The 456,820-nt window shown below is 70.9% G+C and carries 416 protein-coding genes, 8 tRNA genes and 1 pseudogene (2 of these 425 only partly in view); 235 read left to right on the top strand and 190 right to left on the bottom strand.

Annotated elements, in window-relative coordinates:
- The 3 genes in view from P5P86_RS02340 to P5P86_RS02330 are tightly spaced (each overlapping or abutting the next) and all read right to left on the bottom strand, a layout consistent with a single transcriptional unit that may run on beyond the window.
- Positions 1-1,090: the 5' portion of a YibE/F family protein gene (locus P5P86_RS02340; RefSeq protein ID WP_280609671.1), read on the bottom strand. It extends 242 nt beyond the left edge of the window; the window shows 1,090 of its 1,332 coding nt (coding positions 1-1,090); its start codon is at positions 1,088-1,090; its stop codon lies off the left edge, out of view.
- A complete protein-coding gene (locus tag P5P86_RS02335; RefSeq protein WP_280609670.1) occupies positions 1,087-2,343 on the bottom strand; it encodes an alpha-hydroxy-acid oxidizing protein in 1,257 nt (418 codons plus the stop codon). The genes P5P86_RS02340 and P5P86_RS02335 overlap by 4 nt, the downstream gene beginning before the upstream one ends.
- On the bottom strand, positions 2,340-2,966 hold the full coding sequence (locus P5P86_RS02330) for a TetR/AcrR family transcriptional regulator (protein WP_280609669.1): 627 nt from the start codon (positions 2,964-2,966) through the stop codon (positions 2,340-2,342). Before P5P86_RS02330 ends, P5P86_RS02335 begins: the two co-directional genes overlap by 4 nt.
- An 83-nt stretch (positions 2,967-3,049) precedes the next feature.
- On the opposite strand from P5P86_RS02330, the gene P5P86_RS02325 reads away from it, so the two are divergent.
- Genes P5P86_RS02325 through P5P86_RS02310 form a run of 4 tightly spaced genes read left to right on the top strand, consistent with a single transcriptional unit; the run spans position 3,050 to position 7,401 of the window.
- Complete coding sequence (locus P5P86_RS02325; protein ID WP_280611307.1) at positions 3,050-3,952, top strand: sterol desaturase family protein; 903 nt, start codon at positions 3,050-3,052, stop codon at positions 3,950-3,952.
- On the top strand, positions 3,949-5,055 hold the full coding sequence (locus P5P86_RS02320; protein WP_280609668.1) for a hypothetical protein: 1,107 nt from the start codon (positions 3,949-3,951) through the stop codon (positions 5,053-5,055). The genes P5P86_RS02325 and P5P86_RS02320 overlap by 4 nt, the downstream gene beginning before the upstream one ends.
- Positions 5,052-6,185: a hypothetical protein gene (locus tag P5P86_RS02315; protein WP_280609667.1), complete on the top strand. Its 1,134-nt coding sequence runs from the start codon at positions 5,052-5,054 to the stop codon at positions 6,183-6,185. The genes P5P86_RS02320 and P5P86_RS02315 overlap by 4 nt, the downstream gene beginning before the upstream one ends.
- Position 6,186: 1 nt before the next feature.
- Positions 6,187-7,401, top strand: coding sequence for a hypothetical protein (locus tag P5P86_RS02310; RefSeq protein WP_280609666.1), 1,215 nt, complete (start codon positions 6,187-6,189; stop codon positions 7,399-7,401).
- Here P5P86_RS02310 and P5P86_RS02305 read toward each other — a convergent pair.
- On the bottom strand, positions 7,365-8,054 hold the full coding sequence (locus P5P86_RS02305; RefSeq protein WP_280609665.1) for an EcsC family protein: 690 nt from the start codon (positions 8,052-8,054) through the stop codon (positions 7,365-7,367). The two genes, P5P86_RS02310 and P5P86_RS02305, sit on opposite strands and share 37 nt — an antisense overlap.
- A 60-nt stretch (positions 8,055-8,114) precedes the next feature.
- Between P5P86_RS02305 and aat the strand changes: the two genes are divergently transcribed.
- Positions 8,115-8,804 carry a leucyl/phenylalanyl-tRNA--protein transferase gene (aat, locus tag P5P86_RS02300; protein ID WP_280609664.1) on the top strand — a complete coding sequence of 230 codons (690 nt, stop codon included), beginning with the start codon at positions 8,115-8,117 and terminating at the stop codon, positions 8,802-8,804.
- Between the two features lie 14 nt (positions 8,805-8,818).
- On the opposite strand, the gene P5P86_RS02295 is transcribed toward aat, so the two are convergent.
- Positions 8,819-9,145, bottom strand: coding sequence for a rhodanese-like domain-containing protein (locus P5P86_RS02295; protein ID WP_280609663.1), 327 nt, complete (start codon positions 9,143-9,145; stop codon positions 8,819-8,821).
- An 11-nt stretch (positions 9,146-9,156) separates the two neighbouring features.
- Positions 9,157-10,041 carry an Fpg/Nei family DNA glycosylase gene (locus tag P5P86_RS02290; RefSeq protein ID WP_280609662.1) on the bottom strand — a complete coding sequence of 295 codons (885 nt, stop codon included), beginning with the start codon at positions 10,039-10,041 and terminating at the stop codon, positions 9,157-9,159.
- A 52-nt stretch (positions 10,042-10,093) separates the two neighbouring features.
- Here P5P86_RS02290 and P5P86_RS02285 point away from each other — a divergent pair, with 52 nt between their 5' ends.
- On the top strand, positions 10,094-10,345 hold the full coding sequence (locus tag P5P86_RS02285; protein ID WP_280609661.1) for a hypothetical protein: 252 nt from the start codon (positions 10,094-10,096) through the stop codon (positions 10,343-10,345).
- A 31-nt stretch (positions 10,346-10,376) separates the two neighbouring features.
- The gene (locus P5P86_RS02280; protein ID WP_280609660.1) at positions 10,377-11,162 is read left to right on the top strand and encodes a glycerophosphodiester phosphodiesterase family protein; all 786 of its coding nucleotides are present in this window, start codon (positions 10,377-10,379) and stop codon (positions 11,160-11,162) included.
- A gap of 10 nt (positions 11,163-11,172) precedes the next feature.
- Here the strand turns inward: P5P86_RS02280 and P5P86_RS02275 are convergent, their stop codons facing one another.
- Positions 11,173-12,111 carry a TIGR03619 family F420-dependent LLM class oxidoreductase gene (locus P5P86_RS02275; RefSeq protein ID WP_280609659.1) on the bottom strand — a complete coding sequence of 313 codons (939 nt, stop codon included), beginning with the start codon at positions 12,109-12,111 and terminating at the stop codon, positions 11,173-11,175.
- 90 nt (positions 12,112-12,201) lie between these two features.
- On the opposite strand from P5P86_RS02275, the gene P5P86_RS02270 reads away from it, so the two are divergent.
- Positions 12,202-13,131, top strand: a complete 930-nt coding sequence (locus P5P86_RS02270) for a DUF5926 family protein (protein ID WP_280609658.1) — start codon at positions 12,202-12,204, stop codon at positions 13,129-13,131.
- Between the two features lie 63 nt (positions 13,132-13,194).
- Here the strand turns inward: P5P86_RS02270 and P5P86_RS02265 are convergent, their stop codons facing one another.
- The 3 genes from P5P86_RS02265 to P5P86_RS02255 form a co-directional block, all read right to left on the bottom strand.
- Positions 13,195-14,187, bottom strand: a complete 993-nt coding sequence (locus P5P86_RS02265) for an adenylate/guanylate cyclase domain-containing protein (protein WP_280609657.1) — start codon at positions 14,185-14,187, stop codon at positions 13,195-13,197.
- Positions 14,184-14,558, bottom strand: coding sequence for a Crp/Fnr family transcriptional regulator (locus P5P86_RS02260; protein ID WP_280609656.1), 375 nt, complete (start codon positions 14,556-14,558; stop codon positions 14,184-14,186). The genes P5P86_RS02265 and P5P86_RS02260 overlap by 4 nt, the downstream gene beginning before the upstream one ends.
- 66 nt (positions 14,559-14,624) lie before the next feature.
- The gene (locus tag P5P86_RS02255; RefSeq protein ID WP_280609655.1) at positions 14,625-15,227 is read right to left on the bottom strand and encodes a TMEM165/GDT1 family protein; all 603 of its coding nucleotides are present in this window, start codon (positions 15,225-15,227) and stop codon (positions 14,625-14,627) included.
- 67 nt (positions 15,228-15,294) lie between these two features.
- Here P5P86_RS02255 and P5P86_RS02250 point away from each other — a divergent pair, with 67 nt between their 5' ends.
- Positions 15,295-16,089 (top strand): VOC family protein, encoded by a 795-nt coding sequence (locus P5P86_RS02250; RefSeq protein ID WP_280609654.1) that lies wholly within the window; start codon positions 15,295-15,297, stop codon positions 16,087-16,089.
- Positions 16,090-16,100: 11 nt separating this feature from the next.
- Here the strand turns inward: P5P86_RS02250 and P5P86_RS02245 are convergent, their stop codons facing one another.
- Complete coding sequence (locus P5P86_RS02245) at positions 16,101-16,913, bottom strand: prephenate dehydratase (protein WP_280611306.1); 813 nt, start codon at positions 16,911-16,913, stop codon at positions 16,101-16,103.
- A 123-nt stretch (positions 16,914-17,036) separates the two neighbouring features.
- Between P5P86_RS02245 and P5P86_RS02240 the strand changes: the two genes are divergently transcribed.
- On the top strand, positions 17,037-17,435 hold the full coding sequence (locus tag P5P86_RS02240) for a DUF4446 family protein (RefSeq protein WP_280609653.1): 399 nt from the start codon (positions 17,037-17,039) through the stop codon (positions 17,433-17,435).
- 27 nt (positions 17,436-17,462) lie between these two features.
- Here P5P86_RS02240 and P5P86_RS02235 read toward each other — a convergent pair whose 3' ends face one another.
- Positions 17,463-19,031, bottom strand: coding sequence for a bifunctional phosphatase PAP2/diacylglycerol kinase family protein (locus tag P5P86_RS02235; protein ID WP_280609652.1), 1,569 nt, complete (start codon positions 19,029-19,031; stop codon positions 17,463-17,465).
- Between the two features lie 89 nt (positions 19,032-19,120).
- Between P5P86_RS02235 and serS the strand changes: the two genes are divergently transcribed.
- The 5 genes from serS to P5P86_RS02210 are packed head-to-tail and all read left to right on the top strand — an operon-like array spanning position 19,121 to position 23,254.
- Positions 19,121-20,407, top strand: a complete 1,287-nt coding sequence (gene serS, locus P5P86_RS02230) for a serine--tRNA ligase (RefSeq protein ID WP_280609651.1) — start codon at positions 19,121-19,123, stop codon at positions 20,405-20,407.
- A 13-nt stretch (positions 20,408-20,420) separates the two neighbouring features.
- Positions 20,421-21,314: an HAD family hydrolase gene (locus P5P86_RS02225; protein ID WP_280609650.1), complete on the top strand. Its 894-nt coding sequence runs from the start codon at positions 20,421-20,423 to the stop codon at positions 21,312-21,314.
- A complete protein-coding gene (locus P5P86_RS02220) occupies positions 21,305-21,859 on the top strand; it encodes a GNAT family N-acetyltransferase (RefSeq protein ID WP_280609649.1) in 555 nt (184 codons plus the stop codon). Before P5P86_RS02225 ends, P5P86_RS02220 begins: the two co-directional genes overlap by 10 nt.
- A gap of 7 nt (positions 21,860-21,866) precedes the next feature.
- Entirely contained in the window at positions 21,867-22,658 is a 792-nt protein-coding gene (locus P5P86_RS02215) for an HAD family hydrolase (protein WP_280609648.1), read from the top strand.
- 17 nt (positions 22,659-22,675) lie between these two features.
- Complete coding sequence (locus tag P5P86_RS02210; RefSeq protein WP_280609647.1) at positions 22,676-23,254, top strand: hypothetical protein; 579 nt, start codon at positions 22,676-22,678, stop codon at positions 23,252-23,254.
- Positions 23,255-23,274: 20 nt separating this feature from the next.
- Here P5P86_RS02210 and P5P86_RS02205 read toward each other — a convergent pair whose 3' ends face one another.
- The 3 genes from P5P86_RS02205 to P5P86_RS02195 are packed head-to-tail and all read right to left on the bottom strand — an operon-like array spanning position 23,275 to position 28,008.
- The gene (locus P5P86_RS02205) at positions 23,275-24,477 is read right to left on the bottom strand and encodes an MFS transporter (protein ID WP_280609646.1); all 1,203 of its coding nucleotides are present in this window, start codon (positions 24,475-24,477) and stop codon (positions 23,275-23,277) included.
- A 4-nt stretch (positions 24,478-24,481) separates the two neighbouring features.
- Positions 24,482-25,273: an SWIM zinc finger family protein gene (locus P5P86_RS02200; protein ID WP_280609645.1), complete on the bottom strand. Its 792-nt coding sequence runs from the start codon at positions 25,271-25,273 to the stop codon at positions 24,482-24,484.
- Positions 25,270-28,008 carry a DEAD/DEAH box helicase gene (locus P5P86_RS02195; RefSeq protein ID WP_280609644.1) on the bottom strand — a complete coding sequence of 913 codons (2,739 nt, stop codon included), beginning with the start codon at positions 28,006-28,008 and terminating at the stop codon, positions 25,270-25,272. The genes P5P86_RS02200 and P5P86_RS02195 overlap by 4 nt, the downstream gene beginning before the upstream one ends.
- Positions 28,009-28,081: 73 nt before the next feature.
- On the opposite strand from P5P86_RS02195, the gene P5P86_RS02190 reads away from it, so the two are divergent.
- The 3 genes from P5P86_RS02190 (at position 28,082) to P5P86_RS02180 (ending at position 30,957) form a co-directional block, all read left to right on the top strand.
- Positions 28,082-28,543 (top strand): GNAT family N-acetyltransferase, encoded by a 462-nt coding sequence (locus tag P5P86_RS02190; protein WP_280609643.1) that lies wholly within the window; start codon positions 28,082-28,084, stop codon positions 28,541-28,543.
- A gap of 21 nt (positions 28,544-28,564) precedes the next feature.
- Positions 28,565-29,047 (top strand): glutathione peroxidase, encoded by a 483-nt coding sequence (locus tag P5P86_RS02185; RefSeq protein WP_280609642.1) that lies wholly within the window; start codon positions 28,565-28,567, stop codon positions 29,045-29,047.
- Between the two features lie 65 nt (positions 29,048-29,112).
- A complete protein-coding gene (locus tag P5P86_RS02180; protein ID WP_280609641.1) occupies positions 29,113-30,957 on the top strand; it encodes a S53 family peptidase in 1,845 nt (614 codons plus the stop codon).
- 933 nt (positions 30,958-31,890) lie between these two features.
- Here the strand turns inward: P5P86_RS02180 and P5P86_RS02175 are convergent.
- The 3 genes from P5P86_RS02175 to P5P86_RS20065 all read right to left on the bottom strand — a co-directional run bounded on the left by P5P86_RS02175 (position 31,891) and on the right by P5P86_RS20065 (position 33,797).
- On the bottom strand, positions 31,891-32,889 hold the full coding sequence (locus P5P86_RS02175; protein WP_280609640.1) for an RHS repeat-associated core domain-containing protein: 999 nt from the start codon (positions 32,887-32,889) through the stop codon (positions 31,891-31,893).
- Positions 32,890-33,253: 364 nt separating this feature from the next.
- Positions 33,254-33,538 carry a hypothetical protein gene (locus P5P86_RS02170; protein WP_280609639.1) on the bottom strand — a complete coding sequence of 95 codons (285 nt, stop codon included), beginning with the start codon at positions 33,536-33,538 and terminating at the stop codon, positions 33,254-33,256.
- A 1-nt stretch (position 33,539) separates the two neighbouring features.
- Positions 33,540-33,797 carry a toxin C-terminal domain-containing protein gene (locus P5P86_RS20065; RefSeq protein ID WP_446724916.1) on the bottom strand — a complete coding sequence of 86 codons (258 nt, stop codon included), beginning with the start codon at positions 33,795-33,797 and terminating at the stop codon, positions 33,540-33,542.
- A 375-nt stretch (positions 33,798-34,172) separates the two neighbouring features.
- Between P5P86_RS20065 and P5P86_RS02165 the strand changes: the two genes are divergently transcribed.
- Positions 34,173-35,666, top strand: a complete 1,494-nt coding sequence (locus P5P86_RS02165) for a DHA2 family efflux MFS transporter permease subunit (RefSeq protein WP_280609638.1) — start codon at positions 34,173-34,175, stop codon at positions 35,664-35,666.
- Between the two features lie 80 nt (positions 35,667-35,746).
- Here P5P86_RS02165 and P5P86_RS02160 read toward each other — a convergent pair whose 3' ends face one another.
- From P5P86_RS02160 to P5P86_RS02145, 4 genes are all read right to left on the bottom strand, one after another.
- A complete protein-coding gene (locus P5P86_RS02160) occupies positions 35,747-37,831 on the bottom strand; it encodes a RecQ family ATP-dependent DNA helicase (RefSeq protein WP_280609637.1) in 2,085 nt (694 codons plus the stop codon).
- An 86-nt stretch (positions 37,832-37,917) separates the two neighbouring features.
- Entirely contained in the window at positions 37,918-39,816 is a 1,899-nt protein-coding gene (locus tag P5P86_RS02155) for a M13 family metallopeptidase (RefSeq protein WP_280611305.1), read from the bottom strand.
- Positions 39,817-39,878: 62 nt separating this feature from the next.
- Positions 39,879-41,120 (bottom strand): M15 family metallopeptidase, encoded by a 1,242-nt coding sequence (locus P5P86_RS02150; RefSeq protein WP_280609636.1) that lies wholly within the window; start codon positions 41,118-41,120, stop codon positions 39,879-39,881.
- Positions 41,121-41,169: 49 nt separating this feature from the next.
- Complete coding sequence (locus P5P86_RS02145) at positions 41,170-41,919, bottom strand: maleylpyruvate isomerase N-terminal domain-containing protein (RefSeq protein ID WP_280609635.1); 750 nt, start codon at positions 41,917-41,919, stop codon at positions 41,170-41,172.
- 51 nt (positions 41,920-41,970) lie between these two features.
- On the opposite strand from P5P86_RS02145, the gene ppgK reads away from it, so the two are divergent.
- Complete coding sequence (gene ppgK, locus P5P86_RS02140; RefSeq protein WP_280609634.1) at positions 41,971-42,729, top strand: polyphosphate--glucose phosphotransferase; 759 nt, start codon at positions 41,971-41,973, stop codon at positions 42,727-42,729.
- Positions 42,730-42,783: 54 nt separating this feature from the next.
- Here ppgK and P5P86_RS02135 read toward each other — a convergent pair whose 3' ends face one another.
- Positions 42,784-43,407, bottom strand: a complete 624-nt coding sequence (locus P5P86_RS02135; RefSeq protein WP_280609633.1) for a nitroreductase family protein — start codon at positions 43,405-43,407, stop codon at positions 42,784-42,786.
- A 124-nt stretch (positions 43,408-43,531) separates the two neighbouring features.
- On the opposite strand from P5P86_RS02135, the gene P5P86_RS02130 reads away from it, so the two are divergent.
- The gene (locus P5P86_RS02130; RefSeq protein WP_280609632.1) at positions 43,532-44,683 is read left to right on the top strand and encodes an XdhC family protein; all 1,152 of its coding nucleotides are present in this window, start codon (positions 43,532-43,534) and stop codon (positions 44,681-44,683) included.
- 9 nt (positions 44,684-44,692) lie between these two features.
- Here the strand turns inward: P5P86_RS02130 and P5P86_RS02125 are convergent, their stop codons facing one another.
- Positions 44,693-45,229: a nucleotidyltransferase family protein gene (locus P5P86_RS02125; protein WP_280609631.1), complete on the bottom strand. Its 537-nt coding sequence runs from the start codon at positions 45,227-45,229 to the stop codon at positions 44,693-44,695.
- A 65-nt stretch (positions 45,230-45,294) separates the two neighbouring features.
- Between P5P86_RS02125 and P5P86_RS02120 the strand changes: the two genes are divergently transcribed.
- From P5P86_RS02120 to P5P86_RS02075, 10 genes are read left to right on the top strand one after another with little or no spacing between them, the layout of a single operon-like run.
- A complete protein-coding gene (locus P5P86_RS02120; RefSeq protein ID WP_280609630.1) occupies positions 45,295-46,377 on the top strand; it encodes an acetamidase/formamidase family protein in 1,083 nt (360 codons plus the stop codon).
- Positions 46,374-47,897, top strand: a complete 1,524-nt coding sequence (locus P5P86_RS02115; protein ID WP_280609629.1) for an AtzH-like domain-containing protein — start codon at positions 46,374-46,376, stop codon at positions 47,895-47,897. Before P5P86_RS02120 ends, P5P86_RS02115 begins: the two co-directional genes overlap by 4 nt.
- A gap of 55 nt (positions 47,898-47,952) precedes the next feature.
- Complete coding sequence (uraD, locus tag P5P86_RS02110) at positions 47,953-48,771, top strand: 2-oxo-4-hydroxy-4-carboxy-5-ureidoimidazoline decarboxylase (protein ID WP_280609628.1); 819 nt, start codon at positions 47,953-47,955, stop codon at positions 48,769-48,771.
- A gap of 4 nt (positions 48,772-48,775) precedes the next feature.
- A complete protein-coding gene (gene pucL / locus P5P86_RS02105) occupies positions 48,776-49,687 on the top strand; it encodes a factor-independent urate hydroxylase (protein ID WP_280609627.1) in 912 nt (303 codons plus the stop codon).
- Between the two features lie 10 nt (positions 49,688-49,697).
- Positions 49,698-51,035: an allantoinase AllB gene (allB, locus tag P5P86_RS02100; RefSeq protein ID WP_280609626.1), complete on the top strand. Its 1,338-nt coding sequence runs from the start codon at positions 49,698-49,700 to the stop codon at positions 51,033-51,035.
- Complete coding sequence (locus tag P5P86_RS02095; protein ID WP_280609625.1) at positions 51,032-52,261, top strand: (S)-ureidoglycine--glyoxylate transaminase; 1,230 nt, start codon at positions 51,032-51,034, stop codon at positions 52,259-52,261. The genes allB and P5P86_RS02095 overlap by 4 nt, the downstream gene beginning before the upstream one ends.
- Positions 52,258-53,538, top strand: a complete 1,281-nt coding sequence (locus P5P86_RS02090) for an allantoate amidohydrolase (RefSeq protein ID WP_280609624.1) — start codon at positions 52,258-52,260, stop codon at positions 53,536-53,538. Before P5P86_RS02095 ends, P5P86_RS02090 begins: the two co-directional genes overlap by 4 nt.
- Entirely contained in the window at positions 53,535-54,362 is an 828-nt protein-coding gene (locus P5P86_RS02085; RefSeq protein ID WP_280609622.1) for a MurR/RpiR family transcriptional regulator, read from the top strand. The genes P5P86_RS02090 and P5P86_RS02085 overlap by 4 nt, the downstream gene beginning before the upstream one ends.
- On the top strand, positions 54,362-55,189 hold the full coding sequence (locus P5P86_RS02080; protein WP_280609620.1) for an FAD binding domain-containing protein: 828 nt from the start codon (positions 54,362-54,364) through the stop codon (positions 55,187-55,189). The genes P5P86_RS02085 and P5P86_RS02080 overlap by 1 nt, the downstream gene beginning before the upstream one ends.
- Positions 55,186-57,828 (top strand): molybdopterin-dependent oxidoreductase, encoded by a 2,643-nt coding sequence (locus tag P5P86_RS02075; RefSeq protein WP_280609618.1) that lies wholly within the window; start codon positions 55,186-55,188, stop codon positions 57,826-57,828. The genes P5P86_RS02080 and P5P86_RS02075 overlap by 4 nt, the downstream gene beginning before the upstream one ends.
- Before the next feature lie 9 nt (positions 57,829-57,837).
- Here P5P86_RS02075 and P5P86_RS02070 read toward each other — a convergent pair whose 3' ends face one another.
- The 7 genes from P5P86_RS02070 to P5P86_RS02040 form a co-directional block, all read right to left on the bottom strand.
- Positions 57,838-58,449 carry a pyridoxamine 5'-phosphate oxidase family protein gene (locus P5P86_RS02070; RefSeq protein ID WP_280609616.1) on the bottom strand — a complete coding sequence of 204 codons (612 nt, stop codon included), beginning with the start codon at positions 58,447-58,449 and terminating at the stop codon, positions 57,838-57,840.
- Positions 58,446-59,228, bottom strand: coding sequence for a creatininase family protein (locus tag P5P86_RS02065; protein WP_280609614.1), 783 nt, complete (start codon positions 59,226-59,228; stop codon positions 58,446-58,448). Before P5P86_RS02065 ends, P5P86_RS02070 begins: the two co-directional genes overlap by 4 nt.
- Positions 59,225-60,691 (bottom strand): FAD-binding protein, encoded by a 1,467-nt coding sequence (locus tag P5P86_RS02060; RefSeq protein WP_280609612.1) that lies wholly within the window; start codon positions 60,689-60,691, stop codon positions 59,225-59,227. The genes P5P86_RS02065 and P5P86_RS02060 overlap by 4 nt, the downstream gene beginning before the upstream one ends.
- A 72-nt stretch (positions 60,692-60,763) precedes the next feature.
- Entirely contained in the window at positions 60,764-61,963 is a 1,200-nt protein-coding gene (locus tag P5P86_RS02055) for an ABC transporter substrate-binding protein (protein ID WP_280609610.1), read from the bottom strand.
- Between the two features lie 107 nt (positions 61,964-62,070).
- Positions 62,071-62,922, bottom strand: coding sequence for an ABC transporter permease (locus P5P86_RS02050; RefSeq protein ID WP_280609609.1), 852 nt, complete (start codon positions 62,920-62,922; stop codon positions 62,071-62,073).
- Positions 62,922-63,692 (bottom strand): ABC transporter ATP-binding protein, encoded by a 771-nt coding sequence (locus P5P86_RS02045; protein ID WP_280609607.1) that lies wholly within the window; start codon positions 63,690-63,692, stop codon positions 62,922-62,924. Before P5P86_RS02045 ends, P5P86_RS02050 begins: the two co-directional genes overlap by 1 nt.
- A 47-nt stretch (positions 63,693-63,739) precedes the next feature.
- A complete protein-coding gene (locus tag P5P86_RS02040; protein WP_280609606.1) occupies positions 63,740-64,972 on the bottom strand; it encodes an amidohydrolase family protein in 1,233 nt (410 codons plus the stop codon).
- Between the two features lie 165 nt (positions 64,973-65,137).
- On the opposite strand from P5P86_RS02040, the gene P5P86_RS02035 reads away from it, so the two are divergent.
- Positions 65,138-66,079 (top strand): PDR/VanB family oxidoreductase, encoded by a 942-nt coding sequence (locus tag P5P86_RS02035; RefSeq protein ID WP_280609604.1) that lies wholly within the window; start codon positions 65,138-65,140, stop codon positions 66,077-66,079.
- Positions 66,076-67,383: an amidohydrolase family protein gene (locus P5P86_RS02030; protein ID WP_280609603.1), complete on the top strand. Its 1,308-nt coding sequence runs from the start codon at positions 66,076-66,078 to the stop codon at positions 67,381-67,383. The genes P5P86_RS02035 and P5P86_RS02030 overlap by 4 nt, the downstream gene beginning before the upstream one ends.
- 10 nt (positions 67,384-67,393) lie before the next feature.
- On the opposite strand, the gene P5P86_RS02025 is transcribed toward P5P86_RS02030, so the two are convergent.
- From P5P86_RS02025 to P5P86_RS01975, 11 genes are all read right to left on the bottom strand, one after another.
- On the bottom strand, positions 67,394-68,761 hold the full coding sequence (locus tag P5P86_RS02025; protein ID WP_280609601.1) for an amidohydrolase family protein: 1,368 nt from the start codon (positions 68,759-68,761) through the stop codon (positions 67,394-67,396).
- 85 nt (positions 68,762-68,846) lie between these two features.
- Positions 68,847-69,674 (bottom strand): hypothetical protein, encoded by an 828-nt coding sequence (locus P5P86_RS02020; protein WP_280609600.1) that lies wholly within the window; start codon positions 69,672-69,674, stop codon positions 68,847-68,849.
- Between the two features lie 126 nt (positions 69,675-69,800).
- A complete protein-coding gene (locus P5P86_RS02015) occupies positions 69,801-70,643 on the bottom strand; it encodes a phosphatase PAP2 family protein (protein ID WP_280609598.1) in 843 nt (280 codons plus the stop codon).
- Entirely contained in the window at positions 70,640-71,122 is a 483-nt protein-coding gene (locus tag P5P86_RS02010; protein ID WP_280609596.1) for a glycosyl-4,4'-diaponeurosporenoate acyltransferase CrtO family protein, read from the bottom strand. The genes P5P86_RS02015 and P5P86_RS02010 overlap by 4 nt, the downstream gene beginning before the upstream one ends.
- Complete coding sequence (locus P5P86_RS02005; RefSeq protein ID WP_280609595.1) at positions 71,122-72,252, bottom strand: glycosyltransferase family 2 protein; 1,131 nt, start codon at positions 72,250-72,252, stop codon at positions 71,122-71,124. Before P5P86_RS02005 ends, P5P86_RS02010 begins: the two co-directional genes overlap by 1 nt.
- Positions 72,237-73,613, bottom strand: coding sequence for a cytochrome P450 (locus P5P86_RS02000; protein ID WP_280609594.1), 1,377 nt, complete (start codon positions 73,611-73,613; stop codon positions 72,237-72,239). The genes P5P86_RS02005 and P5P86_RS02000 overlap by 16 nt, the downstream gene beginning before the upstream one ends.
- Positions 73,610-73,936, bottom strand: a complete 327-nt coding sequence (locus tag P5P86_RS01995; protein WP_280609593.1) for a lycopene cyclase domain-containing protein — start codon at positions 73,934-73,936, stop codon at positions 73,610-73,612. The genes P5P86_RS02000 and P5P86_RS01995 overlap by 4 nt, the downstream gene beginning before the upstream one ends.
- Positions 73,933-74,298 carry a lycopene cyclase domain-containing protein gene (locus tag P5P86_RS01990; RefSeq protein WP_280609592.1) on the bottom strand — a complete coding sequence of 122 codons (366 nt, stop codon included), beginning with the start codon at positions 74,296-74,298 and terminating at the stop codon, positions 73,933-73,935. Before P5P86_RS01990 ends, P5P86_RS01995 begins: the two co-directional genes overlap by 4 nt.
- Positions 74,295-75,905: a phytoene desaturase family protein gene (crtI, locus tag P5P86_RS01985; RefSeq protein ID WP_280609591.1), complete on the bottom strand. Its 1,611-nt coding sequence runs from the start codon at positions 75,903-75,905 to the stop codon at positions 74,295-74,297. The genes P5P86_RS01990 and crtI overlap by 4 nt, the downstream gene beginning before the upstream one ends.
- On the bottom strand, positions 75,902-76,807 hold the full coding sequence (locus P5P86_RS01980; protein WP_280609590.1) for a phytoene/squalene synthase family protein: 906 nt from the start codon (positions 76,805-76,807) through the stop codon (positions 75,902-75,904). Before P5P86_RS01980 ends, crtI begins: the two co-directional genes overlap by 4 nt.
- On the bottom strand, positions 76,804-77,856 hold the full coding sequence (locus tag P5P86_RS01975; RefSeq protein WP_280609589.1) for a polyprenyl synthetase family protein: 1,053 nt from the start codon (positions 77,854-77,856) through the stop codon (positions 76,804-76,806). Before P5P86_RS01975 ends, P5P86_RS01980 begins: the two co-directional genes overlap by 4 nt.
- A gap of 80 nt (positions 77,857-77,936) precedes the next feature.
- On the opposite strand from P5P86_RS01975, the gene P5P86_RS01970 reads away from it, so the two are divergent.
- On the top strand, positions 77,937-78,785 hold the full coding sequence (locus tag P5P86_RS01970; RefSeq protein WP_280609588.1) for a DICT sensory domain-containing protein: 849 nt from the start codon (positions 77,937-77,939) through the stop codon (positions 78,783-78,785).
- Here the strand turns inward: P5P86_RS01970 and P5P86_RS01965 are convergent.
- Entirely contained in the window at positions 78,764-79,888 is a 1,125-nt protein-coding gene (locus P5P86_RS01965) for a histone deacetylase-like amidohydrolase (RefSeq protein ID WP_280609587.1), read from the bottom strand. The genes P5P86_RS01970 and P5P86_RS01965 overlap by 22 nt on opposite strands.
- A gap of 113 nt (positions 79,889-80,001) precedes the next feature.
- Between P5P86_RS01965 and P5P86_RS01960 the strand changes: the two genes are divergently transcribed.
- Positions 80,002-80,979: a LysR family transcriptional regulator gene (locus P5P86_RS01960; protein ID WP_280609586.1), complete on the top strand. Its 978-nt coding sequence runs from the start codon at positions 80,002-80,004 to the stop codon at positions 80,977-80,979.
- On the opposite strand, the gene P5P86_RS01955 is transcribed toward P5P86_RS01960, so the two are convergent.
- The 9 genes from P5P86_RS01955 to P5P86_RS01915 are packed head-to-tail and all read right to left on the bottom strand — an operon-like array spanning position 80,910 to position 92,419.
- Positions 80,910-82,400: an APC family permease gene (locus tag P5P86_RS01955; RefSeq protein ID WP_280609585.1), complete on the bottom strand. Its 1,491-nt coding sequence runs from the start codon at positions 82,398-82,400 to the stop codon at positions 80,910-80,912. The two genes, P5P86_RS01960 and P5P86_RS01955, sit on opposite strands and share 70 nt — an antisense overlap.
- On the bottom strand, positions 82,397-84,481 hold the full coding sequence (locus tag P5P86_RS01950; RefSeq protein ID WP_280609584.1) for an oxidoreductase: 2,085 nt from the start codon (positions 84,479-84,481) through the stop codon (positions 82,397-82,399). Before P5P86_RS01950 ends, P5P86_RS01955 begins: the two co-directional genes overlap by 4 nt.
- Positions 84,478-85,971 carry an aldehyde dehydrogenase gene (locus tag P5P86_RS01945; RefSeq protein WP_280609583.1) on the bottom strand — a complete coding sequence of 498 codons (1,494 nt, stop codon included), beginning with the start codon at positions 85,969-85,971 and terminating at the stop codon, positions 84,478-84,480. The genes P5P86_RS01950 and P5P86_RS01945 overlap by 4 nt, the downstream gene beginning before the upstream one ends.
- Entirely contained in the window at positions 85,968-87,098 is a 1,131-nt protein-coding gene (locus P5P86_RS01940; protein ID WP_280609582.1) for a M20 family metallopeptidase, read from the bottom strand. The genes P5P86_RS01945 and P5P86_RS01940 overlap by 4 nt, the downstream gene beginning before the upstream one ends.
- A 3-nt stretch (positions 87,099-87,101) precedes the next feature.
- Positions 87,102-87,776: a DUF1028 domain-containing protein gene (locus P5P86_RS01935; protein WP_280609581.1), complete on the bottom strand. Its 675-nt coding sequence runs from the start codon at positions 87,774-87,776 to the stop codon at positions 87,102-87,104.
- Positions 87,773-88,195 (bottom strand): RidA family protein, encoded by a 423-nt coding sequence (locus P5P86_RS01930; RefSeq protein WP_280609580.1) that lies wholly within the window; start codon positions 88,193-88,195, stop codon positions 87,773-87,775. The genes P5P86_RS01935 and P5P86_RS01930 overlap by 4 nt, the downstream gene beginning before the upstream one ends.
- Before the next feature lie 16 nt (positions 88,196-88,211).
- A complete protein-coding gene (locus P5P86_RS01925) occupies positions 88,212-89,465 on the bottom strand; it encodes a flavin-containing monooxygenase (protein WP_280609579.1) in 1,254 nt (417 codons plus the stop codon).
- Positions 89,462-91,012, bottom strand: a complete 1,551-nt coding sequence (locus P5P86_RS01920; protein WP_280609578.1) for a GMC family oxidoreductase — start codon at positions 91,010-91,012, stop codon at positions 89,462-89,464. The genes P5P86_RS01925 and P5P86_RS01920 overlap by 4 nt, the downstream gene beginning before the upstream one ends.
- 3 nt (positions 91,013-91,015) lie before the next feature.
- Positions 91,016-92,419, bottom strand: coding sequence for a purine-cytosine permease family protein (locus P5P86_RS01915; protein ID WP_280609577.1), 1,404 nt, complete (start codon positions 92,417-92,419; stop codon positions 91,016-91,018).
- Positions 92,420-92,741: 322 nt separating this feature from the next.
- On the opposite strand from P5P86_RS01915, the gene P5P86_RS01910 reads away from it, so the two are divergent.
- The gene (locus tag P5P86_RS01910; RefSeq protein WP_280609576.1) at positions 92,742-92,987 is read left to right on the top strand and encodes a sulfatase-like hydrolase/transferase; all 246 of its coding nucleotides are present in this window, start codon (positions 92,742-92,744) and stop codon (positions 92,985-92,987) included.
- A gap of 303 nt (positions 92,988-93,290) precedes the next feature.
- A complete protein-coding gene (locus tag P5P86_RS01905; protein ID WP_280609575.1) occupies positions 93,291-94,091 on the top strand; it encodes a DNA alkylation repair protein in 801 nt (266 codons plus the stop codon).
- Positions 94,092-94,181: 90 nt separating this feature from the next.
- On the opposite strand, the gene P5P86_RS01900 is transcribed toward P5P86_RS01905, so the two are convergent.
- Positions 94,182-94,736 carry a hypothetical protein gene (locus P5P86_RS01900; protein ID WP_280609574.1) on the bottom strand — a complete coding sequence of 185 codons (555 nt, stop codon included), beginning with the start codon at positions 94,734-94,736 and terminating at the stop codon, positions 94,182-94,184.
- Between the two features lie 140 nt (positions 94,737-94,876).
- Here P5P86_RS01900 and P5P86_RS01895 point away from each other — a divergent pair, with 140 nt between their 5' ends.
- The 3 genes from P5P86_RS01895 (at position 94,877) to P5P86_RS01885 (ending at position 98,786) form a co-directional block, all read left to right on the top strand.
- Positions 94,877-95,680, top strand: a complete 804-nt coding sequence (locus tag P5P86_RS01895; protein ID WP_280609573.1) for a MazG nucleotide pyrophosphohydrolase domain-containing protein — start codon at positions 94,877-94,879, stop codon at positions 95,678-95,680.
- A 13-nt stretch (positions 95,681-95,693) separates the two neighbouring features.
- Entirely contained in the window at positions 95,694-98,162 is a 2,469-nt protein-coding gene (locus tag P5P86_RS01890; protein WP_280609572.1) for an ATP-binding protein, read from the top strand.
- Between the two features lie 99 nt (positions 98,163-98,261).
- A complete protein-coding gene (locus P5P86_RS01885) occupies positions 98,262-98,786 on the top strand; it encodes an AAA family ATPase (protein ID WP_280609571.1) in 525 nt (174 codons plus the stop codon).
- A 33-nt stretch (positions 98,787-98,819) separates the two neighbouring features.
- Here P5P86_RS01885 and P5P86_RS01880 read toward each other — a convergent pair whose 3' ends face one another.
- Both P5P86_RS01880 and P5P86_RS01875 read right to left on the bottom strand, forming a co-directional pair.
- On the bottom strand, positions 98,820-99,392 hold the full coding sequence (locus P5P86_RS01880) for a hypothetical protein (protein WP_280609570.1): 573 nt from the start codon (positions 99,390-99,392) through the stop codon (positions 98,820-98,822).
- Positions 99,393-99,939: 547 nt separating this feature from the next.
- Positions 99,940-100,023 (bottom strand) — tRNA-Leu (locus P5P86_RS01875).
- A 166-nt stretch (positions 100,024-100,189) separates the two neighbouring features.
- Here P5P86_RS01875 and P5P86_RS01870 point away from each other — a divergent pair.
- Genes P5P86_RS01870 through pknB form a run of 7 tightly spaced genes read left to right on the top strand, consistent with a single transcriptional unit; the run spans position 100,190 to position 108,867 of the window.
- Positions 100,190-100,885: an FHA domain-containing protein gene (locus P5P86_RS01870; protein WP_280609569.1), complete on the top strand. Its 696-nt coding sequence runs from the start codon at positions 100,190-100,192 to the stop codon at positions 100,883-100,885.
- Positions 100,878-101,360, top strand: a complete 483-nt coding sequence (locus P5P86_RS01865; protein WP_280609568.1) for an FHA domain-containing protein FhaB/FipA — start codon at positions 100,878-100,880, stop codon at positions 101,358-101,360. The genes P5P86_RS01870 and P5P86_RS01865 overlap by 8 nt, the downstream gene beginning before the upstream one ends.
- The gene (locus tag P5P86_RS01860) at positions 101,357-102,658 is read left to right on the top strand and encodes a PP2C family protein-serine/threonine phosphatase (RefSeq protein WP_280609567.1); all 1,302 of its coding nucleotides are present in this window, start codon (positions 101,357-101,359) and stop codon (positions 102,656-102,658) included. Before P5P86_RS01865 ends, P5P86_RS01860 begins: the two co-directional genes overlap by 4 nt.
- Entirely contained in the window at positions 102,658-104,052 is a 1,395-nt protein-coding gene (locus P5P86_RS01855) for an FtsW/RodA/SpoVE family cell cycle protein (RefSeq protein WP_280611304.1), read from the top strand. The genes P5P86_RS01860 and P5P86_RS01855 overlap by 1 nt, the downstream gene beginning before the upstream one ends.
- 8 nt (positions 104,053-104,060) lie before the next feature.
- On the top strand, positions 104,061-105,524 hold the full coding sequence (locus P5P86_RS01850; protein WP_280609566.1) for a peptidoglycan D,D-transpeptidase FtsI family protein: 1,464 nt from the start codon (positions 104,061-104,063) through the stop codon (positions 105,522-105,524).
- Entirely contained in the window at positions 105,521-107,074 is a 1,554-nt protein-coding gene (locus P5P86_RS01845; protein WP_280609565.1) for a protein kinase domain-containing protein, read from the top strand. The genes P5P86_RS01850 and P5P86_RS01845 overlap by 4 nt, the downstream gene beginning before the upstream one ends.
- Positions 107,074-108,867 (top strand): Stk1 family PASTA domain-containing Ser/Thr kinase, encoded by a 1,794-nt coding sequence (gene pknB, locus P5P86_RS01840; RefSeq protein ID WP_280609564.1) that lies wholly within the window; start codon positions 107,074-107,076, stop codon positions 108,865-108,867. The genes P5P86_RS01845 and pknB overlap by 1 nt, the downstream gene beginning before the upstream one ends.
- 39 nt (positions 108,868-108,906) lie before the next feature.
- On the opposite strand, the gene P5P86_RS01835 is transcribed toward pknB, so the two are convergent.
- Positions 108,907-109,680, bottom strand: a complete 774-nt coding sequence (locus tag P5P86_RS01835) for a DUF881 domain-containing protein (protein ID WP_280609563.1) — start codon at positions 109,678-109,680, stop codon at positions 108,907-108,909.
- A gap of 83 nt (positions 109,681-109,763) precedes the next feature.
- Between P5P86_RS01835 and P5P86_RS01830 the strand changes: the two genes are divergently transcribed.
- Positions 109,764-110,216 (top strand): cell division protein CrgA, encoded by a 453-nt coding sequence (locus tag P5P86_RS01830; protein ID WP_280609562.1) that lies wholly within the window; start codon positions 109,764-109,766, stop codon positions 110,214-110,216.
- A 199-nt stretch (positions 110,217-110,415) separates the two neighbouring features.
- Here the strand turns inward: P5P86_RS01830 and P5P86_RS01825 are convergent, their stop codons facing one another.
- The 6 genes from P5P86_RS01825 to P5P86_RS01800 form a co-directional block, all read right to left on the bottom strand.
- Positions 110,416-111,336 (bottom strand): rhomboid family intramembrane serine protease, encoded by a 921-nt coding sequence (locus P5P86_RS01825; protein WP_280609561.1) that lies wholly within the window; start codon positions 111,334-111,336, stop codon positions 110,416-110,418.
- A complete protein-coding gene (locus P5P86_RS01820) occupies positions 111,329-111,838 on the bottom strand; it encodes a peptidylprolyl isomerase (protein ID WP_280609560.1) in 510 nt (169 codons plus the stop codon). The genes P5P86_RS01825 and P5P86_RS01820 overlap by 8 nt, the downstream gene beginning before the upstream one ends.
- A 92-nt stretch (positions 111,839-111,930) precedes the next feature.
- Positions 111,931-112,290, bottom strand: a complete 360-nt coding sequence (locus tag P5P86_RS01815; protein WP_280609559.1) for a DUF3817 domain-containing protein — start codon at positions 112,288-112,290, stop codon at positions 111,931-111,933.
- Complete coding sequence (locus P5P86_RS01810; RefSeq protein ID WP_280609558.1) at positions 112,287-113,102, bottom strand: SURF1 family protein; 816 nt, start codon at positions 113,100-113,102, stop codon at positions 112,287-112,289. The genes P5P86_RS01815 and P5P86_RS01810 overlap by 4 nt, the downstream gene beginning before the upstream one ends.
- Before the next feature lie 33 nt (positions 113,103-113,135).
- Entirely contained in the window at positions 113,136-114,005 is an 870-nt protein-coding gene (locus P5P86_RS01805; RefSeq protein WP_280609557.1) for a hypothetical protein, read from the bottom strand.
- 34 nt (positions 114,006-114,039) lie between these two features.
- The gene (locus tag P5P86_RS01800) at positions 114,040-116,175 is read right to left on the bottom strand and encodes a phosphoinositide-specific phospholipase C-related protein (protein ID WP_512699390.1); all 2,136 of its coding nucleotides are present in this window, start codon (positions 116,173-116,175) and stop codon (positions 114,040-114,042) included.
- A 153-nt stretch (positions 116,176-116,328) separates the two neighbouring features.
- On the opposite strand from P5P86_RS01800, the gene P5P86_RS01795 reads away from it, so the two are divergent.
- Entirely contained in the window at positions 116,329-117,402 is a 1,074-nt protein-coding gene (locus P5P86_RS01795) for a S1C family serine protease (protein ID WP_280609555.1), read from the top strand.
- A 126-nt stretch (positions 117,403-117,528) separates the two neighbouring features.
- Positions 117,529-118,173, top strand: coding sequence for an alpha/beta hydrolase (locus P5P86_RS01790; RefSeq protein WP_280609554.1), 645 nt, complete (start codon positions 117,529-117,531; stop codon positions 118,171-118,173).
- 68 nt (positions 118,174-118,241) lie between these two features.
- Here P5P86_RS01790 and P5P86_RS01785 read toward each other — a convergent pair whose 3' ends face one another.
- Positions 118,242-122,660, bottom strand: coding sequence for a family 78 glycoside hydrolase catalytic domain (locus P5P86_RS01785; RefSeq protein WP_280609553.1), 4,419 nt, complete (start codon positions 122,658-122,660; stop codon positions 118,242-118,244).
- A gap of 319 nt (positions 122,661-122,979) precedes the next feature.
- On the opposite strand from P5P86_RS01785, the gene P5P86_RS01780 reads away from it, so the two are divergent.
- From P5P86_RS01780 to P5P86_RS01770, 3 genes are all read left to right on the top strand, one after another.
- The gene (locus P5P86_RS01780; RefSeq protein ID WP_280609552.1) at positions 122,980-124,020 is read left to right on the top strand and encodes an NAD(P)-dependent alcohol dehydrogenase; all 1,041 of its coding nucleotides are present in this window, start codon (positions 122,980-122,982) and stop codon (positions 124,018-124,020) included.
- Positions 124,021-124,269: 249 nt separating this feature from the next.
- On the top strand, positions 124,270-125,520 hold the full coding sequence (locus P5P86_RS01775) for an ABC transporter permease (RefSeq protein ID WP_280609550.1): 1,251 nt from the start codon (positions 124,270-124,272) through the stop codon (positions 125,518-125,520).
- 71 nt (positions 125,521-125,591) lie between these two features.
- On the top strand, positions 125,592-125,807 hold the full coding sequence (locus P5P86_RS01770) for a hypothetical protein (protein WP_280609549.1): 216 nt from the start codon (positions 125,592-125,594) through the stop codon (positions 125,805-125,807).
- Between the two features lie 93 nt (positions 125,808-125,900).
- Here the strand turns inward: P5P86_RS01770 and P5P86_RS01765 are convergent.
- The 12 genes from P5P86_RS01765 to P5P86_RS01710 all read right to left on the bottom strand — a co-directional run bounded on the left by P5P86_RS01765 (position 125,901) and on the right by P5P86_RS01710 (position 137,319).
- Positions 125,901-125,976 (bottom strand) — tRNA-Ala (locus P5P86_RS01765).
- A 17-nt stretch (positions 125,977-125,993) separates the two neighbouring features.
- Complete coding sequence (locus P5P86_RS01760; RefSeq protein ID WP_280609548.1) at positions 125,994-126,119, bottom strand: DLW-39 family protein; 126 nt, start codon at positions 126,117-126,119, stop codon at positions 125,994-125,996.
- Positions 126,120-126,172: 53 nt separating this feature from the next.
- Positions 126,173-126,246 (bottom strand) — tRNA-Ile (locus tag P5P86_RS01755).
- 88 nt (positions 126,247-126,334) lie between these two features.
- Positions 126,335-126,913: a DUF3566 domain-containing protein gene (locus P5P86_RS01750; protein WP_280609547.1), complete on the bottom strand. Its 579-nt coding sequence runs from the start codon at positions 126,911-126,913 to the stop codon at positions 126,335-126,337.
- Positions 126,913-129,564: a DNA gyrase subunit A gene (gene gyrA / locus P5P86_RS01745; protein WP_280609546.1), complete on the bottom strand. Its 2,652-nt coding sequence runs from the start codon at positions 129,562-129,564 to the stop codon at positions 126,913-126,915. Before gyrA ends, P5P86_RS01750 begins: the two co-directional genes overlap by 1 nt.
- Before the next feature lie 21 nt (positions 129,565-129,585).
- Positions 129,586-131,703: a DNA topoisomerase (ATP-hydrolyzing) subunit B gene (gene gyrB, locus P5P86_RS01740; protein WP_280609545.1), complete on the bottom strand. Its 2,118-nt coding sequence runs from the start codon at positions 131,701-131,703 to the stop codon at positions 129,586-129,588.
- A 219-nt stretch (positions 131,704-131,922) separates the two neighbouring features.
- Positions 131,923-132,534, bottom strand: coding sequence for a DciA family protein (locus P5P86_RS01735; protein ID WP_446724915.1), 612 nt, complete (start codon positions 132,532-132,534; stop codon positions 131,923-131,925).
- The gene (gene recF / locus P5P86_RS01730) at positions 132,524-133,684 is read right to left on the bottom strand and encodes a DNA replication/repair protein RecF (protein WP_280609544.1); all 1,161 of its coding nucleotides are present in this window, start codon (positions 133,682-133,684) and stop codon (positions 132,524-132,526) included. The genes P5P86_RS01735 and recF overlap by 11 nt, the downstream gene beginning before the upstream one ends.
- 35 nt (positions 133,685-133,719) lie before the next feature.
- Positions 133,720-134,322 (bottom strand): HAD family hydrolase, encoded by a 603-nt coding sequence (locus P5P86_RS01725; protein ID WP_280609543.1) that lies wholly within the window; start codon positions 134,320-134,322, stop codon positions 133,720-133,722.
- A gap of 35 nt (positions 134,323-134,357) precedes the next feature.
- Positions 134,358-135,248, bottom strand: coding sequence for a phosphogluconate dehydrogenase (NAD(+)-dependent, decarboxylating) (gene gnd / locus P5P86_RS01720; RefSeq protein ID WP_280609542.1), 891 nt, complete (start codon positions 135,246-135,248; stop codon positions 134,358-134,360).
- A gap of 51 nt (positions 135,249-135,299) precedes the next feature.
- The gene (dnaN, locus tag P5P86_RS01715; RefSeq protein ID WP_280609541.1) at positions 135,300-136,439 is read right to left on the bottom strand and encodes a DNA polymerase III subunit beta; all 1,140 of its coding nucleotides are present in this window, start codon (positions 136,437-136,439) and stop codon (positions 135,300-135,302) included.
- Between the two features lie 460 nt (positions 136,440-136,899).
- Positions 136,900-137,319 (bottom strand): organic hydroperoxide resistance protein, encoded by a 420-nt coding sequence (locus P5P86_RS01710; RefSeq protein WP_280609540.1) that lies wholly within the window; start codon positions 137,317-137,319, stop codon positions 136,900-136,902.
- A 52-nt stretch (positions 137,320-137,371) separates the two neighbouring features.
- Here P5P86_RS01710 and P5P86_RS01705 point away from each other — a divergent pair, with 52 nt between their 5' ends.
- Positions 137,372-137,824, top strand: a complete 453-nt coding sequence (locus P5P86_RS01705) for a MarR family winged helix-turn-helix transcriptional regulator (protein WP_280609539.1) — start codon at positions 137,372-137,374, stop codon at positions 137,822-137,824.
- Here the strand turns inward: P5P86_RS01705 and dnaA are convergent.
- A complete protein-coding gene (dnaA, locus tag P5P86_RS01700) occupies positions 137,815-139,320 on the bottom strand; it encodes a chromosomal replication initiator protein DnaA (RefSeq protein WP_280609538.1) in 1,506 nt (501 codons plus the stop codon). The two genes, P5P86_RS01705 and dnaA, sit on opposite strands and share 10 nt — an antisense overlap.
- Before the next feature lie 541 nt (positions 139,321-139,861).
- Here dnaA and rpmH point away from each other — a divergent pair.
- From rpmH to P5P86_RS01660, 8 genes are all read left to right on the top strand, one after another.
- Positions 139,862-139,999: a 50S ribosomal protein L34 gene (rpmH, locus tag P5P86_RS01695; RefSeq protein WP_091126038.1), complete on the top strand. Its 138-nt coding sequence runs from the start codon at positions 139,862-139,864 to the stop codon at positions 139,997-139,999.
- 23 nt (positions 140,000-140,022) lie between these two features.
- On the top strand, positions 140,023-140,358 hold the full coding sequence (gene rnpA / locus P5P86_RS01690) for a ribonuclease P protein component (RefSeq protein ID WP_280609537.1): 336 nt from the start codon (positions 140,023-140,025) through the stop codon (positions 140,356-140,358).
- A complete protein-coding gene (gene yidD, locus P5P86_RS01685; protein ID WP_280609536.1) occupies positions 140,355-140,627 on the top strand; it encodes a membrane protein insertion efficiency factor YidD in 273 nt (90 codons plus the stop codon). Before rnpA ends, yidD begins: the two co-directional genes overlap by 4 nt.
- 3 nt (positions 140,628-140,630) lie before the next feature.
- Positions 140,631-141,599, top strand: a complete 969-nt coding sequence (gene yidC / locus P5P86_RS01680) for a membrane protein insertase YidC (RefSeq protein ID WP_280609535.1) — start codon at positions 140,631-140,633, stop codon at positions 141,597-141,599.
- 26 nt (positions 141,600-141,625) lie between these two features.
- Entirely contained in the window at positions 141,626-142,123 is a 498-nt protein-coding gene (locus P5P86_RS01675; RefSeq protein WP_280609533.1) for a Jag family protein, read from the top strand.
- 4 nt (positions 142,124-142,127) lie between these two features.
- Positions 142,128-142,865 (top strand): 16S rRNA (guanine(527)-N(7))-methyltransferase RsmG, encoded by a 738-nt coding sequence (gene rsmG / locus P5P86_RS01670; protein ID WP_280609532.1) that lies wholly within the window; start codon positions 142,128-142,130, stop codon positions 142,863-142,865.
- A 227-nt stretch (positions 142,866-143,092) separates the two neighbouring features.
- A complete protein-coding gene (locus tag P5P86_RS01665; RefSeq protein WP_280611302.1) occupies positions 143,093-143,968 on the top strand; it encodes a ParA family protein in 876 nt (291 codons plus the stop codon).
- Between the two features lie 56 nt (positions 143,969-144,024).
- The gene (locus P5P86_RS01660; protein ID WP_280609531.1) at positions 144,025-144,996 is read left to right on the top strand and encodes a ParB/RepB/Spo0J family partition protein; all 972 of its coding nucleotides are present in this window, start codon (positions 144,025-144,027) and stop codon (positions 144,994-144,996) included.
- Positions 144,997-145,120: 124 nt separating this feature from the next.
- Here P5P86_RS01660 and P5P86_RS01655 read toward each other — a convergent pair whose 3' ends face one another.
- A complete protein-coding gene (locus P5P86_RS01655) occupies positions 145,121-146,437 on the bottom strand; it encodes an aminotransferase-like domain-containing protein (RefSeq protein ID WP_280609530.1) in 1,317 nt (438 codons plus the stop codon).
- An 83-nt stretch (positions 146,438-146,520) separates the two neighbouring features.
- Here P5P86_RS01655 and P5P86_RS01650 point away from each other — a divergent pair, with 83 nt between their 5' ends.
- Positions 146,521-147,177 carry a GNAT family N-acetyltransferase gene (locus P5P86_RS01650; RefSeq protein WP_280609529.1) on the top strand — a complete coding sequence of 219 codons (657 nt, stop codon included), beginning with the start codon at positions 146,521-146,523 and terminating at the stop codon, positions 147,175-147,177.
- 94 nt (positions 147,178-147,271) lie between these two features.
- Here the strand turns inward: P5P86_RS01650 and trxA are convergent, their stop codons facing one another.
- The 5 genes from trxA to P5P86_RS01625 form a co-directional block, all read right to left on the bottom strand.
- Entirely contained in the window at positions 147,272-147,601 is a 330-nt protein-coding gene (gene trxA, locus P5P86_RS01645; protein ID WP_280609528.1) for a thioredoxin, read from the bottom strand.
- Positions 147,602-147,718: 117 nt separating this feature from the next.
- Positions 147,719-148,744, bottom strand: a complete 1,026-nt coding sequence (gene trxB / locus P5P86_RS01640; protein WP_280609527.1) for a thioredoxin-disulfide reductase — start codon at positions 148,742-148,744, stop codon at positions 147,719-147,721.
- Positions 148,745-148,852: 108 nt separating this feature from the next.
- Positions 148,853-150,652, bottom strand: coding sequence for a protein kinase family protein (locus P5P86_RS01635; protein ID WP_280609526.1), 1,800 nt, complete (start codon positions 150,650-150,652; stop codon positions 148,853-148,855).
- A gap of 18 nt (positions 150,653-150,670) precedes the next feature.
- Positions 150,671-152,332: a murein biosynthesis integral membrane protein MurJ gene (gene murJ / locus P5P86_RS01630; RefSeq protein ID WP_280609525.1), complete on the bottom strand. Its 1,662-nt coding sequence runs from the start codon at positions 152,330-152,332 to the stop codon at positions 150,671-150,673.
- Positions 152,329-154,572 (bottom strand): DUF6049 family protein, encoded by a 2,244-nt coding sequence (locus P5P86_RS01625; protein ID WP_280609524.1) that lies wholly within the window; start codon positions 154,570-154,572, stop codon positions 152,329-152,331. The genes murJ and P5P86_RS01625 overlap by 4 nt, the downstream gene beginning before the upstream one ends.
- A gap of 50 nt (positions 154,573-154,622) precedes the next feature.
- Here P5P86_RS01625 and P5P86_RS01620 point away from each other — a divergent pair, with 50 nt between their 5' ends.
- Together P5P86_RS01620 and P5P86_RS01615 are read left to right on the top strand one after the other, a co-directional pair.
- On the top strand, positions 154,623-156,089 hold the full coding sequence (locus tag P5P86_RS01620) for a CCA tRNA nucleotidyltransferase (protein WP_280609523.1): 1,467 nt from the start codon (positions 154,623-154,625) through the stop codon (positions 156,087-156,089).
- Between the two features lie 10 nt (positions 156,090-156,099).
- Entirely contained in the window at positions 156,100-156,552 is a 453-nt protein-coding gene (locus tag P5P86_RS01615) for an SRPBCC family protein (RefSeq protein ID WP_280609522.1), read from the top strand.
- 85 nt (positions 156,553-156,637) lie between these two features.
- Here P5P86_RS01615 and P5P86_RS01610 read toward each other — a convergent pair whose 3' ends face one another.
- The gene (locus P5P86_RS01610; protein WP_280609521.1) at positions 156,638-157,720 is read right to left on the bottom strand and encodes an inositol-3-phosphate synthase; all 1,083 of its coding nucleotides are present in this window, start codon (positions 157,718-157,720) and stop codon (positions 156,638-156,640) included.
- Positions 157,720-158,310 carry a PadR family transcriptional regulator gene (locus tag P5P86_RS01605; RefSeq protein ID WP_017933511.1) on the bottom strand — a complete coding sequence of 197 codons (591 nt, stop codon included), beginning with the start codon at positions 158,308-158,310 and terminating at the stop codon, positions 157,720-157,722. The genes P5P86_RS01610 and P5P86_RS01605 overlap by 1 nt, the downstream gene beginning before the upstream one ends.
- A gap of 199 nt (positions 158,311-158,509) precedes the next feature.
- On the opposite strand from P5P86_RS01605, the gene P5P86_RS01600 reads away from it, so the two are divergent.
- A complete protein-coding gene (locus tag P5P86_RS01600) occupies positions 158,510-160,822 on the top strand; it encodes a transglycosylase domain-containing protein (RefSeq protein ID WP_280609520.1) in 2,313 nt (770 codons plus the stop codon).
- A gap of 30 nt (positions 160,823-160,852) precedes the next feature.
- On the top strand, positions 160,853-162,286 hold the full coding sequence (locus tag P5P86_RS01595; RefSeq protein ID WP_280609519.1) for a glycosyltransferase family 87 protein: 1,434 nt from the start codon (positions 160,853-160,855) through the stop codon (positions 162,284-162,286).
- Here the strand turns inward: P5P86_RS01595 and P5P86_RS01590 are convergent.
- From P5P86_RS01590 to P5P86_RS01570, 5 genes are all read right to left on the bottom strand, one after another.
- Positions 162,247-163,302, bottom strand: coding sequence for an alanine racemase (locus P5P86_RS01590; RefSeq protein WP_280609518.1), 1,056 nt, complete (start codon positions 163,300-163,302; stop codon positions 162,247-162,249). The two genes, P5P86_RS01595 and P5P86_RS01590, sit on opposite strands and share 40 nt — an antisense overlap.
- A gap of 49 nt (positions 163,303-163,351) precedes the next feature.
- The gene (locus P5P86_RS01585; protein WP_280609517.1) at positions 163,352-164,488 is read right to left on the bottom strand and encodes a lipid II:glycine glycyltransferase FemX; all 1,137 of its coding nucleotides are present in this window, start codon (positions 164,486-164,488) and stop codon (positions 163,352-163,354) included.
- A 133-nt stretch (positions 164,489-164,621) separates the two neighbouring features.
- Complete coding sequence (locus P5P86_RS01580; RefSeq protein ID WP_280609516.1) at positions 164,622-165,647, bottom strand: LLM class flavin-dependent oxidoreductase; 1,026 nt, start codon at positions 165,645-165,647, stop codon at positions 164,622-164,624.
- A 26-nt stretch (positions 165,648-165,673) separates the two neighbouring features.
- Positions 165,674-166,462: a deoxyribonuclease IV gene (locus tag P5P86_RS01575; protein ID WP_280609515.1), complete on the bottom strand. Its 789-nt coding sequence runs from the start codon at positions 166,460-166,462 to the stop codon at positions 165,674-165,676.
- A gap of 85 nt (positions 166,463-166,547) precedes the next feature.
- Positions 166,548-167,498, bottom strand: coding sequence for a serine/threonine-protein kinase (locus P5P86_RS01570; RefSeq protein WP_280609514.1), 951 nt, complete (start codon positions 167,496-167,498; stop codon positions 166,548-166,550).
- 43 nt (positions 167,499-167,541) lie between these two features.
- Between P5P86_RS01570 and P5P86_RS01565 the strand changes: the two genes are divergently transcribed.
- The 5 genes from P5P86_RS01565 to rplI all read left to right on the top strand — a co-directional run bounded on the left by P5P86_RS01565 (position 167,542) and on the right by rplI (position 170,685).
- On the top strand, positions 167,542-168,798 hold the full coding sequence (locus tag P5P86_RS01565; protein ID WP_280609513.1) for a D-arabinono-1,4-lactone oxidase: 1,257 nt from the start codon (positions 167,542-167,544) through the stop codon (positions 168,796-168,798).
- A 121-nt stretch (positions 168,799-168,919) separates the two neighbouring features.
- The gene (gene rpsF, locus P5P86_RS01560) at positions 168,920-169,207 is read left to right on the top strand and encodes a 30S ribosomal protein S6 (protein WP_280609512.1); all 288 of its coding nucleotides are present in this window, start codon (positions 168,920-168,922) and stop codon (positions 169,205-169,207) included.
- Between the two features lie 79 nt (positions 169,208-169,286).
- Positions 169,287-169,916, top strand: a complete 630-nt coding sequence (locus tag P5P86_RS01555; protein ID WP_280609511.1) for a single-stranded DNA-binding protein — start codon at positions 169,287-169,289, stop codon at positions 169,914-169,916.
- Between the two features lie 68 nt (positions 169,917-169,984).
- Positions 169,985-170,221 (top strand): 30S ribosomal protein S18, encoded by a 237-nt coding sequence (gene rpsR / locus P5P86_RS01550; RefSeq protein ID WP_011758085.1) that lies wholly within the window; start codon positions 169,985-169,987, stop codon positions 170,219-170,221.
- Positions 170,222-170,235: 14 nt separating this feature from the next.
- Positions 170,236-170,685, top strand: coding sequence for a 50S ribosomal protein L9 (rplI, locus tag P5P86_RS01545; RefSeq protein WP_280609510.1), 450 nt, complete (start codon positions 170,236-170,238; stop codon positions 170,683-170,685).
- 61 nt (positions 170,686-170,746) lie between these two features.
- On the opposite strand, the gene P5P86_RS01540 is transcribed toward rplI, so the two are convergent.
- Together P5P86_RS01540 and P5P86_RS01535 are read right to left on the bottom strand one after the other, a co-directional pair.
- Positions 170,747-171,358: a DinB family protein gene (locus P5P86_RS01540; protein ID WP_280609509.1), complete on the bottom strand. Its 612-nt coding sequence runs from the start codon at positions 171,356-171,358 to the stop codon at positions 170,747-170,749.
- A 9-nt stretch (positions 171,359-171,367) separates the two neighbouring features.
- A complete protein-coding gene (locus tag P5P86_RS01535) occupies positions 171,368-172,696 on the bottom strand; it encodes an MATE family efflux transporter (protein WP_280609508.1) in 1,329 nt (442 codons plus the stop codon).
- 505 nt (positions 172,697-173,201) lie between these two features.
- On the opposite strand from P5P86_RS01535, the gene dnaB reads away from it, so the two are divergent.
- Together dnaB and P5P86_RS01525 are read left to right on the top strand one after the other, a co-directional pair.
- The gene (dnaB, locus tag P5P86_RS01530) at positions 173,202-174,590 is read left to right on the top strand and encodes a replicative DNA helicase (RefSeq protein WP_446724914.1); all 1,389 of its coding nucleotides are present in this window, start codon (positions 173,202-173,204) and stop codon (positions 174,588-174,590) included.
- A 1,212-nt stretch (positions 174,591-175,802) separates the two neighbouring features.
- A complete protein-coding gene (locus P5P86_RS01525; RefSeq protein ID WP_280609507.1) occupies positions 175,803-176,093 on the top strand; it encodes a hypothetical protein in 291 nt (96 codons plus the stop codon).
- Positions 176,094-176,178: 85 nt separating this feature from the next.
- Here P5P86_RS01525 and P5P86_RS01520 read toward each other — a convergent pair whose 3' ends face one another.
- On the bottom strand, positions 176,179-176,316 hold the full coding sequence (locus P5P86_RS01520) for a hypothetical protein (RefSeq protein ID WP_446724913.1): 138 nt from the start codon (positions 176,314-176,316) through the stop codon (positions 176,179-176,181).
- A gap of 499 nt (positions 176,317-176,815) precedes the next feature.
- Positions 176,816-177,526, bottom strand: coding sequence for a GntR family transcriptional regulator (locus P5P86_RS01515; RefSeq protein WP_280609506.1), 711 nt, complete (start codon positions 177,524-177,526; stop codon positions 176,816-176,818).
- Between the two features lie 222 nt (positions 177,527-177,748).
- Between P5P86_RS01515 and P5P86_RS01510 the strand changes: the two genes are divergently transcribed.
- A complete protein-coding gene (locus P5P86_RS01510) occupies positions 177,749-178,729 on the top strand; it encodes an ornithine cyclodeaminase family protein (protein WP_280609505.1) in 981 nt (326 codons plus the stop codon).
- A gap of 132 nt (positions 178,730-178,861) precedes the next feature.
- The gene (locus P5P86_RS01505) at positions 178,862-179,890 is read left to right on the top strand and encodes a dihydrodipicolinate synthase family protein (RefSeq protein WP_280609504.1); all 1,029 of its coding nucleotides are present in this window, start codon (positions 178,862-178,864) and stop codon (positions 179,888-179,890) included.
- A gap of 254 nt (positions 179,891-180,144) precedes the next feature.
- On the opposite strand, the gene P5P86_RS01500 is transcribed toward P5P86_RS01505, so the two are convergent.
- Positions 180,145-180,687, bottom strand: coding sequence for an ankyrin repeat domain-containing protein (locus P5P86_RS01500; RefSeq protein WP_280609503.1), 543 nt, complete (start codon positions 180,685-180,687; stop codon positions 180,145-180,147).
- Positions 180,688-180,854: 167 nt separating this feature from the next.
- Here P5P86_RS01500 and P5P86_RS01495 point away from each other — a divergent pair, with 167 nt between their 5' ends.
- Positions 180,855-181,496: a hypothetical protein gene (locus P5P86_RS01495; RefSeq protein ID WP_280609502.1), complete on the top strand. Its 642-nt coding sequence runs from the start codon at positions 180,855-180,857 to the stop codon at positions 181,494-181,496.
- A gap of 51 nt (positions 181,497-181,547) precedes the next feature.
- Here P5P86_RS01495 and P5P86_RS01490 read toward each other — a convergent pair whose 3' ends face one another.
- Positions 181,548-182,396, bottom strand: a complete 849-nt coding sequence (locus tag P5P86_RS01490; protein ID WP_280609501.1) for an aldo/keto reductase — start codon at positions 182,394-182,396, stop codon at positions 181,548-181,550.
- A gap of 249 nt (positions 182,397-182,645) precedes the next feature.
- On the opposite strand from P5P86_RS01490, the gene P5P86_RS01485 reads away from it, so the two are divergent.
- The 14 genes from P5P86_RS01485 (at position 182,646) to P5P86_RS01420 (ending at position 201,302) form a co-directional block, all read left to right on the top strand.
- Positions 182,646-183,608, top strand: a complete 963-nt coding sequence (locus P5P86_RS01485; protein ID WP_280609500.1) for a dipeptidase — start codon at positions 182,646-182,648, stop codon at positions 183,606-183,608.
- Positions 183,609-183,695: 87 nt separating this feature from the next.
- On the top strand, positions 183,696-185,084 hold the full coding sequence (locus tag P5P86_RS01480) for a serine hydrolase domain-containing protein (RefSeq protein ID WP_280609499.1): 1,389 nt from the start codon (positions 183,696-183,698) through the stop codon (positions 185,082-185,084).
- A gap of 61 nt (positions 185,085-185,145) precedes the next feature.
- A complete protein-coding gene (locus P5P86_RS01475) occupies positions 185,146-186,750 on the top strand; it encodes an ABC transporter substrate-binding protein (protein ID WP_280609498.1) in 1,605 nt (534 codons plus the stop codon).
- 2 nt (positions 186,751-186,752) lie between these two features.
- A complete protein-coding gene (locus tag P5P86_RS01470; protein WP_280609497.1) occupies positions 186,753-187,754 on the top strand; it encodes an ABC transporter permease in 1,002 nt (333 codons plus the stop codon).
- Positions 187,751-189,679 carry a dipeptide/oligopeptide/nickel ABC transporter permease/ATP-binding protein gene (locus P5P86_RS01465; RefSeq protein ID WP_280609496.1) on the top strand — a complete coding sequence of 643 codons (1,929 nt, stop codon included), beginning with the start codon at positions 187,751-187,753 and terminating at the stop codon, positions 189,677-189,679. The genes P5P86_RS01470 and P5P86_RS01465 overlap by 4 nt, the downstream gene beginning before the upstream one ends.
- Positions 189,676-190,437, top strand: a complete 762-nt coding sequence (locus tag P5P86_RS01460; RefSeq protein WP_280609495.1) for an ABC transporter ATP-binding protein — start codon at positions 189,676-189,678, stop codon at positions 190,435-190,437. The genes P5P86_RS01465 and P5P86_RS01460 overlap by 4 nt, the downstream gene beginning before the upstream one ends.
- Positions 190,434-191,825 carry a serine hydrolase domain-containing protein gene (locus tag P5P86_RS01455; RefSeq protein WP_280609494.1) on the top strand — a complete coding sequence of 464 codons (1,392 nt, stop codon included), beginning with the start codon at positions 190,434-190,436 and terminating at the stop codon, positions 191,823-191,825. Before P5P86_RS01460 ends, P5P86_RS01455 begins: the two co-directional genes overlap by 4 nt.
- A gap of 3 nt (positions 191,826-191,828) precedes the next feature.
- Complete coding sequence (locus tag P5P86_RS01450; protein ID WP_280609493.1) at positions 191,829-192,965, top strand: M20 family metallopeptidase; 1,137 nt, start codon at positions 191,829-191,831, stop codon at positions 192,963-192,965.
- Positions 192,962-193,789, top strand: a complete 828-nt coding sequence (locus P5P86_RS01445) for a GNAT family N-acetyltransferase (RefSeq protein ID WP_280609492.1) — start codon at positions 192,962-192,964, stop codon at positions 193,787-193,789. The genes P5P86_RS01450 and P5P86_RS01445 overlap by 4 nt, the downstream gene beginning before the upstream one ends.
- Complete coding sequence (gene menC, locus P5P86_RS01440; protein WP_280609491.1) at positions 193,786-194,910, top strand: o-succinylbenzoate synthase; 1,125 nt, start codon at positions 193,786-193,788, stop codon at positions 194,908-194,910. The genes P5P86_RS01445 and menC overlap by 4 nt, the downstream gene beginning before the upstream one ends.
- Before the next feature lie 24 nt (positions 194,911-194,934).
- Positions 194,935-196,551 (top strand): PucR family transcriptional regulator, encoded by a 1,617-nt coding sequence (locus P5P86_RS01435; RefSeq protein ID WP_280609490.1) that lies wholly within the window; start codon positions 194,935-194,937, stop codon positions 196,549-196,551.
- Positions 196,552-196,606: 55 nt separating this feature from the next.
- Complete coding sequence (locus P5P86_RS01430; RefSeq protein ID WP_280609489.1) at positions 196,607-198,865, top strand: glycosyltransferase; 2,259 nt, start codon at positions 196,607-196,609, stop codon at positions 198,863-198,865.
- A 7-nt stretch (positions 198,866-198,872) separates the two neighbouring features.
- Positions 198,873-199,622, top strand: a complete 750-nt coding sequence (locus tag P5P86_RS01425; protein ID WP_280609488.1) for a PIG-L deacetylase family protein — start codon at positions 198,873-198,875, stop codon at positions 199,620-199,622.
- Positions 199,623-199,712: 90 nt separating this feature from the next.
- On the top strand, positions 199,713-201,302 hold the full coding sequence (locus tag P5P86_RS01420; RefSeq protein ID WP_280609487.1) for a glycosyltransferase family 39 protein: 1,590 nt from the start codon (positions 199,713-199,715) through the stop codon (positions 201,300-201,302).
- On the opposite strand, the gene P5P86_RS01415 is transcribed toward P5P86_RS01420, so the two are convergent.
- Positions 201,264-202,022, bottom strand: a complete 759-nt coding sequence (locus tag P5P86_RS01415) for a polyprenol monophosphomannose synthase (protein ID WP_280611301.1) — start codon at positions 202,020-202,022, stop codon at positions 201,264-201,266. The two genes, P5P86_RS01420 and P5P86_RS01415, sit on opposite strands and share 39 nt — an antisense overlap.
- Before the next feature lie 200 nt (positions 202,023-202,222).
- Between P5P86_RS01415 and P5P86_RS01410 the strand changes: the two genes are divergently transcribed.
- Genes P5P86_RS01410 through P5P86_RS01400 form a run of 3 tightly spaced genes read left to right on the top strand, consistent with a single transcriptional unit; the run spans position 202,223 to position 205,119 of the window.
- A complete protein-coding gene (locus P5P86_RS01410) occupies positions 202,223-203,023 on the top strand; it encodes a COG4705 family protein (RefSeq protein WP_280609486.1) in 801 nt (266 codons plus the stop codon).
- Positions 203,024-203,050: 27 nt separating this feature from the next.
- On the top strand, positions 203,051-203,713 hold the full coding sequence (locus tag P5P86_RS01405; RefSeq protein WP_280609485.1) for a response regulator transcription factor: 663 nt from the start codon (positions 203,051-203,053) through the stop codon (positions 203,711-203,713).
- Positions 203,710-205,119, top strand: a complete 1,410-nt coding sequence (locus P5P86_RS01400; protein ID WP_280609484.1) for a sensor histidine kinase — start codon at positions 203,710-203,712, stop codon at positions 205,117-205,119. Before P5P86_RS01405 ends, P5P86_RS01400 begins: the two co-directional genes overlap by 4 nt.
- Positions 205,120-205,147: 28 nt before the next feature.
- On the opposite strand, the gene P5P86_RS01395 is transcribed toward P5P86_RS01400, so the two are convergent.
- Positions 205,148-206,653 carry a glycosyltransferase family 39 protein gene (locus P5P86_RS01395; RefSeq protein ID WP_280609483.1) on the bottom strand — a complete coding sequence of 502 codons (1,506 nt, stop codon included), beginning with the start codon at positions 206,651-206,653 and terminating at the stop codon, positions 205,148-205,150.
- Between the two features lie 152 nt (positions 206,654-206,805).
- Here P5P86_RS01395 and P5P86_RS01390 point away from each other — a divergent pair, with 152 nt between their 5' ends.
- Together P5P86_RS01390 and P5P86_RS01385 are read left to right on the top strand one after the other, a co-directional pair.
- Positions 206,806-207,498 (top strand): HAD family acid phosphatase, encoded by a 693-nt coding sequence (locus P5P86_RS01390; RefSeq protein ID WP_280609482.1) that lies wholly within the window; start codon positions 206,806-206,808, stop codon positions 207,496-207,498.
- A 69-nt stretch (positions 207,499-207,567) separates the two neighbouring features.
- Positions 207,568-208,221: a phosphatase PAP2 family protein gene (locus P5P86_RS01385; protein ID WP_280609481.1), complete on the top strand. Its 654-nt coding sequence runs from the start codon at positions 207,568-207,570 to the stop codon at positions 208,219-208,221.
- Between the two features lie 27 nt (positions 208,222-208,248).
- Here P5P86_RS01385 and P5P86_RS01380 read toward each other — a convergent pair whose 3' ends face one another.
- Positions 208,249-208,692: a MarR family transcriptional regulator gene (locus tag P5P86_RS01380; RefSeq protein WP_280609480.1), complete on the bottom strand. Its 444-nt coding sequence runs from the start codon at positions 208,690-208,692 to the stop codon at positions 208,249-208,251.
- A gap of 171 nt (positions 208,693-208,863) precedes the next feature.
- On the opposite strand from P5P86_RS01380, the gene P5P86_RS01375 reads away from it, so the two are divergent.
- From P5P86_RS01375 to P5P86_RS01350, 6 genes are read left to right on the top strand one after another with little or no spacing between them, the layout of a single operon-like run.
- The gene (locus P5P86_RS01375) at positions 208,864-209,190 is read left to right on the top strand and encodes a 2Fe-2S iron-sulfur cluster-binding protein (protein WP_280609479.1); all 327 of its coding nucleotides are present in this window, start codon (positions 208,864-208,866) and stop codon (positions 209,188-209,190) included.
- 25 nt (positions 209,191-209,215) lie between these two features.
- Positions 209,216-210,517, top strand: a complete 1,302-nt coding sequence (locus P5P86_RS01370) for a Rieske 2Fe-2S domain-containing protein (RefSeq protein ID WP_280609478.1) — start codon at positions 209,216-209,218, stop codon at positions 210,515-210,517.
- 3 nt (positions 210,518-210,520) lie between these two features.
- Positions 210,521-211,003: a hypothetical protein gene (locus tag P5P86_RS01365; protein WP_280609477.1), complete on the top strand. Its 483-nt coding sequence runs from the start codon at positions 210,521-210,523 to the stop codon at positions 211,001-211,003.
- Positions 211,000-211,824: a 3-methyl-2-oxobutanoate hydroxymethyltransferase gene (locus P5P86_RS01360; RefSeq protein ID WP_280609476.1), complete on the top strand. Its 825-nt coding sequence runs from the start codon at positions 211,000-211,002 to the stop codon at positions 211,822-211,824. The genes P5P86_RS01365 and P5P86_RS01360 overlap by 4 nt, the downstream gene beginning before the upstream one ends.
- 30 nt (positions 211,825-211,854) lie before the next feature.
- Positions 211,855-212,703 (top strand): alpha/beta fold hydrolase, encoded by an 849-nt coding sequence (locus P5P86_RS01355; protein WP_280609475.1) that lies wholly within the window; start codon positions 211,855-211,857, stop codon positions 212,701-212,703.
- Complete coding sequence (locus tag P5P86_RS01350) at positions 212,703-213,368, top strand: 2,3-bisphosphoglycerate-dependent phosphoglycerate mutase (protein ID WP_280609474.1); 666 nt, start codon at positions 212,703-212,705, stop codon at positions 213,366-213,368. The genes P5P86_RS01355 and P5P86_RS01350 overlap by 1 nt, the downstream gene beginning before the upstream one ends.
- On the opposite strand, the gene P5P86_RS01345 is transcribed toward P5P86_RS01350, so the two are convergent.
- Positions 213,325-213,789 (bottom strand): RpiB/LacA/LacB family sugar-phosphate isomerase, encoded by a 465-nt coding sequence (locus P5P86_RS01345; protein ID WP_280609473.1) that lies wholly within the window; start codon positions 213,787-213,789, stop codon positions 213,325-213,327. The two genes, P5P86_RS01350 and P5P86_RS01345, sit on opposite strands and share 44 nt — an antisense overlap.
- Complete coding sequence (locus tag P5P86_RS01340; RefSeq protein ID WP_280609472.1) at positions 213,789-214,718, bottom strand: substrate-binding domain-containing protein; 930 nt, start codon at positions 214,716-214,718, stop codon at positions 213,789-213,791. Before P5P86_RS01340 ends, P5P86_RS01345 begins: the two co-directional genes overlap by 1 nt.
- Positions 214,719-214,833: 115 nt before the next feature.
- Here P5P86_RS01340 and P5P86_RS01335 point away from each other — a divergent pair, with 115 nt between their 5' ends.
- The 6 genes from P5P86_RS01335 to P5P86_RS01310 are packed head-to-tail and all read left to right on the top strand — an operon-like array spanning position 214,834 to position 220,361.
- Entirely contained in the window at positions 214,834-215,982 is a 1,149-nt protein-coding gene (locus P5P86_RS01335; RefSeq protein WP_280609471.1) for a zinc-dependent alcohol dehydrogenase, read from the top strand.
- 5 nt (positions 215,983-215,987) lie between these two features.
- Positions 215,988-216,683, top strand: coding sequence for a 4-carboxy-4-hydroxy-2-oxoadipate aldolase/oxaloacetate decarboxylase (locus tag P5P86_RS01330; protein ID WP_280611300.1), 696 nt, complete (start codon positions 215,988-215,990; stop codon positions 216,681-216,683).
- On the top strand, positions 216,680-217,693 hold the full coding sequence (locus P5P86_RS01325; RefSeq protein WP_280609470.1) for an amidohydrolase family protein: 1,014 nt from the start codon (positions 216,680-216,682) through the stop codon (positions 217,691-217,693). The genes P5P86_RS01330 and P5P86_RS01325 overlap by 4 nt, the downstream gene beginning before the upstream one ends.
- A gap of 10 nt (positions 217,694-217,703) precedes the next feature.
- Positions 217,704-218,705 carry a substrate-binding domain-containing protein gene (locus P5P86_RS01320; protein ID WP_280609469.1) on the top strand — a complete coding sequence of 334 codons (1,002 nt, stop codon included), beginning with the start codon at positions 217,704-217,706 and terminating at the stop codon, positions 218,703-218,705.
- A gap of 13 nt (positions 218,706-218,718) precedes the next feature.
- A complete protein-coding gene (gene phtC, locus P5P86_RS01315) occupies positions 218,719-219,480 on the top strand; it encodes a 3,4-dihydroxyphthalate decarboxylase (protein WP_280609468.1) in 762 nt (253 codons plus the stop codon).
- Entirely contained in the window at positions 219,477-220,361 is an 885-nt protein-coding gene (locus P5P86_RS01310) for an NAD(P)-dependent oxidoreductase (RefSeq protein ID WP_280609467.1), read from the top strand. Before phtC ends, P5P86_RS01310 begins: the two co-directional genes overlap by 4 nt.
- A gap of 55 nt (positions 220,362-220,416) precedes the next feature.
- On the opposite strand, the gene P5P86_RS01305 is transcribed toward P5P86_RS01310, so the two are convergent.
- On the bottom strand, positions 220,417-221,679 hold the full coding sequence (locus tag P5P86_RS01305) for an NAD(P)/FAD-dependent oxidoreductase (RefSeq protein ID WP_280609466.1): 1,263 nt from the start codon (positions 221,677-221,679) through the stop codon (positions 220,417-220,419).
- 186 nt (positions 221,680-221,865) lie between these two features.
- Between P5P86_RS01305 and P5P86_RS01300 the strand changes: the two genes are divergently transcribed.
- On the top strand, positions 221,866-222,849 hold the full coding sequence (locus P5P86_RS01300) for a cupin domain-containing protein (RefSeq protein ID WP_280609465.1): 984 nt from the start codon (positions 221,866-221,868) through the stop codon (positions 222,847-222,849).
- A 59-nt stretch (positions 222,850-222,908) separates the two neighbouring features.
- Here the strand turns inward: P5P86_RS01300 and P5P86_RS01295 are convergent, their stop codons facing one another.
- The 3 genes from P5P86_RS01295 to P5P86_RS01285 all read right to left on the bottom strand — a co-directional run bounded on the left by P5P86_RS01295 (position 222,909) and on the right by P5P86_RS01285 (position 226,703).
- Positions 222,909-224,993 carry a nitric oxide reductase activation protein NorD gene (locus P5P86_RS01295; RefSeq protein ID WP_280609464.1) on the bottom strand — a complete coding sequence of 695 codons (2,085 nt, stop codon included), beginning with the start codon at positions 224,991-224,993 and terminating at the stop codon, positions 222,909-222,911.
- Between the two features lie 2 nt (positions 224,994-224,995).
- Positions 224,996-225,826: a CbbQ/NirQ/NorQ/GpvN family protein gene (locus tag P5P86_RS01290; protein ID WP_280609463.1), complete on the bottom strand. Its 831-nt coding sequence runs from the start codon at positions 225,824-225,826 to the stop codon at positions 224,996-224,998.
- A gap of 148 nt (positions 225,827-225,974) precedes the next feature.
- Complete coding sequence (locus P5P86_RS01285; protein WP_280609462.1) at positions 225,975-226,703, bottom strand: FadR/GntR family transcriptional regulator; 729 nt, start codon at positions 226,701-226,703, stop codon at positions 225,975-225,977.
- 132 nt (positions 226,704-226,835) lie between these two features.
- Between P5P86_RS01285 and P5P86_RS01280 the strand changes: the two genes are divergently transcribed.
- From P5P86_RS01280 to P5P86_RS01250, 7 genes are all read left to right on the top strand, one after another.
- Positions 226,836-228,089, top strand: a complete 1,254-nt coding sequence (locus tag P5P86_RS01280) for an MFS transporter (protein ID WP_280609461.1) — start codon at positions 226,836-226,838, stop codon at positions 228,087-228,089.
- A 48-nt stretch (positions 228,090-228,137) separates the two neighbouring features.
- Positions 228,138-229,271, top strand: coding sequence for a cupin domain-containing protein (locus P5P86_RS01275; protein WP_280609460.1), 1,134 nt, complete (start codon positions 228,138-228,140; stop codon positions 229,269-229,271).
- A complete protein-coding gene (locus P5P86_RS01270) occupies positions 229,268-230,905 on the top strand; it encodes an ethanolamine ammonia-lyase reactivating factor EutA (protein ID WP_280609459.1) in 1,638 nt (545 codons plus the stop codon). Before P5P86_RS01275 ends, P5P86_RS01270 begins: the two co-directional genes overlap by 4 nt.
- 380 nt (positions 230,906-231,285) lie before the next feature.
- The gene (locus tag P5P86_RS01265) at positions 231,286-232,371 is read left to right on the top strand and encodes an ABC transporter substrate-binding protein (protein WP_280609458.1); all 1,086 of its coding nucleotides are present in this window, start codon (positions 231,286-231,288) and stop codon (positions 232,369-232,371) included.
- Between the two features lie 341 nt (positions 232,372-232,712).
- Positions 232,713-233,675: an ABC transporter substrate-binding protein gene (locus P5P86_RS01260; protein WP_280609457.1), complete on the top strand. Its 963-nt coding sequence runs from the start codon at positions 232,713-232,715 to the stop codon at positions 233,673-233,675.
- Positions 233,676-233,767: 92 nt separating this feature from the next.
- On the top strand, positions 233,768-235,531 hold the full coding sequence (locus P5P86_RS01255; RefSeq protein WP_280609456.1) for an ABC transporter permease: 1,764 nt from the start codon (positions 233,768-233,770) through the stop codon (positions 235,529-235,531).
- Between the two features lie 52 nt (positions 235,532-235,583).
- Positions 235,584-236,708, top strand: coding sequence for an ABC transporter ATP-binding protein (locus P5P86_RS01250; protein WP_280609455.1), 1,125 nt, complete (start codon positions 235,584-235,586; stop codon positions 236,706-236,708).
- 91 nt (positions 236,709-236,799) lie between these two features.
- Here the strand turns inward: P5P86_RS01250 and P5P86_RS01245 are convergent, their stop codons facing one another.
- Positions 236,800-237,666, bottom strand: coding sequence for a helix-turn-helix domain-containing protein (locus P5P86_RS01245; RefSeq protein ID WP_280609454.1), 867 nt, complete (start codon positions 237,664-237,666; stop codon positions 236,800-236,802).
- A 111-nt stretch (positions 237,667-237,777) separates the two neighbouring features.
- On the opposite strand from P5P86_RS01245, the gene P5P86_RS01240 reads away from it, so the two are divergent.
- Positions 237,778-238,482 (top strand): SDR family NAD(P)-dependent oxidoreductase, encoded by a 705-nt coding sequence (locus P5P86_RS01240; protein WP_280609453.1) that lies wholly within the window; start codon positions 237,778-237,780, stop codon positions 238,480-238,482.
- Positions 238,479-238,997, top strand: a complete 519-nt coding sequence (locus P5P86_RS01235; protein WP_280609452.1) for an SRPBCC family protein — start codon at positions 238,479-238,481, stop codon at positions 238,995-238,997. The genes P5P86_RS01240 and P5P86_RS01235 overlap by 4 nt, the downstream gene beginning before the upstream one ends.
- A gap of 49 nt (positions 238,998-239,046) precedes the next feature.
- On the opposite strand, the gene P5P86_RS01230 is transcribed toward P5P86_RS01235, so the two are convergent.
- Positions 239,047-239,685 carry a TetR/AcrR family transcriptional regulator gene (locus P5P86_RS01230; RefSeq protein WP_280609451.1) on the bottom strand — a complete coding sequence of 213 codons (639 nt, stop codon included), beginning with the start codon at positions 239,683-239,685 and terminating at the stop codon, positions 239,047-239,049.
- 74 nt (positions 239,686-239,759) lie between these two features.
- Here P5P86_RS01230 and P5P86_RS01225 point away from each other — a divergent pair, with 74 nt between their 5' ends.
- Positions 239,760-240,980, top strand: coding sequence for an MFS transporter (locus tag P5P86_RS01225; RefSeq protein WP_280609450.1), 1,221 nt, complete (start codon positions 239,760-239,762; stop codon positions 240,978-240,980).
- 34 nt (positions 240,981-241,014) lie between these two features.
- Here P5P86_RS01225 and P5P86_RS01220 read toward each other — a convergent pair whose 3' ends face one another.
- Positions 241,015-242,244, bottom strand: a complete 1,230-nt coding sequence (locus P5P86_RS01220; protein ID WP_280609449.1) for an MFS transporter — start codon at positions 242,242-242,244, stop codon at positions 241,015-241,017.
- Between the two features lie 52 nt (positions 242,245-242,296).
- Between P5P86_RS01220 and P5P86_RS01215 the strand changes: the two genes are divergently transcribed.
- The 7 genes from P5P86_RS01215 (at position 242,297) to P5P86_RS01185 (ending at position 249,728) form a co-directional block, all read left to right on the top strand.
- Entirely contained in the window at positions 242,297-243,055 is a 759-nt protein-coding gene (locus tag P5P86_RS01215; protein WP_280609448.1) for a DeoR/GlpR family DNA-binding transcription regulator, read from the top strand.
- Between the two features lie 74 nt (positions 243,056-243,129).
- On the top strand, positions 243,130-243,882 hold the full coding sequence (locus P5P86_RS01210; RefSeq protein ID WP_280609447.1) for an ABC transporter ATP-binding protein: 753 nt from the start codon (positions 243,130-243,132) through the stop codon (positions 243,880-243,882).
- Positions 243,879-245,765: an FtsX-like permease family protein gene (locus tag P5P86_RS01205; protein WP_280609446.1), complete on the top strand. Its 1,887-nt coding sequence runs from the start codon at positions 243,879-243,881 to the stop codon at positions 245,763-245,765. Before P5P86_RS01210 ends, P5P86_RS01205 begins: the two co-directional genes overlap by 4 nt.
- A complete protein-coding gene (locus tag P5P86_RS01200) occupies positions 245,762-247,129 on the top strand; it encodes a sensor histidine kinase (RefSeq protein ID WP_280609445.1) in 1,368 nt (455 codons plus the stop codon). The genes P5P86_RS01205 and P5P86_RS01200 overlap by 4 nt, the downstream gene beginning before the upstream one ends.
- A gap of 4 nt (positions 247,130-247,133) precedes the next feature.
- Complete coding sequence (locus P5P86_RS01195) at positions 247,134-247,799, top strand: response regulator (RefSeq protein ID WP_280609444.1); 666 nt, start codon at positions 247,134-247,136, stop codon at positions 247,797-247,799.
- Positions 247,800-247,884: 85 nt separating this feature from the next.
- Positions 247,885-248,511: a hypothetical protein gene (locus P5P86_RS01190; protein WP_280609443.1), complete on the top strand. Its 627-nt coding sequence runs from the start codon at positions 247,885-247,887 to the stop codon at positions 248,509-248,511.
- Entirely contained in the window at positions 248,511-249,728 is a 1,218-nt protein-coding gene (locus P5P86_RS01185) for a PrsW family intramembrane metalloprotease (RefSeq protein WP_280609442.1), read from the top strand. The genes P5P86_RS01190 and P5P86_RS01185 overlap by 1 nt, the downstream gene beginning before the upstream one ends.
- An 80-nt stretch (positions 249,729-249,808) precedes the next feature.
- On the opposite strand, the gene P5P86_RS01180 is transcribed toward P5P86_RS01185, so the two are convergent.
- Positions 249,809-250,828 (bottom strand): methyl-accepting chemotaxis protein, encoded by a 1,020-nt coding sequence (locus tag P5P86_RS01180; RefSeq protein WP_280609441.1) that lies wholly within the window; start codon positions 250,826-250,828, stop codon positions 249,809-249,811.
- Positions 250,829-251,125: 297 nt separating this feature from the next.
- Positions 251,126-254,527, bottom strand: a complete 3,402-nt coding sequence (locus P5P86_RS01175) for a glycosyl hydrolase (protein ID WP_280609440.1) — start codon at positions 254,525-254,527, stop codon at positions 251,126-251,128.
- A 208-nt stretch (positions 254,528-254,735) separates the two neighbouring features.
- Between P5P86_RS01175 and P5P86_RS01170 the strand changes: the two genes are divergently transcribed.
- Positions 254,736-255,665: a LysR family transcriptional regulator gene (locus P5P86_RS01170; protein WP_280609439.1), complete on the top strand. Its 930-nt coding sequence runs from the start codon at positions 254,736-254,738 to the stop codon at positions 255,663-255,665.
- Positions 255,666-255,843: 178 nt separating this feature from the next.
- On the opposite strand, the gene P5P86_RS01165 is transcribed toward P5P86_RS01170, so the two are convergent.
- The 11 genes from P5P86_RS01165 to P5P86_RS01115 all read right to left on the bottom strand — a co-directional run bounded on the left by P5P86_RS01165 (position 255,844) and on the right by P5P86_RS01115 (position 268,780).
- Positions 255,844-259,029, bottom strand: coding sequence for a bifunctional YncE family protein/alkaline phosphatase family protein (locus P5P86_RS01165; RefSeq protein ID WP_280609438.1), 3,186 nt, complete (start codon positions 259,027-259,029; stop codon positions 255,844-255,846).
- 50 nt (positions 259,030-259,079) lie between these two features.
- Positions 259,080-260,471, bottom strand: coding sequence for an ABC transporter permease (locus P5P86_RS01160; protein ID WP_280609437.1), 1,392 nt, complete (start codon positions 260,469-260,471; stop codon positions 259,080-259,082).
- On the bottom strand, positions 260,468-261,418 hold the full coding sequence (locus P5P86_RS01155) for an ABC transporter ATP-binding protein (protein WP_280609436.1): 951 nt from the start codon (positions 261,416-261,418) through the stop codon (positions 260,468-260,470). The genes P5P86_RS01160 and P5P86_RS01155 overlap by 4 nt, the downstream gene beginning before the upstream one ends.
- 334 nt (positions 261,419-261,752) lie before the next feature.
- Positions 261,753-263,033 carry an arylsulfotransferase family protein gene (locus P5P86_RS01150; RefSeq protein WP_280609435.1) on the bottom strand — a complete coding sequence of 427 codons (1,281 nt, stop codon included), beginning with the start codon at positions 263,031-263,033 and terminating at the stop codon, positions 261,753-261,755.
- A gap of 105 nt (positions 263,034-263,138) precedes the next feature.
- Positions 263,139-263,633, bottom strand: coding sequence for a hypothetical protein (locus P5P86_RS01145; RefSeq protein WP_280609434.1), 495 nt, complete (start codon positions 263,631-263,633; stop codon positions 263,139-263,141).
- A gap of 34 nt (positions 263,634-263,667) precedes the next feature.
- Positions 263,668-264,216: a PadR family transcriptional regulator gene (locus P5P86_RS01140; RefSeq protein ID WP_280609433.1), complete on the bottom strand. Its 549-nt coding sequence runs from the start codon at positions 264,214-264,216 to the stop codon at positions 263,668-263,670.
- 135 nt (positions 264,217-264,351) lie between these two features.
- Complete coding sequence (locus P5P86_RS01135) at positions 264,352-265,689, bottom strand: DUF1501 domain-containing protein (protein WP_280609432.1); 1,338 nt, start codon at positions 265,687-265,689, stop codon at positions 264,352-264,354.
- Between the two features lie 7 nt (positions 265,690-265,696).
- A complete protein-coding gene (locus tag P5P86_RS01130; RefSeq protein ID WP_280609431.1) occupies positions 265,697-267,328 on the bottom strand; it encodes a DUF1800 domain-containing protein in 1,632 nt (543 codons plus the stop codon).
- Between the two features lie 73 nt (positions 267,329-267,401).
- Positions 267,402-267,986: an NUDIX hydrolase gene (locus P5P86_RS01125; RefSeq protein WP_280609430.1), complete on the bottom strand. Its 585-nt coding sequence runs from the start codon at positions 267,984-267,986 to the stop codon at positions 267,402-267,404.
- Entirely contained in the window at positions 267,983-268,300 is a 318-nt protein-coding gene (locus P5P86_RS01120) for a DUF1330 domain-containing protein (RefSeq protein WP_280609429.1), read from the bottom strand. Before P5P86_RS01120 ends, P5P86_RS01125 begins: the two co-directional genes overlap by 4 nt.
- Before the next feature lie 63 nt (positions 268,301-268,363).
- A complete protein-coding gene (locus tag P5P86_RS01115) occupies positions 268,364-268,780 on the bottom strand; it encodes a nitroreductase family deazaflavin-dependent oxidoreductase (protein WP_280609428.1) in 417 nt (138 codons plus the stop codon).
- A gap of 83 nt (positions 268,781-268,863) precedes the next feature.
- On the opposite strand from P5P86_RS01115, the gene P5P86_RS01110 reads away from it, so the two are divergent.
- The 3 genes from P5P86_RS01110 to P5P86_RS01100 are packed head-to-tail and all read left to right on the top strand — an operon-like array spanning position 268,864 to position 270,721.
- Positions 268,864-269,751 carry an LLM class flavin-dependent oxidoreductase gene (locus P5P86_RS01110; RefSeq protein WP_280609427.1) on the top strand — a complete coding sequence of 296 codons (888 nt, stop codon included), beginning with the start codon at positions 268,864-268,866 and terminating at the stop codon, positions 269,749-269,751.
- A 57-nt stretch (positions 269,752-269,808) separates the two neighbouring features.
- Positions 269,809-270,426, top strand: coding sequence for an HAD family acid phosphatase (locus P5P86_RS01105; protein ID WP_280609426.1), 618 nt, complete (start codon positions 269,809-269,811; stop codon positions 270,424-270,426).
- A gap of 4 nt (positions 270,427-270,430) precedes the next feature.
- Entirely contained in the window at positions 270,431-270,721 is a 291-nt protein-coding gene (locus P5P86_RS01100; RefSeq protein WP_280609425.1) for a DUF1905 domain-containing protein, read from the top strand.
- Here the strand turns inward: P5P86_RS01100 and P5P86_RS01095 are convergent.
- On the bottom strand, positions 270,693-271,274 hold the full coding sequence (locus P5P86_RS01095; protein ID WP_280609424.1) for a TetR/AcrR family transcriptional regulator: 582 nt from the start codon (positions 271,272-271,274) through the stop codon (positions 270,693-270,695). The two genes, P5P86_RS01100 and P5P86_RS01095, sit on opposite strands and share 29 nt — an antisense overlap.
- A 116-nt stretch (positions 271,275-271,390) precedes the next feature.
- Here P5P86_RS01095 and P5P86_RS01090 point away from each other — a divergent pair, with 116 nt between their 5' ends.
- On the top strand, positions 271,391-272,737 hold the full coding sequence (locus P5P86_RS01090) for a cytochrome P450 (protein WP_280609423.1): 1,347 nt from the start codon (positions 271,391-271,393) through the stop codon (positions 272,735-272,737).
- Between the two features lie 16 nt (positions 272,738-272,753).
- Here P5P86_RS01090 and P5P86_RS01085 read toward each other — a convergent pair whose 3' ends face one another.
- Complete coding sequence (locus P5P86_RS01085) at positions 272,754-273,161, bottom strand: VOC family protein (RefSeq protein ID WP_280609422.1); 408 nt, start codon at positions 273,159-273,161, stop codon at positions 272,754-272,756.
- A 20-nt stretch (positions 273,162-273,181) separates the two neighbouring features.
- Positions 273,182-274,810 carry a long-chain fatty acid--CoA ligase gene (locus tag P5P86_RS01080; RefSeq protein ID WP_280609421.1) on the bottom strand — a complete coding sequence of 543 codons (1,629 nt, stop codon included), beginning with the start codon at positions 274,808-274,810 and terminating at the stop codon, positions 273,182-273,184.
- 77 nt (positions 274,811-274,887) lie between these two features.
- On the opposite strand from P5P86_RS01080, the gene chrA reads away from it, so the two are divergent.
- On the top strand, positions 274,888-275,991 hold the full coding sequence (gene chrA, locus P5P86_RS01075; protein ID WP_280609420.1) for a chromate efflux transporter: 1,104 nt from the start codon (positions 274,888-274,890) through the stop codon (positions 275,989-275,991).
- Here the strand turns inward: chrA and P5P86_RS01070 are convergent.
- The 4 genes from P5P86_RS01070 to P5P86_RS01055 form a co-directional block, all read right to left on the bottom strand.
- On the bottom strand, positions 275,982-276,551 hold the full coding sequence (locus tag P5P86_RS01070) for a bacterial proteasome activator family protein (protein ID WP_280609419.1): 570 nt from the start codon (positions 276,549-276,551) through the stop codon (positions 275,982-275,984). The two genes, chrA and P5P86_RS01070, sit on opposite strands and share 10 nt — an antisense overlap.
- A gap of 64 nt (positions 276,552-276,615) precedes the next feature.
- Entirely contained in the window at positions 276,616-277,593 is a 978-nt protein-coding gene (locus P5P86_RS01065; protein WP_280609418.1) for an NAD(P)H-quinone oxidoreductase, read from the bottom strand.
- A gap of 54 nt (positions 277,594-277,647) precedes the next feature.
- Complete coding sequence (locus P5P86_RS01060; RefSeq protein ID WP_280609417.1) at positions 277,648-277,995, bottom strand: DUF6457 domain-containing protein; 348 nt, start codon at positions 277,993-277,995, stop codon at positions 277,648-277,650.
- A gap of 4 nt (positions 277,996-277,999) precedes the next feature.
- Positions 278,000-278,563: an NTP transferase domain-containing protein gene (locus P5P86_RS01055; protein WP_280609416.1), complete on the bottom strand. Its 564-nt coding sequence runs from the start codon at positions 278,561-278,563 to the stop codon at positions 278,000-278,002.
- Positions 278,564-278,602: 39 nt separating this feature from the next.
- Between P5P86_RS01055 and P5P86_RS01050 the strand changes: the two genes are divergently transcribed.
- The 4 genes from P5P86_RS01050 (at position 278,603) to P5P86_RS01035 (ending at position 280,945) form a co-directional block, all read left to right on the top strand.
- Entirely contained in the window at positions 278,603-279,400 is a 798-nt protein-coding gene (locus P5P86_RS01050; protein ID WP_280609415.1) for a carbon-nitrogen hydrolase family protein, read from the top strand.
- A gap of 11 nt (positions 279,401-279,411) precedes the next feature.
- Positions 279,412-280,527 (top strand): hypothetical protein, encoded by a 1,116-nt coding sequence (locus P5P86_RS01045; RefSeq protein WP_280609414.1) that lies wholly within the window; start codon positions 279,412-279,414, stop codon positions 280,525-280,527.
- Positions 280,528-280,574: 47 nt separating this feature from the next.
- Positions 280,575-280,805: a biotin/lipoyl-binding carrier protein gene (locus P5P86_RS01040; RefSeq protein ID WP_280609413.1), complete on the top strand. Its 231-nt coding sequence runs from the start codon at positions 280,575-280,577 to the stop codon at positions 280,803-280,805.
- Positions 280,806-280,860: 55 nt separating this feature from the next.
- Positions 280,861-280,945 (top strand) — tRNA-Ser (locus tag P5P86_RS01035).
- A 324-nt stretch (positions 280,946-281,269) separates the two neighbouring features.
- On the opposite strand, the gene P5P86_RS01030 is transcribed toward P5P86_RS01035, so the two are convergent.
- On the bottom strand, positions 281,270-281,650 hold the full coding sequence (locus tag P5P86_RS01030; RefSeq protein WP_280609412.1) for a hypothetical protein: 381 nt from the start codon (positions 281,648-281,650) through the stop codon (positions 281,270-281,272).
- 76 nt (positions 281,651-281,726) lie between these two features.
- Between P5P86_RS01030 and P5P86_RS01025 the strand changes: the two genes are divergently transcribed.
- The 6 genes from P5P86_RS01025 to P5P86_RS01000 all read left to right on the top strand — a co-directional run bounded on the left by P5P86_RS01025 (position 281,727) and on the right by P5P86_RS01000 (position 286,825).
- Positions 281,727-282,179, top strand: a complete 453-nt coding sequence (locus P5P86_RS01025; protein ID WP_280609411.1) for a hypothetical protein — start codon at positions 281,727-281,729, stop codon at positions 282,177-282,179.
- Positions 282,180-282,241: 62 nt separating this feature from the next.
- Positions 282,242-282,334: transfer RNA gene (locus P5P86_RS01020), tRNA-Ser, on the top strand.
- Positions 282,335-282,981: 647 nt separating this feature from the next.
- Complete coding sequence (locus P5P86_RS01015; RefSeq protein WP_280609410.1) at positions 282,982-283,929, top strand: hypothetical protein; 948 nt, start codon at positions 282,982-282,984, stop codon at positions 283,927-283,929.
- A gap of 241 nt (positions 283,930-284,170) precedes the next feature.
- Complete coding sequence (locus P5P86_RS01010; protein WP_280609409.1) at positions 284,171-285,676, top strand: glycosyltransferase 87 family protein; 1,506 nt, start codon at positions 284,171-284,173, stop codon at positions 285,674-285,676.
- A 121-nt stretch (positions 285,677-285,797) separates the two neighbouring features.
- Positions 285,798-286,523 carry a polyprenol monophosphomannose synthase gene (locus tag P5P86_RS01005; RefSeq protein ID WP_280611299.1) on the top strand — a complete coding sequence of 242 codons (726 nt, stop codon included), beginning with the start codon at positions 285,798-285,800 and terminating at the stop codon, positions 286,521-286,523.
- Between the two features lie 179 nt (positions 286,524-286,702).
- Positions 286,703-286,825, top strand: coding sequence for a hypothetical protein (locus P5P86_RS01000; protein WP_280609408.1), 123 nt, complete (start codon positions 286,703-286,705; stop codon positions 286,823-286,825).
- A 79-nt stretch (positions 286,826-286,904) separates the two neighbouring features.
- On the opposite strand, the gene P5P86_RS00995 is transcribed toward P5P86_RS01000, so the two are convergent.
- Positions 286,905-287,936, bottom strand: a complete 1,032-nt coding sequence (locus P5P86_RS00995) for a LuxR family transcriptional regulator (protein WP_280609406.1) — start codon at positions 287,934-287,936, stop codon at positions 286,905-286,907.
- Positions 287,937-288,068: 132 nt separating this feature from the next.
- Here P5P86_RS00995 and P5P86_RS00990 point away from each other — a divergent pair.
- From P5P86_RS00990 to P5P86_RS00975, 4 genes are all read left to right on the top strand, one after another.
- Positions 288,069-288,142: transfer RNA gene (locus tag P5P86_RS00990), tRNA-Arg, on the top strand.
- Positions 288,143-288,599: 457 nt separating this feature from the next.
- Complete coding sequence (locus tag P5P86_RS00985; protein WP_280609405.1) at positions 288,600-290,399, top strand: 2-isopropylmalate synthase; 1,800 nt, start codon at positions 288,600-288,602, stop codon at positions 290,397-290,399.
- A gap of 85 nt (positions 290,400-290,484) precedes the next feature.
- Positions 290,485-290,964 (top strand): PaaI family thioesterase, encoded by a 480-nt coding sequence (locus P5P86_RS00980; RefSeq protein ID WP_280609404.1) that lies wholly within the window; start codon positions 290,485-290,487, stop codon positions 290,962-290,964.
- A 118-nt stretch (positions 290,965-291,082) separates the two neighbouring features.
- A complete protein-coding gene (locus tag P5P86_RS00975) occupies positions 291,083-291,433 on the top strand; it encodes a DsrE family protein (protein ID WP_280609403.1) in 351 nt (116 codons plus the stop codon).
- Between the two features lie 195 nt (positions 291,434-291,628).
- On the opposite strand, the gene P5P86_RS00970 is transcribed toward P5P86_RS00975, so the two are convergent.
- Positions 291,629-292,402, bottom strand: a complete 774-nt coding sequence (locus tag P5P86_RS00970; protein ID WP_280609402.1) for an IclR family transcriptional regulator — start codon at positions 292,400-292,402, stop codon at positions 291,629-291,631.
- Between the two features lie 72 nt (positions 292,403-292,474).
- On the opposite strand from P5P86_RS00970, the gene P5P86_RS00965 reads away from it, so the two are divergent.
- Positions 292,475-293,671 carry a 4-hydroxybenzoate 3-monooxygenase gene (locus tag P5P86_RS00965; protein WP_280609401.1) on the top strand — a complete coding sequence of 399 codons (1,197 nt, stop codon included), beginning with the start codon at positions 292,475-292,477 and terminating at the stop codon, positions 293,669-293,671.
- Positions 293,672-293,715: 44 nt separating this feature from the next.
- Here the strand turns inward: P5P86_RS00965 and P5P86_RS00960 are convergent, their stop codons facing one another.
- Together P5P86_RS00960 and P5P86_RS00955 are read right to left on the bottom strand one after the other, a co-directional pair.
- Positions 293,716-294,609 carry a LysR family transcriptional regulator gene (locus tag P5P86_RS00960; RefSeq protein ID WP_280609400.1) on the bottom strand — a complete coding sequence of 298 codons (894 nt, stop codon included), beginning with the start codon at positions 294,607-294,609 and terminating at the stop codon, positions 293,716-293,718.
- A gap of 9 nt (positions 294,610-294,618) precedes the next feature.
- Positions 294,619-295,818, bottom strand: coding sequence for a CaiB/BaiF CoA transferase family protein (locus tag P5P86_RS00955; protein WP_280609399.1), 1,200 nt, complete (start codon positions 295,816-295,818; stop codon positions 294,619-294,621).
- 179 nt (positions 295,819-295,997) lie between these two features.
- Between P5P86_RS00955 and P5P86_RS00950 the strand changes: the two genes are divergently transcribed.
- The gene (locus P5P86_RS00950; RefSeq protein ID WP_280609398.1) at positions 295,998-297,191 is read left to right on the top strand and encodes an acyl-CoA dehydrogenase family protein; all 1,194 of its coding nucleotides are present in this window, start codon (positions 295,998-296,000) and stop codon (positions 297,189-297,191) included.
- 116 nt (positions 297,192-297,307) lie between these two features.
- Here the strand turns inward: P5P86_RS00950 and P5P86_RS00945 are convergent, their stop codons facing one another.
- Positions 297,308-298,456, bottom strand: coding sequence for an ROK family transcriptional regulator (locus tag P5P86_RS00945; RefSeq protein WP_280609397.1), 1,149 nt, complete (start codon positions 298,454-298,456; stop codon positions 297,308-297,310).
- Positions 298,457-298,589: 133 nt separating this feature from the next.
- Here P5P86_RS00945 and xylA point away from each other — a divergent pair, with 133 nt between their 5' ends.
- The 4 genes from xylA to P5P86_RS00925 all read left to right on the top strand — a co-directional run bounded on the left by xylA (position 298,590) and on the right by P5P86_RS00925 (position 304,275).
- The gene (gene xylA, locus P5P86_RS00940; protein WP_280609396.1) at positions 298,590-299,747 is read left to right on the top strand and encodes a xylose isomerase; all 1,158 of its coding nucleotides are present in this window, start codon (positions 298,590-298,592) and stop codon (positions 299,745-299,747) included.
- Positions 299,748-299,775: 28 nt separating this feature from the next.
- Complete coding sequence (gene xylB / locus P5P86_RS00935; protein ID WP_280609395.1) at positions 299,776-301,170, top strand: xylulokinase; 1,395 nt, start codon at positions 299,776-299,778, stop codon at positions 301,168-301,170.
- A gap of 36 nt (positions 301,171-301,206) precedes the next feature.
- Positions 301,207-301,878, top strand: a complete 672-nt coding sequence (locus P5P86_RS00930; protein ID WP_280609394.1) for a class I SAM-dependent methyltransferase — start codon at positions 301,207-301,209, stop codon at positions 301,876-301,878.
- A gap of 558 nt (positions 301,879-302,436) precedes the next feature.
- Entirely contained in the window at positions 302,437-304,275 is a 1,839-nt protein-coding gene (locus tag P5P86_RS00925) for a phosphoenolpyruvate carboxykinase (GTP) (RefSeq protein ID WP_280609393.1), read from the top strand.
- Positions 304,276-304,372: 97 nt separating this feature from the next.
- On the opposite strand, the gene P5P86_RS00920 is transcribed toward P5P86_RS00925, so the two are convergent.
- Positions 304,373-305,071 carry a matrixin family metalloprotease gene (locus P5P86_RS00920; protein WP_280609392.1) on the bottom strand — a complete coding sequence of 233 codons (699 nt, stop codon included), beginning with the start codon at positions 305,069-305,071 and terminating at the stop codon, positions 304,373-304,375.
- A 95-nt stretch (positions 305,072-305,166) separates the two neighbouring features.
- On the opposite strand from P5P86_RS00920, the gene P5P86_RS00915 reads away from it, so the two are divergent.
- Positions 305,167-305,958, top strand: a complete 792-nt coding sequence (locus P5P86_RS00915; RefSeq protein WP_280609391.1) for a COG4705 family protein — start codon at positions 305,167-305,169, stop codon at positions 305,956-305,958.
- A gap of 77 nt (positions 305,959-306,035) precedes the next feature.
- On the opposite strand, the gene P5P86_RS00910 is transcribed toward P5P86_RS00915, so the two are convergent.
- Both P5P86_RS00910 and P5P86_RS00905 read right to left on the bottom strand, forming a co-directional pair.
- Positions 306,036-307,352, bottom strand: coding sequence for a sensor histidine kinase (locus P5P86_RS00910; protein ID WP_280609390.1), 1,317 nt, complete (start codon positions 307,350-307,352; stop codon positions 306,036-306,038).
- Between the two features lie 17 nt (positions 307,353-307,369).
- A complete protein-coding gene (locus P5P86_RS00905) occupies positions 307,370-308,035 on the bottom strand; it encodes a response regulator transcription factor (RefSeq protein WP_280609389.1) in 666 nt (221 codons plus the stop codon).
- A 134-nt stretch (positions 308,036-308,169) separates the two neighbouring features.
- Here P5P86_RS00905 and P5P86_RS00900 point away from each other — a divergent pair, with 134 nt between their 5' ends.
- Positions 308,170-308,640: a DUF805 domain-containing protein gene (locus P5P86_RS00900; RefSeq protein WP_280609388.1), complete on the top strand. Its 471-nt coding sequence runs from the start codon at positions 308,170-308,172 to the stop codon at positions 308,638-308,640.
- Positions 308,641-308,721: 81 nt separating this feature from the next.
- Here P5P86_RS00900 and mgrA read toward each other — a convergent pair whose 3' ends face one another.
- Complete coding sequence (mgrA, locus tag P5P86_RS00895) at positions 308,722-309,765, bottom strand: L-glyceraldehyde 3-phosphate reductase (RefSeq protein WP_280609387.1); 1,044 nt, start codon at positions 309,763-309,765, stop codon at positions 308,722-308,724.
- Positions 309,766-309,941: 176 nt separating this feature from the next.
- Between mgrA and P5P86_RS00890 the strand changes: the two genes are divergently transcribed.
- From P5P86_RS00890 to P5P86_RS00865, 6 genes are all read left to right on the top strand, one after another.
- Positions 309,942-311,207, top strand: a complete 1,266-nt coding sequence (locus P5P86_RS00890; protein ID WP_280609386.1) for an ROK family protein — start codon at positions 309,942-309,944, stop codon at positions 311,205-311,207.
- Positions 311,208-311,487: 280 nt separating this feature from the next.
- Entirely contained in the window at positions 311,488-312,474 is a 987-nt protein-coding gene (locus P5P86_RS00885; RefSeq protein ID WP_280609385.1) for a TauD/TfdA dioxygenase family protein, read from the top strand.
- A 46-nt stretch (positions 312,475-312,520) separates the two neighbouring features.
- Positions 312,521-313,612, top strand: a complete 1,092-nt coding sequence (locus P5P86_RS00880) for an ABC transporter substrate-binding protein (RefSeq protein WP_280609384.1) — start codon at positions 312,521-312,523, stop codon at positions 313,610-313,612.
- The gene (locus tag P5P86_RS00875; protein ID WP_280609383.1) at positions 313,609-314,508 is read left to right on the top strand and encodes an ABC transporter permease; all 900 of its coding nucleotides are present in this window, start codon (positions 313,609-313,611) and stop codon (positions 314,506-314,508) included. Before P5P86_RS00880 ends, P5P86_RS00875 begins: the two co-directional genes overlap by 4 nt.
- Complete coding sequence (locus P5P86_RS00870; protein ID WP_280609382.1) at positions 314,508-315,311, top strand: ABC transporter ATP-binding protein; 804 nt, start codon at positions 314,508-314,510, stop codon at positions 315,309-315,311. Before P5P86_RS00875 ends, P5P86_RS00870 begins: the two co-directional genes overlap by 1 nt.
- A 14-nt stretch (positions 315,312-315,325) precedes the next feature.
- Complete coding sequence (locus P5P86_RS00865; RefSeq protein WP_280609381.1) at positions 315,326-316,663, top strand: LLM class flavin-dependent oxidoreductase; 1,338 nt, start codon at positions 315,326-315,328, stop codon at positions 316,661-316,663.
- 95 nt (positions 316,664-316,758) lie between these two features.
- On the opposite strand, the gene P5P86_RS00860 is transcribed toward P5P86_RS00865, so the two are convergent.
- Entirely contained in the window at positions 316,759-318,162 is a 1,404-nt protein-coding gene (locus P5P86_RS00860) for an MFS transporter (RefSeq protein WP_280609380.1), read from the bottom strand.
- Between the two features lie 52 nt (positions 318,163-318,214).
- Between P5P86_RS00860 and P5P86_RS00855 the strand changes: the two genes are divergently transcribed.
- The 7 genes from P5P86_RS00855 (at position 318,215) to P5P86_RS00825 (ending at position 329,697) form a co-directional block, all read left to right on the top strand.
- Positions 318,215-318,694 carry a winged helix-turn-helix transcriptional regulator gene (locus tag P5P86_RS00855; RefSeq protein ID WP_280609379.1) on the top strand — a complete coding sequence of 160 codons (480 nt, stop codon included), beginning with the start codon at positions 318,215-318,217 and terminating at the stop codon, positions 318,692-318,694.
- Positions 318,691-319,170, top strand: coding sequence for a PGPGW domain-containing protein (locus P5P86_RS00850; RefSeq protein ID WP_280609378.1), 480 nt, complete (start codon positions 318,691-318,693; stop codon positions 319,168-319,170). Before P5P86_RS00855 ends, P5P86_RS00850 begins: the two co-directional genes overlap by 4 nt.
- A gap of 58 nt (positions 319,171-319,228) precedes the next feature.
- Entirely contained in the window at positions 319,229-322,558 is a 3,330-nt protein-coding gene (gene recC / locus P5P86_RS00845; protein WP_280609377.1) for an exodeoxyribonuclease V subunit gamma, read from the top strand.
- Positions 322,555-325,821, top strand: coding sequence for a UvrD-helicase domain-containing protein (locus P5P86_RS00840; protein WP_280609376.1), 3,267 nt, complete (start codon positions 322,555-322,557; stop codon positions 325,819-325,821). The genes recC and P5P86_RS00840 overlap by 4 nt, the downstream gene beginning before the upstream one ends.
- Positions 325,818-327,563 carry an exodeoxyribonuclease V subunit alpha gene (gene recD, locus P5P86_RS00835; protein ID WP_280609375.1) on the top strand — a complete coding sequence of 582 codons (1,746 nt, stop codon included), beginning with the start codon at positions 325,818-325,820 and terminating at the stop codon, positions 327,561-327,563. Before P5P86_RS00840 ends, recD begins: the two co-directional genes overlap by 4 nt.
- 96 nt (positions 327,564-327,659) lie before the next feature.
- Positions 327,660-328,268 (top strand): ACT domain-containing protein, encoded by a 609-nt coding sequence (locus P5P86_RS00830; RefSeq protein ID WP_280609374.1) that lies wholly within the window; start codon positions 327,660-327,662, stop codon positions 328,266-328,268.
- Positions 328,269-328,317: 49 nt separating this feature from the next.
- On the top strand, positions 328,318-329,697 hold the full coding sequence (locus P5P86_RS00825) for a hypothetical protein (RefSeq protein WP_280609373.1): 1,380 nt from the start codon (positions 328,318-328,320) through the stop codon (positions 329,695-329,697).
- A 19-nt stretch (positions 329,698-329,716) separates the two neighbouring features.
- Here P5P86_RS00825 and P5P86_RS00820 read toward each other — a convergent pair whose 3' ends face one another.
- Positions 329,717-330,181 carry a nitroreductase family deazaflavin-dependent oxidoreductase gene (locus P5P86_RS00820; protein ID WP_280609372.1) on the bottom strand — a complete coding sequence of 155 codons (465 nt, stop codon included), beginning with the start codon at positions 330,179-330,181 and terminating at the stop codon, positions 329,717-329,719.
- A gap of 62 nt (positions 330,182-330,243) precedes the next feature.
- Here P5P86_RS00820 and P5P86_RS00815 point away from each other — a divergent pair, with 62 nt between their 5' ends.
- From P5P86_RS00815 to P5P86_RS00805, 3 genes are all read left to right on the top strand, one after another.
- Positions 330,244-331,194 (top strand): 1,4-dihydroxy-2-naphthoyl-CoA synthase, encoded by a 951-nt coding sequence (locus tag P5P86_RS00815; protein ID WP_280609371.1) that lies wholly within the window; start codon positions 330,244-330,246, stop codon positions 331,192-331,194.
- A gap of 375 nt (positions 331,195-331,569) precedes the next feature.
- A complete protein-coding gene (locus P5P86_RS00810; protein WP_280609370.1) occupies positions 331,570-331,989 on the top strand; it encodes an SHOCT domain-containing protein in 420 nt (139 codons plus the stop codon).
- A gap of 217 nt (positions 331,990-332,206) precedes the next feature.
- The gene (locus P5P86_RS00805; protein WP_280609369.1) at positions 332,207-333,139 is read left to right on the top strand and encodes a YhjD/YihY/BrkB family envelope integrity protein; all 933 of its coding nucleotides are present in this window, start codon (positions 332,207-332,209) and stop codon (positions 333,137-333,139) included.
- A 38-nt stretch (positions 333,140-333,177) separates the two neighbouring features.
- On the opposite strand, the gene P5P86_RS00800 is transcribed toward P5P86_RS00805, so the two are convergent.
- Positions 333,178-336,621, bottom strand: a complete 3,444-nt coding sequence (locus P5P86_RS00800) for a bifunctional proline dehydrogenase/L-glutamate gamma-semialdehyde dehydrogenase (protein WP_280609368.1) — start codon at positions 336,619-336,621, stop codon at positions 333,178-333,180.
- Between the two features lie 148 nt (positions 336,622-336,769).
- Here P5P86_RS00800 and P5P86_RS00795 point away from each other — a divergent pair, with 148 nt between their 5' ends.
- Positions 336,770-337,681 (top strand): LysR family transcriptional regulator, encoded by a 912-nt coding sequence (locus tag P5P86_RS00795; protein ID WP_280609367.1) that lies wholly within the window; start codon positions 336,770-336,772, stop codon positions 337,679-337,681.
- 27 nt (positions 337,682-337,708) lie between these two features.
- Here the strand turns inward: P5P86_RS00795 and P5P86_RS00790 are convergent, their stop codons facing one another.
- Both P5P86_RS00790 and P5P86_RS00785 read right to left on the bottom strand, forming a co-directional pair.
- The gene (locus P5P86_RS00790) at positions 337,709-338,221 is read right to left on the bottom strand and encodes a GNAT family N-acetyltransferase (protein WP_280609366.1); all 513 of its coding nucleotides are present in this window, start codon (positions 338,219-338,221) and stop codon (positions 337,709-337,711) included.
- 107 nt (positions 338,222-338,328) lie between these two features.
- A complete protein-coding gene (locus P5P86_RS00785; protein ID WP_280609365.1) occupies positions 338,329-338,838 on the bottom strand; it encodes a MarR family winged helix-turn-helix transcriptional regulator in 510 nt (169 codons plus the stop codon).
- 94 nt (positions 338,839-338,932) lie between these two features.
- On the opposite strand from P5P86_RS00785, the gene P5P86_RS00780 reads away from it, so the two are divergent.
- Entirely contained in the window at positions 338,933-339,883 is a 951-nt protein-coding gene (locus P5P86_RS00780) for an NADP-dependent oxidoreductase (RefSeq protein WP_280609364.1), read from the top strand.
- Here P5P86_RS00780 and P5P86_RS00775 read toward each other — a convergent pair.
- Together P5P86_RS00775 and P5P86_RS00770 are read right to left on the bottom strand one after the other, a co-directional pair.
- Positions 339,870-340,652, bottom strand: a complete 783-nt coding sequence (locus tag P5P86_RS00775) for an SDR family NAD(P)-dependent oxidoreductase (protein ID WP_280609363.1) — start codon at positions 340,650-340,652, stop codon at positions 339,870-339,872. The two genes, P5P86_RS00780 and P5P86_RS00775, sit on opposite strands and share 14 nt — an antisense overlap.
- A 3-nt stretch (positions 340,653-340,655) precedes the next feature.
- Entirely contained in the window at positions 340,656-341,453 is a 798-nt protein-coding gene (locus P5P86_RS00770; RefSeq protein ID WP_280609362.1) for an alpha/beta hydrolase, read from the bottom strand.
- A gap of 120 nt (positions 341,454-341,573) precedes the next feature.
- Here P5P86_RS00770 and P5P86_RS00765 point away from each other — a divergent pair, with 120 nt between their 5' ends.
- From P5P86_RS00765 to P5P86_RS00755, 3 genes are all read left to right on the top strand, one after another.
- A complete protein-coding gene (locus tag P5P86_RS00765; protein WP_280609361.1) occupies positions 341,574-342,158 on the top strand; it encodes a TetR/AcrR family transcriptional regulator in 585 nt (194 codons plus the stop codon).
- A gap of 87 nt (positions 342,159-342,245) precedes the next feature.
- Positions 342,246-342,458: a hypothetical protein gene (locus P5P86_RS00760; RefSeq protein WP_280609360.1), complete on the top strand. Its 213-nt coding sequence runs from the start codon at positions 342,246-342,248 to the stop codon at positions 342,456-342,458.
- A 46-nt stretch (positions 342,459-342,504) separates the two neighbouring features.
- Positions 342,505-343,674, top strand: coding sequence for an MFS transporter (locus P5P86_RS00755; RefSeq protein WP_280609359.1), 1,170 nt, complete (start codon positions 342,505-342,507; stop codon positions 343,672-343,674).
- 18 nt (positions 343,675-343,692) lie between these two features.
- Here the strand turns inward: P5P86_RS00755 and P5P86_RS00750 are convergent, their stop codons facing one another.
- The gene (locus P5P86_RS00750; protein ID WP_280609358.1) at positions 343,693-347,052 is read right to left on the bottom strand and encodes an ATP-binding protein; all 3,360 of its coding nucleotides are present in this window, start codon (positions 347,050-347,052) and stop codon (positions 343,693-343,695) included.
- Positions 347,053-347,204: 152 nt separating this feature from the next.
- Between P5P86_RS00750 and P5P86_RS00745 the strand changes: the two genes are divergently transcribed.
- Positions 347,205-348,623: an FAD-binding oxidoreductase gene (locus P5P86_RS00745; RefSeq protein ID WP_280609357.1), complete on the top strand. Its 1,419-nt coding sequence runs from the start codon at positions 347,205-347,207 to the stop codon at positions 348,621-348,623.
- 85 nt (positions 348,624-348,708) lie between these two features.
- Here the strand turns inward: P5P86_RS00745 and P5P86_RS00740 are convergent, their stop codons facing one another.
- Both P5P86_RS00740 and P5P86_RS00735 read right to left on the bottom strand, forming a co-directional pair.
- A complete protein-coding gene (locus P5P86_RS00740; RefSeq protein WP_280609356.1) occupies positions 348,709-349,593 on the bottom strand; it encodes a matrixin family metalloprotease in 885 nt (294 codons plus the stop codon).
- Positions 349,594-349,701: 108 nt separating this feature from the next.
- Positions 349,702-349,971: a MerR family transcriptional regulator gene (locus P5P86_RS00735; RefSeq protein WP_280609355.1), complete on the bottom strand. Its 270-nt coding sequence runs from the start codon at positions 349,969-349,971 to the stop codon at positions 349,702-349,704.
- Between the two features lie 132 nt (positions 349,972-350,103).
- Here P5P86_RS00735 and P5P86_RS00730 point away from each other — a divergent pair, with 132 nt between their 5' ends.
- Positions 350,104-350,538 carry an Hsp20/alpha crystallin family protein gene (locus tag P5P86_RS00730; RefSeq protein WP_280609354.1) on the top strand — a complete coding sequence of 145 codons (435 nt, stop codon included), beginning with the start codon at positions 350,104-350,106 and terminating at the stop codon, positions 350,536-350,538.
- A 66-nt stretch (positions 350,539-350,604) separates the two neighbouring features.
- On the opposite strand, the gene P5P86_RS00725 is transcribed toward P5P86_RS00730, so the two are convergent.
- Entirely contained in the window at positions 350,605-351,000 is a 396-nt protein-coding gene (locus P5P86_RS00725; protein WP_280609353.1) for an STAS domain-containing protein, read from the bottom strand.
- Positions 351,001-351,143: 143 nt separating this feature from the next.
- Positions 351,144-351,863: an ANTAR domain-containing protein gene (locus P5P86_RS00720; RefSeq protein ID WP_280609352.1), complete on the bottom strand. Its 720-nt coding sequence runs from the start codon at positions 351,861-351,863 to the stop codon at positions 351,144-351,146.
- A 274-nt stretch (positions 351,864-352,137) separates the two neighbouring features.
- On the opposite strand from P5P86_RS00720, the gene P5P86_RS00715 reads away from it, so the two are divergent.
- On the top strand, positions 352,138-352,779 hold the full coding sequence (locus P5P86_RS00715) for an ANTAR domain-containing protein (protein WP_280609351.1): 642 nt from the start codon (positions 352,138-352,140) through the stop codon (positions 352,777-352,779).
- Positions 352,780-352,794: 15 nt separating this feature from the next.
- Here the strand turns inward: P5P86_RS00715 and bfr are convergent, their stop codons facing one another.
- Positions 352,795-353,280, bottom strand: a complete 486-nt coding sequence (gene bfr / locus P5P86_RS00710) for a bacterioferritin (RefSeq protein WP_280609350.1) — start codon at positions 353,278-353,280, stop codon at positions 352,795-352,797.
- A 143-nt stretch (positions 353,281-353,423) separates the two neighbouring features.
- Between bfr and P5P86_RS00705 the strand changes: the two genes are divergently transcribed.
- Complete coding sequence (locus tag P5P86_RS00705; protein WP_280609349.1) at positions 353,424-353,630, top strand: (2Fe-2S)-binding protein; 207 nt, start codon at positions 353,424-353,426, stop codon at positions 353,628-353,630.
- Positions 353,631-353,735: 105 nt separating this feature from the next.
- The gene (locus tag P5P86_RS00700) at positions 353,736-354,167 is read left to right on the top strand and encodes a universal stress protein (protein ID WP_280609348.1); all 432 of its coding nucleotides are present in this window, start codon (positions 353,736-353,738) and stop codon (positions 354,165-354,167) included.
- Between the two features lie 2 nt (positions 354,168-354,169).
- Here the strand turns inward: P5P86_RS00700 and P5P86_RS00695 are convergent, their stop codons facing one another.
- Both P5P86_RS00695 and P5P86_RS00690 read right to left on the bottom strand, forming a co-directional pair.
- Entirely contained in the window at positions 354,170-354,793 is a 624-nt protein-coding gene (locus P5P86_RS00695) for a DedA family protein (RefSeq protein ID WP_280609347.1), read from the bottom strand.
- A gap of 116 nt (positions 354,794-354,909) precedes the next feature.
- Complete coding sequence (locus P5P86_RS00690; RefSeq protein ID WP_280609346.1) at positions 354,910-355,815, bottom strand: SDR family oxidoreductase; 906 nt, start codon at positions 355,813-355,815, stop codon at positions 354,910-354,912.
- Positions 355,816-355,896: 81 nt separating this feature from the next.
- Between P5P86_RS00690 and P5P86_RS00685 the strand changes: the two genes are divergently transcribed.
- From P5P86_RS00685 to P5P86_RS00660, 6 genes are all read left to right on the top strand, one after another.
- Positions 355,897-356,454 (top strand): TetR family transcriptional regulator, encoded by a 558-nt coding sequence (locus P5P86_RS00685; protein WP_280609345.1) that lies wholly within the window; start codon positions 355,897-355,899, stop codon positions 356,452-356,454.
- Between the two features lie 162 nt (positions 356,455-356,616).
- A complete protein-coding gene (locus P5P86_RS00680) occupies positions 356,617-359,265 on the top strand; it encodes an amidase family protein (protein ID WP_280609344.1) in 2,649 nt (882 codons plus the stop codon).
- Between the two features lie 147 nt (positions 359,266-359,412).
- Complete coding sequence (locus tag P5P86_RS00675) at positions 359,413-360,552, top strand: acyl-CoA dehydrogenase family protein (protein ID WP_280609343.1); 1,140 nt, start codon at positions 359,413-359,415, stop codon at positions 360,550-360,552.
- Positions 360,553-360,766: 214 nt separating this feature from the next.
- The gene (locus P5P86_RS00670) at positions 360,767-361,480 is read left to right on the top strand and encodes a VIT1/CCC1 transporter family protein (protein ID WP_280609342.1); all 714 of its coding nucleotides are present in this window, start codon (positions 360,767-360,769) and stop codon (positions 361,478-361,480) included.
- Entirely contained in the window at positions 361,480-362,088 is a 609-nt protein-coding gene (thpR, locus tag P5P86_RS00665) for an RNA 2',3'-cyclic phosphodiesterase (RefSeq protein ID WP_280609341.1), read from the top strand. The genes P5P86_RS00670 and thpR overlap by 1 nt, the downstream gene beginning before the upstream one ends.
- A gap of 215 nt (positions 362,089-362,303) precedes the next feature.
- Entirely contained in the window at positions 362,304-363,317 is a 1,014-nt protein-coding gene (locus P5P86_RS00660) for a type IV toxin-antitoxin system AbiEi family antitoxin domain-containing protein (RefSeq protein ID WP_280609340.1), read from the top strand.
- Between the two features lie 118 nt (positions 363,318-363,435).
- Here P5P86_RS00660 and upp read toward each other — a convergent pair whose 3' ends face one another.
- A complete protein-coding gene (upp, locus tag P5P86_RS00655; RefSeq protein WP_280611298.1) occupies positions 363,436-364,077 on the bottom strand; it encodes a uracil phosphoribosyltransferase in 642 nt (213 codons plus the stop codon).
- Between the two features lie 104 nt (positions 364,078-364,181).
- Between upp and P5P86_RS00650 the strand changes: the two genes are divergently transcribed.
- The 4 genes from P5P86_RS00650 to P5P86_RS00635 all read left to right on the top strand — a co-directional run bounded on the left by P5P86_RS00650 (position 364,182) and on the right by P5P86_RS00635 (position 366,123).
- The gene (locus tag P5P86_RS00650; RefSeq protein ID WP_280609339.1) at positions 364,182-364,667 is read left to right on the top strand and encodes a tRNA adenosine deaminase-associated protein; all 486 of its coding nucleotides are present in this window, start codon (positions 364,182-364,184) and stop codon (positions 364,665-364,667) included.
- Positions 364,668-364,693: 26 nt separating this feature from the next.
- The gene (locus P5P86_RS00645) at positions 364,694-365,128 is read left to right on the top strand and encodes a nucleoside deaminase (protein ID WP_280611297.1); all 435 of its coding nucleotides are present in this window, start codon (positions 364,694-364,696) and stop codon (positions 365,126-365,128) included.
- Between the two features lie 13 nt (positions 365,129-365,141).
- A tRNA-Ser gene (locus tag P5P86_RS00640) sits at positions 365,142-365,231 on the top strand.
- A 199-nt stretch (positions 365,232-365,430) separates the two neighbouring features.
- A complete protein-coding gene (locus P5P86_RS00635) occupies positions 365,431-366,123 on the top strand; it encodes an enoyl-CoA hydratase-related protein (RefSeq protein ID WP_280609338.1) in 693 nt (230 codons plus the stop codon).
- Between the two features lie 30 nt (positions 366,124-366,153).
- On the opposite strand, the gene P5P86_RS00630 is transcribed toward P5P86_RS00635, so the two are convergent.
- The gene (locus tag P5P86_RS00630) at positions 366,154-367,290 is read right to left on the bottom strand and encodes an ROK family protein (protein WP_280609337.1); all 1,137 of its coding nucleotides are present in this window, start codon (positions 367,288-367,290) and stop codon (positions 366,154-366,156) included.
- Between the two features lie 184 nt (positions 367,291-367,474).
- On the opposite strand from P5P86_RS00630, the gene P5P86_RS00625 reads away from it, so the two are divergent.
- The gene (locus P5P86_RS00625) at positions 367,475-371,374 is read left to right on the top strand and encodes a glycoside hydrolase family 3 N-terminal domain-containing protein (RefSeq protein ID WP_280609336.1); all 3,900 of its coding nucleotides are present in this window, start codon (positions 367,475-367,477) and stop codon (positions 371,372-371,374) included.
- Between the two features lie 89 nt (positions 371,375-371,463).
- Here the strand turns inward: P5P86_RS00625 and cls are convergent, their stop codons facing one another.
- Positions 371,464-372,942, bottom strand: coding sequence for a cardiolipin synthase (gene cls, locus P5P86_RS00620; RefSeq protein WP_280609335.1), 1,479 nt, complete (start codon positions 372,940-372,942; stop codon positions 371,464-371,466).
- Positions 372,943-372,970: 28 nt separating this feature from the next.
- Positions 372,971-374,173 carry a galactokinase gene (gene galK, locus P5P86_RS00615; RefSeq protein WP_280609334.1) on the bottom strand — a complete coding sequence of 401 codons (1,203 nt, stop codon included), beginning with the start codon at positions 374,171-374,173 and terminating at the stop codon, positions 372,971-372,973.
- Between the two features lie 122 nt (positions 374,174-374,295).
- On the opposite strand from galK, the gene P5P86_RS00610 reads away from it, so the two are divergent.
- Complete coding sequence (locus P5P86_RS00610; protein WP_280609333.1) at positions 374,296-375,921, top strand: EAL domain-containing protein; 1,626 nt, start codon at positions 374,296-374,298, stop codon at positions 375,919-375,921.
- Positions 375,922-376,022: 101 nt separating this feature from the next.
- On the opposite strand, the gene P5P86_RS00605 is transcribed toward P5P86_RS00610, so the two are convergent.
- The 5 genes from P5P86_RS00605 to P5P86_RS00585 all read right to left on the bottom strand — a co-directional run bounded on the left by P5P86_RS00605 (position 376,023) and on the right by P5P86_RS00585 (position 380,061).
- Positions 376,023-377,303, bottom strand: coding sequence for a calcium-binding protein (locus P5P86_RS00605; protein ID WP_280609332.1), 1,281 nt, complete (start codon positions 377,301-377,303; stop codon positions 376,023-376,025).
- Positions 377,304-377,536: 233 nt separating this feature from the next.
- On the bottom strand, positions 377,537-378,394 hold the full coding sequence (locus P5P86_RS00600) for a fructosamine kinase family protein (RefSeq protein WP_280609331.1): 858 nt from the start codon (positions 378,392-378,394) through the stop codon (positions 377,537-377,539).
- Positions 378,391-378,903 carry a low molecular weight protein-tyrosine-phosphatase gene (locus P5P86_RS00595; protein WP_280609330.1) on the bottom strand — a complete coding sequence of 171 codons (513 nt, stop codon included), beginning with the start codon at positions 378,901-378,903 and terminating at the stop codon, positions 378,391-378,393. The genes P5P86_RS00600 and P5P86_RS00595 overlap by 4 nt, the downstream gene beginning before the upstream one ends.
- Positions 378,900-379,292, bottom strand: a complete 393-nt coding sequence (locus P5P86_RS00590; protein ID WP_280609329.1) for a phage holin family protein — start codon at positions 379,290-379,292, stop codon at positions 378,900-378,902. Before P5P86_RS00590 ends, P5P86_RS00595 begins: the two co-directional genes overlap by 4 nt.
- Positions 379,293-379,341: 49 nt before the next feature.
- Entirely contained in the window at positions 379,342-380,061 is a 720-nt protein-coding gene (locus tag P5P86_RS00585) for an HAD family hydrolase (RefSeq protein WP_280609328.1), read from the bottom strand.
- An 86-nt stretch (positions 380,062-380,147) separates the two neighbouring features.
- On the opposite strand from P5P86_RS00585, the gene P5P86_RS00580 reads away from it, so the two are divergent.
- The 5 genes from P5P86_RS00580 to P5P86_RS00560 all read left to right on the top strand — a co-directional run bounded on the left by P5P86_RS00580 (position 380,148) and on the right by P5P86_RS00560 (position 387,645).
- Complete coding sequence (locus tag P5P86_RS00580; RefSeq protein WP_280609327.1) at positions 380,148-381,110, top strand: glutathione S-transferase family protein; 963 nt, start codon at positions 380,148-380,150, stop codon at positions 381,108-381,110.
- A 234-nt stretch (positions 381,111-381,344) separates the two neighbouring features.
- Positions 381,345-383,978 (top strand): class F sortase, encoded by a 2,634-nt coding sequence (locus P5P86_RS00575; protein ID WP_280609326.1) that lies wholly within the window; start codon positions 381,345-381,347, stop codon positions 383,976-383,978.
- A 237-nt stretch (positions 383,979-384,215) separates the two neighbouring features.
- Complete coding sequence (gene pdhA / locus P5P86_RS00570; RefSeq protein WP_280609325.1) at positions 384,216-385,343, top strand: pyruvate dehydrogenase (acetyl-transferring) E1 component subunit alpha; 1,128 nt, start codon at positions 384,216-384,218, stop codon at positions 385,341-385,343.
- Complete coding sequence (locus tag P5P86_RS00565; protein WP_280609324.1) at positions 385,340-386,311, top strand: alpha-ketoacid dehydrogenase subunit beta; 972 nt, start codon at positions 385,340-385,342, stop codon at positions 386,309-386,311. Before pdhA ends, P5P86_RS00565 begins: the two co-directional genes overlap by 4 nt.
- Positions 386,308-387,645: a dihydrolipoamide acetyltransferase family protein gene (locus P5P86_RS00560; RefSeq protein ID WP_280609323.1), complete on the top strand. Its 1,338-nt coding sequence runs from the start codon at positions 386,308-386,310 to the stop codon at positions 387,643-387,645. Before P5P86_RS00565 ends, P5P86_RS00560 begins: the two co-directional genes overlap by 4 nt.
- Positions 387,646-387,753: 108 nt before the next feature.
- On the opposite strand, the gene P5P86_RS00555 is transcribed toward P5P86_RS00560, so the two are convergent.
- Positions 387,754-389,253, bottom strand: a complete 1,500-nt coding sequence (locus tag P5P86_RS00555; protein WP_280609322.1) for a carboxyl transferase domain-containing protein — start codon at positions 389,251-389,253, stop codon at positions 387,754-387,756.
- Positions 389,254-389,303: 50 nt separating this feature from the next.
- Here P5P86_RS00555 and P5P86_RS00550 point away from each other — a divergent pair, with 50 nt between their 5' ends.
- Positions 389,304-390,968: an ABC-F family ATP-binding cassette domain-containing protein gene (locus P5P86_RS00550; protein ID WP_280609321.1), complete on the top strand. Its 1,665-nt coding sequence runs from the start codon at positions 389,304-389,306 to the stop codon at positions 390,966-390,968.
- A gap of 18 nt (positions 390,969-390,986) precedes the next feature.
- Here the strand turns inward: P5P86_RS00550 and P5P86_RS00545 are convergent, their stop codons facing one another.
- Complete coding sequence (locus tag P5P86_RS00545; protein ID WP_280609320.1) at positions 390,987-391,892, bottom strand: SGNH/GDSL hydrolase family protein; 906 nt, start codon at positions 391,890-391,892, stop codon at positions 390,987-390,989.
- Positions 391,893-391,988: 96 nt separating this feature from the next.
- Positions 391,989-393,137, bottom strand: coding sequence for a PucR family transcriptional regulator (locus P5P86_RS00540; RefSeq protein WP_280609319.1), 1,149 nt, complete (start codon positions 393,135-393,137; stop codon positions 391,989-391,991).
- A gap of 86 nt (positions 393,138-393,223) precedes the next feature.
- Here P5P86_RS00540 and P5P86_RS00535 point away from each other — a divergent pair, with 86 nt between their 5' ends.
- Genes P5P86_RS00535 through P5P86_RS00525 form a run of 3 tightly spaced genes read left to right on the top strand, consistent with a single transcriptional unit; the run spans position 393,224 to position 396,031 of the window.
- Positions 393,224-394,411: a ferredoxin reductase gene (locus tag P5P86_RS00535; protein WP_280609318.1), complete on the top strand. Its 1,188-nt coding sequence runs from the start codon at positions 393,224-393,226 to the stop codon at positions 394,409-394,411.
- Positions 394,408-395,634, top strand: a complete 1,227-nt coding sequence (locus P5P86_RS00530; RefSeq protein ID WP_280609317.1) for a fatty acid desaturase family protein — start codon at positions 394,408-394,410, stop codon at positions 395,632-395,634. Before P5P86_RS00535 ends, P5P86_RS00530 begins: the two co-directional genes overlap by 4 nt.
- A 1-nt stretch (position 395,635) precedes the next feature.
- The gene (locus tag P5P86_RS00525; RefSeq protein WP_280609316.1) at positions 395,636-396,031 is read left to right on the top strand and encodes a hypothetical protein; all 396 of its coding nucleotides are present in this window, start codon (positions 395,636-395,638) and stop codon (positions 396,029-396,031) included.
- Between the two features lie 33 nt (positions 396,032-396,064).
- On the opposite strand, the gene P5P86_RS00520 is transcribed toward P5P86_RS00525, so the two are convergent.
- Positions 396,065-396,763, bottom strand: a complete 699-nt coding sequence (locus P5P86_RS00520; protein WP_280609315.1) for a Type 1 glutamine amidotransferase-like domain-containing protein — start codon at positions 396,761-396,763, stop codon at positions 396,065-396,067.
- A 77-nt stretch (positions 396,764-396,840) separates the two neighbouring features.
- Positions 396,841-398,496, bottom strand: coding sequence for a phosphoglucomutase (alpha-D-glucose-1,6-bisphosphate-dependent) (gene pgm / locus P5P86_RS00515; protein ID WP_280609314.1), 1,656 nt, complete (start codon positions 398,494-398,496; stop codon positions 396,841-396,843).
- A gap of 59 nt (positions 398,497-398,555) precedes the next feature.
- Between pgm and P5P86_RS00510 the strand changes: the two genes are divergently transcribed.
- Positions 398,556-399,350, top strand: coding sequence for a crotonase/enoyl-CoA hydratase family protein (locus tag P5P86_RS00510; RefSeq protein WP_280609313.1), 795 nt, complete (start codon positions 398,556-398,558; stop codon positions 399,348-399,350).
- Positions 399,351-399,397: 47 nt separating this feature from the next.
- The gene (locus P5P86_RS00505) at positions 399,398-399,823 is read left to right on the top strand and encodes an MSMEG_6728 family protein (protein WP_280611296.1); all 426 of its coding nucleotides are present in this window, start codon (positions 399,398-399,400) and stop codon (positions 399,821-399,823) included.
- On the opposite strand, the gene P5P86_RS00500 is transcribed toward P5P86_RS00505, so the two are convergent.
- The 6 genes and pseudogenes from P5P86_RS00500 to P5P86_RS00475 all read right to left on the bottom strand — a co-directional run.
- Positions 399,814-400,737: an oxidoreductase gene (locus P5P86_RS00500; protein WP_280609312.1), complete on the bottom strand. Its 924-nt coding sequence runs from the start codon at positions 400,735-400,737 to the stop codon at positions 399,814-399,816. The two genes, P5P86_RS00505 and P5P86_RS00500, sit on opposite strands and share 10 nt — an antisense overlap.
- 25 nt (positions 400,738-400,762) lie before the next feature.
- Positions 400,763-401,365: a LysE/ArgO family amino acid transporter gene (locus tag P5P86_RS00495; protein WP_280609311.1), complete on the bottom strand. Its 603-nt coding sequence runs from the start codon at positions 401,363-401,365 to the stop codon at positions 400,763-400,765.
- 44 nt (positions 401,366-401,409) lie between these two features.
- Positions 401,410-402,786 (bottom strand): family 43 glycosylhydrolase, encoded by a 1,377-nt coding sequence (locus P5P86_RS00490; RefSeq protein ID WP_280609310.1) that lies wholly within the window; start codon positions 402,784-402,786, stop codon positions 401,410-401,412.
- A 172-nt stretch (positions 402,787-402,958) separates the two neighbouring features.
- On the bottom strand, positions 402,959-404,830 hold the full coding sequence (locus tag P5P86_RS00485) for an acyl-CoA dehydrogenase (protein WP_280609309.1): 1,872 nt from the start codon (positions 404,828-404,830) through the stop codon (positions 402,959-402,961).
- 170 nt (positions 404,831-405,000) lie between these two features.
- On the bottom strand, positions 405,001-405,633 hold the full coding sequence (locus tag P5P86_RS00480; RefSeq protein WP_280609308.1) for a DUF2461 domain-containing protein: 633 nt from the start codon (positions 405,631-405,633) through the stop codon (positions 405,001-405,003).
- A 558-nt stretch (positions 405,634-406,191) separates the two neighbouring features.
- Positions 406,192-406,649, bottom strand: a pseudogene (locus P5P86_RS00475) (transposase family protein); the annotation flags it as partial.
- A gap of 301 nt (positions 406,650-406,950) precedes the next feature.
- On the opposite strand from P5P86_RS00475, the gene P5P86_RS00470 reads away from it, so the two are divergent.
- Positions 406,951-407,631 (top strand): hypothetical protein, encoded by a 681-nt coding sequence (locus tag P5P86_RS00470; protein ID WP_280609307.1) that lies wholly within the window; start codon positions 406,951-406,953, stop codon positions 407,629-407,631.
- Between the two features lie 58 nt (positions 407,632-407,689).
- The gene (locus P5P86_RS00465; protein WP_280609306.1) at positions 407,690-408,100 is read left to right on the top strand and encodes a hypothetical protein; all 411 of its coding nucleotides are present in this window, start codon (positions 407,690-407,692) and stop codon (positions 408,098-408,100) included.
- Here the strand turns inward: P5P86_RS00465 and P5P86_RS00460 are convergent.
- From P5P86_RS00460 to P5P86_RS00445, 4 genes are all read right to left on the bottom strand, one after another.
- Complete coding sequence (locus tag P5P86_RS00460) at positions 408,081-409,244, bottom strand: hypothetical protein (RefSeq protein WP_280609305.1); 1,164 nt, start codon at positions 409,242-409,244, stop codon at positions 408,081-408,083. The genes P5P86_RS00465 and P5P86_RS00460 overlap by 20 nt on opposite strands.
- Entirely contained in the window at positions 409,244-410,572 is a 1,329-nt protein-coding gene (locus tag P5P86_RS00455) for a C39 family peptidase (protein WP_280609304.1), read from the bottom strand. The genes P5P86_RS00460 and P5P86_RS00455 overlap by 1 nt, the downstream gene beginning before the upstream one ends.
- A 257-nt stretch (positions 410,573-410,829) precedes the next feature.
- Positions 410,830-410,905, bottom strand: a tRNA-Gly gene (locus tag P5P86_RS00450).
- A gap of 33 nt (positions 410,906-410,938) precedes the next feature.
- Positions 410,939-411,721, bottom strand: coding sequence for an SGNH/GDSL hydrolase family protein (locus tag P5P86_RS00445; protein WP_280609303.1), 783 nt, complete (start codon positions 411,719-411,721; stop codon positions 410,939-410,941).
- Between the two features lie 69 nt (positions 411,722-411,790).
- Here P5P86_RS00445 and dcd point away from each other — a divergent pair, with 69 nt between their 5' ends.
- From dcd to P5P86_RS00415, 6 genes are all read left to right on the top strand, one after another.
- Positions 411,791-412,366, top strand: a complete 576-nt coding sequence (dcd, locus tag P5P86_RS00440; RefSeq protein WP_280609302.1) for a dCTP deaminase — start codon at positions 411,791-411,793, stop codon at positions 412,364-412,366.
- A 113-nt stretch (positions 412,367-412,479) separates the two neighbouring features.
- Entirely contained in the window at positions 412,480-413,523 is a 1,044-nt protein-coding gene (locus tag P5P86_RS00435) for an iron-siderophore ABC transporter substrate-binding protein (RefSeq protein WP_280609301.1), read from the top strand.
- A 132-nt stretch (positions 413,524-413,655) separates the two neighbouring features.
- Complete coding sequence (locus tag P5P86_RS00430) at positions 413,656-414,606, top strand: FecCD family ABC transporter permease (protein ID WP_280609300.1); 951 nt, start codon at positions 413,656-413,658, stop codon at positions 414,604-414,606.
- A gap of 8 nt (positions 414,607-414,614) precedes the next feature.
- On the top strand, positions 414,615-415,634 hold the full coding sequence (locus P5P86_RS00425) for a FecCD family ABC transporter permease (RefSeq protein ID WP_280609299.1): 1,020 nt from the start codon (positions 414,615-414,617) through the stop codon (positions 415,632-415,634).
- Positions 415,631-416,446: an ABC transporter ATP-binding protein gene (locus P5P86_RS00420; RefSeq protein ID WP_280609298.1), complete on the top strand. Its 816-nt coding sequence runs from the start codon at positions 415,631-415,633 to the stop codon at positions 416,444-416,446. Before P5P86_RS00425 ends, P5P86_RS00420 begins: the two co-directional genes overlap by 4 nt.
- Positions 416,446-417,381 carry a siderophore-interacting protein gene (locus P5P86_RS00415; RefSeq protein ID WP_280609297.1) on the top strand — a complete coding sequence of 312 codons (936 nt, stop codon included), beginning with the start codon at positions 416,446-416,448 and terminating at the stop codon, positions 417,379-417,381. Before P5P86_RS00420 ends, P5P86_RS00415 begins: the two co-directional genes overlap by 1 nt.
- 83 nt (positions 417,382-417,464) lie before the next feature.
- Here P5P86_RS00415 and P5P86_RS00410 read toward each other — a convergent pair whose 3' ends face one another.
- On the bottom strand, positions 417,465-418,283 hold the full coding sequence (locus P5P86_RS00410) for a DUF4097 family beta strand repeat-containing protein (protein WP_280609296.1): 819 nt from the start codon (positions 418,281-418,283) through the stop codon (positions 417,465-417,467).
- Between the two features lie 9 nt (positions 418,284-418,292).
- Entirely contained in the window at positions 418,293-418,829 is a 537-nt protein-coding gene (locus P5P86_RS00405) for a pilus assembly protein HicB (RefSeq protein ID WP_280609295.1), read from the bottom strand.
- Between the two features lie 89 nt (positions 418,830-418,918).
- Here P5P86_RS00405 and P5P86_RS00400 point away from each other — a divergent pair, with 89 nt between their 5' ends.
- Positions 418,919-420,646, top strand: a complete 1,728-nt coding sequence (locus tag P5P86_RS00400; protein WP_280609294.1) for a sodium:solute symporter family protein — start codon at positions 418,919-418,921, stop codon at positions 420,644-420,646.
- Between the two features lie 9 nt (positions 420,647-420,655).
- Complete coding sequence (locus P5P86_RS00395) at positions 420,656-420,898, top strand: hypothetical protein (RefSeq protein WP_280609293.1); 243 nt, start codon at positions 420,656-420,658, stop codon at positions 420,896-420,898.
- A 31-nt stretch (positions 420,899-420,929) separates the two neighbouring features.
- Here the strand turns inward: P5P86_RS00395 and P5P86_RS00390 are convergent, their stop codons facing one another.
- Positions 420,930-422,087 carry a benzoate/H(+) symporter BenE family transporter gene (locus P5P86_RS00390; RefSeq protein ID WP_280609292.1) on the bottom strand — a complete coding sequence of 386 codons (1,158 nt, stop codon included), beginning with the start codon at positions 422,085-422,087 and terminating at the stop codon, positions 420,930-420,932.
- A gap of 27 nt (positions 422,088-422,114) precedes the next feature.
- Here P5P86_RS00390 and P5P86_RS00385 point away from each other — a divergent pair, with 27 nt between their 5' ends.
- On the top strand, positions 422,115-422,639 hold the full coding sequence (locus P5P86_RS00385; RefSeq protein WP_280609291.1) for a helix-turn-helix domain-containing protein: 525 nt from the start codon (positions 422,115-422,117) through the stop codon (positions 422,637-422,639).
- Here P5P86_RS00385 and P5P86_RS00380 read toward each other — a convergent pair whose 3' ends face one another.
- From P5P86_RS00380 to P5P86_RS00370, 3 genes are all read right to left on the bottom strand, one after another.
- Complete coding sequence (locus P5P86_RS00380; protein ID WP_280609290.1) at positions 422,640-423,641, bottom strand: PASTA domain-containing protein; 1,002 nt, start codon at positions 423,639-423,641, stop codon at positions 422,640-422,642. It abuts the gene before it with no gap.
- A 121-nt stretch (positions 423,642-423,762) separates the two neighbouring features.
- The gene (locus P5P86_RS00375; protein ID WP_280609289.1) at positions 423,763-427,377 is read right to left on the bottom strand and encodes a (Fe-S)-binding protein; all 3,615 of its coding nucleotides are present in this window, start codon (positions 427,375-427,377) and stop codon (positions 423,763-423,765) included.
- A gap of 153 nt (positions 427,378-427,530) precedes the next feature.
- Positions 427,531-428,421, bottom strand: coding sequence for an Lrp/AsnC family transcriptional regulator (locus P5P86_RS00370; protein WP_280609288.1), 891 nt, complete (start codon positions 428,419-428,421; stop codon positions 427,531-427,533).
- A 219-nt stretch (positions 428,422-428,640) separates the two neighbouring features.
- Here P5P86_RS00370 and P5P86_RS00365 point away from each other — a divergent pair, with 219 nt between their 5' ends.
- Genes P5P86_RS00365 through speB form a run of 3 tightly spaced genes read left to right on the top strand, consistent with a single transcriptional unit; the run spans position 428,641 to position 431,558 of the window.
- Complete coding sequence (locus tag P5P86_RS00365; RefSeq protein ID WP_280609287.1) at positions 428,641-429,039, top strand: YybH family protein; 399 nt, start codon at positions 428,641-428,643, stop codon at positions 429,037-429,039.
- Positions 429,040-429,048: 9 nt separating this feature from the next.
- Positions 429,049-430,593, top strand: coding sequence for a purine-cytosine permease family protein (locus P5P86_RS00360; protein WP_280609286.1), 1,545 nt, complete (start codon positions 429,049-429,051; stop codon positions 430,591-430,593).
- A gap of 5 nt (positions 430,594-430,598) precedes the next feature.
- Positions 430,599-431,558 carry an agmatinase gene (gene speB / locus P5P86_RS00355; protein WP_280609285.1) on the top strand — a complete coding sequence of 320 codons (960 nt, stop codon included), beginning with the start codon at positions 430,599-430,601 and terminating at the stop codon, positions 431,556-431,558.
- Here the strand turns inward: speB and P5P86_RS00350 are convergent, their stop codons facing one another.
- The 3 genes from P5P86_RS00350 to P5P86_RS00340 form a co-directional block, all read right to left on the bottom strand.
- Positions 431,559-432,755: an MFS transporter gene (locus tag P5P86_RS00350; protein WP_280609284.1), complete on the bottom strand. Its 1,197-nt coding sequence runs from the start codon at positions 432,753-432,755 to the stop codon at positions 431,559-431,561. It abuts the gene before it with no gap.
- A gap of 164 nt (positions 432,756-432,919) precedes the next feature.
- Complete coding sequence (locus tag P5P86_RS00345; RefSeq protein WP_280609283.1) at positions 432,920-433,789, bottom strand: HpcH/HpaI aldolase/citrate lyase family protein; 870 nt, start codon at positions 433,787-433,789, stop codon at positions 432,920-432,922.
- A complete protein-coding gene (locus tag P5P86_RS00340; RefSeq protein WP_280609282.1) occupies positions 433,789-434,859 on the bottom strand; it encodes an HpcH/HpaI aldolase/citrate lyase family protein in 1,071 nt (356 codons plus the stop codon). Before P5P86_RS00340 ends, P5P86_RS00345 begins: the two co-directional genes overlap by 1 nt.
- Positions 434,860-434,953: 94 nt before the next feature.
- Here P5P86_RS00340 and P5P86_RS00335 point away from each other — a divergent pair, with 94 nt between their 5' ends.
- Entirely contained in the window at positions 434,954-435,475 is a 522-nt protein-coding gene (locus P5P86_RS00335; RefSeq protein WP_280609281.1) for a DnaJ family domain-containing protein, read from the top strand.
- Between the two features lie 40 nt (positions 435,476-435,515).
- On the opposite strand, the gene P5P86_RS00330 is transcribed toward P5P86_RS00335, so the two are convergent.
- Positions 435,516-436,118 carry a nitroreductase family protein gene (locus tag P5P86_RS00330; protein WP_280609280.1) on the bottom strand — a complete coding sequence of 201 codons (603 nt, stop codon included), beginning with the start codon at positions 436,116-436,118 and terminating at the stop codon, positions 435,516-435,518.
- Between the two features lie 120 nt (positions 436,119-436,238).
- On the opposite strand from P5P86_RS00330, the gene P5P86_RS00325 reads away from it, so the two are divergent.
- The 4 genes from P5P86_RS00325 (at position 436,239) to P5P86_RS00310 (ending at position 439,258) form a co-directional block, all read left to right on the top strand.
- The gene (locus P5P86_RS00325) at positions 436,239-436,568 is read left to right on the top strand and encodes a hypothetical protein (RefSeq protein ID WP_280609278.1); all 330 of its coding nucleotides are present in this window, start codon (positions 436,239-436,241) and stop codon (positions 436,566-436,568) included.
- Positions 436,569-436,663: 95 nt separating this feature from the next.
- Positions 436,664-437,686, top strand: coding sequence for a JmjC domain-containing protein (locus tag P5P86_RS00320; protein ID WP_280609277.1), 1,023 nt, complete (start codon positions 436,664-436,666; stop codon positions 437,684-437,686).
- The gene (locus P5P86_RS00315) at positions 437,683-438,609 is read left to right on the top strand and encodes a ferredoxin family protein (protein ID WP_446724948.1); all 927 of its coding nucleotides are present in this window, start codon (positions 437,683-437,685) and stop codon (positions 438,607-438,609) included. The genes P5P86_RS00320 and P5P86_RS00315 overlap by 4 nt, the downstream gene beginning before the upstream one ends.
- A 67-nt stretch (positions 438,610-438,676) precedes the next feature.
- Positions 438,677-439,258, top strand: a complete 582-nt coding sequence (locus P5P86_RS00310; RefSeq protein WP_280609275.1) for a hypothetical protein — start codon at positions 438,677-438,679, stop codon at positions 439,256-439,258.
- Between the two features lie 81 nt (positions 439,259-439,339).
- Here the strand turns inward: P5P86_RS00310 and P5P86_RS00305 are convergent, their stop codons facing one another.
- The gene (locus tag P5P86_RS00305; protein ID WP_280609274.1) at positions 439,340-440,185 is read right to left on the bottom strand and encodes an aldo/keto reductase; all 846 of its coding nucleotides are present in this window, start codon (positions 440,183-440,185) and stop codon (positions 439,340-439,342) included.
- Between the two features lie 17 nt (positions 440,186-440,202).
- On the opposite strand from P5P86_RS00305, the gene P5P86_RS00300 reads away from it, so the two are divergent.
- The 9 genes from P5P86_RS00300 (at position 440,203) to P5P86_RS00260 (ending at position 449,045) form a co-directional block, all read left to right on the top strand.
- Positions 440,203-440,709 carry an NUDIX hydrolase gene (locus tag P5P86_RS00300; protein ID WP_280609273.1) on the top strand — a complete coding sequence of 169 codons (507 nt, stop codon included), beginning with the start codon at positions 440,203-440,205 and terminating at the stop codon, positions 440,707-440,709.
- A gap of 60 nt (positions 440,710-440,769) precedes the next feature.
- On the top strand, positions 440,770-441,873 hold the full coding sequence (locus P5P86_RS00295; RefSeq protein ID WP_280609272.1) for a hypothetical protein: 1,104 nt from the start codon (positions 440,770-440,772) through the stop codon (positions 441,871-441,873).
- Positions 441,874-442,024: 151 nt separating this feature from the next.
- On the top strand, positions 442,025-443,869 hold the full coding sequence (gene dnaK / locus P5P86_RS00290; protein WP_280609271.1) for a molecular chaperone DnaK: 1,845 nt from the start codon (positions 442,025-442,027) through the stop codon (positions 443,867-443,869).
- A complete protein-coding gene (gene grpE, locus P5P86_RS00285) occupies positions 443,866-444,435 on the top strand; it encodes a nucleotide exchange factor GrpE (protein WP_280609270.1) in 570 nt (189 codons plus the stop codon). The genes dnaK and grpE overlap by 4 nt, the downstream gene beginning before the upstream one ends.
- 107 nt (positions 444,436-444,542) lie before the next feature.
- Entirely contained in the window at positions 444,543-445,730 is a 1,188-nt protein-coding gene (gene dnaJ / locus P5P86_RS00280) for a molecular chaperone DnaJ (protein WP_280609269.1), read from the top strand.
- Positions 445,730-446,188: a heat shock protein transcriptional repressor HspR gene (locus P5P86_RS00275; protein ID WP_280609268.1), complete on the top strand. Its 459-nt coding sequence runs from the start codon at positions 445,730-445,732 to the stop codon at positions 446,186-446,188. The genes dnaJ and P5P86_RS00275 overlap by 1 nt, the downstream gene beginning before the upstream one ends.
- Before the next feature lie 61 nt (positions 446,189-446,249).
- On the top strand, positions 446,250-446,675 hold the full coding sequence (locus P5P86_RS00270; RefSeq protein WP_280609267.1) for a hypothetical protein: 426 nt from the start codon (positions 446,250-446,252) through the stop codon (positions 446,673-446,675).
- A 127-nt stretch (positions 446,676-446,802) separates the two neighbouring features.
- Entirely contained in the window at positions 446,803-448,155 is a 1,353-nt protein-coding gene (locus tag P5P86_RS00265; protein WP_280609266.1) for a DUF445 domain-containing protein, read from the top strand.
- Positions 448,152-449,045 carry an Abi-alpha family protein gene (locus P5P86_RS00260; protein WP_280609265.1) on the top strand — a complete coding sequence of 298 codons (894 nt, stop codon included), beginning with the start codon at positions 448,152-448,154 and terminating at the stop codon, positions 449,043-449,045. Before P5P86_RS00265 ends, P5P86_RS00260 begins: the two co-directional genes overlap by 4 nt.
- Positions 449,046-449,051: 6 nt before the next feature.
- Here the strand turns inward: P5P86_RS00260 and P5P86_RS00255 are convergent, their stop codons facing one another.
- The gene (locus tag P5P86_RS00255; RefSeq protein WP_280609264.1) at positions 449,052-449,699 is read right to left on the bottom strand and encodes a hypothetical protein; all 648 of its coding nucleotides are present in this window, start codon (positions 449,697-449,699) and stop codon (positions 449,052-449,054) included.
- 215 nt (positions 449,700-449,914) lie between these two features.
- Between P5P86_RS00255 and clpB the strand changes: the two genes are divergently transcribed.
- The 4 genes from clpB to P5P86_RS00235 all read left to right on the top strand — a co-directional run bounded on the left by clpB (position 449,915) and on the right by P5P86_RS00235 (position 455,304).
- A complete protein-coding gene (clpB, locus tag P5P86_RS00250; RefSeq protein ID WP_280609263.1) occupies positions 449,915-452,512 on the top strand; it encodes an ATP-dependent chaperone ClpB in 2,598 nt (865 codons plus the stop codon).
- Between the two features lie 109 nt (positions 452,513-452,621).
- The gene (locus P5P86_RS00245; protein ID WP_280609262.1) at positions 452,622-453,461 is read left to right on the top strand and encodes an aldo/keto reductase; all 840 of its coding nucleotides are present in this window, start codon (positions 452,622-452,624) and stop codon (positions 453,459-453,461) included.
- A complete protein-coding gene (locus P5P86_RS00240) occupies positions 453,462-454,622 on the top strand; it encodes a hypothetical protein (RefSeq protein ID WP_280609261.1) in 1,161 nt (386 codons plus the stop codon).
- Positions 454,623-454,632: 10 nt separating this feature from the next.
- Positions 454,633-455,304, top strand: a complete 672-nt coding sequence (locus P5P86_RS00235; protein ID WP_280609260.1) for a hypothetical protein — start codon at positions 454,633-454,635, stop codon at positions 455,302-455,304.
- Between the two features lie 20 nt (positions 455,305-455,324).
- On the opposite strand, the gene P5P86_RS00230 is transcribed toward P5P86_RS00235, so the two are convergent.
- Both P5P86_RS00230 and P5P86_RS00225 read right to left on the bottom strand, forming a co-directional pair.
- A complete protein-coding gene (locus P5P86_RS00230) occupies positions 455,325-456,503 on the bottom strand; it encodes a pyridoxal phosphate-dependent aminotransferase (RefSeq protein WP_280609259.1) in 1,179 nt (392 codons plus the stop codon).
- Between the two features lie 14 nt (positions 456,504-456,517).
- Positions 456,518-456,820: the end of a VWA domain-containing protein gene (locus P5P86_RS00225; RefSeq protein ID WP_280609258.1), read on the bottom strand. The gene runs 855 nt beyond the window's last position; the window shows 303 of its 1,158 coding nt (coding positions 856-1,158); its start codon lies off the right edge, out of view — the gene reads right to left on this strand; it ends in the stop codon at positions 456,518-456,520.

Genomic DNA, 456,820 nt, shown 5'->3' with positions numbered 1-456,820 from the left:
GGTCGCGGCCGATCCGCATCGCGCCGGCCCACAGCCGCCAGCGGGACATCTGCGGGGCGGCGGCCCGCAGCTCCCAGACCGCGCCGGCCTGGGTGATGGTCACGTCGTTGAGCACGCCCAGGCCGGCGATGATCACCGTGCAGGTCATCAGTCCCTGGAAGTCGAGATGCCCGACGGTCGAGGTGAGGATGCTCGCGCCCTCGTCGCCCACCCCGGTGAGATGGGTGGCGTGAACCGTCAGCAGGCCCAGCACGGCCGTCACGCCGAGACCGCCCAGGGTGCCGACCAGCGCGGCCGAGGTGCGCAGGGACAGCCCGTGGGTGAGGTAGAGGACGACGTACATGATCGCGCCGGCCGCCACCAGGGCCACCAGCGGTGGCGAGTGGCCGCTGAGCAGCCCGGGGAGCAACCAGCCACCGACGACCAGGCCGCCGAAGGCGAGCCCGACCAGCGCCAGGAGGCCACGCAGCCGAGCCACCGCCACGACCACCAGCACGAAGATCCCCAGCAGCACCCACAGGGCACCGGAGCGGTCGGTGGCGAAGTAGGCGTACGCGGCCGGAGTGGTCCCGTTCGCCGGCGTCACCTGCAGCTGGACCCGGCTCCCTCGGCTCAGCCCGGAGTGGGTCACCTCGGCAGGGACCTGCACCAGCACCGTGCCCGAGCCCTTGCCGTCGACCTGCACCTCGAGGTTGCCGCAGACGTTGCTCTGCGTGTCGGCGTTGACGCAGACCGGCTGCACCTTCTGCACCGTGGCGTGCGGGAACGTCACGCCCGGCGCGGCGAAGTCGAGGCTGTGCGAGAGCTCGCGGACCGTGCCGCGGTCGGGCCACAGGCCGATGACGCCGACCACGATCGCCACCGCCACCACCGCGAGCGTGCCGAGCAGTGCCCACCGCGCCGTCGGCGGTACGGCGAGATCCGGCGCCGGGCCGTGGCTGTGACCGTGGCTATGACCGGGGCTGTGACCGGGGCTATGACCGGGGCCGCTGCCGTGCGGATCGGCCGCGTGCGCGTGGCTGCCACCGGCCGAGCCCTGGTAGCGGGCCCGCGGGTCGGCGCGGCGCTTGCCGCCCTTGTGCCCGCTCATGCCAGCACGTGGGGACCGAGCTCGCCGACCGAGCGCACCCCCACCAGCCCCAGCGTCAGGTCGAGCTCGGCGAGCAGGTGCTCGAGGACGGCCCGTACGCCGGCCTCACCGGCCAGCGCCAGCCCGTAGACCCAGGGCCGGCCGACCAGGACCGCGCGAGCACCGAGGGCGAGCGCCTTGACCGCGTCGGCACCTCCGCGGATACCGCTGTCGAAGAGCACCGGCACCCGGCCGTCGACCTCGGCGACCACCGCCGGCAGGGCGTCCAGCGAGCCGATCGCTCCGTCGACCTGGCGGCCGCCGTGGTTGCTGACCACGAGCCCGTCCACTCCGTGGTCGACGGCGAGCCGGGCGTCGTCGCGGTGCTGGATGCCCTTGACCAGGATCGGGAGACGGGTCATCTCGCGCAGCCGGGCGAGATCCGCCCAGGTCAGGTCGGAGCGGGAGAAGACGTCGAGGAACGTCTCCACGGCCGCACGCGGCCGCGGATCGCGATGCCCGACGCGCTGCGGCCAGTGGTGTCGCATGGAGCGCAGCGCTCGCAGGGCGGCGGGGATCTCGCGCAGCCGCGGACGGGGCGTGTTCCCGAACGGCTCGCGGGCCTCGACGAGCGCACGGAAGGCGGGGTCGGAGGTGTACTGCGCGATCCCCTCGGCACGGGCGAACGGCAGGTAGCCCAGGTCGAGGTCGCGGGTGCGCCAGCCGAGCAGGTGGGTGTCGAGGGTGACCACGACGGCGTCGGCACCGATCGACTCGGCACGCTCCACGAAGGAGCGCACCACGTCCTCGTCGCGGCTCCAGTACAGCTGGAAGAGCCGCGGCGTGCGGCCCAGGGTCCGCGCCGTCTCCTCCATCGGCACGCTGCCCTGGGTCGAGATCACCATCGGTACGTCGAGCCCTCGGGCGGCCCGAGCCACCGCGTACTCCGCCTCGGGGTGGGCCATCTCGAGCACCCCGATCGGCGCGAGCAGCAGGGGCGAGGCGAGGCGGCGACCGAGGAGGTCGACGGACAGGTCGCGCTCCTCCACGTCGACCAGGTAGCGCGGCACCAGCCGCACCGCGTCCAGCGCCTGGCGGTTGGCCCGTACGGTCGCCTGGAGGCCGGCGCCGCCGTGCACGTAGGACCAGGCCGCGGCACTCATCCGGCGCTGCGCGGCGGCCTCCAGCGCGTCGTACGACGTCGGCACGGCGGGCCGGGTGCCGAAGAGACCCGCGCGGTAGATGCGCCCCTGGATGTCACGACCGATGCTCACGCGAGCACGGTACCGAGGTCGGCCCCGGTGACACCGGCGAAGAGCCGGACGCACCGCGCGGTCATCGCCGCTGCGCTCTGGTCGGGCCGCTCGACCCACCACCCGACCAGTGCGTCGAAGATGCTCATCCAGACGCGCACCAGCGCGGAGACGTCCAGCGGGTCGGTGATGCCGACCAGGGCGGCGAGCTCGCCGACACCCTCCTCGGCCAGCGCCGTGATCCGTGCGGTGTAGGTCGCCATCACCTCGGCGACCTCGCCGTCGGTGGGCGCGGTGGCGTCGAAGATCAGCCGCCAGACCCAGGGCTGCGGCTCGAGCAGCTCGAAGACGCCCTGCAGCGTGCGCAGGCCACGCTCGAGGCCGACCACGCCGCTGCGTGCGATGGCCTCCATCTCGACGGCGAGCTGCTCACCGGCCCGCCGCAGGCAGGCACCGTAGAGGCGCTCCTTGGAGCCGAAGTAGCTGTAGACCAGCGGCTTGGAGATGCCGGCGGACTCCCCCACCGCCGCCACCGACGTGCCGGCGTACCCCAGGCTGCCGAACAGGCGGCCGGCCGCGTCCAGGATCTGCTCCTCACGGTCGGCGCGCGGGACGCCCTTGGTGCCGGCGTTGGGACGGGCCATGCCGAGAGCCTAGCCAGGACATATGACCGTGGGGTAACTTACCCAAAGGTCATATCGAGACGGAGGTCACCGTCGTGCGCGAGATGCTGGATCCGATGCACAACCCGATCACCTACGCGGTCCCCTTCTTCGTCCTGGCGATGCTCATCGAGCTCGCAGCGCTGAGGTGGCTCGACCACGACGACAACGCCTGGTCGGCCGTCACCGACGGCGAGCGCGGCCGGACCGGGTACCTGGCCCGCGACGCTCGGACCTCGATCCTGATGGGCATCGGCTCGCTGGCGACGACGACCCTCATCAAGGTGGTCATGTTCGTCGTCTACATCGGGATCTGGACCTACCTCGCCCCCTGGCACGTGCCCGGCACCTGGTGGGGCGTGCTGATCAGCGTCCTCGCCGTCGACCTCGCCTACTACGGGAACCACCGGTTCGTGCACCGCGCCCGGGTCGGCTGGGCGGCCCATCAGGCGCACCACTCCTCGGAGTACATGAACTTCGCCACCGCCCTGCGGCAGAAGTGGAACCCCTGGTTCGAGTTCTTCTTCTTCCTGCCGCTGCCGCTGCTCGGCTTCTCCCCGGTCGGCATCTACGTCGCGTTCTCGATCAACCTCGTCTACCAGTTCTTCGTGCACACCGAGACGATCGGCACCCTGCCGCGGCCCATCGAGCTGATCTTCAACACGCCGTCGCATCACCGCGTCCACCACGGCTCCGATCCGCTCTACCTGGACAAGAACTACGCCGGCATCCTCATCATCTGGGACCGCATGTTCGGCACGTTCCAGCCCGAGGTGCACCGCCCCCGCTACGGCCTCACCACGCAGGTCGGGACCTACCGCCTGCTCACGCTCCAGTACGGCGCCTACGCCGCCCTGTGGCGCGACGTCCGCGCGGCTCGGACCTGGCGCGACCGCCTCGGCTACCTCTTCCGCCCACCGGGCTGGCAGCCCACCGCTCGCAGGGCCGCTGGCACAATCCAGTCATGAGGCGCCGGCTCTATGTCCACGTAGGTGCCCCGAAGACGGGGACGACGTACCTGCAGAACCGACTGACCGCCAACATGGCCGCCCTGGCCGAGCTGGACGTCCACTACCTCACCCGGGGACCGCTGGCCACGCCGAACCTCTTCCAGTTCCGCGCCGCGCTGGACCTGCTCGGCCGCACCGACTGGCGCGGGCCGATCGCCCGCTCGGAGGGCGCGTGGGACGCGCTGGTACGCCGGGTCCGGCGCAGTAGCGGCACCCTCATCCTCAGCCACGAGATCCTGGCCGACGCCAAGCCCAAGCACGTCGCCCGGCTGTGGCGCGACCTGGACGTCGGCGAGTCCACCGAGCTGCACGTCGTCTACACCGCCCGCGACCTGGCGCGCCAGCTTCCCGCGGCGTGGCAGGAGGGCATCAAGCAGGGACAGCGCTGGACCTTCGAGAACTTCCTGAAGCGCTTCCAGGCCGAGAAGATGTGGTTCTACCGGGTCTTCCGGTTCCCCACCGTGCTGACGACCTGGGGTGCTGACCTGCCGCCGGAGCGGATCCATCTCGTCACCGTGCCGGGCGTGCACACCGCCGTACCCCGCGACGAGCTGTGGCGGCGGTTCGCCGCCGCCTGCGGCTTCGACCCCGCCTGGGCACCGCGCGAGGGCGCCCGGTCCAACCGCTCACTGGGGATGGCCGAGACCCAGGTCATCCGCCGGCTCAACCGGCGGCTCGAGCGCTCGGAGCGGCCCGGCGGCACCTACGACCGCCTCATCCGGGTCATGCTCGCCGAGGACGTGCTGGTGCATCGGGACAGCGACCGGGTCCGGCTGCCGCCCGCCCTGCACCCCTGGGTCGCCGAGGTGAGCGAGCGCTGGATCGAGTGGGCCCAGCAGAGCCGCATCGACGTCATCGGGGACCTCGACGACCTGAGACCGCCGGCGCCCGATCCCGACACGACCTGGCACAACCCCGACCGGGTCCGGCCGCGGCTCCAGCTGCAGGCAGCCCTGGACGCGCTCGCCGCCATGACCGCCGAGGCCGCTCGGCGCGAGGACCCCGACCTCACGCTGGGCGCGAAGGTGAAGCGGGCTCGCGAGCGCCTGGTGGGCCCGTGAGCCGGTCCGTCGCCTGGGTGGCCCACCTGCGCAGCGGGGGCACCACGCCGTGGCGGGCGTTCTGCGCCCAGATGCCCGACACCGCGCCGGCCCCGGCCGACGCAGCCGACATCCCCGGCGCCCAGCAGCTGGAGGCACTGCGCCGGTTGAACCAGGTCGGCCGACCCTCGCCGACCCTCGTCGACCGCGTGCTGGCCGGTGACCTCGTCGGCCGCGGTCGCGGTGACCTCGGCCTGCTCGGCGAGCCGCACGTCCGCTTCGGCACGCCGCCGGTGGATCCCGCCGAGCTCCCGACCACGGAGCTGCTCCGCGTGCTCACCGGGCTGCTGGCCGAGGACGTCGTCCGCACCGGGCTTCCGCAGCGCCCGGCCGGGCGCCGGCCGCGCATCCGACGGGTGCGGTACCAGCTCAGCGGCGACCCGTGGCTCGCCGTACCGATGCGGGCGGAGCTCGCCCGGCACGGTTACCCGCCGGGCGGCGGCCGAGCCGTGACCTACCTGGTCGGGCGCGACCTGGGCGGCATGCTGATCGACGCCTGGACCAGGCGGAGCCTCGTCGACGGCGCCGCCGGCTGGGAGGCCTGGCTGCGGAAGCTGCGACGCGCCGACCGGTTGCCCGCACGCGCGGACCTGGCCCGGCAGGCGCGTTGGTGGGCGCGCCGGGTCGGTCCGGAGAACGTCCGGATCGTCACGGATCCGGCTCTGGTGCCCTCGATCCTGGGCGTGGACCTGGCGCTGCCGCGGCCACCGGTCCTGGCCGCTGACGCGCTCGACCTGGCTCGACGGATCTCGCCGCTGGTCGGACTGTTCGCCGGTCCGGGCCACCGCGAGGAGCTGATGCTGCACGGGCTGGTCCCCCGGCTGGCGCGGGTCCCCGGCGCCCCGCTGGCGCTGCCGCAGCGGTTCGAGGGCTGGGTCGCCCGGCGGGCCCGGCTGGTGCACGAGGAGCTGACCGGCGGCGACTACGCTGTGCTCGGCGATCCGGCCCTGGTCCTCGGCGGGCCTGGCGCCGCCGCTGCCCCGGATGCCTCGGGCCGCGCGGGTGGCTCGCCCTCGGAGGAGGCGGTGCTCACGCTCGCACTCCGGACGCTGCTGGAGAACGACCCCCACTCCCGGGTGGAAGGAGCCTGACGTGGCCAGACGCGTGCTGCTGCACGTCGGCACCCCGAAGACCGGTACGACCTACCTGCAGGACGTGTGCTTCCGCAACCGTCCGCTGCTGGAGGAGCACGGGATCCTCTACCCCGCCGACCGCTTCGACGCGCACTTCCTGGCGGCGCTCGACCTGATGCGGCTGCCCTGGGGCGGGCTCGAGGAGCAGGCCGTCGGCGCATGGGACCGGCTCGCCGCCGAGGTCCGGGCGTTCGACGGCACGGCGATCGTCAGCCACGAGATCCTCGCCCGGGCCACGCCGGCCCAGACCCGGCGTGCGCTGGCGTCGCTGGGGCACGGCGACGGCTCGACCGAGGTGCACCTGGTCCTGTCCGTGCGCGACCTGGTGCGCCAGATCCCGGCCGAGTGGCAGGAGAACATCAAGCACCGCACCACCACGTCCTACGCCGACTTCCTCGCCGAGCTGCAGGAGCAGAGCCGCAGCGGGATCATCGCATCCTGGTTCTGGGCGGTGCAGGAGCTGCCCGACATCGTCGACCGGTGGCGCCACGACCTGCCCGCCGACCGGGTGCACCTGGTGACGGTGCCGCCGCCGGGAAGCCCGCGCGACCTGCTCTGGGAGCGGTTCGTCACCACCTTCGGGCTCGCAGGCCTCGACCTCGACCTCGGCACCGACCGCGCCAACGTCTCCCTCGGCGTCCCCGAGACCTACCTTCTGCGCCAGGTGAACCTGCGCGCCAACGACCAGATCGAGCCCGCCGACTACCGCGAGCTGATCCGCGAGGTGCTCGCCCACCGCACGCTCTCGGCCCGCACCGGCTCACCCCGGCTGGCGCTGCCTCCCACCGCGTTCCCGTGGATCTCCGAGCTCACCGACCGCTGGGTCGAGGAGCTGAGCAGCCAGGGGTACGACGTGGTCGGGTCGCTGGCCGAGCTCAGCGGCGAGCGACCCGCGGCGTTCTCCGATCCCGACGCCCCCGACCTCGACCAGGTCGTCGACGCGGCGGCCGCCTCGATCGTGGCGCTGGTCCACGACGTCGGCCGGTGGCGCGCCAACGAGGCCCGCCTGCACGCCGAGATCGCCGACCTGCACGGGCAGCTGGCGCGAGCGCGGATGAACCCGGTCTACCGGCTCAAGGAGCGGCTCTACCGGCTGCTCACCCGAGGCCGCACCGGTCAGCGCGTGCTGGACGCCTACTACCGAGCCCGGGGCAGCAGCTCGCGGCTGGCGTAGCGGCCGACGCGCCAGGTCACGTAGCCGTCGGCGCCCGCACCGACCACCCCGCCGACCACCGGGATCTTGCGCCCCACGGTGACGGCCAGCCGCTTGCCCGCCATCCGCGCCACCATCTCCGAGGCGACCAGCGGGGGGATCAGGCGGTCGAGCTCGGGGTCGGTGACCGGCGCCGTGGCCAGGGCCATCGGCGGTGCCGGCAGCCGCTTCGCCTTCACCAGCGCATCCACCCGATCCCGACCGAGGATGCAGGCGAGGATCGCATGGCGGGTGCGGGCATCCTCCAGGTCGTAGCCGCGCAGGTGGGCGATGCCCGCCACCATCCGGCACTGGATCAGCGCCAGCCCGGTGATGTTCGTCGGAATGGTGAAGGCGGCCGTGACCAGGCCGCCGATGTTCGTCACGAAGCCGCCGGCGCCGGCGTAGGTGACGTGGTTCTCGATCACCTCGTGGACCGCCTTGGCGCTGTCGCCGTGCTGCTCCTCCAGCTGCTTGTCCGCCGCTTCCGCGGCGCCGGGCAGCGGCCCGACACCCACGATGGCGCGGTTGAGGGCGTGCAGGACGAACGAGCTGGTCACCCCGGGCGCCCAGCCGATCACCTTCGGCGCCAGGGCGGTGCCTAGGGAGGCGGCTACCTTCTTCGACTGCACCATGGCCTCGATCCTAGGAAGGCGTCCCAACCACCCTGCGCCGCGCGCGGTAGTTTCGTGGCCGTGCCGATCGAGCCCGCCCCGACGCCGTGGATCCTGCCCGATCTGCGCTCCCCCGGCCTGGAGGCGCAGGTCGACGACATGGTGGCAGTGGGCGCCGATCTGGAGGCCGGGACGCTGCTGGCGGCGTACCGGCTCGGGCTCTTCCCCATGCCGGGCGATCTGCCCGGCGAGCTGCTGTGGTTCTCGCCGACCCAGCGCGGCGTGCTCCCGCTGGACGCCGAGGAGGAGTTCGGCGGGGTGCGGGTGACCAGCTCGCTGCGCAAGTCGATGAAGCACTTCGAGATCCGCCTCGACACCGCCTTCGTCGACGTGGTGCGCGCCTGCGCGGACCCCACACGCGAGGGCGGCTGGATCAACCAGGACATCCTCGAGGCGTACGCCGACCTGCACCGGCTGGGCTGGGCGCACTCGGTGGAGGCGTGGCGCGATGGGGAGCTGGTGGGCGGACTGTACGGCGTCGAGATCGGCGGGCTGTTCGCCGGGGAGTCGATGTTCCACCGCGCCCGGGACGCGTCCAAGGCCGCCCTGGTCGGCCTCGCGCGAGCACTCGCGGCGGCTCCGGGGCCGCGGCTGCTGGACGTGCAGTGGCAGACGGCGCACCTGGCGTCGCTGGGGGTGGTGGAGGTGCCGCGGGTGGAGTACCTGGAGCTGTTGGACGTGGCGCTGGAGTCGCCGTCGGCGTTGGGCTGAGTGCGTCAGCGGGCTCAGGCGACGGTCGGGGTCTGACCGTTCTCGCTCACCATCGGCCGGCCCGCGGCGGCCCAGTCGAGCATGCCGCCGGCGAGGTTGACGGCCTCGTGGCCGTTCGCCGTCAGCCACGCCACCGCCTGGGCGGAGCGGCCGCCGACCTTGCAGGTGACCAGGAACTGGCCGTCGGGGACCTCGCCGACCCGGGCCGGTAGCTCGGAGAGCGGGATGTGCAGCGCGCCGTCGATGTGGCCGGCCTGCCACTCGAAGTCCTCGCGGACGTCGAGGACCGGTACCGGGATCGGGTCGGGGACGCCGGTGACCTCGACGGTGGGGATGCTCATTTCTTCGACTCCTACTTCAACAGCTTGGACATCCGGCGGTCGGCAAGGGGCTTGCCGCCGGTCTGGCAGGTCGGGCAGTACTGCAGGGAGGAGTCGGCGAAGCTGACCTCGCGGACGGTGTCGCCGCAGGCCGGGCAGGGCAGCCCGGTGCGGCCGTGCACGGCCATGTTCGACTTCTTCTCGCCCTTGAGCTCGCTGGCGGCCAGGCCGCTCGATCGCGCGACGGCATCGGACAGGGTGGTGCGCAGCGCCGTGTAGAGGGTCCCCAGCTCCTCCTCGGAGAGCGAGTCGGCTGGCTTGTACGGCGACATCTTCGCCGCATGCAGGATCTCGTCGGAGTAGGCGTTGCCGATCCCGGCGATGGTGCCCTGGTGGCGCAGCACGCCCTTGAGCTGCTTGCGGCCGGCCTCCTTCAGGATGCCGGCGAGCACGTCCTGGGTGAACGCCTCGGCCATCGGCTCGGGACCGAGGCTGGCGATGCCCGGAACGTCCTGCGGGTCGCGGACGACGTACAGGGCCAGGGACTTCTTGGTGCCGGCCTCGGTGACGTCCAGGCCGGCGACGCTTCCCGAGCCCGTCGAAGGATCGAGCACCACCCGCGCGGCGAGGGTCGACTTCGGCGACGGCTTCGGCGGGATGGTCGGCACCTCGTCGCGCCAGCGCACCCAGCCGGCGCGGGCCAGGTGCATGACCAGGTGGATCCCGGAGGCCTCGATGTCGAGGAACTTCCCGTGCCGGGTCACGTCGTCGACGAGCGTCCCCTCCAGCGCCGCCAGCGGCGGGTCGAAGGTCTTGAGCGCGCTGAACTGCGCGAGGTGGATCGTGGTGATCGCCCGGTCGTGGAGTCGACCGCGCAGGTCGAGGGCGAGCGCTTCGACCTCGGGCAGCTCCGGCATGGCCCCGAGTCTAGATGCGGCCCGCACGCGGGGGCTGCCTAAGATCTCCCGCGTGAACCAGCCCGACCAGAGCCATGTGGAGTGGGCGCCGGCGATCCCGCTCGCGTTCGTCGCCTTCCTGGTGTGCGTGTTCGTCTGGCCCCTCGGGGCGCTGCTCGGCGTCGCAGCGCTGGTGACCCTCGTCGTACGCGGTCGTCGCCGGGAGTGGACGGCACTGACGTTCGGCTGCTTCGGGGCGGTGCTCGGGGCGGTCGTCTTCGTGCTGTTCATCACGCTGACGAACCTCACCGGCGGGTTCCACTGAGCACCACCGGCGCGCCAGCACAATAGGTGGCATGAGGCCCCAGGTCGTCGCGCACCGCGGCGCCAGCGAGCAGATCGCCGAACACACCCTCGGGGCGTACGTCGAGGCGCTCGACGTCGGTGCCGAGGGCCTCGAGTGCGACATCAGGCTGACCTCGGACGGTCACCTCGTCTGCGTGCACGACCGCACCCTGCGCCGCACCGCGCAGACCGAGGGGCTCGTCTCCGAGATGACCCTGTCCGAGCTCGAGCAGCTCAACTTCGCCACCTGGAAGAAGGGCCAGCCCGACCGGCCCCAGGAGGAGCCCGACCGCGACGACCGGCTCGACCGGGTGCTCACCCTGCGCACCCTGCTGGAGACGGTGCGCGACTACGACCGGCGCGTCGAGCTCGCCATCGAGACCAAGCACCCGACCCGGTACGGCGGCCTCACCGAGCGCCGGCTCGCCGAGCTGCTGGCCGAGTTCGGCTGGGACCGGCCGGGCTCGCCGGTGCGGGTGATGTCCTTCAGCTACACGGCGCTGCAGCGGATGGAGCGGCTCACCCCGGCGGTGCCGCTGGTGCAGCTCATCGACAGGGCGCAGTACTGGCCGACCCTGCGGCGGATGGTCTCCCCGCACTGGATCATCGGGCCGGGCGTCGGCGAGCTGCGCGACCACCCGCGGTTCGGCCGGCGGCTGCTGCTGGACGACCGGCGGCTGCACGTGTGGACCGTCAACGAGGACGCCGATCTCGAGGTGTGCCTCGACCTGGGCGTGGAGGCGGTCATCACCGACCGGCCGGGCTACATGCTGGACCGGCTCTCGCGGATGGTCTGACCCCGGCGCGTCACCCGGCGAGCGCCTCCGCGCGCCGCATCACCTCGCGCAGGAACCGCGGCAGGTCGGCCGGATCGTCGATGAACTGCGAGGGCTTCACGCAGAAGGTGGTGAAGCCCTGCTCGATCTGCTCGGCGATCGGAGCCATCGCCTCACCCAGGTCGGCGCAGGAGTCGTCGTCGGGGAACCTCGCGCGGGTGCCGCCGACCATCTCGATGTCGTCCGGGTCGCGACCCGCGGCCGTGAGCGCCGAGCGGAGCAGTGCCAGGTCCGCCGAGCTGGGAGTGCCGAACGGGTGGAAGCCGTGTCCGTAGCGCACCAGCCGCTCGAGCACCGGGCCGTGCACGTGCTGGCCGCCGAACCACATCCGCGGCCCCTCGGGCCGGTGCGCCTTGGGCTCGAGGTAGACGTCGCTGAAGTCGAAGAACTCGCCGTGGAAGCTCGCCGGCGTCTCGCGCCACACCGTCTCGAGCACGGCGAGCTGCTCGTCGAGGATCCTGCCACGGCGGCCGAACGGGACGGCGAGGGCGGCGTACTCGTCCCTGCTCCAGCTCACGCCCGGCTGCACCACGAGTCGGCCCTCGGAGAGCAGGTCGAGCGTGCCGAGCTCGCGGGCGAGCAGGAGCGGGTGGCGCAGCGGCGCGAGCACGGCGCTGGCCACCAGCCGGATGCGCGAGGTGGCGGCGGCGATGGCGCTCAGGAGCAGCAGCGAGCTCGGCCACGGGGTGGCCGGGTCCTGGTTGCCCGGAGCGGCGTACGCCCGCGGGTTGGCCATCACTCCGTGCGCACCGGCGTCGGGACCCAGCACCACGTGCTCGCTGAGCATCACCGCGTCGAAGCCGGCGTCCTCCGCCTCACGGGCCCACCGCACCAGCGCGGGCAGCTCGCGACCGTCGGCCAGGGTCCAGTTCTCGCTGAGGATGAGGAGCATCCTCGGGGCAGCAGGCATCGGCACTCCAATCGTTTGGATGCAAACAATATGGCGGCCCGCTGCCGCCGACAACCGGCGTCCACGGCCCGACCTCTAGGCTGTCTGCCCGTGGCCAAGAAGAACCGCACCAAGAACGCACCCACCCGGACCGAGGGCGAGATCAGCCCCCGCGCCGCCTGCCCCTGCGGGTCCGGCAAGCGCTACAAGGCCTGCCACGGCGCACCGGGTGGCGCCGGTGTCTTCGTGGCTCGACCGTTCGAGGGCCTGCCCAACGAGTGCGACCTGGTGGCGCTGCGCGAGCTCGTCCCCTCCGCGACGGTGCCGCTGACCGTCAAGGGCCACGAGGACACCCCGGTCCAGCTCGGCACGCTGCTGCCGCTGGCCGCCCCCGCGATGCGGCGCGACAGCGGTCAGGTGTGGGCCGGCCTGCAGGTGCAGCACAACTTCGGCGACGTCTCCCGCGAGGTCGCCGCGGTCCTGCTCAAGGCCCTGGAGGCCGAGGAGTCCGGCATCGTGGGTCTCACCGAGGCACCGGGTGAGGGCCCGCGGCTGCAGGACCTCCTCACCGACACCGCCCTCACCGTGACGGTGCATGACGGCTTCGACTGGTGGATCGCCGATGTCGAGGACCGCGACGGCCTCGAGGGGGCGCTCCAGCAGGCCAACGCCGCGGCGCTGCCCACCGCGCGGCTGTCGTCGGTGGAGGCGGCGTACTGGACCTCGACGGGGAGCAAGGAGCACCTGCGCTGGGTGATGCCCGAACCGGAGGACGACCTGCTCACGGCCCTCGCCCGCCTGCACGTCAGCGGCGCGGACGTGATCGTGCCGGGCGCGCGGTTCATCGGGATGTTCCGCGCCCACGGCCTGCTGGCGCCGGTCTGGGACCTCCCCCTGGGCACCGGCGCCGAGGCGTTGGAGGAGCCGGCTCTGGCCTTCAAGGCCGTCCTCGACGCGGCGCTCGCCGATGCCACCGACCCGAGCCCGGAGGTGCGCTCGGCGCGCGCCGGGCTCGCGAACCGGCAGGTCACGATCCGCTGACGCAGCGCGGGACGGGCACACCTGCCACGTCCGCGCCAGCGGGTCCAGCGGGTGAGGACGACGTCACTCCACGGTCGGCCCCCGGTCGCGGGCGGGACGCACCACGAACGGCTGCAGCCGCGAGTAGCCCTTCACCGACGTACGCCGCAGGCTCTTCACCTCGAACCCGTCCACCTCGCGCAGCGCGCTCGCGGCACTCTCGTCCACCAGCAGGGCGTCCGGGCGGGCGATGGAGGTCAGTCTCGAGGCGATGTTCACCGTCGGTCCGAACACGTCGCCGAGCCGGCTGACGACCTCGCCGTACGCGAGGCCGGCGCGGACCTGCGGGAACCGGCTCTCCGCGTCGGCGCCGAGGGCCGTGATCGCCAGGGCGGTGTGGGCGGCGTCCACGACGGTGTCGGCGACGAAGAGCACCGCGTCGCCCAGGGTCTTGATCACCCGGCCGCCGCGCTCGACCACGAGAGCCGTGCAGACGTCCTCGAACTCCTCCAGCCAGGCGACGAGCTCCTCCTCGGTCAGCGACTTGCTTCGCGAGGTGTAGCCGACGATGTCGACGAAGCAGACCGCCGAGGGCGCCGCGGCCGCGCCGGTGAGGGCGACCAGCCCCCGGTTGGTGGCCGAGAGCAGGTGCCGGCGCCAGACGTAGGTCTGGAGGTACTCCACGCGCGGCAGCACCTGGTCGGCCAGCATCGCCAGCGACGCGACGTCGGTCAGCTCGCGCTCCCGGGCCAGATCGACCAGCAGCGCCGTCTGCCACTCGGCGAGGCGGGCGAAGGAGCGACCCCAGGTGCGGACCAGCGCCGCCTGGCGGTCCTCGCTGAGCACGCCCTCCTCACGCAGGTCGGCGCTCATCCGCAAGGCCTCGACATCCGCCGGCGCGAAGGCGACCACGTCATCCCCGACGTGGGCGAAGCCGAGCTCGCGCCACAGCTCGAGCGCGAGGTCGATGCTCACCCCCGCCTGCTCGGCCACCTGCCGCCTGGTCAGGCTGGGAGCCTCGCCCAGCAGGTAGCCCTCGACCAGCTCGACGAGGCCATCGAGCGGCTCCTCGCTCACTGACCGCCGAAGCGCTCGGCCGCGACCTTCTCCAGCGCGGTGTGGAACGACGGCATCTCGACCGAGAGCCGCTGGAGCGCCTGTGGGGTGAGGTGGATCAGCTCCAGCGGCGTGAGCGCGACGATCGAGGCGTTGCGCAGCCGCTGGTTGAGGATCGCGGCCTCGCCGATGATGTCCCCCGGGCCGGCCTGGGCGACCTCCTTGCCGTCCCGGCGCACGCTGACGGTGCCCTGCAGGATGATGTACGCCTTGTCGGGCGGGGTGTCCTCCCAGATCGGCGACCAGCCCTGCGGGAGGTTCACCACGGTGCCCGAGCCGCTGATCTTGGCGATCTCGGCCGGCGTGAACATGGAGAAGAAGGTGTCGCCCACGGATGCCCCTTCGGTATGTGTTCGTGTGAATCGGAGTTACACGTCCACGAAGCATGGCCTGCCGGACTAGGACGCGACAACCTCCACGAGCGTGTAGATGCCGAGAACCAGGCAGATCGCAGCGCCGATGAAGTGCAGCAGGTGCAGCGAGATCCACCGCAGGAGCTGCTTGCCGACGACCACGGCGAGGCCGCTGACGGCCAGCAGGGCGGCCAGCGAGCCGACGAAGATCGAGACCGGCTCCTTGTACTTGGCGACCAGCGAGATGGTCAGCAGCTGGGACAGGTCACCCCACTCGGCGGCGAAGAGCACCATGAAGGCGGCCAGGATCTGGCGGATCCCGCTGGCCGGCTTCGCCTTCTCGGCGTACTCCTCCTCGCCCTCGGCCTCCTGGTGACTGCGGCCCTCCTTGAACAGCAGCACCGCTCCCGCCAGGAAGATCAGCCCGGCGACGGTGTGGATCAGGTCCTTGGGCAGGAGCGAGGCGACGCCGCCGGCCACCACCGCCAGGATCGTCTGGACGGCGAAGGCGAGCCCGACGCCGATCCAGACGAAGAGCGGCCGGTACTTGGTGGCCAGCACCAGGGTGGCCAGGAAGGTCTTGTCCGGCAGCTCGACGACGAAGATCGAGAAGAACGCGAGGGCGACCAGACCGATATCCACCGCCATAACCTAGAGCGCGAACTTCACCTGCGCCCCATTGAGGTTCCTCCGACAGCGGGTGTGGACTGGCCCCATGCCCACCATCGACTCCTATCCGCAGGGCACTCCCTGCTACGTCGAGCTCACCACTCCGGACCCGGGCGCCGCCAAGGCGTTCTACGGCGAGCTGTTCGGCTGGACGCCGACCGACATGCCGGCCCCGGACGGCGGCACCCCCTACGTCAGCGTCTCGGTCGAGGGCGACACCGTCGCCGGCATCGCCGTCCAGCTGCCCGAGCAGGCCGGACATCCGGCGTTCTGGGGCGTCTACCTCGCGGTCGACGACGTCGATGCGACAGTGGCCGCCGTGCCGACGGCCGGCGGCACGGTCGAGGCGCGCCCTTTCGACGTGATGGAGCTGGGCCGGATGGCGGCCATCCAGGATCCGACCGGGGCGCGGGTCAACCTGTGGGAGGCCCGCGAGGCGATCGGCACCCAGCGGGCCAACGAGCCCGGCACGCCGATCTGGAACGAGCTGGTCAGCCCCGACATCGACACCGCGACCGGCTTCTACGCCGAGCTGCTGGGCGTGACCTGGGAGGACACCCCGATGGCGGAGGACTCGATGCTGGCCTCCTACCGGACGCTGCAGGTCGAGGGACGCGCCGTCGGCGGTGCGCTGCCGCCCCCGATGGAGGGGCTGCCGCCGCACTGGAACGTCTACTTCAACGTGGCCGACGTGGAGCAGAGCATCGCCACCGCCCTATCGCTCGGGGGCAGCTCGGTCGTCCCCGCCTTCGACGTACCCGATGTGGGGCGGATGGCGATGCTCGCAGACCCGCAGGGCGGTTCGTTCTGGCTGATGGGCGCGTCACCGGCGGCCGCCTGAGCGGCCCGGCCTCACAGCTCGCCGACGGTGCGGTCCGGGCTCGCCGGGTAGACGCCGAGCAGCAGGATGTCGGTGGTGAAGAACGCCAGCTCCTCCAGCGCGCGCTTCAAGCCGGGCTCGTCGGGGTGGCCGTCGACCTCGGCGAGGAACTGGGTGGCGGTGAACTTCCCGCCGACCATGTACGACTCGAGCTTGGTCATGTTCACGCCGTTGGTGGCGAAGCCGCCGAGCGCCTTGTAGAGCGCCGCCGGCAGGTTGCGCACGTTGAAGACGAAGCTGGTGACCACCGGCCCGTTCCCGGCCGGAGCCCGGACGAAGTCACGGGAGAGCACCACGAAGCGGGTGGTGTTGTGGTCCTCGTCCTCCACGTCCTCGGCGAGCACGTCGAGGCCGTAGATCTCGGCGGCCATCGGCGGGCTGATCGCCGCCATCGTGGGGTCGCCCGCCTCGGCGATCTCGCGGGCGGCACCGGCGGTGTCGCCCGAGATCACCGGCACGAGGCCGTGCTCGCGGATGATCCGGCGGCACTGCCCCAGGGCGTGAACGTGGCTGTGCACGGTGCGGATCTGCTCCAGCGACACCCCGGGCAGCGCCATCAGGTGGAACCGGATGCGCAGGAAGTGCTCGGCGACGATGTGCAGGCCCGAGGTCGGCAGGAAGTGGTGGATGTCGGCGACCCGGCCGGCCAGCGAGTTGTCGATCGGGATCATCGCCAGGTCGGCGATGGGCTCCATCCCCGGGGCGCCCTCGACCGCGGCGAACACGTCCTCGAACGACGCGCACGGCACCGACTCCAGCTCCGGGTACTCCCGCTGGCACACCATGTGGGAGTTGGAGCCGGGCTCACCCTGGTAGGCGATGCGCCGAGCCGGCGTGGTCGAGCGCAGTCCGGTCGAGCGCTGTGTCGTCGTGGCAGGAGGCACGCGCCGAGTCTAGGGTTGGCGAACATGCTGGCCGTGCTGAGTCTCGTCGTCGCGCTCCTCGCCCTCGTCCTGGTGGCGCTGCTGTGGCGTGAGCGGATCGAGCAGCGCGCCCGGGCCACCTCCGCTGGCGCACCGCTGCCCGAGGACGTGCTCGGCCTGCGACAGGAGGTGGCGGCGCTGCGAGCCGAGGGCGCGCAGGCGCTGCGCCACCTGGCGATCGTGCGCTACGACGCTTTCGGCGACATGGGCGGCCACCTGTCGTGGAGCCTCGCCCTGGCCGACGACGCCGGCGACGGCGTGCTGCTGACCAGCATCCACGGCCGCAACGACGCCCGGTCCTATGCCAAGACCATCGGCGCGTGGCGCTGCGACGTACAGCTCTCGCCGGAGGAGGAGCAGGCGCTGGCCCAGCTGCGTCGGTGACGCGTGCCTCCGTGGCCCCGGCTCGGGTCAGCGCGGGACGCGCACCAGCAGCCGCGCGTGCAGGCAGGCCATCCGCAGCTCACGGCCGGCGCCGAGGGTGTCCCCGTCGAGCTCGCGGGGGGTGTCGCGGTCCGCGCGGATGACGACGGTCGCGCCGCGCATCCGGTTGACCAGCTCGTCGGTGTGCGGCCGCTTTGACAGGATCCGCCAGGCCAGCGGCAGCCAGGACAGGAACCGCTGCGGGTGCAGGAGCACGACGTCGAGCAGGCCGTCGTCGATCCGCGCGTCCGGGAGCAGCGGCATCCCGGCCGTGAGGGTGCCCACGTTGCCCACGATGACCGTCCGGGCGCGGTGCTTGGTGAAGGGGCCGTCATCGACCGAGATCTCCAGCCGGACCGGCGGGAACATCAATGCCTTGGCCCCGGACAGGACGTAGGCGATCCAGCCGACGCGCTTCTTGATGTCCTCGTTGACGCCCTCCATGATCGCCGCGTCGAAGCCCATCCCGGCCATCACCAGGAAGTGGGTGTCCTCGATGCCGTCGCCCCCGACCTGGACCAGGTCGACCGCCCGGTCCTGGCCGGTCAGCGCGACATCGATGGCGGCGCGCAGATACAGCGGGATGGAGAGGTTTCGGGCCAGCAGGTTGCCCGTCCCGGCGGGGATGATCCCGACCGGGATGCCGGTGCCCGCCAGCTCCGCACACACCTCGCGCACCGTGCCGTCGCCACCGCAGACCATCACCAGGTCGGCGCCCGCGACGGCCGCTGCCGCCGCCATCCCGGTGCCGGGGTCCTCGACGGTGGTGAAGTGCCAGGTCGGCCGGTCCCAGCCGGCCTCGGCCGCCATGGCCGTGACGATCGACTGGAACTGCCCGACCGACTCCACCTTGATCGGGTTGAGGACCACGTGCAGCGAGTGCCCGCGCGGCACCGAGGCCACCAGCGGCAGCTGATGCACGGCGTGGCTGCGCGGCGCGGGGCTGTAGACCGCCAGCGCGACCAGCACGATGACCCCACCGAGCAGGAACCCACCGACCACGTCGGTCGGATAGTGCCGCCCGAGCAGGATCCGGTCGGCGCCCACGGCGAGGACCACGAGCGCGAGTCCGGTGTACGCCGCCCGGCGCACCCCGGCGCGGCGGACGAACATCGCGACGGTCACCGCGACGGCTCCGGCCAGCGCCGTCGTCCAGGTGACGTGGCCGCTGGGATACCCGGGACCGCCGACGAGGTGGGCGTTCTCCTGCCACGAGGGTCGGGAGCGGTCGAAGACCCAGGCGACGACGCGGCGCAGCACGACCGCTGCCAGCGTCGTACCGAGCAGGAAGATCGCCGCGCGCCGGTAGCTGCGTGCCAGTCCACCGCCCGCGAGCACGGCGATGACGAGGATCCCCACCCCGCCGAAGACCAGCTCGATGATCCGCAGCAGGTCGTACAGCGCGCGGTGGCCTGCGGCCCAGTGCGCGGCATGCTCCGACCAGCGGTCCACCGGCGGGACGCCGTTCACCGCCGAGACGTAGACCCCGAGCAGCACGAAGAGAACCGCGCCGATGGCCGCCCACGCCAGGACGGAGCGGCGGGGGTGGGCGGGCACGCCCCGATTATGCCCGGGCCCCGGACGGTCGGCTCACGCCGCCCGTGCCAGCGAGGCGGCGGATCGGCGGCGACCGATAGGCTCCTCCCGTGATCGACCCACGCATCCTCCGCGACGACCCCGACCGTGTCCGCGCCTCGCAGCGCAAGCGTGGGGCGAGTGAGTCGGTCGTCGACGCGGCGCTGGCCGCCGACCGGGCCCGCCGCGACGCGATCACCACCTTCGAGAACCTGCGTGCCGAGCAGAAGCAGATGGGCAAGCGGGTCGCCCAGGCCGCGGGCGAGGAGAAGGCAGCGCTGCTGGCCCAGGTGAAGGATCTCGCGGCCGCGGTCAAGGACGCGGAGGCGGCGCAGGCCGTCGCCGAGGAGTCCTGGGCGACGGCGCTCAAGGCGATCCCGAACCTGACGGCCGAGGAGACACCGGCGGGCGGTGAGGACGACTTCGTCCTGATCGAGACCGTCGGCGAGATCCCCACCTTCGACTTCGAGCCCCGCGACCACGTGGAGCTGGGCCGGCTGCTGGGTGCCATCGACCTCGAGCGCGGCGCCAAGGTCTCGGGCTCGCGCTTCTACTTCCTCACCGGGGTCGGGGCGGAGCTGGAGTTCGCACTGATCAACCTGGCGATGGAGCAGGCCCGGGAGGCCGGCTTCACCCAGGTGATAGCGCCCGCACTGGTCCGCCCGGAGGCGATGGCCGGCACCGGGTTCCTCGACCAGGTCGATGACGGCGTCTACCGGATCGAGGGCGACGACCTCTACCTCGTGGGCACCAGCGAGGTGCCGATGGCGGCGTACCACTCCGACGAGATCCTCGACGCCGCCGCCCTGCCGCTGCGCTACGCGGCGTTCTCCTCCTGCTTCCGCAAGGAGGCAGGCTCGGCCGGCAAGGACACCAAGGGCATCATCCGGGTCCACCAGTTCGAGAAGGTGGAGATGTTCGTCTACACCACCGTGGAGGAGTCGTACGCCGAGCACGCACGGCTGCTCGCGTGGGAGAAGGCGTTCCTGGACAAGCTCGAGCTGACCTACCGCGTCATCGACGTCGCCGCCGGCGACCTGGGGCCGTCCGCCGCGCGCAAGTTCGACTGCGAGGCGTGGATCCCGACCCAGGGCAAGTACCGCGAGCTGACGTCGGCCTCCAACTGTCTCGACTTCCAGGCCCGCCGCCTCGACATCCGCCAGCGCGGGAGCGCTGCGGCCCCGGGCTCCGGCACGACGCCCGTCGCCACCCTGAACGGCACGTTGACAGCCATCACCCGCGCGATCGTGGCGGTGCTGGAGACGCACCAGCAGGCGGACGGCTCGGTGCGGGTGCCGCAGGCGCTGCGCAAGTGGCTCGGCCGCGAGGTCCTCACCCCGCTCGCCGGCGTCCGTTGAGCCTGTCGCGACGATGAGCGACCAGAGGCTGGACCGGGCGGGCGGGCAGGACCCTCGCGATGTTCGCGACGAGGTGTCCGCGACGCCCGCAGGCTGGCGGCCGAAGGTGATCGCGCTCGACATCGACGGCACCCTGCTGAAGTGGATGGAGGGCTCCGGCGCGACCACGGAGGTGGTGAGCCCGGCGGTGAAGGAGGCGGTCAACCGCGCCTACGCGGCGGGAGCCCACATCGTGCTGGCCTCCGGCCGCTCCCCGCACGGCATGACGCGCGTCGCCGACCTGCTGGGCCTCCCCCACGACGGCGCCGACCCGCTGTGGATCGTCGCCTCCAACGGCGCGGTGGTCGTGCGCTATCCGCCGCTGGACGTGGTGCACGAGGAGCTGTTCGACGCCGGGCCGGCGGTGCGGGCGATCATGGCCGACCAGCCGTCCGCGCTGGTGGCGGTCGAGGAGCGCGGAGTGGGCTACCGGCTCAACGACCACTTTCCGCCCGGTGAGCTGAGCGGTGAGATGACGCTCGTGGACGTCGAGGAGCTCGTCAAGGAGCCCGTCTCCCGCGTCATCATCCGCAACCCCTCGGCGAGCGCCGAGGAGTTCATCGAGATGGGCCGGCGCATCGGCCTGCAGGGGATCTCCTACGTCGTGGGCTGGACCGCCTGGCTCGACCTGACCCCGATCGGCGTCTCGAAGGCCTCGGGACTCGCCTACGTCGTGGACCGGCTCGGGCTGGAGCCGGCCGACGTCCTGGCGATCGGGGACGGGCGCAACGACCTGGAGATGTTCGCCTGGGCCGGTCGCTCCGTGGCGATGGGCCAGTCCATCCCCGAGGTGCTCGAGGCGGCCGACGCGGTGACACTCTCGGTCGAGGAGGACGGCGCGGCTGCGGAGATCTCGCAGTGGTTCTGAGCCTGGCGGCGATCCGCACCGAGCGACTCGTGCTCCCGCTGTGGACGGCCGCCGACGTGGCAGCGATCAGGGCCGGCAGCAGGACCGGCTTCCTCGGCGCGTGGCATCCCGACTTCCCTCGGCCCGACGACGTGGCGGCCGCCTCGCTGTGGCGCGAGGGCGATCCGTGGGGGCCGCGCTCGATCGCCCGCGGCGTGACGGTGCTGGGCTCGATCGGCTTCTTCGGCCCCCCGGAGGCCGGTGACGGGCCTGCCGAGGTGGAGGTCGGCTACGGCCTGGTGCGGGAGGCCTGGGGCTGGGGCTTCGCGACCGAGGCGCTGCAGGGGCTGCTCGCCGAGCTCGAGCCGGGCATCGCGGTGCGCGCCTCGATCCGGCCGGAGAACGCGGCCTCACTGCGGGTGGTGGCGAAGTGCGGCTTCACCCGGCTGCGCGGGACCACCGAGGACGGCGAGCTGGTGATGGTCCGCCCCGCCGGAGAGGCCGCCGGAGAGGCCGCCGGAGAGATCGCCGGTGGAGGCGCCGGGGACCGCCGCCCGCCGGCGTGAGGGGACAATGGCTCCCGTGAGACCCAAGCTCGTGGCCACCGACCTCGACGGCACCCTGGTGCGCAAGGACGGCACGGTCTCGCCGTACACCCGCCAGGTGTTGGCCGGGCTGGAGGCGCAGGGGGTGCCGGTGATCTTCGTGACCGGCCGCCCGCTGCGCTGGACCACCCCCGTCTTCGAGCACGTCGGCTCGCACGGGCTGGCGATCGTCTCCAACGGCGCCCTGGTCTGGGACGTGGCCGAGCAGATCCCGCGGATGACCCGCGCGCTGGAGAGCGGCGCGTCCTTCGAGGTGGCCTCCCGGATCCGGGCAGCGCTGCCGGGCTCCCTGTTCGGCGCGGAGCGGGTCGACGGCTTCGCCGTCGAGCCCGGCTTCCCCGGCGGGCGCGAGGACGCGCCCCAGCAGGAGCTGTCCGAGCTGACCGCCGGGCCGATGCTCAAGCTGCTCAGCCTGCACCCCGACCAGCAGCCGGACGACTACTGGAAGCGGGCCGCGGAGGTCGTCGGCGACCTCGCCACCGTGACGCACTCCTCGACCTTCGCACTGCTGGAGATCAGCGCGTACGGCGTCACGAAGGCCTCCACGCTGGCGCAGGTGGCCGAGTCGCTGGGTGTCGGCGCCGAGGACGTGATCGCCTTCGGGGACATGCCCAACGACCTGGCGATGCTGACCTGGGCGGGGCGCTCGTTCGCGATGGCCGACGCCCACCCCGAGGTACGGGAGTGCGCCGGCGAGGTGGCGCCGTCCCACGAGGAGGACGGCGTCGCGCGCGTGCTCGCCGAGGTGTTCGACCTGTGATCTGGTTCGATGGGCGCATGCGTCGCACCCTTCCGGTCCCGTTCGCCGGGCTGATCGGGGTCCTCGGGCTGCTCTCGGGCCTGGTGGTCATGGGCAGCCCCGCCCCGTCGTACGCCGCCGCCACCTGTACGCCGGTCGCTCCGGCGGCAGCCGCCCAGCAGGCCGACGCGGTGTTCACCGGCGTGCTCGCGGGTGCCGGACAGACCGACACCAAGGTCAAGCCGAAGCGGTTCACCTATCCGGTGCGGGTGCAGACCAGCCTGAAGGGCAGCGCCACGGGCCAGGTCAACGTGATCACCCGGGGCGGCGGCTGCGGCATCGGCGCGCTGCAGCCCGGGACGACGTACCTGTTCTTCGTCACCGCGCACGGCCACAGCTGGCTGGCACCGGGCACGCTGGGCACCACGTCGCAGAACGTGGCGGCCGCCAGCCAGCAGGTGGTCGCGGCGCTGGCACCGCCGACGGTGACCTTCGACCACCCGCAGGTCGGGGCGCCGGCGTCGCTGCGGCGGATCGCCGCGCCGGGGGTCGCGCTGGTGCTGATCGGGCTGCTCGGGCTGCTGTTCGTCCGACGCACCCCGCGCTCGCAGGCCTGAGCACCGGCGCTGCGGCGGCGTCAGGCCGGCGCGTGGCCGGCCCGACGCTCGCGCACCCCGGAGAGCCAGGCGACGAAGCCGACCAGCGGCACCAGGCCACCGACCCAGCACACGCCGGTCCAGCCGCTGTGAGCGTGCACGAAGCCGGTCAGCAGCGAGGCCAGCGTCCCGCCGACGAAGATCGTGGTCATGTAGACCGTGTTGATCCGGGCCCTGGCCTGCGGTCGGAGACCGTAGACGACGTGCTGACCCATCACCTGGTGGGACTGGACGGCGAAGTCGAGCAGCACCGCCGCGACCGCGAGGACCAGGATCGAGCCGTGGCCGAAGCCGGCGAGCAGGAAGGTGGCCGAGGCGAGGAGGAGCGCGATGCCGCTGCACACCTCGCCGTACCCCTTGTCCGCGATCCGGCCGGCCACCGGTGCGGCGGCGGCACCACCGGCTCCGACCAGGGCGAAGAGGGCGATCTGGCCCTGGCTGAAGCCGTGCTCGCCGACCAGCTCGTAGGCGATGGCGGTCCAGAAGGCGGTGAAGGCGCCGAACATCGACGCCTGCGCGATGGCCTTGCGACGCAGCGCCGGCTCGTCGCGGGCCACCTCGACGACGCCTGCCAGCATCGCGCGGTAGCTGGTCCGCTGCTGCGGCCGGTGGGTCGGCAGCGTGCGGCGCAGCACCACCGAGAGGACGACCATCAGCACCGCGGAGATGACGTAGATGGCGCGCCAGTCGACGAACTGGGCGATGGCACTGGCGACGCTGCGCGCCAGCAGGATGCCGAGGAGCAGCCCGCTCATCACCTTGCCGACGAACACGCCCTCCTGGCCCTCCGGCGCCAGATGCGCTGCCATCGGGACCAGGATCTGCACCACCACCGACGTGATGCCGACCAGGACCGCCATCACCAGGAACGCCCCGAACACCGGGGAGAAGGCCGCGAGCGCGAGCGCCACGGCCGTGCCCAGCAGCATCCGGGTGACCAACGCCCGGCTCTCCAGCAGGTCGCCCAGCGGCACCAGGAAGAGCAGGCCCAGGGCGTAGCCGGCCTGGGTGAAGGTCACCACCAACGACGCGGTGCCCTCGCTGACGCCGAAGTCGTGCGCGATCAGGTCGAGCAGCGGCTGGGAGTAGTAGATGTTGGCGACCGCGAGACCGCAGGCCACCGCCATCACGACGTTGAGCACGCGCAGCGAGGCGGATGAGGCGGTGGGGGTCAGCGTGGTCACGTGTCTACTCAACCGCTCCCGGCGGTCGATCCATTCCGGCCTCGAGCGGTAGGGGGTCGGGCTCGGCGCCCGCCTCGGCCAGGAGCCGGGCGGCACGCAGGGCAGCATCGACGGCGATCTCGACCTCGTCCGCCTCCACGCCCGAAGCCGTCGGGGACTCCGGAGGGGCGATGGTGCCGACGTCCGCTCCGGGCCCCGTGCTCGGCTGTGCGCTCGCGGGACGCGGGTGCCGCCCGGGGTCGGGGGCGCGGTGCGGTGCGAGCTCGTCGCGACCGATCCCGCGCAACCGCAGCAGGACCAGCGGGTCGCGGTCGAGCAGGTCGCTCACCTGCACGAGGACGGCGACGGCGTGCTCGCAGACCGCCCCGTGCCGGCTGGCGCGCTGCCAGTGCGGGCAGCTGCAGGTCACCGCGAGCTCCGTGCCGTAGGGCACCAGCTCGACCCCTGCCTCCTCGGCGTGCTCGACCACGTCGTAGGGCAGGTCACCGGCCAGCAGGGCGTCCGCGCGCCCGGCGACCACCTCCAGGAACGCGGTGTGACCGTCCTGGTCCAGCGGCGGCAGCGCTCCGGTGACCGTCCAGATCCCGCCCTCCTCGGCCACCCCCGCCGCGAACCGGCCGGTGTCCACGACCACGCCGCCGATCCGGCCGGACCGCGCCAGGGCGCGCGCCCGCAGCAGCTGGGGCTCGTCGTAGGCGGTCTCCTCCACGGCACGCCAGAACGCCCGGCCCCACCAGGACCGCAGTCGCCGCGAGAACCGGCGGTGCGGCTCCTGGGGGAAGACCATCGCCGTCATGTCAGCGACACCAGGTCGCGCAGCTCGGCATCGGACAGCTCGGTGAGCGCTGCCTCGCCGCTGCCGAGGACGGCCTCGGCGAGCGCACGCTTGCGGGTGAGCAGCTCGGCGACCTTCTCCTCCACGGTGCCGCGGGTGACCAGGCGGTGCACCTGCACCGGCTTGGTCTGGCCGATCCGGTAGGCCCGGTCGGTGGCCTGGTCCTCGACCGCGGGGTTCCACCAGCGATCGACGTGCACGACGTGATCAGCGCGGGTCAGGTTCAGCCCGACCCCGCCGGCCTGCAGGGAGAGCAGGAAGACCGGGACGCTGTGCGGGTCCGCCGGATCCTGGAAGCGCCGCACCATCCGCTCACGCTCCGCCACCGGCGTGCCGCCGTGGAGGAACTGGTGGGGAACGCCGGTGGCCGCCCAATGCGCCTCGAGCAGTCGCGCCATCGCGACGTACTGGGTGAACACCAGCACCGCGCCGTCCTCGGCGAGCACCGTCTCCAGGAGCTCGTCGAGCAGGTCGATCTTCTGGCTGCGACCCGCAATCCGCCCGCTGTGCTGCTTGAGGAACTGCGCGGGGTGGTTGCAGATCTGCTTCAGCCCGGTGAGCAGCATCAGCACCAGACCCCGGCGGGTGATCGGGTCGGCGCGCTCGATGCGCTCGAGGGAGTCGCGCACGAACGACTCGTAGAGCACCGCCTGCTCCCGGGTCAACGCCAGCGGGTGGTCGGTCTCGGTCTTGGCGGGCAGCTCGGGGGCGATCCCCGGATCCGACTTGCGCCGGCGCAGCAGGAACGGCGCGATCAGGGCCGCGAAGCGCTGGGTCGTCCGCTCGTCCACGCCCGCCTCGATGGGACTGGCCCAGGCGCGCCGGAACGCCAGCCTGCTGCCGAGCAGCCCGGGGACGCACCAGTCGAGGATCGCCCACAGCTCGGTGAGGTTGTTCTCGACCGGGGTGCCGGTGAGCGCCACCCGGGCACGGCTGCCGATCGTGCGGATCGCCCTGGCGGTCGCCGAGGCCGCGTTCTTCAGGTGCTGGGCCTCGTCGGCGACGACCAGGTCCCACGGCACCTCGCTCAGGGCGGCGGCATCGCGGCGCATGGTCCCGTAGGTGGTCAGCACGAAGCCCGCCGTGACGCCGTCCAGGTCCCGGGCGGCACCGTGGAACCGCCGGACCGGCACACCGGGCGCGAAGCGGGCGATCTCGGCCTCCCAGTTGCCGAGCAGACTCGCGGGGCACACCACCAGCGTCGGTCCGACAAGGGTCGAGCACCGGTGCAGATGCAGCGCGATCAGGGTGATCGTCTTGCCCAGGCCCATGTCGTCGGCCAGACAGCCGCCCAGGCCCAGGCCGGTGATCTCGGCGAGCCAGGTCAGACCGCGACGTTGATAGTCGCGCAGCTCGGCGCGGAGGTCGGCCGGCACCGGGATCAACGGCGCCTCCACCACGCCGGCCACCCGGTCGCGCAGCCGCCCGATGCTGGCGCCGACGACGACGTGCTCGGCCGGCGCCTCCTCGGCGAGGCTCTCGGCCACCTTCTCGGGCAGCGCGCCGGTCAGCGCGGTGGCCAGCGCCTCGGTCCCCGTCACCCGCCGCAGCAACCGCTTGCGGGCCTTGCGGGTGATGCTGGGATGGACGACCGTCCACGATCCTCGCAACTTGAGCACGGGCGCGGCGGCGGTGGCGAGCGCGTCCATCTCCGCCTCGGTCAGCTCGACCCCGTCGATCGCCAGCTGCCACTGGAAGGCACAGGTCTGCTCGACACCGAACAGCCCGTCCTGCATCAGGTCCTCCTGCGGAGCACCGGCACGGTCGACGACCACCTGTGCGGTCAGCTCGGGGGTCAGCGAACGCGGCCACAACACGTCGACCCCGCGGCCCTTGAGCGCCGCGACCCCGTCCTCGAGCAGGCTGGCGAGCTCGTCGCCGTCGAGGGTGATCTCGTCCGGCACCGGGAGGTCGAGCAGGCGGTCGAGGACCGGCCAGGCCTCCGCCGCACCGCGCAGCGCGACCAGGGCGTGCGTCCGCGCGCGGTCGCCGAAGCCGTGCTGCTCCCAGGTCTCGTGCCACAGCCGGGCGGCGTCCACCACGTGCAACGGGTCGCTGTCGTCGTGCGCCTGCGGAACCACCCGGATGGAGCCGCCGACCAGCTCCTCCTCGTCGGCCTCGACCCGCAGCGAGAGCGAGACCAGCTGCGGCAACTGCGCCCCGGCGGGCGCCGTCACGTGCCGGGCCAGCCGGGCACGCAGGCGGTCCTGGAAGGCAGCGTCGCGAGGCGGCCCCTGCGGTTCGGCCCCGGCTGGGGCGGTGCTCACGGCTCGGCGCTGGCGCGTGCCGGGCGTCGGCGCGGCTCGGGGCATCGCATCCGCGACCGCGTCGAGGACCGCGCGGACGACCTGCTCGGCGGCGGCCACGTCGACCTCGCCGTACGCCCTGGAGCTGGCGAGCATCGCGACCCGGTCCTGGTCGTCACCCTCGACCACCGCGCGCCAGCCCGGCTCGAGGCCCTCGCCCGGCTCGATCCGGCCGGCCGCGACGAGTCGCAGGCCCAGCATCACCGCACCTGTCAGCAAGGCGACCGAGGGATGCAGGTCCTCGCGGCGGTGCGCCTTGCTGAGCACCGGGATCGCTGCGGCCATCGGCATCGAGACCGTGCGGCCACCGCCGAACTCCACCACCGAAGCGCGCGGCGGCTGTGCGGGCCGGAAGGCCGCCGCGCCGGCGAGGGAGTAGAGCGAGCTCATGGCGAGAACCTAACCGCCGTCCCTGACAGTCCCCATCTCCGCGTGGTGGGAGGCTCCGGGCAGGATGGGCGCCATGACCCTCCGCTTCGAGCTCGACGACCTGACCCGTCCGGCCGTGCACCAGCTGCTCGAGGAGCATCTCGTCGACATGTACGCCACGTCGCCGGCCGACAGCGTCCACGCCCTCGACCTCGACGGGCTGCGGGCTCCCGGCATCGAGTTCTGGTCGGCCTGGGAAGGCGAGGAGCCGATCGCCACCGGTGCCCTGAAGCGCCTCTCCGAGCGCGACGTGGAGCTGAAGTCGATGCGTACGTCGGCGCACGCCCGCGGCGCCGGCGTCGGCAGCGCGATGGTGGCCCACCTGATCGGGCGTGCCCGCTCGGCCGGGTACGCGGCGATCTGGCTTGAGACGGGCACGGAGGATTTCTTCGGCCCCGCCCAGCGCCTCTACGCCCGGCACGGGTTCGTCGAGTGCGCACCGTTCGGCGACTACGTGCTCGACCCGCACAGCATGTTCATGACTCTGTCATTGTGAGCCGTCGCTAGGCTCGCGGACATGAGCATCCTCGACGCGCCCCTCACCCTGCTCGACGGTACCGATGCGACCCTCGGCGAGCTGACCGGCGGCCGCCCGGCACTCCTGGTCAACGTGGCCAGCAAGTGCGGGCTCACGCCGCAGTACGCCGGGCTGGAGAAGCTCGCCGAGACCTACCCGGGTCTCGCGGTGGTCGGCTTCCCGTGCAACCAGTTCATGGGGCAGGAGCCGGGTACGTCCGAGGAGATCGCCGAGTTCTGCTCCTCGACGTACGGCGTGACGTTCCCGCTGACCGAGAAGATCGAGGTCAACGGCGAGGGGCGGCACCCCGTCTACCAGGAGCTCACCAAGGCGGCCGACGAGAACGGCACCGACGGTGACATCCAGTGGAACTTCGAGAAGTTCCTGGTCTCCGCCGACGGCGAGGTCCTGCAGCGGTTCAGCCCGCGCACCGAGCCCGAGGACGAGCGGGTCGTCGGGGCGATCGAGAAGGCGCTCGGCTGACCCTGGCTTAAGCGAGCCTGAATACTCGCTGGCAATCGGGTGCTCCGGCTCAGAACGGGCCGCAGATGGTCGACCATGACGCCATGGGACAGCTACGGCGACGTCATGCTCTGCTCGGCGTCGGGGCACTGCTTGCACTCGCCCTCGCGGCATCGCTGGTCGTGAGCCCGAGCCTCTCCGTGGCCTCCGCCGCTGCGGCGTCCGCCAACGAGCTCCTTCCGCTCGGCTGCAGCCAGGCCACGGTGCTGCCCGGCCAGGCCAGGTGCTACGGGACCGTCAGCCGTCCGGCCACCACCGGCTCCGGGAGCGGTGTGCGACCGTTCGCCACTGTCAGCACGCCCGTCGTGACCCCGGGCGACATCGCCGACCTGTACGACCTGCCACCGGTCCCCGATTCCGTACCGGTCGGCACGGGTCCCACCGTGGCGCTGGTCGAGGAGGGGGACGTGCCCAACCTGGCTGCGGAGCTGGCCACCTACCGCAGCGACTCGCGCAACCGCCTCGGTGCGTGCACCCAGGCCTCCGGCTGCCTGACGGTCCTCAACCAGGACGGCGCGACCTCGCCGCTTCCGGCCGCCGATCCGGACTGGGCGTGGGAGACGATGATGGACGTCGAGGCGGTCGCGGCCGCCTGCCCGGCCTGCAAGATCCTGGTCGTGGAGGCGTCGAGCACCGACCTCGACAACCTCGACGACGCGCTGCAGACAGCAGCCGAGCGCGCCGACTATGTGTCGATGTCGTGGGGGGTCAACGACGACGGCATGCGGCGCAGTGACGTCGCCGGCTTCGAGGACGTCTTCGCCGCCCACGCGGACGTCACGTTCGTGGCATCGACGGGGGACTTCGGGTGGCAGACCGACCTGCCCGCCGACGACGCGGTGTGCGGACGGGGCACGATCCCCGCGACCGCCGGTGACACCCACTCGTGCACCAGCTACCCCGCCAGCTCGCCGTACGTGGTAGCGGCCGGAGGCACCATGCCCGTCCAGGACGCGGCCACCGGCACGCTCACCGAGCAGGTCTGGGGCGCTGCCGAGGACGACGGCAGTCCGAACAGCGGCGGCGCCTCGTCGGGTTGCTCGGGCTGGACGACGATGATCGCCGCCCAGGCACAGAACGCCAACGCGAAGGCGGCCTGCGGATCCGCCCGGGGAACGGCCGACCTCAGCGCGCTCGCCGACGACTTCCGGATGTACCACCAGGCCGATGCCTCCGACACCGGGTGGTACCTCGGCGGCGGCACCTCCCTCGCCGCCCCGCTGCTGGCGGCGATGTACGCCCGCGCCGGCAACCACACCAGCCCGTTCGACATCTACGCGCGCGCCGCCTCCGACGGCACCGCGTTCAACGACATCACCAGCGGCACCGCCACCCGCGGGTGTCCCGCCAGCGACGCGCGCCACCTGTGCAGTGCCGGCACCGGTTGGGACGGGCCGACCGGTCTCGGGACACCGCACGGTCTCGCCAGCCTCGCCGTGCTGGACACCGCCGTGACCAGCGGCGACCCGTCCGCGACCTCCAGCCCGACGGCAACGGCAACGGCAACGGACTCACCCACCGCGACCCCGACGACGAGCGCGCCCGCCGCTCCCACCACAGCCCCGAGCCCGACGTCTACCGCCCCGACCACGACCCAGCCGATCACCATGCCCATCCATCACTCCGGCAAGCTCAGGGTGAAGGGGAAGGCGCGGGTTCGGTCGCGGCTCAAGGCGTCGTACGGATCCTTCGACACCGGGACCACCGCCACCGTCACCTGGCTGGTCAACGGCAAGCCGGTCGGCTCCGGCCTCAGGCTGCGGGTCAAGAAGGCGTGGCTCAGGCACAGGATCAGGTACGTCGTGACGGCCACCGGAGCCGGCCGCACACCGCTCACGCTGACCTCGCCGACGGTGAAGGTCAAGCGCTGAACGAGACCCGCCCGAGCGCCGAAGCCGACGGGTCTGCTGAACGATCAGGGGACTTCTGATGACGCCGCCTGGTCGGCGGCCTTGCTCAAGGCTTCATACGGTTTCCCATGGTTCGAGTTCAGCCCCTCGGCAAGTGGGAACTCGTCCGCTGTCGCGATGCTGCATCGGTGCCGACAACGACTCATGTGGCTTGTCGTCAGGCGTCGTGCAACGCGCGCAGTGGTCGCGTCGGCCAGGCAAACGACGTTTTCTCTCATGAACCAGAGGGGACCGCACATCATCGGTTTATGCATCATTAAAGCCACACAAGAAGTGTTAAGATAAACCACGCGACAACATATCCCATGACTACCCACAGTGGTAGTCTCCACTTTAACCACGCGACGCACATTTGGCGATCCTCACATGGTTCAATGGACTGTTGGTATTCCATGAGTGCGGCGGCTACACGTTGGACGCGATTTGGTCTGTCAAAGTAATGCTCCCAGCCCGCCACGCCTATAGTCCATGACGTTATGGACCAATTAACCGTTGTGATCCTCAGCAAGGACATCACTCCGTCGTCATCGATTCTTTCGATAGCGCACCACGGAACGAAGGCTTTATTGTAGGGATTTGTGACAAGTATTCCATCCGGTGCGATTTTCACACTCGCATAGCCAGCAATCAGCCAGCCATAAAGAGATCCCGGCAGCACCATGAAGGAGATGAGCTCCCATAGTGTTTTGGAAGATATGACGAGCGAGCTTTTCGCTAGAACGAGGCCACAGGCTACCGCGGCGAACCACGCCGCCATCGTGACACCGAGCACTAGAGAAGCGTACGACCTCACCGTCGTGCTGTCACCAGATCGAAGACCTACGATAGCCGTGGCGAATCTGCGTTCCGTTAATCGAAACCATCTGATTTTCTTCTGCACCTTGACTCATGCCCTCATTCACAGGGTCTGTTCTTTTTGACCGTTACGCGACAACCTCCCCTCGTGGCGGTCTTCGCCGCAAGGAAGGTACCTACCGCAAGTGCTCCGCTAGCCGTTTTCCGCGTTCCCTTTAGTACTCGATAGTCCTTCTTTGCCATCTTAAGATTCTTCGCGGCCTCTCCAATGCTCTTAGCAAGACTATAGTTGACAACACCTAGCGACGTCGTGACCGCAAAATGCTTCACGCCTGAGCTAAGGCTTTCTTTCCCCTCAGCGACGCTCGCGGCATTCGTCGTAAAAGAAACTGCAACTGAGACGCCAAGACAGACCTCTGGCTGCACAACTAGACATGCGCCTGAAGCAAGAGCCCCGATCTGACCCCTATGGTCAGCGAGGTAGTCGGCACCCTTCCTGAGGGCAGTCTTGACCCAGTGCGGCCACTGCCCCGTGACGTCATATTCGTCGATTGGGTCGGCTGGATACGTAAAGAGGTTTGGGTTCCCACCTGGGATTGGGTCGATGGAGAGGAAGTGTCCGGTGGCGGGGATGTAGAGGCGTGCGCCCATGAGGGTGAGGCCGCCGAGGTCGTCGGTGGAACGCTTCTTGGCGCCTAGGTAACCGTAGTCGTCGGCTGCGGTGATGGGGTCGCGTGGGAGGCCGAATTCGGTGGTCTCGTGGTAGCTGGTGATGCTGGTGGCGTCGGGGTCGATGGTGGCGACGGTGTCGCCGTGGAGGTTGGTGAGGTCGAGCTTGACCGTTCCGTCGTCAGCGACGACGGCGTCCAGGCCACCGTCGATGCCGTTGAGGTAGCGCTTGGTGACGGTGGTGCCGTCGAGTTTGAGAGTGCTGGTCCAGGCGGTGGCGTCGGAGCCGTCGTCGTAGTGGTTGGTGATGGTCTTGACACCGGCCGTCGTGGTGGTGGCTTGGGTGCTGATGCGGTTCTGGTCGGGGTCGAGGGTGAACCCGATGGTGGTCGCGTTGGTGCCGGTTCCTTGGGTCTGGGTGGCGACCATGTCGTTGCTGTAGTACCCGAGGGTGAGGTCCCCGGATGGTCCGCCGTTGGTGGGGTTGTGGGAGCCGATGCCGACCGCGTCTCCCGCAGGGAGGGTCCTGGTGCGGCCGAAGAAGTCGTAACTGTATGTGTCAGGACGGATCGGTCAGGATCGATGGGCTGGCCGGTGACCACCAGACCGAGCTCGTCGAGGCCGACGAACTTGGTCAGGTCAGGGCGCGCGAAGGTAGCGTCAGACAAGTCGGGGTCTCCTGGATGGGCTGGTGTAGGAACCTCCATTTTCAGGGGGCCCCGACACCTGCCCGGCCATCACCCCACGGAGGCCGCTACACCCTCATCTGGGAAGAGCCGCAAAACCTCGACCGCTACTCGTCGAAGGCTATCTGTTCAAGCCATTCGGTTAGCTCCTCACGGAGGTTCGTCGCTAGATACGTATCATCATTTGTCAGGGAGGCGTCGCTGAGTGACGCGCGCAAGAGACGCACCACGATGACTACCGCCTCTCTTGATAGGTGCATTGAATAGAACAATGTCGGATCAATAACGGAAGCTGCTTCCACCGAATCGAAGGTTTCTGCGACCGCCAATAGCCTATTGGCGCCATCCTCATCAAGCCCAGGAATATCGAGCGACCAGTACTCGTCAGTCAACTTACGGTCCAATACATTCAGTCATTTGGGCGTTTATTGTATACTTTCGCGGGGTCCCGCGCATTGCAGCCTTTTCGGACGAAAATACTTTCCAGGCCGGGCCTTTGTGATTAGTATTGTCCGGTGATATCCAAGTCTTGGTTTTACTATTCACCCAGATAGCACCCTTTGCTCCGCCTCGTCCACTCGAGCGAATTCGCTTCCGCTGCCGCCCTGACGCACGCACCGAGCAACCTGAACCAACGACACCACCGCGCATCGGGGCCCCTCCAACGCAGGGGCCCAGCAAGGCCCAGCCACTTGCCCCGGGATGAGGCGGAACAAATGTCGGGGAAGTCGACGACGGCTCTCAGCAAAACTACAGGCACAGTCAGGCGATTCTCAGGAAGCGTGGGCGCAATCCAGGCAAGCCAAACTCAAGAGGTGCGCCTGAAACCGCGCGACCATCTCGATCCGAGCAACGGACACGACATCCGCGTTGCACGTGGGGACTCCAGCGCGTACCCCTCCGCTGAGGACCCCCCTTCGAGGGCTCGGAGATCAGGTCGAGATCAGGTGGGGATCAGGTCGGGACGGACCGATCCTCGCAGACAATGACTCTGACACTGTCGGTGATCGCGCCTAGGCTGTACCGGTGACCACAGATCTCTCCACCGAGGCCGCGTCGGGCTCCTCCGACAAGCTCGATGCCCGTGTGCTCGTCATCGCCGGCGTGGTGGTGCTGGGCTCGATCATGTCGATCCTGGACATCACGGTCGTCAACGTCGCGATGGCGACCTTCATGAAGGCGTTCGGCAAGACCCAGGCGCAGGTCGCCTGGGTCGCCACCGGCTACACGCTGGCCCTTGCGACGGTGATCCCGATGACGGGGTGGGCAGCGGAGCGCTTCGGCACCAAACGCCTCTACATGCTGGCGATCCTGCTCTTCGCGCTGGGCTCGGCGCTGTGCGCCACGGCTCCGAATCTGGAGACGCTCATCGTCTTCCGGGTGCTGCAAGGGCTCGGCGGCGGGATGCTGATGCCGCTCGGCATGACGATCCTGACCCGGGCCGCCGGTCCCGAGCGGGTCGGCCGCGTGATGGCGGTCCTCGGCGTCCCGATGCTGCTGGGGCCGATCCTGGGGCCGATCCTGGGCGGCTGGCTGATCGACGTCGCTTCCTGGCACTGGATCTTCCTGGTGAACGTCCCGCTCGGTGCCATCGCCCTGGTCTACGCCTGGCGTGCGCTGGACAAGGACAACCCGCAGTCCTCGGAGAGCTTCGACTTCGTCGGCATGCTGCTGCTCTCCCCCGGCCTGGCCTGCTTCCTCTACGGCGTCAGCTCCATCCCGGCCGCGCAGGCCAACCACGGCACCATGTGGACCGGCAACGTCATCATCCCGGCCGTGCTCGGTCTGCTGCTCGTCATCGCGTTCGTGCCCTGGGCCCTGCGCCGCGCCAACATCCACCCGTTGCTCGACCTGCGCCTCTTCCTGGATCGGAACATGACCGTGTCGGTCATCGCGATCACGCTGTTCGCGATCGCGTTCTTCGGCGCCAGCCTGCTGCTGCCGACCTACTTCCAGGAGGTCCGTGGCTCCTCGCCGCTGAAGTCCGGCGTACTGCTCGCCCCGCAGGGCATCGGCGCCATGATCACGATGCCGGTCGCCGGCGTGCTGGCGGACAAGCTGGGTGCCGGCAAGGTGGTCATCCCCGGCATCGTGCTCATCGCGGTGAGCATGGGGATGTGGATCCCGGTCTCGGACACCACCTCGACCCCCTACCTGTTGGGCGCGCTCTTCATCATGGGGCTCGGCATGGGTTGCACGATGATGCCCATCTACTCCGCGGCGATGGCGACGCTCCGCGATCACACCATCGCGCGCGGCTCCACCCTGATGAACATCGTGCAGCAGATCGCCGCCTCCATCGGTACGGCGCTGTTCTCGGTGCTGCTGACCAACTACGCCAAGAACAAGGTGACGGTGCCGGCCACCGATCCGTCGTGGGCAGGCCAGATGGCCGACTCCTTCGGGGCGGTCTTCGTGGTCGCCACCATCCTGGTGGCCGTCGTGCTGATCCCGGCGTTCTTCCTGCCACGCAGCAAGAGCGACGAGGTCGGTGCCGGCACGCCGGTCGTCATGCACTGATCCCAGATCGTCGCTCGAACGGGCGCCGGTCCGCACCTGGCGGTGCGGGCGCGGCGCCCGTTCCCGTCGAGGGTCGCTGCTCAGCTCTCCAGGGCCAGCGCCAACGGCAGGACGCCACCCGCACCCGCAGCCCGCAGCGCCCGGGCCGCAAGCGTCATCGTCCAGCCGGTGACCACCCGGTCGTCGACCAGGAGCACCCGCGCCCCGGGCGCGATCTCGGCGCGCAGCGCCGAGCGGCGCGACACGGCGGCGACCCGCTGCGCGGAGTTGGCCGCACCGGCGCCCGGCGGGACGGTCGGGTCGACCAGCGCGAAGGTCCCGACGATCGGTCGCTGCAGGTAACGGGACAGACCGGCGGCCAGGTCGGTGACCAGCTCGGGGCGCGTTGCCGACTCGACGGTCACGATGGCGTCCACGTGGGGTCGCCAATCGCCCAGGATCTCCACCACGGCCCGGACCAGCGACACCGGGACGCTCGCCGGCGCCTCGGCGGAGCGGAACAGCTCCCGCAGAGCCTGACCGTGGCCCAGATCCGTGAGCCGCGCGATCGCACGGCCCGGCTCGGCGGCGTCGGCGATCTTGCCCTTCAGCTCGATGCCGAGGTTGGGCAGCGCCTGGGGCCACATCTTGCGGGGCTCGATCACCACGCCAGGACGGGCGAGCCGGGCGCCAGCCTCCTCGACGGCCGCCGGCGAGGTGTCGACGGAGAGGCGGAGGCCGCCGCAGTTGTCGCAGCGGCCGCAGTCGACCGCGTCGGGGTCGTCGAGCTGCTCGCGCAGGTAGCGCATCCGGCACGCGTCGGTGGCGATGTAGTCCAGCATCGCCCGCTGCTCCAGCGCGCGGGCCTCGGCCACCCGGGCGTAGCGGTCGGCGTCGTAGGACCACGACTGGCCGGTGGCCTCCCAGCCTCCCTGGACACGGCGGACGGCGCCGTCCACATCGAGCACCTTGAGCATGGTCTCGAGGCGGGAGCGGCCGAGCTCGACGTAGGACTCGAGGGTCGGCGTGGAGAGCGGCCGCCCTGCCTGCTCGAGCACCTCCAGGGTGCGGCGCACGAGCTCCTCCCGAGGGAAGGCCAGCGAGGCGAAGTAGGCCCAGATGTCGCGATCCTCGGCACCAGGCAGCAGCACCACCGAGGCATCCTCGATCGTGCCGCGGCCGGCACGACCGACCTGCTGGTAGTAGGCCACCGGGGACGAGGGCGCACCGAGGTTGACGACGAAGCCGAGCGCCGCGTCGAAGCCCATCCCCAGTGCGCTGGTCGCGATCAGCGCCTTGATCCTCCCCGCGGCGAGATCTGCCTCGAGCGCCTGGCGCTCGGTGGTCTCGGTCTGGCCCGAGTAGGCCGCGACGTGATGGCCGCGCGAGCGCAGGTAGTCCGCCACCTCCTGGGTGGCCGCCACGGTCAGGCAGTAGACGATGCCGGAGCCCGGTTGCTCGGCGAGGTGGTCGGCGAGCCAGGCCAGTCGTTGCTCGATGGTGGGCAGCCGGACCACACCGAGTCGCAGCGACTCCCGATCGAGCGAACCGCGCAGCACCAGGACACCCTCGCCCAGCTGCTCGGCCACGTCGGCGGTGACCCGGGCATTGGCGGTGGCCGTGGTGGCCAGCACGGGAATCCCGGAGGGCAGCTCGCCCAGCAGGGTGCGGATCCGGCGATAGTCGGGGCGGAAGTCGTGCCCCCAGTCGGAGATGCAGTGCGCCTCGTCGATCACCAGCAGGCCGCAGGTCGCTGCCAGTCGCGGCAGCACCGCGTCCCGGAAGCCGGGGTTGTTGAGCCGCTCCGGCGAGACCAGCAGGACGTCGAGCTCACCGGCGTGGACCCCCCGCTCGATCGCCGACCAGTCCTCGATGTTGGTGGAGTTGATCGTCGCCGCCCGGATCCCGGCCCGCTCGGCCGCCTCGATCTGGTTGCGCATCAACGCCAGGAGGGGCGAGATGATCACCGTCGGGCCCGCCCCCTGGGAGCGCAGGAGCAGCGTGGCGACGAAGTAGACCGCCGACTTGCCCCACCCGGTCTTCTGCACCACGAGGGCACGGCTGCGCTGCTCCACCAGCGCCGAGATGGCCGACCACTGATCCTCGCGCAGGACCGCATCCTCGCGGCCGACCAGAGCCCGCAGGTGACCTTCGGCGGCGGCCCGGACGTCGGTGGTGGGGGTCATGCCCCCGTGTCTATCAGGCGGCGGCGACAAACCCGATTCGGTTGTCCACAGGTGCCTGCGGCAGTCGCTGCGGCGTACGGCGCGGCCTACCAGATCCGGACGCGCGAGTCCGGCTCCAGCCACAGCCCGTCGCCCGGCTCGGTCCCGAAGAGCTCGTGGAACTCGTCGAGGTTGCGCACGATGTTGGCGCGGAACTCCGCCGGCGAGTGCGGGTCGACGGCGAGCAGCTGCTGCAGCTGCTCGGGACGACGCTTGCCGCGCCAGACGTAGGACCAGTTGAGGAACAGGTCGCGGCGCTCCTCCTCGCTCGCCTCACCGCCGTTGGCGATGAGGAAGGCCTTGAGCGCGATGGTCAGGCCGCCGAGGTCGCCGATGTTCTCGCCGACGGTGAGGGCGCCGTTCACCTTCTCGCCGGGCAGGTCGCGCAGCTCGAACCCGTCGTACTGGCTGATCAGTGCCTTGGTCTTCACCTCGAACGCCGACCGGTCCTCGTCGGACCACCAGTTCTCCATGTTGCCGTCGCCGTCGTACTGCGAGCCCTGGTCGTCGAAGCCGTGGCCGATCTCGTGACCGATGACAGCGCCGATGCCGCCGTAGTTCTCCGCAGCGCTGGCCTCGGGACTGAAGAACGGCTTCTGCAGGATGCCGGCCGGGAAGCAGATCTCGTTGGTGCCGGGGTTGTAGTAGGCGTTGACCGTCTGCGGCAGCATGTGCCACTCATCGCGGTCGACCGGACCGCCCAGCTTGCCGAGCTGGCGGTCGGTCTCGAAGACCGAGGCCGCCTGCACGTTCCCGAGCAGGTCGTGGCGCGAGACCCGCAGCGCCGAGTAGTCGCGCCACGTCTTCGGATAGCCGATCTTCGGGGTGAACTTCTCCAGCTTGGCGAACGCTCGCTGCTTGGTCTCCGCGCTCATCCAGTCCAGCCCCGCGATGGACTCGCGGTAGGCGGCGAGCAGATTGGCGACCAGCTCGTCCATCATCGCCTTGGACGCCGGCGGGAAGTGGCGGGCGACGTACTCCTGGCCGACCTCCTCGCCGAGGGCGCCCTCCACCAGCGAGACGCCGCGCTTCCACCGCTCGCGCAGCTGCGGGGTGCCGTTCAACGTGCGCCCGTAGAAGTCGAAGTTGGTCTCCACGAAGTCGTCCGTCAGGTACGCCGCGGCCCACCGCAGCACGTGGGCCAGCAACCAGGAGCGCCACTGCTCGACCGAGGTGTCGGACAGCACCCCGCTGAGGTGCTCGAAGAACGACGGCTGCCGCACGATCACCTCGCCGAGCACCTGTTCGGCGGTGAGCTTGGCACCCGACAGGTTGGTGACGTAGGCGTCCCAGTCGAAGCCCGGGGCGAGCTCACGCAGCTGGTCGAGGGTGAGCAGGTTGTAGGTCTTCTGCCGGTCGCGGGTCTCGGCACGCTCCCAGTGTCCGGCAGCGATCCGGGTGTCGATCGCGAGCACTGTCGCCGCCGCGTCGGCCGGCGACGCAGCGCCGCCGAGGGTGAACAGCCGGGTGAGGTAGTCGACGTACTTCGCCCGGATCTCGGCGAACTTGTCGTCGCGGTAGTAGGACTCGTCCGGCAGCCCGAGGCCGCCCTGGAGCAGGTTGAAGACGTAGCGGTCGGAGTCCTTGTCGTCGGTGTTGACGTAGCCGCCGAAGAGCCCATGGCCCCCGATCCGCTCGAACTCGCCAAGGAAAGCCGCCAGGTCCGCCACGTCGCGCAGGCCCTCGACAGCGGCCACCAGCGGCTGGATCGGGGAGGTGCCGGCGGCGTCGATGGCGTCGGTGTCCATGAAGGAGGCGTAGAGATCGCCGATCTTGGAGCCCTCCGGGGCACCCTCGATGATCTCGCGCACCTGCGCCTCGGCCTCGTCGACCAGCACCACGAAGGCACCGGCGCTGGCCTTGTCGTCGGGGATCTCGTAGGTCCGCAGCCAGGTGCCGTTGACGTGGCCGAACAGGTCGTCCTGCGGTCGGATCGCGAGGTCCATGCCGTCGCGGGCGTCGTCGAGAGTGGTCACGCTCCGACCCTAGCCGGACGTCACGACAAAGCTCAGCGGGGCGTGACGATCTTGTTCATCTCGAAGTGCATCGGGTCGGTGTAGTGCCACGTGCCGCCCCACGTGAAGCCCCACTTCTGGAAGATCTGCACGACCTGGCGGTTCATCTGCCCCGAGGTGCCACGCTCGTTCTCGGGCGCGTTGATGTCGATGGCCAGGCCGAAGGCGTGGTTGGACAGCGACGACGTCCCGGCGATGAAGCGCGGGTAGTAGCAGCCGGCGGTGGAGTGGATGGTGCCGGCGAGGCCGCGCGCCTGAACCTCGGCCAGCGCCGCCTCGAGCTGCGGGAAGAGGTACTTGTTGCAGGTGACGTTCCCCAGGATCGGCACCGACTCGGTGGCGATGTGCGCGCTCACCCAGGCCGGATCCGGCGCGATCATCCCGCCACCCAGGACGCGGTAGGTGTAGTGCCCGACGGCCTGGGCGACGGTGCCGACGACGTTGGCGAACTGCACGGCGTTGGGGTCCAGCCCGTAGCGCGCGACGGCGTCGAGACGCTGCACGGAGGCGGCCGTGCCGAGCAGCCTCTTCAGCGGCTTGGTCACCCGCTCCGGTGACGTGATCGAGGTGGAGATGATCACCGCGTTGTCCGGCACCATCCCGAGTGCCTTGCCCCAGGCGGTGTTCACCACGACGTCGACCAGGCCGGGGATCTGCGCAGCCCAGGCCCCGACGTGGATCCGGGGCGCGGACGCGTTCGAGCCCATCCGCCAGTAGCCCTGGGCATCGGGCGGGAGGTCCTTCTTCAGGTCCGGATTGACCGCGAGCTCGCCGCCGGCGACCCGGTCCCAGACCTCGGTCGCGTCGGCCGATGCCAGCGGCGTGTAGTTGCGATAGGTCGACGGGTCGACGGCCACCACGTTGAGCAGCTTGTCCTCGATCGAGACCTCGCCGATGGAGAGCTGCTCGATGCCCGTCACCTTCGGCAGCGCCTTGATCGCAGCGATCTGGTCGGCGGTCAGCGTCGAGCTCGCCCGCACCAGGATGTCGGCGGAGTGCAGCTCGCCGCTGCGCGGGCCGGGAGCGGGTACGGCGTGCGACGGGTCGGCCACCGGCACGGTCGAGGAGGCCGACGGCGACGCCGTACCCGATGCGCCGGCCGTGGCCGAGGCCGTCGCCGTCGCGGACGACGAGCCGACCGCGGAGGTGGTGGCAGAAGGGTCGGCCGTGCTGCACCCGGCCACCGCGGCCGCCGTCACCGCGGCCAGGCAGACCGCGACAAGTCTGTGCACCATCGTCCCTCCCGGCGGCACAGCCTACGTGAGGGTCCCAGCACCGGCAGGCTCAGACGACCGCCACCAGCTCGCGCCAGTCGCCCAGCGGGGTGGCGGTGTCGGCGGCGCGGTTCCACAGTCGCAGGTACAGCTCGGTGGCGGTCCCTTCCAGGACGTGGTCGGCGGCGATCGGGCCGGTGTGGCGGGATGAGACGACCGGGTCCGGGCCGACCCTCATCAGCCACCACACGCCGGCGTCGCCGGGTGCCACCGCGAGGCTGGTGGGCCGCGACGAGCGCAGTCGATACTTCGACCGCGGCACGTTGCCCATCACCAGCTCGTCGAGTCCGTCGAGCGCCAGCGCGAGCGGGATCTGCGTCTCCTCGGCTCGCGGCGGCCGGCCGAGCGCGGCGGTCTGCGCGTCCACTGCGTGGATCGTCGTCTCGTGGCACTGCCGCCGGGCCCAGAAGGCCCGGGGCGCTGGAGCATCCTCCAAGAACACCGGCGCCTCGACGTCGTCCGGCACCCGCGTGAAGGCCTGGGCCAGCTCGACGACCCCGTCGCGCAGCCACTCCAGCGGATCGGCCTCGGCCGCGCCCTCGGCGAGCCAGCGTTCCGGGTCGGCCACCCGGGCGCCCTGGAGCCGGTCGGTCGCCCACCGGTGGACCATGCCCTGGTGCGCGACCAGGTCCCGCACCGTCCACCCGGGACAGGTCGGCACGTCGGCCGCCAGGCCCGCGCGGTCGGCGTACCGGACGAAGGCGATCATCGCCTCGCGCAGCCCCTCGAGATGCTCGGCGACGCTGAGTTCGGTGGGCATGGGTCCAGCGTGGCAGAGGAGCGCAATCGAATAACGGGGACAATGGTCCCCATGACCTCGACTCATGCGTTCGGCATCGACTTCGGCGGCACCGGCATCAAGGGTGCTCCCGTGGACCTGGGCAAGGGCGATTTCTCGGCGGAGCGGGTGCGGATCAAGACGCCGGCGAAGTCGACCCCGAAGAACGTCGCGGAGGTCTTCGTCGAGCTGTTGGCGAGCTTCCCCGAGAGCACCGACCCCGTCGGCGTGACGGTCCCCGGCGTGGTGCGCCACGGGGTGGTCCGCACCGCCGCCAACATCGACGAGGAGTGGATCGGCACCGACGCCGACAAGCTCTTCTCCGAGGCGACCGGGCGCGAGGTGCACGTCGTCAACGACGCCGACGCGGCGGGCCTGGCCGAGGTCCGGTACGGCGCCGCGCGCGACCAGCGCGGCCTGGTCATCGTCACCACCCTCGGGACCGGGATCGGCTCCGCGCTGGTCTACGACGGCGTGCTGGTGCCGAACTCCGAGCTCGGTCACCTGGAGATCGACGGTCACGACGCCGAGCGGCGGGCTGCCAACTCCGCACGCGAGCGCGAGGACCTGTCCTGGAGCCACTGGGCCAAGCGACTGCAGAGGTACTACTCCACCTTGGAGCAGCTCTTCTCCCCGGACCTGTTCGTCGTCGGCGGCGGCGTCTCGAAGCAGTCCGCGCAGTTCCTGCCGCTGCTCGACCTGGAGACGAAGATCGTGCCGGCCCAGCTCCGCAACGACGCCGGTGCGGTGGGCGCGGCGCTCTACGCCGCCGAGCGCGAGGGCCGGTCGTAGCGCCCGATTCCTGCGGCGGCGTACGGCCTGAGGACGAGCCTCCCGCTCCGGCCCTCAGCCCTCCACCCGCCAGGGCTCGCCCCAGCGCTCCCCGAAGACGAACTGCTCGAGCGGCTTGCGGACCCGGTCGCGCCGCTCGCGGGCGGCGTCGTCCTCCGAGACGTCCTGATGGCTCCCGCGCGCGCCCACGGCGATGCCGGTGAGCAGCTGGAAGTGCGCCGGTACGCCGAGCTCGCGGGCCACCGCCTCCTGGTCGAAGCCGGCGAACTGGTGCACCCACAACCCCATCGAGGCTGCCTGGACGCTGAGGTGGGCGGCGGCCTGGCCGACGTCGTAGTAGGAGTACGTCGGCCACTTCGGCCCGTTGCCCTCCTCGTCCGCCGCCACCTGCGCGAGCGCGAGGAAGACCACCGACGCCCGCGGCACCCAGCCGGAGTTGCCCCGGGACAGGTGGCGCACGAGGACCTGGTGCGCCGCGTTCCCACGCTCGGCGACGACGAACGCCCACGGCTGGCCGTTGCCGGCGCTCGGGGCCCACTGCGCGGCGTGCAGCAGCGCCGCGATCTCCTCCTCGCCGAGGGTGTGCGTGGCGTCGAAGACGCTCACGCTCCAGCGTCCACGCAGGTGGTCGGTCAGTCCCTCGGCGCCGCGACCGGGCGCGCGCAGCAGTTCACTCATGACGCCATCCTCCCTTGTCATGTTTGTCGATCGACACAGTGTCCAACAGTGTCCACCACCGGCCAGGACCGGCCATCGCTGGATCCGAGACACCGCCGTAACACGACCCACCTAGGGTGCCGCCATGTCCGCCGACCTCGCCCGCGTGCTCGATTGGTGGCGCAGCGGCGCCCCGGTCGCCGTCGCGACGGTCGTGGCCACCTCGGGATCGGCGCCCCGGCTGCCCGGCTCCTGGATGGCGGTCGGTCCCGGCGGTGCGGTGGTCGGCTCGGTCTCGGGCGGTTGCGTCGAGGGCGATGTGTACGAGGTCGCGCGCGAGGTGGTCGAGACCGGTACGCCGACGCTGCGGCGCTACGACGTCACCGACGACGACGCGTTGGGCGTCGGCCTGACCTGCGGCGGCCGGATCGAGCTCTTCGTCGAGCGGCTCGACAGGGCCGGCTTCCCCGAGCTCGACGCGATCGCGGACGACCTGCAGGCCGGCCGGCCCGTCGCGGTGGCGACGCTGATCGAGCACCCGACCGCGCCTCCCGGGAGCCGACTCGTCCTGCGTCCCGGCGACGCCGATCGACTCCGAGGAGAGCACCGCACCGCGCCGGTCCTGGGCGGCCGACGCCTCGACGAGGCCGTCCGGGACGACGCGGCCGGCATGCTCGCCCAGGGCGCCAGCGGTGTCCTCGCCTACGGACCCGACGGCGAGCGACGCGGGGAGGGCACCCGGGTCTTCGTGCGCAGCCTCGCCAGCCGGCCGCGCCTGCTCGTCTTCGGAGCGACCGACTTCGCCGCCTCGCTCGCGACCGTCGCCGGCTTCCTGGGCTACCGGGTGACGGTGTGCGACGCCCGCCCGGTCTTCGCCACCCCCGAGCGCTTCCCCACCGCCGACGAGGTCGTCGTCGACTGGCCCCATCGCTACCTCGCCAAGGAGGCCGAGCGCGGCGAGATCGACGCACGCACCGCTCTGTGCGTGCTCACCCACGACCCGCGCTTCGACGTACCGCTGCTGCGGGTCGCGCTCGACCTGCCGCAGCCGGCCTACATCGGCGCGATGGGCTCGCGGCGCACCCACGAGGACCGGGTACGGCGCCTGCTCGAGGCCGGTGCGACCGCCGGGCAGCTGGCCCGGCTGCGCAGCCCGATCGGGCTCGACCTCGGAGCGCGCACGCCGGAGGAGACGGCGCTGTCCATCGCCGCGGAGATGGTCGCCGCGCGCTGGGGCGGCTCAGGGGCCTCGCTCTCCGGCACGGGCGGCCCGATCCACCACGCCGCGGCCGGGTGAGCCGACCGCTCAACGAGGGACGTCGACGTCCTCACCGCTCGCGAGGTCGTCGCACGGCACGTCGAGCACCGGGTGGTGGCGCAGGTACGCCCGCGCGCCCCTGTCGCCCACCGCCGAGGCGATCACCCCGGGCCAGTGCGCCCGGCCGAGCAGCACGGGGTGCCCGGGACGGCCCCGGTAGCTCGCCCGCGCGAGGGCGTCGGTGGAGGCGTGGCCCGCCACCCGCCGGACGACGTCGGCACCGACGTCGGGCAGGTCGACGAGGTGCACCAGCGCCGCGTCGCCCACGATCGCCGCCAGCCCCGCGCGCAGCGAGGCACCCATGCCCTCGGCCCAGTCGGTAGCCCGCACGACGGCGACGCCGGCAGGCACGAGCGGCAGCGCCTCGTCGTACGCCGCGCCGAGCACGACCGTCACGGTGTCGCAACCGCCGTCGCGCAGCACCCCGACCGCCCGCTCGAGGGCGCCGGGCACGAGCGCTTTCGGCATGCCGAAGCGTCTGCCCTCGCCGGCCGCGAGCAGGAGTCCGGTGATCGATCCAGCCATCGCGCACCATCATCGCGCGGTGTCCGCGGAACATCGCTGAAACAACCGTTCCCTAGCGTGGGGCCATGCTGAACCAGACGTTGCAGCTCGGCCAGGGACCGATCAGCGGCAGCTACCTGCCCAGCACGGTCGACGGGCTGATCTGGGGGCGGCTGCCGTGCGCGGCGGACGCACCGGCCCTCACGATCGACCCGGGCGAGGAGGTCACCGTCGACACCCTGAGCCACGAGGGACTGCTCGAGGACCAGGGTCGCGACCCGCGGCGGTTCTTCGCGGCGTACGACGTGGAGGTGCTCGACGACGCCGTCGCCCTGGCCGCCAGCGACCTGCCGCACACCCCCGGCGTCGACGGCCCGCACGTGGTGAGCCGGCCGATCGAGGTCGCCGGCGCACGGGTGGGCGACCTGCTCGCGATCACCGTCCTGGAGACGACACCGCGGGTGCCCTACGGCGTCGTGTCGAACCGGCACGGCCGCGGCGCCCTGCCCGGCGAGCTGCCGCGTGCCGGCATCCCGGTCCACAGCGCTTTCGTCCGGGTCAGCGACGACGGGCGGCACGGCCTCCTGCCGCTGCGCGAGCAGGCACCGGGCGACGGGCCCGCTCCGACGGTGCGCTTCGAGCTGGCGCCCTTCCTCGGCATCATGGGGGTCGCCGTACCGGGCCGGGATCGGCCGCACTCGGTCCCGCCCGGCCCGCACGGCGGCAACATCGACATCCGACTGCTCACCGCCGGCGCGACGCTCTACCTGCCCGTCCAGGTCGACGGCGCGCTCGCCTACGTCGGCGATCCGCACTTCGCCCAGGGCGACGGCGAGGTGGCGCTGACGGCGATGGAGGCGAGCCTGCGCGCCCGGCTGCGCCTCGACGTCGTCGCGCGCGAGGACGCCCTCGAGCGGTTCGGCGAGTTGGCCGGCCCGCTGGCCGAGACCGCTGAGTTCCTCGTGCCCACCGGCCTGGACGAGGACCTCGACCTCGCCGTGGCCAACTGCGTACGCGCCGCGATCTCGCTGCTGCAGGCGCGCTACCGGATGGACGAGCAGCTCGCCTACGCCTACCTCTCGGCGGCGACCGACTTCCGGATCTCCCAGGTCGTCGATCTGGTGAAGGGCGCCCACGCGACGATCCGCAAGGCAGACTTCACCTCATGAGCGGCCAGGTGCTACGACCCGTCCCGGACGGCCTGATGGCGGCGTTCCGGGCCTACGAGAGCGCGCTGATGAACGACGACGTCGCGATGCTCGACCGGCTGTTCGCGCCCGGCCCCACCACGCTGCGCGCGGACGCCCACGGGCTGCTCGTGGGTCACGACCAGATCAGCGCCTTCCGCAGCGGTCGCGGCGGTGCGCCCCAGCGCACGCTCGTGCAGACCCACCTGCAGGTCATCGACGACGACCACGTGCTCATCATGGCCGTCACCCAGCTGACCCGCGGCGGCCGCGGGCAGCAGACGCAGCTGTGGGCGCGCTCGGCCGACCGGTCGGCGGGCGTCGCCGGCTGGCAGGTCACCGCCGCACACGTCGCCGTACCCGCCCCGGCGCTCGACACCCGCATCTGGCGGGTGGTCGGCGACCCGCTCGTGCCCGCCACGGTGCCCGACGGGCCGCTCAGCGGTGAGACGGTCGCGGTCAAGGACCTGTTCGCCCTGGCCGGGCACGCCGTCGGCGCCGGCAATCCCGACTGGCTGCAGCACGCGGCCCCCGAGCCGCGGCACGCCGCGGCCGTCCAGGCGCTGCTCGACGCCGGCGCCGAGGTGCGCGGCATCGCCCGCACCGACGAGTTCGCCTACAGCCTGGCCGGCCAGAACGCCCACTACGGAGCGCCGCCGAACCCGCGCGCACCCGGTCGCATCCCCGGCGGCTCGTCCTCGGGCTCGGCGAGCGCCGTCGGCCTCGGGCACGCCAGCGTCGGGCTCGGCACCGACACCGGCGGCTCGATCCGGGTGCCCGCCGCCTACCAGGGTCTCTTCGGCATCCGGACGACGCACGGAGCCGTCGACCGCACCGGCGTCATGCCGCTGGCGCCGAGCTTCGACACGGTCGGGTGGCTGACCCGCACCTCCGCCGAGCTCGCGGCGGTCGGGGACGTGCTGCTGCCGCCCTCGGAGACGGTCGGCAGCACCGAGCTCGTGGTGGTGCCGGACCTGCTCGGCCTCGCCACGGCCGAGGTCGCCGACGCTGTCCGGGCCTGGCTGCCGGACCGGGCGGCCTGGGAGGTCTGGCCGCTGGACCGGCACGGGGAGTGGCTCGAGGCGTTCCGGACCTGGCAGGCCCACGAGGCCTGGCAGGAGCACGGTGCCTGGCTGGGCTCGCGGCTCGACGTCCTCGGCGCTGACGTCAGGGGTCGGTTCGAGGCGGCCTCGCGGGTCGGCGCGGCCGACGCCGAAGCGGCCCGTCGCACCGTGGCCGACGCCCGCGACGTCATCCGCGACCTGGTCGGGACCCGGATCCTGGTGCTGCCCAGCGCCGCCTCGGTCGCGCCGACCCCCGCAGAGGCCGGCGCGGCGCGCGAGACGACCATGCGGTTGACCTGCCTGGCCGGCCTCGGCGGCCTGCCGGCGCTGAGCCTCCCACTCACCACCCGGGCCGGTCTGCCGTGCGGCGTGTGCCTGGTGGCGGGCCGGGGTCGCGACCGCGATCTGCTCGACCTCGCCCGGGAGTTGATGCCGTAACGAGGCTGAAACGACCTTTTCAACGCCCGTTACAAGCGTTCCATATGGTCGCTCCATGGAGTTGGCGGAGTTCAACGCGATGGCGGCCACGCAGGCCTCGGCGCTGGTGCGCGCCTGCGCGGGGATCGAGTCGTTCGTCGCCGCGATCGTCGGTGCCCGCCCGTACGCCGACGTCGACACCCTCCTGGCCACCGCTCGGGTCCAGGCCGCCGGCTGGACGCCCGCCGAGGTCGACGCGGCGCTGGCCGACCATCCGCGCATCGGCGAGCGTCCGGCAGGGTCCACCGCCACCGCGGCGCTCTCACGCGGTGAGCAGGCCGGCCTGAGCGACGCCGACGACGAGCTGCGCCGGCGCCTGGCCGAGGGAAACCGTCGCTACGAGAGCCGGTTCGACCGGATCTACCTGGTCCGTGCCGCCGGCCGATCGGGTGAGGAGCTGCTCGCGCTGCTCGAGGATCGGCTCGGCAACGACGAGGCGACCGAGCGCGAGGTGGTCCGCGAGCAGCTCGCCGAGATCGCGCTGCTGCGGCTCGCCGGTCTGGTCGAGCAGGATGCGCCCATGACCTCCATCAGCACCCACGTCCTCGACGCCGCCCGCGGGCTGCCGGCGGCCGGACTTCCCGGCACGCTCCAGCTTCCCGACGGCACCACCCGCGACGTCGTCACCGACGACGACGGGAGGGCCCGGATCGAGGGTGAGGTCCCGGCGGGGACGCACCGCCTCAGCTTCGCCACCGGCGGCTGGTTCGCGGCCCAGCAACGCGCCACCTTCTACCCCCGTGTCGAGATCGCCTTCGACGTCACCGCGGGCGAGCACCACCACGTCGCCCTGCTGCTCAGTCCGTTCGCCTACACCACCTACCGCGGGAGCTGAAACCATGACCGGCGCCATCAAGGTCGGACCGAACCAGTACGGCAAGGCCGAGGTGCGGGTCGTCCGCGTCACGCGCGACACCCCTGTGCACCGCATCGAGGACCTCAACGTCACGACCCAGCTGCGCGGTGACTTCGACGCCGCGTTCACCGACGGCGACAACGCCCACGTGCACGCCACCGACACCCAGAAGAACACCGTCTACGCGCTCGCCAAGGAGCTCGGCGTGGGCTCGCCGGAGGACTTCCTGCTGGCCCTGGGGCGGCACTGGATGGGGCAACCGTGGGTCGAGGGCTGCCAGATGAAGGCCGAGCAGTACTCCTGGGAGCGGATCGTGGCCGACGGCGGCCCGCACGACCACTCCTTCCTCCGCTCCGGCCAGGAGACCCGGACCGCCGTGGTCCAGTACGACGGGGAGGACGCGTTCGTGCTCGGCGGCCTGACGGACGCGGTCGTCCTGAAGAGCACCGGATCGGAGTTCCACGGCTTCCCGCGCGACCGCCACACCCTGCTCGCCGAGACCGACGACCGGATCCTGGCCACGTCGGTCACCGCGTGGTGGCGGTACCGGTCCGACGCGGTGAGCGCGGGCGGGCTGGACTACAACGCGCTCTACGACGCGATCCGGGCGCTCATGCTCGAGCGGTTCGCGCAGCTGCACTCCCTGGCGCTGCAGCAGACGATCTTCGAGATGGGCAAGGCGGTGCTGGAGCGCTTCGAGGAGGTCGCCGAGATCAGGCTGAGCTGTCCCAACAAGCACCACTTCCTGGTCGACCTCTCCCCCTTCGGGCTGGAGAACCCGAACGAGGTCTTCTTCGCCGCCGACCGGCCCTACGGGCTCATCCAGGCGACAGTCCAGCGCGAGGGCACGCCCGACGAGCCGCGTGCCTGGGCCGCCGTCCCGGCGTTCGCATGAGCGGGCCGCGATGAGGATCGACGCCGTCCGTGGCGGCCGGGTGCTGATCGGGGACGAGTTCGTCCCGGCGACGCTGCGCCTCCACCACGGCCTGATCGAGGAGATCGGCCCGCTGGAGACACACGTCGACGGGCTGGTCCTGGAGGTCCCCGACACGGCGTACGTCGTGCCCGGCATCGTCGACACCCACGTGCACATCAACGAGCCGGGACGCACCCACTGGGAGGGCTTCCGCAGCGCGACCGAGGCGGCGGCGCTCGGCGGCGCGACGACGCTGGTCGACATGCCGCTGAACTCGGTGCCGCCGACCACCACGCTCGCCGGACTCCGCGCCAAGCACGAGGCCGCGGCCGGGCAGCTGATGGTCGACGTCGGCTTCTGGGGCGGTGCCATCCCCGGCAACCTCGACGACCTGGAGCCCCTGTGGGAGGCGGGCGTCTTCGGGTTCAAGTGCTTCCTGGCGCCCTCGGGCGTGGACGAGTTCCCGCCGCTGGACCCGGCCGGCTTCAGCGCCGCCCTCGCCGAGATCGGCAGGCTCGAGGCACTGATGATCGTGCATGCGGAGGACGCCCGCATCCTGGAGCAGCACGCGCCGAGCGCCGGCAGCCGCGCGTACGCCGACTTCCTGCTCAGCCGCCCCGACGACGCCGAGCTGGCCGCGATCCGCCAGGTGATCGACGGGGCCCGTGAGACCGGTGCGCGCGTCCACATCCTGCACCTGTCCTCGGCGCGCGCGCTGGACCTGATCAAGGCCGCCAAGGACGAGGGGCTGCGGCTGACGGTGGAGACCTGCCCGCACTACCTGTGCTTCGACAGCGAGCACATCCCGGACGCCTCCCCGCAGTTCAAGTGCTGTCCGCCGATCCGCGACGCCGGCAACCGCGAGGAGCTCTGGCAGGCGCTGCGCGCAGGCGTCATCGACACCGTCGTCAGCGACCACTCGCCCGCGACCGCCGAGGAGAAGGGCCGCGGCGACGGCGACCTCAACCAGGCCTGGGGCGGTGTCTCGGGCCTGCAGGTCGGCTTCAGTGCGGTGGCCTTCGAGGCGCGCCGTCGCAACATCGGGCTCGCCCAGGTCAGCCGATGGATGTCACGCAACACCGCCGACCAGGTCGGCCTGGTGCGCAAGGGCCGCATCGAGGTCGGCGCCGATGCCGACCTGGCCGTCTACGACAGCGGGGTGGAGTTCCGCGTCGAGGCCACCCGGCTGGCGCACCGCAACCCGATCTCGGCGTACGACGGACTGCGCTACGGCGGCCGGATCACGCGCTCGGTCGTGCGCGGCGACGCCATCGACGTCGAGCGTCCCGACCACGCCTGGGGACGCCAGCTCAGGAGGACCTCATGACCATCCCCGCGCCGTTGTCGATGCCGCCCCGGCTGCTGATGGGACCCGGCCCGATCACCGTCGACCCGCGCGTGCTGCAGGCGATGTCGGTGCAGATGGTCGGCCAGTTCGACCCGGCGATGACGGCGGCGATGAGCGAGGTGATGGCGCTCTACCGCACCGTCTTCGCCACCGCGAACGAGCAGACCCTCCTGGTCGACGGGACCGCCCGTGCCGGCATCGAGGCAGCGCTGGTCTCCCTCATCACGCCCGGAGACCGCGTCCTGGTCCCCATCCTCGGGCGCTTCGGGCACCTGCTCGCCGAGATCGCTGGACGCTGTGGCGCCAAAGTGCACACCGTGGAGGTGGCGTGGGGCGAGGTGGTCCCGCTGGAGATGCTGGAGGAGGCGCTGCGGACGGTCCGTCCGGCGCTGGTCGCCGCTGTCCAGGGCGACACCTCGACCACGATGTGCCAGCCGCTCGCCGAGCTCGGCACGCTGTGCCACCGCTACGACGCCCTGCTGTACGTGGACGCCACCGCCTCGCTCGGCGGCAACCCCTTCGAGACCGACGCCTGGGCGATCGACGCCGCCACCGCGGGGCTGCAGAAGTGTCTGGGCGGTCCTCCCGGTGGCGCGCCGATCACGCTGTCCGGCGACGCGGTGGCGAGGATCCTGGCGCGCCGGCACGTGGAGGCCGGCATCCGGGAGGGCGACGACGTCGACTCCGGCGTACGGATCGGGTCGAACTACCTCGACCTCGCCCAGATCATGGACTACTGGGGCCCGCGCCGGCTCAACCACCACACCGAGGCCACCTCGATGCTCTACGCGGCGCGGGAGTGCGCGCGGCTGCTCGTCGCCGAGGGGATGGACGCGGTGATCGCGCGGCACGCCCTGCACGGCCGCGCGATGCTGGCCGGTGTGGAGGGGCTGGGGCTGCGCGTCTTCGGGGATCGGGCCCACAAGATGACCAACGTCGTCGCCGTGCACATCCCCGACGGCGCCGACGGGGACGCGGTCCGCAGCGGACTGCTCGCCGACTTCGGCATCGAGATCGGCACCTCGTTCGGACCGCTGCACGGCAAGGTCTGGCGGATCGGGACGATGGGCTACAACGCCCGCAAGGACGCGGTCCTGCTCACCCTCGCCGCGCTCGAGCAGGTGCTCCGCTCGGCGGGTGTCGCGGTGCTCGGCGGCGGCGGTGTCGGAGCGGCCCGCGAGGTCTACCAGGAGGCAGCGCTGTGACCGGTCCCTCCCCCGACGGCGGCGTCACCGGCGCGGCCGAGGTGCTGCGACGATGCGCCGAGCTCGACCGCTACTCCGCCAGCCCGACCCACCTCGAGCGGACGTACCTGACCGCCGAGCACGCCGCCGCCAACGCCGCCGTCGCGGCGTGGATGCAGGCGGCCGGGCTGCGCACCCGGGTGGACGCGGCCGGCAACCAGTACGGCCGGCGTGAGGCGGGCCCGTCCGCCGCCGGGGGGCCGGCGCTGCTGCTCGGCAGCCACCTCGACACCGTCCCCGACGCGGGGTCGTACGACGGCATGCTCGGCGTGCTGATGGCGATAGCGGTGGCGCAGCGGCTGCGCGACGTCGAGCTGCCCTTCGCGCTCGAGGTGGTCGGGTTCAGCGACGAGGAGGGCGCCCGCTTCGGCAAGGCGCTGCTCGGCAGCCAGGCGGCCGCCGGGACCTGGGACCCGGCATGGTGGGAGCTGCGCGACGAGGCCGGGGTGACGCTGCGCGAGGCCTTCCTCGCCTTCGGGCTCGACCCGGACCGGATCGGGGAGGCCGCCCGCCGCCGGGAGGAGCTCGTCGGCTACCTCGAGGCGCACATCGAGCAGGGTCCCGAGCTCGAGGCGGCCGACCTCTCCCTCGGCTACGTCACGACGATCGCCGGCGCCCGACGCTTCCAGCTCACGGTCCTCGGCGAGGCCCGGCACGCCGGCGGGACGCCGTACGAGCGCCGCCTGGACGCGCTCGTGGGCGCGTCCGAGGCGATCGTGGTGATCGAGCGCCTCGCCCGGGCGAGCGCGTGCATCGCCACGGTGGGCAAGATCGCCGTGCACCCCGGGGCCGTCAACGTCATCCCCGGCCGGGCCGACTTCAGCCTCGATCTGCGCGCGGCGACCGACGACGAGCGCGACGCCATGTGGAAGCGGATGGAGGAGGAGATCACCGCGCTGTGCGAGGCGCGCGGCCTCGGCTTCAGCGCCGAGGAGACCCACCGCGCCTTCGCCGCGCCGTGTGCCCCGTGGCTCCAGGACGCCGTCCGTGCGGGCATCGCCGCCGCCGACGACAGCTACCCGCCCGGGGTCGAGCCGCGCGGGCTGTGGAGCCGCGCCGGGCACGACGCGATGGCCGTCGCCGCCATCGCCGACATCGGGATGCTCTTCCTCCGCTGCTTCGACGGGATCAGCCACCACCCGGGCGAGGACGTCCGCGAGATCGACGTGGCCCGCGGGATCGACGCCCTCGAGGCGGCGGTCCTCGACGTCGCTCGCACCATCCGGGAGCGCCGATGAGCGGCCGCGCTCTCGGGCACCGCATCGACGAGCGGATCACCCTGCACTACGACACCCTGCCGCCGCAGGAGCGGCGCGCCGCCGACATGCTGCTGGCCCAGCTCGACGACCTGGCCACCTACCGCGCCGCGGAGCTCGCGAGCCTGGCCGGGGTGTCCAAGGCGACGATGAGCCGGCTCTTCCGCTCGCTCGGCTTCGCGGACTTCGACGAGGTCCGCGACCACCTGCGCGGTCTCCGGACCGCCGGCGAGCCGCGTCGTACGGACGGGGCACCGAGCCTGTCCGGCCACGCCGAGAGCGAGGGCGAGGCCATCCGGTACGTCCTGGAGAGCGCCCCGATCCCCGAAGCAGTCCGGCTCCTCGCCGGCGCCGAGCGGATCCTCGTCGTCGGGTGGCGCAACAGCTACCCCGTCGCCCTGCACCTGCGTGAGCAGCTCGCCCAGATCCATCCCAGTGTGTCCGTCGGGCCGCAGCCCGGCCAGACGATCGGCGAGGAGCTCGCCGGCATCGGCGGTGCCGACGTCGTGGTGGCGGTCGGCTTCCGCCGCCGCCCCGCCGGCTTCTCGGCGTTCGTCGGCGAGGCGCTGCGCACCGGTGCGGCGGTGATCGTCTTCGCCGATCCGACCGGGTCGGCCTACCTGGCCCGGGCGACGGTGCCGCTGGAGTGTCCCGTGCAGGGCGAGCTGGCCTTCGACTCCTACGCTGCCGCGATGAGCCTGGTCAGCGCCCTAGCCGACGGCGTCCTGGAGTCCCGCGGGCGCGAGGCCCGGGAGCGGGCCTCCGCGATCGCGTCGGCCTACGACCGGCTCACGGAGGTGGAGTGATGGACCTGGCGATGGTCACGAGCTACCGCGTCCCGCGGACCCGCACGGAGCTGTCGCTGACCCCCGGGGAGCGCGTGGTCGGCGGCGGCACCTGGCTCTTCTCCGAGCCGCAGCCCGACGTCAACGGTCTGGTCGACCTGCAGGGGCTCGGCTGGCCGGTCTGGGAGGAGCTGCCGGACGGCGGGGTCCGGATCGGTGCCACGGCGACGATCGCCCAGCTGCTCGCCGCGCCGTGGCCGGATGCGCCGTGGCCGGAGGCGTCGGCGCAGCGGCTCGCCGCCCAGTGCGCTGATGCCCTGCTGATGTCGTTCAAGGTGCAGCGCGCGGCGACCGTCGGCGGCAACCTGGCCCTCGCCCTGCCCGCCGGCGCCATGATCGCCCTCACCGCCGCGCTCGGGGGCGAGGTGGTCGTCTGGCGCGCCGGCGGCGAGCGCCGCCAGCCGGTCGAGGCGTTCGTCGTCGGACCCGGCGCCACCACGCTCGCGACCGGCGAGGTCATCCGCGCGATCGAGCTGCCCGGCAGCTCGCTGCGCGCGCGAACGGCGTTCCGACGCCTCGCCCTGAGCGAGCACGGCCGCTCCGGCATCGTGGTGGTCGGCCGGCGCGACGCCGGTTCGTCCGATGTCACGATCACGATCACCGGTGCGACCGGGCGGCCGGTGGTGCTGCGGCTGCCGGCCGACGCCACGCCCGCCGACGTACGGGCGCTGACGCGCCGCATCGAGGTCTGGTACGAGGACCCGCACGGTGCCGCCGACTGGAAGGCAGCCGTCAGCACCGCCTTCGCCGAGGAGATCCTCGCCGAGCTCGCCGAGGAGCGCCGATGAGACTGGACGGTCACGACGTCGGCTCGCTGCCCGAGCCCGGCCAGTGCCTGCGCACGTGGGTGCGCGAGCACGGCGGCCTCGGTGTGAAGAAGGGCTGCGACGCCGGTGACTGCGGCGCCTGCACGGTGCTGCTCGACGGCGACCCGGTGCACTCCTGCGTCACCCCGGCGATGCGCGCGGTGGGCCGCGAGGTCACCACCGTCGCCGGGCTCGGCACACCCGAGGAGCTCAGCCCGGTCCAGCAGCGGTTCGTGGACGCGGCGGGCTTCCAGTGCGGGTTCTGCACCGCCGGGTACGTCGTCACCGCCTCGGCGCTCGCCGACGAGGAGGGCCGTGTCGTCGACGTCGACGTGGACAGCGCGTTCAAGGGCAACCTGTGCCGCTGCACCGGCTACCGCTCGATCCGCGACGCGCTCGGCGGCCGGACCAACGTCTGCCGTGGCAGCGGTGGCAGCGGTGGCAGCGGTGGCGTGTTCGGGGCAGCGGTGGCGGCGCCGGCGGGACCGCTGATCGTCACGGGTCGCGAGCCCTACAACCTCGACCTGCCCGACGCCGGATCGCTGCACGTCAAGGTGGTCCGCAGCACCGTCGCGCACGGCCGGATCACCCGGATCGACGCCTCCGCCGCCCGTGCACTGGAGGGCGTCCGGCTGGTGCTCACCCACCACGACGTACCGGACACGCTCTACTCCACCGCCCGGCACGACAGCCGGCTCGACGACCCCGACGACACCCGGATGCTCGATGAGGTGGTGCGGTTCGAGGGCCAGCGCATCGCCGTGGTGGTGGCCGACTCGGTCGCGCTCGCCGAGCGCGGCGCCGCCCTGGTCGAGGTCGAGTACGAGGTGTGGCCGGCCGTCTTCGATCCCGAGTCCGCCCGCACGGCCGGCGCGCCGCTGCTGCACGGCGAGAAGGACCCGGCCTCCTCGAGGATCGCCGCGCCCGAGCGCAACGTGGTCGCTGCCGCGCACGGCGAGGTCGGCGACGTCGACGCCGGCCTGGCTGCCGCCGCCCACGTGGTCGGTGGCACCTGGCGCACCGCCCGGATCACGCCGGCCAGCCTGGAGACCCACGGCGCCCGCGCCTGGCTCGACGACGACGGTCGGCTGGTCGTGCGGACGAGTACGCAGGTGCCCTTCCTGGTCCGCGACGAGCTGGCGCGGCTGCTCGAGCTGCCGGCGGACCGCGTCAGGGTCTTCGCGACCCGGGTGGGCGGGGGCTTCGGCGGGAAGCAGGAGCTGCTGGTCGAGGACGTCGTGGCCCTCGCCGTCCTGCGCCTGGCGGAGCAGGGCGTGCGCGCGTCGGTGCAGTGGGAGCTGACCCGTGAGGAGCAGTTCGTCGCGGTGCCCTGCCGGCACCCGATGCGGGTGGCCGTCGAGGTCGGCGCCGACGCCGACGGCGTGCTGACAGCGCTGAAGGTCGACGTCCTCAGCGACACCGGCGCCTATGGCAACCACGCGATCGGCGTGCTCTTCCACGGCTGTCACGAGTCGATCGCCCTCTACCGGTGCGCCAACAAGCGGCTCGACGCGGAGGCGGTCTACACCAACAACGTGCCCAGCGGCGCCTTCCGCGGCTACGGCCTGGGACAGGTCATCTTCGGCATCGAGTCGGCGCTGGACGAGCTGGCCCGCGAGGTGGGCATCACGCCGACCGAGCTGCGCCGGCGCAACGTCGTGCGGCCCGGGGACGACTTCGTCGTCAACGGTGGCGCGGACCGTGACCTGATCTTCGGCAGCTACGGTCTGGACCAGTGCCTCGATCTGGTCGAGGACCACCTCGCCGGGGGCGGGGGCGAGGAGGCGCCCGCCGGCTGGCTGGTCGGCGAGGGGATCGCCGCGGCGATGATCGCCACCATCCCGCCGCGCGGCCACCATGCCGACGCGAGCGTGACGGCGGAGATCGACGGCTGCGTCACCGTGCGCGCGGGGACCGCCGAGTTCGGCAACGGCACCGCCACCGTGCACGTGCAGATCGCCGCCGAGGAGCTCGGCGTCGAGCCGGACCGGGTGCGTCTCGTCACCTCGGACACCGACGCGGCCGGCTACGACACCGGCGCCTTCGGCTCGGCCGGGTCGGTCGTCGCGGGGATGGCGGTGCAGCGCGCTGCCGTCCGGGTGCGCGAGCTCCTGGCCGCGGGCGCGGCGCTGCCGGTCACCGCCACCGGGGAGCACCACGGCAGCCCCCGATCGGTGGCGTTCAACGTCCACGGCGTGCGGGTGGCGGTGGAGCCGGGCACCGGCCGGGTCCGGGTGCTGGCCTCGGTCCAGGCGGTCGACGCCGGGGTCGTGATCAACCCCGAGCAGCTCCGCGGGCAGGTCGAGGGCGGGGTGGCCCAGGGCTTCGGCAGCGCGCTCTACGAGGAGATCCGGATCGAGCAGGGACACGTGGTCACCCGCACGCTGCGCAACTACCGGCTGCCGCAGATCGGCGACATCCCGCACACCGAGGTGCTCTTCGCCGACACCTACGACGAGCTCGGCCCACGGGGCGCCAAGTCGATGAGCGAGGCGCCGTACAACCCGGTGGCGCCGGCCGTCGCCAACGCGATCCGCGACGCCATCGGCGTACGCCCCCACGAGCTGCCGATGAGCAGGGACCGGGTGTGGCGGCTGATGGCCACCCGGCGCGGGGAGTGAGGCGGGGCGTCAGCCAGGACGGCGTACGACGCTCCACCCGGCGTCGGTGCGGGTGCACAGCACCCGGTTGGACGGAGCGTCGGCCTCGCCGCGCCAGAACACGATCCGGCGCGGCGTGAGGAGCCGGCCCAGCCAGGTCGGAGGCGCCGCCAGCTGCGCGCGTCCGGCGTCGAAGGAGGCCCAGGCCTCGCGACGCTGGGCGAGGACCGCACCGGCGGTGTCCTCGTCGTTGAGCCAGGCCAGGAGCTGCAGGTAGCGCGGACGCCGTCCGTAGGCGTCGGTCTGGTCCGAGGGGTCCTCCTCGCCGACGTCGCCGGTCACGACCAGCTGTCGTGCCAGGCCGGGCCAGACCACCGCGACGCTGGCCCGCGGGATCGCGCGCAGCTGGGCCGCCTTGCGCGAGCGGGCGTCGGTGTGGAACGCGATCCGGCCCTCGGCGTCGCAGCGGGAGAGCAGCACGTGCCGGGAGTCGGGATAGCCGTCCTCGTCGATGGTGGAGAGCGTCATCAGCGGCGTGACGCTGCCGTCGCAGCGCGCCAGCCACGAGCGCAGCAGCCCGATCGGGTCCGACACCGCCTCGTCGGGGTCGACGTCGTACCCGAAGGTCTCGTCGGGGTTCACCCGATCTGCTTGTGGTCGAACCGGGCGATCTCGTGCAGGGACGCGACCGCCTGCGCTACCGAGGCGTCGTAGAGCCGCTCGCCGAACGCCGAGGTGGCCTGGGTCGCGTCGCCCACCACGCCGGCGGGGCCGAAGTCGTTCGAGAGCCAGCCGAAGCTGACCGGCATGGCGTTGAAGCCGATGTACTCGAAGTCGGCCAGGTGCTCGGGCACCCATCGTTCGGCGCGGCTCAGGTCCACCAGCTCGGGGCGCATGTGCAGCACGATCGAGGTCTCCGCGGCACCGCCGTGGATGCCGAGGTTGCGCTCGTCCAGCCCCTCGCCGGCCGGTGGCGGCGTGCGGATCAGGGTCGGCATCAGGAAGGTCTTGAGCCCGTAGAGCTTGCGGATCTCGCGCAGCACCACCTGCAGCAGCGCGGTGTTGCCGCCGTGGCCGTTGGCGAAGACGAGGGTGCCGGCGCCCATCGTGTTCACAGCGCGCCCGATCTCCACACACGTCTTGTACATGGTGTCCCAGTCCAGCCACACCGTGCCGGGCGCCCAGCTGTGCTCGTCGGACTTGGTGAACGCCAGGGTGGGCAGCCGCCAGATGTCGAGGCCGTCGGCGGCCGCCTGGTCGACGGCGGAGCCGCCGATCGTGTCGGCGAGCAGGTAGTCGGTGTTCAGCGGCAGGTGCGGCCCGTGGTGCTCGATCGCGCCGGTGCCGACCACGACGATCGTCTCGCGGGTGAAGTCGGCCGCGACGTCGGGTCCGGCCAGCTCGACGAGGTTGCGGCTCATGCCATCAGTCCTTCGCTCGCGGCCTGCGCGGCCTGATCGTTGACGTGCCCGACCGGCTGCCCGACCGGCTGCCCGACCGGCTGCCCGACCGGCTGCCCGACCGGCTGCCTGGCCGGTTGAGCGGAGGCGGTGCTGTTGCCGAGCACCGCGTCGTCGGGTGCGCCGAGCTTGCCGGGGTTCAGCAGACCCCGCGGGTCGGTCCTGGCCTTCAGCTCGAGGACCTTGTCGATGTCGTGGTCGACGTACCACTGGTGCGGGCTGTGGACCCGCACGCCGAGCTCCTGCAGCTTCGGGTAGCCGGCGTACACGTCCTCGGCACCGGTGTACGGCGCCGCCAGCATGCCGATCGGGAACAGGTGGGCCGCCTCGAGGTGCAGCATCCCGCCGGGGTACACGGCGTGCACCTCCTCGATCCGGTCGATCAGCGCCTCGCCGCCGACCTCGACGTGGAAGTAGGTGACCTCGGGGGTGTTGCGCTTCAGCCAGTAGATCGGGTGGTTGTAGGAGAGCATCGAGACCTTGACCGCCTGCTGGATGCCCTCACGGACGTCGAGGACGGTGCCACCGCCGGCCGCGATGAGGCTCGTCGCCTCAGCGAGCGTGCTCGCGTCGAGGATCGCGCGCAGGCTGCAGGCGTCGGTCGGGATGCCGGGGTCGGCCGGCAGCTTCGCGGTGATGTCCCGGGTGTCGGCCGAGACCAGCCGGGGAGCGGGATCGAGCCCGCGCAGGGAGCGCAGCACCGCCTGGGCCGGCTCGAAGTCGGGGAACGAGGCGTACAGCGAGCGCCAGTCCTGCGCCGGCTCGAGGCGGACGGTGGCGCGGGCGATCACGCCAGCGGTGCCGTAGGTGTGGACGAAGGTCTGCGCCTCCTCCCCCTCGACGTGCAGCAGCGTGGGCTCCTCGGCCGGCAGCGCGACGTCGAGCGCCGTCACGAAGCCCATCCAGTTGGAGCCGTGCGTGATGGACCCGGTCCCGCCGGAGCCACCGGACAGGAAGCCGCCGATCGTGCTCTGGGCGGTCGAGGGGTACATCCACACCTGCTGCCCGGCCTCGGCCGCCGCCTGCTCCATCGCGATCATGGTGGCGCCGGACTCCGTGGTGATGGAGCCGTCGCCCACCTCGACGATCGCTCGGGCCCGGCTGGTGTCGAGCACCAGCCCCCCGTGCATCGGGATGCCCTGGCCGTAGTTGCCGGTGCCCTTGCCGCGGGGAGTGAGCGGCACCCCGTGCCGGTAGGCCGCGGAGACGACAGCCGCGATCTGCTCCGCGTCGGTGGGCCAGGCGACGAGGTCGGCGAGGCCGAGCGGTAGCTGCTCGGAGATGATCGGCGACATGGTGGCCTCGTCGACCGAGGCCCGCTCGCGGATGCGCTGGTCGGCGCTGACATTGCGCTCGCCGAGGAGCTCGACGAGCTCCTGGTGCAGGGCCGAGACGGCCTCGGGGGCAACCGATGAGGTGCTCAACTGTGGTCCTTCGCCTGGTCGGGTAGGACCCGGGACCGCCGCTCGGGGGGTAGCGGCGGCCCCGGGAGATGGTCAGAAGCCCAGCGAGATCTTCTGGTCGAGGAACTGGTTGGTGAACAGGTCCTCGGGCTTGACGCCGGACTTCACGCCGGCGTCCTTGGTCTTGTCGAAGATCGGCACCGCGAGGTTGATGAACTGCTGGACCCGGCTGGTGTCCAGGTCGCCGACGTAGCCGTCGGTGCCGTCGGAGGCGATCTTGAGCGTCTTCATCTGGTCGGCGGCGAACTTGCCCACGTTGGCGTCGTAGGTCCAGCCGTTGTTGTAGGACTCGACCAGCTTGTCGATCAGGTCGTTGGTCGGCGTCGGGTCCTTGAAGTAGTCGACGTCGGCCTGCTGCATGACCGGCACCAGCTTCTGCAGGCACGGGGTCAGCTTCGTCAGGTCACCGGTGCGGACCGACATCGTCTCGGGGTAGGGGTTCCACCCGGTGTCGGCGATCAGCTGGTACTTGACCGGCTTGTCCCAGGCCTTGATCTCGTGCTGGTAGATGTAGGGCTCGGCGGTGGCGAAGCCCTGCTGGCCGGACTTGCCCTGGTCGGTGACGAACTTCGCCGGAGTGCCGTCGTAGGAGCCGTCGGTGACGTCCTTGGACAGGTAGCCCGCGCTGATCAGGTGCTCCATGTACGCCGCGCCGCTGAAGTAGCGGACCACGCCGCCGGTCTTCTGCAGGGCCGTGCCGAGGCTCTTGATGTCGGTGACGTCGGGGTACTTCGCCGGGTCCCACATCACGACCATCGGCGACTTGTCGTTCTCGGCGAAGACGGCCGTCGTGGGCAGCTTGCCGGAGAACTCGACGGCCTCGTCGGTCGAGACGTAGCCCAGGGTGATGCTCTTGTCCTGGTACATCTGCGCGCTCACGGTGGAGTAGCCGATCGCCGGGCCGCCGGCGCGGATCTCCAGCTTCACGCCGGTGGACTGGCCGTTGGCGTAGAGATCCCCGGTGACGGTCTTCTTGTTGCTGTTGATCGTCGGGTTCGGACCGAGCATCTGGTAGAGGTGGCCGTGGTCGGCCTCGGGGTTCCAGTCGGTCTGTACGACGACAGTCGAGGGGCACACGCCCGAGAGGTCGACGGCCGGACCACTCGCGGTCGAGGAGGCGGCGGCAGGCGTGCTGCTGTCCGCGTCGGCTGCGCTGGTGTCGGACGAGTTGCTGCTGCCGCAGGCGCTGGCGGCGAGTGCAAGAGCGCCGAGAATCGCTCCGGCCGCGGTCATACGCGATCGAGTGCGCATGGTTCTCCGTTTCCTAGGGGTGGTGCGGGATGGGTGCGGGTGGGACGGTGCGGACGACCTCGGCCGCGGGTTCGATCGGTCGGGCCGGCTCAGCGGAACGAGTACCAGCGGCCGATCGCGAGCTTCCCGAGAAGCCCGAAGAGCAGGAACACGACGACGCCGAGCAGCGACGCGGTGAGGATGGCGGCGTACGTCTCCGGCCCCAGCAGGCGGGAGACGTCGACCTGGATCAGCACGCCGAGGCCCCCGTTGCCGCGCTGGAAGAACTGGTCGCCGACGATGGAGCCGATCACCGAGAGCCCCGCGGCGGTGCGCAGGCCGACGAAGATGTTCGGCAGCGCGGCGGGGATCTGCAGCTTCTGCAGCCGGGTCCACGCGCTGGCGCCGCGCAGCTGGAAGAGCTCGCGCTGGCCCTGGTCGGTGGCCTGCAGCCCGAAGAGCGTGTTCGAGACCATCGGGAACAGCGAGATCATCACCGTGACGATCACCCGGGACTTGAACTCGTAGCCGGCCAGCGCGCCGATCATCGGCACCAGGGCCAGGATCGGGATGCACTGCAGGACCACGGCGTAGGGGTAGAGCGACTGCTCGACCCACCTCGCCTGCGCCATCAGCACCGCCCAGACCACCCCGATCACGATGGCGATCGCCAGGCCGGTCAGCGCCACCTCGGTGGAGCGCCACAGCGAGACGAGCAGGTCGTGCCGGGTCTCGGAGTCGATGAACATCGCGTGGAAGACGTCGTGCGGGTAGGGCACGAGGTAGCCCAGCCCCTTGTCGGCGTAGTGCTTGGCGGCGCCGTACCACAGGCCGATCAGCGCGCCGAAGACGAGGATGACCTTCCACCACGACGTCTGCACGAGACCACGCAGGGTCGCGTTGCGCCGGGTGGTGGCCGACGGCGTCAGCGCGGTCGGGGTGGCGGCTTCGGTGGCGGCCATCAGCGGTGTCCTTCCCTCAGGGCGTGCGAGACCTCGCCGACGAGCTCGGCGAACTCCGGGGTGAAGCGGATGTCGGGGTCGCGGGGCATGTCGAACGGCACCTCGAAGGTGGCCACGACGTTGCCGGGCCGGCCGGACATCACCACGACCTTCGTGGAGAGGTAGACCGCCTCGGAGACCGAGTGGGTGATGAAGAGCCCGGCGAACTTCTGCGCCACGAAGAGCCGCAGCAGCTCGTCGTTCAGCCGCTCGCGGGTGATCTCGTCCAGAGCGCCGAACGGCTCGTCGAAGAGGAACAGCTCGGGGTCGAGGGTGAGGGAGCGGGCCAGCGACACGCGCATCCGCATGCCGCCGGAGAGCTGGCGCGGCAGCGACTTCTCGAAGCCGCTGAGGCCGACGAGCTCGATCGCCTTGGCGGCCTTGGCCGCCCGGGTGGTGCGCGAGGAGCGGCCGTCCAGCTCGGCGAGCAGCTCGACGTTCTTGGTGACGTTGCGCCAGGGAAGCAGGGTGGCGTCCTGGAAGACGTAGCCGATGTGGTCGGTGTTGACGGTGGTGACGCCGTCGGAAGCGGTCTCCAGGCCGGAGGCGATCCGCAGCAGGGTCGACTTGCCGCAGCCGGAGGGCCCGACGACGGAGACGAACTCGCCCCGCTGGACGGTCAGGTCGACACCACGCAGCGCGACGGTCCCGTTGGGGAACGTCATCTCGGTGTTCTTGAAGTCGAGCAGCACCCCGGTGGGAGGTGCGGTCGGCTCGGCGGTGAGAGTCACGAGGGCTCCTTGCGGTCTCGGGCGGTCTCGGGCGGTCTCGGGCGGTCTCAGGCGGAGAACGCCGGTACGGCGATGCTGCGGCGCAGCTCGGATCGGGCGACCACGCGGCCGTCGTGGAGGACGATGCGGTCCGCCGGAGCGTTGGCGATCGCATCGAGCAGGTTGCCGGCGCGGACGGCCAGCAGCTCGGCCCGGGCACCGACGCGGGGTCCCGCTGCCGGCAGTCCCATCACCGAGCGGGCGCCGTCGCTGACCAGGTGCCAGGCCTCGACCGGGCTGAGGTGGCCCGCGCTGATCAGCAGCGAGGCCGTCTCGAACGCGCAGCTGCGGCCGACCGGGTTGAACGGGTCGCGCACGTTGTCGGCACCGGCCGCGACGCGCACGCCGGCATCGATCAGGTCGCGCAGCGCCGTCAGGCCCCGCGGCGTACGGGTGGGGTGCTCCCAGCCCTGCAGGTAGAGGTTCGTGATCGGGTTCGCTATCACGCCGATATCCGAGGCGCGGACCTCGCCGATGATCCGGAAAAGCTCCTCGCGCGGCATGCTGCCCAGCCGGACGCAGTGCCCGGCGGAGTACTGCCGGTCCCGGCGCAGCCCGCGGACCGCCAGCGCGTAGGTGTCCAGGGTGACGGGGCCGTCGAGGCTCTCGTCGGTGTGCAGGTCCATGCCGAGGCCGCGGCGAGCGGCGAACCCGACCAGCCGCTCGACCTCCGCGACCGGGTCCTCGGCCAGGTGCGGCGCACCACCGACGAGGTCGACCCCGGCGTCGAGGGCCGCCTCGATGTCGGCGTCGCCGGCCTGGGTGCTGCACAGCGCCACCAGCTCGATGTCGATCAGGCCGGCCAGCTCCTCGCGCACCCGGCCGAGCGCCTCGAGGCCGCGGGTGGGTGCACCCGGGTGGACGTCGACGTGGGTGCGGATGGCGGTGATGCCGTTGGCGAGCATGGCCAGTGCCTGGGTGCGCGCCCGCTCGACGATCGACTCGAGGCTCATCGTGGCCGCGTACGTCGTCCAGGAGAGGATCGCCGAGCCGAGGTCGCCGTACGGCGGGTCGATCAGGTCGAAGCTGAGCGCCTTGTCCAGGTGCGCGTGCGGCTCGGCCGGGGCGGTGAGCAGCAGCCACCCGTCCAGGTCGAGGGTCGTCTCCGGGTCGGTGACCGGCACGCTCCCGGCGGCCGTCACGGCGACGACGACACCCTCGTCGAGCACCACGTCGTGGCGTCCGCCGTCGACGAGGGTGGCGTGCCGCAGCAGCGTCACGGAGCTCGGAAGCGAGGTCATGGAAGGAACGTACGAAACGCTCGTTTCCTCGGTGTAAAGAGCAGGGCCGGGCAATATTTCGGGTGAGGGCCGCGTGTTACCGGCGTCTGAATTTCGCTCGTCGCCCCCGCGTGAGCACCCGCCGAGCGGTCCTGAGACGTTCGTTCCAGGGCTAGGTTGACGGCCATGAATCCGGACCACCTGATCCCCCTGCGCGTAGCGGCGCGCCGCGACGTGGCCAACGACGTCGTCGAGCTGCGGCTCGTGTCGACGGACGGCTCGGCGCTGCCCGGATGGGAGCCCGGCGCCCACATCGACCTGGTCCTGCCCGACGGCACGGAGCGGCAGTACTCCCTGTGCGGGGCGCGGGACGCCGCCGCCTGGACGGTGGCGGTGCTGCGCGAGCCGGCCGGCCGTGGCGGGTCGGCGTACGTGCACGACGGGCTCGCCGTCGGCGCGGCGGTGGCGGCCAGGGTGCCGCGCCACCACTTCGTCTTCGACGCCGATCGACCCGCGCTGTTCGTGGCCGGAGGCATCGGCATCACCCCGCTGCTGTCGATGATCGCCGCCGCCGAGGAGGCGGGCCTGTCCTGGTCGCTGGTCTACGCCGGTCGGCGGCGGACGGCGATGGCCTACCTGGCCGAGCTCGAGGAGCGGTACGGCGACCGCGTCGCGGCCTATCCCGCCACCGAGCGCCGGCTGGAGCTCGCGGCGGTGCTCGACGAGGCGCGTGCGGCGGGCCGGACGATCTACTGCTGCGGCCCGGCGCGGCTGATCGAGGCGGTCGAGCAGCTGAGCGCCGACGCGCCGGCAGGGTCGGTGCGCTTCGAGCGATTCGTGCCGAAGGCCGTGGCCGCCCACGAGGAGGTCGCCTTCGAGGTCGAGGTCGGCGGCCAGCTGCTCACCGTGCCGCCGGACCGGTCGATCCTGGAGGTCTGCGAGGAGGCCGGGATGCTGGTGCTCTCCTCGTGCCGCGAGGGGACCTGCGGCACCTGCGAGACGCCCCTGCTGGAGGGTGAGGCCGACCATCGCGACTCGGTGCTGACGCCCCAGGAGCAGGCCGACAACCGGACGCTGATGATCTGCGTCTCGCGCGCTATCTCGCCGCGACTGGTGCTGGACCTGTGAGCGGCACGCTCACCCTCACCGGCGCCGTCGCCGTCGTCGGGCACGGCCCCGAGCGCACGGGCGACCTCGTGCTGGCCGGCCCGGACGGAGCGCTCGACGAGACGCTCGACGTCGCCGGTTGCGTGATCACCCCCGGCCTGGTCAACGCCCACCACCACCTGCTGCAGAGCGCCTTCCGCACGTTGCCGGGGACGCGCGGGGTGCCGATGCGCGACTGGCTGCCGGTGATGGCGGCGGCGTACGCCCGCGCCGGCCACGATCCGGAGATGTATGCCCTCGCCGCGGCCGTCGGCGCTGCCGAGGGGCTGCTCTGCGGTGTCACGACGGTGGCCGACCATCACCTCAACTGGCCGCACGGGGCGCCGGTGGCGGACACCGTCGAGCTGGCCGCCGCCACCGCCGCGTCCGTGCGCAGCATCGGCCAGCGGCTGGTCTTCGTCCGCGGCTCGGCCCGGGACGACCCCGCCTGGGCAGCCGCCTCGGCGGAGGCGATCCTCACAGCCCTGGTGCCCGCCGACGGGCCCTCCGGCGGGGTCACCTCCGACGGCATGCTGCAGGTGGCGGTCGGGCCGGCGGGAGTGCACTCCGACAGCCGGGAGACCTTCACCGCGCTGCGGGAGGTGGCAACCAGGCACGGGCTGCGTCGGCGTACGCAGGCCAACGAGCAGGTCGACACCGCCATCGCCCTGGAGCGCTACGGCCGCCGACCACTGGACCTCCTGGAGGAATGGGGCTGGCTGGAGCCGGGCGTGACGATCGCGCACCTGTGCGACGTCACCGACGCGGAGATCGAGCGGCTCGCGGCGGCCGGGGTGAGTGCTACCCACGCTCCGGGCTGCGACGTGCCGATGGGATGGGGCGTGGCACCGGTGGCCAGGCTGCTGGAGGCGGGCGTCGCGGTCGGGCTGGGCACCAGCGGCGGCGGCAGCAACGACGCGGGGCACCTGCTCGCGGATGCCCGGCTGGCGATGCAGGTCTGCGGGCTGGTGGGACCGCAGCTGCCGGCGCGCAGCGTCCTGGCGATGGCGACGTCGGGCTCGGCCGCCGGGCTCGGCCGCGCCGACCTCGGCCACCTCGGCGCGGGTACGGCGGGCGACGCATGCGTCTGGGACGTCTCGGGCGTCGCCGACGCCGGCATCGCCGACCCGGTCGCGGGTCTGCTGTGGGGCTCCCCCGGCCGCCGCCCGCGGCACGTGATCGTCGGCGGCCGCGTGGTGGTGCGCGACTACCGGCTGACCCTGGTCGAGGAGCGGGAGCTGGTGGCGCGGCTGCGCGAGCGGCTGAGGCGTACGCCGGTGGCGTGAGCGCCCAGGCTCACCCCGCCAGCACCGACATCCGTCCGAGCCCCGCCCGGGTCACCAGCTCGGCGGCGAGCGGTCGCGACCGCTGGGTGATCTCGGCGACGTCGACCGTCACGACCTCACCGCCGACCACACTGGGCGCGCCGCCGACCCAGACCTCCTTGACCTCCCGGCTGCCGGCCACGAAGACCACCGCCTGATAGGGGTCGTGCACGTTGGCCAGCGTCGGCCCGTCGCCGTCGAGGACCACGATGTCGGCCAGCTTGCCCACCTCGAGCGAGCCGATGCTCTCCTCCATCCGCAACGCTCGCGCGCCGCCGATGGTGGCCATCTCGAACGCCTCGCGGGCGTGCATCGCGGTGGCCTGCAGGTCGCGCAGTCGCGCCAGCAGCGCAGCCGTCTTGATCGCCTGCAGGTAGTCCTGGCTGTCGTTGGAGGCCGCCCCGTCGACACCGATGCCGACATCGACGCCCAGCGCGCGCAGCTCCGCTACAGGCGCGATGCCGGAGGCGAGGATGCCGTTGGCCACCGGGTTGTGGGCGACGCCGACCCGGTGCTCGGCCATCAGCCGACGGTCGTCGCGGTCCATCCAGACGCAGTGCGCGGCCAGAGTCGGCGCGGCGAAGAGGCCTTCGTGCGCGCAGTGACCGACCACCGTCCGGCCGGTCCGCTGGTGGGTGGCGGTGACCTCCTCGCGGATCTCCTGGACGTGCATGTGCACCCCGTGGCCGCCGTCGACGGCGTAGGTGATCGTGCGGGCGAACATGGCGTCGCTCTGCAGCCCCAGCGCGCCCACGCCCACCCGGAACGTCGAGAGCCGGGACGCGGCCGCGGCCTCCCGCAGCGCCTCGTGCTCCTCGAACTCCGCCTCCGCGCAGGCGCCGGGCCGCTGGTCGCCGGCACCGAAGGAGACCACGCCGCGCAGGCCCAGGTCGTCGAGGGCGCGGACCACGTGCGGCGTGATCGGTGCACCGGTGCCGGGGTCGCAGACGAACATGTCGTTGGCCGTGGTCACGCCCGAGCGCAGCATCTGGATGCCCGCGACGGCCGTGCCGACGTAGGCGATGTCGGGGGTGTAGAACGGCCGCAGCGGGTTGATCAGGTCGTGGATCCACTCCCACAGCGTCAGGTCGCTGGCGATGCCGGTGACGAGCCCCTCGGAGAAGTGCCCGTGGGTGTTGACGAACCCGGGCGAGACGATGTCGTGACTGCCCCCGTGCACTGTCGCGTCGGGATGGGCTGCGGCCAGCTCGGCGTAGGTCCCGACGGCGAGGATGCGATCGCCCTCGACCAGGACCGCGCCGTCCCGGATGGGCTCGGGCGCCATCACCCACCGACCCCGGATGAGGCTGCGGATCGGTGGGGAGGCGGAGGAGGTCACGCGCCGAGGCTAGGCGCCGATCGCGCTCCCACCGGACCGTTTCACGAGCTGTTTACACGCTCTGAACACGCCCGAGACGCGCCGCTCACGATCGGCTCGCGCCGGCCGCCTGGGGGATCGGGAACGAGGCCGAGCCGATCCTGACGACGTACGACGCGGCAGCCCGCGGAAGGGGCCGGTCCGGTACGACGGCGTAGCTGGGGCGGACCGTCGGTGCCGCACAGGCGGGTGCGGGCCGGCAGGTCGGCGGGACCGGTGCCATCGTGCACCGGCCGAGGGCGCCGCGCGCCAGCGTCACGCCGGTGCGTCCGTCGAGGATCAGGAAGCGCTGGCCGGGGGCGTAGCGGGTGTTCGGGCAGCTCGCCGGGGCGGTGCCGGCGGCGTACGGGCCCTCGGGACCGGGGACGGCGGTGCTCAGCGTGACGGTCGGGCCGAGCGCGGAGGTCCACGCACGGCCTCGGGACGAGGGGCTGACCCCGACGGCCACCCCACTGCCACGGCCGCGGACGCGCGGCACGAGCAGACCGGGACGGCAGGGCGTGGTCGCGACGACGGCGAAGCGGTTCCCGTGGGTCCACGCCGCGCCGACGGTCCGGTCACCCGACCAACCGAGCCGGACCCGCATCCGGTGGCCGTGCTCGCCGGCGACGTAGCCGCTCACGCTCAGCACGCAGCGTCGGCCGCCGCGGGTCCGGTGGGTCGTTCCGAGGAACGTCACCGTCCGGATCACCGGCTCGTCCACTGCCTGCGCCCCGTCCGCCGAGCCTGCCGAGGCGCCGGCGGTGACAGCGGGTCCGCTCGTGCCGGCGGCCGCTGCCGGTACGGCATCCGATGCGGCGACCAGGACCGTTCCCAGCACCGTCGCCGGCAGCGTCGCCAGCAGTGTCACAGCGGTGATGACGATCGATCGCATCGCGTCCCCCCAGCACCCGTACCTGCTTCGGAGTGTGCGATCCGCCGGCTCCGGAGGCCCGGGACACCGCGCGGGACACCCCATCTTGGGTAGACCGTCCCCCCACGCGCCGCGGCCCGGTGGGGGTCAGGCCCGCGACTCCTCGGATCGGGCGCCGGGGGGAGGCCGGGACTCGTCGTGGCGCGCGGCGGCAGGTGGTGGCCTGCGATGACGCAGGCGCCCGACGCTCGCCCCGGCGGCGAGCCCGGCGGCTGCCGTCGCCCAGCCTGCCACGACGTCCACGGCGTAGTGCTCGCCCGTGTAGACCAGGGTCAGCGCCATCAGAACGACGTAGAGCGCGAGGACGGGACGCCACCAGCGGTGCGCCAGCGGCCACAGGAAGCCGGAGACGAGCAGCGCCGCGCCGGCGTGCAGGGACGGCATGGCCGCCACCGGATTGCTGTCGCCCTGGCCGATGGCGCTCACCCGGGCGATCGGGTCCAGCTGGAGGTAGTGCCAACCGAGCCGGGAGATCCGCTCCACGTGCGGGGAGCCCAGCCAGGGCGGGGCGGCCGGGTAGACGACGTAGCCGGTGACCCCGATCAGGGTGAGGCCCAGCACCGACACCAGCCAGGCGGCGAACCGATCGCGCGCCCGGAACCACACGAACGCGGTGACCAGCGGGATGGAGACGAAGTGGGTCGCGTAGACGAGGGCGGCGACGGCGTCGTACCAGTGCGTGGAGCCGTCGACGAGGTGCCGCTGCAGCCAGGCCGAGGGGAGCACGCCGAACACCGCCTCGTCGATCCGCCGAGGACCGGACGTGTGCAGCGCGAAGCCGAGGCGGTTGGCACCGCCGGCGTGCGTGCGCCCGGCCAACGGCGCGCTGATCCACTGGGCGACGGCGTAGAGCACGAGGATCGCGCTCAGCGGCGACCACGCGATCAGCAGTTGGGCGACCGGTCCGTGCCTCGAGTCGCGACCGGTCATCGCACCACCCGAGTCGCGAGCGCCTGGATCCGGGCGCGGTTGTAGCGCTGGATGACGATGAAGGGCAGGTTGACCAGCACGCCGTAGGCGATGAGCAGGGCGGAGGCGAGCGGGGGGTTCCAGAGCACGAAGAGGGGCCCGCAGGCCATCGCCCACAGGTGCGCCAGCTCGGCACGGCGCGTCTCGCGCGCGAACAGGGCGAGGCCCTCCACGTCGTACGTCGGCAGGTGGCGCTTGCTCACCCCGCCGAACAGGCCGCCCGCCTCGGGCAGCCGGTCCTTCCAGCGATGGATGTGCAGCCGTCGGCGATACCAGCCGCCGCCCTCCTCGAAGCGCCGGATCCGCAACAGCTGGCCGTCGTGGGCGAGCCGGGCCGCGCCGAGCCGGTGGGCGGCCAGGCCGGTCAGGCTGTGGAACGCGCCCCACGCGAGCACGTCGACGGCGACGGTGACGGCCTCGGGCATGAGCAGCCGGAGCATCAGGCGCCCCCGACCCGCACCGCCCGGCCCCGCCAACGGACGGAGCGGCGCAGGGCGGTGCTCACCAGCGAGCGCACGAAGACCAGGTCGAAGAAGGCGAGCGGCAGGGGGAAGAGCACCCACGTCCACCACCGGAACGAGCCGAGTCGGCGCAGGAGCCAGCCGAGCTGTCCGGCGACCAGCACCCAGGCCAGCGCCCACGGCTCCCACCCGTCGTGGTCGACCAGCGCCGTCGCCGCACCCACGGCGACAGCGTGGTGGACGCCGATCCAGGCCACCGTCGCGACGGCCGGGCCCGGTGGTGCGTCGGCGGCGCCGGAGGCGACGTTCTTCGTCCAGCCGCCGATCAGCTCCCGCAGGCCGCCGGGATAGCTGCGCATCGTCACCGCCCGCGCCCCTGTCGCGCACCACACCGGCAGTCCGGCCTGCTGGTAGGCCCGGGCGAGCCGGGCATCGTCGAGGACCTCGCCCCGCACGGCGGCATGGCCGCCCGCGCGCTCGTAGTCGGCGCGCGAGGTGAGCAGGCACGGCCCGAACGCCATCGCCCGGCCCGTGGGACGGCGCCGGAACGAGCCGCTGGCCAGCACGCTGACGGCGTTGAAGTACGCCGACAGCTGCTCGTAGGGCCGGCTGACCGTGTGGAAGGGCTGCACCGAGACCAGTCCTCCTGCTCGGTCGCGGGCCTCGAGCAGAGCGCTCAGCGCGTCCGGCGCGAGCACGGTGTCGGCGTCGAGGAAGAGGAGCAGCTCACCGCAGGCCTGGGCGGCGCCGACGTGGCAGGCCCACGCCTTGCCGGTCCAGCCCGGCGGCGGCTCGCCCGGCGCCACCACGCGCGCCCCGCCGGCCCGGGCGACCTCGGCGGTCCGGTCGCGCGAGCCGTCGTCGACGACCACCACCTCGCCCGGAGCCGGTCTCAGCGCGCCGACCGCACGGAGCACGGCGGGCAGCGAGGCCTCCTCGTCCCGGGCCGGGATGATGACCGAGACCGGCCGGACGTCGGGGTGAGCCGCGCGGTCGACGCGGTCGACGCGGTCGGCGCGGTCACGCGGCAGCGCTCGCAGGTCGCGCGCCAGCCAGACACCGGCCGCGAGCCCGAGCACCACCAGCGCGGCGGTCACGGGCGGGGGCATCGGACGCTCCGCGCGAGCGGCCGCAGGAGCAGAGGCATCCCGCCCGCCGGGTGCACCGCGACCTGGGCACGCGGCGCCGGTCGTGCCCAGCCCCGCGGTACGTCGAGCCGGTGGGTGCTCAGCAGACGGGTCAGCACGATGACCATCTCGCCCAGCGCGAACTCCCGGCCGATGCACAGCCGTGGTCCCTGGCCGAAGGGGAGGTAGGCCGGGGCGGCCCGGGTGGTGCCGAGGAACCGCTCGGGGCGGAACGCGAGCGGGTCGGACCACGCGTCGGCGCGACGGTGGACCAGCCACGGGCTCACGATCGCCAGCGTGCCGGCGGGGACCTCGCGCCCGCCCAGGACGTCGGGTGCGGTGCTGCGGCGCGAGATGGCCCACGCCGGCGGGAAGAGGCGCAGCGCCTCGTCGACGACAGCGCGTGTCCACGGCAGCCGCTCGCGGTGGCCCAGCAGTCCGATCGGGCCGTCGTGGCCGGCCACCTCGGCCCGCAGCCGCTCCTGGGCCGGTCGGTCCTCGGCCAGCAGCATCAACGTCCAGGCGAGGGCGGCCGCCACGGTCTCGTGGCCGGCGATGACCATCGTCACCAGCTCGTTGCGGATCGCCTCGTCGGGTAGCCCGCTGTCGAGCAGCAGGCCGAGCAGGTCGTCGCCGTGGGCGCCGTCAGCTGTGCCGCGGCGCCGCCGCTGGGCGATCAGGTCGGCCGAGATCGCGTCCAGGCGCCGCCGGGTCACGGCCAGGCGCACGTTGGTCGGGGTCGGCGCCCACCACGCCGTCGGGAGGACCGAGCGGCCCAGCCGGACCACCAGGGTGGCGGCGTCGCTGGTGGCGTCCAGCAGCCGTCGGGCGTGACCCGAGAGATCGGCCGAGAAGAGCGCGCGGCCGACCGCAGCCAGCCCGATGCGGTGGGTCAGCGCGGCCACGTCGACGATGCCACCGGCGAACGACTCGCCGAGGTGCTCGGCCAGGACGGCGTCGGCCGCCGCCTCCACCTCGCCCGAGACAGCGGTGAGGCGCTGATGGTGGAAGGCCGGCGTCGCGAGACGCCGGTGCTCGAGCCAGCTCGGCTCGGCCGAGGCCAGCAGCCCGGGGCCGGTGACGCGGGCCAGTGCGGCGTACTGGACCGTCTGCTTGCCCCACGTGCGGGCGGCGGTCTGCAGCACGTGGCGGACGTCGGCGGAATCGTTGAGCAGCAGGGCCGGTGGGCCGGGCACGGGGAAGGCCACCGTGTCGCCCCACCGGCGCGTGGCGGAGTCCAGGAAGGACAGCGGGTCGGCGCGCACCGAGCGGAAGGCCCGGGCCATGTCGAGCGGGGTGGGGCCCGGAACGCCGATGTCGGTGGGCCCTGCCAACAGCTTCACCGGGCCTCCCGCCGTCCCAGCCAGGTCCAGGCCACGCAGGTGGTGAGCACCAGCGCGAAGCCGAACGCGAGGTCCTCGACCGGTGCGTAGACCAGGCGCCCGTGACCGACGAAGCGGATGTCGGCGTCGCCGACGATCGCGGCGGGGTCGTAGCGCACGATGCCGCGCCCGGTCAGCCACCCGTTGGTGAGGAGCTGGAAGAAGGCGATGATGGCGTACGCCGTCCACCAGGTCCTCGTGCTGGTCAGTCGCGTGCGGGCCACCCACCGGTCCACGACCAGCGCCAGCGCGACCGCCGCCACGGCGATCGCGGTGTAGCTCATCGGTCCGCCCCGTTGCGTCGGCCAGTCCCGCGGCCTGTCCCGCGGTCGACCCGAGCACGGACCACCCGTACGGACTCGTAGGTCAGGACCGAGACGAGGGGGATGACCACGAAGAAGGCGATCTCCTCGAGGGGGAGGCCGCCGAGCCGCCACGGAAGCGTCTGCGCGTGGTCGAACCGCCACTGCCCGGCGTGGGTGGCCCACAGGTCCCACACCAGGAACGGCACCCCCGCCACCAGGACGGTCGTCGCGAGGCGGACCGGCTGGCGCAGCACGCGCAGCCGGAAGAGCCCGACGAGCGGCAGCGTGCCGGCGAGGCAGAACACGAGCATCGCGACGTAGGACCAGTGCCGCAGGCTCATCGGGCCACCGGCAGCGCCGAGCGGTCGCCGCTGAGCCGCTTGAGCACGAGCTCGGCGCTGATCAGGCACATCGGCAGCCCGACCCCTGGCACGGTGCTCGCCCCGGCGTACAGCAGACCGTCGACCTTGGCGGAGACGTTCCCGGGCCGCAGGAAGGCGCTCTGGCGCAGGGTGTGCTCGAGGCCGAGCGCGCCGCCGCGCCACGCGTGGTAGCGCTCGGCGAAGTCCGCGGGGCCGAGGGTGTGGCGCACCCGGACGCGGTCGCGCAGGTCCGGGATGCCTGCCCAGGCGGCGACCTGGTCGAGTGCCGCGTCGGCCGTCCGCTCGACGAGCGGGTCGCCGGTGCCGCCGGGGCCGCCCGCCCCGATGGAGACGTCGGCGGGGACCGGCACGAGCACGAAGAGGTTCTCGTGTCCGGGCGGGGCGACGCTCGGGTCGGTCTCCGAGGGCTTGCACACGTAGACCGACGCCGGCTCCGGGACCCGCGGCCGGCGGCCGAAGATGTCGCCGAAGTTCTGGTCCCAGTCGGCGGTGAAGAAGAGGGAATGGTGCGGCAGCTGCCGCACCCGGCCCTCCACGCCGAGCATCGCCAGCACCGCCCCCGGGCCGGGGGTGCGGGCGTGCCAGGCCTTCTCCGGGTGGCTCTGCAGGTCCGCAGGCAGCAGGGCGGTCTCGACGTGGTGGAGGTCGGCGGCTCCGACGACCACGTCGGCGGCGAAGGTACGGCGCTCGCCGCCGAGCGACGCGGTCACGCCGGCGACCCGGGCTCGGCGACCGGCACCGGCACGCTCGGTGAGCACCCGAGTGACCTCGGCGCCGGTGTGCAGCCGCGCACCATGACGTTCGGCCAGGCGCGCGATCGCCTCGATGAGCCGGGTGAAGCCGCCCTGGGGGTAGAGCACCCGGTCTCCGAGGTCGAGGCGGCTCATCAGGTGGTACATGCTCGGGCTGCGTCCCGGGGAGGAGCCGAGGAAGACGGCCGGGTAGCCCAGCACCTGCCGCAGCCGGCGGTCGGAGAACGACCCCGCCACGTGGCGTTCCAGCGAACGGGTGAGGAGCCGGCCCAGCCGGGGGCTGCGGCGCAGCACCTCCGCGTTGAGCAGGCTGCCCGGGGAGTCGAAGTTGCTGTAGAGGAAGCGGCGCAGGGCCACGTCGTACGTCTCGTCCGCCGAGCGCAGGTAGGCGTCGAACCGACGGCCGGCGCCCGGCTCGATCGCCTCGAAGACCGCGCGGTTGTGCGCGCGGTCGGGCCGGAGGTCGACCGGCTCGGTCTCGCCCTCGAAGAACACGCGGTAGCTGGGGTCGAGGGCGACCAGGTCGAGCTCGGCGTCGGCAGTCGTGCCCAGCAGGGAGAAGAAGTGCTCGAAGACCTCGGGCATCAGGTACCACGAGGCGCCGGTGTCGAAGCGGAAGCCGTCCTGCTCGATGCTCCCGACCCGGCCGCCGAGCTCGTCGTTCTTCTCCAGGAGGTCGACATCGTGACCGCGCGATGCCAGCAGTGCGGCGGTGGCCAGACCGGCGATCCCGCCGCCGATGACCACCACCCGGGTCCCGTCCGGGCCGCTGGCGGCGGAGGGCACAGGACGCTCGCGCAGGAAGGAGCTCACCGGTCTCCTCCGTACGCGGCGGCGCGTGCGGCGATGCGCAGCTTGACCGGGCTGGGCACCCGCACCCGCTGGCGGCGGATCTGGGTCGCCGGCGTCGCGCGCAGGCGCCTGGCGAGCTCGTCGAACGTGGCGTGGGCGGCCCTGACCGCGCGCCGGCTGCTCGCGGGCAGGTCGCGGATGACCCCGGCGGCGGCGGCCAGGTCGCTGTCGATGTCGTCGAGGATCCGGTCACGAGCCGCGTCGTCGAAGCGCTCCACCTCGAGGCCGGGGAAGTAGCAACGGCTGAGGTCGTCGTGGTCCTCGGCGAGATCACGCAGGAAGTTGAGCTTCTGGAAGGCGGCCCCGAGCCGTCGGGCTCCGGGCGCCAGCCGGTCGTAGGCGCTGGCCCGCTCGCCGGCCGGACGCTCGAGGAGGAACGCGTGCAGACACATCAGACCGACGACCTCCGCGGAGCCGTACACGTAGCGGGCGAAGCTGTCGGGGGTGTGGGTCCGGGTGTCGAGGTCCATGCGCATCGAGGCGAAGAACGGGTCGACGAGGTCGGCTCCGATGCCGCAGGCGACGGCCGTGCGGGCGAAGGCGTGCACCACGAGGTTCGCGCTGTACCCGGTCTGCAGCGCCTGGAGTGCGTCCTGCTGCAGCCCGGTGAGCATCCGGTCCCGGGAGTCGCGGCCGAGCGTCCGGTCCGGGTTGTCGACGATCTCGTCGGCGACACGCACCAGCGCGTAGATGTTGCGCACCCGGGTGCGTACGGGTCGGTCCAGCAGGCGGGAGGCGAGCCCGAAGGAGCTGGAGTAGCGCCTGATCACGACGGCCGCGCTGGACTCCGACACGTCGTCGTACAGCATGCTGGCCGGGTGCCGGCCGGGCCGGCCGACCCGGCTGATGAGGAACGCGCTCACGCCGCCTCCTTCGTGGTGGTAGCGGCGGGCAGGGCCGCCGCCACCGCGTCGAGCAGGCCCTCGGCGACGCCGAGCTCCTCCAGGATCCGCCGGGCACGGGCCATCTCGGTCTCCACCAGCTCCTCGACGAAGCCGCGCGAGCCGGCCGCATCGAGGAGGTGCTGCGCCTCGGCCAGCTCGGCCTCGGTGAGCTCACGGCCGACCAACTCGCGCAGGCGTGGCCACGCCGAGGTGGTGGCGGCGTGCACGAGCAGCGGTGTCTGCTTGCCGGCCCGCAGGTCGCTGGTCGCGCTCTTGCCGGTCCTCGTCGGATCCCCGAAGACGCCGAGAAGGTCGTCGAGCAGCTGGAAGGCGACACCCATCCGCCGTCCGGCCTCCCCGAGCTGGGTGATGGTCGCGGTGTCGGCGCCCGCCAGCAGGGCGCCGGCCTGGAGGGGCAGCGCGAAGGAGTAGACGCTCGTCTTCTGCTCCTCCATCCGCAGGCTGTCGGCGAGTGTCGTCGCCTCGAGGTGCAGGGAGTGCCTCACGTCGGCGAGCTCACCGCAGGCGGTCGCGTGCAGGGCTGCGTCGACGAGGTCCAGCAGACGGTCCACCACCTCGGAGCCGGCGCCGCAGCCGGCGATCGCCCGGACCGCCGTCGTGAGCGCGAGGTCGCCGGCGAGGATGCCTGCCGCCCGGCCCAGCTCGCGCGCCTCGGCGGCCGACGCTCCGGCCGCCCGGGCCGCGGCGTGGTAGGTGCCGCTCACGTTGAGCCGGCCCCGGCGGACGTCGTCGCCGTCGATGACGTCGTCATGGACCACGAACGCGGTGTGGAGCAGCTCGACCGCCGCCGCGACCGTTGCTGCCGACTCCTGGCTGGACGCAGCGGTCTGCGTGGTGAACGCGCGGTGTGCGGCCATCACCAGGGCGGGCCGGAACCGCTTGCCCCCACGGGTCGCCTCGGTCAACGCCTCCCAGAGGCGCACCTGGGCGGCGTCGGTCCGGGCGGCGCGCTCGCGCCCGTCCTCGAGCAGCCTCTCGAGCGCCCCCTCGGGCGACAATGTGCTCACGGTGCCTCCTCGTGCCGGATGTCCCAACAAACTTATGCGACACTCATAAGAAAAACTAGGCACTACGTGGAGGATAGGCGATGGGAGAAGCGCAGGGCCGCCCGCTGACCATCAGCGAGCTCGCCGACCGCACCGGGGTGGCGGCTCCCACCCTGCGCAGCTGGGAGGCCCGCTACGGCTTCCCCACACCCCGCCGGATGACAGGCGGTCATCGTCGCTACGACGAGGCCGACGTGGCCGCGGTGCAGGAGGTGCTGCGTCACCGGGACTCCGGGCTCGCGCTGGAGGCGGCCGTGCGACGGGTACGCGAGGTGGCGACCGAGCCGCGCTCGGTGTACGCCGAGCTCCGCCGCGCGCACCCTGCGCTGGTGCCGCAGGCGCTCGCCAAGGAGAGCCTGGTCGCGCTCAGCCGCGCGATCGAGGACGAGTGCTGCGCCCGCGCCGCCCGCCCGGTGCTCTTCGGGAGCTTCCAGCAGCTGCGGTTCCTGCGCGCCTCGCGGCGCCGGTGGGACGAGCTGGCGCGTACTGCCGCCGCTGCCGTCGTCTTCGCCGACCTCCCGGCGCCTGCGCAGGCTCATCCTGGCCGTCCCATCGAGGTGGCGGTGCCCCCGCAGGCGCCGCTCAGCCGCGAGTGGGCGCTGGTCTGCGACGCCCGAGACCTCCCCGCCTGCCTGGTGGCTGTCGAGCGGCCGGGCCAGCCCTCCGAGCCGGACGGGCGACGGCGGTTCGACGCGGTGTGGACGGTGGACCCTGCCGTGGTGCGTACCGCCAGCCGGGTCGCGGCGAGCCTGGCCGACGCCTACCGCCCGGGCTGGCGCCCCCAGGGCCTCGAGATCCTCGACGAGCAGCCGGCGGCCGCCTCACCCGACCTCGCCCGGGCCGCCGATCTCCTCAACCGGATGGTGGGCTATCTCGACGCCCTGCGCTGAGCGAGGGCATCGGCCATCTCGTCGATGAGGGTGCGCTGGAAGTCGACCACCCGAGCGGTCGGTTGCTGGGCCACGAAGGTCTCCTCGAACGGGTCCACCACCTCGGTGCGGATCCCCGAGAGCGCCTCGAGGATCGCAAGCCCGCAGAACGGCACCGCCGACTCGGCGTACCCGCCCTCGTGGACCGCCACCAGACGCCCGTCGCAGAGCTCGTCGGCCACGTCCACCATGAGCTCGGTCATCTCGCGGAAGGTGCCCGCGTGGGCCATCTGCCGGGCCAGCGGGTCCACGACGTTGGCGTCGAGTCCGCTGGCGATGACGATCAGCTCGGGCCGGTAGTCCCGCAGTGCCGGCAGCACGATCCGGCGCAGAGCGTGGAGGTAGGCCTCATGGCCGGATCCCGGCGGCATCGGGATGTTGATGTTGTGCCCGGCGCCGGCACCGGCCCCGTGCTCGTCGAAGGACCCGCTGTCGACCGGGAAGCAGTTCTCCTGGTGGAGCGAGATGGTCAGCACATCGTCGCGCTCGTAGTAGATCGCCTGGGTCCCGTTGCCGTGGTGGACGTCCCAGTCGACCACGGCGACCCGACCCAGGCCGCGCTCCGCCTTGGCCGCCTCGATCGCGATGGCGATGTTGGCGAGCAGGCAGAAGCCCATGCCTCGGTCGGGCAGGCAGTGGTGACCCGGGGGCCTCGACAGCGCGTACGCGTTGCGGAAGCGGCCGTCGAGCACGTCGAGGACGGCGCGCTTGGCCAGACCCGCCGAGAGGGCGGCGATCTCGAAGCCGCCGTGGGAGAAGACGGCCTCCTCGCCGATCTCGCCGCCGGAGCCTGCGCTGAGCTCCTGGAACCGCGCGAGGTACTCGGGCGGGTGCACGCGCAGCAGGTCCTCCTCGCTCACCGGCGCCGCCGACGTGACGACGAGCTGCTCGGCGAGACCCGACACGTCGACCAGCGCCTTGAACCGGCGCTTCGACTCCGGTGACTCCGCATGGCCCCCGGCCGCGAGCGGCTGCAGCCACCCCCCGACCGGCAGGAACAGCACGGCCTCTCCCGTGCTGTGCCACAGGCACCGCTCGTCGTGGAAGAACGCGGTCTGGGTCATTGCTCTCGCCTCACCTTGGTCGATTCGAAAGAGATGGCATCTATTCAGCAGATGTCATCCGTGCGTAACATCCGAGTGATCTATTGAGCCGGCCGACAGAATCTGATGGACCCATGGCGGATCTGAGAGACATCTCCCTCAACCAGCTCGTCTACTTCGCGCGCTGCGCCGAGCTGTCGAGCATGACCGAGGCCGCCGCCTCCCTCCACATCGCCCAGTCGGCGGTCTCCACCTCGATCGCGAACCTCGAGCGGCGGCTCGGTGCGCCCCTGTTCGTCCGCCGTCGGGCCAAGGGATTGGTGCTGACCGCAGCCGGGGAGATCTTCCTCGTCCGCGCTCGGCGGGTCCTGGCGGACGTCGCCGACGCCATCGCCGCCGTCGACACCCGTAGCCTGACCGGGCGGCTGCGGGTCGGTGTGTTCCCGACCCTCGCACCCTTCTACGCCCCCGAGATCGCCCAGCGGCTCGCGCAGGCCCACCCCGGTCTCGACCTGGAGTTCGTCGAGGTCAGCGCCGGCGATCTCGAGCAGGCCCTCGGGGACCACGCCATCGAGGTGGCGCTCACCTACGACCTCGGCATGAGCGTCGCCATCCACCGCGAGCACCTGCGTCAGGCGTCCATCTACGTCGCCGTCGGGCCCGAGCACCGGCTCGCCGACCGGAGCCGGGTCGACGTCCGCGAGCTGGCCGAGGAGCCGATGGTGCTCCTCGACCTGCCGCACAGTCGCGACTACTTCACCCAGACCTTCACCCGGCTCGAGATCGCGCCGGTGATCCGGCATCGCTTCACCAACTTCGAGGCGGTGCGGGCCATGGTCGCCCGTGGCCACGGCTTCACGCTGCTGAACCAGCGTCCGGTCCACGACCTCACCTACGACGGCGGTCGGCTGGTCGTGATCGAGCTCGATCACGACCAGGCCGGCAGCCTCGACATCGTCCTGGCGAGTCCTGCGCCGATCGCCGCTCTGAGCCGCCGCGCCACCGCCTTCGTCGAGCAGTGCCGGGCCGTCGTCGGGGAACGTCAGCGCTCCGATGTCATGGCGTCGGCGGGGGCCTGCGAGGAGTCGCCGCGAAGTGAGCGCCAGGCGTAGCCGAGGACGGCGATGCCGATCACGACGACCAGGGTGCCGATCGTGAACGTCTCGAAGGTCAGCCGCGAGACGCTCCAGGTGTCCTCGAAGTCGTAGTCGACCCCGAGGAGGTGCTCCAGCACGCCCGGGAAGACGGCGACGAACGATCCGAAGGCGACCCAGACGAAGGCGAGGCCGACGCTGAGGTACAGGCCCGCTCGGGCGCCCGGGATCCGGAACGGTCGCACCACGTCGGGATGCGTACGGCGCAGCCGCCAGACCGCCGGCAGGATGATCAGGTAGCTCAGCAGCAGGGTCGTGATGGCGATCGTGAGGACGACGGCGAAGATCGCGCCGGTGGTGCCGGAGATCAGCCGGGTGGCGAGGACGCAGAAGACGCTGGCGATCACGCCCGACAGCAGGTTGACCCGGACCGGCGTCTCCAGCTTCGGGTGGAACGTGCCGAAGTACCTCGGGAAGGAGCCGTCGGCCCCCGCCATCGCCTGGACCCGGTCCGAGCCGATCATCCACGCCGCGCCCTGGTGCAGCAGCGTGAAGATGAACAGCACGGCGATGATGTCGAGCATCGTGTGCTGCGCCCCGCCGTACACGGAGAAGACCGTCTGGATCGCCGACATGAAGCCGCCCGCGCCGGTGACGCTGTCGACCGGGACCACCATGATCAGGGCGACGACCGGGACGAGGTAGGCCAGCGTCGAGATGGAGCCGGAGACGGCCACCGAGACCGGGACGTCCTTCTGCGGGTCGCGCATCTCCTCGGCGGCCCCGTTCTCCGCCTCGTACCCGGAGAAGGCGAACAGCATCAGCGGCGTGACTGCGAGGAAGCTGGCCAGGGTGGGCTTGTAGTCACCCGCCGCGGCGCCGTGCAGACCGTGCGTGGCGGCGTAGATGACCACGCTGAGCAGGAAGAACCCGACCAGACCGAGCTTGATCACGGTGCCGACGTTGAGGAAGTACTTGCCCAACCGGATGCTGACGACCGCGGCCAGGATGCCGAGCCAGATGAAGATCAGCTTGAACGCGTAGTCGCCGAACGAGCCCGCCCCCATCGGATGGATGTAGGTCTCCCAGGTCGTCGCGGCCAGGAAGGCGAGCGAGCCGCCGAGCCACACCGGGTTGGTGACCCACCACAGCATCGTCGCGATCGCCGCGGCGAACCGGCCGAAGGCGAACTTCACCCAGAAGTACGGCCCGCCCTCCTGCGGGAAGGCGCTGCCCAGCTCGGCGGTGATGAACGCGTACGGCACCAGGAAGGTGACGGCGACGACCACACCCCAGATCAGGGACTGGCCGCCCCCGCCCGCCGCGATCGCACCGATCGTGTCGATGGACAGCGTGGCGGCGATCGTGAAGAAGATCAGGTCGAGACGGCCCAGACTCTTGGTCAGGCCGATGTTCGCGTCGGTGGTCTGCTTGCTCATCGGGCGCCTGCCGTCGGGGTGAGGGGGAGGTCCGCGAGCTGGGTGACCTCGCGGCGGAACGGGACTTCGTCGTTGGAGGGCAGGGCCGCCTCGAACTCCTCGGCGGCGCGACGACCCGACCAGACCGCTGCAGCGATCGTGCCGGGCGCCCAAGCATCGCCGACGCCGCGCACGGAGGCCACCTCACCCGCGAGCCGGCGGCTCTCGAGCTCGAGGTAGAGCTCGTCGCGCGGGAGCCGAGCGGTCACCATCACCACCGCATCGCACTCCAGCTCGCGCGGCGTCCTCGTGTAGACGTCCGCGATGGTGACGCCGCCCCGGGCGACCGAGGCCAGGTAGTGGTCGGGGACCCGGTGGATGCCCTTCTCGATCAGCCGGCGCTGGATCTTGGTCACCTCGAAGGTGTTCACCGTCCACTGCGAGACCTGAGCGGCCGGCGTCACGATCGACACCTCGTAGCCCGTGCCGCGGAGCAGCTCCGCGACCGCCCCACCCATGTAGTAGTGGTCGTCGTCGTACACGACCACCCGCCTGCCCTCGGGCAGCCGCCCGGCGAACAGATCGGTCGGGCTGAGCACCTCGGCTCCCTCGGCGATCGGCAGGGCATGGGTGTGCCACCGTCCGACACCGTCGCGGCGCCAGTCCGCACCGGTGGCCACGATGACGTGCTCGAACTCGAACTCGACGACGTCCGCGGCGGCCACCGGGCTCTCCCGGAAGATCTCGACGTGCGGCAGCTCCTTCAGAGCCGCCTCCCGGTAGTCGCGGACCCGCCCCCACGCGCCGAGCCCGGGCAGCCGCGACTCGGCGCTGACCCGGCCGCCGAGCTCGCGGGAGGCCTCCATCACGGCGACGTCGTACCCGCGCACCCCGAGCGCGCGAGCGGCCTCGAGTCCGGCCGGGCCGGCGCCGACGATCAGGATCCGCTGGTCGGTCTCCTTGCGGCGGATGAACTCCGGGTGCCATCCGCGCCGCCACTCCTCGCCCATGCTCGGGTTCTGGGTGCAGCGGATCGGGGACATGGTCTGGTCGCCGGTGACGCAGATGTTGCAGCCGATGCACTCCCGGATCAGGTTGAGGCGCCCGTCGCGGATCTTGTTCGGCAGGAACGGGTCGGCGATCGAGGGACGGGCTGCGCCGATGAGGTCGAGGATGCCCGCCTTGACCTGGCGCACCATCGCGTCCGGTGAGGTGAAGCGGCCCACGCCGACGACCGGTTTCGAGGTGAGCTTCTTGAGCCCGACGACGAACTCCTCCTGGCGACCCTCCGGCGCGAAGCGAGAGGTCATCGAGTCGCCCTCCCAGCTGCCCATCGCGAAGTCCCACAGGTCGGGAAGCTCCCCGAGCGCACGCAGGACCCCTTCGATGTCGGCGCGGGTGATGCCGCCCTCGACCTCCTCCTCCACGGTGATCCGGCATGCCACGGCAGCCCGCCCGGCCACCTCCTCGACGGTGTCCTCGAGGAGCTCCTTGAGCAGGCGCATGCGGTTCTCCAGCGAGCCGCCGTACTCGTCGGTGCGGGTGTTGTAGCGCTGGGACAGGAAGTGGTGCGGAGCGCCGTAGCCGTGGGCGCCGTAGACGTAGATGACGTCGTACCCGATCTCCAGCGCGCGACGGACGGCGTTGCGGTGCCACCGGCGAAGGTCCGCGATGTCCTGCCTGCTCATCGCGCGGGCCTGGACCGGAGCGATGGTGTCAGGCGCGACCGGCAGGTGCGAGGGGCCGAGCGGGACCTCGCGGCTGAGCTGGTTGGGAGCGTTCATGCCGTTGTGGGCCAGCTCGATGCCGGCCAGGCCGCCTCCCTCGTGGATCGCGTCGCAGATCCGCTGGAGCGCGGGGATGTCCTGGTCGTCCCAGATGCGCAGCTCGATGAACGGGGCGATGTCCGAGGTGGCGTGGATCTCGACCTGCTCGGTGCAGACCACCGCCCAGCCGCCCTCGGCCTTGATCTTGCGCATCGAGGCCTGGGCGCTGGGGTCGCGATAGCCCATGCCGTTGCAGTGCGGAACCTGGTAGAAGCGGTTCTTCGCGGTGACGGGACCGATCGTCACGGGCTCGAACAGGATGTCGTAGTCGCTCATAGCTGGATCCAGGTGGTCTTGAGACTGGTGAACTTGTCGAGGGCGTGCAGGGACAGATCGCGCCCGTAGCCGGACTGCTTGACTCCCCCGAAGGGAACGGTGACGTCGAGCGCGTCGACGGTGTTGACCGAGACCGTGCCGGCGTCGAGGCGACCGGCGACCCGGTGAGCACGTCGCAGGTCGTCGGTCCACACCGAGGCGGCCAGGCCGTACGGACTCGCGTTGGCGAGCCGGACCGCCTCCTCCTCGGTGTCGAACGCGGCGACCGCGAGGACGGGCCCGAAGATCTCCTCGCGCCACACCGCGGCGCTCTGCGGGACGTCGACGAAGACCGTGGGCTCCTGGTAGGAGCCGCCGGTCTCGGTGTGCAGCCGCGCGCCACCGAAGGCCAGGGTCGCCTCCCGCCGGCCGCTCTCGACGTAGCCCTGGACGCGGTCGAGCTGCTTGGCACTGACCAGCGGCCCCATCGTGGAGGCCGCGGCGAGCGGATCGCCGACGACCTTGGCCGCCACCCGGTCGAGGAGCAAGGCGACGAGCTCGTCGTGCCGGCTGCGGTGCACCAAGAGGCGCGCATTGGCCGAGCAGACCTGGCCGGAGCAGGCCAGGAACCCGAAGACCGCGAGGTCCGCTGCGGCGTCGAGGTCCTCGACGTCGTCGAAGACGACGTTGGCGCTCTTGCCACCGCACTCGAGCCAGACCTGCTTCATGTTCGACCGGCCGGCGTAGGTCTGGAAGAGCTTGCCCACCTCGGTCGACCCCGTGAACGCCACCGCGTCGATGTCCGGGTGCAGGCCGATCGCCTGCCCCGCCTCCACCCCGAGCCCGGGCACGACGTTCAGTACGCCGTCCGGCAGTCCGGCCTCGACCGCCAGCTCGGCCAGGCGCAGCGCCGAGAGCGGCGACTCCTCGGCCGGCTTGAGGACGACGCTGTTGCCGGCGGCCAGCGCCGGTGCGAGCTTCCAGACCGCCATCTCCAGCGGGTAGTTCCAGGGGATCACCGCGCCCACGACGCCGAGCGGCTCACGGGTGACGGTGGCCAGCGCCGACGGACCGACAGGGGCCACCTCGCCGTAGAGCTTGTCGATCGCCTCGGCGTACCACTGGACGATCGCGGCGCTGCCCGGGACGTCGACGGTGCTGGTCTCAGCGACGAGCTTGCCCCCGTCGAGCGCATCGGTCAGTGCGAGCTCCGCGCCGTTGCGCTCGATCAGCTCGGCGAGGCGGAGCAGGACGCGCTTGCGCTCGGCCGGCGCCGATCGCGACCAGCGGCCGTCCTCGAAGGCGCGGCGGGCCGAGTCGGCGGCGGCGTCGACGTCCGCCGCAGCGCCGCGGGCGACCTCGGCCAGCACCCGGCCGTCGCGCGGGCTCACGGTCGCGAAGGTCTCACCCGAGACGGCGTCGCGCCAGTCGCCGTCGACGAAGATGCGGCGACGCGGGGTGAACGCCTCGGCGAGCGCGGCCCAGTCGGGACCGGAGTCGGGAGAGGTCACGATTCCTCCGTGGCGAAGTCGTAGGCGGTCTGGGCGAGCAGCACCGCGCCGTCGAGCACCGCACGGTCGGCGGCGTCGGTGACGGCGGCGTCGGCGAAGGCCGCCTGATGGTTGACGGCCTCGGTGTCGATGCCGATGTAGGGATGGATCGCGCGGACGACCTGCGAGACGTTGCCCATGTCGGTGGAGGCGGTGTTCATGCCCGCCCGGCCCCTGTCGAAACGGCGGCCCAGCGCGGTGGCGTTGGCGTCGAACATCTCGACCATGGCCTCGTCGTTGCGGAACTCCGCGTAGCGCGGGCTGGTCTCGTGGAACGCCAGCTCGCACCCGGTGGCGAGCGCGCCGGCCCGGAAGCAGTCGAGGACCCGCTCGACCAGCGGTTCCAGCTCGGCCAGGCTCTCGGCCCGGACGTACCAGTGGCCGACGGAGTGCTCCGGGATGGCGTTCGCCGCGGTGCCGGCCTCGATGACGATGCCGTGCACCCTCGTGCCCGCAGGCAGCTGCTGGCGCAGCAGGCCGATGGCGACCTGGGCGAGGGTGAAGGCGTCGGCGGCGTTGCGGCCCAGCTCGGGGTAGGCGGCCGCATGGGCGCCGTACCCGCTGTACTCGACCTCCAGGTGCGCGACGGCGAACGGCCGCGCGTAGAGGAAGTCGCGGGGCCCGGGATGCACCATCAGCGCGGCGTCCACGCTGTCGAAGACACCGGCGTCGAGCAGCGCGATCTTGCCACCGCCGCCCTCCTCGGCCGGGGTCCCGATGACCGAGACGGTCAACTCCGGTACGACGGCGGCGAGGGCCGCTGCCGCGCCGCAGGCGGCGGAGGCGATGATGTTGTGCCCGCAGGCGTGACCGAGTCCCGGCAGCGCGTCGTACTCGGCCACGAACGCCACCCTCGGGCCGGAGTCGGAGCCGGAGCCGGTACGGGTCGCGACGAACGCCGTCGACAGGCCGGCCTGACCCGTCTCCACGGTGAAGCCCTCGGTGGCCAGCCACTCCGTCAGGGTCTGCGCCGACGCGTGTTCCTGCCAGGCCACCTCGGCGAGGGCATGGATCGCGTGGCTGAGCCCGACCAGGCTGCCGGACCGCCTGCGGACCTCATCGGCCACGAGCTGCTTCGGGTCGCCCATGGCTCACTCGTCCCCGGGAACGCCGTACGACGGCGCCACCGTGGGGTCGAGGCCGCGGACGCGGTAGTCGGACTTCTGCGGGAGCCACAGCGCGAGCAGCCTGGCGAGCTCCTGGAGCGGTGCGTCGTGGTCGTCCACGCGCAGATCGGTGACCCGCCAGGCGACGTCCTCGACCACCGAGAGACCGGCCGACCGGACCGGACCGGCCTCGCCGCCGGCGGCCAGTCCACCGAGCAGGCCGTCGAGCAGCCGGCCCTCGAAGCAGGCCGCGGGGCTGGCGGCGTAGGCGGCGACGACGGCCGTGGGGATGCGATCGTCGGCCAGGAGGTTGCCGGCCGCGACGCACTCCTCGCCGACCGCGACGGCGTGCACGCCCAGCGTCGCGGCGCCCTCGTAGGCGGCGACCGCTCCGCGGCCGTCGACGACGGCGAGCTGGCGGTACTCGGGGAACCGCTCGCCGACGACGAGCCGGTCGAGCACCTCCTGCGCGGAGGTCCCGTCCGCCAGCAGCTCCAGCCCGCGCATGCCTAGCGCCGGGTTGGTGACGTTCTGCGAGGCCACCGCCCCGACGCCCGCGGCGAGGTGGGCGCAGCGGGCGGCCACCGCAGGACTCGACGAGGTGACGGCGATGCCGAACGCGCCGGTCTCGGGGTCGCGGGCGGTCAGCGAGAAGGTCATCGGGACTCCGCCGGCAACACGGCGGTGGCGTCGATCTCGACCAGCCATTCCGGCCGTGCGAGCGCCGAGACGACCAGGCCGGTGGAGACCGGGAAGACGCCCGTGAGCCACCTGCCCATCACCCGGTAGACGGCCTCGCGGTACCGGACGTCGACGAGGTAGACGACCACCTTCACGATGTCCTCGAGCGAGCCACCGGCCTCCTCGACGAGCATCTTGATGTTCGCCATCGCCTTCTCGGTCTGCGCCTCGACGTCGCCGATGCCGACGCTCTCGCGGGTGTCGAGGTCCTGGCCGATCTGGCCGCGGATGTAGACGACACCGTTGGCGACGACGGCCTGGCACAGGTCGTTGTCGAGGTTCTGCTCCGGGTAGGTGTCCTTGGTGTTGAACGGCCGGATGCGGGTGTGGTGGGTCACGAGGGCTCGGGTCTCCTTATTCGGCGTGGCTGTAGGCGGCGGCGTAGCCGCGCTGGATCACGATCTGGTCGGCGATGTACTTGGCGTCGTGCCACACACCCCAGATGAAGCTGGAGCCGCGGCGCGAGAGCCAGGGCAGTCCGAGGAAGTAGACACCCGGCTCGGCACCCACGCCTCGCTGGTGCCTCGGCCGGCCGGCCCCGTCGAAGGCGTCGACCTTGAGCCAGGAGAAGTCCTGGCCGTAGCCGGTGGCCCAGACGATGGACCCGATCCCGGCCTCCGCCAGGTCGAGCCGGGCGAGGGGGTCAGTCACGCAGGCGGGGTCGGGCCCCAGGACGTGCGCCTCCGGCTCGGCCGGAAGGTCGAGGCCGTTGCGCTCGACGTACGCGTCGGCCTCGGCGAGCAGGGCGAGGAGGTTGGCGTCGCCGGCGTGGATGTTGCGGGCGAGATCGTCCTCGAACTCGACCACGCCGGACCGGCAGGCACGGGTGCGGCCGACCAGGGTGATCCCGGCCGCGGCCAGGTCGCGGAAGTCGACGGTGCGGCCGCCGTCGGCGCCGCTGACGGCGATGGTGACGTGCTCGGCACCCAGGGGCGGCGTGGTCGCGTCCCACTTGCCCAGCACGCCGAGCCACCACACGAAGTCCCGTCCGCGGTATCGCCGCGGCGGCCGGTCGTGCGGCCCGACCGACAAGAAGACGTCCCGTCCCGAGGCGCGGAGCTCGGCGGCGATCTGGACCCCGGACGAGCCGGCACCGACCACCAGCACGCCTCCGGCCGGCAGCTGGCCGGGATTGCGGTACGCCGCCGAGTGGATCTGCTCGACGCCGGTGCCGGCCGGGACCACCGGCGGGATCACCGGCGTGTGGAACGCACCCGTCGCCGAGACGACGTAACGGGCGTTCAGGGTGCCCGTCGCGGTCTCCACCCGGAAGCCGGGAGCGCCCTCGTTCTTGGTCACCGACGTCACCTCGACGCCGGTTCGCACCGGTGCTCCGATCGTGGCCGCGTAGGTCTCGAAGTAGCTCGCGACCTCGTCCTTGGCCGGGAACCCGTCGGGGTCGGAGTCGAAGGAGAGGCTCGGGAACCGGTCGTGCCAGGCGGGGCCGTTGGCCACCAGCGAGTCCCAGCGTCCCGTCCGCCACTTCTCGGCGATGCGGGCCCGCTCGAGGACGACGTGCGGGATGCCTGCGTTGCCCAGGTGCTCGCTCATCGCGATCCCGGCCTGTCCGGCGCCGATCACGACGACCTCGACGTCTTCACTCGTCACGCTTCTGCTCGCCTTCCTTCAGGGGTAGCGCCACTGCTTCGGATCAGGTCCACGGCCCGCTCGGCGACGAGCATCACCGTGACGACGGGGTTGGTGGAGACCAGTTGCGGGAAGACCGACGCGTCGACGACGCGCAGCCCCTCCACGCCCCGGACGGTCAGGTCGGGGGAGAGCACCGCCATCGGGTCGTCGTCCGCGCCGATCCTGCAGGTGCCGGAGACGTGGTAGACGGTCTGGTGGGTCGCCCGCAGGATCTCGCCGAGCTCGGCATCCGTCTGCCGCTCGGATCCCGGGAAGACCTCGCGCACGAGATGGCGGGCCAGCGGCTCGGTCGCGGCGATCCGGCGTGCGAGCCGGATGCCTTCGACGAGGATCCGCTCGTCATGGCCCTCGGGGTCGGTGAAGTAGCGGTAGTCGATCGACGGTGCCGCCTCCGGGTCGGCGCTGGTGATCCAGACCCGGCCCCGGCTCGCCGGTACGGCGACGTTCGGTGCGATCGCGACGATCCGCTCGGGCAGCTCGACCCCGTAGGAGACGGCGTGGTCGGCGACCGCCTCGACCGGGAAGTGCATGAGGATGTCGGGCCGGTTGCGCGGCTCGTCCACCACCACCAGGGCCCCGGCGTCCCAGCCGGTCGCGCTGACCGAGACCGGCGGCACGTCCCTCGCCTCCCAGACGATGAGACCCTCGGCGTGATCCATCAGGTTCTCGCCTACACCCGGCAGGTCGACCACGACGGGGACACCCGCCTCCTCGAGGACGGCCTTCGGCCCGATGCCCGAGAGCTGGAGCAGCCGCGGCGAGTCGATCGCGCCGCAGCACAGGATCGTCTCCCGCACGGCCTCGACCACGAGTCCCTCGGACGTCTCGACCCCTGCGACCCGGGTGCCGTCGAGGACCAGCCGGGTCACCCGCCGGCCGAGCAGGACCGTGAGGTTGGGCCGCTCGGCACGCAGCGCCGTCGGCAGGTAGTGCTGCGAGGTCGAGGAGCGCAGGTTGGTCTCGGGCGTGTACCCGATCTCGAAGAACCCTGTCCCGACGGCCTCCTCATCCAGGGAGCCGTCGTTCCAGCGCTCCTTGACCGGCAGGTCGAGCGCTGTGGAAGCGGCCTCGACCATCTCCGCGACGAAGGGGTTGCGGTCCGCCGGGGCGACCGGGACGATCGGCGTCAGCAGCCGCTCGTAGTAGGGCTGCACGATCTCGGCGCCCCAACCCGCGGCGCCGCGGGCGACCCAGTCGTCCAGGTCGGCGGCGAGCGTCCGCCACGAGATCATCGTGTTCGCCGTCGAGCACCCGCCCAGGATCCGCATCCGCGCCTGGCGGATGTTCGAGTTGCCGCGCTCCTGCGGCACGCTGCGGTAGTCGAGGTCGTACTCGCCCTCGAGCATCTCCGCCCAGCGCCGGATGGAGTGCGCGCGCGGCTCGTCCGCGTCGTCGGGCCCCCACTCGACCAGCGCCACCGAGACGGCCGGGTCCTCGGACAGGCGACCGGCGAGCAGGGATCCCGCCGTACCGCCTCCCACGACGACGTAGTCATAGGTCGTCATCGCTCAGGCGACCTCGACGGCCTCGACGCGTACGCCGGACAGGCGCGGGAACCGCTTCATCAGCACGTAGTAGAGCGGGCAGATGACCAGCAGCCCGACGATCCAGGAGATGTCGACCCCGCCGAGTGACTTCGCGATCGGTCCCTCCCAGATCGTGGTGTCGATGAAGGGCAGCTGGATCGCGATGCCCAGCACGTAGCAGCTGACGGCGATGACGTTGACCCGCCCGTAGCGGCCGCCGTCGGCCTCGAAGAGCGACTCGATGTCGTAGACGCCGTGCTTGATCGCGTAGTAGTCGACCAGGTTGACCGCCGTCCACGGCACCAGCACGCACAGCAGCAGGAGCATGAAGTTCGTGAAGTTCACCAGGAAGTTGTCCTTGCCGGCGATGCCCATCACCAGGGCGACGGCGCACAGCGCGATCGAGATGACGGCGCGGGTGCCGGCCTTCGGCTTCCAGTGCGGCGCCAGCGTCTGTCCGACGGTGATCGTCGAGAGGGCCCCGCAGTAGAGGTTCATCGAGTTGGTGATCGCGATGCCGATGCCGAAGACGCCGACCACCAGCCCGCCGATGCCGCCACTCAGGTCGTGCAGGCCGGTCACGGTGTCGGCGTCCGGCAGCGCGGCACCGACCAGGCCGCCGAGGATCATCGGGAAGAGCGAGCCGAGCGTGCAGCCCCAGTAGGTGGCCCAGAACGCCGGCCGCACCCCTGTGTCGCGCGGCATGTAGCGGGTGTAGTCCGAGACGTACGGCGCGTAGGCGATCTGCCACAGCGCCGCGAGTGAGACGGTGCCCATGAAGCCCGAGACGGTGAAGCCGCCGGCGTGCATGGTGCCCGCGGGGAGGTGGTGGACGAAGAGCACCCAGACGAACGCGAGCACCATGACGATGCCGGCGACCAGGCTCATCAACCCGCCGAGGGCATGGATGAGGCGGTAGCCGACCACCGCACCGAGCGCGCTGATCGCACCGATGGCGATGATCGCGACGGTCTCGTCGATCCCGAACAGGGAGGCGATCGCCTGGCCGCCGAGCACGGTGTTGGAGGCGAAGAAGCCGACGTACATGAAGATCACCAGTACGACGATCAGCAGGCTGCCGTAGGAGCCGAACTGGGCCCGCGTCTGCAGCATCTGCGGCACGCCCATCTGCGGTCCCTGCGCCGCGTGCAGGGCCATCACGACCGCTCCGACGGCGTTGCCGAGGACCAGGGCGATGATCGCCGCCCAGACGTTCAGGCCGTAGACGGCGGTGGCGACCACCCCGGTCGCGACCGTGAGCAGCATGATGTTCGACCCGAACCAGATGGTGAACAGGTCACGTGCCTTGCCGTGCCGCTCGTGCACGGGAATGTGGTCGATCGTGCGCTGCTCGATCGCGAGGGTTGACTCTGTGGACTGGGACATCGGTTCTCCTAGCGAGAGAATCGGAGTGGGCGTCTGCAGGACACCGTTGTCCTCCCCCGAACGGGGTGCTGGAACTATGCGTCCCGCGACTCCGTCGATGCCAATACCTGTTATCGCTCCAGTGCATCGGAAAAACAGATGGAGCATCGTCGAACGCTCGGCCTGTCGTGATGCCGGACGGGAGGGCCGGGGGCGCCCGCCCGGTCTCGCCCGCTTCGGGTGACCCGAGGTGGGGTCGGTCGGTGTGTTGCTGCTGTGGCCGCCGGCGCGGGACCGGCGCACACACGACGGGGTGATGACGATGCCGGAGGCTCAGGGCTCGATGAGGACCTACCTCGAGGGCGAGCGGTTCCCTGGCGAGATCGGACGCACGTGGGAGGACTCCGAGCCGGCCTTCCCGATGCCACCGACCGCGCCGGCCGACGCCCCGAACGTCTCGTACGTCATCATCGACGACATCGGGTTCGGCTGGATCGAGCCGTTCGGAGGGCTGATCCGGACCCCGAACACCGACCGCCTGGCTCAGGACGGGTTGAAGTACACCAACTTCACGACGACCGGCTGCTGATGTGACCCAGTTCCGCACCGAGGAAGGCTGGCTCCACTTCAACTTTCTGGTGCGCCGGAGCGCGTTCACAACGCGCTGAAGGTCATACACATCGGAGGCCGAAATCGGAAGAGCGATGGTTAGTAATGGAGCCTCAGGATGTCGAGGGGTTGCGTGCATCAAGGGTCCTGGGCCCTGCCTGAGGCGTCGCTCGATCCGTGCCGCAGACCTGGCGGGACCCCCCGCTGAGTCACACTTGCTGGCGTGCAACCGTCTCCCGTGCCGAGCGAACCCCCGGAGCCCCGCACCGCGCCTCATGATCGAGTGCACGCGGTTACCAGTTTCGAGCCGGCCTTCATCCAGGCCGAGCGACGCGGGGCAAGACGTCTCGCCGACGTAACCAGCGACGCACTTCGTGAGCTTGAGGCCGGGGGCGCGAGCGCGAACCACATCGAACAGATGGCGATGGACATGGGCGCGTTACTCGCATCCACGGTTCCGTCGCAGGCCCACCGCGCGCAGGAGATGCGGATACCGAACTTCTTGGGCCGGATGCGGGCGGGCGCGGCGATCCTATGGGCCGAGTACGGCGAGGACGTCTACGGGCAGGCGGCGCGATGGTCGAGCGACACGGTGCGTGGTTGGGTCGCGTTCAGCATCCCGATGACCTCGCGCCCCATTGCGACGCAACTCGCACTCGGACAGGGCTTCGCGGCGGACCCACATTTCGCCGTGCGTGAGTGGGCATGGCTCTCTCTTCGTCCGATTGTCGCGGCGCACCTCGATGTTGCGATTGCAGAGCTCGAAAGATTCGCCGAGGACCCGGACCCGCGCGTGCGGCGATTCGCATCCGAGGTCATCCGTCCACGCGGAGTCTGGAGCACACATATAACGCTCCTCAAGGACGAGCCTGGCCTGGCGCTACCGATCCTTGATCGCCTAATCAACGATCGAAACCGCTACGTACAGGATTCGGTCGCGAACTGGCTCAACGACGCATCGAAGAGCCAGCCAGCGTGGGTCACGCAGCACCTCGAATGCTGGCACACAAGATACGGGGACGACATCGCTTACGTTCGCCGACGAGCACTGCGCACCCTTCGGCGCGGCCAATCGCAAGTCTGAAGCCCGATCAGTCCCACGCCGGCTCGTCGTGGTGGTCGAACCACGCAGCCGACTCCCGTCGGACGCGCCAAGACCACTCCGCCATCGTGGTCAGCCCATGTCGGCCGGAGAGTCCGGTACGAGAAGTGAAGTAAGTGCGTTCCCAAGCGACTGGTCGCGCAACTCCAGAGCATCGATCCGTGCGGCGGCGAACGAGAGATCCCCACGTGCGGTCTCCAGCTCGGCCCGAGCGGCCGCCAGCTGTGCCGCAAGGGACCGGTTCTCCTCGATACGAGCAGTTAGCCGTTCGTAGATGCTGTCGGCGCCGGCCTTGAGCTCCATCGCAGCCTGTCGCGCAGCTCGCTCTCGTGCCTCTGACCCACGCGTCAGTCGGTCCACGTCCGCGCGTAAAGCCTTCACCTCGGACTCGAGGATCGTCCGGTTTGGGATCGCGCGACCGGACGTCCTGGCCGGTCTTTGTCGCTCGTACTCTGCCACTGATTCGAGAGACACCCGTGGCACGTTGGCCGGCGCACGGCCGGGGCCGTAGGACGGCCCTGTCAGCACGCCCTGCTTTAACAGTTGGCTGATCCTTTGCGGCGTGACAGCCAAGCGCTCGGCCGCCTCATGCAGCGTCAGCGCGGTCGAAGTCACCGCTCGTGCCACGGTCCCATGGTGACGTAAGTAAGCGACGACAGCAAGCGTCGGCCTCGCTGCCGGCGGCTGGCCGAAGTGCCGCGTGGCGCGACACGGAAAGGCACGCACGTGTTAAACTTACTTACGTGAGCGGAGCTAGCGTGAGTCGCGTGGTGCGGGCGCCCGCACCGCAGTCCGACGGAGGATCGTCGCCCGCAAATACCGCCCCGCCTCAGGGTGCAAGCGTTGAGGCCGACCGACCGCTACGCGTCGTACTTTGCGGCTCGTTCCGCCGCGACCGTGTCCGGCTCGCTGAGACGTTCAACATCCTGATGGACACCTACGAGGTGCTTTCCCCGCTCGGGATCGACTTCGTTGACCCAGACGCAGAGTTCGTCCGGCTGCGGCACGAGCTGAACGCCTCCGCAACTGAAATTGAGGAGCAGCATCTCTCTGCGCTTGTCGAGGCGGACTTCGTCTGGCTACACGCGCCCGAGGGATACATCGGAGCTAGCGCGATGTTCGAGCTCGGACACGCGAAGGCCCTCGGCATTCCGATCTTTTCTGACAACCCGCCGACCGAGGAGACCTACGAGGCGTGGGTGACAGTCGTCTCTGATCCGACCGAGGTTGCTCTCACCCAAGAACTGAAAGCGCCCGGCAACGGATTGCGCGGTCTTCAGCACTACTACGAACGTGCCGCCGCCCGTCGTGGTTGGGACAGCGAAACGGTCCAAGACACCCTGCTGCTCATGACCGAGGAGATGGGTGAACTGGCACGTGCGGTCCGTAAGTCCATCGGACTCTCGCGCAACCATGACTGGGATGGACAAGACGTCGCTGAAGAACTCGCAGACCTCCAGCTGTACCTGGTCCACCTTTCGAGCAGTCTCGGCGTTGACCTCGCGGAGGCCGTTACGCGCAAGGAGGCTGTGAACGCGGCGCGTGCTGCAGCCGCTCCATCGGTCGCTTGATCACAATGGGGCTGTGGCCCAACTCGAAGACTTTGCTGCCGCCCGTGTCCGTGTCCTTGAGTTCCTCCGGGCGCAGCGTGCGAGCATCGGACACTTCTGGGACGAAGTCGATGATGTCTTCTTCCGGACTGACGCTGACAAGCAGGAGTCGGGCCCTAAGTCGGACCGCACACGGACGGCCGGTGTTCACCGGCTGACAAGCACGGTTACCTGTATCGAGTCACTGCTCGAAGCACCCGCGTGGGACCTTACGACTGGCGAGGTGTGGACGAACGAGCACGCGTCAGAGGTGCTGTCGTCGTTCATTTCCCACGCCTTAACCACCCAAGAGGGTTGGCAAAGCGACGACGCCGCATGGGTGTATTGCCGGGTGCGTACGCTCGGAAGCGCGATGCGGCTACTGGACGTCGACTCGGCTACCTGGGACGACGCACGGCGAACCAACCTCCGTGCGCTCATCGAGCAGGCCTGGCAGTCTCGGTTCGATGACGGCGGAAGTTTCGGGCTCAGAGAGGCGACCGCATCGCCGATCGGAAATTTGGGGCTCGGCGAGAAGGCCGGGCCGCGGCAATATCCGGCGAACGCGTTCCTGACCTACTGGGGTCTACTGGCCGCGAAGCTTGCGTCCGACGCAAACCTCCTTTCAACCGAGGAGGACGCACCGACGTCTCCGCGCTCACTCGCCGCGGCTGAGGACTGGCTCCAAGAGGCACTCGCTTCACAAGTGGCCTTCCACTTCAACCGATCCCGCTTCGCTGATCCGCAACAGTTGATTTGGGCCCTTTGCGGCCTTGTCCGTTTCGGTGATCCGCGGAACCTGTCGAACTCAGTCTCGGTCGAACACGAACTCATGATCGCCGGCCTGCGCGCGTTCTTCGAACAGCAAGATCGTGGAACGTGGGCAACGGGCGCACCACTCTTCCACTACAAGAACGCCGGGAACGCGTACGCGTACGTGTTTGAGACACTCGCCGAACTCGTCTCGCTCGCCACCAGCCGGGAGGTCGGCGAAGCAGCCGCCGCCGCGCTCGCCGAGGCGCTCAAGAGCCACAGCGCCGAGCTGGTGGCCGCGCTCGACTATGCCGAGGCGACGGGCCAGCTCTTGGGTACCGACGGACGTGGGTGGTCCTCAGGCCATCACCCCCACCGCAACAGTCCGGAGAGTTGGGCGACCGCTTCCGTATACAGGTTCGCACAGGGACTTCGGCGACTCATTGGCAGTTGGAGCTCTCAGGCCGCTCGCACGGCTCTGGGTGCGCGAACGCCAACCGCGAACCTCCACACGCTTCGCGACCGGGGCTCGTCTTGGGATCTAGGCCATGGAACGGCGGGCGGATTCCTATCGACCGCGTTCGTGCATCCGGTACAGATGGCGACGAGGAAGGCGGACAACGTCGCGCGGTTTTGGCTTGATCCTGATGAGCGCGTTCTCGAAGAGACCCAGGCTCGGTCAGCAATGCTCTTCGGGCCACCCGGAACGGGAAAGACAAAGCTGGTCGAAGCTGTGGCCGGTGCGATCGGCTGGGACTTCATTGAGATCACGCCAGCCCAGTTCCTCGATCGGGGGGTCGACTATGTCAGCGCACAAGCTGACGTGATCTTTCGTCAGGCGATGGAGCTCGACCGCTGCGTCATTCTCCTCGATGAGATCGATGAGCTGATCCAGCAGCGAACCCACGAAGCGGAAACCATCGAACGCTTCTTCACCACGACGATGCTTCCGCGCCTTGCGAAGCTATGGGACGCCCGCAAGGTCCTGTTCTTCGTGAACACGAACAACATTAAACGCGTCGACAGCGCCATCGTCCGCAGTCAGCGGTTCGACGCAGCGCGGATGATCCTTCCGCCCGGATACGCGAGCAAGCGGCAGTGGCTGGCCGACCAGGGCTACACCCTCTTGGTGGATGAGGACACAATCCGGAACGCCCTCCTTGACCCGAAGACTCTGCCGCCCGTCGCGACGGGCATCGGATGGCTCGCACTCGTCCGTTACGACCAGTACGGTGCCATCGGGCGTGAGCTGAAGTCGGACGGACAGGGAGCCGCCGTCGACGCCGGTCGGCTGCGTGCCGCGCTCCAACCGATCGCACGCGAACTTCGCCGTCTGGACTGGCACGACGGCACGACCTGGGCAGAGGACGACGAGGAAGGCGTGCCGCTTCCTAACGTAAGCGAACTGTTCCAATTCGAACGCCGCGACGCGCGGATGGTGATGTGGGCGAGGATCGATGGGCTAACGGACGAGAAGGTGGCCGAGATTCTGGCTTCCGTCGGTTCAACGCCGAATGACGATCACGCTCTCTACAAGCTGGGCGGCGAGACATGGATCTCGATGGGCGCACCCGATAACCCCGAAGCTTGGGCCACATCACTGGGACTTGAACTGCAGCCGCACGGCTACTTGCGGATCGCCACCGCGGCTTCGATGTCGGCGAAGGACCTTGCGGATGAGATCAATGAGACCGCGCCACCAGAGAGCTGACCACTACCGCGGCACCCGACCCTGTCCCTCGGCCCCGGTCCGGCGATCGGCTAGGTCCGGAGTGAAGAATGGGTCGCACACGCCCGCGGCCGGCCAACTATGATCATCCTCCTCTCCGGTCCGATCGCCGTCGGGAAGACCTCGGTTGCCGCCGCCTTGACGCAGGCCGGCGCCGCTCGTCTCGTCACCGTTCGCTCCGCGCTCCTGGAGGTTCTCGGTCTTGCATCGGCCGGTCGCGCGCTCATGCAGCGAGAAGGAGCCGCCCTCGACCAGCGCACGTCAGGTCGATGGCTCCTCCACTACCTCGAGCAGCGAACAGATCTGACCAACGACGACTTCGTTGTCGACAGTCTGCGTACCGTGCGTCAAACCGAGCCGTTGCTCGGGTACTTCGCCGATGCACGGCTGGTCTACCTGACTGCCCACGAAGAGACGCGCCGGGCACGGTATGCCGCAGCGGCCGCGACCGACCCGCTCAAGCGAGCCGTCCCGTTCGACGCGGCGATGCAGCATCGAACCGAGATCGAGGTTGTTGCTCTCGGTGCGTTGGCGCACGCGTCGATCGCTACCGATGACCTGGAAGTCGAGGAACTGGCGAACGAGATCATCGCGCGCCTTACCTGAAGGTCGACATTGCGGCGGATGTCCGCAGGTCGCTCAGAGATGCCGGAGCGCGTCCTTCAACTGGCGTGCCGCCGCAGTTGCTACCTGATCACGCTCCTGCTTTTGGTTGTTCGTACGGCTGAGTCGAGAGCTGATGAGTTCAAGGAGATCGTGAGCCCGTCGACCGCCCTCTAGGGGCTCGAGCACCAGTGGAGGCGCACTACTGGGCCGAGTGTCGAGGCCCGCGGCGCCACTGCCGAGCGCGGCAGTGATCGATGGGCATGGAGTCACGTATTGACGCAAGGTCAGATCGTTGATCGGGCTTCGGGCGAACACGGGGACGCCGGTGGCGACCGCGACGCCGATCTCCAGGGCCGCCGACGGGCCGACGTAACCGTCGGGTGCGACCAGCCAGAGAAGCGCCGATCGTTCAATCGCGGCCAAGTGGCGGTCTTGTAGGCGCTTGACGGTCCGTTGGCGATCGCTCGCGACAAACAGGAAGTCGCCGAACGCGTCAACGACGCGGGGGTCTGCGGGCGACAAGACGACCGCGCCGAGCTGGTTAAGTTCGCGGACGTCGGCCGCAATCTGGGAGAGGTGCCGGTGAAAACTCCCCGACACCGTCACCGGGACGCCGAGACCTTGCGGTCTTCCACTTGTCACGAACCGCCACCGTTCTCTCGCTCTACATAGTCGACGCTACTCCAGAGGTCCGACAGTCCGATAGAACGGCGTCCGGGAGCGGCACCTAGCTGGGCATCACACCTAGCTACCGGAACGCCGGGTCCTGGTGGAGGGACGACCTCGGGCGCTGTGTGGGCTTCGCGCGGAGGCGGCGTTAGCGCGCTGCTCGCGCTGGCCACCTAATCGGCGAGGTCCGCCACCGACTCCCGCTCAGACCAAGCTCCGCCATGATCCCCCGCACCTCACTGGCAGTCGGTACGCGACCGCGCTCAAACGCGCATTGGACCCGCGTCTCGAGGTAACGGGGCAGGTCGGGCGTCACGGGTGAGTCCTCCGGTGGTCGAGGCGGTCACGGGTCCACATCCGCGCCGACATGGCCCGCAACTCAACACCGCAACCAAGAAGGGACCCCTGGCTACGTTTCCGCAGGCCAGGGGCCCCTTCCTACTACCTAAACCGCTCGGCCGGCAATACCTAAACCGGCCTGTTGTGCGCGAGGGGGGAGTTGAACCCCCACGCCCTTTCGGGCACACGGACCTGAACCGTGCGCGTCTGCCTATTCCGCCACTCGCGCGCTGATGCACCGGAAGGCTATCTCACCCCCACCATCAGACCAAAACCGGCGGCGCGTGAAGGGGCCCAACAACCGCCGCACCGATACGATCGAGCGGACCCGGCGGCCCTGTCGGGGCAGTGGCGCGTGCACAAGCACGGGCGAAGGACGAGTGGCAGGAGTGCGCATGGGCGGCTTGCAGCGGTTCGAACAGCGCCTCGAATCCGTCATCTCCGGTGCCTTCGCGCGGGCGTTCCGCAGCGCCGTGCAGCCGGTCGAGATCGCTGCCGCGCTGCAGCGCGAGTGCGACAACAACGCCCAGATCCTCAGCCGCGAGCGGCGCCTGGTGCCCAACTCCTTCCACGTCGAGCTGGCGCCCAGCGACATGGCGCGGCTCTCCCCCTACGACTCGGCGCTGGCCAGCGAGCTCAGCGAGCAGCTGCACAAGCATGCCGAGGCCCAGGCCTACGTCTTCCCAGGCCCGATCCACATCGACTTCGAGGAGGCGGCGGACCTGACCACCGGCCGCTTCCGGATCCGCAGCAAGGCCGAGGCGAGCGTCAGCAGCGACGCCACCGCCACCCAGGTGAGTCGCGCGACAGCCTTCATCGAGGTCAACGGCTCCCGGCACCCGCTGCACCTCGGCTCCCTGGTGGTCGGCCGCGGCACGGAGGCCGACCTGCGGATCAACGACCCCGGCGTCAGCCGCCGGCACGCCGAGTTCCGGCAGAACGACCGCCAGGTCGAGGTGCACGACCTCGGCTCCACCAACGGCATGCTGGTCAACGGGCAACGGATGAGCAGCTCGTTGCTCGACGACGGCGCCGTGGTGCGGGTCGGCACCACCGACCTCGTCGTACGGATCGTGGAGACCGATGTCTGAGCTGACCCTCTTCCTGATCCGCATCGCCTTCCTGGCCGTCCTGTGGATCTTCGTCCTCAGCGCGATCGGCGTGGTGCGCTCCGACATGTTCGGTGCGCGCGTCAGTGACGGCACCGCCGCCACCTCGCCCCGCGCCGCCAAGAAGAGCAAGAAGCAGCCCAAGCCGGCCAAGCCGCGCCGCGGAGCGCCCACCCACGTGCTCGTGGTCGAGGGCCGCAGCCAGGGTGAGCGGGCCGACCTGAGCAAGGCGCCGATCCTGATCGGCCGTGGCGCCGACGCCGCGATCGTGCTCGACGACGACTACGTCTCCACCCGGCACGCCCGGATCGCCGCCAGCGGCGACCAGTGGTTCGTGGAGGATCTCGGCTCGACCAACGGCACCTACATCGGCAGCGTCCGGATCAACCAGCCGACCGCCATCGCCATCGGCACCCGCGTCCGGATCGGCAAGACCATCCTGGAGCTGCGCAAGTGACGCTCCGACTGCGGTACGCGGCCGTCTCCGATGTGGGGCGGGTGCGCAAGGACAACCAGGACTCCGGCTACGCGGGTCCCTGGCTGCTCACGGTCTGCGACGGCGTCGGGGGCGCTGCCCGCGGCGACATCGCCAGCGCCACGGCGGTCAGCCAGCTGCGCCGACTCGACACCCCGCCCGAGCCGGACCACACCGCCGACGAGATGCTCGGCCTGGTCGCCGGGGCCCTGCACCGCGCCCACGACCGGATCGGCGAGCTGGTCGAGGACGACCCGGCGCTGAGCGGCACCAGCACCACCGCCACGCTGCTGCTCTTCGACGGCGAGCGCGTCGCGGTCGGTCACGTCGGCGACTCACGCGGCTACCTGTTCCGCGACGGCCACATCAGCCAGATCACCCACGACCACACCTTCGTGCAGACCCTCATCGACGAGGGTCGCATCACCGAGGCCGAGGCGCGGGTCCATCCCCACCGCAACCTGATCCTGCAGGCCATCGACGGCAGCCGCGAGCTCGAGCCTGACCTGTTCGTCCTCCAGCTCCAGGCCGGCGACCGGCTGATGCTGTGCAGCGACGGCATCACCGCCTCGCTCGACGACGGCCGGCTGGCCGACATCCTCGCCTCCGGTACGGCCGACTACGCCGCCGTGGAGCTCACCCGCGCCAGCCTCGAGGCCGGCACCACCGACAACGTCACCTGCATCGTGGCCGACGCGCTGGAGGTCACCGACGCGGACGCCGATGCCGAGGTCCCCACCCCGCTCCTGGTCGGCGCTGCCGCGGAGCTCCGCCGCCGCGCCCCGCTCGCCACCCGCGCCTCCCGCTTCCGCGGCCACCGCAACGGCGACACCGGCGAGCTGGAGGCCGTCTCGGCCGAGGAGGACGACGTCGAGGTCCCGGCCGAGGCGATCGCCAACGACCCGATCAACGCCGAGTCCGAGCGCTACGCGCTGCGCCCCCACCACGGCGGCCTCCGGGGCTGGATCCGCGGGCTCCTGGGTGCCGTGCTGGTGATCGGCCTGCTCTGGATCGGCGCCGCGGCCGCGTGGTCGTGGTCGCAGAAGCAGTGGTATGTCGGCGAGCAGGACGGCAAGGTCACCATCTTCCGCGGGGTGCACACCACCCTGCTCGGCCTCGACCTCTCGACCGCCTACCAGTCCACCGACCTCACCCTCGAGAGCCTGCCCGACGCCTACGCCGACCAGGTCCGCGACGGCATCCACCGCGACACCCTGGGCCAGGCGCGCGCCAAGGTGCGCGAGCTGCTGTGCGAGTCGACACCGGGCAGCAGCTGCTGATGACGGCACAGACCTGGCCTCGCGAGTTCGTGCACCGGCAGCGCCGGGGCGCCGAGCTCGTCCTGATCGTCCTCAGCCTGGTGGTGGGGATCGGCGGATACGCCGCCGTCGGCATCGGTGTGGAGCAGAAGGTCCCCGCCGACATCGTCGGGTACGGCGGGTGGCTCGCCGTCCTGATCGTCGGCGCGCACGTCGTGGTCCGGTTCGTGGCGCCGTACGCCGATCCCGTGCTGCTGCCGCTGGTGGCGATGCTGAACGGCCTCGGCCTGGCGGTCATCCGCCGCCTCGACCTGGCCGCCGGCGCCACCCAGAACGACGGCTTCGCCAAGCAGCAGCTGATCTGGATGACGCTGGGCGTCGTGCTCTTCGCCGGCACCCTGATCGGCCTGCGCGATCACCGCACCATGCAGCGGTTCACCTACACCAGCGGGTTGGGCGCTGTCGTGCTCCTGCTGCTGCCGATGCTCCCGGGCATCGGCAAGGACATCAACGGCGCCCGGATCTGGATCCACCTGGGTCCGCTCAGCTTCCAGCCCGGCGAGCTGGCCAAGGTGCTCCTGGTGATCGCCTTCGCCGGCTACCTGGTGCTGCACCGCGACGCGCTCGCCCTGGCCGGTCGCCGCGTCGCCGGCATCGACCTGCCGCGCGGGCGCGACCTGGGCCCGATCCTGGCGATGTGGCTGATCAGCCTGATGATCCTGGTGCGGCAGAGCGACCTGGGCTCGAGCCTGCTGTTCTTCGGTCTCTTCGTGATCATGCTGTATGTCGCCACCGAGCGCCGCGGCTGGATCATCGTCGGTGGCGGACTGTTCCTGGTCGGCGCCGTCGCGGCCGCGAAGCTGATCAGTCACGTCAGCGCCCGCGTCGACATCTGGATGCACCCGTTCAACCACTACCAGACCACTGCCGGCCCGCACTCGGACCAGCTGGTGGAGTCGATGTTCGGGATGGCCTGGGGCGGCCTGCTGGGTCGCGGCTTCGGCAACGGCAGCCCCTACCGCATCTCCTACGCCAACTCCGACTTCATCATCGGCGCCATCGGCGAGGAGCTCGGCCTGACCGCCGTGCTGGCCATCGTGCTGTGCTACGGGCTGATCGTGGAGCGCGGCCTGCGCACCGCGATCATCTGCCGCGACGACTTCGGCAAGCTGCTCAGCGTGGGCCTCGCGGTCTCCTTCGCGCTCCAGGTCTTCGTGGTCGTCGGAGGCGTCACCCGGCTGATCCCGCTGACCGGTCTGACCACGCCGTTCCTCTCCTACGGCGGTTCCTCGCTCATCGCCAACTGGGTCATCGTGGCGCTGCTGCTGCGCATCTCCGACCATGCCCGGCGTCCGCTGCCCGACCTCTCCTTCAGCGCGAGCGACGAGGCCACCCAGGTGGTGAAGCTGCCGTGACCTCGGGGATGAACCGTCCGATCCGCACGCTCAGCGTCTTCTGCCTGCTGCTCTTCCTGGCCCTGATGCTCAACGCGACCTACCTGCAGTACATCAAGGCCAAGTCGCTCAACGACGACCCCCGCAACCGCCGCGTCATCCAGGCCGCGTTCTCCCGCCAGCGGGGCGCGATCCTGGCCGGCAAGACGGCAGTGGCGCACAGCGTCGCCTCCAAGGACCAGTTCAAGTTCCAGCGGACCTACCCGAAGGGGCCGGAGTACGCCCCGCTGACCGGCTACTTCTCCTACTACTCCCAGACCGGCATCGAGCACAGCCAGAACCAGGTGCTCTCCGGTGACGACTCCCGGCTGTTCGTGACCCGCCTGGTGGACCTGGTCAACAACTCCGACCCCAAGGGCGGCAACGTCGAGCTGACGGTGGACCCGAAGGTCCAGGACGCGGCCTGGAACGCCTTCAAGAGCCTCGGCAACGGCCTCCAGGCGGCGGCCGTCGCGATCGAGCCGAGCACCGGCCGGATCCTGGCGATGGCCTCGACGCCGAGCTTCGACCCCAACGCCCTCGCCGATCACGACCTGACCGCCTCGACCAAGGCCTACGACAAGCTGTTGAAGGACGACAGCCAGCCGCTGATCAACCGCGCCATCCAGACCACCCTGCCGCCGGGCTCGACGTTCAAGCTGATCACCTCCGCGGCGGCGATGGAGGACCTCGGCATGACGCCCGACAGCAAGGTCAACGGCAACTCCTCGCTCAAGCTGCCGCAGACGACGCACGTGCTGCACAACGAGAACAACGAGTCCTGCGGCGCTGCCAAGGTCACCCTGACCCAGGCGCTGGACCGTTCCTGCAACGTGGCGTTCGCCGACGTCGGGCTCAAGCTCACCGACGAGCAGCTGCGGCAGCAGGCGGAGAAGTTCGGCTTCGACCAGAAGCAGTACCTCACCGACCTGCCGGGCCAGGCCACCAGCCGCTTCCCCAGCACGCTCACCCCGCCGCTGCGGGCGCTGTCGGCGATCGGGCAGTACGAGGTGGCCGCGACGCCGCTGCAGATGGCGATGGTCTCGGCCGGCATCGCCAACCACGGCGTGGTGATGAAGCCCTACGTCGTGGACCGCGTCACCTCCTCAGACCTCGACGTGCTCGACCAGACCAAGCCGACCGAGCTGTCCACGGCGGTCTCGGCCAAGACGGCCGGGATGCTGACCCAGATGATGACCTCGGTCGTCGACGAGGGCACCGGCACGCCGGCACGGATCCCGGGGGTCAAGGTGGCCGGCAAGACCGGTACGGCGCAGAGCACCGCGGACCGCCCGCCGTACGCCTGGTTCACCGGGTTCGCCCCCGCCGACAACCCGAAGGTCGCTGTCGCGGTCCTCGTGCAGTCCAGCAACACCGACCGCTCCGAGATCGCCGGTGGCGCTCTCGGCGGCCCGATCGCCAAGGCGATGATGGAAGCGGTGATCAACCCGTGACGACCGGTCCGATCAGCAACCAGCCCAGTCCGGGGCGCTACGTCTTCGGCGACCTGATCGCCACCGGCGGGATGGGCGAGGTGTACCGCGCCACCGACACGGCGCTCGACCGGCCGGTCGCGATCAAGCTGCTCAAGCCCGAGTACGCCGACGACCCGATCAACAGGGCTCGCTTCGACTCCGAGGCGCGGCACGCGGCGGCGCTGCACCACCCGCACGTGGCGGCCGTCTACGACGTCGGCGAGATGCCGACAGCCACCGGGTTGATGCGGCCCTACCTGGTCATGGAGCTGGTCGACGGCCAGCCGCTGTCGACGTTGCTGCGCGACGGCCGACCGCTGGACCCCGAGGCCGTCCGCGACCTGCTCGGCCAGGCGGGCGACGCCCTGGCCGCTGCGCACCGTGCCGGCATCGTGCACCGGGACGTGAAGCCGGCCAACATCCTGGTCACGCCCGACCGCGAGGTGAAGGTGACCGACTTCGGCATCGCCCGGGCGGCCTCCTCCAGCGCGATCACCGGCACCGGCCAGGTGATGGGCACGCCGCAGTACCTCTCCCCCGAGCAGGCGCGGGGTGAGCAGGCCACCCCCGCCTCCGACGTCTACTCCCTGGGCGTGATGGCCTTCGAGTGCCTGGCGGGCCGTCGGCCGTTCCAGAAGGACACCGCTGTGGCGACGGCGCTGGCCCACCTCCACGACCCCGTCCCGCCGCTGCCCGCCTCCGTGCCGGCCGACCTGGCGGCGGTGGTCACCCGTGCGCTGGCCAAGGATCCGAAGGACCGCTACCCGGACGCCGCCGCGTTCACCGCGGCGCTGCGTGGCATCGACGGCGGCCGCACCGACACGCCTGCCTCCGGCGTACCGATCGTGCCCTCGGCGACGTCCGTGCTCCCTCCCTCGGCCGGCGCGCCGGCCACGGAGACCACCGTCGTCGGACTGGGAGCGGCCACGCCCCTCGGCGCCGAGGAGGACCAGGAGGGTCAGCGCAACTGGCTCAACGTCGCGCTGCTCGCCTTCCTGGTGCTGGCGCTGGTCGCGGTGGCGATCGTGGCGTGGCTGGTGCTGCGCGGCAACAACTCGCCCGCACCGGACAACGAGGTCCCCAGCGAGGTCCCGAGCACCTCAGCGCCGGCGTCCTCCGCCCCGGCGAGCCCGTCGGCCAGCCCGTCGACCATCACCCTGGAGGAGTCGGCGTACACCGGCCGCAACATCGACGACGTGCTCAATCAGCTGCGCGCGCTGGGCTTGCAGCCCAAGCCGGTGCAGCGGACCAACGACGGCAGCGAGCAGGCCGACACGGTCATCTCGGTCTCCCCGACGACCGGTCTGCAGCAGGGTGACTCGGTGACGGTGGCCTACTACGGCCAGGCCCCGCGCGCCAGCGCCACTCCCAAGCCGACGCCGACGCCCACGCATGCGCCCACCCGCAGTGCGACGCCCACACCCACTCCGACCCCGACCCCGTCGGCCACGCCGACGGAGGCCACCACCACGAGCGCTGTCGACACGGCGGCGCCGAGCACCAGCCAGAACACTCCGGGAGCCAGCTGATGGTCCAGCCAGAGCCCACCGTCGTCGGTGGCCGTTACGAGCTCGGCGAGCTCCTCGGTCGCGGCGGCATGGCCGAGGTCCGCAAGGGCGTCGACACCCGCCTCGGTCGGATCGTCGCGGTCAAGCGGCTGCGCACCGACCTGGCCAGCGACACCACCTTCCAGGCGCGGTTCCGCCGTGAGGCGCAGTCCTCCGCCTCGCTGAACCACCCGGCGATCGTGTCCGTGTACGACACCGGCGAGGAGCCGACCGCCGAGGGGATCTCGCAGCCCTACATCGTCATGGAGTACGTCGCGGGCCGCACGCTGCGCGACATCCTGCGCGAGGGCCGCAAGATCCTGCCCGAGCGCGCGCTGGAGATCACCTCCGACGTCCTGTCGGCGCTCGACTACAGCCATCGCGCCGGGATCATCCATCGCGACATCAAGCCCGGCAACGTGATGCTGACGCCGAGCGGCGACGTCAAGGTGATGGACTTCGGGATCGCCCGCGCCGTCTCCGACGCGCAGTCCACCATGACCCAGACCGCCGCGGTGGTCGGGACGGCGCAGTACCTCTCCCCCGAGCAGGCCCGGGGCGAGACCGTCGACTCCCGCTCGGACGTCTACTCCGCCGGCTGCCTGCTCTACGAGCTGCTCACCGGCCGGCCGCCGTTCGTCGGCGACTCCCCCGTCGCCGTGGCCTACCAGCACGTCCGCGAGCAGGCCCAGGCACCGTCGACGCACGACACGGCGCTGCCGCCGGCGGTCGACGCCATCGTGATGAAGGCGCTGGCCAAGCGGCTTGAGGACCGCTACCAATCGGCGGCCGCGATGCGCAACGACATCGAGCGCTACCTCGCCGGACGCCCGATCGACGCCGTCGCCCCGGTGATGGCGCCCGAGCCGGCCCCGCCCACGGCGGCCACGCAGGTGGTCGAGCCGACCAACGTCGTACCGCTCTCGGCCCCCGAGGACGTCGACGACGATCGCCGCTCCCGGACCGGCCTGCTCGTCCTCCTCGCCCTCCTGGTGCTGGCGGTGATCGCCGCCGGGGCGTTCCTGTTGCCGAGGCTGTTCAGCGGGGCGCCCGACCAGGTGCAGATCCCCAACGTGGTCGGCAAGACCCAGGACCAGGCCCGCCAGGCGATCGGCCAGGCCGGCCTCGAGGTCGGCGACGTCAGCTACAAGCCCGACGACACCGCCGCCGCGGACACCGTGCTGCGGCAGAGTCCCAGCGGCGGCGTCGGGGCCTACGCCGATCCGGGCAGCGAGGTCAGCCTGGTGCTCTCCTCCGGCAAGCCGGACGTCACGATCCAGCAGGTCGTGGGCATGTCGTTCAAGGACGCGAAGTCGCTCCTGGAGGGCGCCGGGCTCAAGGTCGCGCGCAACGACGTCGAGTCCGACCAACCGCAGAACCAGGTGCTCTCGGCGAACCCGGCGGTCGGCACGACCGTGGCGAGCGGGACCACCGTGCGGCTCGACGTGTCCAAGGGCCCCAAGGCGGTGCCCAACGTGGTCGGCATGACGGTGGACAAGGCCGAGCAGGCGATCCGTGCCCAGGGCTTCCAGCCGGTCCAGGCCGACGACAACAGCTCGACGCAGCCGGCCGGCACCGTGACCAAGCAGTCTCCGGGCGCGGGGACCACCCAGAAGCAGGGCCTTGAGGTGGTCATCTTCGTCTCGACCTACACCCCACCGCCGACGCCGTCGACGACGCCGGCCTCGCCCTGCCCGACGCCGGTCACGCTGCCCGACGGCACCCAGACCTGCCCCCCGGCAGGGGTCGGTGGCGCGCTGTCCGGCACCCAGTGACCCGGGAGAGGCAGTGACCCGGGAGGGGCTCGCGGAGGATCAGGAGTCCGACAGCGGCTTGGCGTAGCTGAGGTCGAGTAGACCCCTGTACGCCGGGGCCCGCACGACCGTGTCCGCGCTCAGCCGCCAGCCGACGCCGATCGCGGGGTTAGCGGCCTGCGACTGGTAGACCTGCAGGTAGTGGCTTGTCGAGATCGCGTCGAGCAGCGCCGCCTGGTCGCCGACGGCGCGGATGACGTAGGGCTGCGGGTAGGGCACGCCCTGCAGCTGCACGGTGCTGCCCGAGCACTTGATGCCGGTCGTGGAGATGATCCGCTGGCCCTGGATGGTCACGGCCGTGGCGCCGCCGCTCCACAGCGCGTTGACGACCGCCTGGATGTCCTGCTGGTGGACGACCATCAGGTTCGGGTCGCCGGTGGTCTTGTCGATGAGGTCGCGAGGAGCATCCGACAGGGTGATGGTGAGGCCGGTACCGCTGACCGGCATCAGGCCGGCGGGGGACTTGAGCCGGCCGGCCCGCTCCTGGGCCTTCTCCACGTCGGCGTCGGGGACGGCGTTGGTCAGGGTGGTGACCTGCTTCTGCAGGCTCGCGACCTGGGCCTCGAGCTTCTGGTAGGCGTCGCGCTCGCTACCGGCGAGGGTGGCCAGGTCGGTGTAGCGGCCGGGCCGCAGGTCGGTTCCGTGGCTGTTGACGGCACTGATCACGAAGAGCGATCCGCACAGCAGCGCCACCGCCGGGGTGCCGACCCGCCAGGCGGTCCTACGGCGTCGGGCTGGCCGCTCTTCGGGGCTTGCGTGAGTTCCCGGCGTCACGCCGACTAGGCTACGCCGCAGTGTCCGGACGGACGCAGTCGTCAGTGCAGTCGAAGCAGTGCAGCCGAACAGGAGTAGGACCCGTGGCCAAGCTCAAGCTGGGGCGAGACCCGATGATCGCGGATCGCCCGCCGGTCTTCACCGTGCGATTCCTGATCGCTCTGGTGGCGATCGCGCTCGGCATCGCGTGGATCATCTACTACTACTTCGGTGCGCGGGAGGGCCTGTCGGGCAAGCAGCACGGCATCGACTTCATCCGGCGCCTGGGCGATTGGAACTACCTGATCGGCTTCGGCCTGCTCTTCGTGGGCCTGATCATCTCGGCTCACCCGAACACCCCGCTGGGCCGCGGCCGCGGCGTGGTGGCGGGCATGCTGGGTTGCTTCATCCTCGGACTGGTCTGGATCTGCGTCTACTACATCTTCTCGAACAACCTCGACTCGCTGTGGGTGTTCGACGACCTGGGCCAGAAGAACCTGCTGGTGGGCATCGGCTTCATGGCCGTCGGCTTCGCCTTCGCCACGCGCTGGGAGTAGCCACCCACCGCACCCGACCATCGTCACGGCAAGGCGCCGGCGTCGCAGGACGCCGACGCCTTGCCGTTTGCCGTGGTGACCGTGCGGGCACTTCTCCCCAACGGGGGATAACTCTGTGGAGAATTACATGCCTGTAGTTCTCCACAGACTTACCCACAGCTGTGGAATCCCGAGAGGTCAGTTTCCGCAGGTCGAGTGGTCAGGCGAGCTGCGCCGATCGCAGGACGACGGCGATCACCACGGCGCCGGCCACCGCCGCGATCCCGGTCCACTGCAGACCGCGACGCCGTACGCCGGGCGTGTAGGCGAAGATGGCGCCGATCACCAGGCCGGCGACGAACCCGCCGACGTGCGCCTGCCAGGAGATGGCCGAGTTGCTGAAGGTGAGGACGAAGTTCAGCACGGCCACGATCACCAGCTGACCGACCTGCAACCCTCGCCGGGCGAACAGCACGATCAGCGCGCCGAGCAGCCCGAAGATCGCGCCCGAGGCGCCGAGCGTCGGCGTGATCGGAGAGGCGGCCCAGTAGACGAGCGCCGAGCCGGCCAGGCCGCACAGGAGGTAGGTGATCAGGTACCGCGTCCGCCCCAGGCCGGTCTCCAGCAGCGGTCCGATCATCCACAGGGAGAACATGTTGAGCGCCACGTGTAGCAGTTGCTGGTGGGTGAAGACGCTGGTCAGCAGCTCCCAGTAGCCGCCGTCGGCGACACCGCGCGACAGCGTGCCGCCCACCGATCCGCACGCCGAGAGCGGCGTGTTCTCCAGCGGGATGTACCCGCCCTGGACGCTGCAGACGCTGCGCGCGTGCATCATCAGGTCGTACAGGACGGTTCCGGAGGCGACCTGCACCAGCAAGAAGACCAGGACGTTGATGCCGATCAGCGTCATGGTGACCGGCGCGACACTGCCGCCGATCCGGAAGGACCGGCGCGGGGTGCGCACCGACGCCCGGCCCTCGGCGAGGCACTCCGGGCACTGGAAGCCCACCGATGCGGGCGTCATGCACTCCGGGCAGATCGGGCGCCCGCAGCGCTGGCAGCGGATGTGAGACTCGCGCCCGGGGTGCCGGTAGCAGACCGGCACCTCGGGCGCGGAGGCCTCGGGGTGGTGCTCAGCCAACGATCTCGACGGTCTCGATGACGATCGGGTCGACCGGGCGGTCCATCGCACCGGTCTCGACGTTGCCGATCTCGTCGACCACCTTGCGCGACTCGTCGTCGGCGACCTCGCCGAAGATCGTGTGCTTGAAGTTGAGCCACGTCGTCGGGGCGACGGTGATGAAGAACTGCGAGCCGTTCGTGCCCGGGCCGGCGTTCGCCATCGCGAGCAGGTAGGGCTTGTCGAAGACGAGCTCGGGGTGCGGCTCGTCCTTGAACGTGTAGCCCGGACCGCCGGTGCCGGTGCCCAGCGGGTCGCCGCCCTGGATCATGAAGCCGTCGATGACCCGGTGGAAGGTGAGGCCGTCGTAGAACGGGCCGGTCTTGCCGTTGCCGGCGTCGTAGGCCTTCTCGCCCTTCGCCAGGCCGACGAAGTTCGCCACCGTCTCCGGCGCGTGGTTCGGGAACAGGTCGATGCGGATGTCGCCCTTGTTCGTGTGGAGGATGGCCTGCTGGTCCGCCATGGGACTCCCTTTCAGGTCGTACGTCGTCGGGTGTGCGCTCCCGATCCTCCCACGGCGGCGGTGAGCGGTCACCGACGACCTGGCCGACCCGCTCAGGCCGCGACGACCTCGGGGTGCTCGCGCTTGACCTTCGCCGAGACGAAGTGCTCGACGACGAACATCATCACCGGGACGAGGCCGGCGAGCAGCATGACCAGGAAGAACCCGAGGCTCCAGCCGAGCCGACGGCTGAGCACGAACGCCACCACCAGGTAGGCCATGTAGAACCAGCCGTGCAGGATCCAGATCAGCTCGAGCGGGTGCCCGACCTTGTAGGCGGCCGAGTCCGTGGACACGTCGTACAGCGTGACGCTCTCCAGGGACCCGGTCAGGAGCACCGAGAGGGTGCCGAGGAGGAGGAGGACGCCGACGGTGATCGCCAGCACCCGGTACGCGGTGAAGAGCTTGCTCACGAGCCCGAGGGTACGGCGTGCTCCTGCGCGGCCTCGTCGGCACCCTCGTCGGCGATCTTGGGATGGGTGACGTCGCGCACATAGCGCCACCACACGTAGAGAGCGAACAGGCCGAAGACCCACCACTCCAGCGCGTAGAGCAGGTTGCGCAGACCGGTGGTGAAGCTGGCCTCGGGCATGGAGTTGACCTGGGCGGCCCGGAGGCCGGCGGTGCCGTCGTTGGTGGCCGCATCGGCGGCCGGCCAGCCGGGCTCGCGGTCGGCGACGACGGCGTACCCGCTGTAGAGGTCCTGGCTGACATGGTTCATCGCGTCCGAGATCGCGAGCTCGGGCAGGACGTCGTCACGGGTGTCGTCGTCCGTCAGGCCGCCGTCCTCGGGTGGTTGCACCCAGCCGACCAGCTTGGCAGCACCGGTGGGTGCGGCCGGCGCGTCCTTCGGCTCCGCGACCCAGCCGCGCACGACGTACATCGCCGGGGCGGTGGCGCTGGTGCCGATCGCCAGCGGCGTGGCCACCCAGTAGCCGCCCTGGTGGCCGCTGACGTAGACGGTGCCGGACGGCACCCAGGTGCCCTGCAGGACCGCGGGGCGGCCGGTCTCGGCGCCGGGGAACGCGTCGTTGTTGCCCATGATGTCGCTCAGCGGGACCGGCGTGGCATGGGCGAGCGAGTCGCTCTTGTCGGCCTTGTGGCCCTCGGAGACGTCCCACTGCCACCAGCCCAGCAGCACGGTGGCGACGACGACGAACGTGCCCAGCGCATGGACGCCCCACAGGCGGGCGCTCCACCACCGGGGAGTCGGGTCGTGCGGCACCGAACCAGGGTACGTCGCTGTCCGCGCCGAGGCTCACTCGGCGCAGACGGCGAACGGCAGCCTGCCCCGCAGCGCCTGCTGGGCGGCGTCCACCGGATCGGTCATGGTGAAGCCGATCCGGCCGCTGCTCGGGTCGGCGGCGCCGTGGGTGTAGTCGGCCGCGAACGCCGGCAGCGTGGCGCCCAGCCTCATCCGGGCGAAGAGGTCGTCGCGGCCCCCACCGAGGTAGGCCGTGGCCAGCCCCTGACCGAAGCTGACAGCGTAGGCCCTCAGCGGCTGGAGCCGCTGGTCGCCGGTGTCACCCGCCAGACAGCCGCGCGCGACGTACGTCGCCTCCGCCCGCGGACCGACCAGGTCGGCCAGATCCGTCCAGCCGGGGTCGCTCGGATCCAGCCGGGCGCTGGTGACCAGGTGGTCGGCCGCATCGACGGTGGCACCGGCGAGCGGTCCGATCCCGGCGGCGACCGCCCGGCGCACCGCCGCCATGTCGGTGCCGGGTCGCAGGGCGAGCACCCAGCCGTCGGAACCACCACCGGCGTAGCGCGCCTCCCAGGCGACGTCGTCGGGACCGAAGCCCTGCAACCGGTCGCCGTAGGGGCGCAGCAGGCCGGTGCTCAGCAACGGCGAGTGCCGGACCGCCTCCTTCCAGAAGCCGGCGTCGCCGGGCTCGGCGCCGTACTGCGCGCGGACCTCGTCGAAGTCGGTCAGGCTCAGGGTGGTGGCCTCGTGCGGGACCAGGGAGAGCACCGCTCGGGCGGGCGGCAGGGAGGCGTCGTACGGCGGCGCAGGGGTGCTGCTGGTCGACGGGTCCGGCTCCGGCGGTGCGGCCTGGTTGCTGCCGCCGCAGGCCGTCGCCATCACCGCGAGCGCTGCGACCAGCCCGCTCCCCCATCGCCTGCTCATCCGCGTCACGCCAGCCCTAACGAGCGAGGCGACGTCAGGATCCGCCGCCGAGGCCGTTGAGCCGGTCCACCTGGCCGAGGAGGTCGCCCTGGTCGTAGTTGTCGACCGCGACGAAGTTCGGCAGCAGCCCGCGCTCCTGGCGGCACTGCGTCAGCCGGGCGCCCAGGACGGCGTCGCTGTTGGCCAGCCGCGACGCGCTGACCCGGGCCAGGGACTGGTTGAGCCAGTGGTTGACCAGGAAGAGCGGGGCTGACGCCGGGCCGCGGTTGAGTCGGCAGCTGAAGTCCGAGACCTGCCGGGCGTCGTACGGCGTGTCCTGCAGCTCCTCGAATGCCGACAGCTGCCAGGGGTACCGGGTGCCGCCGCCCTGGTTCTCGTTCATCACCACCACCCGGTGACCGGAGTCGATCATCTGCTCGAGCGTGGGCCAGCTGCCGGCCCGCGACGGGGTGTAGACGAAGGGCAGGAGGCCGGCGTCGGCGAAGACCTGCGCCGTGGTCGTCGGCGAGACCTCGTCCTGCAGGATGAACGTGACGACCTGCCGCGGGTGCTCCTGGAGCCACTGGCGCACCTGCACCATCAGCGGCTCCCACAGGGTCGAGCCGAGCACGCAGAGCGCGTGGCACAGGTACGCCGCCGTCGGGCCCTGCGGGACCAGTCCGGCGCTGCTGCGCAGCCGCAGGGCGCTGGCGACCACGTCCGCACCGAGCTCCTGCTGCGCCTGCGCGAGCGCCGTGGCGTGGGTCTCCTCGGTGTTGGCGATGACGCCGGCGCGCTGGGTGGGCTGGCCGTACCAGGTGTCGATGAGGAAGGCGCGGATGCCGGCGTCGAGCTGGTCGATGACGCCGTCGGGCTGCTCGGCGAGGAACCAGCCCGGCTGGTCGGCGGCCGCCATCGAGTTGTGCGTCGCGGGGAAGCTCACCTGGTCGTAGCGCCGGTCGCAGAGGGCCACCGAGCCGTTGCAGGCACGCGGGTCGTCGGCCGAGAGCAGGGCCGAGGTGACGCTCCCCGAGCTGTTGCGGACCACCAGGACGACCAGGAGCGCCAACGCCACCGCCACCACGACCCCGGCGGTGATGCGGCGGTCATGCTGTTCGATGCCGACGTCGGCCGTCGATGCCGCGGTCCGGTCCGCCGCCTGCCGGCGTCGACGTACGACCCCGGTGAGGTCGGCGATCCCCTCCCGGAGCAGGACGGCGCTCCCGTGCAGGGCCAGCACCAGCCCGGTGCTGATCGCCGAGATGGTGAGCATCGCGCTCGGCTCGAGCACCAGCAGGACGCCCAGCACCGTCGCGGCGACCGCGACACCGAGCCGCGTGCGCGTGGGCAGCCCCTGCCAGGAGAGAGCGGAGAGCCAGTCCCGCCACGCCCTGACGCCGAGGACCGGTGCCGACCACCGGGCCGCCACGGTGAGCAGGTAGCCGGCGCCGGCGACCACCAGGGCGGCGTTGCGCAGCGGCGCGGCGAGCTCGCGCCAGCTCGCCGCGACGAGGGCGCCGTGCAAGGTGGCGGGAGTGGTCCGCGAGACCACGAGGCCCACCACCACGGTGGCCAGCGCGACCGCGACACCGGCTCCGGCCACCGTCGCACCGACGCCACCCAGAGCGCGGCGACGACGACCCCGGGAGAGCGCCACCACGCCGCCGAAGCAGAGCAGGCTCAGCAGGGGGCAGGACCAGCTCAGCACCCGCACCGTCCGCAGCCCGCTGATGACGTGCCGTCCGGCACTGCCGGAGCCGAACCGTGCGAGCCTCACCTCGACCCCTGTCGGCACGTGCTGCGCGGCATCGGGCAGGAACGTCCGACTCACCGCCACCAGCACGGCGCCCACGTCGGCGACCTGGAGCACCACCGTGCTGGGCGCCGATCCCGTCCACGCCTGGTGCAGTGGCGCCACCGCGGCGCGGAAGACCGGGCGGAAGGCCGGGCTCGTGATGGTGGTCTGCAGCGCTGCCTCGAGCAGCGGCCGCACCGCCACCAGGTCCGGCTGCTGGTGGATGATCCGGTCGGTCAGCTCGACGGCGAGGTAGCGCGCGACAGCGGGATCCTGGCGGACCCCGTCGGCGTGATCCACGAACCGGGAGGTGTTCAGCAGCTGTCGGTCGGCCACACCCGCGAGCAGCCCCACCAGGAGCGCCACCGTGCCGAGCACGGCCAGGACGCGACGCATCGCACGCACCCGCCCATGATGCACCCCTGTTGACATGCGGCGCCGGGGTCAAGATGGTGTGTTCGGAGGGGGCAGACGATGACCGACACGAGCAGTCCCGCACCATCCCCGCAGCCGGAGGAAGAACCGGCACCGGGCCGACAGCGCCGCTCTGTGGCTCGCCGGCCCCGGTCGGGACCGGTGGTCCTCGCCGTGGTGGCCCTCCTCGGAGGGGTCGTCGGCGGCGGGGTGGTCGCGCTGATCGGCTGGTGGAGCGGCTGGGCCACCCACGAGAGCTCCTCGACCGCCTCCTGCTCGGTCGCCCCGGTCGCCGAGCGGACGCTGCCGTCGGTCGTCACCATTAGCGCGCATACGTCGACGGGCTCCGGCACGGGCTCCGGCGTCGTGACCCGGCTGTCGGGTGTCGCCGGCACGGTGATCGTCACCAACGAGCATGTCGTCTTCCCCGGCGGCGCGACGACCGGCGCCGCGCCGCAGCTCACGCTGACCTACGCCGACGGCAGCACCGCGTCGGCCACGCTCCTGGGCGCCGACCAGCTGACCGACCTCGCCGTTCTCCGCCCCGCGGCCGACGCCCCGAAGGCGCCGGCCATCCCGATCGGCTCCTCCGCCGATCTGCGGGTGGGCGACCCGGTGATCGCCCTCGGTGCCCCGCTCGGGCTCAGCTCCACGGTGACCAGCGGGATCGTCAGTGCGACGGACCGCTACGTGCGGGTGCCCAGCGACACCGGTGCCGCCGCCCACCTGATCGACGCCGTGCAGACCGATGCGGCCATCAACCCGGGCAACAGCGGTGGAGCACTCACCGACTGCTCGGGTCGCCTCGTCGGGATCAACTCCGCGGGCGCATCCCCGGGCGGGGAGAGCGGCAGCAGCGGTCTGGGCTTCGCGATCCCGGTGGACTTCGCCGTACCGACCGCTCGGGAGCTCGCCGCGAACGGCAGTGTCGACCGCCCGGTGCTCGGGCTCCAGGTGCAGACGGTGCGGTCCTCGCTGACCGACCCGGCCGCCGAGACCAGGCTGATGATCGAGCAGGTCGAGCCCGGCGGCGCCGCCCAGCGCGGAGGTCTCGAGGCGGGTGATGTGATCCTCAGCGTCGACGGCTCACCCGTGCACAGCAGCGACGATCTCGTGCAGGCGCAGCTCAAGGCCACGGTCGGTGACCGGCTGAAGGTGACGGTGCTCCGCGACGGCAAGCAGGTCTCGACCACCCTGACCATGTCCTAGCGTTGGGATAGTCCGGGGCGCAGATCAGGGGTCCGCGGCCATACGGGCTGATTTCCGCCCCGGACTATCCCGACCCTCACACCCATCCGCACGGACCCTCACCACGAATCACGCACGATGGCTGGTGTGACCCTTCTCGACAGCGCCCCGACGTTCACCGACGTACGGGTGCCCCGCGACGCGCGTGCGATCGTCCTGCTCCTCCACGGTGGTGCCGTGCACGGCACCCAGCCGGTCGACGGCCGGAACCTGTCGTGGCAGCGTGCCCGGTGGCTCCTGCGCGACGTCACGCCGAGGCTGCGCCGCGACCGGATCGGCGGGGTGCTGCTGCGCTACCGGGTCAAGGGCTGGAACGCCGCACCCGGCGGTGAGCCGGCGCCGGTCCAGGACGCGCGGTGGGCGCTGGAGCGGCTGAGCGAGCAGTACGACGTCCCGATCGTCCTGGCCGGTCACTCGATGGGCGCCCGGACCGCCGTCGCGGTGGCCGACGCGCCTGGGGTGCGCGGGGTGGTCGCCCTCGCCCCCTGGCTCGGCCCCGGCGACAGTGCCGACCACCTCTCCGGCAAGGTGCTGCGTGCCGCCCACGGCAGCATGGACCGGATCACCTCCCCCGCCGCAACGGCCGCGTTCGTCGAGCGGGCCCGCCGGACCTCGGATGCGACCTTCACCGACATGGGGCCGGTCGGGCACTACCTGCTGCGCAGGGTCCGGGCCTGGAACGCCTTCACCGTGGCGAGCGTTCGCGAGATCCTCGCCGCACCGCCGCACTAGGTCCCGGGAACGGCAGGGGGTGGTGGCACCGGGATCACCGGTGCCACCACCCCTCCCCTAGCGCGGGGTCAGCGCCTGACCTTCACGGCGACGCTCTTGACCGTGAGGTCGTCGTAGCCGGCCGCGTGCGCCGTCACGGCCACCTTGACGCGGTGACCCGCGTCCGACGTGACGGCCTTGTAGGTCGCTGCGGTGGCGCCGTGAATCGGCTTGCCGTTGCGGTACCACTGGTAGGTCACCCGGCTCGGCCTCGGCGAGAAGGCTGCCTTCTTGGCCTTCAGCCTGTGCCCGACCTTCGCTGCGCCCTTCACCTTGGGTCGATGCGTGTTGGCGAAGGTACCCGGCGCGACGAGGACTGCGTGGCTCTCGGCCGTGGCCGTGGTGTAGCCGTCCCGCGTCGCGGTGACCCTCACCGAGACGGCGGCGGTGGCGTCCGCCGCGGTCAGCGTGTAGCGCGCACCCGTGGCACCGGCGACGGGCCTGCCGTCGCGGGTCCACTGGTAGCTGACCGCGGTGCCGGCCGGCCAGGCACCCGCGGTGGCGGTCAACCGCGACCCGACCTTCGCCGTACCGCTGATCGTCGGCAGTGCCGTCGGCAGCAGGGTGCCCGCGCCGATCGTGATCGACCCACTGGTCGCCGAGGCGTCGCTGAGCCCGTGCGCCGAGGCCGTCACCTTGACCGAGAGCTCGGCCCCCCGGTCGGCCGCCACCACCTGGTAGGTCGCGTCGGTCGCCCCCGGGATCGGGTCGCCGTCACGCAGCCACTGGTAGGTCAGGTCGCTCGGCTGGTGGTTCCAGCTGCCGGCGTCGGCGGTGAGCTTCTGGCCGACCTTGGCCACGCCGGTGATCTGCGGAGCCACCGTCGAGGTCAAGGCACTGATGCCACCGGTGAAGCTGTAGCTTCCAGCGCCGACCGAGTAGACGGTGTAGGCGGTGTCGCCCTCGGTGGCGTCGCGGACGAAGGTGGCGCCGGCCGGCGCTCCGGTCCCCTTGCCAAGGTTCGGGACCCAGACCTCGCCGGTGGTGTTGGCGGGAATCGTGACGTCCAGGTCGAGGGTGCCGTCCTCGTTCCTGGTCCACTGGCTGGTCACTGCCCCGTGCGGGGTCTGGCGGTCGCCGGAGACGTGGTCCAGGGTGCCGACCGGCTGCGGCTTGATCACCACGTCGTCGAACCCGGCCGAGTCCGCCGCCTGCTGGATGCCGGCCAGGCCGGCGTTGAACCACTCGTCGATCTGCAGCAGGATCATGTGGTTCTGCGAGCCGGCCATGTCCCAGGACTCGGGGATCGTGGTGCGGCCCGCGGCGACGAAGTTCTGATAGCTCGGCGCCGACGGCTCCTGGAGCACGTCCCACAGCACGTCGCTGCGGCCGTTGTCCATCAGGACCTCGTACGTCGGCTGCAGGCCGACCTCGCCACCGGACATGTGCGGGCCGGAGCTGGACCCGTCGCCGTCGGTGTCGGGGTGGTAGGCGTAGATCCGCTTCTCGAGGTCGTCGAGGACCGCATCCTTGTCGGCCGCCGGGACGATGCCCATCGCCAGGGGCAGCGCGTCCAACGTCTGCGAGCCTGTGGTGCTGTCGGTTCCGTCGGTCGTGAAGGACTTCGACGCCGCGTCGTAGAAAGCCTTGTTGAAGGCCGTTCCCAGACTTGACGCGAGAGCGGTGTAGTCGGCCGCATCGGCGGTGTGGCCCAGCTGGGTCGCCATCGCGGCGAGGTCGGTGGCGAGCATGTACAGGCCGTAGGTGCCGGTGGCCGTCTTCGGCGTGGTGGTGTCACCGGCGATCCAGTCGCCCAAGCCGCTGACGAGCAGACCCGTGGTCGGGTCGATCTGCGCTCGGATGTAGGCGAGGTAGGCCTGCATCGGGGCGTAGAACCTCGCCATCGTGTCGGTGTCGCCGTAGGTCTTCCACAGCTCGTAGGGCGTCAGGATGAACGCACCGCCCCAGTTGACGTCGTCGCGGTAGCCGCCACCGAAGTTCGGGAACTCCGGCGCCGTCCCCGGGACGAGGCCACTCGGCTGCTGCGACTCGAGCATGTTCTGCTCGGTGGTGCGCAAGAACGCCGAGACGTCGAAGTCGGAGTGGATCGCCCCCATCGACTGGATCATGTCGGCCAGCCAGCCGAGCTTCTCGCGGGTGGGGCAGTCGGTGAAGATCGACTGCATGTTGGAGCGGATCGAGTACTCCGACATCGAGTGGATCGTGTTGATCAGCGTGTCGCTGGTCGTCACGTTGCCGCCCGAGGGCACGTCGGCGTTGGTCTGCAGGCCGACGAGGGTGGTGTCGTCGGGGACGAAGTCGGCCGGTAGGCCGCTGACCTCGACGTACTGGAAACCGTGGTACATGAAGGTCGGCGACCAGGTCTCCCCCTTCGGGTCGCCCGAGGTGGTGTAGGTGTCGAGGATGCCCGTCGCCGAGCCCGCCGAGGCGGTGCTGACGGCACCGTTGCCGCTGGCCGTCTCACCCGGCGTCAGTCGGATCACCGTGCCGGCCGGGATGTCGTTCCCGGCGGGCAGGTGCAGCTGGGGCATGCCGGCGAAGTTCTGACCGAGGTCGAAGGACCAGTCGCCGTCCGCGACCTTCTTGATCGAGACAGGGGTGAAGGTCTTCTGCACCCGCACCGGCGGCGCCTCACGCCAGACCAGCTTGGTGTCCAGCGACGGCGGTGAGGTGATCGAGGAGTCGCCCCAGCCCTGGGCGGCCGAGAGGTCGGCGCCCGGCTCGTTCCAGCCGGCTTGGACGGCACGGGCGTCGTAGTCCTCGCCGGCGTACCAGTTGTCGGTGATCGTCGGGCCGTCCTTGACCTGCCAGGTGGGGTCGGTCGCGACGGTGCTGGTCGTGCCGTCGCTGTAGGTCAGCTCCAACCGGGCGATCAGGCGCGGCGAGACGGTCATCTCACCGACCGTCGGGGAGCCCGATCCGAGGACGGTCGCGCCGGAGGCGTGGCCCTGGCCGAACGCCGTCGCGACCGTCAGGGTGTTGGTGGTCGTGTTCACGGCGCTGACCTTGCGCGACTCCAGCCGGGTGCCGCCGTCACCGGTGTCGACGTTCACGGTGTCGCCCACCGAGTAGCCGCCGACGCCTGAGAGCGACACCGTGGTGTCGCCCGCTGCGACCGCAGCGGTCAGGGTTCCGTTCGGGATCGGTGTCGAGTTGAACTTCGTGTAGACGTCGTTGCGCCCGGCGGCCGCGTTGGTCTGCGGGTAGACGTCGGTCTGGCCATTGCCCAGCGCGACGCCGATGGTGTTCTCACCCCCCTGGACGAGCTTGGTGACGTCGTAGGTGCCGTACTGCTCCGAGCGCAGCGGGTTGGTCACCCCGGGGTTGAGGACCGTGTCGGTGACCGGCTTGCCGTTGATGGTCGCGTCGTACTGGCCGGCACCGGCGATGTAGAGCCGCGCGTCGGCGACCTGCTTGCTGGTCGTGAAGGGCTTGGCGAAGATCGGCAGCGGGTTGTCGATGTCCGGACCCGGCGGGTTCGGCTCGTCGGTGATCGTCTTGATCACCGTGCCGGCGGCCGGGGTCGACCCGGTGTTCGAGGTGGTCGAGGCCGCGATGGTGAAGTTCACCGGGAAGTCGGGGATCTGACCGTCCGCGAGACGGGCGTCGGTGCGCGGGTAGAGGACGACCTGGTCGAAGCTCTTCACCGCTCCGAGGTTGATCTGGATCCACTTGGCCTGGGTGAGGTCCTGGGTGCTCGACTGCCGGCTCGCGTAGCCGGGGCTGATGATCTTGCCGTCGGTCAGGAGCTTGGTACCGCATCCGGGGCAGGCGTACTGGTCGTAGACGGACACGCTTCCGCCGAGGGCGACGTTGGTCCCGGTGGCGTCGAGCACCTGGATCTCGGAGAGCATCACGCGCGAGACGAGGCCGTAGGACGACTCGTTGATGGGCAGCCCGAGCTTGGTGACATCGATGCGGACGTACTGCGCGCTCTGCGCGCCGACATCGATCGAGACGCCTCGGTTGAGCGGCGGCGGCGGGGACTGGATCCACTGCGCGTCACCCCAGTCCGACTGCTGCAGCAGGCCCATCTCGAACGCGGAGGGTGCGCTCCAGGCGGAGGGGACGCCGTTGCCGTCCCACACCCGCACCTGCCAGGAGACGTCCTCGCGCGAGGTCAACGCTGTGCCCGCGTACGTCGCCTTCTGCTGGGCGCTGGCGACCTCGCCGGAGTCCCACAGCAGCTTCTGGGTCTCGTCGACGGCACGGACCTCGTACGCCGTCTGCGTCGCGACGGCGCCGCTGCCGTCGAGCTGCCAGCTGAGGGTCGGGCTGGTGTCGTCGACACCGAGCGGCTGGTCGGTGCGGTCGTCGATGCGCAGCCCGTGGACCGTCACGGCCGCCGGCGTGGTCGCCGCGGCGTGGACGGGCTGGGCCGCGGAAGCGGTGGTGCCCGCGAGGGCCAGACCCGCTGCTGTCAGGACGACGGCCGCTGTGCGGCACCGCCGCAACGCAGCCGGTCCCGGGGACGGGAAGGTGAACAAGGTGTCTCCCTGGAGGTGAAACGATTCACTGAGTGGCGCGCGTCACGGTATGAGCACCGTCACATCGCTGGCAAGGGCAGCGGACCGGCTCCTCCAGGGTTCTCCAGCCCCCTCCGTGCGAATCTCCGCAGGTCATCCCGGGATACATGTGACGTCAGGTCTACCTTTTACCTTCACCTTGAACGTCCATAGAGTGAGACAAAACCACCTTTTCAATCTTTTCAACCTGCTGCGCGGACCGCTCCCGTGCCTGACACGTGCCACCCGGCCGACCCAGCACTCCGGGACTAAACGACAGGTGTCGGTTGTTTCGGATAGTATGAAGGCTCTCCGATTCCAGTCCTACAAGTCCGCCCCAGCCCTCGTCGAGGTCGACCGACCGACGCCCGGCCCGGGTGAAGTGCTGCTCAAGGTCGCCGGTTCCGGCGCCTGCCACTCCGACGTCTCGATCTTCACCGAGTTCGACGAGGAGTTCGGACCCGCGCAGCTGCGTCCCACGTTCACCCTCGGCCACGAGGTCGCCGGCTGGATCGAGGAGGTCGGGCCCGGGGTCACCGGGCTCGAGCCGGGCACCGCCCACCTCGTCTACGGACCGAGCGGCTGCGGGCACTGTCGCGCCTGCTCCCGCGGGCAGGACACGTACTGCGAGAACGCTTCGACCATGCCGTATCTGGCCGTCGGGCTGGGCCGCGACGGAGGGATGGCCGAGTTCGTGGTGGTACCGGCCCGCAACCTTGTCCCACTCGGCGACGCCGATCCCGTGGCGGCCGCGCCGCTCGCCGACGCCGGCTTGACGCCGTACCACGCCATCAAGAAGTCGTTGCCGGCCCTCGCCGGCGGCGGGAAGTACGCCCTGGTGATCGGCCTGGGCGGCCTGGGACAGGTGGCCGTGCAGATCCTGACCGCGCTCACCGGTGCGACAGTCATCGCCACCGACGCCAATCCCGCCGCGATGGAGCGGGCAGCGGCCAAGGGTGCGACCACCGTCGGCAGCGGTCCCGAGCAGGCCGATCAGATCCGCGCCATCACCGGCGGGCGCGGCGTCGATGCGGTCTTCGACCTGGTCGGGGTCGGCCCGACCATCGAGTTCGCGGCCAAGGTCGTCGCCCTGCGCGGCCGGATCACGGTGGTCGGCATCGGGAACGGGACCTACCCGTGGAACTTCTACGGCCTCCCGTACGAGGTGGAGCTGACGAGCACCTACTGGGGCACGGTCGAGGAGCTCTACGAGGTCGTGGACCTCTACCGCGCCGGCAAGATCACTCCCGAGATCGAGCGCTTCTCCCTCGACGAGGCGCCCGAGGCCTACCGGCGGCTCATCGCGGGCGAGCTGACCGGCCGCGCTGTCGTCGCTCCCTGACCAGCCGCCGCACCGCGGCGTGGAACGAGGCCTCGTGGACGGGCGCTCGTGGTGGACAGGCGCCGCGCCGCACTCCTCCCGTGACGATCCGGTGGAGTGCGTACACCTTAAACGGGGAACCATTCCCCGTTTAAGGTGTACACTGGCCCCTGGGGCGCCATGACCGGCACCGTCGAGGGTGAAGGTCCGTCGTGACCAGCGCGGCCGTCCGGGCCCTCGCTTCCCCCTCAACCACCGAAGGGTCGACGCATGACCGATCAGCAGCCCCCCGTTCGCACGGTGCCATGGTTCAACCGCATGCAGGCGTTCAAACGACGCTACGAGAAGTTCCACCCGGCGACCCAGATGATCGGACTGCAGCTGTGGTTGCCCTTGGTCTTCGTGATCCTCTTCTGCCTGTGCTACGTCGGGGCCTTCCACTCGATCAGTCCGCACGAGATGAAGGTGGGCGTGGTCGGCGAGCAGACGGCCACGCAGGTCGACTCAGCTCTGGCCAAGGCGGCACCAGGCGGGTTCGACGTACGCGAGATGCGCGCCGCCGATACCCAGGCGGTGCGCAAGGGGGAGCTGGTCGCCATCTTCGACCCGACCACCCAGGGCGGCCCGACACTGGTCATCGGCACCGCAGCGGCAGGGTCTGCGAACGTCTCGACGGTCGAGGCGACCTTCCGCGGGATCTCCGCGGCCGCCGGGAACACCCTGCAGATCAAGGACATCGCGCCGCTGCCGCATAGTGACGCGACCGGGACGGTAGCGCTCTACGTCTCCTTGGTCGGCACGATCGGCGGCTACATGGTCGGCATGTTCTGCGGCATGATGGGCAATCCGCTCCGGCGCCGCGACCGGTTCGCGATCCTGGGCGGATCGGCCGTCGTGCTCTCGCTCGTCGCCAGTGTCCTCGTCGGGCCGGTGCTCGGCGCACTCGTGGGACACTTCCTCTCGCTGTGGGCACTGCTCTTCTGCACGGTTCTCGCCGTGGGACTCGCCGTCAACGGCATCGCCTACTACCTCGGCCGCTTCGTCACCGGCGGGGCCCTGGTCATCTTCGTGTTCCTCAACATCCCCGCCTCGGGCGGGGCGATGCCGGTCGACATGGTGCCCGAGCCGTTCCGGTGGCTCAACCATGTCGTGGTGAGCGGCGGCACGGTGCCGCTCATCAAGGACATCTGGTACGGCGCCGGCCCCGGAGCGCACATCGGTGTCTGGCGCCTGGCCGCGTACGCCGCCATCGGGCTGGTGCTCGCGATTCCGGGCCCCCGCTACGTGCGCTGGCGCCACCACCGCCGCACCCTCCTCGGACTCCCCGCCGGCGGCATGATGGGCCACGCCCAGGCGCAGCTGATGGCCGCCGCCCAGCGGGCGGCCGCCCCGGCGACGACGTCCGATTCCGATGCAGGTGCCGCCTCCGGCTCCGCTGTCGAGGCCGAGGCCGTCCTCGACGAGGCCGACGCCGACCAGAGCAGCGCGAGTGCCGCCAGCGGCGGTAGCGCGGTCGGCTGACCCGCGCTGCCGGGCCAGCAGCGGCCGCGCATCCCAGAGCTGGTCATCGCGCGAAGGCACACACCGCCGAAGTGAAGCCGGTCGTCGTCATCTGGGGTCCTGCGCAACACAAGGTGCCGGATGACTTCAAGGTCGACGGCATCGAATTCGTCGGTGGCCGGCGCCTGCTCGCGTGGCTGCAGAACCTGTCCGGAGAGCGAGTCGACAAGCTCGCAGCGAAGGATGCTCTCGAGCGGCTGAAGACGTTCCGCTCCCACAGTTGGGCCGCCTCAAGCGCGAGAAAGTAGTCACCCTTCCCCCACTGGTCCCCCACAGAGATCAGGACGGCGAGTCGCAGGCGTCCTGAAAGGAGAAAACCCCAGGCTGAGCTGGGGTTTCTCTGGTGGAGCGTATCGGACTCGAACCGACAACCCCCTGCTTGCAAAGCAGGTGCGCTACCAATTGCGCCAACGCCCCGAGGGTGGATCAGCGGATCAGGACTTCGACACCGGGTCGGTGACCGAGGCCCATGCCGCCTGCTCGGCCCGACTCTGGTCGAGCTTCTTCTTGGCGACGACGGCGCCGGCCGCCGCGAGGGCGATCAGGATGATCTTCTTCACGCGCTTCTCCTTACGAAAAACCCCGGTCCGCTGTCGCGGCCGGGGCTGTTCCGTGGGCCTAGGAGGACTTGAACCTCCGACCCCCACATTATCAGTGTGGTGCTCTAACCGTCTGAGCTATAGGCCCGGGTGGAACGACCTCAGGGTGGAAGCCCCATCGGTCGAACCGAGGCGAAACACTACCCGAGCGCCCGGCGAACGAGGAAATCGTCGCCTCAGTTCTCCTCGGCGAGCGTGACCTCGATGCCGCCGATGAGCGCTGCCGCCATGTTGTAGAGGAAGGCGCCCAGCGTCGCCACCGCCGTCAGCAGCACCACGTCGATGACGGCGATCACCATGGTGAAGCCGAGCACCCGCGAGGTGCCGACGTAGTCCTTGATGTTGAACGACGACGTCGAGTCGTTGCCGACGATGTCCTGCACGGTGCGGTTGACCGAGTCCCAGACGCCCGCTGCGCTGAGGACACCCCACACGATCGCCACGGCGACGACCATCACGATGCCGAGAGCCACGGAGAGCAGGAACGCCGTCTTCATCACCGACCACGGGTCCAACCGGGTGAGGCGGAGCCGAGCCCGGCGCGGTCCTCGGCTCGGCGCGGACGCCGCGGCGGACGCGGTCGAGCCGGAGGCGGCCGTCGTGCCGGCCGGCGCGGCGGCGTTGCGACGAGCCTCGTCGGCAGCGGCGGCCAGCTTGTCCTGGACGCGCTTGGTCAGGGGGCGTACGGCGGTGTCCTCACGACCCCTGTCCGCGCCGGGACCCCCGGTGGTCCGCTGGGCGGGGCGTTCCGTCATCAGCCGTCAGCTCCCTCGTCTGTGCCGTCGTCCGTGCTGCTGTCAGTGCTTCCGGTCGGCTCGCCCGACTCGGCATTGGGCTCGATTGTTGCATCCTCGGCAACCTCGACCGGAACCTCGGCCTCGGCGTCGAGCTCCTCCTCATCCTCGCGAGCCTCGACCGAACGGGCCACCACAGCCACCGCGTCGCCCTTCTTCGGCGACACGAACTTCACGCCCTGGGTCGAGCGGCCGGTCGGTCGGAAGTCTGCGTTGATGGGGCTGCGAACGACCTGACCGGTAGTGGTGATGGAGAGCACCTCGTCGCCGTCCTTGACGATGAACGCGCCGACCAGGCTGCCCCGGTCCTCGTTGGCCAGTGCCATCGCCTTGATGCCCAGACCGCCACGCGACTGCAGCCGGTACTCGGAGATCCGGGTGCGCTTGGCGAAGCCGCCGTCGGTGATGGTGAAGACGTACTGGACGTCCTCGTCGGACTCCTCGTGGGCCGCGTCGGCCGCCCGGATCACCGACATCGAGAGCAGGTCGTCGCCGGGACGGAACTTCATCCCCGTCACGCCGGAGGTGGCGCGCCCCATCGGCCGCAGCTGGTCGTTGGCTGCCGGGAAGCGGATCGCCTGGCCCTTGCGCGAGACCAGCAGGATGTGGTCCTCGTCGTGCACCAGCTCGGCGCCGATCAGCTCGTCGTCCTCCTCGCGGAAGTTGATGGCGATGACGCCGGCCTGCCGGGGGCTGTTGTAGTCGGCCAGGCGGGTCTTCTTGACCAGCCCGGCGCGCGTCGCCAGGACGAGGTACGGCGCCTGGTCGTAGTCGCGGATCGCCAGCACCTGGGCGATGTTCTCGTCCGGCTGGAAGCTGAGCAGGCCCGCGACGTGACCGCCCTTGGCGTCGCGCGAGGCCTCCGGCAGGTTGTAGGCCTTGGTCCGGTAGACCCGGCCCGCGGTGGTGAAGAACAGCAGCCAGTGATGGTTGGTGGTCGAGATGAAGTGCTCGACCACGTCGTCGCCGCGCAGCGACGCACCGCGCACGCCCTTGCCGCCGCGCTTCTGGGTGCGGTACTGGTCGGCGCGGGTGCGCTTGGCGTAGCCGCCGCGGGTGATGGAGACCACCAGGTCCTCGTCAGGGATGAGGTCCTCCATGGACAGGTCACCGTCGGCGGCGATGATCTGGCTGCGGCGCTCGTCGCCGTACTTCTCGACGATCTCCTCGAGCTCCTCGATGACGATCGCCCGCTGCCGCTCCGGCTTGGCGAGGATGTCGAGGTAGTCCGCGATCTCCAGCTCGAGCTCGGCCAGCTGGTCCACGATCTTCTGCCGCTCGAGGGCGGCCAGCCGGCGCAGCTGCATGTCGAGGATCGCGTTGGCCTGGAGCTCGTCGATCTCCAGCAGCGCGATCAGGCCCTGCCGGGCGTCGTCGACCTCGGGCGAGCGCCGGATCAGCGCGATGACCTCGTCGAGCGCGTCGAGCGCCTTGACCAGGCCGCGGAAGATGTGGGCCCGCTCCTCGGCCTTGCGCAGCCGGAACTCCGTGCGCCGGCGGATGACGTCGATCTGGTGTGCGACCCAGTTGCTGATGAACTGGTCGATGGTCAGCGTCCGCGGTACGGCGTCGACCAGCGCCAGCATGTTGGCGCTGAAGTTGGTCTGCAGCTCGGTGTGCTTGAGCAGGTTGTTCAGCACCACGCGCGCGACGGCATCGCGCTTGAGCACGACCACGATCCGCTGGCCGACGCGGGAGGAGGTCTCGTTGCGCACCTCGGCGATGCCCTGCACGCGGCCGCCGTCGGCGAGCTCGGCGATCTTCACGATCAGGTTGTCCGGGTTGACCATGTAGGGCAGCTCGGTGATGACCAGCATGGTCCGACCGGACTTGTCCTCGTCGACCTCGATGACCGCACGCTGGGTGATCGAGCCGCGACCGGTCCGGTAGGCCTGCTCGATACCGGAGCGACCGACGATCAGCGCACCGTTGGGGAAGTCGGGGCCCTTGATCCGCTCGACCAGCGCGTCCTGCAGCTCCTCGCGGGTGGCCTCGGGATTGCGCAGCGCCCACTTCGCGCCCTCGGCGACCTCGCGCAGGTTGTGCGGCGGGATGTTGGTCGCCATGCCGACGGCGATGCCGGCCGAGCCGTTGACCAGCAGGTTCGGGAAGCGCGCGGGCAGGATCGTCGGCTCGTTGGTCTTGCCGTCGTAGTTGGGCGTCATGTCGACGGTGCCTTCGTCGATGTCGCGCACCATCTCCATGGCCAACGGCGCCATCCGGCACTCGGTGTAACGCATGGCGGCCGCCGGGTCGTTGCCCGGTGAGCCGAAGTTGCCCTGGCCGTTGACCAGCGGGTTGCGCATCACCCAGGGCTGGGCGAGCCGCACGAGGGTGTCGTAGATCGCCGAGTCACCGTGCGGGTGGTAGTTACCCATCACGTCGCCGACGACGCGGGCACACTTGTTGAAGCCGCGGTCGGGCCGGTAGCCGCCGTCGTACATCGCGTAGAGCACGCGCCGGTGGACCGGCTTGAGGCCGTCGCGTACGTCGGGCAGCGCTCGCCCGACGATGACCGCCATCGCGTAGTCGATGTAGGACTGCTGCATGGAGGCCTGCAGCTCGATCGGCTGGACGCGGCCTCCAGCAGGAGGAATCGGTGTCTCAGTCATCTGTGTGTCTCTCTAACCGGCTCAGATGTCGAGGAAGCGGACGTCTTTGGCGTTGCGCTGGATGAAGGAACGGCGGAGATCGACGTCCTCGCCCATCAGGATCGAGAAGATCTCGTCGGCCTGGGCGGCGTCCTCGAGGGTGACCTGCAGCAGCACGCGCTGGTCGGGGTCGAGGGTCGTCTCCCAGAGCTCGTCGGCGTTCATCTCGCCGAGGCCCTTGTACCGCTGGATCGGCGCCTCGCGCGGCAGCTTCTTGCCCTGCGCCTGGCCATCGGCCAGGACCGCGTCGCGCTCGGCGTCGGAGAAGACGTACTCGTGCTCGTGCGGCTTGTTCCACTTGATCCGGTAGAGCGGCGGCTGGGCGAGGAAGACGTGACCGGCCTCGATCAGCGGCTTCATGAACCGGAAGAGGAGGGTCAGCAGCAGGGTGTTGATGTGGTGACCGTCGACGTCGGCGTCGGCCATCAGCACGATCTTGTGGTAGCGCAGCTTCGCGATGTCGAACTCGTCGTGCACGCCGGTGCCGAGGGCGGAGATGATCGCCTGCACCTCCTGGTTGGCCAGGACCTTGTCGATGCGCGCCTTCTCGACGTTGAGGATCTTGCCGCGGATCGGGAGGATCGCCTGGATGCGGTTGTCCCGGCCCATCACCGCGGAGCCGCCGGCCGAGTCTCCCTCGACGATGAAGACCTCGCACTCCTCGGGGTTGCGCGAGCTGCAGTCGCGCAGCTTGCCCGGCAGCCCGCCGCCACCGAGCACACCCTTGCGGGTGCGGGCCAGGTCGCGCGCCTTGCGGGCCGCGATCCGCGCGGTCGCCGCGGCCTGCGCCTTGCGGATGATCTCCTTGCCGTCGTTCGGGTTCTGCTCCAGCCAGGCGCCGAGCTGGTCGTTGACGACCGACTGGGTGAAGCCCTTGGCCTCGGTGTTGCCGAGCTTGGCCTTGGTCTGGCCCTCGAACTGCGGCTCGCTGATCTTGAGGCTGATGATGGCGGTCAGGCCCTCGCGGATGTCGTCGCCGGTGAGCCTGTCCTCCTTCTTCTTCACCAGGCCCCACTCCTCGCCCCAGCGGTTCATCAGCGAGGTGAGCGCCGCCCGGAAACCCTCCTCGTGCGTACCGCCTTCGGGGGTGTTGATGAGGTTGGCGAAGGTGTGGACCGACTCGTTGTACGACGTCGTCCACTGCATGGCCAGCTCGAGGCTCATCGCGTTGTTGGCGTCCGGGCCGGTCTCGGCCTCGAAGGCGATGATCGGCGAGACGGTCGTGCGCCGCTTGTTGATGTGGTCGACGTAGTCGACCAGACCGCGCTCGTAGTAGAAGACCTGCTCGAGGCCCGCGCCGTCGGCGTGGATAGCATCCGCACCGCTCTCCTCGAGCTCGTCGTCGAGGCTCTCGCTCTCGACGGCGGCGGCGATCTCCTCGGCCTTCGGCCGCTTGTCGCGCAGCTCGATGCGCAGGCCCTTGTTGAGGAAGGCTCGCTCGCGGAACCGGGTCGAGATCGTCTCGAGGCTGTAGTCGGTGGTCTCGAAGATCTCCGGGGAGGCCGACCACGTCACTGTCGTGCCGGTGCTCTCGCCCTCCTCGAGCGGTCGCACCTGCCGCAGGTCGTAGCGCGGCACCCCGAGGTCGAACTCCTGCTCCCACAGGTAGCCGCGGTTCTTGATCTCGAGCTTGAGCCACGTGGAGAGCGCGTTGACGACCGAGGAGCCCACGCCGTGCAGACCGCCGGAGACCTTGTAGCCCCCGCCGCCGAACTTGCCACCCGCGTGCAGCACGGTCAGGGCCAGCGTCGCGGCCGGGATCTCCTGGCCGGGTGCGGTGTCGGTCGGGATGCCGCGACCGTTGTCGGCGACGCTGATCGAGTTGTCGGCGTTCAGCGTCACCTTGATCGTGTCGCAGTAGCCGGCGAGCGCCTCGTCGACCGAGTTGTCGACGATCTCCCAGATCAGGTGGTGCAGGCCGCGCTCACCGGTGGATCCGATGTACATGCCGGGGCGCTTGCGCACCGCCTCGAGTCCCTCAAGCACCTGGATCGCGGAGGCGTCGTACTCGACTCCGTTAGGCGGTGTGGGGGCGGGCGTCGCTGCGCTTGCGGCGGGCTCAGTGGACACGGTCACCTCTGGGAAGTCGGTGCGGGGCATGCAGCGGGTCGACGCAGAGGTCGACCCGGGGCTCAGTCTACCCGCCAGAGGCCTTCCAGGCACGAAGTGCCTGTGGAGACTTGCCGACAGCCGGTGGAAAACGCCTCTGTGGGACGTTTTACGCCGCTTTGGGGGCTCTCACGGGGCATCGGCTGAGGCCCTATACGTCCGAAGGGACCGCAGGAACGCAGAACAGCACTTGCGGCTCCCCTCGGGGACTCACCCGTAGGTGTCGCGCGGACCGCGCCCGCCGCGGACCGATCGCCGGCCCTTCTTCCACGTCGGGACATGAGGCCCCAGCACCTCGATCACCGTCACCGTGCCGTGCCCGAGCTCCTCGTTGAGGCGCCGCACCAGCGTCGGCGCGAGCAGCCGCAGTTGGGTAGCCCAGGCGGTGGAGTCGGTGCGGACGACCAGCTTGCCGTCGGCGAACGACTCCGGCTCGCAGTGCTGGGCGATCTCCTCGCCCACGATCTGCGCCCAGCGGCCGAACACGCCGTGCACGCGCAGCGACAGGTCCCAGCCGTGGTCGCCCACCAGGCGGCGCAGGGTTGCGTCGAGGGTCTGCGGGTCGCGCTCGTCGGGATGGGCTCCGGAGACCCGGCCCTTCTCGTTCGTACGCCGAGCACGGGCCGAACGCCGCTTGGCCGGCGTACCGCCGATCCGGGCCACCGCCCGGGTGAGTGCCCGTGCCAGATCCAGGCCGTCGGGGTCGTGCTCGCCCTCCTGGTCAGCGCGCTCGTCGCGCGGCGTCCCGACAGGCTCGGCGCCGGGACCCGCGTCCGGCTCGGCGCCGGGGCCTTCGGCAGCGGGCCTCTCGTCACTGCTCACGGGTCACCTGCCCGGCCGCGACCCGGTACCGGGCGCCCTGCAGCGCCCGGGGTACGTCCTCGGCCACGGCCGCCGTGACCAGCACCTGCTCGGCGCCGGCGACCAGCTCGGCGAGCTGCTCGCGCCGGTCGGCGTCGAGCTCGGCGAAGACGTCGTCGAGCACCAGGATCGGGTCGTCGCCGTCGGCACGCAGCAGGTCGTAGGAGGCCAGCCGGAGCGCGAGCGCGAACGACCACGACTCGCCGTGGCTGGCGTATCCCCGCACCGGCAGCGGCTCGCCGCCGGAGTGACCGAGGGTGCAGACGAGGTCGTCGCGGTGCGGGCCGACGAGCGAGACACCGCGGTCGAGTTCGTCCTTCTGCCGCCGCGCGAGCTCGGTCGTCAGCGCCTTCTCCAGCGCCGGAGCGGTGGAGGGTCGCAGGCCCTGCTCGTCGACCAGTTCGAAGCTGGGGCGGTAGGAGATCTGCGCATCCTCGCGGGTGGCGCCGCGGGCGACCGTCTCGTAGGCCTTGCCGACGTACGGCCGCAGGGCGTCGACCAACGCCAGCCGCTCGGCCAGGATCTCCGCGCCGATACGGGTCAGGTGCTCGTCCCAGACGGCCAGCGTGGACAGGACGTGCTCCTGGTTGCCTCGACCGCCCGTGCGGGCCGACTTGAGCAGCGAGTTGCGCTGCTTGAGCACCCGGTCGTAGTCGGCGCGCACCCCGGCGAACCGGGGCGAGCGCAGCACCATCAGGTCGTCGAGGAAGCGTCGGCGCTCGGACGGGTCGCCCTTGACCAGGGCCAGATCGTCCGGGGCGAACACGACGGTGCGCACCAGCCCGACCAGCTCGCGGGTGCGCTGCAGCGGCGAGCGGTTGATCCGCGCCTTGTTCGCCCGGCCGGGGTTGATCTCCACCTCGAGCGTGGCGGTGCGACCGTCGCGGACCACCGCGGCACGGATCACCGCCTGGTCGGCACCCGCACGCACCAGCGGCGCGTCTCCGGCCACCCGGTGGGACTGCAGGCGCGAGAGGTAGTCGATCGCCTCGATGAGGTTGGTCTTGCCCTGACCGTTACGCCCGACGAAGGCCGTCACGCCGGCGTCGAGCGGGACCTCGGCGCTGGAGTAGGAGCGGAAGTCGTGCAGGGAGAGGTGGGAGACGAACACCGGCTTCCTCCTCGTCCTCGACGTTGTGCAGCATGCTATGTCCCGGCAGGTACGACGCCGCGCTCGGCCAACTGCTTCTCCAGCAGGTCGTGGCCCTCGCGCAGGTGCCAGTGGATCGCCGCCATGCCTGCCTCGCGGGCGCCCGCCACGTTCTCCGCGAGGTCGTCGATGAACAGCACCTCGGCCGCGGGCGCGGCGATGAGCTCCGCAGCCCTGGTGAAGTAGCCCGGGTCCGGCTTGGCGAGCCGGAGCTCGGCGGAGTAGCACGAGACGTCGAACAGCTCGTCGTAGCCGACCTCGGTGCGCATGTAGGCGGCTCGGCGTCGGCTCTGGTTGGTCCCGAGATGGACGCCGTAGCCGGCACGGCGCAACCGGCGTACGAGTGCCAGGCTCGCCGGGTCGGGCTCGATCCGCAGCCACACCGCGGCGAAGACCTCCTCGGCGGGCGCGTCGATCCCCCAGCGCTGGAGGACCTCGGCGAGGATCTCGACGGCGTCGCGCTGGTCGCTCATCGCCGGCTTCTCCGCGACGAACATCTCGTGCAGGAAGTCCTGCGCCCGGACGCCGAGCCACTCCTCGAACGCCGTCTCCCAGCCGCCCGGCCGGTGCTGCAGGACGCCGTCGGCGTCGAACAGCACGTGCCGGATCGGACCCCGACCGGGTGCTGGCGCGCTCAGGCCTCCGACTCCGAGATCACCGCGTGGCCACCGAAGCCGTTGCGCATCGCCGCGATCGCCTTCATCGCCGGGCTGTCGTCCTGACGCGAGACGAAGCGGGCGAAGAGCGACGCCGAGATCGCAGGCATCGGTACGGCGTTGTCGATCGCCGCCTCGACCGTCCACCGGCCCTCGCCGCTGTCCTCGGCGTAGCCGCGGATCTTCTCGAGGTGCTCGTCGGCGCGGATCTGGTCGACGAGCAGGTCGAGCAGCCAGGAGCGCACCACGGTGCCGGTGCGCCAGGAGGCGAAGATCTCGGGCACGTTGTCGACGATGTCGACCTTGTCGAGCAGCTCCCAGCCCTCGGCGTACGCCTGCATCATCGCGTACTCGATGCCGTTGTGGACCATCTTGGAGAAGTGCCCGGCACCCGGCGTCTCGCCACAGTGGACCAGGCCGTCCTCGGTGTGCTCGGGCTTGAGCGCCTCGAACGCCGGCATCACCTTGGCGGCGTCCTCCGCCTTCCCGCCGTACATGAGTGCGTAGCCGTTGCTCAGCCCCCAGACGCCGCCGGAGACACCGCAGTCGACGAAGCCGATGCCCTTCTCGGCGAGCGAGGCGGCGTTGAGGGCGTCGTCGGTGTACTTGGAGTTGCCACCGTCGACGACCAGGTCGCCCTCGCTGAGCAGCTCCTTGAGCTCCGCGATCGTGGACCTCGTCGGCTCACCGGCGGGGACCATCACCCACACCACCTTGGGCGAGGGCAGCTTCTCGACCATCTCGGCCAGGGAGCCCGCGTCCGAGATCTCCTGGTTGCGGTCGTAGCCGACGACGGTGTGGCCGGCGTTGCGCAGCCGCGTGCGCATGTTGCCACCCATCTTGCCCAGTCCAACCAGTCCGATGTCCATGCGACAGATCCTCTCCAGAAAACAGCGACGTTCCCAACCCAGCAAAGCAGGTCAGGAAAGCAAACGCCTCGGCATCAGCAGGTAACGGAATCCCGGGTCCGCGGCGTCCTCAGCCGGCTGCCCGCTGATCACGACCGGCTTCGAGGCCTGGGTGAAGGCCAGCTCGACCACCGACTCGTCGATGGCTCCGAGGCCGTCGAGCAGGAACTGCGGGTTGAAGCCGGTGGTGAGCTCGTCGCCGTCGACGCTCGCCTCGATCGACTCCGAGGCCTGGGCCTCGTCACCGGAACCGGCGTCGAGGGTGATCACGCCGTCGTTGAACTGCATCTGGACGGCGGTGTTGCGCTCGGCGACGAGGGCCACGCGCTTGACGGACTCGATCAGCGAGCCCTTGTCGACCAGGGCGGTGGTGAGGTGCTCGTTGGGGAACAGGCTGCGGACCTTCGGGAACTCCCCGTCCAGCAGGCGGGTCGTCGTACGCCGGATGCCGCCGGCGGCCGCGCCCTCGAATCCGATGATGCCCTCGCCCGCACCGCCGGAGGAGAGGGCGATGGTGACCTCCGAGCCGCTGGTCAGCGACTTGGCCGTGTCGGCGAGGACCTTCGCGGGCACGAGCGCCGCGACGGTCTCGTCGGGCGTACGGGGATTCCACTGCAGCTCGCGCAGCGAGAGCCGGAAGCGGTCGGTGGCGAGCAGCGAGATGGTGGAGCCCTCGATCTCAAGCCGTACGCCGGTGAGCACGGGCAGCATGTCGTCCTTGCCGGCAGCGGTGACGGCCTGTGCCACCGCGTGGGCGAACTCCCCGCTGTCGACGGTGCCGGTGGCGGTGGGCATGTCGGGCAGGGTCGGGTAGTCCTCGACCGGCATGGTCTGCAGGCTGAACCGTGCCGACCCGCAGGTCAGGGAGACCCGGGCACCGTCGATCACCATCTCGACCGGCTTGGCCGGGAGGCTGCGACAGATGTCGGCGAGGAGGCGACCGCTGACCAGCGCCTTGCCCTCGTCGGCGACCTCGGCACTCAGCGTCGCACGAGCGGAGGTCTCGTAGTCGAACGTGGAGAGCACCAGGCCCTCGTGACCAGCCTCGATGAGGAGCCCGGACAGGACGGGGGTGCTGGGCCGGACCGGAAGGCTGCGGGCAGCCCAGGCGACGGCATCCGCGAACACGTCGCGGTCGACGCGGAACTTCACTTCGGACCTGTCCTCAAGAGTTGGCTTTCTGGGATCTGCATCCTGCCACGTCGGGTCGAGGTGCGGCAGTGCCGGGCGGTCTGCGACGTACGCCGAGGTCGGTGCGGTGCTCGGCGAGGAGGTCGTGATCCACAGGTCGGGGGCCGGGAGAGGTTCGGCGGTCGATCGATATGGATGTGGTTCCGAGTGAGTAATAGCGTCGGTGGAAACTGTGGATGGAGTGCGTTCGTGCAGGTCGCACGGAGCGATCGTCGTGCACAGGGGGTGTGGAGCCACCTGGGGAGTTGCGACGCTGCCTGTGGGGCATGACAGGTTCTGCTGGAGGACACCGCGGTGCCCGCGCATCTCACCACTGTGTAATTCAAGGGTGCCGGCCCGGTCTCTCCACAGGGGGCAGTGGGACCGGGCCGGCACGAATGTTGCCGCGCGCTGATCGTGCGGCAACGTCTGGGGGCGACGCTCAGACGACGGTGAGGGTGACCTCGATGTTGCCGCGGGTGGCGTTGGAGTAGGGGCAGACCTGGTGTGCCTGCTCGACGAGCTCGCGCGCGGTGTCCTGGTCGACGTTGGGGACCGTGACCTCCAGCTGCACGGCGAGGACGAAGCCGCCCTCGTCGTTGGGCAGGATCGAGACGTCGGCAACCACCTCGGTGTCGGTGGCGTCGGCCTTGGCCCGCCCCGCCACGACCTTCAGCGCGGAGTGGAAGCAGGCGGCGTAGCCGGCGGCGAAGAGCTGCTCGGGGTTGGTGGCGCCGCCGGCGCCACCCATCTCCTTGGGAACGCGCACGTCGAGGTCGAGCTGACCGTCGGTCGTCTGGACGTGGCCGTTGCGCCCGTCACCTGTCGCTGCCGCCGAAGCGGTGTAGAGAGCAGTTGTCATGTCTGCAACTGTATTGCGCGCAACCGAATAGCGCAAGAGGTAGGATCAAGGCATGTCCTACCCGCAGCTCCGTCTCGACCAGCAGCTCTGCTTCCCGCTGTACGCCGCGGGGCGTGCCGTCACGCGGGTCTACGGGCTGCTCCTGGCGGAGCTGGACCTGACCTATCCGCAGTACCTCGTGCTGCTGGTGCTCTGGGAGCGCTCCGAGCCGGTCGCCGTGGGTGACCTCGGCCAGGCCCTACGGCTGGACTCCGGCACCCTCAGTCCCCTGCTCAAGCGGCTGGAGTCGGCGGGTCTCGTGCTGCGTCGACGCGACCCGGAGGACGAGCGTCGGGTGCTGGTGGAGCTGAGCGCGGCCGGTCGAGCGCTCGAGGAGCGGGCAGCCGGTGTCCCGCTCGCGCTCGGGCCGGCGCTGGGCATGACGCCGGCGCAGGCCCGCGAGCTGTCCGATCGGCTCTACGGTCTGCTCGACAACGTCGAGGGCTATCTGGCGTCTCAGCCCTGACGGGCCTGCATCTTGACGCGGTTGGTCAGCTCCGAGACCTGGTTGAAGACCGACCTCCGCTCCGCGAGGAGCTGATTGATCTTGCGCTCGGCGTACATGACGGTGGTGTGGTCACGGCCGCCGAACTGCTGGCCGATCTTCGGCAGCGACAGATCGGTGAGCTCACGGCACAGGTACATCGCGATCTGGCGGGCCATCACCAGGTGGCGCCCGCGCGAGGGACCGGTGAGCTCATCGATGCTCAGCCCGAAGTACGCCGCCGTCTGAGCGATGATCAGGCCGGCGGTGATCTCGGGCTCCCCGCCCTCGGGGATGAGGTCCTTGAGCACGATCTCGGCCAGCGTCATGTCGACCTCCTGGCGGTTGAGGTTCGCGAAGGCGGTCACCCGGATCAGCGCGCCCTCGAGCTCGCGGATGTTCGTCTGGATCTTCGTGGCGATGAACTCCAGGACGTCGGCGGGCGCCTTGAGCCGCTCCATGGCCGCCTTCTTGCGCAGGATCGCGATCCGGGTCTCGACGTCCGGCGGCTGCACGTCGGTGATCAGGCCCCACTCGAACCGGTTGCGGAGCCGGTCCTCGAGCGCCTCGAGCCGCTTGGGGGCGCGGTCGGAGGTGAGGACGATCTGCTTGTTGGCGTTGTGCAGCGTGTTGAACGTGTGGAAGAACTCCTCCTGGGTCTGGGTCTTGCCCTCCAGGAACTGGATGTCGTCGATCAGCAGCACGTCGATGTCGCGGTACTTGCGCTTGAAGCGGTCCTGCCGGTCGTCACGGATCGCGTTGATGAACTCGTTGGTGAACTCCTCCGAGCTGACGTAACGGACCTTCGCACCGTTGTAGAGGCTGCGCACGTAGTGACCGATCGCATGCAGCAGGTGCGTCTTGCCCAAGCCTGACTCACCGTAGACCAGGAGCGGGTTGTAGGCCCGGCCCGGCGCCTCGGCGACGGCTACCGCTGCAGCGTGCGGGAAGCGGTTGGAGGAGCCGATCACGAACGTCTCGAAGGTGTACTTCGGATTCAGCCTGCTCTCGGAGCTGGCGCGCTCCGGCTCGCTGGTCACGTGGCGCAGCGCAGGCATCGAGAAGCCGGGCGGGGAGGCGGTTGCCGCCTGAGCGGAGCCGGCGGCAGGGTCGTCGAACCGCGTTGTCGACAAATCGACTTGTGCATGTATCGACGGAGCAACGGGCGCTTCGACCGCGGCGCTCGCCGGGCTCTGCTGGAGCGGACGATCCTCCAGCTCCGGCTTCACGATCGCCGCGATCCGCATCTCCTGGCCGAACCGGGTGCTCAGCGCATCCTCCAGCTCGGCGCGCAGCCGTCCCTCGAGCTGGTTGCGGGTGAAGTCGTTGGGTACGCCGACGAGCACCGTGGTGCCGTGCAGGGCCTCGGGCTGACAGGCCGTCAGCCAGGCGCGCTGATGAGGCTGGAGATCGGCCACGACGCTCTGCCAGGCCTGCCCGAGCTGATCCTGCTGGCCGCTTTCCGGGGGCGTCTCCACGGTCTGTCTGCCTTCCCTGTCGGGGCTGTCGTCTCAGGTGCTGCTGTCATCAATTCACAGCTCTATCCACAAGCTGTGAACCTTCGGCTGATCCTGTGGAAAGAGCCCACCGAGACACATCGCGCGAGCCGTCCATATACCTGTTTCGGCAGGTCAGAGAGGTGATCGAGGGATTTCGTCCTCGGCATCAGACTCTCCGTGACGGAACCTCCACGCGGTGGCAGGGAACCTCGGTAGGCGCCGAACGTAACCCTGCGGGCGACCCAGGGGCAACCCGTCATCCACAGGCATCTGGCAGGCTGGTCAAGAAGGCCCGCGACGGAGATCGCGCGGGTTTGACCCTGCTTCTCGCCAGCGCGTACCGTTGGCAGGTCGCTCGAACAGTCACGGACCACGCCGGGCGCCGCATGTCCACGATCATCCAGCGGTTCTCGTGGACGTCCGGTGTCAGCCGATGCACACCATGGCACCAGGAGACTGGCCGGGGCGATACAGCGTCGGATCCCAACCAGCGGAACCATTACCGAAAGAGATTGAGCTCGTGAGCAAGCGTACGTACCAGCCAAACAACCGTCGTCGCGCGAAGACGCACGGTTTCCGCCTGCGCATGCGGACCCGCGCCGGCCGTGCCATCCTGTCGGCGCGCCGCCGCAAGGGCCGCAAGGACCTCGCCGTCTGAGACCTCGGCCGGCTGTCCACGCCGTGCTCGCCCCGGCACACCGCCTGACCGACCCGGACTCGTTCCGGGTCGCAGTGCGTCAGGGGCGCCGAGCCGGATCGCCCCGTCTGGTCGTCCACTTGTGGCGCGGCGAGGGGTCGGATCCGGCTCGTGTCGGTTTCGTGGTCAGCAAGGCAGTAGGTCCTGCGGTGGTCCGCAACCGCGTGAAGCGTCGTCTCCGGCATCTCGCCCGGGAGTCCCTAGGGGCGCTCCCGGGCGCTGCTGTGCTCGTCGTACGGGCCCAACCTGGTGCGGCGGCCGCGTCGTACGAGGAACTGCGCGCCGACCTGGAGCGTTGTCTGCAGCGGGTGTTGTCGTGAAGTTCGTTCTCATCGGGGTGCTGCGCCTCTACCGCATGCTCATCAGCCCGCTGTACGGGCAGGTCTGCCGCTATCACCCCTCGTGCTCTGCCTACGCGCTCGAGGCGGTGCAGACGCACGGTGCAGCGCGCGGCTCCTGGCTGGCGGCGCGACGGCTCGGCCGGTGCCATCCGTGGGCGGCCGGCGGCTACGACCCGGTGCCGGCGCGCCGGCGCGTCCCCTCTTCTTCGTCCCGCACCAGCGCGGGCAACCCGATGCAAGGAGCCTGACCCGTGGGAGCTATCGGCCAGCTGTTCGGCTGGATCGCCACGCCGCTGTACTACGCCATCTCCGGCATTCTGCTGTTCTGGCACAAGCTGGCCACGCTCGTGCTCTCCCCCAGCAACGGCTGGTCCTGGGTGCTCGCGATCGTGGGTCTGACGGTGACGATCCGCGCGCTGCTGATCCCGCTGTTCGTCAAGCAGATCAAGTCCAGCCGCAACATGCAGCTCATCCAGCCGAAGGTCAAGGAGCTGCAGAAGAAGTACGGCCACGACCGGGAGCGTCTCGCCCAGGAGACGATGAAGCTCTACAAGGACACGGGCACGAATCCGTTCGCGTCGTGCCTGCCGTTGCTGATCCAGATGCCGATCTTCCTCTGCCTGTTCCGGCTGGTGAACTCGGCTGCGCATGGGACGGCTCGTGGGTTCCTGTCCAGTGACGACGTCCAGCACTTCAGCAACGCCAGGATCTTCGGCGCGCGGCTGGCGGACACGTTCAACGGCACCGACGACACCTCGGTCAAGATTCTGGCGGCTGTGCTGGTCGTGGCCATGTGTGTCACGACGTTCCTCACCCAGCGTCAGCTGATGGCCAAGAACATGCCGGCCGACGCGATGCAGGGTCAGTACGCCCAGCAGCAGAAGATGCTGCTCTACGTCCTCCCCTTCGTGTTCGCGATCTCCGGCATCGCCTTCCCGATCGCGGCGATGCTCTACTGGACCACGTCGAACCTGTGGACGATGGGCCAGCAGTTCTACGTCATCCGCAACAGCCCGGCCCCCGGCACCCCGGCGGAGAAGGCCAAGCAGGAGCGCGACCGTGAGAAGGCCGCACGCAAGGCCGCCCGGCACGGCGGCACTGTCGCTGCCGTCGACACCGTCGAGGCGCGCCCGGAGGCCGGCCCGGAGGTCACCGAGCGACCGGCGGCGCGCGCGCAGCCGAAGAAGCAGACCCGTAGCCAGCGCAAGGGCAAGCGCTGACCGACCCCCCGAGAAGGGATCATGGAGTGACTGAGGAGACCAAGGTGGCCTCGACCGAGGCCGACCGGATCAAGCAGCTCGAGCGTGAGGGCGACATCGCCGCGGACTACCTCGAGGAGCTGCTGGACATCGCCGACCTGGACGGCGATCTCGATATGGATGTCGAAGGGGACCGCGCCGCTGTCTCGATCGTCGGCGCCGACCTGGCGCAGCTGGTCGGGCAGCACGGCGAGGTGCTCGATGCGCTCCAGGAGCTGACCAGGCTCGCCGTATATCGCGACACCGGCGAGCGGTCGCGGCTGATGTTGGACATCTCGGGCTTCCGGGCGGACCGCCGGTCCACCCTGATGGCGCTGGCGGCGGACACGGTGGCGAAGGTCCGTGAGTCGGGCGAGTCGGTCTCGCTGAAGCCGATGTCCCCCTTCGAGCGGAAGGTCGTCCACGACGCCGTCGCTTCCGCGGGCCTGAGCTCTGAGTCGGAGGGCGTCGAACCGCGACGGTACGTCGTGGTGCTGCCGGCTTGATCCGATGAGCGACGTTTCACGTGAAACACCCTCCGTGCCCGCGGTGGCACGGAGGGTGTTTCATATCGACCGGCTCCCGCTCGCGGAGTCCTATGCCACCCTGCTCGCGACCGCGGGCGTCGAGCGCGGTCTCATCGGCCCACGGGAGGCGCCCCGGCTGTGGGATCGCCACCTGCTGAACAGTGCGGTGCTGGCGGACCTCCTCCCCCACGCCTCGACGGTCGTGGACATCGGCTCAGGGGCGGGCCTCCCCGGGATCGTGCTCGCGATCCGCCGCCCCGATCTGCATCTCACGTTGGTGGAGCCGCTGCTCCGCCGTACGACGTTCCTGTCCGAGGTCGTCGCCGCGCTGTCGCTCTCGAACGTCGAGGTGGTGCGCGGACGGGCCGACGCGTTGCATGGGAGACGACGCTTCGACGTCGTCACCTCACGAGCGGTGGCGCCACTGGACCGGCTGCTGGAGTGGTCGATGCCGCTGGTCGACGCGCACGGGGCGCTGGTCGCGATGAAGGGATCGTCGGTCGGCGAGGAGGTGACGTCTGCGCGGTCGGTTCTCGCTCGGATGGGATGTGCGGATCCGACGGTGCACGTGCTTGGTGAGGGACTGCTCGAGGCCACGACGATCGCCCTGCGAGTGGCCTGGGCCGATCCGACGACTGTATCTTTGCCGTCTGCGACCGCAGCGGCCCGAGGTCGCACCGGTGTCAGGAGTGCTCGATCGAAGCGAAGGAAGAACACGTGACCGACGGTCGGACGGACCAGGGCGCAGCCCGCTCGGCAGGCGCCTCCCCGGAGTTTTCCACCGGTCCGAAGGGTGCGGCTGAGCGTGAATATCCACAGAACGGTGCCGGTAATCCACAGGCCGCGGATGGCGATGTTTCACGTGAAACAGCCAGCTCCCCCTTCAAGGTCCGCACAGCCGCGGACCTGGCCGACTTCGCTCAGGTGATCGCTGACGACGAGACGCCGCTGGCACGCGCCACTGAGAACACCTTGTTGGCACGCCAGCAGTCGCAGGTGCGTCCGCCCATGCCGAGGCCTTCGGCTACCCGCGTGATGGTGGTCGCGAACCAGAAGGGCGGCGTCGGCAAGACCACCTCCACGGTGAACCTTGCTGCCGGCCTGGCGCAGCTGGGTCAGCGCGTCCTTGTCGTGGACCTCGACCCGCAGGGGAACGCCTCGACGGCGCTCTCGGTGGAGCACTTCCAGGGAACGCCGGGGACCTATGAGCTCCTGGTCGACGACACCGCGCTGAACGAGGTGGTGCGTCAGTGCCCCGAGGTCCCGCTCCTCGAGGTCGTGCCGGCGACCATCGATCTGGCCGGAGCCGAGATCGAGCTGGTGAGCGTGGTCGCCCGGGAGGGACGGCTCAAGAAGGCTCTCTTGGCGAGCGGCCGGGTCGGAGACGTCTCCCTGGGGGAGGACCGCTGGGACTACGTGCTCGTCGACTGTCCCCCCTCACTCGGACTCCTGACGCTGAACGCTCTGGTCGCCGGTGCCGAGCTGCTGATTCCGATCCAGGCGGAGTACTACGCCCTCGAGGGCCTCGGACAGCTGCTGAAGACAGTGGACATGGTGCGGGCCCACCTCAATCCCGAACTCGCCGTCTCGACGATCCTGATCACGATGTACGACGCCCGCACCCGGCTTGCCGCCGGAGTCGCCGAGGAGGTCCGCGGACACTTCGGTGATCAGGTGCTGCGCACCTACATCCCTCGCTCGGTGCGGGTCTCGGAGGCGCCGTCGTACGGCCAGACGGTGATGACCTACGACCCGGGATCTCCGGGGGCGCTCAGTTACCTCGAGGCGGCTCGAGAGATCGCTCGAAAGGGGATGGAGGCGTGAGCAAGCCGGCGCCGAGGCGAGGACTGGGCCGGGGTCTCGGCTCGCTGATACCGACCATGCCGAGCGAGGAAGCGGACGCGGGCCAGCGCAACTCCGACGTCCGGGATGCGGACTTCGCCTCAGGAGCGACGAACGGCGACGCGGCGTACCTGGGGGCCGCCGGGGGCCTACGAGGCTCTCAGATCGAAGATTCGGGTCTTCGGCCCGTCGAGGGCGCCTACTTCGCCGAGCTTCCGCTCACCTCGATCCGGCCGAACCATGCGCAGCCTCGCCAGGTCTTCGACGAGGAGGCGATGGACGAGCTCGTGCACTCGGTCAGGGAGGTCGGCCTCCTGCAGCCGATCGTGGTGCGTCGCGCGGGGGAGGAGGAGTACGAGCTCGTCATGGGTGAGCGTCGCTGGCGCGCCAGTCAGCGCGCCGGCCTGGTGACGATCCCCGCGATCGTGCGCGAGACCGACGACACCGACATGCTCCGGGACGCCCTCCTGGAGAACCTGCACCGGTCGCAGCTCAATCCGCTGGAGGAGGCGGCCGCCTACCAGCAGCTGCTCGAGGACTTCAGCTGCACCCACGAGGAGCTGGCCACCCGGATCGGCCGTTCGCGCCCGCAGATCAGCAACACGCTGCGCCTGCTGCGGCTCTCCCCGGCGGTACAGCGCCGGGTCGCCGCCGGAGTGCTCTCCGCGGGGCACGCCCGATCGCTCCTGGGCGTCGACGACGCGGCCACCCAGGACGAGCTGGCCCAGCGGGTCGTCTCGGAGGGGATCAGCGTGCGCGGCCTCGAAGAGATCGTCGCGCTGCGTGACATCGGCGGCGGCCCGTCCAAGCGTCGCTCGGCCCGGCTCAAGGATCCCGCCCCCGATCTCAATGAGTACGCCGACCGCTTGGCCGACCGGCTCGAGACCAGCGTGCGGGTCGACATGGGTCAGGCGAAGGGCAAGATCACCGTCGAGTTCGCGACGGTGGAGGATCTGCGCCGGATCGTCGACATCATGGATCCTCGGAATCGAAGCGATAGAGCGATCTAGCGACAAGTAGATATGTCGACATTCGAGTGTCGATTGCGGCGCGCTGGGCGTCGCCAGCCGTCTCGCTGAGTGGGTCGGCACGCGCAGCCCCGGCCGGCGCGCACGATCCTGCGGCGGGAGACGGCTACTGCGTGTCGGTGCTCGGATACTCCGCGCTCGACGGAAGCAGACCGGTGGCATCGACGGCGCCGAACGTCTGGCGCAGCTCCATCTCCTCCTCGATCACGCCGGCGAGGCGCCGTACGCCCTCGCGGATGCGCTCCGGCGTGGGGTAGCAGTAGGAGAGACGCATCGACGCGGAGCCGAAGCCGTCGGCGAAGAAGGCCGTGCCGGGCACGTAGGCCACCCGGGCGGTGACCGCGCGCGGCAGCATCGCCTTCGCGTTGACACCCGGAGGGAGGGTCAGCCACACGTAGAAGCCACCCGAGGGAACGTTCCAGTGGCAGCCGGCCGGCATCATGTCCGCGAGAGCGCTGACCATCGCGTCGCGGCGCTCGCGGTACATCTCGCGGAACTGCTTGATCTGCCCCTGCCAGTCGTGGTTCGCCAGGTAGGCGGAGATCGCCATCTGGCTGAACTGCGGCGGGCAGAGCGTGGCGCTCTCCTGGGCGAGGACGAGCTTCTCGCGGACGGTGTGGGGTGCGAGCGCCCATCCCACCCGGAAGCCCGGAGCGAACGTCTTGGAGAACGAGCCCAGGTAGATGATGTTGTCGTTCGACATCGAGCGCATCGCCGGCAGCGGATCCTCGTCGAAGCCCAGGAGCCCGTACGGATTGTCCTCGAGGATCAGGATGTTCTCCGCAGCGCAGATCTCGACGATCTCGCGACGACGTGCGACCGAGAGCGTCACTCCGGCCGGGTTGTGGAAGTTCGGGATCGTGTAGAGGAACTTGATCCGCTTGCCGGCCGCCCGCACCGAGGCGATGGCCGCCCGCAACGCGTCGGGTCGCAGACCCTCCGCGTCCATCTCGGCGTGCACCACGTCGCACTGGTAGGACTTGAAGACGCCCAGAGCGCCGACGTACGAGGGCGCCTCGCAGATGATCACGTCGCCCGGGTCGCAGAAGATGCGGGTCACCAGGTCGACGGCCTGCTGAGAGCCGACCGTGACCACGACGTCGTCGGGGTGGGCCTCGATGCCCTCGAGTCGCATCACGTCGGTGATCTGCTCGCGCAGCTCGGGGATGCCCTGGCCCGAGCCGTACTGCATGGCGACGGTGCCGTGGTCACGGACGACGCCGTCGATCGCCTCCGCGACGACGTCCAGCGGGAGGCCGGAGATGTTCGGCATGCCGCCGGCGAGCGAGACGACCTCCGGGCGGGAGGCCACGGCGAAGAGCGCGCGGATCTCGGACTGGGTCATCCCTGCCGTGCGCGCGGCGTAGCGGTCGACGTAGGGATCGAGGCGATTGCTGCTGCGCGCTGTGGGAGTAGTGTCCATGATCGTTCTAGCATGAAGGATGTCACAGCTTCGCGCATCACCGCTTCCCTGACCGGAGTGAGATGTCCCGCAAGATCCTGCCCTTGACACTGGACCGCCTCGCAGATCTGGCCGCGCCCTGCCGCAGCTGCCTGTTCTGGGAGCTTGACCCCGTCCGCCGCGACCGGGTGCCGGCGCAGGAGCGGATCCAGGCCAAGGAGGCCTGGCTGAGCGAGGTGCTGCGGGAGTGGGGCTCGTGCGGACGCGTCGCTGTGGTCGAGGATCGCCCGGTCGGCTTCGTCGTCTATGTCCCGGCGGCGTACGCACCCGGAGCCGACGCGTTCCCGACGGCGCCGGTCTCCCCGGACGCGGTGCTGCTGACGACCGTCTGGCTCGATCCGCAGTACGCCGGCGGGGGACTGGGCCGCATGCTCGTGCAGGGCATGGCTCGGGACCTGATCAGGCGTGGCGGCGTCAAGGCGGTCGAGGCCTTCGGTGACGTGGGGCCGATGAGCGCGATCTCGCACGGCAGCAGGTGCGCGGCGCCGGCGGAGTTCCTGGCCCGGGTCGGCTTCAAGACCCACCGCGCGCACCCGACCGCTCCACGGCTGCGGATGGACCTGGGCACCGCCGTGACCTGGCGCGACGAGGTGGAGGCGGCGTTGGAGAAGCTGCTCGGTGCGGTGCGACCGCACCATCAGCCGCACCCACGTCCCGTGCCGCGGGCCGGAACCCACTTCCGTCGCCCCGACCATCCCTAGGTCGAGCGGGGAGTTCCGGCTGACCTGCGCGGCTGACCCCCGAACGCAGCGAGGCCCGCGCCGAAGCGCGGGCCTCGCGGGCAGTGCCGGGTGCTCAGCCGAGGTAGGGCGCGAGCTCCGCGAGGAGCGCTGCCTTCGGCTTGGCGCCGACGATCGACTTCACGACCTCGCCACCCTGGTAGACGTTGAGCGTCGGGATGCCCGTGACGCGGTAGTTCGACGGCGTCACCGGGTTCTCGTCGACGTTCATCTTCACGAAAGTGACCTTGTCGCTGTGCTGCCCGGCGATCTCGTCGAGGATCGGAGCGACCTGGCGGCACGGACCGCACCACTCCGCCCAGAAGTCGACCAGGACGGGCTTGTCGGACTTGAGGACCTTGGCGTCGAACTCGGCGTCGGTCACGGCGGTGATGTTGTCAGCCATGCGGGCTCACCCTTCGTTGAGATGTGTAGCGGAGCTAGAGGAAGAACAGGAGCGGAGCTGGATTTGTTCCCGGCGTGCAGCGCCTGCCACGAGCCGGGAACCCTCCCGCGCAGCGGCTCAGGCGCCGCCGAGCTCGGCGAGCTCGAGGTCGGCGCGCGCCTGCGCCTCGGCACCCGAGCTGGCCAGGTTCAGGTCGAACTCGGAGAGGTAGCGCTCGGCATCCAGAGCCGCCGAGCAACCCGAGCCCGCGGCCGTGACGGCCTGCCGGTAGACGTGGTCGACGAGGTCACCGCAGGCGAACACGCCGGGGACGTTGGTCGCCGTCGAGCCGCCGGCCGCGCGGGCGGTCAGCACGTAGCCGTCGTTGTCGAGCTCGACCTGGCCCTTGACGATCTCCGAGCGCGGGTCGTGCCCGATCGCGATGAACAGGCCCGTCGCGGGCAGCTCGCGGGTCTCGCCGGTGACGGTGTCGCGCAGCGTCAGCGACTCGAGCCGGTCGGTGCCGTTGATCGTCTCGATCACCGAGTTCCACTCGATCTCGAGCTTCGGGTCGTTGAACGCACGCTCCTGCATGATCTTGGACGCCCGCAGCTCGTCGCGCCGTACGATCAGCGACACCTTGGAGCCGAACCGGGTCAGGAAGGTCGCCTCCTCGACGGCGGAGTCGCCACCGCCGACCACGGCGATGTGCTGCTCGCGGAAGAAGAAGCCGTCGCAGGTGGCGCACCAGGAGACGCCCTTGCCGGAGAACAGATCCTCCTTGTCGATGCCCAGCTTGCGGTAGCCCGAGCCCATCGCCAGGATCACCGAGCGCGCGTAGTGCGTCTCGGTGGCGGTCTTGACCACCTTGACGTCGCCGGACAGGTCGACCTCGACCACGTCGTCCGGGATGAGCTCGGCGCCGAAGCGCTCTGCCTGGGCGCGCATGTTGTCCATCAGCTCCGGGCCCATGATGCCGTCGCGGAAGCCGGGGAAGTTCTCCACGTCGGTGGTGTTCATCAGGGCACCACCGGCCGTCACCGAACCCTCGAAGACGAGCGGCTCGAGGCTGGCGCGCGCGGTGTAGACGGCAGCGGTGTAGCCGGCCGGTCCGGAACCGATGACGATGACGTTGCGGGGCTCGGTCGGTGACGAGCTGGGCATGGACTGACTCCCTGGGTTGGTGACGCTTCGAGAACCGATCGTAGGCGAGAAAGATTCCCGTTCCGTACGTCGGGCACACCGGCCGGCAGCCCCGGCGAGAGGCAGGCCTCAGCGCTGGGTTCCGGTGACCGCCACCTCGGCGACCTCGCCACGGTACCCGCCCGCGACGTGGGGCAGCGAGGTCAGCCAGACCACCAGGTAGCGACCCGTGGCGCCGTTCAGTCCGACCCGCTGACCGGCGCGCGTCACGGTCGCGGTGGCGGCGCGCTGCAGGCCCGTCACACCGGTGGGCTCGGCGTCCGCGACGAAGAAGGAGACGGCCGTGGGGCTGCCGTTCATCGTGACCTTGACCGACTCGAGCGCGTAGGTCCCGTGCAGGTCGAGCACCAGTCCCACCCCGCTCTTGAGCGCCGGCGCGCTCGGCCCGAGCTGCGACTTGTAGGTGTTGGTGTGCCAGGCCGTGGACACCTTGCCGTCGACAGCGTTCCTCGCCAGCGCCGGGTACTCGCTGGGCGGGTCGCCGAGCGGGTCGAAGTCGGTGGCGGTGACGCCGGTGACGGCCTGCGCGGCACGCGAGCTCGCCGAGGCGCTCGGCGACGTCGACGGGGTGCCGTCGCCGCCGCCTCCGCCGGAGAGGTCGCGCACGGCCAGGACGGCCGCCACCACGAGGACCAGCACCACCAGCCCGATCGCGAGCGGCAGCCAGCGGCGGCGCCGGGGTGGCACCCGGTCCTCGCCCCAGGGCCAGTACTCCTCCGCAACGGGCGCCGGCGCGGCGTGCCCCCCGGACGAGACGGGGACCGAACTCGGCGTGTCGCCGGCCGCCCCCTCCGGCGGCCGCGGGACCCGCGGCTCGTCGGCGAACAGCGGCTTCGGAGCAGGCGGCTCGAGGGGCGGTGGTGGCGGGGCAGGCGTGGTGCGCGGCAGGTGCCAGGACGAGTCGTCCTCGAACGGGGGCAGCGACGCCTGGGTCGGGATGTCGGTGTGATCGCCCCGGACGACTGTCTCGTCCTCGTGCCGCTCCGCCGGCTCGTCCGGGCTCCCCGGTGCCGCCGCCGGCTCCTCGACGGGCAGGCGCAGCGAGGTGGTGATCCTCGGCCGGGCTGCGCCGTCCGGTTGCTCGGCGGGGAGGCCCACCACGTCCGACGGGTCGCCCAGGTACTCCATCAGGCGCTGGTGCAGGTAGCGCGCGTCGAGCACCGGTCCCTGGTGCCTGCCACGGGCATCCGGGTTCAGCGCAGCCTCGCAGAGCTCGTCGAGCACCCTCGGTACGCCGGCGCGTACCTGTCGTGGGCGCATCGGGTGACCACCCACGCTCGGGGTGGGCGGCACCGCCGACTCGTGGAATCCCGACCAGGTGCCGGTCAGACAGGCCGCCAGGATGGCCGCCAGGGCCGCGTCGTCGTCGGCCGGAGTGCCGGCCGGGAAGCCGTAGAGCGCTGCCTCGACGGCGAAGCCGATGATCCGGACGGAGCCGCCCTCGTCGATCAGCACCTTCTCCGGATTGAGCCGACCGTGGGCGTGCCCGGCGCCGTGCGCCTTGCCCAACGCGGCCGCGACCTCGGCCGTGATCCAGGCGGAGCGCCGGGGCGAGAGCGGCCCGGAGCGGGCGAGCACGATGTCGAGCGACGTGCCCCGCCCCCATTCGTTGACGACGTAGGAGCTGCCGTCGCGGGTCTCGGCGTCCAGGACCCGCAGCAGGCGCGGGTCGAGGATGGAGGCCGAGGCACGGGCGGCGTCCATCAGGGCCGGGGCGCGGGAGTCGTCAGCATCGATCACGTGTACGGCGACGGGCCGTCCCAGGACACTGTCGTGCGCGAGCCAGAACCGTCCGTGCGCCGTCTCGCTGAGCAGGTCGGCCAGTCGGTAGCGCCCCGCGAGGACGTCACCCGGCCGATGCGCTGTCATGGACCCGAGACTAATGGCTCAGCCGCGGCGCAGCCGGGCGGACAACGTCGAGACGAAGGAGGTGAGCTCGGTGATCCGGAGCACCTTCGCGCCGAGGAAGATCAGGCCGAGATCGAGACCGCCCACCACGGCGCTCTTGATCGCCGCCTGCCCCCAGGATCGATCCGGCCAGAGCTCGTCGAAGCCGCGGCCGACCACCCAGGCGATCGTGGTGGCGACGGCGGTGACCAGGAGCATCCGGATGGCGAACCGGAAGAGCAGATCGGTGCGCAGCGGGCCGATCCGGCGGTTGAGCCGGGTGTAGGCATTGATCGAGCCGACCAGGTAGGCCAGCCCCCAGGCCGCGGCGAGCGCCGGGGCGGTGTGCTCGGGCCGGACCCGGTGCACCAGCACGAGCGCCGCGGCGATGTTGACCGCGGCGACCAGGCACTGCATCCAGAAGACGGTCTTGTTGCGCTCCAGGGCGTAGAAGCCGCGCAGGAGCACGTACTGCAGGGTGAAGAACACCAGCCCGGGGCCGAACATGGCGATGGTCGACCCATAGGAGCGGTACTGCGTGGCCGAGGCGCCGAACCCGAACATCACGTGGCCGAGGTCGACCGAGAGGACCGGCAGCAGTGCCGCGAAGGGCAGCACGATCGCGAGCGAGGACCGCAGCGTGCGCACGACGCCGTACGCGAAGCCGCGAGGATCGATCGCCACCACGCGTGCCGACAGCGTCGGCAGGATCGCCGTGGCGAGGGAGACGGTCACAATCGAGTGCGGCACCTGGGTCAGCAGGAAGCTGTAGGAATAGATGGTGTAGCCCGTGCCGGAGCGGCCGCTGCCGCTGGTGGCGAGGATCGTGACCACGGTGTAGGCGACCTGGTTGACCACCACGAAGAGCACCGTCCACACGCCCAGGCGCAGGGTGTGGCCCAGGCCGGCGTTGCGGAAGTCGAAGCGTGGCCGGTACAGGAAGCCCGCCCGGCGCAGGTAGGGCACCAGCACGAGGAACTGGACGGCGATGCCGGCCGTCGAGCCGAGCCCGAGCCACAGCTCCTCGGCGGAGGAGTAGGCGCCGGTGCCCGCGGTGCCGAAGTGGGCCATGTAGGCGACCAGCACTGCCACCGAGATCACGTTGTTGGTGATCGGTGCCCACATCATCGGTCCGAAGCTGCCGCGGGCGTTGAGCACCTGCCCGACCAGCACGAACATGCCGTAGAAGAAGACCTGCGGCAGGCAGTAGCGCGCGAAGGCGATCGCGCTGGCGTTCTCCGTAGCCGTGTGGTGGTGGAAGTAGAGCTGGATCAGCCACGGCGCGGCGAGCACGAGCAGCGCCGTGACGACACCGAGGAACAGTGCCGCCAAGGTGACGATCCGCTGCGTGAACGCGTCGCCGCGGTCCTCGTCGTTCTTCAGCGCCCGCACCAGCTGGGGCACCAGCACGGCATTGAAGACGCCGCCCGCCAGCAGGATGTAGAGCATGTTGGGGATCGTGTTGGCGACGTTGAAGACGTCTGCGCGGGCACCCGATCCGATCGCCGCCGCCAGCAGGGCGGCCCGGACGAATCCGCTGAGTCGGGAGAACAGCGTCCCGACGGCCATCACCGCGCTGGCCCCGCCGATCGAGGACCTTCCGGCGCCGGGAAGCAGGGCGCTGCGTCGCGCCGGGACCGCCTTGCGCTTGCCCGCGCTCATCGTGGCTCCATCGGGGCGTGGGCCTCGGCGGACGCCGAGGCCGTCGGGTCGTCGTCATCGTGACGCTCGGCACGCGCTCCCGCGCGCACCCGCCGCACCAGCCTGACCACGATCGCGGCGAACAGCAGGCCGAGACCGCAGCCGATGAAGAGCCAGATGATCCTGCTGACCTGCGCCGTACGGATCGGGAACCTGGTCTGGGAGCCGAGCGGTGAGCCGGCGCCGTCGGTGAGCTCCAGGATGACGGTGTGCACGCCGTTGCTGGTCGCCTTCGCCGTCAGCAGCACCCCAGCGCGTCCGTTGGCCGGGATCTGCAGCTTTCGGGGGACCGAGATCGCCATCCCGTTGTCGGCCACCGCGCGCACCCTGACGGTGATGTCCTGGTCGAGGCCGTTGACCACCGTCGCGTTGAACTTCCCGCGGTCGCTGGCCAGGGTCACCGATGGCGGGGCCTCCACGGTGACCATCTGCAACTGGGCGTCGATCGCCTCCCGGCTGCGCTCCGCGGCGGCGCCACCGCTGCCGCCCCGCGCCGTGTAGGAGGCGCTCGTCAGCGCATCGTCGAGGACGGTGGTGGCGACGACGTCGTTGTGGCTGAGCACGCTCTGCAGGACGCTGCCCGCTCGCCGCAACCCGTCGACCGCCGCGAACGTGTGTGCCGGCAGCTCGTGCTCGAGCTCCGCATCGGGATAGCGCAGCCTGCTCAGCGGGACCTCCTGCGCGACCGAGGAGAGTGCCGCACCGTCGATCGTCGTCGGCTGCAGCCACTTCTTGCGCAAACCCTCGAAGAAGCCGTTGCTGTCCCCGGCGGCGCTCCAGTCCGCGGGGAGTACGGCGATGACCGGGTCGTCGGTGCCCAGACGCAGCGCCGACTGCGCCAGCAGCTCCTGACGGACCGGGATCAGGCCGAGCTGGTCTCCGGGGGGCGGCCCGCCGGCTGCGACGAGGGAGGAGGTGGTGACGACGGTGCGACCGCTGATGCTGGCGACGGCGGGCACGGTGCCGCTGATGGCCTGGTCGGTGAGGAGCAGCTTCGGCGCGCTGTCGCCGACATCGAGCGCACTGGCCTCGAGGTAGCCGTCGATCGGGGCGTCGACGGGGACGACGTTGGTGATGCCGCGCGCCGTCAGCGCCTGGGTGCTGCGCTGGCGAGCGACGGCGTACAGGGCCGGATCGTGTCGCGCCGCGGCAGCCAGGTCGAGGTCGCCGTACGGGAGGGCGTAGACGGCCTGACTGCTCCGCAGCGTGGCGAGCAGTCGAGCCAGCCACGCCTTGGCGAGGTCGGCCGCGTCGTCGGCGGCGGCTCGCTCGGCACCGCTCTGGTGGGCGGTGGCGCCGGCCGACGGCTCGCCGGTGGTGGCGCTGCCGTCGGTCGCAGCGATGCTGCGTGGCGGATTGCCGTCGGCGAGCTGGGCGATGGCGTCGATGACCGCTGGATCGACCAGCCACGAGACCGGGTGGTCGGTGCCGAAGGTGAGCAGGTTGTCGAGCCTGCCGCCGGTGGAGAGCCGCCGCACCCAGTTCTCGGGCGCCGCCAGGGTGCCGTCGGGCTGGCGCAGCACCCGCTGCCGCAGCGGTACGACAATGGCGGTCTTCTCCGGGGACTGCTTCTTCTTGGTCGCCCCCACCAGCGGCAGGAACGTCCGGGCGCGGCCGTCGGCGGTGCTGTCGCGTCCATCGCTGTCGGTGCCGAGCACCTGCACGCCGAACCAGTACACGCCGGGGGCGGTGATGGGACGGTCGGCGCTGTCGACGAGGTCGCCGCGCGGGATGGCCAGCGAGTAGGAGTAGCTCTGCCCGGGGGCGAGCTCGGCGATCGTCTGGAAGTCGCCGTACGTGGTGATGCGCTGGCCCACGTCCTGGGTGGGATCGGAGAGCGAGGCCTCGGTGAGCTCGGTCTCGGTGGTCAGCGGGGTGCTGCCGATGAAGGCGTGGACGTTGATGTCCTGCCAGGTCTGGTCGTCGTCGTTGGTGATCGTGCCCGAGACGCGCACCGTGCCCTTGGTCGGATCGGTCTTCAGCGTCGAGGGGGTGAGGCTGGTGATCGTCACCCCGAGCGGGTCCGGTCTCGTGGTCGCCGCCTTCGCGGCCTTCGCCGCCGCGGCGGTGCGTCCGGCCCGGGCCGTCGGGGCGCTCACGGCGGTCGCCGGCAGTGCGACGAGACCGGTCAGGACGGCGATCAGGAGCGTGACGACGGTCGTCGCCGGAGCCCACGCAGGGACGGTACGGCGAGCGGGCATGCGGTTGAGGATATCGGCCGCCGGTCCGGGGTTACCTAGACTGTTCCCTCGTGTCCGATCCCACGCTCGCCCCCCTCTCCATCGTCGAGGTGCAGCGAGCGGTGGACGCCGAGCTGGACCGGTTGGCCGGTGTGCTCGAGCCGCTGGGCGAGCTCTTCGCCTCCGCCGGCCACGAGCTGGCGTTGGTGGGCGGCCCCGTGCGCGACGCCATGCTCGGCCGACCGGTGAACGACCTGGACTTCACCACCTCGGCCCACCCGGACGAGACCGAGCGGCTCCTGAAGCGGTGGTCCCGGGCGACCTGGGACATGGGCCGGGAGTTCGGCACCATCGGGGCCCGCAAGGACGAGTGGGTGGTGGAGATCACCACCTACCGCTCCGAGGCCTACGACCCCGACTCCCGCAAGCCGACCGTCGAGTACGGCACGTCGCTGGCCGGTGACCTCGGCCGCCGCGACTTCACCGTCAACGCGATGGCGGTGCGGCTGGCCGGTCCCGGGGGGGTCGAGCGGCGGGTGGAGGACCCGTACGGCGGGGTCGTGGACCTCGCGAACCGGGTCCTGCGTACGCCGGGCCTGCCGGAGGACTCCTTCTCCGACGATCCGCTGCGGATGATGCGAGCCGCCCGCTTCGCCGCCCAGCTCGGCTTCACCGTGGCACCGGAGGTGGTGGCGGCGATGACGGCGATGGCGGGCCGGATCTCGATCATCTCCGCGGAGCGCGTCCGCGACGAGCTGGTCAAGCTGATCTGCGCCCCGCACCCGCGGCGAGGTCTCGCGCTGCTCGTCGAGACCGGCCTGGCAGAGCTGGTGCTGCCCGAGCTGCCGGCGCTGCGGCTGGAGGCCGACGAGCACCACCGGCACAAGGACGTCTACGAGCACAGCCTGACGGTGCTGGACCAGGCGATCGGCCTGGAGTCGCGGCTGCCCGGGGGAGGGCCCGACTTCGTGTCCCGCTTCGCCGCGCTGATGCACGATGTCGGCAAGCCGAAGACCCGTCGGTTCGTCGAGGGCGGCGTGGTCACGTTCCATCACCACGACGTGGTGGGCGCCAAGCTCACCCGCAAGCGGATGCGGGCGCTGCGGTTCTCCAACGAGGAGACCGACGCCGTCTGTCGGCTGATCGAGCTGCACCTGCGGTTCCACGGCTACGGCAGCGGCGAGTGGACCGACTCCGCCGTACGTCGTTACGTCCGCGACGCCGGCGATCAGCTGGAGCGGCTGCACATCCTCACCCGCGCCGACTGCACCACCCGCAACCGGCGCAAGGCGGAGCGGCTGGCACGGACCTACGACGCGCTCGAGGAGCGCATCGAGCGGCTCTCCGAGGAGGAGGAGCTGGCGGCGATGCGCCCGGCCCTCAACGGCGAGCAGATCATGGCGCTGCTGGATCTCAAGCCCGGACCGGCGGTCGGCGCGGCGTACCGGTTCCTGCTCGAGGTCCGGATGGACGAGGGTGTCCTCTCCGAGGAGGAGGCCGCCGTGAGACTGCGTGCATGGTGGGCTACTCGAGAGTAGGTTGCTCGCCATGAGCGACCTCACTGCCGCCGTCACCATCGCCGCCCCGCCTGCCGCCGTGTGGGCGCTGGTCACCGACGTGGAGCGGATGGCCGAGTGGAGCCCGCAGGTCAGGCGCTCCTTCGTGGCAGGGCGTCCGGTCCGGCTGGGCACCCGCTTCCTCAACATCAACCGTGACGGCTGGAAGCACTGGCCGACCTCGGCGAAGGTGGTGCGCTTCTCGCCCCACGAGGACTTCGCGTTCCGGATCACCGAGAACCGGACGGTGTGGTCCTTCCGGCTCGAGCCCAGTGCCGACGGCGGCACCGTGCTGACCCAGGCGCGTGAGACGCCGGACGGCATCGCGCCGATCTCGACGGCGCTGGTCAACGCTGTGCTGGGTGGTCAGCGGCACTTCACCGACTGCCTGCGCACCGGGATGGCCCAGACGCTGCAGCGGATCAAGGCTGCCGCGGAGAGCTGAGCGAGGCACCCGGCGTTCTGCACCGGCCCGGGACAGCACGAAGCCCCGCCGTCCTCACGGAAGGCGGGGCTTGCGCTCGCGGGTGTCACTCGCCGGCGATGAACTTCTCCAGCAGGGCGCGACCCTCGGTGTCCTCGATCTGGACCGGCGGGCTCTTCATCAGGTAGGCCGAGGCCGCGATGACCGGGCCGCCGATGCCGCGGTCCTTGGCGATCTTCGCCGCGCGGCAGGCGTCGATGATGATGCCGGCGCTGTTCGGGGAGTCCCACACCTCGAGCTTGTACTCCAGGTTCAGCGGCACGTCACCGAACGTGGTGCCCTCGAGGCGCACGTAGGCCCACTTGCGGTCGTCGAGCCACGCGACGTAGTCGGACGGGCCGATGTGCACGTTGCGGTCGTCCTTGAGGCCGGCCAGCGGGCCGGTCAGGTTCGACGTGACGGCCTGGGTCTTGGAGACCTTCTTGGACTCCAGCCGCTCGCGCTCGAGCATGTTCTTGAAGTCCATGTTGCCGCCGACGTTCAGCTGGTAGGTGCGGTCCAGCCGGACGCCGCGGTCCTCGAACAGCTTCGACATCACGCGGTGGGTGATGGTGGCGCCGACCTGCGACTTGATGTCGTCGCCGACGATCGGGACACCGGCGTCCTCGAACTTCTTCGCCCAGACCGGGTCGGAGGCGATGAAGACCGGCAGCGCGTTGACGAAGGCGACCTTCGCGTCGATGGCGCACTGCGCGTAGAACTTGTCGGCCTCCTCCGAGCCCACCGGGAGGTAGGAGACGAGGACGTCGACCTCGGCGTCCTTGAGCGCCTTGACGATGTCGACCGGCTCGGCGGCCGACTCCTCGATCGTCTGGCGGTAGTACTTGCCCAGGCCGTCGAGCGTCGGGCCGCGCTCGACCTCGACACCGAGCGTGGGGACGTCGGTGATCTTGATGGTGTTGTTCTCCGAGGCGTTGATCGCCTCGGACAGGTCCTTGCCGACCTTCTTGTCGTCGACGTCGAACGCCGCGACGAACTTCACGTCGGAGACGTGGTAGTCGCCGAACTTGACGTGCATGAGACCGGGGACAGTGCCCGCCGGGTCGGCGTCCTTGTAGTACTCGACACCCTGCACGAGGGAGCTGGCGCAGTTGCCGACCCCCACGATTGCTACGCGAACCGAACCCATCAGGGCTCCTTCCTTTCTGTGGTGGTCACTTCCGCACCTGCAAGACCTGAGGCGGGATTTCGCTCGGCGTCGATGAGTCCGGAGAGCCATCGCACCTCCCGCTCCACCGACTCGACACCGTGGCGCTGGAGCTCCCCGGCGTACTGGTCGACTTCCTTCTGCGTCAGCGACAGCTCGCGCTGGACGCGATCGAGTCGCTCCTGGAGGCGGCTGCGGCGGCCCTCGAGGACTCGCAGCCGGATCTCCATGTCGGTGCGACCGAAGAAGGCGAAGCGGATGTCGAAGTTGTCGTCCTCCCAGGCGGTGGGACCGACCTCCGACATGAGCCGCTCGAACTCCCGATGACCTGGTTCGGTCACCTGATAGACGATCCGCGGGCGGCGCGTGACCGGGGTGACCGACGTGGTCGACTCCTCGATCAGGTGCGCACGCAGCATCTTCTTGAGAGTGGGGTAGAGCGAGCCGTAGGACAGCACCCGACCCCATCCGAGCATCAGATTGAGCCGCTTGCGCAGCTCGTAGCCGTGCATAGGACCCTCGTGCAGCAGCCCGAGGACTGCCAGCTCGATGGTCTCTGCCCGACGTGTCATGAGACCTATCGTAGCGATATATCCGGCTGTTGCGAATCCCCGGTACATCACCGTGTCGCATCGGAGCGTGGGAAAGCGGTCCGGAGGGCCGACACGCTGGGGCCCGGACGTCCGCGGCCGGCCCCGATGAATCTGGGATCCTGCGCCGCAGTGCGTACCCTCGTATCGCCCGACCCCGAGATCGTGGAGATAGTGACACGTGAGTGGTACCTCGCCCAGTGGCGGTAAGCGACGGATGCCGTCGTCCTCCGGCACCCCCGCACAGCGCCGCCCCGGCACCGGTGGCAAGCCTGGCGGCCGTCCGAAGAAGCCGCTGACCCGCAAGCAGAAGGTCCGCCGCGCCCTGAAGTGGTTCCTGCTGGTCTGCCTGGCCGGCGTGGTCGTCATCGCGGGTCTCGCGGTGCTGGCGTACAACACCACGTCGATCCCGGACCCGAACGCGGAGTTCAAGACCCAGACGTCGTACATCTACTACGCGGACGGCAAGAACAAGATCGGCCAGTTCGCGTTGCAGAACCGCGACTCCATCTCCTACGACGAGATGCCGCAGAACCTCAAGGACGCCGTGGTCGCCGCCGAGGACCGGACGTTCTGGACCAACCACGGCATCGACCCCAAGGGCATCCTGCGCGCCGCGTTCAGCAACGCCAAGGGCAACTCCACCCAGGGTGCCTCCACGATCACCCAGCAGTACGTCAAGGTGCTCTACCTGAACCAGGAGCGCACCTACAAGCGCAAGATCAAGGAAGCGATCCTCTCGCTCAAGATCCAGCGCCAGCTGAGCAAGAAGCAGATCCTCGAGGGCTACCTGAACACGATCTACTTCGGGCGGGGCGCGTACGGCGTCCAGGCGGCCGCTGAGGCCTACTTCGACATCCCGGCCAGCAAGCTCAACCTGCGCCAGTCGGCGGTGATCGCCTCGGTGCTGAACAACCCGACCCAGTACGACCCGGCGAACGGCGCGGTCCACAAGGCGGCGCTGCAGCGCCGCTACGCCTACGTCCTGGCCGGGATGGCCAGCGCCGGCGACATCACCGACGCCGAGGCGACCAAGGCGGCCGCGAAGCTGCCGAAGTTCCCCCAGCAGCACGCCTCCAACACCTACGGCGGCCAGAAGGGCCACGCTCTGACGCTGGTCAAGAACGAGTTGCTGAAGCTGGGCTTCACCGACGCCCAGATCCAGGGCGGCGGGCTGCGGGTGACCACCACGCTGACCAAGAAGGCGATGGACGCCGCCGCCAACGGCGTCGCCCAGGCCAAGCCCGCCGGGTTCAGCGACAAGCAGCTGCACATCGGCGTCGCGACCATCCAGCCCGGCACCGGCGCCCTGCTCGGCTTCTACGGCGGTCAGGACTACCTCCAGTCGCAGATCGACTGGGCCGCCACCGGCGGCATGGCCGGATCGACGATGAAGGCGGTCACGCTGGCCACCGCCCTGGAGGCCGGCTTCTCGCTCAACTCCACCTTCGACGGCAACTCGCCGTACACCTTCCCCGGCGGTCTCGAGGTGCACAACGAGGGCGAGCAGGCCGGTGAGGCCAACGGTCACAGCTACGGCTCGCGGGTGAACGCCATCTATGCGCTGCAGCAGTCGATCAACACCGCGTTCGTGGACATGTCGCACTCCATCCCCAACGGGCCGAAGAAGATCTACCAGAACGCCCTGAAGATGGGACTCACACCGGAGCAGGCCAACCCCGACTATCCGGGCATCCCCTCGACCACCAAGGACCTCCAGTCCTCGGACTCGCTGATCACGCTCGGCAAGGCCGCCGCCAGCCCGATCAACCTGGCGAACACCTACGCGACCATTGCGGCGGGCGGCAAGCGCGCCGACGTGCACGTGATCAACAAGGTGACCGACCAGAACGGCACCGTGCTGTACAGGTACAAGAACCACACCGACCAGGCGATCCCCCAGGACGTCTCCGACGACGTCTCCTACGCCCTGCAGCAGGTGGTCAAGGGCGGCACCGGCAAGGCGGCACTCGCGCTCGGTCGCCCCGCCGCCGGCAAGACCGGTACGGCGACGGCCCCCAACGCCAGCGGTGGTGGCACCCACGTCTCCTCGGCCTGGTTCGTCGGCTACACGCCTCAGGCGGCGACGGCGGTGATGTACATCCGTGGCAACGGCCGCGAGGCCCTCGACGGCTGGCTGCCGTCGTACTTCGGTGCCGACTACCCGGCCCGGACGTGGACAGCGGTGATGCAGGCCGACATGGACGGCCTGCCGATCGAGCAGTTCCCGCCGCGCGCCAACGTCACCGGGACCCCGCCGGACACCAGCCACGCGCCGGTTCCGACGTACACGCCCCATCCGAAGCCGACCCGGACGCCCAAGCCGACCAAGACCAAGACGCCGAAGTCGACCCCGAGCCCGACGCACCAGGTGCAGCCCTCGCCGCCGACCTCGAGCCAGGCACCGCCGTCGGGTGGGAGCACCTGTGGCGTGCTGGGGTGCGGTCCGCAGACCTCCTCGCCGCCGAGCGCGACGGCGACCGCCGGTCCCTAGCGGCTCGCGCGGTCGCCTAAGATCCCGGGCATGGCTGGCGTCGTCGCACCCGCGCACGAGGACCGCGTCGTCGAGACGCTCAGTGAGTCCATCGGCGGACCGGTCGGCGAGCACGCCGGCCGGCACCGCTGGTGGACCCCCGTGCGGGTGCTGCTGCTGCTGACCGCCATCGTGATGGCGCTCGGCATGGTGCAGAAGAGCTCCTGCTACAGCCAGACCTGGTCCGGCGGGAACACCCGCTACACCCACATGTGCTACTCCGACCTGCCCTACCTCTACACCGGGCGCGGCTTCGCCGAGCTCAAGTGGCCCTACAGCGGCGACGCCACCACCCGCGCGCGCTACGAGGTGATGGAGTATCCGGTCGGGATCGCCTACTGGGCGTGGGGCACGGCGTACGTCACCCACTGGCTGGCAGGGTCGCCCGACCTGAGCCCGCGCGCGGCCCTGTCCACCGACAAGCTCTGGGGCGAGGACGATGTGCTGCACGAGATCCGGCTCTACGTCTCGGTCAACACCATCGGCTTCGCCGTCGTCGCCCTGCTGGCCTGCTGGCTGATCGCCGGCGTCAACCGCCGACGACCCTGGGACGCTGCCGCGTTCGCCCTCTCGCCGGCGCTGCTGCTCACCGGGATGATCAACTGGGACCTGCTCGCCGTCGGGTTCGTCGCCGGTGCGCTGTGGGCGTGGTCGCGCGACCGGCCGGTCCTGACCGGCGTGATGATCGGGCTCGGTACGGCGACCAAGCTCTACCCGCTCTTCCTGCTCGGCGGCCTGCTCGTCATCTGCTGGCGCCGGCGACGCTGGCCCGACCTCATCATGGCGGCCGGCTCGGCGGTGATCGCCTGGGTCGTGTTCAACATGCCGGCGCTGCTCAGCGGCGTCGCGCAGTGGAAGGTCTTCTGGTCGTTCAACAGCACCCGCGGCGCCGACCTCGGCTCCCTGTGGCTGGTCGCGCAGCAGGTCACCGGCCACACCTTCAGCGCGCACACGATCAACGTCTGGTCCTGGCTGCTCTTCGGCGGTTGGTGCCTGGCCGTCCTGGTGCTCGGCCTGCTCGCGCCGCGGACGCCGCGCTTCGCCCAGCTCGGGTTCCTGATCGTCGCCGGCTTCCTGCTGGTCAACAAGGTCTACTCACCGCAGTACGTGCTGTGGCTGCTGCCCCTCGCGGTGCTGGCGCGGCCGCGCTGGCGCGACCAGCTGATCTGGCAGGCCACCGAGGTGCTCTACTTCGCCGGCGTGTGGTGGTACCTGGGCGGCCTGTTCACCGCCGGCGGGGGTGACGACCAGCCGTTCTACTGGCTGGTCGTGGTGATCCGCGTCCTCGGCGAGCTGTATCTCGTCGGCATCGTGGCGCGCGACGTGCTCTCGCCCCGGCACGACCCGGTCGTGCTCACCGAGGCGGCCGACGAGGAGCGTGCGGCTCAGTCGACGATGATCTCGTCGAACGTCGTGGTGGTGTAGCGGACCCGGACCGGGATCCGCTCGCCGACCTCCGGGACCCGGGCGCCGTGCGGCAGCAGCAGCATCGAGGCCTGCATGTGCGGCGGCTCGGCGAAGACGAGCTGCTGACCGTCGAGGAAGTACGGCGAGCGCACCAGTCCGACGGCGTCCAGGCCGCCGCGTGCCGCCGCGTTCGCTCTCGCTCTCAGGGAGCCGGCTCCGTTCGGTGCCGTCAGCCCGAGGCCGTGCGCTGTGCCACCGCTGGCGATGATGAGGTGGCCGGAGCGCAGCGTGCTGCGGCCGCGGTAGCCGAACGTGTCGCCGCGGTGGATGGGATGCACGTCCTGCACGACCGCCGTGACCTCGAGCGCCCCGCGGTCGCCGAGCCACAGCCCGGTGCCGACGCGGGGTCGGATGGTGAGGTCGGCGTACTGGTGGCGCAGCGTGGCCAACTCGGTCGCGGTGAGGTGGGAGACCCACACGATCGGGGCGACGGTGCCGTTGCCGCCCGCCCCGATGATGTCGGTCATCAGGGCTCGCGCCTCGGCCAGGTTGGCGCCCTGAGCACCCATCGGAAGGTGGATCGCGACGCCCTCGAGCCGGGCACGGTTGCGGGCCTGACCGGCGAGCGCCCACAGGTCCGCCGCAGCCAGCCCGTGGCGGCGCATCGAGGTCATCCTCTCCAGCACGACGCGGGCACCGGGCTGGCGGGCGAGCAGGTCGCCGAGGTCGGCCGACCGCGAGACGGTGTGGATGACCCGGTGGCTCAGGGCCGGATCCAGGGTGGGCTCGTAGGGCCGCCACGGCGTGAGGACGAGCAGGTCGCCGTGGAACCGGCTCGCTGCCTCCTCCAGCTCCCCGTAGGTGCCCACCGCCAGGGTGTCGCAGCCGAGCCACTCGGCGCGCCGGGCGAGGCGCCCGACGGTGAAGCCGTAGCCGTTGCCCTTGGCGACCGGCACCAGGCCGGGGGTCTGCTCCAGCACCGAGCGCAGGTGCTCGCGCCAGCGGGTGCCGTCGACGGTCAGCTGCAGGGTCATCGGGATCCTCGAACGAAACGGAGCGGCGCGAGCGCGGCAGTGGGGTGAGTCATCGCCCGCGCCTGGTCATGTAGAGGTCGAAGGCACGGTAGATCAGCGGGCGCAGCGGGAGGTCCCACTCGCCGACGTACTCGACCGCCCGGCCGCCGGTGCCGACCTTGAACTGGATGAGGCCGACGTGCGAGTCGTCGGCGGCGAGCGTGGGGGTGATGCCACGCAGGTCGTAGACGTCGCAGCCGGCAGCGATCGCGTCGCGGATCATCGCCCACTGCAGCGCGTTGGAGCCGCGCACCTCCCGCTTGGCGGTGGAGGAGGCGCCGTAGGAGTACCAGGCGTGGGTGCCGACCCGGACCATGATCGTGGCGGCGACCAGGTCGCCCTGGTGGTGGGCGGAGTAGAGCGTGATCCGGTCGGGCTCCTCGGCGCTCATCGCGGCGAACATCGTGCGGAAGTAGCCCAGCGGGCGCGGGGTGAAGTGGTCGCGCTCGGCGGTGTGCACGTAGAGCTCGTGGAACGTGGCCAGCGCCGACTCGAAGCTGTCCTGCCCCGGCACCACGGAGGTGACCTCGACGCCCTCCTTCGCGGCCTTCTTGATGTTGCGCCGCCACAGCTGGTTCATGCCCGCGAGCACGTCGTCCTCGGTGCGGCCGTGCAGCGGGATCTCGAAGGTGTACTGCGGCTGGCCCGCACCGAAGCCGTCCTCGGGGCTCTGCAGCCGCCACCCGGCGCTGCGCAGCTGGCTGACCACCCGGGCGCCGACCGGGTCGCGACGGCTGGGCGGCAGCTCGCCGAGCCGTCCCACACCGTCGTCGGCGATGCCCTGCTTGACCTGCTCGGCACTCCACGTCGCCGTCGTCACCGGCGGCCCCATCCGCACGCCGAAGGCGCCGTGGGCCTTCAGGTGGTCGGTCAGCGGGCCCAGCCAGTCGGCGAGCGGGCGGCTCCAGTCCAGCGCCGGGCCCTCGGGGAGGTAGGCCAGGGTGTAGCGCTTGAGGCGGGGCACCGGCCGGTGGAGCACCAGCGTGGCGCCGATCAGCTCGCCGTCCTCGACCAGACCGAGCGACTCCGAGCGCCACTCGGTCTTCACCTGCGCCCAGGCCGGGGTCTGCAGGAAGCTCACCGACGACCGGCTGCGGATGAAGGACAGATGCTCCGCTGGGGACAGGGGTCGGACGGTGACACTCACCTGCGGAAGGTTACCCGGGTGGGGAGGGGCGCGGTGGGGCGGCGGTTGTGACCCCCAGGGGTCAGAACCGCAGGTTGATGGGCGAAGCATTGCCCCCCAACGTTGGGTTGTGACCCCCAGGGGTCAGCACCGCTCACGCCGCCGGCACCCACCCCAGCGCCGGCCCGAGCCGAGTGGCGATGTCGGTGAGGAGCTGCACGTAGTCGGCCCGGTCGAAGCTGAACGGCAGCGCGAACGCGACCTCGTCCACGGCCTGGTAGCCGGCGTGAGCCTGCAGCGCGTCGGCGATCTGGTCGGAGGTGCCGACGAGGTCCGGAGCGAAGAGCACCCCCGCGGGCCCCTGCGGCTCGCGGGTGCGGGGCAGTCGAGCCTCGACGTAGGAGCGGTAGCGGGCCACCTGGTCCGGTGTCGCGGAATCGGTCGGGATGACCACCAGGCCCTGCGATACCCGGGCGGCATCGCCGGCAGGGTGAGCCGCGCGGAACGCGTCGATCTGGCGTCGCTGGATGGTGGCGAAGTCGTCAGTGGAGCCCTCCGCCTTGACGACGGAGGAGGTGAGCAGGTTGAGGCCGTGCTCGCCCGCCCAGGTGCAGGAGCCGAGGGAGCCTCCGCCGTACCAGATCCGCTCGCGCAGCCCGGGCGAGTGCGGCTGGATCCGGCGGGAGAACGTCTCGATGCCCATCGTCCCCTCGAAGTCGGAGACCGGCTCGCCGTCGAGGTAGGCCAACAGCCGCTCGAGCCGGGCGTAGGAGAGGTCCTCGCTCCGGTGCGTATCGGGGTAGAGGGCCTGCTTGTAGCGGTCGTAGTTCATCGGCGGCCCCACCGAGAAGCCCGGGTTGATCCGGCCGGAGCCGTCGACAGCGGACAGGATGTCGAGGGTGCCGAGGTCCTCCGCGAGGCGGAAGGGGTTCTCCGCGCCCAGCGGGGTCACGGCGGTGCCGAGCTCGATGCGGGACGTGCGCTGGGTGGCTGCGGCCATGATCGTGACCGGCGAGGAGATGCCGTGCTGGAGGTGGCGGTGGCGCAGCCAGGCCGAGTCGAAGCCGAGCCGCTCTCCGAGCTCGATCGTGCGCAGGGTGTCCTCGATCCCGGGACGCGGGTCGGCCGGATCGAAGAGCCCGATGGTCAGGAAGCCGAGGCGACGCAGCGGTCGGGTCATGGCAGCAAGTCAACCAGGGTGCTGGACTACAGCCGCTCGCGGAGCCAGGCGAAGTCGGCCTGATGCTCGGCGGCCCCACCGGGCGTCTCGCAGACGACCGGTGCGCCGGCGGCCCGCACCACGCCCGCGAGGAGGTCCGGGTCGATCCTGCCGGCGCCGAAGTTGGCGTGCCGGTCGGCGCCGGAGTCGAACTCGTCGCGGCTGTCGTTGCAGTGCACCAGGTCGATCCGGCCGGTGATCGCCACCACGTCGTCGACCACGGTCTCCAGCGCGTTGCCGCCCGCGTGGGCGTGGCAGGTGTCGAGGCAGAAGCCGACCCGGTCGGCCTGCTCGCAGCCGCTGATGGCGTCCCAGACCCGCGCGATCCGCTCGAGGTAGCGGGTCATCGCGTTGTCACCACCCGCCGTGTTCTCGATGAGCACCGGCAGCTTGAGGTCGGTGGCGTCGATCGCCTTGCGCCAGTTGTCGAAGCCCTTCTCCGGGTCGTCGGCCTTGTTCACGTGGCCGCCGTGCACGATCAGACCCTTGGCACCGATCGAGGCGGCGGCGTCGACGTGCTGCTGCAGCAGCTTGCGGCTCGGGATCCGGATCCGGTTGTTCGTCGTCGCCACGTTGACGATGTACGGCGCGTGCACGTAGAGCTCGATCCCGGCCGCCTCGGCGTCGGCCCGCAGGCCCTCGGCGCCTCCGGCGTAGGCGAACTCCGGGCCCTGGTAGCCCTGCGGGTCGCCCAGGAAGAACTGCACCAACGGGGCGTTGCGGGCCCTCGCCTCGGCGATCGGATCGGTCTGGTCGACGTGAGCACCGATGAGCATGGCTCCACCCTAGAGTGGCGCTGTGACAGTCGCGCTGATCGCCGGGGCGGCCGTGCTGACGACGGCCGGCTTCGTGCTGCTGCGCTCAGCGGACCAGGATGCGCGCGACGGCCACCCCGCACAGCGCCATCGCGCCGACGAAGCAGCCGGTGGCGGCCCAGACCCGGCCGGACGTACGGCGCCGACCTGGTCGCGGCGGCGGTAGCGAGAGCCCGCTGGCCAACGGCAGGGTTGCGGCCGGCAGCCGGTCTGGGAGGTCGATCCCGCCGTCCCAGGCGGGCACCCCGAGGGCGCGCAGCTCCACCAGTGCCGCCGCGGCCGAAGTGGGCCGGTCGGCGGGATCGGGGCGGGTGAGGGTGTGCAGCAGCGGTCCGAGGGCGCTCACCGGGACGGCGGCGGCCGGATCACCCGTCAGCAGCTGGATCGCCACCCGGCCGGCAGCGTACAGGTCTGCGGTCGGGTCCGGCGGGGCGCCCGCCTCCTGCTCGGGCGCCATGTAGCCGTCGGTGCCGATGCCGCCGGGGGAGCGGGTCAACCGCGGCTCGGCGTGCGTCGCCGCCACGCCGAAGTCGGCGAGCCGCAGGTGCGGGCGCCCGTGCCCGGTCGCCTCCAGCAGCAGGTTGGCCGGCTTCACATCCCGATGCACCACCCCGGCGGCATGGACGGCGGACAGGGCCTGCAGCAGCTGGTCGAGGAGGACGGCGACCAGCGGCTCCGGCAACCTGCCGTGCGTCTCGAGGAGCTCCTGCACGGAGCCGCCCCTGACCAGGTCCATGGTCAGCACGACGACGTCGTCCTCGGCCGCCCAGCCGGTCGGCGCCACCACGTGCCGGTGCGGGATCCGCAGCCCCTGTTCCCGGACGAACCGCAGCAGCAACGACGTCCCGCGCGCGGTGAGCACCTTGACCGCGAGCCAGGACTGGGTGCGCTGGTCGTAGGCGCGCCAGACCGACCCCATGCCGCCGGACCCGATCTGGTCGACGAGCACGTAGCGGCCGGCGATCGGATGCTGCCGGCTTCCGAGCCCGGGCTCCATGCCAGGAGCCTAGGCGAGAACGGGAGGGTTCTACGGTGGAGCCGTGCGAACGAACTGGGCAGGCAGCCATGTCTACGAGGCGAGCGACCTCGTCACACCGACGAGCGTCGCAGAGGTGCAGGAGCTGGTCGCGGTCTCACCCCGCATCCGGGCGCTGGGCAGCAGGCACTCCTTCACCGACCTCGCCGACACCCCGGGCCTCCAGGTCTCGCTCGCGGGTCTGCCGTCGACGGTGGAGGTGGTCGGGGACGCCGTGCGGGTGCCGGCCGGGCTCCGGTACGGCGACCTGGCCACCGAGCTGGCGCCCCGCGGCCTCGCGCTGGCCAACCTGGCCTCGCTGCCGCACATCTCCGTGGCGGGAGCCGTGGCCACCGGCACGCACGGGTCCGGACGGCGCAACCCGTCGCTGGCGGCCGCGGTGCGCGGACTGGAGATGGTCAGCGGTACCGGCGAGCTGCTGCGGCTTTCCGGCGCGGACCTGGCCGGCGCCGTCGTCGGCCTGGGTGCCCTGGGCATCGTCACCTCGCTCGACCTCGCCGTCGAGCCGGCCTACGACCTGACCCAGGTCGTCTACGAGGGGCTGGCCTGGCCGGCACTGCTCGAGCGCCTCGAGGACGTGCTGGGCTGTGCGTACTCGGTCTCGGTCTTCACCACCTGGGTCGGCGAGGAGGTCGGGCAGGTCTGGGTGAAGGAGCGCACCGCGCCGGACTCGGGGACCGGGGCACCCGCCGAGCCCGTCGAGACACTCCTCGCCGCCGGTGCCCGTCCGGCCACCGAGCAGCGGCACATGATCGCGGGCATGTCGGTGGAGAACACCACGGCGCAGCTCGGCGTCGCCGGTCCCTGGCACGAGCGGCTGCCGCACTTCCGGATGGGCTTCCAGCCCAGCGCGGGGGAGGAGCTGCAGACCGAGTACCTGGTCCCCCTGTCCCGGGCCGCCGAGGCGGTGGCCGCCGTACGGGGCCTGGGGGAGGCGCTGCGGGAGGTGCTCTTCGTGACCGAGCTGCGCACCATCGCGGCCGACGACCTGTGGCTCTCCGGTGCGTACGGCGAGGATGCGCTCGCCCTCCACTTCACCTGGCACCGCGAGGCCTCACGGGTGCATGCCCTGGTCGAGCGGCTCGAGGAGGTGCTGTTGCCGCTCGGCGCGCGGCCGCACTGGGGCAAGGTGTTCGCCGCCCGTGCCGAGGCGCTCGCGCCGCTCTACCCCCGGTGGGACGACTTCCTGGACCTGGTCACGAGCTGCGACCCGCAGGGCCGGTTCCGCAATGCCTGGACCGAGCGTCACCTGGGGATTTAGGCCACGCTCCTCGTGCTTGGTAGCCTGTCGTGTCCTCGTCTGCCCAGTCGGATGGGGACAACGCACAGCCCTCCTGCCATGGAGAGACCATGGCCGCTGAGTCCGTAGGAGGTGGGAAGCTATGCGTGCTTACGAGGTTGTGGTCATTCTCGACCCTGCCACCGACGAGCGCACCGTCGCTCCGTCGCTCGACAAGTTCCTCAACGTGGTCCGCAACGACGGTGGCACCGTCGAGTCGGTCGACGTGTGGGGCCGTCGCCGCCTGGCGTACGAGGTCAAGAAGAACGCCGAGGGCATCTACGCCATCGTCAACCTGACCGCCGAGCCGGCCACCGTCAAGGAGCTCGACCGTCAGCTCACGCTGAACGAGTCGATCCTCCGCACCAAGGTCCTTCGCCCCGGCAAGTGACCCCCTCGTCCTTGTCGGTCCCGTGCTGTTTGATGGGGCGACAACGGACGTAGATCAGAACGAGACCTAGGGAGACGCCATGGCTGGCGAGACCGTCATCACCGTGATCGGCAACCTGACCGACGACCCGGAGCTGCGCTTCACGCCCTCCGGCGCCGCTGTCGCCAACTTCACGGTGGCCTCGACGCCGCGCACGCTCAACCGCCAGACCCAGCAGTGGGAGGACGGCGAGACGCTGTTCCTGCGCTGCTCGATCTGGCGCCAGGCTGCTGAGAACGTCGCCGAGTCGCTGACCCGGGGCACCCGGGTCATCGTCCAGGGCCGGCTCAAGGCACGCTCCTACGAGACGCGTGAGGGTGAGAAGCGCACCGTCACCGAGCTCGAGGTCGACGAGGTCGGCCCCTCGCTGACCTGGGCGACCGCGAAGGTCAACCGGGTCAGCCGCCAGGGCGGCTCCGGCGGCGGGTTCAACTCCGGCGGCGGTGGTGGGTTCGGCGGCGGCAACGCCGCCGGCGGCGCTCCGCAGCAGCAGTCCCCGGCCAACGACCCGTGGGCGACCCCGGCTCCGCAGGCCCCCGCCCAGCAGGGTGGCGGCTACGGCGGCAACCAGGGCGCCCAGGGCGGAGGCCAGGGTGGCTACGCCGGTGGCGCTCCGGCCAACGACCCGTGGGGTGCTCCGGGCGTCGGCTCGGACGAGCCCCCGTTCTGATCAGCAACACAGACCGAATCCCTCAACCATTCCGACTTCGGTCGGGCTTCTAGGAAGGAAGCACCACAATGGCCAAGGCAGTGATTCGCAAGCCGAAGAAGAAGGTTTGCCAGTTCTGCAAGGAGAAGGCGACCGGTGTCGACTACAAGGACACCGCGCTGCTCCGCAAGTTCATCTCGGACCGCGGCAAGATCCGTGCTCGCCGAGTGACCGGCAACTGCGTCCAGCACCAGCGTGACGTGGCCATCGCGGTCAAGAACGCTCGCGAGGTCGCCCTGCTGCCCTACACCTCGACCGGTCGCTGAGAGGAGACGACACCATGGCGAAGATCATCCTGACCCAGGAAGTCTCCGGTCTCGGCTCGGCGGGTGACGTCGTCGAGGTCAAGGACGGCTACGCGCGCAACTACCTGCTTCCGCAGGGCGTGGCGATCCGCTGGACCAAGGGCGCCGAGAAGGAGGTCGAGTCGATCCGTAACGCGCGCGCCAAGCGTGCCGCTCGCGACCTCGACCACGCCGCCCAGATCAAGGGCAAGCTCGAGTCGGCCGCGGTCAACCTCAAGGTCCGCGCCGGCCAGGACGGCCGCCTGTTCGGCGCCGTCACCGTCGCTGACATCGCCGGCGCCCTCGAGGCGACCACCGGTGAGTCGATCGACAAGCGCACCATCGCCGTCAAGAACGCGATCAAGAGCCTCGGCAACCACACGGTCGCCGTGCGCCTGCACGATGACGTCACCGCCTCGGTGGCGCTCAACGTCGTCCCGGCCTGATCGTCTGACGCGAGTGGCGGCCGGTCCCCCCGGGGGGCCGGCCGCCACTGCTGTCTCACCGCTACTCCCAGCCGTCCCCGGCGTCGTCGTCGGGGAAGCCGTGCGCGATGGCCGACAGCTTCTCGACGTACGCGGGCCAGTCCGCGTCGGCGGGCAGGTTGGTGTGGGTCTCGCTGAGTCCCGCGGCACCGTCGATCTGCTCGCGAAGGATGTCGGCCTGTCCGGCATGGCGGGCGATGTCCGCCAACACGTAGGCCACCAGCTGTGACAGCGCGATCTCGGCGCGCTCGGGCGGCCACCACGGCACCCGGCCGACGGTGTCGAAGGGCAGCTCGTCGAGGGTCGCTTCGACGTACGCACCCACCCGGCGGTAGAGATCGATCAGCTCGGCGGCGGAGTCCTCCTCGGTCGCGTACCAGTCGACCTGGGGGTCCTCGTCGTACGCCGCGAGCGGGACCAGCTCCGCGCTCATCGGCGGCGTGCGCCCGAAGGTCACTCCGAAGTAGCCCGCCTCGACGTTGAGACAGTGCTTCACGATGCCGATCAAGCTGGTGCCCGTGCCCGTCCGAGGCAGGCGGAGATCCCGCTCGGACAGTCCCTCGGTCTTCCACAGCACGGCCTCGCGAGCCGTGCGCAGGTATCGCTTGAGCGCGTCCTTCTCGGAGTTGGTCATGGAGCGACGCTAAGCCGGGACACCCGTCACCAGCCAGCGATCCCCGCGGGCGCGCCGGGTGAGCACGGCGAACCGGGCGCCCATGAAGACCACCGAGAAGACCACCCAGACCCAGGGCAGCCCGCCGCCGAGGGCGACCACCAGCGCCAGGACGGGTGCATAGACGACGAAGGTCAGCACCCCTCCGATGGCCAGGTAGCGGCCGTCGCCAGCGCCGATGAGGACGCCGTCGAGGACGAACACGACCCCGCATACCGGCTCGGCGAGGGCGGCGATGACCAAGACCGGGACGAGGTGATGACGGACGCCGGCGTCGTCGGTGAACAGCGCGCCGACCAGGGGCGAGGCGGCCGCGAGGAGGATGCCGCCGGCCGCTCCGACCACGGTGCCCCACCACACCATCCGCGTCGTCGCGGCTCGTACGGCGTCCCGATCGCCGGCACCGAGAGCACGACCGGTGATGGCCTGGGCGGCGATGGCGATGGCGTCGAGCACGAAGCTCAGCAGCGTCCACAGCGTGAAGGCGACCTGATGCGCGGCCAGCGCCGTCGCCTGGCCATGGCCGGCCGCGGTGCGGCTGACCGCGAACGTCGTGGCCAGCAAGGCGGCGCGGAGCGTCAGGGTGCGAACCACGAGCGCGACCCCGGCGCGAGCCGCCTGTTTGATGCCGGCGAGGTCGGGCCGCAGCGGCAGACCCCTCGATCCGCGCACGACCACCGCGACGAGGGCGGTCGCCGCCAGCAGCTGGGCGCAGACCGAGCCCAGCGCGGAGCCGCGGATGCCGAGTCCGGCGCCGTACACGAACAGGAGGTTGAGCGCGATGTTGAGGAGGTTGCCGAGGATGGCCACCACCATCGGCGTGCGCGTGTCCTGGAGCCCGCGAAGCACGCCGGTGGCGGCCATCATCAGCAACAGCGGCGTGACGCCGAGAGCGGCGATGCGCAGGTAGGCGGCGCCCTGGCCGGCGACGGGCGCATCGGCGCCGGCGGCTCGGACCAGGGGATGGGCCAGCAGGACGCACGGGACCGTGACGACGACGCCGATCAGGAGGGCGAGCCACAGGCCGTCGATGCCCTGGCTGAGCGCTCCGCGGGAGTCGCCGGCGCCTACCCGGCGCGCGACGGCGGCGGTGGTGCCGTAGGCGAGGAAGACGCACAGGCCGGTGACGGTCTGCAGCACCACGGCGGCGACACCGAGACCGGCCAGCTGGCGGGTGCCGAGGTGGCCGACGATCGCGGAGTCGGCGATCAGGAAGAGCGGCTCGGCGACGAGGGCCAGGAATGCCGGCAGGGCGAGGCGGGCGAGCTCCCGGTCGACCCTCCGATCGCGTCCTGGCACCGGGACACGGTACCGGGCCCCGTAGCTCGCACGGGTGCCTGGGGTTGGGACCAAAGCCCCGTTTTGACGACCGGTGGAAAACGTGTGGATACGGGTCTAGACCGGCGCCGGTTCGGCAAACGGCCAGGCCACGCCGAGGTGACCGGCAGATGAACACGATTCGGGGGCGATCATTTTCGCTCCACACATCCACAGACGCGTTTCCGCAGGTCAGAGGCTTGTCCGGCGTGTCGTACGGTGTGTCGTGCACACCCGTCTCCCCAGGCTGTGCACCTCATTCCACGGGTCTTCCACGGGTATGCACGGGTTATCCCCAGGCCCTGTGGACAAGGAGGTGTTGCTGGAGGGGGGTCGGCACGTAGGGTCGCCCGGACCGAGCGGTTCGCGGCTTCGGGACGGGCCGCCGCGAGGCGCCGTACCGGGAACTGTCGGAGCTGCCGACTATGGTCGCGAACGCGAGACTGGGAGGTCGGATTTGAGCGTCACCGAGCAGGATGCGCGCGGCATGCCGGAGCCGCCTTTCGACGGCTGGGGCGACGGTCCGGCCGCCTTCGAGCCCGGCGAGCAGCGGCGCGCGCCCAACGACCGGACGCCGCCGCAGGACATGGCGGCCGAGCAGTCGGTCCTCGGGGCGATGCTCATCTCCAAGGACGCGATCGCCGATGTCTCGGAGTCGGTCCGCGGCGCCGACTTCTACCGGCCCAGCCACGAGACGATCTTCGACGCGATCATCGACCTGTACGGGCGCGGCGAGCCGGCCGACATGATCACCGTCGCCGGCGAGCTGCAGCGTCGTGCGCAGCTCGAGCGGATCGGGGGCGCCCCCTACCTGCACACCCTGGCGGCCAACGTCCCGATCGCGTCCAACGCCAGCTACTACGCCGAGATCGTCAAGGAGAAGGCGACCCTGCGCCGGCTCGTCGACGCCGGCACCAAGATCGTCCAGATGGGCTACGCCGGTGAGGGCGATGTCGACGACATCGTCGATGTCGCCCAGGCGGAGGTCTTCAAGCTCACCGAGAAGCGGTCCACCGAGGACTACGCGCCGCTCTCGGACATCATGGACTCCGTCCTCGACGAGATCGAGACGATCTCCAACCGCGACGCGGGCCTCTACGGCGTACCGACGGGCTTCGCTGACCTCGACGACCTGACCAACGGCTTCCAGGGCGGTCAGATGATCATCGTCGCCGCACGACCCGCGATGGGTAAGTCGACACTGGCGCTCGACTTCTGCCGGGCGGCGTCGATCCACAACAACCTGACCAGCGTCTTCTTCAGCCTGGAGATGAGCCGCGCCGAGATCACCATGCGCCTGCTCTCGGCGGAGGCGAAGGTGCCGCTCAACCACATCCGCAACGGCAACATGACCGACGACGACTGGAACAAGCTGGCCCGGCACATGCCGGCGGTCTCGGCGGCGCCGATGTTCATCGACGACAGCCCCAACATGACGATGATGGAGATCCGCTCCAAGGCGCGCCGGCTCAAGCAGCGTCACGACCTGAAGCTGATCGTGCTCGACTACCTCCAGCTGATGAGCTCGGGCAAGAAGGTGGAGAGCCGCCAGCTCGAGGTCTCGGAGTTCTCCCGGCAGATCAAGCTGCTGGCCAAGGAGCTCGAGGTCCCGATCATCACCCTCTCCCAGCTCAACCGTGGCTCCGAGCAGCGCGCCGACAAGCGCCCGATGGTCTCCGACCTGCGCGAGTCGGGCTCGCTGGAGCAGGACGCCGACATGGTCGTCCTCCTTCATCGCGAGGACGTCTACGAGAAGGAGTCGACCCGCCCCGGCGAGGCCGACATCATCGTCGCCAAGCACCGCAACGGACCGACCCGGGACCTGGTGGTCGCCTTCCAGGGGCACTACAGCCGGTTCGTGGACATGGCGCACTGAGGGGCTCGTTGGAGCAGACCCATCTGAACGGCCAATTCTGGCACAATATCGTTCACGCGGTATCGCATGCAGTTGGTACGGTTGCCCACGGCACGGTAACGGGGACTATTAACGCACCTCTTGCGCCCGTATCTTGGGGAGTACACTGGAGCGGTGGCACGCACTTCAACGTCTATATGGGCGTCGGGCTCACTTCGTATAGCAACGTAAGCGAAGATATGAAGCATTTGTCTGTAGTCGGCGCTGTCATGTGGCCGCCCGGGCACCCTTCGAAGACCACTCTCGGCGGCGGAGTGTCCGGTTGCTATCGATCTGTGCCGGTGTGCAGGGTGGCTACACGCACTATAGTCATCTCGGGTATCACGGCGTCGTGCAGGCGGTTGGCTTCGGATACGGTACCGGCGTCTGGGGCGGCGCATCCGGGAGGATTCATTGATGCCGCTATTTGATGGTCCACCTCCTTCTCGCCTGCGGCCTTTGCCGTTGCTCCTAAGTCTTTACATGTCGCTCGCAATTCCGGCGTTTCTTGTTTTGCAATTCATTAATGACAGCAGATCCCCGGCTCTCACTTACTTGGGACTCGCACTGATTGCCTTTGCGGTACTTGCGCACAGGGCAAGCGAGGCCTACGTATCTGACTTTTCGAATCGGTCTGTAAAGTCGCGGCTACCGAGTTTCATTGCACCTTTTAGGGTGTCCTATATCCGACATTATTCAGGGAGTTTACGGTGGCTTTTTGCCGCCTGTATTGCGTTTGTGGTCGTCGCGTGGACTGGAACATTAATTACGTGGATAGGCTTATGGTTCGGAATGTACGGCCTAGGCTAGTTGTCGGCGCACCCGCTCAGGCGGTTGCTAGGAGAGGTCCATCAACATCGAAGGTCGGAGTGCAGGCACTGCCGACCGGTGGTGGTGCCAATGATGATGACGGTCTTGGGGGAAGCCCCAAGTTGTTGCCTCGCCTACTTTGACGGCGTGCGTCGATCTGCCCCGATCTTTCAAACTACCCGCGGGCAGGTCGTCAATCTTCGCTGCATCTCGACACGCTCGTTGTCGAGATGCAGCGAACTTTGAAGTATCGCCTTCAATTTCAAGATTCACGTTGTCAGTTGGTGCACTCGACTTTGCGGATCTGAGCCTGGCTCGACTCTGAGCGCGACGTTCGGACCGTGGGGTACTCGTTGATCGGCCCGAAAAGAAGAGGAGATGATTATGACTCTCGAGGGTATGATCGGCATAATTCTCTTCAGTTGCGGGGCCCTGATCTTTGGCTTCAGAAGTGTGAAATGGTATCTAATTTCAACTGCGTGCGCCGATTCCGGTGAGCGCGACACTCGCATCGGCTTTATAGTTAGCAGCGCCCTGGCAGGTGTAGTCGCCATTTTCTTCGTAGCGGTAATGTTTCCGATGATTCCAAAGATGTGGCTTGCCATAGTCTTTCCGGTTGCAATACTTGCAGAGGGGCTGAACTCGAACTATTGGGGAAAGCGCATGAAAGCCTAGAATGTCATTGTTACTTTTCAGGCGAGTTGTCTTCTGTTCCAGGTTGTTGTCCAGCACTCCACGCGCAGCAGATGCGCGGCGAGTGCTAGTGCCGCGGATTTGAAGTTGTTGGACGGTTGGCTTTCTTGAGGATGTCCTCGGCGGTCTTGGTCCACACGAACGGGTGGGCGCGCTTGTTCCAGCCCTCGATGTAGGGACGGAGCTTGGCGTTGAGGTCGGGCACCGATTTGAACGGTCTTCCACGGAACGGGGATCGCTCGCCGGCTCTCAGCTCCGTGGTCGTTTCGGGCGCGGCGCGAGGTCGGCGAACCAGTATGAGGCCCGCTCCGGTGAGGTGACTGGCGGGTCGATGTCATCGGGGCACCGACGAACTGCGGCACTTCATGCCCGGAACCCCCATGGGGTGCGCCCGCGCATGCGGTTCCCTGTTCGGGCTTGAGTGCACCTGTTTGAACCAGTCGATGAACCCCATCCCGAACCCTCCGCAGACGCAGCACGCATCCGCACGTGTGGGTCTCCGATGCCGATCACCCGCATGCTGACACGCGGCAAAGGGCGAAGGTCGACAAACAGCCGACTCACGCCCCGCCGTCGCCCAACCCCGTTCGCTCAGAGCCAGGCAGGCCTGGACTCGGCTCGCGGTGGCGCGTCGGACTCGTCAACGGATGCTCCTCAGAATCTCAGAGGATCACATCGCCACAGCGCGGCAGAAGGCCCAGATGTCACCTCAACGAGGTGGCCGTCGGGCCACCGGTCAGACGCAAGACGAGGTCAAGCGCAGAGCCGGGTGTCACCTCGAATCGGTCGCCCATCATCAGACTCAGGGTCCCGAAGATGTGGTCGCGGGTGGCGGCCACCGCCTCTTCGATGTCGCGGGCAACGACCGCCGCGAGGATGCGGGCGTGGTCCTCACACGCTGGGCCCCGGCGTACGTCGAAATGCAGTCGCACACGTTCTGCCTGAGCCGAGAGGTCGGTGATCAGCTGGATGAGCGTGGGAGATTCGGAGGCGCGGTAGAGGGTGAGGTGGAACTCTCGATTCAAGTCGGAGAAGACCCGCTGCGCCTCGGCGCCGTGGACGCGATCCCGGAGCTCTGTGTGGATCTCGCGCATCCGGTCCACGGCCTCATCACTCACCCGCGGCAGGGCGGCCCGCACGGCCAGCGTCTCCAGTTCGATCCGCATCGCCGCGACATCCTCGGCGGCGGCCGGGTCGATGCCCGCGACCACCACGCCGCGGTAGGGAATCCGCTCGACCAGCCCCTCCGCATCGAGCCGGAGGATGGCCTCGCGCACCGGAGTCCGGCTGACTCCGAAGGACTCTGCGATCTCCGTCGGGTCGAGCCGGTCGCCGGGAACGACACCTCCGGTCGCGATGCGCTCGTGGAGCCTGTCGTAGACCTCGTCGGCGACGCGCCGATGAATCGCTGCCATGCGGCGGATCCTAGAACATCGCATGCTCCATCCACTATCCAAAACATTGGATATTGGATACTATTCGGACGTCACCACACGACGAACGGGACGAGACATGAAGGCGAGCGGCAGTGCCACCGTCGTCGAGGTTGGCAACACGCCGATCTTTAACGCCGCTCCGGTCTACCTCGGGATCAGGCAGTGCTTCTTCGCCCTGGCGGCATGGAAAGGACGCAACACATGACCCTGGTGCTTGACGACGAGACCGTGCGGTCCGTCTTCGACTGGAAGGACGCCGTCGGCGCGCTGCGCGAGGCGTACTCCATCGATCCGGACGAAGCGCGGTTCCCCGCCCGCCGGATGGCGCGCGGTGACCACGGCTGGCTGCGGACGCTGAGCGGGGTGCCGGCAGGTGAGCACCTGATGGGGCTCAAGGTCATTGCGGCCTCGCCGGCGAACGGCCGGGTGTCCTATCTCATCCCGCTCTTCGACCAGCGCACGGCTGCGCTTGCCGCACTGATCGATGGCCACTCCATCACCGGCTTCCGCACTGCCGCGACCTCCGCCCTGGCGGCGGACGAGCTGGCGATCGAGGGGCCGCTGCAAGTCGCGGTGATCGGCTCAGGCTTCGAGGCGCGCAACCACCTGCGCGCTGTCGCCGCCGTCCGCGAGCTCGCCGGCGTCCGCGTCTTCAGCCCGCGTGCGGAGAGCCGGCAGCGCTTCGTCGACGAACTGGCCGACCTCGGCGTAGTGATCGAGCCAGCCGCTTCCGCCGAGACCGCTGTCCGCGAGGCCGACCTGATCATCTGCGCCGCCCGCTCGCGTGACGAGACGCCCACACTGCTCGGTACCTGGCTACGTCCCGGGATGACGGTGCTCTCCATCGGCTCCACGCTGCCCGAGCAGCGCGAGGTCGACCCCGGAGTGCTGGCCCGGGCGGACCTGGTCGTGGCCGACATGCTCGACGAGGTACTGGAGGAGACCGGCGACCTGATCGTCGCCCGTGCGGCCGGCGTCGACGTGACGGATCGTGCGGTAAGCCTCTCCGCTCTCGTCAGGGGCGAGGTACCGGGCCGGGAGACCGCAGACCAGATCCTGCTCTACAAGTCGGTGGGCGCTGCGGTGCAGGACCTCGCCGTCGCCGATCTGTGCGCGCGCTCCGCTGAAGCTCAGGGTCGAGGAATCACGTTCAACCTTGGCCTCCACCCGATCGAGAAGTGAGGAGCCCATGACCATCCGAACCCGTGACCTGAATGTGCTCGACGAACCTGGCCTGCTCCGTCGTGCGGCCTCGGAGGGCGCTGGCACGACGTCCACCCCTCGCTGACCCACCTCACCTGCAAGGAGCACACCATGATTCCCTACACCCGCGACGAAGCCCGCGAGTGGGCCCGAGAGCGCCTCGTCGGCGCCGTCAACTGCACCATCCCGTCGTTCACCAACGACCTCAAGAGCATCAACGAGGCAGGCATCCGTCACGACGTCCGCCTGGCCAAACAGCACGGCTTCCTCGGCACACTCGGCATCTCCGAGGTCAACATCACGCTGCCGGAATACCTCGACTTCCTGCAGATCATCCGCGACGAGGCAGACCAGGACGGCGGCGACCTGGTCGTCGTCCACCACGCCAGCTGGAGCGACCTCGAGCAGAACATCGAGGCGGTCAAGGGCGCTGAGGCCGCCGGCGCAGAGTTGGTGTTGCTGTCCTACCCGCCGAACTTCTACCCGGAGTCCGAGCAGGAGATCTACGACTACACCAGGGCAGTCTGCGACGCGACGAACCTCGCCGTCATCCTCTTCCCGATGTTCCTCTGGGGCTTCAGCCAGCGCATCCACCCCTCCGACATCCCAGCCCGACTGATCCGCCGGCTCCTCGACGACTGCCCGAACGTCGCGGTCATCAAAGCCGAGGGCGGCTTCCCGAGCATCATGGGCATCATCGAGTGCCACCGTCTCTTCGGCGAGGAGGTCGTCATCTCCTGCCCGATCGAGGGCGAGCTGCTCCCGCTCGGCCAACTGATCCCCATCCAGCTCTCCGCGACCAGCGACCACGAGTTCTGGGGCCCGACCATCCCGCACGCCATGCAACTGCTCCGTGACGGTAAGTACGACGAGGTCACGGAGCTCTATTGGAAGATGCACCCAGCCCGGAAGGCCAAGGGCGCCGTCGCTCAGCAACTCAACGGCGGTGCGTTCATCAACCGACAGCTGTGGAAGTTCCAGGGCTGGTTGCAGGGCTACAACGGCGGCCCGCTGCGCCTGCCCACTCAGCGCATCCACGAGCCGCAGATGAATGCCCTCCGCAAGGGCCTGCTCGACTCGGGCTTCGACCCGAGCACCGACCCGTTCCGCGAATTCTTCATCGGCCGGAATCCGGCGTGAGCAACCCGAGGGCCCACGCAGGCGGGGCAGGCTCACTGCCTGGCGGACCCCCGACGCGGAGAGGCCGGCTCGCGGGCCGTGTCGCCGTGATCACCGGGACGGCCCGACCGGTTCGCCCCGCAGCCCCGCAGCCCCGCCACCAACGACAAGCAGGTCCACCACGGCATGACACGCGAACCTCCTCGCTCTTCCGTCGATGCAACTCGGTGGGGGCGAGCTTCAAGGCTGTCGGATCCGCCGCGACCCGCACGTGCTCACGGGGCGTCTAGAGCGGCGCGGATAGCCGTCTGCTCCTCGTCAGCACCTTCATCCGCGCGGTCCAGAAGGTCCGCCGGCGTCCGCCCGTCTCGATCGGTTGCGGTCCGATCTGCGCCGGCGCCACAGAGTGCCTGGACCGCTCCTAGGTTCAGGAGGTCGACTGCCTCGTGGAGCGGCGTCCTGCCATCGACGGCGACCGCGTTCGGGTCGGCACCCCCTTCGAGGAGCAGTTCAACCGCTGTGCGACCGGCACCCGCTGCGTAGTGCAGGGCGGTACGCCCGTCGCTGTTCTGCCGATTCACCTCGGCACCGTGATCAAGCAGCAGCTTCGTCATGGCGGAACGTTCGTCGTCGTAGAAGTACTCGACCTCATCCACAGACTCCATCAAGGGTGTCGCGTCCGCGACGCCGTCGCCGTACTCGTCCGCGGCTGCCCCTGCGCTCAAGAGGCTTCGGACGCGCTCGAGGTCATCGCTCCACACAGCGAACCCGAGTCCGGTCCAAGTGGGAGTCGCCGGCCGACCGCGCTCATCAGACATGGACCGAGTATGCGGCGGTTGCTCGTGACTTCGAAGTCGATCCGGGTCAACCTGCCGAGCCGGTCCTGACGGTGACGGCGGAGCCTGGCGGCGGCCGAGGCGATCCGCCGCGCGACCGTTCGCCGTATCGTGTCACCGGGCCACCGATAGCGAGACGCAGGAGCAGCGTGGAACAGAATCGCATGGTCGAATTCGTCGACCAGAATGGCCATCGGTTCCAGCTCGACGCCTCGCTAGAGGTCGTCGTCGACGGTGAAGTCGGCTACCTCGAAGGCAACGCTCATACCTTCGCGGGCCGAATGCACATCTACGTGCCGCGCCTCGGCTACGACGTGACCCGGAGCCTGTCGGAACTCGAATCGATCAGCGATGCCGCCCGCTGGTGGATCAGAGGCTTTCTGGCTGGCTGCGAACCCGATGTGTACGACTACCTCGGCATCGACGCCCGACTGGGCGACGTCGAACCGACCGACGCCGAGTACGAGCGGTGGCGAGCCTTCAACGCGCGCTACCGCGAGACCGGCGACTGGCCGGCCCTCCACAAGCGACCACGTCTTCCCCTCGTGATCACGGACGAGGAGCGGGCAGAACTCCGGATCCAGGGCACCCCGCGACCCTGGGCCAAGGCCGGCGAGCGCGTCTGGGTAGCCGAAGGAGCCACCTGGGTCGAGGCCGTCCCGCAGCCGCAGCTGGTCGACGGCGAGATTCCCGGGTCGATCTGCGCCGAGCGCGGCTACCCGGACCTGCTCGCGCTGCAGAGCGGCTGGACCATCTGCCTCGACTGTGCCGAGGTCACCCCGGCCGAGTAAGACGAAGTCGCTGGAGGACCGCGCCGCCCTGACCGTTGCGGGAGTGCCCGGTCAGAGCATTTCGAGGGGCTGGGGGCCGCGGGGCGGTGGGAAGGCGTCGTCCAGCATGCGCAGGTCCTCCTCGGTCAGACGAAGGTCGACAGCGGCCCGGTTCTCCAGCACGTGCTCGCGCGTGCCGGCTCGGGGGATCATGGTCAGCCCCCGCCGCGTCATCAGCCAGGCGAGCGCTACCTGCGCCGGGGTGGCGTCGTGCCGGTTCGCGACTGCGTTGATCGTGGGATGGCGCAGCAGGCGGCCCTGCTCGATCGGCGAGTACGCCATCACCGGGATACCGTGCGCCTGCATCGTCCGCAGCAGGTCGTACTCGATTCCCCGGCGGGTCAGGTTGTAGAGCACCTGGTTGGTCTGGACCGCCTCACCGCCGGGGACGCTCAGCAGCTCGGCCATGTCCCGGATGTCGAAGTTGCTGACGCCCCAGTGTCGGATCATGCCGAGCCGGACCAGCTCCTGGAAGGCGCGCACCGTCTCCTCGAGCGGCACCCGGCCCCGCCAGTGCAGCAGGTACAGGTCGAGCCGCTCGGTGCCGAGCCGCCCGACGCTGCGGCGACACGCCTCGATGGTGCCCTCGTACGACGCGTGCGAGGGCAGCACCTTGCTGACCAGGAAGACCTCGTCCCGCCGCCCCGCGATCGCCTCGCCGACCAACACCTCCGCCGCACCGTCGCCGTACATCTCGGCGGTGTCGATCAGGGTGAGCCCGCTGTCGATGCCCAGGCGCAAGGCAGCGAGCTCCGAGGCTCTTCGGGCGGGATCCTCGCCCAGGTACCATGTGCCCAGACCCATCACGGGAATGGGCTCGCCCGCAGGCAGCCGCACCATCGGGATGGTCTCCATCGACATCACCGGCCCCGCCGTCTCTCCGCCGTCATGCCAGCCTAGCTCTCGGCGGTGCCCACGAGTCGGGTCGGGCGAACCTGCCGCGACGCGCACCGGCACGCCGTCGGTGGCGCCTCGGCTCCTAGGCGATGCGGCGATCAGGGACGCTAGGGCAGCTGCCGGCAAGGCCGTCGTAGGAACCGACGAAGCGAGCGCCACCTCTTCGTCCGGCGGTGCGATCCGCCGACGGGCTCGGTCCCCTAGGGTCCGGTCATGACGACCACTCGACTCTTCTGGGAGCAGCACGCCTGCCTGCCTCTGGCCCCCGTCGCCGACGTTGCCGACGTCCTCCGCTTCGACCGGCCGGGTGGTGCCTATGTCTGCCTCAATGTCGGCTACGCGCCCCACTCGCGGGCGGAGTCGATGGGCTTCGCGCGGCAGTTCGCGGCGGCCGTGGCCGAGCATCCGCGGCTGGAGTTGGCCGGCTCGGTGGCGCAGATCGATGCCGCCCACGAGGCGGGCCGGATCGTGGTCGCCTTCGACCTGGAGTGCTCCAACCCGCTCGAGGGTGACCTCGGGATGGTCCAGGCGTTCTACGACCTCGGTGTCCGCTCGCTCGGCGTGAGCTACAACCTGGCGAACAAGGCCGGGGCCGGCTGCCTGGAGAAGGACGACACCGGTCTGACCCCGTGGGGCCGCGATCTGGTCCACGAGCTCAACGCCGTGGGGATGCTCGTCGACGGCTCGCACACCAGTGTGCGCACCGGCCTCGGCCTCTCCGAGGCCTCGCAGAAGCCGATGATCTACTCCCACTCCGGCTTCAAGTCGCGGTGGGACCACGTCCGCAACATCACCGACGAGCAGGCCCGCGAGTGCGCGGCGACCGGCGGCGTGATCGGCGTACCCGGCATCGGCATCTTCCTCGGGGAGAACACCGCCACCCTCGAGGCCTACGTCGCGATGATCGAGTACGGCGTCGACCTGGTCGGCTGGCAGCACATCGGCCTGGGTAGCGACTACTCCTTCGACGCCGAGGATCTGGTGAGCGACATCGCCGACAATCCCGAGCTCTTCCCCGAGGAGTACACCCGGTGGGGTCCGATCGGCTTCGTCGAGCCGGAGGTGACGCTCACCGTCGAGGCCGAGTTGGTACGGCGTGGCTACCCGCCGGAGGCGGTCGACGGCATCCTGGGCGGCAACTTCCGGAGGGTCGCTCGCGAAGTGTGGGCCGACTAGGGCTTGTCGGATCGCACCGCGCCTGGCCGCCTGTCTTGTAACAACTGACAATGCTCTTCGGATGGCATCTCCCTAGGGTCGGTCACCATGACGACCACCCGCGTGCACGACGTCCAGGCCTGGCTGGAGGAGCATCTTCCCCGGCTCGTCGCGGCTCGCGGGGTCCCGGGCGCCTCGGCCGCCGTCCTGGTGGACGGTGAGATTGCGGCTGTCGCAGCCGGTCTCACCAGTGTCGCGACCCAGGTCGAGGCCGACACCGAGACCGTCTTCCAGATCGGCTCGGTGACCAAGCTGTGGACCAGTGCGCTGGTGATGCAGCTGGTCGATGACGGCCTGGTCGACCTCGACCAGCCGCTGCGCACCTACCTGCCGGAGTTCACCATCGGCGACGAGGCGGCCTCGGCCGCGATCACCACGCGTCAGTTGCTCTGCCACACCGCCGGCTTCGAGGGCGACATCTTCACCGATACCGGACGCGGAGACGATGCGGTGGAGAAGTATCTCGCCTCGATCCGGGACATTCCGCAACTCGTCGAGCCGGGCGAGGTCTTCTCCTACAACAACACCGGCTTCGTGGTGCTGGGTCGCCTGATCGAGGTCCTGCGCGGCAAGCCGTTCGACGAGGTGCTGGTCGAGCGGCTCGCGGCCCCGCTCGGCCTGACCAGCGTCTCGCCGAGTCCGTACGAGGCGATCCTGCGTCGCGCGGCGGTCGGCCACGTACCCGGTGAGGACGGCGCGCCCGAGGCGGCGCCCACCTGGGCGCTCGCCCGCTCCAACGCTCCGGCCGGCTCGATGCTCGCCATGACGCCGACCGACCTGGTCGGCTTCGCCCGCATGCACCTCGCCGGCGGCACCGCACCCGACGGCTCGGTCGTGCTCCAGCCCGCCACGGTCGCCGCGATGCAGAGCAAGCAGGTCAAGGTGCCCGAGCTCGCGCTCATGGGTGGCTACTGGGGCCTCGGCTGGGAGATGGACGAGTACGACGGCGTCCGGGTCATCGGCCACGACGGCGGCACCATCGGCCAGGCGGCCTTCTTCCGGGTGGTGCCGGACGCGGAGGTCGCGATCGCGCTGCTCACCAACGGCGGCGACTTCCTCGGCCTGTACGGCGACGTCGTCGGGCACCTGCTCGCCGAGCTGGCGGGCGTGGCGCTGCCCGGCGCGAAGGTGCCGCCGCAGGTCCCGCAGCCCTTCGACGCGGCGCCGTACCTCGGCCACTACGCCGACACGATCTACGACATCACCGTCAGCCAGCGCGAGGACGGCACTGTCTGGCTCGACCGGGTTCCCCAGGACATCATCGCCGAGATCGGCGAGAAGCCGCTGCAGGTGCAGCTCGTGCACCTCGAGGGCGACTCCCTCATCTCGCTCGACCAGTACTACGGCCTCCACCCGATCTTCGCCTTCGTCGGACGCAACGACGAGGGCCTGGCGAAGTACGTGCACTACGGCCGCGTCGTGGCGCGCGTCGACTAGCAGCTCCACCTCATCCAGCACCATCCGTCCCGACCTCAGCAGCGTCGAGAAAGAGGAACCCATGAGGCCCATCCGCACGAGTGCCGTCGCGGCGCTCGCCCTTACGGTGACAGCCGCCGTCACTCTGGCGGGCTGCGGTAGCTCCGGTACGGCCGGCGCCGGCGGCAGCTCGTCGGCGTCGTACAAGTCGGGCGCCACGTTCACGATGGCGATCGCCGCCGACCCGGGCGCCCTCGACCCGCAGGCATCAGCGGTCAGCGCGCTCTTCCAGCTCAGCCAGTTCGCCTACGACAACCTGGTCTCGGTCTCCAGCAGCGGTCAGACCCAGTCGGAGCTCGCCAAGACGTGGAAGGTCTCGGGCACCACTGTCACCTTCGACCTGAACGCCGGGGTCACCTGCTCGGACGGCTCCGCGTTCACCGCGCAGACCGCCGCCGACAACATCAACTACGTCGAGAACCCGAAGAACAAGAGCCCCTTCCTCGGCGTCTTCGTGCCGGCCGGAGCCAAGGCCACCGCGTCGGGTTCCACTGTCACCGTCACGCTGGCCGCGCCGGCACCGTTCGTGCTCGACTCCTTCGCCAACCTGCCGATGGTCTGCGACGGCGGCCTCAAGGACCGCTCCACGCTGAAGGCGAAGACCGACGGCACCGGCCCCTACGTGCTGAGCGAGGCCGTCCCGGACAACCACTACACGTACACGCTGCGCAAGGGCTACACATGGGGTCCCGACGGCGCCACCAGCGCCACCTCGGGCCTGCCCGCCACGATCGTGGTCAAGGTCGTCTCCAACGAGACCACCGCTGCCAACGAGCTCCTTGCCGGCACGCTGAACGCCACCCAGGTGATGGGCCCCGACTCCACCCGGCTCTCCGCCCAGCACGTGTCCCACGTCGACACCAAGGCACTGATCGGCGAGCAGTTCTACAACGAGGAGAAGTCACACCCGACCAGCGACCCGGCCGTCCGCATGGCGCTGACGCAGGGGGCCGACTACGCCCAGCTCGAGAAGGTGCTCACCTCCAACAAGGGCGCAGCCCCCACCGAGCTCGCCGTCACGCCGCCGACCGGCTGCACCACCGACTCGGTCACCGGCAACGTGCCGGCCTTCGACGCCTCGGCAGCCGAGTCCGCGCTCCAGGCGGCCGGCTGGGTCAAGGGCTCCGACGGCGTCTACGCCAAGGGCGGGAAACCGCTCAAGCTCACCTTCATCTACGACTCCTCGCTGGGCACCGGTGGCAGCGCGGCCGCCGAGCTCGCGGTCTCGGCATGGAAGCAGATCGGCATCGACGTCACCGCGAAGGCGGAGAACCAGACGCAGGTGTCGGGCACCATGTTCGGCACCGGCGACTGGGACATCCTCTGGGAGCCCATCAACGTCAACACCCCCGACCAGGTCGTCCCCTTCCTCTCCGGGCCGACGGTGGCCAAGGGCGGTGAGAACTTCGCGAGCATCGACAACGCGACGTACGACGCCACCACCGCCAAGGCGATGGCGATCAACGGCCCCGAGGGCTGCCCCACCTGGATGAAGGCCGAGTCCGCCCTCTTCAAGGCCGCTGACGTGGTGCCCTTCGCCAACAACCTCATCCCGACGTACGCCAAGGGTGCCCAGTTCGAGATCATCGGCGAGATCGTCCCGACCAGCATCCGGATGCTCGGCTGACCATGACGACGCTGACACCGGCGGCCGCCCCGGCCCGCAGGACCATCCACCTCGGTGGACGCTGGACGCGCTTCGCGATCCGACAGGGCGGGCGGCTGCTGGTGTCGCTGTGGGTGCTGGTCACCGCGTCGTTCTTCATGATCCATGCGGTGCCGGGTGACCCGGTCCGGGCCGCGCTGGGCCTGACCGCGCCCGCGGACCTGGTCGCCGCCAAGCGCCGCGAGCTGGGCCTCGACGACCCGCTCTGGCAGCAGTACCTGCACTATCTCCAGCACCTGGCCCACGGCGATCTCGGCATCTCCTTCGTCACCCAGCTGCCGGTGCGGCAGATGATCGGCCAGCGGTTGCCCGCCACCGCCGAGCTGGCCGTGCTCGCGTTCGTCGTCGCTGTCGCGATCGCCATCCCGGTCGGCGTCGCCGTCGCCGTGGTGACCCGCCGCGGCCGTGGCCGCCGTACGGAGCTGCTGTTCGCGGGCACCAGCGTGGTCCTCGGCTCCATCCCCGACTTCTTCCTGGGCGTGGCGCTCGTCTACGTCTTCGGCGTCTCCATGCACGCGTTGCCCGTCGCCGGCCGCGACGGCCCCTCCTCCTTCATCCTGCCGGTCGTCTCGCTCGCGATCGGGCCGGCTGCGGTGCTTGCCCGCATCGTGCGGGTCGAGATGCTGGCGGTGCTCGAGACCGACTACATCCGCACCGCTCGGGCCAAGCGGCTCACCCAGCTGCGGATCACGCTCGTCCACGCCCTGCCCAACGCCGTCACGGCCACGCTCACGATCGGCGGCCTGCTGCTGGGCTCGCTCGTCGCGGGCACCGTCCTGGTCGAGAACGTCTTCGCCTGGCCGGGCCTCGGCTCCACGATCGTGCAGTCGATCACCGCGAAGGACTTCCCGATGGTGCAGGGCACCGTCCTCGTGTACGGCGCCGGAGTGCTGCTGATCAACACCGTGGTCGACGTGGCGCTGGCGCTGCTCGACCCCCGATCGACGATCGGAGAGGCGCGATGAAGCGCTGGGGGCGCGTCGTCCGGATGCCTGTGGGCATCGTGGGCGTCACCATGCTCGCGATCGTGATCGCGCTGGCGGTCCTCGGACCCGTGCTGTGGAGCGGCAAGGCCGACGCCGTCGACACCGACAACCTGCTCGCCGGCTCGTCGTCGGCGCACTGGATCGGCACCGACAACCTCGGCCGTGACCTCGGGTTCCGGGTGCTGGTCGCGACGCGGCTCTCCGTCGAGCTGGCGCTGCTGGCCACGCTGATCGGCGTACTGATCGGCTTCGTGCTCGGGGCCGCGCCGCTGATGATGGGCCGCCGCGCCGGCCGCCTCGTGACAGCGCTGATCAACATCCTGGTGGCCTTCCCGGGTCTGCTGCTCGTGCTCTTCTTCGCCGTCGTCTTCGGCGTCGGCGCGAAGGGCGCCGTGCTCGCGGTCGGCCTCGCGGGGGCACCCTCGTTCGCCCGGCTCTGCCAGACGCTGATCGCCGGCATCTCCGAGCTGGACTACATCGCCGCAGCCCGTACGGCGGGGGTCAGCCGCCTGCGCATCCTGGTCCGCCACGTCTTGCCGAACATCGCCGAGCCGCTCATCGTCAACGCCACCATCGGCGCCGGTGGCGTGCTGCTCTCGTTCGCCGGTCTGTCCTTCCTCGGTCTCGGCGTGCAGGCCCCCCGCTACGACTGGGGCAAGCTCATGCAGGACGGCCTGAGCGGCATCTACATCCACCCGCTCGCCGCCATCGCGCCCGGCGTCGCGGTGATCTTCGCCGGGCTCGCCTTCAACCTCGTCGGTGAGGCGATCGCACGCACCTTCGGCGTCTCCGCCGCCACCGGCCTGCTCGACCCCGTCCACGTCGACCGCGGCGTCGCCCCGGCCGCACCGACGCACGGGACGGCCGAGGTCGAGACCGAGGCCGTCCTCGACGTACGCGACCTGTACGTCACCTTCCCCGGCGCGACCGCGCCGGTGCGCGCCGTGCGCGGTGTCTCCTTCTCCATCGGCCGCGGCGAGGCCGTCGGCGTCGTCGGGGAGTCCGGCTCCGGCAAGTCCGTCACGGCTCTCGCGACAGCGCAGCTGGTCGAGGCTCCGGGCGTCGTCACGGCCGACCGGCTCTCCTTCGCGGGCGAGGATCTGCTCGACGGGGACACCTCGGCGAAGCGCCGCACCATGCTCGGCACCTCGCTCGCCGTCGTCTTCCAGGACCCGATGACCTCGCTGAACCCCGGCCACCGCATCGGCACCCAGCTCGCCGAGGTGGCCCGCCAGCACCAGGGCATGGCCCGCAGGCCGGCACTGGCACGGGCGGTCGACCGACTCCGCGCCGTACGCATCACGGATCCGGAGCGGCGCGCGGCGCAGTATCCCTTCGAGTTCTCCGGCGGCATGCGGCAGCGCGCGATGATCGGCATGGGCCTGATGGGCACCCCTCGGCTCGTCATCGCCGACGAGCCGACCACGGCGCTCGACGTCACCGTGCAGGCGCAGGTGCTCGACCTGCTACGCCAGATCCGTGCCGAGCACGAGTCGGCGCTGCTCTTCATCAGCCACGACGTCTCGGTCGTCGCGGGCCTCTGCGACCGCGTGCTGGTGATGTATGCCGGCCGCATCGTCGAGGAGCTCCCGGCCGCCGAGCTCCACACCGCCGCCCAGCACCCCTATACCCGTGCGCTGGTGGCCGCGGTGCCCGACATGGAGACCGACCTCGAGGCCCCGCTCGCCACGATCGCCGGCCTGCCGCCCGATCCGGCCCGTCTCCCCACCGGTTGTGCCTACGCGGCCCGCTGCCCGCTCGCCGACGCCCGGTGTCGCGAGGAGGATCCCGCGCTCGTCCCCGACGGTGCGGGCCGGCGCGTGGCGTGCTGGCACGCCGGCGAGCCGCTGCCGCTGACGACAGCGAAGGTCGCTCCCGACGACCTCGAGGAGGTATCGGCATGAGCTTCCTCGGCATCCACGACCTGACCGTGCGCTACGGGCCCACCACGGTCGTCGACGGCGTCGACCTCACCGTGCCCGACGGTGAGATCGTCGGGCTGGTCGGCGAGTCCGGCTCGGGTAAGTCCACCATCGCCCGCGCCGTGGTCGGCCTGGCGCCGGTCAGCGGCGGCCGGATCGAGCTCGACGGTCGGGAGCTTCCGCGCCGGGGTCGGCACCGCCCGGTGCAGATGGTCTTCCAGGACCCCTACTCCTCGCTCGACCCGCGGATGACGATCGGCGAGAGCATCGCCGAGGCCATCCCGGAACGACTCTCCCGCCGCGCGAGGACCGCCGAGATCGAGCGCCTGCTGGCTCTCGTGCACCTCGACCCCCGTCGTGCGCAGAGCCTGCCGAGCCAGCTCTCCGGCGGCCAGCGCCAGCGCGTCGCCCTCGGCCGGGCACTCGCGGGTCGGCCCGAGGTGATCATCGCCGACGAGATCACCTCCGCCCTCGACGTGTCCGTCCAAGGCGCCGTCCTCAACCTCGTGCGCGAGATGCAGCGCGAGTTCGGTCTCTCGATGCTCTTCATCTCCCACAACCTCGCGGTCGTGCGCTACGTCGCAAGCCAGGTCGCTGTTATGCACCAGGGCCGCATCGTCGAGCGCGGCCCCACCGCGGCCGTGCTGGGCGACCCCCAGCACGACTACACCCGTCAGCTGCTCGCCGCGGTCCCCGGCCGCAGCGCCCAGTCCACCCCTCACCCTCAGGAGTCAGCGTGACCACGATCGACACCGCACATTGGGAGCAGCGCCTCGCTGAGCTGGTCGCGAGGCACGGCATCCCCGGCGCGCAGCTCGGCATCCTCGTGCTCGGCAAGGACGGCGCCGAGGACGAGGTCTTCACCGCCGCCACCGGTGTGCTCCACTCCGGGACCGGCCAGCCCGCCGCCACCGACTCGGTGTGGCAGATCGGCTCGGTCTCGAAGGTCTGGACCGCCACCGTCATCATGCAGCTGATCGACGAGGGCAGGTTCACCCTCGACACCCCGGTCAAGGAGATCGTCCCGAGCCTGGAGCTAAGTGATCCGCAGGTCACCGAGAAGGTCACCGTCTGGCACCTGCTCACCCACAGCAGCGGCATCGACGGTGACGTCTTCACCGACACCGGCCGCGGTGACGATTGTCTGGAGAAGTACGTCGCCGACCTGAAGACCGCCCAGCAGAACCACCCCCTGGGCGCCACCTGGTCCTACTGCAACTCCGGCTTCTCGCTGCTCGGCCGCATTATCGAGGTCACCACCGGCAAGACCTGGGACGCGGCGATGAGGGAGAAGCTCTTCACCCCCCTCGGCCTGACGCACACGACCACCCTGCCCGAGGAGGCGATGGTCTTCGGTCACTCGATGGGTCACCTGAAGGGCGGTGACGAGCCCGTGCTCGCCCCGGTGTGGGGTCTGCCCCGCTCGGTCGGCCCGGCCGGTCTCATCACCGCCACCGCCACCGACGTACTCTCCTTCGCCCGCCTCCACCTCACCGGTGGTCTCGCCGCCGACGGGACCCGCCTGCTCTCGGAGGACAGTGCCGCCGCGATGGCGGCCTACCAGGTGGAGTGCCCGGAGAAGGACCTGCTCGGCGACTCGTGGGGCCTCGGCTTCTTCCGCTGCGACTGGAACGGTCGCCGGGCGATCGGCCACGACGGCAACACCATCGGCCAGACGTCCTTCCTGCGGCTGCTGCCCGACGCCGGTATCGCCGTCTCGCTCAACGCCAACGTCGGCAGCGCCATCCCGCTGTACCGGGAGCTCTTCGGCGAGATCTTCAAGGCGCTCGCCGACGTCGACTTCCCGGCGGCCTTCGAGGTGCCGGCCGAGCCGGTCACGGTCGACGCGACGCCGTACGTCGGCACCTACGAGCGTGCCTCCGTGACCGAGGACGTCTACCTCGATGACGGCAAGGTCTATCTGCGCACGGCGCTCTCAGGTCCGATCGCCGAGCTGGAGAAGTCCGAGCCCGAGGTGCACGAGCTGATCCCGGTCGCCCCGGCGCTCTTCGCGCTGCAGCCCGACGCCACGGCCGACAACTTCTACCCGGTGCGCTTCTACATGCTGCCCACGGGCGAGAGGTACCTCCACTACGGCGCCCGAGCCACCCCGAAGAAGACGAGCTGATCCGTGACCAAGCCGACCGTCGTGCTCGACGACCTGCTGGACGATCTCCGGCAGCTCGTCGAGTGCGAGTCACCCTCAGCCGACCAGGCGGCCGTCGCCCGCTCGGCCGATCTCGTCGCTCGCCTCGGCGCCGCCCGCCTCGGTGTCGAGCCGGAGCGGATCGTCGTCGACGGCTGCAGCCACCTGCGCTGGATCCTCGGCAGCCGCCCGCAGGCGGAGCGGGTCGTGCTGGTGTGTCACCACGACACGGTGTGGCCGCTGGGCACGCTCGAGACGCACCCGTACGGCGTCGACGACTCCGGGGTGCTGCGCGGCCCGGGGTGCTTCGACATGCTGGCCGGGCTGGTCATGGCCTGGTCGGCCGTCGCCACGCTGCCTTCGGCCGACGGCATTACACTGCTGGTCACGGGTGATGAGGAGATCGGCTCGCCGAGCTCGCGCGTGCTGATCGAGGACACCGCCCGCGGTGCCCGCGCCGCGCTCGTGCTGGAGGCCTCCGCCGACGGCGGTGCCCTCAAGACCGCCCGCAAGGGCACCTCGATGTACGACGTCGTCATCACCGGCCGCGCCGCGCACGCTGGCCTCGAGCCGGAGAAGGGCATCAACGCCGGGCTGGAGCTGGCCCACCAGCTGTGCGCCGTGCCGGCTCTGGCCTCGGTCGCCGACGGCACCACCGTCACCCCGACCGTCGCCTCGGCCGGCACCACCGCCAACACCGTGCCCGCCACCGCGCACTTCAGCATCGACGTACGGGCGTGGAGCCTGGCCGAGCTCGAGCGGGTCGACGCCGCCATCCGGTCGCTGACGCCGGTGCTGCCCGGCGCCACGATCGCGATCCTCGGCGGCATCAACCGTCCGCCGCTGGAGGAGTCGTCCTCGAAGGCGCTCTTCGAGCGGGCCGCCGGCCTGGCTGACGCGCTGGGCCTGCCTCCGCTGACCGCCGCCGCTGTCGGCGGCGCCTCTGACGGCAACTTCACCGCCGGCGTCGGCACGCCGACCCTCGATGGGCTCGGTGCCGTCGGCGGTGGTGCGCACGCCGTCGGCGAGCATGTCCTGGTCGACCGGCTGCCCGACCGCACGATGCTGCTCCACGCGCTGCTCGCGGACCTCCTCGCCGACCCGTCCGAGGGGGACCGGTGAGCATCGACGCCACGGAGCTCGCCCAGGCCGACACCGACGCCGCGAAGGCCGTCGCGAAGGCCGGCGTCGAGGTGCGCGAGCTCCACGACCTCGGCGACCTCCACGGGCTCGCCGACCTCTTCGTGACGATCTGGGGAGGCAACGAGCCGCTCATCTCCGGCGACCTGTTGCGGGCGATGAGCAAGGCCGGCAGCTATGTCGTCGGCGCCTACCGGGGCGAGCGGATGGTCGGCGGCTGCGTCGGCTTCCACGAGGCACCCGGAGCCCGCACGCTGCACAGCCACATCGCCGGCGTCCTGCCCGAGCTGATCGGCCACGCGATCGGGTCCGCGCTCAAGCTGCACCAGCGGGCCTGGGCGCTGCACCGGGGCATCACGGCGATCGAGTGGACCTACGACCCGCTCGTGGCCCGCAACGCCTACTTCAACATCGTCAAGCTCGGCGCTCGCCCGGCCGAGTATCTGACGAACTTCTACGGCGCGATGAACGACGCCATCAACGGCGTCGACGACTCCGACCGGATCCTCATCCGGTGGGACCTGCTCGACCCGCCCACCAGGTCCTCAGAGCCGACGCAGGAGGGGGAGTGGGTGCCGGTGCCGGCCGACATCGAGGGCCTTCGGGTCGCCGATCTCGAAGGGGCCCGGGCATGGCGCACCCAGCTGCGGCAGGCGCTCGCCCCACGCCTCGACCGCGGCTGGCGGATCGTCGGCTTCGACCGAGCGTCGGGCTACCTGCTCGAGCCCCCCACCCCCACGGCCCCGGACACGGGCTCCGACCCGGCCGCCGACCCGGCCGCCGAGACGACTGGAGAAGACTCATGAAGCTGCGCGCCGTCGAGCTGCGCCGGATCGCGATGCCGCTGGTCGGTCCCTTCCGGACCTCCTTCGGCACCCAGTACGAGCGCGACATCCTGCTGCTCAAGGCGATCACCGACGAGGCGGAGGGCTGGGGCGAGTGCGTCGCGCTGATCGACCCGATGTACTCCCCGGAGTACCTCGCCAGCGAGATCGACGTGCTCAAGCGCTTCTTCCTTCCGGTCTTCGCCGAGGGCGCGGGCAAGGCGGCACTCGAGCAGTTCGGGGCGTACGCCGTCGCCGACCGCCTCCACCACTTCAAGGGTCACCGGATGGCGAAGGCCGCGCTGGAGATGGCGGTCCTCGACGCCGAGCTCCGGGCCGGCCGGCGCTCGCTGGCACGGGAGCTGGGCGGCGTACACGCGACCGTGCCGAGCGGTGTCTCGGTCGGCATCTTCGAGTCGATCCCGCAGCTGCTCGACGTGGTCGGCGGCTACCTCGCCGAGGGCTATGTGCGGATCAAGCTGAAGATCGAGCCCGGCTGGGACGTCGAGCCCGTCCGCGCGGTGCGTGAGACCTACGGCGACGACGTGCTGCTGCAGGTCGACGCGAACACGGCGTACACGTTGCGCGACGCGCGCCACCTGGCGCGGCTCGACGAGTTCGGGCTGCTGCTCATCGAGCAGCCGATGGAGGAGGACGACGTCGTCGGCCATGCCGACCTCGCCAAGGTCGTGCAGACGCCGATCTGCCTCGACGAGTCGATCGTCTCGGCGCAGACCGCGGCCGCCGCGATCCGGCTCGGCGCCTGCCAGATCATCAACATCAAGCCCGGCCGGGTCGGGGGCTACCTCGAGGCGGTGCGGATCCACGACCTCGCCGAGGCGCACGGGCTCGCGGTGTGGTGCGGCGGGATGATCGAGTCGGGTCTCGGTCGGGCGGCCAACGCCGCGCTGGCCTCGCTGCCGGGCTTCACGCTGCCCGGCGACATCTCCGCGTCCGGGCGCTTCTACAAGGTCGACATCACCGAGCCGTTCGTGCTCGAGGACGGCCGGATCCGCGTGCCCACGGGTCCGGGCCTCGGCGTCACCCCGATCCCGGAGGTGCTCGACGAGGTCACGACTTCGGTGGAGACCGTCGAGCTCTGAGCCGTCGTCCGTATGCTTCCAGCCGTGAGTCAGCGACCGCGGGCGAGTCTCGGTCGGGTGCTCGGCGACCTCGGCGACACCCTGCTCGAGCTGCTCTGCGGCGACCCCGACCACGAGGGTGAGATCGGTGGCATCGTCATCGACGACCCCGACGACGAGCCGCTCTTCCCGGCCCGCGCGTTGGTGCTGGGCGTCGGCGTCCCCGGAGCGGATCTCGCCGATCTCGTACGCCGCATGGGCGCTCACGGGGCGGTCGGCGTCGTCGTACGCTCGCGGCCGGTGTCGCCCGAGGTGCGAGCCGCCGTCCAGGAGCAGGGGCTGGCGCTGCTCGGCCTACGGCGAGGGGCGACCTGGGCGCAGCTGACCGCCCTGCTGCGATCGGTGCTGGCGGAGGACGACATCGCGACGATCGAGCAGGAGTCGCTCGGCGGGCTGCCGGCCGGCGACCTCTTCGCGGTGGCGAACGCCGTCGCCGCCCTGCTCGACGCCCCCATCACCATCGAGGACCGCAACTCCCGTGTGCTGGCCTTCTCCGGGCGGCAAGACGAGGGCGACCCCTCGCGCGTCGAGACGGTGATCGGGCGACAGGTGCCCGAGCGCTACGCCCGGCTGCTGACCGATCTGGGCATCTTCCGGGACCTCTATCGCCAACAGGGGCCCGTCGTCGTCGACCCCGCTGACCTCGGCCACCAGGCCGTGACCAAGCAACGCGTCGCCATCGCGGTGCGCGCCGGCGACGAGGTGCTCGGCTCGATCTGGGCCGTCATGGAGGGCGAGATCACGCCGGAGCGTGCCGCCGGACTCACCGAGTCCGCCCATCTCGTCGCCCTCCACCTCCTCCGGGTGCGCGCCGGTGCCGACGTGCAGCGTCGACTCCGCACCGACCTCGTCAGCACTGCTCTCGAGGGCGGTGCCGGTGCCCAGGAGGCTCTTGCCCGGCTCGGCATCGCCGGTCGCCGGCTCATCGTGGTGGGCGCCTCCCTGCCGGCCGACCACGAGCGCGACTCCGAGCGGGCAGCGGAGATGAACCGGCTCACCGACGCGTTCGCCGTACATCTGGCCGCGACCGCGCCGCAGGCGGCGGTGGCCCTCGTCGGCGGCATCGCCTACGGCCTCATCCCGGTGCTGCCGGGTGGCGGCGACGCCGAGGATCGGGCGGTCCGGGTGGTGCAGGAGTTCCATGACCGGGTGGGCGCGAGCCTCCCGGTGGTGGCCGGCATCGGGTCGGTGGGGGCGGATATCGCCGGGCTGATGCAGTCGCGTGCCGTCGCCGACCGCGTACTGCGGGTGCTGCGCGATGGCCATGTCACCCAGCGAGTCGCACGATTGGCGGACGTGCAGACCCCGTCCCTGCTGCTGGAGCTGCGGGATCTGGCACAGGCGCGCGGCGAGCGCGCGGTGGGACCGCTGGCGCGGCTGCTGGAGTACGACGAGCACAGCGACGCGGGTCTGGTGGAGAGCCTGGAGGCCTGGCTCGACGCGCTCGGCGACGTCACCGCGGCCGCCCATGCGCTCTTCATCCATCCGAACACGCTGCGGTATCGGCTTCGCCGGATCACCGAGGTGAGCGGACTCGATCTCGGCGACCCCGAACAGCGGTTCACCGTGATGCTCCAGCTGCGGATCCTGGCGCCGCGATAGCGGCCCGGCGCGGTAGGTCATGTTTCCTGCACGAACCGAGTCCTACGTTGCCAAGGTGTCCACCTCATCCGCGCCCCACCCTGGCCGCGCCGGCCTGGGTCGCGGCCTCCGCTTCGTGGCTTCGTGGGCCATCGCCGCGGCTCTTGTCGCGGCGGGCCTCCCGAAGCTGGTCGGCGTGACCTGGCACAGCGTCCTCCCCGCCTTCGCCCAGCTGCGATGGAGCACCGCCCTGGGCCTGGTGGCGGTGTGGTTCGCCGGCCTGCTCGTGCACACGTTCGTGCTGACCGCCGCCGCACCGCGGCTCTCGCACCGGCGTGCGCTCACGCTCAACCTCACGGGCAGCGCGGTGTCCAACGTGGTGCCCTTGGGAGGCGCCGCCGGTGTCGAGCTGAACCGCCGGATGATGAAGTCGTGGGGTCTCGACGCCCGGACCTTCACCGGGTTCACGTTCCTCACCAACCTGTGGGACGTCGGCGCGAAGCTGTTGCTGCCCGTCGTCGCGCTCGTGGCGCTGGCTCACGCCGGGATCGCCGTCTCGCCGTCGCTCCGCACCTTCTCCCTCATCTCGGCGGGCGCCTTCGTCTGCGTCTGCGCTGTCGCTGCACCGCTGCTGCTCAGCCCGCGCGGTGCTTCGATGATCGGGGGAACCGTCGAGTGGGTCGTGCGCGCACCGCTGCGGGTGATCGGGCGCGATCGTGATCTCGCACTCGCCCAGCACCTTCTCGAGATCCGCAGCGACTGCGCTCGTCTCGTGGCGCGCGGCTGGCTTCGGATGTCCCTCGGCATCGGCGGCTACCTGGCATTGCAGGCGGTGCTGCTCGGCTGGTGCCTGCATCTGACCGGCGTCGGCGCCAGCTGGCCCGTGATCCTCGCCGGCTTCGCGGTCGAACGCGCGCTCACCGTCCTGCCCCTCACCCCGGGCGGTATCGGCATCGCGGACATCGGTCTGGTCGGCATGCTGCTCGCCCTCGGCGGTGACCCGACGGCCGTCACCGCCGGTGCGGTGCTGTACCGCGCCTTCGTCTTCGCCGTCGAGATCCCGGTCGGAGGAGGAGCGCTGGCGTTGTGGGTGCTGGTCCGTCGTCGGGCGAGCCGTCGGCAACCGACAGCTGCGCCCATCGCCACGCTCCCCGGGGCACATCGCGCAACCCCTCGCGATCCGGCCCAGCCGGGGACGCGTATCGCCCACGTCACCGATGTCTTCCTCCCGAGGCTGGGCGGGATCGAGACCCACGTGGACGACCTGGCGCGTCACCAGCGCGCCCGGGGCCTCGACGCACGGGTGATCACTCCTCCCGCGAGCGACGCGAGCGAGGACCCGGCATGGGTACGGCGCCTCTCGGTGCGGCAGGCCACCCGCGAGCTGGCCGAGTGTGATGTCGTGCACGTGCACCTGTCGGTGCTCTCGCCCTACGGTCTGCGGCTTGCTCGCGCCGCCGCAGGCGCCGAGATCGCCACCCTCATCACCGTCCACTCGATGTGGACCGGGGCGGCGACCGTCCTCCGCTTCGCCGCACGGGCCAGCCTCCGCCGCTGGCCGGTCGCCTGGTCGGCGGTGAGCACCGCCGCCGCGACATCCTTCGAATCCGCGCTGCGCCGCTCGGTGGCGGTGCTCCCGAACGCGATCGAGGTGTCGGACTGGCGCTACGGAGCGCCGCGGCCTCCCCTCCCGTCGAGCGCAGCGCCGGCAGCCCCCGCAGCGAGGGTCTCGGGCTCACACACCACGGTGGTGAGCGTCATGCGTCTGATGCCGCGCAAGCGCCCGATGCCGTTGCTGCGCATCTTCCGCGCTGCCCGACGGCTCAACCCGGACGTCGACCTGGTGATCGTGGGTGACGGCCCGCTGCGGCGGCGGCTCGAGCGCTATGTCGCCCGGCACCGGCTCGACGGCGTCGTGCGGTTCACCGGCAGGCTCTCGCGCAAGCAGGTGCTCGCCGAGCTGCGCGCGGCCACGCTGTACGTGTCCCCCGCACCGAAGGAGTCCTTCGGCCTGGCAGCGCTGGAGGCCCGCTGTACCGGTCTGCCGGTCGTGGCGCGTCGCCGCAGTGGCATCGAGGAGTTCGTCAGCGACCGCGTCGGCGGTCTCCTGATCGACAGCGACGCCCAGATGGCAGTCGCCATCGCCGACCTCGCCAAAGATGCTCGTCTGCGCACGCGTCTCGCCGAGCACAACCGCCGGGTGCCACCGCGCCAGGACTGGACGTGGGTCCTCGATCGCACCACCGAGCTGTACCACGAGGCGGCGCTCGCGGCGGGACACGGACGCGAGCCTCGACCGGCCGCACGTGCGCTGCCGCGGGCGGCCGGCGCCTGACACCGAGATGGACACGATCGTCGCGCTCCACGCCCATCCCGATGACGAGGCGCTGCTGACCGGCGGCTGGCTCGCTCAACGGTCGGCAGCCGGTGACAGGGTGATCCTGGTGCTGGCCACCGACGGGGCAGCGGGGCTGACCGGCTCCTCCGAAGCCGGCACGCCGCTGGGCGTGCAGCGACGCGCCGAGCTGCTGCGAGCCGCCGCGATCCTCGGCGTCGCCCGCGTCGTATGGCTGGACTACGCCGACTCCGGCATGGCGGCCGCCCCGTCCGCCGCCCGCACACGCTTCATCGACGTGCCGATCCTCATAGCGGCGCGCCGTGTCGCGGCGATCCTCGACGAGGAGGGGGCCACGGTGCTCACCGGCTACGACGCACACGGCGGGTACGGGCACCCTGACCACGTGCAGGTCCACCGGGTGGCACAGGCGGCTCAAGCGCTCGCGCGCCGCCGCCCGGCCCTGTGGGAGGCGACGCTCGACCGCACCTGGCTCGTGCGATCGTTGCGGCTGGTGCGACCGATGCGCTCGCTGCTGCCCGGCATGACGCTGCCCGGGGACGAGATCTACTCCGATCGCGCCGAGATCGACGTCGTGGTCGACGTGCGGCCCCAGTGGGGCGCCAAGCGGTCGGCCCTGGCCGCCCACGCCTCGCAGACCACGGGGGGTGTCCGGACGCTGGCAGTGCTGCTGGCCCTGCCTCGCCCGGTCGCCCGCCGCGTGCTCGGGTACGAGTACTTCCGCGTGCGACCCTGACACACCGTCGGCCGCCGCCGGTGAGAGGTGCTGCTCGGGCTCGCGTCTCACCCAGGTTGCCGGCATGCGGCGCGGCCTACCGTCTGCGGCGTGGGCGCCACCGTTCTGCTGCCACCCGGAGCCGATAGCCGGCCCTCGGCGCCGGACGGCGCCCGAACGAGCACCGCACTGGCGGTCGGGCTGGTCGCGACCGTCCTCAGCCTGATCCGGATCGGGCATCCCTCGCTGTGGACCGACGAGGCAGCCACCGTCTCCGCGGCCACCCGGAGCATCCCGGCATGGTGGGCGCTCATCACGCGCATCGATGCGGTGCACGGCCTCTACTACCTCTTCATGCACTTCTGGATCGCGCTGGCGGGTCGCAGCGCGCTCGCGCTCCGCCTGCCCTCGGCTCTCGCCGTCGGCCTGGGTGCGGCCGGCCTCGTTCTGCTCGCCACCCGGCTCGTCGACCGCCGTACCGGAACCTGCGCGGGACTCGTGCTGGCCATCCTGCCCCGGACGGTCTGGGCCGGCGGGGAGGCGCGGTCCTACGCCTTCGACCTCGCCGCCGCCGTCTGGGTCACGCTCGCGCTGGTGGCAGCCCTGCGGCGGGGAGGCACCTGGCGCTGGCTGCGGTACGCCTTCGCGCTCCTCGCGGCCAGCGTCCTGTTCATCTATCTGCTGCTCCTCGCTGCCGCTCACCTCCTCGCCGTCTCGCTCCTCTCCCGGCAGCGGCTGCGTCCGGCGGCAGCGGCGGCGGCCGTCGTCGCGCTGCTGCTGAGCCCGATGGTGGTGATGGCTCATCACGAGCAGTGGCAGCTTCCCTTTCACACGGCTCCTCCGCTGCGGGTGACGCTCGTGCAGGTGCTGCTCCAGCAGTTCTTCACCGGTGAGCTGCCCACCCACGCCCAGACGGTGCGCGTCGGGCCGCCGTGGACGCTGGCGGTGCTGGCCCTGGCGGTCGTGGTGGTGACGCTGGCGGTACTCGCGGTGGTGAGAGGTCTCGGGCGCAGTCGTGCCGAGCGCCCGCTGGTGTTGCTCGCGCTGTGCTGGCTCGTGGTGCCGACCGCGCTGATCCTCGCCTACAGCTACGCGATCAAGCCGCTCTACAGCCCCCGGTACGCCACGTTCACCGCTCCGGCCCTCGCGCTGCTGGTAGGGGCGGCCATCGCGCGCTTGCGCTCGTCATGGCGTCAGGTGACCAGCGGCGTTCTGCTGGTGGTCCTGGCGGCGCCGATCGCGCTGACGCTGCGAACGACGACGGCCAAGAAGGCGAGCGACTGGCGAGTCGCGGCCGCCTACCTGCGCCGACATGCGCGGGCCGGCGACGACATCGCCTATCTCAACCTCCGCGGACGTAGGACGGTGTCGACAGCCAAGCTCGCGATCGCCTATCCCGGGGCGGTGAGCGGGCTCCGGGATGTGACACAGCACCTCACCCCGACCCAGAACCGGAGTCTGTGGGGCCGCGACTACCCGCTCGCCGCCGTCAGCGCGAGGTTGACCACCGCCGCACCCCGCAGCCGCCTGTTCGTCGTCACGGACGCCGCCCTGCCGCTCACGGCACCCGGCGACCCGGACCTGCTGCTCCTCGACCGGCTCGGCTACCGCATGGTGCGCGCCTGGCGAGGCCCCTCGACAGCCATCTTCGAGCTTCGGCGGTCATCGGGGACGACGGGTTCGGGCGGGCCTGCGTCCTGACGTACGGCGCCAGGCTCGGGCGAGCTGCTGGCGGCGCTCGCGCAGGCCCCACACCGTGACGAGCCGGAGAGACTCCGAGGCGACCGTCCCGCTCATCTTCGAGGAGCCGCGCACCCGCTCGACGAACTCGATCGGTACCTCCGCGACGACCATGCCCGCCCGCACCGTCCGGGTCGCCAGATCGGTCTGGAAGACGTAGCCGGCGGACTCCACCGAGCCGAGGTCGACCTTCTCCAGCGTCTGGCGCCGGAACACCCGGAAGCCGCCCGTCGCATCGCGCACGCCGATCCCCAGCAGGAGGCGCACATAGAGGTTGCCGGCCCGGGAGAGCGCCTGGCGCGAGAGCGGCCAGTTCACCACCGAGCCGCCCGCCACGTAGCGCGACCCGATGACGAGGTCGGCGGCCTGCAGCGCGTCGAGCAACCGATGCAGCTCCTCGGGCTGGTGGGAGCCGTCGGCGTCCATCTCCCCGATGACGTCGTAACCCTGGGCGAGCGCCCAGGCGAAGCCCTCGAGGTAGGCGGCGCCCAGGCCGTTCTTCTCGGTGCGGTGCAGCACGTGCACGTGCTGGTCCGACGCCGCGAGCTCCTCGGCGAGGGAGCCGGTGCCGTCGGGGGAGTTGTCGTCGACGACCAGGACGTCGACCTCGGGTTCCGCTCGCCGCAACCGAGCGACGATCCAACCGAGGTTGGCAGCCTCGTTGTAGGTCGGGATCACCATGATCGCGCGGCCGAGAGGCCCCAGATCAGTACTCAAGCTCCATGACCTTCCGTGCCGGAGGTGCGAACCCCCACAGCTGTGCTCACCGGTCAACCATCGGCGATCCAACGTGTCATTGACATGGTTGGAAGGCGGCTCGTCCGCAGGCCTTCGTCGGCCGGTCAGGTGAATGGCACCGCTGACCGACCAGCCTGCTGGACATGACGACGTACACGCCTGCGCCGACGCTTCGCGGCGCCATGCTGAACAAGGTTCCCGAGATCACGGTGTGGTTCTGGGTCATCAAGATCCTGTGCACGAGTGTCGGGGAGAGCTTCGCCGACTACATCAACGAGACGGTCGGGTTCGGCCTGGTCAACACGACCATCCTGTTCGGCGTCGCGCTCATCGTCGCGCTCGCCGTCCAGTTCCGCACCCGGCGCTACACGCCCTGGATCTACTGGCTGACGGTGGTGCTCGTCAGCGTGGAGGGCACGCTGCTGACCGACAACCTCACCGACGGCCACAACGTGCCGCTGTGGATCAGCAGCACCGTCTTCTCCGTGCTCCTCGTCGTCGTCTTCGCCGCATGGTGGTGGCGCGAGCGGACCCTGTCCATCCATGCCGTGAACACCGGCTCGCGGGAGGCCTGGTACTGGCTCACCGTCCTGGTGACCTTCGCGCTCGGCACCGCTCTCGGAGACTGGACCGTCGAGCTCACCGGCTGGACTCCCGGCGTCTCGGTCCTGCTCCCCCTGGGCCTGATCGCGCTGACCCTCCTCGCGTGGCGTGCCGGGGTCAACGCCGTCGCCACCTTCTGGGTCGCCTTCATCCTGACCCGCCCGCTGGGTGCCAACATCGGCGACTACCTCTCCTCGGACAAGTCTGAGGGCGGCCTCGCTCTCGGCACCCTGTGGCCCAGCCTCGCGTTCCTGGCAGCGATCCTTGCCGTGGTCGTCTACCTCAGCGTCAGCAAGGTTGACCGCACCGAGGAGCGCGCCGTGTCAGACTCGGCCGCATAGGGACTGACGGTGGCGGGGGAAGGCACGATGGCGACGATCGGGATCTGTGAGGACCAGCCCGCGATCCGCCGCGCGCTCGCACGTGGTCTCCAACAGGCCGGGCACACGGTGCTCGCCGCCTTCAACGGAGCCGAGGCGATCAAGCTGTTCCACGCGAACAGCGGCGTCGACGCGATCGTGATGGACATCGGCTTGCCCGACTCCGACGGTCGCGATGTCGTCCAGGCGCTCAAGGCCGCCGGCCAGGATGCTCCGGTGCTGTTCCTGACGGCGCTCGGCGCCACCCATGAGAAGCTGCAGGGCTTCGCCGTCGGCGCCGAGGACTACGTCGTGAAGCCCTTCGAGATCAAGGAGGTCATCGCGCGGCTCACCGTGCTGATCAACCGTGCGTCACGGCGCGAGAAGGAGGAGTCGGGTCTGGTCCTCGATCCTCTCCGCCACACGGTGCGTACGGCCGACGGTGAGGTCGCGTTGACCCCCACGGAGTACCGGCTGCTCGCTGTCGTGCTCTCCCGGCCGGACGAGGTCGTACGTCGCCAGGCAGTCGTCGCGGCGGCTTGGCCCGACGGCGCCATCGTCGCCGAGAACACGCTCGACAGCTTCATCCGCCGCATCCGGGTCAAGCTCGAGTCGATCAACTCCCCGGCCGCCCTGACGACCGTGCGCGGTGTCGGCTTCACGATCTCGTGAGCGGCCGGCACGGGCCGACCGCACCATCCCCGATCAGGAGGCTGGCGGCCTGGGGCGGCTTCGGCGGCGACAGCTCGACCTTGCGGCGTCGCCTGGTCACGCTCACCGCCGTCTTCGCCAGCACCGTCGCGATCCTGCTGATCCTCGTCATCCAGGTAGCACTCTCGCGTTCCTCCCACAGCGCCGTCGCGAGGGTGCTCGAGGATCGAGCCGACGCGGTGATCAGCTCCGCCTCGTCGGCGAGCTCGAGCCGGACACTCTCGGTCCCCGATGCCCGGCTCGATCCGGGTGTCGCCGTCTACGACACGGCCGGCCGGCTCGTCGCCGGAGTGGTGCCGCCCTCCCAGGCGCGCTTCTTCGCCGACCTGTCGACGTCCTCGACCACGCGTCGGGCCCACATCGGCGACGCCTTCGCGCTCCTCGCCCAACCGTTCACGACCCCGAGTGGCGTCAGCGGCGTCGTCGTCGTCTCCGAACGGCTCGACAGCTACCAGGACATCATCCACGACGCCCTCGCCATCGCGATCGGCATCGGGGCGACGATCGTCGTCCTCGCCACGTTGCTCGTCGCCTGGGCGAGCCGGCGCGCCCTCGTGCCGGTGGCATTGATGGCGCACACCGCGGAGGCATGGAGCGAGCACGACCTCGACCGGCGCTTCGACCTGGGCCCACCGACCGACGAGATCAGGGCCCTGGGCCACACCCTCGACCGGCTCCTCGATCGCGTGCGTCGCGCCATCCTCGACGAGCAACGGTTGACCTCCGAGCTGGCTCACGAGCTGCGGACACCGCTGACGGCCGTCCTCGCCACGGCGGAGGTCATCTCCGATCGCGACGACCTCGACGCGGAGCTACGCGAGGACCTCGGCTACATCACCGACTCCTGCCGCGAGATGGCCGCCACCATCACCGGACTCGTCGAGCTCGCGAGGTCGACGTCGACGGGTGCTCGAGCCGACGACGCCGACCTCGCCTCGGTGATCCACGGGCTGCTCCGCGACCTCGCCGGCGGCGATCGGGTGCAGGTCGACCTCGCGGCCGACCTGTGCGTGGCGGTGGCTCCGACCCTCGCCGCGCGCGCCGTCGCGCCCGTCCTGGAGAACGCCATCCGCCACGCCGAGCACGTCGAGGTGGTCGGCGTACGTCGTGAGGATTGGATCTCCCTGCTCGTCGCCGACAACGGACCCGGCATCGACGATGCCGACCTCGACGTGATCTTCACCCCGGGCCATACCGGCAGTGGGGGGAGCGGACTGGGACTCGCGCTCGCTCGGCGGGTGGCGCGCAGCGTCGGGGGCGACGTGACGCTTCGACCCCACGCCCCGAGCGGCGGTGCGACGTTCGAGATCAGGCTCCCGGCCGCGGCACCGGCCCTCGGCGAGGACCAACACCCGAAAGACGGATGAGACCGACGCCGTCTCGGGCGAGAAAGCCTCAGTCCCGCTCGAAGATGTGCCAGTCGCCGGCGGCCGCCACCGCGCGGTAGTGCCGGTGCAGGGCCTGGTCCGCAGCGGTCGCGTCCACTCCCCACGTGCCGAGCGAGGCACCGGCGACGACCACCCACTGCGGTGGCCGCGGTTGATCCATCAGCCGGGTCAGATCGAGCAGCCGCGGGTCACGCACCCGAGCCGAGAGGCTCCACAGATGCTCGTACGGGCTGGTCATCCCCGCGTCGTAGACGATGTTCGGATGCCCGAAGGCCACCACCACGGTGTCGCCTGCCTGTCGGTGGGCGGAGAGATACGCGGCGATCCGAGCATCGCTGTCCTGCTGCGGCTGGTGCACGGCCACGCCGACGAAGGCGATCGTCGCGCTGATGGCTGAGGCGAGGAGCGAGGTGCCCAGCAGCACAGGGACCCTCGGCCCCTGCCGGGAGACGCCGAGGCGACGTACCGCACCCAGGAGCAGCACCAGCCCCGGGATCAGCGCGATCAGGTAGTGCAGCCAGTAGCTGCCTCCCAGCACCACTCCCACCGCCTCCCAGCCGATGACCGGCAGCGCGACCCACCGCAGGTCGAGTCGCCACGGCCGGTCCGAGGTCATCCTCAGGGCTGGCCTCCCGGCCGCGACGAGCGCGACGAGCCCGACGAACGGCGCTCCCGAGAGGACCAGCGACCGCAGGAGCTGGTGGAGACGGTGGGCGGTGCCGCCCGCAGCACTGCCCTGTGCGGAGATGAGCGATCCGGCCTGGAACCGGAAGGTCACCAGCGCGTCCCACAGATGCGCCGGCGACGTTCCGCGCGCCCAGGCCAGGCTCAGTGCGACGGCACCTGCGGCCAGCGCCCCCGCCGCGACCGAGCCGCCCAGGCGTGCTGCGGATCGCCAGTGTCGGTTCGCGGCCAGCACGACGCAGACGCTGGCCGCCGCCACGAACACGTCCAGCATGTTCTGCTTGATCAGCATCGCCGCCATCGCCAGCACGCCCGCGCCCACCCCAGCTCGGAGCGATGGCCGGTCTATCGGTGACACCGCTCGCAACAGCGCCAGGAGACCGGCGAGGATGAAGGGCAGAGCAAGCAGCTCGCCGTCGACGTTCGTCGTGCCGAACAGGGGCGTGACGACGAGGACGGCGACGGCAGCAGCCGCGGCCCGGCCGGCAATTCGCCCGGCGACGAGGACGGCGGCGACAGCGGCGACGACGCCGAGCAGTCGCAGGACGAGGCCCCCACCGAGTACCCCGGCGAGCGCGTAGACGGCCATCAACAGCGGTGGACGGTCGACGAAGTAGTTGCCGTACGTCGACGTGCCGTGGTGCCACTGCGAGGCCGCCAACAGGTAGCCGCCCTCATCCGGCGTCAGGGGCAGTCGGGCGATCAGCAGACGTGCCACCGCGACGACGACGGCGTACGCAACGCCTGTCCGCCACCGACACCACGGCTGCAGGACAGCGGGCCGCGCGTGCTCGACCCGCTCGTCGGCACACTCGACGACCGCACTCACGGCGCCAACGATCCGGCGCGGTGGGTGCCATTAGCCTGGCCGCGCGCCGGCGGTCAGGTCAGTGGCATGGCGGTGCCCCTTCACTGGTGCGGTGACCAACCATGACCCCGCCGGCCGGATCGTCGGATGAGCCGGAGGTCTGCATGGTCCCGATGACGCCGCCCGGGCGGACGCCGCGCCTCCGGCCGGGACGCCGACTCCATGCGGCGCTCGCCCTGATGGCCTGCGCCCTCCTCACCGCCTGCGCGGTGGACGGCCCCGCAGACCTCGACCTCGCTCGTCCCTTGACCGGGTCCCCCGAGCAGTCCAGTGCTCGCATCGCCGATGACAGGATGCCGCCAGCGCCTCAGGACGAGCGGGCCTGGTTGCGCGCCGTCGACCACGCCTACAGCTCCACCGGTGGGCACGGCGCGGAAGCGTGGCTCAGGCACCGGATGGCCCACCGCGGCCCTGGAGAGCGTCTGGCGGTCGTGATGGGCATCGACGACGTCATGGTCCAGACCCACTTCGGAGGGATCGGTGCCCTCGTTCCACGCTCGGTCCGCTTCGTGAGGGCGGCGCACGACCTCGGCTACTCGATCTTCTACGTGACCGGGCGGCGGTACGGCGACAGCCTTCTGCGCATCGAGGCGCGGTTCGACCAGGAGAACGTGCCGGCCAACGCCGTCTACGCACGTCCCGTCGGCGCGACGAACGAGCAGTCAGCCAAGGCCCAGTGCCGGGCGGCGATACAGGCTCAGGGCTACACGCTCGCGATGTCGGTGGCGGCAGACGGCGCCAGCTTCTCCGGCGCCCCCCGACCTGAGAAGGAAGTCCGACTGCCGGACTTCGCGAAGCCGGCCTGACCGCCGGCCCGACCACCCGCCGGCGCACCACCCGCCCGCGGAACCACACCGAGAGGGACTCACTTGCCGATGGCACTGGCCACCGTCCAGCACACCAGGACCGTCACGACTGCCGACGACGGCTGGTACCGGACGATCACGTCGTTCGCCGACCGCACCGGATGGCTGCACCGGCCGATCGAGGTCTACACCACCGCCAGCATCGTGCTCCTGGTGGTGATGACGGCTGTCGCATGGTGGTACGCCCGCTCGCGCTCGAACCCCCGGGACCTCGCCGCGGTGGCGTGGGTCGGGATCGGCGCCGTCCTCTGCGTCGCCGGTGGCCTGCTCCTCAAGCAGGTCTTCCAGGAGACCCGGCCGTGCCAAGCGCTCATGGTGCACAGCGTGCAGGCCTGTCCCGGCCCCACCGACTACTCGTTCCCCTCCGACCACATGACGGTCGCGGTGGCGCTCGCCGTCGGCCTCTGGATCGTGAACCGCACCATCGGCCTCGTGGCCGTCGCACTCGCCGCTCTGGAGGGCTTCTCGAGGATCTACCTGGGCCAGCACTACCCCCACGACGTCATCGGCGCGATCATCCTCAGCTGCGTCGTGATGCTCGTCGGCTGGCGGTTGGCGAGCCGACCGTTGACCAGGCTCATCGAGGCACTCGGGAACACGCGATTGCGCCCCCTGCTCAGCGTGGGCGCTCCGCCGCTCCGCCGGCGGTCCACCCTGGAGTGAGCCTGCCACCGTAGGCGTGGTGCCCGCTCACGCGCGGGCGAGCATCTCGAGGAGAGGGATCGCGTCCGACAGGATCGCACGGTCGGCCTCGTCGAGCTGACCGAGTCGCTGGGCCAGCCACTCGGTACGGCGGGCGCGGTCGACCCGGAGCGTCTCACGCCCCTTGTCGGTGAGTGACACGATCACCTGGCGCCGATCGGTCTCCCCGGGCCGGCGCACGACGTACCCGCCCTCCTCGAGACAGTTGACGGTACGGGTCATGCTCGGCGGGCGCACCCGCTCGCGCTGGGCCAGCGCGCCCAGCGCCATGTCCCCGTGATGCTCCAGTGCCGCTGCGACCGCCATCGCGCCCAATGACAGGTCGTTGTCGGGGTGCCGCTCGTTCAGCAGCCGGCGACGCAGACGCATCACGGCCAGCGGCAGTGTGCGGGCGAGGCCGGCGTCCATGACGAGGGCTTCCGAGGATGACATGCGCGGCACATTAGCCCATCGCCGTTGCTCGCGATCGCGGCGAGACGGCACCCCCGATCGAGCCTTGCGGGCCCGGGGTTGTGGACAACGTTCGCCCCGACCCGGCCGGGGCGGTTGACGCACGTCACACAAATTGGGACAATGGTTAGGCCATTACGGAAGGAGATCGCAGTGCCCAAGGTCGTCTATGTCAGCGCCGACGGCGAGGAGCGTGTCGTCGATGCCGCCGCGGGCGAGAACGTGATGGCCGCCGCCGTCCGTTCCGGGGTTCCCGGCATCGTGGGCGAGTGTGGCGGCCAGCTCTCGTGCGCCACCTGCCACGTCTGGGTCCGCGAGGACTTCCGCGACCGCGTCGGCGGTCCCGGCGAGATGGAGGCGGACCTCCTCGATCTCGGCGTCACCGACTTCACCGAGGCGAGCCGGCTCGGCTGCCAGATCACCGTCACCGACGAGCTGGACGGCCTCGTCGTCGAGCCGCGCGCCGAAGCGTGGCACTGAGAACCCGCGAAGAGAGGCACACGCCATGCTGCGTCCTGACATCAACGACCTGCTCACCCAGACCGGTCCGGGTACCCCGATGGGCGACCTGTTCCGCCGCTACTGGCAGCCGGTGCTGCACACCGAGGAGCTGCCGGAGGACGGCTGCCCGCCCGTCCGGGTGAAGATCCTCTCGGAGCGACTCATCGCGGTCCGCACCCCCGAGGGTGAGTACGGCCTGATGGACGAGTTCTGCGCCCACCGGGGAGTCTCGATGTTCTTCGGCCGGGTCGAGGAGGGCGGCATCCGCTGCCCGTACCACGGCTGGAAGTACAACGCCGCGGGCCAGGCCGTCGACGTTCCCAGCGAGCTGGACAACTCCGACTTCTGCAAGAACGTCAAGCTCCGCTCCTACCCGCTGGTCAAGGTCGGCGACATCCTGTGGGCCTACCTCGGAGATCCCGCAGCGCAGCCGCCGCTCCCGTCGTGGGAGTTCGCCACCGTCCCGGAGAAGCAGACGTTCACCTCCAAGCGGTTCCAGGAGTGCAACTGGCTCCAGGCGCTCGAAGGCGGCATCGACTCCAGCCACGTCACGTGGCTGCACGGCGGTGGACCGTCGGGCAAGGGCCTGGAGGCCGACCCCCTCTTCGCCGGCTCCAGGGGCAACCACTACAACAAGAACGACCTCAAGCCGTTCTTCGAGGTCGTCGAGAACGACGGCGGCCTCCTGATCGGTGCCCGCCGCAACGCCGAGGACGGCCAGTACTACTGGCGCGTGACCCCCTGGGTGCTGCCGAACTTCACCATGGTCCCACCGCGCGGCGACCATCCGATGCACGGCCACTTCTGGGTGCCGATCGACGACGAGAACTGCTGGGCGTGGAGCTTCGACTACCACCCGGCTCGGGAGCTCTCCGTCAAGGAGGTCGACGCGATGAGGGCAGGTGCCGGCGTCCACAGCGAGAACATCCCCGGCACCTACCGGCCGGTGGCGAACAAGGAGAACGACTACCTGATCGACCGGGACAAGCAGCGGACCGGCGAGCTCTTCTCCGGCGTCAAGGGCATCGCGATCCAGGACTCCTCGCTCCAGGAGAGCATGGGCCCGATCGTGGACCGGACCAAGGAGCGCCTGGTGGCGACGGACGCCGGCATCATCAAGGCCCGGCAGAAGCTGCGCCGGGCCGTGGAGGCGCTGCGCGACCACGGCACCGAGCCGGTCGGCAACGTGCCCGAGCACCAGGCGATCCGCTCGGTGGCGATCGTGCTGCCCGCCGACCAGCCGTTCGTCGAGGGGATCGGCGAGGCCTTCCAGGCTCGCCCGGGCGTCCCGCAGACGACGGTCTGAGCCATGGCCACCCCGATCCTGGTCAGCAGCTGTGCCCGGGCGGCCACCTCGAAGGAGGCGGCGTACCGGCTCGACTACCCACTGGCCCACGCCCGCTCGACCCGCGTCATCGCCTTCGACCCGGCCGCCGCCGAAGTCGTCCGTGCCGTCTCCGACGGGCCGTGGGGGCAGGCGCACTTCTACACCGCCTCCGTGTCCGGGGCCGAGCTGATCACCCTGAGCGGCGAGGCGCGGCCGATGGCCGCCGAGCTGGAACACTCCGACTCGGTGATCATGGTGGCTACCAACGCGATCAACGCGCGGGCGGTGGCAGCGGTCGGGGCCGTCTGCCGTGAGCGGTCCACCATGACGGCCGGACTGCTGATGACCGACGAGGGCAGCCTCGCCGGCGACACCCTGATGGCGATCCGCCCCTACGCACGCATCCTGCTCGTCCCGGCCGAGCACGACGACCTGTTCGAGCTGCTCCGGGCAACCCGCGCATGAGTACGGCGCCGCGCGCCGACAAGGTCACGATCCCCGCGCTGCGGGCGATGAAGGCCGCCGGTGAGAAGAGCGTCTGCTTCGTCGCCTGGGACTACCAGATGGCTCAGCTGGCCGACCGTGCCGGCGCCGAGATCGTCTCCGTCGGCGACACGGTCGGGGTCAACCTGTGGGGTCAGCCGCACCCGCTCGAGATCACCATGGGAGAGATCCTGGTGGTCGCCAAGGCGGTGCGGCGCGGCGTGCGGCGAGCACTCCTCAGCGTCGACTTCCCGTTCGGCCCGCTGCAGGAGGGTGTCGAGACCGCGGTGCGGGCTGCGGTGCGCCTGGCCAAGGAGGCCGGCGTGGACCTGGTGAAGCTGGACGGCGCGTCGGACTTCCCCGAGGCCGTCGAGGCGATCACCCGCGCGGGGATCCCGGTCTTCGCGCAGTTCGGGATCACGCCGCAGACCTCGCTGAAGTACGGCGTGGAGTACTCCGCTGCGAGCACCGCCCGGGTGCCCGACGGGATGCTCGAGGAGCTGGTCGCCGAGGCCAAGCGGCTGGAGTCCGCCGGCGCTGTCGCGCTCAACCTCACGAACTCGGGTCCGGTCGTCGGCCCCGCGGTCGTGGACGCCGTCGCCATCCCGGTGCTCGGTGGCTTCGGCGGCGGCCCGTGGCTCGACGGCCGGATCCGGATGGTCACGGCGGCCATCGGCTACCACGCCGCCAACGTGGACAGTGAGCCCGACACCTACGCGAACGTGGCGAGGGTGGCCTACGACGCCCTCGTCGCCTGTGCGTCCGACATCCGCGGCGCGCGCCGGCTCCGCGGCCAGAAGTAGCCCCGCGCGCCAGGACCCGAAGGAGCAGTTGTGCCGATCGTCGACCTCGGCGGCATCCCGACCCGCTACCAGACAGTGGGAGAGGGTCCTCCGTTGCTGATGTTCAGCCCCGGCGGCTTCGACTCGAGCCTGGAGAACTGGACGACGTTCGGCCGCTACCGCGACCTCGGCTTCGTCGACGCGTTCCGTTCCTCCTACACCTGCGTGGTCTTCGACCGGCGCGAGTCCGGTCGCTCCGGCGGCCGGGTCGAGCGGCTGACCTGGTCCGCGTACGTCGACCAGGCCCTGCGGCTCATCGACCATCTCGGCCTCGACCGGGTGCACACCATGGGCGGATGCGTCGGCTGCTCGACGGCGGCGGCGCTCGCCGTCGCCGCGCCTGAGCGGGTGCGCAGCATGGTGCTCTTCTCCCCGGCCGGCGGCCCGCGCTACCGGATGGCGCAGCACCGCCGCTTCGTCCAGCACCTCGCGTTCGTCGCCGAGCACGGCCTCCCAGCCGTCGTCGACCTGGCCCGTTCCACCGAGGCCGGGTTCTCCCAGGACCCACGGGTCGGTCCGTGGGCCGCTCCGTTGCGCACGGACGCGGCGTTCGCCGCGTCGTACGCCGCCGGGGATCCGGCACGCTATGAGCTGGTCGTGACAGGCACCGTGCGGGGGCTGTTCGACCGCGACACCGTCCCGGGAGTGGAGGCCGAGGACCTCATGACGCTCGACGTCCCCGCGCTGGTCGTGCCGGGCCAGGACTCCTCCCACGCGCCGTCCGCCGCGCGCTACCTCCAGGAGTGCCTGCCCGTGCACGAGTACTGGGACGTGCCGGTCGCCGAGCAGACCGCTCTCACCGCTCCGCGCCGGATCCTGACCTTCCTGGGGGAGCACTGATGGGCCCCCTCGTGCTGCTGCGGCACGGCGAGAGCACCGCGAACGCCGGAGAGCTCTTCGCGGGCTGGCTCGACGTCCCCCTCACCCCGCGCGGCATCGGCCAGGCGTGCGCCGCCGGGCACGCCCTGGCCGCCCTGCGGCCGACCGAGATCCACACCTCGGTGCTCGGCCGGGCGATCAACACCGCGCACCTCCTCGCCGATGCGGCGGGCTGGACGACACCGCTGCGGCGCGACTGGCGGTTGAACGAGCGCCACTACGGCGCGCTCCAGGGTCTGCACAAGGACCTGGCGCGCAGCCGGTACGGCGCGGAGGACGTCGAGCGCTGGCGCCGCGCCGTCGACGTACGCCCGCCGCCGGCCGACCAGGACGCGCTCGCGAGGCAGCTGGCCGACGCTCGGTACGGCGCCTCCGAGGCGCGTCTGACCAGGAGCGAGAGCCTGGCCGATGTCGCCGCCCGGATGCGGCCCTACTGGGAGGCCGTCCTGCGTCCCCTGCTCGCCGATGGCGGCCGGGTGCTGGTCGTCTCGCACGGCAACGCGCTGCGCGTCCTGCTGCATCTGGCGACCGGCCGGCCGTTGGCCGAGACGGCCCTGGCGCAGGTCCCGACGGCGACGCCGATCATCCCCCCGCTGGGTGTGGCGAGTCTGCTTCCAGCGCGCTGATCTGCTCCACGCGGCGCCGATGCTCGGCACCCTTGAACGGTGTCGCGAGCCAGAGCTCCACCAACTCGAGCGCCTCCGCCTCGGCGAGCACCTTGGTGCCCAGCACCATCACGTTGGCGTCGTTGTTGCCTCGCGAGATCTGCACGCTGAACCGGCTGTAGGCCAGCCCGGCCCGCACGCCCCGGATCTTGTTGCACGCGATGACCTCGCCCTGCCCGCTGCCACCGATCACGATGGCCAGGTCGGCCTCCCCGCGCGCGACCAGCCGCGACACTGCCGCGCACAGCGGGGGGTAGTCCACGATCACGTCGGGGTCGTCCGTGCCGGCATCGGTGACAGCGTGGCCCGCAGCGGCCAGCCGGTCGAACAGCCGCGACTTCAGCGCGACCCCGTGATGGTCCGCGGCGAGCGCGATCCGCATCAGCCGACGAGGTCGAGGGTCTCGGCGGCGAACACGTCCTGCAGGTTCGCAGGCCCGGTCAGGATGCCCTGGGCGACGGCGTTCTCCATCAGCTTCGCGAGCACCGCCCGGTTGGCCTCCACGCCGTACGGCAGCGGGTCGGCGCCGCCGGTGATCTCCATCGCCCGGCGCAGCAGGCGGTCCTGCCCGGCGTCGCCCTCGCCGCGACGAAGCCGCTCGAGGTAGGGCACCTTGGCCTCGGCGAAGGCGCGGAAGACGGCCGTGGCCAGGCCGGGGTGCGCCTCGATCAGCTCGTCGCGGATCACGATCAGGTGGTTGATGGGGATGAAGCCGGTCGTGCGCAGGGAGTCCCAGGCGGCGCCCTCGGCAAGCAGCGGCACGACCTCGGGGTGTCGGATGTCGGCGTTGACCACCGCGTCCAGTTCGCCGGCGAGCAACAGCTCCTCGAGCGACCGGCCCCCGGGCGCGGAGACGACGTTCGGCGGGGGGACGTAGCCGGCGACGTGCTCGTCGCCGGAGAGCACCCACGTCACCGAGGAGAGGTCCAGGCCGGCGTCGGCGAGGGCCGCCCGCGCCCAGACGCCGGCTGTCACGGTGTAGCCGCGGTTGACGCCCACCCGCTTGCCCGCGAGATCGGCGGCGGCCCTGATCGGCCCGGCCGCCAGCACCTGGGTCTTGGCGTGGTGGAAGTCCCGCACGATGAAGATCGGCAGCGCGGTGAACCGGGCACCGTGCTCCTTCGCCGTCAGGTAGGTAGTGACGGCCAGCTCGGCGACGTCGTAGACCTCGTGCCGAACCATCGCACGGAACCCGTCGACCAGCACCGGTTCGTCGGCGAAACGGAGACTCCAGCCCTCGGGCTCCACCTCATGGTCGACCAGGGCCTGGTTGGCGCCCTGCGGGCGGGTCAGCGTGAAGAGGTCGTGCATGGCGCTCCTCGGTCGGCTGCCACCGACGCGTCCGGTGGCCTGGGTCACAGTGATGGTATATTGGCTATACCATTCTGCCAAGAATCGACAACGGCCGAGCCAAGGGAGTCAGCTCATGACGGAGAAGGTGCGAGCGGCGGTCCGGGTCGCCCCGGGCACGACGGAGATGCGCGAGTTCGATCGGCCCGAGATCGACGCCGATTCAGCTCTCCTCAAGGTCGAGGTCGCCGGCATCTGCGGGACCGACGTGAAGCTGTACAGCAACCCGCCGACGAGCCCTGCCACGCAGGGGCCGGTGATCATGGGACACGAGAACGTCGGTGTGATCGCGGAGGCAGGTGAGAAGTTCCTCCAGCGGCACAACGTCGCGATCGGGGACCGCGTCTTCCTCGAGCACTACGTCGGCTGCTTCAACTGCGAGTGGTGTCGGATCGGCGAGTACCGCCACTGCGAGGCCACCGACTGGCGCACCAACGCCGACGCCCGCCGCTTCGGCTACACGTCGGCTGACTTCCCCGGCACCTTGTGGGGAGGGTTCTCGGAGTACATGTACCTGCCGTGGAACGCGGTGATGCACAAGATCCCCGCCACCATCACCGCTGAGCAGGCCGGCCTGGTCATGCCGCTCTCCAACGGCATCGAGTGGGCACTCCTCACCGCCGGGATCGGCTACCAGGACACCGTGCTGATCCAAGGGCCCGGACAGCAAGGCCTCTCCCAGCTGGTCGCCGCCAAGCAGGCCGGCGCCGCGAAGGTGATCATGTCGGGCACGACCCGTGACAAGCGCCGCTTCGACCTCGCCAGGCAACTCGGGGCGGACGAGGTCATCGACGTCCTCACCGAGGACCCGCGGGAGAAGATCATGGACCTCACCGACGGCCGTGGCCTCGACGTCGTGCTCGACTGCACCTCCCGGGCGGGCACCGCCCCGGTGCTGCTGGGCATCGACGTCCTCAAGCGGCGCGAAGGCACCCTGCTGATCCAGGGCGAGCTGGCGGCGTTCCCCGACTTCCCGGTCAAGCAGGTCACCGAGAAGGCGATCACGATCAAGTCCGCGCGCGGGCACTCGTTCAAGGCCTGCGAGCTCGCCGTCGCCCAGCTCGCGTCCGGCCGCTATCCCCTCGAGATGCTCGCCACCCACCGGTACGGCATCGACCAGGTCGACCACGCCATCCGCGTGCTCGCCGGCGAGACCGACGAGGACGCCATCCACATCTCGATGATGCCCGAGCTCATCGGCCAGCCCGGGGGTGCAGTGCGTTGAGCATCGTGGTGACGAACCCGCCGCGGGCGGAGCGCGAGCTGGTCGATGCCCTCGCGGCGTACGGCGTGGCGACGATCCACGAGGCCCAGGGCCGTACCGGTCTGCTCGGCTCCCACCTCAACCCGATCCAGACGGGCACGCGGATCGCCGGCAGTGCCGTCACCGTCACCGTGGCCCCGGGTGACAACACCACGATCGGCGTCGCCGTCGAGCAGTGCTCGGACGGTGACGTGCTCGTGGTGACCCCGACCGCGCCCTGCGACATGGGTTACTTCGGCGATCTGCTCGCCACGTCGCTGCAGGCACGCGGCGTTCGCGGCCTGGTCATCGACGCGGGCGTGCGCGATGTCGCCGACCTCCGCGAGATGGGCTTCCCGGTCTGGTCGCGGTGCGTCTCGGCGGAGGGCACCGGCAAGGGCACGGTCGGCGACGTCAACGTGCCGATCGCGATCGCGGGTCGTGTCGTCGCGCCCGGCGACGCGATCGTCGCCGACGACGACGGTGTGGTCGTGGTGCCGCGGCTTCGCCTGGCCGAGGTGCTGGCCGCGGCGACCGCGCGCGAGGAGAAGGAGGCCTTGTCGCGCGCTCGCTATGCCGCCGGGGAGATCGCGCTCGACGTCAACGACATGCGCCCGCTGCTGGAGCGGGCCGGCGTCCGGTACGTCGAGTACAGCCAGTGGCACAGGGAGCAGCAGGCGTGATCATCGACATCCACGGCCACTACACCACCGCTCCCGGCGAGCTGCAGGCGTTCCGCGACGCCCAGCTCGCCGGACTCACCGACCCGTCGGCGCCGGCGCCGACCCTGGCCGACATCAGCGACGAGCAGCTGCGCGACTCGGTGGAGCGCAACCAGCTCGCGGTCCTGCGCGAGCGCGGCGGCGACGTCATGCTGTTCTCGCCGAAGGCGTCGGGCATGGAGCACCACGTGGGCGACCGCGCGGTGGCCGCCGCGTGGGCGCGGGCGTCCAACGACCTGTGCCACCGGCTCGGCGAGCTCTTTCCGGAGCACTTCGTGCCCGTCGCCCAGCTGCCCCAGACGCCCGACGGCGAGCTCGACGGCGTGATCGCCGAGCTGCGCCGCACCGTGGGGCTCGGCTTCGTCGGCGCCAACGTGAACCCGGACCCGTCCGGCACCTGGGCGGGGCTGCCGATCACCGATGCGTCCTGGTTCCCGCTGTGGGAGGTCGTCGAGGAGCTCGACGTGCCGGCGATGATCCACGTGTCCACCGCGTGCAACAGCAACTTCCACACGTTGGGCGCGCACTACCTCAACGCCGACACCAGCGTCTTCGCTCAACTCTTGCAGGGCGACCTGTTCCAGCGCTTCCCGAGGCTGCGGCTGGTGATCCCGCACGGCGGTGGTGCGGTGCCCTATCACTGGGGCCGCTACCGCGGCCTGGCGATGCGCAACGGCTGGCAGGACCCGGCCGAGTTGCTCGGCAACGTCTTCTTCGACACCTGCGTCTACCACCAGGCGGGCGTCGACCTGCTGACCCGGGTGATCCCGCCCGAGAACATCCTGTTCGCCTCCGAGATGCTCGGCGCCGTCCGCGGCGCCGACCCCGACACCGGTATCGCCTGGGACGACACGCTGCGCTACGTCGACGCTGCCGTCCGCGACGCCGAGGCGCTCGCGGCGATCCACGAGAGCAACGCCCGTCGCGTCTACCCCGCCCTCGACCGCCGGCTCGCCGCGCAGGGCCGCTGAAGGAGCACCCATGTCACGCCTGCACCTGACCTTCGCCTGTGGCGACTACGACCGGACCCGGGCCGTCGAGGACGGCAGCGTCCCGGTCGACGGCGTCGATCTGACCTACCTGCGGCTGCCGGTGGAGGAGACCTTCTTCCGGATGCTGCGGCACCGGGAGTTCGACGTCGCGGAGATGTCGCTGTCGACCTACACCGCCACGCTGAACGCGCTGGACGAGGGCGAACAGCCGCCCTTCGTGGCACTGCCGGTCTACACCTCGCGGCAGTTCCGCCACGGGGGGATGTTCGTCAACGCCGCCGCCGGCATCGAGAAGCCCGCCGACCTGCGCGGACGGCGCATCGGCATGCCGGAGGTGCAGCTCACCGCGTGCGTGTGGCAGCGCGGCATCCTGGACGACGAGCACGACCTGCCGATCGACGCCTCCACCTTCCTCACCGGCGGCCAGGAGAAGCCGGGGCGGATCGAGAAGGGGAGGATCGAGGTGCCGTACGCCGTCGACCCGATCGGCCCCGGGCAGACCTTGGCCCAGATGGTGGGCGACGGCGAGCTCGACGCGTTCTTCGGTCCGCGCATCCCCAGCAGCTTCTCCGACGGCTCCGGCCGGGTGCGGCGGCTCTTCCCCGACACGGTCGTGGCGGAGAAGGCCTACTTCGAGACGACCGGGATCTTCCCGATCATGCACGTGGTGGCGATCCGTCGCGAGGTCTACGAGCGGCACCGCTGGGTGGCCCAGTCGTTGACGAAGGCGCTGGTCGAGGCCAAGGCCCAGGCCTACGCCCGGATCTACGACGCCTCCGCGCTGCGGTTCATGGAGCCGTGGCTCAACGTGCACCTCGAGGAGGCGCGGGCGCTGCTCGGCGAGGACTACTGGTCCTACGGCCTGGGAGAGCGCGACCGGCACGTGCTGTCGACGTTCCTGCGCTATCACCACGAGCAGGGCCTGTCGCGGACGTTGCGTACGCCGGAACAGCTCTTCGCGCCCGAGTCGCTCGAGTCGTTCGTCATCTGATGGGCGTCGTCTGATGGACACAACGCTGCTGGAGCTGCGCCGTACGATCGCGTTGGGCTGCCGCATCCTCGCTGCCACCGGCGCGACCACGCCGATCCTCGGCCACGTCAGCCACCGGCTGCCCGACGGTCGGGTGCTGGTGCGGTGCCGCGGTCCCCAGGAGAGCGGCCTGCTGTTCACCACGGTCGACGACATCCGCCTGGTCGAGCTCGACGACAGCGGGGAGGTGGGCGACGGGTACCGGCTGCCCAACGAGTACCCCATCCACGCCGAGATCCTGCGGGCACGGCCCGACGTCGCCTCGGTCGTGCATGCCCACCCGGTGGCGGCCGTGGTGGCCGGTCTGGCCGATCGTCCGCTGCGGCCGGTCGTCGGCGCGTTCAACATCCCGGCGTATCGGATGGCGGCCGACGGCGTCCCGCTCTGGCCCCACCGGGGCCTGGTGCGGACCGCCGAGGCGGGCCGCTCGCTGGCCGCCACGCTGGGCGACGGGAGTGCCGCGCTGCTCCTGGGTCACGGCGTGGTGACCGTCGGCGACAACCCCCGCGAGTCGGTGCTGCGCACGCTCGACCTCGACGAGCTGGCCCGATTGACCGTCGCTGTCGCCGGCCTCGACGGTCGGCCCGACGAGGTGAGCGAGGCGGATCGTGCCGACCTGCCCGACCTCGGCTCGGCGTTCAACGAGGCGGTCGTCTGGCGCTATCACGTCAGGAGACTGGCCCTCCGGGGCCTGGACGACGTCGACCGGATCGACGCAGGGAAGGAGCCACGATGACCGGGACCGGGAACACCTCGGCAGAGAAGGTCGGACTGATCGGCGTGGGCGACATGGGGCTGCCGATGTCGGGACACATGGTCCGGCGCGGCCTGGACGTCGTGGCGTACGACGTCGACCCCGCGCGCCTGGCCGCCGCGGTCGAGGGGGGTGTCACAGCGGCCTCCTCGGTCGCCGAGGTGGCCGCGAGGACCGGGATCGTGATCGCGTGCCTGCGCACCGACGATCAGATGGCGGCGGTCGCAGCGGAGGTCGCCGAACACGGCCGGCCCGGGCAGCTGCTGGTCGTCGCCGGCACGCACAGCCTGGCGCTGATGCGTCGACTGGCCGAGTCGCTGGAGGCCGTGGGTGGTCGGGTGATCGATGCCCCGGTCGTCTACGGCACGACGGGCGCGCGCGAGGGCACCCTGCTGTCGCTGTGCGGCGGCGCCACGGAGGACGTCGAGCGGGCGCGCCCGGCGTTGATGGGCTACAGCCGCGGTGTCGAGCACGTCGGCGCGCTCGGCGCCGGCCAGATCGCCAAGGCCTGCAACAACCTCCTGCACTGGGTGCACAGCGTCGCCAACTTCGAGACGCTGGCGCTGGCCAAGCGCTACGGCGTCGACGCGCAGCGGATGCGCGAGGTCCTGCTGCAGTCCCCGGCGGAGAACGGCACGCTGCGGCGCTGGGACGGGACCCGCTTCACCTGGCAGGAGAAGGACATGGACCTGGTCACCGAGCTGGCCCAGGAGGGCGGCTTGATGCTGCCGCTGACCGGCCAGGTGGACCAGCTGGTGAAGTCGCTCACGGCCGGGGACGTGGCCGACCTGCTCTACGGCGAGGAGTGCCGCTACCTCGGCAGGGTGGTGTCTGCGATGAGCGCCGCTGACGGGGGCCTGTAGGTCCGCGACCGCCGAGACGGCGACGGACGGCGGGGCCGTGGGGGCGCCCCGACCCTCAGATCGACGCGGCGAGCAGCTCCTTCAGTGGCCGGGTGGCGTCGGCCGCCAGATCGGCCGGGATGGAGCCGCCCTCGCCGAGCAGCTTGCGCACCACCATGTAGTCCCGAGGGGCGTTGACCGCGTCCACGGCGATCAGACGACCGCCGGTGTAGTAGAGCACCGAGAACTGCTCGCTGCTCGGCTCACCGCGCACGACGACCTCGTCGTAGCCGGTGGACAGGCCGGCGATCTGGAGCTTGAGGGTGTCCTGGTCCGACCAGAACCAGGGGACCGCCGCGGTGGCCGAGGGACGCCCCACCAGCGCCGCGGCCGCGGCCTGCGCCTGGGCGATCGCGTTCTGCACCGACTCGATCCGGATCCGGCCTGCGCCGGTGAGGGGGTGCGGCAGCGTGGTGCAGTCCCCGGCGGCCACGATCGCCCGGTTGCTCGTCCGGGCGTACGCGTCGACCACGATGCCACGGTCGACCTCCAGACCGAGCTGCTCGGCCAGCTCGGTGCGCGGCTCGAGGCCGACGCCGATCAGCACGAGCTGCGCGGGCAGCACCTGGCCGTCGGCGAGCCGTACCCCCGTGACCGTCCCCGTCTCGCCAGCGCCTTCGATCGTCTCGATGCCGGTGCCGAGCAGGACATGAGTGCCGCGGCGCCGGTGGGCGTGGAGGTAGAACTCCGAGACGACCGGGGCGACAGCGCGGCCGAGCAGGCGCTCGGCCGTGTCGACGACGGTGACCTCCTTGCCGGCCGCGCGGGCTGCCGCGGCCGCCTCCAGGCCGATGAAGCCACCGCCGATCACGACGACATCGGAGGCCGCCTCCAGCCGCGCGCGCAGGTGGTCGGCGTTGCGCACGTGACGCAGGTAGCACACCCCGTCCCGGTCGGCGCCGGGGATCGCCAGCCGGCGGGCCCTGCCACCGACGGTGAGTGCCAGCCGGGCGAAGCCGAGGCGCTCGCCGCCGCGGGTGGTCGCCACGCCGGCGCCACCGGTCGGGGCGTCGAGCTCGATGCGCTCGATCTTGGTGGAGAGCCGGAGGTCGATGCGCTGCTCGGCGTACCACTGCGCGGTGCGGAACTCGAGCGATTCGGCGGTGGCCTTGCCGGCCAGATAGGCCTTCGACAGCGGCGGCCGCTGGTACGGCGGGCGGTCCTCGCTGCCGACGAGGAGGATCGGCTGGTCGTCGCCGAGTCTGCGCAGGGTCGCGGCCAGCTCGACACCGGCCTGGCTGGCGCCGACGATGAGGGTGCCGGTGCGGTCAGCGGTCATGACTCCTCCAGAAGGTCTATTGGTATGACCATAACGGGTGGGCACCGCCCCGTTCAAGCCGCAACGTGATCCGATTCACCTCGGACACTGGAATGGTAGGACGTTTAGCCCTATGCTCGGATCGCTCACCTCGTACCGTGAAAGCGAGAGACCATGGCGAAGAAGACTCGCACCTTTGTCCGGGGGATGAACTCCGAGACCTACACCCTCAACCAGTTCCGCCGGGCTCAGCTCGACGCGCCCCGGGTGCGCGACAACACGATCGTCGTCGACACCGGCGACAGCGTCGCCCACTCGGGCGACTCGGCGAAGACCCGCACGTGGTGGCGGGTGGGTCCGGGTGACGAGCCGTTCCTCACCCAGACCATCCAGGTCCACTTCAACGAGTTCCCCGGGCAGAGCGCCAACAACGGGCACGGCCACCAGAACGAGGCCGCTTTCTACATCCTCGAGGGCCGTGGCTACGAGATCCACGACGACAAGCGCTACGACTGGGAGAAGGGCGATCTGTGCTTCGTCCACACCGACTCCCACCACCAGCACTTCAACCCGTACGACGAGACCGCTCGGGCGCTGGTCTTCAAGTCCAAGAGCCTGTGGATGTTCATGGGCCTGATCCAGCAGGGCCGCAGCGGCCCGATCGACCGTCCTGAGGCCTTCGGCGGCCGGGAGGAGTGGTCGCGCATCTGGACCCCTGGCGCGACCGAGATGAGCAAGGTCGTCAAGCCGACCGACGGACGGTGGGAGTACACCCCGCTCGGCCACATGCGCTGGATGAACCACAAGGACGTGACGCCCAACAACCGGCAGTTCTCCATGGACTTCTACGAGGTCACCACCCCTGCCGGCGGCCGCACCGGGAAGTACTGGAAGATGGCCGACCAGGTCTTCTACGCCCTCGCCGGCGAGGGCTACTCCCTGATGTGGGAGGTCGAGGCGGAGATCGCGGAGAAGTACTACGCCCGCATCGCCAACGAACCGACCCGGCACGAGTGGAAGGAGGGCGACACGATCTACGTCCCGCAGAACACCATCGTCCAGCACTTCGCCGCCGACGGCACGCCGATCCATCTGCTCGGCGCCGAGAACCGCATCTTCCAGTACCTCGGCTACGACAACGTCTACTTCTTCGAGGATGCCCCGGAGTACACCGAGCACCGGAGCGCCTGAGGCCCACGCCCGGCGAACGCGGCCCGCGCTCCCCTCGGGGCGCGGGCCGTCTGTCTCGCTCAGACGGTGCCGCGAACCGAGGTGTACAGCGCGGCGAGCGCCTCGGGAAGGTCGGCGGTCTCGGCGATGACCCGATAGGAGCCGGGCTCGCAGGCGGTGCCGAGGTAGTCGGCACCGTCGGGATCGACGGTCACCAGGTAGGGGTGCACCCCCGCCTCACGGGCCTCGCCCAGCGCCCGGGCGGTGTCGTCGATGGTGTACCCCAGCATGGCCATCTCGCCGTACTGCTGCCCGTAGTCGATGTCGTAGGGACGGCCGTCCGAGATCACGAACATGATCTTCGTGGCCGCCTCGACGTCACGCAGTCGCCGGGTGAGGTGCCGGATCGCCGGCGCCATCCGGGTGGTGTGGTCGGGGACGAGCCCGCCCAGACGGTGCCACACGGCGGGCGTGGCACGCTCCTCGACGTCCTTGACCACCGAGAGGCGCACGTCGTCGCGGCCGCTGCCGCTGAACCCGTAGATCCCGTAGTCGTCACCGACCCGGTCCAGCGCCCGCGCGAGCAGGCTGACGGCGTCACGCTGCAGGTCGAGGATGCTGCGCACCGTCCCCGGCGTCTCTGGATCCGGCGGCAGCACCACGGCCGTCGACCCGCTCAGGTCCAGCAGGAACACCACGGCGACGTCGCGGCGTCGCCGGCGCAGATCGGTGAAGACCCGGTCGCAGGGCTCCACCCCCGTGCGCAGGTCGATGGTGGCCTCGATACAGGCATCGAGGTCCAGGTCGTCACCGTGAGCGGACCGCCGCGAGACCGTCCGGCCGTCGGGGCGGACCCGCTCGAGCTCCCGGACCAGCCGGCCCACCAGGTGCCCGTAGCGGGCAAGCGCCCGGTAGTGGCTGTGGTCGGCGCGTTTGATCGGTGCACCGAGGACCCGCACGCGGGTGAAGTCGGCCCGGTAGCCACCCGTATAGGTGTCCCACTCCGGGTAGACGAACTCGTTCGGTGCGCGCGAGGTCATCGGGGTGTCCAGGTCGGCCCAGGGTTCGTGGCCCACCACGGGGACGAGCGGACGGAGGTTGGGTGCGGCAGCGGGGTCGGCACCGCCGCTGACGGCCTCGGCGACCGCGCGGCCGGGCCCCTGTGCGTCGGCGTCCTCGTCGTCCTTGCCGACATGCACCGGCGCGGTCCCGGCCTGGGCGACCTGGGGCAGGAAAGCCTCCAAGGAGACGTCGGCGGCTGGTGCTCCCACGTACCGCGGACCAGGCCAGTCGCGGTAGGCGACCGGGTGGTACCAGCCAGCGAATCCCTCCGCGCCGGCCATCCGGTCCGGCAGGGTGGCGATGTCGAAGCGACTGTCGTCCAGCGTGGTGTCGAGGTCGGCGAACCGGAGCTGGTGGGTGCTGCGGTGCGCGCCCTCGGTCGGGAGCCCGATCAGGATGTCGCAGACCCGCAGGGCCGCCTCGAGGCTGGACTCCACCGTGGCGCGCGGATCGCGCAGGTGCTGAACGACCGAGACGATCCGGGCGATCGGCTCGTGCATCACCGACGCGGCCCACACGATCGAGCCGCCCAGGCTGTAGCGCACCAGTGCCTCGACAGCGGCCGCGCGGGGGAAGAGCGTCGCCGGCTGCGGTCGCTCGTGCAGCGCTCCGTGGTGCACCGCCCTGGCCGGCTTCACGAGGCCGGGCAGCAGCCGGTCGGTGGCGGCGTCGATGCGCAGGTCCTCGCAGGTGGCGAAGACGTGCACGCCGAGCACGGAGTGGCCGAAGAGCCCCGCAAGCCGGCGCAGCGACGGTACGTCCGGGTCCCCGGGATCGGTCGGACGCATCCGCGCGAAGAGGGGCTCGTCGCGGGCCAGGTCGATGTCGAACGTGCCGAGCGCGCGGTGCATCGCCCGATGGGTCATCGCGACCTGATACCACTCCTGTGCGTCGAACTCGGCGTGGTCGTCCAGAGGGGCCTCGCGGGGGAGCCAGACCGTGGTCTCGGTGTCGGCGTGCTCCCAGGGGCTCGAGCCGTCGTCGTAGGGGATCAGCGAGCAGACCTCGCCGCACAGCGCGCGGTAGTAGAGCGCCAGCGAGTGCCTGGTGCGGTCCTCGGCGGCGGCGACCTCCAGTTCGGCGGTCTCGCGAAGAGTGGTCATGCTCAGGCCGGGAAGACGGCCTCGACGACCTGGGTCACGGCCTCCTGGACGTCGGGATCGTCGCTCAGTGCCTGGACCAGGCCCACGTCGCACGCTCGCCGCGGAGCGATGCCGCGGGTGATCAGGCCTCCGACGTGCACGAGCAACCGGGTGCTCGGGCCCTCGATGACGCCCGCCTCGTCGAGCCGGCGCAGTTGCTCGCCGAGGAAGGCGAGGTCGCGGGCGGTCGTCTCGTCGACGTGGGCCTCGTGCGTGATGATGCGGGTCTCGAGGTCGCGCTCGGGATAGGTGAACTCGATGGCCATGAAACGCTGGCGCGTGCTCGGCTTGAGGTCCTTCGCGGTTGCCTGGTAGCCGGGGTTGTACGAGACGACCAGGAGGAAGTCGGGGTGCGCCTCGATCGTGGTGCCGAGACGCTCCACGGGCAGGATCCGACGATGGTCGGTGAGCGCGTGCAGGATCACCGTGGTGTCCTTGCGCGCCTCGACCACCTCGTCGAGGTAGCAGATCGCGCCGGTGCGCACGGCCTGGGTCAGCGGGCCGTCCAGCCAGGTGGTGCCCTCGCTGGAGAGCAGGTAGCGGCCGACCAGGTCCGCGGAGGTGAGGTCGTCGTGGCAGCTGACGGTGATCAGCGGCTGCTCCGGAGCGCCGCTGCGCCGGCCGAGGAGCCGCCACACCATGTGCTCGACGAAGCGCGTCTTGCCGCACCCGGTCGGGCCTTTGAGCAGCACCGGGATCCGTTGTTCGTACGCTGCCTCGAAGAGCTCGACCTCGTCACGGACGGGCAGGTAGAACGGCGCGTCCACAGTCGATGGGGTGACGGTCTGGGTCACGGTTCGTCCTCTCGCACGGGAACGAGCGAGCCGTTCCTTTGGAGCAATGGTATGTCCAATGCCTGGCGCGATGCCAGCGTGTCGCCGCCGCATCCTGAACCGTAGGTCGAGGCCGCGGCCGGCGCCGGAGAGGAATCCCGCGGTGCCCTCAGTCGGTCTGGGTGCGCACGCGCTGGGCGGTGCGGTCCAGGTGTGTGGTCATGACCTCGCGGGCGGCGGCGACGTCGCGCTGCTTGATGGCCTCAGCCAGCTCGCGGTGCTCCTCGACGCCTCGCGGACCCATCGGAGCCGCGGCGTGGGATTCCTCGATCGACATCCGCATCGGCCCGTGGAAGCTCTGCATCAGCATCTCGATCGCCGGATTGTGGGTGCATTCGGCGACCCGGATGTGAAAGGCGGCCGACATCTCGACGTTGTAGGTGCCGGACTCGACGGCTCGCTCGCCGTCCTCGACCATGGCGAAGAGGGCGTCGATGTCCTCCTCGGTGGCACGCTCCACCGCCAGGGGCAGGACGCCGAGCTCGACGACGATGCGGGCCTCGGTGACGTTTGTGGCGGTCAGGGGCGCGAGCGAGATCAGGTCGGCCAGACCCTCGCCGAGCCGCTCGGCCGAGGGTGTGGTGAGGAACGCGCCGCCGTGGGCACCGACGCGGATCGCGAGCAGGCCACTGGCCTCGAGCACACGGAGCGCCTCGCGCACCGTCACCCGGCTCACGCCGAAGCGCTGGCAGAGCTCGCGCTCGCTCGGCAGTCGGTCGCCGGGCTGGAGTCGTCCGTCTCGGATGAGCACCTTGATCTGGTCGACGATCACCTGCGATACCCGGTCCACGGTGACCGGACTGAACATGTCTTGCCGGTCCGCGGTGTTGGCCGCCATCGTCCCCTCCTTCAAGCCGTCCCGCCGACAGCCAGTGTGCGCCACCCTATGCCTACCAGGTGACGGAGAGCATGCAGCACCAAGTGATTAATGGTAAGACCATACGCCACAGGGACGACTTTGGAGGTGCCCGTGGCGATCCCCCTCATCGTGAGGAACCGAGACTTCGATCTGTACTGGTCGGGCGTGGTGCTCTCACAGATCGGTACGCGGGGCACGCTCGCCGCGAACCTCTACCAGGTCTATGAGCTGTCGGGCTCGCTCGCTCAGACCGGGCTGGTCGGTGCTGCGCAGGCGGTGGCGCTGCTGGTGCTCAGCCCGCTCGGCGGTGTGTACGCCGACCGGCTGGATCGACGCCGGCTCCTGCAGTGCAGCCAGGGGGTCGCCCTCGTGGTCGCGGTGGCCATCACCGCTCTGAGCCTGGTCGGCTCGATCACCACCTGGGAAGTGCTGGTCTCCGTCGTGCTCACCTCGGCCGCCGCGACGTTCGACCAGCCCGCCCGCAACGCGCTCATCCCCGCACTGGTGCCGGCCGCGCAGCTGCCGCAGGCGTTCGCACTGCTCAACCCCTCCCGCGAGCTCGCCGTCCTGCTGGGTCCGGCGCTCGCCGGCGTGCTGATCGCGCTGCACGGACCCGGCCTGGTCTACCTGCTCGACGCCGCGACGTACGGCCTGCTCATCCTGGCGCTCGGCCTGGTCCGCGTCGCGCAGCTGCCGGGCGCGCCGAGGAGCCAGTCCGTCTGGCATCAGATCGGCGAGGGCTTCGCCTTCGTCCGGCGTCGCCGGATCGTGTGGATGATGATGTCGCTCGACCTCTCCGCGACCCTCTTCTCCTCCTACCGGGTGGTGCTGCCGGCGCTGGCCGTGCACCGCCTCCACATCGGCCCGGCGGGATACGGCCTGCTGTCCTCGGCGCCGTCCCTGGGTGCCCTCGTGGCCACCTACACGGTGTTCCGCGTGGTGGGCCGGAGCCGTCGTCTGGGGACGGTTCTGCTCACCTCGACGGTGGCCTACGGGCTGAGTGCGATCCTGCTGGCGCGCGCGGGTGTCGTCCCGGTCGCGATCCTCGCCCTGCTGCTGCTCGGCGCCTGCGATGCGATGGCGACGACGATCCGGCAGGCCGCGGTCCAGCTCGAGACGCCGCACGAGATGCGCGGCCGGGTCTCGGCGATCTACCAGATGGCGTCCAAGGGGGGACCGGCGCTGGGCGACACGCTGATGGGCTCGGCCGCAGCGACGCTCGGCCCCGCGACGTCGCTGGTCCTGGGCGGCGTGCTGACGATCGCCTACGTGGGTGCGTTCCTCGGCAGCGACAATCCGGTCCGCCGCTACGCGGGCGCGGCCGCCTCCGCCGCGTCGGCTGGCGAGCCTCGTGCGGCGACGTGACGCTTGACATACCCGGCATTGGTAATACCATTTCACCAAACGCAAGAGATGGAGGATCACGTGGTCAAGGACGCACTCGTTTCCGAGGACATGGCGAAGAAGTTCGCTCAGGAGAAGGACTCCCCGTACGTGCGGTGGGTGACGGCCGAGGGGCTCGACATCATCGCGGCGCACTACGTCCCCGACCTCAACACCGTCGAGCTGAAGCCGTGGGAGAGCCGCGGCGGTCGTGGTGTCTTCATCAACCACGAGGCCTCGCGCACGTCCAACGACTGCTACGTCTGTGAGATCCCGGCCGGCGGTGCGCTCGCTCCGCGCCGACAGCTCTTCGAGGAGATGATCCTGGTCCTGTCGGGCCACGGCTCGACCTCCGTGTGGAACGACAAGGGCGACAAGGTCACCTTCGAGTGGGGCCCGGGCTCGCTGTTCGCCATCCCGCTCAACGCGCACCACCAGCACTTCAACGGCTCGGGCACCCAGGCGGCGCGGTTCGTCTCCTCCACCAACATGCCGCCGGTGATCAACCAGTTCGACGAGCCCGAGTTCGTGTTCGGCACCCCGCACGACTTCCTCGGCCGGTTCGACGGCGAACCCGACTACTTCACCGACAAGGACGACCGCGAGGGCCTGCTCCTCAAGACGAACTTCGTCTACGACGCGGTCAACCTGAAGCTCAACGAGGCCAAGGAGCGCGGCGCGGGTGGCGGCCACATCCGTTTCATGATGGCGAAGGGCTCGATGAACAGCCACATCTCGCAGTTCCCGGTGGCGACGTACAAGAAGGGCCACCGGCACGGCCCGGGCGCCCACGTCATCATCATGAGCGGCGAGGGCTTCAGCCTCATGTGGCCCGAGGGCGAGGAGCCCCGGCGCTACGACTGGAAGCCCGGCACCCTGATCGTGCCGCCGAACATGTGGTACCACCAGCACTTCAACACCGGTGAGACCCCCGGCCGCTACCTCGCCTTCAAGCACGAGGTGGTCTCCATCCGCAACGCACAGGGCGTCCCGAAGGCGTGGATCAGCCAGCGCGTGGGCGGCGACCAGATCGACTATGCCGACGAGTCCCCGATCGTGCGCGACACGTTCGCGAAGGCGCTCGCGGAGAAGGGTCTGACGCCGCGGATGGACGCCGCCTACGCCGCCGAGCTCGAGGACCTCCCGCCGCTGCCGACCGCATGAGTCAGGAGCACCTCCACTCCCTCGGTCAGGGTCACGACGATGCCCGACGGCATGGCCACGGCCGGGCAGCCGCCGACGGGCACGATCACGGGGACGATCACGATCACCATCACGGGCACGGGATCGACGACGAGCACGACGACGGCGTCGAGATCCCGATCGAGGAGAACCCGATCTGGCTGCAGGACAACGTCGTCCTGCACAGCGTCGGTGTCGACATCGGTTCCGCCGGCACCCAGGTCGCGTTCTCGCGGTTGCACCTGCGTCGGCTGAGCGAGGACCTCACCAGCCGGTACGTCGTCGTGCGCCGCGAGACGCACTACGCATCGGAGGTGCAGCTCACCCCGTTCGGCGACGACGGCGACCTGTTCATCGACCCGGTGGAGCTCGGCCGCATGCTCGACACCGCCTACGCCGAGGCGAGGGTGACGCCCGAGCAGATCGACACCGGCGTGGTCATCCTCACCGGCGAGGCGCTGAGGCGCCGCAACGCCGAGCTGATCGCGTCGGTGGTCAGCCAGCGGGCTGGTGACCTGGTCTGCGCCACGGCGGGACACCACATGGAGGCCATGCTCGCGGCGTACGGCTCGGGTGCGGTGCTGGCCTCCCACCGCGAGCACAGCCGGGTGCTGAATGTCGACATCGGCGGCGGCACCACCAAGCTCACCCTGGTCGAGGGCGGTCGGATCAGCGCGACGGCCGCATTCCACGTCGGCGGCCGGCTGGTCGCCGCCGATCGGGACGGCACCGTTATCCGGCTCGAGCCGGGCGGTGCCCGTCATGCGCGTCGTGCGGGCATCCCGGTCGAGCTGGGCACCCGGGTGGGTGAGCACGACCTGGTCGCGATCGCCGATCGGATGGCCGAGGAGCTGCTCGCGGTGCTGCGCGGCGAGCCGCCCTCGGAGCCGGATCTCTGGCTCACCGATCCGCTTCCGGACCTGGCGCCCGTGGACGCCGTGATCTTCTCCGGCGGCGTCGCCGAGTACGTGTACGGGACCGAGCAACGCACCTTCGGAGACCTCGGCCAGCGGCTCGGTGAGGCCCTCGCGGCGGCCGGGGCCGCAGGAGGGCTGCCCGGACCCGTCGTCGCGGCAGACGCCCGGATTCGAGCCACGGTGCTGGGTGCCTCGGAGTATACGGTGCAGCTCAGTGGCATCACCAGCTTCATCAGCGCGCCGGAGCGGACCCTGCCACGCCGCAACCTCGCCGTGGCGCAGCCGCACTACGAGCTGGGCGCGTCGGTCGACGCTGCCGCGGTCGGCGAGGCGATCGAACGACACGTCGAGCGCTTCGGCCCGGGAGAGACGGGCGAGCTGGCGGTGGCCCTGAGGTGGGAGGGGCCACCGGAGTACCGCCGCATCCGTGCTCTCGGCGAGGCAGTGGTCAAGGGCCTGGCCTCCCGGATCTCGGCAGGACAGCCGCTGTATCTGATGCTCGACGCCGACATCGCTCGCACGCTGGGGATGCTGCTGCGCGACGAGCTCGGCGTCAGCAACGACCTGGTCGTCCTCGACGGCGTCCTGTTGCGAGACTTCGACTACGTCGACCTCGGCCGGGTGCGGCAGCCGTCGGGCACCGTCCCGGTGACGATCAAGTCCCTGGTCTTCTCGGCGATGGGGCCGACGCCGGCCTGACGCACGGCCGCGTTCACAAGGTGGTCCCGCGCGCCGGCTGCGGGGCCGCCTCGAGCGACGGCGGCCGCTGAGCCGGCGACGGGTGCCCCGATCCCATCTCCCGGGGCCGCCGCTACCCCCGAGCGGAACGGGACCAGCGCACCGACCGTCCAGGGCCGGTGGCCGGGGTTCGCCGGGCGCGCGAACGGGAGCCCGGGGGCGTGCATCGCCGGCGAGCGGACCGGCCGAAGCCAGGTCGGCAAACTTTCCCTTGTACCGTTGACAAATGGTATGACCATCTTGCCATACTCGGGTCCCGAAAGTGATGCACACCACAGGCAGGTGTGGCTCCGCGGCTTCGACGGTCGTAGCCGATGGTTGACGAAGGGAACGTGTGTGCAATGAGGTCTAGGCGAACCGTCAGGCGGGCAGTCGTTCCGCTGGCTGCTCTCGGTCTGGCCCTGAGCGTCGCCGCGTGCGGCTCATCCAGCGACAAGGCCGGCGACGGCACCGACTACAACAAGATGTCGTTGTCCGACCTCAAGTCGGCGGCGAACTCCGAGGGCAAGGTCACCTGGTACACGACCTTCAGCTCCGATGACGTGGATCCGATGATCAAGGCCTTCAACAAGGACTACCCGAACATCAAGGTGACGGCGCTGCGGCTCAGCGCCGACCAGATCCCGCCCAAGGTGATCACCGAGCAGAAGGGCCACCAGTACACCGCCGACGTGATCAGTGGCGACTCGCCGCAGGTGGCACAGCTCATCCAGGCCAAGACGCTGCAGCCCTACACCCCGCCCGACCAGACAGCGCTGCCCGCCGGGCTCAAGCTGCCCGAGGGCTACGAGGGGGTGGTGTACGCCAACACGACGGCCGTCGCGTGGAACCCGACGGTGGTCAAGAAGCAGGGCCTGCCGGTCCCGACGGGGGTGGAGACCTTCACCGACCCGGCCTGGAAGGGCAAGTTCTCCATCGACCCGTCGGCGGTCAACTGGTACGACTCGCTGGTCAAGATGATGGGCCACGACCAGGCGCTGGCCCTGGTCAAGAAGCTCGGGAACAACGACCCGGTCTTCGTGGAGAGCCACACCGACGCGCTGACCAAGGTCGCGGCCGGCGAGCCGGCCGGGGCGGCGACCGTCTACGGCTACAAGGCTGCGGACATGGCCAAGGACACCCCCAACCAGGTCGCCTTCGTCAACCCGAACCCGCTGCCGACGTCGCTCAACCTCATCGACGTCGTGGCGCACGCCCCCCACCCGGCCGCCGCCCGTGTCTTCACCGATTGGATGGTCTCCCAGGCCGGCCAGACCGAGGTCGTGGACCAGACCAACCACACCACGCTGCGACCCGATGTGAAGAACGACCCGTCCGTCTTCGACGAGAGCAAGTGGAAGGCCGGCTGGGGAGACCCGATGCTCGCGTCCTCCGACTACAACTCCGAGCTGGCCGAGTTCGCCGCCGCACTGCACGCTCCTCAGTGAGCGAACGCCGGACCGGCCTCGGGGCCGGCCGGCACCGGCCGCCGTTCCACCGCCGCGCGAACGAGCCTTCCGGAGCCAGATGAAACTTTCAGGTAGAACGCATTGACAAATGGTCTAACCATATTGCCATACTGGGTCCGTCGTGATGTGCGCCACAGCGCTGTCACCGGCTTCGATAGCCGAATCCACTCGGTCGATGAAGGGAACGTGGAATGAGGACGAAGAGAACTGTCCGGCGGGCGATGGTTCCGCTGGCCGCTCTCGGTCTTGCTCTGAGTGTCGCTGGCTGCGGTTCGTCGGGCGACAGCAGCACTGCCGCCGACGGTGCCAGCTACAGCAGTATGTCCCTTGCGGACCTTCAAGCCGCAGCAAACACCGAGGGCAAGGTCACCTGGTACACGACCTTCAGCTCCGATGACGTGGATCCGATGATCAAGGCCTTCAACAAGGTCTACCCGAAGATCAAGGTGTCGGCGCTGCGGCTCAGCGCCGACCAGATCCCGCCGAAGGTGATCACCGAGCAGAAGGGTCACCAGTACACCGCCGACGTCGTCAGCGGCGACTCACCCCAGATCGCGCAGATGATCCAGGCCCAGGTGCTGCAGCCCTACACCCCGCCGGACCAGAGCGCGTTGCCCGCCGGCCTCACGTTGCCCAAGGGATATGAGGGCGTCGTCTACGTGCTGACCGCCTCGGTCGGGTGGAACCCCACCGTGGTCAAGCAGCAGGGGCTGCCGGTCCCGACCAGCGTCGAGACCTTCACCGATCCGGCCTGGAAGGGCAAGTTCTCCATCGACCCGTCGGCGGTCAACTGGTACGACTCGCTGGTCAAGATGATGGGCCACGACCAGGCGTTGGCCCTGGTCAAGAAGCTCGGGGACAACGATCCTGTCTTCGTGGAGAGCCACACCGATGCTCTGACCAAGGTGGCCTCGGGCGAGCCCGCCGGCGGCGCGACCATCTACGGCTACAAGGCGTCGGACATGGCGAAGGACACCCCGAACCAGGTCGCCTTCGCGAATCCGGACCCGCTGCCGTCCTCGCTGAACCTCATCGACGTCGTCGCGCACGCCCCCCACCCGGCCGCCGCTCGCGTCTTCGAGGACTGGATGGTCTCCCAGGCCGGCCAGACGGAGGTCGTGGACCAGACCAACCACACCTCGCTGCGACCCGATGTGAAGAACGACCCGTCCGTGTGGGACGAGAACAAGTGGAAGCCCGCCTGGGGTGACCCGATGCTCTCGCCCGACGAGTACAACGCCGAGCTCTCCGAGTTCGAGCAGGCACTGCACGCGCCGCAGTGACGCGACGTCGCGGCGTCGGTCCTCGACCGACCCTGTGACCCCACCCTTCTCAGCCTCTGACCGACCCCAGCCCGGAGGGAACCGCTTCCGTCATGGCCACCATGATCGACAACCCGCCCAGCACCGCCGTCACACCCGAGCCCGCCCCACGGCGGTTCGACTGGCGACGGTACGTCAACGGCCGCTACGTGACGCTCGTCGTGGCCTCGGTCGCGGTGGCCTACCTCGCTCTCGTGCCGGTCTGCACGATGGTCTACGCCAGTCTCCAGACCAACTTCCTCGGCATCGGGCAGAGCAAGTGGACGCTGGACAACTTCCACCAGACCTTCGCCGCACCGGGATTCGGCTCACTGGTCGCCAACTCGTTCGCCTACGCGATCGCGACGGCGTTGGTGTGCATCGTGATCGGCTTCGGTCTCGCATGGTTCGTGGTGCGCACGAACGCTCCGTTCAAGAGCTTCGCGCGGGCGGCAGCGCTGGTGCCGATGATCATCCCCGGCATCCTCAACACCATCGCCTGGAGCCTGTTGCTCTCACCCCAACAGGGTCCGTTGAACCAGCTCCTGCGACACGTCGGACTGCCCGCCTTCGACGTGTATTCGCTGCACGGCATGATCTTCGTGCAGTCGATGCACGTGGTCCCGATCGCCTTCCTGATGGGCACCGCGGCGTTCTCCGCGATGGACTCCTCCCTGGAGGAGGCCGCGATGGCCTCCGGCGCCTCGGCCCGACGGACCTTCTTCACCATCACGCTCCGGATGGCCCGGCCGGCGATCATGTCGGCGGCGCTGCTCATGTTCATCCAGACGATCTCGACCTTCGAGGTGCCGCAGCTGATCGGCGTGCCCGGTCACTCCTACGTCTTCGTCAGCAAGATCTACTCAGCGCTCCAGCAGTTCCCCGCCGACTACGGCACGGTCGGGACGATCGGCGTGTTCGTCCTGGTGATCGCCGTCCTGGGACTGTGGCTCTCGCGCCGCTTCGCCAAGGGCAACGGCGTACAGACGATCACCGGCAAGGGATTCCGCGCCCAGGTGCAGGACATCGGTGCGTGGCGCTGGGTGGGCCTGGGCTGCTTCCTGCTCTTCTTCCTCGTCGCCGCAGTGCTGCCGATGGCGATGCTGCTGTGGTCCTCGTTCCTGCCGGGCTACGAGCCCCCGAGCGTGCAGGCGCTCAAGGACTTCACGCTGAAGAACTACTCCGACATCTTCCACAACACGGTGCTGCTGCGGTCGCTGAAGAACAGCATCATCGTCTCCTTCACCACCGGGATCGTCGTGACCGCACTCAGCGCCGTGGTCGCCTACATCACCGTCAAGACGAAGGTCGCCGGCCGCGGCATCCTCGACGGTCTGGCCACCATCCCGATCGCCGTGCCGAGCATCGTGATGGGCGTGGGCATCCTCTACTTCTACCTCGCCGCTCCGCTCCCGGTGCACCTCTACGGCACGCTCACGATCCTGGTGATCGCCTTCGTCACCATCACGATGCCCTACGGCATGCGCTACATCGTGCCCGGCATGGCGGCCATCAAGGACGAGCTCGAGGAAGCGGCCACCAGCAGTGGCGCGAGCTGGCTGCAGAGCTTCGGCAGGGTCTTCGTGCCGCTGCTGATGCCCTCGCTCCTGGCCGCCTTCCTGTACTCGATGATCGTCTCCTTCCGAGAGATCTCGGCGGCGATCTTCCTCTACTCCTCGGGCACCGAGGTCGTCTCGGTGCAGATCTACGACCTCTACCGCAATGGCACCTACCCGGTCGTCGCGGCGCTGGGCATCCTGATGGTCCTCTTCCTGGTGGTCCTCGTCGCCCTCGTCCAGCTCCTCTCCCGGGCCTTCGGCATCAAGCAGCGCCGCTGACGCGGCCGCGAGCCGTACGAACCTCACCGCACTCAAGGAAACGGAAGAATCGATGATCAAGCTGACCGGACTCGTCAAGCGGTACCCGGGACGCACCGTCACCGCCAATGCCGTCGACGGACTCGACCTGGAGATCCCGGACGGCAAGCTCGTCTCGCTGCTGGGTCCGAGCGGCTGCGGGAAGACCACCACACTGCGGATGATCGCCGGACTGGAGCGCAACGACGGCGGCACGATCGAGATCGACAACAAGGTCGTCTCGGACCCGTCCCGGCGCATCTACCTGGGAGCGGACCGCCGTCCCATCGGGATCGTGTTCCAGTCCTACGCGATCTGGCCGCACATGACGGTGGCACAGAACGTCATGTTCCCCCTCCGGGTGGGAAAGGCGAAGGTCTCGCGCGATGAGGCCAACAGGCGCGCCCTGGAGGCGCTGGACATGGTGGGCCTGGCCGACTTCGCCACTCGCCCGGCTCCCGATCTCAGCGGTGGTCAGCAGCAGCGTGTCGCCCTGGCCCGGGCTCTCGTCCGGCAGCCGAAGGTCCTGCTCCTCGACGAGCCCTTGTCGAACCTCGACAAGGGCCTCCGGGACCGGATGCGCGACCAGATCCGCGAGGTGCAGCTCCAGCTCGGCATCACCACCGTGTTCGTGACCCACGACCAGGACGAGGCGCTCGCCATCTCCGACGACGTGGTGGTGATGAACTACGGCAACATCGTCGAGCGCGGGCTGCCTCAGGAGATCTACACCTTCCCCCGTGACGAGTTCACCGCCCGGTTCCTGGGTGTCTCCAACAGCGTGGAGGGGATCGTGAAGACGGTCGACACCGACGGCAGCATCACCGTCGACACGGCCTCCGGAACGCTGTCCTGCGTCAAGGCGCCGAACGTCCGGGTCGGCGACGGCGTCAGCGTGTTCATGCGCCCCGAGAGCCTGCGTCTCTCCCGCAAGGAAGGGTCCTGGCCGGGCACGGTGGAGTTCAGCATCTATCACGGCGACTGCTGGGACTATCACGTCCGCGTCGGTACGGAGTTGATGCGGGTCCGGGTCTACCAGGAGAAGGTGGGCGTGGCACACGGCCACCCGGTGTTCCTCACCCCCGATCCCGAGGTGGCGATCGTCGTCCCGAAGCGACCGATCGACGCCGGCAGCGCTGCCGCCGCGGCTACGGCCTGAACCCATCGAGCCCCGTGTGGCTCGAAGGAAGGGATGCTCGCGGGCACGGAGACGGCGGGTCGCAAGCGCAGCGGGATGGCGCCGACAGTCCTCAGGCGTGTGGAAGCGGTGCACCGACGCCGGCCACCCGCACCAGGTCGAGCTTGGTCTCGTCCTCGGTGCCTGCGGGGGCTGTGTAGACGACGATCTTGAGATCGGTGGCGGTGTCGGTGAGCACGTCGCAGTCGACAGCTATCTCACCCACAGCCGGATGGTGGATCGTCTTGCGGTCCTCGGCGTGCCCGTCGACGGTCCCGTCGGCCCACAGCCGGGCGAAGCGGGCGTTGCCGACCAGGGTGCGACGGATCAACCGAGCTAAGCCCTGATCATCGGGGTAGCGCGCGGACGCCCTGCGCAGGTCCGCGACGATCGCTCTGTCGGACGCGTCGGGATCGACCGAGGTGACGGGCCAGGTCGCGATCCGTCCGCTGTCCGTCCCGACCGGGAAACGCGAGCGCACCAGGTTCCGCTCCCCAGGCGGTACGGCGCGCGGATCGCCGAGGAGGGCCGCCCAATCGTGGTTCCACCACACCAGGTGCCAGTCGGCCGCGAACACCGCGGCCGGTGTGTCGCCCAGCCGGGCCAGGATTCGCTGCAGCCCGGGGGGAACGTGCTCGCTGATCGAGCCGTCGCTCGGCGGCCGCAGTCCGGCGAGCCGGTAGAGATGGTCGCGCTCGGTTCGGGTGAGTTGGAGCGCACGCGCCAGTGCCGCAGCCACCTGGGCCGAGGGTGTGCGAGAGCGACCTTGCTCGAGCCGGACGACGTAGTCAACAGAGACACCCGCAAGCTCGGCGAGGTCCTCGCGTCGTAGTCCCGGTGCTCGGCGCCCCCGCGCGGGCGGGCGACCGACGGAAGCGGGGTCGATGCGGTCACGCCACGCCCGGATCGTCGCTCCCAGGCCCAACTCGTCGGTGTTCACGCGTCCAGTGTGCGGCTGCCCACCGTCCGAGCAACGGCCTCAGGTGGTACTGCCCTTCCTACCGCCGAGGCGTCTCTGGTCGGGTCCGGAGTCCGAGGTGATGCTGAGGCCATGACCATCACCTTCATCACCGGAGCCAACAAGGGCTTGGGCTACGAAGCCGCACGGCGGCTCATCGAGGCGGGGCACACGGTCCTGCTCGGCGCCCGCGACGCGGACCGCGGCCGGGCCGCTGCCGACGAGTTGGGCGCTCGCTTCGTACGCATCGACGTGACCGATGACGCCTCGGTCGAGGCGGCGGTCGCCGACATCGCCGCCCATGAGGGCAGCCTCGACGTGCTGATCAACAACGCCGGCGTCATGCAGCCCCTCGTGCCGGCCGAGCAGCTCAGGGGAGCCGACGCGCTTGCCGTGTTCGACGCCAACGTCGTCAGCATCCTGCGGGTCACCAACGCCTTCCTGCCGTTGCTGCGCCGGGCGGCGGCGCCGGGTGGTCCGCGGATCGTGAACGTGAGCAGCGGCATGGGCTCACTGGCCCTGACCCACGATCCCGAGCGAGTCGAGTCGCAGATCGTGGCACCGCTCTACACCGCCTCCAAGGCCGCTGTCACGATGCTGACCACGCAGTACGCCAAGGCCCTACCCGAGGTGCGCGTGAACGCCGCCGATCCCGGCTACACCGCGACCGATCTGAACGGCAACCGCGGCACCCAGACCGTCACCGAGGGCACTGACGCCATCGTGACGCTCGCGACCGAGCCGGCCGCGGCCGGCACGGGCCGCATCATCGACCGATTCGGACCCGTACGGTGGTGACGTCGTCATCGCTCCTGATCACCGCCGAGGACGTCACGATCCCGGTGACGGTGCAGACCCGGAGCCACCTGCCTCCCGGGGACGTGTTCCGCATCGTCGTGCCCATCGACCTCTCGCTGATCTTCAAGGGCTGGGGTCCGTTCCCGGGGGTGCGGGGGGCGCACCACCAGACCGGAGGCTGGGACGCGGCGGGTCAGTCGCGGAACCCCGACCTGACGGACGGCTCGACAGCGCTCGAGCGGCTCACGGAGTACACCGCGCCCCACTCCTTCGCCTATGAGATCACCGCGTTCACCGGCCCCATGAAGCGGCTGGTGATGGGCGTCCGCGGCGAGTGGACGTTCACCCCTGACGGCCACGGAACCTTGATCCGATGGACCTACGAGTTCAAGCCGCTGCCGAGGCGGCGCTGGCTCCTGCGCAGCATCGTGATCCCGTTGTGGCGCCGCTACATGCAGCATGGCGTCGACGGCGCGAGCCGCGCTGCCGCGGAGCTCGCCGCCGCGGTTCGATGACCTCGGCGGGTCGCCGCCCCATCGCAGAGGGGGTGCTTGCGGCCACCCGTCATGCGGCACCGGCGCCCGGCTTCGAGCCCTGGAACACGAGGGACCAGACGATCTCGGCGGTCGCCGCGGCGTCGTCCAACTCTGCTGCTCCGCCGGCGGAGGCGTGATAGAAGCTGCGTTCGCTCATCAGGACGAGGGCGCGTGCGAGGGCTGCGGCCCCGTCCGGTCGCGGGGTGTCGGGCAGTCCGGCTCCGCGAAGCAGGTGAGCGGTCGTCACGGTCACGGCATCGGCGGCCGAACGCCAGCTCGCGTCGACCTCTGGAACGGTCGGCGACAGGTCGACAGCCGCCCGCATGACGGGTCCGTGCTCGAGCCACATCTGCTTGGTCCGCTGCAGCAGCTCTCGGATGGTGTCCATGGGGCGGTCGTCGTCGCTGCCGCGAAGCTCGTCGATGCTGGTGTGCAGCGCACTCACCGTCCGAGCGACCAGCGTGGCGATCACCTCGGCCTTGTTGGCGAAGTAGAAGTAGAACGCGGCGCGGGTCAGGCCGACGGCCCCGGTCAGGCTGGCGATGGTGATCGAGTCATAGCCGCCCGCTGTCAGCTGCGCCTCCGCCGCGTTCAGGATCGCGCTCGCGCGCTCGTCGCCCTTGGTGGTGGTCCGCTGCCGCTGTGACTCGTCCTTGATGTGCGGCACCCCCACATTTTATCGCGGCCGGCCCTCATTTGTCACAGTGTCACTTTAAGCCCTGACGCGTTAAAGTTGACGCCATGTCAACTCACCACGAAGCGGCGACGCCGCCACCCACGGCTCTGGATCCGGGACGGCTGCCGGTCCCTGCCCTCATCGGTCTGTTCGTCTCCGGCTTCATCGGCATCCTCACCGAGGCGCTGCCCGCCGGATTGCTGCCCGCGATGAGCCACACGCTGCACCAGTCGATCTCCGTCACGGGTCAGACGGTCACCGTGTACGCCGTCGGCACCGCCGCCTTCGTCATCCCGCTCTCGGTGGCGACGACGCACTGGCGCCGGCGTGATCTCTTGGTCGTGGCGCTCCTGGGTCAGATCGTGACGAACGCGATCACTGCTCTGTCCCACGACTTCATGCTGACGATGGTCGCGAGGTTCGTGGCCGGCCTCTCCTCGGCCGTGATCTGGTCCCTGCTGGGCTCGTACGCCGCCCGCATCGCGCCCGAGGGCAAGCAGGGCCGCGCCATCTCGATCGCGCTCGGCGGCATCCCGGTGTCCCTGGCGCTCGGCATCCCGGCCGGGGTCGCGATCGGATCGGTCGCCAGCTGGCAGGTCGCCTTCTGGTGCTCGGTCGGCCTGACCGCCCTCACCATCGCCTGGGTGCTGGCGACCCTCCCCAACCTGCCGGGCCTTGCCCGGACAGAGCGGCACACCGCGCTCGAGGTGCTCAACCTGCCCGGCATCAAGACGATCCTGCTGGTCGTGGGCTGCTTCGTGGTGGCCCACAACATCCTCTACACCTACATCGCCGACTTCCTCGACGACGCGGGTCTCGGCGACCAGACCGGCTGGATCCTCTTCGTCTTCGGCGCGATGGCGATCGCCTCGATCCTCCTCGTGGGCGCCCAGATCGATCGGCACCTGCGCAAGCTCGTCGTCGGCTCGGCGTTCGTGTTCGCGTTCGCCGTCCTCGTGCTCGCGACGCTGTCGGGCGTCGCCGTGCTGGTGTACCTCGCCGCAGCCGCCTGGGGCCTCGCCTTCGGCAGTTCGGCCACGCTGTTCACCACCGCCGTCGTCGCCCGTTCCGGGCCGGCCGCAGAGGTCGCCAACACGCTGATGATCTCGATCTTCTCCGGATCCATTGCTGCCGGCGGTCTCATCGGCGGCGTCCTCGTCGACGCCTTCGGCAGCCACACCCTGGCGTGGGTCTGCCTCGCCCTCGTCGCGGTCAGCGCTGTCGTCTCCTACACGGCGAAACGCACCGCCTTCCCCCTCGACCAAGGTTCGCAGGCGCACGGATGACGATGACGAGTGCGCGCGGGAGCCGAGGGGCCTCTCATCCCACGGACTCGGCTCGGACGCCCCCGCGTGTGGCGCCGGCGAGGGCCAGCCCGAGCGCACACAGCGCCACGGGGATGAGGAGCGCCGCGTTGATCCCGGTCGCCTCCGAGACCCAGCCGATCACCGCGGGCCCGGCGAGCGAGCCGACGTAGCCGGCACCGACGATGCGAGAGAGCATGATGGCGCCACGGGGGCCGGGCACGAGGCTGCCGGCGGCGGTGAAGAGCTGCGGGATGATGCCTGCCAGCCCGATCCCGAAGACGGCCCACCCGACGAGGACGACGGCGTAGGCCGGCACCGCCACCACAGCGAGGAGACCGAGGATCGCGATCGTCGAGCCGACCCGAACGACCCGCACCGGGCCGACGGCGGCCGTCACCCGATCGATGACGAGACGACCGGTCGTCATGGCGGTGGCGAAGACGACGTACGGCGCCGCGGCCGCGGCTCCGGTGCGGTGGAGGTGCTGGACAGCGTGGACGGCGCTCCAGTCGTTGGCGATGCCCTCGGTGAGCATGAAGGCGGTCGCCATGGCGCCCAGCGCGAGCGCGGTGCGCAGCAGGCCGTGACGGCCGCGTGAGGGGACGCCGGGAGCTGTCTCCCGGGTCATCGTGTCAACGGCGCCGTCGAGCCCGCCGTGCACGGCCTCATGGGAGAGCAGGAACGGTACGAGGCCGGCTCCGGCCAGCAGCGACGCGACGGCGGTCGGCCCCATGGACGCCAGAACGCCGCCGCCCTGAGCCTGGACCAGCGCGCCGAGACCGGCCCCACACGCCCCGCCCACGGAGAACAGGGCGTGGAAGCTGGAGAGGATCGGACGTCCGTAGGCGTTCTGCACGGCGACCCCCTGATCGTTCATGGCCACGTCGATGCAGCCGTTGCCCAGTCCGAGCACGGCCAGTGCCGCACCGAGCTCGAGCGGAGTGTGTGCGAAGGCGGGCAGCACGGTTCCGACGGCGAGGACGCCCGCGCCGACGCCGACGGCCGCCCTGCTGCCGACGCGCGAGGCCAGGAGGCCGCTGCCCTGCATGCCGAGGACCGCGCCCGCGCCGAGCACGAGGAGAAGGCCCCCGAGCATCCCGTTGCTGATGCCCGTACGGCGCACGATCTGCGGGATGTTCACGATCCAGACCGCCAGCGAGAGGCCGTTGACGAAGAACGCGGCGTACACCGCGCACCGGGCTCGTCGGACAGGACGTGGGGGAGAGGAGAGTTCAATGCTCATGATCGAAGCATCACACAAGACAGATCGAACGATCAAAAGGTATGATCGTTCCATGGAGAGCGCGGAGCGACAACGACTGGTCCTCGACCGACTGCGGGAGGCCGGCCGCGTGGAGGTGGCCGATCTGGCGCGCGAGACACGATGCTCGGTGATCACCATCCGCCGCGACCTCGATCAGCTCGCCAGGGTGGGTGCTCTGCGGCGCGTTCGCGGCGGCGCCGTCTCGAGTGGTCTCCGCGGCGAAGGCCTCCCCTTCGCGATGCGAGCCTCGGAGAACGCCGAGGGGAAGGGCCGACTCGCAGCGGTGGCGGCGGACCTGATCTCCGACGGAGAGGCTGTCGGGCTCGACAGCGGCACGACAGCTGTCGCCGTCGCACGCGCACTCTTCTCGCGGCGGGTGACCGTCATGCCGATGTCGGTGCAGGGCATCGGCGTGCTGTCGACCAGCGCCACCGCGAGCGTGGTCGTGCCCGGCGGCACCGTCCACCCCACCGAGGGCTCGCTCAGCGGCCCGCTCCTGGAGGCGGCCTTCGCCCGGACGAGGCTCGACACCGCCGTCCTGTCCTGCTGCGGTGCGGCCGAAGCGGCCGGCGTGACAGCCTTCGACTTCGCCGACGCCGCAGCCAAGCAGGCGATGATGCGATCGGCCAACCGGACCATCCTGGTCGCCGAGGCCGCGAAGTTCGCCCTCACCGCCATGGCCGTGGTCTGCCCGCTGACCGACTTCGACGTCATCGTCACCGAGCAGTCGGCTCCTCGCCAGCTCCTGCAGACGTTGGAGGATGCCGGCGCCGAAGTGCACCTGGTGTGACCCCGGGTTATCCCTACCCGATCTCGACGGCATGCCCGGTGTCGCCGAGGCGCTCGCCCGGCTGGACTTGAGGCATGACAACCACCCCCTACCTCGGCGCCGCGACCGCCCTCGAGTTGAGCGGCGTGAGTCGCAGCTATCGCGACGCATCCGGCACGGTCGTCGCGCTCGACGACGTCACGATCGCCTTTCCCCGTGGGTCCTGGACCGCGATCATGGGCCCGTCCGGCTCGGGCAAGTCGACTCTGCTGCACTGCGCCGCGGGCCTCGATCGGGTCGACAGCGGCCATGTGTTCCTGGGCGAGCACGACCTCGTCGGCGTGAGCGAACGGGAGCTGACGATCCTGCGCCGTTCCCGGATCGGGTTCGTGTTCCAGAGCTTCAACCTCATCGGCTCGCTGACCGCCGCACAGAACGTCGCGCTGCCGCTCCAACTGGCGGGGCGGTCGCCATCGGCCGCCGATGTGCGCCGCGCCCTGGAGGAGGTGGGCCTGGGCGGTCGTGCCGGCCATCGACCGCGTGAGCTCTCCGGGGGCCAGCAGCAGCGCGTCGCGATCGCACGGGCGATGACGACCCGGCCCGAGGTGCTCTTCGCCGACGAACCCACCGGAGCCCTCGACTCGCGCTCGGCCGGGGTGGTGCTCGACCTGATGCGCGCGATGGCGGACCGGGGTCAGACCATCGTGATGGTCACCCACGACCCTGCGGCGGCCGCCCGAGCCGACTCGATCGTCTTCCTCAGCGACGGACACCTGGCGGGTCGGCTCGACGGCGCGGACCCGGCCACCGTCGCCGATCGGCTCGTCTCCTTGGAGATGCATCGATGAGGGCCGTGATCATCAACGGGTTGCGGGAGCGCTGGCACCTCTACCTCGGGTCCTTCCTCACCGTGGCTCTGGGGGTCGGACTCGCCCAGTCCTCGCTGGTGCTCCTCCTCGGCGCCGTGCGAGAGCCGGTGCCGGCCGAGGCCTCCCCGGTCGACCAGATGCGCTTCCAGGAGACGAACCTGACCGCCGTCACCGTGCTGGCGGTGATGCTCGCCTTCGCAGCGTTCCTCGCCGTCGCGATCATCGGTTCCACCTTCGCCTTCACCATCGCCCAGCGTCGGCGTGAACTGGCCCTGCTGCGCCTGGTCGGTGCCGGCGTCGCCGACCTGCGCCGGGTCCTGCTGGGTGAGGCGGCCCTGCTCGGCGGTGCGGGCGCTGCCGTCGGCGTCGTCGCCGGCGCCGGTCTGCAGCGGCTCGAGACGGCGTTGGTGTCGCACTACGGGTTCGTGCCTCCCCACTTCGCCCCGGCGTGGCCCGTGTGGATCATCCCTGCCTCCCTCGCCATCGGGCCCTGTCTCTCGATCGCGGGCGTGCTCGTGGCGGCACGCCGGATCCAGCGCGTCCGCCCGCTGGATGCTCTGCGCGAGACCGGTGAGCAGGCCCGACGCCTCACCGTCCTGCGACTCGTGAGCGGCTCGGTCCTCGGGCTCGGTGCCCTCGCACTGTTCGCCGCAGCTCCGTACGGCGGTCGAGCCGGCGGCCAGGCGATGGCGATGTGCGTGGCGATCGCTGCCTCGCTGTGCTTCGCCGCCCTGGCCCCCGTGATCGTGCCGGCTCTCGCCGTGGCTGTGCCACGTGCCGGTGTCGGTGGCCGCCTGTCCGCAGCCAACCTCCGCGACGCCGCTCAGCGCAGCGCCTCGATCGCCGCCCCGGTCATCGTGCTCTGCGGCCTCCTGCTCAGCCAGCCGATCGCCATGCTCTCCTTCGCCTCCTCGAGGGTCGACGAGCTGCACGCGACCACCTCGGCCGATCTGGTCGTCACCGGCACGGGTCCCGTGGGCGCGGGCATCCACGACGCTACGGGCGTCATCGGGGCTTCGACCCAGTACGAGCTTCCGGTCGCTCTGGACTCCACCAGGGACGAGGCAGGAGCCGGCACCACCGCCGACGCCCTGGTGGTCGACCCGGCCGACTACACGTCCGTCCACCCGAGCGCCGATGTCGACGCCCTCGCTGCCGGTGCGGTGACGACCGGGGTGGACACCGTCGGCTCCGGCCTCGGCGGGCAGGCCGAGCTGCGCGTCGGGCCGGTCGATCTCGGCGTCGTACGCCTGAGCGGATCCGTCGCGGGCAGCGCGGGGAGTGTCCTCATCCCGCGCCGACGAGTGCCGACCGACCTGCTCGCCGACGCACCGGCAACGACCTTCGTCACGACGGGCGGCAACGTCACCGCCGCCACCCTGCGTGACCTCGCCCGCTTCGGGCACGTCCAGACCTTCACCGCCTGGCTGGACGCCCAACGCCATGCGGGACACGACGCGAGCAGTGACACCCTCGTGGTCGTGCTCGCCCTCGGCGTCCTCTACGCCGTGATCGGTGTCGTCAACTCCATCGCGATCGCCGCCTCCGATCGCCGACGCGAGTACGCCGCCATGCGAGCCGCCGGTCTGACCCGGGGTCAGACGCTGCGCACGGCGGTACTGGAGACCTGGATGGTCGTGATCGCCGGACTCGTGCTCGGAATCGCCGCCGCGGCGGCGACCGCGGCAGCCGCGGGGGTCACCACCCGGCACCTCACCGGCACGGTCGCCCTCGTCGTACCGTGGCCCCTGCTGGGAGCCACCGCCGCCACCGTCCTGGGCGTCACCGGTGCCGCCGGACTCTGGACCGCTTGGTCGGCCACCCGCGACCGACCTGTCGTCGTGCTGCAGGCTCGCACATGAGCTTGCTCCCGATCCGTCACCATGGTCCGGTGACGCCGCCGCGCTCCACCGCCCGATGGGTCATGGTGTGGCGCCGTACGGCCGCCACCTATGGCTACCTCCTCACCTCGTTGCCCTTCGCTTTGGGTGGACTTCTCGTCGCCGGCCTCTGTTCCGCGATCGGTACGGCGCTCGTGGTCGTGTGGGTGGGACTGCCCGTGCTGGCCGTGGGGCTGGTGGCCGGTCGCTGGTTCGGAACCGTGGAGCTCGCCCGCCTCCGGGCAGCCGGTGTGCGCCCGGTCGACCCGCCGGCCTGGCCCGCGCGCCGGACCTCGCCGCGACTGGCTCTGCGAGCCACGCTCGTCGACTCGCGACACTGGGCCTACCTCGCGCACACGCTGGCCAACGGCATCCTGGGCATCGCGACCTGGACCCTGGCGTTGACCTGGGTCGGCAGCGCGGCCGGTGCCCTCACCTTCTGGGCATGGAGTCCGTTGACCGACCATGGCCGCGGTTCGGCCTTCTTCCAGGTCGCTGCCTTCCTGGTCCGCAGTGGCGGTCTGGGCGTGCCCGCGACGCTGGCACGCGACGGCGTCATGCTCGTCCTGGGTGTGATGGCCGCCGCGTTGGTGCCGATCCTCGGCAGGGTGCTCATGGCCGCGCACTGCCGGCTGGCCGCCGCGCTGCTGGGGGAGCGCCGCTCCTTCCAGCACGAGCGCGATGCGGCTCAGGCGGAGCAGTCCCGGCGCTCGGCGGTGATCGCGGAGGATGCTGCACTACGCCGCCTGGAGCGTGACCTGCATGACGGTCCGCAGCAGCACCTGGTCCGGATCCAGTACGACCTCGCGATCGCCGCCAACCGGATCGAGACCGACCCCGCGGGCGCACAGACGCTCATCATGCAGACGCTGCAACGGTCCAAGACCGTGCTGGACGAGCTGCGCAGCCTCTCCCGCGGACTCGCTCCACCGATCCTGCAGGACCGGGGGCTGGCGGCGGCGTTGAGCTCGTTGGCCGACCAGAGCGTCATGACCGTGCATGCCCGCCTGGACCTCGGTCCGTCGCCGTTGCTGGCACCCATCGAACGCAGTGCCTACTACGTCGCCGCCGAGCTCCTCACCAACGCGGTCCGTCACGCTCACGCCACCCGCGCGGACCTCGCGGCCGAACTGGCCACCGACGCCGACGGCAGGCAATACCTGCGTCTCACGGTCGGCGACGACGGGATCGGCGGAGCCAGGACCAGGCCAGGCCACGGACTCGCCGGTCTCGAGGATCGGATCGCGGGCCTTCGCGGCACGCTCACGATCGTCTCGCCGCCCGGTGGACCGACGACCATCACCGCGAACATCCCGGTCGACCGTCCCGCCGGCACCCTAGGCTGAAGCGGTGAGCATCGCCGCAGGCGAGGAGCCTGTCCGGGTCGTCATCGCGGAGGACGCCGCCCTTCTCCGAGAGGGCCTGATCCGCCTGTTCGACGAGGCCGGGTTCCCGGTCGTGGCTGCCTACAGCGACGGTGACTCGCTGCTCGCCGCCCTGTCCACGACGTCGCCCCACGTCGCGGTGCTCGACGTCCGGATGCCTCCCACGTTCCGCGACGAGGGGCTCCGCGTCGCCCTCGCGCTGCGCCGGCAACACCCCGACATCGGGGTGCTGCTGCTGAGCCAGTACGCCGAGGTCGACTACGCCCGCGAGCTCCTCGCCGCAGGACCCCGAGGCGTCGGCTACCTGCTCAAGGAGGGCATCAGCTCACTGGCGGAGCTGCGCGAGGCGGTACGTCGCATCGCCGGTGGGGGCACCGTCCTGGATCCGCAACTGATCTCCGCCCTGCTCTCGCGACAGCACGACCCGCTGTCCCGCCTGACCGCACGCGAACGGGAAGTCCTCGAGCAGATGGCGCAGGGCCGCACCAACCAGGGCATCGCCGATGCTCTCCACCTCGCCGTCGCATCCGTGGAGAAACACAGCACGGCCATCTTCGCCAAGCTCGACCTCGAGGCCTCCCGGCTCGACCATCGGCGGGTACTCGCCGTCCTGACATGGCTGCAGCGCTGAGGTCGGTGCTGATGACGGCAGCCGTGCGTGGTGGATAGGCTCGCGACCGGGGGAAGGGGAGTCGTTCTCGCGGGAGGGATCTCGAATGGCTACGACGCAGGCGGAGGTGCCCCGGGTCCCGGTCGAGCACCGTTGGCTCGGGTTGGATCGGCGGTCGATCCCCTACGGACTGGTGGCGCTCGCCGTCATCGCACTGTGGGCGTGGGTGATGCCGTGGGTCGACGACCGGGTGGCGTGGGACGACTCGACCCGGGCCGGTGAGGCCATCCAGGTCACCGACGACATCACGATGTCCGTCGCGCCTGGCTGGGGCGTGATCGCCGGGCTGCGCACCAGCGACGAGACGCGCAGTGGCGCGAAGGCCGTCAAGCAGGACGCGCTGGTCAAGGACGGCGTCCTGTTCTCCATCGTCCAGGGCCCCTTCGACCAGAGCCCCTCCCGGCTGCTCGACCAGACCGAGCGGATCACCGCCGCGTCCAGCTCGGGCTTCCACGTTCCCGGCGAGACGCGTGACGTCACCACCGCCGCCGGGCTACGGGGCATCGGCGAGGACTTCACCTACCTGGGTGGTATCGGTTCCATCGACGCCTTCGTCGTCGACGGGACCGGTATCGAGATCCAGGTGAGCGGCCCCCAGGCCCAGGTGACCGCACTCCAGAGCGAGACCGACGCGATGATCGACTCCCTGGCCCAGGACGGGGGCGAGTCCTGATGCGCTCGACCGACTCCACCATCACCGACGAGGGTGCCGACGCGCCCGAGACCCACGCACTGCTCACCCGTCGTACCGACGCCATCGAGGAGTCCGGCTGGGGCAACCGGTTCCACCTGTTCCAGCCCCGCAACGTGTGCCTGTGGATCTACCTGCTGCTGCTCGCCATGGGTGCGCGCCAGCTCTACGAGCTCGCCGCCCCCACGGCCGGTGTGTTCGCCGAGGCGAACCTCGCGGCCGTCGGCTCGGCCGGAGTCTTCTGCCTGGTCTTCCTGCTCTTCCTCCACCATGCCGACCGGTACGAGCGGACCCCGGCACTGCTCGCTGTGACGGCCTTCGTCGGCGGTGGCATCGGCGCGCCGTGGGCGATGGCGCTCTCAGGCAACGGCGCCCTGATGAACCTGTACGCGAAGAGCTTCGGCCAGGCCTGGGCAACCGACTGGAGGGCCGGGCTCAGCGCGCCGTTCGTCGAGGAGACGGCCAAGGGCGCGGTGTTCGTCCTCCTGCTCGGCCTCGCACCCCTGGTCATCCGCACCGTCTACGACGGGCTCATCGTCGGCGCCTACGTCGGCCTCGGCTTCCAGGTCCTCGAGGACATGCTCTACGGCCAGCAGAGCGCCTACCAGAGCTTCGGCATCCACCAGGTCGACTCCGTCCTCCAGACCTTCGTCCTTCGCTCCGCCACGGGGGTTGCCTCGCACGCGATGTACACGGCGCTCTTCTCGGCCGGCGTCATCTACCTCGTCGGCACCCGAGCGCAACCGCGGCGCATCGGTCGCGGGCTCCTGCTGGCCCTGACGGCGATGGTGCTGCACGGCGTGTGGGACTCCATGCCGGCGGTGGCCGACGGCAACGCGCTGGGCGTCATCCTCCTCATGGTGCTCATCACGGTGACCAGCGTGGTCGTCCTCTTCGTCGCACTCCGGTGGGGAGCGCGCCGCGAGCGGGGCTGGCTGCGTGACGTCCTGGCGCCGGAGGTGGCGAACGGCACCATCACCGAGGTGGAACTCCTCGCCGTCGCCGGGGAGCGCGAGCACCGCCGACGCGATCGCAAGGCAGCCGTGAGCGGCCGCTCCGACGGCGTCACCCGACGCCGCGAGAAGCACGTCCTCGCCGCCAGTCTCGACCTCGCCCACGACCTGTCGACCGGCAAGGGCCAGGACACCCCGCAGGTCGAGCACTCCCGTGCCGAGATCCACCGACTGCGTGGCCGCTGAATCGTGTCCGGAGCCACCACACCGGCGTCACGGCGCACCGGGGTCGGCGCACCTGGGTCGGGGATGGACCCCTCCGGCGGTTACCGTGCCGTCCCTGCAGGGTGGGGATCATCGAGCGGCGGCGGGGTCTGCATGACGACGCCGTACCAGCCCAGACCCTCGTAGGTCTCGTAGCCGGGCGTGATGGAGAACCCCACCATGGTCCCGTCGGGTCGTCGGTAGACCCCGGCGCGCGTGTCGTCGGCGCGTGTGACGTCGACGCGCTCGCGCAGGAGCCCCTGGTTGTCCGAGGAGGCGAGCACGACGTGATCGTGATCGACCAGCATGACGCGCGTCCGCGCTCGCTCCTCCTCCGACAGGTGCACGCCGGTCACGATGGCGTGAGCTTGGGGAGCGAAGTCGAAGAAGATGCCCAGGGCGCCGACGGCTCGGCCGTGCTCGTCACCGTTCTCGCGGATGGCCGTGGAGTAGGTGGCGACGGTCGCGCCGGCCAGAGCCGGGTTGACAGTGACGTCGACGACGGCGAACTCGGTGCCGTCGCGCGTCGCCATCGCCTGCTCGAACCAACGCTCGCGGGAGACGTCGCGACCGAGGACGCCGGGATACCGCTGGGGACGGCCGTGGGCGATGACCTTCCCCTGGGCGTCGGCCACCCACAGGTCCAGGTACACCGTGTACGACGCGAGGATGACCCCGAGGCGCTGGCTGGCATGCGTGCAGCTCTGCGACGAGGGGTCGGAGCAGGCCTCGACGACTGCGGCGTCGGTGGCCCACCATCGGACGTCGCAGGACCGCTCGTACAGGTTCCGGTCGATGAGCTCGACGACGTGGAGGGCCAGGTCGGAGAGACGTGTTCCGCGTACCTGCATCACGAGGACGCCGCCGAGATCGCTCAAGGCGGCCACGAGTGGTGCCATCTGGTCGTTGAGCTGAGCGGAGAGGTCGCGGACCTCGTCCGCGACGGAGGCGATCTCCTTGGCGACCACCCCGAACCCGGCTCCTTCGGGCCCCGCATGCGCGGCTTCGATGGCGGCGTTGATGGCGAGCATCTTCGTCGCTGTCGCAACATCGGCGACGCGACTCAGCTTCTCTCGGGTCAATGACGCAATGTCACTGGCGATTCTTACGACCCGTTCCGGCATGCAGCGAGACTATTGAGATCGGCGTTGGCGCGGCAGCCTTTACCCAGGTGGGGCATATCTCGAAGCGAAAGCGATGAATCGTCACATTCGGGCGCTATATACGCGTGCGTGAGAAATACGGCGTACGTCGCTCGGTGGCGCCGCCGCGCGTGCCCGCCGCAGTCGGCGGATGAACGGTCGACCCCCTTCCGTCGCCGGCAGGAGCAACCGGGCGAGGCCGCCGATCGGCCCCGCCCGGCTCCCCCTTCGACGCGACTACCTCGTGATCCGCTTCACCCCCGTGCTGGCCGCGGCGCTGGCGTAACCGGCACGCGAGGCGATCACCGTCACCTTGATCCGCTTGCCGCGGTCAGCCGCCTTCACCCGGTAGTGGGCGCTCGTGGTGGTCTTCACGACCTTGCCGTTGCGCTTCCACTGGTAGACGTACGACGTGGCTGCCGGCGTCCAGGTGCCGTGCTTGACGTGCAGCTTCCTGCCGACAGCGGCGGTGCCCCGCAGCTTCGGCGCGACAGTGTTGCGCAGGGCGGTGGCGCCAGGCCTGGCCGGGCTGACCGCGACCAGCCGGTACGGGTTGACGCTCACCGGTCCGACCAGACCGTAGTCCTGGAGCAGGCCGCGGTTGGCCACAGCGGTGTCCAGCGAGTAGAGCCTGTTGTTCAGCGTGGTCGAGACGCGGACGGTCAGCGTGTTCGCACCGGCGTGGAGGGCACTGCTGATATCGGCTTGTGCGGAGACCTGGTCGACCGGGATGTCGGTGCCGTTGACGCTCACCCGGAAGGAGTCGGTGACCTGGCCGAGGCTCAGGGTCGCGCCTTCGCTGCCGGGCTTCCAGTCGGCGGGCAGGTGCACCGTCGTGCTGTAGGTGCCGATGCCGGAGGCATACTGCAGCGCCGGGATCTGGGACCACGGCTTGAGCGAGTCCAGGTGTACCGACACAGGCACCTTCGTGGTCTCCGAGCCTGCGGTGCCGGTGGTCCCGTAGGCCGCGGTCGGCTGCCAGTCCTCGGCGTTGAGGCTCCAGGCCTGGTCGGTGAGGTCGAGCTTGCTCGGGACGTCGCCGACGGTGGAGACGATCGGGGTCGTCGAGCCGCCGAGGGTGGTGACGTAGCTGCCCTTGCTCGGCGCCTTCACGAAGAGGTCGTTGCCGTGGGCGACGGCGCCGTCGGCGGTGGTGGACGCTACGTATCGCGTCGAGCTGGTCACCCCGAACCGGCTCGGGTCGGTGGTCAGTGCGATGACGGTGGTGTCGTCACGATCCAGGTGCAGCTTGACGGTCACGTGGTCACCGTCGCGGCTGTACTCCGAGATCGGTGTGATCGCGCCCGAGGTCGTGTCGAGCAGGATTGGAACGCCCTGGCCCTCCAGCGTGATGGTGGTGTCGACCGCATCGCCCGTGGCCATGCAGGGGTTGAGGATCGAGCCGGTCGTGTGGCAGACCTGCGGGGCCTCGTAGAGGTTGCTCGGGGTCTCGCCGTAGATGGAGGTGCTCGCCGGCGCCGCATCGACGCCCTGGTTGTAGAGCCAGTAGTAGTTCGTGCCCGTGGCAGCGTCGTCCCGGCGCACGCTCAGGACGCTGCTGGCCGTCTTGGTCTGCGCCGCAGGGGTGATGCCCAGGCTCTTGAGCTTGCTCGGCAGCGCCGCCTCGGTGGGAACGGATGAGAAGGTGTTCTGAGCGCGCAGCTGGCCGAGCACCGCGTTGAGGTCGGTGTCGGTCGAGGCCGGGAAGGTGCCCGAGCCCTGCGGGTTGCCGACGAAGATGACCGGCAGCCCGGCCTTGGCGTAGGACAGCATCTTCTGGGCGGCCTTGACCGTCAGCGTGCCGCGGGTGGTGCCGGTCGAGGGCTGCAGGAACTGGTCGAACACGATCGCCCGGTACGCGGGCCCGTCGTTGGCCAGCCGGCCGTTCGACACGGTCGCGTTCGGCAGGTCCATGGAGCTCTCGTCGTAGTAGTCCCACGTGTAGCCGGCCCGCTGCAGGGCGGTGTCCTGCCAGTGCTTGTTCGACGGGTCGGAGGTGCTGAACGCCGCCGGATCGGAGTAGCTGCGCATGTAGACGGCGATGTCCATCTTCGCAGCGCCCTGGGTCAGCACCTCGGTGGTGCGGGCGAAGGAGTCGTTGGCCGCCGCCGCGTCGGTGTAGTAGGGCTGCTGGCTGTTGTAGGAGTTGGAGAAGCTCACCTTCCCCGGGCCACCGTTGAACACCGGTCCGGGCCACGTGCTGGTGGACGTCGCCGTCGAGGGACGCGTGTGGTAGACCATCCGCGTCACGCCGCCCGCGAACTCGTGGTTCATCCGGACGAGGTAGTCCTCCTGGGTCTGGGCGAAGCTCTCGTTGAGGACCGCACAGCACTCGGTGCTGAACCAGGTGTTGCCGGTCATGTGGTTGCCCGATGCCATCGAGCGGTAGTTGTCGGTCTGGTCGCTGCCGATCAGCGACTCGTGCTCGGAGCGGTCCAGGGCGATCGAGGTCTGGATCTGGTCACCGCTGGCAGTGATCGGGATGTCCTCCTGCTGGAGGCGCAGCTTCATGTTGTAGGTGTGCGCCCAGTCCTGGAAGGCGGTGATCCGGTTGGCGGTGTAGAGGTCGCTGCGGACCTTGCTGAAGTCCGAGCGGATCCGGTTGGCCGACCCGTCGCTGAAGGTGTACGTCGTGGCGAGGCCGGCGACCATGGTGGTGTCGGCGAGGGCGGCCAGGTCGGGGGTGATGTCGTAGCCGGCACGGGCCTGGAACTCGGTCCTCATGTTGCTGGACCAGAGCTCCTGCGGCACACCCCAGGGGTCGCTCGGGTGGGAGTCGACGAAGAAGTCGCCGCCGTTCTTCTTCACCAGATCGGAGAGGCCGTTCGCGGCGAAGTAGCTGTCGTAGGCGTCGGTCACCTCCCGGGTGCCCTCCGGGCTCAGCGTCTCCGGAGTCGTGCCGAAGGGGACGGCGCGGTAGACGGTGACCACCCAGCTGGCCCCGGGCGTGGTGGTCGGGGCGGTCCAGGTCAGGTGGCCGGCGGTGCTTCCGCCGTTGTACCCGGCGGTGTTGGTGGCGGTCAGCGTGCTGGTGAGGTCGACGGCCGAGTCGCGCACGAGCGAGACCTGGCCTGCCGTGGACGGTGCGCAGTTGGCAGCGGTGCACCGGTAGGCCACCACCGCGACGATGGTGCCCGTCGCCGTACCCGGGACGTCCGCGTCGACGGTGCCACCAGCGGTCACCGGGGTGAACTGGCTGAAGCTGAGCGTGCGCCGGGCGTAGGAGTCGGTGTTGGCGTAGGACTGGCCCGGGAGGGCGGAGGCGGCCTTGAGACTGACAGTGATGCCGAGCTTGTCGGCCTCGGCGTAGATCACCTTGAGCTGGTCCGCGGTCGGGACGCCCCCTTGACCGATCTCGACGCCGCCGATGTTGTGGGCGGCGGCGTCATCGAGGTCGGCGCGCAGCGAGTCGTCGGTGGTCGTCGGGTCGGTCGGGATGAAGTTCCACCGCACCCACGGCTTCTCCGTGTTCGCCGGGTGGGCGAACGAGGAGGCGGTGAGGCCGACCACCGGGTTCAGAGCGGCGTACGTCGAGGTCGACGGCGGCTGGCCGTCCGGGTCGGTGCCGCCGGTTGCGGCGCTGGCGTGACCGACCGCGATCGTCACGGTGCTCAGCGCGACCGCTCCGCCGGCGACCACTGCACCGAGCCGATAGCCGCGGTGGCGGGGTCGGGCGGATGTTCTCCGGCGAGGATGTCCAGATTTCGGCACGAAAGGCTCCTTGGGCTTGAATCGTTTCATTGGAACGTGGTGCAATCTTCGTCACCGCGATGTGACGGACGCAACAGATCGCAGTGATCGTCGTCACACGCTTTTTGATAGGCCGCTATCGGCGAGGTGATAACCCATGGACGAGTTGCGCCATATCGACTGGAACCTCATTCCCGCGCTCGACGCCCTTCTGCAGGAGCGGAATGTCAGCAGAGCCGCGCGCCGGCTCTCGATCAGCCAGTCCGCGGCGAGCGGGGCGTTGGCCCGTCTGCGCCGTCACTTCGGCGACGACCTGCTCGATCGTCAGGGCAACGGCTACGTCCTCACGCCGCTGGCCCAGCTCCTGGTGGGACCGGCGCGTGAGGCAGTGGGCGGCGTCCAGGACCTGATGGGCTCGGCCGGCTCGTTCGACGCTCACGCCACCACCCGCGAGTTCGTCGTCGTCGCCAGCGAGTACGGTCAGACCCTCTTCGGGGCGGCGTTGATCCGTCGCCTCCGGACGGCGGCGCCGCACGCGCGGCTGGCCTTCCGCGGGATGTCCTCGACCGGCACGGAGGGCGACTGGTTCTCGAAGGTCGACGGCTGGATCGGACCCCGGGATGTGATGCCGGACAAGCCTTCCTCCGGCCTGTTCAGCGATCGTTGGGTGTGCATCGTCGACCGGGATAACACCGCCGTCGGCGAGGAGCTGCCGCTCAGCAGCGCCTACGCGCACACCTGGGTGCTGCCGACCGTCAGCAAGCATCGCGACCTGCCCTGGCGCAAGCGCCTCCTCGATCACGGGATCGACCTCAACATCGCCGTCACCACCGAGAGCTTCGGCGCGGTCCCCTACCTCGTCGCCGGCACCGAGAGCGTCGGCCTGGTCCAGGCGGCGCTGCTGGACCGGCTGGGGGCGGCTGCCGCCGGCGTACGGATGCTCGAGTGCCCGTGGATCATGCCTCCCCTGGCCTTCACGCTGTGGTGGCACGAGAACCGTGAGCACGATCTCGCGCACGCGTGGTTCCGTCAGCAGGTCGCCGATTGCATGAGCGACGCAGCGGCACCAGATCCCGGCTCAGGGTAGGTCGCGGACTTCCGGCGTCGCACCAGGCCCGACCGGGACGCAGGCCCGACTCGACCGGGACGGAGGCCCGACTGAACGGGGACGCAGGCCCGACTCGACGTGAACAGCGGCCCGGAGTCGAGGACTCCGGGCCGCTGTTCGTGGTCAGACGGTGATCACCGCCGTGGTCTCGCCGGCATCAGTGGTCGGTGTCGGCGTTCGGCACGTTGGCCCCCGGGACCTGCGACGGCGCGTAGATCTGCGCGTCGCCGGGGTAGGGCGTGCTCCAGTCGTGCGCCCGGTACCAGGTGTAGCGGTTCATCAGATCCGGGTTGGCGTAGTCGGCGATCGCCATGGCACCGGCGAGGTGCTGCTGGTTCGCCCAGGTGTCCCACTCGTTGGCGACGGCCTGCTCGGCGGTGGGCACGTCGGTGGCCGCCGCCTCCTTCTTCTGCAGGGCCTTGGCAGCGGCACCCGTCTTGCCGAGGGTGTCGTTGCCGCACGCCGGGGTGCCACCGGCGAGGCCCTCGGTGAGCGGCACCTGGTTGGCGACCGCGTCGAAGGGCGCGTTGTTCGGCGTGGTGGTGAAGGCGCCGTACATCGGGGTCGCGGCGGCCACCTTCTCGTTCAGCGGCTGGGCACCCAGGATCTGCTCGATCGTGCGGACCATGCTGATCTGCGAGTAGTAGGTGTCGACCACCTTGCCGTGCTGCGCCCAGGGGCTGATGACCTGGATCGGGGCCCGGTGACCGTCGACGTGGTCAGCGCCTGCCTGGCTGTCGTCCTCGGCGACGAAGATGACCGAGTCCTTCCAGATCGCCGAGTGCGAGATCTTGTCGACGACCCGGCCCACGGCGAGGTCGTTGTCGGCGACCTGCGCCTCCGGGCTCGCCTGACCGCTGGTGTGGTCGCTGGAGAACCACATCATGTTGAAGTTCGGCACGGCCTTGTCGGCACCGCCCGCGCCGGCGACCTGCTTGTCGAAGTCCTGCTCCCAGACCGCCTCGCGGAAGATGTCGGGGATCGAGGTGTCGAACGCCGGCGACGAGGGGTCGCTGATCGCGTTGAGCGAGGGGATGACCGAGCCGTAGTGGGCACCGGCGAGCGGGCCCGTGGTGAGCTGCGTGGCGTCGGCGTTCGCGTCGTACGCCGTCGCGGCGCAGTAGTACTGCTGCCACGTGGAGCCGGCCGGCTTGCCCTCGCCGTACTCGTACTCACCGTAGTTGCGCGCCGTGCCGCCGGCCGCCTGGATCGCGCTCCACAGGAAGCCGGAGCGCTGGTGGCCGAGCACGTCCTCCTCGGTGTCGTAGGAGCGGGTGTACTCCCCGGCCGAGGACTCGGTGTACTCCGGGTTGTCGCCCATCATCATCCAGTTGTGACCCTCGGCCGAGTTGGTGCCGATGTCGTAGGTGTTGTCGTAAAGCCCGAACTGGGTCGCGAGGGCGTGCTGGTTCGGGGTGACCTCCTGGCCGAACTGCGCCAGCGTGGGGTCGCCGTTGCCCTGCTTGAGGTCACCGAAGAGCTGGTCGTAGGTGCGGTTCTCCTTGACGATCAGGAAGACGTGCTTGATCTTCGAGGACGCCTGGCCGATCTGGGTCGGCACCGGGTTGGCGCTGGGCACCGTGACGTTCTTGGTGGAGCAGACCCGCCGGTCGACGTACTTGTAGTGCTTGAAGTGCTTCTTGTGGTGCCTCTTCGCCTTCTTCTTGGCCTTCTTCAGCTCCTTCTTCGTGAGCTTCACCTTGACCTGGACCGTCTTGCAGGTGGTGACCTTCTGGGTCGTGCTCATCGACGGGTCGGCGCTCCAGCCGTTCTGCTGGAACACCGTCGCCGTGTCGGCCTTGATCGCGGCGTCGGTCGGCCAGGTGAAGCGGGTCAGCGAAGCGGTGGTGGCGTGCGTGCCGTGCCCGATCGCCGTGTTGGTGTTGAGACCCCCGCTGAAGCTGAGCTTCGGGCCGCGCGCGTCGACGCCGCGGCGGTTGGCGACCACGACCCGGCCGGCGGCGTCGGTGAAGACGCCCGAGGGGTAATAGTCGGTGGGCACCAGCCCGATCTCGCTCACCGGGTCCTGGGCGCTCGACCCGAGCGCGAAGACCTCGATGGCGTCGGCCCGGCCCAGGGAGACCAGCAGGTGGCCGTTGACGATGTCGATCGAGTCGGGCTCATAGCCGACCGCCGTGCCGCGGTCCTTGCCCCGGTCGCTGGCATTGACCCAGGGCTGGGTGCTGATCGTCTGGACGACGGCGTTCGTGGTCGGGTCGATCACCGAGACGGTGTCCTCGTCGGTGTTCGCGACGTAGAGGGTCGTGCCGTCGGTGTACGTCGCCGTCGGGTGACGTCCGACGGTGATGGTCGCCGCGACACCCGTGGCGACGGTCGGGTCGATCACCGAGACGGTTCCGCCCGTGGCCGAGCCGGTGGTGCCGTTCGCGGCGACCGTCGAGCCGTAGGACTGCATGGTGGTGCCGGTCGGGTTCGCCGCGCCGCCCTCGTTGGTGACGTAGAGCTTGCCGCCGACGAAGGACAGCTGGCGCGGAGCAACGCCGACCTTCCACTGGGCGAGCACCGAACCGTTGGAGGGGTCGATCTCGTCGACCGCATCCTGGCCGTTGAGCGCCGCGTACAGGTGGCCGTCGGGGCCGAAGACGGATCCGGCCGTCAGCGGCAGCTCGGTCGTGGTGGTGGCGAACGGGTTGGCGGTGCTGGTGACGATCGGGTGCGCGGCGGTGACGACGGGCAGGAAGTACGTGCTCGGCGCGCTGAGGTTGCCGGTCGCGTCGACCGTGTAGACGTCGAAGCCGCAGGCGACCGGAACCCACAGCTTGGTGCCGTCGGGGGAGAAGGTCGGGTTGCCCTGGCCGATCGTGCCGTCGGAGCTCGTGCCGCCCGGCGTGCAGGTGTTGGCGCTGGTCTGACCGGCAGGCGTGTTGAGGTAGGTCATCGAGGGGAAGCCGGCGTTCGCCGCCGCGTTCAGGAAGGTGTTGGCGGTCTTCGCATCGCCCAGCGGAGCCGTGCCGGCGGCGGAGACGGGCGCGTAGGTGTCCAGGTCGAACATCTGGACGTCGACGGAGTGATCGGTGCTGGTCGTCGCCAGGATGTGTCCGTTGGGACTGATGGTCGAGCCCATGATCTTGCCGAACGGCGTCATGAGGCGGTCCCCGAGGGGGTTGATCGTCTGGTCGGCGGAGACCTGGACGCTGCCGTCGGAGTAGGTCGACCCGACGGTGTGGTTGCCGAACCCGACCGTCGACGCGGTGGCGATGCCACCGGTCGCGAGCGCGAGTGCGACGCCGCCTGCCGCGAGGAGGCGCAGGCGCTTGCCTCTCAGGGCGCCGTGGAAGGCCGAGAGACCCTCAGGACGCCGGCGCTGACGCGTGACGTGCATGGACTGTCCTTTCCTGCTGCGTGCGGGGGATGGGTGCCACGAGGGAGGTGCTACGTCGTCAGCAGGTCGACGAGACCGTCGAACTGCCACAACGGGTTGGGGATGTCCCCGTCGGCGGTGTGGACCTGGAAGGAGCCGTTGACCTCCTTGGGTCCGTCACCGTCGGCGACGTAGCGGCCGTCGGCCGTCACGTCGAGCTGGAAGGTGGCCTGGCCGACGAAGGCCGTACCGGGGGTGTGCCAGGAGACGATGCAGCGCCAGTCGTTCCCCGGTCCGGCGCCCTGACCCGTGACAGCGCTGTCCGCGCTGCTCCGGTCGGTGGCGCCGCCCTTGTCACACGTCGCGGTGGTGCGCATCGCGGCCTCGGTGACAGGCGTCTGATGGAGCTCGGCGGTCTGCAGCACGTAGAGGTGGCTGAACGTCGTGGCGAGCGACTCCTGCAGCTTCGCCCGGGTCACCCCGGTCGCGTGCGCCGGGGTGGCGATGCCGACCACGACGGCCGTGAGCGCCGTCAGGGCGGCCAGCGGCAGCAGCCCACCCACAGCGATGCGGCGCGAGGAGCCGTCGTTGCTCACGTCGGTGAAGTCCCGGCGTACGAACAGACGCCTGGCCGCCGCGGTCGCGACGACGGTCCAGGTCACGCTGACGGCCAGCCCGACCCAGATCGGCCCCAGCTGGGCCGGTTCGGTGAACAGGCCGCGCCAGGCCAGGAACGCGTTGCTCGGCAGGGCCATCCGTACGACGACGGGCAGCGGCAGCATCGTGACGAGCTGGAGCAGCAGGGCGAGCAGGGCCGGTAGCAGCAGGCCGATGGGGGAGCGACCCATGGTGACCGAGCCGAGCAGTCCGACGGCGGCGTACGTCAGGGTCGCCACGGCGACGCACAGCCACGCGAGGGCGACCCGCCCGGCGGCGTCCCCGACGCCGAGGGTGTGACCGTCGAGGCCCACCAGGGGGTGGCTGCCGACCCCCAGCAGGCCGCCGGCGATGGCGGAGCCCGCCAGGCAGGCCACCATCGCGAGCACCACGATCAGGCTGGCGAGCGCCTTGGCGGCGAAGATGCGCCGGGTCGAGCGCACCGCCACGACGAGGTGGCGCCAGGTGCCGAGCCGGTCCTCGGTCGCGAAGACGTCACCGGCGACCAGCGAGGTGAGGAGCGGCAGCGCCCAGGTGCTCGCGAAGGCGAGGACGACCAGCGGACCGGCCCAGCCGGTGAGCGCCATCTGGCGGCCGAAGACGGTGTCGGCGGGCAGGGAGCTCTGCTGCCCCACGGCGGCGACGAATGCGCCCGGAGCCACCAGGCAGACCAGGAGCATCAGCCTGATCCGCCACTGGGCCAGGAGCTTGACGAGCTCGAAGCGGAACGTACGCCGCAACGACGCCGGGCGGACCGTCGCCGGAGCTGCGGGCGAGGTGGGGCGGACCGGGGCATCAGTGCTCATCGAGGGCGCTCCTCGGAGGTCTCGCCCGTGAGGGCGAGGAAGGCGGCCTCCAGCGGGGGCGTGACCGGGCCGAGCTCGCGAACGGCGATGCCCGACCCGACGATGCCGGTGACGAGCTCGTCCATCCTCGGGACCGAGCCGCGCACGACGAGTGCTGCCTCGGCCCCGAGGACTTCGGAGCTCATCACGGACGCTGAGACCACCGTGATGCCGGGAGTGCGGGCGGCGACCTCGCGAGCGCGGGCGCCGTCGGAGGTGACGAGGCGGTAGTCCAGGTCACCGCTCTCGGCGGCGAGCTTGGCCAGCGGCCCGGAGAACACCACCCGGCCGGCCGCGAGCAGGGTGACGTCACCGCACAGGGCCGCGAGGTCGTCCATCCGGTGACTGGAGAGCACGACCGCCGCGCCCCGCTCGGCCAGCCTCATGATCACCCGATGGACGTGGCGCTTGCCGGCCGGGTCGAGGCCGTTCGCCGGCTCGTCCAGCACCAGCAGGCGCGGGTCGCCGAGGAGCGCCGCAGCCAGGCCGAGCCGCTGGCGCATGCCGAGCGAGAAGCCACGCACCGGGTCGTCGGCGACGTCAAGGAGGCCGACCTCTTCCAGCGCATCCTCCACGGACGAGGCGGCGTACCCGCGCAGGGTCGCGAGCGTGCGGAGGTTCTTGCGGGCGGTCAGAGCCGGGTACAGGCCCGGCCCGTCGACGAAGCCGGCGACGCCGTCGGGAACCGCCAGGTCCCGACCGACCGGACGACCGAGGATCTCCAGGTCACCGGCGTCAGGGGCGGCGAGCCCGAGCAGCATGCCCAGGAGGGTGGTCTTGCCGGCGCCGTTGGGACCGACGAGGCCGTGGACGGTGCCCGCCTCGACGTCGATGTCGACGCCGTCGAGGGCGACGACGTCGCCGAAGTCCTTGCGAATGCCGCGGACCCGGACCGCGCGAAGACCCATGGCTGCCTCTCCTTGCCGTCGACGCACCGGCACGATGGCCGACGCCCTGGCGAGAGGACGCTAGGGATCGCGACCACTCCTCAGCCTTTACTCAGGAAGTCGCGCAGCCGAACCGTTGATGAACGGCCCGCTGCTTTTCTGATCTTTACCTGTCGCCCGTCGGGGCGGGCCCTCGCGGGGCTGCTCGCCGAGGTCGCGGACGGGCACATCGACCGTGCGGAGGTCGTCGTCCTGCTCGTCAGCGGCGGGCTGCTGCCCGCGCTGTTCGGGCATGCGGATGTGCAGAGCGCCACTGTCACCGGGTGACAGTGGCGCTCTGCGAAGCGGCGAGGACCTAGCGGCGTGCCTTCCAGGGCAGCCGGTAGGCGCGATAGCTGACGAACCCGGTCGGATAGCTGGCGTCGAAGACGTCCTTGCCCCGGGCGTTGAACTCCGACAGGTGCGGCAGGGCGCCCCAGCCGGTGAAGACGTGTCCGTTCGACAGCAGCTGGGTGTTGCCCTGCGAGGAGGCGAGGGTGCCCGTGGGCTCGTCGTACTCCTTGACCAGGGTGGCCGTGCGGTGCTTCAGGTCGAGGCGGATCTTGGTCGAGCGGCTGTGGCCGAGCGAGGAGACAGCGCCCTGACCGGTGTTGGCGGTGCCTGCCGACTCGTTGTCGAAGACGGTGATCAGACCGTGGCCGTGGGCCTCGGCGTCGTGCTGCCAGGCGAAGATGCGGCCGGCATCGTTGAGTTCGGTGCCGTCGGCCGCCTTCAGGGTGAACGAGCTGTTCTTGCCGCCGAGCTTCCAGTCGATCGCACCCGAGCGGCGGTTGACGTCGTACGCCGTCCACGTGTTGCGGGCGTCGATGAGCAGGTGCTTGCGTCCCTGCTCCTTGACGGCGTTGACGTGGAACCAGTCCCAGGGGGTGCTCGCACTGGCCGGCAGCGGCTGCTGGCTCTCGGAGTAGGGGACGTGGTCGGCGCTGTTCCAGGAGAACAGCACCTTGCCGGTGCGGATGTCGACCTCCTGGACGACCCCGTCGATCACCGTCTGGTTCGCCGGGCCACCGATCGAGGTGAGGTCGGCGGTCGCGGTGGTGTAGCTCAGGATCAGCGCTGTGTTCTTCTTGGTGATGAGGAACTCGTGCCCGTCCGCGCTGAGCCCGTTGCCCGCGTGCACCTCGGCGATCTGGCGGTACTTGTCGTTGTAGATGTAGTCGGTCCCGGTCGCCACGCCGCCGAGGCCGGTGCCCTGCCAGAAGGTCAGGACCTTCTTGCCGCGGTAGGTCTGGGTGCGGAAGTCGGCGATGGTCTTGCCGGCGGCGGCCCGGTGGTACCAGAGCACCTTCTTGCCGTTCGGGCTGAGGATCTCGGCGCCGCTCGCGTACGTGTCCGACGTCCCGTAGGGAGCGACGAAGATGTCGCCCTTCGCCCGGCTACCGAGCTTGTTCTTGGTCACGGTGACCGGCGGCGCTGCCGAGGTGTCGGCAGCACTCGGCAGCACGTGGTGGACGTCGTGGCTGCGATGTCCGTACGTCGCCGCGTCGGCGGCGGGGACGGTGGCAGCGAGGGCGGCGGTCAGGGTGAGGGCTGTCGCGGCGGTGGTCGCCAGCAGCCCGATCCGCTGGTGGTGCATGGGTCCTCCTGTTATCACCAGACACCAATGTCTAGTTGCTTACAAGACTATGGACCGCGGTCGTCTGGCTCCGCATCGGGGGTCCGCTGGGCGAGACGCCCGCACTCAGTGGCCGGCCAGATGGTTCTTGAGCAACGCGACCCCGACCGCGAGCGCCAGCATCACCAGCCCGTAGGCGATCGCTGTGAGCGGGTGCGCTGCCGCGCGCCGCGCGACGGCGTACCCGGCTGCGGCGATGAGCGCCGCCAGCAGCAGCTCGGCCCAGGTGATCTCGCTGTCGGCCGGCAACAGGATCACGGGGACCGAGGCGAGGACCGCGGCGGCGATCCCGCCGGCGAGCTGGGCGGCGGCCAGCCGGGCGTCCTCGGCATCGAACGCGCCGAGGTTGACCAGCCGCGTCGCGAGGCGGAAGGCGAACAGGTGCGCCAGCACCAGGCCGATCGAGATCCCCCAGACGATGCCGAGAGCATGGGCGTGCTCGCTGTCCTCGGGCACGGCGAGCATCGCCGCCAACAGGCAGATCGCGACGTAGAGCGCCATCGTGAACGTCTCACGCCGCAGGTCGAGCGTCTCGTCCTGGGCCTCGGATGCCGCCGTCATGGAGGCATGGTCCCACTTACGGCGACCGACCGGGTCAGGCCTCGGCGAGCAGGCGGTAGATCGTCTGACGCGCCTGGCGAAGAACGCCGGCGACCTCGGCGATCTGGTCCCCGCCGCCCACGGCGCGCACCTGCCGGACCGCGAGGTGGAGCTGCTCGATCTCCTCGCGCAGACCGGCTGCGGGATCGTCCTCGCCGGTGCTGGCGAGCTCGTCCAGGGCGGACGGGTCGGCCTGGGCGCGGCCCTCGTCGGTGAGCTCGTAGGCCCGACGACCCTCGCCCTCGGCGCTGCGGACCAGCCCCTCGTCCTCCAGCTGCTGGAGCATCGGGTAGACAGAGCCGGGGCTCGGCCGCCAGCGCCCGTCGGAGCGCTCCTCGAGCCGGCGCATCAGCTCATAGCCGTGGGCCGGGCCGTCGATCAGGCCGGCGAGCAGCAGCCGCCTGATGTCGCCGCGCCGGCGGCCACCGCGCCGGCGGTTGCCTCGTCCGTCGCGGCCGCCGTTTCCGTCGCGGCCGCCACGACCGCCGGAGCGACCGCCGTGCCCGCGGGGCCCGCGGCGCTCATCTGGTGATTCGTTCATCATGCAGGAGCTCCTATCGCTCAGTAGATGAACCAACCGTAACGCGATATATCGTGATCGTTCAAGTGCGTTTCGTGAGGGGTTCCTGTCCCGGAGTTCGCCGAGGGCCAGCAGGCGCCTCGACGGGCTCGGCGCACGTCAGCTCATGACGCCGATCGGGCTCTGCTGGTGGCCGGGGAACACGGCGGCCACACTCCGGTCGGGGAAGCGCTTGGCCAGCACCTCACCGATCACGTCGCGGTAGTCGGTGGTCACCGCCAGGTCGTCGTCGACGTACGGGCTGGCCGGATCGGTGAGGCCGGGCCAGGTGCCGTGGTAGCGGCCGCCGTTCACGCCCGCACCGAAGAGCAGCATCATGTTGCCCCAGCCGTGGTCGAGACCGTGGGCTCCGTTCTCGCCCAGCCGACGGCCGAACTCGCTGATCGTCAGCACCGTGACGCGGTCCAGGTCCGAGCCGAGGTCGGTGAGGAACGCGGCGATGCTCGAGCCGAGCGCGCCGACCATGCCGGCCATGTTGCCGCTGTCCACTGTCCCGTAGTCCGCGTGGTAGTCCCAGGAGCCGAAGTCGATCGAGACCACCTCCGTGCCGACGTCGGCACGGATGAGCTGGGCGGTGTCCTTCAGCGCCGCGGCCAGGTCCGTGGCCGGCCATGCGGTCGGGTACGTCGCCTGGTTCTGCGGCTGGTACGTCGTCGCCGCGGCCTGTGCCAGCACGTCGGTGACGGTCAGCGCCTGCCGGCCGGCCGCGCCCAGCGTGCCGGTCGCGCCGCTCCAGACGGTCTGCAGGCCCTGCCGCCGCCGCGCCCGCCAGGAGGCGTCGGTGTCGAAGAGCGGGTTCGCCCCGACCAGCGCGATGTCGGAGAGCCGGTCGGCGGCCAGCGTCGGCGCCGGACCCGACACCAGCGTCGGTGGCATGGCCGAGGTCAGGTGCACGGCCTCGGTCGGCGAGGTGCCGGCGTCGAGGCCGATCATCCGGTTGACCCACCCCTGCCGCACGGTCTCGGTCGGGTCCGCCTCCTCGATCTCCTCCATCGCGGAGAAGTGCGACCGGTTCGGCATCGGCAGGCCGACCGCCTGCACGGCGGCGAACTGCTTCGACTGCCACCACGGCAGCAGCGGTGCCAGGCCGGGGTGCAGGCCGAACATCGAGTCGGCCGCCAGCAGCTTCGAGGTCGGTACGGCGATGGTGGGTCGGGCCGCGGCGTAGGCGGTGTCGCCGTGCGGGACGACGACTCCGAGGCCGTCGATCGCTCCGCGCAGCGACAGCACCACCAAGACGTTGCGGGCGCTCGTCCCGGTGGTCGTGGTGTCGGCATAGGCGACCTGCCGGACGGCGTCGCCGAAGACGCTGACGGCGACGCCGCCGAGGGCCGCGGCACCGAGACCGGCGAGGAAGCCGCGGCGGGAGAGGCCGGCGCGGTAGTCGGCGCAGCAGGGGTCGCCGGCGGCTGGATCGGTGCTCTTCGGTCGGGTCATCGTCGGCTCATCGGGTCATGTGGCGCGGGTGGTCGAGGACGACGCCGAGGGCGCGGACGCCGAGCCACTCCTGCAGGCCCTCGCCCTGCCAGCTGGTCGGGTCGATGGTGTCGGTCGGGCTCATCCCGATCGCCTGGGCGAGCGCCTGGGTGGTGGTGGCGGTGGTGCCGGTGGCGTGGAAGAGCCGGCACAGGTGCTCGGCGTACTGCGCGACGGTGGGCTTGCCGGCGGGCAGGAACGCTCCGGGCGAGCGGTAGGTGACGCCGCCGGTCGGCCAGTAGCCGCCGGCGAGGTTCCAGTGCATCGCGAAGCTGTTCAGCATCCGACTGGCCGAGGCGTACTCGGCGGCGCTGTCGGGGGGGCCGTCGGGGCGCGGCCACGAGTAGGGCTGCAGGCCCCCGTGGACGAAGACGAGCTGGTGGGCGGCGTCGTCGCGCGAGGCGGGTGGCTGCACGTCGACGCCCAGCAGCCGGAGGGTGGCGATCATGTCGGCCACCGGCGTGCGCACCTTCTGCTTGGCCGCCGCGGCGAACTCCGGGTGCCGGACCAGCGTCTGCAGCACCGGTCGCACGTCGGTGTCGCTGGCGAGGTAGACCTGGGCCAGCTTGGTGACGAGCGCATCGGAGGGGGTGTCGCTGACGAACCGGGTGGCGATCTTGGTGGCGATCCGGCGCGCTGTCGAGGGGTGATGCGCGAGGTAGTCGAGGTAGTCCTTGGCTGTCTGCCCCCCGCGCCCGTCGCCGTCGGTGCTGAACCCGAGGACCGTCGCGGCGGTGGTGGCGTGCCGGTCGGGGTCGTAGTAGGCGCTCCAGGTCGCGACCGCCGGGTGGTCGCCGTCCCAGGGCCACTTCACCGTCCAGCCGGAGAGGATCCGCGCCGATGCCTTGACCTGGTCCTCGTCGTAGAGACCACGGCCGACGGTGTGCAGCTCGAGCAGCTCACGGCCCTGGTTCTCATCAGGGTGGTCGGCGGTGGACTCGGCGTTGTTCAAGAAGACCAGCATCGCGGGGTGGAGCGATGCGGCGATCAGCAGCGTGGAGAACTTGCCGAGTGCGTGCGTGCGGATCAGCGCGTCGTAGTCCTGCCGCCAGTACCAGCCGTCGGAGCCGACGGGGACGTGCAGATGGTCGGACCAGAGCTCGACCATCGCCTCCAGCACGGCGCGGTTGCTGTGCACCCGGCGCAGGATCGTCCAGGACGCCAGGTCGATGCCGTAGTCCCAGTTGCCGAAACCGCCCGAGCGCTCGGAGGCGTAGCGCTGGGCCGGGGTGTCGGCGAGCAGCGGGAACCACGACCACAGCTGCTGGGCTCGGGCGCTCTCGGCGACCTGGTCGGGGGCGAGCTGTCGGTCGAACCAGGCCAGCGAGCCGCCGGCGGCGGAGATCGCCTGGCCCAACGCGGTCGTGTACCCGCCGGTGAACCGGTCCGCGATGTGCACCACGGCGGGGTCGGCCGGCTTGGCGGGCGCGACGACCGGCGCCGTCACTGTCGCGGCCGGCTGCTTCTTCTTGTGCTTGTGGTGCTTCTTCTTGTGGTGCTTCGGGTGTTTGGCGTGGTGCTTCTTCTTGGGGTGCTTCTTCTTCGCACGAGCGAGCGAGGAGAGCACGGAGCCGGACACCTCCATCGAATCGGCTCCCATCTCGCTCAGTTGAGCGGCCAGCGGTTCACACCTCACCATGCTGATCGGTGAGGTGCGTCGCGGCAAGGGCCGATCAGGCGGGGACGGTCGACTCCTCCACGTCGCCGCCGTCGAGCGGGGGCCGGTCCCGACCGTCGGCGCGCCGCGCCTCGGCGTCCGCCCACAGCTCGAGCACCTCGGCCGGCCAGACCTCGTCCGTGGTCTCGGCCAGCTCCTCGCGCGTCCACCAGTGGTGTCCGGTCATCAGCGCACGCTCCTGCGGCGTGTGCCCCGCGTCGGAGACGTCGAAGGCAGGCACCCAGCAGGCGAAGAACACGTCCTCCTGGTCGACGACCACGTCGGTGTAGCCGTGCACGACCCGGCGTTCCATCACCGGCCCGACGAGGTCCGCCTCGTTCACGACGACGCCCGTCTCCTCCTGCAGCTCCCGGACGGCGGCGGCCCGGTCGGACTCGCCCGGATCGAGGCCACCGCCCGGCGTGATCCACCAGAACACGCCGCTCAGGCCCGGGTCGGTGTCGTGGAAGAGGAGCAGCCGCTCGCGGTCGTCGATCAGCAGCACGCGCGCCGTACGCCGCCGGCGTCGCGGGCGCTGCTCCGGCGGCACCGGGACCAGCGTGCGGACCGAGTCGCTGCCCGTCGGCTCGTGCTGGCTCATCGGAGCACCGCGACCTCGAAGAGCTCGGTGCGCGCGATCACCCGGTCGCGCAGGTCCGCCAGGGCGAGCCGCCGTGCGTCCTCCAGGTAGCTGTCGGCCGCGTCCTGGTCGGGGAACCGGAGCAGCTGCACCTCCCGCGGCCCGGTCGCCGCGCCCGTCGAGCGGACCCGCTGCACCACCGAGCCGCCGTGCTCGGGCAGCAGTGCGAGGACCTGGTCCTCGTACTCCTGAAGGCCCGCCTCCTGCCCGGGCATCGACCACAGGAAGCAGCACAACACCAGGTCGTCAGGGGAGGGTTCGGCGGGGTCGGCCATGGCCCGACGGTAGCAAGCGTGGCCCGACGGCCTCAGCCGCCGCGGGCCGCCGCGGTGATCGGCTCACTCCCGGGTCAGCTCGAGCACCGGGATCACCCGGACGCCCGCCGTCTTCTCGGCGTACTCGCCGAACCCGGGCATCCGAGCGACCTGCGCGGCGTAGCGACGGTCACGCTCCTCGCCCGTGACCTCCTCGACACGGACCGGGAAGGTCTCGGTGCCGACCTCGACGGTGGTGCTGCCGGCCGCGACGAGGTTGTGGTACCAGTCCGGGTGGGTGGGGGCGCCACCCTTGGACGCGAAGATGTAGAGGGTCGAGGCGTCGTCCCCGGGCAGGTACACCAGCGGCGTGATCCGCTCCGTGCCACTGCGCCGCCCGATGTGGTGCACCAGCACCATGGGCGCGCCCTCGAACGGGCCGCCGACGCGGCCGCCGTTGGCGCGGAACTCTTCGATCACCTGGCTGTTCCAGTCGCTCACGGCTCGATCCTGGCATCCGCACCGGGGTCGCGCCAGGGCTCCGGGCAAAGCGGGCGCTGGGAGCGCGACCTAGGGTGGCGATCGTGAAGTTCTCCTTCTGGCCGGCCGCCTCGCACCCGGTCGCCGAGGTGCTCGCCGAGGCCCGCCAGGCCGAGGCCGAGGGCTGGTACGGCGTCTGGCTCGCCGACCACTACATGCCCAACACCCCCGCCGGGGCTCCTGCCGACGGCCCCGTGCACGAGGCCTGGTCGTTGCTGCCTGCCCTCGCGACAGCCACCGAGCGGGTCCGCATCGGCACCCTGGTCAGTCCCACCTCGGTGCACCACCCCGCCCTGCTGGCCAACCGCGCCGCCACCATCGACCATCTCTCCGGCGGCCGGATGGTCCTCGGTCTGGGTGCGGGCTGGCAGGTCAACGAGCACGCCGCCTACGGCTTCGAGCTCGAGGAGCCGGGCCCACGGGTGACCCGGTTCGAGGAGTCGATCCAGATCGTCCGCAGCCTGCTCGACCAGCCGCGGACCACCTTCCGGGGCAAGGTCTATGACGTCGTGGATGCGCCGTGCGACCCCAAGCCGCTCCAGCGGCGGCTGCCGATCGTGGTCGGCTCCGGCAGCCCGCGGATGCTGCGGATCACCGCCCGGCACGCCGACGAGTGGAACACCTGGGGCACCCCCGAGACGGCGGCCGCGTCCCGGCGCAAGCTGCTCGCGGCGTGCGAGCAGGTCGGCCGCGAGCCCGGCACGGTGCACTGCAGCATCAACAGCATCGTCCGCCTCGATGCCGAGGCCGTTCCCGGTCGGCCGAGCATCGGCGGATCGGCCGCCCAGCTCGCCGACCAGATCGGCACGTACGCCGAGGCCGGCTACGACGAGTTCATCGTCAACGGCGCCAGCCTGACCGGCGGCGCCGGTGAGCGCAGCGACCTGCTGTCCCGACTGCGCACCGAGGTGCTGGCCCAGCTCGGCGCCTGAGCGGCGGCGCCCGGTTCGCCGGGGGCGGGCCGCCCGCGCCTCGTCTAGGGTCGTGTCATGAGCCGACGCCCCACCGCCGCCGTACCCGCTGCGCTGCTCGGACTCGCCCTCGGGTCCGCGCTGCTCGTCCCGGCCGCCGCTAGCGCGCAGCGGCCGGCCCCGGCCGAGCCCGCCGTTGCGGCTCCCGCACACGCGCGTCCGGCCGGCCTGCCGTCCCGGTCGGTGTGGTTGGCCAAGGTGCGCAAGAAGCTCGTCGGCGCCGATGCCTACCTCGACGCGCACGTCGGCGACGCCGCCCGCCCGGCCCTGGTGCTCGACATCGACAACACCTCGCTGCAGACGCACTATCGCTGGCCCAAGCCGGTCCGGCCGACGCTGAGGGTGGCCAAGCACGCCGTCGACCTCGGGTACACCGTCTTCTTCGTCACCGGCCGGACCCAGCACAGCGCCGACAGCATCCGGCCGCAGCTCAGCGCCGCCGGCTACCGGTACGCCGACGTCTACGGTCGACCCAAGGGCCAGGGCCTGGCGGCGAGCAAGCAGGCCAACCGTGCCCGGATCGTGGCTCGCGGCTACACCGTGGTGATGGACATCGGCAACCGCGCCACCGACCTGTGGGGCGACAACGTCGGCCACGGCATCAAGCTGCCCAGCTTCCACGGGCTGCTCTCCTGAGCCGATGGCCTGGGACTTCGCGGGCGAGGTCGTCGAGTGGCGCGGTCCGGCGCCGTACCTCTTCGTGGTCATGCCCGAGGTCGACAGCGAGGAGCTGAAGGAGGCCTCCCGGGAGCTGGCCTACTGGGGGCAGGTGCCGGTGACGGCACGGATCGGCGCCACCGAGTTCACCACCGCGCTCTTCCCCCGCGGAGGTCGCTACCTGGTACCGGTCAAGGTCGCGGTGCGACGCGCCGAGCGGATCGCCGAGGGTGACACCGTGTCGGTCAGCCTCGAGGTGCGAGCAACGCGCTGAGCGCCCGACTGGCCGGCTCGATCAGGGTCAGCGGGTCGCGCCCCTCCTCCAGCGCCGTGGCGATGAGCTCGCGCAGGCCGCCGAAGACGATGATGCCGAGCTCGCGCGTGGGCGGCTCGACGCCGGCGCGCTGGAGGTCGGGGGTGTCGGCCAGGGTGCGCAGCAGCTCGACGAAGGTGGCCATCCCCTCCCGGACCAGCACGCGGCCCTCGTCCCCCAGCGTCGGCACCGCCCGGAACCAGTTCAGGAACAGGTGCGGCTCGGCGTGCACCAGCTCCAGCAGCGCGCCGACCCCCTGACGGACCTGGGTCTCCCAGGGCGCGGAGGGGTCGACGGAGGCGGCGATGCAACGCCGCAGCTCGAGGTTGGACATGGTCAGCAAGGCGACGAGGCAGTCGTGCTTGTCGGCGAAGTGCTCGTAGAAGGTGCGCTTCGACGTACGTGCCTGGCGGACGATGTCGGCCACCGTGACCTCCGCGTAGGACCGCTCGCGCAGCGCGTCCGAGAGCCCGGCGAGCAGGCGGGAGCGGCTGTCGAGTACGGCGGTCGTCACGGGCACACCCTAGGACGTCCGGCCGGTGCCGAGGGGCTGGTCAGATCCGCCGCCGCGCGGTACGTTCGTGATCCAGGACTGGTACGACGGCGTACCACAGGCAGGAGGAGGGCGCGATGTCGCTGCTGGACCCCGTGGTGCGGCCGGTGTTGGACCAGGTGAAGACGCCGGTGCGTTGGGGCGTGGGCCACGCGCTGCCCCGTGCTGTCTTCCGGGCGGCCGCGCGGCGTGGCGACCTCCAGGGCCGCCTGATCGCGACCGCGGCCGGTCGCCACACCTTCGAGCTGCTCGACCTCTTCGACGAGGCCCGAGCCCGGGGACCGCTGGTCACGACCCGGCTGACCCGGATGACCGTGGACCATGCGACAGTGCGGGAGGTCCTGAGCAGCAACGACTTCCGCACCGGCCTGCCCTCCCGGGCCGGCAGCGCGATGCAGCGGCTGGCGGCCTGGTCGGCCACCGACGTCATCAGCCCGGTCGAGCCGCCGTCGCTGCTGGTCACCGAGCCGCCGGACCACACCCGCTACCGCAAGCTGGTCACCCGGGTGTTCTCGGTCCGCGCGGTCCAGCGGCTCCAGGAGCGCACCGCCGAGGTCGCGGCCGGGCTCCTGGACGACCTCGACAAGCAGGTCAGCGAGTCGGGCGGAGCACCGGTGGACCTGGTCGAGGCCTACTGCAGCCTGCTGCCCGTGACGGTGATCGCCGAGATCCTCGGCGTACCGCTGACGGATCGGGCCAAGGTGCTCGAGTTCGGCACGGCTGCCGCGCCGAGCCTGGACATGGGACTGGAGTGGCGCAGGTTCCGTGAGGTCGAGAGCGGCCTGCGGGCGTTCGACGCCTGGCTGACCGAGCACCTCGAGATGCTGCGCCGCGAGCCCGCGGACAACCTGCTCAGCGAGCTCGTCGCGGCGCAGGACGACGGTGTGGGGTTGACTCCGCACGAGTTGAAGGCGACGGCAGGGCTGGTCCTCGCCGCCGGCTTCGAGACCACGGTGAACCTGCTCGGCAACGGGATAGCGCTGCTGCACGACCATCCCGAGCAGCTCGCGTCCCTGCGTGCGGACCCGGCGCTGTGGGGCAACGCCGTCGACGAGGTGCTGCGCTTCGATCCGCCGGTGCTCCTGACCGGTCGGATCGCCGACCGCGACACCATGGTGGCGGGCGAGCGGGTCAGCCGCGACGGCGTCGTGGTCACGGTGCTGGCCGGGGCGAACCGCGATCCCCAGGTGTTCACCGACCCGAACACCTTCGACGTCGCGCGGGAGAACGCCCGCGACCACGTCTCGTTCTCGGCCGGACGGCACTACTGCCTGGGCGCCGCGCTGGCGCGGATGGAGGGGGAGGTCGGGCTGCGGATGTTCTTCGAGCGCTACCCCGACGTCCGGCTGCTTCCCGGAGCGAACCGCCGTCCCACCCGGATCCTGCGCGGGTACGAGCGGCTGCCCGCGAGCCTGCGGGGCTGAGCTCTGCCGCCTGCGGCTACGCCGTGCCGCCGATGTTGACCATCCAGGGGATGCCGAACCTGTCGACCACCATGCCGAACTCGTCGCCCCACGCCTGGACCTGCAGCGGCATGTGCACCTGGCCGTCCACCGACAGGCCGCGGAAGTACCCGCGCAGCTCCTCGACGTCGTCACCCGAGATCGAGACGGTGATCTGGCTGCCGGAGGTCAGATCCATCCCCGGCGGGGTGTCGGCGGCGAAGAGGGTGTAGCCCGCCGGGGTCACCAGCGAGGAGTGCATGACGAGATCCGCGCCGCCCTCGGCCTGGCCGAAGTCGCCGAAGGTGACGACGTTGAGCTCGCCCCCGAGGACGGACTGGTAGAACTCCATCGCCTGGCGCGCCTCGGAGCGGAAGGACAGGTACGGATTCAGCTTCGATCCCATGGCTTCGAACCTAGTCCGCTTTACGCACCGGCCGTAGGCAGCACATGGTCGGCGTACTGCTCGCGAAGGGTCTTCTTGGAGAACTTGCCGACGCTGGTCTTGGGCACCTCCTCGATGAAGACGACGTCGTCGGGGATCTGCCACTTGCCGACCTTGTCGCCGAGCCAGGCGAGCAGCTCGTCGCGATCGAGCGTCTCGCCGTCGCGCACCACCACACAGGCCAGCGGGCGCTCGCCCCACTTCGGGTGCGGCAGGGCGATGACGGCTGCCTCGGCGACCTTGGGGTGACCCATGATCTGGTTCTCCAGGTCGACCGAGCTGATCCACTCGCCGCCGGACTTCACCAGGTCCTTGGTGCGGTCCACGATCTTGAGGTAGCCCAGCGGGGTGATGGCGGCGACGTCGCCGGTGCGCAGCCAGCCGTCGGGGCTGAAGGAGTCGCCGGGCTCGTCGGTCTTGTAGTACTGCCGCGCGATCCAGGGACCGCTGACCTCGAGATCACCGCTGGTCTCGCCGTCCCAGGGCAGCTCCTCGCGACTGACCGCGTCGACGATGCGGGCCGACACACCCGGGGCGATCAGGCCGGCGGTGGCGAGCGTCTCGATCTCCTCCTCGCGACCGGTGATCTCGCTGCGCAACCTGGCGACGCTGCCCAGCGGCGACATCTCCGTCATGCCCCAGGCCTGCGTGATCGGTACGCCGATCGCCTCGCGCCAGGCCTCCGACAACGCCACCGGCACGGCCGAGCCGCCGCAGATCACGGCACGCAGCGCTGCCAGGTCACGGCCCGCCAGGAGCGGAGCCACGCCCATCCAGATCGTCGGCACCCCGGCGGCGACGGTGACCTTCTCGGACTCCATCAGGTCGACCAACCCGGCCGGCGAGAGATCCGGTCCGGGCATGATCAGCGTCGCTCCGCCCATGATCGTGGAGTGGGCGTAGCCCCAGCCGTTGGCGTGGAACAGCGGCACGACCGGGAGCACCCGGTCGCCGTCGTGCATGCCGAAGACGCTGCTCGTCAGCGAGCCGATCGCGTGCAGCCAGTTCGAGCGGTGCGTGTAGACCACGCCCTTGGGATTGCCGGTGGTGCCGGAGGTGTAGCACAGGCCGGCGGCCGTGTGCTCGTCGGTGATCCGGCCGGTCAGGTCCGCCTGGTCGGCGGAGCCGACCAACTCCTCGTAGGCGACCACCCTCGGGTCGTCCGGCAGCGGGGTGGGGACGCCGTCGTCCATCACGACGACATGCTTGAGCGTGGTCATCCGGGGCAGCAGCGGCGCGAGCAGGCCGAGCAGCGAGCGGTCCACGAAGACGGCCTCGTCCTCGGCGTGCTCGAAGGTGTAGACGAGCTGGTCGGGGAAGTAGCGGATGTTGCCGGTGTGCAACACCCGGCCGGTGCAGGGCACCGAGTAGTAGAGCGCCAGATGACGGAAGGTGTTCCAGGCGAAGCTCGCCACCCGGCCGTCGGGTGAGACGCCCAGAGCGTCGAGCGCGCTGGCCTGGCGGCGTACCTCCGCGCCGAGCTCGGCGAACGTCGCCCGCTTCAGGCCGGTGGCCGTCTTCGTGACGATCTCGCGGTCGGCGAAGACCCGCTCGCCGCGCTCGAGGATGGAGGTGATGGTCAGCGGCGCGTCCTGCATCAGTCCCAGCATGGGCACATCGTGGCGCGCTGTGGTGCAGGTCACAAGCAGAACACCCATGTTCATGGCGAGTCGTTAGGGTGCGCCGCGTGGTTCCGCTGACGGACGTCGTGCGCTCGTGGGGGCGCATCGGCGTCCTCGGCTTCGGCGGTCCGCCCGCCCACATCCGGATGCTGCGCGAGCTGACGGTCGAGCGGAGGGGGTGGATCTCACCGGAGGAGTTCGAGGACGCGGTCGCCACCTGCAACCTGCTGCCCGGCCCGAGCTCGACCCAGATGGCGATCTACACCGCCTGGCGGGTCGCCGGCGCGCGGGGGGCACTGGTCGGCGGCACAGCGTTCATCCTGCCGGGGCTGGTCGTGATCCTGGCGCTCGCCGCGATCTTCCTCGACGGCGAGCCGCCCCGGTGGGTCCTCGGGCTCGGCGCGGGAGCCGGGGCCGCCGTGCCCGGAGTCGCGGTCTCCGCCGGCTGGTCCCTGGCGCCGTCGTCCTGGGCCCGCGCCGCCTCGCACCGTCGCTGGGTGCTGTACCTGGTCGCCGGGCTGGTCGCGACCCCGCTCGTCGGCGCCTGGGTGGTGGCGGTGCTGCTGGCGTGCGGCGTGCTCGAGCTGCTGGTGCAGCATCCTCGTGTCCTCGCCGTCGTGCCGCCGCTCCTCGCCCCGGCGGCGGTGGGTGGCGGCACGCTCGCCGGCCTGATGTGGCTCGGGTTCAAGGTCGGAGCACTGTCCTACGGCGGGGGCTTCGTGGTGATCCCGCTGATGCAGGCCGACGCCGTCGACCGGCACCACTGGATGAGCGGCGCGGACTTCCTCAACGCCGTCGCCCTCGGCCAGATCACCCCGGGGCCCGTCACCCACACGATCGCCGTGGTCGGGTACGCCGCGGCCGGCCTCGGCGGAGCGCTGCTCGCCGACGCCGTGGCGTTCGTTCCGTCGTACCTGTTCGTGCTGGTGGGCGGACGCCACTTCGACCGGATCCGGGCCTCACCGCCCGCGCGGGCGGTGCTCGACGGGGCGGGTCCGGCTGCGATCGGCGCGATCCTGGGTTCGGCGATCACGCTGGCCCGAGCGCTGAGCGAGCCGTGGCAGTTCGCCGTGCTCGCCGGCGCGCTCGTGCTGATCCTCGTGCTGCGGCGCGGCGTCGTGACGACGCTGCTCCTCGCGGCTGCCGTCGGGGTGTTCTGCTACAGGTAGAGGCCGCTGCTGCCGCCCTGCTCCTCCTGCTGGCCGGGGTGCTGCTGCGGCTGCGGGCCGCCCTGCTGCGGCATCGGTGGCATCGCCCCGCCCATGGTCCCGCCGGGGAGGCTGCGGCGGATCTGCTCGAACTGCGCGCGTGCCGCCATCTGCTGGGCGTAGATGGCTGTCTGGATGCCGTGGAAGAGACCCTCGAGCCAGCCGACGAGCTGGGCCTGAGCGATCCGCAACTCGGCCTCGGAGGGGGTGCGGTCGTCGGAGAACGGCAGGCTGAGTCGCTCCAGCTCCTCGATGAGCTCGGGGGCCAGGCCCGACTCCAGCTCCTTGATCGAGGACTGGTGGATCTCGCGCAACCGGTTGCGGGAGGCCTCGTCGAGCGGCGCGGACTTCACCTCCTCGAGGAGCTGGCGGATCATCGAGCCGATCCGCATGACCTTCGCAGGCTGCTCGACGAGCTCGGTCAGGTCGCGGTCGCCGCCCTCCTCCTGCTCCGGTGCCGCCACCACCACGGGCTGGCCGTCGGGGCCGATCACCATGACGTGCTGCTGATCTTCGGTCATGGTGTTCAGCCTAGCCAGGGGTGGGGCGGCGGTGCGGGGGCGTACCTCGCCGAACCCCACGCCCTCAGAGCCGCAGCAGGATCTTGCCGCTGTGCTCGCCACCCTCCATCCGCCGGTGCGCGTCGGCCACATCGTCGAACGGCATCACGACGTCGATGATCGGCTTGACGTCTCCCGCCTCCACGAGGGGCCACACGTTGGCGACCACCGAGGCGCAGATGGCGGACTTGCCCTCGACGGAGCGCGAGCGGAGCGTCGTACCGATGACAGCGGCCCGCTTGCGCATCAGCGCGTTGATGTCGAGCTCGGCGGTGGTGCCGCCCTGCAGTCCGATGATCACCAGCCGACCGGAGTCGGCGAGGGCGGAGATGTTGCGGGTCAGGTACTTCGCGCCCATGTTGTCCAGGATCACGTCGACGCCGCGGCCCTCGGTCTGGTCCGCGATGACGTCCTCGAACGTCTCCTCGCGGTAGTCGATCACCACGTCCGCGCCGAGGGCGGAGCACAGCGCGCGCTTCTCCGGCGTACCGGCGGTGGTGAACACCCGTGCGCCGAGCTGGTGTGCGAGCTGGATGGCCATCGTGCCGATGCCGCCGGCGCCGCCGTGGACGAGGAACGACTCGTGCTGACGCAGCGACCCGATCATGAAGACGTTCGACCAGACCGTGCAGGCGACCTCGGGGAGGGCTGCGGCCTCGATGAGGGAGACACCGGCCGGGACCGGCATCACCTGGCCGGCCGGAGCGACGACCTGGGAGGCGTAGCCGCCGCCCGCGAGCAGCGCGCACACCTCGTCGCCGACCTGCCACGCCTCCACGCCGTCCCCGACGGCGGAGACGGTGCCGCTGACCTCCATGCCGATCACGGCCGAGACGCCGGGTGGGGGCGGGTAGAAGCCCTGCCGTTGGAGCAGGTCCGCGCGGTTGAGGCCTGCGGCCGCCACCTCGATCAGGACCTGGCCGGGCTCCGGCGTCAGATCCGGCAGGTCGGTGACGTACAGGGCCTCGGGCCCTCCGGGCTCGCTGGCGACGACGGCTCGCATGACTCCACCCTAGGCCGACGCCCGGTTCGCACGCCCGAGGGTGAGGACCGCCGCTCAGTCAGGCGCGGTGTCGTCCTCGCCGAAGTCCAGGTCGAGGTCGGGTGGCACGGGTACCTCGGCGGCGCGGTCCCCGTCGTCCCCGTCGGCACCCTCGCTCGCACCGGTGGGGCGGTCCCAGCGCTCGGCGAGCTCCTGGGCCAGCGCGGCCAGCCGTTCGGTGTCGGCACCGCTCGCATCGGTGCGACCGACAGCCACCCCGAGCAGGTAGGCGGATACCGGGGCCGCCGGGCGCTCCACGTTGGTCGCGACGGTCTTCGCCAGGTCGAGGATCAGCCCCTCGTCGACATCGGCGTCGATGTCGAGGACGTCGCACAGCTCATCGATCCAGTCGTGCAGGTTCACGCCATCAAGCGTCGCGCAGGTCGGCCCAGGTGTCGATGTCCTGGTGCTCGCGATCCTCCGCCGGCACCGGGGTCAGGGCGAGCGGTGCGAGCAGCCTCCGCAGCGGATGGTCGTGCTGCTGCTCGTGGTCCGGTCGCACCTCCTGCAGCCGGGCGGTGTCCAGCGCCAGCGCCAGCTGCCAGCGGCCGTCGGGACCCACCAGCATGGCGCCGTCGGTGCCGGCGGCGGCCGCGAGCAGCCGTCGCCACGTCCCGTGGTGCACGTGCGGCATGTCGACGCCGACCACGCCGACGTACCGCGGCACCGAGGCGAGTGCGTCCAGGCCGGTCAGCAGCCCCGCGACGGGTCCGCCGTACCGGGGGTTCTCCCGGGTGAAGGTGACCGGGCGCTCCGTGGGCACCGGCTCGCCGACGACGACGACCTCGCGGGCGTCGACGACTCCGTCGAGCGCCCAGGTGAGCAGCGTGCGACCACCGAGCTCGATGCCGGCCTTGTCGACGCCACCGAGCCGACTGGCGCGGCCGCCGGCGAGGATGATCGCTGCCCACGGCTCCCACACGGCTCCCATCCTGCTCGATGCACCGCAGGCCGCGCGATGATGGTGGGCATGACCTGGACCACGCTCGACGTCGCCCTCGTGCAGGAGCCTGCCGGACTGGAGCCGGACGCGAACCGCGCCCGGATCGACGCGCTCACCCCCGGCGGGGTGGATCTGGTCGTCTTCCCGGAGGTCTTCGCCCGGGACTTCGGCTCGCCCGGCACCCCGTTGGGCGCGTACGCCGAAGGCCTCGACGGACCGTTCGCCACGGAGGTGGAACGGGTCGCGCGCGACCGCGGCACCACGATCGTGGCGGGCATGCTCGAGCAGGTGCCGGACGAGGCGGGCACTCCGTTCAACACGCTGGTCGTGCGCGGGCACGTGGAGGCGGCGTACCGCAAGATCCACCTCTACGACTCCTTCGGCTACCGGGAGTCCGACGTGCTGGCTGCCGGGCCGGTCGCGCCGCGGGTGATCACCCTCCCCGCGGATCGTGCGGCCGCTGCCGACGGCGCACGGATCGGCCTGATGACCTGCTACGACCTGCGCTTCCCCGAGCTGGCACGGGCGCTGGTGGACCAGGGCGCCGAGATCCTCGTCGTACCCGCGGCCTGGGTGGCGGGGGACCGCAAGGTCGACCACTGGCGCACGCTGCTGCGCGCCCGGGCGATCGAGAACACCGTGTTCGTGGTCGCCTGCGGCCAGCCGGCGCCGCGCTACTGCGGGCACTCGATGGTGATCGACCCGCTGGGCGACGTGCTGGCGGAGGCCGGTCCGGACCCGTCGGTGATCACCGCGACGCTCTCGCGCGAGGTGCTGGCGCAGGCCCGTCGCGTGAATCCGTCACTGGCCAATCGTCGCCTGTAACCTTCGACCCCATGACCCGCACCAGCACGATGCCGACCCGCGTGCGTGAGGGCGGGCGTTCGAGCTTCCGGCTGCGAGGACGACACCAGGTCCTCCTCTGGTCGACGGGCTGCGGGATCGGCATCGTCTGCGTGCTGCTCGCCGCGCTCGGAGTGCGCGACGTGCTCCTCGGTGGGATCGGCGCCGTCGCGCTGACGACGACGTACGTCTACGGCCTCGCCGCACGAACCGGTGGCCGGCCCTTCATCTGCGCCGCGCTCGCGCTGGTGCTGGGGATCGCCGTCTTCGTCGTGGACAACAACGAGATGCGCACCGGCGCGGCAGTGATGATGGCGGCCGTCTCGGCGGTCTTCGCGGTGATGGGGACGACCCCGGCGGTCACCTTCCCGCGAGCCGCGCGGGAGTGCGTGGTCGCGGCGATCATCGCGGGCCTCGGCTCGCTGGCGGCGATCGGATACGCGCCGGCGGTGACCGTCAACCGCTTCCAGTACACGGTGCTGGTGCTGGCCCTGATCGGCATCTTCCTGCTCGTCTACCGGCTCGGGGCGGGCCTGCACGGCCTCGGTCGCCGCGGCTTCGCCACCGTCAGCGCCGGCGGCATCCTGCTGCTGGCCACCCTGTTGTACGCCGAGGCGATCCGCCGCTACGGCACGCCCGGCCTGGTCGGCACGCTGCGCGACGGCGTGGTGTGGATGCGCGAGCACCTGGGCGGCTACCCGCGACCGATCGAGGCGCTGCTCGGCATCCCGGCCCTGGCGTGGGGCACCCACATGCGCGCCCGCCGCCGGCAGGGATGGTGGGTCTGTGCGTTCGGGGTGGCGGCGACGGCGCCGATGGCCACCACTTTCGTCAACCCCGAGGTATCGGTGGTGGAGGGCGTTCTCTCCATCTGCTACAGCCTGGTCGTCGGCCTGGCGCTGGGGTACGTCGTCATCGGCGCCGACCTCTTCCTCACCGGCGGCCCCGGCCGTTCTGTGCGGGGTGGTCGTGCCGGTCGCGCCGGTCGTGCGGGGACGTCGGGACGCGGTGCCGGGACGCGGTCGACCGGCGGCCGGCGAGCGGCCCGGGAGGCGGAGGAGGCGGCGGCGGTGCGCCCCGAGCCCCGCCGTACGCGCGCCCTGCTCTGACCGGGTCCGGTTCGCCCTACCGGGTGGTAACGCCTACCGTCGGCCTCATGCCCCGCGAGAGCGTCACCCCCGTCGTCGCCGAGATGGTTGCCAACGTGATGAGCATCGACGTGGCCGTCGGTGACGCGGTGGCGGTCGGTGACGCGGTGGTGCTGCTGGAGTCGATGAAGATGGAGATCCCCGTCCTCGCCGAGGTCGCCGGGACAGTGCTCACCGTCAAGGTCACCGCCGGCGACGTCGTCCAGGAGGGCGACGTCCTGCTCGAGCTCGGCGCCTGACGCATCGGCGCAGGCTCTGGGCTACCCTCTGACCTGCGCTGGATCCCGGCGCACGGGATGGTTGGCAGAGCGGCCGATTGCACTCGCCTTGAAAGCGAGCGTGGGGAGACCCACCGGGGGTTCAAATCCCTCACCATCCGCAGCCGGCCACGTCGTACGGCGCCTCCCCAGGCGAGCTAGTGGTCGGAGGAGGGGGCTGTGGGCGCGCACCGCCAAGACGTCTCGCGTGGGACGGTGCGGCGCTTCGGTCTCATCCTGGCGGTCGTCGTCGTGGGCGTCCTCGCCGTGGGCGCGGCGACCCGGCTCGGGCGACGGGGCACCATCATCCGCGCGAGGGCGGCCTCAAGGCGCTCGGGTGGGGCGTGGCCATCGTCGCTGGAGGTGTGCTGGTCGCCGCCTTCGGTGGTGCGATGGTGTGGTCCGCGCGGCGGGGCGATGCGCCGACGCCCTGAGCTGCGGGCGGCTCAGTTCTCTCCGCCGAGCTCCAGCTCGACGTCGTCGTACGCGAGGTCGTGCAGCCGCTGGATGTGGCGTCCGATGTCGCCGATCAACCGGCGCAGCTCCTGGCGGAGGGCCTCCGGATCGGGGGCGATGAGGGCGGCGTCGGCGAGCTGGGTGAGCCGCGAGATCAGCATGCCGCGCTCGCGGAAGGCCTGTCCTCCGCGGGCCGCGAGCCACCCGTCGGCCGCCGTCGGGTTCTCGTCCACCAAGGCGTCGCGGACCGAGGCGAGCCGCTGGCGCAGCGCCCAGCGCCAGTTGCCCAGCGGCACGCCGGGACGCGGCGGCACGATCGCCTGCTCCAGGCCGTGCAGCGCTTCCACCATCCCGGCACTGAGGGTCGCCATGCACCGAGTGTGACCCGGGTCACGAGCCAGGACAAGCGAATGCGCGATCGTGGGGTGCGTTGGGGACAATCGGAGCATGACGTACTACCGCCTTGCACCGGCCGTCGTGGCGCGCCTCCTCGGGTCGGCGCTCGTCGTCCTGGCCCTGGTCGCGTTCGTGGCCACCATCGTGGTCGCCGTCGCGCACGGCTCCGCCGACATCGTGATCGGCATCGCACTGGCCGGCGCCGTCGTGATCGTCGCCGGTGCCTGGTGGCTGCGCCGCAAGGCGTGGGTGGTCCGCTGCGACGAGCAGGGGTACGCCGTCCGCCTGGTGCGGGGTGCCGGTGTCCGGCAGGCGCCCTGGACCGAGGTGCGCGACGCCGTCACCACCACGACCCGCGGCATCGCCTGCCTGGTGCTGCGACTGGGCAACGGCACCAGCACCTCCATCCCCGTGGGCCTCCTGGCGATCGACCGCGAGGAGTTCGTCCGGCAGATGCAGCGCCACCTCGGCGAGGGCCAGAAGGTCCGCCCGCTCGGGCTGTGAGCCGAAGTCGGGGGCGATTGGGACAAGGGCCGCGGCGACTAGTAGCCTGTCCGCGCTGACCTGGAGACGTCGCCTAGTCCGGTCTATGGCGCCTCACTGCTAATGAGGTTTGGGTTGATAGCCCATCGAGGGTTCAAATCCCTCCGTCTCCGCCAGATGTGTCAGGTGGGAACCCCCGGCGAGCGAAAGCTCGTCGGGGGTTCTTTCGTTTCCGGCCTCGGCTGCTGCGGCGCGCTCGGTCAGGACGCCCGCGACCACGGGTGTCAGTGGGGCGTCTCAGCCACGGAGGGGGCGTTGGCGTCTGCGTCGGTCCCGGTGTCGATGTCGACGAGCTGGAAGCCGCGGGGTTGAGGATCTCTCGTGCCTCGTCGCCCGCGCCGGCGTGGTGCCTCTCCGCGTGGGTCCGGGGCGGTGACGTTTCAATGTGGCGAGGCGACGCCGCTGGTCTGCCATGAGACGTGAGGCCGGCTCGCAATGCGGTGCAGGTCGTCGCGGACACGTTGACTCAATGCAGCAATCTGGTCGTCGGTGAACCGTACGGTCACCCACTGCCTGAAGACACGGCCGACGGCTACACTGCCTTAACCAGCACCTCAATTCACGGAATTGTCGGATGAATATTGGCCCCACCCGGGCATTGGCACTAGCCGTCGCTTGCCTAGCTATCAGTGCATGCAGTTCGACGGCCACGACGGCGCCTTCGGTGCCATCAGCCTCGTCGGTATCACCATCGGGAAGAACAGCTACCGCACCAACTGCGAGCGTTTCACGTCTCGCCCGTATTGACATCTCGGCTCATTCCATGGCCGCGGTGGCAATGGACGACTCTTCGATTGTGGCGAGCGTCGGACTCGGCGCCACAGCGGACCGCGTCGAGCGCTGGACCCATGGCAAGCATTGGACGCAGGTGGCGAAGTCGGCATGGCCGAATGGCTTTGTCAACTGGGTGGGCGTCTCAGGACCATGGGTCCTATATGTCGACCAATCGCGCCTCCAAGACGACAGCCACATGAACGTCTTGTGGAAGATCAAGGCGGTCAATGTCGTGACGGGCGACCGGCGGACCGTCGCGTCCAACGGAGCGAAGCCTGACCCATGGGTTCCTTACTTAGGCTCGACTGAGCAGGGCATCACGTGGACCCAGGCATCGAAGTCAAGGCGAGCCGACCTGTATGCCTGGGAGGACTCTCCAGGGCGTGCTGTCGAGGTCGCTTCCGACCTGGAGATGACCCCTGGCAGCGACCGCGCTGCTGGCACGTACGTGTACTACCTCGGCCCTAACGGTCGAGGGGATAAGGGGCATACCGTCGGGGGTGACTGCTGGCGAGTGCCCCGCGTCGGCGGCCCGCCCCAAGCAATCACCAAGACGGCGTTGGCGCTCTCCTGTGCCCCGGCGGCCGGATCGGTGTTTGCGGGTTTGCATATTGATCCCAAGACGCCGAAGCCGCCAGCCAATGGTGTCCTCGATGATCCATATGAGGTGCAGAACTTCAGCTTCTCCGGTTCTCCGGGCGCTACGATCGAGACCGGATATATCTCAGACTGGTATCCCGTGGCTGTCGGTCGGGATGTGATATGGCAAGGCGTCGATGGGGTACCGGTGCTGAGCGATCCGCGAGGCCACCGGATCTCTCTGGGAAGTGACTCGGCTTCCTTTATTCGGGTCGCCGGAAACACAATACTGTCGGCTGCGAATCCTGTCCGTGGGAGGGTTTCCATCCAGCGCTACGAGCTGTCGGACGTCAACTGACCCGGCGGGGGTCTCGCCCGACAGCAGGCGAAGCTCTCGGATCATCGCTCCGGAGGGCCCGGGTGTCGGACGGGTCCGGGCGATCGGGGAACCGGGTCGCAACGCTGCCAGGGCGCCGCGCGTCGACGTGGATAGTTCGTGCATCGACAAGCCCTTCCGGCCCATGCGACGGGAATGACCTGCTGTCCGCGACCGCGGGTATCGTCGCGTCCCGATCCTTGGGGGAGGGGAGCGACAGCGCATGTTCCACACCATTCTCGGCGCGGAGAGGGCTCGACGGGACCGTCCGGCCGCTGGGCGCCACATCGCTGCGCCGGAGCTGGTCGCCGTCTTCGCCGTCGCGTTCCTGGTCCGGCTGCTACCGGTGCTGCGTGGCGGTGGGCTGCACTTCTACGGTCGCTACGACGACGGCGTCTACTACACGGCCTCGGAGTCGCTGACCTTCGGCCACGTTCCCTACCGCGACTTCGTGCTGCTGCACCCGCCGGGCAGCCTGCTCGCGTTGATGCCGTTCGCCCTCCTGGGCCGGCTGACCTCGGATCCCGTCGGGATGACGGTCGCGCGGTTGTCGTTCATGGCGCTGGGCAGCGCCAGCGCCGTACTCGTCGGGGCGATCGCCGGACGCTGGGGCCGCATGCGCGGGTTCCTCGCGGGCCTGCTCTACGCCACGTCGGCGGCAGCCGTCTACAGCGAGCAGACCACGTTCCTGGAGCCGGTCGGGACCGCGCTGGTGCTCCTCGCGCTGCTCGCCCTCTCGATGAGGAACCCCCAGCGGTCGCTCAGCCTCGAGCTGCTGGCCGGGGTGGCGCTCGGTCTCGCGTGCTCGGTGAAGATCTGGTACGCCGCCGTCCTCGCCGCCATCGTCCTCGTCCTCCTCATCCGCCGCGAGCCCCGAGCGGCCGGCCGGGTGGCAGCGGCCGGTGTCGTCGCGACCACCGCCGTACTGCTGCCCTTCTTCGCGCTGGCGCCGCACCGGATGTGGACGATGGTCGTCGCCGACCAGCTCGACCGGGCGGGTGCGACGAAGATGCGCATCGAGCGGGTGACGAGCATCCTCGGTACGAGATCGGTCTTCGAGGGGAGACCGGCGGTGGTCGGGCTGGCGACGGTGATCGTCCTGCTCCTGATCGTGGTCGCCGTCATTCGGTGCCTGCGCGACCGGAGCGCCTGGATCGTCGTCGGCTGGTTCCTGGCCGCTGCGCTCGTGCTCGGGGCGAGCCCCTCGTACTTCCGGCACTACGGGGTGTTTCTTGCGGCGCCGATGGCGCTGGTGCTCGCCATCGGGTGGGGTGACCTGGCAGGCCGTGTCGGGCGCGTTCGGCTCCGGGTCGGCCTTGCGGTCGGCGCTGCCGCCGCGCTTCTCGCCGCCGGGTGCGTCGTCGCCCTCCAACCGACGGGGAAGGTCTTCCCCGCTGCGTCCTTCAGCGCGGCCGCGCCCGCCGGGTGCCTCTCGGCGGACGATCCGGCGGCGCTCATCTGGATGGATCGGCTCACCACCGACCTGCACCGCGGCTGCGACGTCCCGGTGGACATCACCGGGGCCAGCTATGGCGCTGGGGTGTCGCGCGGAGCGAATCCCGTCTTCCGCACGTGGTTGATGGACCATCTCATCCGCAGTGCGGCGTTCGTGGTGCTACGACTGCGCCGCGACCGCCTGTCCCCGGCCGAGAGGCAGCGTCTCAGTACCTACCCGATCCTGGCCTCGGGCGACGGCGTGAACCTACGTGCCGGCGGCGGCACATCGTGACGCGTGCGGCGGGTGGGCTCGGCCTGCCAGGGCTCGGTCGACTAGGGTCGCCGATCGGACAGTGGGGCGAAGGTGGACGACGAACGTGAGTACTGATCTGGGTCGGCTGGGGCGGGTGGTCATGGTGATCCCCACCTTCAACGAGGCCGCGAACCTGGCGTGGGTGGTGGGCCGGTTGCGGCGTGCCGAGCCTGAGGTGGAGGTGCTGGTGGTCGACGACAGCTCGCCCGACGGCACCGGCGAGCTCGCCGACGAGCTGGCCGCTGCGGATCCGTCGGTGCACGTGCTGCACCGTCGCAGCAAGGACGGGCTGGGTGCGGCCTACCTGGCCGGGTTCGGGTGGGCGCTGGAGCGAGGCTTCGACGTGATTGGGGAGATGGACGCCGACGGATCACATCAGCCCGAGGAGCTGCACCGCCTGCTGACGGCGCTGGAGAGCGCCGATCTGGTGATCGGGTCGCGGTACGTTCCCGGCGGGTCGGTGGTCAACTGGCCGGTCTCGCGGCAGCTGCTCTCGCGGGGCGGCAACCTGTATGTGCGCACGTTGCTGGGCATCCGGGTCAAGGACGCGACAGCGGGGTTCCGGGTGTTCCGCCGCTCGACGCTGGAGAAGATCGACCTGGGCTCGGTGGAATCGGCGGGCTACGTGTTCCAGACGGATCTGGTGACGCGGACGGTGCGCTCCGGGTTGGTGGTGCGCGAGGTGCCGATCGAGTTCGTGGAGCGGGTCCGTGGAGCCTCGAAGATGAGCGGTGCCGTGGCGGCGGAGTCGTTGAAGCTCGTGACACGGTGGGGATTGCGCGAGCGATGCCGACAGCTGCGCAGCAGCCTGCGCCGTACGCGCTGAGGCCGTCAGCCGCCATGCGTAAGAGGTGGCGTCCTGCCATGTCGTGGACAGGGTGGGCACTTTTGCACGTTCTTGCAGTGCAAAAAGGTGCAGAGTGACTTGCCTCCCGGTTTCCTGATCTCCCGGCAAGACTGAGGTAGAGCGGCCTGACCCAGGGCCCCGACCTCGAAGGAAACGACATGAAGATCGTGCGTCGCGTCAGCATCGTGCTTGCCTCCGTGGCCGTCAGCGTCGGCGTCATCGGGATGACGAGCCCGTCAGCCCACGCCGACCTCACCTGGGGTTACAGCCTGCACAAGTGACCCATCCCCCTGAGCCGGTGCGCGCGATCCCCCGACCCGCGGCGCCGGCTCCCCCGAGAAGGGCAGTGATCGCGCCAGATCACTGCCCTTCGTGCGTCTCCGGGCTGCTGGCGATCTCCTGCGGCTCGCCGATGATGCCCTGCCTGCCGAGGATGTAGCCGAGCTGGAACCGGGTGTCGGCGTCGAACTCCGTCTTCAGATCGGCGACGTAGGCGGCATAGGTGCGCGAGCTGACGCCGAGTCGCTTCGCCGCCCCGGGGTCGGCGTACCCCTCGATCAGCATGCGGATGGTCATCGCACGCTGCTCGCCGGCGATGTGCCGGGTCACGTCCTCCCCGCTGCTGGTGAACGGTCTCGCCCGCTCCCAGGAGCGCAGGAAGACGTCGACCAGGTAGGCGACCACCGTGGGCTCGCGTACGGCGAGGGCGACACCGAGGTCGTCCTCGGTCGGGATCAGTGCGACCCTGCGGTCGACCACGATCAGCCGGTGGAAGAACTCGTCGAGGGTGCGCACCTCCGCACCGAGCTCGGTGAGACCGGCGACGTAGCGCTGCGTGGAGGTGTTGCGCCGCGCAGCGTGCTGGTAGAGCGTCAGCACCCTGACCCCGCGATCCACCAGCTCCTGCTCGTGCGCCAGCGACTGCTTCAGCGCGGCGACGCCGAGATCGCGGCCGGTCTGCGGCTGGGCGGTGAGGATCTCCTCGGTCGCCTCGGCGGCCAGGGCGGAGATGTACGGCGCGATCGCGTCGCCGCGCAGGTAGGTGAACGGTCCCGAGGCCGCCTGCGGACCGCGCCGCCAGATCTGCCCGAGGGCGGCGAAGTCGCGGGCCCACTGGGTCGACTCCTGCAGCAGGCGGGTGCCCTCGAGGCTGAGCGGCGCGACCACCCGTCCCTGAGCCGTGCCGGGGTCGTCGGGGACCCACAGGGTGCCGTCGTCGCCGTCGTGGTGCAGCAGACCGAGCGACACCAACAGCGAGAAGGCCTCGTGGAACTCACCGCCCTCCACGATCCGAGGGTCGTCGACGGGGATGCCGCCCTCGGCGACGGCGGCCTCGAACAGCTCGGTCCCTCGGCCCTCGAGCAGCGCACGGTCCACGGCGCTGTCGTCCACATGGTCTCCCTCCGCTGACCTGATCTGCTTTCCTCGAGCCGCCCGAACCGGTCCTGCCGATGATCCCACAGCGCCGGGATTTAGGTCCGGCGGGTGTCGTCGGTTATTGTCTTTCTCGTCCAGTACGGACGAGCGGCTGTAGCTCAGCTGGATAGAGCATCTGACTACGGATCAGAAGGTCTGGGGTTCGAATCCCTACAGCCGCGCAAGAGATAGAAGCCGCAGGTCAGCTCGCTGACCTGCGGCTTCTTCGTTATGCAACCCCTCCCGCGGCAATCCCGCCTGTTCGGCGGCGCAGCGCCCAGTCCGTCCGGGCACGCTGCGGGCACACTGCGGGCACACCCCTGCGCCCCCATCCGCGGGCGCGTCCCGTGCGGTGACGACCACCCCGCACGCTCGCTCCCCGAGCCCAATCCCCTGCACGGACGCGCGCCAGCAGCAGCTCCGCCGCTGATCGGCCGACGGCATCCGACTGACCCGGGCCATGACCACCTGATCCCCTCACCGCTCTACTTGTCTGAGGAGTGTGCTACGTTCTCGCCGTGACGATGTTCGGATCCCTTCTTCTTCGCTGCCACGGCGGGGCCTAGCCAGACCGGCTCCCCGACGTGGAGCCGCTTCCTGCGCCGGTCGTTCCAGCAGCACCCCGAAGAAGGACCGAACATGACCAGCACGACCAGTGACGCATTCGCTCGCATCTCCACCCCCGCCGGGCCGATCCCCGCACACGCTCCCTTCTGGGACAGGCAGCGGCACTCGCAGATGCCCTTCCATCGCTACCAGGACGTCTACTCGCGCGTCGAGGTCCCGATCACTCAGCGCGCATGGCCCACGATGCGCCTGACCACCGCGCCGCTGTGGGTGCCTGTCGACCTGCGCGACGGCAACCAGGCGCTCGCCGAGCCCATGGACCCCGCCCGCAAGCGCCGCTTCTTCGAGCTCATGGTGGCGATGGGCTACAAGGAGGTCGAAGTCGGCTATCCCTCGGCCTCGCAGGCCGACTACGACTTCGTCCGTCTGATCGCCGAGACGGACATCGCCCCGGACGACGTGACGATCGTCGTCTTCACGCCCGCGCGCCGCGACCTCATCGAGCGCACGGTCGAGTCGATCCGCGGCATCCGCCATCCCGTCGTCATCCACATGTACGCCGCAACCGCGCCCACCTGGCGCGAGGTCGTGCTCGGTAAGGACCGTCACGCGTTGCGTGAGCTGATCCTCGCGGGCGGCCGCGACGTACTCGAACTCGCCGGTCACCTGCCACACGTGCGGTTCGAGTTCAGCCCAGAGGTCTTCAACCTCACCGAACCGGACTACGTCATCGAGGTCTGCGACGCCATGACGACGTTGTGGCAGGCGACGCCCGAGCGGCCGGTCATCCTGAACCTCCCGGCCACCGTCGAGATCGCGACACCGAACGTGTACGCCGACCAGATCGAGTACATGCATACCCACCTCGCCCGCCGGGACGCCGTGATCCTCTCCGTCCATCCCCACAACGACCGCGGCACCGGGATCGCCTGCGCCGAGCTCGCCGTACTCGCCGGCGCCCAGCGCATCGAGGGCTGCATCTTCGGCAACGGCGAGCGCACGGGCAACGTGGACATCGCCACCCTGGCGCTGAACCTGCATGCCCAGGGCATCGACCCGATGATCGACTTCTCCGACATCGATGAGATTCGCCGGACCGTCGAATACTGCAACCGCATCGAGATCCACCCCCGGCACCCGTACGTCGGCGACCTCGTGCACACCGCGTTCAGCGGCACCCACCAGGACGCGATCAAGAAGGGCTTCGCCGAGCATCACGCCCGCGCCGCCCGTGAGGGCCGTCCCGAAGCCCAGATCGAGTGGCGGGTGCCGTACCTGCCCGTCGACCCGGCCGACCTCGGTCGCAGCTACGACGCCGTCGTTCGGGTGAATTCTCAGTCCGGCAAGGGCGGCATCGCCTACCTGCTGGAGACGGAGCACGGCATCGAGCTGCCACGGCGGATGCAGATCGACTTCAGCCGCCGCGTCCAGGAACACACAGACGCCACAGGCCTGGAGATCGACGCCGCCGGACTGCTCGACCTGTTCGCGCGTCATTACCTCGATGCGCGGCACCCAACCATCGAGCTCATCGAACTCGAATCAGAGGACCGCGGCGGGACGACCCGGACGAGGATCGGCATCCGCGCAGACGGCAGCGGGTATCACGCCGACTACGAGGAGGTCGGCCCGGTCGAGGCGGCCACCCGGCTGCTCGCCGAGCACGGCATCCATGTCGACGTCCTCTCACTGCACCAGACCTCGCTCACCACGGGCGCCGACAGCGATGCACTGACGCTCATCGAATACAGCGACGCCACCGGCATCCACTGGGCCGCCGGACGCCACCGCTCCGTACTCACCGCGAGCGTGCGCGCCGTCCTGCGCGCCGCCGGCTCTCACCTCGGCTCCCTTGCGACGAATCGAGCCTGACCGTGCTGCACACCAGTCTGGCCCTTCCGGCCGCCACACGACCCTCCGCAACCTCGCATCCGTCTCCCGCGGACGGCGCCCCAGCATGACGCCGACCTCGCTCCCGGTCCTCGAATACCTGCAACGGCAGCTCGCCGGGACCCTGCAACCCGGCGACACGACCCATGTGCGCTACCCGACGGCGATCTCGCGCCTGCTGGGCATCGAGATCATCGAGGTCGCCGAGCGGCAGGCCGCGGTGCGGATCGCCGCCGACGTGGAGCTGCACGGAAACCAGCAGGGCACCATCCACGGCGGGCTCCTGTGCGAGCTCGCCGACGCCGCGATCGGCACCGCCCACTCGACGATCATCGAGCCGGGCGAGTCCTTCACGAGCCTCGACCTCGACGCGCGGTTCGTGAGACCTGCCTGGTCCGGAACGCTCATCGCCACTGCGCGCTGCAGCCACGCTGGACGCACCATCAGCCACTACCACTGCGACATCCGCCGCGACGACGGAAAGACGATCGCCACGGTGACCAGTGCGGTGATGACCCTCCGCGGTGAAGCCGCGGCGGGCCGATGACGCCGCCCTCCCAGCCACGCACGCCCCACACCGCCGTGCCTTCGAGCCTTGACCAGCTCGCGGCCCGCACCACGCCCTATCACGCCCCATCACGCCCCATCACACCAAGGAACACGTCATGAAGACCGTCGCGCACATCTTCCACGACGATGCGGACTCGCTGATCATCGGCAGCCGACTCCCGGCCCGGGTCGCCGAGATCGCAGCCCACGACGACATCGGCGTCGAGGTGTTCGTCTTCGGCCCTGCGCAGCGCCACCTCACCCAGGTCGACACCGAGACGGACCGCGTGTTCAACGCTCAGATCGACGCGGTGATCGCCGCCGGCATCCCGGTAGGCGCCTGCATCAACGCCTCTCGCGCGGAAGGCACGCAGACCACTCTCGCTCAGCGCGGCCTGAAGCTCTCCGTCGCCCGCGACGAATTCATCCGCTTCACCCTCGAACGCGCCACCGTGATCACCTTCTAGTCGGAAGACGCCGAATCGCTCTTCGACGATGGCAGCGTCGCGGGGATCGTCGCTAACGGTGGCGTCTGCTGCCGTCACCGCTGCCGCAGCGCTGCTCCGGCGTTGCCCGCCTTGTCGCTGCGGTGACGATGCGTCCGCGTAGCAGTCGAGCCAGTCGCGGTACCGGTGCTCATTGCTCCCGCTCGTCTCGGCGGTTCACCGATCCGCGTCGTGGCGGACGGGCGGGACGCTCACCGCGCGGCCGATCGCGCGGGCCGCCACTGTCAGCGCCGCGACGAGGCGGGCCTTCTCCCGGCGGAAGTCGGGGACGACGACGCCGATCGAGGCGACCACCTCCTCGCCGCTCCAGACCGGAACGGCGACGGAGCACGCGCCCAGTGTCATCTCCTCGGAGGTGGTGGCCCACCCTTCGGTGCGGATGCGTGCGAGCTGGCGCGCCAGCATCCCCGGGGAAGTGAGGGTGTACGGCGTGTGCGGGACCAGGTGGTGCATCACCCTGCCGACCACCTCCTCGGGCGCGTGCGCGAGCAGTGCCTTGCCCACGCCGGTGCAGTACAGCGGCAGGCGCCCCCCGACCCGGCTGACGACCGGCACCGAGGTCTGCCCGGAGATGCGATCGAGGTAGAGCACCTCGTCGTCGTCGCGTACGGCGAGGTGGACGGTGGCGCGCGTGGCGGCGTGGATGTCCTGCAGGTACGGCGAGGCCACGTCTCGCAGACCTGTCTGGGTGGGTGAGAGCAAGCCGAGCGCCCACAGCCGGCGCCCGATCACGTAGGTGCGGTCGGTGGTGCGGACCAGGGCACCGCCGGCGACCAGCTCGCGCACGATGCGTAGCGCGGTGGCAGGGGACAGGCCGGCCCGTTCGGCGATGGCGGACAGGGTGAGACGACGGTGGCCGTCATCGAAGGCGCCGAGCACGTCGAGGGTGCGCGCGACCAAGGAGGCGCCGGGTGCGGCTCCGCCCGCCATCTGGGTCTCCTATTTCACTGAGCGAAATGCCATCATCGCACGTGTGCTGCAGGTCTCACTACCGTGCACGCCATGAGCACCGCCGCAGTACAGCCCGCCAGCAGTACGCGCACCCAGGTAGCGATCGTCGGCGGGGGTCCCGCCGGCCTGATGCTCTCCCACCTGCTGCACCTGGCGAACATCGACTCGGTGGTGGTGGACAACCGCGCCGCCGAGACCATCGAGACCACCCACCGGGCCGGCATCCTCGAACGCGACAGCGTCCGGCTCCTCGTCGACTCGGGCGTCGACCGCGTGCTGCGCGACGGTCACCGCCACGAGGGCATCGACCTGCGGTTCGGCGGCGTGAGCCACCGGATCGACTTCGAGGGCCTGGTCGGTGCGTCCTGCTGGCTCTACCCCCAGACCGACGTCTTCATCGACCTGCATGCCAGGCGTACGGCGGACGGCGGTGACCTGCGGTACGGGATCGGCGAGACCGAGGTCGTCGACGTCGAGCACTCGCCGCGGATCCGGTATGCCGATGCGGACGGTGTCCACCACGAGATCGTCGCCGACCTGGTCATCGGGTCGGACGGCTCACGCAGCATCTGCCGCGACCTGGTGCCGCATCCGACCCGATACTTCCGGGAGTATCCGTTCGCCTGGTTCGGCATCCTGACCGAGTCCGCCCCCAGCGCCCCCGAGTTGATCTACACCCGTTCCGAGCGCGGCTTCGCCCTGGTCAGCCAGCGGACGGAGAGCGTCCAGCGGCTGTACTTCCAGTGCGAGCCGACGGAGGATCCGTCGGCCTGGTCGGACGACCGGATCTGGGCGGAGCTCCAGGCGAGGCTCGCCGGCGAAGACGGATTCCGGCTCAACGAGGGGCCGGTGATCGAGCGTACGGTCCTGCCGTTCCGCAGCTTCGTGCAGACGCCGATGCGGCACGGGCGGCTCCTGCTGGCCGGGGACGCGGCCCACACCGTGCCACCCACCGGAGCCAAGGGCCTCAACCTGGCCCTGGCGGACGTTCGCGTGCTGGCGGAGACGATCGAGCGCGCCGTGAACAAGAAGGACGACGCGGCTCTGGACACCTACACCGAGCGTGCCCTGGCCCGGGTCTGGAAGGCCCAGCACTTCTCGTACTGGATGACCTCGATGCTGCACCGGCTCGAAGGCGCGAGCGACTTCGACGAGCAGCGTCAGCTGGGCGAGCTCGCCAGCATCGTCGGATCGCAGGCGGGCTCGACCTACCTCGCCGAGGGCTATACCGGCTGGCCCCAGCGCTGAGGCCAGCCGTCTGACCCGCGCAGGCGGCTCGGCCCCGGACGTTCTCAGCTGTCGGGGAACACCTGCCGCGAGACCTCGACGACGGCCGACAGGGCTGGGTCGGCATCGCCCCGGCGCCAGATGATCCGGACGTCCACCCCGGCCTGTCCGGGTCGCAGCGGCCGGTAGACCACCCCCGGCGCCAGCACGTTCTCCCGCACGCCGGAGAACGTCAAGGCGACGCCGACCCCCACTCCGACCAGCATCAGCTGGGTGGAGGAGTCGGGCGCGACCTGCACGATGCGCGGTACGAAGCCGCCGGCGATGCCGAGGACGCCGAGCCGGTTGGGCAACGTGGCACTGCTGGCGCCGGGAAGGACCACCCACGGCTCGCTCGCCAGGTCGGCGGCGGCGACCGCGTCGCGTGACGCCAGCCGATGGTGCTCCGGCAACGCCACCAGGATCGACTCGCGGCCGATCACCCGCGAGTCGACCTCGGCGGGAAGGAAGTCCCAGCGGCCGATGACCAGGTCCAGCGAACCGTCGAGGACCCGCTCCAGCCCGAGGTGGGAGAACTGCGAGCTGAAGAGCTCCAGCGTGATGCCGGGGCGCTCCGCCCGGACGCGCCTGGCCAGCTCGCTGACCAGCCGGTTGACCGAGGCGCCGGCGAACCCCAGCCGGAGCCGGCCGATCTCCCCGGCCTGCGACTGTTGAACGATCTCCTTGAGCCGTCGCGACAGCATCACCAGCTCCCGTGCCGGCTCGAGCAGCGCGGCACCCTGCGGGGTGAGGGAGACCTGGCGGGTGTTGCGCTCGAAAAGCTGCGCGCCGAGGTCGGCCTCGATCTGCCGGATCAGCCGGCTCAGCGGGGGCTGCGCCATGTGCAACCGCTCGGCCGCACGACCGAAGTGCAGCTCGTCGGCGACCGCGAGGAACGCCTGCGCCTGGTGCACGTCCATGGCCGAAGGCTACGGCGCCGGCCGCCTGGGCGGCGTCCGCTCGAGCCAGGCGAGCACCTCCGCATGGTCGCCGTCGAGGAGCGGCGGTGCGATCGGGTAGTCCAGCCGGCTGCGGCTGAAGCCGATCGGGTTGCGCACCGTCGGGATCGAGCGCTGCGGCGTACCGCTGGAGACGATCGGGTCGAGGGCCAGGTCCTCGGCGAAGCGGGTGCCCTCGGCGACGGTCAGGATCGGCGCGGCGGGTACGCCGGCGGCCTTCAACAGGGTGAACCAGTCCGCAGCGTCGCGGGTCATCAGGCGCTCGACCAGGAGCGCGCGCAGCGGCTCGCGGTGGCCGTTGCGGGAGGCGTTGGTGGCGAACCGGGCGTCGACGGCCGCCTCCGGGATCCCGAGGCAGACGCAGAGGGAGGCGAACTGGGCGTCGTTGCCGACCGCGACGATCATCTCCTTGTCGCGCGCCGGGAACGGACCGTAGGGATAGAGGCTGGGGTGCTCGTTGCCCATCCTGGTCGGTACGACGCCTGCCGCGGCGTACGCGCCGGTCTGGTTCACCAGACCCGACAGCGCCGACATCAGCAGGTTGAGCTCGACGTGCTGCCCGAGGCCGGAGCGCTCCCTGTCGCGCAGCGCCGCCAGGATCCCGGTGGCGGCGTGCAGACCGGTGATCACGTCGAAGAGCGCGACGCCGACACGCAGCGGCTCGCCGTCGGCGTAGCCGGTCAGGTCCATCATCCCGGAGACGGCCTGGGCGAGGAGGTCGTAGCCGGGCAGGTCAGCGCCCGGACCGGTGCCGAAGCCGCTGATCGAGGTGTAGACGAGATCCGGCCGGCTGATCCGCAGGCTCTCGTAGTCGAGGTCGTACTTCACCAGGCCGCCCGGCTTGAAGTTCTCCACCAGCACGTCGGCCCGGTCGATGATCCGGCGTACGACGGCGAGGTCCTCGGGGCTCTTGAGGTCCAGGGCGATGGAGTGCTTGTTGCGGTTGACCGAGAGGTAGTAGGTGCTCTCCTCGCCCAGCCGCGGCGGCGCCCAGCCGCGGGTGTCGTCCCCGCCGGGGCTCTCCACCTTGATGACGAGGGCGCCCATGTCCGCCAGCAGCATGGTGCAGTACGGCCCGGCCAGTACCCGGCTCAGGTCGGCGACGACGATGCCCGCCAGCGGACCCGCTGTCCGGTGTGACAGCAGGATGCGATCGAGGTCGTCGCTCATCTCGTCCCCCAGGATCGGCGTGGTGGTGCCCCGACTCTGGTGCCTGGCTGGCGATCCATCAACGGCGTGACCGCACAAGACGTACGCCGATACCGACCGGGTATCAATCCATCCCATCACTTGCCGGATGACGCCGACTCGGGAAACGTCTCGTCACAGCGCCGATCCCAGGAGAACCGATGAGCAGCACGTCCCCGCTTCCGCCCTTCGATCCGGCCGACCCGGTCGCCCTCGACACCTTGCTGAGCGAGGATGAGCGCTCGGTGCGAGCATCGGTGCGCCAGCTGTGCGCGGACAAGGTGGACCCTCACATCGCGGAGTGGTTCGAGGCCGGAGCGATCCCCGACATCAGGGGCCTGGCCAAGGAGCTCGGCGCCCTCGGCCTGCTCGGAATGCACCTGGAGGGCTACGGCTGCGCCGGCATGTCCGCCGTCGACTACGGACTGGCCTGCCTCGAGCTGGAGGCGACCGACTCCGGACTGCGCTCGCTGGTCTCGGTGCAGGGATCGCTGGCCATGTACGCGATCTGGCGATGGGGCAGCGAGGAGCAGAAGCAGGAGTGGCTCCCGCGGATGGCCGCAGGGGAGGCGATCGGCTGCTTCGGGCTGACCGAGCCCGACCACGGCTCGGACCCGGCGTCGATGCGGACCCGCGCTCGCCAGGAGCCGGGCGGCGACTGGGTGCTCGAGGGCCGCAAGATGTGGATCACCAATGCCCCGGTCGCCGACGTGGCGGTGGTGTGGGCGCAGACCGAGGACGGTGTGCGCGGCTTCGTCGTACCGACGAGCACTCCCGGCTTCTCCGCTCCCGAGATCAAGCACAAGATGTCGCTGCGGGCCTCCGTCACCGGTGAGATCGTGCTCGACGGCGTTCGGCTGCCCGCCGACGCCGCCTTCCCGGAGGTGCGCGGCCTCAAGGGCCCGCTGTCGTGCCTGAGCGAGGCGCGCTTCGGCATCATCTGGGGCGCCATGGGTGCGGCGCGCTCGGCGCTCGAATGCGCCCTGGGCTATGCGCGCGAACGCGAGCAGTTCGGCAGGCCGATCGGCGGCTTCCAGCTGACGCAGCAGAAGCTCGCCGACATGTCGCTGGAGTACACCAAGGGCGTGTTGCTCGCGATCCACCTCGGCCGGCTCAAGGACGCCGGCACCCTGCGCCCCGAGCAGGTCTCCTACGGCAAGCTCAACAACGTCCGCGAGGCGATCGAGATCTGCCGCACCGCCCGCACGATCCTGGGGGCCAACGGGATCTCGCTGGAGTACCCGGTGATCCGGCATGCCAACAACCTCGAGTCGGTGCTGACCTACGAAGGCACCGTGGAGATGCACACCCTGGTCATCGGCCAGGCGCTGACAGGGGTCGCGGCCTTCCGCTGAGCGCGACGGTTTTGACCCCCAGGGGTCAATGCCGAACGTTGGGGGTCAAAGCTTTGCCCGACAACGTGCGGTTCTGACCCCCAGGGGTCAAAACCGTCGCGCGCAGGCCACCCCGCTCAGCCCCGCCACCCCAGGAACTTCGCCGGGTCGTCGATCACCTGCCGCACCACCGCCCCCGCCGCACCCCGTACGGCGGCGTCCGGACCGAGGCTGGAGACCAGCAGCTCGGGCTTGGCGGCATGATCGGCCAGGGCGTCCGCGACGGCGGGCTGGAGCCAGGGTGCCAGCGCGGCGAAGACCCCGCCGAGCACCACCGCGTCGGGGTCCAGCAGGTTGGTCACCGACGCCAGCGCGACGCCGACCAGGCGACCCGCGTCGGCGACGGCCCCGAGCGCCCGGTCGTCACCGTCCCGACACCGTCGCTCCAGCTCGAGCCGGGACGGCGCGCCGGCGGCCTGCAGGATCGCGTCCAGGCCGGCCAGCCGCTCCAGGCAGCCGCGGCCGCCGCAGGAGCACGGCGGCCCGTCGGGGTCGAGGATCACGTGGCCGAGCTCGCCGGCACGCAGGTGGGCACCGCGGAACAGCTCGCCGCCGACCACGATGCCCGCGCCGATCCCGATCTCACCCGAGACGTGCACGAAGTCGCGTGGCGTGGCGGTGCCGAACCACAGCTCGCCGAGCGCGGCCAGGTTCGCCTCGTTCTCGATGGAGAGCCCGTACGCCGTGGCAGGCAGCGGCAGCTCCACCGGCACGACGGCCCACTCCAGGTTGGGAGCGCGGACGATGGTCGTACCGTCGGCCGCCCCGGGGACGGCGAGGCATGCGCCGGCCAGCCCGAGCCGCTGCTCGGCGGCAGCGGCGGTCGCCGCCTCGGCGAGGCCGGCCAGCTCGGCGAGCACCTCCTGGGCCGGTCGGCCGCGGTTGTCGCGGGTCGCGACGTGGCGGTAGCGGACGGTGCCGCCGAGGTCGACGACGAGCGCTGCCAGGTAGTCGACGTTCACCTCCAGCCCCAGGCCGGCCACGCCCTGGCGGTGCAGGGCGAGCATCGTGCCGGGGCGACCGCGATCACGCGACGGCGGCGCCAGGGTCTCCTCGACGAGACCGCCGGCGACGAGGTCGGTGACGAGGCCGGAGATCGAGGACTTGGTGAGCCCTGTCACGGTGGAGAGGCGGGCGCGGGTGATCGCGTCGGCCTCGGCGATGGCGCGCAGCACCAGGGCGAGGTTGCTCGCCCGCATGCCCGCGTGCTGCACCGGTCCGCTCATGTGGTGATTAGACCAAGACCTGAACCCTTCGGCAACCGCTGGTTGCAGACTTGACATCACCCCGCAATGGGAGTTGGATCACATCAATAGTTCACGACGTGGACGAATTAGGCATGATGAAAGGACGATGGTGATGGCGGACTACCAGGCCACCCCTGAGGACAAGTTCACCTTCGGTCTGTGGACCGTCTCGTGGCAGGGCGTCGACGTCTTCGGTGGCGCTGTCCGCCCGCCGATGGACCCGGCATACGCGGTCGGCAAGATCGCCGAGCTCGGCGCATACGGCGTGACGTTCCATGACAACGACGTCTTCGAGTTCGACGCCGACGACGCGGCCCGCGACGCCGCGATCGGCTCGTTCCGCAACGCGGTGGAGTCGCACGGCCTCAAGGTCCCGATGGTGACCACCAACCTCTTCGGCCACCCCGTCTTCAAGGACGGCGGCTTCACCAGCAACGACCGGCGGGTGCGTCGCTTCGCGCTGGCCAAGGTCGCCCGCAACATCGACCTCGCCGCCGAGCTGGGCGCACAGACCTACGTGATGTGGGGCGGCCGCGAGGGTGCCGAGAGCAACTTCGCGAAGAACGTCGGATCGGCGCTCGACCGCTACCGCGAGGGCGTCAACGTCCTGTGCGAGTACGTGCGGGAGCAGGGCTACGACCTGCGCTTCGCCCTCGAGCCGAAGCCGAACGAGCCGCGCGGCGACATCCTGCTGCCGACCATCGGTCACGCCCTCGGCTTCATCGAGACCCTCGACCACCCCGAGATGGTCGGCCTCAACCCGGAGACGGGCCACGAGGAGATGGCGGGCCTCAACTTCGCCGCCGGGATCGCCCAGGCACTGTGGCAGGGCAAGCTCTTCCACATCGACCTGAACGGCCAGCACGGCCCGCGCTTCGACCAGGACCTGCGCTTCGGCGCCGGCAACCTGCGCGGTGCGTTCAACCTCGTCGACCTGCTCGAGACCTCCGGCTACGACGGCCCGCGCCACTTCGACTTCAAGCCGCCGCGGACCGAGGACGAGGAAGGTGTGTGGGCCTCGGCTGCTGCCGGCATCCGCAACTACCTCATCCTCAAGGAGCGCTCGAAGGCGTTCCGCGCGGACCCCGAGGTCCAGGCCGCGCTGAAGCGCTCCGGCCTCGACGAGCTCGCCACCCCGACCCTGGCCGAGGGCGAGTCGCTCGCGACCCTGCGCAAGGAGAGCTTCCCGATCGACGACATGGCCACGCACGGGTTCGCCTTCGAGCAGCTCGACCAGCTCGCCATGGACCACCTGCTCGGCGTCCGCTGAGTCCGAACGCCTGCCGGGAAGCCGACACATGACACTCGTGGCCGGGGTCGACTCCTCGACCCAGTCCTGCAAGGTGGTCGTCCGCGACGCCGAGACCGGTGCGCTGGTGCGCTCCGGCTCGGCGTCGCACCCGGACGGCACCGAGGTGCACCCCGACCACTGGTGGTCGGCCTTCCAGCAGGCCGCTGAGGCGGCCGGCGGCCTCGACGACGTGGCGGCCCTGGCCGTGGGCGGCCAGCAGCACGGCATGGTCTGCCTCGACGAGTCCGGTGAGGTGGTCCGGCCCGCGCTGCTGTGGAACGACACCCGCAGCGCGCAGGCGGCGGCCGACCTCAACGCCGAGCTCGGTCCGCAGGCGTGGGCCGAGGCGGTCGGTTCGGTGCTGGTCGCCTCGTTCACCGCGACCAAGCTGCGTTGGCTGGCCGAGCACGAGCCCGAGAACGCGGCCCGCACCGCGGCCGTCGCACTGCCGCACGACTGGCTCACCTGGAAGCTTTCCGGGGCGGCCGACATCGACACCCTGATCACCGACCGCTCCGACGCGAGCGGAACCGGTTACTGGTCCCCCGCCACAAGCGGCTATCGGACCGACCTTCTGGGCCGCGCCTTCGGCCGGACCGACGTGGTCCTGCCGCGCGTGCTCGAGCCTGCCGAGGCGGTGCTCCACACCCGAACCGGAGCACCCCTCGGCGCCGGCTGTGGCGACAACGCGGGCGCGGCTCTCGGACTCGGCGCCCGCCCCGGGGACGTCGTCCTCTCCATCGGTACGTCGGGGGTCGCGTGCGCGGTCGCCGACGCACCCACCGCCGACGCCAGCGGCACCGTGGCCGGCTTCGCCGACGCGACCGGCCGCTTCCTGCCCCTGATCGCGACCCTCAACGCGGCCCGCGTGCTGGCCGCGACCGCCTCCCTCCTGGATGTCAGCCTGGACCGGCTCTCCGACCTCGCGCTGCAGGCGCCGTCAGGTGCGGGAGGTCTCGTGGTCGTCCCCTACCTCGAGGGCGAGCGCACCCCGAACCGCCCCGAGGCGAAGGGGGTCGTGCACGGTCTGACCCTGGCCACGTCGTCGCCGGCGTACCTGGCCCGGGCGGCCGTCGAAGGCCTGCTGTGCGGACTCGCCGACGCGCTCGATGCGCTCGTGGGCCAGGGCGTGCCGGTCGAGCGGGTACTCCTCATCGGCGGCGGTGCCCGCTCCGAGGCGGTCCGGCGGATCGCGCCGATGGTGCTGGGGCGCCCGGTCGTGGTCCCCGAGCCCGGCGAGTACGTCGCCGACGGCGCCGCTCGCCAGGCGGCCTGGGTGCTCGGCGGCGCCGACGAGGCGCCCGCCTGGAAGGCCGGCGGAGCCGAGACGTTCGAGGCCTCGCCCGACACGTCGGTCCGGGCGCGGTACGCCGAGGTCCGCGACCTCACCGAGGGCCTCTGAGCCGCTGTCCGTCGGCGGTCGACTAGTTTCGTGGTCATGAGCGACGCCGAGGGGTTCTGGAACGAGCGCTACGCCGAGCGCGAGCGGATCTGGTCGGGTCACCCCAACAAGGCGCTGGTGGACACCGTCTCCCCGCTCGCCCCGGGCCGGGCGCTCGACCTCGGCTGCGGTGAGGGCGCTGACAGCATCTGGCTGGCCGAGCAGGGCTGGACGGTCACCGGCGTCGACGTCGCCGAGACCGCCGTCGGCCGTGCGCGCGCCGAGTCCGAGCACCGGGACCTGCCGATCACCTGGGTCGCCGCCGACCTCACGGAGTGGGCCCCCAGCGAGGACTACGACCTGGTCTCGGCGTGCTTCCTGCACTCCCCGGTCGAGTTCCCTCGCACCGAGGTGCTGCGCCGCCTCGCCGGCAGCATCGTCAGCGGTGGGCACCTGCTGGTGGTCGGGCACGCGGAGCCGCCGCCGTGGTCGCGCTACGCCGAGGCGGAGGCCGATTCCGACGGGCACGACGGGCACGACGGGCACGAAGGTCACGAAGGTCACCGGCACGAGCACGTGTTCCTCGGCCCCGAGCAGGAGCTGGAGACCCTCGACCTCGGCGAGGACTGGGAGCCGCTCACCGTCGAGCTGCGCGAGCGGCCGGCGACCGGCCCGGACGGCGAGCAGGCCATCCTGCGTGACAGCGTCGTCCTGCTGCGCCGACGCTGACCCCGCGGTCCCGGTCGACGTGTCCCCGACGCTGTTGGGCGGGCCCGCCACCTCGTAGCAGGCCCGCCCGGCAACAACCCGATCCCAAGCGCCCGTGCGTGACGGGCAGCTGTTCACTACCCGCGCCACGGCGGCGGCAAACCCGGTTCGGGCCCGGACCGATCGCACGTCTGGTGGAGCGGTCCGAGAGGTTGCTGAAAGTTCTCTGAAACCCCACCCGTCACCTCCCCGGTGGGCCAGAATGACTCACGCCGGGGTGGACGACCCGAGACGTCGACCCCGGTTTCTCACGCCCGGATCGCGACCGTCCCCAAGCTGTACCCCACATGGGCCGCGCTCCGGGCGTGAGCTCGTTCGAGCTTCGTTCGGGCCTCGTTCGGGCGCCGTGATGAGCGCCCGAAATGACCCACTTCGGTCCTTTGCGGGACGAAGCGATCCTTTGAACGATCCATTCGTCGCGACCGTGACGCACGCCTCATTCTGGGCACCTGTACGGCGGTCGGGGCCCGGTTTTGGTCCTGTAGCGTCGCAGCATCTCCACGCGTGAAGGGTTGCGGAATGGTTGACGTTGACAAGGTTCTCGATGAGGCGGGGCTGACGAATCCCCACGTGCGCGACTACGTCGCGTACTGGGCCGGGATCACCGGAGCCGACAAGGTCGAGGTGGTCAGCGCGGAGGACGACGCCCGTCTTCTGGAGGAGTCCCTCGCCGCGGGTGAGATCCTGCCGGTCTCGGGTGGCCGCTACTACAGCCGCTCCTACTTCAAGGACACCGCCCGCACCGAGGAGCGCACGGTCGTGGCCACCTCGAACGAGGCGGACAAGGGCGTGTACAACAACTGGAGGCCCGCGGAGGAGACCGTCGAGACGCTCACCGAGCGGATGCGCGGCGCCTCGCAGGGCAAGACGATGTACGTCATCCCCTACCTGATGGCGCCGCAGGGAAGCCCGCTGGAGGCGTACGCCGCCGGCGTCGAGCTGACCGACTGCCGTCCGGTGGTCAACCAGATGATCCGGATGGCGCGCGTCGGCATCCGGTACATCAACGAGTTGAAGGACCCGTCCTCGTTCGTCCGCGCCGTGCACGTCACCGGCGACCTGGCCCACCTGGGTCAGGGCACGGACAAGGACCAGCGCCTCTTCGCGACCATCGCCGACCAGCGCACCATCCTGCACTTCGGCTCCTCCTACGGCGGCAACGCGCTGCTCGGCAAGATCGCGCACGGTCTGCGGCAGGCCTGCTACGACGGCCGGGCCTCGGGTCGGTTCCTCGCCGAGCAGTTCCTCCTGCTGGGCATCAAGGACAAGGAGACCGGCAAGACGTTCCACGTCGTCGGCGGCTTCCCGAGCGCGTCGGGCAAGACCAACCTGTCGATGACGCTGTCGCCCGATGCGCTCGGCGACCGCTACGAGGTCACCTTCTATGGCGACGACATCGCATGGCTGTGGGTCGACGACGAGGGGAAGATCCGGGCGTTCAACCCGGAGAACGGCGTCTTCGGCGTGGCCAAGGACACCAACGAGGCGACCAACCCCGGCGCGGTCCAGGCGATCCTCCCCGGCTCCGGCGCCATCTTCACCAACGTCGCCTACAACGAGCTCACGCAGGACGTGTGGTGGGAGGGCAAGACCAAGCACCACCCCGACGACCTCGACGGCTGGTTGGACTGGAAGGGCGAGCGCATCGCCGACCGGATCGCCGACGAGCAGGGTGACCCGTGGGCCCACCCGAACAGCCGCTTCACCACCGCCATCGCGAACGTGCCCAACGCGGCCGACGACTTCGACGACCCGGCCGGGGTGGTGGTCAACGCGATCATCTTCGGTGGCCGCACCCGTGACCGCGAGCCGCTGATCCGGGCGATCAACGACATCGCCGAGGGCGTCTACGACGGCATGACGCTGGGTGCCGAGGCGACCTTCGCCGCCGAGGGCGTCGAGGGCCAGCTGCGCTACGACCCGATGTCCATGCGCCCGTTCATGGCCTACGAGGAGGGCGACTACGCCCAGCACTGGCTGAACATCATCGGCGCCGCCACGAAGGCCCCGATCTTCGCCCACGTCAACTGGTTCCAGCGCGACCCCGAGGACGGCCACTTCCTGTGGAACGGCTACCGCGACAACGTGCGCGCGCTGCTGTGGCTGCTGCAGTACCAGGCCGGCGAGGTCACGGGTGTCGAGTCGCCCGTCGGCGTGCTGCCGAAGGCCGAGGAGCTCAACCTGGAGGGCATGCGGTTCGAGGAGGGCGACCTCGACAAGCTGCTCTCGATCGACGTCGAGCGCTGGTGCCAGGAGATGAAGTTCCGCGAGGAGCACCTCAACCAGTTCAACCTGCCGGAGGCGATCTGGGAGGCGCACCGCCGCGTCGCGAAGAGTCTCGACGAGGCCCGCGGCTGACGCGAGCCCACCGCAGGTAGCCGCCGGGCCCGCACCTCGAGTGCGCGCCCGGCGGCTACTGCTCGGTGACGCTGCTCGGTGACGCTGGGTGGTGTCGTCAGCAGGCGCTGGCGGCGCCGGAGGCACCCAGCTGGCGCAGGCCCGCTCGGTCACCCGGGCCGAGATGGGGCCGCGACCAGCGGCCCAAGCCCTCGTACATGACGTCGGCCTTCGACGGGCTGTGCCCCAGCCCCATCGCGTGACCCAGCTCGTGCAGCACCAGACTCATCAGGCTCGGCCCGTCGACCATGGCCGTCGTCAGGTGCGCGCTCTTGTCGATCACCACGCCCGCGCTGTCGATCTGCCACTCGTCGCCGAGCCGGCGGTAGGACGGGCCCGGACCACCGAGGCCGACGACGTCGCCGGCCAGCGCCGGCACCTTGCCCGACGACGCCCAGGCGATGGTGAGACCCCCGGCAGGCACCTGGCGCAGGCTGCTGCGGCCTGCGGCGTAGGGGACCGCGTGTGTGCTACCGGCGTACGTGAAGGTGAAACCGGTCGCCTGCGCGACGTCGGCGAGTGCTGCCCTCACGACCTTGAGGTTGCGGTGCGGGGTGCCGCCGAGGTTGACCCGGTAGGGGATAGCTCGGCACGGGTCCCACCGGAAGGGGAAGGACGGGTCCTCGCGGGTCCACGACGCCGCGCGCGAAGGCGGGCCGGCGGCATACGTGGCCGCCAGCGGCAGTACGGCGAGCAGGCCACTGGCGAGTACGGAGAGGAATCGGACCCGGCGCATCATGACGATCGCCCTCTTCATCGGCGGCAGGCCGCCCTGGTTGAGCGTCCGGGCCGGGGTCGAGACGCCTCGCGTGGTCAGGTCAGGGCCAGAAGGAGCACCGTACGGTCGCCCGCATGACTTCTCGAGCCGCCCCGAAGGTGCCCGACGTCCTGATCCTGTTCTGGGTCGTCAAGTTGCTGACGACCGGGATCGGCGAGACCGGGTCGGACTTCCTCGGCACCTGGAATGTCGCAGCCGCAGGCGTGATCGGCGTCGGCGGATTCGCCGTCGCGCTGTGGTGGCAGATGCGGGCGAGCACCTACCACCCGGTGCGCTACTGGGTGACGGTGCTGATGGTCGCGCTGTTCGGCACGATGATCGCTGACGGGCCGCACGTGGCGCTCGGGACGCCGTACTACGTCGACTCCGCGATCTACCTGGTGCTGCTGTGTGGCCTGCTCACCTGGTGGCGGCGCAGCGAGGGCACGCTGTCGGTGCACTCCATCACCACACCGCGGCGGGAGCGGTTCTACTGGGGCACGGTGCTGCTGACCTTCGGCCTCGGGACGGCGCTGGGCGACACCACCGCGACCAACCTGGGCATGGGCTACTGGTGGTCGGTCGTCCTGTTCGGCGTCCTCATCCTGGTGCCCTTGGCCGCCTGGCGGCTGGGTGCGAACTCCGTGGTCTGCTTCTGGGCGGCGTACTCCCTGACCAGGCCGCTGGGAGCCTCGGTCGCCGACGGGCTGGCGGTCAGCCGGCGCCACGGCGGGCTGGGTTGGACCACCGGCACGGTGACGCTGCTCGGCCTGGTGCTCTTCGTCCTGCTGGTCGCCTACCTCGCTGTGACGCACAGCGATGCCGAGCGGGAGACCGAAGGAGCCGGTTGGGAGCTCAACCTCGCCCAACCCGACCCGGCCGACTGACGAGGCGCCGCCCGCGCTGCCGTCAGCGCTCCCGCCCGCGCTTCCGTCAGCGCTGCCATCAGCGCTGCCATCAGCGCTCAGCGTCGGGGCAGTCTCACCACGAAGGTCGCTCCGTCCGCCGCCTCGACGACGTCCACCTCGCCGCCCAGCGAGCGCGCCACCCGACGCGAGATGCCGAGACCGAGGCCGGTGCCGCCGGAGCCCGAGGTGCCGGGCTCGAAGACCCTGTCGCGAACCGTCGCTGCCAGCCCCGGACCGTCGTCGGTGACCAGCAGGTGCACCTGATCGGGCGTCGCCCGAGCCTCGAACCGCACCGTGCTGCGGGCGTAGCGGACGGCGTTCTCCACGATCGGCGAGACCGCCTGCACGACCAGCGTCGCCGGCGCAGCGACGGGAACCGTGGTCTCCGACACCTCATCGACCAGCTCGAGGTGGTCGGGTACGAGCGGCCGGAGAGCATCCACGACGGCTGCCAGCGACGTACTGGCCTTGGCGCTGGCCCCACGCTCGCGAGCGAGGTCGAGCAGGGTGGCGATGACCCCGGTCATCCGGCGCGCGGCCGCCGAGATGGCCTCCAGGTCCTCGCGCGCGTCCTCGTCCGCGACGCCGCGCAGCAGCGCGAGGTCCGCGGCGCCCTGGATGGTGGTCAGGGGAGTGCGCAGCTCGTGGGCGAGCTCGGCGGTGAGCCGTTGCTCGGCCCGGATCGCCGCCGCCACCCGGTCCAGGAGATGGTCGAGGGTCTCGCCCAGCTTGCTCAGCTCGTTGTCCGGGGTGCCCAGGTCGAAGCGGTGGGAGAGGTCATGCTCGGACCAGTCGGCGGCGCGCTCGGCCATCTGCTCCACCGGCTCGAGCGCCTGCCGGGTGACCCGCCAGGCGATGATGCCGGCGACGCCGACGACCAGCAGGCCGAGCACGATCATCGCGATGAGCGCCTCGAGCTCGGTGCGCTCATAGGGATCGGAGCTCTCGCTCACCACGACGGCGCCGCGCTCCCCGGACCGGGTGGTGAACGGAGCGGCGCGGAGGTTGAGGTTGTCGTGTGCCTCGGCCTCCTGCCGCTGACCGGTGGCCAGCGCCTTGATCGCCAGGGCGGCCGCGTCGCTCTCGGCGATGTGCTGGATGCTGCCGCCCACCGGCGCGCCATGGGCGTCGTAGACCCGGCTCAGCGGCTCGATCGACTCCCACGACTGCTCACCGAGCGGCTTGCTGGTCGCCCGCACGATCGGCAGCACGGCCTGGGTGCGCTCATCGAGGACGCGACGCACGTCGTTGTGGGTGTTCCACTCCAGCACGGCCTGGGTGCCAGCGGTGAGGACGACCATCACGAACGCCATCAGCAGGACCGTGGAGGCCACGATCTGGGTGCGGAAGCCGCGCGGTCGCAAGCGGAGCATGCCGCTCATTCAACAGCTCACTTGAGCGTGAAGCCGACACCTCGGACGGTCTTGAGCTCCACCGGCGAGCCGACATCGTGCAGCTTGCGGCGCAGCCGGGCGGCATAGGAGTCGATGGTGTTCTCGCTGACGATGGCACCGTCGGGCCACGCGGCCGCGACGACCGCGCGCCGGCGTACGACCTCCCCAGGCCGGCTGGTGATGGAGGCGAGCATCCGGAACTCGGTCGGCGTCAGCATGACCTCGCGCTCCTCGCAGACGACCGCGTGCCGAGCGGGATCGAGCACGAGGTCGGTGGGTACGCGCGGTACGACGAAGCGGCCACGGCGGCTGAGTGCCTCGACCCGGGCGACCAGCTCCTTCACGTCGAAGGGCTTGGTCAGATAGTCATCGGCGCCTGCGGCGAAGCCCGCCACCTTCTCGTGCAGCTGGCCCAGCGCGGTGAGGAAGAGCACCGGCGCGACCTGGCCGGCGCTGCGCAGCGCCTGGCAGACGTCGCGGCCGTCGGCGTCGGGCAGGCCGATGTCCAAGATGATGACGTCAAGGTCGTCGTCGGCCCGGAACATCCGGATCGCCTCGTTGCCGTCGTGCGCTGCGACCGTCTCGTGTCCGGAGATCCGCAGCGATTCGGAGACGATCCGTCGGATCGCCGGGTCGTCCTCGCAAAGTCCTACGCGTGCCATGGTCTCCAGTGTGTGACTCCAACCTGTCACGAACCTGACTGTACGTCGATGGCGTGCCTGCGTGGCGCCCTGCCCGGCGGAGTCTGGCAACACCCTGCGAAGTTCCTGGCGCGCCGGCGGCGCAGGGCCGTAGCGTGCCTCCTGCCCTGTTCCGACCGATCCTGGAGGATCACATGTCGTACGAGCCCTACCCGTCCTCGCCGTACGGCGAGCCCACCCCGCCCCCGCCCGTCGGCGACCCGGCCGTCGCTCCGCTGCGCGGTGCCACGTTCGGCCAGGCGGTGCAGCGGTTCTTCCAGAAGTACGCGCAGTTCCGCGGCCGGGCCAGCCGGTCGGAGTTCTGGTGGTGGTACCTGGCCAGCGTCATCATCGAGATCGTCTTCCGCGCGCTGGGTGCCGCCAGCGGCGTGTTCGCCCTCCTGGGCGGACTGTTCAGCCTCGCCGTGATCGTGCCTCAGATCGCGATCGGCGCCCGGCGACTGCACGACACCAACCGCTCCGGCTGGTGGCAGCTGCTGGTGTTCATCCCGATCGTCGGGTGGATCATCCTCATCGTGTGGTGGGCGTCGCGGGAGAAGCCTGAGGGTGTGCGGTTCGACCGCTGATCGACATGCTGGGGTAGTCCGGGGCGCAAATCATGGGTTCGGCCAGTCCGGCCCTGATTTCCGCCCCGGACTATCCCGACCCTAGGCCCGGCCCTCGGCCCGCGCGCCCTGCCACAGGTCGATGCCGGAGTCGACGGCGTGCTGGTCGATGGCGGCCAGCTCCTCGGCGGTGAAGTCGGGTCGCCGTAGTGCGCCGACGCTGTCGCGGACCTGGTCGGCCGAGGAGGCGCCGATCACCAGCGAGCTCATCCTCGGGTCGCGCAGCGCCCACGCCAGCGCCATCTGCGCCAGCGTCTGGCCGCGACTCTCGGCCAGATCGTTCAGCGCCCGGATGTGGGTCAGCGCCTCCGGCGTGAGCAGCTCGGTGGACAGCGACTTGTCCTGGGCGGCGCGCGATCCGGCCGGCACCCCGCCGAGATACTTCGAGGTCAGCATGCCCTGGGCCAGCGGACTGAACGCGATGCAGCCGGCGCCGACCTCCTCGAGGGTGTCGAGCAGTCCGTCGGTCTCGATCCAGCGGTTGAGCATCGAGTAGGACGGCTGGTGGATCAGCAGCGGGGTGCCCAGCTCCTGCAACAGCCGCGCTGCCTCGACGGTGAGCTCGGGGGAGTACGACGAGATGCCGACGTACAGGGCCTTGCCCGAGCGCACGATCGCGTCCAGCGCGGTCATGGTCTCCTCGAGCGGGGTCTCCGGGTCGGGGCGGTGGTGGTAGAAGATGTCGACGTACTCCAGGCCCATCCGCCGCAGGGACTGGTCGAGCGAGGCGACCAGGTACTTCCGCGAGCCGCCGATCTGGCCGTACGGCCCGGGCCACATGTCCCAGCCCGCCTTGCTGGAGATGACCAGCTCGTCGCGCAGCCCGGCGAAGGTGGTGGCGAGGTGGCGCCCGAAGTTGGTCTCGGCCGCGCCGTAGGGCGGCCCGTAGTTGTTGGCCAGGTCGAAGTGCGTGATGCCGGCGTCGAAGGCGGCCTGCAGGATCTCGGCCTGACGGGAGAAGGGCACATCGTCGCCGAAGTTGTGCCACAGCCCCAGGCTGAGGGCGGGCAGGGAGAGGCCGCTGCGGCCGGTGCGACGGTAGGGCATGCGGCCGTCGTAGCGCTCGGGATCTGGCTGGTAGGTCATGACGACAACGCTATCCGCGAGCCGCTCGGCGCAAACTCCGGTGGTGCTCGGCTTGTAACGCGGTGTCCGGTCGTCTCTTGCGGCGGTGCAACACCGCAGAACATGACCGGACACCGCGTTACAAGGGCGATGAGCGAGCCGGCATCCCGGCGCCGGAGTCTTGTTAGTCTATCGGAATGGTCCGATTAAAGCCGGGCGAGCCGCGCCCCTCCGCTACCACCCGGCGCGCGGACCTGCCCCGACGCCGAGGCTCGGCACGCGGTGCCGTCCCGGACGCGAGCATCCTGCGGGCGGTGCTCGACCATGGTCCGGTCGCGCGCAGCAACATCGCCCGGTTGACCGGCACGTCTGCCGCCTCCGTCAGCGGGGTCAGCGGCAGCCTGCTCGAGGCCGGCCTGCTCCGCGAGGTCCCCGAGGCCGCAGGCCCGCCCGGGTACGGCCGCCCGCATGTGCCCCTCGACATCGAGGTCGGCGCGCAGGTCGTCCTCGCCGTCCACTTCGCGGTGGCGAAGGCGACGGTGGCGGCGCTGGACCTGCGCGGCCGCGTGCTCTCGTCCGAGGAGATGCCCTACGACCGGCCGGCCGCTCACGATGCCGTCGCGGCGGCGGCACAGCGCATCCACCTGCTGCGGGCGAGGTACGGCGATCGGCGCGTGCTCGGTCTGGGTGCGGCGGTCGGCGGCTGGGTCGACCCCGAGCGTGGCGTGGTGGTCGACAATCCGATGCTCGGCTGGCGCGAGGTGCCGCTGCGCGACCTCCTGCAGGCGGCGACCGGCCTGCCGACCTTCGTGGAGAACCACGGCCGGGCCCTGCTGGGCTCCGAGCGGCTCTTCGGTGCCCATGCCGCGCGTGCTCGGGAGAGCATCCTGCACCTGTTCGTCGGCAACCTGGTCGACGCCTCGTTCGCGCTCCACGGTGGGGTCCACCAGGGTCGCCGGGCGGCGTCGGGCAACCTCGCCCACCTCCCCGTCGACGCGGACCCTGGTTGGTGCGACCCGTGCTCGTGCGGGCGTGCCGGGTGCTTCCCGGCCGCCGTCTCCGAGCAGGCGCTGATCCGCCGTGCGGCCGACCTCGGCGTACGCGCGCGGCTGGTGACCGAGCTGACCGAGCTCGCCCGCGCGGGCGACGAGCGTCTCGTCGGCCTCTTCATCGATCGGGCCCGCGTCGTCGGCCACGCGGTCGCCTATCTGCTGGATCTGTTCAACCCCGAGGTCCTCATCCTGACCGAGGCCGGGTTCTTGTGGGTGCCGCCGGCGCGGGAGGCGCTCCTCGCGGAGGTGGCGGCCCGCTCGGCGGCGCACGAGGACGCGGGCGAGGTCATCGCGCCGCCGAGCGCCGAGGAGTTCCTCGCGCTCGCGGCCGGCACCGCGCTGCTGGACCGGGTCTACGCCGCACCACTCGCGGTGATGGGCGATCTGCGCTCCGTCGCAGGGACGACTTAATTCATCGCGGTGCATTGTTGTCAACAATGTCTAGTGGCTTACTCTAGTTATATGTCCGCGTACCCATCGACGTCTCCGCTGGCCCGTTGTCGCCGCGCTCGTCGTGGCGCCTGTCGCTGTCGCCGCGTGTCCTAGCGAACGCTCACCGATCCGCCGACAGTCACGGCGGCCACCACGTCATCCGCTACCCCAAGCGGAGGTCAGGCGCTGCGCTCCTCGGCGCCCGCGCCGCACCGTCCCCGCTCCTCAGTCCCGTCGTCCTGTGTTGAAAGGACCCGTCATGACCGCACAGCTCGAGCACGCGCTCACCCTCGACCCCGAGACCATCGCCACGAACGCAGCGCCGGAGCCCGGCTACGCCGCCATCACCGTACGCCGCGTCGGTGCCCATCTCGGCGCCCAGATCAGCGGTGTCCGGATAGGAGGGGAGGTCCCGGACGCGCAGATCGCGCAGATCAAGCGAGCGCTCGCGCGACACAAGGTCGTGTTCCTGCGCGAGCAGCACCACGCCGACGATGCCGACCAGCGCGCCTTCGCCGCGCGGCTCGGCACCGTGACCAAGCCGCATCCGACCGTCGCCGGCGACGGCGACGCCGTGCTCCCGATCGACTCCGACCGGAGCAAGGCCAACAGCTGGCACACCGACGTCACCTTCGTCGACCGCGTTCCCTCGGCGTCGCTGCTGCGCGCCATCGAGCTTCCCCCGTACGGCGGGACGACCGTCTGGGCCAACACCGCCCGCGCCTACGAGCTGCTCCACCCCGCCCTGAAGGCGCTGGCGGAGCGACTGTGGGCGGTGCACTCCAACGTCCACGACTATGCCGCCGAGCACGACCAGTCGCGGGTCGGCGGGATCGACGTCCGGGAGCAGGCCTATCGCGACGAGTTCCGTCACCTGGAGTACGAGACGGAGCATCCCGTCGTCCGCGTGCACCCGGTGACGGGCGAGCGAACCCTGCTGCTGGGGCACTTCGTCAGGCATTTCGTCGGGCTCTCGGGCCACGACTCCGACGACCTGTTCCGGCTGTTGCAACGGCACGTCACCCGGCTGGACAACACGGTCCGGTGGAGCTGGCGGCTCGGCGACCTCGCGATCTGGGACAACCAGGCGACCCAGCACTACGCGGTCGACGACTACGCCGACCAGCGTCGCCGGCTGCACCGGATCACGCTCGCCGGCGAGGTGCCGGTGAGCGTGGACGGCGTGGCGAGCACCCCGCGCAAGGGCGACGCCTCGCACTACTCGCCGGTCGCGGTGCAGGGCTGAGGCTTCGCCGACACCACCGACCGACCGCCAGCAGACAAGGAACGTCATGAAAGCAATTCACCGTCCGGCCCCTCACCGGACCACTGCGGCAGCCGCAGCCGCACTCCTCGCCGCCGCCACCGTCCTGACCGCCTGCGGGAGCGACGGCGGCAGCGGCAGGACCCTCGCCCTCACCGCCGCGCTGCCGCAGCGGACGCCCCAGGGCACCGAGATCAGGATCGGGGACCCCGCCATCCAGGTGGCCCTGAAGAGCTCGGGCCTCGACAAGCAGCTCGCCGCCGAGGGGGTCGACGTCTCGTGGGCGGACCTCAGCGGCGGCCCGCAGACGATCCAGGCCTTCCGGGCCGACCAGCTCGATTGCGGCGCGGTCGCCGACATCCCCTCGCTCTTCGCAGCCTGGACAGGCACCTCGACCAAGATCGTGTTCAACGCGGTCACCGTCGACCCGCTCCACCACCCGGTGTACCAGCTCGGTGTCGCGCCGGGCTCCGACATCACCAGCCTCGCCGATCTCAAGGGCAAGAAGATCGCCTACAGCCCCGGGCAGGCGCAGGGCGCGCTGGTGCTGCGGGTGCTGCAGAAGGCCGGCCTGACCCAGAAGGACGTGAAGCTGGTCGAGATGACCAGCACCACCGCGGGCGAGTTCGCCACCGCACTGGGCAGCAAGGCCGTCGACGTCGCACCCCTGGGGATCTCCCAGGTGAAGGCGTACGAGGCGAAGTATCCCGGCGCCACCACGATCGACACCGGCATCCGCGACGACGCCTCGACGCTCTACTGCCTGACCAAGGCGGTGCAGGACCCCGACAAGGCCGCGGCCCTGACGGACTACGTCGCCATCCGAACCAAGGCGCTGCTGTGGGAGAACGCCCACCCCGACCAGTTCGCCCAGGCCTACTACGTGCAGAACCAGGGCCTGAGCGCCGCCGATGCAGCCGCGACGGTCAAGGCCGTGGGCGACGCCGGCATTCCCCAGACCTGGGACAACGCGGTGCAGCGGCTGCAGGAGACCGCCGACCTGCTGGCGAAGGAACAGGACCACAAGCATCTCGACGTCGCCACCCTGGTCGACCGCCGCTTCGAGAAGGTGGAGGCCGAGGCCGCCGGCTCCGACGTCGTGACAGGAGACGCCTCATGAGCACGCCCTCGGCCCTCTCGGTGAGCTCCACCCGGGAGCACCCCGTGTCCGGATCCGGTACCGGCGCGAAGCGGACCGTCCCGGACGCGGAGCGGTCCGAGGAGGATCGCCGCGTCGTACGGCGCCGGCTCGGACCGGGGCGCCGGCTGCCCGGGGCGTTCTGGATCGGACCCGTGCTGGTGCTCGCGCTCTGGTCGCTCGGCTCCGCGACGGGCTTCATCAGCCCGGCGATCCTGACCGCCCCCTGGGACGTGGTCTCGGCCGCGCGGGCCCAGTGGACCGAGCACGACCTGCTCGGCGACGTCACCGCCTCGCTGCGCCGGTCCGCGCTCGGTCTCGCGTTCGGCATCGCGGCCGGCACCGTGCTCGCGGTGGTCTCCGGCCTGTCCCGGCTCGGCGAGTCCCTGATCGACGGGCCGATCCAGATCAAGCGGTCGATCCCGACCCTGGCGCTGATCCCCCTGTTCATCGCCTGGTTCGGCATCGGCGAAGAGATGAAGATCGTCACGATCGGCCTGATCAGCATGATCCCGATCTACGTGAACACCCACAACGCGCTGCGCAGCATCGACGGCAGGTACGCCGAGCTCGCCGAGACCCTCGACCTCGGCCGGGTCGCCTTCATCCGGCACGTGGTGCTGCCGGGAGCGCTGCCCGGATTCCTGCTCGGGCTGCGCTTCGCCGTGACCTCGGCGCTGCTGGGACTGGTCGTGGTCGAGCAGTACAACGCCACCAACGGGGTGGGCCACATGATGTCGCTCGCCGAGAACTACGGGCAGACCGACGTGATCGTCGTGGGCCTCGTGCTCTACGGCGTCTTCGGCTTCCTCGCCGACACGGCGGTCCGACTGGTGGAGAGGAAGGTGCTGGGATGGCGTCGCACACTGGAGGGCTGATGCCCGCCGAGGTCGCCGCGAACGGGCAGCGGGGAGCGGGCGAGCCCGCGGTGCGGGTGCGGAACCTGCACCGCAGCTTCAACCGCGCCGGCGGCGTACTGAACGGGCTCGACCTCGACATCGCGCCGGGCGAGTTCGTCGCGCTCATCGGGCGCTCCGGTAGCGGCAAGAGCACGCTGTTGCGGGCGCTGGCGGGGTTGGACCGCGACGTACGCGGTCATGGACAGATCCAGGTGCCCGACGCGGTGTCGGTGGTCTTCCAGGACTCGCGGCTGCTGCCCTGGAAGAGGGTGCTGGACAACGTGGTCTTCGGCCTGCGAGCGCCCGACGCCAAGGAGCGTGGCAGGCAGGCGCTCGCCGAGGTCGGACTCGCCGGCAAGGAGAGGTCGTGGCCGGCCGAGCTCTCGGGCGGCCAGCAGCAGCGCGCTGCGCTGGCGAGGTCCCTGGTCCATCAGCCGCAGCTGCTGCTGGCCGACGAGCCGTTCGGCGCGCTCGATGCGCTCACCCGGATCCGGATGCACGTCCTGCTGCGCCGGCTGTGCGAGGTGCACCGGCCGGCGGTGCTGCTGGTCACCCACGACGTCGACGAGGCGATCGAGCTGGCCGACCGGGTGATCCTGCTCGATGACGGCGTGGTCGGAACCGACCTGCGCATCGACCTGGCGGAGCAGGCCGAGACCGATGCTGCCGAGCTGGAACGCCGCCGCGCCGAACTGCGTCACACCCTGCTCGAGGCGCTCGGTGCCACCGGCGAGCACCTCGGCTCCGACTTCATCGCCCCCGGCAGGCGCCGGGCCTCCTGAGAAGGGACTCCACCATGACCGACCGCACCTTGCACTTCAACCTGTTCCTGCACGACACCGGCCATCACGAGGCATCCTGGCGACTGCCCGACGCGGACCCACACGCCAACCTCTCGTTGGCTGCGCACCAGCACCTGGCGCGGGTCGCCGAGGAGGCGAAGTTCGACTCGGTGTTCCTCGCCGACAGCCCTGTCACCTGGGGCGATCCCGGCCGGCGACCCTCGGGCAAGCTGGAGCCGACGGTGCTGCTGGCGGCGCTGGCGGCCGGCACGACCAGGATCGGGCTCATCGCGACCGCTTCCACGTCGTACAACGAGCCCTACAACCTGGCGCGCCGGTTCGCCTCGCTGGACCACCTCTCCGGAGGCCGCGCGGGCTGGAACATCGTCACGACCGCCGGCGACGCGGCCGCGCGCAACTTCGGGCTGGAGGACCAGCCGCTGCACCGCACGCGGTACGAACGGGCCGACGAGTTCCTCGACGTCGCCACCAAGCTGTGGGACAGCTGGAGCGACGAGGCGATCGTGGCCGACAAGGAGGGCGGCGTGCACGCGCGTCGCGACGCCGTCGCACCGATCGACCACCGCGGCGTGCACTTCCGGGTGGACGGGCCGCTGGACGTACCCCGCTCGCCGCAGGCCTACCCACTGCTGGTGCAGGCGGGCTCCTCGGAGGACGGGAAGGAGTTCGCCGCCCGCTGGGCGGAAGCCATCTTCACCGCCCAGCCGACCCTGGCGGAGTCGCAGGCGTTCTACGCCGACGTGAAGCGACGGGTGGCCGCGGCCGGTCGACGCCCCGAGCACGTGCTGGTCCTGCCCGGCATCGTGCCGGTGATCGGCGAGACCGAGGCGGAGGCCCGCGAGCTCGACGCCGAGCTCGACCGGCTGATCGCGCCGCAGTACGCGCTGGCGCAGCTCGCCCGCACCCTCGGCGTCGCACCCGACCTGCTCGCCCTCGACGAGCCGCTGCCGGCGGAGCTGCCGAGCGAGGACGAGATCGAGGGGGCCAAGTCGCGGCGCACGTTGATCGTCGACTGGGCCAGACGCGACGGACTCACCGTGCGGGAGCTGATCGGGCGGCTCGGCGGCGGGCGCGGGCACCGCACGTTCACGGGTACGGCGACGCAGGTCGCCGACACCATCCAGCACTACTTCGAGAACGGTGCGGCGGACGGCTTCAACATCATGCCCGCGGTGCTGCCGTCGGGGCTGGACGCCTTCGCCGGGCAGGTGGTGCCGATCCTGCAGGAGCGCGGGCTGTTCCGGCGCGAGTACGACGGCGTCACGCTGCGCGAGCACTACGGGCTGCCGCGGCCGCAGAACCGGCTGCACGGGTTGCTGGCTGCGGGGTAGTGAGACGTCGGGTGCTGGGCTTGTAACGCGGTGTCCGGTCCTCTCCTGCGGTGTTGCAACACCGCGGAACAGGCCCGGACACCGCGTTACATGGATCAGTCGGCCGGCGCCAGCACCGGCGCCGTGGCCGGCCGGCGTACGGCTTCCATGACCAGCGCCGCGATCGCGGCGGCGAGCGAGGTCGCGGCCAGGAAGATCCAGACGTGCTGGAACCGGTCCAGGCCGGGGATGCCGGTGCCCAGGATGCCGACCATGATCGAGGTGCCGAGGACCAGGCCGACCTGACGGCCCATGTTGACGACGCCGGAGCCGGTGGCGGTCTGGTGCGGGGGCAGCGACGAGGTCGCGGCCGCCATCAGCTGCGGCAGGGCGAAACCGACGCCGATGCCGCCCAGCACCCACGGTCCGAGCATCTCGGTGACGTAGGCCGGGTGCACGCCGGTGACCAGCGCCTGCCAGATCCCCGAGACGGCGAAGAGGGAGGTCCCGATCGCGATCAGGATCCCCGGTGCCACCCGCGGCAGGAACCGCGTCACCAGCAGCGAGGTGATCGGCACCAGGGTCGGGCCGAGGGCGACGGCGAGGCCGGTGCGCAGCGCGGAGTAGCCCCAGTGCTCCTGCATCCACAGGATCCGGCTGAGCAGCCCCACGCCGAAGGCGACGTTGAAGACCAGCTGGCTGATGTTCGCCCAGGCGAAGGTGGGCACGCGCAGCAGGGCCGGGTCGATCACCGGCGCGTGGTGGTGGGCCACCAGCCAGCCGAACGCCACGGCCCCGACCAGCGCGACCGCCCACGAGCCGAGCACGCGTCCCGAGGCCCATCCCCAGTCGTTGCCCTGCACGATGCCGAGCACCAGGGCGGCGATGGCGACCGCCAGCACCACCCCGCCGAGCAGGTCGGGCCGCGGGGCGTCCTGGTTGTGGCGTACGTCGGGTACGACCCGCCACGCGGCCACGACCAGCACGATCCCGAGCGGGACGTTGATCCAGAAGGCGGCCTGCCAGGACAGCTGCACCAGGCCACCGCCGACGGCGGGTCCGAAGGCGGCGGCCACGGCGCCCGTCATGGCGAACAGGCGAGCGCCGCCCGCGCGGCGCTCAGGCGGGAGCGTCGCCAGCAGCAGCCCGAGGCTGGCCGGCGTCATCACGGCGGCGCCGACCGCCTGGACGACGCGGGCCCCGACCAGCCACCACACGCCGGGGGCGAAGCCGCAGGCGAGGCTGGCGGCGGTGAAGATCGCCAGCCCGGTGACGAAGCCCGCCTTGCGGCCGTAGCGGTCGGTGAGCCGGCCCATCGGGACGAGCAGCGCGGCGTAGACCACGGCGTACGCGTTCAGGATCCAGCTGAGCCGACTCAGCGACGCGGTGCCGAAGTCCCGGCCGATCTCGTCGAAGGCGACGTTGACGATGAACAGGTCGAGGCTGGCCAGGAACGCCGCCCCGGTCAGGATGACCACCGCGCTACGCCGGTACGTCCTGAGCTGACTTGTGGTCTCCATAGTCAGAAACCGTAACGCGCTGACTTTGGATAAGACAAGTTAGAATCGGGGCATGACGTTGCAACGTGCCGGATTCCTCGCCGAGCGGACCGAACCCTTGGGGGACAGGTGTCCGGTCGACCGCACCATGCAGCTGATCGGCAACCGCACCACGGTGCTGCTGCTGCGCGAGGCGTTCTACGGCGCCACCCGCTTCGACGACCTCGTACGCCGGGTCGGCGTGACCGAGGCCGTCGCCTCGCAGCGGCTGCGTGAGCTGGTCGACGCGGGGGTGCTGGTCAAGCAGCCCTACCGTGAGCCGGGTCAGCGCACCCGCTCCGAATACGTCCTGACCGAGGCCGGTCACGAGCTGCTGCCCCTGGTGCTCGCGCTGGGTCGCTGGGGCGCACGCCACATCCCCGGGGGCGGCCCGCGGCTGACCCACGTCGGGTGCGGAGCAACGGTCGTGCTGGAGGCACGGTGCGCCGAGGGCCACGCCGTACCCGAGGAGGAGATGCTCGTCACGGGTCGTCTGGCACCCTCTGACGTGTGAGTGCCATCCGCCGGCTGCTGCTCGAGGTCCTCGGCTGGCTGTTCGTCGTGCTCGGGATCGCGGCGCTCGTCCTTCCGGGGCCGGGCCTGCTGCTGCTCTTCGTGGGGCTGGCGCTGCTGTCCCGTCAGTACGAGTGGGCGCGTCGGCGGCTGGACCCCGTGCGGTTGAGGGCGATGCGCAGCGCCGCCGACGGCGTCGCGACCTGGCCCCGGCTGATGACGTCCGCGCTGGCGGCACTCGCACTGGCCGCCTGCGGCGTCCTGTGGATCGTCGACCCCGCCGTGCCGGGTTGGTGGCCGCTGCCGCGCCGGCTGTGGCTGGTCGGGACCTGGCAGACCGGCGCCACCCTGCTCTTCTCGGCCGCCGTCGCGCTGACGCTCCTCGTGCTCAGCTACCGGCGGTTCCACGGGAAGCCGGAGGCCCGGGCGGAGCTGGAGCGGGAGATGACCGCGGCCGATCGCGCCGACGAGGTGTAGGCGTCGGCGCGTGCGGCCGCTCGACGTACTGTCGGTGGCCGCTTGTAGGTTGCGGGCTGTGGCTGTCCGGCTCCATCGCGCTGCGCGCACCGACCAGCTCGCCGACGCCCTCGGCGAGCTCCTCGCGGTGCCCGCAGCCGATCCGTTCGCCACGGAGGTCGTCGTCGTGCCGGCGAAGGGGGTGGAGCGGTGGCTCTCCCAGCGGCTCTCCCATCGGCTCGGCGCCGCCGCCGGCCGGGCCGACGGCGTGTGCGCCGGCATCGAGTTCCGATCACCCTGGTCACTGTTCGCGGCCCTGCGTGAGGACGACGAGGATCCCTGGTCGCCCGATACCCTGACCTGGCCGCTGCTCGAGGTCATCGACCTGTCGGTGGGCGAGTCGTGGGCGGCGACGCTGGGGCGCCACCTCGGTCACGGATCGCCGGAGGGCGAGGCCGACCTGCGCCGCGGCCGGCGGCTCGCCACCGCACGTCGGCTCGCCCGGCTGTTCTCGTCGTACGCCGTCCAGCGGCCGGCGCTGCTCCAGGAGTGGGCTGCCGGCGTCGCCGCGCTGCCACCCGATCTGGCCTGGCAGCCCGAGCTCTGGCGCCGATTGGCCGCCGTGATCGATGGTCCGACACCGGCACAGCGACAGCGGGAGGTCGTCGCCCAGCTGCGCGCCGATCCGGGTTCGCTCGACCTGCCCGAGCGGGTCTCCCTCTTCGGGCACACCCGGCTGCCTCCCACCGAGATCGAGCTGTTGGCCGCGCTGGGCGAGGCGCGCGAGGTGCACCTGTGGCTGCCCCACCCGTCGGCGGCGCTGTGGGAGGCGCTGGTCGACCTCCGCGGGCCGGTGCCGCGCCGGGAGGATCGCTCCGTCGAGCGGGTCGGCCATCCGCTGCTGGCCACCCTCGGCCGCGACACCCGCGAGCTCGAGCGCGCGCTGGGCGTGATCACGTACGACGACGAGCCGGTCCCGGCGACCGCCGGCACACCCTCGACCCTGCTGGGCTGGCTGCAGCACGACCTCCGGGCCAATGCCGTCGGGCCCGCGCCCGAGCGGGTGCTGGCCGCCTCCGATCGCTCGGTGCAGGTGCACGCCTGCCACGGCGCCGCGCGGCAGGTGGAGGTGCTGCGCGAGGTGCTGCTGGGCCTGCTCGCCGACGACCCGAGTCTCGAACCGCGCGACGTGCTGGTGATGTGCCCCGACGTCGAGACCTACGCCCCGTTGATCGAGGCAGGCTTCGGGCTCGCGGAGGTGGTGGGCGAGCAGGGTCACCCCGCTCACCGGTTGCGGGTGCGGCTGGCCGATCGCGCCCTCGATCGGACGAATCCGCTGCTCGACCTGGCCGCGCGGCTGCTGGATCTCTCCGGCGGCAGGGCGGGCGTGGGCGAGGTGCTCGACCTTGCTCACCTGGAGCCGGTGCGGCGGCGGTTCAGGTTGCGCGAGGAGGATCTCCAGCAGTTGACCGACTGGGCGCGCGAGGCCGGCGTGCGCTGGGGCTTCGACGCCCCGCACCGCGCCGAATTCGGACTGGACGACTACGTCGCGAACACCTGGCAGTTCGGGCTGGACCGACTGCTTGCCGGCGTGGCGATGTCCGAGGACGCCGGCACGTGGCTCGACAAGACGCTGCCGCTCGACGACGTCGGGAGCGGCGACATCGACCTCGTCGGCCGGCTGGCCGAGCTCGTCGACCGGGTGCGCGAGGCGACCGACCGACTGGTCGGGACGCACCCGCTGGAGCACTGGCTGGATGCCCTCGCCGCCGGTGTGTCAGCGCTGTGCGACGTGCCGCCCACCGAGGCGTGGCAGGCCGGTCAAATGCAACGCCTCCTCGGGCAGGTGCGCGAGGCAGCGGCCGAGCGCGGCGGCGTCGACCTACGGCTGCCCGACGTGCGTGCCCTGCTCGCGGACCGCCTGGAGGGACGGCCGACCCGGGCGAACTTCCGGACCGGCACCCTCACCGTCGCCACCCTGGTCCCGATGCGATCGGTGCCGCACCGGGTGGTCTGCCTGCTCGGTCTCGACGACGGCGTGTTCCCCCGCGCCGGCGTCGCTGACGGTGACGACGTGCTCGCCCGCGACCCGCTCACCGGCGAGCGGGATCCTCGCAGCGAGGACCGCCAGTTGTTCCTCGATGCGATCCTCGCCGCCACCGACACCCTGGTCATCACCTACGCCGGTGCCGGTGAGTACTCGGGCCAACCCAAGCCGCCCGCCGTGCCGCTCGGCGAGCTGATGGATGCGCTCGACCTCACGGCCGTGACCACGAGCGGGGGCAGCGTGCGGGAGCAGGTGACGGTCCATCACCCGCTGCAGCCCTTCGACGCGCGCAACCTGCGCACCGGCGCCCTGGTGCCGGGCCGGCCGTTCACCTTCGACAGGGCGGCGCTGGCGGGAGCCACCGCCGCCCGGGCCCAACAGCCCGCGCCGCCATTCCTGCCCGGGCCGCTGCCACCGGCGCCCACCGACGACGTCGTCCTGGAGGACCTGCTCTCCTTCTGGAAGAGCCCTGTGCGGGGCTTCCTGCGCGATCGGCTCGACGTCGCGATAGCCCGCGAGGAGGAACCGCTCGATGCCGGCCTGCCGGTGGAGATCGACAGCCTGACGCAGTGGGGCGTCGGTGAGCGGGTGCTGCACGACCTGCTCGGCGGTCTCGACGCCGAGGCCGCGCGGCAGCACGAGTGGCGGCGCGGGGTGCTGCCGCCCGGCTTCCTCGGCTGGCGTCTGCTCGGGGAGATCCTCGAGAAGGCGGCCCCGCTGGCGCGACAGGCCCTCGACCTACGCACGCGGCCCGTCCGCGCGGTCGACATCGACGTCGACCTCGGCGGCGGGCGACGCCTGCGCGGCACCGTCCCGGGGGTGTACGGCGATCGTCTCGTCCCGGTCTCGTTCAGCAGGCTCGGTGCCACCCACCGGCTGCAGTCCTGGATCCAGCTGCTCGCCCTGGCCGCCTCCGACGAGGACAGCGCCTGGACCGCTCACACCGTCGGACGACCGACCAACAGTCGCTCGCGCACGCCCGTCGGGCTCTCCCAGCTCGGTCCGCTCGACCACCGCGCCGTGGGTCTTCTGCGTGACCTGGTCGCGCTGCGCGATAGTGGGCTCACCGAGCCGCTGCCGTTCCCGCTGAAGGCGTCGCTCACCTACGCCCGCCAGCGCCGTACGCAGGCAAGCAGCGACGAGGCGCTCGACAAGGCCGGCTGGGACTGGCGCGACGGCCGCTTCCCGGGCGAGTGCAGCGACCCGGAACAGGTCCGCGCGTGGGGTGCCGGAGCACCCATCCCGGGGGTGGCGATCGCTCCGCTCCCCGCCGAGGCGTTCGATGGGGAGACCCACCGCTTCGGGGCGCTGGCGATGCGCGTGTGGAGCCCGCTGCTGGTCGCCGAGCAGGGGAGCTGGTGAGCCGCTTGACCTTCGACGTCTGTGGTCCGCTGCCCGTCGGCATCACCCTGCTCGAGGCCAGTGCGGGCACCGGCAAGACCTTCACCGTCGGTGCGCTGGTCGCCCGCTACGTCGCCGAGGGCCGTGCGAGCATCGACCAGTTGCTGGTGATCACGTTCGGCCGGGCGGCCAGCCAGGAGTTGCGGGAGCGGGTCCGCGCCCAGCTCGTCGCGGCGCAGCGCGCCTTCGACACCGGCGATGCCGGTGACAGCAGCCTCCTGGCCCACCTGCTCGACTGCGATCCGGAGGAGCGGGGTCGCCGCCGGCTGCGGTTGCGCGACGCGTTGGCGGACTTCGACGCCGCCACCATCGCCACGACGCACCAGTTCTGCCAGCTGGTGCTGCGTTCGCTCGGCGTGGCGGGTGACACCGACGCCGGTGCCACCCTGGTCGACTCCCTGGACGACCTGGTCGTGGAGGTCGTCGACGACCTCTACCTGGGGCGGTTCGGCCGCCTGCGCGAGCGGCCGCCGTTCGGCCGCGATGACGCGCTCGCGCTCGCCCGCAAGGTCGTCGGTGACCCGCAGGCCGAGCTTGCGCCCGCGGACCAGCAGACCGGTTCGGCCCGGGTCGACTTCGCCCTCGCGGTGCGCGCGGAGGTCGAGCGTCGCAAGCGGCGGCTCGGCATCCTCTCCTACGACGACCTGCTGAGCCGGCTGGCGATCGCGCTGGAGGATCCCACCGCCCCGGCCCGCACCCGGATGCGCGAACGGTGGCGGATCGTGCTGGTCGACGAGTTCCAGGACACCGATCCGGTCCAGTGGCAGGTGCTCGACCGGGCGTTCTCCGCCGATGCCGAGGGTCGCGCGATGGTCCTCATCGGCGACCCGAAGCAGGCCATCTACGCGTTCCGCGGCGGTGACGTCGCCACCTACCTGACCGCCGCGGCCGCCGCGACCACGAGGGCGACCCTGGGCACCAACTGGCGCAGCGATGCAGCGCTGCTGGCACGCCTCCAGACGGTGCTGGGCGGTGCGGCACTGGGGGACCCGGGCATCGTCGTCCATCCCGTCGAGGCCCACCACCGGGAGTCGCGCCTGGCGGGTGCGCCGCATCCCTCGCCCTTCCGGTTGCGCCGGGTGCCGCGCAGCGGCTTCCGTCTGCGGCGTGGTCTCATCGCCGCGGCCGAGGCCCGGGCGCACATCGCCGAGGACCTCGCCGGCGATGTGGCCGAGCTGCTCGCCGCGGAGGCGACCTGGTGCCGGGAGCGGGTCCGAGCCGGCCACGTCGCCGTCCTGGTGGCGACCCGCGACCAGGGCACCCTGGTGCAGGACGCGCTGCACCGGCGCGGCATCCCCGCGGTCGTGCAGGGCGGCGGCGACGTCTTCCTCACCCCCGCCGGCGAGGACTGGCTGGCCCTGCTGACCGCGCTCGAGTCACCCCACCGGTCCGGCCTGGTCCGGTCGGCGGCACTGACCTGCTTCCTCGGCTTCGACGTCGCGACGCTCGATGCCGGCGGCGAGGCGCTGACCGCCCAGATCGCCGACACCCTCCGCGGGTGGGCGCTGTTGCTGCGCGGACGCGGCGTGGCAGCTCTGGTGGAGGCGGCCGAGGAGCGCGGTCTCACCGCCCGGGTGCTGGGCCGCTCCGACGGCGAGCGGCTGCTCACCGACGTCCGCCACCTCGGCCAGCTGCTGCACGACACCGCGCTGCGCGAGCGGCTCGGCCTGACGGCGCTGCTGGCCTGGTTCCGCGAGGAGCGTCGGCGGACATCCGCCGGGGACCGCCCGCGCCGGCTCGACTCGGACGCCGCGGCGGTGCAGATCGTCACGATCCACGCCAGCAAGGGCCTGGAGTACCCGGTCGTCTACCTGCCCTTCGCCTACCAGCGCTTCGAGCATCAGGTCGAGGTGGCGCTCTTCCACGACGCGCACGGCCAGCGCACCCTCGACGTCACCGGCGGTCACCTCCGCGAGCACCTCGCCGAGGAGTCGGGGGAGGACCTGCGCCGCCTCTACGTCGCCGCCACCCGCGCCCAGTCGCAGCTGGTCGCCTGGTGGGCGCCGACCGCCAACACCGGCATCGGCGGCCTGCATCGCATGCTCTTCGGCCGCCAGCCCGGCACCCTCGAGGTGCCTGCCGAGCAGCAGGTGGGCGACGACGAGTACGCCGCGCGCATCCTCGGCCTGATCGAGCAGCTCGGCGGACCGACCGCCGAGCTCTCCCAGATCGCGTCCGTCAGCCCCGGCCCCGAGCCGGACCAGCCGGATGCGCTCACGGTGCGGACCTTCGATCGATCGGTCGACGCGGACTGGCGACGGACCTCCTACTCGGCACTCATCCGCGTCGAGGAGGACGCGCACGTGACGTCCGAGCCCGAGGAGTCGGGCACCGAGGACGAGCCGGAGACCCCTTCGCCGGCACTGCCGGAGGCGGCCTCCTCGGCCCCGGCCGAGGAGCCGTTGCTCTCCCCGATGGCCGCGCTGCCGGCGGGCGCCGCCTTCGGCACGCTGGTGCACGCGGTGCTGGAGCACGCGGACCCCCGGGCGCCCGACCTCGGGGCGGAGCTGCTGCGCCACGTCCGCGAGCAGGTGAGGTTCGCACCGGTCGGTGTCGAGCCCGACGAGCTGGCGGCGGCGCTGGTGCCGCTCCACCACACCCCGCTGGGCCCCCTGGCACCCGGCCTGACCCTGGCCGACATCGGTCTTCCCGACCGGCTGCGCGAGCTCGACTTCGAGCTGCCGCTGGCCGGCGGCGACAGGCGCGAGGCCCGCGGGCCCGAGGTCCTGCTGCGCGACGTGGCGCCGCTGCTGCGTGCCCACCTGCCGGCCGACGACCCGATGGCGCCCTACGCCGATCGCCTCGAGAGCCCACTGCTGGGCGAGCAGGTCCTCCGCGGCTACCTCTCCGGCTCGGTCGATGCGGTGCTGCGACTGCCGGACGATCGCTTCCTGATCGTCGACTACAAGACCAACTTCCTCGGGCCGGCGGCGGGCGACTACACCGACCTCGCCGAGGCGATGCTGCACTCGCACTATCCGCTGCAGGCGCTGCTCTACGCAGTGGTCGTGCACCGCTACCTGCGCTGGCGTCTGCCCGGCTACGACCCCGAGCAGCACCTCGGCGGCGTGCTCTACCTCTACCTGCGCGGCATGTGCGGCCCGGCGACACCCCTGGTCGACGGGCATCCGGCGGGCGTCTTCTCCTGGCGGCCGCCGACAACCCTCGTGCTCGCGCTCTCCGACGTGCTCGACGGCGCGGCCGGCCCCGGAGGCGCCCGATGATCGAGCGCTGGACCGACGAGACGACCGATCCGGCCGACGCCCGCTTCGCCCGTGCTGCGAGCGGTGTCCTGGCACGGTTCAACGCTGCCGGGATCCTCACCGCCGCCGACGTGCACGTGGCAGCGCGCACCGCGGCCCTGGTGGGCGGTGTCGACGAGGAGACCCAGCTGGCCGTGGCCCTCGCCGTACGGGCGGCGCGGGCGGGCTCCGTCTGCGTCGATCTCGACGACCTCACCCGCACCGAGCCCGATCTGCCGTGGCCGCCGCCCGGGTGGCTGGCCCGGGTCGGGGCGAGCCGGCTCGCGGGCGCGTCGGTCCTCCGCGTCGAGGGTGATCTGCTCTACCTGGATCGCTACTGGCGCGAGGAGGGTCAGGTCCGCGACGACCTCCTCGTCCGGGAGACGCTGGCGCCACCGCCGACGGGGTCCGGCGCCCTCGCCGAGCGGGCGGAGCGGCTCTTCCCGGGCGTGGGGTACGCCGAGCAGCGAGCGGCCGCCCTGTCCGCGGTCGGCCAGTGGACCACCGTCCTGACCGGCGGTCCCGGGACCGGCAAGACCACCACCGTGGCCGGCCTCCTGGCCCTGATCGCCGCCGAGTCGCCCGTCCCGCTGCGGATCGCGTTGACCGCGCCCACCGGCAAGGCGGCCGCCCGCTTGCAGGAGGCGGTCACCGCGGCCCAGCAGGAGCGGCGCTTCAGCGACGACGACCGCGCTCGTCTGGCCGGCCTGACCGCCTCGACGATGCACCGGCTGCTGGGCTGGCGACCGGGCTCCTCCACCCGCTTCGCGCACCACCGCGGCAACAGGCTGCCGCACGACGTGATCGTCGTGGACGAGACGTCGATGGTCTCCTTGACCATGATGGCCCGCCTGCTCGAGGCGGTCCGTCCCGACACCCGGCTCATCCTGGTCGGCGATCCCGACCAGCTGGCCTCGGTCGAGGCGGGAGCCGTCCTCGCCGACCTCGCCACGGGCCTCGCCGAGCGCGGCTCCGGTGCGGTCGTCGGGCTGCGCACGACCCACCGGTTCGGCGAGGGCATCGGCGACCTGGCCCAGGCGCTGCGCGACGGCGACGCCGACCGCGTGCTCGCGCTCCTCGAGGACGGGTCCGGACGGCTGCGCCGGATCGATCCGCAGGACGAGGCGGCGATGAGCGCGCTACGTGGCCGGCTGAGCGATCATGCAGCCGAGCTGCGCCGTCTCTCCCTTGCCGGCGACGCGGCCGGTGCCGTGGCGACAGCCGACGACCACCGGCTCCTGTGCGCCCACCGCGACGGCCCGTGGGGTGCCCTGCACTGGAACCGTCAGATCGACCGGGCGCTCGCCGACCGGGCCGGCACCTGGCTGGGCGAGTGGTACGCGGGACGGCCGATCCTGGTGACGACCAACGACTACAGCGTCGGCCTGTTCAACGGCGACACAGGCGTTGCGGTGGTGGCTGGCGACGGCGCGCTCCGGGTGCACATCGCCGGTGGCCGTACCTATGCGCCCTCGCGGCTCGGAGACGTCGAGACACTTCATGCGATGACGGTGCACAAGAGTCAGGGCAGCCAGGCCCGGGAGGTCAGCGTGCTGCTGCCTCCGGCCGACTCGCCGCTGCTGACCCGGGAGCTCTTCTACACCGCCGTCACCCGTGCCCAGGAGCGGGTGACCGTGATCGGCAGCCGGGAGTCCGTGGCCGCCGCGGTGACCCGCCGCGCCCAGCGGGCGAGCGGTCTGCGTCGCCGACTGAGCGAGGCGTGAGGCCCGGTCGCCGCCCGTCCGAGGGACCGTGACCGAATCGTGACCAAGTCGTGGCAACGCCCGCGGAGCGGCGCATCGCCAGGTTAAGGTCGGGGAATGCCGTACCTGCTCCGTGTCCACCTGCCCGACGTGCCGGGATCGCTCGGTCGTCTGGCAACGGCCATCGGTGAGGCCGGCGGAGACATCGAGGCTCTGGAGATCGTCGAGAAGAACCACGACGGCACTGCCGTCGACGACGTCCTGCTCGAGATGGCTCCCGGTGCCATGCCGGACTCCGTGGTCTCCGCATGCAACGCCCTCGAGGACGTCCACGTGGTTTGGATCAGTCGCTACGCCGCCGGCGGCAACCTCTTCCTGGACCTCGAGGCGGTCGAGGACCTCACCGAGGCGCCGGCCGAGGCCCTGGACCGGCTGATCGAGGTGCTCCCGCTGACCTTCCGTGCCGACTGGGCCGTGCGCGTGCACCGGGTCTCCGGCTGCGGCAGGGCGACACCTGGCGCGCCCGACGACCTGCCGTTCGTCGAGATCGAGCGGGCGGCGCGGCTCGACGTGGCCGACGACGAGGAGAGCCTGTACGCCGGCGCGCGGATCGACGGCAACGAGATCGTGGTCATCGGGCGCCGGGGCGGACCCGACTTCCTCGACTCCGAGCTCGCCCGGCTGGGCCACCTGGTCGCCCTCGCCGCCTCGATCGCCCGGGACTGACGCCGCGCCCGCTGCTCAGGTCGGCCCCGACGTGGCCGATCGGTGCGACATGAGCATTCCCGCGCTCGGGGGAGGCGCCAACCAGGCACTTCAGCGCGCCCTGATGGACGCGGCGGAGCGAGCGGTCGCCGACGAGCTCGGCATCCTCGACGGCGAGACGCCGGCGGCGGACACCGCCGGTGCGGCGACGCCGCCCGCGAGCCGGCCGGTACGCCGCCGGGCCGCAGGGAACCCGTCCGACGCCGGCGGCCAGCCTTCCGACGAGGCGATCGTGGTCGAGTTGGGCGAGTCCGGCCAGGCCGATCGGCTGGAGGTCGCCGGAGGCTGGATCACGGCGGCGAGGCGCGGCCCGCTGGAGACGAAGGACCCCGGTGAGGCGAAGCGCTTCAGCGGTGAGGACGTCAGGACCGGGGAGGAGGACCCGTCGGCGACCAGGACCGGCGGCGCGACGCCGGCCGGCGTCCCCGTGGCCGGCGTGGCCGCCGGCCGGACACAGGCGCTCCCCGGACACGCTGCGCAGGGCGACCAGTCCGAGCAGGTCGGTGGGCGAGTCGGTGGGCAGGCCGGCGGGCAGGTCGGCGAGGAGCTCACGGCGCTGGTCGAGGAGTCCCTGGCGGGCGAGGCCGCGGCCGCCGACGCGCCGGCGCAGCCCGGCGCACCGCTCGGCGCACCGCTCGGCCGACCGGGCCAGTCCGGTGGCACGGTCGCGACCCCGCCGGCGACAGCGGCCGCGACCGATCCGGCGTCCGATCCGGCGGTCGTCGACATCACGCTCGATCGGCTCATCGTGGTGCTGAAGAAGACCGGCATCGGCTTCCGCGACGCCTACCAGGTGCTCCGCGAGATCCAGGTCGGCGAGCGGCTGCCACCGCGTGCCGAGCTGCGGGCCCGCTGGGCCGCCGCCGATCCGACCGCCTGGGAGGACCGAGCGCGCGAGCGCGCCCAGGCCGCCGGCACGCAGCAGTCGCGTCCGGCCGATGCCGACCTGCGTCAGACCCCGGTCGACGACCTGATCCGCGACCGAGCCTGGCACCGCGCGAACGCCGCTGCGGATTCCGCCGACGCCGCCGCCCACGACCCCGCGACGCAGACGCGCGCCGCGGGGCCGGTCGCCGCCGATCGGGACGAGCGTGCCGACGGGCCGACGCTGCAGACCATCACCCGCCAGGACCCCGGCAACCAGGCCTACGTCGCCGGCCTGAGCACCGCCGAGTTCCAGCGCCTGGTCACCGTGCTGGGGCGCAGCGCGCCCGATTGGTTCTGGGATCTGCGCGGACACAGCGGGCTGCGCGGCCTGGCCGAGCGCCCGATGATCGCGCGGCTCAACACCACCCGGATCGCGGGCACCCGGCTCGGTGCCTGGATCCTGGCGATGCTGGGCATGGCGATGCTCTGGTACATCGGGCTGCACACCAACGTCTGGTGGTGAGCCAGCGCCCGTCCGCGGGTCAGTCCACGGGCTCCAGCACGAAGAGCGGGATCGTGCGACCCGCCGCCTCGGCCCGCGGCTTGTACTCGGCGTACGGCTCGTAGACCTCGACGCCCCGCTGCCACCACACGTCGTACTCGGCCTGGTCCTCGATCAGCCGCGCGCGGTAGAGGGCGGGCTCGGGGCCGTCCTGGAGCTGGACGAGGGGGTTGGCGAGGAAGTTGTGGTACCAGACGGGGTGCTCGGGGGCGCCACCCTTGGACGCGACCGCGAGGTAGGAGCCGTCGTGCTCCACCCGCATCACGGGGTTCTTGCGGAGCTTGCCGCTCTTCGCGCCCTTCGAGGTGATCACCACGATCGGCCAGTCCTTGCGGTCCTGCAGGTACCAGGCCTCCTTGCCGCCACTCGCCTCGTACTGGGCGACCTGGTCGCGGACCCACCGCTGGGGACTGGGCTGGTACTCGCCTTCAAGAAGATCAGTCATGTCTCCACAGTGCCCAGCCGCGGCCCGTTATTCCAGGCCGGCGAGGCGATAGCCTGCCCGCCATGAGTGCACTTCCCGGCGTGAGCGACACCTTCGACCCGGCGCAGTGGGACCAGGTGCCGGGGTTCGACGACCTGACCGACCTGACCTACCACCGTGCCAAGGCGCACGGCACGGTCCGGATCGCGTTCGACCGTCCCGACGTGCTCAACGCCTTCCGGCCGCACACCGTGGACGAGCTGCTCCGCACGCTGGAGCACGCCCGTACGTCGGCCGACGTGGGCTGCGTCATCCTCACCGGCAACGGCCCGAGCCCGAAGAACGGCAAGCACTCCTTCTGCACCGGTGGGGACCAGCGGATCCGTGGCCGCGCGGGCTACCAGTACGAGGAGCAGGGGACGACGTACGACCCCGACGCCACCGGCGCCGCCGAGCCGAGCCCGATCGACAAGGCGAAGCTGGCGCGGCTGCACATCCTGGAGTGCCAGCGGCTGATCCGGTTCATGCCCAAGGTGGTCATCTGCGTGGTCCCGGGCTGGGCCGCCGGCGGCGGACACTCGCTGCACGTGGTCGCCGACCTCACGCTGGCCTCGCTGGAGCATGCGCGCTTCAAGCAGACCGACGCCGACGTCGGCTCCTTCGACGGCGGCTACGGCTCGGCGTACCTGGCCCGGCAGGTCGGCCAGAAGTTCGCCCGCGAGATCTTCTTCCTCGCCGAGGAGTACTCCGCCGAGGACGGTGTCCGGATGGGCACCGTCAACCGCGCCGTCCCGCACGCCGAGCTCGAGGCGACCGCGCTGGAGTGGGGCCGCACGATCAACGGCAAGTCGCCCACGGCCCAGCGCATGCTCAAGTACGCCTTCAACCTTCTCGACGACGGCCTCGTGGGCCAGCAGATGTTCGCCGGTGAGACCACGCGCCTGGCGTACATGACCGACGAGGCCCAGGAGGGGCGCGACCAGTTCCTGGAGAAGCGGGAGCCCGACTGGTCGCCGTACCCCTGGTACTACTGATCGGGGCGTTTGCGCAGGTCAACGGGGTATAATTCCGAAAGGGTCCTCATCTCCTCGGCAAAAAGGTCCGCAGAAGTCCAACTACGTTCGTCGAGGACACACGGGCGGCCGACCCTGGTCCGCCAGTTGTGCCACTGGCGCGTTGTTCCTTGGCGGTGTGGTCCTCGAGGAGGACAGGACCGTCGATGCGCGCCTCGCCTGTCGACGCTCGGCCCGGCGTACCCGGCGTACCCGGCGCTCAGTAGCAGCGGACATTCGCCGGCCGGACGGGGTGTTCGCCCAGATCACCGGATCCGGGTGACGACAGCAGTCCGCCCGCGCAGCACCCTCGTGATGCAGGCGGTCACCGGGACCGCCGACGGGAGGAGAGCTCGGATGGCACCGGTGACGCCCCTGCTGACCAACGGCCAGTACCCGCTGCTGGACGTGTTCTGGACGATGATGTGGCTGTTCCTCTGGATCCTGTGGATCTTCCTGCTCGTCCGCATCCTCAGCGATGTCTTCCGCAGCAACGATCTCGGCGGGTGGGGCAAGGCCCTGTGGACGATCTTCCTGATCGTGCTGCCCTACCTCGGTGTCCTGGTCTACCTGATCGCTCGCGGGGGCTCGATGCACCGGCGCGAGGCGCAGCGGGCGGAGGACGCCGACGAGCTGATGCGGGCCTACGTGCGCTCCGCGGCCGGAACCTCGGCCAGCACCGCCGACGAGCTGTCGAAGCTGGCCGATCTGCGCGAGCGGGGCGTCCTGACCGATGCCGAGTACGACGCCCAGAAGACCAAGCTTCTGCGCGCGTGAGGAACGCCGTGATGCGAAACGCCCCACCGGCCAGAACCGGTGGGGCGTTGCGTCGTGGCCACGTGCGTAACGGGCGAACATCAGGTAACCGGGGCGATGAGGCGCAAACCCGATCGAACCGCCGCCGAGCGAGTGAAACGCTGTGATCTGGCGCACAGGTGCGAGCGCCGTCGTACCGCCGCGACGGCCCATCACCCACCCGACCTGAGGTCGACGGGTGGCCGCCCCGACTCCCGAGCAGCAGGCGCAGCTGGACCGCGCCCTGCACCTGCTGCCGGCGCGCTGGCAGCGGACAGCGCTCCGGTTGACCGCCACCTGGCCGGCGCGGGTCGGCCTGGGTACGGCGTGGAGTCTGCAGCGGATCGAGGTCTTCGACAGGGCGATGTCGGTGGCCGCCCAGCTGTTCACCTCGGTCTTCCCGATCCTGATCCTGCTCGCCTCCTGGTTCGGGGACGCCGGCCACGACCTCTCCACGACCCTGGGCACGCCCCCGGCGGCGCGGGCCGAGGTGGAGGCCGCCCTCAAGGACTCGGGCTCGGCGACCTTCGGCGTGATCGGCGCGATCGTCGTGCTCGCCTCGGCCACGAGCCTGGCGCGCGCGCTCGCCCGCGCCTTCGCCGCGGTCTGGATGCTCGCGCGGCCCAGGAGCAGCCCGATGCTGGCGTGGCGCTGGGTGGCGGTGGTGCTGGCGATCGCGCTCTCGCTGGCCGTGCTGCGGCGGGCGCAGTCGTTCGCGGACGGGATCCCGCCGCACGACCTGTGGGGTGACCTCATCTCGTTCGCGATGCTCTTCGTGCTGGCCGTCTTCGTGCCCTGGCTGCTCCTCACCGGGATCGTGGCCACCCGCGCGCTGGTCCCCGGGGCGGCCCTGTTCGGCGTCGCCATGCTCCTCGCCAGGCCCTTCACCGGCCTGTGGCTGAGCCGCTCGCTGGAGACCAGCGCGCAGCGCTACGGCTCGATCGGCGTCGCCTTCACCTACCTGGCGTGGCTCTACGTCATCGCCTGGATCTTCCTGGCGACCGCGGTGATCGGCCAGGTGCTCGTCACCGACCAGGGCCCGGTCGGGCGCCTGCTCGCCGGCACGGGCCCGCTGATCCGGAGGGGCCGCGGTGCGTCGGTGGATCGTGTCCTGGTCGACGAGAGCCCCTGATCGCCGCCTCGGCCAGCCCTGTCGGGTGGCCGAGACCCTCAGAGCCCGGCGAAGAGTCCCTCGGCGAGCGGCGTCGGCGATCCGAACCGGTGCGCCGTGACCGCCACCGCCTGCTCGTGCAGGAACGTCAGCAGCTCGACGCGGCCGGCCTCCACCACCGGCTGGGCGTAGAGCGCGATGTCGACCCGGCCCCGGCTCTGCTCCGCGAAGGTGGCACGATCGCCGCCCAGGAGCCGGACGCGGTGTGGTGCCGAGCTGCCGCGCAGCAGGGCCGTCCAGCCGTCGGCACCCTGGACCTCGTACGCCGCTCCGCTCGCGCGGACCAGGTCGACGACCCGCTGATCCAGCGGCTCCGGGGTGGAGACGGTGATCGCGGCACCGGCCGTGAGGCCGGCGGCGAGGACCCGGAGCAGCTCGTCGAGCGAGGCTCCGTCGTACCTGATGGTGACCGGGACCGCTCGGTAGCGCAGCACGTTCTTCTCCGCTGACAGGCCGCTCACGTCGCGTGCCCGACCGAACTCCAGGACCCACGCGCTCGCGTCCGAGCCGGCGCCGCGGGCGATGAGGCCGCGCTCGTCGAGCCCGAGCGCGCCGGCACCCTCGACGAGCCGCTGGACGGTGGAGGCCGGGCGCTCGAGCCGGGAGGCCTCGGTGCTGACCCAGTCCGAGAGCCCGACCAGGTAGTTCGGGCCGCCGGCCTTGGTGCCGGCGCCGACGGCCGACTTCTTCCAACCGCCGAACGGCTGGCGCCGCACGATCGCGCCGACGGTGGTGCGGTTGACGTAGGCGTTGCCCGCCTCGACGCGGTCGATCCAGGTCTCGATCTCGGCGCGGTCCAGCGAGTGCAGGCCGGCGGTGAGGCCGTAGTCGACGGCGTTCTGCGCTGTGATCGCCTCCTCGAGGCTCGTGGCGCTCATCAGGCCGAGCACCGGTCCGAAGTACTCCGTCAGGTGGAACGGCGAGCCCGGCCGGACCCCTACCTTCACCCCGGGCGTCCAGAGCCGGCCCTCGACGTCGAGCCGGCGCGGTTCGACGAGCCAGGACTCGCCGGGCTGGAGCGTGGTCAGGGCGTCGAGCAGCTTGCCCGACGCGGGCTCGATCAGCGGCCCGACCTGCGCGGTGGGATCGCTGGGCAGACCGACCTTGAGCGAGCTGACGGCGTCGACCAGCTGGTCGCGGAAGCGCCTCGAGGTGGCGACCGAGCCGACCAGGATGCCCAGCGATGCCGCCGAGCACTTCTGGCCGGCGTGGCCGAAGGCGCTCTGGACGAGATCCTTGGCGGCCAGGTCGAGATCGGCGTTCGGGGTGATCACGATCGCGTTCTTGCCCGAGGTCTCGCCGAGCAGGGGCAGATCGGAGCGGAAGGACCGGAAGAGCTCGGCCGTCTCGAACGCGCCGGTGAGGATCAGCCGGTCCACCAGGGGGCTGGCCACCAGGGTCTGGCCCGCCTCGTTCTCGGGGACGTCGACGAGCCGGAGGACGTCGGTGGGCACGCCGGCCGCCCACAGCGACTCCGTGATGAGCGCGCCACACCGCCGGGCCTGTGGGGCGGGCTTGAGGACGACGGCCGAGCCGGCGGCGAGCGCAGCCGCGACGCCACCGGTGGGGATGGCGAGGGGGAAGTTCCACGGCGGGGTGACGACCGTCAGCCCGACCGGGGTGTGGGTGGCGCCGTCGACGTCGTCGAGCGCCTCGGCCAGCTGCGCGTAGTAGTTGAGGAAGTCGATCGCCTCGGAGACCTCGGGATCGCTCTGGTCGAGCGTCTTGCCGCACTCGCTGCCGGCGACCTCGAGCAGATCGCCGCGGCGGCGCTCGAGCTCGACGGCCGCTGCGCGCAGCAGCGCCGCCCGCTCGCTCGACGGGCGTCGGCCCCAGTCCAGACCCGCGGCGCGCGTCTGGGCGAGCAGCTGCTCGATGTCGCGTACGTCGTCGACGGCCGACGCGGCGATCGTCGCCTCGCCGAGGGAGGAGGCGGGGATGCGGCCGATGATCTCGGCACCCCAGGCGCGGTTGCCCGGCAGCGAGGGGTCGGTGTCGGGGGTGTTCTCGAAGTGATCGGCCGGCGCCTCGGTCACCGGCCGGCGCCGGTCCTGGGTGCGGTTCGGCGCGGGTACGGCGTCGTCGAGGGCCGCGAGCGAGGCGACGAACCGGTCGCGCTCGCGGCGGTAGAGCGCTGAGTCCTCGCGGATGTCGAAGACGGCCGACATGAAGTTCTCCTGGCTGGCACCCTCCTCGAGGCGGCGGACCAGGTAGGCGATGGCGACGTCGAAGTCCTTCGGGTGCACCACCGGCACGTAGAGCAGCAGGCCGACGCCCTCGGCCGCCAGCGTCTCGCGGACCGCCTCGGCCTGCCCCTCGGCCATGCCCAGCAGCATCTCGAACTCGGTGCGGTCGCGCACGCCGCGCCGCCCGGCGAGGATCCAGGCGTAGGCGACGTCGAAGAGGTTGTGGCCCGCGACGCCGAGGCGGATGTTCGCCGCACGCTCGGGCGTGAGCGCGTAGTTCAGCACCCGCTTGTAGTTGGTGTCGGACTCCTGCTTCGAACCCCAGGTGGCCAGCGGCCAGCCGTAGAGCGAGGACTGGACCCGCTCCATCGGCAGGTTGGCGCCCTTGACCAGCCGGACCTTGACGGCCGCCCCGCCGCGCTGCCGGCGGGCGGCTGCCCAGTCCTGCAGTCGCATCATCGCGCCCAGGGCGTCGGGCAGGTAGGCCTGCAGCACGATGCCCGCCTCAAGCCCGAGCAGCTCCTCGCGTTCGAGGATCCGGGTGAAGACCTCGATGGTGATGTCGAGGTCGTGGTACTCCTCCATGTCGAGGTTGATGAACTTGCGACGCCCGTGCGCCGACGCGCGAGCGGCGTACTGGTAGAGCGGCAGCAGCCGCTCGATCACGTGGGTGACGGCCTGGTCGTAGGCCCAGGGCGAGTGGGGTGCGACGGGCGAGGAGACCTTGATCGAGACGTAGTCCACGTCCGGGCGCTCGAGCAGGCGCCGCGTGCCTTCGAGGCGACGGTTGGCCTCGGCCTCGCCGAGCACCGCCTCGCCGAGCAGGTTGATGTTGAGGCTGACGCCGCGCTCGCGGATCCGGGCGATGGACGCGCCCAGCCGCTCGTCGGTGGCATCGATCAGCAGGTGGCTGACCATGGCCCGCAGCACCCTGCGGGCCAGCGGGATCACCAGCCACGGCGCGATCGTCGAGAGCGCGGCCCCCGCACGCAGCGCGGCCTTCTGGTACCAGGGCAGGAACCGCGGCGTGATCGCGACCAGCTCGCGCAGCGCTCGCGCGGCCACGTTCAGGTCCTCGGGCCGCACGACCCGGTCCACGAAGCCGACAGTGAACTCCAGGCCGCGGGGGTCCTTCAGCACCGCGGCGAGTCGCTTGGCCGAGGCGTGGGTGGGCTTGGTCGCGGCGGCCTCGAGCCAGGTCCTGACCTGCGTCTCGACGTCCGCGAGGAGTCGGCTGTCGTCGTACTCGGTCCTCACGCGTGGCTCCTCCGGTCTGCGCTGTGCGGGGCTGCTCGAAGCCAGTATCGGCGTGCCGAACCGTTAAGGAACAGCGCCCTCTTCCGCTGCTTATACTTCGGCTCACCCGAACGATCGGCGGCGGAACGGCGTCGCGGAAGGAGGCGGCATGCTCGACGTACGGCGTCTGCGCCTGCTGTACGAGCTGAGCCTGCGAGGCACGATCGCCGAGGTGGGCGACGCCCTGCACCTGAGCCCGTCGTCGGTCTCGCAGCAGCTCAGCCTGCTCGAGCGCGAGGTGGGGGTCGAGCTGCTGCAGAAGGTGGGGCGTCGCCTGCAGCTGACCCCCGCGGCGGAGGTGCTGGTCGAGCATGCCGGCGCGATCCTCGACCGGCTGGAGCAGGCCGAGGCGGAGGTCGCCACCCTCGGCGGCCAGGCCTCGGGGTCGCTGCGGATCGCCGCCTTCCAATCGGCCACGAACGCCTTCGTCCCGCGGCTGCTCGCCGAGCTGGCCACCGCGCACCCGCGGCTGCGGGTCACCGTCTCCCAGCGGGTGCCGGAGGAGGCGCTGCGGGAGACCTCGGCGCGCGAGTTCGACCTGGTCATCGCCGAGCAGTACCCGCACCAGGCGGCGCCGCGCCCGGCCGACCTCGACCGGGTCCCCCTGACCACCGATGCGCTGCGGATGGCCGTGCCGGCGTACGGCGCCGCCTGGGCGGGGGTGGAGGCGATCGAGGCGATGGCCGGGTTGCCCTGGGTGATGGAGCCGCCGGGTGCCGCGTCGCGGCAGTGGGCGGTCCAGCTGTGCCGTCAGGCGGGCTTCGAGCCCGACATCCGGTTCGAGACCGACGACCTCCAGGCGCAGATCGCGCTGATCGAGTCCGGCAACGCCGGCGCGATCCTGCCCGACCTGATGCTCGCGCATCAGCGTCCGAGCGCCCGCCTGGTGCGGCTGCCCGGCGACCCCCGTCGCTCGGTCTTCACCGCGACCCGGACCTCGATCGCCGCCACCACCGCTGTCCGGGCGTGCCGGGAGACGCTGGCGTCGTTGGTGCCGGAGGTCTTCGAGCTCACGCTGTGACGGGTGTCGGCGGCTCCGCGGGCCCGGTCACCCCACGCGTCGGCTGCGCCGCTCGACGAGCACCACGTCACGCCACCGCCCGGCGAGTGGCCCATGACTCATCTTCCCGACCCGCTCGCGCACGCCCACCACGCGGAACCCGGCGGCGCGGTGCAGGGCGAGGCTGGCCTCGTTCTCGGGGAAGATGCCGGACTGGAGGGTCCAGATCCCGGCTTCCTCGGTGGTCTCGCCGAGCGCCTCGAGGAGGAGCCGGCCGGTGCCGCGCCCGGCCGCGCTCGGATCGACGTAGACCGAGTGCTCGACGACGCCGGCGTAGACGGGCCGCTGGGAGGTGGCTGCCGCCGCCGCCCAGCCGAGCACCGTCCCGTCGGGGCCGAGGGCGACGAGGCGCTGGTGCGGCAGCTTGTCGGCGTCGAACCGGTCCCAGGTCGGCGGCTCGGACTCGAACGTGGCGTGGCCGGTCGCGATCCCGGCCGCGTAGATCCGCTCGACCGCACGCCAGTGGAGAGGGTCGAGCGGAGCGATGGTCACCGCAGCCATGGCAGCTCCCCGGACGAGGGGATGGCGATCTCGGGTGTGTCGCCACCGTCGGATGAGAACGATGATCCCAGGAGCCGGCCAACGCAGCGAGACGCCCGCCGGACGGGCTACGGCCGCTCCCGCCCGCCCTTGGGCCGCCGGGATGCGGCGGATCGGGGCGGCGCCGAGCGCATGTGGTCCCGCACCGGCTCCAGGAGCCGCTCGAGGGTGCGGGCGTCGTCGTGCGAGAGCGGTCCGAAGAGCAGGTCGCGGACGATCGCGGCGTGTCCGGGGAGGACGGCGGCCAAGCGCTCGCGTCCGTCTTCGGTGATCGCCACCGTGACCACCCGCTCGTCCTCCGGCGAGGCTCCCCGCGTGAGGAGGCCGGCCTTCTCCAGCAGGCTCACCTGATAGGTCAGTCCGCTGCGGCTGTAGACCACGCCGTCGGCCAGGTCGGTCATGCGCTGCGTGCCGGCCGAGGACTCACCCAGGCGGGCCAGCAGCTGGAACTGCACGTAGCTCAGGTCGCCCACGTCGCGCAGCTGCTGGTCGACGGCGTGCCGGAGCAGCCCTGCGACCTCGACGAGCGCGAAGTAGGCCCCCAGCTGCGTCCGGTCGAGGAGCGGCTCGTTGCTCATACCGGAAGTGTACTTGTTTCGAATTCAAAGCACCGCTACAGTGTTCGACATGCTTCGAATTCGAAGCAATCGAGCTACTGAACGAGGTGCAGTGATGAAGGCAGTGCGATTCCACGAGTACGGCGACAGCGACGTCCTCCGCTTCGAGGACACCGAGGTGCCCGTCCCCGATGCGGGCGAGGTGCGGATCCGGGTCGCCGGGACGAGCTTCAATCCCGTCGACGACGGCATCCGGGGTGGCTACCTGCAGGAGGTCTTCCCGGTGCAGTTGCCACACACGCCGGGGATCGACGTCTCCGGCACCGTCGACGCCTTGGGCGCCGATGTCACCGGCCTGGAGATCGGCGAGGCGGTGGTCGGGTTCCTCGGCATGATCGCCGAGGGTGCGGCGGCGGAGTACGTCGTCGCACCGGTCGCGGCGCTGACGCGTGCGCCCGCGACCATCCCGCTGGGCGATGCAGCGGCGCTTCCCCTGGTCGGTCTCACCGCGTGGCAGGCGCTGTTCGAGGTCGGGCGGCTCGCCGCGGGTCAGCGTGTCCTGATCAACGGCGCCGGCGGCGCCGTCGGTGGCTATGCGGTGCAGCTGGCCAAGCGGGTCGGCGCCCACGTCACCGCGACCGCCAGCCCTGCCAGCGTCGACCGCGTCCGGGCGGCCGGTGCCGACGAGATCGTGGACCACACCTCGGCGACCGTCGCCGAGGCCGTCGCCGAGCCGTTCGACCTGGTGCTCAACCTGGCGCGGGTCGAGCCCACTGCGCTGGCCGCTCTCGCCGCGCTTGTCCGCCCCGGTGGGCTGGTGGCGAACACGGTGGTGATCATGCCGGCGCCCGCCGACGACGCGCGCGGGGTGCGGGGGGTCAACGTCTTCCTGCGCCCCGACACCGAGCAGCTCGCCGAGCTGGTCGCGGCGGTCGACCGGGGCGAGCTGCGGGTCGACGTGGCCGAACGGGTCGGTCTCGCCGACCTCCCCGCGCTGCATGCACGAGCAGCTGCCGGGCAGGTCTCGGGCAAGGTGGTGGTGCTGCCGGCGCTCACAGCGTCGTGATCAGGCCCCCGTCGATGACGAAGTCACTGCCGGTGATGTTCGCCGCGCGCGGGCTCGCGAGGAACAGCGCGAGATCGGCGATCTCGGAGGGGTAGGTGAAGCGGCCGGTGGCAGCCTGGGACTCCTGGCGCCGTACCACCTCCGCAGGGTCGTGGCCGCTGCTCCCGCCGACCGTCGCCGCGACGCCCCCGCTGCCGAGCCACAGGTCGGTGCGCACCGGCCCCGGGCTGATCGTGTTGACCCGGACGGCCGGGCCCAGCTCCTTGGAGAGCGACTTGCACAGGTTGGTCAGGGCGCCCTTGGCGGCGCTGTAGTCGATCACGCCCGGATCGGGCAGGAACGCGTTGACCGAGCTGATCGTGACGATGCTGGCGCCCGGCCGCTGGAGCAGGTGGGGGATCGCGCTGCGCATCGTGCGCACCGCAGCGAGGAAGTTGATCCCGAGGGTCCAGGCCCAGTCCTCGTCGGTGATGGCGGTGAATCCCTGCAGCCGGGGTCGTACGGCGCCGACGTTGTTCACCAGGATGTCCAGGTCCCCGTCGGCCGTCGCCTCCTCGACCAGGGCGACCGGACCGGCCGGGCTGGAGAGGTCGACCGAGACCGCCCGGACGTCAGCCGTCCGGGTCAGCTCGTCGAGCTCGGCGCTGCCGGTCAGGGCGCCGGCGATCACCGACGCCCCCTCGGTGGCCAGCGCGCGGGCGATGGCCAGCCCGATCCCCTTGCTGGCGCCGGTGACCAGTGCCCTGCGACCGGCGAGCTCGAGATCCATGGGTCACAGCCCCTGGTCCTTCAGCCAGACCAGGCAGCGGTCGGCGACCTCGGGCCAACCGTGGTCGACGGTGAGCGAGTGGCCACGGTCGGCGAACTCCACGAGGTCGGTGGTGGCAGTGCTGTGGCGGTACTGCTTGAGCGTCGCCTTGGTGACGGCCTCCGGAACGGTGTGGTCCTGGCCCCCCATGATGAGCAGTAGCGGCCCGCGGCCGGTGTTGTCGGTCGCCACCTTGGCAGGGGAGTGCGGACTGAAGTTGGCGGCGGCGGCCTCGAACAGCGGCTTGCCGGGTGCGGGGATGGCCCAGCGGTCGAAGAGCTCGTCGGACTCCTCCGCCGGGATCGCGTTGCCGAAGGCGAAGCGGAACTGTTCGGCGCTCAGCGAGACGGCCCGGTGCTTGTTGGCCGGGTTCTTGAACACCGGCAGCGTCGCCTTGAGCGCGGAGAGCGGCAGCGGCAGGACGCCCTTGATCTGGGCGGCGTCGATCGCTATCGCGGCCGCTGCGAGGTCCTCGCCGAGCAGCCGTTGGGCGATCAGGCCGCCGAAGGAGTGGCCGACCACGATCGGCTTGACGGGCAGCGCGGCGATCAGCCCGGCGTAGTGCGCCACCACGTCGTCGATGCCGTGGTCGGCGAGGGCGTCGGGATGCGCGCGGGCGGCGAGCACCGTGTCGGGATCGCCGGGCCAGCCGGGCGCCGAGGCGTCGTAGCCGGCGGCGGTGAAGCGCTCGATCCAGCCCTCCCAGGAGCTGGCATGCAACCACAGGCCGTGGATGAAGAGGACGGGGGTGTTGTCGGGCATCGCTGTTCCCTTCCCTGACGGTAGACCGATCGATCTACCTACCTGCGAGCTAACGTAGAGCCGTGGGCGAGGCGCTGACAAGGGCCTGATCCGAGCCCATGGCAAGGAGCTGCGTACTTCATGACCCGACCGTCGCCGGCGCGCGAGCGGATCCTGCTCACCGCCGACCGGCTGTTCTACGACGAAGGCATCCACGCCGTGGGCATCCAGCGCATCGTCGCGGAGTCGGGGGTGACCCGGGTGACGCTCTACCGGCACTTCCCCTCCAAGGACGACCTGATAGCCGCCTATCTCGACCGCCGTGCAGCCCATGACCACGCGCAGGTCGACGGCGTCATCGACGCCCACCGCGACGACCCGCGCCGCGCGCTGACCGAGTTGGCCGTCGTCCTGACGCGCGACGACTTCGCCGGGATCCGCCGCGGATGTCCCTTCATCAACGCCTCGGCGGAGTTCACCGGCTCGCATCCGGCCCGGGTGCGGGCCCACGAGATCCGGCGCTGGGTCACCGGCCGGCTCGAGGAGCTGCTGCGCCGACTCGACCACCGTGATCCGCGGGCGGGAGCGGAGCAGCTGATGATGGTCCGCACGGGTGCCGTCGTCTCCGGAGCACTCGACGGCAACGACCGCCTCGGCGAGGACTTCGTGCGCTGCTGGGACCAGCTGATCGACAGCGGCCTGCCCTCGCCTACCGAGCGCAGCTGAACCGCAGTCTCCGGTACGCCGAGGGCTTCTGGGTACCGGGTCCTCGTGGGTGCACGCCGTGCACCCGCCGTAGCGAAGGAGACCGCGTTGACCTCATCACCGCACGGTGCCGACGACCCGCGCGAGATCGTCGAGGACCTCGAGACCCGGGTGCGCCAGGAGGCGAACGCGGACGATCAGGAGGACGCGGCGAAGGAGGACAGCCCCGACCTGGCCGCAGGCGACGACGGCGACCGCGACGACGGCAAGCAGGGCGACGTCGCACCCAAGGTGCCGGGCTCGCCCGAGCCGCCGGACTGATCCGCCGACCCGCTCGCGCCACCCCGGTCGGTGAGAGGGTGACGCAGTGACGACCTCGCAGGACGCCCCGGCCACCTTGGGCACGGCGCGCACCGGGCTGCTGGTGCTGGCGGTGGCGGTGTTCGGCGCCGTCACCACCGAGCTGCTGCCGGTCGGGCTCCTGCCCCAGATCAGCGCCTCGTTCGACGTCGACAGCGGCACCGCCGGCCTGCTGGTCACCGCTTACGCCGTGATGGTGGCGGTGCTCTCGGTCCCGCTGGCGCTGCTCACGCGGCGGTTGCCGCGCAAGCCGGTCCTGCTCACCACCATCGGCGGGTACGTCGTCAGCAACCTGGTCGCCGCCGTGGCCCCCACGTTCGCCGTCCTGGCGGCGGGCCGCATCGTCGGCGGCATCACCCATGCGCTCTTCTTCTCGGTGTGCATCGGCTACGCCGCCCGCCTGGTGCCGCCGGGCTTGACCGGCCGCGCGATGGCACTCGCCTCGGTGGGGGTGTCGGGTGGGCTCGTCCTGGGCGTGCCGCTGTCGACGGCGCTGGGCGACGCGGTCGGATGGCGCTCGGCGTACTGGTGCCTGGCCGTTCTCGTCGCGCTGGTCCTGGTGCTGGCAGCGGTCGTGCTGCCGCCGGTCGAGGGGCCGCGCGAGGAGAGCGCCGCCCACCCGGGCCGGCGGCGCGACCTGGCCACCGTGGTGCTCGCGAACGGCCTGGCGTACCTCGGCACCTACGTCCTGTACACCTATGTCAGCGTGCTGCTGCTCGACGCCGGCGCGAGCGAGCGCTGGGTCGGTCCGGCCCTGCTGCTCTTCGGTGCGTGCGGCCTGGTCGGCCTGCGTGCCACCGCCGCCCAGCTCGACCACCGGCCGCGGCTCAGCGCGATCCTGGTCCCGGGCGTGATGGCGGCCAGCCTCGCGGCGGTGGCCGTCGCCTATCCCCGGCTGGCACCTGTGATCGTCTGCGCGATGGTCTGGCTGGCCGCGTTCGGCCCCGCCGCCTCGCTCTACCAGTCGGCCTCCATCCGCACCTGCGCGAGTACGCCGGAGACCGCCGGCGCGTGGATCAACGCCAGCAGCAACGCCGGCATCGGCGGTGGCGCGGCGATCGGAGCGCTGGTCATCGCGCACGGCGGGCTCGGTTGGGTGGCCGCCGTCGCGGCGGCGATCGTGGCCTCCTCAGCAGTGCTGGCCTGGGCCGCGCGGTCGGCCTTCCCGGCCCGGTAGGCGCGAGCCGGCGACGCCTCAGAACCGGTACCGACGCCGCAGCTCGGCGAACCGCGCCCCGAACGCCGGGATCCGCCACTCCTCCGCCAGCCTCAGGGTCGCCCGCGCGTGCTGGTCGGCGAGCTCGAGCTCGCCCGCAGCGGCGGCGGCACAGGCGAGGTAGGCGTCCACCGGGCCGTCGGTGAGTGCCTGCCCGACCGAGCAGGTGCGGCCGGCGTACGGCTCGATCAGCGGCAGCACGGCGCGGCCCAGATCCGGCTCGCCCAGGTGCAGGGCCAGCTCGCCCGCGTGGCACCAGGCGAGCAGCGAGACCTCGTTGTCGTGCTCCAGCGGTGCGCCGTGGTCGCGGTAGTAGGCGCGGGCGCCCTCGAGGTCGCCGGTACGGCACAGGTAGGTCGCGATGGTGGTGGTGAACGGGAAGGAGGCCGCCACGAACTCCTCCAGGAGGGGCACCACCTCCTCGACGCGTCCCTCACTCATCCGCACGGTGATGAGCGAGGCGACGAGCGCCTCCTCCGCCTCACCGTGCGATATCTGGCGGGCCGTCGCCTGCATCCGGGCCAGGATCGTCTCGGTGGCGGCGGTGTCGCCGGCCAGGACGCGCCACGGCAGCTCGAGCTCGTCGAGGATGAGCGGTCCGAACAGGATCCGCTGCCGCTCGCCGTCGGCGCGGGCGCTCGCGGCGGCCGCCAGCATCTCCTGCGGTCGGCCGAGCTCGGAGAGCGCGACGGCGCGCATCGTCCCGGCCACGACGACGCCCCGGTCATCGCCGATGGCGCGCGCCAGCTCCAGCGCGCGGGTGATCCACCCGAGCCGTTGCGGATCGGACCGCGCCACGATCAGGGCGGTGGCCGCGCCGAGCAGTACGTCGACCAGGAGGTGCTCCTCACCGATCTGATCGGCGATCGCGAGTCCCTCGGCCACCAGGGCCTCCCGGTCGGCGTAGGGCTCGTGCTGGCCGAGCTCGATGGCGAGGGCGATCAGGGTGCGGCTGCGCAGCTCGTCCTCGTCCGGCGGCAACCGGTCGAGCGTGCCGCGCAGGGCGTCCACCACCAGGACGTTGACCTCACCCGGCGGCGCGGACCGCCACAGCACGGACTGGGTCGTGGCGATCGCGGCGCGTGCCACCGCCACCGGGTCGCGCAGCTGCTTGCCGACCGCGATGCCCTCCTCGACACCGGCGACGAGTCCGGGCAGGTCGGCCGCCCAACGACAGGCCTCGATGAGGCCGGTCAGCAGGTCGTAGCGCTGACGCGGCGTCGCCTCCGGGTCTGCGGCGAGGGAGTCGAGCGCCGAGCGCCACAGCCGGACCTCGTCGTCGTACGCGTAGAGCCGGCGCGCGGCGGCCGCCGCTGCGACGGCGGCGCGCCAGGCCCGGGCGGCGTAAGCCGGACCGCCGGCCAGCCAGTGACCGGCCACCTCGGTCTCGCGGCCGCCGATCCCCTCCAGCGCCGAGGCGATCCGCACGTGCAGCCGGGCCCGGCGGCTGGCCGGCATCGAGGACACGAGGGTGTCGCGCACGAGCGCGTGCGCGAACAGGAACCGATCGACGCCGTCCTCGCGCAGCAGCCCGGCCGCGAGCGCTGGGTCGAGCCGGTCGAGTACGTCGTCCTCCGCGACTCCGGTCGCCGAGGCCACCACGGCCGTCTCGAAGAACCGGCCGACCACGGCGGCGGCCCGCAGCGCTGTCACCGTCTGCTCGGGCAGCGCGTCGACCCGGCGAGCGATCACCTCCGAGACCGCTGCTGGGGGATGCTCCTCGGTGAGCAGCCGGGCGAGGTCGCGCTGACCGGCGAGCCGGGCGTACTCGACCAGGAAGAACGGGTTGCCGTCGGTGCGCTCGCGCAGCTGCACCGCCTGTTCCTGGGACGGCGCGGTGCTGCTGACGGCCTCGAACAGGTCGGCCACCGCGCCGTGGGGGAGACCCGACAGCTCGATGCGCAGCGCGTGCACCCGCGCCAGGGCATCGGCCGCCACCGCGAGGTCGGCGGTGGGTGTGGCAGACGGGCGCCAGGTCGCGACCAGGAGGAGCCGTTGCCCGGCCGCCCGCTCCAGCAGCAACCGCAACACGCGCAGGCTGGAGGGGTCGGCCCAGTGCAGGTCGTCGAGCACGACGACGGTGAGCCGCTCGGCGGCAGCGCTCAGGACCGCCGCACTCACCCGCTCCCACGCGCCGAACTGACCGCCGTCCTCGACCCCCACCGCCTCCTCGAGCGTCGACCCCAGGCCGCCGAGCACGTGCTTCCACGGCCACAGCGGCGGAGCACCGTCGTCCTGCGAGCATCGGCCGATCAGCACCTGGGCGCCCGCCTCGCGGGCCGCGCGGGTCAGCTCCCCGGCCAGCCGGGACTTGCCGATGCCCGGATCGCCGGTGATGACGGCGTACGACGGGGTCCCGGTCGCCGCGTGCCGCAGCTGGCCGACGAGCGCCTGCAGCTCGGAGTCGCGTCCGGTCATCGGCCACGGCGCCACGGGTGGCGCGCCGAGGGCTGTCGCTCCGCCGGCCGGCGCCACCTCCGCGCCGTGCCGGGTGCCCGGCACGAACCCCTCGCCACGCGGTGGCGTCCAGTCCAGCTCGGGGTCCTGGCGCAGAATCGCCGCCTGCAGGTCGCGCACCTCCGGCGACGGCACCAGCCCCAGCTCCTCGTCGAGGACCTCGCGAAGCCGGCGCAACTGGTCGAGCGCCTCGGCCTGGCGGCCCGCCCGCGTGAGCGCCACCGCCTGCAGGGCCCACAGCCGCTCACGCAGCGGATGCTGCTGGATCAGCGTCTCGAGCTCGGCCGCGACGGTCTGGTGTCGCCCGAGCGCCAGCCCGGCGACCGCGCGGTCCTCGCGCGCGACCAGCAGCAGCTCCTCGAGTCGGGCTCGCTCGGCGACGGCGGCGGGCGCGTCACCCAACTCGGCGTACGGCGTTCCTCGCCAGCCGGCCAGCACATCCTCCAGGTCGTGCAGCGTCTGGTGCAGCTGTGCCTCGTCGGCGTCGGGGGCGAGCGTGGGGCCGCTGGTCCGCAGCCGTGCGTGCGCGCGCTCCACGACCCGCTCGAAGTCGCCGGCGTCCACCGGTGCCTGCCAGGCATAGCCCGTGCCCACCGTCACCAGCACCCGTGCCGGCGCGCGACGCTCTCGCTCCGGCTCCACGGCGCGGCGCAGGTGGGAGACGTAGCCCTGCAACGTGGTCGCGACGCCGGGCGGCGGCCGCTCGCCCCAGACCAGGTCCACCACGGTGTCGACGCTGACAGGTCGGCCGCCGTGCAGCGCCAGGGCCGCCACCACCGCGCGCTGCCGAGGCGCGCCGAGGTCGAGGTCGAGCCCCTCGCGCCGGACCGCGACCGGGCCCAGCACCGAGGCCCGCACCAGGGTCCCGGCGGTCACGGTCACGAGACGACTGTACGAAGCCTGAGCGCCTGACGCCTCCCCCATTTCCAGGTTCGCCCACGTCGGTCCCCAGTCAGTCCCCAGTCGTTCTCAAGCGGCCCGGGACATCGTCGGTGCCATCAGGACAACCACACCGATATCCGAAGGAAACCATCATGACCGTCCTCGACTTCCAGCCCGCCGACGCCCTGCGACGCATCTGGGGCACCAGCGGCAACGACCGCATCCACCTCGCCGGGGATCCCGGCTACGACGCCGCCCGGACCGCCTGGAACCTCGCCGTGGACCAGCGCCCCGCCGCCGTCGCCCAGCCGCGGACCGTCGACGAGGTCAGCGCGCTCGTCCGCGCCGCCGCCGTCACCGGCCTGCGGGTCGCCCCGCAGTCCACCGGCCACAACGCCGGGCCGCTCGCCGAGCGCGGCCTCGAGGATGTGGTCGTGCTGCGCACCGGCGGGCTGGACAGGGTCACCGTCGACGCCGCCCGCAACGTGGTCCGGGTCGAGGGTGGTGCCGTCTGGGAGCCGGTCGTCGAGGCCGCGGCGGCACACGGTCGCGCGGTGCTGCACGGCTCCTCGCCCGACGTCGGCGTGGCCGGCTTCACCCTCGGTGGCGGGATCGGCTGGTACGCCCGCAAGCTCGGCCTGGCCGCCAACAGCCTGGTCGCCGCCGAGGTCGTGATCGGCGACGGCAGCGTCGTGCGCGCCGACGCGGAGGAGAACGCACCGCTGTTCTGGGCCCTGCGCGGCGGTGGTGGCAGCTTCGGCGTCGTCGTGGCGCTGGAGTTCACCATGTTCCCGATCGCCTCGGCGTACGCCGGGATGCTGGTGTGGGACCTCGCGGACGCCGAGCGCGTGCTGCGCGAGTACGCCGCCTGGGCACCCGCCGCCCCGGACGAGATCAGCACCTCCTTCCGGGCGATGCGGCTGCCCCCCGTCCCGGACATCCCCGAGCCGCTGCGAGGCAGGCGGATCGCCGTCCTCGACGGCGCCGTGCTGGGCAGCGACGAGCGGGCGGCCGAGCTCCTCGCCGGATTCCGGGCGCTGCGCCCCGAGATCGACACCTTCGGCCGGGTGCCGACCACCGCCGTCACCCGGATCCACATGGACCCCGAGGGCGGGGCGCCGTTCGCCTCGAGCTCGACGGTGCTCGCCGGGCTGCCGGACGCGGGCATCGACGCCTTCTGGGCGGAGGTCGGTCCGGACGCGAGCACGTCGCTCCTGCTGGCCGAGCTCCGCCAGCTCGGCGGCGCCGTCGGTCGGCCGGCCGAGGGCGGCGGTGTGCTGACCCACCTCGAGGGTCAGTACGCGGTGCTCGCCGGCGGGATGGCGATCACGCCCGAGATGGGCGCGCAGGCCCACGCCGACGCGGTTCGCGTCACCGACGCGCTGGCGCCGCACGCGACGGGTACGCAGTACCTCAACTTCGCCGAGCGCGCCGTCGACTGCCGGGCGGCGTACGGCGAGGAGCGGTGGCTGCAGCTCAAGGGGATCCGCTCGGCTGTCGACGAGCACGGTGTGTTCGCCGCCAACCACCCGGTGCCGCGCCTGTACGAGGGCGGCCGGCCGACCGCGTGAGGAGCGAGGAGCACACGCCGCAGGGCGGCACTGTCACCTGGTGACGGTGCCGCCCTGTGATGGGATCGAGGTTCCTCGGGCGCGGTCAGCAGTCGCCGTCGCCCTCGGCGGCGAGACCGGCGAGGTCGCCGGCGCCGTACGTCGCCTGGCCGTGGTACTTCGGGTACATGATCTGGCTCGGGTCCTCCACGTGGCCCAGCCCCAGGACGTGCCCGATCTCGTGCATCACGACCGCTTCCTCCGCCACCCGTCCGTGCCGGGCACTCTGCTGCTTGAACCAGCTGCTCAACAGGGCGACGAAACCGGTGACGTAGTGCGGTTGCAGGATGCCGTTGATCTCGATCGTCTCCGAGCCGCCCAGTCCGATCGCGTCCTGGGGCGCCTTCTTGGCCTTCAACGCGGTGGGGAAGGTGATGATGATCGGCTCCGCATCGGCGCTGTGCGTGCGGGTGCGGTACGTCGCCGTGCTCGTCCCCTTGTAGACGAACTTCAGGCCGGACGCCTTCTGCGCGGCCCTGACGGCGGGTCTGATGAAGGACAGGTAGTCAGCGGGCGCCCCGGCCGGGTTGATCACGTACTCGATGACCTGGCAGGGGTCGTAGCCGATCGGCCGCCCGCTCGGGCCGGTGTTGAGGATGGCGTAGTTCACCGAACCCGTGGTGGACCGCACCGGCGGCAGGATCCGCTGGTGGCCGGCCTTCCGTGCCGCCGCCGTGCCGGCCGACCCGAAGGGGAGGTGCACCCGAGTGATGGTGAGGACGACGGCACCGACGACCACCGCCACGATCACGGGCCCCAGCCAGGGGACGCCGCCTGAGGGACGTCGTCGCGTACGGCGAGCCGGGGCAGCGGTGGCGTCCTGGGGGAGATCGGGGTCGAGCCGGGTCACGCCGGTCCACCGGCGGCCGTCGTGCCACCGCTGCTGCCGGTCCTCGAACGGATCCGGGTACCAGCCTCGCCGTTGTGCCATGTCCTCGTCCCTCACCGCTGCCGGGAGGCGTGACGCTAGCGGGTTCCGGGCGGCGCCGCTGGTCCTTCATCAGTTCCACTGCGGATGTTCACCTACGGCTGCCCGCCCTCACTCGGCGAGGCGTCGACGCAGCCGGGCGATCTCGTCCTCGAGGGAGAGGACGCGGGCGATCCCGGCGAGGTTCAATCCCTCGGCCAGCAGGTCTCGGATCCGGTGGAGCGTCTCGATGTCGTCGGCGCTGTAGAGGCGCGTGCCACCCGCCGTGCGGTCCGGTTGCAGCAGGCCGCGGCGCTCGTAGACCCTCAGGTTCTGGATCTCCATCGACACCATCTCGGCTGCGACGGAGATGGCGTAGACGCCTCGGCCCCGCTTCGGCACCCCTGACCTCCTCACTTCCGTCGAGCCCGTTGAGGGGCTTGATCCTACGTCCATCCGGAGGTATAAGAAACCTATAACGGCGATTGCAGGTAAGGGTTCGCCGCAACCATCTCGAGAACCAGGAGGACTGTGATGCTGCTTCGTAACACCGACCCGTTCCGTGACTTCGACCGCCTGACCCAGCAGATGCTCGGCAGCACGAACCGTCCCGCGGTGATGCCGATGGACGCGTGGCGTGAGGGCGACCGGTTCGTCATCGAGTTCGACCTGCCCGGCGTGGTCAAGGACAGCATCGACCTCGACATCGAGCGCAACGTGCTGACGGTCCGGGCCGAGCGGATCGCCCGCAACGGCGACTGGGAGGCACTCGCCGCCGAGCGTCCCAAGGGAGCCTTCAGCCGGCAGCTCGTGCTCGGTGACAACCTCGACCTCGAGCGGATCGAGGCCGGGTACACCGACGGCGTGCTGCGCTTGGTCGTTCCCGTCGCGGAGAGGGCGAAGCCGCGCAAGATCCAGATCACCGGCACCAGCGAGGACAGCGGCTCACCGGCGGAGATCACGGCCTGATCGGGGCCGCCCGTGCGGGGCGCCGCTGCCACCTGCGTGACGGTGGCGCTCCGCGCGGCGGGGAGCTCAGCCCTCGCTCGTCGAGCTGCTGGTGCGTGGCTGCGGGCGACACCGATGGTCGCCGCCGTCACCCGTCTGGGCGCGCGGGCGGGGGACCGACCAGGTCTCGATCAGATCGAGGATCTGCAGGACCCGGTGCACCGCGAACGAGACAGCGGTGATCTCGAAGGTCTTGCCCAGGCGCTCGGCAGCGCTTCGCAGGGCGGACAGTGCGGCGACGCCGGCGGCGTCCATGAAGTCCACGGCCGAGAGGTCCAACTCCAGCGCCGGGTCCGACCAGAGTGATCGGAGGCCGGCGTCGAGCAGCGCCTCGCTGGTGCTCAGATCGATGAAGCCGGTCACGGCCAGTGACGTGCGCGGACCCGTCGTCTCATCGCCCGAATAGTAGAAGTCAAGGTCCATGCGGCATCAGCCCTTCGGCCTAGGGGCGGAGGGACGCATAGGTCGTCGCTCACCGCCGGTGGCGTCGCCTCAGCTGGTCGTCACGCTGTGGTTCTGCCGGGGCCGGACTGCTTGGGCCAGTTCGAGTATGACACGCCGCCCGGTCAGGCGGTACCGCTCGTGCCCGCACGGTGCTCGGCGACCACGCGCTGGGCGACCTCGACGAGACGGGTGTTCATCCGGTTCGAGGCCAGCCGCAGTCGCCGGAAGGCCTCGTCGTCGCTGAGGTCGTGGGTCGCCATCAGCATGCCGAGCGCCTTGCCGATCTCCCGGTTGCTCTGCAGGCCCTGGCGCAGGCTGGCCGCCTCTTCGCGCTGGTTGGCCGCGGTCAGGGCGACCGACGCGAAGCTGACCAGGATGGCGCCCATGTCGGCGGCCTCCTGGGTGAGCGCCCCGGGGGTGTCGGAGAACATGTTGAGCGCGCCGACCTTGTGGTCGTTGACCACCAGGCGGTAGCCGAGCATGCCGCGGACCGGGGTGATGTCCAGGATGCGGGCCGCCAGCTTCGGCCAGGCCGGCCGCTTGGTGATGTCGGGGTCCCACTCGAAGCGCTGGGTCAGGATCGCGTCGACGCACGGGCCCTCGCCGGTCTCCCACTCCAGCCCGTCGACCTGCGCAGCGATCGCGTCGGTCGTCGCCTCGAGGGCAGGCTGCTCGCCGGCGCTGATCGTGGTGATGCAGGCGTGGTCGCACCCGGGTACGACGACGGTCGCGAGCCGGCAGATCTCGGTGTAGACCTCGCCGTACGTCTGACCGTGGTAGACGAGCCGCGCCAGACTCGTGAATGCGCTGGCCGCCTCGCTGGGTGCCACGGAGCTTGTCATCGACAACGGCCTCTCGTCGGAGCATGCGGCGGGTGTGCCACAGAACGGCCTGGTTCTCGAGCCGGGCAGAATTATCGCACGAACCGGCGCCGGGTACATGTTGTCGACGCTGCTGGGTAGCGGCTCCCCTCGGCACGCGGATCGCTGCCCCCTCATGGCATACTTCCGTCCGGCTCAAGGAGTGCGGCCACCCCGAAGCCGGCGTCGACCCTTCGCTTCCGTGGCACGGAAGCGTCGCGCCGGCATGGCACAGAACTGGGTGGGATTGCCGCGCATGACTGCAGCGGAGAGCCGTGACGCCGCCGACGTCGAGATGGTCGGTCGTTTCGGCTACGACTCGAACTCGGGCCGTTGGCGTTGGGACGACGCCGCGGCGCTGCTGCACGGGTGGGACGACGCCCACCCGGAATCGTTGACGACCGACCAGCTCCTGGCACTCGTCTACGAGGAGGACCGGGCGGTCCTCCTCGAGTCCCTCGCGAAGCCGGCCGGCGCACACTGGAGGCTGCGCTACCGCGTACCAGCCTCGGAGGCCGAGCTGCGCTCACTGCTGCTGGTGGCCCATGACATCCGGTCCCGGGACGAGGGCTATCTCGCCGAGGGGCTGGTCATCGACGTCACCGGCGACCTGCACGAGGCCGGCGAGGTAGCGGGGCGGGCAGCGGTGGAGGCCGTCACGGCGGGACGCGGTGCGATCGAGCAGGCCAAGGGCGTGCTCATGCTGGCCTACAGCCTGACCGAGGACCAGGCGTTCGAGCTGCTCCGCTGGTGGTCGCGCAACCACAACGTGCGGGTCCGGCTCCTGGCCGAGCGGTTGATGGCCGCCGCGCAACGCGGCGACTTCTCCGACCCGGACCTCCGGGTCCGGATGGATCGCGGCGTCCACGACCTGACGATCGAGCCATCCGGGCAGTGAGCCCGGCGGGCTCGGTCAGGGAGCCTCGCCGGCGTTGATCTGCTGCGCCAGGTAGCCCGGTGCGCCGACGCGTGCGATGGCGTCCAGCTGGCTCTCGAACCAGTCGGCGTGCCGCTCCTCGTCGCGGACCATCTCCTCGAAGACAGCGGCGCTGCCGTGGTCGCCGAGGCCGTGGCACTCGGCTGCTGCGGCGTTGAACTGGGCGACGGCCGCGCGCTCGCTGGCGAGCGCCAGCTCGAGCATCTCCTCGGCCGTCTCGCCGACGGTGATCGCGTTGAGGCGCTGCACGTTCGGGTGCCCGTCGAACATGAGGATCCGGTTGATCAGCTCGTCGGCGTCCTTCATCTCGTCGATCGAGAGGTCGTAGAAGACCTTGCCGAGCCGGGACAGGCCCCAGTTGTCGAGCATCCTGGCGTGCAGGAAGTAGGTGTTGGTCACGGTGAGCTCGAAGGTGAGCGCCTCGTTGAGGAGCTCGACCACGCGTGGGCTGATCGGCTGCATCGCCACCTCCAGGGAAATCGGGAACGTTGGCCGCCATGCTGGCACACGCCCCGCAACGAGGAACAGACACCACCCAACGATCAGCAGTGGACAGGACCTTGAGGTAAGGCTAACCTCATATCACCGCCACCGAAGGGTTCCCCGTGATCGTCTGCCACTGCGAGGTCGTCAACGACAAGCAGATCGCTGCTGCCCTGACGCAGGGGGCGCGCACCGTCGCGCAGGTGTGCGGGGCGACCGGGGCCGGCCGGAGTTGCGGCTCCTGCGTCTTCACCGTCAAGCGGATCATCTGCGACCACCGCGAGGCCGCCACCCATGCGACGCTCCAGGAGTGCGACGAGGCGAGCTGAGGCCAGCCTGCCTCGAGGTGGACGCGGCGTGGGCAACGCTCGTGCCCGGACCTGGTGCGCCACTAGGCTGGAGTCGTCTCGCACCCTTACCCACAGGAGCACACCATGGGCGTCATCGTCGTCGGAGTCGACGGAAGCGAGCCGGCGGCTCAGGCCGCCCTGGCGGCAGGCCGGCTGGCCCTGGCCCTCAAGTCGGAGCTCCGGGTGGTCTGTGCCTACGGCAACTATGAGGTCGAGCGGGTCCAGGACGATCGTGACCTGGTCTTCACCACCGTCGAGCCGGCCAGCGAGGTGGCCGAGCAGACGATCGGCCGGCTGCGCAACGTCTACCCGGAGCTGTCGGTCTCGGCCCAGGCGGCGGGCGGCAAGCCCGCCGAGGCGCTGCTCGGCGTGGCCGAGGAGGTCGACGCCGAGCTGATCGTGGTCGGCAACAAGCGCGTCCAGGGCGCTTCCCGCATCCTCGGGAGCATCGCCAGCGAGGTCGCTCGCAAGGCGCAGTGCGACCTCTACATCGCCTACACCCACGCCCGGAAGTGAGGTCAGCCGTCGGCGGGCGGTGATGCCCGCCGGCGGCGACGTACGACCTGGACGGCGACGAAGGCCCCGACGACCAGCGCCGTCAGCACCAGACCCGCCCCGGAGAAGAGGTGGGCGACGCGGTGCCAGTTCCGCCCGGCGACATCGCCCGCTACCACCATCAGGCTGCCCCAGATCAGCGCCCCCGAGACGTTGTAGAGCAGGAAGGTCCGGTACGGCATCCGGCCCATCCCGGCCAGGCCCGGCACGAGCACGCGCAGCGCGGCGGTGAAGCGCCCGACGAAGACGGTCCAGCCGCCCCGCACCGAGAGCGCCCGTTCGGCTCGGTCGAGATGCTCGGGCCGCACGAATCGCCCCACCGTCGAGCGCAGGATCCGCCGTCCCCACCGGCGCCCGACGGCATAGCCGATCGAGTCGCCGACGATCGCGCCGCCCACGCCCACCGCGAGCACGGCCGGCAGCGGCACGGCACCCTGCGAGGCCATCACCCCGCCGAGGATCAGCGCCGTCTCGCCCGGGAAGACGAACCCGAGGAACGCCGAGGCCTCGAGAGCCGGCAGCGCGAACACCAGCAGCAGTGCGAGCCAGGTCGGCATGGCCAGCAGGTGGTCCACCACGGTGGTCATGGCGCCGGGCGTCGGATGGGGGTCGGCAGGCCGCCCGACCGAGGCTGCGTGGGTACCACGACCAGACGGTACCCGGGCGCCGGACACGGGTTCCGGCCGGACCTCGCAGAGCCCTCTCAGCGACCAGCAGCCGCCGCGTACGCGCCGCCGGCGATGTCGTCGAGCAGCGTCGGCCCGGTCGGCACCCAGCCGAGCAGCTCGCGGGTGCGCGCGCTGGAGGCTGCGACGTCGCGGCCGAAGAAGGTGGCCAGCCAGCCGAAGCGCGCCTCGGCCTCCTCCGCCGGGACGGTCACGGGCGGTACGCCGAGGTAGGCGCCGATCGCCGCTGCCATCTCGCGCGTCGGGACCCCTTCCTCCGCGACCGCGTGCACCCGGGAGCCGGCGGGAGCCCCCTCCAGGGCGAGCCGGACCAGGCCGGCGGCGTCGGAGCGGTGCACGGCCGCCCAGCGGTGGGCGCCGTCGCCGATGTAGCCGGCGCTGCCGTGCTCCTGGGCGATCTGCACCAGGCGGGCGGTGAAGCCGTGGTCGTCGGTGCCGTGGACGGTGGGCGCGAAGCGCACCGCGACCGAGCGCACGCCGCGCTCGGCGTACTCCAGCGCGAGGTTCTCGCTGCCACCCCGCATCGAGTCAGCGCCGTGGAACGGCGAGGCGTCGTCCTCGGTCACGAGTCGGCCCAGGTCCGCGCCAGCGAGGCCCGAGGCGAGCAGGAACGGTCGGTCGCTGCCGGCCAGGGCGTCGAGCATGCCCTCCACCGCCGCGCGCTCGCTGCGCCAGGCCGCCGCGACGTCGGTGAAGTCGTGCTTGAAGGCGAGGTGGATGACCGCGTCAGCAGCCTTCGCCCCCGCGAGCAGCGAGTCGACGTCGTCGAGGCTGCCGTCGTGGACCTCGGCGCCCCTGCCCCGCAGGGCGGCCGCCGACTCGGCCGATCGGGCCAGCCCGATCACCTGGTGGCCGTGAGTCAGCAGGTCGTCGGTGACGGCCGAGCCGATCCAACCCGAGGCTCCGGTGACGAATACGCGCATGATGGTCTCCTATCGATGTCAGTTGCTGACATCGACGGTAGCACGCGATGTCAGAGGCTGTCATCGCCTAGAATCCCGGGCATGGGTCGTTGGGAGCCGGGCGCGCGCGGGCGGATGATCGAAGCTGCCATCGATCTCTTCGCCGAGCGTGGCTTCGAGCAGACGACCGCTGGCGACATCGCCGAGCGGGCGGGCGTCACCGAGCGCACCTTCTTCCGCCACTTCAGCGACAAGCGCGAGGTGCTGTTCGCAGGCACCGACGAGATGCAGCGGGCGGTCACCGAGGCCATCGCCGGTGCCGCCGACGGCGTCTCGCCGCTCGACGCGGCAATGGCCGGGATGCGGGCCTTCGGCGAGGCGTTGGAGGAGCGCGGAGAGCACGCCGTACGCCGTTCGCGCATCGTGGCGGCGAACCCGGCCCTGCGGGAGCGCGAGCTGCTCAAGCTCGCCGCGATGACCGATCTCGTCGCCGGAGACCTTCGCGCGCGCGGTGTCGAGGACCTGATCGCGAGCCTGGCGGCGCAGAGTGCCGTGGCGGCGTTCCACGTCGCCTTCGCGGGCTGGCTCGCCGACGCTGCCGCGCGGCCGTTCCGCGAGCTCCTGGACCAGGCCGACGCCGCCCTGCGCACGCTGAGCTGAGCGCGGCCGGCATCCTCACAGTTTCGCGAAACAATTGTTCTTGATTCGTTTCAGACGGTGTAACACCCGGCCACCGTGAAGGGGCTGCGGGGCGACCGCCGACGAAACATTGGCTTCTTACCTTGACGGTCCGTCTCGGATCTTCCGGCAAGAAAGCATCGCATGACCCCCTCCAAGGCTCGTCTCGCCAGCGCTTCCCTCGCGCTGACGATCGGTGCGGCCGGCCTGTCGCTGGCCGTCGCCGCGCCCTCCTCCGCCGCCGACCAGGTCCACCCGGCCGGCGCCAGCGACAGCGGCGCCTACCTCGCCCCCTTCTACACCGAGGGGGACCTCACCGGCGACCATCAGATCACCGCTGCCGACCTCGACATCGCCCGCGCAGCGCTCGGCACCTCCTCCACCGGTGCCGGCTGGTCCAAGGTCGCAGCCGCGGACCTGGACGGCGACGGCACGATCACGATCGCCGACCTCGCCCGACTGGCGCAGAAGGTGATCTACGACGACGGCTCCTTCGACCTGATCGAGGCCAGCGCCCTCGACATGCAGAAGGCGATGAACGCCGGCGTGATCACCTCGGTGCAGCTGACCCAGGACTACCTCGACCGCATCACGGCCTACAACAGCACCACCGTCGACCCGGCGACGTCGGGCAGGCCGCTGAACGCTGTCATCACCGCCGATGCGAAGGACGCGCTCGCGGCCGCCGCTGCCAGCGACGCCGCCCGGAAGAAGAACGGTCACGGCAGCGGCATGCTCGACGGCATCCCGATCCTGCTGAAGGACAACTACGACACCAAGGACATGCCCACCTCGGCCGGTTGCAGCTGCTGGGAGGACAACCAGACCAGCACCGACGCCACCATGGTGGCCGGCCTGCGTGACGCCGGCGCGATCATCCTCGGCAAGGCCAGCATGGACGAGTTCGCCTACGGCTTCGTCTCCCAGTACAGCGCCGGCTCGCCGGTCGGCTCCAGCAAGTACGTCGCCAGCCCGTACAACACCGCGCAGTCGGCCGGCGGCTCCAGCGGCGGCACCGGTGCGTCGATCTCGGCGAACCTCGGCGCGATCGGCTTCGGCACCGACACCGGCGGGTCCATCCGGGTGCCCTCGAGCTACAACCAGCTCGTCGGCCTGCGTCCCACCGTCGGTCTGACCAGTCGCGACGGCATCGTCCCGCTCGCGCTGACCCAGGACACCGGCGGCCCGATCGCCCGCTCGGTCTCCGACGTGGCGGTGGCTCTGGACGCGGTCGTCGGCAGCGACCCTGCCGACGCGGCGACCTCCGAGGCAGACACGCACCTGCCGACGTCGTACACGTCCTACCTGAAGGCCGGGTCGCTGGCCGGCAAGCACTTCGCCTACTTCACCTCGATGGTGCCGCCCTCGTCGGCGACCAGCGCCTCGCAGATCGCCGCCCGGCGGATCTTCCTCGATGCGGTGCAGAAGCTCCAGGACGCGGGTGCCACCGTCGACGCGATCGACCCCTCGACCCTGGCCGCCGATCCCGCCAATGGGGTGACGGTCTCCAAGATCCTCAACGAGGGCAGCGGCAGCACCAACGAGTTCAAGGCCAACATCGCCGCCTACGTGGCCAACCACCTCGACCCGACGGTCGCCGACCGCACGCTGGCCGAGATCGTCAGCTCCGGTCAGTACACCCCGCAGTACGGCAGCGTCTACACCCAGCGCGACGCGGTCACGACCGACACCTACAACGCCTGGATGGCCTCCCACGGCTCGTTGATCAAGAACGGCTCGGCGTACCTGACCAACCTGATGGACACCGACGACATCGACGCGGTCATCTATCCGACGACCACGACGTACGGCACCTACAGCACCAACCTGCGGCTCAGCCCCAACACCGGCATGCCGGCCATCACGGTCCCGGCCGGGCAGGACAACGCCGGCGAGGTCACCGCGGGTGCTCCGGCGAACGCCAACGTCAACCTGGAGTTCCTCGGCCGCGACTACGACGAGGGCGACCTGATCTCCTACGGCTACTCCTTCGAACAGGCCACCAAGGCCCGCACCACGCCGGCGCTCTACCCGGCCCTGGCGGGGGAGACCTACGCCGGTCCCGGGGTGGACGAGGACGCTCCCGGCACCGGCGCGGTGACCCTCGGGGCGAGCGCCAGGACGGTGAAGCCGGGCCAGACGTTCTCGGTCACGGTGGACGAGTCGGCCAAGGACCTCTACGCCTACGACCTGTCCCTCGGGTTCGACCCGAAGGCGGCCGCGCTGGTCTCGACCAGCACCACCGGCGGCACCACCGGCAGCGATGTGATCACCGCCGGATCCGGCACCGTGCACGTCGTCCACACCAAGCTCGGCTCCTCCCCGGCCGCCGAAGGCGACACGAAGCTGGTCACCCTGACCTTCAAGGCGCTCGCTGTCGGCGCCACGGCGCACGTGTCGGTGACGAAGCTCGTCACAGTCGACGCCGACGGCGACGCGACCGCTGTGGTCGAGCCGGGCGGTGCGTCGGTGGGCATCACGGCGTACTCCACGACCACCTCGGCCAGCTTGGCCAAGCACGCGGTGACGTCCGGCAAGAAGGTCCGCCTGAATGTCGCCGTCAGTGCCGCCCCGGGCGTCGTCCCGACCGGCTCGGTGAAGGTCACGGTGGCCGGCAAGAGCCACCTCGCGACGCTGAACGGCGGTCGTGCGGTGCTCACCTTTAAGGCGCCGAAGCTGGCCAGGAAGGTAAAGAAGGCCAAGACGAAGAAGATCTCGGTCGTCTACGCCCCGACGGCTGACTTCACCGGCTCGGCGACGACCCTCACCCTGAAGGTCAAGCCGAAGCACTGATCGCCCGACGTCCTGTGGCCCGCCGAGAGTCCGGCGGGCCACAGGCACGTCCGGTACGCAGATCGGACGTCGTCCGAGCCGGCCAGCGTTACCCACGCCACATCCCACCGCCTACGCGCGAGTAACTTACCCCCGTATCCTGGGTGTATGAAGCGCGAGATCTACACCGAGGACCACGAGGACTTCCGGGCTGCGGTGCGCACCTGGCTGGAGCGGGACGTGATCCCGAACAGCGAGAAGTACATCCTGGACAAGGCCCTGCCGCGCGAGTTCTGGCTCAAGGCCGGCGAGAACGGGTTCCTCGGGCTCTCCCTCGACGAGGAGTACGGCGGTGCGGGCGACTTCCGCTTCAACGCCGTCCTGGAGGAGGAGCTGGCGAAGGTCGGTGCGGCGTACTCGACGTGCGTGGGCATCCACGTGGACATCACCGCGCCGTACATCAACGAGCTCGGCACCCCCGAGCAGAAGCAGCGCTGGCTCCCCGGTGTCGCTGCCGGTGAGATCCTGCTCGCGATCGGGATGACCGAGCCCGGTGGCGGCTCGGACCTCGCCGCGCTGAAGACCACCGCCGTCCGCGACGGCGAGGAGTGGGTGATCAACGGCTCCAAGACCTTCATCACCAACGGCTACTCCTGCGACCTGGTGATCGTGGCCGCGCGGACCGACCCGGAGAAGGGTGCGAAGGGGATCACCCTCTTCGCCGTCGAGGCCACCAAGGAGGGCTTCAGCCGCGGCCGCAAGCTCGACAAGGTCGGCATGGAGGAGTCCGACACCGCCGAGCTGTTCTTCGAGAACGTCCGCGTGACCGACGCCGAGATCATCGGTGAGCTCAACATGGGCTTCATCCACATGATGCAGAAGCTCGCCCAGGAGCGGCTCTCGTGCTCGGTCGCCAACATCGCGCACGCCAAGCAGATCCTCGCCGAGACGCTGACCTACGCCCAGGAGCGGCGGGCGTTCGGTCAGGCGATCGGCAACTTCCAGCACAACAAGTTCCTGCTGGCCGAGCTGTTCACCCAGATCGAGGTGGCGGAGGCGTACGTCGACAAGTGCGTCGCCGCGCACGCCAAGGGCGAGCTGAGCGCTGTGGAGGCGTCGAAGGCCAAGTACTGGTCCTCGCAGACCCAGAGCGAGATCCTCGACCACTGCGTCCAGCTGCACGGCGGCTACGGCTTCATGAACGAGTACCGGGTGGCCCGCGCCTGGCGCGACGCCCGCGTCACCAAGATCTGGGCCGGCTCCAACGAGATCATGAAGGAGATCATCGGCCGCGACCTCGGGCTCTGACGGACCGCTCTGGTCGTTCCTGGTGAGGTCGCTGGGTCGGTTTTGACCCCTGAGGGTCAAAACCGAACGTTGATGGGCGAAGCACTGCCCGACAACGTGCGGTTCTGACCCCTGGGGGTCAAAACCGTCACCCAGCGCTGCTCCTCCAGCAGCCCGACTCAGCCCAGCCTGACCTTCGTTGCGGCGCGGCGCACGGACGCGGGACGATAGGGGCATGGTCGATCTGGCGAGCATGCAGCACGAGCATGCCGGTTCCGAGGGGCTGGGCAACCGGCTCAACTGGTTGCGAGCGGGTGTTCTGGGCGCCAACGACGGCATCGTCTCGGTGGCCGGCATCGTGATGGGCGTCGCCGGCGCGAGCGACGAGCGGTCGCCGATCCTGATCGCCGGGATCGCCGCACTGGTCGCGGGCGCCCTCTCGATGGCTGCGGGCGAGTACGTATCCGTCTCCACCCAGCGCGACGCAGAGCTTGCCCTGGTCGACGCCGAGCGTCGCGACCTCAAGCGGATGCCCGAGGAGGAGCTGGAGGACCTCACCCAGATGCTCCAGGACCGCGGGATGTCTCCGCAGACCGCCGAGACGGCCGCGCGCGAGCTGACCGAGTGGAACGCCCTGCGCGTGCACTCCTACCTCGAGTTCGGCATCGACCTGGACGACGTCACCAACCCGTGGTCGGCGGCGTTCGCCTCGATGGTCGCGTTCACCGTCGGCGCCCTGCTCCCGCTGCTCACCATCCTGCTGCCCTCGCCGGAGCGCTTCTACGTGACCGTCGGCGCCGTCCTCGTGGCCCTCGCCGTCACCGGCTTCACCAGCGCCCGGCTCGGCTTCGCCAACGTCCGGCGCGCGATGATCCGCAACGTCCTCGGCGGCGCGTTCGCGATGGGCGTCACCTACCTGATCGGGACGCTGCTCGGCACCCAGGTCTGATGAGGCTGTTCGCCGCGCTCTTCCCGCCGCAGGAGGCCGTCGAGGACCTCGACGCCTTCCTGGACGTACGCCGCGCCGCCGCCGACTTCCGCTGGGCACAGCGCGAGCAGCTGCACGTGACCCTCGCCTTCCTGGCCGAGGTGGCGCCGTGGCGGCTCGACGAGCTGCTCGAGCGGCTGGCCCGCGCGGCCGCCCGGCGTACGCCCTTCGAGGTGGCGATCGCCGGCGGCGGAGCCTTTCCCGACGCCGGCCGTGCCAAGGTGATCTGGGCGGGGCTGTCCCTCGGCTCGGAGGCTGCGGCGACCGAGCTGGAGCGGTCGGCGAGCGGCGCTCGCGCGGCGGCGGCGAAGAGCGGCATCGCGGTCGACGGCGCCCGCTTCCGGCCCCACCTGACCGTCGCTCGCCTGGGGGTGCCCCGGGAGGTCAGCAATTGGGTGCGGCTGCTCGATGCCTATAGCGGCCCGACCTGGACGGCTTCGTCGGTCACGCTCGTGCAATCGCATCTCGGCGACGGACCGCGCGGCCGGCCTCGGTACGAGGTGCTGGCGGAGCTGCCGCTGGGGGCTGTGCCGCCGGGAGCTGTGGCGCCGGGAGCTGTGCCGCTGTAACGCGGTGTCCGGTGAACTTCTGCGGCGTTGCGACACCGCAGTGGTGGACCGGACACCGCGTTACAAGGGCCCGTCCCCGGCGGACCGGACATCGCGTTACAAGGGCCCGTCCCCGGCGGTCGGATTCCCTCCACAGCTGCCCTTCGAGCGCGGGTCGTCCACAGCTGCCGCGGCGGACGCTGCGCCGCGGCGTCGAACGGCGGACGGTGGCTGCCATGAACGCCACCGTCATCGGCCACATGCGGGCCCAGCGCGGCCTCGTCACCCGGGCCCAGGCCACGGCTGCCGGCATCACGACGCGGGAGATCGATGCCGCGGTGCGGTCCGGCCGATGGGTCGCCGTACGTCGCGGCGTCTACGCCGAGCAGGCACTTGTCGCCACGACCGTCGAGCGTGGTGCCAAGCAGCGTCTGTTCGATGATGCCGCGTGCCTGCGGATCGAGCGCGAGCACGTGCGCAGTCACGAGTCAGCGGGTCTCGTCCTGGGCCTCGGTCTCCTGCTGCCGAGCCCCTGCCTCACCCACGTGACCCGGCCGACCGTCCACGGTTCGCGCCACGAGCATGGCGTCAAGCACCACCTGGCGCCGTACGCCGCCGAGGACGTCGTCGAGATCGACGGCGTGCGGTGCCTGCGCGCCGCCCGCACGGCCGCCGACATCGCCCGCGAGCACGGTCATCCCTACGGTGTCGTCGCCTTCGACTCGGCGCTGCGGTCGGGGGTGCCTCTCGCGGAGCTGGAGGCTGCGTTGGAGTCGATGCCGTGCTGGCCGCGGATCCGCACCGCGCGCGCCGAGCTCGAGCTGGCCGACGAGGGCTCGGAGTCCGTCGGGGAGACGCTGACCCGGATGCTGGTGATCGAGCTCGGTCATGGGCCGCCGGAGACGCAGTTCGGCCTGACCGACGGGCGTCGCGAGGTCTGGTGCGACCTGCGCCTGCACCGGCACATCATCGAGTCCGACGGCCGGATCAAGTACCGATCCGCCGCCCAGGGCGGTGTCGCGACGCGCCCCGGCCAGGACGTGCTCTGGGAGGAGAAGGGGCGGCAGGACTTCGTGACCGGCTTCAAGCTCGGCATGTCGCGCGTGGTCTGGAGCGACCACTGGGGCGCGGCTCGGGTTGCCGCGCTGGCACGGCTCGACCGTGAGCACCGCGACACCTGCCGGCGCTTCGGCACCGACATCGGTGACCTGGCGCCGTACCGGATCCAGGGGCGTCGGCGTGCCGCCTAGCCGCGCCTCGGATCCTTGTAACGCGGTGTCCGGCCCACTGCTGCGGTGTTGCAGCACCGCAGAACAGCGTCGGACACCGCGTTACAAGGCCGATCGGCCCGGCGGACGCCCCGCCGGCTCAGCCGGCGATGCCGTAGAGCCGGTCCCCGGCGTCGCCGAGCCCCGGGACGATGTAGCCCTTCTCGTTGAGCCGCTCGTCCATCGCCGCCGTGACCACCTGGATCGGCACCTGGATGTGGGAGGTGGCCTCCTCGAGCCGGGCCACGCCCTCCGGCGCCACCAGCAGGCAGACGCAGGTGATGTGGTCAGCGCCGCGCTGGACCAGGAAGTCGATGGCCGCGGCGAGGGTCCCGCCGGTGGCGAGCATCGGGTCGAGGACGTAGCACTGCCGGCCGGACAGGTCCGCGGGGAGCCGCTCGGCGTACGTCGTGGCCTGCAGCGTCTCCTCGTTGCGCACCATCCCCAGGAAGCCGACCTCGGCGGTGGGGAGCAGGCGCATCATCCCGTCGAGCATGCCGAGACCCGCCCGCAGGATCGGTACGACGAGGGGCCGCGGGCTGGCCAGCTCGACGCCCTCGGTCGGGCCGACCGGCGTCTGGATCGAGACCGGTGAGACCCGGACCTCGCGGGTGGCCTCGTAGGCGAGCAGCGTGACCAGCTCGTCGGCCAGCGAGCGGAACGTCGGGGAGTCGGTGCGCTGGTCGCGCAGGTGCGTGAGCTTGTGGGCGACGAGCGGGTGGTCAACCACGAGGGTCTGCATGGCCATGGCCGAACCCTACGTGAATCCCACCCGTCGGCGAGAGCCTGGTGAACGCAGCCGAAAGGGGGTTGGCCCCGGGTCCGACCTCTGTCACTCTGGATGACATGTCCGATCAGGTGGATGGCGTCGACTTCGCCCTCGCGGTCTTCCGTGAAGAGGGCGTGTGGACCGCGCAGGAGCTTGCGCACGACGTCCTCGCCGACCTCGACACTCTGACCCATGCGCTGCGCCGCTTCCCCGGCGACGGCGGCGCACTCGGGGTGATCGGCATCGATGAGGACTTCTTCGTCATGGTCCGCGTCGCCGGTGCGACGACGCGCGTTCTGCTCTCCGACATCACCGCTGCCGACGAATGGGAGCTGGCCGGCTCCGCGGTGGAGCATCTCGGTCTGCCGTTGCCGGAGGACGATGACGACCAGGAGCCCGCGGGCGACCTCGCGATCCTCTCCGACATGGGGATGAGCGCGATGGACATGGGGATCCTGCTCGACGACTTCGACCTCTACCCCGACGAGATGGTCTCCGAGATCGCGCGCAAGGTGGGCTTCGGCAAGATCTTCGACGACGCTGTCGGCCTGACCTCGGCGTGACGCCGACCGACCGCTGGGCGGCGCCGATGGCGGCCGCTGTGGAGGAGGCGCGCGCCGCGCTGGCCACCGGCGACGTCCCGATCGGCGCCATCGTGCTCGACCCGGCCGGCGAGGTGATCGGCCGCGGTCGCAACCTGCGTGAGGCCGAGGCCGACCCCACCGGCCACGCCGAGGTGGTGGCGTTGCGTGCGGCCGCCCGCGCCCGCGGCGCGTGGCGGCTCGACGGTTGCTCCCTGGTCGTCACCCTCGAGCCCTGCACGATGTGCGCCGGCGCGATCGTGCTGGCGCGGATCCGGACCCTCGTCTTCGGCGCGTACGACGAGAAGGCGGGCGCTGTCGGATCACTGTGGGACGTGGTCCGCGACCGCCGCCTCAACCACCGCCCGGAGGTCGTCGCGGGCGTGGCCGCGGAGGAGAGCACGGCCATGCTGGCCGATTTCTTCGCCGGGCACCGGCTCTAGTAACGTTCCTCCCGGTGGCGTGTCCGAGCGGCCGAAGGTGCATCACTCGAAATGATGTGTGGGGTCAAACCCACCGTGGGTTCAAATCCCACCGCCACCGCCAGACGATTCAGGATCGAGCCCCCGGCGAGCGCAAGCTCGCTGGGGGCTCGTCCGTTCGGTGCCGGCGCCGCGGGACAGGCCGAGGCCACCGGGCGCACCTGCAGGTCGGCAGGCCCGATGACGCTGCGATCATCGGCCGGGTAGCGTGCCGAGCAGGGCGCCCTTCGCTGGGCCGCCTCCGACGTCGAAGGGGAAGCACCGTGACCGCAGCAGACCGGCCCACCTCCACTGCCACCCCGCGTCTCGACCGGGACGGCGAGGTGTTCGTGCTCGACCTCGGCGATGGTGAGAACCGCTTCCATCCCGACTGGGTCGGCGCCGTGGACGCCGCGCTGGCCGAGGTCGAGGCGACCGCGGGGCCGCGGGCGCTGGTCACCACCGCGACCGGGAAGTTCTTCTCCAACGGTCTCGACCTGGACTGGCTCGGCGGCCACGCCGATCAGTTCGACGCCTACCTCGCCGATGCGGAGCGGTTGTTCGCACGCGCCCTGGCGCTGCCGGTCGTCACCGTCGCGGCGATCCAGGGCCACGCGTTCGCCGCCGGGGCGATGCTCAGCCTGGGCCATGACTTCCGCGTGATGCGCGCCGACCGCGGCTTCTGGTGCCTGCCGGAGGTCGACATCGACATGCCGTTCACGCACGGCATGACGGCGCTGATCACCGCTCGGCTCTCTCCGCAGACCGCCCACGAGGCGATGGTCACGGGTCGTCGTTACGGCGGCACCGACGCCCTGCGGGCCGGCATCGTCGATCTCGCCGTACCGGAGCATGAGGTCCTGCCCGCCGCGATCGAACTGGCCCGGGCGAGCGCCTCGAAGGCGGGTACGACGCTGGCGACGATCAAGACCCGACTCTTCGAGGATGCGCTCGCCGAGCTGACCACGCCGCGCTGAGCCCTTCACCCGCAGAAGCGAGGACCCCGGCTACACCGGCACCCGTCCGGCGAGCGCGAGCGCCCCGTGCAGCTCGGCCCGGTTGCCGAACTCGGCGGCTCGCACGACCAGTGCAGCGGACGTGGCGGGCTGGGCGTAGCGGCGGATCGCCTGCTCGACGCCCTGCACGAACGCCTCGCCGGCCGCGCCGAGCTCCCCGCCGACGATGACGGCCGTGGGATTGACCAGGTTGCACAGGTCGCTGACCACCTGACCCAGGATGCGGCCGCTCTCGTGCAGGATCCGATCGGTGATCGGGTCGGGCAGCGACTCCAGGGTGATCGCCGCAGGGTCGCTGGCGGGATGGGTGTGGGCGATCTGGTCGGTGACGGCGGAGACCGACACCACCGCCTCCAGGCAGCCCCGGTTGCCGCAGCGGCACAGCTCGGTCCGGCCGGAGAGGTGGGTGTGGCCGATCTCCCCGGCCAGGCCGGTGCCCCCGCGGTAGAGCTCGCCACCGAGGACCAGGCTCGCCCCGATCCCGTGGGAGGCCTTGACGTAGAGGAAGTCACGGTGGTCGCGGCCCGCTCCGCCGTACAGCTCGCCTAGAGCGCCGAGGGCGGCGTCGTTCTCGATCCGCACGGGTACGCCGATGCGTCGCTCCAGCTCGGTGGCCGGCGAGAGCCCCACCCAGCCCGAGAGGATCGTGGGGGACTGCACGAGCCCGGAGGCAAGGTCGACCGGGCCGGGGATGCCGGCCGCTACCGCCTGCAGGCGCGGCACGTCGTGCGCGGTCCGCAGGCTCTCGAGCAGCGCAGCGGCGGTGTCGAGCGCCTGGGCGGCGGACAGGTCGACGTCGAGCTCGACGCGCCGGTCCTCCATGAGCCGGCCGAAGGAGTCGGCGATCGCGACGTGCAGGTGGTTGTGGCCGAAGTCGATGCCGGCGACAGGATCTCCGAGCGCCATGAGCAGGGTGCCGGGCCGACCGCTTCCGGTGCCGGGACCCTTCTCCTCGACCTCGAACTCACTGACCTGGGACTCGGCGAGGAGGCCGGCCACGATCGCCTGCACGGCGCTGCGCGAGAGCCCGGTGCTGCGGGCCAGGTCGGCGCGCGTCACCCCGTGCCCGGCTCGGATGAGCCGCAGCATCTCGGCGCGGTTGCGCTGGCGCGGACTGGTATCGACCACGGCACGACTGTAGGGGACGGAGTCGGTTGCCGCGGAGATGTTTTCGGTCAAATTTAGGTCAAAAATTCCTGAGAAATACCTTCTTTAAGACTGTTGACGATCAAAAGTAGCGGACCCTAGCGTGAGGGGCGTCACATTCGCATCGGGCGGCCCTACCGCCCGGAGTTGTCAGAGAGGACGACTCATGCGCCAACCCCACCCCCGCGGCATCGCCCGCTGCATCTCGGTCCTCGCGGCCGGATGTCTGGCCTTCAGCGGCGTCTCGATCGCCCAGGCGGCCACCACCAACCCGGCACCCACGGCCCTGGAGAAGGCCGACGCCGCCCTCTCGCAGCAGGCCGCCACCGAAGGCATGGTGCTGCTGGAGAACCACGACCACGCGCTGCCCATGGCCAAGAGCGGCAACGTCGCGCTCTTCGGCGTGGGCTCCTACGTCACCGTCAAGGGCGGGACCGGGTCGGGCGCCGTCAACAACCGGTCGAACGTGACCGTCCGCCAGGGACTGGAGGCGGCGGGCTACACCATCACCACCAGCCCGACGTACTGGAACGCGATGACCTCGGCGTTCGACACCAAGTACCCGCCGAGCTCCAGTGGCGGGGTGCTGGCCGCGGCACCCGACTACTCCTCGGTCGAGCAGCCGCTCACCGGCTCGAGCCGCAAGCCCACCGCGCCGACGGACACCGCCATCTTCGTCGTCGCCCGCAACTCCGGCGAGGGCGCGGACCGGTCCTCGGGGAAGGGCGACTACCAGCTCACCGACATCGAGCACGACGACATCGAGCTGCTGGGGCAGACCTACAAGCACGTCATCGTCGTGCTCAACAGCGGTGGCATCGTCGACACGTCCTTCTTCAAGGACATCAACGCCGAGGAGAAGGACCCCAGCGGCGGCACCGCGCTGGACTCGCTGTTCCTGATGAGCCAGGCCGGCGAGCAGGGCGGCGCCGCGCTGGTGCAGGTCCTCGACGGTGAGGTCAGCCCCTCGGGCAAGCTCACCGACACCTGGGCCTCGAAGTACTCCTACTACCCGGCCTCGGCCACCTTCGCCAACAACGACGGTGCGGGCAACGACGAGAACTACAGCGAGGGCGTGTACGTCGGCTACCGCTACTTCGACTCCTTCTACAAGAAGATCGGTGCCGACAACGGGGTCGATCCGGCCAGCGTGGTCGACTACCCGTTCGGCTATGGCCTCTCCTACACCGACTTCACGATCGACCCGCTCAGCGTCACCGCCGACATGGGCTCGGTCAAGGTGAAGGCCCGGGTGACGAACGTGGGCGACACCTACAGCGGCAAGGAGGTCGTCGAGACCTACGTCTCGGCGCCGGGAGCCGACAAGCCCTATCAGCAGCTCACCGGCTACGCGAAGACAGACGACCTCGCCCCGGGCGCCTCCCAGCAGGTGACGATCACGTTCGCCACCTCCTCGATGGCCTCCTTCGACGAGGACGCCTCGCGGTGGCAGCTCGACAAGGGCGAGTACGTCGTGCGCGTCGGCGACTCCTCGCGCAACACCCAGGTCGCGGCGCGGATCGAGCTCGGTGCCGACACCCCCACCGAGCTGGTCAACCACGAGACCACCGACCAGGCCCCGGCCAGCGTGCTCAGCAGTGACCGGGCGAACTTCTACAGCTACCCGGCCGAGGCCGAGCAGCTCGCCGCCGCCCCCCAGGTCACGCTCGACACCGCGGGCTACCAGCCCCAGGACGACCGCTCGGCGTACGAGCAGAGCGTGGACCTCGACGCCACCTCGCCGTACTACACCTACGACGGCGACAAGCTCTCCACCACCACCGCATACGTCGACGGCTCCCAGACCAACTGGGAAGGCACCGGCGCACCGTACGCCGCCAAGACCGGCGAGACCGTCCAGCCGGTCACGACCGACCCGACCAGCACCCTGTATGACGTCGCCTCGGGCAAGACCACGATGCAGCAGTTCGTCGCCGGCCTGAACGTGACCCAGATGGCGAACATCGTCGAAGGTGCCTCCATCGCCGGCACCACGCCGTCCGCTGTGGGCGCCGCCGGCTACACGACCGCGAAGTACGAGAGCCTCGGGATCCCCGGCATGGCGCTCTCCGACGGCCCCGCCGGTCTGCGGCTGACCCAGCAGATCGCCACCAACCCGAAGACCTACCAGTACGAGACCGCCTGGCCGATCGGCACGATGCTCGCCCAGACGTTCAACCGCGACCTGGTCAAGCAGGTCGGCGAGGCCATCGGCAAGGAGATGATCGACGCCGGTGTCACGCTCTGGCTGGCTCCCGGCATGAACCTGCATCGCGACCCGTTGAACGGCCGCAACTTCGAGTACTACTCCGAGGACCCGGTCGTCGCCGGGCTGACCGCCGCGGCCACGACGCTGGGCGTCCAGTCCAACCCCGGTGTCGGCGTGACGATCAAGCACTTCGCCTTCAACAACCAGGAGACGAGGCGGCAGGGCGGCAACTCGGTCGTCGACGAGCGTGCGGCACGCGAGCTGGAGCTGCGGGCCTTCCAGATCGCCGTCACCACCGCGCAGCCGATGGCCGTGATGAGCTCCTACAACCGGATCAACGGCACCTACGCGGCGCAGGACTACGACACGCTGACCGACATCCTGCGCGGTGAGTGGGGCTTCAAGGGCCTGGTCATGTCCGACTGGGGCGGCAGCCACGACGCCACCGCCACGATGTACGCCGGCAACGACCTGATCGAGCCCGGCGGCGCCCCGCAGAACATCATCAACGCCATCGAGAAGCAGGCGCCCGTCATCGACGTCGCGGGTCTGCCGGTCTACACCAAGACCGTCTCGCCCACGCGCACCACGTACGCGTGGCAGTTCGGCGGCCTGACCCCTTCGGCCACCGGCACCCAGACGATCACGACCACGATCGACGGCACCACCGACCTGTCCAAGCAGCCGGCCTCCGGCACGGCGACGGTGGACGTGATCAACAACCAGACGTTCGTGGCCGACCCGAAGCTCGGCTCGGTCAACGACGCCTACAACTACGTCACCGCGCTCGCCAACAGCAGTGCGCTGACGGCGGCGCAGAAGGCGGCGATCACCATCACGCCGCTCACCTACAACATCGCCGGTGACCCGACCAGCGGTGTGACCTCCTACAGCGTGACGATCAAGGGCAACTACACCGCGACGAGCTACCCGATGCGCCTCGGCGACCTGCAGCGCAGCGTCTCGCGCATCCTCAACGTCGTGATGCAGTCGGCTCCCTTCCAGCAGCTCGCCACCAACCAGGGCGTCAAGGGCGTCTCGGTGAAGAGCTACGACGCCCAGTTCGACCTGCCGAGCATCCTCAGCTCCTCGCTCGGGTCGGTGGTCAGCGCTCCCACGGCCAACCCGCCGACGGTGGCGCTCTCGACCACGCCGACGGCCCCGGCCGGCGGCTGGTTCACCGGCCCCGTCAAGGTGACGGCCCAGGTGGGCGACGCCGACACCGACGTCGCGTACGTCGGGGTCGACGGCGGACCGCTGGCGCCGTACACCGACCCGATCACCGTCTCGGGTGATGGCACGCACACCGTCCGCGCCATCGTCAGCGACAGCGCAGGCGGCTACGGCGATGCCTCGGTGGAGGTCCGGATCGACTCGGCGGCACCGACCGTCGCGGCGAGCGGCTCCGGCGGCAGGCTGGCTCTCACGGCGAGCGACGAGGTCTCCGGGGTGGCGAGCGTCCAGTACTCCACCGACGGCGGGGCCACCTGGAGCGCCTACACCGCTCCGGTCGCGGTGAAGGGGCTCGCGCAGACCTTCTCCTACCGGGCGACCGACAAGGCCGGCAACACCAGCGCCGTCGGCTCGATCGCGGTGCGGGCGGCACTGCACCTGGGCACGCCGGTGATCAAGGGCAAGGCCAAGGTCGGCAAGAAGCTCAAGGCGGTCGTCACGGCGACGCCTGGAGCGAGCCTGAGCTACCAGTGGATGCGCAACGGGCACGCGATCAAGCACGCCACCGGGGCGAGCTACCACGTGGTCGGCGCGGACCGGCACAAGAAGGTCTCCGTCGAGGTGACCGCCAGTGCTGCCGGCCAGAGCCTCACTGCCACCTCGAAGAAGGTGAGGATCAAGTAGGCACCCGCCCTCGATGAGACGGGGGTCGGATCCGGCGGACCGCCGGATCCGGCCCCCGTCGTCGTGTCGGTGAGCGCGCCGGCGGCCGGCTACTGCAGCGCCGCCGTCAGCCGCATCACGTTGTCGACGTACCTCGCCCCCGGCGACCGGCGCTGCCACTCGGCGAGGGTCAGCTCCCGCGAGATGGAGCGGTAGTGGTCCTGGACCGAGCACAGGTCCCTGACCACGGCGGGATCGGGGACCATCAGCGAGATCTCGTAGTTGAGGGCGAAGGAGCGCATGTCCATGTTGCTCGAGCCGATCACCGCGACGTCCTCATCGATGGTGAAGTGCTTGGCGTGCAGGATGAACGGCGCCGGATAGCGATGGATCCGCACGCCCGCCTCGAGCAGCGCCTTGTAGTACGACGCCTGGGCGCGTCCGACCATGAACTGGTCGGAGACCTCGCTGACGAACAGCTCCACCTCGACGCCCCGCTGGGCGGCGGTGGTCACGGCGTAGAGCAGCGACTCGTCGGGCACGAAGTAGGGCGAGGTCAGCGAGATCCGGTCGGTGGCGGTGTACAGCAGCGCGGTGAACATCCGCAGGTTGTTCTCCGCTACCAGCCCCGGTCCGCTGGGCACCACCTGGCAGCGGGCGTCGGGCACTACCTCCGCATCCGGCGGCCGCCGGCACGTCGGCGCCGGCTCGGTGTGGTGGTCGGCGACCTCGGCGGTCTCGGCGTACCAGTCCGAGGCGAAGACAGCGTTGAGAGAGGCCACCACCGGGCCCTCGAGCCGCACCATCAGCTCGACCCACTCCCGACCCAGCCGGTGGTTGGCCGGCTTGTTGTAGCCGGGCTCGGTCAGGTTCAGCGACCCGGTCAAGCCGACCCGGCCGTCGACCACCAGCAGCTTGCGATGGTTGCGCAGGTCGGGGCGGCGGATCCGACCGCGGAGCAGCCGCAGCGGCAGCATCGGGTGCCAGTCGATGCCGGAGCCGTCCAGTCGCCGGAGCATCGTGCGGTAGCCGGGGATCCGGCGGGAGCCGAGGTGGTCGAAGAGGAGTCGTACGGCGACGCCTCGCGCCGCCGCGCGCTCCATCGCCGCGAAGAGCGGCTCGGTGACCTCGTCGTAGGAGGTGATGTAGAACTCGACGTGCACGTACGACGCGGCGAGGTCGACCTCCTCGACCATGAGCGCTATCACCTCACGGTAGCCCGGCGCGAGCGAGACCCGGTTGCCGCCGACCAGCGGCAGCGCGCCGAGTCGCTGGTTGAGGTCGGCGATCCGGGCCAGCGCAGGCGAAAGCTCGTGCTCGGGGACCCGGGACTGGCGGGCCGCCTGGGTCCGGATGACGTCGATCGCCTCGCGCTGCCGCTCCACCCGCTTGCGTTCCAGCGCCGTGCGGCCGACGAGCAGGAAGATGGTGAAGCCGATGATGGGCTCGACCAGGATCAGCAACAGCCAGGCCATGCCGGTGGACGGCTTGCGGTTCCCGGGGATCACGCCCAGCGCGACGATGCGCAGCACGATCTCCAGCGCGACCAGCAGCCACTCCAGCAGCGTTCCCACGCCGGGAAAGTCCATAGCCGCACCCTAGGCGCAGCCGGGGAGGTCAGCGTGACTCGCGCCGCGCTCCACCGGCCGGGGTCACCACGAACGTCACCGGCTCCTCGAACCCGGCCTTCGCGAAGGCCACCCCGATCGCCTCGGTGAGCTCCTCCACCCGCTCGGCGTCGACCAGAGCGATGGCCGAGCCGCCGAAGCCGCCACCGGTCATCCGGGCCCCGATCGCCCCGGCCGCCATCGACGTCTCGACAGCCGTGTCGAGCTCGGGCACCGAGATCTCGAAGTCGTCGCGCATCGAGGCGTGCGAGGCCAGCAGAAGCTCGCCGATCGACCGGGGCCCCTGCGAGCGCAGCAACGCGACCGTCTGCTGCACCCGCGCGTCCTCGGTGACGATGTGGCGTGCGCGGCGGTAGATCACCTCGTCGAGCCGCTCGCGGCCCTCTTCCAGTGCCTCGGGGCTCACGTCGCGCAGCGCCGCGACGCCCAGCACCCGGGCCGCCTCCTCGCAGGCCGCGCGGCGATCGCCGTACCCGCCGTCGGCGTGGGCGTGCTTGACCCGGGTGTCGATGACGACGAGGCGCAACCCGGCCTCGGTCAGCGGGAACGGGATCGACTCGCGCGAGGAGTCGCGGCAGTCGATGAAGAGCGCGTGACCGGCCCGGGAGAAGAGGGAGGCCGACTGGTCCAGGATGCCGGTCGGTGCGCCGACGATGATGTTCTCGGCCTGGACGGTGGCGCGCAGCACCCGATCCGAGTCCAGGGGGAGCCGCCAGAGGTCGACCAGCGCCGTCGCCAGCGCGCACTCGATCGCGGCGGAGGAGGACAGGCCGGCGCCGAGGGGCACGTCGGAGGTGAAGTAGGCGTCGAAACCGCCGACGGAGCCGAGCTCGGTGTCCCCGGCCGCCTGCAGGAGGCCCCACGCCGTACCGAGTGGGTAGGCGGACCACCCGTCGACCGACCCGTGGGCGATGTCGTCGAGGCCGTGCTCGACGACCGTGTCACCGGAGGTCGAGGACGACGTCGAGGCGACCCGCACGAGCCGGTCGTGCCGGCGGCCGACGGCGACCCAGGTCCGCTGGTCGATGGCGATCGGCAGCACGAACCCCTCGTTGTAGTCGGTGTGCTCGCCGATGAGGTTGACGCGGCCGGGTGCTGACCAGACGCCGTCGGGCTCGTGCCCGAAACGCTCACGGAAGCCGGCGGCTGCCTCCTCGCCGAGGTTGGTCGCGGCCGATGTCGGGCTCTCCACGGGACGAGCCTAGGACCGGCCCGATCTGGCTCCGACACCGCAGGAACCGTTTGCGCATGCCGATAGGCGAAATGCGTACGTCCTGTGGGGGAGAAGCGCACGTCCGACAGCGGAGGATCCACGTGCACCTGAGCCGAGCCGGCCGTCGACCGGTCCGCCCCCACGGGCTGCTCCGCGCCGTCGCGGTGGCGATCGGCACCGCCGCCGCGGGCCTGGCCCTTGCCGGCGCCGCGATGGGCTTCGACGTGGATCGGGCCTTCGCGTTGGCCCTGGGGCTCAGCTGGCTGTGCATCCTCGCGCTGGCGGTGCTGCCGCACAGGGACGCGGCCACCCGGCCCGCCCCGGCGGGCTGGACGATCCGAACCGCGCTGCCGGCGCTGCCGGCGTTGTCGGCGCTGTCGATGCTGCCGGGATCCGCCCCGGGTCGCGAGGTCGACCCCCACAGCGGTCTCCTACGCTACGACCCGGAGCTGGACGACCAGCATGTCAACCGCGCCTGCGGTGAGCCCTGGGCTGTGCTGGTGGTCGAGGTCGGCGCCCAGGTGGCTGCCTCCGTCTTCGACCCGGCCGCCGACGCCGTGATGGCCGACGCCGCAGAGCGGATCAACGCCGTGGCGTCCTCCTACGGCGGCATCGTTCGCCGGTTGAACGGGCCCCAGTTCCTCGTGCTCGTCGCCGGGCTCGGGGAGTCGGACCTCGCGGCGCTGGCGGGCACGCTGCACGACGGTCTGCTGCACGACGGTCTGCTGCGCGGCGTGCACGGCCGCGATCGTGGCGGTGATCGCGGCGACGGTGCTCGCGGCGGTGCCCGCGACGACGAGGCGCCGTACGGTCGGCTCGTGGTCGGTGTCGCGGTGGCGACCCATGCGTGGGACGAGGTGCAGGGGCTGATCCGCTCGGCGGCCGTCGCGGTGACCCAGGGCAAGAGGGTGGGAGGCGATGCGCCGGTGTTCTTCCACTCCCGGCTCGCCGAGGAGGCCCGCGAGCGGATCGCGGTCGGTCGCGCACTGCGCACCGCCATCGACCAGCGCCGGATCGACCTCGTCTACCAGCCGTTGGTCGACCTCACCGACGGCGGCCTGCTCGGGGTGGAGGTGCTGGCCCGCTGGCACGATCCGGTGCTGGGTCCGATCGCCGCGGACCGGTTCGTGCGCGTCGCCGGCGAGGTGGGCCTCAGCCGCCAGCTCGACCGGTTGGTCGTCGAGCTGGCCCTCGCCCAACTCGGCGCCTGGGATCGCGCCGGCGTCCGGGTCCCTCGCATCCACCTCAATGTCACGCCGCACACCGTCGCCCAGGGCCGGGCGATCGGGCTGGCCGACCTGCTGGCGGCCTACGAGATCAGCCCCGACCGCGTGACGGTCGAGATCCAGGAGAGCCCCTTCCTCGAAGGGGCCGCCGGATCCGCGGCCGTGCAGCGCCTGCGCGACCTCGGGCTGCGGGTCGCCCTGGACGACTTCGGCGCCGGCCCGTCGTCCTTCACTCAACTGGCCACCCTGCCCGTCACGGGCGTCAAGATCGACCGCTCGCTGCTCGGCGACCACGAGGCGGACGCCACCGTGCTGGGAGCCATCGTCGGGGCCGGTAGGGCGCTCGGTCTCGCGGTCGGCGCGGTCGGCATCGAGACCCGTCAGCAGCGCGACCTCCTGCGAGGGCTCGGCTGCGCGGTCGGCCAGGGTCATCTGTTCGCGCCGCCGTTGACCCCCGCCGACCTGGTCGACTGGCTCCGCACGCCGATGCTGGTGGGCTGAGCGCGCCGACCGGGGCGGCCCCAGGACGCCCCGGCCCGCAGCGTACGGCGGGTCAGCACGTCCAGGACCGCCCCGGTCAGGGTCAGCCGTGGATCAGTCGATCAGTGGTACTCGCAGGCCTTGGCGTGCTCGGCGCTCTTGCAGGTGTCGCTGCCCTGGCCGCCGTTCGCCTTGTCCGTGCCGACACCACCGAGGATCAGGTCGTCGCCCTGCTTGCCGTGCAGGTTGTCGTTGCCGTGGCGACCGCGCAGGGTGTCGTCGCCCTCCTGGCCGTAGAGGATGTCGTTGCCCGAGCCGCCCTTGAGCAGGTCGTCGCCGGGGGTGCCGACGATCTTCTCGGTGGTGGTGTAGTCGATGTGCCCGAGCGCCCAGTTCGCGGTTCCGGCGGCGATCGAGGTGCGCAGCGCGGCCTTGTCGCCGAGCCAGGAGAAGTCGATCGCGTCGGTGCCCTTGCCGCCCGAGACGGTGCCCTTCCAGTGCAGCGTGGCAGCGGTGCTCCACGTCGTCGCGTCGGTCTTGAGGGTGCCGATCTTGAACGTGTCGTCGCCGGTGTTGCCGCTCAGCGTGTAGCCGGTGACGGGGGTGCCACTGTCGGCGCTGGCACCGGAGAGCTGGTTGTTGGGGTCCGCGGCGATGGTGTCGTCGCCCTTGCCGCCGGCGACCGTGCCGCCGTACCCGACGGTGACGGTGTCGTTGCCGGCGTTGCCGCCGACGTACTTCGGGTTGACGGCGTGGAACCAGTCGTCGCCACCGTAGCCGTGGATCTCGTCCGCGCCGGCGCCGCCGTCGAACCAGTTCGCGGCGTCGTCGCCCAGGAAGAGGTCGTTCCCGTCGGTGCCGAAGATCCGGGCCTGGTCGAGGCCGGAGAGCGTGTCGGTGCCGCTCCGCGCACCCGTGACGGTTCCGGCCGCGAGATTGACGGTGATGCCGGCGGCTCCGGCGGTGTAGCCGTCGGTGGTGTAGACGACGTCGTTGTTGATCGTGCCGGTCAGGCGGTCGTTGCCGGCGCCGCCGATGAGGCGGTCGCGGCCACCGGTGCTGATGAGTGTGTCGTTGCCGTCCCCGCCGTCGAGGGTGGTGTTGCTGGCGGTGCCGGCTGGGTCGTTGGCGCCGCAGATCTGGTCGTCGCCGGCGCCGCCTCTGATGGTCAGGCCGTGGAAGCCGTTGGCGGCGATGACGTCGTTGCCCGGCGTGCCGGTGATGGTCTGGTTGTCGGCGGTCGCCCACAGGGTCGGCGCCACCCCGTTGCAGACCAGTCCGGCCGGCACGGCGTCGCCCGCGGCGGTCGAGCCGCCGTCGGCGTAGGCGGCACCCAGGGCGGGCACGGTGAGGAGGCCGGCGGCGAGCGCCGGGACCGCGATGCGGCGGAAGAGGTGATGCATGTGTCTGTATCCCTTCGGCAGGGCCATGGGGAGGATGGCTGTTGCTTCGAATGCGTGGGTACCCCGACGCTCACATGAGAATCTGTTGAGAACCTGTGTAACTCGTGTGACAGAAGTGACGCAAGTGACGGCTGGTGTGGGCGATGGTCCGTGCCGTCACTCTTCAAGCGCGTGAGTGCCCTGCGGCGTTACACACCGTCGGGGGTGCCATCGCCCGGACGATCGGGAGGCGCTCAGGCGTAGCGCGAGGCGACGTTGGCGGCGCGTACGCCGTAGCCCCCGCCGAACAGGCAGGCGTGGACGAGCAGCGGGAAGAGCTGGTGGAGACCGAGCCGCTCCTCCCAGCCGTCGGCCAGCGGGAAGGCCTCGACGTACGCCTCCTGGAGACGCTCGAGGTGCGGCAGGCCGAAGAGCGTCAGCATGGCCAGGTCCATCTCGCGGTGCCCGCCGTAGGCGGCCGGGTCGATCACCCGGGCCTCGCCGTCATGGGACCAGAGCACGTTGCCGGTCCACAGGTCACCGTGCAACCGGGCCGGCGGCTCCTCCGGGACGATGGCCGCGACCCGTGTCAGCGCCCGCTCGATCGTGGCGACATGGTGGTCGTCGACGCTGCCGCGATCGTGGGCGAGCTTGAGGTAGGGCAGCACCCGTCGGGTGGTGAAGAACTCGGCCCACGTCGGCGCCGGCGCGTTCGGCAGCGGCAGCCGGGCGATGAAGCCGTCCTCGTCCAGGCCGAAGGTGTCGGCGCCCGCGCGGTGCGTGCGGGCCAGCGCGCGGCCGAGCTCCTCGGCGGTCTCGGCGGTCGGCCGCCCGGGCTCGATCCAGCGCAGGATCAGGCAGTCGGCCTCCGCCGCCAGCACCTCCGGGACCCGTACGCCGCCGGCCTCGGCGAGCCAGGCCAGGCCGCGTGCCTCGGTGGGGAAGAACGTGTCGGGGCAGTGCGGCAGCGTCTTCATCAGGGCCTGGCTGCCGTCCGCCAGCCGCAGCTTGGTGGCGGTGGCCACGTCGCCGCCGGCGACAGGAGCGGTGCTCGCCACCGCCCGCCCGAGCAGCTGCTCGGCGCGGCGCGCGATGGACGGCAGCCGGGTCACTGCGGCCGGACCGCCCGCTCGTCCGGCGTACCCGCGAGGGTCGCGGCCAGCTCCGCCACGAGGGCATCGGCCGTCCGCTCCACCATCGCCAGCACCTCCCCGAACCCGTCGTCGCTCCCGTAGTAGGGATCCGGGACGTCACCCACCCCGGCCGGGTCGTGCTCTCGGAACAGCATGGTGCGCTCGCCGCGGCCACCGAGGTCGCTGAGGTTCTGCGCGTCCATCGCGAGCACCAGGTCGAACCGGTCCCGCCAGGCAGGTACCCACTGCTGCGCGCGATGCCGGCTCGGGTCGTAGCCGGCGGCCAGGAGCGTCGCCGCCGCCCGCGGATCCATCGGCTCACCGACGTGCCAGCCACCGGTGCCGGCGCTGTCCACCGCGACGTCGCGCAGGCCGACATCGTCCAGGCGGGCACGCAGGACGACCTCGGCGATCGGGCTGCGGCAGATGTTGCCCAGGCACACCACCGCGACGGCGTAGGCGTCCTCGGACCGTGGCGGGGGGATCATCGCCGCTCGTCCGTGATCAGCCTGCGAGCGAAGAAGCCGGCGATCGCGAAGATCAGCCCGCCCCACACCGCAGGCCAGAAGCCGTCCACGTGGAAGCCGATCCGGGTCGGCCCCAGCAGCCAGGCGGTCAGGCCGAGCATCGCGGCATTGACGACGAGCAGGAACAGGCCCAGCGTCACGATGATCAGCGGGAGGCTCAGGATCGTCAGGATGGGCTTGATCAGCTTCGAGACCACACCCAGGATCACCGCCACCACCAGCAGCGGCAGGATCTTGTGCTTGATCTCCTCGCTGCCGTGCGTCGGCCCGTCCAGGTAGATCCCGGGGATCAGCCACAGCACCACGGCGAGCGCCACCGCGTTCACCGCGAGCCACGACACGAACCTCACGACGCTGATCGTGACACGCCCGGCCAAGCCGGGACGAGTACGGCGGGGGCTACGGGGTCGTTCCGGCCGCGTCGTGATCCGCGGCGACGGCGGCGGTGAGCGCGGCCTCGAGGTGCTGGAGCAGGTCCAGCGGGTCGTCGTAGACAGCCACCGCACCGGCGTCGAGCAGCTCCTGCTCGCCGATGCCCCCGCTGCGCAGGGCGATGGTGCGGATGCCGGTCCGGGCCGCCGCCTCCACGTCCCAGGTGGCGTCCCCGACCATCACCGCGCGCGAGCCGCCGACCTGCTCCAAGGCCTTCTCCAGCAGCTCGGGGTGCGGCTTGGACTCGCTGGCGTCGTCCGCTGTCGTCCAGGCGTCGGTTCGGCCGGCGGCGCCGAGGGCGCGCAACGCGTGCTCGGCGTGCTCGGGGATGCTGGAGCTGGCCAGGACGACCTCGAGCCCGAGACCCTGCAGCCGGTCGAGGAGGGCCTGAGCGCCCGGGAGCAGCCTGGTCTCCTCGATGAGCCCGTCGTACTCCCGCTTCCAGCGCTCCTGGAGCTCCTCGCCGAGTCGCTCCCGGGTCTCCTGGTCCAGGACCGCCTCGAGCAGCTTGTCGCCACCCATCCCGATGAGCCGGTGCAGGCGATGCACCGGGATGGGCTCGCCGACGGCGGCGAACGCCCGCGACCAGGCGATCGCATGGTGGTACGTCGAGTCGAGCAAGGTGCCGTCGATGTCGAGCAGGACGGTGTCCAGACCCAGGCCGGGTTGCGCGTCGGAGGAGCTCACCGGACTCCGTTACCCCCCACGCCCGGCGGGTAACGGGGAGGGGCGCGAAGGAGCATGTGATTGAAACTCCAACTAAGATGGATGTCATGACCGCCGAGCACACCCCCAGCTACGTCGCCCCCGGCGAGGAGTACCAGCGCGACGTGCGCTACATCTCCGACCGGATCACCCGCGATGCCCGCGTGCCCGAGTTCGGACCACGCGACGGTGATCTGTGGCCGGTCGAGCCGGGGCGGTATCGGCTGATCGCGGCGAAGGCATGCCCGTGGGCGACCCGGACGATCATCGTGCGACAGCTGCTGGGTCTCGAGGACGTGATCAGCCTCGGCCTCCCCGGCCCGACGCACGACGCCCGCTCCTGGACCTTCGACCTCGACCCGGACGGCGTGGACCCGGTGCTCGGCATCCACTTCCTGCGCGACGCCTATGACCGACGGATCCCGGACTATCCGCGCGGCATCACGGTGCCGGCCATCGTCGAGGTGGAGACCGGCAAAGTCGTCACCAACGACTTCCCCTGGATCACCCACGACCTCTTCTTCGAGTGGCGCTCCTATCACCGCGAGGGCGCGCCCGACCTGTGGCCCGCCCACCAGCGCGAGGAGATGGAGGCGGTGATGAAGCGGGTCTACACCGAGGTCAACAACGGCGTCTACCGCTGCGGCTTCGCCGGCTCTCAGGAGGCGTACGACGCGGCCTACGACCGGCTGTGGGCGGCGCTGGACTGGCTCGAGGACCGGCTGGGCGAGTCCCGTTACCTGATGGGCGAGGCCATCACCGAGGCCGACGTACGGCTGTACACCACGCTCGCCCGGTTCGACGCCGTCTACCACGGCCACTTCAAGTGCAACCGGCAGAAGCTGACCGAGCTACCGCACCTGTGGGGCTATGCCCGCGACCTCTACCAGCAGCCCGCCTTCGGTGAGAACACCGACTTCGACCAGATCAAGGCCCACTACTACGTGGTCCACAGCGACATCAATCCCTCGCAGATCGTGCCGAAGGGGCCCGACCCCGCGGTATGGCTCACCCCGCACGGCCGCGGCTGACCGCACTGGTCTAGGCCGTTAGCGCACCGCCGCGCGGCGCGGCGGTCAGAATTTCTGCAGGAAAGTGCAAGGCAACAATTTGTAACAGCGGCTTCTATCAGGCCGTTGTCGGCTCATCCGTCTCCCTGGAGAAGGGCCACCCGGCCCTGCTGCACGACACCGACGACCCGCCCCGAGGAACGGTTCTTCGAGGTCCTGATCCCCAGGGCGGGTCCCGATCCCACAGGGGGACCGATGAGATTGTTGCACCCTGGGCGGACCCGTCCGTCCGATGACTCCGTACGGCTCGGCGCGGCGCGCCGGGTCCACGCCGTGGCACTGGCCGCCGTTCTGGCGCTGAGCGCGGCGGGCCTGGCCGGACCGGCGCTGCTCGCGCCTGCGCTGGTCGGACCCGCCTGGGCGGACGACGGCGCCCATGGCTATCCCGGCAAGGTGTCCGACCCCGGCTTCACCGGCTGGGTGCTCTCCGACGGCCGCCAGCTCGGCGTGGCCGAGCTGGCCGACGGCACGAAGGGGATCTGCTTCGACGCGGGTGTCTCGTCCTGGCCGTCGGGCACCACGACGCCGATCACCAAGACCAACGCCAGGGTCGGCGCTGCGATCAGTCACTTCATGGCCGCTGCCAAGGCCGACGCCACCGAGGCGGCGGCACTGTGGGCAGTGGTCGGCAAGGACCTCGGGATGAACTCCGCCCCGTCCTACATGAGCGCGTCGATCGAGGGGTTCCATCGCGAGTTCCCCGGCGCGGCCGAGGAGATGGAGTCGGACCGGTCGGCGATCCTCGCCTGGGTCGCGAAGTTCGCACCCGACGACGACGGCTATGCCGTCCCCGGCGGCTTCTCGGTCCAGCTCGACGACGGCTCGACCACCGCCGGAACGGTCGATCACCCGGGCGTGAAGTCGGCCGCCGGCAACTGGGTCGACGGCGCGGCGATCACGCTGACCCTCGTCGGAGACGCCCGGTGGCTGCCCGACGCCGAGCAGCCGTCGGCCGTGACGATCTCGGGCGACGGCGCCACGATGACCTTCGACCCGGACAGGTCGGAGAATGCGGCGCTGGCGTCCGACGGCACGGTGAAGAAGTACCGCTGGGTCTCGGCGGACGGTGCGGCGATCACGGCGGCGAACCCGGTGAGGGTCAAGGAGTCCATCACCAGGCTGGCGAACAGCCAGTACAAGCTGCAGCCCAGCATCGGCGGGACGCAACGCGTCGGGTTCAACGCGGGCCAGGTCTCGCTGAAGGACACCGAGGTCCTGGCCGGGGCGGCTCCGCCGGCGGCCCTGGTCCCGCTGGGTGTCGACAAGCGCACCGACGGCAGCGACCCCGGCGATCGCGCCGGCATGGTCGGTGTCACCGTCACCGTGCACCAGAGCAACCCGGCCGGGCCGGTGCCCGCAGGCGCCACGCACACCTTCACCGCGGCCGACGTCCTCGGCACCGGGGCCGCAGCTCACGCCCACTGGGACTTCCCGGCGATCTTCGACCCTGGTCACGACTGGTGGGTGGTGATCTCCACCGAGCCGAACGGGTTCACCCCCGAGGCGGGGACGCGGGCGAAGCTGGCGCACGCGGCGGACGGGGACGATGACGACCAGACCCAACCCCTGGTCTCGTCGTTCACCGACTTCAAGGTCTGGACGCCCGCGCTGGCCACCCAGGTCGACGCGCAGGAGGCCGAGCGCGGCAGCACCCTGATCGATCACGTGCAGGTGTCCGGCACCGGCGCCCATCCGACCACGGGGGACTGGCAGCTGCTCGGTCCCGTCGCACCGGCGAGGGACGGCTCCTGCGAGCACCTCGACTGGGCGGGCGCGAAGGTCGCCGGCTCCGGCACGTTCGCGATCACCGGCGACGGCTCCTACAAGGTCGGGTCGACCCGGGTGGCCGCCTCCGGCTGCTACACCTACATCGAGAGGAGCGAGGCCGACGACTACCTCGCCGCAACAGCCTGGACCGTCGCCGGTGCCGCCACCGAGACCAGCTCCGTCCGCTCGCAGCCGGCGCTGCACACCCGGGTCCAGCGTCGGCTCGTCACGGCTGGCAGCGCGCTGGTCGACGTCGTCGCTGTGACGGGCACGCAGGGCGTCGCGGTGCCGGGTCAGTGGCGGGTACTGGGCCCGATAGCGGCCCGGAGGAACGGGTCCTGCGAGGGTCTGGACTGGTCGGCCGCCCCGTTCTTCGCGGGCGGCCTGTTCACCGCCCTCGCCGGCGACGGCAGCTACCGGATCGACGCCGGGCCGGCGAAGGAGGCGGGGTGCTACGTCTTCGAGGAGCGGGTGGTGCAGACGCACGCCACCACCGGCACCGACTGGACGACGCCGGCGGGGGAGGAGACCGTGACCGTCAAGCCGAGGCCGGCGAGGATCCCGCGGCACCCGCACATCGACACCGGCCTCGAGGGCGTGGCCGACCCGGCCCGAGTGGCCGGACGGTTCGTCAGGCTTCCCGGCGCCCGGTTCCGGTCGGCGCTGGTCGCCGAGTCCTTCCACGGCTCGACGCTGAGGGCACCGGCCGGTCTCCGCTCGGGTGGGCTCTGGACGGGCGGGGCCGCCCTGGACGCCGTGGCGGGGACGACCCTGGTCTTCGGGCACGTCTCGGACGCACACGACAGCCCAGCGGTCTTCAGCCGCCTGAACCAGGCGCGTCGTGGCCAGATCGTGACGACGTACGTCGGGGGCCACCGGCAGCGCTGGCGGATCGTCTCGATCGACTCGGTCGACCGGCGCCGGCTGCCGCGCTCCCTCTTCCGGCAGACCCTGCAGCGCCGCCTGGAGCTGGTGACCTGCACCGGTGAGCTGCGCGACGCCTCCTCGGGGCGCTTCCACTACACCCGGAACCGGATCGTGACGGCTGTCCCGATCCGCTGATGGCGGTCGTCCGTCGGGCTCGTCGAGGCTCCTCGACGAGCCCGGCGGGCGAGCAGTGTCAGGTCTGACGCCGTGCCCAGGGGGCGCCCACTCGCGAGTAACTTCGCGGCGCGCTACCTTGACAGCATCGGGTGACCTGGAACACAGGCGCGCCACCCTTGTGTCGTGTGGGCCGGAGATCCCTTCCGCAACGGTCACGTGGCGATCCCGCGCAGGCCGCACGACGAAGGAGCGCACATGAGTGAGTTCGTGCAACTACTCACCCCCGAGGGTGAGCGCCGGGAGCATCCGGATTACGACTACCGGGGTGGCCCCGACCAGATCCGGTCGCTGTACCGGGACATGACGCTGGTGCGGCGCTTCGACGCCGAGGCGACGGCGCTGCAGCGGCACGGCGAGCTGGGGCTGTGGGCCCCGCTGGTCGGGCAGGAGGCGGCGCAGGTGGGTGCCGGGCGGGCGCTGCGGGCGCAGGACCACGTCTTCCCGACGTACCGCGAGCACGGCGTGGCATGGTGCCGCGGCATCGACCCGCTGCAGGTGCTCAGCCTCTTCCGTGGCATCGACTACGGCTCCTGGGACCCGACGGAGAAGGGCTTCAACCTCTACACGCTGGTGATCGGCGCGCAGGCGCTGCACGCTGTCGGCTACGCGATGGGCGTGCAGCGCGACGGCGCCGTCGGCACCGGCGACCCGGACCGCGACACGGCCGTGGTCGCCCACTTCGGTGACGGCGCCACCTCCCAGGGCGACGTCAACGAGGCCTTCGTCTTCGCCGCGTCCTACCAGGCGCCGGTCGTCTTCTTCTGTCAGAACAACCAGTGGGCGATCTCCGAGCCGCTCGAGCGGCAGTCGCGCATCCCGCTCTACCGCCGGGCCGAGGGCTTCGGCTTCCCGGGCGTCCAGGTCGACGGCAACGACATCCTGGCGACCTACGCGGTGACCCAGGCCGCGCTGCAACGGGCCCGCGAGGGCGGCGGCCCGACCCTGGTCGAGGCCTACACCTACCGGATGGGCGCGCACACGACGACCGACGACCCCACCCGCTACCGGCTCTCCGACGAGGTCGAGCACTGGAAGCTGAAGGACCCGCTCGCCCGCGTGGAGGCCTACCTGCGCCGCAACGGCTTCGCCACCGACGCGTTCTTCACCGAGCTCGCCGCCGAGGCCGACGCGCTCGGCGAGCGGCTGCGGACCGGTGTCCGGCAGCTCGCCGAGCCGACACCGCACCAGCTCTTCGACCGGGTCTACGCCGAGATCGGCGATGAGCTGGCCGCCCAGCGCGACGGCTACGACGCCTACCTCGCGAGCTTCGCGGACGCCGCGCCCACGGACGGTGGGACCCTCGAGACAGCGGTGGCCCGATGATCACCCTGGCCAAGGCCCTGAACGCCGGGCTGCGCAAGGCGATGGAGAACGACCCCAAGGTGGTGCTCCTCGGCGAAGACATCGGCCGTCTCGGCGGCGTCTTCCGCATCACCGACGGGCTGCAGAAGGACTTCGGCGAGGACCGGGTCGTGGACACGCCGCTGGCCGAGTCCGGCATCGTCGGCTCCGCGGTCGGGCTGGCGCTGCGCGGCTACCGCCCGGTGGTGGAGATCCAGTTCGACGGCTTCGTCTACCCGGCCTACGACCAGATCGTGAACCAGGTCGCCAAGATGCACTTCCGCACCGGCGGCAAGGTCACCATGCCGATGGTGATCCGGATCCCGTTCGCGGGCGGCATCGGCGCCGTCGAGCACCACAGCGAGTCGCCGGAGGCGCAGTTCGCCCACACGCCGGGGCTCAAGGTGGTCGCCTGCTCCAACCCCATCGACGCCTACTGGATGATCCAGCAGGCCATCGCCTCGCCGGACCCGATCGTCTTCTTGGAGCCCAAGCGGCTCTACCACTCCGACAAGGCCGAGCTCGACCTCGCCGTACCGCCCGTCCCGCTGTTCTCCTCCCGCGTCGTGCGCCGCGGCGATGACCTGACGGTGCTCGCCTACGGCCCGACGGTCAAGACCGCGCTCAACGCCGCTGCCGCTGCTGAGAAGGAGGGCACCTCGCTGGAGGTCGTCGACCTGCGCACGCTCTCGCCGCTGGACCTGGCACCGGTGTTCGCCTCCGTGCGCCGCACCGGTCGGGCGGTGGTCGTGCACGAGGCGCACACCAACCTCGGCATGGGCGCCGAGGTGGCCGCCCGGATCAGCGAGGAGTGCTTCCACTCGCTAGAGGCACCGGTGCTGCGGGTGGGCGGCTTCGACACGCCCTACCCACCCGCCCGGGCCGAGGAGCACTTCCTGCCCGACCTCGACCGCCTCCTCGACGCTGTGGATCGGAGCCTCACGTGGTGAGCACCCAGGAGTCAGGCACCTTCCTGCTCCCCGACGTCGGCGAGGGTCTGACCGAGGCCGAGCTCGTCACCTGGCACGTCCGGGTCGGCGACGAGATCAAGATCAACGACATCGTCTGCGAGATCGAGACGGCGAAGTCGGTCGTCGAGCTGCCCTCGCCGTACGCCGGGGTGGTGCAGGAGCTGCTGGTCGCGGAGGGCGAGACCGTCGAGGTCGGCACGCCGATCATCCGCGTCGGGGACGAGTCCGACGCTTCCTCGAACGGCGCCCCTCCCATCGAGCCCCCGAGCGCGGCGAGCGGTGTCGAGACCTCGGCCCAGGTCGATCCCCCGGCACCTGTCGATGTGCCTGTCGATGTGCCTGTCGATGCAGCGGCTGATCCCGCCGAGGTGGAGCAGCCGCTGACCCTGGTCGGCTCCGGACCCAAGGAGGCGGCGGTCTCGCGCCGGCCGCGCGTGCTGGCCAAGCCGCCGGCACGGGCCCTCGCCCGCGAGCTCGGCGTCGACCTGGCCGACGTCGTGCCCGCGCGAGCCGACGGCGTCATCACCAGCGCCGATCTCACGGCTGCTCCGGCCTCTCCAGCGGTTCCGGGCGCTCGCGCCGTCCCGGCGCCCGGTGCTCACCGTGCGACCGGCGAGCGCGAGCACCGCGAGCCGATCAAGGGTGTGCGCAAGCAGATGGGCCAGGCGATGGTCCGCTCGGCGTTCACCGCCCCGCACGTCACCGAGTGGGTGACGGTCGACGTGACGCGCACGATGGAGCTCCTCGTGCGGCTCAAGGAGCGCCCCGAGCTGCGCGACGTACGCGTCGGGCCGATGCTGGTGCTGGCACGGGCCTGCATCCTGGCCACCCGTCGCACGCCGATCATCAACTCGGTGTGGGACGAGGAGGCCCAGGAGGTGGTGTTCAAGCACTACGTCAACCTCGGCATCGCGGCTGCCACCCCGCGGGGGCTGGTGGTGCCGAACATCAAGGACGCCGACGCGCTCAGCCTGCCCGAGCTCGCAGCAGCGCTGGACCACCTGGTCGCGACCGCACGGGACGGCAAGACGCCGCCGCCCGACCTCTCCGGGGGAACGTTCACGATCACCAACGTGGGCTCGTTCGGGGTGGACTCCGGCACGCCGATCATCAACCCCGGCGAGTCGGCGATCCTGTGCTTCGGGGCGATCAAGCGCAAGCCCTGGATCGTCTCCGACCAGGTGGTGGCGAGGGATGTCTGCACGCTGAGTCTCAGCTTCGACCACCGCCACATCGACGGCGCCGCCGGCTCCCAGTACCTGGCCGACGTGGCCGCCATCCTGGAGGACCCGGCGACGGCGCTGCTGTTCTGAGGGCTGCGGCCGCTGTGCCTGACCCGAGGTCATCCATGTAACGCGGTGTTCGGAACTGTTCTGCGGTGCAGCAGCACCGCAGAACAGCGCCGGACACCGCGTTACATGTCAGAAGGCGTAGCGCGCGGCGCGGGACTCCGGTGTGCCGGGACCCCGGGTGAGCAGCCCGACCAGCTCCTCCTGCAGCACCAACCCCACCCGCCGGCAGAACGCCTCCGGCTCCTCGGCCGCGTCCGGTTGCTCGGGCACGATCCTGTCCACCACCCCGAGTGCGGCGAGGTCGGCGGCGAGCACGCGCTGACGGGCGGCCAGCTCGGCGGCGTGGTCGGCGTCGCCGTACACGATGGCGGAGGCGCCCTCCGGCGGCAGCGGCGAGAGCCAGGCATGCTGCGCCGCGACCACCCGGTCGGCCGGCAGCAGGGCGAGCGCGCCGCCGCCGTTCCCCTCACCGAGCATGAGGCACAGCGTCGGTGCGGCGACGGTGACCAGGGCGGCCAGGCAGCGGGCGATCTCACCGGCCAGCCCGCGATTCTCGGCCTCGGGCGAGAGCGCCGCCCCGCGGGTGTCGATCACGGTGAGCACCGGTAGCCCGAGGTCGGCGGCCAGCCGCAGGCCGCGCTGCGCCTCGCGCAGACCTTCCGGTCCGAACGGCTGGTGGGCCTGCTCGCGGCGGTCCTGCGCCAGCACCAGGCACGGCGCGTCCCCGAATCGCGCGAGCGCCGTCATCACCCCCGGGTCCCGCTCGCCCTGCCCGGTCCCGTTGAGGGGTACGACGTCGCTCGCGGCCAGCTTGAGCAGCGCCCTGACACCGGGGCGGTCGGGGCGCCGCGAGCGGGTGATGGCCTTCCAGGTGCGGTCCACCGCGACGGGCTCGGCGTACGAGGGGCCCGCGCCTGTGCAGGCGACGTCGGGCTGGGCGGAGCCGGGGCCGGGCCGGACCGTCAGGATCGTCAGCACTCGGTCGAGCAGCGCGGCGATCTCCTCGGGAGGGACCACGCCGTCGATGATGCCGTGGGCATAGAGGTTCTCGGCCTGCTGCACCCCGGCCGGGAACGGGGAGCCCTGGAGCACCTCGTAGACCTTCGGCCCAAGAAAACCCAGCAGTGCGCCGGGCTCGGCGACGGTGACGTGCCCGAGCGATCCCCACGAGGCCATCACGCCGCCGGTGGTGGGATGGCGGAGGTAGACCAGGTACGGCAGGCCGGCAGCCTTGTGCGCGGCGACGGCCTCGCCGATCCGGACCATCTGAACGAACGCGGGCGTCCCCTCCTGCATCCGGGTGCCGCCCGAGGCCGGTGCGGCGAGCAGCGGCAGCCCCTCCGCCGTCGCCCGCTTGATCGCCGCGATGAGGCGCTCGGCGGTGGCCCGCCCGATGGAGCCGGCGAGGAATCGGAACTCGCTGGCGACCACCGCCACCCGGCGTCCACGCATCAGGCCGGCGCCGGTGATCACTGCCTCGTCGGTCCCCGAGCGAGCCCGTGCCGACCGCAGGTCAGCGCCATAGCCGTCGTCGACCTCGCCGTACTCGGGCGGGCTGTCCCACGACTCCCAGGACCCCTCGTCGAGGACGAGGCTGATCAGCTCGCTGGCGCTCGGTCGGTTCCCCATGGCCGTCACCGTACGAAATTCGGTGGCGGTCGTGGGTAGCGTTCTGACCCATGAGCGCCACCTTGCAGGTCCGTGAACTAGCGGCCGGGTTCGGCGCGAGAGCCCTCTTCGACGCCCTCGACCTGGTCGTCGCGCCCGGTGATGTGGTGGGTCTGGTCGGGCCGAACGGCGCCGGAAAGTCCACCCTGCTGCGCACGCTGGCCGGTGAGCTCGAGCCCGAGGAGGGCTCGATCGCGCTCACGCCGCCGACGGCCGCGGTCGGCTACCTGCCCCAGGAGACCGAGCGCCGCGCGGGGGAGACCGTGCGCGACTTCCTGGCACGGCGCACCGGTGTCGCGGCGGCGCAGGCGCGGTACGACGCGGCGACCGCCGCCTACGAGGCCGACCCGGCGGGCCCGGTGCAGGACGAGTTCGCCGAGGCGCTCGACCACTGGCTCGCGCTCGGTGGCGCCGACCTGGAGGAGCGTGCCGAGCAGGTGGTCGCCGACCTCGGGCTCGCCGTCGGCCTCGACGCCCTGATGACGGGACTGTCCGGCGGCCAGGCCGCCCGGGCGAACCTGGCCTCGCTGCTGCTGAGCCGCTACGACGTCTTCCTGCTCGACGAGCCCACCAACGACCTCGACCTCGACGGGCTGGAGCGCCTCGAACGGTTCGTGACCGGTCTGCGGGCGGGCGTGGTGGTCGTCAGCCACGACCGCGAGTTCCTGGCGCGCACCGTCACCAGGGTCCTGGAGCTGGACCTGCACCAGCACCAGATCAACCTGTACGGCGGCGGCTATGAGGCCTACCTCCGCGAGCGCGAGATCGCTCGCGAGCATGCCCGCGAGGCCTACGAGGAGTACGCCGACAAGCTCGGCGGCCTGAAGGACAGGATGGTGACCCAGCGCAACTGGGCCACCCAGGGTGTCCGGAACGCGCGCCGCAAGCAGGCCACCGAGCGGGACAAGTTCGTGAAGAACTTCGCCGCCGACTCCGCCGAGAAGCAGGCCGCGAAGGTGCGCCAGTCCGAGAAGGCGATCGAGCGGCTCGAGCGCCATGCCGTCGAGGAGCCGCGCAAGGAGTGGGAGCTGCGCATGGAGATCGCCGCGGCGCCGCGCTCGGGAGCCGTCACCGCCGCTTTGCGGGGAGCGGTCGTACGCCGCGGCGGGTTCACGTTCGGTCCCGTCGACCTGGAGATCGGCTGGGCGGAGAAGGTGGCGATCACCGGTCCGAACGGCTCGGGCAAGACCACCCTGCTGGGCGCGCTCCTGGGCCGGATCCCGCTCGACGAGGGCATTGCCCACCTGGGTCCGGGGGTCGTCGTCGGCGAGGTGGACCAGGCTCGCGCGCTGTTCGAGGCCGGGCGCCCGGGGGCGGAGCCGGCCCTCGTGGACGCCTTCGCTGCGCAGGTGCCCGATCTCGCACCGGAGGAGATCCGCACCCTGCTGGCCAAGTACGGCCTGAAGGCCGAGCACGTCACCCGGCCCGCCGCCAGCCTCAGCCCCGGCGAGCGCACCCGCGCCGCGCTGGCGCTGCTGCAGGCGCGCGGGGTGAACCTGCTGGTGCTCGACGAGCCGACCAACCATCTCGACCTGCCGGCCATCGAGCAGCTGGAGAAGGCGCTCGACTCCTACCCCGGCACGTTGCTGCTGGTGACCCACGATCGCCGGATGCTCTCGGCGGTACGGACCACGCGGCGGCTGCAGGTGGAGGACGGGCGGGTGGCCGAGGCCTGAGTCGACGGTGCCGGACGCCTAGCCGAGCGCCTTCACCACCAGCGCAGCCACCGCCCGCTGCTCCTCCTCGAACGGGTGGAAGGCGAAGGCCTGGGCGGTGTTGTGCGGCCCGTTGATCCACGGATCGGCGGAGCAGATGTCGTGGCCCCGGCTGGCGTCGAGCACGTCCACGAACCGGGCGTCGGCGTCCTTGGCCGCCTGCGCCATCCGTTGCGAGATGTCGATGAAGAGCTGGTGCAGGAACGCCCTGTCCGCCTCCTGGAGTGGCAGCGCCGCGCAGCTGCCCGAGGCGGGGACCAGCTGCGGGTAGCCCACCAGCGCGACCTCGGCGTGGGGAGCCTTGGCGTGCACGGCCTGCAGCGCGGCGGTGACGTGCTCCCCGATGGTCTCGACGGCCGAGTCGGCCTGGTCGCCGTACGTCGCCTTGCAGTCGCCCTTGGTCATGCAGCCGACCAGAGCGTTGAACAGGCCGACGTCGTTGCCGCCGATGCCGACGGTGACGTAGCGGGTGGTGGCGCTGAGGGCGTCCAGCTGCGGCGGCACGTGCAGGCTCAGCGCTGCGGCCGTGTGCTGAGCGGCGCTGAGTGAGGAGGTGGTCGCAGCCGAGCAGGTCACGTCGGTGAGCGCGAGGCCCGGCAAGGCGGCGGCGATCAGATGGGGATAGTTGTTGGTCGAGCGCACGCATCCGGAGGCGAACTGGACGGTCGGTACGCCGGGCGCGGCCGAGTAGGAGTCACCCAGCGCCACGTAGCCGCCGGTGATCGCCGGGCCCGCCGTGCCTCCGGCGGTGCCAGCGGCGGTGGCGCTCGCCGATGCGCCGTCCGACTGCTGCCCGCTCGGGTCCGCCGAATGCGATCCACTCCCGCACCCCGCCAGCAACGCGGTCCCGAGGGCCAACACGGCGAGGACAGGTGCGCGGCGCATGCTCCCACCGTAGGCGGCGGGGCCAGGGGCAGTGCCGGGATAGTCCGGGGCGCAGATCAGCTCTCCACGCGCCCGAACGCTGATTTGTGCCCCGGACTACCCCAGCGCCACGGTCAGCGCCAACAACCAGGCCGGGTCCTCCAGCTTGTCGCCGTACACCTCGCGCAGCTGGCTGATGCGGTAGCGCACCGTCTGCGGGTGGACGAACAGCTCGGCAGCGACCTCCTCGCGCCGGCCCTGGTGCAGCAGCCAGGAGCGCAACGTCTCGGTCAGCTTCTCGACGGTGTTGGGGCGCAGGTCGGCCAGCGGCCTGAGCACGGCGGCGCGCAGGTCGGCACGCGCGTCGGGATCCGCGTCGAGCACCAGGGGTACCAGCGTCTGGTCGGTGTCCGGGCCGAGGTCGGCGGAACGGGCCCGCAGCGCGCGCTCCACCGACACCCGGGCGTCGCGCCACGGCTTGGCCGGACCGCAGACGGCGCCGCGCCCTTCCAGAACGCGCAGCAGGGCACCGCGGCCGCGGTCGTGGACGTCGGGGACGAGCAGCAGGGTGACGTCCTCGAGGTCGGCGACGTCGTTGATGACCAGGGTGGCCTGGGAGACCATGGCGAGCACCGGTCCCACCTGGGCGGCCGGCACGAGCGCGGCGGTCAAGGTGCTGGGTTTGATCCAGCCGGCCCGGTCGGCGGCGGCGTCGAGCGCGTCGGGCGCGTCCCCGCGCAGCAGCATCCGGCCCAGCCGGGAGAGCAGCTGCTGGCGCACCCGGCCCGCGGTGGCGAGCTCGTCGGCGTGCCCGGCCACGGAGGCGTCGGAGACCTCGTCGATCCAGGCGAAGACCAGCGCCGCGAGCTCCACCAGCGACTCGGCCGGCAGGCCGGCCTCCACGGCGCACCGAGAGAGCTCGCGCCACGCCACCCGCGCGCCGATCCGGTACGCCGCCAGGATCGCCTCGGTGGTCCGGCCGCTCCGGGCCTCGCCCCGGCCCAGTTCATAAGCGCCCTGCACGGCCGGCGGCGTGGCCTGGCCGGCATCGGCCATCTCACCCGATGCGACCGACAGGAAGCCCCCGAGGGCCACCTTGACGGCCGTCTGGATGGTCAGGCTCATCTGGTCCGACCAGGCCCCGCGGTAGGGCGGAACCTCGTTGATCACCGCCGCGACCACGTCCTCGCCGACCCGTGGGAGGATCTCGCGGAGCCGGTCGACGATGTCGGGTGGCAGCAGGAGCGTCGGCTCGGTTCTCGTCATTCTTTGTCTCCGACGAACAATTGTGAGGCGGACATTCACGTGCGCAACACAGGAGTTTACGCCCAGCGCGTAGCAATCTAGAGGTCATGAGCAGTGCAGCCCTTCGCTCGACGACCCAGCGCGCGACGTCCTCGCGTTCCGGCGGCCTGCGGCGCTCTCTCCGAGAGCGGCTGCACACGGTCGTCTCCGCAGCGGTGACTCCGCTGGAGCCCTCCGACGTCCTCGACCTCTTCCACCCGCTGCGCCGCGGCGCTGACCTGCGCGCGCGCATCGTCGCGGTGCGGGCCGAGACCTCCGACGCGGCCACGATCGAGCTCCAGCCCGGCAAGGACTGGGCCGGCCACGTCCCGGGGCAGTACATCCGGATCGGCATCGACGTCGACGGCCGCCGGCAGTGGCGCGCCTACTCCCTGACGCACGGTCCGCGACCCGATGGGCACATCTCGATCACCGTCAAGGCCGTCCCCGGCGGCGTGGTGAGCCCCTTCCTGGTGCACCAGGCCAAGCCCGGCACGCTGGTCCACCTGGAGCAGGCAGCGGGCGAGTTCGTACTCGACCACACTCACCGCAAGCTGCTCTTCGTCACCGCCGGCTCCGGCATCACCCCGGTGATCGGCATGCTGCGCAACCTCTTCCCCGTCACCGACTCGGGTGTCCTGTGGGACGCCGCCGGCCGAGACAGGGGCGAGCCGAAGCCGCTCTCCATCACCGTCGTCCACCTCGCGCCGAGCGAGCCGCAGACGATCTTCCGGCGCAACCTCGCCGAGCTGCACGCGGCGGGCGCGATCAACCTGATCCCTCGGTACGACGACACCCACGGTGTCTTCGACGTCGCCACGCTCGAGGAGCTGGTGCCCGACCTGGCCGAGCGCACCACGTACGCGTGCGGCCCGCACGGGCTGCTCGATGCGCTCGAGGCGCACCACGCCGAGCGCGGCCTGGAGCTCTACACCGAGCAGTTCCGGGTGGGCGCGGTCGAGGCCGGCGAGGGCGGCACGCTGTCGATCGCCGGGCAGACGCTCGAGCTCGACGGCGCCACCACGATCCTGGACGCCGCCGAGGAGGCGGGTGTCCTGATGCCCAGCGGGTGCCGGATGGGCATCTGCATGGGTTGCATCCTCCCGCTGAAGGAGGGTGCGGTGCGCGACCTGCGCACCGGCGACGTGACCGTCGCCGTACCGGGGGAGACGCCGGTCGCCGGCCTTCCCGTCCAGACCTGCATCAGCGCCGCCGCCGGCGCCTGCACGATCGAGCACAAGGAGCGAGTCCGATGACCGTCATCACCAAGAAGCCCGACAGCGCGATCGCCCACCTCACGCCCGAGGACATCGAGGAACTCGGGCGGGAGCTCGACGCGATCCGGCAGTCGGTGATCGACTCCCGGGGCGAGTCCGACGCGCGCTACATCCGTCGCGTGATCAAGACCCAGCGCTACCTCGAGCTCGGCTCGCGCGCGGTGCTGCTCGCCTCGATCTTCCCGCCGGCCTGGATCGTCGGCACCGCTGGTCTCTCCGTTGCCAAGATCCTGGACAACATGGAGATCGGCCACAACATCCTGCACGGCCAGTGGGACTGGATGCGCGACCCGAAGATCCACTCGACCGTGTGGGAGTGGGACAGCGCCTCAACCGCCGAGAGCTGGAAGCACAGCCACAACGAGCTGCACCACACGTACACGAACATCATCGGCAAGGACAACGACCTCGGCTACGGCATCATGCGCGTCGACGAGGACCAGCGTTGGACACCAGCCAGCCTGCTGCAGCCGGTCTACAACTTCGTCAACATGCTGGTCTTCGAGTACGGCATCGCTGCCTACGACCTCGAGCTCGGCGCCACCATCCGCAAGAAGAAGCGCGGCATCGAGCCGTCGGCGGAGTTCAAGGAGAACGTTCGCAAGACGCTGAGGAAGATCCGCAAGCAGGCGACCAAGGACTACGTCGTCCACCCGCTCCTCTCGGGCCCGTCCTTCCTCACCACCCTGGCCGCCAACGTCACCGCCAACGTCGTGCGGAACGTGTGGTCGCACAGCGTGATCATGTGCGGCCATTTCCCCGAGGGCGTGGAGACCTACGAGAAGGCGGCCATCGACCCGGACGAGACCCGCGGCGAGTGGTACCTGCGCCAGATGCTCGGCTCGGCCAACATCTCCGGCTCCAAGGCGATGCACATCATGAGCGGGAACCTGTCGCACCAGATCGAGCACCACCTGTGGCCCGACCTGCCCTCGAACCGGTACGCCGAGGTCGCGCCGAAGGTGCAGGCGCTCTTCGAGAAGTACGGCCTGCACTACCACGCCGCGCCGTTGCCGCAGCAGGTCTACTCGGCCTGGCACAAGGTCGTGCGCCTCTCGTTCCCGAACAACTGGCTGGCCACCACCCGGCCGAGCAACCTGCCCTCGCAGGTGAAGGTCCTGTGGAAAATGGCTCGTGGCTCGCGTGCCGAGCGGCGTCGGCTCCAGGAGCGGCTGGACCTCGAGGCCGCCTACCTGGCCTGACATGCGGCTCACCGAGCGGGAGCTCACGGCTGCGCTGACCGGCGCGGCCAAGAGCGTGCTGGCCGCGCGCGACAAGCGGGTCCGCAAGGGCCGGATGACCGAGGACGAGCTGTGGGAGTCGGTCAGCCGCTACCAGCGCTTCCTCGTGCTCGACGGTCTCGGCGACCAGATCCTTCCGGTGCTCGTCGCGCTGCCCGACGTCGAGGTCGCCGTCGGGCAGCGACCGGTCTTCACCGACGCCCAGATCACCGCGGCGGTGGAGGAGCGACTCGGCGAGGAGAGCAGGCTGCGCCGTAAGGCGCTCCTGCTGACCCGGGTCGCGCTGGTCAAGCGTGCGCTCGGATCGCTGCCCCCGCGGCAGGACCCCGACGCGCTGATCGTGCCGGATCACCTGTGAGGCGGCTCTGGCGGCGGTGTTGACCCCCAGGGGTCAGAACCGCGCCAGCAGCCGCACCTCGAGCGGCGTCTCGCCCGCCGCCGTCACGGCGAACGCCTGCCCGCCCGGCCGTTCGCTGACGACCTCGGCCAGCGCACCGTCGCGCCAGACCAGGGCTACCCCGTCGTCAGCGGCGTACCCCGGCGGGAGGGTGCCGTCGGCGACCCACTCCCCGAACCGCTCGGCGCGGCCCGGCTCGGCGAAGTAGTGCGGACAGGCGCTGCCGGGCAGCCAGCCCAGACCGTCGCGCAGCGGGGCCAGCGGAGCGAAGGAATCGGTCGAGGAGCCCTCGTACCAGCAGTTCATGCCGGCGGAGATGCCTGCCAGGACCGTGCCGCCGGCCGCCGCCTGCTCCAGGAGCGCCGGCACGCCGTGCAGTCGCCACAGCGCCAGGAGGTTGGCGGTCGACCCGCCGCCGACGTACACCAGATCCTGCTCGAGCAGGATCTGCGGGGCGGTGAAGGCATGCGTGGCCTGCCCGAACAGCACCAGTGCGCTCGCGTGGGCGCGGGCCCCGAACGCGTCGAAGAACCGCTCGCGGTAGCTCGCCGCGTCGCCGCTGGCCGTGCCGACGAAGCAGACCCGTGGCCGCCGCTTCCCGGTGAGCCCCAGCAAGAGCTCGTCGATGGGGGTGATCCCGGTGTCGGCCATCGAGAAGCCGCCGCCGCCCAGTGTCACGATCGTCCCCCGCACGGGCCTCACCGTAGTCGAGTCCTGTGATGCCCACCGTGACCTCCGGGTCACCCTGGGCATCACGACACGATCGTGGCTCAGCCCAGCGCTGCCGCGACCACCGACTTCGCCTCCTCCTGCACCTGGGCGAGATGCTCGGGCCCGCGGAAGGACTCGGCGTAGATCTTGTACACGTCCTCGGTGCCCGAGGGACGCGCGGCGAACCACGCCGACTCGGTCGTCACCTTCAGCCCGCCGATCGGGGCGTCGTTGCCCGGAGCACGGGTGAGCTTGGCGGTGATCGCCTCGCCGGCCAGCTCGGTGGCGCTCACGGCGTCCGGGGAGAGCCGGCCCAGCGCCGCCTTCTCCTCGGGCGTGGCAGCCGCATCGATGCGCGCGTACGCCGGATCGCCGTGCTCGGCGACCAGCTCGGCATACCGCTGCGAGGGCGTCTTGCCGCTGGTCGCCAGGATCTCCGAGGCCAGCAGCGCCAGGATGATGCCGTCCTTGTCGGTGGTCCAGGCGCTGCCGTCCTTGCGCAGGAACGACGCGCCGGCCGACTCCTCGCCGCCGAAGCCGAAGGAGCCGTCCTGCAGGCCGTCGACGAACCACTTGAAGCCGACCGGGACCTCGACCAGCGGCTTGCCCAGCGCGGTGGCCACCCGGTCGATCATGGAGGACGAGACGAGGGTCTTGCCGATCCGGGCGCCCTGCGGCCAGTCCGGCCGCGCCCCGCCGAAGAGGTGGTCGATGGCGACCGCGAGGAAGTGGTTCGGGTTGAGCAGCCCGGCGTCGGGGGTGACGATGCCGTGCCGGTCGGCGTCGGCGTCGTTGCCGGTGCTGATGTCGAAATCGGCGCGGCGCTCGACGAGCGACGCCATCGAGTACGGCGAGGAGCAGTCCATCCGGATCTTGGCGTCCCAGTCGAGGGTCATGAAGCGCCAGGTGGGATCGACGACGGGGTTGACGACGGTCAGGTCCAGGTGGTGCGCCTCGGCGATCCGGGCCCAGTACTCGACCGACGCGCCGCCGAGCGGGTCCGCGCCGATCCGGACGCCTGCGGAGCGGATCGCGTCCAGATCCAGGACGCCGGGGAGCGCTGCGACGTACTGGCCGAGGAAGTCGTACTCGTGAGCCTGCGTGCGGGCGCGTGCCCACGGCACCCGCCGCACGTCGCGCAGGCCGTCCCGGATGATCTCGTTGGCCCGACGGGCGATCCAGGCGGTGGCGTCGGTGTCGGCCGGTCCGCCGTGCGGCGGGTTGTACTTGAAGCCGCCGTCGGTCGGCGGATTGTGGGAGGGCGTCACCACGATACCGTCGGCCAGCCCGCTCGAACGCTCGGCGATCGAGCCCGTCGTGGTCTTGCCGCGGTTGGCGGCGATGATCGCCAGCGACACCGCCGGGGTGGGCTGGTAGCCGTCCTGGAACAGCACGGTGACGTCGTTGCCGATGAGCACCTCGACGGCCGAGACGTACGCCGGCACCGAGAGCGCGTGCGTGTCGCGGCCGAGGAAGAGTGGCCCGTCGTACCCCTGGTTCCTGCGGTACTCGCAGATCGCCTGGGTAGTGGCGACGATGTGGTGCTCGTTGAACGAGGTCTTCAGCGACGAGCCGCGGTGGCCGGAGGTGCCGAAGACCACCTGCTGGGCCGGATCGTCGGGATCGGGGGTGCGGGCGAAGTACGCCGTCACCAGCTGGGGGACGTCGACCAGGTCGGCCAGGGTGGCGGGAGTGCCGGCGCGAGGATCAGCCATGGCTCCATGGTGCCCGAGACCCGCCCGGCTCACGCGGGGGCTTGGTTACTCTTCAGTACATGTCCCTGGTCACCGCCACCGTCACCGACGGCATCGCACAGGTGCGGCTCAACCGCCCCGAGAAGCTCAACGCGCTCACCCTCGACCTCCTGGCCGAGCTCGTCTCCACCGCGCACCGGCTGGGCCGGGACCGCGACCTGCGCGCCGTCGTGCTGGCCGGTGAGGGCGCCTCGTTCTGCGCAGGACTGGACTTCGCCTCGGTCCTCGGCGAGCAGCGGAAGATGTGGACGAGCTTCACCCCGCGCCCGTGGCGCGGCACCAACACCTTCCAGGAGGCGGCCTGGGCGTGGCGCCGCGTGCCGGTCCCGGTGATCGCCGCGGTCGAGGGCCACTGCCTGGGCGGCGGCGTCCAGATCGCGCTCGGCGCCGACTTCCGCTTCGCCGCCCCCGACTCGACGTGGTCGGTGCTGGAGGGCAAGTGGGGGATCATCCCGGACATGAGCGGCATCCGCTCGCTCGCCCAGGTGGTCGGCATCGACACGGCGAAGCGGCTGACGATGACGGCGGCGATGCTCAGCGGGACCGAGGCCCACGCCCTCGGCCTGGTCACCGAGGTCGCGGCCGATCCGGTGGTGGCGGCCACCGCCTTCGCACGCCAGCTCTCGGAGCGCTCGCCGGACGCCCTCGCCGCTGCCAAGCGGCTGTTCGACACCACCTGGAACGCCTCGCCCCGACGCACCTTCGCCCGGGAGCGGATCGAGCAGCTTCGACTGCTCCTGGGCACCAACACCAAGATCGCGCAGAAGGCCGCCTTCCGCCGGGAGCGGCCGGTCTATCGTCCGCGCCAGCGGTAACCGGAGCGCGTGCAGACCTTCCTGCCCTACCCCGACTTCGAGCGCACCTGGCCGTCCTCGACCGCAAGCGCCTGGGCAAGCAGCGTGTCGAGACGATCCAGGTCGTCCGCGGCCTGGTCCGGCCCGGCTACGGCTGGCGTCACCATCCGGCGGTGACGATGTGGTCGGGCTGGCTGGAGGCGCTCGGCTGCTATGGGCTGGTCTGTGCGCGGACCTGGGTGGCGGCCGGGTTCGCCGACACCTGCGCCGAGACGATCCGCGCGGACCTGGCGGCTGCCGGCGTCACGCGCGTGCGTGACCAGGCCGAGCTGGCCGAGGCCGGCGAGCTGCCCGGCTGGCTGGGCGATCCGGCGTTCCACCGCAGTCACCGCTCGGCGCTGCTGCGCAAGGACCCCGACCACTACGGGCCGCTGTTCACCGACGTGCCCGACGACCTGCCCTACGTCTGGCCGCCGGGGCGCGGTCAGGGGTAGGAGAGCCCGGTGGTGCGCTGCGAGAGCTCCCAGAGCCGACGCTGCGCCTCCTCGTCGTGGGAGAGCGCGGACGAGCCGACCACCTGGGGAGCGCCCTGCGTCTCGGCCAGTCCCGACGGCCCGACGTAGGTGCCTCCGGGCAGGTCCGCGGTCGCCGCCATCAGGGTGGGCCAGGCGCCTTGCGCGGGCTTCTGCGAGACGACCGGATAGGCCACGTCGGCGATCCGCGACAGCGGCCCGAAGGAGCCGCCGTTGCTGATCAGGTGACTGCTCACCAGGCCGGGATGCGCCGCGAGCGCGCTGACCGGCAGCCCGGCCGCGCGCAGGCGACGGTCGAGCTCGTAGGTGAACAACAGGTTGGCCAGCTTGGTCTGGAAGTAGGTCGGCCAGCGCAGGTAGCGACCCTTCTCCCGCGGGTCGCCCAGCGGCGCCCGGGGCGCGAGCCGGTGCCCGATGCTCGCCACCGTGACCACGCGACTGCTCGCCTGCGGCGAGGCAGCCGCCACCAGCGAGGGCAGCAGCAGCCCTGTCAGCAGGAACGGCCCGAGGTGGTTGGTGGCCAGCTGCAGCTCCAGACCGTCGCCGGTCCGGCGGTACGGCGTGGCCATCACCCCGGCGTTGTTGACGAGCCGGTCGATGGGGCCGAGCTCGGCGATCGCCGCTGCGGCGGTGCGTACCGAGGAGAGGTCGCTGAGGTCGAGGACGACCTGCTCCAGGCGGGCCTCGGGCACCTCGCCGTGGATGCCTCTCGCCGCGTCGTCGAGCTTGCCCTCGGAGCGGCCTGCGAGCACCACCCGGGCACCGTGCCTGGCCAGCTCCAGGGCCGTCTCGTAGCCGATCCCTCCGCGGGAGGGGCCGGTCACCACGGCCGTCAGGCCGCTCAGGTCGCCGAGGTCGGCGGTCGTCCAGGTCATAGCTCCCAACCTAGGTGGGTCCCGGTCAGCCCAGCGCGAGCTTGACCGCGATCAGCAGCATGGTCAGCCCGATGAGCACCTCGAGCACCTGCCACGCGCGCGGCAGCGCCAGCACCGGTGCAGCCAGCCGGGCACCGAAGCCGAGCGCGGAGAACCACACGATGCTCGCCAGCCCGGCGCCGACGGCGAACCACCATCGCTGGCCGTGGTAGCCCTGCGCGATCGAGCCGAGCAGCAGCACCGTGTCGAGGTAGACGTGCGGGTTGAGCCAGGTCAGCGCCACCACCCGGGCCAGCACCCGGCCGCGGCTGTCCTGGCGTGCCTCGGCGGCCGCGGCCAGCGACTCCGCGTGCCGGGCCCTGCGCAGCGAGCCGACGGCGTACCAGACCAGGAAGGCGACCCCGAACCAACGCACCACCGTCAGCACCCAGCCGGCGTGCGCCACGATGGCGCCGATCCCGCTGACGCCCGCCGCGATCAGGATCAGGTCGGAGAGGGCGCACACCGCCACCACCGGTCCGATGTGCGAACGCAGGAGGCCCTGGCGCAGCACGTACGCGTTCTGAGCGCCGATCGCGACGATGAGGGTGAGACCGGCGAGCAGGCCGGCCGCCGAGGCTTGCAGCACCCGGGGAGATTACCGGTGGTCGCCCGCCCCCGAGCACGGACCGGTCAGTGCTTGGAGCCCTTCAGGTACTTCTTCACGTACGGCGCCCCGTTGGCGAAGCCGAGCTTGACGGCGTACAGCGCGCGCACGGGGTGCTTGCGCTCGTACTTGCGGCCGTAGGCCCAGAAGTGCGCCCCGCACGGCTTGTAGCTGCGGTTGCAGGTCCAGGCCTCGAAGTACATGGTGGTCTTCTTCGGCTGCACCAGCACGTCGGCGCCGCCGGGACCGCACAGCTTGTGGGTGCTCTTGCGGGTGAGCAGGCTGTGCGCCGGCGATCCGCTCCAGTCGTGCAGCGACCCCGAGGCGCGCCACACCGTGGCATAGCTGCACCGCGAGTAGTCGCCGTAGGAGTTGAACAGGTAGTAGATGCCGTCGCGCTCGACCATCACCGGGTTCTCCAGCACCCCGGCGTCGTCGACCAGCTCCTCGCTGTAGGCACCCGCCGCAGGGTGCAGCCCGTCGGCGCTGAGCTTCAGGATGCGGATCGAGGAGGGTCGTCCGTCGGTCTTGTAGAGCAGGTACGGCGTGCCGTCGCTGTCGAGGAAGAACGACGGGTCGATGGCGCCGATCACGTTCGGCGGGGTGGCCGGCTTGGTCGGCTTGGCCGACGGGCTCGGGCCGCAGGTGTCGGGATACACCGTCGGGCCGGTCACCGGCGGCGTGCTGGTCGGCGCGCCGGTCGGCGTCGGGGACCCGGTCTGGCTCGGCGACGTCGACGTCGTCGCGCTCGACGTGCTCGACGTGCCCGACGTGGGGCCGGTCGTGGGGCTGGTCGGGACGCTCGTCGTCGGGCTCGCGGCGCTCGACTTGCACTCGGCCCAGGTGCGGCTGGCGGCCGCCTGGCTCTGGACGGCCGAGGTGTACCCGTCCAGGACCGACTGGTCGATGACGCGGTCCCCGGCGGTCGGGACGCTCTTGAACGTGCTCGGGCAGACCAGCGGCGCCGTACCTACCGGGACGAACGTGCCCTTGGCGCTGCTCGAGGTCGCCACACCGATGCACCGGCTGGTGCCGGTCTTGCCCTTGACCGGTGCGGCGAAGTAGAGGACGTACCGCGAGCCGACCTTCTCCATGTCGGCGGCCCAGATGTCACCGCCGCCGACCTTCGCCCAGCTTGGCAGGTTCGGCAGTGCGGAGGACTTCCACTTCCACACCTTGCCGTTCTTCGACAGCGCCCTGTTCACCTTCGCGCCGGTCGCGATCACGACGTAGTTCTTCGTCGTCTTGACCACGCTCGGGTCGCCCACGGTGTGCTTCCAGTCGAGCGGGACCGGGCGGATCGCCACGGCCGCGGGTACGGCGCAGGTGAGCAGGACCGCCACCGTCACGAGGACCCGTCGCGCGCGACGACCGGGACGTGGGCGGGAGGGAACGAGCTGCATGAATTCGACTCCGAGACGGCTGAAGGAGTCTTGAGGCTAACCGCGGCCGGCGGCCGGCGCGGTCATTCGGGCTGTGAATCGGATGTGAGTCGTGGGGCTGAAGAGACGTGCGCCGAGCCTGTCGAGGAGACCTCGACAGGCTCAGCGCACGTGTTGCGGGGTTGGCGCTCGCTCAGAAGGCGCTCTCGTCGAGCTCCATGATCGAGTTGTCGATCGCCTCGGCGATGGCCCGCTCTGCGGACAACTTCGGCAGGTTGTAGGAGGCGAAGAACTTCGCCGCCGCGACCTTGCCGGTGTAGAAGTCCTTGTCCTTGCCGGGGTCCCCGGCGAGCTTCTCCAACGCCACCTCGGCCTGGCGCAGCAGCAGCCAGCCGCAGACCACGTCGCCGACGGCCATCAGCAGGCGGCTGGTGTTCTGGGCGACCTTGTAGATGTTGCTGATCTCCTCCTGGGAGGACATCAGGTCGTTGAACATGTGGCCGGCGATGGCGTTGACGTCCTCGAGAGCGCTGGTGAGCAGCGCGCGGCTCTCCTTCAGCTCGGCGTTGCCCTCGGCCTCCAGGAACGCCTTGATCTCACCGGCGATGTGACCGAGGGCCTGACCCTGGTTCTTCACGATCTTGCGGAAGAAGAAGTCCTGACCCTGGATCGCCGTGGTGCCCTCGTAGATCGAGTCGATCTTCGCGTCGCGGACGTACTGCTCGAGCGGGTAGTCCTGCAGGAAGCCCGAGCCGCCGAAGGTCTGCAGACCCTCGGTGCCGAGCAGGGTCCACGACCGCTCCGAGCCGTACCCCTTCACGATCGGCAGCAGCAGGTCGTTGACCGCCTCGGCCAGCGTGAGCCTCTCGGCGTCACCCTCGCCTGCCAGGCGTGCTGCCTGCACCTCGTCCTGCCAGGTGGCGGTGTAGATCACCAGGGCGCGCATCGCCTCGGCGAAGGACTTCTGGACGAGCAGCGAGCGACGTACGTCGGGGTGGTGGGTGATCGTGACGCGCGGAGCGTCCTTGGCCGAGTCGGTCAGGTCGGCGCCCTGGACGCGGCTCTTGGCGTACTCGAGCGCGTTGAGGTAGCCGGTGGACAGGGTCGCGATCGCCTTGGTGCCGACCATCATGCGGGCGTTCTCGATGACGTCGAACATCTGCCGGATGCCGTCGTGCACCTCACCCAGCAGCCAGCCGCGGGCCGGCTCGCCGCCGCCGACCTGCGGGTCGCCGAAGGTGACCTCGCAGGTGTTGGAGACCTTGATGCCCATCTTGTGCTCGACGTTGGTGACGTAGGCACCGTTGCGCTCGCCGGTCAGCTCACCGGTCTCGATGTCGAAGTGGTACTTCGGCACCAGGAACAGCGACAGGCCCTTGGTGCCCGGGCCGCCGACGCCGTCGACGCCGCGGGGGCGGGCGAGCACCAGGTGCATGATGTTCTCCTGGAGGTCGGACTCGGCGCTGGTGATGAAGCGCTTGACGCCCGAGATGTTCCAGGTGCCGTCGCCGTTGTCGGTGGCGAAGGTCTTGCCGGCGCCGACGTCGGAGCCGGCGTCGGGCTCGGTCAGCACCATGGTCGCGCCCCAGAGCCGCTCGACCATGTGCTTGGCGATCTTGAGGTCGCGCTCGACGCCGTTGGCGTTCTTGTGCACGACCGAGGCGAAGAAGGGGCCGGCGGCGTACATCCAGATGGGCGCGTTGGCGCCCAGGATGAACTCGGCGGAGGACCAGATCAGGCTCGGCGGCGCGTCCTGGCCACCGAGGGCGGCGGGCGTCTGGATCGCCCACATCCCCGAGTCCATCCAGGCGTCGTAGGACTTCTTGAAGCTGGCCGTGACCGGCGCGGAGTTGGTTGTCGGGTCGAAGACCGGCGGATTGCGGTCGCTGTCCTCGTAGGAGGCGGCGAGGTCCTCGCGCGAGATCCGCTCGATCTCGCTGAGGAGCTCCTTGGCGGTCTCAGCGTCGATCTCGGCGAACGGGCCGGCGCCGTAGACCTTCTCGCGACCGAACACCTCGAAGAGGTTGAACTCCACGTCGCGCAGGTTGCTCTTGTAGTGGCTCACTGCTCCACCTTCTGTCTCGGGGGTCACTCGGCTACTGGCCGGTAACTTCAATGATAGGAAGGCGTCCCCTCCGAGGCAACACCGGGGTTACCGGAGAGTTCACCGATGTGGCGGGCGGCACAGAACGGTGTCGTGGCAGGACCCACCCGAGGCCAGCCGGCGCTGCCCGGTCAGGCGTTCGCGTTGCGCTGGATCCAGTCCACCGTCGGCCGGATCGCCTGCCAGTCGGCGCGCACCAGCTCCAGCAGCTCGGCGGTGTGGATGACGGGTTCGAAGCCGATCATCCGGCCGATGGTGAGCGACTTGTGCCGCAGCAGCTCGATGCGGGGGTGCTCCTTGTCGAAGCCCCGCGGCGAGGTCTTGAGCCGCTCGCCGCCGAGCTCGTAGCCGGAGCCGGTGACCTCGGCGAGCAGCCGCTCGAGCTCGGCGCCGTACTGGTCGTGGACGATCGCGGCGCGGAAGGCCGCCAGCCGGCCCGGGTTGAACCAGTAGCAGCCGCCGCCGGTGCGCACTCCGCGCGGGGACACCTCGACGTAGAAGCCCGTCTCGGGGGCGACGGCGACGAAGGCACCCTGGTGCGTCTTGTACGGCGTCTTGTCCTTCGCGAACCGCACGTCGCGATAGGGCCGGAACACCTTCGCCGTGCCGAACTCCGGCTCCAGGGCGCCGGTCAGCGCCTTCATCGGGGCGAGCACGGACTCGGCGTAGACGTGCTTGTGCGCCTCCCAGAACGACCGGGTGTTGTCCATCTCCAGGTCGTCGTAGAAGTCCAGCGCCGCGACCGGGATGCCCTCGAACGTCATGCCGCCATCGTCTCAGAGCGCTCGTGGGGACCGTCGGTGAGCAACGCGCCCGTCCTCGACCTCACCGGAGACGACCGCTGCCGGGTTGGTCTCGAGGACCACGACCTTCACGGCCACGATGAACGAGCGACCTGTCAGCCGATCGGCCGCGTCGCTTGGTCCCCTCGGAATCGGTGGCGCCCTCACACCATCAGCTACCTGAGTCGGCCGACGCTCGCGCTGTTCGAGACCGCGTGAAACCCGACCAGATCGCGCTCACGTATGACCTCGGAGGCCGCGGCCCGCGTGCAGCAAGCTCATGTTGTGGACGGCTGGACCCCGGAGACGGCTGCCCGGTTCGCTAGCTCTGACAAGCGTTCGGTTAAGTCGAGAAAAGCTGACTTCCCGAAGTGACATTTGCGGAGGGAACACTGTCGGCCGCAAGTAAACTGCGTGCTCTTCCCGCCAAGGCCGGGGCGGCGCCGGCGTGAGCGGAGTTGCCGGCTCTTCCGGTGTGAGCTGGTGGTGGGGACTGCTGCACGATCGGGTTACAGGGTGACCTGACCCACCGTTCGGGTTCTAGACGCGGTAGCCCAGCGCGGAGTGCCGACGCTGACGGCTGTGGAGATCTCGATGTGTTCGAAGATCGCGTTTGCCAACTCGACTCTGGTCCTGCGATCCAAAAGCTCGACCTGCATCGAGGACCAGAAGCTCCATCATCGTATTGTCCAGGCCGTCGCCGACGGTTCCGAACGAGGGCAGCAGCCCGGCTGAGCGGAACTTCTCGCCGAGGACACACGAGGTGAACTGGGTGCCGCGGTCCGTGGACGATCCCTCCGGGCTCGGCCGACGGTTGCGGATGACCACGTCGAGCACCGGTGCGCGGTACAGCCACCCCTCTCAGGTTCCGTGCTGCGTGATATCGATGACCCGCAACTCGTTGGACCCAGCCGATGGAACTTGTGGTTCACCAGATCGTCGGCAGTGACGACATCACGCAGCCACGTGATGCGCGTAGGGCCGGGCAAGCCGCAGATTTACCGGCCTGGTTCCTCAGCAGCGACGCGGTGCGCTCGCACACCGTGATGCCCATACGGTGTCCGGCGGTGGATCTCTGCTCTGGGGCGGCAACGACCGACATCCTGCGGCAAAGCGCTGTCGGGCGGGCCGAGGGTCGGCGCATCGCCCTATGTCGAAGGCGGCCCGACGGCCGCGGCCTCCCCCGACGAACGGTCGGGCGAGTGCCTGAAAAATTCTTCCCAGCACCCCATCCGGTCGAACGCCCCGCTCCGAATGCAGGGAGATGTGCATCACATCCGGCTAGCGAAGGAGAAGGCTATGAAGAAGGTCGGACGCACCAACCTGCGGCTCTTGGCGGCAGCGACGGCGATGGCCGTCGCGGGCGGCGTGGGAGCCGTGGTCTCTGCCTCGGCGGATCCGCCGAGCAACGCGATGAGCATGGGTCATGGCGTCGACGAGTTCGGCATGACCAAGGCGTTCTACGACGGCAAGGCCCTCAGCTTCACCTACAGCAAGGGCTACTTCTGTGACACCTCGGTGTCCTCGGCGGCGACCTCGGGCTGTGAGGTCGGGGCCAAGGCCAACAACAAGCCGGCCAAGCGGGTCGAGCCGCTCTTCATCACCGTGCCGCTCGGTTTCACGGTGAAGAAGTCGAAGATGGACTGCCCCGACGGGCTCGTCTGCGTCGACCACCCCGGAACGATCGACCTGACCCGGATCGAGCCGGCGCTCAAGCCGCTCTACCCGAAGCTGACCGACGCCCAGCTGACCGCCGCGCTGCAGAACGCGGCGACGCCGGGTCACCAGCACTTCATCACCACCCGCGCGCACGGCAAGCGGATCTGGTGGGACGTCAAGGTCGTCGGCGTCACCAAGAAGTCCGAGTACAACAAGATCACCGCCCACCGCTCGGCCGCCTTCCTGAAGAAGGAGATCAAGGCCGGCCGGACCACCGCGGCGATCCCGACCAACCTGTTCCTGTTCTTCTCAGTGAAGTGAGAGCTCCGGGGTGGGCGCGTGGCGGCGCGCCCACCCCGGTAGGGAAGCGAGCCTCGTCATGATTCGTTCCGCACTGCACAGCCCGGACCGCGCCGCAGCGGTCCTGGCCCTGCTGGTCACCTCCGGCACGCACGTGCCGCTGATCCGCGAGCACCTCCAAGAGGCGCCGTACGTCGGGTGGCTCTTCATCGCACTCAGCGTGGTGGCGGTGCTGCTCGCCGTCGCCCTGGTCGTCGCCGACACGCCGGCGGTCTGGGCCATGACGGGGGTCGTGGGCGCCGCCTCGGTGCTCGCGTTCCTGGTCTCGCGCACCGTCGGGCTGCCCCAGATCCACGACGACATCGGCAACTGGTCGGAGTCGCTGGGCTATCCCGCCATCACCGCGGAGGCGATCGCCACCGTGGCAGCGGTGCTGACGCTTCGTCGCGCAGCCCGGCAGCGAGCCGCGCTCACGACACGGTCGCGCTGAACTGTCGGTCGCCGCTGTCGCCGGAGTCCACGATGCTCAACACGTGGCCGGCGCACAGCGGCTGGCCGAGGAAGCCCTTCGCCTGGTAGGCCAGCGTGAGGTGCGAGCCGTCCCAGCGCATCAGTGCTGCCGGCGTCGCGCCCGCCGCGTCCCGCGCCCAGTAGGCCGCCGCGCCGCACACGGTGAGCGTGCTGTTCACGCCGAGGCCGAGGTCGACCATGCCGGTGGCGGTGGAGGCGTAGACGTGCACCTGCTGGTACCGGTGCTCGTTCGGCACCACCGACCAGACCCGGGTCGCCGCCTGCCCCGTCCCCAGGACCGCTCCCTCGGCTCCCTTGCACCGTGGCACGTCCGCGTACGGCGAGGTCTGCGTGCCGCTGACCGTCACCACCGTGCGGCACGAGGGCTGCTGGTCGTCGAAGGTCATCATCGAAGTCTGGCCGTCGGCGGCCAGGACGTTGGTGAAGCCGTGCCGGGCCGGCGCGCACCAGCCGAGCGTCGAGGTCATCGTGGTGACGTCGGTGGCCGCCAGGCAGTAGGCGCCGGCGTGGTCGGTCGCGTGCCACAGGGTGGTGCCGTCCAGCGACCAGGAGCCGTCGGTCGACGGCGGCAGGTCGCTGGTCTTGTCGAGGGTGGTCACCTTCCCGCCGGCGAGTGCGGTGATGACAGCGCGCTGCCGCTTGTTGCCGTCGGGGTCGCTGTAGACCACGACAGCCGTGGTGTCCGACAGCTGGGTGTCGGTCACCTCCAGGCCGGCGGGAGCGCTGGTCCGCTTCGCCGAGCCAGACTCCGCCGAGGTGCGACCCAGCGACCACCAGTCGCCCTGCTGGCCGACGGTCAGCGTCCAGGTGCCGTTGGTGGAGACGGTGTCGCCGGCGGCGCCTGGCAGCGCCTTCCAGTGCAGCGGTGCCGAGGTGGCGGTGGCAGTGGTCGTTCCGGTCGCCGCCGGCTGGGTAGGAGAGGCGGGTGCGCTCGTCGTCGCAGCACTCGGCGTACCGGAGGGGCTGCTGGACGCGAGCGAGGGCTGCTCGCCCGGCGAGGCGGCGTCACCCGGCTGGTCGTCGGCCTTCGTGCAGCCGGCGGCCGTGGCCGCGAGCACGACCAGCGCGCAGCTGGCCACCGCTCCTCGTCGGAGGCCTCGCATCAGACGCCGATGTTGTGGAACGCGTTCGCCTTGACCGCGCTCAGCTCACGGTCGACCGGCAACCACTGCACCCGCGAGATGTAGGGCTCCGAGGGGTGGAACCGCTGCTGGTTCCACGGCTCGTAGTAGCCGATCTCCTGGGTGTGGGTGGTCTTCGTGGTCCGGTAGCCGCGGCCGACCTGGAAGTGGCCGCTGCCGCTGTGGTCCAGGTAGGGGAAGTAGCGGGTGAGCAGCTGCGGGTGCAGGATGATCGGCGCCTTGTACTGCGCGATGTGCTTCTGCAGCAGCGCCCAGAACTGTGCGGTGGTGAAGCTCTTCACGTCGAGGGTGACATAGGGGCCGGCGAGGGTGTCCCAGCCGGTGTTGTGGTTCGTCACCCGGACCATGTCCGAGATCGCGGTGCCGGCGCTGGTGGTGCCGAGCTTGGCGGCCCAGTGTGCGGCGCCCTTGTCCTTCTGCTTCCAGCCCCAGGCGATCATCTGCATCGAGGTCGGCCCGCACCAGTAGGTGCGGACCTGCTCGGCGGTCTGCTTGTTCTTCAGGATCTTGGCCTTGACCGGGTACGTCGTCGGCACGGACGCGGCGACCGACGTGCTGGCGACAGCCGTCGGTGCGGCGCTGGTGGCGACGGCGGCGAGGGTCGTGCTGGGCTTCACCGTCGGCAGCTTGGACGGCGTGGCGCTGGGCGTGGTGGCAGCGACCCGGCCGGCGCCGACGGTGACGCGGGCCTCCGGATGTGCGGCCAGGAATCCGGCCGGCAGCGGCGTGCCCTGGATCTCGTTGCGGATCATCCACACCTTGGCCACCGAGCGGGCGGCCTGGGTGAGCTCCGCTCGCTCGGCCTTGGCGCGTGCCTTCGGGCTCATCTTCGCCAGTCGCGCGAGCGCTGCCTTCGGCGAGAGGTCCCCGGTCTGGCGCAGCTTCTTCTGCCGCTGTGCCGTACGGCGCGCCGCCGGCGGGGCGACCTCGGTGGCGACCCGGGCCTGCACGCTGGCCTGGTCGTCCTGGGTCCAGCCCTCACCCAGGCAGTAGGTCTGGCCCTCGAGGTCGGCGCACTGCGTCAGCGTGCTCGCGGCGCGGGCGGTGATCCGGCCGTGCTGCCGGGGCAGCGAGGTGGTCGCCGCGACCGCCCGGTCGATCTCCTGGCGCATCGCGGGCGTCACGGCGCCGTACCCGACGGCGGCGGCCTCGCGCGGCGCGAACGTGGGCTGCTCGCCCGACGGGCTGATGGCGCCGTGGTCGCCGCTGCCGCGGGGGATGAACGGCGCGGCGGCGAGCAGCAGCACGAGTGCGCCGGCGGCGACGGTGCGGGGACGAGGGCGGTGCATGGCGTACTCCGAGAGGCTGGGGGAAGGTGCCTGGTCGGTCGAGAAGGGGACTTCTCGACGCTCCACTATCGGCCGGATTCACAAATGTCGCAACTGCCACATGTGTCACACAGGTATCCCGCAGGCAGTGCTCAGGAACCGGGCACGGTGACCGATGGGGAGGGATGGATGAGGCGGCCGCGCCTGCTGGGTGTGGGGCGCGGGAGGGAGCGGCGAGGCGTCGCGCTCGAGCACTTACGGGGCCCTTCCGGGCCTGTTGGAGCGGATGACGAGACTCGAACTCGCGACATCGACCTTGGGAAGGTCGCGCTCTACCAACTGAGCTACATCCGCAGGCGACCCGTAGGACGGATCGCGGTGAGGATGCTACCCCACCCGCCCGGCAGGGTGGTGCAGTGGCGTCAGTACGGGGTACTTCGGGCTGACGCCGTCGCCCGAGGAGCGGCCGGTCAGGCGCCGCTTCACCCAGGGCGCGAGGTGGGTGCGCGCCCAGGCCAGGTCGGCGGCGCGCTGCTCGCGGGCGGTCAGCTCGGCGACCACCGGAGGTGGCAGCTCCTGCAGGTCGTGCTCGACGCCGAGCGCGTCGAGGGTGGCGATGGCGATCGCCTGGTGGCCGACGGCGTTGAGGTGCAGCCGGTCCGCGTCGAGCACCTCGGCGACCTTCCAGCCGCGCATCCGCCACATGTCGACGACCGTCGCGCCGTGCTTGTCGGCGATCTCGCGCACCCACTCGTTGAAGATGGCGGTGCGGCCGCGGATCACCTTGAGCACGGGGTTGAGGCCGGGGTCGGCGACGGTGAACATGACGACCCGGGCACCGGTGGCCGACAGCACGCCGATCGCCTCGTCGTACGCCGCGGCGAGCTCGTCGACGTCGACGCTGGGCCGCAGCACGTCGTTGCCGCCGCCGTGGATGCTGATCAGGTCGGGCCGCAGCGCCAGCGCGGGCTCGACCTGCTCGGCCAGGATCTGCGGCAGCTTGCGCCCGCGGATCGCGAGGTTGGCGTAGCCGAAGTCGGGCTCGTGGGTCGCGAGCACGTCGGCGACCCGGTCCGCCCATCCGCGCACGCCGTTGGGTCGGGTGGGATCCGGGTCCCCGACGCCCTCGGTGAAGGAGTCGCCCAGTGCCACGAACCGCTTGAAACCCATGGTCCTCATTGTGCGAGATGCCTCGTGCGCGCGAACACACAGGGGCGGGCGAGCGGCTAGGTTGGCCCCGTGCTGCTGAGCGACAAGGACATCCTGGCCCAGATCGACGACGGGCGGATCGTGCTCGACCCCTGGGAGCAGGCCATGCTCCAACCCTCGAGCATCGACGTCCGGCTCGACCGGTTCTTCCGCGTCTTCGACAACCACAAGTACGCCACCATCGACCCGGCGGTCGACCAGTCCGACCTGACTCGCCGGGTCGAGACCGAGGGGGACGACCCGTTCATCCTGCACCCGGGGGAGTTCGTGCTCGGCTCGACGTACGAGGCCGTCACCCTGCCCGACGACATCGCCGCCCGGGTGGAGGGCAAGTCCTCGCTGGGCCGGTTGGGTCTGCTCACCCACGCCACCGCCGGCTTCGTGGACCCGGGCTTCTCCGGCCACGTGACGCTCGAGCTGGCCAATGTCGCGACGCTCCCCATCAAGCTCTACCCGGGCATGAAGATCGGCCAGTTCTGCTTCTTCCGGCTGACCTCGCCGAGCGAGCACCCGTACGGCTCGGAGAAGTACGGCAGCCGTTACCAGGGCCAGCGCGGTCCGACGGCGTCGCGAAGCTTCCAGAACTTCCACCGCACCGCCATCTGAGCACGGTCCGGCGTCCGGCACACGAGGGGCCGTGGACAGGGGCTTGTTAAGGCAAGCCTAACTATGGTTAGGCTGTCCTCACTAAGGCTCCCCTCACCAGATTAGGCTCCGCTGTGCTCCGTCGTACCTTCGGCATCGCCGCCGCCACCACGCTCGCCGCTGCCGCTCTCACCGCCTGCTCGACCGGCTCGACCGAGACCGACTCGGCCGACACCGTCGGGACCGGCTCCTCGGCGAGCGCCGGCGCTCAGGCGAGCGCCTTCCCCGTGACGATCGACAACGCCAACTTCGGCGCCGTGACGATCGACAAGCAGCCCACCCGCGTGGCAGCCCTCGGCTCCCAGGACGGTGACAACCTCCTCGCCCTCGGCATCGTCCCGGTGGGCGTCACCAAGATCACCTGGGGTGGGGACGGCAAGGGCTCCACCCCGTGGTTCGAGGACAAGCTGGCCGAGCTCGGCGGCACCATGCCCGCCCAGTACGACGACAGCGACAGCGTGCCGATCGACGAGATCGCCAAGGTCGCTCCCGACCTGATCCTGGCGACCAACTACAGCCTGACCAAGCAGCAGTACAGCCAGCTCTCCAAGATCGCGCCGGTCATCGCCTACCCCGGTGCGCCCTGGACCACGAGCTGGCAGGACAGCCTCACCCTCGACGCCAAGGCGCTCGGCCTGGAGTCGCAGGGCCAGCAGGTCCTCGCCCGGACCGAGCAGGACGTCGCCGACGCGAAGGCCGCCAACCCCGAGCTGGCCGGCAAGACCTTCATCTGGGGCGCGCTGGAGACCACCGATCTGTCCAGCGTCTCCTACTACACCCCCGAGGACGGCCGGCCGGAGTTCCTGACCTCGCTGGGCATGGTCAACGCGCCGATCATCGAGAAGCTGTCGAAGAAGGGCCAGTTCTACGGCACGGTCTCGGCCGAGCGGTACGCCGACCTCAGGTCCGACGTCTTCCTCACCTACGGCGAGAAGGCCGCCGACGCTCAGACCTTCAGCAACGACAAGCTGATCGGCCAGATCCCGGCGATCAAGGCCGGCCACCTGGCGACGTTCCTGGCCGACGCGACGGCGCTGGCCGGCAGCTCGCCCGACGTGCTCGCGATCCCCTATGCGATCGACCACTTCGTCCCGAAGGTCGTCGAAGCCCTTCAGTGATCTGAGCTCGACGTGTCCTCGAAGCTTGCTCGGCCCGCCGTTGCCACACGGGGCCCGGGCATACCGGGAGGGGGTGCTGACGGTGCCGCCCCCCTGTGCCCTGTCGGCACGCCCTCCCGGACCCTTCCGCTCATGATCGGGATCCTGGGCGTCCTCGCCGTGGCGGTCGCCTCGGTGATGATCGGCTCCCGGATGGTCGGGCCCGCCGGGCTGTTCGACGCCCACGCCCCCGGTCACGCCATCCTCGAAGCACGGCTGCCGCGCACCGCGCTGGCGCTGCTCGTCGGCGCGGCCCTCGGCGTCGCCGGTGGCTGCCTGCAGGGACTGACCCGCAACCCCCTCGCCGACCCGGGTCTGCTGGGCGTCAACGCCGGCGCCTCCTTCGCGATGGTGCTCGCCATCGGGTACGTCGGCGTCAGCTCGCTGCACACCTACCTGTGGTTCGCGTTCGTCGGGGCCGCTGTCGCGGCACTGCTCGTGCACGGACTGGCCTCCCTCGGCCGCGACGGCGCCACACCGGGCAAGCTCGTCCTCGTCGGAGCCGCCGTCACGGCCGGGCTGACCTCGTGGACCTCCGGCGTACTGCTGCTCCAGCACCACACCATGGACGTCTACCGGCGCTGGGAGGTGGGCACCGTCGGGGGCCGGGACTGGTCGGCGGTCGCCGCCGGCGCTCCCTTCCTGGCGGTCGGTGCGATCCTCGCGTTGGCCGGGTCCCGCACGCTCGACGCCCTCGCGCTCGGCGACGACCTGGCTCGTGGTCTGGGGCGACGGGTGGCCCTCGACCGGCTGGTGATCGGGGCGGCCATCGTGTTGCTCGCCGGCACCGCCACGGCGCTGGCCGGACCGGTCGGCTTCGTCGGCCTGCTGGCCCCGCACCTGGTCCGAGCGACCGGCACCGCCGCCTACACCCGGGTGCTTCCGCTCGCCGCGCTCTACGGCGCCGTCCTGGTCACCGTCGCCGACGTGGTGGGCCGGGTGATCCTGCCGCCGACCGAGGTCCAGGTCGGCATCATGACAGCCGTCGTGGGTGTGCCGGTGTTCTGCTGGTTCCTGCGTCGCGGGCGGCTGGGGGCGGTATGAGCAGCCCGATGATCCCGGCGAGCTCCGTCGCCGTCGTCCGCGCCGCCCGGCGTCGACCGCGCCGCCGGCTGTGGTGGGTGGTGGCCGGCCTGGCCGCTGCCGTGATCGCGCTGTTCTGGCTGCGGGTGCTCGGCGGCGACTACACGATCACCTTCGGCGACTTCTGGCGGATCGTCTTCGGCAAGCAGATCCCCGGCGCCAGCTTCATCCTCACCGAGTCGAAGCTGCCGCGTGCCTGCGAGTCGGTCCTGGTCGGCCTCGCGCTCGGCGTGGGCGGGGCGATCTTCCAGACCACGCTGCGCAACCCGCTGGCGAGCCCGGATGTGATCGGCGTCAGCATGGGTGCCAGCGCTGCGGCCGTCCTCGGCATCGTCGTCTGGTCGGCCGCCGGCTGGGGTCTGGCCGTGCTCGCGCTGGTCGGGGCGGTCGGCACCTCCCTGCTGGTCCGGTTCCTGGCCGGTGCCAACGCGGGGCAGCGGTTGGTCCTGGTCGGCGTCACCGTGGCGGCCGGCCTGGGCGCGATCATCCAGTACCTCTTCACCCGCGCCGACGTCTACGACGCCCAGCTCGCGCTGCGCTGGATGACGGGATCGGTCAGCGACGCCTCCTGGCCCACCATCCGGGCTCTGACGGCCGCGTTGGTGGTGCTGCTCCCGGCGACGGCGCTCGCCGTACGCTCCGCCCGTGCGCTCGAGCTCGGGGACGAGGTCGCCGCCGGCCTGGGCGTCGGGCAGCGACGAGCCGACGCCCTGCTGCTGTGCGGGGTGCTGCTGGTGGCCTCCGCGACGGCGGCCGCGGGCCCGGTCTCGTTCGTCGCGTTCGTCGCCGGCCCGATCGCCCGGGCGCTCAACGGCGGCCGGGCGACGTTCGTCGGTGCGGCCCTCGTGGGCGGCGCCGTCACCGTCGCCGCCGACTACGTCGGCGCCTACGCCTTCCACGACGTGAACCTGCCGGTCGGCGTCGTCACCGGTGCCTTCGGCGCACCGTTCCTGCTCTGGCTCCTCACCGTCTCCCGGAGGTCTGCATGAGGCTCACCACCGACAGCGTCACCCTCGGGTACGGCGCGACGACCATCGTCGACCGGGTCACCCTGGACATCCCCGACGCCGCCACCACCGTCATCGTCGGCGCCAACGGCTGTGGCAAGTCGACGCTGCTGCGCGGCCTGGCCCGGTTGCTCAGACCGATCCACGGTGCGTGCCTGCTCGACGGCGAGGCAGTGCACCAGCGCCCGACCCGTGAGGTCGCGCGGATCCTCGGCCTGCTGCCGCAGCAGCCGCTCTCGCCGGAGGGCATCACTGTCGTCGACCTCGTCTCCCGGGGCCGCCAGCCGCACCGCAGCGCGCTCTCGCGCTGGTCGGCGGCGGACGAGGCCGCGGTGACGGCGGCACTCGAGATGACCGGGACGCTGGAGCTCGCAGCGCGCCCGGTCGAGGAGCTGTCCGGCGGTCAGCGCCAGCGGGTGTGGATCGCGCTGGCCCTCGCGCAGCAGCCGGAGATCCTGCTGCTGGACGAGCCGACCACCTTCCTCGACGTCGCCCACCAGATCGACCTGCTCGACCTGCTGCACACCCTGCGCGTCGAGCGGGGCACCACCGTCGTGATGGTGCTGCACGACCTCAACCTGGCCGCCCGGTACGCCGACCACCTGGTCGCGATGTGCGACGGCAAGGTGCTGGCCGCCGGCGCTCCTTCGCGGATCGTCACCCCGGAGCTGGTCCGAGACGTCTTCGGCCTGGACTCCCAGGTCGTCCCGGACCCGGTCTCGGGCACCCCGCTGGTGGTGCCGATCGGGCGCCATCACACCCCCGCCACCCCCACACCCGCAAAGGTCTCCTGATGCTGCTCGCCCACCTGCGCGTCCGCTCGGTCGCCCGCCCGACGCCCTCCTTCGCCCGGATCGAGCTCGGCGGCCCGCAGCTGGCGGACTTCGGCGTCGAGGGCCCGCTGTTCGACCAGCGGTTCAAGCTGCTGCTCCCCGGCCCGGGCGGCCTGCCGCAGCTCTCGGAGGAGAGCTGGTGGAGCGACTACAGCGCGCTGCCGGAGGAGACCCGCGGAGCGGTCCGGACCTACACCATCGCCGACGTGCTCGGCGAGGGCGCCGACACCCGGATCCTGGTCGACTTCGTCCTTCACTCCGGCGCGCACGGACCTGGTTCGGACTGGGCCGAGCACGCGGCCGTCGGCGACGAGGTGCTCGCCGCGCTGCCTCGGCGCGGCAGCGCGGGCGGCGGGATCGAGTTCGACCCCGGCGACGCGGAGCGGCTGCTGCTGGTCGGCGACGAGACGGCGCTGCCGGCCATCCACCAGATCCTGCGCCAGCTGCCCGAGCGTGAGGGCGGGCGTACCGGCGCGGTCTTCGTCGAGGTGCCGTGTGCCGAGGACATCTGCGACCTGCCTGCGATCGATGGCGTCGAGGTCACCTGGCTGCCCCGCGGCGACCGCTCCGTCGGCGAGCCGGTGATCGAGGCGGTCTCGGCGCACCTCGGCTTCGCCCCCACCCCGCTGCCCGCCGCCGAGCCGGCCGGGGCCAGCGAGCCGGCCGGGGCCGCGCTCGGCGCTCTCGATGACATGCCGTGGGAGACCCCGACGTACTCCGCCCTGGGCGAGGAGGTGATCGATGCGCCGGCGGTGGACGGGCGCTACGCCTGGATCGCGGGGGAGTCGGGCATGGTGACGACGCTGCGCCGCCACCTCGTCGGCGAGCTCGGCATGCCTCGGCACCAGGTCGCCTTCATGGGTTACTGGCGCGAGGGCGTGGCGATGCGGGCGTGAAGGGGTAGTCCGGGGCGCAAATCAGGGGTCGAGGACCAGAAGTGCTGATTTGCGCCCCGGACTACCCCGCCACAGCGCTGGCCTCAGACCTCGACCAGCGTCACGTCGCCGCTGACGGTCCGCGCGCGCAGCTCCACATGTCCCTGACCCTCCAGCGGCTGGCCGACCGGACGCAGACCCGAACGGATGTGCCCGGTGAGGGTCGTGATGTCGGTCCACACCGGCGTGCCGGCGGGGATGCCGACCCGGATGTGGCCCGACGCGGCCTTGCCGACCACCCGGCCACGATGGGCGTTGCCGACCTCCAGCGAGCCCGAGCCGGTGGTGAGGCTCACGTCGCCGTGGGCCTCGGCGACGCGCAGGTCGCCGTTGCCCGTCTTGACAGTGATCGGACCGTTGGCGGTCCGCACGGCCACGTCGCCGGAACCGGTCGAGACGACGACCGCGTCCTGGGCGGTGCCGACGGTGATGTCGCCGGAGCCCGACTTGGCGCGCAGGTCGCCGTCGACCGAGGCGATCGTGACGGCGCCGCTGCCGCTCTGCACCGCCGCGGAGCCGGCGACGTGGTCGAGCCGGACGGGGCCGGTCCCGGTGTGCACGACGGCAGCTCCGACGGTCCCGGTGACCTCCACCTCGGCGGTGCCGGTCCTCAGCGCAAGACCACTCGCAGCGGGCACCACGACCGTGATGTCAAGATGGCTGAAACTGAACGGACGCCGGGCGTTGGGGTCGGCGATGTCGAGCCGGTCGCCCCGCTGCTGGACCCGGACGCGGTCGGCGTCGCGGCCGCTGATCTCGATGTGGGCATGGTTGCTCTCCGTGGTGTCGATGGTGAGCCGGCCCTTCGCGAGCTCGACCGAGAGCTCGACCGGACCGTGGGTCTCGTAGTCGTAGGTGGTCATGGGTGCTCCTCAGATCCAGCCGGTCATGCGTCGGCCGCCGCGGTCTGTGCGGTCGCCGAGCGCGGAGTTGATGGTCGCGCTGATGGAGGACAGGTCGAGGTCGATGTTGATCGCCTCGGCGCGGGTGGCCGCCCGCACCACGTTGACCAGCCAGGTGTTCAGCGAGCTGCCCGAGCGGGCGGCGTACTCCTCCGCCCTGGTCTTGACCGACTCCGGGATGCGCAGGGTGATCCGTGCCAGGTTGCCCTCGTCGACCTCCTCGGACTCGACCTCGACGGGGGCCGGCGCGGCGGTCTCGGCCGGCGGTGGCAGGTGTACGCCGAACTCCAGCTCGCGGCCGTTGAGGCGTACGTCGACACTGCCCGCCGGCAGCTCGGCGGTGATCTCGGCGGCTGCCTGCGAGATGGCCTCCATGAGGGCCAGGCGGGCGGAGGGAGCCAGCGCATAGCTCAGCCGCTCGGTGGTGTCACGGGCCTCGGGACCAGCTGCCTCGGCCGCGGCGAGCAGGTCGCGGCGCAGGCTCTCGACGTACGGCGTGATGTCCATGAGCATCACTATGACATCACAATGATGTCACCACAAGCCTCAGGTGACATCACAGGTTTGAAAGGTGTTTTAGTGGTTCACTGAGGAGCGTGTACAGCCTGACTCTGATCCAGGCATCCTGGATCGACTACGTGATCATCGCCCTGTACTTCGCCTTCGTTCTCGGCATCGGCATCCTGGCCAGCCGCGGCGTCTCGGACTCGGTGGACTTCTTCCTGTCCGGGCGCTCGCTGCCTGCTTGGGTCACCGGCCTGGCCTTCATCTCCGCAAACCTCGGCGCTGTCGAGATCATGGGGATGAGCGCGAACGGCGCGCAGTACGGGCTTCCGAGTGTTCATTACTTCTGGATCGGAGCCATTCCGGCCATGCTCTTCCTGGGCGTGGTGATGATGCCGTTCTACTACGGCTCCAAGGTCCGGTCGGTGCCGGAGTTCATGCTCCGGCGCTTCGGGCCCGGCGCCCACCTGGTCAACGCGATCTCGTTCGCCATCGCCCAGCTGCTCATCGCTGGCATCAACCTGTATCTGCTGGGCGCGATCGTGCACGCCCTGCTCGGGTGGCCGCTGTGGGTCGCGCTGATCGTGGCGGCCCTGATCGTGCTCTCCTACATCACCCTGGGCGGCCTCAAGGCGGCGATCTACAACGAGGTGCTGCAGTTCTTCGTGATCGTCGCTGCGCTCGCGCCGCTGACCATCATCGGTCTGCACCGCGTCGGCGGCTGGAGCGGCCTGAAGGACAAGATCACCGAGGCCGCCTCCCATCCGGGAGCGTCGTCGACGGCTGCCCAGCAGCTGCACTCGTGGCCGGGTACGAACCTGACCGGTTTCTCCTCCGACTTCCTCTCGGTCATCGGCATCGTCTTCGGCCTCGGCTTCGTGCTGTCCTTCGGCTACTGGACGACGAACTTCGTCGAGGTCCAGCGGGCGATGGCCTCGCAGTCCATCACCGCCGCCCGGACGACGCCCATCATCGGCGCCTTCCCGAAGATCTTCATCCCCTTCATCACGATCCTGCCCGGCATGATCGCCGCTGTCCTGATCACCGAGATCGCCAAGATCAAGGCCGGCGGTTCCGTGCCAGGGGGGTCGTCGGGTGACGGGGTGACGTTCAACGACTCGCTCATCTTCATGATGCGAGATCTGCTGCCCAACGGTCTGCTGGGCGTGGCGATCACCGGTCTGCTGGCCTCGTTCATGGCCGGCATGGCGGCCAACATCTCCGCCTTCAACACGGTGCTCTCCTACGACCTGTGGGAGCGCTACATCGTCAAGGACCGCAGTGACGACTACTACCTGCGGATCGGCCGCCTGGCCACCGTCGCCGCCACGGTCATCGCGGTGTTCACCGCGTCGCTGGCGTCGAACTTCTCCAACATCATGAACTACCTGCAGACCCTGTTCGGGTTCTTCAACGCGCCGCTGTTCGCGACGTTCATCCTGGGGATGTTCTGGAAGCGGATGACGGCGACGGCCGGGTGGGTGGGCCTGGTCTGCGGCACGCTGTCGGCGGTCGTGGTGGCGTTCCTGAGCCAGGACGCCTTCGGCTCCTGGTCGACCGGCACCTTGAACCTGTCGGGCCAGGGCGCCTCGTTCGTGGCGGCAGGCGCGGCATTCGTCGTCGACGTGGTGCTCTCCGTGATCGTCTCGTTGGCGACGCGGCCCAAGCCGGCCGAGGAGTTGACCGGGCTGGTCTACTCCGAGACGCCGCGCAGCTCGCTGGTCGACGCCGACGCTGCCAACTTCCCGTGGTTCCGTCGCCCGGTCCCGCTCGCCGGGGTGGCGCTGGTCCTCGTCATCGTCCTCAACGTGATCTTCTAGGAGTCGGTCATGAGCGAACCCAAGACAGCCGGTGCCTTCGACATCCGCAACGTGATCGGCGGCCTCCTGGCGCTGTACGGCGTCATCCTGCTGCTCACGGCGGCGTTCCACAACGGGGCGCCGAAGGGCACCCACAACAGCGACAACTGGTGGGGCGGCGGTGCGCTGCTCGTGGTCGGCGTCGTCTTCCTGGCCTGGGCCAGGCTGCGTCCGATCGTGGTGGCCGAGCAGCCGTCGCAGGAGAACAGGTAGCAGTATCTGTCGATGAGCGGGCCGGGCGCAGTCAGCGCCCGGCCCGCTGCGTCGTGGCGACGCGCAGCACCAGCCCGGCGAGGAGCGCCCAGAACGCCGCGCCGATGCCGAGCGCGGTGACCCCGCTGGCCGCGACGACGAACGTGACCACGGCAGGCAGTCGGTCACGCTCTCCGGTGAGGGCCGCGCCGAGCGAGGCGGCCAGCGTGCCGAGCAGTGCCAGTCCGGCGACGCCGGTCGCCACGCCCGCGGGCGCTGCCGCGACCAGGGTGGTCAGCGCCGCGGCGCCCAGTGCCAGCACCAGGTAGGTCCAGCCGGCGGCCACCGCGACCCGCCAGCGCCTCTCCGGGTCCGGGTGGGCCTGCGGCGAGGCGGCCAGCGCGGCGGTGATGGCCGCCAGGTTGATCGCATGACCACCGAGACACGCGGCGGCGATCGTGCCGATGCCGGTCGTGGTCATCGCCGGGCGCCACGGGGCCTCGTACCCGAACGAGGCGAGCACCGCGACCCCCGGCACGTTCTGCGAGGCCATCGTGACGACGTACAGGGGTAGGGCCAGGGTGAGGACCGCGCCACCGGTCAGCGTCGGCGCGGTCAGCTCGACGCGGGGGAGTAGCGGTCCGGACAGGCCGCCGTGCTGGGTGAGCCAGAGCCCTAGCGTGACCATCGCTGCCACGAAGGCCGCCGGGACCGCCCATCGAGGCGCCCAGCGCAGCAGTGCGAGCCAGAGCAGCAGTGGCGGAGCGAGCAGGGCCGGGTGGGCGATGGCCCCGTGGACGGGCGCGAGGCACAGCTCGAGGAGGACGCCGGCGAGCATCGCCTGGGCCAGGGCCGGCGGGATCGAGGCGATCAGGGTGCCCAGCCGCGGCCAGAGCGCGGTCAGGAGGATCAGCACGCCGACCACGAGGAACGCACCGACGGCTGCCGCCCAACCACCGTCGACGTGGCCCGCGGAGGCGAGCAGCGCCGCGCCCGGCGTGGACCACGCCAGAAGCACCGGGATGCGGTGACGGTGGCTGAGCACGAGGGTGCCGACCCCCTGGGCGAGACTGAGCGCGAGCAGGCCGGAGGCCGCCTCGGTCGTGCTGGCGCCGACCGCGCGCAGCCCGGCGATGACCACCAGGGCCGAGCTCGCGAACCCGACCAGAGCGGTGACGACCCCGGAGGTCGCGACGTGCCAGCGTTCCATAAACAGAACCCTACTAGGCTCGGGACCGTGGATGCCGATCTCGCCGCCGCCGTGGGAACGCGGGTGCGCGCTGCCCGGCGGCGTGCCGGCTGGTCCGTCGGAGGGCTCGCCAGCCGCGCGGGCGTGGGCAAGGGCTCCCTCTCCGAGATCGAGAACGGCACCCGCAACCCGACGCTGTCGACGCTCTATGCCCTCGCCGGCGCGCTCGACGTACCGCTCGCGACGCTGCTCGTCGAGCCGGGGGTGCAGGTCGCCTCGCCGGGGATCGTCGCGCGGCTGCTCGACGCCCGGCGACACGAGGACGGTGCGACTGTCGAGGTGTACCTGCTGCACCTGGAGCCCGGCGTGGTCCATCGTTCGGGGGCACACGGGCCGGGGGTCACCGAGTATCTGCTCCTCACCCACGGTCGCGCTCGGGTCGGGGTGCTCGGCCAGGAGCGTGACCTCGCGGTCGGCGAGACGGCTGTGTGGGTCAGCGATGCCGAGCACGCGTACGAGGCGCTCGGTGGGATGGCCGCCGACGCCGTGCTGACGATCCGCTCGCCGGGCTGATCAGGCCGCGCAGGCGGCGGTGCCGTCGCTGACCTCGATGGTCGCGTGGGTGCCATCGCTGCGCACACCGGTGACCTCGCCACGCTGAGCACAGCCAGGGACGCGGCGGGTGGTGACGCCGAAGCCGAACGCATGGAGGCGCGCCGCCGCGAAGGCCGCCGAGTCGCCGACGACGTCGGGTGCGTCCACCGCCGCCGGCACGCGCTCGTCCGAGAGCAGGACCCGCCCGACCCGGCCTCGGTGATCGACCCAGAGCGCCACGGTGAAGAGCCCAGCGGTGTCGACCCGGTGGTTCGTGTACGTCGCCGAGCCGCCGATCACGGCCCCGCGCATCAGCGCGCAGCTGGGCGCCGAGGCGGAGGAGCAGGAGCTGTCCCGGGTCACCACCAGGGGAACGAGTTCCTCACCGTCACGTGCCGGTACGGCGAGCACGTCGGCCAGCGAACCCAGCCCGGGCCAGTCCTCCCGGTCGGCGAGGGCGGCGCCCTGCAGCGTCCTGGTGTCGCCGCCGCTGGCGGTCTGCGTGCGGAACTCGACCGTCACCCGGTCCTCGAACCGCGGTCGCGGACCGAGGCCGCGCGCCCACGCGAGCAGGCTCACGACGCTGCGGTCGGGGTGATCGACCTCGGCGCAGTCCGCTCCGGCGGGAGCGACGACCTCGCTCAGCGCCACCGACGAGCCCGGAGGGAGGATGGTGCCGGTCCGCGGCTCGACGGCGAGCTCGTCCTGCGCGGTCGCGCAGCCGGGTCGCCGGTCGATCCGCACCAGGTAGCCGTGGCTCCCCAGCAGGTCCGCGGCCTCGTCGGCGTCCAGGCCGGCGATCGAGGGGACCTGATCGGGGCCGAGCCGGAAGGCGGGGTCGTCGGTGGCCAGGTCGGTGGCGGTCAGGCTGGGAGAGGCGCCGGAGGGCGTTGTCGAGGTCCAGGCGCCGTCGCAGGCCGTCACGCCGGTCGCGACCAGGGCGAGAGCGAGCGCTGTGGCGGCACGGTCGATGAGCCTCATGTGACCTCCTTGCCTTGTTGACGCTTGGACGGCGGGGTCCGGTTCCGAGGTGACTCCACGAACACGCGACAGCGCCCGACTCGGTGCGAGTCGGGCGCTGTCGGCGGCCGGAGCCTTTTGATCAGAGGTCGAAGAGCGATCCGGCCCCGTGGATGTCCGCGTCGGTGCGCGGGGTGTTGGTCGCTCCCGAAGCAGCCGGCGGCGTGGCCTGCTTCTGAGCCGCCGGCTCGGGGTCGGGCGCCGGCTCGGGGTCCGCCCGACCGACGGCTTCCTCAGCCGGTGCTTCCTCAGCCGGTGCTTCCTCAGCCGGTGCTTCCTCAGCCGGTGCTTCCTCAGCCGGTGCTTCCTCTGCTGCTTCCTCCGCGGGTGCCGATGCGGCCGCGGTTGCCGTGGCCGGCGGCGCGACCACGGTGGGCGCCGGGGCCTCGATGTCGAACAGCGAGGACACCCCCTCGATCGCGACGTCGGATCGCGGCGAGTGTGCGGCGCCGGAGCTGGCGGACCCGGCCGGGGCGGCGGTCGAGGGCTCGGGCTTGCTCGGCTCGGGCTCGGGCTCGGGCTTGCTCGGCTCTGCGGCGACCGTGCTCGGCTCGGGCTCCGCCGCTGCGGGAGCAGCGGTGGCCGCCGACGGGGACGCCGGCGTCGCCGGGATGTCGAACAGGGAGCCGCCCGCATTGAGGTCGACCGCCGGGGCCGCCGGGGACGCCGGGGCCGCCGTGTTCTCGGTGGCGGGTGCCTGCGGGGCCGCGGCCTGCGGTGCCTCGGCCGGCTCGGTGGCAGCGGGTGCCGGGGTCGCGGCAGGTGACGCGGCCGCTGCCGGAGCCTGGACCGGGATGTCGAACAGCGAGCCGCCCGCGTTGAGGTCGACCGCAGGGTTCGCCGGGGCAGCCGGGGCAGCCGTGTCCTCGGTGGCGGGTGCCTGCGGAGCCGGGGCCTGCGGTGCAGCGGCGGCCGGGGCGGGCTCGGTCCCTGCGGGAGCGGTGGCAGGTACGTCGAACAGCGAGCCGCCCGAACCGAGGTCCGCCGCGGGCGCTGCCTCCGTCGCCTCCGCCGGCTTCGGCGAAGCGGCGGCCGGGGCCGGCTTCGTCGCGGGGATGTCGAAGAGCGACGATCCCCCCGACCCTGCCGGCTCCGCCGCTGTGCCTGCTGCGGGCTCGGCCGGGGCCGGCGCCGATTCAGGAGCCTTCGCCGGCGTGTCGAACAGCGACGACGGGTTGTCGAACAGCGACCCCCCGGAAGCCGGAGCCGCAGGAGTAGCCGCCTCGGCAGCCGGCTGAGCAGTCTCCTGAGCAGCCTCCTGGGCCGGCGCCTCATCGAAGAGCGAGGAGCCGCCCCCGGCACCCTGGCTGGCCTTCGCGGCCGGACCCGCGTCGGCGGTCTCGGTGATCGTGTTCTCGGTGACTGTCACATCGCCCGGAGACGGTTCGGCCTTCGTTGCCACGTCGGCCTTCTTCGCGGCCGGGGCCGCGGGCGCACCAGCGGGGGCGCCCTCGCCGGGCAGCAGCTTGGTGGCCTGCTCGCCCTTGACCGAGGCGAGCAGCATCTGCGCGACGTCGAGCACCTCGACCGACTCCCGCGCCGTACCGTCGGCCTGCGCGGCGGTGAGACCGTCGGAGAGCATCACACGGCAGAACGGACAGCCGACAGCGATCTGGTCGGCCCCGGTGCCCACGGCCTCGTCGGTGCGGTTGCGGTTGATCCGCTGGCCGATCTTCTCCTCCATCCACATCCGGGCGCCGCCGGCACCGCAGCAGAAGGAGCGCTCGGAGTTGCGCGGCATCTCGACGTACTCCGCTCCGGGCAGCACCTGGAGGAGCTCGCGTGGTGGGGTGTAGACGCCGTTGTGCCGGCCGATGTAGCAGGGGTCGTGGTAGGTGATGGAGCGCTTGTGCGCGCCGGCGCCGTCGGCGACGGGGGTCAGCTTGCCCTCGCGCACGAGCCGGTTGAGCAGCTGGGTGTGGTGGACGACCTCGAGCTCGATGCCGAACTGCTTGTACTCGTTCTTCAAGGTGTTGAAGCAGTGCGCACAGGTCGTCACGGCCTTCTTGACCTTGAACTCCTTGAACGTCTCCACGTTCTGCTGCGCGAGGCCCTGGAAGACGAACTCGTTGCCCGCACGGCGGGCCGGGTCACCGGTACAGGTCTCTCCGTTGCCGAGCACGCCGAAGGAGATCCCGGCGGTGTCGAGGAGCTCGGCGACGGCCCGGGTGGTCTTCTTCGCGCGGTCCTCGTAGGCGCCGGCGCAACCCACCCAGAACAGCCAGTCGACCGACTCCAGCGACTCGAGGTCCTCACCGACGACCTTGACGTCGAAGGGCAGGTCCTTGGCCCAGTCCAGCCGCGCGTTCGGGGACATGTTCCACGGATTGCCCTTGTTCTCCAGGCCCTTGAACAGCCCGTTGAGCTCGGAGGGGAAGTTCGACTCGACCAGCACCTGGTAGCGGCGCATGTCCATGATGTGGTCGACGTGCTCGATGTCGACCGGGCACTGCTGCACGCATGCCCCACACGAGGTGCACGACCACAGCACGTCCTCGTCGATGACGAATCCGCCACCGCCGTGCTCGGCGTCGGGGTTGTAGAACCAGTCGAGGACCTCCTCACCCTCGCCGAGCGAGGGGTCGGCGTCGGTCTTGCCGACCAGCGGCAGCTCACGTCGCTCCGCACCGCCCTCCAGGTACGGCGCGGAGGCGTACGCGTGCTCGCGCAGGCTCATCACCAGGTGCTTGGGCGAGAGCGGCTTCTCGGTGTTCCAGGCGGGGCACTGTGACTGGCAGCGACCGCACTCGGTGCAGGTGGTGAAGTCGAGGATGCCCTTCCAGGAGAAGTCCTCGATCGTGCCCACGCCGAGCTTGGCGTCCTCGTCGAGGTCGTCGATGTCGTCGAGGGTGATCGCCTTGCCGTTCGACGTCAGCGGCTTCATCGCACCGAGCGCGGTGGTGGCGCCGTCGGTGTCGCGACCCTGCGACTCACGCTTGAAGTAGATGTTGAACCAGGCGGTGAAGCGGTGCCAGGCAATGCCCATGGTCAGGTTCAGCGCGACCACGATCAGCCAGGCCAGGGCCGATGCGACCTTGATGAAGGCGATCACGATCACCCAGTTGCGGGCGGTGTGCGGCGTGTCGCCGTACATGCCGGAAAGCAGGTGCGAGATCGGGAAGTGGAAGGTGCTGGCGTGGCCGCCGGTCTCGCCCTTGAGGTGGTCCCACCGGTGCTCGGCGCCGCGGATGAACAGGATCGCCGCACCCTCCAGCAGCGCCATGAACTCGACGAAGTAGGCCTGCCAGAACGTCGAGCCGAAGAACCGGCTCCGGCGGCCCAACGCCTTGGGCATGTGCAGCTGGCGGTAGACGATCAAGAAGATGATGCCGACAGTGGACAGGACGCCGATGCCCTCGCAGATCCACTCGTAGACGAACCAGTGCCCGATGATCGGGATCTGCCACTTCGGGTCGAAGAGCTGCACGAAGCCGGTCGCCACGGCGGTGGCCAGGATCAGGAAGCCGAAGTACACGAACCAATGCATGACGCCGACCCAGCGCCACTGGAACATCCGGGTGTGCCCGAACGTCTCCTTGAGCATGGTCGCCCACCGGCTCGCGGGGTGGTCGGTGCGGCCGATGGCGGGCTGACCCACCCTGAGGACGCCGAGCATGGACCGGAGTGCCTTCACCACGACGACGGCGGTGACGACAGTCAGGACGAGCGCCACGACGATTGCGATGGTCTGCAGCATGCGCAGGCCTCCTTGGCTGTGCTGGTTCTGCGGGGCTAGGTGAGCCTAGGTGCTGCTCACCAGGGTGGGAAGCGTTAGAAATCCCACTGTCGACGCACTGTACCCGCGAGTAACTTTCTCGTGACAGTGAGGTCGCCCTCACCGGCACCGCCGCTAGGGCGCCAGGCCCTCGAAGGCATAGGTCTCCTTCACCACCCGCAGATGCGTCCAGGAGACCGTCTCGGTGACGCCGTCGAGGCCGCGCACCTGCTCCAGGCCGTGCAGCATCTCGGCCGGGTCGTAGGCCCGCAGCGTGAGGATGAGGTCGTAGCGCCCCAGGGTGCGGGCGAGGAAGCTCGCCTGCGGCAGTGCGCCGAGCTGTTCGAGCAGATCGCGCGGATCGCCGCTCACCCGCAGCCCGATGCCCATCGCCGCCTGGCCGTCGCGACCCGGCTGGCGCACCAGCGCTCCGATCCGGACCACTCCCGCGTCGAGCAGTCGCAGGACGCGACGCCGTACGCCGGCGGGGGTGAGGCGCACGTGCGCGGCGAGGTCGACGTACGACGCCCGCCCGTCGCTCTGCAGCACGTGCAGCAGCGCCGCGTCGACGTCGTCGATGCGGTGATCGGTCTCTCCGACCGGCCCGACGACGTCACGCAGCACCTCGATGTAGGAGAGCGTCTCCACACCTTGCACGCCGTCGAGTCCGCGCAGCCCGGAGAGCGCCTCGTCGAGCTCGTGTGCCGAGGAGGTCCGCAGCTCGGCGACGATGGCGTGGGGGCCGGACGTCAGCGAGACGAAGGGGCAGTCCTCCCGTGCGGCGATCAGGGCAGCCACGGGCTCGGCCGGACCGCGCACCACCAGGCCGACGTGGGCCAGCGAGTTGCGGTCCAGGACGGCGGGGTGCACCACCCCGCGCACGATGACCTGGCCGCTCTCGATGAGCCGGTTGATCCGCCCGGCGGCCGCCGAGCGGGAGAGCCCGACGATCTCGGCGATCTCGCGGTGGCCGAGTCGCCCGTCCGCCTGCAGCAGGCGCACGATCGCCTGGTCGGTCTCGTCCATCGCGCTGTGTCCGCCCGAAGTTTTCTCGATGAATTTCGCGCTGTGTCCGCCATCACTCAGTGACGGAGGAGGCGCCTGGATGGCGCTGATGATACGTCTTGTGCCGTCATGACAGGAGGATCGTGATCGGAAGTCTCGTCCGCGCTCAGGAACTGCTTGCCAGGAGCCGCTGCTGTTCTTAGATTCTGCGGCGAATCACTCAGCAGCAAGGAGACGGCGATGCCGGAACTGACCATCGACGAGGTGCTCGAGGCGACCGACCGACTGGTGAAGGCGTTCGCCGACACCGATACCGACGCCTACTTCGCATGCTTCGCCGACTCCGCGACGTTCGTCTTCCACCCGGAGGCGCGTCGCCTCGACGACCGGGCCGCCTACGAGTCCCTGTGGGCCGGCTGGATCGCCGACGGGTGGCGGGTCGAGGAGTGCGAGAGCACCGAGCGGCTCGTGCAGGTGCACGGCGAGACCGGCATCCTCAGCCACAGCGTCCGCACCGTCACCTCGGTCGGCGGCGAACGCACCACGACGTACGAGCGTGAGTCGATCGTCTTCGTCCGCGACGGTGACGACCTGGTCGCCGTCCACGAGCACCTGTCCCCGGCTCCGGCCGACGACTGAAGGAAACCGATGTCCATCCTCAACGAGAGCGCCGACGCGGGTCCGCTCGGCGCCCCCAAGGCCACCGAGGTCGAGGCCCACGGCGTGGAGCCGATCCCGGCCGAGGAGCGCACCGCCGGGCCGCTCGACCTGTTCCGGCTGATCTTCGGCGGCGCCAACACCTTCGCCACCGTCGTGCTGGGCAGCTTCCCGATCATCTTCGGCCTGAGCTTCTGGCAGGGCGCCGCCGCGACGGTCCTCGGTGTCGTCGTGGGCGGTCTGGTGTTGTCCCCGATGGCGATCTTCGGCCCGCGCAGCGGCACCAACAACGCCGTCTCCTCCTCCGCCCACCTCGGCGTGCACGGCCGCGTGGTCGGGTCGTTCCTCTCGCTGCTGACGGCGTTCGCCTTCTTCTCGATCTCCGTCTGGTCCTCGGGCGACGCACTGGTGGGCGCTGCCCACCGGGCCGTGCACCTGCCGAACAACGACGCAACCCTCGGCGTGGCGTACGGGGTGTTCGCGGTGCTCGTCCTGACGGTCTGCATCTACGGCTTCCGCTTCATGCTGCTCGTCAACAAGGTCGCGGTGATCGCCGCGACGCTGCTCTTCGTGCTGGGCGCGTTCGCCTTCTTCGGACCCTTCGACTCCTCCTACCCGGGCATCTACGGCGCCGGTGCGGATGCCGCCACCAAGGCGATGTTCTGGCCGTCGTTCTTCGGTGCCGCCCTGATCGCGATGTCCAACCCGGTCTCCTTCGGTGCCTTCCTCGGGGACTGGTCGCGCTACATCCCGGAGAACACCCCCAAGCGCCGGCTGATGAGCGCCGCCTTCCTCGCGCAGGTCGCCACGCTGGTGCCGTTCTTCTTCGGTCTGGTCACCGCGACCGTGATCGCCACCGACGCGCCGCGGTTCATCGCCGACGGCGACTACGTGGGCGGGCTGCTGTCGGTCTCGCCGACCTGGTACTTCGTCCCGGTCTGCCTGATCGCCCTCATCGGCGGCATGTCCACCGGTACGACGGCGCTCTACGGCACCGGGTTGGACTTCTCCAGCGTCTTCCCGAGGTTCAACCGCGTGCAGGCCACCCTGTTCATCGGCGTGATAGCGATCGCCTTCATCTTCGTCGGCCGCTTCGCCTTCAACGTGGTGCAGAGCATCTCGACGTTCTCGGTCCTCATCGTCAGCTGCACCGCGCCGTGGATGGTGGTGATGGTGATCGGCTGGGTCGTGCGCCGCGGGTGGTACGACTCGGACTCGCTGCAGGTCTTCAACCGGCGCCAGGTCGGCGGCCGCTACTGGTTCGCGCACGGCTGGAACTGGCGGGGGCTGCTCGGCTGGCTGGTGCCTGCGGCGCTGGCGATCTGCTTCGTCAACCTCCCGGGCCAGTTCGTCGGCTATCTCGCCCTGGACAACGGCATCGACCTGAGCATCCCGATCGGCATCGGCCTGGCGGCGATCCTCTATCCCGCACTCCTGCTCCTCTTCCCCGAGCCGGCCGACGCCTTCGGACCCGAGGGCCCGCGCTTCGTGCCGGCCGGCCCCGCCTCGCACAACTCGATCATCACGAACGGCTGACTGACATGACGACTCCTCTCGGGCCCACCGACAGCTCCCGCGTCCCGCGCTTCGCCGGACCGGCGACCTTCGCCCGGCTTCCCCGCCTCGACGAGGTCGGCAGCGCCGACATCGTGGTCGCCGGCGTGCCGTTCGACGCGGGTGTGTCCTACCGTCCCGGCGCGCGGTTCGCGCCGGCGCACGTACGCGAGTCCTCGCGGCTGCTGCGGCCCTACCACCCGGGTCTGGACGTCTCCCCGTTCGAGGTCGCCCAGGTCGCCGACGCCGGCGACGTCGCGGTGAACCCGTTCGACATCCGCGAGGCGCTCGACACCGTCGAGGCGACGGCGCGTGAGCTCACCGCCGACGGGACCCGGCTGCTCACCGTCGGCGGCGACCACACCATCACGCTGGCGCTGCTGCGGGCGGCCAAGGCCCAGCACGGCGAGATCGCGCTCCTGCACTTCGACGCCCACCTCGACACCTGGGACACCTACTTCGGCGCCGACTACACGCACGGCACGCCGTTCCGCCGCGCCTTCGAGGAGGGCATCCTCGACACCGAGGCGCTCTGCCACCTCGGTACGCGCGGACCGCTCTACGGCAAGAAGGATCTGGAGGACGACCGCCGCTTCGGCTTCGGCATCGTCACGGCCGCCGACGTCTACCACCAGGGCGTGGTCGAGGTGATCGACCGGGTCCGGCAGCGGATCGGTGAGCGACCTCTCTACGTCTCCGTCGACATCGACGTGCTCGACCCCGCACACGCCCCCGGCACGGGCACCCCGGAAGCCGGCGGCATGACCTCACGCGAGCTGCTCGAGATCCTGCGGGGGCTGGACGGGTTGAACCTGATCGGCGCGGACGTGGTCGAGGTGTCCCCGCCGTACGACCATGCGGAGATCACGGGCATCGCCGCCTCGCACGTGGCCTACGACCTGGTCTCGCTGCTGGCCAAGCGCCACCTGGCGACCCGGGCCGGCTGATCAGCTGACCCGTCGCTCCCCGCGGACCGGCACCAGCCCGACGGCGAGCATCGGCAGGACGCCGGTGAGCACGTACGTCCAGGCGTAGCCGAGGTGGGCGATCGCCAGGCCGCCGATCGGGGCCGCGGCAGCGGCGGTGAGGAATTGCGCCGTGTTCTGCAGGCCCAGCGCGCGACCCGACCAGAACGGCCCGGCGCGCTCGGCCACCGCCGTGAACGCCAGGCCGTTGTCGGCCACGGTGAGCACGGAGGCCAGCACGATCAGCGGCACGGCGACGACCCAGTCCAGGCCGGCGGTGATGCCGAGGAGGACCATCACCGCGCAGGCCGCCACGGCCACCCAGCGCAACGGCCCCATCCGGTTGCCGGCCAGATCGGAGAGGTGTCCGACGGCGATCCGGCCGACGGCTCCCAGGATGTTGGCGACGGCGACCAGCGCACCGGCCGCGCCAGTGCTCCACCCGCGCGCGTCGGTGAGCCACAGCAGCATGAACGTCCCGATGACGAACTGGGGCACGACCAGCAGCACCGAGACGCCGTGGATGCGGGCCAGGTAGGAGTCCTGCCGGTACGGGTTCGGGGCGCTGCCGGCGCGGCGCGGCGGCCTCGGCGGATCCAGCACCACCAGGGCGACGGCGGCCGCGGCGACCAGGCAACCGATCGCCGGCACCCACAATGCCGCGTGCACACCGTGGTGAGCGGCGACCAGGGCGATCGTGACGGCGGCGATCGCCATGCCCATCGGCTGGCCCATCTGCCGGATGCCCATCGCCAGCCCGCGCCGGTGCGGCGGGAACCAGCCCACCACCACCCGGCCCGAAGCGGAGTTGGCCGCCGCCGAGGCCGCGCCACCGAGGAAGAGGAACAGCCACAGCAGGGCGACACCGTGCGAGAGGGCGGCGGCCGCACTGAAGACGGTCGTCAGGCCGGCGCCGGCGAGCAGCACCACGCGTTCGCCGCGGTGGTCGGCGAGCCAGCCCCAGCCGACGAGCGCCGCCATCACGCCGAAGGACGGCGCCGCAGCGATGGCGCCGGCGGTCGAGAGGGAGTAGCCCTCGTGCCGGTGCAGGGTGGGGATGAGGTAGGCGACGCCGTTGTTCGCGACCACGCCGGCGGCCTGGGCGAACGTGCTGGCAGCGAGCATCGCCCAGCGACGGGACTCGCTGACGGACAGGGGATCAACGACGTTCGCGGGCACCCGCTCAGTAAAGACCGTTGTCCCACAAAATGAGATTCAAATCTTATTATGTGAGATTCAGCGCTTGCGGTATGAGGCACAAACGCCGAGACGTCACCTTTCGCAGGTCGAGTGTCCGTCCCCCCCATGGACACTCGACCTGCGAAAGGTGACGTCTCGGCGGGTCAGGGGAGGGCGGCGATGGCCTCGGCGATGGCGAGCGTGCGGCGGGCCGACTCGACGTGGAGGCTCTCGACCATCTTGCCGTTGTAGGTGACGACGCCCTTGCCCGCGCCCTCCTCCCACGCGGCGATCAATCCCTGGGCGTTCTCGACGGCCGCGGCATCCGGAGCGAAGCCGGCGTTGGCGCCCTCGATCTGGCCGGGGTGGATGATCGTCTTGCCGTCGAAGCCGAAGTCACGGCCCTGGGCGACCTCGGCGAGGTAGCCGTCGAGGTCCTTGACGTCGTTGTAGACGCCGTCCAGGACCGCCGTGCCCGTGGCACGGGCCGCGAGGACGGCGAGCTGCAGTGCGGTCACGAGGTTGGTGCGTCCCGGAACGTGCTCGACGTACAGCTCCTTGACCAGGTCGTTGGTGCCGAGCACCAGGACGGTGAGCCGCTCGTGGGCCGCGGCGATCTCGCGCGCGTTGAAGATCGCCTCCGGCGTCTCGATCATCGCCCACAGCCTCGTGTGCTCGGGCGCGCCGGCCCACTCGAGCGCCGTCACCAGGCCGCGGACCTGCTCGGCGGTGTTCACCTTGGGTACGACGATGGCGTCGGGGCCGGCGGCGGCAGCCGCGGCGATGTCGGCGGCGTGCCACTGCGTGCCGATCCCGTTGATCCGGATGGTGAGCTCCTTGGCGCCGTACTCCCCGCTCTGCACGGCGGCCACCGCGTTGGCCCGGGCGGCTGCCTTGGCGTCGGGGGCGACGGCGTCCTCGAGGTCGAGGATGAGCGCATCGACGGGCAGCGTCTTGGCCTTCTCCAACGCCCGCTCGTTGGAGCTGGGCATGTAGAGGACCGAGCGGCGGGGGCGGAACGTCTGCTCGCTCATCAGGCCTCCACCTCGATCGCGTCGTACTGCTCCTTGAGCTGCGGATCGATGGTGGCCAGCTCCTCGGCCAGCTCGACGAGGACCAGGCACTGCTTGAGCGAGGCGTCGTCCTCCATCTTGCCGTCGAGCATGACGGCGCCGGTGCCGTCGCCCATCGCGGCGACCACCCGCCGGGCGTGCCTGATGTCCTCGACGCTGGGGGAGAAGACCCGGTTGGCGATCTCGATCTGCTTGGGGTGCAGCGACCAGGTGCCGACGCAGCCGAGCAGGAAGGCGTTGCGGAACTGGTCCTCGGCCGCGACCACGTCGGTGATGTCGCCGAACGGGCCGTAGTAGGGGTAGATCCCTGCCTCGGCGCAGGCATCGACCATCTTGGCGATGGTGTAGTGCCACAGGTCCTGCTGGAAGACGGCGCGCTGGCCGTGGATGTCGCCGTCGACCGGGTCCTGGCGGACGAGGTAGCCGGGGTGGCCGCCGCCGACGCGTGTGGTCTTCATCTTGCGGTCGGCCGCGAGGTCGGCCGGCCCGAGGCTGATGCCCTGCATCCGCGGACTGGCCAGCGCGATCGCCTCGACGTTCGCCACGCCGCGAGCGGTCTCGAGGATGGCGTGGATGAGGATCGGACGGCTGAGCTGCGCCCGAGCCTCGAGCTGGGCGAGGATCCGGTCGACGTAGTGGATGTCCTCAGGCCCCTGCACCTTCGGCACCATGATCACGTCGAGCTTGTCGCCGATCTCGGTGACCAGGGTGATCAGGTCGTCGAGGACCCAGGGGCTGTCCAGGCTGTTGATCCGCGTCCACAGCTGGGTGGGGCCGAAGGTAGTGCTCTTCGCGATCCGCACCAGGCCCTCGCGTGCGGCGACCTTGTTGTCGGCCTTGACCGCGTCCTCGAGGTTGCCCAGGAGTACGTCGACGCCGCCGACCATCTGCGGGATCTTGTCGACCATCTTCGGGTTGCTCGGGTCGAAGAAGTGGATCGCGCGGCTGGGCCGAGCCGGGATCTCGCGCAGTGGGGCGGGCGCACCCACGGCCAGCGGAGCGAAGAAGTCCTTGGGCGACTTGTAGGTCATGGCCGGAGCCTACCGGCGGGTAGCCAAGGGCGGATGAGGCGTCTGTCACACACGCCGAGGCCGGCCCGCGGGGAGCGCTCGTAGGCTGGTGGGCATGGCGGAGGAGGAGTTCGAGGAGGTCCGGATCGAGCCGCTGCGCGACGCCGCCTCCAAGGCCGAGGCGGCCCGGCGCCAGCGCGAGATCCACACCTGGGTAGACCAGCAGATCCAGCAGGCGATCGCGCGTGGTGAGTTCGACGACCTGCCTGGAGCCGGGCGGCCGGTCGAGGGGCTCGGCGAGGAGCACGACCCGGACTGGTGGTTGAAGAAGCTCGTGGAGCGTGAGCGCCTCGTCGTCCTGCCGCCGAGCATCCAGCTGCGCAAGGACGACGCCGAGCTCGACGACCTCCTCGACCGACAGGTCCACGAGCAGGCGGCGCGCGAGCTGGTCGAGGAGTTCAACGCCAGGGTGCTTCAGGCGCGCTACCAGATCCCGTCCGGTCCGCCGCTGATCACCCAGCCGCGCGATGTGGAGGAGACGATCAGCGCGTGGCGCGCCCGGCGTACGGCGAGGGCGGCGGCGAGCCCGCCCGCGCCGGAGCCGTCACCCCGGCGGCGCTGGTTCCGCCGGCGTTGACGGAGGCCCGAATCGACCGGGACGGAGGCCCGAATCGAGCTCACCACCGGCCGTGGTGGACCACCTCGGACATCGGGATCCGCCGGCGACGGCTGGGGGATCCCTTCGCGCCGCCGCCATCGGGATGGCCGATCGAGACGACCCCGATCGGATCCCAGGCCTCCGGGATGCCGAAGGTCTCGCGCACCTGGGTCTCGTGTCGCGGCGGGATGCCGAAGTAGCAGGCGCCGAGCCCCTCGTCGACGACGGTCTGGAGCATCAGCATCACCGCCATCGCGGTGTCCATGTGCCAGTAGGGCATCGGCCAGCGGGCCTCGTCCTCGTCGGTCCAGCCCTTGTCGCTCTGCGCGTAGCGGCTCAGGTAGGCGGCCTTCGACGAGCAGGGCAGGATCAGCACCGGAGCGGTGCGCATCCCGCGCAGCCAGCTGTCGGCCTCCCACTCCTCGTCGCCGACGAAGAGGTCCCAGTAGCGCGCGGTGTCGGCCGGAGTGTCGAGCACCAGGAACGACCACCCCTGCGAGAAGCCGGCGTTCGGGGCGCGTACGGCGTTGCTCAGCACCCGCTCCACCTGCTCGGGAGCAACGGGCTGGTCGGTGTATCGGCGCACCATCTTGCGGCGGCGTACCACGTCCTGGAACTCCATGACCGCAGCATGCCGCATCCCGCTCCCGGGCATGGGCGCGCGTGTGTGCGTATGCCCGGGTGGGTACCGTCGCAAGCGGACAACCTCTCGATCAACCCACCGACCTGCTTGGAGGCAGCCATGACCGATCTTCCCGCCGAGTCGCTCACTGACGAGGACATCACCACGACGGCCAGCAGCCCCGCCGTCACGGCCCAGCCGGGTGGCAGCGACGGCGACGGCACCGACGGCGACGGCACCGACGGCACTGACGGCGACGGCACGGACGGCACCGACGGCGACGGCACGGACGGCACCGACGGCGACGGGACCGACGGCGACGGCACCGATGGCACCGACGGCGACGGGACCGACGGCGACGGCACGGACGGCACCGACGGCGACGGCACCGACGGCGACGGCACCGACGGCACCGACGGCACCGACGGCGCAGCGGGCGGCCTGTCCTGAGCGCGCTCGACCTGCTGAGTGGGGACGCCCGGCTCTTCACCGAGAAGATCTGGGCGTCCCGCACGCACCTGCACCACACCGACCCCGCCGCGCTGGTGGGGCTGCTCTCGCTGGAGGACGCCGACAGGCTCCTGACCTCCTCGGCGCTACGCACGCCCGCGCTGCGGATCGCGCGCGACGGCAGCGTCCTGCCCGAGAAGCGGTTCACCCGGCACGCCACCATCGCCGGCCAGCAGCTCAGCGGCCTGGTCGACCCGGCGAAGGCGCTGGCGCTGTTCCGTGAGGGCGCCACCATCGTCTTCCAGGGTCTGCACCGCTACCACCAGCCCCTCGCCGACCTCGTCGCCGAGCTCGAGCTGGAGCTGGGGCATCCCTGCCAGGCCAACGCCTACCTGACGCCGCCGGGCTCCCAAGGGTTCGCGGTGCACAGCGACACCCACGACGTCTTCGTCTTCCAGACGGCCGGGACCAAGGACTGGGAGATCACCACCTCCCGCGACGCCGGTCCGACCGTCGAGGCGATCACGATGGCGCCCGGTCTCTCGCTCTACCTCCCGACGGGCACGCCGCACGCGGCGCGGACCCAGCAGACGGTCTCGCTGCACGTCACCATCGGGATCAACCAGCTGACGTGGCGCGGACTGCTGCGCCGTACGGTCGAGGGTGTCCTGCCCCCTGACGAGCACCTGCCGGCCGGCTACCTCGAGGAGCCGGCCGTGCTCCAGACGGGCCTGGCCAGGCGCCTGCGCGAGCTGGCGGACCGGATCGAGGCCGTGGACGCGCAGCAGGCGGCCGAGGCGGAGGTACGCCGGTTCCTGACCGCGCGCACCCCGCGCTTCGCCGGCGGCCTCCTCGACGCCGTCACCGAGATCGCCGACGACACCGCGCTGCGCCGCCGGCCCGGTCGGCCCTGCGTGCTGCGCGAGGTGGACGGCGACCGGCTCGAGGTGCTGCTCGGCGACCGCGTGCTCACCCTGCCGGCCTTCACCCGGCCGGCGCTGGAGCAGATCCGGGCCGCAGCCAGGTTCGCGCCCGCGGAGCTGGGACTCGACGAGCAGAGCCGGCTCGTGCTGTGCCGACGGCTGGTCCGTGAGGGGATGCTCGAGGTGGCGCGCTGAGCGAGTTCCGCTGCTCGGCCGCCAGTGAGGCTCGGACCGAGAGCCTGGCCGGCAGCGCCTCGACCGTGTCCGCCTTCCTGCTGCTGGAGCACCCTGGCCCGTGGGGGGTGAACGCGCTGCGCGATGCCCGATTGCCCGACGGCGTCGGCGAGGAGCTGCGCGCACACGCCCAGGCGGCCGGGGTCCGGTTGCTGCTGATCCGCCGCCCGGGCCGCACCCCGACCACGGCCGGTGAGCCGGAGCGGTCGACGCGCCGGATCTTCGCCGTGCACGCGCGAGCGCCGTACTCCTGGACGGAGACAGCGCGGCTGGGCGACCCGCGCGAGGTGCTCGACCTGGATCTCGCCGCCCTCCGGGCGGGCCGGTCGCTGGGGTTGGAGGCGCACGGTGAGCCGGTGTTCGCCGTCTGCACCCACGGCCGCCACGACGCCTGCTGTGCCGAGCGTGGGCGCCCGGTCGCCGCCGCGCTGGCACGTGCGCTGCCCGAGCACACCTGGGAGGTCTCCCACCTCGGCGGCGATCGGTTCGCCGCGAACATGCTCGTGGCCCCGGACGGCTTCTACTACGGCCGGCTCGATCCGGAGTCCGCCGTCGCCGTCGCCAGGGCCCGCGTCGCCGGCGAGCTCGAGCTCGACCACCTACGGGGGCGCAGCTGCTATCCGATGCCGGTCCAGGCCGCCGAGATAGCCCTGCGCCGCCACCTCGGTCTGTCCACGCCCGGTGGAATCCGTCTGGCCGCCCGAGTGCAGACCGGCGATGCGAGGAGTTCGGGGCTGGTCACCGACGCGACCTTCGCCCACGACGGGCAGGGGTACGTCGTGCGGGTGCGCAGCACCCACTCCGTCCCGGTCGCGCTGACGTGTCGCGCCGTCCGCGACCAGGTGGCGCTGCAGCACGAGATCGAGAGCATCGAGCGGGTGTGACCAGCGGTTCGCCTCCGGTTGGCGATGCCTGAGAGGATGAGCCCGACCTGCTCGAGGAAGGACCTCCGTGCCACACCCGCCGCGCCAGGATGAGAAGCACCCGATCACCGCCGGCCTGATCGCGCTGGTCTCGGTGACGCTCGCGGTCGGCCTGGTGCTGGGCGTCGTGACCCTCGTCGGGTCCCACGTGCTGGGCATCGGGAGCGACGGCAACGGCTCGTCCTCCGCCGACCAGACCCTCTACCTGCCGACGCCGACCCCGACGCCGACGCCCAGCGACCCGCTGGTGACGCTCGCGCCCCAGCAGTCGGGTACGGCCCTGCCGACCGACGAGCCGACGCCGAGCGAGTCCCCGACCGCCACCACCTCGGCGGCGAAGCAGATCACGCTCTCGGCGGGCGAGACGTCCGTCTCACCGATGCAGCAGATCGACCTCAGCGGCGTCTACCCGGGTGGCGAGGGCGCGATCCTGCAGGTGCAGCGCAAGCTCGACGGCACCTGGCAGGACTTCCTCTCGGTCGACGCGGCCGTCTCGGGCGGGCAGTTCTCGACGTACGTGCAGACCGGCCAGCTGGGCGTGCAGAAGTTCCGGGTCCGCGACACCACGTCGGGCCTGGTGTCCAACGTGGTCAGCGTGACGGTCGGCTGATCGCGCGGACAGGCACGGCCGGTGCGCCCGCCGAGCCTCCCGAGGCGCCCGGGGAAGCTCGGCGGACGCGTCTGCCATCGGTCAGCTCGGGATCCAGTCGAACGTGTCCGGGTTGGGACCGGTGCGCGCTGTCTCCCCCTTGTCCAGCGCGTTCAGCGCGGTGACCTCGTCGGCGCTGAGAGCGAAGTCGAAGATGTCGATGTTCTCCGCCAACCGCTCGCGGTGCGTCGACTTGGGGAAGATGATGTCGCCGCGGTCCAGGTGCCAGCGCAGCACCACCTGGGCGGGGCTCTTGCCGTGCTTGCCCGCCAGCGCTGTCACCACCGGGTCGGTCAGCTCGCCACCGCCCTGGCCCAGCGGCGACCAGGCCTGCACCAGCGCGCCGTGGGCGAGGGTCGCGGGCCGGGCCGGGTTGTCGAAGTAGGGATGCACCTCGATCTGGTTCACCACGGGCACGACCCCGGTCGCCTCGACGATCGTGTCCAGATGCGCGGGCTGGAAGTTCGAGACGCCGATCGAGCGGGTCAGTCCGGCCTCCCGCAGCTCGACGAGGGCGGCCCACGTGGCCGCGTAGTCGCCGTCGTACCGGGTGGGCAGCGGCCAGTGGATCAGGAACAGGTCGACCTGGTCGAGTCGCAGGTCGCTCAGCGACCGCTCCAGCGACTCGCGCGCCTTGGCCGGCTGGTGGAAGCTGTTGTTCAGCTTGGTGGTCACATAGATCTCGTCGCGGGCGAGGCCGGAGGCGGCGATCGCGGCGCCGACCCCTGCCTCGTTGCCGTACATCTGGGCGGTGTCGACGTGGCGGTAGCCCAGCTCGAGGGCCTCGTTCACCACGCGCTCGGTGTCGCCCGGCGGCACCTGCCACACGCCGAGGCCGAACTGCGGGATGGTGGTCTGATCGTGGAGGGTCAACGACGGAACGCTCATACAGCGACAATAGGCAGGTGACCCACGCCCCGGACCCGGCTCCGCACTACACCGCGTACGACACCCGCCTGGCCGCCTACGCCGTGATCGTGCGTGCTTCGAGCGGCCCCGCAGCGGCCCCGTCGACGGGGCCGGGAGAGCCCGAGGTGCTGCTGGCGCTGTGGAACGAGGAGAAGCGCAAGCGGTGGACGTTGCCCGGCGGTGGCGTGGAGCTGCACGAGACGGTCGAGGAGGGAGCGGTCCGGGAGGTCCGCGAGGAGACCGGGTACGACGTCGAGCTCACCGGGCTGCTCGGCATCGAGACGGACGTGTTCGACCCGGCCGAGCGGCGCACGGACACCGGACGATCGCTCAAGGCGGTCCGGGTCTTCTTCTCCGCACGCATCGTCGGCGGCGCGCTCGCGAACGAGACCGACGGCACCACCGACGAGGCCCGCTGGGTGCCGCTGGCAGCGGTGGCCGACCTGCCCCACACCAGCATGGTCGACACCGGTCTGCGGTTGAGCCGAGCCGCGGCTGGGTAAGTCCCTGAGCGACCGGCCGTTCGGGCCGGTGACTCGCCGCACGAAGGGCTCGGGACCCCGATGCACATCCGCTCACCCAGGACGCTCGCCGTCGGCGCCGTCCTCCCCCTGCTCGCGGGCATGCTCGCGATCCTCCCCGGCGCCGGGACCGCCTCGGCGGGTGCTGCCTGCGCCCCCAGCCAGGTGGTCGCCGAGGCGCACGCGCATGCGCCGGCGAGGGCGAAGGTGATGCGGAGCCGGCCGAGCGTCACTCGGCGGCACAAGCACGCCTATGTCGCTCGGGTCGTGCTGACCCTCACCCAGGGCCGTGCCTCCGTCCGGCTGGTCACCGGCATCTGTCCCGACGGGGCCGCAGGCGTCGCGGTCAGCACGAGCCAGACGGCGAGCGGCACCGGCGTCCTGCACCGCACGGTGTCCGGCAAGGGCAGGACCTCTGCGGCGGCCCGCAAGGACGCCAGGCGCTCGGCTCGCCGCGTCTCGGTCGCGCTGAGGCACGCCGCGACCTCGAAGAAGGCCCGGCGCAAGGCCGAGAAGCGCGCGATCGCCGCGGCGCGCTCGGCGGCGGCGCGAAAGGCGCACGACGCGCTCTACCTCAGCGACATCGTCTACGCGGTCGCCGGCGCGGACCAGGTCTACCACCTCTCCGCGACCCCGCCGTCGGGCCAGGTCCGCCTCACTCGAGCGGCGAACGGCGACCTCGTGCTGAGCGTGCCCGCCGGCTTCCGCTGGCAGGACGCGACGTCCAAGCCGTGCGTACGGCGCGCACCCGCCTGGCCCACCCGGTTCGTCTTCGACGGCGGCGACCTGGTCGCGCCGGCCCTGCGGGCGGCTGCGGCGGCGTCCGCCTCCGGCGCCCAGGGGTTCGGCATCAACGCGGCGCCGTACCAGGACCTCGAGGGCGTCGCCCCAGGTCAGGAGGCCGACGCGCAGCAGTCGTGGTTCGGTGGCTGGATCTCGCCGGCGAACGGACCGGGCACCCCGCAGTACGACGCGGAGATCGCCCCGATCAGCCCGTATGCGGGCGCCCTGGTGTGCTTCGCGCCCAACGTCTCGATCGCGCCGGCCTACACGGCGGTGGTGCACGGTGCCCATGTCGGCACCGCGGCCACCTCGAACGGCACCGTCTTCAAGGTCGTCGGCGGCCTCCCGGTGGCGGCGCGCTGAGCGGTTCGACGGTCGACGGGAATGCCGTCCCGCCGGAGTGCGTTGCGGCACATGAGCAAAGTTGAGTTGAACAGACTCAAGTTGCTTGTCAGACTGGCCGCAGCGCGTCAGGATGGCCGCAGAGCACCACAACATTTCGGAGGTAACACCCATGGCACGTGCGGTCGGCATCGACCTCGGCACCACCAACAGCGTGGTGTCGGTTCTTGAGGGCGGCGAGCCCACCGTCATCGCGAACGCGGAGGGCGCGCGCACCACCCCCTCCGTCGTCGCTTTCGCAAAGTCCGGCGAGGTCCTCGTCGGCGAGGTCGCCAAGCGTCAGGCGGTCACCAACGTCGACCGCACCATCCGCTCGGTCAAGCGCCACATGGGCACTGACTGGTCGGTGGAGATCGATGACAAGAAGTTCACCCCCCAGCAGATCAGCGCGTTCGTGCTGCAGAAGCTCAAGCGCGATGCCGAGGCCTACCTCGGGGAGCCGGTGACCGACGCGGTCATCACCGTGCCGGCGTACTTCAACGACGCCCAGCGCCAGGCCACCAAGGAGGCCGGCGAGATCGCGGGCCTCAACGTCGCCCGGATCGTGAACGAGCCGACCGCTGCCGCGCTGGCGTACGGCCTGGACAAGGGCGAGGACCAGACGATCCTCGTCTTCGACCTCGGTGGCGGCACGTTCGACGTCTCGCTGCTGGAGATCGGCGAGGGCGTCGTCGAGGTCAAGGCGACCAGCGGCGACAACCACCTCGGTGGCGACGACTGGGACAACCGTGTCGTGGAGTGGATGGTCACCAAGTTCAAGAACGCGAACGGCGTCGACCTCTCCCAGGACCGGATCGCCCAGCAGCGGCTGCAGGAGGCGGCGGAGAAGGCGAAGATCGAGCTCTCGTCCTCGCAGAACACCACCATCCACCTGCCCTACATCACCCACGGTGAGAACGGTCCGCTCCACTTCGAGGAGACGCTGACCCGGGCCGAGTTCCAGAAGATCACCTCGGACCTGCTCGACCGCACCAAGGTGCCGTTCCAGAGCGTGCTGAAGGACGCCGGGATCGCGATCAAGGACATCGACCACGTCGTCCTGGTCGGCGGCTCGACCCGCATGCCGGCCGTGACCGACGTCGTCAAGGAGCTGCTCGGCGGCAAGGAGCCCAACAAGGGCGTCAACCCCGACGAGGTCGTCGCCGTCGGCGCGGCGCTGCAGGCCGGTGTCCTCAAGGGTGAGGTCAAGGACGTCCTGCTGCTCGACGTGACCCCGCTGAGCCTCGGCATCGAGACCAAGGGCGGTGTCTTCACCACGCTGATCGAGCGCAACACCACCATTCCGACCAAGCGCTCGGAGATCTTCACCACCGCCGACGACAACCAGCCGTCGGTCGAGATCAAGGTGGCGCAGGGCGAGCGCGCGATCTGGGCGCAGAACCAGGCTCTCGGCAACTTCGAGCTGACCGGCCTCCCGCCGGCGCCGCGGGGCGTGCCGAAGATCGAGGTCACCTTCGACATCGACGCGAACGGCATCGTGCACGTCTCGGCGAAGGACCAGGCGTCCGGCCGCGAGCAGTCGATGACGATCTCCGGCGGCTCGGCGCTGAGCAAGGACGAGATCGACCGGATGGTCCGCGAGGCGGAGCAGTACGCCGAGGAGGACGCCAAGCGGCGCGAGGCCGTCGAGGTCCGCAACCAGGGCGACTCGCTGGTCTACTCCACCGAGAAGTTCCTCGCCGACAACGACGACAAGGTCCCCGACGAGGTGAAGACCGAGGTGCAGGCGGACCTGGACGCGCTCAAGGCGGTCCTGGAGGACGCCGAGGCCGACAAGGACGCGATCGCCGCGGCGATCAGCAAGCTCGGTGAGTCCAGCCAGAAGATGGGCGCCGCGATGTACGCCGCCGCCGAGGCCGACCAGGCCGCCGCTGGTGGCACGACCGGCGCGACCGGCGAGGCCGACGACGATGTCGTCGATGCCGAGATCGTCGACGAGCCGGGCGAGGAGAAGTGACCGAGCCCGACGGCCGGGACGGCGTCCAGCCCACGGAGCCCGACACCGGCTCCGTGGGCGGCGACGAGGTCGAGGCCTCGCTCGGTGACGCGGCTCCGGCCGCCGACGTGGTGGAGGAGGCCGCCGGTCAGCCCGAGGGCGACGGCCTGACCGCCAAGATCGACGAGCTGACCGGTGACCTCCAGCGGCTCCAGGCCGAGTACGTCAACTACCGCAAGCGTGTCGACCGCGATCGCGAGCTGGTGGCGCAGAACGCGACGTACAAGGTGCTGGCCCCCATCGTGGAGGTCCTCGACACGATCGACCGTGCCCGCGAGCACGGCGAGGTCGAGGGCGGCTTCAAGGCCGTGGCCGACCAGCTCGAGCGGATCGTGTCCAGCCTCGGACTGAGCAAGTTCGGCGAGGCGGGCGAGCCGTTCGACCCGCAGGTGCACGAGGCGCTGTCCCACCTGGGCACCGATCCCGAGGTCGAGGTCACCACCGTGAAGGTGCTCGCGAAGGCCGGCTACCGGATCGGCGATCGGGTGGTCAGGGCAGCGCAGGTGCTGGTGGTCGACCCCGAATAGCCCGAGACGTCACTCTGTGACAGCCGAGAAGTCGCTGTGTGGCTTCCTCGGCTGTCACGGGGTGACACCTCGAGCGCAACCGAGTGACTTTTCGAGGCGGAGAAGGAATGGCAGAGGAGTACCGGTCCGACTGGGCCACCAAGGACTTCTACAAGGAGCTGGGCGTCGCCAAGGACGCCGGCGCCGACGAGATCAAGAAGGCCTACCGCAAGCTGGCGCGGGAGAACCACCCCGACTCCAATCCCGACGACGCGGCCAAGCACGAGCGGTTCAAGCGGGTCGCGGAGGCGTACGACGTCGTCGGTGACCCCGAGAAGCGCAAGAAGTACGACGAGATGCGCTCGCTCTACGGTGGCGGCTTCGGCGGTGCCGGCTTCCCCGGCGGTGGCTTCCCCGGCGGCAGCACGGGCGGCCGCGGCTACAACTTCGAGGACCTTTTCGGCGACCGTGGTCAGTCCGGCGGGGGCGGCTTCGGCGACATGTTCGGCGACCTCTTCGGCAACACCGGTCGGCGTCAGTCGCGGCAGCGGCCGAGCAAGGGCCAAGACGTCGAGTCGACGGCGACGATCGGCTTCACCGATTCGCTCGAGGGCGTCACCATCTCGCTGCGCCTCTCCTCCGACGCGCCGTGCCCCGACTGCGCCGGTACCGGTGGGAAGCCGGGCACCAAGCCCCGGGTCTGCCCCGAGTGCGAGGGCGCGGGCTACGTCACCCAGAGCGTGGGCGGCGCCTTCTCGATGAACGAGACCTGCCCGCGCTGCGGCGGCCGCCAGCTCATCTACGACGAGCCGTGCCCGACCTGCCACGGCAGCGGTCGTGGGGCGTCCTCGCGCACGATCCAGGCGCGCATCCCCGCCGGCGTCAAGGACGGCCAGCGGATCCGGCTGCGCGGCAAGGGTGGCGCCGGGGAGAACGGCGGCCCGGCCGGTGACCTCTACGTGACGGTCCGGGTCACGCCTCACCGCGTCTTCGGGCGCAAGGGCGACAACCTGACCATCGACGTGCCGGTCTCCTTCGACGAGGTCGCGCTGGGCGCCGACGTCAAGGTGCCGACGCTGTCGGGTGGGCCGGTCACGCTCAAGATCCCCGCGGGTACGCCGAACGGCCGCACCTTCCGGGTCCGCGGCAAGGGGGCGCGCAAGTCCGACGGCACCATGGGGGACCTGCTGGCGACCGTGGAGGTACAGGTGCCGGCTGTGCTGGATGCGGATGCTCGCGCCGCGGTCGAGGCCTACCGGGCCGCCACCGCCCACAAGCCGCTGCGCAGCAAGCTCTTCGACGAAGCCGCGCGGTGATGAGCGCCCGCGTCCCCTCCTACGGTGGCGGTCGGCCGGTGGCCCCCGCCCCTGCGCCCGACGCGGCCGTCTATGTCATCTCGGTGGCGGCCGAGCTGACCGGGCTGCACCCGCAGACCCTGCGCACCTACGAGCGGATGGGCCTCATCACGCCCGGACGCACCGGCGGCGGTGGTCGGCGCTACTCGCACCGCGACATCGAGCTGCTGCGCACCATCGCCGACCTCACCGGGTCCGGGATCGGCATCGAGGGCGTACGCCGGATCCTCGAGCTGGAGAACAAGGTCGAGGCCCTGTCGGCGCGCAACGAGGAGCTCGCCGCCGAGCTGGCCGCGACGCGCGACGCGCTGCGCGAGGCGGTCGCCGTACGCCGGACGTCGCCGCCGGCTTCCCGGGTCCCGGCCATCCGGCCGCCCGAGGTGGGCCAGTCGGTCGTCGTCTGGCGCCGGGGTCGCTGAGTTCTCCACAGCCCGATCCCGGTCGGTCCCGCCTCGCCGGCTGCTCACCTATCCTGAGCCCATGGGCTCCTGGGCGCAGACGATCACGATCGTCGTGAGCACCCTGGTCGGCGTCGGCACGCTGCTGGGGATGTTCTGGCGTGCCCTGAACTCACGCTTCGACGCTCGGTTCGACAGCCTCGACGATCGCATCGATGGCGTGGAGCAGCGGCTGGACGTGAAGATCGATGGCGTGGAGCAGCGGCTGGACGCGAAGATCGGCGGCGTGGAGCAGCGGCTGGAGGCGAAGATCGATGGCGTGGAGCAGCGGCTGGACGCGAAGATCGATGGCGTGGAGCAGCGGCTGGAGGCGAAGATCGGCGGCGTGGAGCACCGGCTGGAGGCGAAGATCGACGCGCTGGCGAGCCTGACCGAGGCTCACCTCCGACCGCTCCAGGAGGACATGTCGCTGGTCAAGCAGCATCTTCTCGGCCATCCCGCCGCTTGAGCCCGCCCTTCGCCCGGTCGAGGTGACTCGCGAGTAGGACGCCGCCGCGCCCGGGGCGCGCCATGCCTTAGTGTCACTCCGGCACGGCCGACGAGGCATGGGGCGTCGTCGGCGGCCGACGAAGGCGGTGAGAGCGACGTTCGAGCATCTCCAGCACCATCTCGCCGACGTCGACTGGAACCTCAGCAGGTTGGACACCGCCGGGGACTGGATCGGCTTCCTGTCCATCCCGGTCTTCACCGGCGTGATCGGCTGGCTGATCAACTGGACCGGCCTGATCATGCTCTTCCACCCGATCCGGTTCCACGGCCTGCGGATCAGGGGGATGGACCAGCTCGCCCACCTGCTGCCGCGCAAGATCCAGGAGGTCCCCGGGATCCTGCAGGGCGGCATCGGCTGGCAGGGCATCGTGCCAGCGCGGGCCGCCAAGATGGGCAGCATCGCCGTCGACAAGGCCATCGCCAAGCTGGGAACGCCCGCGGAGTTCTACCAGCAGCTCGAGCCCGACCGGATCGCCGAGCACATCGTCACGATGTTCGAGCCCGAGATCCCGGCAGTGGTCGACGACGTCATGCGGCGCACCACCCCGGCCGCGTGGCGTGACCTGCCGGTGCCGGCCAAGCGTGCGGTCGTGACGCGGGTCCAGGCCCAGTTGCCCGGGGTGGTGCACAGCATCACCGACGAGATCGGTGCTCACATCGACCAGCTGCTGGATCCCAAGATCATGGTGATCGAGCACTTCCGCGCCCATCCCGACCTGGTCGTGCGGGTCTTCAAGGACATCGGCCAGAAGGAGCTGAACACGATGGTCAACATCGGGTTCGTCTTCGGCTTCCTCTTCGGTGTCCCGGTCGCCTTCATCGACCACTGGTTCCACCAGTGGTACCTGCTGCCCATCCTCGGCATCGCCGTCGGCTGGCTGACCAACCTGCTCGGCATGTGGCTGATCTTCGAGCCGGTCGAGCCGAAGCGCTACCTCGGCATCAGGTTCCACGGCCTGTTCCTGCGCCGCCAGGACGAGGCCGCCGAGATCTACGCGCAGATCATCGCCGACGATGTGATCACCCTGGAGCAGATCGGTGACTTCCTGATCGAGGGGCCGAGTGGAGACCGCACCCGGCAGATGCTGATGACCGCGCTGGGCCCGGCGATCGACAGAGCGGCCGGTCTGGCGCGTGGCGCGGCCCGGATCGCGCTCGGCCCGCGCTCGTACGAGGCGATCAAGACCGGGTTCGCCACCGAGGCCGTCGACCGGACGCTGACCCCCTTCCGGGACGAGGAGTTCAGCCGACAGCAGTCGAAGAGGATCGAGGTGCTGATAGCGCAGCGCACCAAGGAGCTGCCGCCGCGCGACTTCGTGGAGATGATGCGCTCGGCCATCAGGGAGGATGAATGGATGCTCTACGCGCACGGCGCGATCATGGGCGTGGTGGGTGGCTTCATCCACCTCTCGATCTTCGGCCTGGGAGGAGGACGGTGAGCGAGTACGACGACGTGCCGGAGGAGGGCCTGCCGGCAGTACGTCGCGGCGCGGCCGTCGAGGCGCTGCCGGGCATCGCCCGGCTGGCGGCGACGTCGTGGCTGCGGACCGCGCAGTGGGGGATGGTGGCGGGCGTCCGCACCGGGCGCCGGGTCGCGGGTGCCGTGGCCAAGCCGCATCTGGCCGTGGACATCGCGGCGGGGGTGGCAGCGGCCTCCGGCGTGGTGGCCGACCTGGCCAAGGGCATCGGCTCCGGCATGACGGTCGGTGAGGCCGTCGCCCAAGTCGGCCAGGCGCTGAGCCATCCGGTGCACCGTGAGGTCCCGCGCAGCCGCGAGGAGAAGGCCCTGGCGGCACGCCGCTCGCTGCGGGAGCAGGGCGAGGCACTGCTGGCCCGCTCCCGGGACGTGTGGGACGACGACGGCGCGCACCCGGCGTACGCGCGGATCCTCGGCGAGCTCGCGCCCGACGAGGCCCGCATCCTGGTGCTGTTGGTCGAGGGCGGTCCGCAGCCCAGCGTCGACGTACGCAGCGGCATGGTGAGTTCGAGCCTGATCGCCGCGCAGCTCAACATGATCGGTGCGCGGGCCGGCCTCAAGCACGTCGACCAGGTGCCGGCCTACCTCAACAACCTCTTCCGGCTCGGGCTGATCTGGTTCTCTCGCGAGCAACTCAAGGACCCGTTGGAGTACCAGGTGGTGGAGGCCCAGCCCGATGTGCTGGCCGCGCTGCACGCCACCCGGGCGACCCGGGTCGTGCGTCGCTCCATCCAGCTCACCCCGTTCGGCGTCGGGTTCTGCCGCGCCTGCCTGGTCGACGACCCGGACGCCGACTTCCCCGAGCACTCCGCTCCGCTGGCCGCGGACACCTCGGAGCCCCCGAAGGGGTGAGGTCGCTCAGCGGGTGCCGAGGAGGCTTCCGACGGCCCCGGTGACGGTGGAGACCACACCGGTGAGCAGGCCCGTCGTCGTCGCCTCGGTGGTGGCGGCGCTCGAGGCTTCGGCGGTCGGCTTCGAGGACTCGGCAGCACCAGTGGTCGCGGTGGCTGTCGCGGTGGTGGTCGCGGTGGTCGTGGCCGTCGGGTGCGCCGTCGCGACACTCGGGTGCGCGCTCGGGTGCGCCGTGACGTGATGCCGGTCGGCATCCGAGCGGTGCTTTCCGGCGGCCGTCGACGCGGTGCCCGCTGTGCGGTGCGCGTCCGGTGTCGCCGCGCGGTGCCGGCCCGTCGAGGGCAGCACGTACGCCGCCGAGGTCAGCTCCGGGCGGTCGGCGTCCGACCGCCTCAGGAGCGTCGGCGGGACGAGGGAGGGGCTGACGGCCTGACCGACCTGGGTGCTGGGCCGGCCGCCGGTGTCGTCGCGACCCTCGGCGCTCAGGGAGCCACCCGTCGTGGACGCGACTGCGGCTCCGGCGCCGGCCGCTGCGACGAGCAGGCCGACCGGGAGCAACTGCCGCAGGCGGGTCCGGGCACCGGCTGCCGGCGCCGTCGACGGCGGGACGATCGGACGACCGCCGGCCGGCAGGTCGTAGCTGAGAAACGGCATGAGACTCCTTGTGTGGACGTGAAGGAGTAGTGCATCCGGGCCAGGTGAATAGTCCCAGTTGACCAGAGAATGTGGGACGGCGCACGTTCGAAGTTGAGTGGAATGGACTCAACTTCTGGTGTGTTGGGCACAGTGAGCAGCACACTGGTCGGTGACGACAGCCACCGACCGTGCTGGGTCACACGTCCACACCTCAGCAGGAGAACCAGACACAGATGAGTCAGTTCGGGGTCGACAAGTTCACCACCAAGAGCCGGGAGGCCATCGAGGCCGCCCAACTGTCGGCGACCACCGCCGGCAACTCCACGATCGAGCCGATCCACCTCCTCGTCGCGCTCCTCCTCCAGGAGGACGGCAGCGCGGCGAACCTGGTCAGCAAGGCGGGCGCCGACGCCCCCGCGCTGGTGCGCGCCGCCGCCGCTCAGCGCGACGCGCTGCCGCGGGTCTCGGGCGAGACGGTGGGGCAGCCGAGCGGCAGCGGGGTGCTCTCGCGCGTCCTGGCCGGCGCTCTCGAGCTCGCCCAGTCCATGAAGGACGAGTACGTCGCCACCGAGCACCTGCTGATCAGCATCGCCACCGTGGACAGCAGCGCGAAGCGGGTCCTGACCGAGGCCGGTCTCACGGCCGACGGTCTGCGCGAGTCGCTCAGCGCCATCCGCGGCAGCCGCCGCGTCACCAGCCAGGACGCCGAGTCCACCTACGAGGCGCTGGAGAAGTACTCGGTCGACCTCACCGAGGCGGCGGAAGAGGGTCGCCTCGACCCGGTGATCGGTCGCGACCAGGAGATCCGTCGGGTGATCCAGGTGCTCTCCCGCCGGACCAAGAACAACCCCGTCCTCATCGGCGAGCCCGGCGTCGGCAAGACCGCCGTCGTCGAGGGCCTGGCGCAGCGCGTGGTCGCCGGCGACGTACCTGACTCCCTCAAGGGCCGTCGGGTGCTCAGCCTCGACCTCGCGGCGATGGTCGCCGGGGCGAAGTTCCGCGGCGAGTTCGAGGAGCGGCTCAAGGCCGTGCTGGAGGAGATCAAGCAGTCCGAGGGCCGCGTGATCACCTTCATCGACGAGCTGCACACCGTCGTCGGCGCGGGTGCCGGCGGCGACAGCCAGATGGACGCGGGCAACATGCTCAAGCCGATGCTCGCGCGCGGAGAGCTGCACATGATCGGCGCCACCACGCTGGACGAGTACCGCGAGTCGATCGAGAAGGACCCGGCGCTGGAGCGCCGCTTCCAGCAGGTCTTCGTCGGTGAGCCGTCCGTCGAGGACACGATCCAGATCCTGCGCGGGATCCAGGAGAAGTACGAGGCGCACCACGGGGTGCGGATCACCGACGCGGCCCTCGTCGCGGCGGCAACGCTCTCCGATCGCTACATCACCGGCCGCCAGCTGCCCGACAAGGCGATCGACCTCATCGACGAGGCCGCCTCGCGACTCCGGATGGAGATCGAGTCGAGCCCCGAGGAGATCGACCAGCTGCGGCGCCAGGTCGACCGCCTGAAGATGGAGGAGTTCGCACTCGCCAAGGAGAGCGACGACGCCTCCCGGGAGCGGCTCGCGGCGCTCAAGCAGGACCTCGCCGACAGGGAGGAGGAGCTGCGCAGCCTGGAGGCCCGCTGGGAGCGGGAGAAGTCCTCGCTCGAGGGCGAGGGTGAGCTGCGTCGCCAGCTCGACCAGTTGCGCAGCGAGGCCGACCGGCTGCAGCGCGAGGGCGACCTCGGCGGCGCCTCGGAGCTGCTCTACGGACGGATCCCGGCACTGGAGTGGCAGATCGAGCAGGCCAAGGACACCGAGAAGGCGTTCGAGAGCGGGGAGACCAAGCCGCTGGTCGGCGACGAGGTCGGCGCCGAGCAGGTCGCCGAGGTCGTCGAGGCCTGGACCGGCATCCCGACCGGCCGGATGCTGCAGGGCGAGACCGCCAAGCTGCTCGAGATGGAGCAGGTCATCGGGCGCCGGCTGATCGGCCAGCGGGAGGCTGTCACGGCCGTCGCCGACGCCGTACGCCGCTCCCGGGCCGGCATCGCCGACCCGAACCGGCCGACCGGTTCCTTCCTCTTCCTTGGGCCCACCGGCACGGGCAAGACCGAGCTGGCCAAGGCACTGGCCGACTTCCTCTTCGACGACGAGCGCGCGATCGTGCGCATCGACATGTCGGAGTACGGCGAGAAGCACTCGGTCGCGCGCCTGGTCGGTGCCCCTCCGGGCTACATCGGCTACGACGAGGGCGGCCAGCTGACCGAGGCGGTCCGCCGGCGCCCGTACTCCGTCGTCCTGCTCGACGAGGTCGAGAAGGCGCACCCGGAGGTCTTCGACATCCTGCTGCAGGTGCTCGACGACGGCCGGTTGACCGACGGCCAGGGACGCACGGTCGACTTCCGCAACACGATCATCATCATGACCAGCAACCTCGGCTCGATGTTCCTCACCGACCCCACCCTGGAGCCGGAGAAGCAGCGCGACTCGGTGATGGCGGTGGTCCGGCAGAGCTTCAAGCCCGAGCTGCTCAACCGGCTGGACGAGATCGTGGTCTTCGAGGCGCTGACCAAGGAGCAGCTGACGCACATCGTCGACCTGCAGCTGGCCTCGCTGGAGAGGCGACTCGCGGTGCGACGGATCACCATCGAGGTCAGCCAGGCCGCCAAGGAGTGGCTGGCCGACGTCGGCTACGACCCGGCGTACGGCGCCCGTCCGCTGCGCCGCCTGGTGCAGTCGGCGATCGGCGACCAGCTGGCCAAGATGCTGATCGGCGGCCAGGTGACGGACGGTGGTCACGTCCGCGTCGACCGTGGCGAGAGTGGTCTGACACTGACTGTCTGACGGGCGCTCGGCCCGCATGTAACGCGGTGTCCGGTCTTGTTCTGCGGTGCTGTGACACCGCAGAACCTCACCGGACACCGCGTTACATGTCTCATGGGAGGATCGCGGGGTGAACAACGTCCCGACGTACACCCTCAACGACGGCACCACCCTCCCGGCGGTCGGCTTCGGCACCTACCCGCTGCGGAACGCGGAGGGGATCGAGGCGATCACCGGCGCGCTCGCGAACGGCTACCGGCTGCTGGACACCGCCGTCAACTACGAGAACGAGGAGGAGGTCGGCGAGGCCCTGCGCCGCAGCGGCGTGCCGCGTGACCAGGTCCGGGTGACCAGCAAGATCCCGGGCCGCCACCACGCGTACGACGCGGCGATCGCCTCGACCAGGGAGTCGCTGCAGCGGCTCGGCCTCGACCACCTCGACCTGCACCTGATCCACTGGCCGAACCCGTCGCGCGACCTCTACGTCGAGGCGTGGCAGGCTCTGGTCGAGCTGCAGAAGCAGGGGCTGGTCCGCTCGATCGGGGTCTCCAACTTCACCGAGGCGCACCTGCGCCGCATCATCTCCGAGACCGGCGTGACGCCGGCCGTGAACCAGATCGAGCTGCACCCGCTCTTCCCGCAGGCCGAGATGCGCGCTCTCCACGACGAGCTGGGCATCCGCACGGAGGCGTGGAGTCCGATGGGCAAGCGCCAGGGCCAGTACGACGCGGCACCCGTACAGGCCGCTGCGGCGCGCCTGGGCGTGACGCCGGGGCAGGTGATCCTGCGCTGGCACGTGCAGCTCGGCTCCGTCCCGATCCCGAAGTCGGCCACCCCCTCGCGGCAGGTGGAGAACCTCTCGCTCTTCGACTTCGAGCTGACCGACGCCGAGGTCGCCGACATCTCCGCGCTCGGTCGCCCCGACGGCCGGCTCTTCGGCGGCGACCCGGACACCCACGAGGAGCTCTGAGTGGCCGAGATCGGCCCTTCTCCCCAGACGCCGCCCCGTCCCCAGCAGGTCACCTACGCCGGCTGGGCGGTGGTGCTGGGCTCGATCGCGCTGGTGATCAGTGCGTTCGAGCAGATCTCCACGCTGCACAGTCTCGACACCCGCATGAGGGTGACGAGGATGGTCGCCGAGATGCCCGACCGGCTCGGCGTCACCGTCGAGGGCCTCCTGACCACGTTCAAGGTCCTCGGCATGGTCTCGGGCGCGTGCGCGGCCGCGGCGGCGATCCTCGGCTGGCAGGCGCTGCAGCGGTCGCGGTCAGCGCGGATCGCACTCCTGGTCCTCGTGGTGCCCCTCGTGCTCGCGGGCCTGCCCACCGGTTGGCCGTTCGCGGTGATGGTCGGCGTCGCGGTCATGGTGTTGTGGCTTCCTGTCGCGAACGCATGGTTCGATCCGCGGCAGCAAGGGAGGATGCAGGTCATGAGCGAAACGTCGCCGCCTGCGATTCCGGGCCCGCCTGCGGGTCTCGCCGGCTCCGACGGACCGGCGGTCGGAGCGGGCCAGCACCCGCAGCCGCCGGCGCCGCCCGCCTCCAGCCCGCAGCCCCCGCCGTACGGCGCCTACCCGCCGCCGCAGCAGCCCTACCCCCGGCCGCCACAGCAGCCCTATGCGCCGTACGCGACGTACGGTGCCCCCGATCCCGACGCCCGCCCGGGCTCGGTGACAGCGGCGGCGGTGATCACCATGATCCTGTCCGGCCTCACCGCGTTCGTCGGGCTGATCCTGGCGATCATCGGCGGTGTGGCCTCCGACGACGTGATGTGGGACCTGAGCGATCGCGGCTACGACACCGGCGACTTCACGCTGCACGACCTCGTGGTGGTCCTGATGGTGATGGGGATCGTCATGGTGGTGGCCGGGGTCGCGGCGATCGTGGTCGCCGTGTTCGTGCTGCGCCGATCGGCGACGGCCCGGATCGTGCTCACCGTGCTCTCCGGGCTGACCATCGCCCTCAGTCTCGTGTCGATCGCCTCCATCGTGGCGGTGCTGCCGCTGGCGGGCGCCATCACCACCATCGTGCTGCTGTTCGGGCGCCGCGCCAGCGACTGGTTCGCCCGGCGCGGCGGCCTGCCGCCGTACCCGCCCGTCCATCCCGGCGGCCCCTGGCCGCCGACGGCCTGAGGGGCCCACCATGTCCGACGCCTACGGCTCCTACGGCAACCCCTACGGCGTGCCGCCGCCCTATCCCGACCAGATCCCGCCCGGCATGCCGCCGGGTGTGCCGCCGGGAGAGGGGCCGGAGCAGGGACCTCGGCAGGATCCGTCCTACCCTCCGCCGGACCCGGCCCAGCTGCTGCCGGTGCCGTGGTCGGTCCCGAGGGTGCGCCGGCCCGGCAGCGTCACCGCCGCGGGGGTGATCGTCTTCGTCCTGATCGGCCTGTCCATCGCCGTGCTGCTGCTCGGGGTCGTGGGTGTCGTCGGCGCCCACCTCGACTCCGACCCTGACGATCACCTGAGCACGGGCGGAATGGCGGCCGGCCTGGTGGCGTGCGCGCTGGGTCTGGCGCTGTGCGTCACGGGCGGGGTCTTCGCCGGGCTGGCGCTGGCGTGTCGGCAGTGGGCCCGGGTGACGACGGTCGTCCTCGCGTTCCTCAGTGCCGCCTTCATCGCGTTGATCGGGGTAGGTCTCGTCGTCGACCACGACACCACCGGCGAGGTCGTCGCCGGCGTGGTGGTGCTCCTGCTCGGGCTCGTCGCCGCGCTGGGGGGCGTGCTCCTGCTGCTGCCGCCCGCTGGAGGTTGGTATCGGAGCCGGCAGCGCCGTGATGCTCCTGGACGCACCGGTCCCCTCCCGGTCCCGTAGGCCGGCCACGTCGTGCGGGACTACCCCAGCGGGCCGCCGAGATCGGCCCCCGCCAGCCGCTCCAGCGCGGCCCCGATCACCTCGGGCCGCTTGCAGAACGCCCACCGGACCAGCTGCCGACCGGGTTGGTCGGCCCGGTCGCGGTCGGGGTCGTAGAAGCCCTGCATGGGAATGGCCACCACCCCGGCGCGCTCGGGCAGTGCGCGGCAGAACGCCTCACCGTCGGGCCAGCCGAGCCCGGTGATGTCGGTGGTGGCGAAGTAGGTCCCCTGCGGCACGGTCGTGGCCAGGCCCAGCGAGCGCAGCCCCTCGCAGAGCAGGTCGCGCCGCTCGCGCAGGGAGGCCGCCAGCCGGTGCGGCCAGTCCGGCTCGGCGTCGAGGGCGTACGCCGCAGCCGGCTGCAGCGGAGCCCCCGAGGTGAACGTCAGCCATTGCTTGGCGTCCAGCACCGCCCGGACCAGGGGAGCGGGCCCGCTCGCCCAGCCGACCTTCCAGCCGGTGAAGGAGTAGGACTTGCCGATGCTGGAGAGCGTCAGCGTGCGCTCGAACATCCCGGGCAGGGTGGCCAGCGGCACGTGCTCCTCGCCGTAGGTGAGGTGCTCGTAGACCTCGTCGGTGACCACCACCAGGTCGTGCTCGACGGCCACCTCCGAGACGGCCCGCAGCTCGGCCGCGGTGAGGACTGTCCCGGTCGGGTTGTGCGGTGAGTTCAGCAGGATGAGCCGGGTCCGCTCGCTCACCGCCGACCTCAGCGCGGTGACGTCCAGCCGGAAGTCGGGCGCTCGCAGCGTGACCGGTCGCCGGATGCCGCCGGCCATCTGGATCATCGCCAGGTAGGAGTCGTAGTAGGGCTCGAGCAGCACCACCTCGTCACCCGGCTCGACCAGTCCGAGGATCGCGGCGGCGATCGCCTCGGTCGCCCCGGTGGTCACGACCACCTGCGTGCCGGGGTCGAGGGTGAGGCCGTAGTGCCGCGCCTGGTGGTGCGCGATCGCCTCCCGCAGGGCAGGTACGCCGGGCCCCGGGGCGTACTGGTTCCCGCCCTCGCGCAGCGCCGCCACGGCCCGCTCGACGACATCGGCCGGCCCGTCGACGTCCGGGAAGCCCTGGCCGAGGTTGATCGCCCCGGTCGCGGCCGCGAGCGCCGACATCTCGGTGAAGATCGTGGGCGGGATGCCTCGCAGGCGCGACACGGTCACGGTGCCAATCTAGGTCACTCCTGCTCCTCGACGCCGGTGACGAGGATGTCGTGCGCCGCCGCCCATCCACCGATGTCGTCGTGTCGGATCGCCGCCGCCACGAGGTCGGGGAACAGATCCGGCGTGCAGGCGAAGGCGGGCACGCCGAGCGCTGTCAGCGCGGCGGCGTGCTCCTTGTCGTAGGAGGGCGCGCCGGAGTCGCTGAGGGCGAGCAGCGCGATCATCACCGCGCCGGACTCGACGACGGCGCGCGCCCGGCGCAGCATCTCCTCGGCGATGCCGCCCTCGTACAGATCGCTGATCAGAACGAACACCGT

It is taken from the genome of Nocardioides sp. BP30, from assembly GCF_029873215.1.
GTDB lineage: Bacteria > Actinomycetota > Actinomycetes > Propionibacteriales > Nocardioidaceae > Nocardioides.
The sequence above is the reverse complement of the archived record's forward strand: the minus strand, read 5'-3'. Positions and strand labels throughout refer to the sequence as shown.

Bases quoted from the DNA above. Each gene is read 5' to 3' on its own strand.
- P5P86_RS01950 (WP_280609584.1), bottom strand. From the start codon at position 84,481: ATGAGCGACTACGACATCCTGTTCGAGCCCGTGACGATCGGTCCCGTC.
- P5P86_RS02275 (WP_280609659.1), bottom strand. From the start codon at position 12,111: ATGCCTGCTGCCCCGAGGATGCTCCTCATCCTCAGCGAGAACTGGACC.
- P5P86_RS00865 (WP_280609381.1), top strand. From the start codon at position 315,326: ATGACCGACCGCACCTTGCACTTCAACCTGTTCCTGCACGACACCGGC.
- P5P86_RS00930 (WP_280609394.1), top strand. From the start codon at position 301,207: ATGAGCGACGCCGAGGGGTTCTGGAACGAGCGCTACGCCGAGCGCGAG.
- dnaK (WP_280609271.1), top strand. From the start codon at position 442,025: ATGGCACGTGCGGTCGGCATCGACCTCGGCACCACCAACAGCGTGGTG.
- P5P86_RS01485 (WP_280609500.1), top strand. From the start codon at position 182,646: ATGACGACCACTCGACTCTTCTGGGAGCAGCACGCCTGCCTGCCTCTG.
- P5P86_RS00675 (WP_280609343.1), top strand. From the start codon at position 359,413: ATGAAGCGCGAGATCTACACCGAGGACCACGAGGACTTCCGGGCTGCG.
- P5P86_RS00405 (WP_280609295.1), bottom strand. From the start codon at position 418,829: ATGGACATCACGCCGTACGTCGAGAGCCTGCGCCGCGACCTGCTCGCC.
- P5P86_RS00885 (WP_280609385.1), top strand. From the start codon at position 311,488: ATGACCGCACAGCTCGAGCACGCGCTCACCCTCGACCCCGAGACCATC.
- mgrA (WP_280609387.1), bottom strand. From the start codon at position 309,765: ATGACCTACCAGCCAGATCCCGAGCGCTACGACGGCCGCATGCCCTAC.
- uraD (WP_280609628.1), top strand. From the start codon at position 47,953: ATGGAGTTGGCGGAGTTCAACGCGATGGCGGCCACGCAGGCCTCGGCG.
- P5P86_RS00555 (WP_280609322.1), bottom strand. From the start codon at position 389,253: ATGGGGAACCGACCGAGCGCCAGCGAGCTGATCAGCCTCGTCCTCGAC.
- P5P86_RS01955 (WP_280609585.1), bottom strand. From the start codon at position 82,400: ATGAGCAAGCAGACCACCGACGCGAACATCGGCCTGACCAAGAGTCTG.
- P5P86_RS02005 (WP_280609595.1), bottom strand. From the start codon at position 72,252: ATGCCCCCGCCCGTGACCGCCGCGCTGGTGGTGCTCGGGCTCGCGGCC.
- P5P86_RS00970 (WP_280609402.1), bottom strand. From the start codon at position 292,402: ATGGCGGGCGGAGCCGCACCCGGCGCCTCCTTGGTCGCGCGCACCCTC.
- rsmG (WP_280609532.1), top strand. From the start codon at position 142,128: ATGAGCGACGTTTCACGTGAAACACCCTCCGTGCCCGCGGTGGCACGG.
- P5P86_RS00535 (WP_280609318.1), top strand. From the start codon at position 393,224: ATGAGCAGTGCAGCCCTTCGCTCGACGACCCAGCGCGCGACGTCCTCG.
- P5P86_RS02075 (WP_280609618.1), top strand. From the start codon at position 55,186: ATGAGACTGGACGGTCACGACGTCGGCTCGCTGCCCGAGCCCGGCCAG.
- P5P86_RS00720 (WP_280609352.1), bottom strand. From the start codon at position 351,863: ATGACAAGCTCCGTGGCACCCAGCGAGGCGGCCAGCGCATTCACGAGT.
- rplI (WP_280609510.1), top strand. From the start codon at position 170,236: ATGGCGAAGATCATCCTGACCCAGGAAGTCTCCGGTCTCGGCTCGGCG.
- P5P86_RS02055 (WP_280609610.1), bottom strand. From the start codon at position 61,963: ATGACCGCGGCCGGAGCGATTCTCGGCGCTCTTGCACTCGCCGCCAGC.
- dnaJ (WP_280609269.1), top strand. From the start codon at position 444,543: ATGGCAGAGGAGTACCGGTCCGACTGGGCCACCAAGGACTTCTACAAG.
- P5P86_RS00480 (WP_280609308.1), bottom strand. From the start codon at position 405,633: ATGACGTTCGAGGGCATCCCGGTCGCGGCGCTGGACTTCTACGACGAC.
- pdhA (WP_280609325.1), top strand. From the start codon at position 384,216: ATGAGTGAGTTCGTGCAACTACTCACCCCCGAGGGTGAGCGCCGGGAG.
- cls (WP_280609335.1), bottom strand. From the start codon at position 372,942: ATGGACTTTCCCGGCGTGGGAACGCTGCTGGAGTGGCTGCTGGTCGCG.
- P5P86_RS00690 (WP_280609346.1), bottom strand. From the start codon at position 355,815: ATGCGCGTATTCGTCACCGGAGCCTCGGGTTGGATCGGCTCGGCCGTC.
- P5P86_RS01270 (WP_280609459.1), top strand. From the start codon at position 229,268: ATGAGTCAGGAGCACCTCCACTCCCTCGGTCAGGGTCACGACGATGCC.
- P5P86_RS00360 (WP_280609286.1), top strand. From the start codon at position 429,049: ATGTCCATCCTCAACGAGAGCGCCGACGCGGGTCCGCTCGGCGCCCCC.
- P5P86_RS01390 (WP_280609482.1), top strand. From the start codon at position 206,806: ATGACGCCGCCCGGGCGGACGCCGCGCCTCCGGCCGGGACGCCGACTC.
- P5P86_RS00335 (WP_280609281.1), top strand. From the start codon at position 434,954: ATGGCGGAGGAGGAGTTCGAGGAGGTCCGGATCGAGCCGCTGCGCGAC.
- P5P86_RS01870 (WP_280609569.1), top strand. From the start codon at position 100,190: ATGGGCGGCTTGCAGCGGTTCGAACAGCGCCTCGAATCCGTCATCTCC.
- upp (WP_280611298.1), bottom strand. From the start codon at position 364,077: ATGCAGACCCTCGTGGTTGACCACCCGCTCGTCGCCCACAAGCTCACG.
- P5P86_RS02195 (WP_280609644.1), bottom strand. From the start codon at position 28,008: ATGAGCTCGCTCTACTCCCTCGCCGGCGCGGCGGCCTTCCGGCCCGCA.
- P5P86_RS01000 (WP_280609408.1), top strand. From the start codon at position 286,703: ATGAAGATCGTGCGTCGCGTCAGCATCGTGCTTGCCTCCGTGGCCGTC.
- P5P86_RS01385 (WP_280609481.1), top strand. From the start codon at position 207,568: ATGGCACTGGCCACCGTCCAGCACACCAGGACCGTCACGACTGCCGAC.
- P5P86_RS00730 (WP_280609354.1), top strand. From the start codon at position 350,104: ATGCTGCTTCGTAACACCGACCCGTTCCGTGACTTCGACCGCCTGACC.
- P5P86_RS01655 (WP_280609530.1), bottom strand. From the start codon at position 146,437: ATGGACACTACTCCCACAGCGCGCAGCAGCAATCGCCTCGATCCCTAC.
- P5P86_RS01580 (WP_280609516.1), bottom strand. From the start codon at position 165,647: ATGACCCGACCGCTGCGTCGCCTCGGCTTCCTGACCATCGGGCTCTTC.
- P5P86_RS02155 (WP_280611305.1), bottom strand. From the start codon at position 39,816: ATGGACCTCGCGATCCGACCGCAGGACGACCTGTTCGGCCACGTCAAC.
- P5P86_RS01005 (WP_280611299.1), top strand. From the start codon at position 285,798: ATGGTGATCCCCACCTTCAACGAGGCCGCGAACCTGGCGTGGGTGGTG.
- P5P86_RS02020 (WP_280609600.1), bottom strand. From the start codon at position 69,674: ATGCGATCGATCGTCATCACCGCTGTGACACTGCTGGCGACGCTGCCG.
- P5P86_RS02120 (WP_280609630.1), top strand. From the start codon at position 45,295: ATGCTGAACCAGACGTTGCAGCTCGGCCAGGGACCGATCAGCGGCAGC.
- P5P86_RS02135 (WP_280609633.1), bottom strand. From the start codon at position 43,407: ATGAGTGAACTGCTGCGCGCGCCCGGTCGCGGCGCCGAGGGACTGACC.
- P5P86_RS01750 (WP_280609547.1), bottom strand. From the start codon at position 126,913: ATGACGGAACGCCCCGCCCAGCGGACCACCGGGGGTCCCGGCGCGGAC.
- P5P86_RS00545 (WP_280609320.1), bottom strand. From the start codon at position 391,892: ATGCGCCGCGCACCTGTCCTCGCCGTGTTGGCCCTCGGGACCGCGTTG.
- P5P86_RS00905 (WP_280609389.1), bottom strand. From the start codon at position 308,035: ATGGCACGCGTAGGACTTTGCGAGGACGACCCGGCGATCCGACGGATC.
- P5P86_RS01855 (WP_280611304.1), top strand. From the start codon at position 102,658: ATGACGGCACAGACCTGGCCTCGCGAGTTCGTGCACCGGCAGCGCCGG.
- P5P86_RS00565 (WP_280609324.1), top strand. From the start codon at position 385,340: ATGATCACCCTGGCCAAGGCCCTGAACGCCGGGCTGCGCAAGGCGATG.
- P5P86_RS00855 (WP_280609379.1), top strand. From the start codon at position 318,215: ATGACGTTGCAACGTGCCGGATTCCTCGCCGAGCGGACCGAACCCTTG.
- P5P86_RS00275 (WP_280609268.1), top strand. From the start codon at position 445,730: ATGAGCGCCCGCGTCCCCTCCTACGGTGGCGGTCGGCCGGTGGCCCCC.
- P5P86_RS01940 (WP_280609582.1), bottom strand. From the start codon at position 87,098: ATGGGCGACCCGAAGCAGCTCGTGGCCGATGAGGTCCGCAGGCGGTCC.
- P5P86_RS02115 (WP_280609629.1), top strand. From the start codon at position 46,374: ATGAGCGGCCAGGTGCTACGACCCGTCCCGGACGGCCTGATGGCGGCG.
- P5P86_RS01425 (WP_280609488.1), top strand. From the start codon at position 198,873: ATGGACACGATCGTCGCGCTCCACGCCCATCCCGATGACGAGGCGCTG.
- P5P86_RS00875 (WP_280609383.1), top strand. From the start codon at position 313,609: ATGAGCACGCCCTCGGCCCTCTCGGTGAGCTCCACCCGGGAGCACCCC.
- P5P86_RS01300 (WP_280609465.1), top strand. From the start codon at position 221,866: ATGAACTCCGAGACCTACACCCTCAACCAGTTCCGCCGGGCTCAGCTC.
- P5P86_RS00915 (WP_280609391.1), top strand. From the start codon at position 305,167: ATGACTTCTCGAGCCGCCCCGAAGGTGCCCGACGTCCTGATCCTGTTC.
- P5P86_RS00890 (WP_280609386.1), top strand. From the start codon at position 309,942: ATGGTCCGATTAAAGCCGGGCGAGCCGCGCCCCTCCGCTACCACCCGG.
- P5P86_RS01625 (WP_280609524.1), bottom strand. From the start codon at position 154,572: ATGCCCGCTCGCCGTACCGTCCCTGCGTGGGCTCCGGCGACGACCGTC.
- P5P86_RS00455 (WP_280609304.1), bottom strand. From the start codon at position 410,572: ATGCACCGCCCTCGTCCCCGCACCGTCGCCGCCGGCGCACTCGTGCTG.
- P5P86_RS02035 (WP_280609604.1), top strand. From the start codon at position 65,138: ATGAATCCGGACCACCTGATCCCCCTGCGCGTAGCGGCGCGCCGCGAC.
- P5P86_RS01065 (WP_280609418.1), bottom strand. From the start codon at position 277,593: ATGCGAGCCGTCGTCGCCAGCGAGCCCGGAGGGCCCGAGGCCCTGTAC.
- P5P86_RS01480 (WP_280609499.1), top strand. From the start codon at position 183,696: ATGACGACCACCCGCGTGCACGACGTCCAGGCCTGGCTGGAGGAGCAT.
- P5P86_RS00415 (WP_280609297.1), top strand. From the start codon at position 416,446: ATGCTGCTCGCCCACCTGCGCGTCCGCTCGGTCGCCCGCCCGACGCCC.
- P5P86_RS01865 (WP_280609568.1), top strand. From the start codon at position 100,878: ATGTCTGAGCTGACCCTCTTCCTGATCCGCATCGCCTTCCTGGCCGTC.
- P5P86_RS00370 (WP_280609288.1), bottom strand. From the start codon at position 428,421: ATGGACGAGACCGACCAGGCGATCGTGCGCCTGCTGCAGGCGGACGGG.
- gnd (WP_280609542.1), bottom strand. From the start codon at position 135,248: ATGGACATCGGACTGGTTGGACTGGGCAAGATGGGTGGCAACATGCGC.
- P5P86_RS00910 (WP_280609390.1), bottom strand. From the start codon at position 307,352: ATGCTCCGCTTGCGACCGCGCGGCTTCCGCACCCAGATCGTGGCCTCC.
- P5P86_RS01135 (WP_280609432.1), bottom strand. From the start codon at position 265,689: ATGACCCGACCGAAGAGCACCGATCCAGCCGCCGGCGACCCCTGCTGC.
- P5P86_RS01120 (WP_280609429.1), bottom strand. From the start codon at position 268,300: ATGGCCGACCCCGCCGAACCCTCCCCTGACGACCTGGTGTTGTGCTGC.
- P5P86_RS00950 (WP_280609398.1), top strand. From the start codon at position 295,998: ATGAGCAGCACGTCCCCGCTTCCGCCCTTCGATCCGGCCGACCCGGTC.
- P5P86_RS00785 (WP_280609365.1), bottom strand. From the start codon at position 338,838: ATGAGCAACGAGCCGCTCCTCGACCGGACGCAGCTGGGGGCCTACTTC.
- P5P86_RS01360 (WP_280609476.1), top strand. From the start codon at position 211,000: ATGAGTACGGCGCCGCGCGCCGACAAGGTCACGATCCCCGCGCTGCGG.
- dnaB (WP_446724914.1), top strand. From the start codon at position 173,202: ATGCCGGAGCCGCCTTTCGACGGCTGGGGCGACGGTCCGGCCGCCTTC.
- P5P86_RS02160 (WP_280609637.1), bottom strand. From the start codon at position 37,831: ATGACCCCCACCACCGACGTCCGGGCCGCCGCCGAAGGTCACCTGCGG.
- P5P86_RS01525 (WP_280609507.1), top strand. From the start codon at position 175,803: ATGACTCTCGAGGGTATGATCGGCATAATTCTCTTCAGTTGCGGGGCC.
- P5P86_RS01155 (WP_280609436.1), bottom strand. From the start codon at position 261,418: ATGGGTCTTCGCGCGGTCCGGGTCCGCGGCATTCGCAAGGACTTCGGC.
- P5P86_RS02190 (WP_280609643.1), top strand. From the start codon at position 28,082: ATGACCCTCCGCTTCGAGCTCGACGACCTGACCCGTCCGGCCGTGCAC.
- P5P86_RS01200 (WP_280609445.1), top strand. From the start codon at position 245,762: ATGAGCTTGCTCCCGATCCGTCACCATGGTCCGGTGACGCCGCCGCGC.
- P5P86_RS01705 (WP_280609539.1), top strand. From the start codon at position 137,372: ATGTCCTACCCGCAGCTCCGTCTCGACCAGCAGCTCTGCTTCCCGCTG.
- P5P86_RS01010 (WP_280609409.1), top strand. From the start codon at position 284,171: ATGTTCCACACCATTCTCGGCGCGGAGAGGGCTCGACGGGACCGTCCG.
- P5P86_RS01105 (WP_280609426.1), top strand. From the start codon at position 269,809: ATGAGCCGACGCCCCACCGCCGCCGTACCCGCTGCGCTGCTCGGACTC.
- P5P86_RS00920 (WP_280609392.1), bottom strand. From the start codon at position 305,071: ATGAAGAGGGCGATCGTCATGATGCGCCGGGTCCGATTCCTCTCCGTA.
- P5P86_RS00395 (WP_280609293.1), top strand. From the start codon at position 420,656: ATGAGCGAACCCAAGACAGCCGGTGCCTTCGACATCCGCAACGTGATC.
- P5P86_RS01305 (WP_280609466.1), bottom strand. From the start codon at position 221,679: ATGACCGCTGACCGCACCGGCACCCTCATCGTCGGCGCCAGCCAGGCC.
- P5P86_RS01475 (WP_280609498.1), top strand. From the start codon at position 185,146: ATGAGGCCCATCCGCACGAGTGCCGTCGCGGCGCTCGCCCTTACGGTG.
- P5P86_RS02180 (WP_280609641.1), top strand. From the start codon at position 29,113: ATGGTCGACCATGACGCCATGGGACAGCTACGGCGACGTCATGCTCTG.
- P5P86_RS00605 (WP_280609332.1), bottom strand. From the start codon at position 377,303: ATGCATCACCTCTTCCGCCGCATCGCGGTCCCGGCGCTCGCCGCCGGC.
- P5P86_RS01590 (WP_280609518.1), bottom strand. From the start codon at position 163,302: ATGACCCTGCAGCTGACCGTCGACGGCACCCGCTGGCGCGAGCACCTG.
- P5P86_RS00960 (WP_280609400.1), bottom strand. From the start codon at position 294,609: ATGGACGTGCACCAGGCGCAGGCGTTCCTCGCGGTCGCCGACGAGCTG.
- P5P86_RS01920 (WP_280609578.1), bottom strand. From the start codon at position 91,012: ATGACGACCTATGACTACGTCGTCGTGGGAGGCGGTACGGCGGGATCC.
- P5P86_RS00460 (WP_280609305.1), bottom strand. From the start codon at position 409,244: ATGCGAGGCCTCCGACGAGGAGCGGTGGCCAGCTGCGCGCTGGTCGTG.
- P5P86_RS01210 (WP_280609447.1), top strand. From the start codon at position 243,130: ATGACAACCACCCCCTACCTCGGCGCCGCGACCGCCCTCGAGTTGAGC.
- P5P86_RS01615 (WP_280609522.1), top strand. From the start codon at position 156,100: ATGAGCGACCTCACTGCCGCCGTCACCATCGCCGCCCCGCCTGCCGCC.
- P5P86_RS02200 (WP_280609645.1), bottom strand. From the start codon at position 25,273: ATGACGGCGATGGTCTTCCCCCAGGAGCCGCACCGCCGGTTCTCGCGG.
- P5P86_RS00295 (WP_280609272.1), top strand. From the start codon at position 440,770: ATGCACATCCGCTCACCCAGGACGCTCGCCGTCGGCGCCGTCCTCCCC.
- P5P86_RS01570 (WP_280609514.1), bottom strand. From the start codon at position 167,498: ATGGAGCCCGGGCTCGGAAGCCGGCAGCATCCGATCGCCGGCCGCTAC.
- P5P86_RS00270 (WP_280609267.1), top strand. From the start codon at position 446,250: ATGGGCTCCTGGGCGCAGACGATCACGATCGTCGTGAGCACCCTGGTC.
- P5P86_RS01215 (WP_280609448.1), top strand. From the start codon at position 242,297: ATGGAGAGCGCGGAGCGACAACGACTGGTCCTCGACCGACTGCGGGAG.
- P5P86_RS01610 (WP_280609521.1), bottom strand. From the start codon at position 157,720: ATGGGTTCGGTTCGCGTAGCAATCGTGGGGGTCGGCAACTGCGCCAGC.
- P5P86_RS01165 (WP_280609438.1), bottom strand. From the start codon at position 259,029: ATGCACGTCACGCGTCAGCGCCGGCGTCCTGAGGGTCTCTCGGCCTTC.
- P5P86_RS00830 (WP_280609374.1), top strand. From the start codon at position 327,660: ATGCCGTACCTGCTCCGTGTCCACCTGCCCGACGTGCCGGGATCGCTC.
- P5P86_RS02245 (WP_280611306.1), bottom strand. From the start codon at position 16,913: ATGGTGTGCCAGCGGGAGTACCCGGAGCTGGAGTCGGTGCCGTGCGCG.
- P5P86_RS02010 (WP_280609596.1), bottom strand. From the start codon at position 71,122: ATGCTCCGGCTGCTCATGCCCGAGGCCGTCACCGTCGCCGTCGACGTG.
- P5P86_RS01045 (WP_280609414.1), top strand. From the start codon at position 279,412: ATGACCCGCACCAGCACGATGCCGACCCGCGTGCGTGAGGGCGGGCGT.
- P5P86_RS00425 (WP_280609299.1), top strand. From the start codon at position 414,615: ATGATCCCGGCGAGCTCCGTCGCCGTCGTCCGCGCCGCCCGGCGTCGA.
- P5P86_RS01470 (WP_280609497.1), top strand. From the start codon at position 186,753: ATGACGACGCTGACACCGGCGGCCGCCCCGGCCCGCAGGACCATCCAC.
- P5P86_RS00815 (WP_280609371.1), top strand. From the start codon at position 330,244: ATGAGTGCACTTCCCGGCGTGAGCGACACCTTCGACCCGGCGCAGTGG.
- P5P86_RS00695 (WP_280609347.1), bottom strand. From the start codon at position 354,793: ATGACCACCGTGGTGGACCACCTGCTGGCCATGCCGACCTGGCTCGCA.
- P5P86_RS02325 (WP_280611307.1), top strand. From the start codon at position 3,050: ATGCTGGATCCGATGCACAACCCGATCACCTACGCGGTCCCCTTCTTC.
- trxB (WP_280609527.1), bottom strand. From the start codon at position 148,744: ATGCCCAGCTCGTCACCGACCGAGCCCCGCAACGTCATCGTCATCGGT.
- P5P86_RS00685 (WP_280609345.1), top strand. From the start codon at position 355,897: ATGGGTCGTTGGGAGCCGGGCGCGCGCGGGCGGATGATCGAAGCTGCC.
- P5P86_RS01085 (WP_280609422.1), bottom strand. From the start codon at position 273,161: ATGGGATCGAAGCTGAATCCGTACCTGTCCTTCCGCTCCGAGGCGCGC.
- rpsF (WP_280609512.1), top strand. From the start codon at position 168,920: ATGCGTGCTTACGAGGTTGTGGTCATTCTCGACCCTGCCACCGACGAG.
- P5P86_RS01910 (WP_280609576.1), top strand. From the start codon at position 92,742: ATGAGGACCTACCTCGAGGGCGAGCGGTTCCCTGGCGAGATCGGACGC.
- P5P86_RS01310 (WP_280609467.1), top strand. From the start codon at position 219,477: ATGACCGGGACCGGGAACACCTCGGCAGAGAAGGTCGGACTGATCGGC.
- P5P86_RS01370 (WP_280609478.1), top strand. From the start codon at position 209,216: ATGCTGCGTCCTGACATCAACGACCTGCTCACCCAGACCGGTCCGGGT.
- P5P86_RS00985 (WP_280609405.1), top strand. From the start codon at position 288,600: ATGACCAGCACGACCAGTGACGCATTCGCTCGCATCTCCACCCCCGCC.
- pknB (WP_280609564.1), top strand. From the start codon at position 107,074: ATGGTCCAGCCAGAGCCCACCGTCGTCGGTGGCCGTTACGAGCTCGGC.
- P5P86_RS01205 (WP_280609446.1), top strand. From the start codon at position 243,879: ATGAGGGCCGTGATCATCAACGGGTTGCGGGAGCGCTGGCACCTCTAC.
- P5P86_RS00500 (WP_280609312.1), bottom strand. From the start codon at position 400,737: ATGACCTGGACGACCGCCGACCTCGGCGACCTGAGCGGCCTGACGGCC.
- P5P86_RS01555 (WP_280609511.1), top strand. From the start codon at position 169,287: ATGGCTGGCGAGACCGTCATCACCGTGATCGGCAACCTGACCGACGAC.
- P5P86_RS00870 (WP_280609382.1), top strand. From the start codon at position 314,508: ATGCCCGCCGAGGTCGCCGCGAACGGGCAGCGGGGAGCGGGCGAGCCC.
- P5P86_RS01055 (WP_280609416.1), bottom strand. From the start codon at position 278,563: ATGGGAGCCGTGTGGGAGCCGTGGGCAGCGATCATCCTCGCCGGCGGC.
- P5P86_RS01255 (WP_280609456.1), top strand. From the start codon at position 233,768: ATGGCCACCATGATCGACAACCCGCCCAGCACCGCCGTCACACCCGAG.
- speB (WP_280609285.1), top strand. From the start codon at position 430,599: ATGACGACTCCTCTCGGGCCCACCGACAGCTCCCGCGTCCCGCGCTTC.
- P5P86_RS00945 (WP_280609397.1), bottom strand. From the start codon at position 298,456: ATGAGCGGACCGGTGCAGCACGCGGGCATGCGGGCGAGCAACCTCGCC.
- P5P86_RS01970 (WP_280609588.1), top strand. From the start codon at position 77,937: ATGGGAGAAGCGCAGGGCCGCCCGCTGACCATCAGCGAGCTCGCCGAC.
- P5P86_RS01465 (WP_280609496.1), top strand. From the start codon at position 187,751: ATGAAGCGCTGGGGGCGCGTCGTCCGGATGCCTGTGGGCATCGTGGGC.
- P5P86_RS02085 (WP_280609622.1), top strand. From the start codon at position 53,535: ATGAGCGGCCGCGCTCTCGGGCACCGCATCGACGAGCGGATCACCCTG.
- P5P86_RS02250 (WP_280609654.1), top strand. From the start codon at position 15,295: ATGCCCACCATCGACTCCTATCCGCAGGGCACTCCCTGCTACGTCGAG.
- P5P86_RS00340 (WP_280609282.1), bottom strand. From the start codon at position 434,859: ATGACCTACAAGTCGCCCAAGGACTTCTTCGCTCCGCTGGCCGTGGGT.
- P5P86_RS00790 (WP_280609366.1), bottom strand. From the start codon at position 338,221: ATGGCTGCGGTGACCATCGCTCCGCTCGACCCTCTCCACTGGCGTGCG.
- P5P86_RS01410 (WP_280609486.1), top strand. From the start codon at position 202,223: ATGACGACGTACACGCCTGCGCCGACGCTTCGCGGCGCCATGCTGAAC.
- P5P86_RS02050 (WP_280609609.1), bottom strand. From the start codon at position 62,922: ATGGCCGCCACCGAAGCCGCCACCCCGACCGCGCTGACGCCGTCGGCC.
- P5P86_RS01885 (WP_280609571.1), top strand. From the start codon at position 98,262: ATGATCATCCTCCTCTCCGGTCCGATCGCCGTCGGGAAGACCTCGGTT.
- P5P86_RS00795 (WP_280609367.1), top strand. From the start codon at position 336,770: ATGCTCGACGTACGGCGTCTGCGCCTGCTGTACGAGCTGAGCCTGCGA.
- P5P86_RS00700 (WP_280609348.1), top strand. From the start codon at position 353,736: ATGGGCGTCATCGTCGTCGGAGTCGACGGAAGCGAGCCGGCGGCTCAG.
- P5P86_RS01240 (WP_280609453.1), top strand. From the start codon at position 237,778: ATGACCATCACCTTCATCACCGGAGCCAACAAGGGCTTGGGCTACGAA.
- P5P86_RS00925 (WP_280609393.1), top strand. From the start codon at position 302,437: ATGGTTGACGTTGACAAGGTTCTCGATGAGGCGGGGCTGACGAATCCC.
- P5P86_RS01170 (WP_280609439.1), top strand. From the start codon at position 254,736: ATGGACGAGTTGCGCCATATCGACTGGAACCTCATTCCCGCGCTCGAC.
- P5P86_RS01515 (WP_280609506.1), bottom strand. From the start codon at position 177,526: ATGGCAGCGATTCATCGGCGCGTCGCCGACGAGGTCTACGACAGGCTC.
- P5P86_RS01090 (WP_280609423.1), top strand. From the start codon at position 271,391: ATGTCGCTGCTGGACCCCGTGGTGCGGCCGGTGTTGGACCAGGTGAAG.
- P5P86_RS02015 (WP_280609598.1), bottom strand. From the start codon at position 70,643: ATGACCGGTCGCGACTCGAGGCACGGACCGGTCGCCCAACTGCTGATC.
- clpB (WP_280609263.1), top strand. From the start codon at position 449,915: ATGAGTCAGTTCGGGGTCGACAAGTTCACCACCAAGAGCCGGGAGGCC.
- P5P86_RS01960 (WP_280609586.1), top strand. From the start codon at position 80,002: ATGGCGGATCTGAGAGACATCTCCCTCAACCAGCTCGTCTACTTCGCG.
- P5P86_RS01225 (WP_280609450.1), top strand. From the start codon at position 239,760: ATGTCAACTCACCACGAAGCGGCGACGCCGCCACCCACGGCTCTGGAT.
- P5P86_RS02125 (WP_280609631.1), bottom strand. From the start codon at position 45,229: ATGGCTGGATCGATCACCGGACTCCTGCTCGCGGCCGGCGAGGGCAGA.
- P5P86_RS00420 (WP_280609298.1), top strand. From the start codon at position 415,631: ATGAGGCTCACCACCGACAGCGTCACCCTCGGGTACGGCGCGACGACC.
- P5P86_RS00380 (WP_280609290.1), bottom strand. From the start codon at position 423,641: ATGAGGCTCATCGACCGTGCCGCCACAGCGCTCGCTCTCGCCCTGGTC.
- P5P86_RS01295 (WP_280609464.1), bottom strand. From the start codon at position 224,993: ATGACCACTCTTCGCGAGACCGCCGAACTGGAGGTCGCCGCCGCCGAG.
- P5P86_RS00645 (WP_280611297.1), top strand. From the start codon at position 364,694: ATGGCGGCCGCTGTGGAGGAGGCGCGCGCCGCGCTGGCCACCGGCGAC.
- P5P86_RS01510 (WP_280609505.1), top strand. From the start codon at position 177,749: ATGACCCTGGTGCTTGACGACGAGACCGTGCGGTCCGTCTTCGACTGG.
- P5P86_RS00470 (WP_280609307.1), top strand. From the start codon at position 406,951: ATGAAGAAGGTCGGACGCACCAACCTGCGGCTCTTGGCGGCAGCGACG.
- P5P86_RS01605 (WP_017933511.1), bottom strand. From the start codon at position 158,310: ATGACACGTCGGGCAGAGACCATCGAGCTGGCAGTCCTCGGGCTGCTG.
- P5P86_RS02330 (WP_280609669.1), bottom strand. From the start codon at position 2,966: ATGGCCCGTCCCAACGCCGGCACCAAGGGCGTCCCGCGCGCCGACCGT.
- P5P86_RS02225 (WP_280609650.1), top strand. From the start codon at position 20,421: ATGAGCGACCAGAGGCTGGACCGGGCGGGCGGGCAGGACCCTCGCGAT.
- P5P86_RS02210 (WP_280609647.1), top strand. From the start codon at position 22,676: ATGCGTCGCACCCTTCCGGTCCCGTTCGCCGGGCTGATCGGGGTCCTC.
- P5P86_RS01990 (WP_280609592.1), bottom strand. From the start codon at position 74,298: ATGAGCCTGCGGCACTGGTCCTACGTCGCGATGCTCGTGTTCTGCCTC.
- P5P86_RS20065 (WP_446724916.1), bottom strand. From the start codon at position 33,797: ATGCGCGGTGGTGTCGTTGGTTCAGGTTGCTCGGTGCGTGCGTCAGGG.
- P5P86_RS01140 (WP_280609433.1), bottom strand. From the start codon at position 264,216: ATGATGAACGAATCACCAGATGAGCGCCGCGGGCCCCGCGGGCACGGC.
- P5P86_RS01030 (WP_280609412.1), bottom strand. From the start codon at position 281,650: ATGGCGACCCTCAGTGCCGGGATGGTGGAAGCGCTGCACGGCCTGGAG.
- P5P86_RS00660 (WP_280609340.1), top strand. From the start codon at position 362,304: ATGAACGCCACCGTCATCGGCCACATGCGGGCCCAGCGCGGCCTCGTC.
- P5P86_RS02240 (WP_280609653.1), top strand. From the start codon at position 17,037: ATGCTGGCCGTGCTGAGTCTCGTCGTCGCGCTCCTCGCCCTCGTCCTG.
- P5P86_RS02040 (WP_280609606.1), bottom strand. From the start codon at position 64,972: ATGACCTCGCTTCCGAGCTCCGTGACGCTGCTGCGGCACGCCACCCTC.
- P5P86_RS01100 (WP_280609425.1), top strand. From the start codon at position 270,431: ATGGCCTGGGACTTCGCGGGCGAGGTCGTCGAGTGGCGCGGTCCGGCG.
- recD (WP_280609375.1), top strand. From the start codon at position 325,818: ATGATCGAGCGCTGGACCGACGAGACGACCGATCCGGCCGACGCCCGC.
- P5P86_RS00430 (WP_280609300.1), top strand. From the start codon at position 413,656: ATGATCGGGATCCTGGGCGTCCTCGCCGTGGCGGTCGCCTCGGTGATG.
- P5P86_RS00580 (WP_280609327.1), top strand. From the start codon at position 380,148: ATGACCGCCGAGCACACCCCCAGCTACGTCGCCCCCGGCGAGGAGTAC.
- P5P86_RS00325 (WP_280609278.1), top strand. From the start codon at position 436,239: ATGACCGATCTTCCCGCCGAGTCGCTCACTGACGAGGACATCACCACG.
- P5P86_RS00465 (WP_280609306.1), top strand. From the start codon at position 407,690: ATGATTCGTTCCGCACTGCACAGCCCGGACCGCGCCGCAGCGGTCCTG.
- P5P86_RS01660 (WP_280609531.1), top strand. From the start codon at position 144,025: ATGCCGAGCGAGGAAGCGGACGCGGGCCAGCGCAACTCCGACGTCCGG.
- P5P86_RS01505 (WP_280609504.1), top strand. From the start codon at position 178,862: ATGATTCCCTACACCCGCGACGAAGCCCGCGAGTGGGCCCGAGAGCGC.
- P5P86_RS01050 (WP_280609415.1), top strand. From the start codon at position 278,603: ATGACCTGGACCACGCTCGACGTCGCCCTCGTGCAGGAGCCTGCCGGA.
- P5P86_RS00530 (WP_280609317.1), top strand. From the start codon at position 394,408: ATGACCGTCATCACCAAGAAGCCCGACAGCGCGATCGCCCACCTCACG.
- P5P86_RS00740 (WP_280609356.1), bottom strand. From the start codon at position 349,593: ATGGCACAACGGCGAGGCTGGTACCCGGATCCGTTCGAGGACCGGCAG.
- murJ (WP_280609525.1), bottom strand. From the start codon at position 152,332: ATGAGCGCGGGCAAGCGCAAGGCGGTCCCGGCGCGACGCAGCGCCCTG.
- P5P86_RS00765 (WP_280609361.1), top strand. From the start codon at position 341,574: ATGACCCGACCGTCGCCGGCGCGCGAGCGGATCCTGCTCACCGCCGAC.
- P5P86_RS00980 (WP_280609404.1), top strand. From the start codon at position 290,485: ATGACGCCGACCTCGCTCCCGGTCCTCGAATACCTGCAACGGCAGCTC.
- P5P86_RS01185 (WP_280609442.1), top strand. From the start codon at position 248,511: ATGCGCTCGACCGACTCCACCATCACCGACGAGGGTGCCGACGCGCCC.
- P5P86_RS00625 (WP_280609336.1), top strand. From the start codon at position 367,475: ATGCGCCAACCCCACCCCCGCGGCATCGCCCGCTGCATCTCGGTCCTC.
- P5P86_RS01595 (WP_280609519.1), top strand. From the start codon at position 160,853: ATGGCTGGCGTCGTCGCACCCGCGCACGAGGACCGCGTCGTCGAGACG.
- P5P86_RS02305 (WP_280609665.1), bottom strand. From the start codon at position 8,054: ATGGTGCAGTCGAAGAAGGTAGCCGCCTCCCTAGGCACCGCCCTGGCG.
- P5P86_RS01080 (WP_280609421.1), bottom strand. From the start codon at position 274,810: ATGCTGGGACTGATGCAGGACGCGCCGCTGACCATCACCTCCATCCTC.
- xylB (WP_280609395.1), top strand. From the start codon at position 299,776: ATGACACTCGTGGCCGGGGTCGACTCCTCGACCCAGTCCTGCAAGGTG.
- P5P86_RS02065 (WP_280609614.1), bottom strand. From the start codon at position 59,228: ATGAGCCGCAACCTCGTCGAGCTGGCCGGACCCGACGTCGCGGCCGAC.
- P5P86_RS01800 (WP_512699390.1), bottom strand. From the start codon at position 116,175: ATGCGTCGCGTCCTGGCCGTGCTCGGCACGGTGGCGCTCCTGGTGGGG.
- P5P86_RS01320 (WP_280609469.1), top strand. From the start codon at position 217,704: ATGTCACGCCTGCACCTGACCTTCGCCTGTGGCGACTACGACCGGACC.
- P5P86_RS01500 (WP_280609503.1), bottom strand. From the start codon at position 180,687: ATGTCTGATGAGCGCGGTCGGCCGGCGACTCCCACTTGGACCGGACTC.
- trxA (WP_280609528.1), bottom strand. From the start codon at position 147,601: ATGGCTGACAACATCACCGCCGTGACCGACGCCGAGTTCGACGCCAAG.
- P5P86_RS00575 (WP_280609326.1), top strand. From the start codon at position 381,345: ATGAGATTGTTGCACCCTGGGCGGACCCGTCCGTCCGATGACTCCGTA.
- P5P86_RS01160 (WP_280609437.1), bottom strand. From the start codon at position 260,471: ATGAGCACTGATGCCCCGGTCCGCCCCACCTCGCCCGCAGCTCCGGCG.
- P5P86_RS00770 (WP_280609362.1), bottom strand. From the start codon at position 341,453: ATGCCCGACAACACCCCCGTCCTCTTCATCCACGGCCTGTGGTTGCAT.
- P5P86_RS00745 (WP_280609357.1), top strand. From the start codon at position 347,205: ATGACCGTCCTCGACTTCCAGCCCGCCGACGCCCTGCGACGCATCTGG.
- P5P86_RS00510 (WP_280609313.1), top strand. From the start codon at position 398,556: ATGTCCCTGGTCACCGCCACCGTCACCGACGGCATCGCACAGGTGCGG.
- P5P86_RS01260 (WP_280609457.1), top strand. From the start codon at position 232,713: ATGTCCCTTGCGGACCTTCAAGCCGCAGCAAACACCGAGGGCAAGGTC.
- P5P86_RS01415 (WP_280611301.1), bottom strand. From the start codon at position 202,022: ATGGTGATCCCGACCTACAACGAGGCTGCCAACCTCGGTTGGATCGTC.
- P5P86_RS01780 (WP_280609552.1), top strand. From the start codon at position 122,980: ATGAAGGCTCTCCGATTCCAGTCCTACAAGTCCGCCCCAGCCCTCGTC.
- P5P86_RS00390 (WP_280609292.1), bottom strand. From the start codon at position 422,087: ATGGAACGCTGGCACGTCGCGACCTCCGGGGTCGTCACCGCTCTGGTC.
- P5P86_RS00955 (WP_280609399.1), bottom strand. From the start codon at position 295,818: ATGAGCGACGACCTCGATCGCATCCTGCTGTCACACCGGACAGCGGGT.
- P5P86_RS00255 (WP_280609264.1), bottom strand. From the start codon at position 449,699: ATGCCGTTTCTCAGCTACGACCTGCCGGCCGGCGGTCGTCCGATCGTC.
- P5P86_RS02145 (WP_280609635.1), bottom strand. From the start codon at position 41,919: ATGCCCACCGAACTCAGCGTCGCCGAGCATCTCGAGGGGCTGCGCGAG.
- P5P86_RS01145 (WP_280609434.1), bottom strand. From the start codon at position 263,633: ATGACGGCGGCATCCGAGGCCCAGGACGAGACGCTCGACCTGCGGCGT.
- P5P86_RS00305 (WP_280609274.1), bottom strand. From the start codon at position 440,185: ATGAGCGTTCCGTCGTTGACCCTCCACGATCAGACCACCATCCCGCAG.
- P5P86_RS01850 (WP_280609566.1), top strand. From the start codon at position 104,061: ATGAACCGTCCGATCCGCACGCTCAGCGTCTTCTGCCTGCTGCTCTTC.
- xylA (WP_280609396.1), top strand. From the start codon at position 298,590: ATGGCGGACTACCAGGCCACCCCTGAGGACAAGTTCACCTTCGGTCTG.
- thpR (WP_280609341.1), top strand. From the start codon at position 361,480: ATGAGGCTGTTCGCCGCGCTCTTCCCGCCGCAGGAGGCCGTCGAGGAC.
- gyrB (WP_280609545.1), bottom strand. From the start codon at position 131,703: ATGCCCCGCACCGACTTCCCAGAGGTGACCGTGTCCACTGAGCCCGCC.
- P5P86_RS02255 (WP_280609655.1), bottom strand. From the start codon at position 15,227: ATGGCGGTGGATATCGGTCTGGTCGCCCTCGCGTTCTTCTCGATCTTC.
- P5P86_RS01040 (WP_280609413.1), top strand. From the start codon at position 280,575: ATGCCCCGCGAGAGCGTCACCCCCGTCGTCGCCGAGATGGTTGCCAAC.
- P5P86_RS00595 (WP_280609330.1), bottom strand. From the start codon at position 378,903: ATGATCCCCCCGCCACGGTCCGAGGACGCCTACGCCGTCGCGGTGGTG.
- P5P86_RS01915 (WP_280609577.1), bottom strand. From the start codon at position 92,419: ATGTCCCAGTCCACAGAGTCAACCCTCGCGATCGAGCAGCGCACGATC.
- phtC (WP_280609468.1), top strand. From the start codon at position 218,719: ATGGACACAACGCTGCTGGAGCTGCGCCGTACGATCGCGTTGGGCTGC.
- pgm (WP_280609314.1), bottom strand. From the start codon at position 398,496: ATGGCTGATCCTCGCGCCGGCACTCCCGCCACCCTGGCCGACCTGGTC.
- P5P86_RS01130 (WP_280609431.1), bottom strand. From the start codon at position 267,328: ATGGGAGCCGATTCGATGGAGGTGTCCGGCTCCGTGCTCTCCTCGCTC.
- P5P86_RS00375 (WP_280609289.1), bottom strand. From the start codon at position 427,377: ATGCTGCAGACCATCGCAATCGTCGTGGCGCTCGTCCTGACTGTCGTC.
- bfr (WP_280609350.1), bottom strand. From the start codon at position 353,280: ATGCAGCCGATCAGCCCACGCGTGGTCGAGCTCCTCAACGAGGCGCTC.
- P5P86_RS00725 (WP_280609353.1), bottom strand. From the start codon at position 351,000: ATGGACCTTGACTTCTACTATTCGGGCGATGAGACGACGGGTCCGCGC.
- P5P86_RS00810 (WP_280609370.1), top strand. From the start codon at position 331,570: ATGGCACCGGTGACGCCCCTGCTGACCAACGGCCAGTACCCGCTGCTG.
- P5P86_RS01345 (WP_280609473.1), bottom strand. From the start codon at position 213,789: ATGCGGATCGCGCTCGCCGCGGACCATCACGGGGTCGCGCTGAAGTCG.
- P5P86_RS00975 (WP_280609403.1), top strand. From the start codon at position 291,083: ATGAAGACCGTCGCGCACATCTTCCACGACGATGCGGACTCGCTGATC.
- allB (WP_280609626.1), top strand. From the start codon at position 49,698: ATGAGGATCGACGCCGTCCGTGGCGGCCGGGTGCTGATCGGGGACGAG.
- P5P86_RS01125 (WP_280609430.1), bottom strand. From the start codon at position 267,986: ATGAGCCAGCACGAGCCGACGGGCAGCGACTCGGTCCGCACGCTGGTC.
- P5P86_RS01015 (WP_280609410.1), top strand. From the start codon at position 282,982: ATGGCCGCGGTGGCAATGGACGACTCTTCGATTGTGGCGAGCGTCGGA.
- P5P86_RS01285 (WP_280609462.1), bottom strand. From the start codon at position 226,703: ATGGCGGCCAACACCGCGGACCGGCAAGACATGTTCAGTCCGGTCACC.
- P5P86_RS01365 (WP_280609477.1), top strand. From the start codon at position 210,521: ATGGCCACCCCGATCCTGGTCAGCAGCTGTGCCCGGGCGGCCACCTCG.
- P5P86_RS01340 (WP_280609472.1), bottom strand. From the start codon at position 214,718: ATGCACGACCTCTTCACGCTGACCCGCCCGCAGGGCGCCAACCAGGCC.
- rpsR (WP_011758085.1), top strand. From the start codon at position 169,985: ATGGCCAAGGCAGTGATTCGCAAGCCGAAGAAGAAGGTTTGCCAGTTC.
- P5P86_RS00550 (WP_280609321.1), top strand. From the start codon at position 389,304: ATGAGCGCCACCTTGCAGGTCCGTGAACTAGCGGCCGGGTTCGGCGCG.
- P5P86_RS00445 (WP_280609303.1), bottom strand. From the start codon at position 411,721: ATGGGTTTCAAGCGGTTCGTGGCACTGGGCGACTCCTTCACCGAGGGC.
- P5P86_RS01820 (WP_280609560.1), bottom strand. From the start codon at position 111,838: ATGGCGGACCAGCAGGCCATCCTCCACACGAACAAGGGCGACATCCGC.
- P5P86_RS00680 (WP_280609344.1), top strand. From the start codon at position 356,617: ATGACCCCCTCCAAGGCTCGTCTCGCCAGCGCTTCCCTCGCGCTGACG.
- P5P86_RS01805 (WP_280609557.1), bottom strand. From the start codon at position 114,005: ATGAGCAGGCGATGGGGGAGCGGGCTGGTCGCAGCGCTCGCGGTGATG.
- P5P86_RS01490 (WP_280609501.1), bottom strand. From the start codon at position 182,396: ATGTCGATGGAGACCATCCCGATGGTGCGGCTGCCTGCGGGCGAGCCC.
- P5P86_RS00715 (WP_280609351.1), top strand. From the start codon at position 352,138: ATGACTGCAGCGGAGAGCCGTGACGCCGCCGACGTCGAGATGGTCGGT.
- P5P86_RS01150 (WP_280609435.1), bottom strand. From the start codon at position 263,033: ATGCACCACCAGCGGATCGGGCTGCTGGCGACCACCGCCGCGACAGCC.
- ppgK (WP_280609634.1), top strand. From the start codon at position 41,971: ATGACCTCGACTCATGCGTTCGGCATCGACTTCGGCGGCACCGGCATC.
- P5P86_RS01405 (WP_280609485.1), top strand. From the start codon at position 203,051: ATGGCGACGATCGGGATCTGTGAGGACCAGCCCGCGATCCGCCGCGCG.
- P5P86_RS02215 (WP_280609648.1), top strand. From the start codon at position 21,867: ATGGCTCCCGTGAGACCCAAGCTCGTGGCCACCGACCTCGACGGCACC.
- gyrA (WP_280609546.1), bottom strand. From the start codon at position 129,564: ATGACTGAGACACCGATTCCTCCTGCTGGAGGCCGCGTCCAGCCGATC.
- P5P86_RS01070 (WP_280609419.1), bottom strand. From the start codon at position 276,551: ATGACCGAAGATCAGCAGCACGTCATGGTGATCGGCCCCGACGGCCAG.
- P5P86_RS00820 (WP_280609372.1), bottom strand. From the start codon at position 330,181: ATGACTGATCTTCTTGAAGGCGAGTACCAGCCCAGTCCCCAGCGGTGG.
- P5P86_RS01265 (WP_280609458.1), top strand. From the start codon at position 231,286: ATGAGGTCTAGGCGAACCGTCAGGCGGGCAGTCGTTCCGCTGGCTGCT.
- P5P86_RS00330 (WP_280609280.1), bottom strand. From the start codon at position 436,118: ATGGAGTTCCAGGACGTGGTACGCCGCCGCAAGATGGTGCGCCGATAC.
- P5P86_RS01965 (WP_280609587.1), bottom strand. From the start codon at position 79,888: ATGACCCAGACCGCGTTCTTCCACGACGAGCGGTGCCTGTGGCACAGC.
- P5P86_RS01350 (WP_280609474.1), top strand. From the start codon at position 212,703: ATGGGCCCCCTCGTGCTGCTGCGGCACGGCGAGAGCACCGCGAACGCC.
- P5P86_RS02290 (WP_280609662.1), bottom strand. From the start codon at position 10,041: ATGCCGGAGCTGCCCGAGGTCGAAGCGCTCGCCCTCGACCTGCGCGGT.
- P5P86_RS00825 (WP_280609373.1), top strand. From the start codon at position 328,318: ATGAGCATTCCCGCGCTCGGGGGAGGCGCCAACCAGGCACTTCAGCGC.
- P5P86_RS02280 (WP_280609660.1), top strand. From the start codon at position 10,377: ATGAGGCCCCAGGTCGTCGCGCACCGCGGCGCCAGCGAGCAGATCGCC.
- P5P86_RS01220 (WP_280609449.1), bottom strand. From the start codon at position 242,244: ATGAGCATTGAACTCTCCTCTCCCCCACGTCCTGTCCGACGAGCCCGG.
- P5P86_RS00365 (WP_280609287.1), top strand. From the start codon at position 428,641: ATGCCGGAACTGACCATCGACGAGGTGCTCGAGGCGACCGACCGACTG.
- P5P86_RS00525 (WP_280609316.1), top strand. From the start codon at position 395,636: ATGCGGCTCACCGAGCGGGAGCTCACGGCTGCGCTGACCGGCGCGGCC.
- P5P86_RS01995 (WP_280609593.1), bottom strand. From the start codon at position 73,936: ATGAGCTACACCGCGATCGCCGTGGCGGCGGTCGCGCTGGCGCTGGTC.
- pucL (WP_280609627.1), top strand. From the start codon at position 48,776: ATGACCGGCGCCATCAAGGTCGGACCGAACCAGTACGGCAAGGCCGAG.
- P5P86_RS02130 (WP_280609632.1), top strand. From the start codon at position 43,532: ATGTCCGCCGACCTCGCCCGCGTGCTCGATTGGTGGCGCAGCGGCGCC.
- P5P86_RS01635 (WP_280609526.1), bottom strand. From the start codon at position 150,652: ATGACAGCGCATCGGCCGGGTGACGTCCTCGCGGGGCGCTACCGACTG.
- P5P86_RS02295 (WP_280609663.1), bottom strand. From the start codon at position 9,145: ATGAGCATCCCCACCGTCGAGGTCACCGGCGTCCCCGACCCGATCCCG.
- P5P86_RS00965 (WP_280609401.1), top strand. From the start codon at position 292,475: ATGAGCACCGCCGCAGTACAGCCCGCCAGCAGTACGCGCACCCAGGTA.
- P5P86_RS01935 (WP_280609581.1), bottom strand. From the start codon at position 87,776: ATGACCTTCTCGCTGACCGCCCGCGACCCCGAGACCGGCGCGTTCGGC.
- P5P86_RS01335 (WP_280609471.1), top strand. From the start codon at position 214,834: ATGACGGAGAAGGTGCGAGCGGCGGTCCGGGTCGCCCCGGGCACGACG.
- P5P86_RS02185 (WP_280609642.1), top strand. From the start codon at position 28,565: ATGAGCATCCTCGACGCGCCCCTCACCCTGCTCGACGGTACCGATGCG.
- P5P86_RS01710 (WP_280609540.1), bottom strand. From the start codon at position 137,319: ATGACAACTGCTCTCTACACCGCTTCGGCGGCAGCGACAGGTGACGGG.
- P5P86_RS01775 (WP_280609550.1), top strand. From the start codon at position 124,270: ATGACCGATCAGCAGCCCCCCGTTCGCACGGTGCCATGGTTCAACCGC.
- P5P86_RS00345 (WP_280609283.1), bottom strand. From the start codon at position 433,789: ATGAGCGAGCAGACGTTCCGCCCCCGCCGCTCGGTCCTCTACATGCCC.
- P5P86_RS00540 (WP_280609319.1), bottom strand. From the start codon at position 393,137: ATGACGAGAACCGAGCCGACGCTCCTGCTGCCACCCGACATCGTCGAC.
- P5P86_RS00670 (WP_280609342.1), top strand. From the start codon at position 360,767: ATGGTCGATCTGGCGAGCATGCAGCACGAGCATGCCGGTTCCGAGGGG.
- P5P86_RS02150 (WP_280609636.1), bottom strand. From the start codon at position 41,120: ATGGTGCACAGACTTGTCGCGGTCTGCCTGGCCGCGGTGACGGCGGCC.
- P5P86_RS00410 (WP_280609296.1), bottom strand. From the start codon at position 418,283: ATGACCACCTACGACTACGAGACCCACGGTCCGGTCGAGCTCTCGGTC.
- P5P86_RS00780 (WP_280609364.1), top strand. From the start codon at position 338,933: ATGAAGGCAGTGCGATTCCACGAGTACGGCGACAGCGACGTCCTCCGC.
- P5P86_RS00880 (WP_280609384.1), top strand. From the start codon at position 312,521: ATGAAAGCAATTCACCGTCCGGCCCCTCACCGGACCACTGCGGCAGCC.
- P5P86_RS02095 (WP_280609625.1), top strand. From the start codon at position 51,032: ATGACCATCCCCGCGCCGTTGTCGATGCCGCCCCGGCTGCTGATGGGA.
- menC (WP_280609491.1), top strand. From the start codon at position 193,786: ATGAAGCTGCGCGCCGTCGAGCTGCGCCGGATCGCGATGCCGCTGGTC.
- P5P86_RS01460 (WP_280609495.1), top strand. From the start codon at position 189,676: ATGAGCTTCCTCGGCATCCACGACCTGACCGTGCGCTACGGGCCCACC.
- P5P86_RS00775 (WP_280609363.1), bottom strand. From the start codon at position 340,652: ATGGATCTCGAGCTCGCCGGTCGCAGGGCACTGGTCACCGGCGCCAGC.
- P5P86_RS00490 (WP_280609310.1), bottom strand. From the start codon at position 402,786: ATGCAGCTCGTTCCCTCCCGCCCACGTCCCGGTCGTCGCGCGCGACGG.
- P5P86_RS01025 (WP_280609411.1), top strand. From the start codon at position 281,727: ATGACGTACTACCGCCTTGCACCGGCCGTCGTGGCGCGCCTCCTCGGG.
- P5P86_RS02320 (WP_280609668.1), top strand. From the start codon at position 3,949: ATGAGGCGCCGGCTCTATGTCCACGTAGGTGCCCCGAAGACGGGGACG.
- P5P86_RS01190 (WP_280609443.1), top strand. From the start codon at position 247,885: ATGGCTACGACGCAGGCGGAGGTGCCCCGGGTCCCGGTCGAGCACCGT.
- P5P86_RS00235 (WP_280609260.1), top strand. From the start codon at position 454,633: ATGTCCGACGCCTACGGCTCCTACGGCAACCCCTACGGCGTGCCGCCG.
- P5P86_RS01575 (WP_280609515.1), bottom strand. From the start codon at position 166,462: ATGCTCATCGGTGCTCACGTCGACCAGACCGATCCGATCGCCGAGGCG.
- P5P86_RS01275 (WP_280609460.1), top strand. From the start codon at position 228,138: ATGGAGGATCACGTGGTCAAGGACGCACTCGTTTCCGAGGACATGGCG.
- P5P86_RS01540 (WP_280609509.1), bottom strand. From the start codon at position 171,358: ATGACCAACTCCGAGAAGGACGCGCTCAAGCGATACCTGCGCACGGCT.
- P5P86_RS02080 (WP_280609620.1), top strand. From the start codon at position 54,362: ATGGACCTGGCGATGGTCACGAGCTACCGCGTCCCGCGGACCCGCACG.
- P5P86_RS02175 (WP_280609640.1), bottom strand. From the start codon at position 32,889: ATGGTCGCCACCCAGACCCAAGGAACCGGCACCAACGCGACCACCATC.
- P5P86_RS00650 (WP_280609339.1), top strand. From the start codon at position 364,182: ATGTCCGATCAGGTGGATGGCGTCGACTTCGCCCTCGCGGTCTTCCGT.
- P5P86_RS00860 (WP_280609380.1), bottom strand. From the start codon at position 318,162: ATGGAGACCACAAGTCAGCTCAGGACGTACCGGCGTAGCGCGGTGGTC.
- P5P86_RS01380 (WP_280609480.1), bottom strand. From the start codon at position 208,692: ATGTCATCCTCGGAAGCCCTCGTCATGGACGCCGGCCTCGCCCGCACA.
- P5P86_RS01250 (WP_280609455.1), top strand. From the start codon at position 235,584: ATGATCAAGCTGACCGGACTCGTCAAGCGGTACCCGGGACGCACCGTC.